Genomic DNA, 461,373 nt, shown 5'->3' with positions numbered 1-461,373 from the left:
TTGGTCTTTCACAGTGACCGAGGTTCACAATATACCAGCAAACAGCACCGGCGCTTGCTGAAAAGCTACGGCCTCCGTTCATCTATGGGTGACGTTGGAGCCTGCTGGGATAATGCAGTCGTTGAGCGCTTCTTTGGTAGCTTAAAGCATGACTGGATACTGAAGGTTAACCAGCCAACGCGAGAGCATATGAGGCAGGATGTGGTTAAGTACATGAGATATTACAATCTGGAAAGGCTTCATACGGCGAACGGAAGTTTATCTCCGGTCAACTTTGAAAATTTACAAAAAAAGGTGTCCGGTTGGAGTTGACCAGTACAAATAACTCGAACAGTCATTGGGGCCTCGAGCCCGCATAGCAAGGCAGAGTCAGCTTATTATGATGAATACGGAAAGTCACATTGAAATCAACGTCGGTGTTGATGTCGGTAAGTCGAAACTTGATATAGTCCTTCATCCATTAGATCTCCATTTCTCAATACCCAACGATGATGAACATATTCAAAAGATCGTTCAGGTTCTTAAAACTCATCAGGTTAAACGTATCGTAACCGAAGCTACCGGGCGTTACGAGCACGCTTTTGTCTTTGCCTGCGACAAAGCGGATCTTCCTGTTGTGGTGGTCAATCCCACTAATATCCGACGCTACGCTCAAGCCATCGGCGTACTGGCTAAAACCGATAAAATTGATGCCACAGTGATTGCGCAATTCGCAGCCACTATTCAACCTGATATCAAGCCTATACCAGACAGACAGTCCCGTATAATCAAGGATTTACTTATCCGGCGCGCTCAGCTCTTAGAGATGCAAACCATGGAGAAAAACCGTCTCCAGATCATGCCAAAGGAGCTGCATTCATCCATCAAAGCTTTACTTAAATCGCTACAAACTCAGATCGAAAAGCTCACTCTGAAACTCGATCAGCTTGTGGCTGAAGTCAAGCACTGGCGCATTAAAACCGAAATACTGACCAGTGTTCCCGGTGTCGGTAAAGTTCTGGCCTACACCCTGCTCAGCGAACTGCCAGAACTTGGAAAACTAAACCGCAAAGAGATTGCCGCCCTGGTCGGCGTCGCGCCAATGAACCGCGACAGCGGTTCGTACAACGGTAAACGTCGTACCCGGGGTGGCCGCCATCCCATACGCCAGTGATGTTTATGGCAATGCTCTCTTCGATACAGTGTAATCCTGTTTTTAAACGTCATTACGAGCACCTGAAGGCCGTAGGGAAGCTCCCTAAAGTGGCTCTGATCGCCTGCATGAGAAAACTGATCGTCATCCTAAATACTATGCTGAAAAACGAGGAGCGCTGGAATGAAAAATCAGCCTGATATTATTGACAGAACACCACAGTCACTTGTTAGGATTGTTCTGGTACATGCAGTACGGGATCTCCCTTTGTTTCTTTATCATGCCCCCAAAAAGTAACATGCTCTAGCTCTAGTTCAGAACAGCCTATTAAAGCTTCTCTTGCCATTAAAATTATTTCAAAAACTGATTTAGCATCATTTTTATTTTGTAACCTTTTAGATATTTCTGTCGCAATGTCTTTAGGTAGCCACAAAGATGACTGGAATGATAAGTAATTAAGGCGATTCCTCTGTTCTCGTGTTATTGCCTCACCGTAAGGAGTTCGCAGATACTCAGAAAATAATTCGGCCACCATTTGAACTTTTTCTTTTTGATCTAACTCTCTTGAAAAAAGCTCGAATTGCTTTTTATATTCATGCTGTATTGATGACTTAATTCTTTCCTTTACCCAAGATTTCGAGAGGAATATAACGATAGCAAGACAGGTTCCACTACTTAGCACTGCAGCAATTATTGTTTCGAGCACATATTTCTCCTGTAATCCTAACGCCTCGCTCACCGGAAAATTGGGAGCGCAGTGAGTAATTTTTCCGAGTGCAGCGCCTTGTTAGCGCAGAAATAAAGGTTTGCAGTACTGTCGCGCCGAACTGCAATCATAAGCTTTAGCTCCTGAAATATCCTCTTCTAACTCCCACAGAAATCTGAATTCACGTTGGTGTGAATAGCGTTGATGTTTGATGAAATACTTACCAGCCTGAACAATCTCACCGCTCCTATGAGATAACTTGTCGCGGTCTACGTTATTCCCTGGGAAGCCAAGCACAGCTTTCTGAGGACGGTAAAGGCACTGACCGAATGTGAAAGTCCTAGCACCTACTGACTCTGCTATAGCCTCAGCAAATTCTGCTGGGTGAGTAATTATAAACGCACTATCGTAGCCGAACTTTTTCATTGTAGCTGGATCAATCTTTCCAATGTATGTACAGAACATGCGGTTATTGTAGCCAGAACCATACTTGCCTCCAATAACGCCAAAAGGGGTCTTTGCTATCAAGGTTACCAAGCCTTCTTCTACGTCACCAATCTCAGGGTGCTCACTGGAGCTGTAGTAATCAAATGAACCTAGCTGTAATGCTCCAGTTTTAAAAAAACTTTTAACATGCTCGCTTTTTCCAAGCTTAATAATTGGCTGTTGCGGTACTCTTCCAAGCTTGAAACGTTTCTCTGGTACAGGTTTCACGAATTGCGCTGGCTTTAGCGGTTGGTCGACAGCCGTATTGTGGACTAACGCGCCGCATAGCCCCTTCAACTCAAATGCAGACAGCTTCTTTTCAATCCACATGTGTTTATACACTCGAAAAGTTCTGGACATCTTAGTCACCCTAATTGCGATTTTACGCTAACGCCCTTAGCAACTGACCCGAAGCTGTTGCGACGTAGGAGCAACAGTTTTGGGGTCAGATTGCCTAAGTTTGTTATGCATTTTCAATCTTCTCAGTAAGTTCTTTTGTAAATTTCCAATGGTCACCATTATCAAATGCTGCAACCCATCCTGCTTGCACAGTTACCTCATGCTCATAGTCAGAAATTTTTCGTAAACCAACGTTCACTTTTGCTAACTTAATGGAAATATCGCCTAGAATTGACCCTCTGGTAAACGTTTGCCACGATTCGCTCTCTTTTACTTTTTTAAAACCAAAACCTGCCAACTTTTCCTCAAGGTCTGCATTACTTAATGAGTGCTTTACACTCTTTTTGTACTTTGGAAGTAAAGCTATGAATGGTTTCTTTGTCCCCAAATTTCTACAGGGAATTAATTTATATAATACTGTGATTCCTACTAGGCCTAAAACTACAATTAATAGTGCTTCCATGGTCATCTCTATTTATGCATAACGCCGCCATAATTTGCCGCATGGAGCGCAGCATAAGGCGGTCAAATTAATGGCCTTGTTATCTCTACTCACCCTCGGTTACCGTGATTTCTAGCGATGTAAAAGCTGATGCTCCAGATAGTATTTTTTTGGTTGCACTCAAGTAATTACCTTCTTCAAACTCAAGCGCGCCAATAATTTTACTAGCAAATTTGTAGTCTTGGGCTTCGGCGCGACGAAACCATGATAAAGCTAAATCTTTATCGTTTTCTTCTAATGCAAGCATACCTATAAAGCACTGTGCATATGGTTGATCAGCCTCAGCTGCCTGCAATATTAGTTTCTTGCCTTTTATGACATCCTGTTTTGACACTATTCCGAAGTAATAGTCCATTCCAACTCTTAAGTCAGCTTCAGGTATCCCCTTGCCTTGTGCCCGGTGATAAAGCTGAAAAGCCTTTGCCTTGTCCTTAGTCGTACCTCGGCCGAATAAATGAGCCTGTCCAAGCATGTAGAGAATTAATGGTTCATTTGAAACTGAGGCCTTTTGGTACCAATAGAAGCTTTTGTTGAAATCAATGTCGGTGCCTAAACCATGAAGATACATCCATCCGAGGTTGTTCTGGGCTAGTATATTGCCGTTCTCAGCAGATTTCAGAAAATGAGCCAGAGCTAAATCGTTGTTCCCTTTTTCATGTTCCGCATAACCAGCGGAGAAATCATTGTCGTCAGCAGCATATACATTTGAAAAAATAGAGATAAGAATAAATATAAAAATTCTAATATACATTAACTACCTCTTGGAGATAACGCTTTTGTAATGGGCCGCATTGCTGCGAAGCAGCGCAGTTTGCGGTCCAGCCCGAAGGGCGATTATTAACAAACTTGTTATAGCGCAGTTGTTTCAAGTAACACCCATATGAATATAAGTACACCTATTAGAGAGCTAACCAACATACTTTTGCTCATAGGTTTTGAGTAAGCAAATAATTTTGGATCATCCCAAGCTATTTTATCTAAGCGCTCTTTTTCTACTTCACTTAACTTTTTATATTCACTTTGGTGCTGTCTAGTCTTTCGAGCTTGGTATATCCCAAAAACGCCGATGCTCAGAAAGATAAGTATAACAATACCACTCTCAACTAATTCCATATTGCGTTATAACGCTTAAAGCTGCCGCGCAGTATGCGTCGGTTGGCTTGTATTGTTAGGTGTTTTTTCCTCAGACGAAGGGAAACTATATGAAAAAACGCCTGTATCGCTGTCTCCTAATACGATGGATAACAGAACATTTTTCGATACAAAGTTTACTATTATTTCCTCAGTGTCTGTTTGAAAAACATTCCTAACCTTGGTTTCAATTTCTTTTGCCAGTACTTTTCTTTCTTCTTCAGATAGCAACGCACTGGCCTCTCCTTCTGCTGTGACTTTGATGTAACCACTAGTAGAAGACTTTACGTTGAACTCATATTCTGGATATTCAGAACTAAGGTCACCAAAGCTTTGAACGACAGGCCCCACCCCTGGAATAAGATGGATAAAATACCCAGAAGTCAGCCAGAGACAGAATAAACCAATGTAAAAATAGTATTTATGCTTCTTTAACCATTCCATAGTTACGCTGACACCTAACATTTTAATACTACGCCGGCGCATATGCATGCCAAGCTGAATTTACAAAAGGGATGATAACTATCAGATAGTAAAGAGGAATTTATGAACATCACGATCTCCCTTAAGACAAAAACGAGAATGCGCAGTTGCATTCATGACCCGGCGTAGTATTCCACCAGCGCTTTTAACCTATCCCTATGTTTTTCTTATGTTTTGCAAAAAATCTAAGCAGCAAAACGAGCCTTCTGTAACGATTAAATGAGCATAACCGCTGGACAGAATAAAATAAACTGTATATACATACAGAAATGCATAATTTTCACACGGAGGTGCGTTATGCCTAAAAGTCCTTTTCTAGAGCGGGTTCGCAAAGAGATTCGATTACGTGGCTATAGTATACGAACTGAAAAAACCTATCTTTTTTGGATCAAACGTTTCATCTTATTTCATCAAAAAAAGCACCCTGCTGAAATGGGAGCTGAGCAGGTAAAACTTTTTTTATCCTGGATGGCTAATCAACAAAATGTCTCTATTAACACTCAGAAAACCGCACTTAACGCCTTAGCTTTTTTGTACCACAAAATTCTTAAGATTGAATTAGGAGAGCTGGGCTTTAACCAGGCTACTCGTCCCAGAAGGCTGCCTGTAGTGTTAACTCCGTCGGAGGTCAGCTCAATTCTCAACCAAATGGAAGGTCATCACAAACTCATATTTTCACTGCTTTATGGAAGCGGACTGCGTATTACAGAGTGCCTGCGGTTGCGACTTCAGGATATTTGCTTTGAGCGCAGGGCGTTATTGGTACGCGATGGGAAAGGAAGCAAAGACCGTCAAACCATTTTAAGCCGCAACCTATTTCCAGAGATAGAGGCTCAAATGTCTGCAGCGATAAACATTCAACAGAAGGACAACCGTCAGGGCTTAGGTCCCTCTCTGCCATTTGCCCTCGATAGAAAATACCCAAACGCCTTTCGCCAACCCGGATGAATGTATCTTTTCCCCTCTAACAACTTGTGTTCGCACCCACTTTCCGGGCAGTTATGCCGACATCACTTGCATGATTCCGCACCGCGAAAAGCGTTAAAGCAAGCGGTTGCTAAAACCGACATCCGCTTCAAACGCGTGAGTTGCCATACCTTCAGACATTCTTTCGCTACCCACCTGCTAGAGGCTGGCAGAGATATCCGCACCGTACAGGAGCTCTTAGGCCACAGCGATGTTAAAACCACTCAGATCTACACGCATGTGATTGGAGAACACTATGCCGGTACATCCAGCCCTTTAGACTTACTATAAAAAACGCGCCAAACAGGCGCGTTTTTAGCATTCAGAACCGAATCAGGATTTCTTCACAAACTTGGTCAGAATCACGATACGGGTGCCGTTGACCCGGCCTTCAATATGTTCAGCGTTATCCTGCACCAGTGAGATACCCCGCACTGCGGTGCCTCGCTTAGCGGTGAAGCCTGCGCCTTTGACATCCAGATCTTTTATCAGCACAACATTATCGCCAGCTTCCAGAATGGCACCGTTGCTGTCACGGTGAATCACTTTTTCAGAGTCATCCAGATGCTCTCCGGTAGCCTGCGCCCACAGAGAGGTTTCATCATCCAGATACATCATATCCAGCAGATCCTGCGGCCAGCCTTCGCTGCGCAGACGGTTAAGCATACGCCATGCCACCACCTGCACGGCAGGCACCTGGCTCCACATGCTGTCGTTGAGACAACGCCAGTGGTTAGCATCGGTGGTTTCCGGATTTTCTATCTGACCTTTGCAGGTGCTGCAGACCAGTACAGAATCATCGACACCACCCTGAGAGCCTGGCGGCACTTCATACACACTCAGGTTATCGGTTGCGCTGCACAGCTCACACTTGGATTCGCTGCGGTCACGTAGGGCTTGTTCTGTACTCATGGTCACTCCGGTTGTTATGCATGACAGCCAGTCATGATGCCACTGCTCAAGGGCAGCGGCATAAGGATGGAATTTTGAAGTCGCGCATTGTAGCAGAAGATTGGCTCAGTTTCAGGTCAGTAGGCGGCGATAAAATTGCACTTCAGCGTCGAGACTGTGAATCTGATTTTCCGCCTGTCTAAAGCCGTGCTGCTCGTCGGGGTAGAGATGGTATTCTACGGCAACGTTCCTCTGCTGCAGGGCACTCACCATCACCTCTGTTTGCTGCGGCACCACGACCCGGTCTTTGCCTCCCTGAAAGAAGATCATCGGACAACTGATCTGCCCGGCATGTGCCAGCGGACTGCGTTGGCGGTAAAGCTCGGCATCGGCCTGCGGATCCCCGATCAGCCAATCTAAGTAGTGACTTTCAAATTTATGCGTGTCCCGCGTCAGCGCCACCGGATCACTGACCCCATAATAACTGGCCCCACCGCGGAACCGGTTGCTGAAGGCCAGTCCGCAGAGGGTGGTATACCCCCCCGCGCTACTGCCGCGTATAAACACATTCCCCGGGTCGATCAGACCTTCTGCGGCCAGATAATCAACCGCCGCTTCGGCATCCAGCCAGTCGGTTTGTCCCCAGCTTCCGGCTAATCGCAGCCGGTAATCACGCCCATAGCCGCTGCTGCCGCGATAGTTGAGATCAATTACGGCAAAGCCCCGGCTGGTCCAGAACTGAATTTTAGGATTGTAAACCGGATAAGTCGCTGCCGTCGGTCCGCCATGACTGAAAACGATCAGGGGCGGCTTGTCATCGGTGTCATTGAGCAGCTCAGGCAGATAGAGAAATGCAAAAGCGGTCTCACCCGCTACCGGATAGCTGACCGGCTGTGGCAGGCTCGGACTGATGGCTGGGGGCTCGCCTCCTGCAAGGACGCTAATCTCATCGCTGTGCGGCGACAATTCCAGTATTGCCGGGGAGCGGTCGTTGGCGGCCGCGATACAGTAGATGCGCCCCTGATAACAGCAGATATGACGAAACAGGCTATATTCCCCGGCCAGCACTCGCTCTTCAGCAATCGCTTGGGACTCTGCCGAGAGCTCGCCTGTCACTAAGCGCCCTTCTCCCTGATGCATATAACAGGCGATCCAGCGGTTTGCATCGAGCTGATCCCAGGTGGAGACCCCCAGTTGCCACTGGGGAATACCACAGTCGTGAGGACGGGGCCAGACCGGCTGAGATAGCACAGCAGCTGACGCTGAACGCCCCCCCGCCACTGTTGAACCGGTTTCTGGCAGGTGACTTCCAATATCCTGCCGCCCATATAGATAACGGTATAAATTCCACCAGCCACTTTTATCCGTGATGGCCACCAGCGCGTTGTCGCTGAGAAAACGGGGCTGCTGAATCGACTCCTCGACTGACTCACCAGCGACAATCCGCTGATCCGTTAAGCCGCCTTCCGGATCAAAACGCGCGTGATTTAACCGGGTACTGACCCAGGGCATATGCGGATGATTCCAGCTGATCCAGGCAATTTGCTGACCATCCTGACGCAGTGCCGGTGAGGCATAGAAATCATCACCGTACGCCAGCACAGTGACCTGGCCGGTGGCGATAGCAACTGCGACCAGTCGGTGTGCGGGTTGGGTGGGATCATCGGAGGCTTGTTCCTGCACCGCGATAATGCGCTGCCGCTGCGGATCGAATATCAGATCACCGTAACGGCAGTCGGGGGTGTAAGTAAGCTGTCGCGGGGTGCGGGCATCCGTCTGTAACCAGATCTGCTGATCGGCGGCATTAACAAACGCGATCTGCTGCTCAGCGACACACCAGCTTTTACCACCGTATTCATAGACACCGCTGCGGACACTGAAACCGGCTGGTGTCAGGCATGTTATCTGCCCTTCCCAGCTACGCTGAATCAGAAGATTACGGCCACCATCAGAGGGACGGTATTCAACCCAGAAAAGCCCCTGTTCGCAGGCATGCAGCTGACCACATTCTAGCCCGGCGGCGACGGCATCCGCGGCAGAGAGTGAGGATTCAAAAAAGCCATATCCGGGCATATTCAGGCAGTGTCCACGCTGATCAATAAGAGAATCAGGCTATCACATCAGCCTTTGCAGAACACCTTTGAGTTACGCTCGTTACGATACACAGGCTCTTTGTGGGATGGCAGCTCCGCTTCCTCGCGGGCCTGCAGAATCAGATCGTGGTGGGGCGACTTACTGCACACCGGATCGGCATTATTGGCATCCCCGGTCATCATAAAGGCCTGACAGCGACAACCGCCAAAGTCTTTCTCTTTCTCATCGCAGGACGCGCAGGGTTCCTTCATCCACTCATAACCGCGGAAATGGTTAAAGCCGTTGGAGCGGTTCCAGATCTGCTCAATACTCTGCTCGCGTACATTGGGAAACTCGATCGGCAGCATCCGGGCGCTGTGACAGGGTAGCGCGGTGCCATCGGGGGTGACCGTCAGAAACACCTGCCCCCAGCCGTTCATGCAGCCCTTGGGACGCTCTTCGTAATAATCCGGCGTGACGAAGATAATTTTGATCGGATTACCTTCGGCGGCCAGCCGATCACGATAGTCATTGGTGATCCGTTCGGCCCGCTCCAGCTGCGCCCGGGTCGGCAACAGGTCGTTACGATTCTCATACGCCCAACCATAATACTGACAGGTCGCCAGCTCGACATAATCGGCTTTCAGTTCGACACAGAGCTCAATAATACGATCGATCTGATCAATATTGTGACGATGGGTAACAAAGTTCAGCACCATCGGATAGCCCTGCGCTTTAACCTCCCGAGCCATCGCCAGTTTCTGCTTAAAGGCCTTTTCAGAACCCGCCAGCAGATTATTCACCTCAGGGTCCGCCGCCTGGAAGCTGACCTGGATGTGATCCAGCCCCGCCTCTCTGAAATCAGCGATCTTGCGCTCATTCAGGCCAACGCCAGAGGTAATAAGATTAGAGTAATAACCCAGATTACGTGCTTCGCGGATCAGCTCGATCAGATCCTGACGCACCAGCGGCTCGCCACCGGAAAAGCCTAACTGCGCGGCTCCCAGCTCACGTGCCTGAGTAAAGACATCGATCCACTCGGCGGTGCTCAGTTCACCGGTCTTACTGGCAAAGTCGACCGGGTTGGCACAGTAGGGACACTGCAATGGACACTTATAGGTCAGTTCGGCCAGCAGCCAGAGCGGCTGACCATGGGTTGGGACACTGTTCAAAAACGGCGCCTGTGAAGGCTGACCGTTACAGGGTGATCCAGAGTTGCTCACGGGCGTCTCCTAAGAAATCCAGAATATCCCGGTCGATCCCCTCGGCATCGGGAAACTTGGCCTGCAGTGTCTGGATAATATCCGCTGCAGTCCGCTGACCGTCCACCAACGCCAGCACTTCACCGGCCGGGCCGTTCAGCTTTACCATGCCTTCCGGATAGAGCAGCACATAGCTGTCCTGCGCCTTCTCCCACTGGAAGCGGAACATGCGGTTCAGCACCGGCACCGACTCCGGGCTTATCTCGGCAGCGGTGTTCGGGGTGGTGTTTGCGCTGTGAGTCGGGCTGCTCATGAAAACAACCCGGTGTGATAAACCTTCTCATCGGTGACCGTATGGTACGGCGGGCGATTGAGTTCATACGCCATGGTCATGGAATCGAGCATACTCCAGAGCACATCCAGCTTAAACTGAAGAATATTCAGCATCCGCTCCTGTTGCTCCCGGGTAGTGTAATGATCCAGGGTGATCTCCAGCCCGTGCACCACATCGCGGCGGGCTTCGGTGAGACGGTTACGGAAATACTGATAGCCTTCCGCCTTGATCCAGGGATAGTGTCCCGGCCAGCTGTCCAGACGGTTCTGATGAATGGTCGGCGCAAACAGCTCGGTCAGCGATGAGCTGGCGGCTTCCTGCCAGCTCGCCCGGCGGGCAAAGTTGACATAGGCATCCACGGCAAAGCGAACACCGGGCAGCACATGTTCCTGCGACAGAATCTCTTCCCGGGTCAGGCCCACTGCTTCACCCAGCTGCAGCCAGGCTTCGATACCACCGACCGCGCCATCATAGCCATCATGGTCCAGCACCCGCTGCACCCAGTGACGCCGCACATCGCGGTCGGGACAGTTGGCCATAATCGCCGCATCTTTCACCGGAATCGAGATCTGATAGTAAAAACGGTTAGCGACCCAGCCCTGGATCTGCTCTTTGGTGCAGCTGCCGTTATACATGGCAACGTGATACGGGTGTTGAGTATGGTAGTAAGCACTTTTAGCCCGCAACGCCTGTTCAAACTCATCCCGGCTCATGGGTGGCTGGACATCTTTCATCTGTGCATTCATGGTAAAACCTCTCAGAGTTCTATACCCATTCCGTCCCAGGAGACTTCGATACCGTGGGCGACCACTTCGGCCCGCTCCGGAGAGTCTTCATCCAGAATCGGATTGGTATTGTTAATGTGGATCAGCACTTTCCGGGGCTTGTCCAGCGTGTCCAGAAAGTCGATCATGCCACCCTCACCGGTATCTTCGTTACGGGACTGCGCCAGATGGCCCATGGTGACGCCGAGCTTATCGCCAACACCGGAGGTCAGCAGCTCATCGTCACGCCAGATAGTGCCGTCAACCAGCAAGCAGTCCGCGTCTTTCATAATCGGTTTAAGGTGGGGCTCAATCTGGCCGAGGCCAGGGGCATAGAACAGAGTTTTGCCGCTGCGGGTATCTTCTATCAGGATACCTATGTTGTCCCCTGGATGGGGATCGTTGCGATGCGGTGAATAGGGTGGAGCACTGCTGAGCAGCGCGACCGCTGTCAGTTTCAGTTCGGGTACCTGAGGAATCACAAAGCTGTTAGTGCCCTCTTCTACCGATCCCCCGACAGGAATGCGGTTGCGTTTAATGCCGCCATTCCAGTGTTCCAACATCTTGAAGATGGGAAAGCCGGTGGTCAGATCCTGATACACCATATCGGTACACCAGACCTCATGGGGGCAACCTTCACGCAGCATCAGCAGACCGGTGGTATGGTCGATCTGACTGTCCATAAAGACAATCGCCGCAATACCGGTATCGCGAATCGCACGATTCGGCTGCATCGGCGCAAAGTCAGCCAACTGCTGGCGGATATCCGGGGAGGTGTTAAACAGAATCCAGTCTTCACCGTTGGCACTCACCGCGATGGAGGACTGAGTCCGGGATTTTGCATTGAGAGTTCCGGCACGATAGCCGGCACAGTTGCGGCAATTACAGTTCCACTGAGGAAACCCGCCGCCTGCTGCGGAGCCTAATACTTGTATTTTCATTGTTATTATTATCTTGTCGGTGTGACTGAACAGAGCAAACTAAAAGGCTCCACCCAAAGGCGGAGCCTGATAGATTGCTTAGCGGTTAGCGAAGTACATTGTTACTTCAAAACCGATACGCAGATCTGTATAAGCTGGTTTAGTCCACATATGCCTTACCTCTTTTGTTATTAGATTGTTCCAGTCTTGTGACTGCCTTTAATCATATGAAGTGAACAGCCAAACCCATATGGTACTTTGGAACTAATAGGGATGACTTTTTAGTCGTAGTCTATCAGTGCCGTAACCCGGTCTGGCCAACACCTCCTAATATCAGTTGAAAAAAAGAGGTGGCACATGGCCACCCCAAACGCGGCTGTATTACGTCGATGAGGATGCAATAACAACGCGGAGAAGTGTTAATCCTTACTCTTTTCAAAGTTTACTTAACGGCTCTCACTTAGAGTCATTGGCCGCCGCCAGAGCTCTTTGCTGATCATAGCCGCGTTTGATAACGTACGCTTTGATTGCATCAGCCTGTTCTACACTCAGCACACTCTTGAATGATGCCATACCATTCTTGGCTTTCAGTCCGTTGACCACAATCGCTTCCCAGAAACCAAAGGTGTCAGCACTGGCATAGCGAAGATCTGGCACCACTCCACCACTCACTGCCCCGTCGCCGTGACAACCACCACAGTATGTGTGATAAAGCGCTTTACCCTGCTCAACGTCCTCTACAGAAGCGGTCATCTCCGGAAGGCTTAACTGACGCGGTTTAACGTTCAGCACAGGCAGTGCTTTATCCCCGCCCAGTTTAAATACCAGCAAACGGTTAGTGTTGGTTTTAACGGCTTCACTCACCAACTCACCGACAACCAATGGAACGGCACCACCCCAGCCAGCCATGACTGCAACATACTGCTCACCATTAACGCTGTAGGTCATCGGTGCGGCAACGATGCCGGTCTGACTGAAAAACGACCATTTCTGCTCGCCGGTTTTAGCGTCATAGGCAACAAAGTTACCCTTAGCATTACCCTGGAACAACAGATCACCCGCGGTACTCAAAGTACCTCCATTCCAGGGTACCGGCATATCAACACCCCAAACCTCTTTCTGTGCGACCGGGTCCCATGCCACCAGACGACCTTTAGTCGCGGCCTTAACTGCTTTGCGCACAGCAGGATCTTCCGGCATTGAAGCGGCAAGCAGACTGACGCCCAGATTGACCGCCAGATCCTTAGCTTTAAAGTCACCATCCGCGATATAGGGGAAAGCCATCTCCCGGGTTGGCAGATACACCAGCCCCGTATTGGGGTTGAAGCTCATCGGTTGCCAGTTATGCCCGCCAAAAGGTGAGGGCAGAGCCAGAAACGCCTTAGCCGCTGTACTGTAACGCGCTTCCGGCTTGATATCAGGGCGACCTGTTTTAGCATCAATCCCATCTGCCCAATTTACTGTGACGTAGTTTTCCGCCGAGATAAACTCACCGGTTTGGCGATCCAGTACATAGAAGAAACCATTTTTAGGTGCCTGCATAATCACTTTGCGCGTTTTACCGTTTAGCTTAATATCCGCAAGAATCATATGCTGCGTGGCAGTGTAATCCCACTCTTCGCCGGGCGTTGTCTGGTAGTGCCAGACATATTCGCCGGTATCAGGACGGACCGCGACAATGGAAGAAAGGAACAGGTTGTCACCTTTACCTTCGCTGCGTAGCTCCCGGTTCCAGGGTGAGCCATTACCGATTCCCACGTAAAGCAGGTCCAACTCGGGATCATAAGCCATTGAGTCCCACGCGGTGCCTCCCCCACCGAGTTTCCACCATTCACCCGACCAGGTCTTTGATATTTCAATCATCGTCGGATCGGTTTCATTGGCCGGGTTATCAGGCACGGTATAGAAGCGCCACAGCATTTTACCGCTATCAGCATCGTAAGCAGAGAAATAACCCCGCACGCCGAACTCTGCACCGCCGTTACCAATCAGTACCTTACCCTTGACCACCCGGGGCGCGCCGGTAATCGAGTAATACTTGCCTTTCTCTGTGGTCTGAGTTGACCACTGCTGTTGACCCGTCTCGGCATCAATGGCAATCAGACGGCCATCCAGCGTACCCACGAAGATCTTCCCATCCCAGGCAGCAACGCCCCGATTGACTGCGTCACAACATAGTTTTGGGCCGACATCACCCTTATTGATCCGAGGATCAAAGGTCCACTTCAGCTCACCAGTAACAGCATCGAATGCGTAGACAACACTCCAGTTACCAGTCACATATAAAGTACCGTCAATCACCAGCGGCGTCGCTTCCAACCCCCGGGTAGAATCGAATTTATAGGACCAGCTTAAACCTAAATCACTGACGGTATCTTTATTGATCTGCGCCAAAGGGCTAAAGCGCTGCTCAGAATAATCACGGCCGTGGGACATCCAGTTGCCGGGCTCTTTATCAGCATGGCTGATTCGGTTGCCATCGACATTGGCGGCGGCCTGCACCTTTGACATAAGAGGCATAACACATAAAGCCCCCAGCATGAGAGGCAAAAGTTGTTTGCTAAATCGCATCACGTATACCTCTCAGATTAAAATGGGACCACAAGACGCAAAGTGACACCGTCGGTTTCAATGCCATTTTCAACATTGAGATCTTTACTGTATTCACCTTGCAACTGAAACTCTTTGCCAATCCACTGGGTATAACCAACGGTCAGCGTATCGGTGTCTATATCCGTAGCAACCTGTGTTACGCCATCAACCTGCTGTTCACCGCCCTTCTGTTTACTGTAACGTCCCCAGATATATCCACCGGGAGTTACATCCTGAGAAAGCATTGCGCTCATCCGATACATATTGTCACGGCTCAGGCTATCACCGGCGGCCAGATCATTATTGTCACCGTAGACCTCGACTTCACCAATCAGATCCATGTACAGACCAGCATCTGTCAAACCTTTGGTATAGCCCGCCTGTAGTACAAATGACCAGCGGTTTGCCCCCACATTAACCGCTTTATCGCTTTCATATTCGCCGGTTGGCAGATAAACAAAAGGGGTAATACCCAGCCACTCTTTGTTCGTGTTGTCAGCAATAGGCCAGAAAGTAGAACCCAGAAAAATATCACCGATACCGGAGCTGTCATCCCCCAGAAGCCCAATCTTCTGATCAACAACCGGAATAATAATCTGGGGATCGGCGGGCATACCAAACAATTCGGTATAGTGAATCAGACGCTCAACCACTGCGTTCACTTCCAGATCAGCACTATTTGAAACTTTTGTTCCATCAATATTGAAATTATCACCGTTAACCGTTTGCAGGTAAGTGACCGACAAGTTAACACCAGGAGGGGCGACAATGTAGTCCCGCGGATGAACCGTTTCAGCGACTGCAAATGCCTGACTGGACAAAAGAGTTCCACACAGTAGTGCGGAGACAGGCAAGAGTTTATAGTTATTGTTTTTCACGTTGTTATTCCTCTGATACGTTATGCAACAACACAAGATTACGCACAATGGACCAGAGGAAATTGATAAGATCTTATAGGATTTGTAACGAAATGTAACGACCACAAAATTAAAAAATTAACTTTTGTTAATATATAAAGTATTCGCCTTATAACTATTTCATCCTTGTCATAATTTAATAAAATCTCTAATATCTGCGATATACTGAGCATCATTCAGAATAAAAATAAAGAGATGTAGATGTTATGCCTGATGATAAAATCAAGCTGATAACGCCAGACCAGAGACTGGATACCATTTCCTTTAAGCCCACTGACACCAGCGCAGAAAAAAGCTTCTGTAATATCCGCCTGGAAAACTATGCCAGGCTGCCCTTTGTCGATCTGAATCTCCCTGGTATGGACCATCATGTCCTGGTCTATAACTACAAACCGCCCACCGTAGCTGTGCAGTACAGTTGTGGTGACAACCATTTCCAAGGTATTTGGGACAAACAAACACTCTCTGTCATACCCGCTTTCCAGGATAATCAGTGGCTGATTCCAGAGCCTGACTCCAGCACACTTCATATCATGTTCCCCCACTCAGCCGTTAGAAAAGTGATCGAAGAGAACCTCAGTATCAGCCCTGATAATTTTGAGCTGCAGTCGCTGTTTCAAACTGATGATCCGGTACTGAGAAACTTATCCGAGCTTATTTTATCCGAGACCCGGCAACAGTTTCCCAGCGGCAACCTGTATATGGAGAGTCTGGCAAACGCACTGATTGTGCACCTGTTGAACCACTATTCAAATAAAACGAATATAACTCTGAAGCATAATGAGTCCGGTAAGATCACCCGCAAAGGGTTACAAAAGGTTGTCGAATATATCGATTTTAACCTGAGTGACAAGATCAGCCTGGACCAGCTCGCGGACATCCTCAGTATGAGCAGCTTTCACTTCTGCCGCTCATTTAAGGAAAGCACCGGCTACACTCCACACCAGTTTCTGCTGTTAAGACGAACCTACCGTGCACGCCAACTTTTATTGGATAGACGCTTTACCCCCAGCCAGATTGCGCAGATGACGGGGTTCACCGACCAGAGCCATCTGAACCGTTTTCTACGCAGGATATTCAACCTGACCGCTTCACAAATCCGCAGTTAGCCCCCTCTAAAGCCGATCATTTCATACTAAAATCGAGCATTTTTGTACCAGACCCACCATAAAAAGACAGTTATTATTTTAAACAGATATAGAAATCCAATTTTATTTTTCAAGTATGAATATAAGAATAATAATATGTGCATGAATATAACTGTGATTACCGATCAGCCGAATAATAATATTTTTGATTTAAATAATCACAACGACTTCGGCTTCAACATAAAGACTCATAAAAGCAGCACCTATTTTCAGGCAGACAGTTCTACCGATGTTTTTATCGTCGATTACTCAGGCTCTAAACGAATAGACTTTGCCACAACCCGGGAACTCCGTAATAAAAGTAACGGCGGCATCATCATGATAGGCCCGGAAGCAAGCGCTGATGACCTGATCATTGCACTGGAGATGGGGGCTGACGAATTTATTACCCCACCGATCAATTACCGCGAACTGTCCGCCCGTATCCGTAATCTGGGCCGCTGGTCGAGATTAAGCCACTCGGGCAACTCAGATGAAGAGAGCAAAGCGACCAAGGAGAACTCCATCATTCGCTTTTCCGACTGGGAGCTGAACACTATACGTCAGGTATTAAAGTCACCCAGCGGGCAACTGACTAAGCTGGCCAGAAATGAGTTTATGCTGCTCAACATATTACTGAACAACCGCAATAAACTGCTGACCCGGGAACAACTGCTAAACCACCTCTACAATCGCGACTGGCACCCGTCGGATCGGACTATCGATGTGTTGATCGGTAAACTACGTAAATATCTGAACGACTATCGTAAAGAGCAGGCGCTGATTAATACGGTCTACGGTATCGGCTATATTTTTGCGGTAGAAGTATAAACCATTCAATATGACCGGTAATGGCTCATATAGACCATTACCGGCTGTATTGGCATGATCGTTCAGAAAATACAGTGCTTGGCAAAGTCTTTCGCTTCATTTGCTGACCAGTCGCCCTTCGGTTTCTCTTTCAGCTCTTCACACCAGGCTTTAGTGCCGACTTCAGGCGAACAGCCCTGCAGGCTGATCACTGCAACCCCCATCGCCATCAAAAAGCTCAGTTGTTTAATTATTTTCATGGTTTTTCCCCGTTCCTTTATATAAATCTGTTACCCGGCTAATCGGTAACACGACCCCGTAAAGACTTAACCTGTCCCCGTTTGGTTTTGCTATCCACCCGCTTACGCTGAGATGAGCGGGAGGGCTTGGTCGCCTGACGCGCCTTTTGTACGATTGATACGCTCTTTATCAGCAACTGCAAGCGCTGCAGGGCATCATCGCGGTTTTTCTCCTGAGTGCGAAACTGCTGAGCTTTAATCACCACAATCCCCTCTTTAGTGATGCGGGAATCTTTAAGCTGCAACAACCGCTCCTTATAAAACTCAGGCAGAGAGGAGGCTGTGATGTCAAAACGCAGATGAATTGCCGAAGACACTTTATTAACGTTTTGCCCACCACTCCCCTGTGCCCGGATAGCACTCAGTTCAATCTCGTCGTCCGGGATCGATACATTATTGGAAATAATCAGCACAACTCAGTCCATTTCAGATCAACGCAATCCATTATATCAGCTTCTCTCATCGCTGATTAGCAATAAGCTGTCGGCATCAGCCCTGAGCCCGGCGCTTTGATTATATTTAGCCGATCTTAGTTTCTGCCATCCACATAGAAAACTGTTTGTAATTATTTCGTCCCTCCTGCTTCGCATGGTATAGCGCCAGATCAGCATATTCCAGCAGCCGGGTGTCATCACTACTATCCACCGGTGCCAGAGCGATACCCAGACTGGTGGTCACCTTTAATGGTTCACCGGCGATTGTCATCGGTTGTGAAACTGCATCAATGATCCGTTCTGCCAACTGAATTGCGGTGCGCTGCATCTCACCCGAATGGTTACCCAGCAGCACAACAAACTCATCCCCCCCCACCCGACTGACCATATCCACAGCACGTACGGTATCACTCAGGCGTCTGGCAGTAACCAGCAACACCTGATCACCAATTCCGTGACCGTAGGTGTCATTAATCTGCTTAAAAAAGTCAAGATCAAGAAAGATCAGGCCCAGCTGTCGCTCAGGATATCGTTTCAGCACACTCAGCTCATGCTGTAGCCGCTTACTGAGTGATCGTCGGTTTGGCAGATCCGTCAGGGAGTCGCTTTGCGCTAAGTGCTCCAGCTGCTCTTCAAAGGCTTTGCGCTGACTGATATCGGTAAACGTACCGATATAATTTTCAATACTGCCGTCCTGATTACGGTAACAGGTAATTGAAAGAGCCTGAGGGTAGATGGCACCATTTTTTCGCTTATTCCATACTTCACCGTGCCACTCCCCCTCTGTTTCGATGGTACTCCACATCGCCTGATAAAATTCAGAGTTCTGGGCGGAAGAAGCAAGAATATTCGGGTTTTGCCCTTTTACATCGTCAAACAGATATCCCGTAATCCGGGTAAATGAATCATTAATCTGAATAATATTGTTATCGGCATCCGTAATCATGATCCCTTCATGGGCAGCATCCACAATCCGTCGGCTGATTTCCAGCGACCGGGCATTTTCATTGAGGGTAATATTTTGCTGATCAAGGTTATTCTGATAGTTGCTGAAGACCATATTCAGTCCACGGGAGTAATAACGCAGCATCAGAAACCCTATGACCAGTAACACCATAAACAGCAGCACCAGCGTGGCGTTACTCTCGGTTTGGTTCTGACTGATGTCCTGGCGTTCCTCTAACAGAAGCTCAAGTGAGGGGTCGGTATAGCCTCCGGCGATAATAACCCAGTCCCAGACAGGCAAAAGGCTGGCATAGAGGAGCTGATCGTCCACCGGCTGGCCGTCCGCCAGATACCAGTCCGCACGAATAAAACCGTCTGCTATAACTTTCGACAACAACCCTGATATCCGTTCCCGGTCATGACGGGACTCCAGCTGTGACGGCTGCAGCCCGACAAACCGGTTAACGCCCTGGCCCGCGATAACCTTACCACCAGGGCCGATAATCGAGATATAGCCATCGCTACCGAACTGTATGCTCTGCAGGCGGGCAACCATCTCCTGCTGCAGATCCTCCTGTATCTGAAACACATAATCACCCGCTCCGACTAACCAGTCAAAGGGCTCAAATCGTGCAATAAAGGCAATTTTATCACGCATATTTTCACGATCACCGGGAGGGTACCAGCGATAACGGACATATCCGCGCCCCTCTTCAGAGCGAGAAACTTGCAGAAAACGACGCACGAAATAGACTCCGCGATCATCTTTAAAGTCTGTCATTGAATGGTTTTCAAGATCAGGCTGAAGTGGCGACAGCAGATTTTTACCCTGCTGATCACCGACAAACAGATAGCCTCTGCCATTAAAAAAGCGGACCCCTCTCAGCGCCTCCAACAGCATCGTCTTTAATTCAGCTTCCGGCATTTTGCCATGATTTTGCTGGTACAGACTGTTCATTATCTCGATCGCCTGCAGCACTTCACTCTGGGAGCGGGTCATAATAACCTGCTCAGCATTATGGTAACGGGCATTAATAAAATGAGCGGCATCCGCCACTTCACTCTGTAAGCGACGACTGATATTCAGTTGAAGTGAGTCTTGAAGTTTTTCCAGGTTAGCGTTGACATACTGCTGACCCGCTAAGAAAAGGTAGCCAAAGAGAACGGCCAGAAGAGAGATTAATATTGCTGATACAAGCCAGAAAGGATAAAGACCCGAGTTGCGTATTTTTCTCATCAAATCCATTGCTACCCAGTATCCCCTAAGCAACCGTTAACCATCTAACGACCATTAAGCTTAGCTTAGTTTAGTTATACGCAGGCGCACAAACGAAACTTTCAGGGAACTACTCAGGATGACAGGTGACTGATCAAAAAAAGGCGGCCAGAGGCCGCCAAAAAACACCGACATAACCCGGAATAAAAAGAGAAGCCGGATGCGGAGTGCATTCCACTCATGACGAGTGGGCTGCGGTGCAAATCTCCAAACGACGACTGGAGACTGAGAAGCGGGGCAGATAAACTGCCCCTGGGAATACACTATAGTTTTAAGAAACCAGCTTAGAAGAAGCCTAGTGGATTAATATCGTAGCTGACCAACATGTTCTTAGTCTGCTGATAATGATCCAGCATCATCTTGTGAGTCTCACGACCTACACCGGATTTCTTATAACCACCGAACGCAGCATGTGCTGGATACAGGTGGTAGCAGTTAGTCCATACACGGCCGGCCTCAATAGCACGACCCATACGGTAGGAGCGGTTCATATCACGGGTCCAGACACCAGCACCCAGACCGAACTCGGTATCGTTGGCAATTTCCAGCGCTTCAGCTTCATCTTTGAAGGTGGTTACCGCGACAACAGGTCCAAAGATTTCTTCCTGGAAAACACGCATCTTGTTATGGCCCTTCATCAGCGTTGGCTGAACATAGTAGCCTTTACTGAACTCGCCATCGTTTACATGAGACTCACCACCGATGAGGAACTCAGCACCTTCCTGCTTACCGATATCCATGTAGGACAGGATCTTTTCAAACTGCTGCTGAGAAGCCTGAGCACCCACCATTGTGTCAGTATCCAGCGGGTTGCCACGCTTAATCTGATTAGCACGCTCAATCACTTTAGCGATGAACTCATCGTAGATGCTTTCCTGAATCAGCAAGCGTGAAGGACATGTACATACTTCACCCTGGTTAAAGAATGCCAGAACCGCACCTTCGACCGCCTTGCTAACAAATTCCTCTTCCTGATCCATGACATCTTCAAAATAGATGTTTGGAGACTTACCACCCAGCTCAACAGTCGATGGGATAATATTTTCAGCAGCACATTTGAGAATATGCGAGCCAACCGGAGTCGAACCGGTAAATGCAATTTTCGCGATACGCTTGCTGGTTGCCAGCGCTTCGCCCGCCTCTTTACCGAAACCGTTTACAACGTTCAGTACACCCGGCGGCAACAGATCACCAATCACTTCCATCAGTTTCAGGATTGATACAGGAGTCTGTTCGGCAGGCTTCAGTACAACACAGTTACCCGTTACCAGTGCTGGCGCCAGTTTCCAGGCAGCCATCAGCAGCGGGAAGTTCCACGGAATGATCTGACCGACCACGCCCAGGGGTTCATGGAACTGATAAGAAACGGTGTTCTGATCGATCTCTCCCATTGAGCCTTCCTGAGCACGGATACAACCGGCATAGTAACGGAAGTGATCAACACAGAGCGGCACGTCAGCAGCCAGGGTTTCACGAACAGCTTTACCGTTATCCCAGGTTTCGGCAACGGCCAGCAGTTCCAGGTTTTGTTCAATACGATCTGCTATTTTAAGCAAAATGTTGGAGCGCTCTGTAACAGAGGTAGTGCCCCAGGCTGCTTTAGCTGCATGAGCAGCATCCAGCGCCAGATTAATATCTTCTTCAGTCGAACGAGGGATCTCACAAAATACTTCACCTGTTACGGGTGTGGTATTCTGGAAGTACTGACCTTTAACCGGCGCAACCCACTCACCACCGATAAAGTTTGCGTAACGTTCTTTAAAGCTAACAACTGAACCTTCGGTTCCTGGCTGTGCGTAAATCATTGTCCAAGCCTCTCTTTTTTTGTTATACACCGCACTTTGCGGGCTGTTTGACTACTCTTCCATATTAGCCAGTAACCATGGTTTTGACCTATGCTCCCTTGGCACTGAAAATTTAGTTATTTAGTAGTAATTCGGAATTTTCTGCGGTAATGACCACTTTGAGGATAAAGCTTTAGCAACGCGGTAATAATCAACATACAATTCATCCGTGCCTGTACTAATCCGGGCCCGTATACGCAAAATTAAGAATCACCACACTGCGTATTGAGAGACAAGTAATTAATGCAGTAAGGATCTTTAAATGGCTGACAATGCTAAGGAGCGGGACCTTCATCAGGGTAGCCGTTTAATTTCCACTACCTCCCTGACGGGATGCATAACCTATGCAAACCAGGATTTCGTTGATATTTCCGGATATAGTCGCGAAGAACTTGTGGGTCAGCCGCACAATATTGTGCGCCATACAGACATGCCTGCAGCAGCGTTTGCCGACCTGTGGACTAACCTTAATGCTGACAAGCCATGGCTGGGTGCCGTTAAAAACCGTTGCAAAAACGGCGACTACTACTGGGTGCTGGCGTATGTCACACCACAATACGATCACGATGGAAAAAAAATTGGCTATCAGTCAGTGCGAAGCCGGCTTCCCAACGAGATAAAACAACAGGCCCAGGCACTCTATGACAAGGTTAATGCAAACCCAAAACGATTATCACTATCGCGCATTCGCCTGAGTCACCGGATTCTGGCAACGGTTTTTACCGGTTTTATGGCGGTCACACTTATCGGAGTCAGTCCGCTTGAGACACCGGTCAGACTGCTATTATCTGGCCTGCTGACAAGCGTATTTACCGCCCTTGCCTACTGGCAGTTAACACCGCTGCAGAAAAGCCTTACTCTGGCGTTAAAGGTCTATGACAACCCTCTTTCTCAGCTGGCAATCACCGGACGCATGGATGAAATTGGGGCGTTTAATCTTGCTATTCAATTGCAGCAAGCCAAACTACAGACCGTCACAGGCCGGGTGGAAGATGCGATAAAGACCCTCAGAGAGGTAATGAATAATACTCATCAGAGCCTCAGCCAGACCACCGTTGGTATTGAACAGCAGAATCTGGAAAGCGATATGCTGGCTTCGGCCAGTACTGAGATGGCATCCTCCTCCCTTAATGTCGCAGAAAACACCTCGCGGACCTCCGATGTAACCCATCAGGCGGCGATGGATGCCCAGAATGGCAGAACCAATATCAATGATATGCTGCAAACCATTGAACGACTGTCCGAAGAGGTTGAGCAGGCGTCCGAACTCTCAGAACAGTTACATCATCAGACTGAAGAGATCGGCCACATCACCACCATAATCAATGAGATCGCCAATCAAACCAACCTGTTAGCGCTGAATGCTGCCATCGAAGCCGCCCGAGCCGGCGATAACGGGCGCGGATTCGCGGTGGTCGCGGATGAAGTCCGGGAGCTAGCAATACGTACCCAAAAAGCGACTGAGCAGATCAAATCCAGTATCGGAGCTGTGCAAACTCAGGTCCGTAATACCGCAGATACCATGAGTAAAACCCATACTCAGGCGAAAGACAGCATCAGCCGGGCCGAAATAGCCGGACAAGCGTTCGATCAGCTGAGCCAGTCGCTGGATCAGATATCGGATCAGAGCCAGCAGATTGCAGTGGCGGCAGATGAACAGAATGAAACGGCGGAAAGCCTGAGCAAGAGCATTATCTCTATTCGGGATATCTCTGATAGCAACAAGGAATCAATCAGCAATACCAACCAGGCTATCGATAATCTCGCCCGACTGGTGACTGACCTGTCTCAGATCGTCAACCAGAACACTAAACAGTAGAAAATCAGATCAACTCTCTGGCCGGATGCCCCTGAACATCAGGGGCTGAGGTTGCCGCTTAGTAACAAACCCGCCAACGTCCACATCATCACACATACCAGTCCATCCAGAATGCGCCAGCTGACCGGCCTGCGAAACAACGGAGCCAGCCAGCGAGCCCCAAGACTCAGCGAAAAAAACCAGACAAAAGAGAACATTGCAGCCCCCGCACCAAACCAGTAACGCTCCTGGTCGGGATAGCGACCACCAATACTCCCCAGCAATACCACGGTATCGAGGTAGACATGAGGATTCAGCAGACTCAGTGCCACGGTGGTCAGCAATGCGGACTGCAGACTGGAAAAATTGTTCGCGGAGAGCGTCATTGACTCACTGCGCAGCGCTGAGCGAAGCGCATTAGCGCCATACCACAGGAGAAATGCTCCCCCTGCCCAGCTGATCAGTTTCAACGCCAGCTCCGACTGACCAATTAGCACCCCCATCCCCGCAACGCCAGCGGTAATCAGCAGTGCATCAATCAGACTGCATACCCCGGCAATCGACCAGTGGTATTCACGACGCACGCCCTGGCTCAGAACAAACGCATTCTGGGCGCCGATGGCAATTATCAGGCCAGCACTGGTGGCCAGCCCGGTCAGAAAAGGAGCTGATATAAATGACAGCATGAGAGTGTGTATTCCGTTCTGCACTTGATGAGCAAGCAGAATAAAAAATCGACACAGTTTAGTAAAACTAATAATATTTATATTTCATTAGAAAAATTAATATAGCTATATTTAATTGCCCAGGTTGAGCACCCATCCTTATCAACCCGGTCAGAAACACAACCTTATCTGAGACCCACTATGTTTGATTATCGCCAACTCCAGGCTCTCGCCACGGTCATGGAGGAACAGAGTTTTGACCGCGCAGCAAAACGGTTATTTCTGACCCAGTCCGCCATTTCGCAACGCATCCGACAGTTAGAAGAGTCTGCCGGCCAGCTGTTACTGGTGCGCAGTCAACCCTTGCGTCTGACATCAGCCGGAGAGCAGTTACAACGTCACTATCATCAGGTCACACTGCTGCAGAGTGAGCTTGTGAAAACGCTGGGAAACACCCGGGATGAGGGCTTTACCAAATTAACGATCGGGCTGAATGCGGATACGCTGGCAACCTGGTTTATGGATGCGCTGCAGCCGGTACTGGAACAGAGCGAGGTATTGCTTGATCTGCGAGTCGATGATCAGGATCAGACCCACCTGCTACTGCGACAGGGAGATGTTCAGGGCTGCATCAGTGCCACCAGCAAGCCGCTGCAGGGCTGCAATGCCGTATACCTGGGGATCAGTCGCTACCTGGCACTGGCCAGCCCCGGATTTGTACAGCGCTATTTTGCCAACGGGGTCTCTGCTGACGCGCTGGCCAATGCGCCAGCAGTGGAATATAACGAAAAAGATGAACTTCAGGATAACTTTATCAGCCAGTTCTATCCTGCTGTACAGACCTACCCCCGTCACCGGGTCCCCTCTTCCGAGGCATTTACAGAGCTTATACAACGCGGCTTCGCCTGGGGTATGGCTCCGGATCTGCAGATGAAGGCACAGATAGAGTCCGGTGCCGTTATTGAGATTGCAGCTGGCCAGAGTATTGAAGTCCCCCTGTATTGGCACAGCTGGAACCTGGCCACCGAGACCGGAAAAAACCTGACCCGACAACTGATCAGCTACTGTCACCAGCACCTGGAACAGCCTGGCGAATAAACGCTGATCCGCAGGGCAAGCGGTCGCCTGTTACCGAGGACAGCAGATAACCGCCATTAACGGTTTGTCTCCGGCCTCAGTACAGCATTCTGAGTCGCTTCAGCGCTTTTCTTTATATCCGCTCAGCATCGCCTTAATCAGCGACTCATTATGTATCCAACTGGAAATCACTACGCCGGCCACATGCAAAAAGATTAACAGCAGCATCAGATTCACAGAAAGCTCATGAAGCGCTTGCCACAATTCATTACCCTCTCCTTCCTCATTATGGTTATCGTGGCGTTTATCATGATCATCATCGGCATATACAGGACTGAGAAGCTGAATCTGCGCGCCCCCCGCCAGAGGACCTTTACCCTCTTCTACTGCGTAAAGCTTCATTCCGCTCAGGGTCGTCAGTGTCAGCATTACCAGCAACGCGATAACCATCAGCCCACCCAGAGGGTTATGCCCCAGATAGTGTCCCGGTTTACCGGATCTGATGGCCACAATGTACGCCTTAGCAGAAGAGATTGAAGGAACAAAATCGGTAAACCGCGCATACTGGCTACCTATAACCCCCCAGATAACACGTAGCACAACCAGTCCTGCGATAGCATAGCCGGAATAGACATGCAGCCACTCGACCTCTTCTGCCGAGAGATAACTGATTAGAAACAGCACCACCAGTGACCAGTGAAACAAACGAACAAACTTATCCCATACATACACTTTTTCAGACATGACCCTATCCCGGTGATACCAGTGACGGCGCTCAAACACCCGGCCCTGGCCCATAAAAACCAGACCTGATTTGATATTCCTGTTCTGTCATTCTATAACATAAAGCCACAAACCAACCCGGCATCGCCGAAGCAGAGGGTATTACTACGCTATGACAGAGATTTAAAATGTTCAGACATTCCTCAGGATCATCAGTCGTAACCGGGTATAGCGCAGCAGCGATACACAGTAGCCCCGTACAGAGCCACCCTTTCAGAGGCCGACTATTGCGCGCTTCGCATTAATTATGCTTTGCCCGTTAAGCCTCGATAATGTACAGAAAAAACGTAAAATCCACCGGGTCTATTGACCCGACAGGGGAATAAACCGATAGTCTGCACCATCGCTACACTCTAGACCCAAACATTCTATACTCAAACACTCTGATCAGGACGCTGCTTTGCTAAGTTATCGACACTCTTTTCATGCAGGCAACTTTGCCGACCTTCTAAAACACATCGTATTGACCGAGATTCTCGAGCACCTGATCAAAAAAGACAAACCGTTTGACTATATCGATACCCACGCCGGGGCCGGGTTATACAACCTGCAGTCAGCACAGGCGGAGAAGCTGGGTGAGTACAGCAATGGCATCGGTAAGCTGAAGCCGGAGGAGTGGCCCGCCCTTGCCCGCTATTTTTCTGCCATTCGCAGCTGCAACCCGGCAGGGAACTTAAAGTTTTATCCCGGCTCCCCGCTGATCGCCAGCCATTTTATGCGGCCACAGGATCGGGCAACCCTGTATGAGTTGCATCCGACCGATTATAAATTGCTGACTCAGAATACCCGCGACAACCGGCATATCAGAGTATTGAATCAGGACAGCCTCGAAGGTCTGCTGTCACTACTCCCGCCTGCCTCGCGGCGGGCGCTGGTGCTGATGGACCCGTCCTACGAGATCAAAAGCGATTACGACCAGGTGTTTAAAGTACTGAAAAACGCCCATCGCAAATTTGCCACCGGAACCTATGCCTTGTGGTACCCGGTAGTGGATCGCCACCGTATCCGTAAACTTGAAAAACTGTTTATCAGCAGCGGCATACGTAATATTCAACGCTTTGAACTGGGACTGGAACCCGACTCAGCAGAACGGGGAATGACCTCTTCCGGGATGATCGTTATCAACCCGCCCTGGACGCTGTTTGAGCAGATGAACACCCTGTTGCCGCAACTGGTTAAAGCCCTCGATGAAGGTAAAGGAGCTTTTTCGAGCTGCGATATTCTGGTGCCGGAATAACCAAAACAGCTACCACTGAGGACGCCCGGAACACAGAGAAACTATTCAGCGGACTTTACCTGTGAACGCTGTGGCAAAATGTCTGACAAACAAAAAAGGCCGATGCAGATGCATCGGCCTTTTTAATTTTACGATCTGCCCGACATTAAGACTTAGGCAGTTTGAAGGTCCAGACTGAACCACCCTGATTCAGGTGCTTAATACGCTTGGCCACTTCACCACCCCACAGTGGTACTGCACCACCCCAGCCGGATACGACCGAGAGGAACTGCTCGCCATCCTGTTCCCAGGTGATTGGTGAACCAACGATACCGGAACCGGTATTGAACTGATATTTCACTTCACCCGTCTTAGCATCGAAGCCTTTCAGGTAGCCTTCAGGTGTACCGATAAATACCAGGTTACCCGCGGTTGCCAGAACACCACCCCAGAGTGGAGAGAAGTTCTGATAACGCCATACCTCTTTACCGGTTTTCGGATCCATCGCCCGAAGCACACCGATGTGATCTTCAGTCAGAGGCTTGATAGTAAAGCCGGCACCCAGGTAAGCTGCACCTTTTTTATAGGCGGTTGGCTCATTCCAGATATCCATGCCCCACTCGTTAGAGGGAACATAAAACAACTCGGTATCCTGGCTGTAAGCCATAGGCATCCAGTTCTTACCACCCAGGAAGGCTGGTACAGCATGAACAGATGAACCTTTCTTACCATCTTCAGACGCACTTGGGTTACCCGGACGCATCTTTTCGTTATAGATCGGACGACCTTTCTTATCCAGTCCTGTCGCCCAGCTGATCTCATCAACGAACGGGAAGCCGCGGATGAAGTCACCATTAGTACGGTTGAGGACATACATAAAGCCGTTACGGTCAGCAGTTGCTGCGGCCTTCACGGTTTTGCCGCCATCCATATAATCGAATGCGATCAGCTCGTTTACACCATCATAATCCCAGCCATCGTGTGGCGTGGTCTGGAAGTGCCATTTAATCTTTCCGGTATCCGGATCGATCGCCAGGCGAGATGAGGAGAACAGGTTGTCGCCCGGACGCATATGGGAGTTCCATGGCGCAGGGTTACCGGTGCCGATGAAGAGTGAGTTGGTGTCCGGGTCGTAAGTGCCGCCCAGCCAGGTAGCCGCGCCACCGCTCTTCCACAGGTCGCCAGGCCAGGTCTGACCTGGTTTACCACCGGAGATACCATTTTCAACTTTTTTGCCGTCTTTCCAGATGTAACCCATATGACCTTCTACAGTCGGACGGGACCAGAGGATTTTACCGGTCTTAGCATCGTAGGCTTCAGCTTTACCGACGATACCGAATTCGCCACCGGATACGCCGGTGATGACTTTACCATTAACGACCATAGGAGCGGCTGTGATTGAGTAGCCCTCTTTATAATCAGCAACGGTCTTTTTCCACTTAACCTTACCGGTCTTGGCATCCAGCGCCACCAGTTTGGCATCCAGAGTACCGAAGATCACCAGGTCGTCGTACAGGGCGACACCCCGGTTGATAACGTCACAACATGGCATGATGCCATCCGGCAGACGGGCATTGTATTCCCACAACTCATCACCGGTTTTAGTATCCACTGCGAATACCCGGGAATATGAAGCGGTGACATACATCACGCCATCTTTAACCATCGGCTGGGATTCCTGACCCCGTTGTTTCTCTCCACCAAAAGAGAACGACCAGACAGGACGCATATCTTTTACAGTGTCAGTATTGATCTTATCCAGCGGACTATAGCGCTGTCCGCGCGGGCCCAGACCATTGGATACCACATCTTCTACTGTCTTCTGATCCTGCAGAATATCTTTATCGGTTACGCTTGCCTGACTCACGCCCGATACAGACATTGCTGCAACCAGCGCTGTCACAGCAAAACTGCCGCTGAACTTCTTCATTGCATTGCTCCTTGATTAAGGATTGTTCTTATTTTCTGACTCTCACCAGATCTGAGCATAGATTCCAGACCTGATAACATTTTGTTAATTTGCAACCATTCCAACAATTAACCGGGGGAATGAGTTTTATACTTACTTAGTAGTACTACTTACCATTACTGCAGACATCATCCGGTTCTGGCACTCAGAACCGATATGAAGCCACGCCGCTCAAACTCCTCCAGCACGTCAAGCACATCGTATTCAGTAATATTCTTCAGTTCTGAGAATGACGCCAGTGAGCGGGCTATCTGAGCCCCCGTGCAACTGCCATCGCACGCCTGCAGTGTCATCAGGGTCAGCCGGTCCGGAAAGATAAGCTGCCGCGGTCCTTTCAGCACCCAACGATTATGCTGGCCGTCAAAATAGAGTTTGCAATCAGCCTTCAATACCGGCATCAGACCTGGCATTGCAGTGATCATAACAAAGCCTCCCTATCTAACATGAAGAACGCTGACACACAGTCACCCGAAACAGAACCCTTTGCTTCAGAGACAACTATCGCACGCTGATACCCGACTGAAGCCTGATTCTTAGCAGTCCCGGACAGAAGGGTTTCACTGCAACTCTTTGTATTATTGAGCGACATCCTGATACAACCCTGGCAGTTCATAGCGCAGGTTATAGCTGGCATAAATCTTTTCTATCTCACCGCTGCGGATCAGACGGTCAACGACAACTTCAACCTCATTCCCCAACTGGCGATAACGCTGTGAAACCGCCATACCGATATCCCACTGCTGCTTACCCATGGTGGGAAAACCATTTTCGGCTAGTTTGTAGCGGGTACTGGCTGCCTGACCAATCTGCCAGTCAACTTCAGCCCGCATCCCCATAACGGCATCCACCTCACCAGCCTGCATCGCGGCAAAGGCTTCACTATTGCTGAAATAGTGGCGGGTGTTATTTCGCATACGGCCACCAAAGGCCGAGGTCAGATAGAAATCAGGCAAGCTATCAATTTCTACACCGATAGGGTGATACTGAAATACGGCAACAGTACCGACCCGCTCAAGCTTTTCGCTGTCGAACGCCACCTGCCAACGCTCACGCTGATAGGGGCCGAACAGCACCACCTGATCATTGATCAGAAGTCCCTGACCGTCGCGCTTAAACGCGTATTCCCGATCATAGGGTACGCGCATCATTACATCGGCGAGATGCTTCGCCGCCAGCGGGTTTTCCTGGTCTTTATCCAGGTAATGCCCTTTCCAGACATTGTTACGCAGATCGTCTTCGAGGTTTTCATCCGGAGTAATCCAGTGCACCTCCATCTTCAGACCGAAGGCCTCAGCGATACGACGACCAATCTCAATATCCACGCCTTGCGGTTTCCCACCTGCCTCAAACGAGTAAGGCGGGAAGTCTCTGTATGCACCAATGTAGACAACACCACTGGCGATCACATCATCGTAATAACGCGCCTGAGCTGTACTGGTCCAACTCAGGGTCAATACAGCTAGCAGGACTAGAATTCGCATCACTGACTCCGTTTACTCAGTCGTCGATACTGAAACCAACCAGGTCCGGATGGCCCACAGTGCTTCCTGACTCAGGTAATCCGCCATTTTAGGCATATACACCCGACCATCACGAACCGCACCGTTAATGACCCGATACTTAAACCAATCATCGCCCTCTATACCTTCCTCAAGGTAACGCAGGTCAGGCGCGATTCCACCAGAGATGGCTTCCAGTCCATGACAGCGAGCACAGTTTTGAGTGTAGGCCGAAAAACCAACCTCAAGTGCAACATCATGCTTTTCATAGTCTTCACCATAGGGATTTTCATCCAGCCACTCTTCACCCAATTGCTTCAGCTCATGAACATCAACCGACTGCGGCGTTACATCACCATGCGCCATTACCTGCACTGACAGCAGCATAGATAGAGTCCCCGCAGCAACAGCACCCAGAGTTTTAGTTGGCTTTCTCATTTACATCACCAGTCTTATTAGAGTTTTAAAATCCTGGATCTGCCGGCCTTACCTTGGAATACACTTCGCAAAAAACCGGGAGATCGCTATAAGTTAGATAATAGAATAGGGAGGCAAAGCTCAAGAATTCTGCTTTGGTGCTGAAAAACTAGTACCTTGGTACTAGAACTGAATAGAGCGGAGATAATAAAGATTAAATATCATGCACTTAGACCAAATACGGTCTGATCATACATTTTCATAAGAGACCATTAATTCGCAAAAGCATGAAAATATATCGTTAAATCAGGCAGCCCTGCTCAGCATCGGGCTTCACTCTCCCGACAAAAAGCCGCTCGGTGTTAGTCTTTAACACCGGCCATCGTGGAGCTGCCACAGACCACTATCACCATAACAGGATCGCTACCGCTGCCACAGCGTATCAGTCAGTCGCGGCGCCGAGCTTATTAATCGCAGGCGGATAGTTTTGTTCTGCCGAACGCATCAACCACTGTTTTGCTAACTCGTCATCCTGAACCTGCCCTACGCCGGTCTGATACATGACCGACAGGGCGTACTGGGCCTCAGCATTGCCCGCCTCGGCCGCCCGCCTGAACAGGCTGGCGGCCCGGTCAATATCCCGCTCCACAGCCAGACCACTCTCATACAGCCATGCCAACCGCGTTATCGCCCGATAGTCCGGTGATGATGCGGCAGCCAGTGCTTGCAGCAGTGCCAGAGCCTGATCGGGATTTCCCTCGATCAGCAATACCTCAACCTGCGACAGAGGATCGGCAGGATCATTACTTTCCATGCTGGCCAACAGGGTTGCCGCATCGCTGTCGCCATCTAAAGCCGCCACGGTTAACCAGTAGCGGGCCAGTTCCGGATTTTGAAACACCGGCGAATGCAGATAGATAAGCCCCAGCTGATAGGCGGCCGCCCGACTGCCTGCTTCGGCAGCTTCCCGGTACAATTGCATACCCCGCTGAGGATCTTTATCGACACTGGTGCCCTGAACATACAGGTTGGCAAGGTTAAACAAGGCTTCAGCCCGACCGCTGCCATCGGTTGCCAGCCACATTCGGCGTGCCAGTTCATGATGGCCCATCTTGTATTCGGCATACGCCATATACAGTTTGATTCTCGGTTCAGCCTGGAGAAATTCATCAGAAAGCTTAAGATCCTGAGCCTGAGCAGACAGTGAAAGACATAAAATAAGAGCAGGAATCTTATTCATAGATACCTCCCGAAGGCGAAACCGCTGATCTTTTTAAAGCAGCAGTCAAATAGAAACAGGTGGGAATAACCACCTGCTTAACAGCATGAGTGCTGCTTACTTCACAACGAACTCACCGACCATGCCTTTGTTTTGCAACCCATCGGCATAGAACTCAAAGGTCCCTGGTTTGATTGGCACAAAGTAGATTTCTGCCGTACCTTCATCTTCAAATTCCAGTTCGGTCAGACCCAGCGCTTTAATCTCCATACCACCCGCTTCCACCTTACGCAGATAGATGGATGTAAAAAACTCAGGGGCCTGCAGGGCGTACTCTTTTAAGCCACTGGAAATAATCTCTAACTTATAAGCCGTACCGGTTTCCAGCTCATAGCGTTTATGTGAGAAGCTGTAGTCGCTTTCCTCGTTGCCCATCACCAGATCAGGCAGCGCCTGAGGCTTGCGAGTCAGATCCCCCTCTGCCAGAACAACATTACTAAACACCATTGCCACAGTAACAACACCCACTGCCGCTGCAGCTTTAAATACTGATTTCATGTCACAGAACCTCGAGGCTTTATTGTTTCTTTTATATGCTAGAGACGTGCAAAAATTCCAACATAGTACTTCAGGACTATTTGAACGATACTTTCTGCATATTTATCCTCCAGACACGACATCCTATGCTGAACAATGCATCTTTTTGGAGTTAAGCATGAAAATAATGACAACGCTTGCCGTTTTGTTCTGCTGTCTGTCATCCCTCGCGGTAAACGCCAACCCGACTTTAGACATAAAGATTGGCTTTATCGCCTATCATCCTCACCAGGCACCGGTGCTCTCCAACCTGATACCCGAACCCGATGATCGCGGATTTAAAGGTGCCGAGCTGGGACTTAAAGATAACAACACCACCGGCCGCTTTCTGAAGCAACACTATACACTGGTCTCTGAACTGGCAGACTCACCTGAACAGGTCAGCACAATCGTCAAGGGCTGGCTTAAGCAGGGTATTACACTACTGGTTACCGATCTGCCATCGGCGCAGCTCCAGCAAATCAGCGCTCTGGCGACACAGCACAATGCAATCGTCTTTAACGCTGGCAGCTACGCCAATGAATTGCGCACCGAACAATGTCTGGAAAACACGCTGCACACCCTGCCCAGCCGGGCCATGCTGACCGATGCCTTAGCACAGTGGGCGAACTTCCGCCGATTGAAGAACTGGCTGGTGATTAAGGGCGATACTGAGGAAGATATTGCTTACGCCGATTCTATTAAGCGCAGCAGCAAACGCTTCGGTATCAACCTGATCGCAGAGAAAACCTGGGATTTTGATACCGATCTGCGACGCACCGCGCAGACAGAACTCCCCCTGTTCACCCAGACAGACGAATACGATCTGGTAGTAGTCGCCGACGAACGCGGAGATTTCGGCGAATATGTACAGTACAACACCTGGTACCCCCGCCCGGTTGCCGGTACCTCAGGGCTGAAACCGGTCGCCTGGCATCGCATGGTTGAACAATGGGGCGCCGCTCAGCTACAGAGCCGATTTGAAAAACTCAGTTCGCGCTGGATGAACGACAAAGACTATGCCGCCTGGGCTGCTGTCAGAACCATTGGTGAAGCGGTCACACAGACCCGCTCAAATGCTCCTGAAGAACTCTTCAGTTTTATCACCTCTGATAAGTTCCAACTGGCGGGCTTTAAGGGCCGCAAGCTGAACTACCGCCCGTGGAGCGGTCAGCTACGCCAGCCTATTCCGCTGGTTCATCCAAAGTCACTGGTTTCGCAGCCACCACTGGAAGGCTTCCTGCATCCTGTAACAGAACTCGACACTTTAGGCTTCGATAAGCCGGAATCAAGTTGTCAGGTTAACTTCCGTAGTTAATTTCGAAAAAATAATCACAATAAAAGATAATAGGGACTGTTCTATGAAAGCTGTCAAATCCACACTCAACCCCCTGGCTGCCGCCCTGCTAAGTTGCAGCCTGCTCAGCGTCCCGGCATGGGCGGAAGTTGCCTATGTATCCAACGAGAAGGATGACACGCTCTCCATCATCGATCTGGATACTCTGGAAGTGACTCAGACAATCGATGTCGGTGAACGTCCCCGGGGAATAATCTTCAACAAGGACCGGACCAAACTGTTTATCTGTGCCAGTGATTCCGATACGGTTCAGGTAATGGATCTGAGTAACCACCAGATTATTGCTCAGCTCCCTTCCGGTGAAGACCCGGAGCAGTTTGCCCTGCACCCGGATGACCGGCGCCTGTACATCGCCAATGAAGATGACGCCCTGGTCACGGTGGTCGATATCAACACTCAGGAAGTCCTGGCGCAGATCGATGTGGGGGTTGAACCGGAAGGCATGGCGGTGAGTCCCGATGGTAAGTGGGCGCTAAGCACCAGCGAAACCACCAATATGGTGCACTGGATCGATACCGAAACCAATCAACTGGTGGATAACACCCTGGTCGACCAGCGCCCCCGCCACGTAGAATTCAACAAAGATGGCAGTATCGTCTGGACGTCATCGGAGATTGGCGGGACCGTCTCGGTGATCGATGTCGCCAGTCGTCAGATTCAACATAAGCTAAACTTCAAGATCAGAGGCATCCACCCGGATAAGATTCAACCGGTAGGGGTTCGCCTGACCGATGACGGTAAGTACGCATTTATCGCCCTTGGACCTTCCAACCATGTCGCCGTAGTCGACGCAAAAACCTATGAGGTACTCGACTACCTGCTGGTGGGCCGCCGCGTCTGGCACATGGACTTCAATGCCGACCAGAGCCGCCTGCTGACCACGAACGGTATCAGTGGCGATGTATCCGTCATCGATATCGATAAGCTTAAGGTAATCAAATCCATTAAAGTGGGTCGCTACCCCTGGGGAGTCCGGATCAAAGACTGATCCATCATTTATTATGAGCATCGAAATCCGCAATCTCAGCTTCAGTTACGGCACTCTGAAAGCCCTTCAGGATATCAACCTGTCGCTTCGGGAGGGATGTTTTAACGCCCTTCTGGGCCCCAACGGCGCAGGTAAAAGTACCCTGTTTGCACTGTTATCACGACTCTACGCCCTGCAAAGTGGTGACATCAGCATTGCCGGACACAGCCTCGCCCATCATCCGGCCAAGGTAATGCGTAAACTCGGGGTGGTATTTCAGCAAAGTACGCTGGACCTGGATCTTAGCATTGCGCAAAACCTTTACTATCACGCCGCTCTGCATGGCATGTCAAAGCGACAGGCCCTGCCCCGTATCACGGAGGAGCTGGCCCGGTTTGATCTCAGCGGACGACTGCACGACAAAGTCAGAACACTCAATGGCGGTCACCGGCGCCGGGTTGAGATCGCCCGGGCTCTGCTGCATAAACCTGAAATTCTGCTACTCGACGAGCCCAGTGTCGGGCTTGATCCCGCCACCCGTGAATCGCTCAACCTGCATATTCGTGAGTTGTGCGATCAACAACAGCTCACCGCCCTCTGGGCCACCCATCTGATTGAAGAAGTGCACAACGATGATCCGGTCACTATCCTTTTCAAAGGACGGATTCTCGCCAGTGATACAGCCCGCCAGCTATGCCAGCAGCATAATAGCGCGGATATCAGCACCCTGTTCCGATCGCTTACAGGAGCAACAGAATGACTCTCCGCGATGCACTGATCTGCTTTAACGGTCTGTTACAGCGGGAACTGTTACGCTTTGTGCAACAACGCTCCCGCTTTTTTAGTGCACTGGTTCGCCCCCTGTTATGGCTGGTGGTGTTTGCTTCCGGTTTTCGTGCGGCACTGGGCATCGCCATCATTGAGCCCTACGACACCTATATCACCTACGAGGTGTATATAGTGCCCGGACTGTGCGCCATGATTATTCTCTTTAACGGCATGCAGAGCTCACTCTCGATGGTGTATGACCGGGAGATGGGCAGTATGCGGGTACTGCTGGTCAGTCCGATGCCCAGACCCTTTTTACTGCTATCGAAACTGATGGCAACTTCGCTGATATCGCTGTTACAGGTCTATGGATTTCTGGTGATTGCCTGGTTCTGGGGCGTGGAAGCCCCGCTGCCAGGCTACCTGACTGCACTACCTGCCTTCCTGCTGGTGGCGATGATGCTGAGTGCAATAGGTTTGTTTATCTCGGCAAGAATCAGACAGCTGGAAAATTTTGCCGGTGTGATGAATTTTGTGATCTTTCCGATGTTTTTTCTCTCTTCAGCGCTCTACCCGTTGTGGAAAATGCGTGAAGCGAGTGAGTGGCTCTACTGGATCTGTGCCTGGAATCCATTCAGCCACGGCGTTGAACTGATACGCTTTGCGCTTTACCAACAGGTGAATGGCAAAGCGCTGACCATTGTCATCCTGGTAACACTGGTCGCCTCTATTCTGGCAGTCAGGGGGTTTCAGCCTCAGCAGGGGATGGGCAAGCGATAGCATTCCGGGTATCTGTATAGAAAACAGCCCGGCCACGCCCCTGATGTTTGGCCTCGTAGAGTGCCTGGTCTGCGGACTTCATCAGCGCGAAAGCATCTTCACCCGGGTGATGCACGGCGAAACCGATACTGCAACTGATATCTATGTTAATATCCGCAAAACTAAACGGCTGTATCAGTTGATCCAGCAGCCGGTTGCCAAGCTGCCACAGCTGCTGATCACCGCCCTCCTCTTTATATTTACTGAGGACCACAAACTCATCACCGCCGACCCTGCAAGCAAGATCCGACTCCCTTAAACAGCTGATCAATCTATTCGCCACTTCAATCAACACAGAGTCTCCCACATCATGGCCGTAGGTATCATTGATCGTTTTAAAATGATCGAGGTCAACGAAGAACAAGGCAATGCCGGGCGACTGATAGCGCTCCCTAAAAGACAAGTCACGATTGAGACTGCCCATTAAACTGCGGCGGTTTGCCAGCCCGGTAAGCGAATCCGTTTCCGCCATACTGCGCAGTTGCTGCTCCAGCTCTTTACGCTGAGTAATATCATAAAAGATAGCAATATAGTTCTGCACCTGACCACTGACGTCTTTATTCAGGCTAATCGAAAGCCATTCTGGATAAATCTCCCCATCCTTGCGCTTATTCCAGATTTCACCACGCCAAACCCCCTCAGCAACAAGGCTCTGCCACATACGCCGGTAAAAACTATCATCCTGAAGACCGGAAGAGAGCACCGATGGTGTTTTACCAACCACTTCTGCTTCAGAGTATCCGGTAATCCGGGTAAACGCAGCGTTCACCTGCAAAATCCTGTTGTCTGCATCGCTGACAATAACCCCCTCATACGCCGACTCAAAAATGAGGCTGCTGAGTTTAAGAGAGTCAGCCGTTTTGCGCAGCATCGCCTGCTGCCGGTTAATATCCCTTTCGTAGCGTTTAAAGCGTGACTTTAACCAGCGACTGTAAGTCAGGGTTATCAGCAACGCTAGCAAGCCAATGATAGTGAATGCGATTACCTGATTTAGTACTATCGTTCGAATCTCGCTATCACGGGATTGTTCCTGCGCCGATAGTAACTCAGTCAACTCATCCTGGAATATTCCTGCGATCAAAACCCAGCCCCGATCATTCAGAGGCTGAATCAGTGACAGTTTTTTGCTGGGATTCGTTGACCCGGATCGATACCAGTCAGAAAACAGGTAGCCACCGCCATTGCGGGCCGTCTCTATTACACTCCTGGCACTGTCACGAATACGGGGTTCCGGAACATCAATAAAGTTAATGCCCTCCAGTTCCGGGGTTACTCCACTGGCCAGCAAAGTTCCATCACTGGTGGCCAGCGCAAAATAACCGGTATTGCCAAAACGAATGTTACGGATGTAATTATAGATTCTGGGTTTCAGATCATCTTCAAACCGATAGAGATAATCACCGGTACCGACAATCCAGTCGTAGGGCTCAAATACCTCAACATAGGCGACCTTATCTTTCATCACCTGATCGTTATCGGGTGCATACCAGCGGTAATTGGAATACCCGGCTCGCCGAGAATTCGATACCGCCTCAATAAGGCCCCGCATAATGTAGTGCCCGGTGTCATCCTGATTATCCAGCAGAGATCTACCCTCAAGCTGAGGAGCGGTTGGCAACAGCACTGCCGTACCGTCCATCCGGTCGATAAAGTAGTAGCCCCGGCCATCAAAGAAGCGGATATCCCGGAGCGCTTCAATCAGCATCTGCTGCATCTCAGCTTCACTGAGTTGCTGATGATAACGCTGGTAAAGTGAGTTCATCAGTTGCAGCGCCTGACGGGTCTGCAGACGTGACTCACGTTTAAGCAGGTCAGTTGCTTCGGTAAACATCTGTCCGATCATATACTCAGCATCCGTCATCTCCGCGTCGAGCCGTTTTCGCTGTTCCTGCATGAGATTTTCACGCAGTGAAGTCAACTGTTGCTGGTGCTGGCTTTTTGTGCTGAAAAAGAAATAGAGAGTTTGTGATAACAACAGCAGAATAATGATGAAAGAGACCCCCCACAAAAGCAGGGCAGGAAAGCGGGTAGAGTTATTATTTTTATACACTGATCGGATCCAACTCATTTAGTAAACTGACGGAACGCTTTAACGCGGGTCGGCTCACTGTAATTTCTGGCGCAGAAATCATATAGACATAAATGCTATAGATATTAACCCAGATAAAAATGATGCAAATCATATCACATATCAAAAATCAAAAATCAAAAACTCTATGTTAAGCCATAACCCAAACAATAACGGTACTTTAGTATTGGTTTTTTACACGCATAGTAGAATACCCATCAACCCGTACTAACGGTGTAATAGAGTCAGAGTCAATTTAAACAGAGCCATGCGAATCTGAATACACTTACACGCAACAATTTGGTGAGTTCGCCGATCTGCACAAAGGCCTGACGGGAAACCTCAGGCATAAATTAAGAATCACAGATAAAGCTGTTTCTATTCTGAAGCAGCAATGTAGTAAACTGGGTAGCAAACCCAGTCCCATTACAGAATAATTATAATGGGCGGTAAATATCTGCCAAATGGCAGGCGCCCACGGGAGAACAATGTGTATAAAATTCTTATTGCCGATGACCATCCCCTGTTCCGCGAAGCCATTTGCGGCGTCATAGCGAACGGCTTCCCTGGTTGCGAAACACTCGAAACCGAGGACCTGGACAGCGCACTGGAAATTGCCAAAGAGGAAGATGACCTTGATCTGATTCTGCTGGACCTGAATATGCCGGGGATGCACGGTCTGAACGGACTGATCAGCCTGCGTAACGACTCCCCTACTATTCCCGTCGTTATTGTCTCCGCCGAACAGGATAAGCAGATTGTGCTTCAGGCCATCACTTACGGCGCCGTTGGCTTTATCACTAAGTCCTCTCCACGTGAGCAGATGACAGAAGCGCTGCAGCAGATTCTGAATGGCAATGTTTATCTGCCATCCGATATCATCCGCTCAGAAAAACCTTCAGGCAGCATCCATCGTCGTCACGATGAAAGTCAGATCCCGCCTGAAATGCTTTCCTCACTGACCCGCCGACAGCTGCTGGTACTCGAACGGATGTCTGAAGGCGAATCCAATAAGCAGATCGCCTACACCCTAAATATCGCCGAAACCACAGTCAAAGCGCATGTCAGCGCCATCCTGAGAAAGCTAGGCGTGCATAATCGTATTCAGGCGGTACTGTGTGCAGGCAACGTTGACTTCAACCAGTACCTGAAACGTTAAACAGTACCGCTCCGTTATCACTGCCAACAGAGTAAGTGTCTGATTAGTTTTAACTGAATCTGACACTTACTCATGACCTTCTGCCTCACTCTCTGCCTCACCTTCTGTCTCAGTTACTCCAACCCATAACCAGAACGATGATTCACTCCAGCAGATGGTTGAGCGTCATCTTCAGCTTCATCGGTTTTACCGGCTTATTAATCAGCAGATACCCCTGCTCCCGCACGATCTGCTTCAGCTCATTGGTATAATTGGCGGTGATCATCACTACCGGGACAGGATTGCTAAGTTGCCGGTTGAAATTGATAGCCGCATCCAAACCATTCTCATCATTATCCAGATGATAATCCGCGATTAACAAACCGGGCGGCTCAGCGTTCTCAAGCAGCGCCATCAGCTGAGCTTCATCATGGGCCGTTTTCACCCGACAGCCCCAGCCTTCAAGCAAGGTTTGCATCCCCCGACAGATCGCCGGATCATTATCGATCAGCCAGATCGCTGCATCCTCAAGCTGATCTCCGGCCGCTGGTTGATGTTGTTCTTTCGTCCTGACGGGAATCTGGTCCGCTCTGGCGAGCGGAACCTCTACCGAGAACATGGAGCCTTTACCCGGCACCGAACTGACGCTGATCTGATGGCCCAGCATCCGTGAGATCTTATCAACGATCGCCAGCCCCAGCCCCAACCCCTTATCATTGTCTACCGGAGTGCCATGCAAACGCTTAAACTCAAGAAATATATCGCCCAGCTTATCTTCGGGTATACCATGACCGGTATCCCATACCTCAATAACCAGACTGTTGCGCTTACGCCGGCATCCCAGCAGAACCGAACCATGATCGGTATAGCGGATCGCATTTGTCAGGAAGTTTCTCAGAATACGCGCCAACAGCTGAGAGTCGGAACAGATCACCGCACTGCTTGCCACATAACGCAGCTTCAGCTGCTCGCTGATAGCAACCTGCTGATACTCATTAGCAATATTATTTAGCAGACTACTGGCCGGAAATACGGTTACGTCCGGCTCAATCACACCCGCATCCAGTTTCGAGATATCCACCAGTGTACTGAGCAGCGATTCCACATCATCCAGTGAACTGCCGACCGAATCGATCAGGTGCCGCTCACTCTGCACCGCCGGTTTTTCCTGCAGGGCGCTGGTAAACAGCCGGGCGGCATTCAAGGGTTGCAACAGATCGTGACTGACCGCCGCGAGAAACTTGGTTTTCGAGAGGTTGGCCTGCTCAGCATGCTTACTGGCTTCCAACAGACGTCCTTCCACCTGCTTACGTTCAGTGATCTCCTGCATCAACTGATCATTCAGTTTGGTCAGCTCAGAGGTTCGCTCAATAACCCGCTGCTCCATCGTCTGATAGGATTCCTGCAAGGCATAAGCGGTTTTGCGGCGTTCGGTAATGTCCCTGATCAGCACAAAGAAACCGACGGCACGCCCCTCTGAATCCAGGTTTGGCACATAGGCTTTAAGCATATACCGGGGGCCACCCTGAGGGTCTTTCTCCTCGATCTCAAAGGTAACACTTTCGCCGGACAGAGCCCTGTCGATATAGGGTTTAAGATTAACAAACTGATCGCCGCCATGAACCATCGTAATGGTCTTACCGATCAGCGCTTCCCGCGGCCAGCCATACCAGTCCTCATACACTTTATTGGTAAACTGGAATCGCAGGTCATCGCCAACATAAGCGATCAGGGCCGGAACATGGTCGGTAATCAGGCGGATCCACTGCTCACTTTCCCGCAGCGTTTCGGCATATTGGTGGCGCTCAGTAATGTCTGTGTAGGTATTAACAAACCCGCCTTCCTGAATCGGGTGGGTACGGATCTCAATTACCTGACCACTTCGCAGGCTCTGCTCCAGTTCAATGGTGCCACCGGAGTGGTGATGATTACTGAAAGGGGTCAGCAGAATCAACTCACAGCGGGCGATCAGGTCCTCAAACAGCGGCTGTTCATTCAACTCCTCTTCCTCGAACCCCGACAGTTCCAGAAAACGCTGATTCCAGACCTCCAGCCGGCCGTCAGAATTGATCAGCACAACCCCCTGAGAGAGGTTATCAACGGTGTTCTGCAACACTCTGGACTTATCCGCCAGGGCCCGCTCCCGACGCGCCGTTTCGTTCTGCTTCAGTTCGGTAATATCGGTGTAGAGGATAACCAGACCGCCATCCAGCGTAGCGCGCTCACTCACCTGAAACCAGCGGCCATTCTTGAGTCGATAGAACACCGAGTTATCCGTCTCATCACCGCGGAACTCCTCCTCTATCAAACCGTGCTGATCCGCAAGCCGGCGAATATCCTGAATTCCCAGCCCCTCTTCTATTGAAACGCCGGTACCCGCCCAGACCGATTCAAATTTACTGTTATACAGAACAATTCGCCGCTCACTGTCAAACAGGACAAACGCATCGGAGATGCTTTCAATCCCATCGATTAAGCGCTGATGAGCCAGTTCAGCCTGCTGCTTGGCCTTACTCAGAGCGGTATTACTGGTCTTCAGATCCCCCAGGGCGACATTGAGTGCCGCAGTTCGCTCGCGTACCTGCTCGGCCAGAACAACCGAGTGTTCAAAGGCTGCATAAGGATCAGTTCGGGTGGTTCCACTCACCTCAACCCGCTCAATCAGAACCCGGTTGATCTTCTGCAACTTGTGGTTTTCTCTCTCCAGCTCCTCAACCCGCAGGACAAGGTCAATCGACTGATCCTGCCCCATACCACTCATATTTTTCTCCCGATCGCTACACCGGTAAAGGTCTGATTAACATGCATACCATCGATCTGCTCACCGTAAGTGTTGAACCCAACCACCCGATGACGCTGCAACAATTGAGAGACTGGCTCACACTTGCCTCTGAGCTGAGCTTCGAGGCGGCGTAAAAAGCAATCACACCCCAGGGTTAGCAGATGCTCCCCCAGGGCGAGTTCCTCGCGTGTAAGCTGCTCATCAAGCTTGGATATCAGTTCACCGGGCTCCATCAGTGTCAGAACGATACCGTTCTCGACAGCACAGTAGAATGTCAGACTCAGATCATCGTTGACACTCTGGATAGAGCGGACGAAATATTCCTCGCCAATCCTGACCGCGATCGGGTTAAGGGCAAACGACTCATGATTAAGCTCCTCCACCGGCACTCCCACAATGCGGGAGTACTCAATGGCTGCAGGTTCCGCATTCAGCTCAATCACCCTGCGCTGCTCGCTATCAGCCTCCGTGACCACCAGCTTGGTATCACGGCTTTCCATATGGTGGCCGCTGAACACCCGGAATTCGCAACGGGTATTCACCAGAATAATCACCGCTGCATTGGTATGAAAAGCACCATCGAAAAAGACATGAGTATTAGCCAGACAGATATCATCCCCGGCAGAGCCACCGAAATGGGGAATACTACCCAGTGCGGAATCCAGTGTTACCAACACCTTTTCCTCCTGAGTAGACAATCCATCAAACAGTGTCAGGGCAAAACTATGATCTTTGATCGGCGCAACTTGCTGTTGCAGACACTGTTCAGACAGCTGTTCCACCACCCCCTGGGCATCATTAAAATCAAAGTTTTCCAAGCTGCTGATCAGGCGTCCGCTCACGGCAAAATACTCACTGGAAAAACCTATCGCAGAGATACAGCCCTGATCATAACCCTCGACAGTAATCTCGCCAGCGGAGGTACATCCGACCACCAGAGTATCTTTGAATCGCTGCTGAAACGCCTTGGACAGGTTATACAGCTGATACTCAGCCGAGCAAAAAAACAGAACAAAGCTAAGGTCGGGCCTGTTCAGCTGCTGGAAGAGCTGATCGACGGCCACCCGTTCATCACGTTCGGTTGAAAATGCAGTGCACAGTTCTGGCTGGCATATATTCTTCTGAGATGATTGATTCGTCACAGTGGTCACATCGCTAGTTTGAGATGACCTTTGAGTCTAAAATGGAATGACAATTGAAAATAGTATACTTGAGTACCTGATAAGTACTACAGGAGAGAAAAAATCCAGTTAACGTGTTGTTTTATATATACTTATAGTTTACAAAAACAAGACTAAAGTAGTAAGAAAGCATCCTCGCCGGCAGAGGAAGGGGTTTGCCGGCGAGGATGCGGGTGCCGTCAGGCAGATTACCAGCTCAGGACAGCGCCCAGAGCAACGGTATCGGTTTCAGAGGTATCAATTGTGCCGTTATCGGTTTTGTGAACCGTATATTCAGCAACCAATGTCAGGTTGTCATTGATACTGTGAAACAGTGCGGCACCGGTCAGAGAGTCCTGGGTCGTAACTGAACTGCCTGCAGCAGTATTTTCAGTCTGACCATAGGAAAGCACAACACGGTTTGCATTGAAAGCATATGAACCCTGTACCAGATAACCTTCAGATTCAGCGCTGTCCGTCAGAGTATTGCTGGCAAACACGCTGCTGATGCCTTCCTGATCAAATCCGGATGCGGTCAGTGCGAAGCCCGCGGCTGCAATCCGGGCACCGTAAGAAATACCCTGAGCATCCACTCCGGAAGTCACCGAATCTCCGACTGCACCACCGACCCAGGCTTTGATTGCAACGCCATCGTAATCCGCCGTATAGGTTGCTTCAGTTTCAAAGCGCGCGGAGTTCGAGTCATCTACAGTATCACCCGTGGTGTTCGGATCAAGTACACCCACGGCAACCTGAAAACCACTCATAACCGGTGAACGGTAAGTGATCTGCGCGGTTGGGTTAGCATAGGGATAACCGGTGGTGATGTTACCGAATGTAGTATTACTTGTGGCTGCTGGTGCAAAGCCAACACCCATCAGCAGCTCATCACCAAAGATGTTACTGCGACCATACAGACCAAAATCCTTACCGAACAACACCTGACCAAAGTCGCCGTCGACCGTTGCATAAAACTGACGCACATCGATCATGGAATCAGTTTTAGTTCCATCGCCATCCTGGTTGCTATCGTTGATAGAAACCCAGAAAGAGGAACGACCACCGACAGTCAGATCACCCACCTTTTTGCCGACATTAAAGCCGATATAGTTTGGCAGAAATCCCATGCGCACGCGGGAGGTCTTGGTATTGGTATCAGCGACTTTATCTTCGCTGTCCTGATAGGTGTAGAAAGCATTGAAATAGCCGTCTACTGAGAAGGTTGTACCATCCTGATCGTACAGGCTGATACCAGCCATTGCACTGTTACTGAATGCTACTGCCAAGGCTAACGGCACGCTGCGCCATAGTTTTTTATTATTCATTATGCCCTCTGATTCTTCATCGATTGGTTTATTGTGTAAGTCAGGGCATTATTGGGCTTTGTGACACCAGACTACAGGCGACTTTAGCACCGTTCAGACCGGCAATTAGACGGCCGACCAAACCTCTCTATCGCCCCGCCCACAAAGGATAAACAGGCGTAAAGCGAAAGTACCTCATACTCAAGCGGCGCTGCGATTACACCTTTAGTGCCTACCCGCCCGACACAGTATAGAGAAGACTCTTTCACACAAAACCTTCACAACACGCCGGATTCACGAATAAATGAGACGAAAAACGAGACACAAAAAAGCCCGCTACCAGAAGGAAGCGGGCCTGTTAACAACAGCACATTATACTATCAGAGTTTAACCATACTCAGTTACTGCTGACATGATCGAGTAACAGTTCTGGTTTGAAACCAAGCGCAAATCCTCCCCAGTGCCGGCCATTAACATACACAGGGAAGGTCAGATCATTCAACACCTCACCCGTGTCCCGAACAAAGGTCTGCAGCAGGAACGGCGCGGTATTAGTTGCCCGACGAACCTCAGCACGGCTGCCTTTAAAGAAACGCCGATGACGGCTTTTCACATTATCCGTTTCAAAATTACCGGTCAGCGGTTCAGACACCTTAAGGTGATGCGCCGGAGCATAACCGTCAACACCAATGGCAAGGGCGTAGATCAGATCCGGCTTCTGCCTTAAATAATCATCGTACATTGGTCGCAACAGGTTTTCGAAGGCATCGACATAGCTGACATCGAACTTTTCAGGCAACTGACCTTCGTTGGTCCGCTTATAATTCCGATCAAATACGTCGAATCCCTCACTGCTCAGTTGCTCCAGAGCCCCCTGGATCTGTCGGGTCCATTCGCGTCCCGCCTGAATGATGTTTTCAAAGCTGCCATAGCCAATAATAAAGCGCGACAACAGCTCCTGAGTCTCCTCGGTTGAACTTTCAAGATCAGCGGAGAACTCCCTTGAACGCTCCATCTCATCACGGATATCGCCACTGATACCAGCGATACGCTCAACATGAGAATGGGACTCTTTGTTAGTGTATGACAACTCATCGAGGGTCGAACTGATAGTAGTCAGCTGATTATTCACACCTTCGAAATCATGAACCAGACGGGTGAACTGTACACTGGTATCACTGATAAAGCCCTCTGTGTTACGGGTATATTCGAGAATGTTAGCTGAATTAGTCTTGGTATCATTGACCAGGTCAGTCATCACTGAAATATTCTGATCAATCTCAGAAGTGGCCGTTTGTACCTGCTGCGACAGATTACGCACCTCGTCGGCTACCACGGCAAAGCCCCGTCCCGCCTCACCGGCTCTGGCGGCTTCAATCGAGGCGTTCAGCGCCAACAGGTTAGTCTGGTCAGAAAACCGTTTTACCATCGAAAGAATTTCAGTAATGGTCTCAGAGCTGGCACTCAGTTTTTCAACCGTATCCTGAAAGCCGGATGCCAGTTCGGAAATAGTACGCACCTGACCCAGCACCTGTTCCAGCTCATGACTGGAGCTTCTGATCTCATTCAGGTTATTACTGGTATATTCAGATATTTTCAGGGTATTCCCAGCAACTTCCTGAATCGCCGAAGTAGACTCCTGACTGGAAATCAGCACCTGCTGAGCCTGCTCTTCCTGCTCACTGGTTGACTGATGAACCTCCTGTAACACCTTACTCAATTGGGTGGCACTGAGCGCCACTCTGACACTGTGGTTACGGGTATCAGCAATAATTTTTTTCAGACTGGTAGAAAATCCATTATAACTGGACGCCATGGTGGAGATTTCATCATGGGTAAAATCAGGCAGTGTTGCGGAGATATCACCATCCTTGTCTTTGATGGCGCTGAGGACATCGATCATTTTACGTATCGGCCGTAAAAAAATATGCCGCATAAAAAATATCGTAAATAGCGAAGCGCCGATGGCAAAGACCAACAACAACCCACTGAACATCTGCAACTGATTCAGTTTCGAGACCAGTTCCGGGTTATTGGCGGACTGAATCACAGCCTGTTCCAGTTCCCCATAGCTGTACAAATTCAGTCCCATAAACAATAGCGAGGGCAGTAGCATAAAAGCTACATTTCCGACTATTTTACGGGTTAGTGAATTGAAAAAATTTCGTTCTACTGTGTCATAGAGCCCCATACTCATCCACTTCTTTGTCGTTATTATTCGGATACGATAAGTACCCTTTTAAATGAAAAGCCTTGCCGTTAAAAGAAAAAAACTACCCATTTCATGTAATCGCCATGTTTAACATAAAGATAGAGACCAAAGGACTATTCTCTTTATACTAAAGTCACTCATACATGAGCGTTGATAACGGCATTATCGCCAGGCTGAATAATCATGTCCCGGAATTAATATCTGCCGGTGGCCACTGCAAACGCGTTCCGCTGCTGTTCAGCCAGGCCTTCGCATCAGCATAATCCGGATAATACCGCGTCACTTCCTGCCAGAATCGAGGAGAGTGATTCATCTGTTTCAGGTGACTCAGCTCATGCACGATCACGTAGTCGATAATGCTCGCTGGCGCCATGATCAGTAACCAGTTAAAGCTGACCACACCCCGACTGTTACAGCAGCCCCACTTGCGCCGATAACTGCGCACGACCACCGCCGTGGGCGACAGTTTCATATGCGCACTCCACGCACTCACCCGCTGCTGAAAATAATCCTGTGCCTGTGCACGGTACCACAGCTCCAGTTGTTCTTTTATCGCGTCCGACCGCGGCTTTCGGATCCGTCGGGAAAGCGCCAGTTTAATACTGCCTGGCGAGAGATGAACGCAGGTCTCTGGCTGATCGACAGCGACTTCAAGTATTAAAGGTTCGTCCAGCCAGAACAGCTGACTGCCCTGATCCAGTAGGACAGGCGCAGAAGATACCGGCACCCGCAGCCGCAGCTCCCGTTGGCGGGTGATGATCCAGTCGGTTTTTTGCCTCACCAACTGATCGATTCTGGACTGAGCCACCCGGGCTGGAGCTAACACCCTGACACTGTCGGGACGCACCTGAATCTCAATCGTGCGCCGCCGTGAACTGCGGCGCACCGTATAGCCTGGGGTAAAGCGACCTTCAGCAGACATCGATCAAGCACGCTGCGTGTGATGGTAAAAAAGGCTGAAAAACAGAATTCATTGTGTGTCGTATCATTCAATCAGGCTTATCAAGTAGGCTTATCAATTAAAAGTTTGGGGGAAATTAACGCACAGCAGCGGGCCACTAAACGCCTGAACAGCGATAGCAACTCAGGATCACAGTCTTCCGCATAACTGATCTGTTCATAACAACGTGACAATGCAGCAAACTCTTCGGAAAGTGAAGGAAAAGACTGCTCCAACCGGGTAAAAAACTGACCGGGAGTCTCGCCACTGCAACGCTGTAAACCGAGCTTAAGTAAACACTTATCCAACCGTTTCAGCGCGATGATCAACGGGTCTTTACGCTGCCTGCGACAGACAAATAAGCTTCCCGCAACGGCCAGCAGCACCAGCCCTCCGGTACCCAGAATCAGCAGTACAATTTTAACTACCGAAATGCCCCCGAGTAACTCCTGTAAAAAACCAGACTGACGATCCTGAAAGTTAAGTACCCAACGATGCCAGCCATAGTTAATCATTTCATATCGCAGTCTCAGCTCCTTTAACAGCGAACCACGGAGAAAGCCGTTACGCATCAGCATCGCATCGGCGAGAAATGAGGGTTCGGTGCTGAACAACTGCGCCGCAGACTGTTCCAACCGCAACGGTGACACCACCGAGGTTGGATCAAGCCGGTGCCAGCGCAGGTCTGCTTTATCCCAGTACTCAAGCCACGCATGAGCCTCATACTGACGCACAGTCAGGGCGCCATCCAGCGGATTAAGTTCGCCCCCCAGATAGCCACCGACCACCCGCGCAGGAATTCCGGCCGCCCGCAACAAAAACGCTCCGGCACTGGCAAAGTGACCACAGAAACCCCGCCGTGTCTGAAACAGAAACTGGTCAACAGAATCACTGCCCGGCAACAGCGGGGGCTCCAGGGTATAGCGAAAATCAGTCGCAAAAAAAGTCATCATCCGAACAGTGAAGGCTTTAACCCCCGGTTGTCGTGATGCCCACTGCAACGCCAGTTGCCGGGCTTTCTCATTGCCCCTTTCCGGCAGTTGCAGGTAAGTATCATAGCGCTCGGCAGACAGCGTCTGTCGCAGCGGAGCAGAGCGGGAAACCAGCGAATACTGCGTCCGTTGCATCAATGGCCCCTGCCCCTGCAGAGTCATATCACTGAGACGACGCATAGTGACGGGATAACTCACCGGCACATCCAGACCGTATCGCCAGATTTGTCCGGTCGCTTCCATCACCATCTCATAGCGATAAGCCCGGGGGCTGGTTAATTGATCCGGAGGGCTGGACTGCAGCCCATTTTGCAGTTCAAAGCCTCGCTGTCCAGAGCGCGTCCAGCGCCTGCCATCAAACCTGTCATAGGTCAGGCCTCGCCAGTAACGCTGATTTTCTGTGGGTAACGGCCCGTCAAAACGAGCCCTGAAAGCGATATCCGCCGAACGGGTAAGACGACTGACATCTCCCGGCGACATAGAGTCTGACAGCCCGGTAAAACTCTGCCCGGTATTCATATCCACCTGCCACAGCGGAGCGATGCGGGGAAAAATAAGGAACAGCACCAGCATCATCGGCAACGCCTGCATATAAAGCACCGCTGAACGCTTCAATGGTCGCCAGATATCTGTGTTTTGCTGACTGCGATACACGGTATTCAGACAGGCGGTCACAACAATCAGCGATATCAGGCTATAAAGCGCCATGGGTATCGACTGAAAAAATAGAAAACTGCATACAATCAGCAGCAATGCGACATAGAGAACCACCAGCGCATCCCGTCGCCGGTACATTTCGGTGAGTTTCAGCAGAAACGCAGCCAGCAGTAAACCGACCGTTACTACCATCACCGATCCCGAGCGTAGTTCAAACAACAGTCCCACCAGCACCAGCGCAAGCAGTGCTGAACGTACACTCCAGTGAGGGAAGCTCCAGCGTCCGCTATGCACCATCAGACGCCAGCCCACAGTAAAAACAGCCAGCAGAAATAACCAGCCGGGGACCACTGTGACATAGGGTGCCATCACCATCAGAATGCTCACCAGCAACCAGATCATGCTGCTGCGGGTCAGTTGAAACAGCGGTTTCACGGAGTTCTCTCCTGAACGCCCGGCTGACAGTCCAGACCGAAGCAGGCCAGCGCTTCCAGAACCCTTACCCGGTGAGCCTCCCCGCGATCAGGAACGATCTCCAGACCGGGTAGCAGCAGGCCATACTCTTCGCCCCTCCGGTGAAGCTGCAACACCCACCAGGTGAGGCGGGAGATGCGCGCTTCCTGAGATAGCTCCGGCCACAGATCCCAGCTTAACCATCTGCGGTTATCATTCAGCTCAACATACTGTTTCACATACATCCCCTGCCCCCGGGCATAGTGTTTCCAGGCCACCCGTTTCAGTGACATACCGGGCTGGTACGGTTCCAGTCCGCTAAACTCCTCACCGCCATGGCGCTCACCTATATGCACCCGACTCTGATCCGTCCCCGCTGAGCCACTCAGATCGGCTAATCGCCCCCCTTCCACCGGGCGTGGATAGACCAGGCTTTTCAGGTCGACCTGCAACCAGGTCCAGGCTCTGAACAATCCCAATGGATAAAAGGTCTCAATCTGCAACACATCGGCAGGCAAAAAACCACGACGATACGTTTTCTGATATAGCGTTATGCTTTTCTGCCGGTCCTCAATCAGATCTACGGCAGTTCCTGCTCCCCCCCTGAAACGCAGCTGAATACTTTCATACTGCCGGTTACCCTTAGCGGTCAGTGTCAGATCGAAGGCCGCCTGCTCACCCACAAAACAGGGGTGTCCCCGAACAAAGCGAATGGTCAGCCCGGAGAGGTTGGCATAGGTGTGCAGAATGGTAACCACAAACAGACTGGCTAGCAGGAAAGTCACGGCAAACATCAGATTGTTCTGAAAGTTGATCGCCAGTATCAGCATCACCAACAATAACGTCAGAAACACAAATCCGGCACGCGACGGCATTATATAGATTCGCCGCTGGCTCAGGGTCAGCTGCTTTAAGCGTGGACTGCGGCGTAGACTCCAGTCGAAAACGGCCCTCCCCAGGCGTTGACGGATTGATCCGCTCATCATTGAAACCTCAATTCAGGCCACATAGCCGAGAGTCAGGCAACCACATCAACCTGGCTCAGCAGTTGTTGAATCAGGGCATTGGCACCAAACCCGCCGATATCTTCTGCAGCCCGTAAACGGTGCCCGGTGACCGGACCGAGAAGCTGTTGCAGATCCTCGGGTATCACGTAATCACGCCCCTCGATATAAGCCCAGCTACGACTCGCCTTCAGCAAAGCCAAAGCACCCCGGGGGGAGATACCAAAACTGAATTCAGGTGCCTGTCGGCTATAGGCAATCAGCCGCTGCAGGTAATCCAGAATACTCTCAGACACGTTAACAGCAGCGCAGGCCTGAGATATCTTCTCTAACTCCGTGGCCGAGACGACAGCCGGGAGACTCTCCAGACGTTCCCGGGGATCGCCGCCACGCAACAGTTCCCGTTCTGCCCGGGCATCGGGATAGCCCAGCTCGATCCGCATCAGAAAGCGATCCAGCTGGGATTCCGGTAGCGGGAATGTGCCCTGCTGGGTTACCGGATTTTGTGTCGCAATGACAAAAAATGGTTCTGGCAACTGATGGGTCTGACCATCCAGACTGACGCGTCTATCCTCCATCGACTCGAGTAGCGCCGACTGGGTTTTGGGGGTGGTACGATTAACTTCATCCGCCAGCAGCAGCTGAGTAAACACCGGGCCGGGGTGAAACTGAAAGCGGTTAGCGGATGGATCGAAAATAGTCACGCCGAGAATATCTGCAGGCAGCATATCACTGGTGAACTGCAGGCGCTGATACTCCAACCCCAGCACTTTAGCCAGCGCATGGGACAGCGTTGTTTTCCCCATTCCGGGCAGGTCCTCTATCAACAGATGTCCCTGGCTGAAAATACAGGTCAGCGCCAGCTTGATCTCCTCCTGTTTGCCATAGAGAACACTGGATACCTCTTTTATCACCGTTTGAATCTGATCTCGCATCGGCTCTCACTCTTGTTTGGCTAACTGACCTGAAGCTACATTTCCCACCCATTATATATACAGCAAAGTGTGAGAAGTCGCTTCCCGGGGGTATAAAACTCCCCAAAATCGTTATCCTGTTTATACCCAGCGGATTGAAAAAACCATCAAATTACAGCAACAAAAAAAGGCGCTAAGCGCCTTTTCATAAACGGTTCGGTTGCCGCATCGCGGCATTCAATCAGTGCTGATGACCACCTTCACCGTGGGCGTGACCATGGGTCAGCTCTTCCTCGGTCGCATCACGCACTTCTACCACCTCAACATCAAACTTCAGAGTCTGGTCTGCCAACGGGTGATTACCATCAACAATAACGCTCTCATCGGTCACAGCCGTTACAACAACGGGCTGCTGGCCCCATGCAGTCTGAGCCATAAAGCGCATGCCCACTTCGATGTTATCAACTCCTTCAAAAGCGGCACGCTCCACTTCCTGAATCAGTTCAGGGTTAAGTTCGCCGTAACCCTCTTCGGGAGAAACCTCGACATTCACCTTATCACCGGCTTGCTTACCCGCCAGCTCTTTTTCCAGACCAGGAACGATGCTGCCGGTACCATGCAGATATGCCAAAGGCTCTGCACCTTCAGATGAGTCCATAACCTCATCATCGATGTTTTTCAGGGTGTAGTGAATAAGGACAATCTTTTTGTCAGCAATCTGCATTGTTCAGACCTCAAGAGTTAAAGACGTTAACAGCACTGCTGACAGAGGTCTAGATTAGTGAATTATTTTTAATCTGGGGGTGAGTACGTAGATATCAACCCCTGAATAAAATTTTATCCTGCTAATGACACTTCTGACGTTTCCGGAGACTACTGCCGGAACAGCTCAGCCATCAGTACTGCGGCGGGCACAGAACGACAACCTGATCGATTCTGGCCACTCCAGAGTGGGGAAAAGTCACCCGCTTGCTGCTGCTCTGCCGCTGCTCTCAGAGGCGCAATGAATGCAGCAGCCAAGGGAAACTCAGGCGCCTGTTGAGCCACCAGCCCTAACTCAGCCATCACCCGATTTACAATTCCCCGGGCAGGACCGCCTGAAAAAATATTTGTCAGGGCCGTGGGGGTAGTCTGTTCCAGTAACGCCTGACGGTGGATCTCACTGATACGCGACTCGTCGCAGAGCAGAAATACCGTTCCCAGCTGCACCCCGGCGGCCCCCATTGCCAGCGCCCCCTGAATGCCCCGCTGATCCGCAATACCGCCGGCCGCAATCACCGGCAGTCCGATGGCCGATATAATCTGCGGTACAAGCGCCATGGTGCCGGTCTGGCTATTCAGGTCCCGGTTGAGAAAAAATCCCCGATGGCCACCGGCTTCTACACCCTGAGCAATCACCGCATCAACGCCCTGCTGTTCCAGCCACACCGCTTCAGCCACAGTTGTCGCACTGGAGATCACTTTACTGCCGCAACCACGGACCCGTTCCAGCAGATCTGGACAGGGTAAACCGAAGTGAAAACTGACGACTTCCGGACGATACTGTTCGATGACCGCCGCCATCTCAGAATCGAACGGCGTGCGTCCCGGCCCCGCAGAGACCGTCTCAGGATCGATGCCATACTCCCGATAATAGGGCAGCAACTGCTGACGCCACAGCCGTTCTCTTTCGTTATCGGCAACCGGCGGAGTATGGGCAAAGAAATTCAGATTAACCGGCTTATCCGTTGCCGCCCTGAACGTCTCAAGTTCAGCACACAGCTGATCGGGGGTTAACATGGCACAGGGCAAAGACCCCAGCCCGCCGGCTTTACTCACCGCAATGGCCAGCGCAGCATCCTGTGCCCCCGCCATCGGTGCCTGAATAAGCGGCAGTTCGATGCCAAAGAGTTGCTGTATATCCATATTTAAGTCTCCGTTAACGCCAGCCGGGCACCGAGATAGATCAGCACCGAGCCGCTGACGGCATTAAAGCCAACACTGACAACCTTACTCTGCAGCCAGCGTCGGGCACTGTTCACTGCCATCGCCAGTGAACACTGCCACACCATAGCGATCATGAAATGTATCGCCGCCAGCCACAGTGACTGCGTCAGAGCCGATCCTTCGGGATCGATAAACTGGGGCAGAAAAGCCATATAAAACAGCGCTGTTTTCGGGTTCAGGGCATTCGAAAGAAAGCCCTCCCTGAACGAACGCCCAATCACAAAGGGCCTGATCCCTGAGTCCGGCAGCCTGAATACGCTGCGTCCCTGAACGATACCCCGCAGACTGCTGACCCCCAGCCAGATAAGATAACCCGCACCGAGCAGCTTGAGAAACTGGAATCCATTAGCCGATTGCAACAGGATGACCGAAATCCCCAGCGCTGAGACAATGGCGTGCAGGAACAGTCCACAGCAGATGCCGGTACTGGTAGCGAAGCCATCTCGCCAGCCGCCACGGGCGCTGTTACGGATTGTCACCATAGTATCGACCCCCGGCGTCAGGGTTAGCAGGGTGATGGCAACGATAAAGGTGGCAAACAGCTGGCTATCCATCATCGGTTAAAGCTCCATACAACACATATTTAGTAATGATCATAGCAGTCAGTCAGACACTCTTTGCCGCACCAGCAGATAATAGCGCCCGACAACCACCAGAAGAATCCCTCCCAGCACCAGTAGCGCAGCAATCAGCAGACGCACCGAGATCATCTCGTCGGTAAACACCACACCACCGGCCGCCGCGATAACCGGCACCAACAACTGCAGCACCGCCGCCTGCACTGCGGATAAACCCTTCAGGGCCCGGTACCAGACAGCATAACCGATGCCCGAAGCAACCGCTCCGGAGAGCACCGCCAGCATCACTCCATTAAAGGAAACAACACTTCTTCCCAGCGCCAGCGTAACAATGAGTGTCAGGATAACCAGTGGCAGGGTTCTGAAAAAGTTAAAGTGGGTATCTGCCAGCGGATTGACCGATCCCCGGCCCATCAGTGTATAGATACCCCAGGCAATACCCGCGGCTGTCATCAGTATAAATCCCCACAGTGAGGGAGTGTGGATTGCCGGTTTAAGCAGATAAACAAAACCACTGAAAGCCAGCGTCAGGCCCAACCACTCAACCCATAGCAGCCGGGTGCCACGCAACAGGCTCACCAGAATCATGGTGATCTGTACCGCACCAAACAGTATCAGGGCGCCAGTGCCGGTATCCAGGCTGATATAGGCATAGGAAAAACCCAACGCATAGATAAACAACATCAGCGCGGCAGGCCAGCTTCCCCGTCCGGCGTTATTGCCCGGTTTAGCTTTATATCCCTGAGTCAGATACCAGAGCATCGACAGCACAACAATGCCAGAGAACAAGCGGATAACCGTAAAACTGCCCGCATCAATACTCTGCTCTCCCAGCGCTAGCCTACACAGCACTGAGTTTCCCGCAAAGGCCAGCAGGGCAAACAGAGTATAAACAATCGTGGTCAATAGAGGTCGCTGATTCATTTGTCTTTATCCGCCGGTTTATGATCTGTCATACCATTATCGGTCTGCTGCCCTGACGGTTGAGCACGACCCAGCTGCCAGAGCATCAATGCAGCGCCACAGCCTCCGCTCCCCAGTACCATTGTCATAATCATGATCTGGTATCGGACCGCGATCAGCGGTGACACCCCGGAGAGAATCTGACCGGTCATCATGCCGGGCAGAGACACCAGGCCAACCGCCAGCAGACTGTTTATCTGCGGAATCATGGCTGCCTGAAACGCGGTCAGACGCGCTTTCGGCTCAGGCTTCCCCTCCTGCAGTTCAGAATGATAACGCTCTGTCGCCAGACTGATCGCGTTCATCGTATTCGCGAAATACATTCCCGCTAAAGGGATAATCACTCTTGGCTCGTACCAGGTTTCAACCCCGATCACCAGAACCAGTGATATAAACAGGTGCAATCCGGCAGAACAGGCCAGGGCGATCACAGTTGGCTTAAGGTAGTTTCGCTGATGATTCACCGGGCGCAACGCAATCCAGCTGGCGATACTCACCATCAGGATTAAAACTGCACCGGTAATCCAGGGAGAGGGGTTGTCAAACAATGCCACCAGCACATACCCTACCCCGATCAGTTGCAGCGTCATGCGCGCGGCTGAAAGTAATACTTCAGACGCTTTTCCCGACCAGCGGGCATACACGATAGCAATCAGAACCACGGGAATAGCGCACCAGGCGAGTGACCACCATGAAATTACATGCATCCGGATTCTCCTTATACCCTTAACGACTGCCAGGTGTTAATTGAACGCTGCGATCATGTCAGGCTCTTATACTATATATCATTATGTTACCGGGCTTTTTTAAGAACCGTTTTCAAGAGCCATTTTAAGAGCTTTTCAGCAACCTTCTTAAGTGCTTTGTTTTAAACCTGCACTTAATGCTCAGGTATCCATACCGATAAAGCCGCCCGATTGATGCGCCCAAAGCTGGGCATAGATGCCCCCCTGCTCCACCAGCTGGTGGTGGTTTCCCTGCTCCACGATGCGACCCTGATCCAGCACGATAAGCCGGTCCATTGCGGCAATAGTCGAAAGCCTGTGGGCAATGGCGATAACGGTTTTGCCCTGCATCAGATTGGACAAACCGCGCTGAATATCCGCTTCAACCTCAGAATCCAGCGCTGAAGTGGCCTCATCCAGAATCAGAATCGGTGCATCCTTGAGAATCACCCGGGCAATAGCGATCCGCTGACGCTGTCCTCCGGACAGTTTGACGCCCCGCTCCCCCACCTGAGCATCGTAACCGGTGCGTCCCTGCGGGTCGCTCAGTCCAAGGATAAACTCATGGGCTTCTGCCCGCCTTGCGGCATCAATCATCTGCTCATCAGACGCATCAGGATGACCATAGAGAATGTTATCCCGTACGCTGCGATGCAGCAGAGAGGTGTCCTGAGTCACCATACCAATCTGGTATCGCAGACTGTCCTGCTGCACCCGGCTTATATCCTGTCCATCAATCAGAATCTGTCCGTCAGCCAGATCATGGAAACGCAGCATCAGGTTAACCAGCGTTGACTTACCGGCCCCGGAACGTCCCACCAGCCCTACCTTCTCGCCGGGTCTGATGTCGAGATTCAGATGTTCGATCACCCCGGCGCTCTTGTCGTAGTGGAAGGAGACATCATCAAAGCGAATCGATCCAGCTTCAACACGCAGCGGTTTCGCATCACTATGGTCGGTTACATCGAGAGGCTGCGACAGGGTATTCATACCATCATTCACGGTACCAATATTCTCAAACAGCATACTGACTTCCCACATAATCCACTGGGACATACCGTTAAGACGCAGAGCCAGGCTGATAGCGATTGCGATTGCGCCCACCGTTACCAGACTGAAACTCCACAGGTAGATCGCTACGGCGGTGGTAATGAACAACAACAGATAGTTAAGACATTGCACCGCCACATTCAGACCTGTGGCCAGTCGCATCTGCCGGTACACCGTTGCCAGAAAGCCATCCATACTTTCGCGGGCATAATCCGATTCACGCTGACTGTGAGAGAACAGCTTTACCGTTGAGATATTGGTATAACTATCGACAATCCGTCCGGTCATTGATGAGCGGGCATCCGCCTGTATCGCTGAAACATCCCGTAGGCGGGGAACGAAATACCACATCAACAGACAATAACCGACCAGCCAGCCCAATAAAGGTAACATCAGCCGCAGATCTGACTGTGCCACCAGCACCAGCATCGAAAGAAAATAAACCGCAATATAGACCAGTACATCGAGCAGTTTCATCACCGCTTCCCGCACCGCCAGAGAGGTCTGCATCACTTTTGTGGCAATTCGACCGGCAAAGTCATTCTGATAGAACGACAGACTCTGACGCAACAGATAACGGTGCGCCAGCCAGCGAACCGACATCGGAAAATTACCCAGCAATACCTGATGAACAATCAGCGAGTGGAGTACAACTAATAGCGGGAGTCCGACTAACAGCAGGACTCCCACCAGCGTGAGGGTGTCCCCCTCCTCCTGCCAGAATGTCTCGGGCTGCTTGTTACTCAGCAAGTCTACCAGTTGCCCCAGAAAACCAAACAGCGTGACTTCCAGCACCGCCAGCAATGCAGAACACAGCGTCATCACCAACAGCGGCCACTCCATCCCCCGCATATAGTATCGACAGAACGCATACAGCCCCTTGGGTGGCTGACCAGGTTCCGGCTCAGGATATGGGTTTGTCAGACGTTCAAAAAATTGCAGCATTAACACAATCCGAAGGCCACAGCGGCAGCCTGTTATAAAAGTCAAAAATGATACCTGAAAGCACATCGGTTAAATATGCCTGAAACGCTTCTGAACGAAGATTTCTGTGCCCTAAAACACCCGGAATGACGACAAAAGCAATCACGGTTCTGATGACTTTTCCGTTTAAAATTAGCCTGACTAGACTAAGCTGAAAGTAATTATCGGATATTTTATTTCCAATGACTCTCAATGAAGTCAACTCGCTGGAAAACTGTGAATTAATTTAATCATTCTCGCGTGTTGTAGATGGCTTCTGGCCTCACCCCTTAACATGATGGATATGCATGAATGGTTTTTCACCGTTTTGTACCGACATCCCTGCATAACCGGGTTTTGATACTGACACTGGCAGGATTTCTTTTATCTGCCGGCGCCATAACAATGCTGATTTTCAATTACCTGCAACAAGGCTCAGCCAACCTTCTGGTAGAACAACAACAGACCATGGTAGACATGGTGGTTCGACATATGGATTCTGCATTACAGAAACGGGTGTCTTACCTGGAGACTTTTACCGATTCGCTTCATTCGGGAGACCAACTGCATTCAAATGAAAAGATTCAGGAAACACTGACACGGGATACGCAATTACATGCCCTGTTTAATGGCGGTGTTGTGGTACTGAACCGGGCCGGTATATCACTGGTCGATTTCCCTACGGTGCCTGACCGGACCGGCATTGATTTTTCAAACCGGGAACATATGAAGAAAGCCCGCCTGTTAAAGTCTACGGTGATTACCAAACCGCTGCTTGGCAAGGGACTCAAAAACCCGTTGTTTGCGATTAACACGCCGATTCTATCTTCTTCAGGCCAGGTACTGGGCTATATCTTTGGTGTCAATCTTCTGGCTCAGGACAACCTGCTCAAAGAGATATCCGACATAACATTCACTGACGGTGGACGGGTAATGGTGACGGACCCAAATCTGGGCATCTATGTGACCGATACCCTCAAAGGCGTGCCTCTTGAAAGTTATAAAAACGAGAAACACTGTGACTGTATCGAACTGATCGAGACCGGGGAATCATCGGGTATATCCACCGACGGCAATGGCAATAAGGTCATTTTCGCCTCTGCAAAACTGGATAAACTGGGTTGGGTCGTTATCCGCACCTATCCTCTTCAGAAAGCTATGTCTGGGGTTAATAGTCTTTCAGATAATATCATTACAGTGATTCTGGCTATCAGTGTCTTGATGGCCGGCGTAATCGCTTACCTGTTAAGAAGGCTGCTGACACCGCTGCGCAACGCCGCGCGGGATATACGCAAAATGGCTGACGGCCAGCTTCCCGAACAAGCCCTTGCGGTCAAGAGCCATAATGAAGTGGGTCAGTTAATCAGGGCATTTAATCAGCTCCACAGAAATCATAACCGTTATGAACTGGCACTGAAAGAATCGGAAGAACGCTACCGTCTGACAATGGAAGCCACTCAGACCGGCTTGTGGAGCTGGGATCTGGCAAACGATTCGATTCACTGGGATAGCCAATGCTACAAGATGCTCGGCTATAAAGATCAGGCATTTCATCTCAACAGACAGCTGTTCCGAAAACTGATGCACCCGGAAGACCAGGTGCGCTTTTACGTCGACTTTGTGCCACGGGTACTCGACAATCATGCTGCAGAGATTCAGTTCAGGCTACTCACTAAAGACAACCAGTGGCTATGGATAAAGAGCCGGGGCAAACCGATCCGCTTTGGTAAAAACAACCATCCACTCTGTATCGCCGGAACGTATATGAACTTCGAGCAGCAGAGGCAAACAGAACAACTGCGCCTCGCTGCAGCGGCATTTGAAAGCAATGATGCGATTATGATCGTGGATGCCGAGAACAAAATAGTTAAGGTTAATAATGCTTTCTCACAGATTACCGGCTATCAGGCCGAGGAGGCGATCGGCCACGCCCCATCCCTGCTGAGTTCAGGGGTTCATAAAAGCCCATTCTACGAAAAAATGCTTGGCAATCTGAATGAGTCGGGCAAGTGGCAGGGAGAGATCTGGAACCGCCATAAAAATGGCGAGATCTACATCGCCTGGCTCAATATCAACACCCTGTTCAACGATGACAATACGGTCTATCAACGGATAGCCACCTTCTCCGATATCACTGAGAAAAAACGTACTGAAGAACTGATATGGACTCAGGCGAATTTTGATCCGTTGACCAACTTGCCCAACCGCAGAATGTTTATGGATAGGTTATCTCAGGAGATTCGCCTGGCGGCCCGTTCAAAATCGTCGCTGGCATTACTTTTTCTCGACCTTGACCGCTTTAAGGAGATCAATGACACACTGGGCCATAATGTTGGTGATCAGCTGCTGACTGAAGTTGCCGAACGTTTTAAAAGCCTGGTACGCAGCAGCGACACGGTCTGCCGCCTGGGTGGTGATGAATTCACTATCATTTTGCCACAGATTGAAAACAGCGCTCAGGTACAACAGGTTGGGGAGAAAATACTCACCATATTGAAACAACCATTCGAGCTGGAAAATCAACAACGTTATATCTCTGCGAGTATAGGCGCAGCGCTCTATCCTCAGGATGGAGATAATGCAGAGCAGCTGATTAAAAACGCCGATCAGGCGATGTATGCTGCGAAAGAAGCAGGTCGCAGCAAACTTCACTTTTTTACCGAAGGAATGCAAACGCTGTCGCTGAAACGTGCCCGACTGATTACGGCGTTGCGTGAAGCGATCAGGCAGCATCAGTTTCAGCTTTACTATCAGCCGGTGATCGATCTGCAGAGTATGATGGTAGTACAAGCCGAGGCACTGATCCGCTTGAACCATCCGGATGAAGGATTAATGTTCCCTCACCAGTTCATTCGGGCTGCCGAACAGGGCGGCATCATACAGGAACTGGAAGACTGGGTTTTCCGGGAGGCACTGCAACAGGTAAAACGGTGGCGGAAAAAACTAACCCCACCGTTACAGGTCTGTATCAATGTATCCCCGAACCATTTCGACAGCGATGTCGATAGCTCAGCCCACACGCGCTGGATTGATATAGCCAGTGAATCAGACATAGCAAAGTCTGAGCTAAGTATTGAGATCACCGAAAGCCTGCTAATGGATTCTTCAGCTGACATCCGGCAAAAGATCGAACAGTTACGGGGCGCCAATATTCAGATTGGGCTGGATGACTTTGGCACCAGCTTCTCATCGCTGGCCCATCTGAGCCGCATGGAGATCGATTACCTGAAAATAGACAGCACCTTTATCCGCAACCTGCATGCCGGTTCAGATGATCTGGTACTGTGCAACGCCATCATCGTTATGGCACACACGCTGGGCCTTAAAGTCATCGCTGAAGGAATTGAAACGATTGAGCAGCACACGCTGATGCAGCAAGCACACTGTGACTATGGACAGGGCTTTTTCTATGCCAGCGCGATGCCAGAAAAGGAGTTTGAACTCTGGCACAAAGATTTTTGCGAACAGCCACTGTTACTGAGCAATTAACACTACAGCCCGACCCGAGCGACAGCAGCCTTGACACTCTTGTCTGTATTAAAAATACGAGGGATGCAGGGCAGCTTCCTTAATTTCATCGTAGTGCTCAAGGAACACCTCAACAATTTCAGGATCGAAATGGATTCCTGCCTGTTCGCTGATATAGAGCAAAACCTCATCCTCAGGCCAGGCCTGCCTGTATACCCGATGCTCCGATAACGCATCCCAGACATCAATAATGGCAAAAATCCTTGCCGCCAGCGGGATCTGTTCACCTGCGAGACCTTGCGGATACCCGGTACCGTTCCAGCGCTCATGATGGCTATAAGGGATATCGATTGAGGGTTGCAGAAACCCGATATCCTTCATCATATCCCGGGCGATCACCGGATGCTGCGTCATGATAGCCCACTCTTTATCGTCAAGCGGGCCGGGCTTGATCAGAATAGTATCCGGAATACCTACTTTACCCGCATCATGCATCAACGCTCCCCGGGCCAGGCAGGTTAGTTCATCACCATCAATTCCCAACAGAGCGGCAAGTTTGACCGTCATCCGGGTAACCCGCAGACTGTGCTCACCCGTCTCCTTATGGCGAATATCCATCACCTGTACCCACCCTTTGAGTGTTTGATCGTAACTTTTTCGCAGATTCAGATTTGCCAGTTCTATCCGGTTCACATCCGCACGGGTCAGAAACAGCAGTAACAACGCGGTACAGCCGACAAAGGCAAAACCTTTAAGGCTCTGAACCTGAGTGATCATCTCCGGCGAACGAAATAACGCAGCCACCAGCGCGTCTGAAAAATAGATCCACAATGAAGCGAAGATCAGGTATATCAGAACAGTTCTGTAATAAGGTTTAATCATCAGATTCATCAGTAAAAGTTATTCTGGTTCAAGCGCATACGCCCTGGGTCAGCATTATCCCTGACGAACAGAAGCGGAACAATACTAAAACGTCCCCAGGGTTGTCAGCAGGCGTTTTAACAGCGAAGCCCCGGCTTCATCTCCGGCCTCGTTATCCAGAACAACTCTCTTCTCTTCAGCCGCAATGTTCGCAACAGACGCAGTCACATAGGGGTTGCTGTTGCCCTGCAAGCCGGTGATCAGCTTATTACGCTGTACTTCCCAGCTATCAACCGGGTCCCGGGCATTCCAGACGGAAAACAGTTTCGCCTGCTTGGCACTGATTTTAAGCCCATACTGATCACGCATATAATAATAGGTACGGGCGATATCCCCCTGGCGATTCCCGGGCGGCTCAACCTTCCGCGCTTTAAAATCGACCTCCATATCGCAACGGCCATAGACACGGGGTTCGCCTTCCAGCTGCGCAAAACTGAAATTAGAGCGATCACCATTCACTTCACCAATAGCGGGAACAAGGTTGTGCAGATCGGCCTCCATCCGGCGGAATCGCTTATCTTTTTTACATGCTTTACGCCCGCCGTCCTGCCAACACTGAAGCTGATGACCAAATGCCCAGGCCGGTACGACATGCTCCCACTCTATTCGCGCTGCCCGGTTTGCATTTTTACGTGGTTCAAAACCACAACTCGGCCACACGGGAACCAGTTTTTTCCCCTCCGCCCGGTAATCGCAGCCGCAATAAAAGCTGATGGGGTTTACCTGGTACAGATCAGCAAGAATTCGCTTTGACTTGCGGAATGAAGGCGCAGACTCCGCCGCCGCATGCGCCGATAGCAACAGTACAAACAGAACGATAAGAGGACGATACAGCATAGATGATCCCTACAACTAACAACAGGAATCCATTCCGGGCAGTTACCATCCCTGGCAAGAATGATTTAACAGGATTAAACGATGATTAATGACTGAGCTCTGGCTGATCTGAACGATCCGCCTGGCAGGCTTACTTACGATTACCAATCCGGTAGTTACCGGTTTGATTAAACTGTACAACCTGTTTCCGTTTACGGCCGATCAATATCGGGCCATCATCAAAAAACAGGAAGTTCTTCCAGTTGCGGCGAAACACATCCCAGCGGGTTTCAATAACATGTTCACTGCTGTAACAAAACCACACGACCGTCTGGTCATCCCATTGTAGGTGTTCAGCCAACAGCGCTGGCAGAGAGGGATCGTCAGACTCCCAGATCTGCTGCCAGTTATCAGTTTCCAGCCAGGTTTGATTCTTATTCGCCCAGTCATCCGCGCCGAACAGGCCCGGATGGTTACACTGTGTACTGATTTGCTGAGACCAGACCTGCTCGGCCCGTGCTTCGGTCAGCGGCTTAATCTGCTGCAGGTCGTCTTCACTGACCGGCAGGTCTTTATGCCTGAAGATCCAGGCCTTCTTATATTGCTCAATCGGCAGATAGCTCATTACAACTCGGTGCTTTAATAATGGGTGGTTCAATAACGTGCCGCACACTATACCAGAATGCAGACGCGCAACAATCTGTTCCATGTAGCCGTATCCGGGCTTTAATCGGTCAGACGTCGCGCCTGCCAGAAGTGCTCTCTCCAGTAGGGATTGTTCAGTGACGATATCATCACTCCCCTGCTGGTCGAAGCATGCAGAAACTCGCCATTACCCATATAGATACCGACATGCCTCAGTTTAACTCTGGAGCGATAAAACAGCAGGTCTCCCGGCAGCAACTGTTGCAGCTCGACCTGCCGTCCCAGCCGCGCCTGTGCCAGAGTCGTCCGTGGAATTGCAGCACCAAACCGCTGGCGAAAGGTCAGTTGAGTAAAGGCGGAACAATCCACCCCTTCCTTGCCTGCCCCTCCCAACTGATAGGGAACGCCCTGCCACTCACGGTACTGCAGCAACAGACTCTCCCTCACCTCTGACGACTGCTCAGTCGTTGTGGCAGGTGACTCTGCTGCCCGGTATGGCTGCGAACCACAGCCACTCAGACTCAACAGTAATAGCAACGCAATAAATCGTGTCATAAACAGCCGCTCATCAATCGGAATCAGAACTCGCTAACAGGTTTCACTTATCATTGTATCGGCACATTGGAAACTTTTTTGACTCCGGCATCAACACCGATACACTAGCCCTCTATTCTCTCTGTGATTAAAGGAAACAGCGATGCTTCACATTCTGCCGGAAACAGCTGGCGATATCATTGTGGTACAAGCGACTGAAAAACTCACTCCAGCGGACTACCAGGATATCTTTTTACCCTTGCTGGAAGAAAAAGTCGCCGCCCACGGCAAGGTACGCTGCCTGATCTATCTGGACCATAATTTCAAAGGCTGGGAGGCAGGCGCTATATGGGAAGATACCAAGCTTGGCATCCGTCACGGTAATGACTTTATCCGCCTTGCTGTCGTGGGGGGCGGCGACTGGCTCGACTGGGCGGTAAAACTGGGACAGGCTTTTATCAGCGGCGATGCCCAACACTTCACCGAAAGCCAGTTTCTGCAAGCGCTTCACTGGATTGATGCTGGCTGAATGTAGCGTAATACTCTGGTAACTTAAGCATGGCATTTTTTAAGCTGAGCCCTCTGCCCCATCCGGCCTGTGACCCCGGCCAGAGATTACTCCGGTAATCCCCGGCCAGGCTTAAATGCTGAGCTGCAGAGTACAGTATCCGCGACGTTAGTAACGATTCGTATACTGTATTTTAACCATTAGGGACGATAATTTTGGACAACTCTTCAGGCAACCCTGCAGACAGGATTCAGACTGAGTGGCATACCTGCGGGTCTGCGCAGATCAATACGCTATTAGAGACATCCTCTCAGGGCCTCACATCTGCACAGGTAAGCGAACGCCGACAAAAGTATGGACCCAATCGCTTACCGGCCCCTCCCCGCAGAAGCACACTGATGCGTTTGATGGCGCAGTTCAATAATGTCCTCATTTACGTACTGATGCTAGCCGCGCTGGTAACCGCGGCGTTAGGCCATCATGTAGACTCAGGCGTTATCGTAGCCGTCGTACTGATTAATGCTCTGGTTGGTTTTTTTCAGGAGGGCAAGGCAGAGAAAGCGATCGATGCTGTTCGTAATATGCTTTCACAACAGGCCGTTGTCATCCGTAACGGCCACAGACAACTGGTTGCGGCAGAAGAGCTGGTACCGGGCGATATCGTCTTTATTCAGTCCGGCGACCGGGTCCCGGCTGACCTGCACCTGCATAAGCTGAAAGAACTGAACATCGATGAAGCTCTGCTGACGGGTGAATCCATACCGGTTATCAAGCAGACTGAGCCGGTAGCTGCCGAGGCGGATCTTGGCGACCGGACAAACCTTGCCTTCTCAGGCACACTGGTCAGCTTTGGCCAGGGGACTGGCACAGTCATCGCCACCGGGGCTGACACAGAGATCGGCCGGATCAGTACGCTGTTGGCTGAGGTGACAACCCTGACAACCCCCCTGACACGCCAACTGGATAGCTTTGCTCGCTGGCTGACCGGCTCGATCCTGCTGATCGCCATCGCCACCATGATGTTCGGTTATTGGATAAGAGGCTATGCGCTGGGCGACATGTTCCTCGCCGCAGTGGGCCTGGCGGTTGCCGCAATACCGGAAGGTTTACCGGCAATCATCACCATTGCCCTGGCCATCGGCGTGCAACGCATGGCTAAACGCCGCGCTATCATTCGCCGCCTGCCAGCAGTCGAAACGCTGGGCTCTGTTTCCATTATCTGTTCCGATAAAACCGGCACCCTGACCCGCAATGAGATGACGGTGACCACAGTAGTCATGGCACGCTGCAGTGCCGATATCAGTGGCGTTGGTTACAATCCTCACGGCACCTTTACCTGCCATCACCAGGATCTGAACCTGCATAACCAGACAGAACTACAGCAGCTCTGTCGGGCCAGCGTTCTGTGTAATGAAGCACAATTGATCCAGAAAGAGGGTGAATGGCTGATCGAAGGAGACCCGACCGAAGGCGCGCTGTTAGTGCTGGGTGCTAAATCGGGTATCGATCTGCGAGAGTTCCCGCTACAAATGCCCAGAGATGACCTGATTCCGTTTGAGTCAGAACATCGTTTTATGGCCACCCTGCACCATGATCATGAAGGCAACGCAGTGGTGTATATCAAAGGCGCTATCGAAGCCATCCTGCCCCGTTGCCAATGGCAACTTGAAGGCGATAACACCCGGCCTGTCGATGAGGCATTCTGGATCAGCCAGCAGGAACAGATCGCCAGTCAGGGAAAGCGGACGCTTGCTCTGGCAATGCACCACCTTCCGGAAGCGCACCGGACGCTGCATTTTGATGATATTGATAACAACCTTATTCTGCTTGGTGTGGTCGGCATTATTGATCCTCCCAGAGATGAAGCGATCGAGGCGGTTAAAAAATGCCATGACGCGGGAATCAAAGTAAAAATGATCACCGGAGATCATGTCATTACGGCCACCGCCATCGCTATGCAGATGGGAATAACCGAGTCACCCCGCGCCCTGACCGGCCATCAGATTGAGCAGATGACAGACAGTCAGCTGGGCGACGCTGTTGAAGATATCGATGTCTTCGCCCGGGCCAGCCCCGAGCATAAGCTGCGCATCGTCAAATGCCTGCAGGCCAGACAGCATGTCGTGGCGATGACCGGTGATGGTGTCAACGACGCTCCCTCACTGAAACGCGCAGATGTCGGCACGGCCATGGGTGTTAAGGGAACAGAGGCCGCAAAAGAGGCATCGGAGATGGTTCTGGCTGACGATAATTTTGCCTCTATTACCTACGCGATCGAAGAGGGACGCACCGTATTCGACAACATCACCAAATCGATCCTGTTTATTTTACCGACCAACGGCGGTGAAGCGCTGACGGTGCTGGCCGCCATCGCTCTCGGGACGATGTTACCGGTTACACCAGCCCAGATCCTCTGGGTCAATATGATCACTGCAGTCACACTGGCGCTGGCGCTGACCTTTGAGCCGACTGAACCCGGCGTCATGAAACGCCCACCCCGCAACACCCGCAATGCGATACTCTCCCCCTTTATGATCTGGCGAATTGTGTTTGTCTCTTTACTGATGGTGGGCGGAACGTTTGGTCTGTTTCTGTGGGAGCGCAGCAACGGTACCGGGATAGACACGGCAAGAACCATCGCGGTAAACACTCTGGTCGTACTGGAAGTATTCTACCTGCTCAATTCCCGTTTTCTGACCCGCTCAGTACTAAACAGGGATGGCATTCTGGGAAACCGCTATGCTTTGTATGCGATAGCGCTGGTCATGCTGTTTCAGTTGCTGTTTACCTATCTGCCAGTTATGCAGCTGTTTTTCCATACAACCCCGATAACTGCGACAGCCTGGGGAAAAATTCTGCTGGTTGGATGCATAGTCTTTATCGCCGTTGAACTGGAGAAAAAGCTGATTCACCGCTCAGATGTAGACGAATAATCAACTTATCGACCCAAAATGGGGATCTCTTTTGCTATTGCAGTGGTTAGTAGTGCATAATTGATCGTTTATTATACAGGTCAGGGGAAATTACATATGATTAAGCGTCAAACCAAATCGGAACTGCGTAAGCAATTACAGCAGCAGACTCAGGCGTTCCTGAAACAGGGAGGTCAGGTTGCTGAAGTCGCTACCGGTGCTACAGGTCTGGTCAATGGCTCTTATCGTAATGCCGGATTTATTCTTAATCCGCAACGTCAGGAACGCACTCCCCTGAACGGCGTACTGGCGCAGATTGATGCCCGCAAAGCTGAACGCACTCAGCGGGCAACAGCCGTGCAAAAAACTACCCGACAGCGCAAGAAAGTGATCTATGACGATTTTGGTGAGCCTCTGCGCATCGTGTTTGAGTAATCCCCGACAGTCCGCTCGACCCTCCCCCTGCTTGAGCATATCCCAGGTCTTCAGACCTGGTGAAGAGGCGGTGTTCCCTACACTCTATTGTTAACAGATCTGCTCTTAACAGTCCTTCGCTTAACCCCATTTCATGTAATAACAGAGTCAGATTCAGCAACATTAAATACCGACTCAAATAACAGCCAGTAAAGCTAGATTAGGAAAAGTATTGAAGCCGGTGCTAAGAAAGCCGGTTTATCGGGAATAACTGAGGATAACGCCTTTGAATGGACTGACCATAAAGTCAGGCTGTTGCGGCCTTTCAATCGTCAGGCTGAAGCCTGCTTCAACCATCGCCTTACTGAATCGCGCGTGTCTGCCCCTGCCGGGGTCAACAAGAATAACCTGTCCCTGAGGTTTACTGTGCTGACAGATAAAGCCTGCCAGCTGTTTAACATGCTCATCTTCATACAGCAGATCGCTGCCAATAATCAGATCGAACTCACCTAAAGCTGTCTCAGGATCAGCCCACCCCGTGCGCACAAAAGGCACCATAGGATCCTCATTCAGATCAGTATTGTGTCGCATAAAGCCTTCCGCCTCGGGATGGTAGTCGGTGGCGGTGATATCAGCCTGGAGATGGTTCAACAAAACACTGGTCAGACCTATACCGCATCCCACTTCAAGAATACGTTTACCTTTGACATCGGTCTGAAACAGATGATGAGCAAGCACCTCACCTGAAGGCCAGACAATACCAAACAGAGGCCAGCTGGCTGAAGAGATGCCTAACGCTTCAGCCTGACCCTCATCATCCTCAAACTCCTGATTGCTTCGCAGGCTGCGCAGATGAATATCGACATGATCAAACTCGTGGGTATCGTAACGGACGCGGACTGCCATACTGTTTCCTGACGGATTAAGTGAATAGCAGATGGCTTGATATAAGATGGGTGGGTCACAAGGAATATGCTTTTACCGACCAGATTACAGCAGATAGAGGAAAATAGCGAATTGGGCGCAAAGCATCACCGCCTCCGCTGAGTAGCTGAATAGAGTCACCCACAACGTGCAGCGCACGTTGTTCAGAACACCGGAGGTGGCCTCTTGAGTTCGGGAAACCAGAGTATCTGACCCTATTTATCGTTGCCTGTCTGTTAATTGTCATCGCGGTCGACCGGTCCACATTAGCTTTTATGCGAGGACAACCACAGGAATGTTTTCTGCATCAGAATAAAAACGAATAACAAGATGCCGATAAGAATTTTTGTCCACCAGCTAGAGAGACTACCATCAAAAATGATAAAGGTCTGAATTAAGCCCATAATCAGCACACCAATTAAAGTGCCAACGATAAAACCGCTACCGCCGGTTAACAACGCACCGCCGATCACGACAGCCGCAATCGCATCTAATTCGACACCGACAGCAGCCAGAGAATAACCCGCAGAGGTATATAAGGAAAATGTGATGCCGGACAAGCCCGCCAGAAAACCGGAAATAGCGTAGATTCTTATGGTTGTTTTGGCAACGGGAACACCCATCAGTTTAGCGGCTTGTACTTTACCGCCAAGTGCGAACACATAGGTACCAAAGCGGGTGCGATGCGCAACGATGGTCCCGATTAAAAACACCAATAACATGATGATACCGATCATCGTTAGCCGGCCGCCGCCAGGAAGTCGGAAGAACGACTCCTGCAGCAACGTGTAAAACTCATGCTTTACCGGTACTGAGTCGGTTGATAATACGAACGCCATACCTCGTGCTAAAAACATACCCGCTAACGTAACGATAAATGCGGGCATATCCAGATAATGGATTATCACCCCCATCAGCGCGCCAAACAGCGTTGTAATGACAAGAGCCAGAGCGAAAACAACCAGCGGATGCAGCGCAGTATTAGCCAGTAGAACCGCTATAAATACGCCGGTAAAGGCGATGACGGCACCGACGGACAGATCAATACCGCCAGAAAAGATAACAAACGTCATACCGACAGCGGCTATACCTAAGAAAGCATTGTCTGTGAGTAAATTTCCGATCACCCGAGTCGACAGCATTGTTGGATATTGCGAATAACATAAGGCGTAGGCGAGCAAAAAAATTATGACCGTCGCCAGCAACGGTAAATAGCGTGATCTGATCATAAAGCTTTACCTATTGTTTTTGCTAAAGCACCTTTTTGGAAAGCGGTGAATTGAGATTGAATCGCCGGAGATTGTATAACCAGTATCGCAACAATAATGGCGGCCTTAATGATCAGATTAAACTCTGGTGGATAACCGGAGAGTAAAATTCCCGTGTTGACCGATTGTATGATCATCGCGCCAAGCAAAGACCCCACTAAGGTGAACCGCCCTCCAAGCAGGGATGTCCCGCCGATAACGACCGCTAATATTGCATCCAGTTCAAGCCAGAGGCCTGCGTTGTTCGCGTCGGCACCTTTGATATCTGCTGCCGCAATAGTGCCAGCCAACGCCGCACACAGCCCCGAAACAAGATAAACCGAGATTAGCAGGACACGGGTATTAATGCCTGAAAGCATGCTGGCACGCCGGTTAATACCAATGGACTCGATTAACATACCCAGCGCAGTCCCGCGAACAATCCATAAGGTACACAGACTTACTGCTAACCATATTAGAATCGGTGTGGGTACAGACAGAACTGAACCGCTGCCGATGAAAATCAGTCCCGGATCGGTAAATGTCAGAATGGTGCCGCCGGTAATCAGCTGCGCGATGCCTCTTCCGGCCACCATCAGTATCAATGTGGTGATAATCGGTTGAATATCCAGTACTGAAACAAGTAAGCCATTCCAAAGGCCGCATAAAATACCGACAGACAGTGCCAGTGTCAGCGCTAACAGAACATGACCACCGCCATCGACCGTTGCGGCTGCGACGGCTCCACTGATAGCCATGACAGCACCCACGGATAGATCGATCCCTTTTGTCGCAATCACCAGAGTCATACCGATAGCCAGTAAAGCAACAGGTGCTCCGCGATTCAGAATATCGATGAGACTGCCATATATACGTCCGTTGGCAATTTCAATTTTAAAAAAGTCGTCAAAAACAAGACTGCTAAGAAACAATATCACAGCGAGAGTGATGAGCTGAGGAGCAAATCTGACTAAATTATCAAACCATCTGTTATTCATTCACTTAGCCTCACCCAATACCTGATTGCCGGTCTCACCAGCAATCGATTTTATTATGTTGTTTGTTGTGATCTGCTCACTACCCAGCTCTGCTACCTGCTTTCTATCACGAACAATAACCACCCGATGACTATAGGTAACAAGCTCTTCAAGTTCTGACGATATCACCAGCAGCGACATGCCTTTTTCACACAGGCCTTCTATCAGTCGGATAATCTCCGCATGAGCACCAACATCAATACCCCGTGTAGGTTCGTCCAGAATAAGAAACGACGGGTTAATTGCGAGCCAGCGCGCCAGAATGACTTTTTGTTGATTGCCCCCGGACAGTAATTGAATCTGTTTTTCACTATCAGCAGGGCGAATATCAAGTGCTTTGATATAGCGCTCGCAGAGCTCGTTTTGTTCGGCTTTTGGTAAGGGCTGGAACCAGCCTCGTTGTGCTTGCAAGGCGAGAATAAGATTCTCTCTGACCGATAGCTCGCCGATAATCCCATCATTCTTCCGGTCTTCCGGGCAAAAGGCGAATCCATTTTCAATAGCAGATCGTGGCGAGTTAAGCTGAATTTCGACACCATTAAGATGGGACGTACCTGAGTCATTGGGGGTAAGGCCAAAGAGCATTTCAGCCGTCTCAGTCCGCCCCGATCCCAGCAAACCAGCAAGACCGACAACCTCACCTTTGTTAATGGTTAAATCAAAAGGTGCAACTTTCTGAGCATGACCAAAGTTTTCGAATTTAATTAACGGAGTTGGGCTTTTTAACTCGGGTGACTGAGACACTATTTCTTCATTGAGTTCGTATCCTAACATCATATTCACGAGCTCAAGGCGATCCATATCCTTAGTTGTTTTGCTACCGATAAGCTCGCCATTTCTCAGGATCGTAACCATGTCACTGATCTCGAAAACCTGGTCCAGAAAATGGGAGATGAAAATTATACCTACGCCCTGATCTTTCAGCCGACGTAAGATATCGAATAACATTTGTACTTCGCGTGTATCGAGGCTTGCGGTGGGTTCGTCTAAAATCAGCACTTTTGCTGAAAGATCCACTGCCCTTGCGATCGCAATAATTTGTTGCAGTGCGACTGAGTAGGTAGAGAGTGGCTGCGCCACATCAATTAAAACCCCATATTGACTAAGAATTTCGCGTGCACTTTGGTTTAATTTTTTCACTGAGATTAAGCCAAAGCTGGTCGGTTCCCGTCCCATTAGCATATTTTGTGCAACGGACAAGTTACCGAGTAAGTTCACTTCCTGGTAAACCGTGCCAATACCGAGTGTTTGAGCATCCAGTGTATCACGGGGGTTAATTTTGCTACCCTCAAGAAACACTTCCCCCCCATCCCGCTGATAAGCCCCTGTCAGGCACTTTATCAGAGTTGATTTACCTGCGCCGTTCTCGCCCAGTAATGCATGAATTTCGCCCGGTTGCAGGGTGAAATTGACTTGATTTAAAGCAACGACACCAGGGAATACCTTGTCGATATTTCTGGCGGTTAAAAGCGGAGAATTTGACTGCATGCTGCCTCTTTAATTACATTCCGGCCACAGCACCTGAACAATCAAGCACGGTGAAATAACGTTGTAATTAGCCCGGATGTAATTGCATCCGGGCTAGAGACTCCCATCAATTCAGACAACGGTCCACATTGCGTTACTTCATGATGGAAGAAAAGTGATTGGGCCAGGTTGTCTTAATAGCCCAAATCTTTTTTCTCATTGTAGATAGCAGCTGCGTCATCAGACTGAGTATAGAGACGCGATTCTGTTTGGATCCATTTTGCAGGCTTAGTCCCCTTATTAAGGTAAGCATCGATAGCTTCAAAGGCGGGACCCGCCATATTGGGGGTTAACTCGACAGTGGCATTCGCTTCACCAGCGGCCATGGCAGTGAAAATATCCGGGACAGCATCAATAGAAACCACCAGAATGTCAGTCCCGGGCTTTAAACCGGCTTCTTTAATCGCCTGAATCGCACCGACAGCCATATCGTCATTATGTGCATAGAGAGCACAAATATCTTTGCCTCCGTTCTCCGCTTTTAAGAAGCTTTCCATGACTTCCTTGCCCTTAGTCCGCGTAAAGTCACCCGTTTGACTGCGTGCGATAGACAGATTAGCCGCGCCGGAAATGCCCTCTTCAAAGCCTTTTTTACGATCATTGGCAGGAGAAGATCCAGTGGTGCCCTGAAGTTCAACTATCTTACACTCTTTACCTCCCACCGCACCGGTCAGCCACTTCCCTGCAACACGCCCTTCATGCACCAAATCAGAAGTGACTGCGGTGAGATAAAGATCGTCAGAGGCATCAATGGTGCGATCCAATAAAACAACCGGAATATTGGCCTCTTTTGCCTCCTTTAAAACCGAATCCCAGCCGGTAGCAACGACAGGGGCAAGCAAAATAGCGTCAACGCCCTGAGCAATAAATGAACGGAGCGCTTTTATTTGGTTTTCTTGCTTTTGTTGCGCATCGGCAAACTTAAGGGTGATACCTCTTGCCTTCGCTTGCTGTTGGGTAATTGTCGTTTCAGCAGCGCGCCATCCGGATTCAGAGCCGATTTGAGAGAAGCCGATTGTCGTAGCGAATGCCGGCATCGCTAAACCAGATGCCAGCACAACTGTTGCGACAACACTAACCAAAGTACGTTTTTTATTTTTCATTATCAAACACCTAGGGAGTATTTATATGATCTGTTTTTATTCGAACGCTGATTTTGTATCAGCTGAGTTACAGCACTTTTAATTACTATTTGATAATGATGCTAGCGGGCATACCAATCAAATAATAATAAAAACATAAGACATACCTTAATTGGTATGATAATAAGCGAACGCTGCTTAGATAAATGACAACAAATAAATGATGGCAAAAAAATTATTACCCTTTATCGAGGTAAGCTTCGAATAAGTCCATGATATTCTCTACAGACAGCCAAACAGTCTGCTGTGCGCAAGAACGGTATAGCGGGATGCCTGACTGTAAATCCGCATATATTTCCAGAATCGACCTGATCTGAACTGATGCAATCAGGCAACCGGTGATGGTTAAAGAGGAAGCAAAAAAAAAGGTTTCATCTGACGGACGCTGCAGGCTCTGAAGGCATTCACTGTTTATCTATCTAGAGATGTTTAAACTATGCTACACCGTACGTCCAGCCTAGTTTCATATATAGTACATGATGTACTCGGGTATCGATAACTCATTCATTGCCAGATGACTGGTGTTTAAGGAAGATAAAGCTCTCATGAATAAAACCCATACTGAGACTTATCCAAACATAGATCCCGCTCTATTAACAACGTCACCAAGTAAATGTTCACTATATGGGAAAGAAGATAAAAGATTATTACCATCAAATGCTACTGGGTCATCAGGAGCTCTGTACTCTTTCAGTCGCGCTTCATCCCAATCAGGTAGTCCAGAGAGGTCTACTCCATCTGATACACGCTTGACACCAACACCGGAATAATAATCCTCAAATTTCATATCATCCCCCGAAAGACTTCTCCCTGGAAAAACAACTCTTCTTGCAGGAATCCCATAGGCTCGGGCAATAATCAATCCATGTAAAGAAGATGAAAAAACATAAGAGCATTCGCACAAGTCATCGACAAATTTTCTGAAGTCCGCTTTTGACGCTCGCTTCACACTCAAATTTAAATAATCACCGTTCTTAATCTGATTCTCGTGAATATAATGGGGAATAACACCAATACGACCTGTACTTTTTTTAAGTCGAGGAAAAATCAGCGGCATAAACAGTGCCGGGTCTCCATATATAGCGGGGCATGAGCCATTTGCTCTATTTACCATCGTTCGGCTTAAAGGCCCCCTGACTGCACAATATTCAGACTTTGAGTTGACCTGTGAATCCTTTGAAATAAACCCACTACCCCAGATCACAGAATTATCTCTGGCTTTCTGAGCCGTAGAGCCGATAGCCAACATAACACCGGGATGATTTAAACCCACTTTTATAGGAGGAATACCTGTTAATCCATCTATCAGCCATGGATTCAAGCTATCTCCAAGATTTCCCGGGTAAGGGGAATCAGACCACCAAAGAGGAATTCTGCTTTCCTCTGATATATCACGTTCAACTAAATTCTGGAGTTCAAGTATAACCTTTTTAGCCTTGGCTACATCTCTTACATTTTCATACCTGGATCCCAAACCAGAAAAAATCAATTTTTCTAATAGCAAATAATCTTTAATATTGATAGCTTGAGAAATACCATCCAGTAACTGACGACGTTTTATTTTCGAATATTTATAATTCAACAACTCAAATAGACCGGACATCACTTACCATACTTAATCAATTAAAAATTAAGGTAAAACTTCTTTACCAATGAATATAAAAATGGTAGCGCCATGACTTTTGACGACAGTGAAAACCTATACCCCATTTCTTTCGCATACTGCTTAACCTCCTTAACCAGAGGATCTTTACTACGTATAACATGGGCATGATAAGCGAATTTTAATTTCTTATACTCGTTCAAATCAAATACTTTATCATATTTAGTCATATCGCCTGAAATTTCCAGAATTGCTAATGTCCTCATACATTTCCAGCATTTACCACAATTTGTATAACTGCTGTTACTTCTTGCTTTAATACACACATCAAGATAGTCATGTGTTTGATCTAGACTGGCAATTTTAAGTACTTTTTCTACCCGGCTATACTCACTTCCTTCAGATGACAACCTGAAATCATTTGAACATAACAGCGATAAAAAAACGGGATCTGCACGTGACATGTCTCCAGTCCTGCCTATGACCAAATCTGAATACATATAGCTTGATGCATAGTAAAAATTTTCGATCTTATTTTTTATAAGAAATGCAACAGAAGCATTTCTTATTGTATTCGTTTGTTGAAATCCAATACCTTTGGAATAAAAAAAGCTCAAATTAGAATCAACTTTTACAAAAGGAATACCCATTGCTTTTACAGCAGGAGCTAATCTATTATATCTACGTTCAAATAATTCACTATCAGCTTTCCCATGAGAACCTACATTATTAAAAAGAAGATAATTTATTTTATTATCAGAAGTTCTATCCGCCATAAAAAAGTCAGACAAAAGACAATATGAATCGACCCCTCCAGAGAAACCAGCGGCAGCCCCACCACGGGATTCTCTTATATAAGCGCCATCAGAATATTCATCATCACAACTAATTTTTATTTTTTTCAGGCCCGGTATCAAATCGATTAGTAACGTTTGAACTGTTTTATTCAACCTTACTACTAAGCTGGAGTTTACCCTTCCTTCTACCCTTATATCGTGTCCTCCTTTCATTGCAGGAATAAGTAAACCAATAAGCGGAGCTTCACATGTATTGGATAATAATTCAGCATAGCATTCGTCAACACTAAACCAGAGAGAGTCAGTTTTATCCAACCAATTTACATCAACAGAATACAGACACTGTCCATCGACAGAGGTGACCTGAGGCTTACCGATAACAAGCATAATAGAATCCTGATCCCTAAACAGTAAAACCCACTCGAATATACCCTTATCCATGGCATACCGTTGCAATATACACGGAGTGTAACAAAAGATGATACAGACAATAAACGGAAAATATGTACAAAAAAAAACGCACCTGAAAAACCGTCTTTTCAAGTGCGCTTATTAAAAAAATGTAGTAAAAAGATCAGCCTTGCTGCTCTGCTACCTTATCGCAGATATAGCTGCCAATGGGAATTGCAGAGGTGGCCGCAGGCGATGGCGCATTACAGACATGCAGTGACCTCGGGCTTTCAGCAAACAGGAAGTCATGTACCAGTGAACCGTCATTCATCACTGCCTGAGCACGGATACCGGCAGGATAATGTTGCAGGTCTTCCACTTTGAGTCTGGGGCAATACTTCTGTACTAGTTTAAGATAACCGGGTTTCCACAGGGAGTTTTTGGTTTCCACAATACCGGTGCCGATATGCGCCTTTAGCACGCGCCAGAAGCCCGGGAAAGTCACCATATCCCAGATATCCCTCAGGCTGATATTGATCTTGCCATAGCCTTCGCGCTTCCAGCCCTGCACGGCATTTGGTCCAACAGTCACTGATCCGTCGATCATGCGGGTCAGGTGAACACCGAGGAATGGCAGATCGGGATCGGGAATCGGATAGATCAGGTGGTTAACGATCGTGTTATATTTTTCCGGTAGTTTATAATACTCTCCCCGGAACGGGATGATCTGGAAGTCGGTTTTAATCCCCAGCATTTTCGTGGTGCGATCCGCCATCAGACCGGAACAGGTAATCAGAAACCGGCCGTTAAAGCTTACCGGCTGACCATTGTGAAGCGCATCCACGGTCACTTCATCTGCGCTTTCCTTCAGGCCAACCACTTTATGGTTAAGACGGGCATCACCACCCTGCTCGACAAAGCGTTCCGCCATTTTGGTGGTCACCTGCTGATAGTTCACGATCGCCGTGTCTTTCACCAGAATTGCGCCCACACCCACAATATTCGGCTCGCGGGATTTCAATTGATCGGCATCCAGCAACTCAACATCGATTCCGTTGTCATGACAGCGTTTATACAGCGCCTGCATCCGCTCAGCTTCCAGTGCATTGGTCGCCACCAGCAGCTTACCGCACTGGTTGTACGGCACATCGTTGTCGTCACAAAACTTCATCGTCGCGGCAACACCCGCCTTACAAAACTGTGCTTTCAGACTACCGGGAGCATAATAAACACCCGCATGGATCACGCCACTGTTATGGCCCGTCTGATGTTTCGAGTAAACGGACTCTTTCTCCAGCAGCAGAATTTTAGCATCCGGATAACGCTGTTGTAATTGCCAGCCGGTAGACATACCGACGATACCGCCGCCAATGATGATGTAATCGTATGTCATTAATCTTCACCCTGTTTCAACATAGACATGACAGAACCGGATTAAATGTCAGTTCTGTAGAAAAAAACGGCGGAGCCGGTGAAACGACTCCGCCGTAGTATATCTGCGACCTGTTACTTGGTGAAGTGTCCACGCTGACGCAGCAGTTCACGGCTTAGCTGTGGATGGGCAACAAATTTGTCCCGACCGTGCAACCAGCAATGGTTCTGTACCACCAGCATAGTGCCCACAGGCAGACGAACACCGAAGAAGTTTTCATCTTCCTCCAGCGACTTACCCATCTCGTAGAGATAGAGGCCTTCGGCCATATTCTGAGGTTCAGCAAACTGATCGATGAACAGCATGTGGGGTTTCCCGTTCTTATCCTCTTCAAAGAAGATCGGGTGTTCAATTTTTGTTTCTACATTTTTAGACTTCGGCGCACCCCAGACAATGTTTTTCTTGGCCAGTGGATGACGATAGAACTTGTCCAGATCGGCCCAGTCATCAACGTGCAACAGTAGTGAATCACCGCCCTCCATATGGGCCTCACCCAGTTTCTGCATCAGAACAAAATCGGTACGCTCATTGACGTAAGTACCATCGTTATGCAGTTCCATGCGCCGATGCGCCTGACGCAGATAGCTGTCAGAATTGTCTTCATTGAGTACGGTAAATCGTGCGTAGTACTTGCCGTACATCGCATCATGATTTGGCAGACCAATCATATGGGATACTGCCGTTGACAGTTTAATATCGAACTCAGTGCGCAGCTCACCCGCTTCGATATCAGGCTGCCCCTCATACTGAAGCAGGAAAGCGCCGGTATTACGGTCCTGCATGGTTGCATTGAGAAACTTGCCCAGAGTGTAATTGCTGATTGCGTCAAGCTTATCAGCCACCGCATAGCGCAGGAACGGCTTGTATTCCAGCGCCTGTACCGGCCACTCTCTCATCGACTCATCAAACGCAGCGACGGTCTCTGCAGTCAGAGTAACAACCTGAAGCCGTTTATTTGCAGCATAGGGGGCAACAGAAAAACCCTGTGGTTGAGTTGTTTCAACTTCACGCAATAAAGCAGTCATCTTTATCTCTCCAATACAGTATTCATATCGCTTATCAAAGGCTCAATAGATTCATCGCTGAATGCCGGAGCATTGGTAAGGCATTTTCAATTTTTTTGTTTTCCTGGCAGATCTTTCAACTTTAAGTTGATCTGGATCACGACCAGCATCGACGCAATGCAATAATGTCGACATTTATCATTAACGTCAACAATATTTTTTAGTGTTTGCCTTAACTATTCAATGTCGATAAATTAAACTGACTCAGACAGAGCGGATATTTTTTTCAATAAGCCCTTTAAAAACATACAAATAGATCTTACTAGCCATGACAGCAACCAGACTTACGATAGATACCCGAGGCGATAACTCTGCCCTGAAAGTGGTAGGTGATCTGAAACAGGATATCCTTAGCGGTTATTTCAAGCCGGGCGAAAAACTCAAAATGAGCCGCCTGAAAGAGCGTTATCAGGTCGGTGTCAGCCCGCTTAGAGAGGCCCTTTCTCAGTTACTGATCGAACAACTGGTGGTGGTAGAAAACCAGCGGGGCTTCAAGGTTCACCCGGTTTCACGGGAGGAGATGCGGGATATCTATGCAACCCGGGCAGAGATCGAAGCCCTTTGTATCGGGCTGGCAGTGGAGAAAGGTGACGATGAGTGGGAAGCGGGAATCCTGGCGGCGGCTCACACCATGCACAAGTTCGGTGATATGGTCGATAAAGACCCTCAGGAGTGGGAACGTCGCCATCAGGCGTTTCATACCGCAATCGCCCGTGGCTGTAACTCACCTACCCTGCTGCAGGTACGTCGCTCACTGTATGAAAAAGCCTCCCGCTACCGCAACCTCTGGCTGAAGAAAAACATGGCCAACAGTGACGTATTTGATGCCAACCAGAAAGAGCATCAACAGCTTATCGATGCGCTGCTGGCAGGTGAAGGTGACACAGCCCGGGAGCTGATCAGACAACACCTGCTCAGCCCCAGCCGAGCCCTGGAACAGACCCCGGGGCTGGAAGAACTGGCAGACTAGATTTATACAAACCGGGGTTCTCTGTGCATCAACTGAACGGAGCGACTCCGATTAACCATTGATGACCCCAGACAACGGTAGCGCCATAGAGTGCTAAACCAACGATTACCAGAATCACATCGTTGTAGGCAGAAGCCGGAGCACCCGGTAGTGGCCGTTGTTCACGTCTTTTCATGGAGATACGGTCGACCACAGCCCAGGCGAGGAAGCTGCCAAACAGAACCAGATCCCCCAGCGTACCATTCACCAGCAGGTGAGACACGGCCCAGAGTTTTACGGCAATCAGCTGAGGATGAACGGTCACCCGCTTGATTCGTCCCGGAAAATAGGGTGCCAGAAACAGTATAAATACCGGCAGCAACAAAAGCGCAGCCAGGTGACGCATCCAAACAGGCGTTACATAAACAATATACGGATCAAGCCGGTACTGCGCATAGCCCCGGGCAATCAGCCACAAACCGGCCAGAGAGATAATCGCATAAAACAGTTTCCATCCCATCTCACTGAAGGCGGCTGCCCGGTTACGCAATGGCAGCGCAACAATCGCGACACTGTGTATCCCCAGAAAAAGTATTAATCCCAAAACTAAAATCAGCATAGAAAATTCCCTTCATTATGATGTTGCAGATAAACACAACATTGTTACATATAACTAACGTTTATAGTTCTGGATCTTAACAAAGCAAAGCAAAACGACCTCAATGTCATCTGCCGGTCATATTAAAGTCATCCGGCAGACATAAACAGAGTCTAATCTTCTTCTCAGAAAATGATTCCACTCACTTCCGTTTTTAGGAAACCAAGCATGAACAAAGATCTTCTGCAGGCCGACTCAGCTTTGCACACCGAACAGGACTCCGATTTCAGCAAAATTATCGATGCAGGTTTAAGCCGTCGCCGTTTCATGCAGGGCGGCGCTACCGCAATGGGCTTGTTTCTGGCTGCGAATCCACTGACTAAAGCGGTCGCTGCAACCACTCATCCTGAAAGCAAGCTGCTGGGCTTCAACAAAATTCCCGCCAGCACTGCGGATACTTTCGTGGTTCCAGAGGGTTATGTTGCCAAGCCGCTGATCTCCTGGGGAGACCCTATTCTTAAGGGTGCGCCAGCCTTTGACGAAAGCGGCAACCAGCCTGCCAGCGCTCAGGCAGGACAGTTTGGTGATAATACTGACGGCATGTCCTTCTTCCCTCTGTCAGAGGACCGCGCTCTACTGGCCGTCAACAATGAATACACCAACTATAAACTACTGTTTGCCCACAGAGGCGAGGCAATAACGGCTGATGATGTTAAAAAAGCACAGGCAGCACACGGTGTATCTGTATTCGAAATCAAACGTACTGCCAATGGCTGGGAATACAGCAAGGAATCTGAATACAACCGCCGTATTACCGCTAACACTGAAATGATGCTGACCGGCCCTGCTGCTGGCCATGATCTGATGAAGACCAGTGCAGATGCTGCCGGCAAAAAAGTCCTGGGTACCTTCAACAACTGTGCAAACGGTCAAACCCCGTGGGGCACCTACCTGACCTGTGAAGAGAACTTTAACGGTTACTTCGCTAAGCCCGGTGCTGAACTGAATGGCCACGAGAAACGTTACGGCATTAAAGATGACAGCAAGTACAAGTGGTATAAATTCGACAGCCGCTTCGATATCACTCAAGAGCCAAATGAGCCACATCGTCACGGCTGGGTTGTTGAGATCGATCCGATGGATCCAACCTCCACTCCGCTTAAGCGTACCGCTCTGGGCCGTTTCAAGCATGAAAACGCCGCGGTAATCGTTGCTGATAACGGCCATGTAGTGGTTTATCTGGGTGATGACGAGCGCGGTGAACACCTGTACAAGTTTGTTTCTAAGCACAAATACAATGCTGCGGATAAAGCGTCTAATCGTAATCTGCTGGAAGAAGGCACCCTGTATGTGTCCCGTTTCACCGCTAAAAAGGGTGACGTTAAGGGCAAGGGCGAGTGGATTGAGTTGACTCACGGCAAAAACGGCCTGACCAAAGAGAACGGTTTTAACAGCCAGGCTGAAATCCTGATCTATGCCCGAGAAGCCGCTACCGTTGTTGGCGCTACCACTATGGACCGTCCGGAGTGGGTTGCCGTACACCCGAAAACCAAAACAGTGTGCTGTACACTGACCAATAACAAGAACCGTGGCAAGAAAGAAAACCAGCCTGTTGGTGGCCCTAATCCACGTGCTGACAACAAGTACGGCCAGATCGTTCGCTGGACTGAAACCAATGGTGACAATACTGCTGCCACCTTTAAGTGGGATCTGTTTCTGGTCGCCGGTAACCCAACCGTACACAAGGACTTCTACGCGGGTTCTGCTAACATCAATGACGAAAACATGTTCAACAGCCCGGATGGACTTGGCTTTGACAACGATGGTCGTCTGTGGATTCTGACCGACGGCAAGTACTCAAATGAGGGAGACTTCGCGGGGATGGGCAACAACCAGATGCTCTGTGCAGACCCCAAAACCGGAGAAGTCCGTCGTTTTGCGACCGGCCCGATCGCCTGCGAGATCACCGGACTGGCATTCTCACCCGATCAGCGTACGGCGTTTGTCGGTGTCCAGCATCCAGGCGAAGATGATAAACCATCTCACTTCCCGGCGGGTGGAAATAGCAAGCCTCGCTCAACCATTATGGTTATTCAGCGCACAGATGGCGGCATCATCGGCGCCTGAACTCCAAATTCAATAAGATAGCAAAGCCTCCATTTGGAGGCTTTTTTAGCTCTGCTATTTCAGCAACACAGGAACAGATTCCGTGTATTGCCCTCCGGCGCACATTAGCCCAATAGCTCCCAGATGCTTCACTTAAATATCTCCACCTTTCAAGCAATCGCCCCCCTAAGGTCACTGTTGCCGGTGCTGAACCTCTGTTAAGATGAGCGCACTTTTATGGATAAAACAATATAACTCTTTCACAAAAAACAGTTTTTTAAAGTCGGTCAGTTCAAAACGGCCGCCGACACTTGAATAGAGTTATATTCAGAAAACGCAGCACAAGGCATTTTAACGACAATGTTATACCTCCTGCTTCTCTTCACGCTTCTGATGTCAGCCGAGATGCTGATCATGCAAACACTGCAGAAGCTTGAAATCGCAACCAGCTTCTTCTGGCTGGAAGTATTCCTTGACGCGGTCATCATTGCATCCTTCACGGTAATCCTCGTACGCTATCTGGTTAAGACGGACAGGCTTCAAATACGCCAGGACCTGAATGTTGAGTCGATGCTGCTGCGAACCGGGCTGATCGCGATGGGCGTTGAATCCATGCTGATGCTGACATTTCCTCTCATCAGCCTTTCACCAAGCACACTGACTACCATGGTGTCAGATGCCCTGTTTTATTCGCTCATCACCACGCTGCTTATACATTATCTACTATTGAAACCGACCAATCCGGTACTCCTTAACAAACCTTCGCTGATCGACAGGATTCTGGCACTGCGCGGTTTTCTCCTGTTTCTTTACCTCGCCTCACTGAGTCTTTTTCTGTTGTTACTGCTCAATGTTTATCAGCAACAACAACTCAACTATACAACTCAGGCAGTGGCGGCTGAGCAGCCACAACTCGCCCGGATAAGGAATAGCCTCAACGATCAGATATCCAAAGCGGCACTGGATACTCTGATCCTGGCACGACAGGAAAATCTTCAGGCGCTGTTTAACGGAGATTCTGCTGCGCATTCACGGCTGGCCAAAGACTATCTTAGCCTGGCATCAGTCAAACCGGTCTACGAACAGATCCGCTTCATCGATAAACGGGGCATAGAGCAGATCAGAGTTGATCAGGGCAGCCTCGAACCTGTCGTCATCGGCGCTGAAAACCTTCAGGATAAACATAACCGCTACTACTTCACCGACTCTTTCAAGCTCTCATCCGGGCAGGTTTACATCTCCCCCATGGACCTCAATATTGAAAAGGGTCATATTGAGCTACCTTTTAAACCGATTGTGCGCACCGCATCACCGGTTTTCGACCAGCAGGGCAACAAACGAGGGGTCATTATCATCAATTTGAATGCATCTGCCCTATTCACTCAGTTAAAAGGGGATGCTCAAAATACCGCAGGCGAACTTATGCTGCTTAACGAGAATGGCTACTGGATGTTCGGACGAGAGCGTGATGCCGCCTGGGCCTTTATGTTTCCGGAATATAAGGACAGAACCATTGAAAAATACTACCCCGGTATCTGGCAGAAGATTGCTGGCAATGACCAGGGAGCCTTTCTCTCGCCTTATGGATATTTTATATTTGATACCGTTGCAGCCGGACGGACCTCAGCCGCAAGCCCTGAGTTGAAGAAGCAAGCGGCAGAGATGCACTGGCCCGAGTGGAAACTGATATCGCTGGCAAGTCCACAAAACCTATCAATCCCTTACAGCAACATTCTGCCCCATCTGATAATGTTTTTTTTCCTGACTGTCATTGTTACCGGAACAGGTACAGTCATGTATTTCAGAATCCAGCAAAAAAATCTTATCGCTCAGCAACAGATTGAACACCTTGCCCACCACGATATGCTAACCGGGCTTAACAACCGTAACATCTTTATTCAGATGCTTGAGTTACAACTGGCCCAATCCAGACGCAGCAAAGAGCCGTTAGCACTCCTCTATATGGATCTTGATAACTTCAAACCGATCAATGACCAGCATGGGCATGAGGCGGGAGACTATGTATTAAAGCAGTTTGCGGCCCGACTCAAACAAATACTGCGTGAGAGCGACACCCTGGCGCGACTGGGTGGCGACGAGTTTGCAGCGATACTTCCCTCCTATGGCAACAAACGGCAACTTGAGATTATCGCCCGTCGAATTATCGACGCAACTGAAAAGCCGGTTTCCTACCGTGACCAGCAACTTCAGATAGGCATCAGCATCGGTATTGCCATACACTTTCAGGGCCTGCCGCTTGAATCACTTCTGCATGAAGCCGATCAGGCAATGTACGAAGCAAAGCGCGCACAAAAGAATAGCTACTGTTTTGCCGCAGAACCTCAGGAGCAGCAACTCGCTTAAACAGCGCGACAGAATGCCCTGTCATCTCCCTGCTGAAAAGAACCCCACTTATTTCTTTTGGTTATCATAAAAATAGTGCTTATAACTAAAACTTTATATTTATGCTGAATCAATATTAGATCCTGGCTGATGAACAGGTATAATTCACGCCACTAAACAGAGTGGTATCCCTATCAGGAACCCTCCTTATCATTACTTCAGCCTGAAATCCAAAAGACTGACAGGCTTTTTATTGCTGATTCTGCTAATCCGCAGGATATAGTTGACAACCAGTTCCGATAATTTAGGCCTGTCAGTACTGAGATTCAGTCTGAGGCTATCTTCCCTGTTCTGACTGACACTTCAGCATAATACTTTCTGCATCCCGGGAGTCCGAAATGAGAGCTAACCCGCTCGCACTTTTACCTTTATTACTGTTTCTCGCCCTGTTTATCGGCAGCGGTGTTTATTATCAGTCAGCCAATATTGATTATGCCTTCTACCAGATCTCTGCACCGGTAGCGATCCTGCCGGCCGTGGTGCTGGCCCTGCTGCTGGATAAGGGCAAACTGAACCAACGCCTGGAGACCTTTATTCAGGGGGTGGGTGACAGCAACATCATCACCATGTGTCTGATCTATCTACTGGCCGGAGCCTTTGCCAGCGTCGCCAAAGCGGTTGGTGGTGTCGATGCCACGGTCAACTTTGGACTGAGTATCATACCGGCCGAACTGGTGCTACCGGGGCTGTTTGTCATTACCGCGTTTATCGCCACCGCGATGGGCACCTCAATGGGCACTATCGCGGCAATGGCCCCTATTGCGCTGGGCCTGACAGAGGTCAGCGACCTGTCACTGCCGCTCTGCATCGGCGCGGTAGTCGGCGGAGCAATGTTTGGCGATAACCTTTCCATTATCTCTGATACCACCATTGCCTCGACCCGTTCTCAGGGCTGTGAGATGCGCGACAAATTCCGCATGAACTTCAAAATCGCCCTGCCGGCGGCACTGATCACTCTGCTCTGGCTCTACCTGCAGGGAGCCGATGCCCGGATCACTCAAAGCAGCGATTATGAACTGATCAAAGTACTGCCCTACCTTGCAGTACTGGTGATGGCACTCAGTGGACTGAATGTCTTTCTGGTACTGTTCAGCGGCATCTTACTGGCTGGCATTATCGGCCTCACCGGGCTTGAGGGCTATTCCATCGCCCAGTATTCCAAGGATATCTATGCCGGCTATACCGGCATGCAGGAAATTATGATTCTGTCGATGCTGATCGGGGGGCTGGGAGCCCTGATGAAAGCTCAGGGCGGGCTGGAGTTTCTTGCCCGCCAGATTGAGCGTTTAACCTCAAAAGGTGATAACCCGGAAGCCAGTCCCCGGGCGGGCGAAGCCGCCATCAGTACAGCCGTCGCCCTGACCAATGTCTGCACCGCAAATAACACTGTCGCCATCATCATCTGCGGCGGCCTGGCAAAAGATATTGCCGCGCGCCAGAACGTCGATCCGCGCCGCAGCGCCTGCCTGCTGGATATATTCTCCTGTGTAGTACAGGGACTGCTGCCTTATGGCGCACAGGTGCTGTTAGCAGGCTTCATCGCCGGCCTTTCGCCCCTGGTGGTCATCGGCAATATCCATTACAGCTGGTTGCTGGGGGTTATTGCGCTCGCGACAATAGTCTTCGGCGCAAGAAAGCATAAGATTCGCACCGAAGCGGTTATCGGATAACGTTAATCTCCGGACGCGTCTTTGCGCTTATCAGACCGGGGGAGCTTCGCTCCCCTTTTCTGCAATACCGGCCAGCGTATAAACGGGAACGCATAGCCCCCCTCAGGCGTTTAACGCCCCGATATCTACTGACAGCTGACTAAGCCACCTCTGCGGTCTTCCCCGAAAACCCAGCAACTTCCTCTCCAGGCCCCGGCTTTTCCGGCACCATTCTGGCAAGCACCAGAGACACCCCGCCCAGCGCGGCACCGGTGAGGAATACAGCAGCCGGTGAGATAATCCACAACACCCCATAGGCAGCAGGTAATGCCACTGCAGCGATATGGTTGATCGTAAAGGAAACGCCTGCGGTGGAAGCCAGATCTTTAGGATCAGCAATTTTCTGCAGATAGGTTTTCTGCGCTATTGCCATTGAGAACAGCAGATGATCGGCAATATACAGACCCACGGCAATCCAGGGATCTGACACCACGGCATAGGCGGTGAAGACGATAATCAGACCGATATATTCGATAGTGAGGGTTTTACGTTCGCCCCAGTAACCAATTAACCGGCCAATACGGGGCGCACAAAACATATTCAACGCCCCATTCACCAGAAACATGATAGAGATTTCGCCTGCCGTAAAACCAAACTTCTCTACCATCAGAAAGCTGGCAAACACCATAAAGATCTGTCGCCGTGCGCCGCCCATAAACACCAGCGCATAATAAAGCCAGTAACGCTTTCGCAGCAGCAGTTTTTTATGCTGCTCTACCTGTCCCTGCATACGGGGAAATGCCAGCCAGCAAAACAGTGTTATGGCTACGGTCACCCCGCCACCCAGCAGATAGACTGTTTGCATCGATAAGCCGGAAATTTCCAGCGCCAGCCACACCAGGGCAAACGCCACCAGACTGGCAAACGAGCCAATAGCCACCATCTGCCCTAATCGATGCGGCGCTTCCTCTTTGCTGAACAGCTGCAGTGACAGTGACTGATTCATCGTTTCGTAATAGTGAAACCCCATCGACATCAGTACAGTCGTGCAGTAAAGGCCGACCTCATTAGGGAAAAAACCGGTCAGGGCGGTTCCCAACCCCAGCAACAGCATAGACACCAGCGCCAGCGTTTGCTCGCGCATCAATACCAGCAGCAAGACCGCGCCGAAAGAGAGAAAGCCGGGGATCTCGCGTAATGATTGCAGGATACCGATCTCAACCCCGGTAAAGGCAGCCTTCTCAATGGCAAAGTTATTCAGCAGTGCCATCCACACCCCCATCGACAAGGGCATCGCTCCAGCCAGCAGAAACAGAAACATCTCGGGACGACGGATAAAGTTCAACACGGTTACTCCAGCAGGATCGTAAAAAAGCGACGGAGTCTTAATACCCGACTCAATTACTCAATTAAATGTCAGACTACTTTAAAAAAGATCCAAACTGTCGTATACAATAAAGCATGCCAACTTATATCGAGAAACAGACAGAACTGCCTGAAGTGCCTAAACACTGGGTTACCCTCAATGGCAAACCGGTAAACCGGCTGGAGCATGTCCCCCGTCAGGTGGTGATTCGCAAAGCCGACCATGAAGCGGGATTTTACTCACCGTTTCACAGCCACGGCTGGGGACAGCTGCTATTTATCGCCGACGGGCTGATTCAGGTTTCGGCTAAAGATGTCGGCTATTGGGTGGTGCCGCCACAACGGGCGGTATGGATACCCGCCTTTATTGAACATGATGCCCGTACTATTCACCCGGTACAGATGCGTAATGTCTATATCGCACCTCAGGCGTCCAGCGCCCTGCCCCATCACTGTCAGGTGATCCATGTCACTCCGCTGTTGCGTGAGCTGATTCTGGAGATGGTCTCCTTTGATACCCTCTATGATGAACAAGGCCCTCAGGGACGCATGGTGCAGGTGTTTCTCGATCAACTGAAAGCGACACCGGAAGCACCGCTGCACCTGCCCCACCCCAGCAGCAAAGCACTGATTGAGATCGCTCACAGACTGCGGGATGATCCCGCCGACCCGCGCTCAATGGAAGACTGGGCAGCAGAACTGGGCACCAGCGCCCGCTCCCTGGCCCGTCACTTTCGTCAGGAAACCGGCATGACCTTTGGCCAGTGGCGCCAGCAGGCCCGTCTGCTGGCAGCACTGACCCGCATCGCTCAGGGGGATGCAGTTGCTAACGTTGCTCAGGATCTGGGCTATAGCAGTCAGAGCGCCTTTATCACGATGTTCCGCAAAGCGCTGGGAAAAACACCGGGGAGGTATTTTGAGCTTTAAGAGCCGCGGCTAGAACGTCGCTTCGCGACTTCCCAGACATGACTTCGTCACTTGCTAGTTTCTAGTTGCTAGATGTAGATTTCAGATACGTTGTTCACAAGTAACCGGCTTATAGGTGGTTGCTTGTTTAAACTACCATGTGGTCTGACAAGGTTATACCACTTCAGATAACAGGATAGTTTCGCATTTCGCTGAGCAGAATTGTTATACAGTTTACCGTAAGACCACTCCCGAATCAGCGTCTGTATAAAACGTTCCGCTTTACCGTTTGTCTGAGGGCGATAGGGGCGCGTATTCATGGGGCGTGCACCGATCGTTTTGACGGCATTTCTAAAGGCTCTGCTGGTGTAGCACTTACCATTATCCGTCAGCACCCGTTTTACCTTCACGTCCATTGCTTTCAGTATTTTGAGGGTGTTTTCAAAGAACCTGACAGCATCCTTAGCAGATTGCCTTGGGTGAACTTCTGCATGGCTCCATCGAGTATAATCATCGATACAGATATGCACGTATTCCCAGCCAGCACCTTTGGTCATCACTTTACGGACGCCTGTCTTGCGGTGGCCTGGCTGACTGAAACGTGCGACACGCTTGATATCGAAGTGAATTAGCCCTCCTGGCTCATCGTATTCATAACGACGGACTGGCTCTGTCTTTTTCAGCAGGTGACCACACATGCGATGGGCAACAACACAGACAGTCGACAGCGGCATCTTGAGTGTGGCAGCAATATCTGTTTGTGACCAGCCACCCAGGGCCAGCGCTTTTATCGCTTGCTCTTGCCAATAAAGCGTTCGCGATGCGATGCGTTTAGGTCGACTTTTGCGATCTCGAAGTCCATTGAGACCTTCTTGATGATAGCGCCTGATCCAGCGATAGATTAGGCTTTTAGATACCTCGAAAAAGCCAGCCAGTTCGGAGACAGACACATCTTCTTCAAGATGTTTTTTGACAATTAAAACTCGACTATGGAGGCTAGATTTTGCATTCTTGTGCATGGTTGTTCACTCCTCTGTTTAAAGGGCTATTGATTTCGCAACCAACAGCTTCCAATACAACCGAGTTGTGAACAACCTCTCTGAATTTCACAGCTAGAAAAAGCCGATGATGATTGGCGTTTCAGGTTTTCTAAAAAGTTCTCGCGACTGTTAATCGCCACCACCGGAATCACCCAGAAGTCATGCCAGCCGACCTGTTTTTTTCGGGTAGGATCCGCTTGCAGCGGCGAGAAACTGCACGAGGATACGATTCAATCGCTGCAGGATGCAGCTCCTACATTTAAAATTAACGCTCTCATCTAGCTAGCGGCGGCGCTATCTAACAGCTTGAATAACGCCGTTTGCGAATCGCTGCTGTGGTAGCTGTCTTGCAGCAACTCGAACCCGGTAAAGATGATCTCCAGCGCGCGGTCGTTGGTGAGTAACAACACGATGCTATAGTCTTTGGTTTTTTCGATCTCGTAGGCACCGGATTTAAACCAGCTGTTAGCCAGTTCCAGCTGTTCAAGGTAATCCTGACGGGATACCGAATGAAACTCCAGCGGGATAGTATCACTGCCTTTAAACTGCACCCCGGTATAGGTTTTCGGTACTGAGAGAAAATCCCGCTTAGTGGCATATACAACGGTCAGCAGTGGCTCACCATTCGGATTATGACTGACAAAGGAACAATCGGTACCCGGCTCGGTTTCCAGTGCCGGCAATTCGGAAAAACGCTTTAAAATCATACTCTGAATATCCTTTAAAAGATCAGGCTGACAACACTGCTATTTCAGCAAACCAGTTCATCAACAATTTTCCGGTGACCCGCTTGCTGCAGCCCCTGCACAATCTTTAATGCGGCATAGGCATCATTGGCGGCATAGAGCAGCTGTGCATCGCTGAGCTTTGGCAACGCCCAGTTGGAAGTTGATACCCGTTTTGATTTATTAAACTTCTGCCCGAACTGTACCGCGATGGCTGCTTTGACGCCAAGCTGGCGGCGGTATCCGAGTTTACGGTAGACCGCATCAAGATCGAGGATCGCGCTGATCTCAACGCCAAACTTACGCCTGATGTGGCTGCGATCCGACTGCAGCCCGAAGCCAACCTTGACGACCTGCTGTGATTCCAGCACCTGACAGATCAGCGGATAAGCCGCCTGATCATGCAGCTGGAAAACATAAGCGGTTGTGGGGGTACACAACTGAACCACATGGGGGCCAGCGGATTTCTGATCCTTACGAAACACCGGTTTCGATTCGGTATCGAAGCCAACAAACGGGCTGCTGAGCAGATCCTGCAAAGCGGAGACCAGCGTTTCAGGGGTGTCGGGTTGCTGTATCTGTTCCAGCGTCATACCCGCAAAGGGTGGAAACAGTGCGATCTGCTCACGTGTGGGCGGCAACAGTTTCTCTTTCATACCACTCAGGTCTTTTTACCGGTTTTCGCCAACGCTTTAGCCCAGACAGAATCACTGTCTGCAGCAGCCGGCCTGGCCGGTTTATCGGCGGCAGGTTTATCCGCTGCAGGTTTATCGGCAGCAGGCTTATCTACGACAAACTTAACCTCCTGTTTCTGACGCTTTTCAGCCGCGGGTTTACGCACCGGTTTATCGGATGTTGCCGCAGCCGTAGCCGTTGTCCGCTGAGGTTTATTCCCTTTAGCCGCCGGGGCTTTATCGCGCATCTGGCTCTGCAGTCCACTGAGAAAGTTGCGCAGAATCTGGTCCTGGCATTCGCGGTAATTCTGATGGCCTTGCTTACGAAACAGTGCGCTCAGCTCATGTTTGCTGAGTCTGACAGACGCCAGCTTAAGAATTGCCAGAATATCGTCTGCCGTCAGGTTGAGGGCAATCTTCAGCTTGCGGAAGATAATGTTGTTATTCAGGCGTTTTTCCGGAACCGGCTGATCACCCTCCTGCCGGCCCCGCTTTTCGATGATCAGACCATTAAGAAAGGTCGCCATCTCCAGATCGGACATGCGGATATAACCGGCCTCCTCCTCTCTTTTCAGCCAGCCGGACAGCTGCACCCGGGTGACCGCCAGATCGGCATGGCGAAACACCCCGATCATTTTGGTATCGCTGAAATCGAAGGTATAACGCAGGCGGCGAAGAATATCGTTATTGGTCACAAAAAGAGTCCGGACAAAGGTGAATAAGGCTGGCACTTTAACACAAAAACACCTGATTCAGCCCCTATTCTTTGCGTATTAATCCCCTGTCGATTAATAGCCGCGGCTTTTATCGACACACTCGGGGAGTGTGCCCTGCAACAGATAGCGACTGATATTAGCGGCAACAATACGACTCGCCGTCTGAATACTGGTGGGGGCCGAGATATGCGGTAACAGGGTAATGCCCGGATGACGCCACAACAACGACTCCGGCGGCAGTGGTTCCTGTGCGAAGACATCCAGCACCGCATGGCTGAGCTGACCAGAATCCAGTGCCGCCAGCAGATCGCTTTCAACAACCGTCGCGCCGCGACCAAAGTTGATCAGCGATGCGCCGGTTTTAACCTGGTGGAAAAAAGCCCGGTCCATTAACCCCTCGGTAGCAGGAGTCAGAGGGAGAAGATTGACAACTATATCCGCCTCCGAGAGCAGTTCTGATAACGACTGTTCTCCTGAATAACACCGGACTGCATCGATACACTTGGCAGAACGGCTCCAGCCTGACACCCTGAAACCATTATCCACCAGCCGCAGCGCACTTTCCTGTCCCAGCGCCCCCAGCCCCAGCAGTGCGATATGCCGATTTGCCGGGTCTGTATAGGGCAGTTGTCGCCACTGACTGGCTGACTGCTGCTGCCGGTAGTGCGGCATATCCCGGTGCAGATACATCACCCAGGCCAGCACTGCCTCAGACATGGTCTGTGCCAGTTGCGGATCGGTTAAGCGGACGATAGCAAACGGCATATGTGCCAGACTGGCCATCATCCCTTCCACTCCGGCCCACACCGAGTGTACCCACTTGAGATTTGGGAGCTGAGCAACATCACCGGGAGATGGGTTAGCCACCACGGCGACCGTTGCACGTGACTGCTCCTCAGGGCTCAATTGGGAAAACTGGCGGATATCGCAATCCGGCAACTGTGCCCTCAGTGCCTCGCACCACTGATCGGCTTCCTGGTCTTCAAGCTGATGAACAAAGGGGATGAGTGGGCACATGACGGTATTCTGAAAAGCACAGTGAGCGAGGGCTGAAGCGCTAAAGCTGAGCGGTCGGTTTTATTTCAGCTGGTTATAGGCAAACAACAGAATAAAGGCCCCCACGGTTGCGGTCGCGATACTGCCAAGGCTCAGCCCATTCAGAGTGCCGAAGCCAATCAGGTTACCGAGATAACCACCCACAAAGGCGCCGGCGATACCCAGCAGCGTGGTGATGATAAAACCACCTCCATCTTTTCCGGGCATAATCCATTTTGCCAGTACACCCGCCACTAAACCCAGGATAATCCAGGACAGAATTCCCATTTCCACACTCCTTTTTCAGTTTCTGTAAAACGTATTCAGTGTTCAGTCTATCTCAAACCGTAACCCGATTTCTCCCAATTTTTCATACTGTAACGTGAAATTAATTTCGGGAGCGACCTCGATAACGCCGGCATAGGAACTGGTAATCACTACCTGACCCGCTTTGATATCGATGCCCTTTTGACTGAGATAATTAACCATCCAGAATAACGGCAGCTGGGGATAGACCGCAGGATGTTTACCGTCGATCCGCGCGTCTGAAATCCCGGAGGAGCCGGTTAAAACAAAACCGATCTCTGACGCAGAAAACGCCTGTTCCAGTGAGATCTCCGGACCAACAAACAGCCCCTGATTAAACAGACAATCCGCCAGGTGTTCGCAATAGCTGACCGAGTCCGGATTCAGATAGCGACTCAGAATCAGTTCCAGTGCCAGATGCGCCCCGGACAAAGCGGCCATGATCTCCTCTTCACTGAAAGGTTCACGTCTGTGAGGCAGATCATGCCCGAAACGAAATGCGATCTCCGGTTCGATTTTGCAAACGCCCTGATCCAGCTGAATCGGACAGGGTGAGTCGGTGTAGGTGCTATTGCGAAAAATGGGCGCGACCACCGGAACATTTTTCAACCCGTCAATCTCAATCGGCAACGCGCATTTCCAGCCAGCCACCCGATCTCCGGCCTGTTCCATCATTAGCGTCAGTTGCTGCTGTATCGCCAGCGCATCATCAACGCTGGCAGGACGGAGTTCGGGCGCTAAAGGGCCGGTAACCTGTTGCTTCAGGCGCCGGTTGAACAGGACTTGTGCTGCCGCCTGAATATCTGTCTGTTGCATAAGCTGATCCATCATTCTGTTTACGGCGTTGAGAAACCAGTGAAAGCGCTCACTTTACCTTAAAGCCTGACGATAGGAAGGGGTTCAACATGAAAAAGATAACGCGATCTGAGCAGGCTTAAATCCTGCGTAAAGAAAAACCAGCGGCATCGGAGGAGATGCCAGCCGGTTTTTGGGGTGATGGAACGGTTTACGCGACCAGAGGCCGTTATTAGCGGCCAAGTAGCCTGTTCTGTCCTGCGGGGATTCCGTCAAATTCAGCCATCGCATCCAGCAGCGCGTCCCAAAGGTAGCCCGCTGAGGCACTGTCGCTGAAGATCGAAAAGACGCTCATGCCCGCCATCTGGTGATGGCAGATAATGCCGCCGACCCGGGCCAGAGAGGTCATCACCAGCTCCCCCGGCGCGAAGCTTTCTTCCCGCAGATCAACGGCACAGACCTTAGCCATAATATCCGCCAGATTATCGCCGGCCATTGCCAGCCAGGTATAACTGTCGTGGCAATAGACCGGATAGATACCGCTGCCACACAGTTGGTGCTGCAGCGCGTCCATATCCGTATCGGCGGATGCACCCGGCAACGCCAGCACCCAATACTCGGTACGCCCGAGCCGCAGCACCATCACGCCATCATCAGATACCGTGAGAGTATTCGGCTGTTCCGGATGCAGCAGGCCGGCAGCGATCAGCGCCGCTCCCGCATTTGGCCCGCGCAAGCCAAAGCGGGGCCGCACCGACAGATCGATCAGCCCGGTGGCCGGATCTCCCTGCTCGGCATAACTCAGCACCTGAGCGGCCCCCGAAACCTCGGAAAACTCGGCGTGTTGATGCTTACGATAGATACAACTGCGACTGTCGAACAGTTCGGGTTTAATCACGGTCATGGTCACATCTCCTGTCTCAGGTTTTCAGGATCATAGAACGGCAGTTTCACGACATCGGCCAGAATCTCTTCACCCGCGACCCGGATATTGATCTTCGAACCGGGTTCACTGTCCGCTATATCCGCAAAGGCCAGACCAATAATGGCCTGACTGGCAGAAGAGTATTCACAGGAGGTCACGTTACCTGCGATCCGATCCCCTTTCAGTACCAGGTGCCCCTCTTCGGGTTTGCTACTGTCAGCCGGTAGTTTAAAACCGACCAGCTTACGGGTTTGTGGCTGAGCCATAACGATATCGACTGAGCGGCAACCGACGAAGAACGGTTTCTTGCGGTTCACCGCCCAGCTCAGATCCAGCTCACCCGGATGGCTCATGCCATCGGTGTCCTGACTGATAATCACATGGCCTTTTTCGAGTCGCAGCAGTCGCTGGGTTTCCACCCCGAACGGTCGGATATCAAACGCTTTACCGGCTTCCATCAATGCATCCCACAGCGCTTCACCATAGCGGGAAGGCACATGGATCTCATATCCCAGTTCTCCGACAAAACCCACCCGCAACAGACGCGCAGGAATACCTGCCACCTTGCCTTCACGGTAGGCAAGATAGGGAAAACCTTCCGCACTCAGGTCAACATCGTCTACCAGCGTTTCCAGCACTTTACGGGAATCGGGTCCGGCCAGACTGACAGCGGCAAAGGCCGAAGTCACATGCAGAATATCGACATCCAGCCGCCACTGGGCATTCCACTGAGTCATATCCCGATAGACCCGCTCGACCCCACTGGTCGTCGCGGTCACATAGAAATGATCCTCGCTGATACGACAGGCAACACCGTCATCGATCACCACACCATGCTCGTTGGTCAGTACAGCGTAGCGGGTTCTGCCCACCGGCTGTTTAAGGAAGGCAAAGGTATAGATCCGGTTCATAAATTCGGCGGCATCCGGCCCCCGCAGTTCGATGCCCCCCAGTGTGCTGACATCGATCAGCCCGACTTTGGAGCGCACATGCTCTGCTTCCTCACGAACCCAGCGATCCCGCTGAGCAGCATCGCCATAGTAAGCAGGACGGCGCCAGTTACCCGCCGGAATCATCTTCGCGCCCAGTTCAAGGTGACGGTGGTGCATAGCGGTATGACGGCGTGGATCAAAGATCCGCCCGGCAACATGTGCCAGTTTCTCCGGAGCAAACGGCGGACGCGCAGTGGTCACACCGGTCTGGGTGACCGTACGATCGGTAGACTTAGCCACCAGCCGGGCCGTAGGCAACGCCGAGTGGCGTCCCTGAGAAGGCCCCATACCCACCGTAGAGAAACGCTTAACCAGCTGGATATCGCGATACCCCAGCCGGGTGGCATTAACAATATCTTTAGCCTGCAGATCCTCATCGTAGTCGACAAAGTCCTTACCTTTCGGATGACTGAAGATCGGCCAGCTATAGTTCGGTTTCGCCTGACAGCTGACACTGATTTCTGATTCTTCACTCAGTTCCAGGTTGCGTAAAGCACGGATGGCGGCATTAACACCATCGCTCATTACTGCATCCAGGCTATGTAACCCATTAACCGATCCGGCGATATGCACGCTCTGAGGCAGGCCGGATAATTTAAATTCGGCAACGTCATCATTATAGGTAAGCTGAGCCCCTGCCTGACACAGCAGTTGGTAAGCCGGCATATAACCCGCCGACATACAGAGCAGATCACAATCCAGCAGGGTAGAAAATTCACTGACCTCTCCCTCACCGACAATGGCGCGGATATCCACGCCACGAATATGTTTGTTACCCTTGGTTGGCAACGCTTCATAAACGGTGCTGTTCTGTATTACCTGAATCCCCTTCTGTCTCACTGCGCCCAGCAGCTCTGGCCAGGGATGCTCTTGTCGCAGGTCAACAATAGCAGCAACCTCAACACCATTTTCAAGCAGCGCCAGCGCGGTCAGGTAACCGTCATCATTACCGGTCAGCACCACCGCTTTACACCCCGGTTTCACCGCATAGAGTTTCATCAACCGGGTAACCGCGCTGCACAGCATAATGCCCGGCAGATCATTATTACGGAACACCACATGCTGCTCATATGCACCGGAAGCGACGATGCACTCTTTCGCCCGCAGTTTATACAGCCGCTTACCCTGAATCAGCGGCAGATAGTTCTCGGTAAACCAAGCATTACAGACGGTATCGGTCATTACCTCAATATTGAGGTGCGCAGTGACCCTTTCGATCAGCTGCTGACGCAATTCATCCGCCTGCTGACCCTCGATATCAAAGCGGTTATAGGTCAGCGCACCACCCAGCAGGGGCATCTCCTCGACCAGCAACACCTGAGCACCGGCATCGGCGGCTTTCAGTGCCGCACTCAGACCCGCCGGGCCAGAGCCGATGACAACCAGATCAGTGAAGAGGTATTTTTTGTCGTAATATTCCGGTTTAAACTCCAGATCGAGCTTACCCAGTCCGGCTTTTTCACGGATAAAACTTTCCCACTTATCCCACACGCCCATCGGTTTAAAGAAGCTGCGGTAGTAAAACCCCACCGGCATAAAGCGACTAAAGTGACCCAGCAAGGCATCTTTATCCTTCTCCAGGGTGCCGTTATAGTTCTGCCCCTCTGCGCTGATACCTTCACTAAGCATCTCCCGATCGGCCAGGACGTTGGGTTCACCGCCCAGCTGAATTAGGGTATTGGCATCCTGCCCCGCCATGGTCAGCGGCGCACGGGGACGGTGATATTTAAACGAACGGGACATCAGCCACTGCTGGTTTGAGAGCAGTGCGCTGGCGATACTATCGCCCTGAAAACCACTGTACTGCTTACCTTCAAAGCTGAACGACAGCGGTTTTGCCCGGTCGATCAGCAACCCCATTGGGGCGTTAAGGCGCTTCTCGCTGCTCATGCTTCCACCTCCTCAGACGGACTACGCTCTTCTTTCTCGGTAAATTCGACCCGGTGGGTGAATATTTCAGAGGGATCGTAAGTCCGCATAATCTCATCGCTGCCGGTATGCCGCTCAGCGATAAACCAATATCCGGATGGCGCATGCAGCCACCATTCAGTGATCAGACCGATCTGGTTATCACTGTAAAACACGTAATCGGCCCACTCTTTATCGGTGCAGTTGTTGGGGTCAGGCATCTGACGCAACTCGCCACCGTGAACAAATTCGCTGCTGTTGCGGGGTCCATTCAGAGGACAATTAATAATCTTCATTGCAGACTCCTCAGTGACTGGCCGCCGTAGCGCCCATCTCATTAACCTGACGGAAGGTATCGAAGCGGGACATTGCGAACGGCTCGATCAGTTCCGGCACCTTGCCGGTTGCGACCAGTTCAGCCATAGTTTTGCCGCAGATCGGTGTCGACTTAAAGCCCCAGGTTCCCCACCCTGCATCCAGGTAGTAGTTTTCCACCGGACTGAGTCCCATGATCGGGCTGTAGTCCGAGGTCATATCAGTGAGCCCCGCCCACTGTCGCATCAGCCGCATATTGGCCATAAACGGAAACAGTTCAACCGCATGTGCCAGCAGGCTTTCCTTCAGGTCCATGGTGGAACGGGTGCCATATAACGGATAGGGATCAGAGCCACCGCCGAACACCAGTTCGCCACGACCGGTCTGCTGAACATAGCAGTGCAGCGCCGGAGAGCTGACCAGAGGATCGAGAAAGGGTTTTACCGGCTGAGTCACCATCGCCTGCAGCGGATACGTGGTAATCGGCATGCGGATACCGGCCATTGCCGCGACCACAGAACTCATACCGGCCACCGCCTGCACCACACAGCCACAGTTAACCTTGCCGCGATTGGTTTCAACACTGCTGACTTTGCTGTTTTCGGTGTTAATGCCGGTCACCTCAGTCAGCTGATGCAGTTCCACACCTCGCTGAGTCGCGCCTTTGGCATAGCCCCAGGCCACCGCATCATGCCGGGCGGTTGCCCCATCCATGTGCCACAGACCCGCCAGCACCGGCTGATCCGCAGGATTCATATTCAAAGTCGGCACCAGCTCACGGATCTGCTGCGGGTCAATCAGTTCGGTCTTGCCACCAAAATGCTTATTCACCTCGGTGCGCTGCCGGAAGCCGCGCACCGCCGCATCGGAGTGCGCCAGCGTCAGCTGTCCCCGACGGGAATACATAATGTTGAAATCAAACTCATTGGACAGTTCCTGAAACAGCTTCACCGATTCGCTGTAGAACTTAACGCCTTCTGAGGTCAGATAGTTGGAACGGATAACCGCCGTGTTACGGGCCGTGTTACCGCCGCCCAGATAACCTTTCTCCAGCACCGCAACATTGGTAATACCGTGGTATTTCGCCAGATAATAGGCTGTCGCCACACCATGCCCGCCACCTCCGATGATCACCACATCGTAGTGAGACTTCAGAGCAGAGGGCGCTGGCAGATCCGCATTCTGTTCAAACGGGTAGTCTTTATTCAGACCGTATTTCAGTAATGAGAAAGGCATCGACCTCTCCTCCATTTATGTCGCATCTTCTGAATCTACCAACGGGATTACACAGAGATCTGTTGTCGCGCCGCTGTCAGGGTGTTTTTCATCAGGCAGGCGATGGTCATCGGTCCGACACCGCCGGGCACTGGGGTGATCGCACCGGCAACTTCAGACACTTCATTAAACGCCACATCGCCAACCAGGCGCCGTCTGCCCCCCGACTCAACCGCATTGATACCCACATCAATCACGGTTGCGCCCGGTTTCACCCAGCTGCCGCGGATCATCTCCGGACGCCCCACTGCAGCAACAAGAATGTCGGCCTGACGACAGATCGCTTCGATATCCTGGCTGCGAGAGTGGACAATCGTGACCGTGCAGTTCGCCTGTAATAACAGCGCCGCCATCGGCTTACCGACAATGTTGGAGCGGCCAACCACCACCGCATGTTTACCGGACAGATCCCCCAGCGTTTGCCTGAGCATGATCATGCAGCCCATCGGTGTGCAGGGAATCAGCTCGGCATTGCCTGCCGCCAGAGCACCCACGTTTTGCGGATGAAAACCATCGACATCTTTTTCCGGTGCAATCAGGCGGATTATCTCCGGTTCACTGAGTTGTGCCGGCAGCGGCAGCTGAACCAGGATCCCGTGTACCGAGGGATCACTGTTCAGTTGCTCTACCAGTGCATTCAGTTGCGCCTGACCGGTCTCTTCAGGTAAACGATGCTCTGTAGAGTTAAACCCGGCCGCGGTGGCCTGTTTCACTTTATTGCGCACATACACCTGACTGGCAGGATCATCACCCACCAGTACGACCGCCAGACCCGGTGTTACACTGGATTCGGCGATAAACTGGCGGGTATCGACCGCCAGCTGTTCCACCTCTGAGGCTGAGATCTTTTTTCCATCGATTAAACGGGTCATAGTCAGTACCTATTTAAAAACAACGGTCTTATTATCATCCTGGAAGACCCGGTGCTCAGTATGAAGTTTCACCGCCCGGGCCAGTGCCACGGTTTCGGTATCCCGTCCAACAGCCACCAGCGCATCCGCGTTGAAGGTGTGATCTACCGGCTGAACCGATTGTTCGATAATCGGACCTTCATCCAGATCAGACGTCACATAGTGAGCCGTTGCACCGATGAGCTTAACGCCGCGGGCGTGAGCCTGGTGGTAAGGCTTGGCACCTTTAAAGCCGGGCAGGAATGAGTGATGGATATTGATCGCCCGGCCACTCAGTTGCTTACACAGATCATTACTGAGGATCTGCATGTAACGCGCCAGCACAATCAGTTCAGAGCCGGTCTCTTCGACAATCTCCATCAGCGCGGCTTCCTGCTCCAGCTTGTTCTCTTTCGTCACTGGCAGGTGAACAAAACGAATCCCTTCCCGCTCAGCCATTGGCCGCAGATCTTTGTGGTTAGAGACAATCGCCGTAACCTCCATATTGATCTCGCCTTTATGCAGGCGATACAGAAGATCATCGAGACAGTGGTCGAACTTACTGACCATAATCAGGGTTTTCATCGGTGCTTTGACAGAAACCATCTCCCACTTCATGTCAAAGCTGGTAGCCACTTCAGGAAATTCATTCTGCAGATCGCTGATCTGGTATCCGCCGTTCTCAACATGAAAGCGGGCACGCATAAAAAAGTTGCCGCTGTCTTCATCATCAAACTGCGCCAGTTCACTGATATAGCAGCCACGGTCAGCGAGAAAAGTCGTTACTTTGGCCACAATTCCACTACCCGCTACACAGCTGGCTTTTAATACAATCTCGTTATCTGCTTCGTACTTATTCATGATGGCAGACTCCATAGTCTCCGGTTTGTTATACATTTGTTCAGACAAGAGGAGCCTTGCACGGGATACCGGGGCATCCCATGGCGGTCCTGCTTGATCTGGATTTCTTAAATACTGTTACAACGCTCTTTTCAGAAGCCCTTGCCTGGAATCCAGCTGGTACCCGCCAGCGGCACATTAGCCATTGCCGCCGACTCTACAGTCAGGGCTACCAGGTCTTCAGGCTCCAGATTGCGCAGATCATTCTTACCACAGGCACGGGCCAGAGTCTGAGCTTCGAGGGTCAGTACATTGAGGTAGTTCGCCAGACGGCGTCCACCATCGACCGGGTCCAGTCGCTTCATCAGCTCCGGATCCTGAGTAGAGATACCCGCCGGGTCTTTGCCTTCGTGATAGTCATCGTAGAAGCCTGCGGCGGAACCGATCTTCTTGAACTCTTCGTCATACATCGGGTGGTTGCAGCCCAGCGCAACCAGCGCCGCTGTACCGATCGCCACCGCATCGGCCCCCAGGGCCATACACTTGGCAACATCAGCACCGTTACGGATACCGCCGGACACGATCAACTGAACCTTGCGGTGCATACCCATTTCCTGCAGGGCACGCACGGCCTGAGGGATCGCTGCCAGCGTCGGGATACCGACGTGCTCGATAAAGACATCCTGAGTTGCCGCAGTACCGCCCTGCATACCATCAACCACGATCACATCCGCACCGGCTTTGACCGCCAGTTTGACATCATAGTAGGTCCGGGTGGCACCCACTTTGATATAGATAGGCACCTGCCAGTCGGTAATCTCACGCAGCTCCTGAATCTTAATCGCCAGATCATCAGGGCCGGTCCAGTCCGGGTGACGGCAGGCAGAACGCTGATCCACCCCCATCGGCAGGGTTCGCATCTTCGCAACCCGGTCAGTGATCTTCTGGCCCAGCAGCATACCGCCACCGCCAGGCTTAGCGCCTTGTCCCAGAACCACTTCAATCGCATCGGCTTTACGCAGATCATCCGGGTTCATACCGTAACGGGATGGCAGATACTGATATACCAACTTGGTCGACTGACCACGCTCTTCAGGGGTCATACCGCCATCACCGGTGGTGGTGGATGTCCCCATCAGGGATGCACCGCGTCCCAGCGCTTCCTTGGCATTTGCCGACAATGCACCGAAACTCATACCCGCAATCGTCACCGGAATATCCAGCACGATCGGTTTCTTGGCAAAGCGTGTGCCCAGGGTCACTGAGGTATTACATTTCTCGCGGTAGCCTTCTAACGGGTAGCGGGACATACTCGCCCCCAGAAACAGCAGATCATCGAAATGGGGCAACTTACGCTTAGCACCGAAACCGCGAATATCATAAATACCGGTCTCGGCGGCACGGCGGATCTCGGTCATAGTGGTGCGGTCGAATGTCGCTGACTCACGCAGACCATCTTTTACTTTAATATCTTCACTCATCATTTTGTCCTCGAAATCAGCCTTAGTAAGCGGAAGTGTTGTCCACTTTAAAGTTGTACAACTGACGGGCAGAGCCGTAACGCTTGAACGCTGCTGGGTCTTCATCCACTCCGGCACGGTTCAGCAGTTCGGTCAGCTCTTCGATGTGCTCTTCCCGCACTTCCTTTTCAATACAGTCGGCTCCCAGAGACTTCACCTCGCCCTTCACATAGATGTGCGTTTCGTATATGGAATCGCCCAGCGCATCACCGGCATCACCACACACGACCAGAGCCCCGGCCTGCCCCATAAAGCAGCTCATATGGCCGACATTGCCTTTAACAACAATATCCACGCCCTTCATAGAGATTCCGCAGCGGGCAGCCGCATTACCTTCGATAACCAGCAGACCACCATGAGCCGTGGCACCGGCAGCCTGCGAGGCGTCGCCCTTAACCCGGACAGTCCCTGACATCATATTTTCAGCCACACCCTGACCGGCATTACCGTGAATCGTGACATGGGCTTTCTTATTCATACCGGCACAGTAGTAACCGGTCGGACCTTTAATATCGACCGAGAGATTCTGATCCAGGCCACAGGCTATGTTGTGTTGTCCTTTTGGCTCGAGTACTTCCCATTCACGCTCGGTACATTCGACAGCCTGAGCATGCAAAGCCTGGTTCAGGTCGCGGACGGTCTGTTCTGTTAAATTAATTGTTTTCATTATTTCGCTCCTTCCTGGCTGTTGCGTTCCCAGACATAGATAGTGGCGGGTTCGGGTTCCCAGATTCTGGCGTTTTCGATACCCGGCAGCGTTGTCAGCGCCTGATACTCAGAAGCCATCGCAACGTAGTCATCGGTTTCAGCCATCACGGCAGGTTTACAGGCGATCGGGTCACGCATCACGGCAAAGCCATCGCGGGTGCCAACCGTAAAGGTGAAGAAACCGTCCAGATCTTTCAGCGAGTTGGTCAGCGCCTCATTGAGGCTGTCGCCCTGCTGTAGACGCCAGGTCAGATAACCGGCCGCAACTTCAGAATCATTTTCGGTTTCAAATACAATCCCTTCACGCTTAAGCTCTTCACGCAGGCGGTTATGGTTGGACAGGGAACCGTTATGCACCAGACAGAGATCCATTCCGGTAGAGAATGGGTGGCTGCCTTCCATCGTGACGGCAGATTCAGTCGCCATCCGGGTATGCCCGATAATATGGCTGCCTTTCATCCCTTTCAGGCTGAAGGTTTCAGCAATATTTTCCGGCAGCCCCACCTCTTTGAGAATCTCGATTGACTGACCGGCACTGAGGATCAACACATCCGGTGCAGCCTCAGCAACAAACGCCTCGGCAATTGCGGCACTGGTCTGAATTTTAAATACTGCAACCTTGCTGTTTTTAAACCATTCAACACCGGTGTTCAGTTCTGTCTGCGCCTTTTCGGCCAGCGCTGCCCAGTCATAATTCTCATCAGCATGACGCAGGGTCAGCTTGATGCTGTCATCTGCAACTTCGTCACCGTAGATAGCAAACCCGGCACTGTCAGGGCCGCGATCAGTCATCGCAATCAGCATCGGTTCAAACAGCGCACCCAGCTGACTTTCCAGAGCCTTGTTCTTCAGATAAAGGCCAACAATTCCACACATAGTTATGTCCTCTTAAATCGACAATGTAAGCCTTCCAGGCTTAGAAGAATTCTGCGTAACGGTTAACTTCCCAGTCGGACACATGCCGGCTGTAATCAATCCATTCATCGCGTTTAATCTTGATAAATTCGGCAACAATCTCTTTACCCATTCGCTCGGTCAGAACGGTATCCGCTTCGAGAGCAGTGATGGCTTCATTCAGATTCTGAGGCAGAATCTCGATCCCTTTTGCCTTGCGCTGCTCTTCAGTCATGGCATACAGATTGAGGTTGACAGGCGCGCCCGGATCCAGCTCCCGTTCAATGCCGTCAAGACCTGCAGCGATAATGGCGGCGTGCACCAGATAAGGGTTACAACCTGAGTCCGGCAGGCGGAATTCAAGACGTCCGTAAGGCACGCGCACCATCGCTGAACGGTTGTTATCGCCGTAAGCGATATAGGCAGGCGCCCAGGTCGCACCGGAAGCAGAGCCACCGACAACCAGACGCTTATAAGAGTTAACCGTCGGTGCAGCAAACGCACACAGCGCCTTAGCGTGATGCAGTATGCCCGCCGTAAAGTGATAGGCCATCTTCGACAAGCCCATGCCATTCACATCGCTGTCATCATTGAACAGGTTTTTGCCTTCGTCATTGGTGATCGACAGGTGGAAATGCATGCCATTACCGGTGCGATCAGAAGCAGGCTTAGGCATGAAAGAGCAGACCATTCCCATATCATTGGCGATCTCACCGGCTGCCATACGTACAAAGGTGAAACGATCCGCAGACTCCAGTGCGTTACCGTAGGTGTAATTGATCTCAAACTGACCGTTGGCATCCTCATGGTCGATCTGATAGACATCGAAATCCACCGCCTGCAGAGACTCGACCAGGGTTTCCAGAAAACCTCTTGAACGGGATAAACCTTTGTAGTCATAGCAAGGCTTAGTCAGGGTATCCGTGTCATCCACCGTCACCAGACCACCGTTACTGTCACGCTCGAACAGGTAAAACTCGGGTTCGAGTCCGGTATTCAGCGTCCAGCCCTTCTCATCCAGAAGTTTCAGCTGACGCTTCAGCACCACCCGGCTGTCGTAGGGATGCGGTGCACCATTTACGTATCCGTCACAGACAATCCGGGCATACCCTGGTTGCCAGGGTACAAGAGACAGAGTGCTCAGATCGCCCCGGGCCATGAAGTCAGGCCCATGCGGCTCCATCCCCATTCCCCATACAGCAAAACCCGCAAAACCCGCTCCGGTTTCAACAACGTCCATCAGGCAGTTAGCCGGCACTGATTTAGTTTTTGCTACACCATGGATATCAACAAACTGAGCCAGTACATACTTAATGTCGTTATCGGTAATAAATTTCTCTAAATCCTGCGGCATGGTAGCCCTCCGTCTTCTTCTGAAGTCTGCCCCGGTAGAGTACAGACACATGAGTTTCTTGTCAGTAATTTTTTATGCTTAAGAAGAAAGCAATACGTATGCCAAAAAACCGATCTTTAGGAATATTATTTTCCTGATAGGATAACTTATTGATTTATATGGACCTGGTAAAAAAAATTTCTTTGTGGGAATATATTGGCTATCAAGAATAGTCACAGGCCGCATGGACAGGCGCACAAAGCTGGTTCACAGCGCCCCAGAAAAGGGCATCAAGATGACAGAAAAGAAAGGTCAGAAGTTTGAACTCGATCACTACATCGGCATGAAGGTGAAAAAAGCCCGGCTAGAAGAGGGGTTGAAAATAACCGATGTCGCGCGGATCTCGGGCATCAGTCAGGGGATGGTCAGTAAGATTGAAAACGCACAGGTATCCACCAGCCTGGAAACCCTGAGCCGGCTCTGCTCGGCACTGGGAATGCCGATATCTAAACTGTTTAATGACTTTGACCGTCCTGAGGGTGGCGCCCAGTTCACCAAAGCGGGTACCGGTCTGGAAGTGGTCAGACGGGGGACCGATAAAGGCCATACCTATCAGCTGCTCACCTACCAGCGCGGTGGTAAGAAAACCTTCGAACCCTTTCTGATAACCATGGATGACCTGGCAGAGGTATTTCCCACCTTCTCCCATCCCGGCGAAGAGTTTATCCATATACTCAAGGGTAAAATCCTCTATCGGCACGGTAACCATCTCTACAACATGGAAGCCGGCGACAGTCTTACCTTTGATGCAGAAATTCCTCACGGCCCGGAAGAACTGCTTGAGGTGCCGATCCAGCTGCTATCGATTATTCATTATGATGATAAGAGCTGAGGGATTGGCTATAGCGCGTTTGTTATAGCAGGCGCCCTGCTCCCTCTGGGTTATCAATCGTCTTCCGGCACGGTTAACCACAGAGGGATTCAACTGAGTATCATTCTTCTCAGGTATTGAGACTTCTATTTGCCCAAAACCTTATTCACTCAAAGCCCAGATCACTCAAATACAGGCGCGTCGAAATCATAACCTTCATCGCTATACGCGGTGACTAAAGCATCTGCAACCAATCCGGTTTCAGCCTTAACCTGGGTTTCAAAGAAATGCTGAATCTGCTTCCTGCGACCATGAGCTGACCAGGCGTCGGCATCTTCCCAGATTTCGTTAAATACGATCGGGTATTCATTTCGCGACGCACTCGGGTGATCAATCTGTCGTGTGAGCATATATTGAATACAACCCTCTTCCCGGTAGGAATCAGGCTCAAGCGCCTTTAGCACCTCAAACAGTTCTGCTTCCTTGCCCTGCTTAGGCTTGAATTGGGCTAAAACATACACACGGCTGGTCATAGGTTTTCCTTTGGTTGTCGATAATTTGACTGAATAGTAGATGAAAACAGGCGTAACAGGAACTTACGAGCGAATGCCGCTAAGCATCAGTGTCTCTGACGCCATTGATTCAAAAGGGGGTTTTTACCACAGAGTACACAAAGAGCACCGAGGAAGCAGTTGCACGTAAAAGGGCTTTACCCCTTTTACTTTTACTTTTACTTTTATAAGGGAATTTATTCACCCACACTATTTGTTACATCGTTCACGACGCTCTTGGTATTCTCTCCTATAGATTTAGCCGTATCCCGACTAGCGTGCCCTATTGATGTCGTTACATCCTTTGCTGCATGACCGATAGTTCTGCCACTATCTTTTAATTCAGCACACGCAGTTAATATGAACAAAGATGCTGTGCATATAAATAAGCTAAAGAATTTTGATTTCATGTATAACCTTCAAATAATTGTTTGAGATGTTATAACGCCCTGTTCACCGATTTGTCCGGCGCAACGCTTTGATACTCATAGGTCGTGCCCCCCCGGTTTACTGTTTTCACACAAAGCTGGCAGGCGACCAAACCCAAAGGAGAAGACCCATGAGATATTACACTGATAATGACCCTTTGTACTGCGGTATCGACTTGCATACACGCGCCCTGTACGTCGTCTCTCAGATGGTGGACAAATTGTGCTTCATAAAGAGATTAAAGCCAGGCCTGAAGCCTTATCAGGTTTTATGTAATACGGGCTCAGCGTAGCATTATTTAAGTTTTTACACTGACCGAAAATACCCAGGGGTAAGCGCGTCTCAATATCTGTGTGTTGCAAACTCGTTTTGACAGTAACCATGGAAGAAGAAGAAGAAGAAGAAGAAGAAGACAACAGGCTGATTGATTGAAAGAAATGCAATGGCCATTTCACAGCCATATAAGAGCGTTATTGTCGATTGACTCCGTGACGGCTCATATATGTAGGCTCATACTGAAGCCTTGATAATAATTGATCCATTGGGAAAGGCTATGTCACCCAAACGCCCCTCCCCTTCATCATAGTGTGTCATTGAAATCTCACCAAAGCCCTGTGCCTGCATCGCGTCTATGATCTCCCCGGGGGAGCGTATGTGATAGCCAAAATCGTGAAAGCGTAAACTTTCCAGAGTCCGGGCGGGACGAATACCAAAAACACATCGCCCATGAGGTTTAAACCACGGCCGGATGCGAGCCAGCAGCCCATCCAGATCTTCGACGAAATACAGCACATTGACTGCCATCAGTCCGGTTATGCTTGCATTCGCCACTGATGCGGTGTCGCAATCACCCGCATGCACATCGATTCGGGCTTCGCTGATGTCGCGAAGCATTTTTTCGCAAACTTGAGCCATCTCCTCAGAAATTTCTATACCAAGATAGCGTCCTTCAGCACCTATAGTCTGCACGAGCCCGCATGATAAAGCTCCGTTACCCGGACCGATCTCGACGATGCAATCACCGGAGGATGGAGCAAGCGCTTCGATTGTACGGGCGGTAATGAACGCGTTGGTATCATTCATTTTAATCGATATTTCAGCACCCAGCTCTCCACTTGGATTGGCGAGTTGCGCTGTTACTGTACGAAGTTGGCTCTTATCCACGTTTACTCCCTCCGCCTTACGCCTCGCATCAGCGGCCCAGCTCTGTGGGGGCTGGCTGCATACGATTGATACTCACAGAGCCTTCTCCCCCCGGGCTACTGTTTTCACACTAAGCGGAAGGCAAATAAACCAACAGAATAAGGTCCTTGAGATTTCACACCAACAAACATCCCTTTTTCTGCAGTTTCGACCTGCATGCACGTGCCCTGTATGTCTGTATTTTAGATGATGATGGACAAACTGTGCTTCATAAAGAGATTAAAGCCAGGCCTAAAGCCTTATCAGGTTTTCTGTAATAAGTGGGATCAGCGTAGAATTATTTAAGTTTTTACACGGCCCCAGTTATCGAGAAACGTCGTATCCGGGGTGGCTGCCATCGCATATACACTGTGTATGTTTATGGCAATGCTCTCTTTACAGTGCAATCCTGTTTTTAAACGCCACTACGAGCACCTGAAGGCCGTAGGAAAGCTCCCTAAAGTGGCCCTGATCGCCGGCATGAGAAAACTGATCGTCATCCTTAATACTATGCTGAAAAATGAGGAGCGCTGGAATGAAAAATCAGCCTGATATTATTGACAGAACACCACAGTCACTTGTTAGTGCCTACATGCATGATCAATGTAATCTTTTAAAAATCCAGATATTTTTTCGAGAACATCAATTGGGATAGATATTTCTACCTGTTCAAAATGATATCTCCAATCTACAAAGACATCTTTAATTTGCTCAAGGTCATCAAGGATATTGCTACCCGCAGTAGTTACATATGCTTGAGCAATCGAATTTCTGGTCTCTTCAGGAAGACTTTCAAACATACCCTTTAAGGAATGGCCTCGAACTCTAGCGTGTATCTTCTGTTCGTGGGAAATCATCTGAAATGGAGCTTCGCTTTCAAATACTGTCTTAGTTGTAACGTCTAAACATTTAATGAACAGCTCTATAGCGAACGCAAGGTTAACGTAATATGGCGCACCCCGATCTTCACTGGGTATGTAACCAGCAGCCCGATAGTATTTGCATGCGGTCAGATATATGTATCCGTCAATCCCTCTATGCTCTGTCTCAATAGGCACTGCTTAACCTCCCTTTTGCACTAACCCCTCAATAACCGGCGCGCGTTAGCGCGTCCGGCGCCGAAGGCGCGTAGTTGATTGACTTGATACTCATAGAGCCTTCTCCCCCCAGCTTACCGTTTTCACACTAAGCTGGAAGGCGACCAAACCAAAAGGAGAAGACCCATGAGATTTTACACTGATAATCATCCTTTTTACTGCGGTATCGACCTGCATGCACGTTCCCTGTACGTCTGTATTTTAGATGATGATGGGCAAACTGCGCTTCATAAAGAGATCAAAGCCAGACCAGAACCCCTGTTAGACCTGCTGACACCCTACCTCGGTAATGTGGTTGTCGGTGTCGAATGCATGCATTGCTGGTACTGGATTTCAGATTTCTGCCATGAACATAACATCGATTTTATCCTGGGTCACGCCCTGTATATGAAAGCGATCCATGGGGGTAAAGCCAAGAACGATCGGATCGATTCCTACAAAATTGCACATCTTATCCGGGGAGGAAACTTCCCCTTAGCCTATGTCTATCCTGCTGAGATGAGGGCAACCCGCGACCTGCTCCGCCGACGAACTCGGGTTGTACAACACGGTGCCGATCTGAAAGCCCATGTTAAAAACACGACCAGCCAGTACAACCTGCCACCGAACAACCTGAATCTACGCTATCCCAGTGCTCGAGAGCAGATGAGGCATACGTTCTCTGATGAGTCCGTGCAGAAAAGTATCGATCTGGATCTTAACATTATCGATTTTTACCATCGGCAGCTCAGCTCTATCGAGTGCTATATCGAAAAACACGCCAAACATCACAATGGCCGGGATTATCATATTTTAACCAGCTTACCCGGCATGGGACGCATACTGGCACTCACGATCCTGTATGAGATTGGAGATATTACCCGCTTTGACAGTGTTCAGAAGTTTGCCTCTTACAGCCGATTGATCAAATGCCGGGCTGAGTCCGCCGGGAAGATTTACGGTACTCAGGGTAATAAGATCGGTAACGCACACCTGAGATGGGCTTTTGGCGAAGTCGCCGTGGGTTATCTAAGAGGAAATGAGAAAGCACAGTCATATCTGGCCCGCTTACATAAACGTATGGGTAAAGCGAAGGCGCTCACCGCCCTGGCCCATAAACTGGGGCGTTGTGTTTATTTTATGCTTAAAAACCAGCAGGTATTTGATGAACAAAAATTTTTAACCGGGTGAGTCACGCAGTGGAGTGAGCTGAAGACCTAACTGGAAATATCAGAGACCGTCGAAGATCGGGTAATCACTAAACAGAAGTATCGATCTTCTGGTCCGGGCACATTAGCCCCTGGCCTTGATTAGACGCTTCACTGGCGTGCATGAATAATCAGTAAAGCGGTTTGCACCTGAACTGAGCCTGATACTAACTGGAAATCTATTCCACAGTTTTGAATAGCGCCTTTCTCAGGTTAACCGATGAATGTCTAGTACCCCCGCCTGCTTCAGGGACGATAAATAGGCTGGCACCCGTTGAGCACGGGGTAAGAGAGTCTCAATATGTGTTTGTTGCAAATTCGTTTTGGCAACCACGATGACAGACGAAGACAACTGGCTGACTGATTTATTGAAAAGCACTGGCCGCTTCGCGGCCAGATAAGAGCGTTATTGTTTATTGACTTCGGGAAGGCTCATATGTGTTACATGCTTCACTTGAGCAGCAAATCTGAAAGGAAACGAACACTATTAATTTCCACTTTTCCATCATTATGCTGAAGCCCTAGCTGTACATGAGCTTCCCCTGTATCAAAGGTTAGTGGCACCAAATAAACAGCATAGGTGGTGTTACCCGTGGCAACCGTTGATGCTACACGCGAATTTTGTAGTTCTGGCACACCAACTGATTGAAGCTGACCAAGCTTTTTAAACATCTCAAGGTAAAGCGCCCACTGTTCCGGAGTGGCCGCCTCAATACCCTGCTCGGACATCAATAGTTTGTATTGTTCGATATCCCAAGTGGTCAGCTTTGGAACAGCCTCAGTAATATATGGTGGAAAAGTCTCTTCTTTGTCGATGCCGCCAATACTTGTAATAACGATAATGGCTATAAAAAAGACAACAACGCTTAAAAAGCCAAATCCTAAATATTTAAAAAACTTCTTCATTACTTCAATGCTTCCTACTTGTTGTGCATGTAACGCATACAATTTGGGGCTAGTGCGAGCGCATTGGCGAAGCCAGCGAGTACTAGTCCCAAGCCAGCTTGCTGGCTGAACAAGATTGTTTTGTTAGCTGCCATGAACTAACACAAACTTTTGTTTAAATGGCCAGATGAAATAGAAATATAAAACACCTGAGCCACCATTGACCACCCCCAACAGGGCAGGCAATACGAACTCGGAATTAACCTCACCATTAACAGCGGGAACTACCGCTAATTTCATTACGGCAAAAAACCAAGCGAAGACAACCGCCAGCATTAGAACTAGGCCTGAGACAAAACGAACAAAGCCAAGATGATTTATTTTTGAGAACAGATGACAAACGTATCTCAAGGTGACACTGAATGCAGCTAGTCCAAGTAAAAACGAACCAAGTGCGCCGCTGATAAATCCAGCAATCTTTAAGTTTTCTGAGTCGACTATTGGATACGCTGCTGCCAACGAAACAATAAGAGTAATAAGTGAGACTATTCGATATCCCTGAATTTGCTTAATTTCCATAGAACCTCTTTGGCAGCTAACATTTTAATTGTGTGCGTGCGCGTTTTGACACCGCAAGACTGCGGATAGGGAAGTTGTATCTATCTGAACTAAAAGAGTAATTCTGAAGCACGTCGTTTTTCATCCCCTGAAAACGCGCATGCGCGTTTTGTTACTTTCAACCGGCAAATAATCTCACCTGTTGATATCCTTATCTGTCTGATATTGCACCACTTTAAAGGGTTATACCAGTGACAAAACGCGCTTTTTTCAGATCTGTGAGTGACAAAGCGTGCCATCATTTCTGATTTATCCCAATTAACTGTATATATAGTCAGAAAAACAGAGGGAATTATCCACAGCGGATAAGAGACAATAATAAGAAACTAATTTGTAGCAAGGTTCGATTCTGGGTTTGTGCAGCGAGGAAGAGTTTTTCACCACCGAGGGCACAGAGTGATTTTACCCCATTACCACGGAATATCTTAAACAGGCTCTTGCGAGCGACGAGCAAGTCACGCTTTTTGTGACGTTCGAACGACGAACTACGACTTATTCGGCTTTTCAAAACAAAAAAGGCCGACACATCTCTGTATCGGCCTTTTCAAACATCCAGGCTTAATTCAAACCATCAAAGCATCTCGACAGCAACCGCTGTGGCTTCACCACCACCGATACAGAGCGAGGCAACACCTTTTTGCTTACCCTGATTTTTCAATGCATACAGCAGCGTTACCAGAATGCGGGAACCGGATGATCCGATTGGGTGACCCAGTGCACAGGCGCCGCCATTGACGTTGACTTTAGACGCATCCAGCCCCAGTTCGCTGATGGCGAGCATGGAGACCACGGCAAAGGCTTCGTTGATCTCGTACAGGTCAACATCGTCTTTGCTCCAACCCGCGCGGGTCAGCACTTTATCGATCGCACCTATCGGCGCGATGGTAAACTCGGCCGGTAGCTGGGCATGGGTTGAATGGGCGACAATTCGGGCCAGGGGTTTCAGGCCGCGCTGCTGTGCTTCGGACTCACGCATCAGCACCAGTGCCGAGCCACCATCGGAGATGGAGCTTGAGTTCGCTGCAGTGATGGTACCGTCTTTCTTGAACGCAGGTTTCAGCTGACGAATCTTGTCTTTACGTGCATTACCCGGCTGTTCGTCGGTATCAACAACGGTTTCCCCCTGACGGGTTGTAACCGTGACAGCGGCGATCTCATCTTTGAAAGCACCGCTCTCAATGGCGGCCAGCGCTTTATCCAGAGAGCCGATGGCAAAATCATCCATCGCTTCGCGGGTGACATTGAAATCATCGGCGCTCTTCTGGGCGAAGCTCCCCATCAAGCCGCCTTCGTAGGCGTCTTCCAGGCCATCAAAGAACATATGGTCGATTACCTGCTGGTGCCCCATACGCATACCAGCACGGGCCTTGGGTAACAGATAAGGTGCCAGACTCATGTTCTCCATGCCGCCGGCCACCATGATATCCACCTGCCCGGCGGCGATCTGATCATGCGCCAGCATCACCGCTTTCATGCCCGAGCCACACATTTTGTTAACGGTGGTCGCGCCTGCAGCATCGGCGATGCCTGCCCCGCGCGCCGCCTGACGCGCCGGTGCCTGCCCCAGCCCTGCTGGCAGCACGCAACCCATAATCACTTCATCAATATCACTGCCCTGTAAACCGGCACGCTCAATCGCGGCTTTAATCGCAGTGGCGCCCAGATCAGGAGAACGCACCTCACTCAGCGCCCCCATCATGCCCCCCATCGGGGTACGTGCGGCGCTGACAATTACAATTGAATCCTGACTCATTTTTCTACTCCAATCCTGCAAAACCAATTCTTCAATACGCTAAAGCTTTGACATGAAAAAGGGACGCTGGGTTGCGTCCCTTTTCAATTTAATCGCCATCAGCCGAAGTTTTTCTTAACCAGTTTCTGGAACTCACCGACAATACCGCTGCGGAATGCCAGTACACAGACAATAAAGATGATCCCCATAATGATATGGATATAGTTACCCAGTTCACCACCGGACAACATGTTCTGAATGGAGATCACCACCCCGGCACCGACCAGCGGGCCAAAAATAGTTCCCATACCGCCCAGCAGGGTCATCAGCACGACCTCACCGGACATATGCCAGTGCACATCGGTCAGCGACGCCAGCTGGAATACCAGCGTCTTGGTGGAACCGGCCAGGCCCGCCAGCGCAGAAGAGATGATAAAAGCGACCCACTTATAATCATTGACGTTATAACCCAGCGATACCGCACGGGGTTCATTTTCACGGATCGCTTTCAGGATCTGTCCGAAGGGTGAATGCACCGTCCGGTGAACCATCCAGAAACCGAAGATAAAGATCGCCAAGACAAAGTAGTACATGGCAAAGTTATCATTCAGATCGATCAGACCAAACAGCTCTCCGCGGGGGACACCCTGCAGCCCGTCTTCACCGCCGGTAAACGGTGCCTGAAGATAGAAAAAGAATGCCAGCTGCGCCAGTGCCAGGGTGACCATGGCAAAGTAGATTCCCTCGCGCTTGACGGCCAGCTTGCCGTAGATAGCACCGAGTAAGCCAGCACCGACGGTACCGGCCAGAACACCCAGTTCCGGCGTCAGTCCGGTATTCAGCATCAGGTAACCGGTAATATAACCACCGGTGCCCAGAAAAACCGCATGACCAAACGACAGCAGACCCACAAAACCCAGCAACAGGTTAAAGGCACAGGCAAACAGCGCGAAACACAGCAGTTTCATCAGAAACACCGGATACACGAGACTCGGTGCAACCAAAGCCACTAAGATCAGTAACAGATAGAGTTTATTAATTTTCATCGTGTCATTACTCCTACAAGATGGCTCATGCTTCTTTACCAAACAGACCGGCAGGCTTAACCAGTAGCACGATCACCATGAACAGGAAGATGACGGTGGTCGATGCTTCCGGATAAAAGAACTTGGTCAGGCCTTCAACCACACCCATCAGCAGTCCGGTCAGAATCGCACCACCAATTGACCCCATACCGCCGATAACGACAATCGCAAATACCACGATCAGAATATTGGAGCCCATCTCCGGACTCACCGAATACACGGGAGCCGCCAGCACACCGGCAAAAGCAGCCAGCGCCACACCAAAACCAAAGGTCAGCGTCGTAATCAGCGGTACATTGATACCGAACCCCTGCATCAGCTGTGGGTTTTCCGTACCGGCCCGCAAATAAGCGCCCAGTTTGGTTTTTTCGATCACCCACCAGGTACTGAAACACACCACCAGCGAGCTGACGATAATCCACGCACGGTAGTTGGGCAGATACATAAACGGCAGCTTAGTACCACCTTTGAGTTCAGCCGGAATCTGATAAGGCAGGCCGGAAGAACCATAAATATGGGTAAATAAACCCTGTAGCACCAGTGCGATACCAAAGGTCAGCAGCAGGCTATAGAGGTGATCCTCATTAGCGATGGGACGCACCAGAAAGCGTTCCATCAGGATTGCCAGAACACCGACAGCCAGCGGCACCAGAATCAACGCCCACCAGTAGTTGATGCCCATGTAGTTCAGGGCCATCCAGGCAAAGAAGGCGCCAAGCATATACATCGCGCCCTGCGCGAAGTTAATAATTTTTAAAAGACCAAAAATAATCGCCAGACCGAGACTCAGCAGTGCGTAGAATGAGCCATTGATCAGCCCTACCAGCAGCTGTCCCGACAGCGCAAACAGATTTATACCAAATATCGTCGCCATAACATCACCCAGAGAAGCAAAGGTGGTGTATGCAATCGTCCCCTTCAAGCCGATCCATACACACCTTTCAGATAACCTTTTCAGACTATCCTTTCAGACTATCTTTTCAGATAAGACCGGAGGGTAGGTAGCAGTACACCACTACCCTCCGGGTTTCAGGCCAAGCGCTTACTTAAGCGTTACTTGAAATCACACTCAGGCAGCATCGGATTGAATGCCTCATCGCCTGGGATAACACTTTCAATCTTGTAGATATCATCAGCAGACTTACGGCTGGCGGCATCTTTAATGCTGACCAGCAGCATGTCATGTACCATCCGGCCATCGTTACGCAGGTAAGCGTTACGGGCGAAGAAGTCATCAGGCTTGCTGGCCTTCATCTGCTTCATAACCGCATCTGAATCATCAGTACCGGCGGCCTTAATGGCATTCAGGTAGTGCATCGTCATAGAGTAAGCACCCGCGTGCGGCATTGCAGGGATAGAACCGTGACGCGCCTTGAAACGGGCAGACCATTCACGGGTCTGGTCATCCATATCCCAGTAGAAACCAGTCGTGGCCTTCATACCCGCCGCAATAGCAGGATCAAGTGCCTGAGCGTTAGGCGTGAATACCAGCAAGCCGGCAACATCCGCGGTCTCAGTCAGACCAAATTCTGCTGATGTTTTCAGTGAGTTAACAAAGTCAGCACCGGCGTTTGCCAGACCAACCACATCAGCGCCAGAAGCCTGAGCCTGAAGTACATAAGAGGAGAAATCGGTAGTTCCCAGAGGCGCACGAACCGCACCGACCACTTCACCGCCGCTGGACTCGATAACCTTAGTGGCAATACCTTCCAGTGCGTGACCAAAGGCATAGTCAGCCGTAATGAAGAACCATTTCTTCTTACCTGAATTCACCATCTGCTTAACGGTACCGTTGGCCAGTGCCGCTACGTTATAGGTCCAGTGAGCGTTGTAGGGAGAACAGGCCTTAGTGGTGAAGGCATTACTGGCAGAGGCCGAGATCAGCGCAATCTTCTTGGCATCGGTCAGCACTTTGGTGACTGCACCGGTTACCGAGGACGCTACCAGGCCGGTAACCACATCAACATTTTCATCTTCAATCCACTGACGTACTTTCGCAGAGCCTACATCAGGCTTGTTCTGGTCATCAGCGCTGACAATTTCGATAGGCTTACCGAGAACGGTGCCGCCAAAATCCTCGACCGCCATCTCAACAGCCGTTACACAGCCCTGACCACAGATATCGGCATAGACACCGCCCATATCTGCCAGCACACCGATCTTAACCGCATCTCCAGAGATACCTGCGGCCTGAACACCAGTGGCTGCGGCCACACTCATCGCGGCTGCCAGTAGGGTCTTCTTGATTACTTTCATTTTGTCACTCCTGCTTGAGAACTTTTTATTTTTATCGAACGTCATTTATAGAGCTTTTTACTTCAAGGTTTATCCGGGTTTTAAACCCCCAGATAGGTATTCAACAGTTCCGTTTTTGCCTGCAACTCATCTTTCCTGACCTCCTCAACGATATGGCCATGTTCCATAACGTAATGGCGGTCTGCGATGGGCGCAGCAAAACGGAAATTCTGCTCAACCAGCAAAACTGTCAGGCCCCGTTCCTTGAGCATGACCAGAACCTCAGCCAGTTTTTGTACGATGACCGGGGCCAGACCCTCAGTAATCTCATCGAGCAACAGAATATTGGCGCCGGTCCGCAGAATACGTGCCATCGCCAGCATCTGCTGTTCCCCGCCGGAAAGACGAGTCCCCTGGCTATAGCGACGCTCTGCCAGGTTGGGGAAAATGTCATAGATCTCTTCAATGCTCATGCCATCGGACCGCACATTGGGCGGCAGCATCAGGTTCTCTTCTACATTCAGGCTGGAGAAGATACCCCGCTCTTCAGGGCAGTAACCGACCCCCAGATGGGCGATCTTATGGGCTGGCATACCGATGGTTTCATTACCATTGATATTGATCTTGCCGGTGCGACGCCCCACCATATTCATAACCGCTTTGAGGGTTGTCGAGCGACCCGCACCGTTGCGTCCCAGCAGCGTCACCAGTTCGCCCTGCATAATGGTCATATCGATGCCATGAAGAATATGCGATTCGCCGTAGTAAGCGTGCAGATCACTGATACGCAGCTTTTCACCTGTTGAGGTCATGCAACATCCTCCTTTTTCGCAGCATTGGCGACAGCGGCTTTGGCAGCGATGGCATTCGCTACCTCATCATCGGCTTCAACCCCCATATAGGCTTCACGCACACGCGGATCCTGAGAGACCGTTGCGTAATCACCTTCGGTCAGGATGGCGCCGCGCTGTAATACCGTAATCTTGTCGGCCAGCTGAGCAACCACATGCAGGTTATGCTCAACCATCAGAATGGTACGGTTCGCAGACACTTTCTTGATCAGATCCGCAACCACACTCACATCTTCGTGGCCCATCCCCTGAGTCGGCTCATCCAGCAGTAACATTTCCGGATCCAGCGCCAGGGTGGTAGCAATTTCCAGCGCCCGTTTACGGCCATAAGGCAGATCGACTGTGACAGCCTGGGCATAGTCTTTCAGACCCACCTCATCAAGCAGCTCAACAGCACGGTCATTCAGTTTGTCCAGCACCTTTTCAGACTTCCAGAAATGGAAGCTATTACCCTCTTTACGCTGCAGGGCGATACGCACATTCTCAATAACAGAGAGGTGTGGAAAAACAGCAGAGATCTGAAACGAGCGTACAATGCCCTTTCTGGCAATCGCAGCGGATTTCATATAGGTAATATCATTACCGTTGAAGAGAATGGTGCCTCGGGTGGGTGTAAGAAATTTTGTCAGCAGATTAAATACAGTCGTCTTACCGGCCCCATTAGGCCCGATCAGCGCGTGTATTGTTCCCCGCTCAACCTGTAGATTTACATCGTCAACGGCGGTAAAGCCCTTGAATTCCTTAACCAGATTCCTGGTTTCGAGAACGTAGTCGGCACTCATGCAGAACCAGCCTCACATATATTTGTTTTTATTATGGGATGGGCAAAAATTGTGATTACCCAAATCAGCTGCCAACCAAGTTAGCAATTTCCCTTACAGGATAACAAGTACTACTTTAGTATAACAAGCCTGTCAGTCAAAGCTTCTATTCTTAATTAACGACTAAATATCAAACAGTTAACTGCAATCTTACGAAATGTAACATTTGCAACCGTTTTTAAAATCAGCTTTACGTTTACGTAAACTTCCGCTAAATTAAATAACATCAGCGTCAGGAAGCAGATTATGAACACACGTACTTTTTCGATCAGTGAGCTGGCCAGCGAGTTTGATGTAACGACTCGCAGCATCCGCTTTTATGAAGACCAGCAGCTGTTATTCCCTACCCGCCGCGGGCAGACCCGGATCTACAGCGCTCAGGACCGGGTTCGGTTAAAACTGATTCTGCGGGGCAAGCGACTGGGCTTTTCACTCGCTGAAACCCGCGAACTATTCGCGCTCTGGGATGAAACCCCGACAGGCAGTATGAAACAGCTACAACTGCTGATGGCCAAGATAGAAGAGAAAAAACAGGCCCTGGAGCAGCAATTAAATGACATTGCTATGCTTCAGCTGGAACTGGACAGCGCAGAAAGCCGTTGCCGGGAGGCAATGGATGATCTGACAGAAACGACAAAAACAGAGAAGTCGGTATAGCTAGTAGCGACCCTACCGCCACATTACCGAACAACAACTATTAAACGACCAACAACAATAATCGTAAACCGGAAACGGCAAAGGCAAACAGTCACAACATGCCCTTCCGCTTCCCTAAGCCAGGTGGACAGAAAATGATTGCACAGTACAGCTCACTAAATTTCGGACTCGGTGAAACTCTGGATATGCTGCGAGAGCATGTAAACAGTTTTGCAGCACAAGAGATTGCTCCACGCGCCGAGCAGGTCGATCATGACAATGAATTTCCTAACGATCTGTGGCGTAAATTCGGCGATATGGGGCTGCTGGGCATCACCGTGAAAGAGGAGTACGGCGGCGTTGATATGGGTTATCTGGCGCACATGATTGCCATGGAAGAGATCAGCCGGGCATCCGCCTCTGTTGGCTTGTCTTACGGTGCACACTCTAATCTCTGTGTTAACCAGATCAACCGTAACGGTACCCATGAGCAGAAGACAAAGTACCTGCCAAAACTGATCAGCGGTGAACATATTGGCGCACTGGCAATGTCCGAGCCGAATGCCGGTTCCGATGTCGTTTCAATGAAGCTGACAGCCCGCGACAACGGTGATCATTACCTGTTGAACGGTAATAAGATGTGGATCACCAACGGTCCGGACGCCAACACCTATGTGATCTATGCGAAAACCGATGTGAGTGCCGGCCCTAAAGGCATAACCGCCTTTATCGTTGAACGTGATTACCCTGGATTCTCCCGTCATCAAAAACTGGATAAGCTGGGAATGCGTGGTTCCAATACCTGTGAACTGGTATTTCAGGACTGCCCGGTGCCAAAAGAGAACATTCTCGGTGAACTGAACGGCGGCGTTAAGGTATTGATGTCCGGCCTCGATTATGAGCGCCTGGTTCTCGCCGGCGGTCCGCTGGGTATTATGCAGGCAGCGATGGATATCACCATCCCTTATACCCGCGACCGGGTGCAATTTGGCAAAGCGATCGGTGAGTTCGAAATGGTGCAGGGCAAAGTTGCCGATATGTACACCCTGATGAATGCATCCAAGGCCTACGCCTACACCGTTGCTCAGGCGGCGATGCGCGGTGAAACGTCCCGTAAGGACTGCGCAGCGGTCATTCTGTATACCGCAGAGATGGCGACTAAAATCGCTCTGGATGCGATACAGCTGCTCGGCGGCAACGGTTATATCAATGAGTTTCCTACTGGTCGTCTGCTGCGCGATGCAAAATTGTACGAGATCGGTGCGGGCACCTCTGAGATTCGCCGGATGCTGATCGGCCGTGAGCTGTTCCTGAATAAGTAAACCCGTTTTCCATCAGTGGACTTTAGGGGGAACGGTGTTCTGCACCCCCCCACTTTTTCACTGTGAATAATGACGAATTCAGACAAGGCGTTGTTTTAACAGCAATCAACGGGACAGTTGTCTATCGGCAAACGAGACAACCAACTGTTCTGAGAATTGCATTAACGCGTGACGCCGGAGAGAAGCAATGGCAACGATAAAAACAAAAATCAATCCACGTGCAGAAGAGTTTCGCGCTAACTATGATTCCATGGCCTCCGTGGTCACGGACCTGCGTGATAAAGCGGCACAGATCCATCACGGCGGTGGCAGCAAATATCAGGAACGCCACCTTTCCCGTGGCAAACTCCTCCCCAGAGAGCGAATCAATACCCTGTTGGATGAAGGTTCGCCCCTGTTAGAGCTTTCACAACTGGCAGCCTATAAAGTCTACGATGACGATGTGCCTGCCGCCGGGATCATTACCGGTATCGGCCGTGTCAGCGGTATTGAGTGCATGATTATTGCCAACGATGCCACCGTTAAGGGCGGCACCTATTTCCCGCTGACCGTGAAGAAACATCTGCGGGCTCAGGAGATCGCCGAACAGAATCACCTGCCCTGTATCTATCTGGTAGATTCCGGCGGTGCCAACCTGCCGCAACAGGATGATGTATTCCCGGATCGCGACCATTTCGGCCGCATTTTCTATAACCAGGCACGCATGTCTGCCAAAGGGATTCCCCAGATCGCAGTGGTGATGGGCCTCTGTACAGCGGGCGGCGCATATGTGCCGGCGATGGCGGATGAATCGATCATCGTGCGTAATCAGGGCACTATCTTTCTGGCAGGACCCCCACTGGTAAAAGCCGCGACCGGCGAAGTCGTCAGCGCGGAAGATCTGGGCGGTGCTGATGTGCACTGTAAAGTGTCTGGTGTTGCTGACCATTACGCTGAAAACGATCACCATGCGCTGGAGATCGCCCGCACCTGTGTGGCAAATCTGAACCGCCGCAAAGAGATCAATATTAAAACTCAGACGCCGAAAGAGCCTCTTTATCCTATGGATGAACTGTACGGCATTGTCGGTACCGACCTGAGAAAACCCTACGATGTTCGCGAAGTGATCGCCCGCATCGTCGATGGCTCTGAGTTTGATGAGTTCAAGAAACTCTACGGCACCACACTGGTCACCGGTTTTGCCCATATTCACGGTTATCCGGTGGGTATTATCGCCAACAACGGCATTCTCTTCGGTGAATCCGCCCAGAAAGGCGCGCACTTTATCGAGCTGTGCTGTCAGCGCAAAATCCCCCTGCTGTTCCTGCAAAACATCACCGGCTTTATGGTGGGTCAGAAGTATGAATCAGAGGGTATCGCCAAGCACGGGGCCAAGATGGTGATGGCCGTTGCCTGTGCCGATGTGCCGAAATTTACAGTGCTGATCGGCGGTAGTTTCGGTGCCGGTAACTACGGTATGTGTGGCCGGGCCTACAGTCCTAATCTGATGTTCATGTGGCCGAACGCACGTATCTCAGTCATGGGTGGCGAACAGGCTGCCGGGGTTCTGGCGACCGTTAAGCGGGATAACATGAACCGCACCGGTGAAGAGTGGTCTGCTGAAGATGAAGCGGTATTCAAAAAGCCCATCATCGATACCTATGAACATCAGGGTCACCCCTATTATGCCTCTGCCCGGCTTTGGGATGATGGCGTCATCGATCCAAAACAAACCCGTGATGTTATCGGCATGAGTCTGTCTGCCGCACTCAATAAGCCTGTGGGTGACACCCAGTTCGGCGTATTCCGGATGTGATGGAGGATCAGAAGATGACTATTAATACACAACAACTGGTCCTGTTGGAAAAAAGCGCCAACGGTGTTGCCGAACTGATAATCAATCGTCCTGAGGTACACAATGCCTTCGACGATGGCGTGATTGAGCAACTGATCAGCAACCTGGAAGCGACCAGCGAAGACCCGGAAGTCCGGGTGCTGGTATTACGTTCCCGGGGCAAGAACTTTTCCGCAGGGGCTGACCTGGGCTGGATGAAACGAATGGCCAGCAATACCCATGAAGAGAACATGGTGGATGCTGGGCTCCTGGCAAAACTGATGGAACTGCTGAACAACCACAGCAAACCCACCATCGCCCTGATTCAGGGAGCCGCCTATGGTGGTGCGGTCGGCCTGGCCGCCTGCTGCGATATTGTTATTGCCGCTGAAAGCAGCTCATTCTGTCTCTCAGAAGTCAAAATCGGTCTGATTCCTGCGGTGATCAGCCCCTATGTGGTACGTGCCATTGGCGAGCGTCAGTCACGCCGTTATTTCCTCACGGCAGAGCTGTTCAGCGCCCGTGCTGCACAGCAGTTTGGTCTGGTGCATGAAGTCGTGGAAAACGTTGAACAACTGGACGAGGCCTGCGACCGTTTTGTCGCCTCGCTACAAAAAAACAGTCCCCAGGGGATGAAAGCCGCTAAACAGCTTATCTATGCCGTCAGCCAGAAAGAGATCACCACTGAGGTGATTGATGACACTGCCCGTCGCATCGCAGATATCCGCGTCAGCGACGAAGGTCAGGAAGGACTCAGCTCCTTCCTGCAGAAGCGTAAACCGAACTGGATTCAGGAGTAAGCGGCATGTTTAATAAAATTCTTATAGCTAACCGGGGGGAGATTGCCTGCCGGGTTATTCAGACTGCTCACCGCCTGGGTATCCGTTGTGTCGCTGTCTACTCTGAGGCCGATAAAAACGCCCGTCACGTGGCGATGGCCGATGAAGCATTTTTGCTGGGCCCTGCGCCAAGCAATGAAAGTTACCTGCGTGGTGACAAGATTCTGGAGATCGCCAAACAATCAGGCGCCCAGGCAATCCACCCGGGTTATGGTTTCCTCTCAGAGAACGCCGAATTTGCCCGCTCCTGTTTCGATAACGGTATCGAGTTTATCGGGCCACCCACCAGCGCGATTGAAGCGATGGGCTCCAAATCCGCAGCCAAAGAGATTATGTCTCACGCAGCGGTGCCGCTGGTACCGGGCTATCATGGCGAAGACCAGACCCCGGCACTGCTGAAAGAGGAATCTGTGCGTTGCGGCTTCCCCCAACTGTTGAAAGCGGTTGCCGGCGGTGGTGGTAAAGGGATGCGGGTGGTCAACTCGATCGACGAGTTTGATGAGGCACTTAAATCCGCCTGCCGTGAGGCGAAAAATGCCTTTGGCAACCCGGATATGCTGATCGAACGCTATCTGACCCAACCCCGTCATGTTGAGATCCAGGTGTTCTGTGACAAGCAGGGTAACGGTGTCTATCTGGCAGAGCGTGACTGCTCGGTGCAGCGCCGCCATCAGAAAGTGATCGAAGAAGCGCCGGCTCCCAACCTCTCAGATGAAACCCGTAAAGCGATGGGTGAAGCGGCCGTCCGTGCCGCTCAGGCGATCGATTATGTCGGTGCCGGCACCGTCGAGTTTCTCTATGACGTCGATGGCTCTTTCTATTTTATGGAGATGAACACCCGTCTGCAGGTTGAACATCCGGTTACCGAGATGATTACCGGACAGGATCTGGTGGAATGGCAACTACGGATCGCCAGCGGCGAGCCACTGCCGTTACAGCAGAATGAAATCCGTATCCACGGCCACGCCCTGGAAGCCCGGGTATATGCGGAAGACCCTGATAACGACTTCCTCCCGGCGACCGGCACCCTGCGCTATCTGCGTACGCCACAGGAGAGTCAGCACGTCCGGGTTGATACCGGCGTCGTTGAAGGCGACGAGGTCAGCGTATTCTATGATCCGATGATCGCCAAACTGATCGTCTGGGATGATAATCGCGACCGCGCCATCGCCCGGATGGAACAGGCTCTGGAGGAATACCGTATCAGCGGTCTGAAAACCAACCTGCGATTCCTGCGCAACCTTGCCGGCAGTGCACCCTTCAAAGCACTCGATCTGGACACCGGTTTTATTGAGAAACATGAAGCTTTACTGTTTCCTGCGAGCAATCTGAACAGCGCCTTCTGTCTGGTAATGGCCGCCTGTTTCTTCAGCGAGAAGAGCAAGCAGCAAGCGAATAACCCGGATGACCCTTACTCACCGTTTGGCTACCAGAACAGCTGGCGGCTTAACTCAGAGTATGCCCGCCCGCTGACACTGATCCACGCTGACACGGACTATCAACTCAGTGTTCTCGAAAGTGGCGCCAAAGGTCAGTATCTGGTTCAGATCGACGATGCCAGCTATCAGGTAACCGCTCAGCTGAATGATGATCTGCTGAATGTGGTGATCAACGGCCACAGACTCAGCGTGCATCTGTACAACGAGGGTGACCATCTGACGCTGTTCCACGAAGGTGAGCAGTTTATCTGTGAGCAGCACCGGCAAACCTTTGGTAGTGATGACCATGCCGGCGACAACAGTCTGACGGCTCCGATGAACGGCGCGGTAGTAGCGGTGCTGGTTGAAGCGGGACAAGCAGTTAAAGCGGGAGAAACCCTGGTCATTATGGAAGCGATGAAGATGGAGCACAGCCTGAAAGCACCTCATGACGGCACAGTTGCTGAGATCTACTTCGCCGAAGGTGATCTGGTTGAAGACGGTGCCGATCTTATCTCTCTGGATATAGCGGAGGCATAGGTATGGCATTTCCCAAACACCTGCGTCTGTTCGAAATGGGAGCCCGTGACGGTTTGCAGAACGAACCCGGCGCCGTGATTGATACAGCGATAAAAATTGAGCTGATTAACCGGCTCAGTGAAACCGGCCTGACCCATATTGAAGCGGCCAGCTTTGTATCACCGAAATGGGTGCCACAGATGGGCGATGCCAGTGCGGTAATGAGCGGCATCACACGTAAACCCGGCGTTACCTACTCGGCACTGACCCCCAACCTGAAAGGGCTTGAGGGTGCCATTGCCGCGGGAGCTGATGAGGTGGCGGTATTTGGTGCGGCCTCAGAAGCCTTTACACAAAAGAATATCAACTGTTCTATCAGCGAGAGCCTGGAACGTTTTGCGCCAGTCATTGAGCTGGCGCAAGCTAACAATATCCGGGTACGCGGTTATGTTTCCACCGTCATGGGCTGTCCCTATGAGGGCGAGATTGACCCGGCGCAGGTGGCAGCGGTCAGCCGTGAGTTGCTGGATATGGGCTGCTATGAGATATCGCTGGGCGACACCATTGGCGTCGGCACTCCGATGAAAGCGAAGCGGATGCTGGAGGCGGTGAGTAAGCAAGTACCCGTCGCTAAGCTCGCCGCCCATTTTCACGACACCTACGGTCAGGCCCTGGCTAATCTGTATGCAGTCGTGGAGGAAGGTATCGCGGTCATCGATGCATCCGTTGCGGGTCTGGGGGGTTGCCCTTACGCCAAAGGCGCTTCCGGCAACGTGGCAACGGAAGACGTCCTGTACATGCTGAATGGTCTGGGTATCGAAACCGGTGTCGATCTGAACAAACTGGCCCAAACCGGCCACTGGATCACCGAACAACTGGGTCGCACCAGTGGTTCTAAAGTGGCTCTGGCCATCGGCTGTAAGTAAATACGAAAGGTACGATGCAGGGGTGAATTGTTATCTTAATACTTTCCTCTTGAAAGAAAGTAGGGGTTTACCCTAATATAGGATACATATTCAGCGTCAAGGTTATGAACCTCTGCTTATCGGCTCTGACGGACAAAAATAATATGGAGTACTACAATGTCTCAACCTGATCATATTACCGCGCTGGACCTGCACTATCCGTCGCGGGAAGAACTACCCGACGACGTTAAAAAATATTTCGATGTCTGCGATGAGAAGCTGGGAATGATCCCTAATGTGCTCAAAGCCTATAGCCAGAATCTCGCTCAGCTGGAGGTATTCTCCCGCTTCTATAATGAGATGATGTTCGGCGACAGTAACCTGACCACTCTTGAGCGGGAGATGATTGCGGTAGCCGTGTCATCTCAAAATCACTGTTTTTACTGCATCGCAGCCCACGGCGCAGCCGTCAGAAATTACTCGGGTGACCCGGCGCTGGGCGAACTGATCGCTATTAACTACCGCGCAGCTGAACTGTCACAACGTCATCGGGCGATGCTGGACTTCGCCGTCAAAATGACCGTATCACCCGACTGTATCGAAGAAAGTGACCGCCAGGCGCTTCGCGATGCCGATTTCAGCGACCGGGATATCTGGGATATCGCTAACATAGCAGGATTCTACAACATGACTAACCGGGTAGCAGGTGCGGTGGATATGCAACCAAACCCTGAATACCACTCACAGGCCCGCTAACTGACAGACAGAGAGCGATGCCAGAACAAAACTGAGATAAGCAGGTGTCGGACTGATCCGACTGATTGACACACCGGCACCTTACAACCCTCAACGTATAAAAATAATGAAGGGATGAAGCAATGAGCAATAATGCACAACCCAGTTATACCAGTGGCACCAGCAACACTCCCCTGCTGGGCATGACGATCGGCGATAAATTTGATGATATCTGCGCCACTTACCCTGATAATGATGCGCTGATCGTTCACTATCAGGATATTCGCTGGACCTACGCCGAACTAAAAGAAAAAGTTGAGCAATGTGCCCGGGCCCTGCTGGCCGTGGGCGTTCAGCCCGGAGACCGCATCGGTATGTGGTCTCCCAACACAGCCCAGTGGACAATAACCCAGTTTGCCACGGCAAAGGTTGGCGCCATTCTGGTGAATATCAACCCGGCCTACCGCCTGCATGAGCTGGAATATGCACTGAATCAGTCCGGCACTAAGTTTCTGGTCACCGCAGACAGTTTCAAATCATCCAACTACACAGCGATGCTTCTGGAGCTGGCACCGGAACTGAACAGCTGCGAAATCGGCCAGCTCAGATCAGCCAAGCTGAAAACCCTGGAATGCATTATCAATCTGTCAGATGAACAGCATCCGGGGATGTGGCGCTGGAACGCCTTTGTCAAACAAGCCGACAAAGTTGACCTGCAGCAGGTTAAAGATATTCAGGCAACGCTGCAGTTTGATGACCCAATCAATATTCAATACACCTCCGGCACCACCGGTTTCCCGAAAGGGGCGACCCTGAGTCACCATAATATTCTGAATAACGGTTTCTTTGTCGCCGAAAGTCAGAGTTTTACCGATCAGGACCGGCTGGTTATACCGGTGCCGCTGTACCACTGTTTCGGCATGGTAATGGGCAACCTGGGCTGCATGACTCATGGTGCAACCATGATCTACCCAACCGAAGGCTTTGAGCCGAAAGCGGTGCTGGAAGCGGTAGAGATGGAGAAAGCCACCGCGCTGTACGGTGTACCGACGATGTTTATTGCCGAACTGGAACATCCGGACTTCGATAACTACGACCTTTCCAGCCTGCGCACCGGTATTATGGCGGGCTCAATCTGCCCGGCCGAGGTGATGAAAGCGGTCAACTCCAAAATGCATATGCAAGAGGTGCAGATCGCTTACGGCATGACTGAGACCAGCCCGGTCTCCACCCAGACCCGGGCGGATGACCCGTTTGAGAAACAGGTCACCACCGTTGGCCGCACTCAACCACATCTGGAAAGCAAAATTATTGACCCGCTCACTGGACGGATATTACCCCGGGGCGAGATCGGCGAACTGTGCACCCGCGGTTACAGTGTAATGATCAAATACTGGAACAACGAAGACGGCACCAAAGGCGCTATCGACGAGCAGCACTGGATGCATACCGGCGATCTGGCGACGATGGATGACGAGGGCTATATCCAGATCGTTGGCCGGATCAAAGATATGGTGATCCGTGGCGGCGAGAACGTCTATCCGAAGGAGATCGAAGAGTTTCTCTACACCCACCCGAATATCATCGATGTTCAGGTCACCGGAGTGCCGGACAAAAAGTACGGCGAGGAACTGATCGCCTGGGTGAAACTCTCGGCCGACTCAGAAAGTGTTACCGAGGAACAGCTCAGAGATTTCTGTAAGGGTCAGATCACCCACTTCAAGATCCCGCGCTACTTTAAGTTTGTCGACGAATTTCCGATGACCGTGACAGGTAAGATTCAGAAATTCAAGATGCGCGAAATCTCGATCAAAGAACTGGGGCTGGATGATATCTGACGGGCCGTTTACACGCTAAAATCACAGGGGCTCAGCGCGGGTTAACTTCAGGTTATAAGCTTGAGGTTAAAAAATAGCTGAGCCCTTTTTTGTTTAACCCTTTGGAATAAACATGGATATAGATCAGCACTATAGCGATCACATGGAAGAAACCGGCCTGCTGGCGCAACTTCGGCAACGTTATCCCGAAGGCCCGACTCTCTATCAGCTGGCACCCATAGATCAGCTGCATATCGGCGGTATCAAAGCCTCCGAAAAGCTACTGCAACAACTGGATCTGATCCAACCCAAGCGCATTCTGGAAATCGGCAGCGGAGCGGGTGGACTGATGCGAATGATCAGCAACCGCTGCAGTGCTGAGATCGTCGGCATTGATATCACCCACCGATTTAATGCCCTGAACAGCGCGCTCACTCAACTGACCCATCTACCGGCATCGCTTATTATTACCGGCGACGCCCAGCAACTCCCCTTTGCAAGCAACAGCTTTGACTGCATTATCTTCCAGCATAGTTTACTCAATATTCCGCATACTGACCGCTGTCTGCAGGAGTGTCTGAGAGTACTGGATAATGAGGGTTCGCTACTGCTGCACGAAGTACTCGAGGGAGCCAACCCGGAACGGATGCATTACCCTGTACCCTGGGCACGATCAGCCACACAATCACATATTCTGACCTTTGCGCAGTTAACCGATGTTCTGCAACAGAATGGCTTTGAGCTGAACACTGCAGAGAACTGGTCAGAAGCCGCACTGCAATGGCGTCAGCGACAGGCCTCTAAAGAACATTCCGGTAAAAATACGGTATCAGTTTCTCCCCTGCAGATTTTCGGTGACAGCTTCCGTCAGATGGGCGTAAATGTTATCGCCAACCTCAATGAGGGCGCGGTAGAGGTCTGGCAACTGAGTTGTATCGCAAAGGCATAATCACTGCCATTCTATCCGCCTTTCCTGTATCCTTCGCGCTCGTCATTTTGACAATCCTGTTTATAGAGAGAGTGCATGAAATTTACTGATCTGGGCCTGTCGGCACCGATACTTGATGCCGTTACCGATAAAGGTTACGAGACCCCTTCCCCGATTCAGGCTCAGGCGATTCCGGCCGTGCTGGAGGGCAAGGATCTGATGGCCGCCGCCCAGACCGGCACCGGTAAAACCGCCGGTTTTACTCTGCCTCTTCTGGAACTGCTAAGCCGTGGTGAACGTGCCCAGGGCAATCAGATCCGCGCACTGATTCTGACCCCGACCCGGGAACTGGCTGCTCAGGTTGCTGAAAGCGTCAGGGACTATGGTAAGCATCTGCCGCTGCGCTCAGCAGTCGTCTTTGGCGGTGTCAGCATTAACCCGCAGATGATGCAGCTGCGCAAAGGTGTCGATATCCTTATCGCCACACCGGGCCGTCTGATGGATCTTTATAATCAGAACGCGGTTAAATTTAACAAAGTTGAAGTACTGGTACTGGATGAAGCGGACCGGATGCTGGATATGGGCTTTATCCACGACATCAAAAAGATCATCAACCTGCTGCCTAAACAGCGCCAGAACCTGATGTTCTCAGCCACTTTTTCTGACTCGATCCGCAACCTGGCCAAAGGGCTGGTCAACGACCCGATCGAAATCTCCGTCACTCCACGCAACACCACTGCCACTAAAGTAAAACAGTGGATCTGCCCGGTTGATAAGAAACAGAAGTCTGCGCTATTCAGTGCCCTGCTGGAAGAACACCAATGGCATCAGGTACTGGTATTTACCCGCACTAAACGGGGCGCAAACCAGCTATGCAAACACCTGGATAGCGGTGGCGTGAATGCTGCAGCCATTCACGGCAACAAAAGTCAGGGCGCCCGCACCAAAGCACTGTTAGAGTTCAAGCAGGGCAAGGTACAGGTATTAGTAGCGACCGATATTGCCGCGCGCGGTCTGGATATCGACCAGTTGCCACAGGTTGTCAACTTTGATCTGCCCAATGTCCCGGAAGACTATGTTCACCGGATCGGTCGTACCGGTCGTGCCGGTGCCAGCGGTCAGGCGATCTCACTGGTCAGTGCCGATGAATTTGATCAGCTGTCCGATATCGAGCATCTGATTGGCCGGATACTTGACCGGGAAGAGGTGCTGGGTTTCCAGCCGCTGCACAACCTGCCCGAATCCAGTCTGAACAGCCGTAAGCGCAAGCCGAACAAGCCTAAACGCGCCAAGCCCCAGAGTGAGCACAAGGATGGGCAGCGCTCGGCTGATGTTGCCCGGGGCCACAAACCGACAGGTAAAAACAAGCGCCACCGCGCCAGCGGCGGAAACCGTCAGGAGCCCGCTTCAACTGCAGGCAAACCCGCTCAGCGGAAACCGGCACCGGCTAAAGCCGCACAAGGCAGCGCCTCAGGCAACAGCCAGCAACCGGCGAACCGTGGTGGTCGATCCACCAGCGGCGGAAACAGCCCCGCAAAGCCAGGCAATCGTCGTCCGGCTCGCGGTAAACCTGGCATATCCCGCGGTTAACGTTTCCCACGATTAAATTCGCCATTCTCAACCGCTACCCGGGTGGAAATCGTCACCTTTTCAGGTAAAGTGCTATCCTCATCCAGAAACTGATATGAGCAGGTAGCACTATGCGTTTTCTTTTCATCGGTGCCGGTGGAATCGGTTGCTATTACGGCGCCAGACTTCAGCTTCAGGGCCATCAGGTATGCTACCTGGCCCGGGGCGAGCACCTTCAGGCGCTGCAGCAGAACGGGCTGCAGGTGACGCATCCTGACCTCAGCTTTAACCAAGCCGTCGACGCTGTCGATATTGATACGCTGCAAAACCATTACCGGTGCGCTGATTTCGACCTTATTCTGCTGACACTCAAAGCGGGCGCCACCGCCCCGATCCTGCAACAGCTAAATACCTGGCTAAAAGCCGCTGAAGTGCCGGTTTTATCCCTGCAAAACGGTGTCGATAACGAGCCATTGATCGAACAGACGCTGGGGCGCTCTCGTACCCTGGGAGGACTGGCAGTGAGAATCGGTGGTCATATCATCGCCCCGGGCAGGATTGAGGCCACAGGCCCCGCTCAGGTGATGATGGGTAGCTGGCCAAACCATAACAGTGAGCAGATTTTCAGCCCTGCGGCATTAGAGCCATTTGCAGAGGCACTGAATCAGTCGGGTATCCCTGCCCGGCTCAGTGCGGATATCCGTCACGAACTGTGGCGCAAACTGCTGATCAATAATGGCGTAAATCCGCTTTCCGCTTTAACCGGACTGGACACCCGTACACTGACATCACACCCGGTCTACGGTAAAACCGTATACCGCATGATGCAGGAGGTCGCCGCAGTATCCAAAGCGGATGATGTGGCACTCAGTCAGCAGGATGTAGATGAGATGTTTGAGCTGATCAGCAGTTTTGACGCCATCAAAACATCGATGCTGGTCGACAAAGAGAAGGGACGACCACTGGAACTGAACGGCATCAGCGGTGCCGTGATACAGCGCGCGGTCCAGCTCAACATCGAGGTACCCAATACCGAGCTTGTGCATGCATTGCTGCAACAGCAGGAATAACCCTCTTTTTATTCAATACCTTTAAATCTCTTAAAATAGTGACAAACAGGAATACCGAATGGATCTTCAGCATTTTATTGAGCAACTTGATAGCAATAGTGGTTTTGATTTTGAAGACACGATGGCCATTATTACAGCTCACTATGACTACACTCCAACCCGCTTTACCAACGGCGATCTGGTCAATGACGCAGGAACCAATGAGGGCTCCTGTAAAATCTTTGCTTTCGCCCAGATAAATCAGCTGTCAGAACAACAGACCCTTAACTGCTTTGGTCGTTTCTACCGTCAGGATGTACTAGAGAAGCCTCAGGGTAGTGACCACGGTAACATCCGTAACTTTATGCTGCATGGCTGGTCAGGAATCAACTTCGGACAAGCCGCATTAACAGCGAAAAGCCTGACCTGAAACCGGCCGGACAGCCTGTCATCTGCTTCAGACACCTGCCCAGTCACTCTAGTCGCACAGTTAAGACTAAATTAAGACTTTTTCCTATATTCACACAGCGACAACATGAGGATACTGGCCTCCGTTGGATCGACGCTCTTCACGGATTTGAAGAACAGCCTGGAGGACACGGAAGTATAAACGCGACAAGGAGATTACCTACTGGCAGGACGCTGACGGGTATTTCGCAATAAGTTTCCATGGATGGGAAGCCTCTTCCGGGATTACGAAGAGGTTACAGTACTGACCTGCTTTAACACAGGCTGGCAAAAGCAAGAACAGTTAAAAGAAGAGCTCAGGGACAACCTGTAGCTCTTTTTTTATGCCTGCGGAATGAATCGCTTCGGTTTCAGATCACCGAACTGATCATCTTGATCGCCAACCCTAACAACAAGACTGCAAATACTTTTTTCAGCACCGGCACTGGCAGCCGGTGAGCAACATGAGCTCCGACAGGCGCCATAAAATAGCTCATCAGCGAGATCAGAGCCACACCGGGCAGATAGATAAAACCAAACACATAATCGATCTGCATATCCGCAGATAAGCCATTCACAAGATAGCCAAGTGACCCTGCAACGGAGATAGGTAAACCGATTGCGGCAGAAGTGCCGATCGCTTTCTTAACATCGATATTGTGCCAGCTCAGATAAGGCACCGTCAGAGTACCGCCGCCGATGGAAACCAGTGCCGAGATGCTGCCTATCACACCACCCGCGGCAAACAGACCCGGAGTTCCGGGAAGGTTCCGGGAAGGCTTTGGCTTGATATTCATAAACATCTGAATGGATGCATAAACCAGGAAGCACGCAAAAAATATCCCAAGCGTTGCAGAGCTCAGAACCGAAGCCAGAAACGTCGCCAGAAAAGCACCGGCAACAATACCGGGCGCGATCAGCCTGACCACCGGCCACAACACTCCGCCTTTTTTATGATGGGCACGCATACTGGAGATTGAGGTAATCACAATCGAGGCCATGGAGGTGCCCAGCGCCAGATGTACCACCTGCTCCTGAGGAATACCCTGCCAGATAAACAGGGATGTCAGTACCGGCACCATCACCAGACCTCCACCGATGCCTAACAGGCCCGCGAGAAAACCAACCACGGTTCCCAGCATAATAAACGCGATAATCAGAGTAATATCCATTTCCTAATCCATATAAAATAAAAAACCGCGACTATTGTCGCGGTTTTTCAGGATATAACAAGTAGCAGATCAGGCCAGCTTATCGTCAGCCACTTTATAATCCGGGTCTTCTTCCCGGTTGATCTCAACCGCACTTTCCGCTTTCTCAAGCAGTCGAATACACTCATTACTCAGATGACGAATATGGATATCAATACCCGCCTTCTCATATCGTTCCACCAATGAATCGATTACTTCAACACCGGAATGATCCATCACCCGGCAGTTAGCAAAATCGATAATCACCTCCTGAGGATCAAACTTAGGGGTGAAATTATCCCGGAATGCCTGTACTGAGCCAAAGAATAGCGGGCCATGGGGTCTGTAAACCTTGAGAAAGCCGTTCTGCTCAATACTGGTATCAATCCGCATATGCTTGGCATGCTTCCAGGCAAACACCAGAGCAGACACAATAACACCCACAATAACCGCAATCGCCAGATCGGTGAGCACAGTCACCACCGTTACGGTGACCACCACAATGGCATCCGAGGGTGGAATCTTACGCATCAGGTTGATACTGGCCCATTCGAAGGTGCCGATCACCACAATAAACATAACTCCGACCAGTGCCGCCACTGGAATCATCTCGATCCAGCTGGAACCGACCAGAATGAAAAGCAACAGGAACAGCGCAGCAGAGATACCTGACGCCCGACCGGTACCACCAGAGCTGATATTAATCATGCTCTGACCGATCATGGCACAGCCACCCATGCCGCCGAAGAAGCCGGTCGCCACATTAGCAACTCCCTGCCCCACACACTCTTTATTACCACGACCACGGGTTTCCGTGATTTCATCAATTAACGTCAGTGTCAGCAGTGATTCAATCAGTCCTATCGCTGCCAGAATTAATGCGTAAGGTACGATAATCTTCAGTGTTTCGAGGTTGATATCCACCATCGGAATATGAAACTGTGGCAGACCACCGGCGATGCTTGCAGCAGGATTACCGGTCATATCAATCAGAACGTCCTGTACACTGCGGGCTGAATCAATATCCAGACCGATAACGATTCCGGTCACCACCAGAATAGCCACCAGCGTCGACGGAACAGCATTCGTTAACTTAGGCAGATAATGGATAATCGCCATCGTCAGTACAACCAGTCCCAGCATGACTCCCAGCTGCGCCCCCTGCATCCAGTCCAGCACGCCATCGGCATCTGCAACCTGAAATTGCTTCATCTGCGCCAGAAAAATAACAATCGCCAGACCATTTACAAACCCCAGCATCACCGGGTGAGGCACCATACGGATAAATTTACCCAGGCGAAAAGTACCCGCGAGAATCTGAAATATTCCCATCAGAACCACCGTGGCAAACAGATATTCAATACCATGTTGTGCCACCAGGCTGACCATCACCACCGCCAGCGCACCGGTTGCACCGGAGATCATACCTGGGCGACCACCAATCGTAGCGGTAATCAGACCCACCATAAAAGCGGCATAAAGACCGACCAGAGGCTCAACCCCGGCGACAAAGGCAAAGGCTACAGCCTCCGGCACCAGCGCCAGCGCGACGGTCAGACCGGACAACACGTCGGATTTCATGCTTTGAGAACGCTTATAAATCAATTGCAGCATACGGGGACACTTTTCCTGAAATAGAGAACTGGCGACAAAAAAGCGCGATTATAGCATTGTGCAGCCGCACAAAACAGGGTCAGGGACGGATCTGCTTTAGCAGTTTAGCCCTCAACGCAGGAAGATTGGTTGAGCCGATATCCATGGCCAACTGGCGGACAGGTTCTGAAACATGGGCCTGATAATGGTTCTGTAACTGGGACAGGTTTCGCCAGGCCGGCGGCAGCTTATCCAGATGGCTAAGCATCCCTCCTTCGAGGTCACGGGCAATATATCGAACTGAACCGATTCCGGATAACAGCAGACGCGCCAGACACATCGGACAGGGCTCCAGAGTAACCAGCATTGTCAGCTGCTCAGGCGGATAAGGTATCTGCTGTTCTTCTAACTGATCAATCAGCAACATCTCAGCATGAGCACTGCTGTGGTAGGCCCGCTCACTCTGACCCCTGTCATTACGGCCTGAGCTGAAAACCCGGTTCTCTGACTGCGCCACCACCTCCCCCTGCGGATCAGTCAGAATCGCGGCAACGCCGTAATTTCCCTGCTCCAGCGCATCCAGCGCCAGACGGCAGCAATGGAGACCATGAGAGTCGTCGCGATAATCCGGATCGGGACGCAGCTGATCGATACGCCGTATAAAGGCTGCGGTATCAACACCCGTTGCGGCGGGGTTTGCTTTATCAGTATTGTCCATCAGAAACCTTATCCCCCGCCGGTTAAATCATTCAAGTAGCTTTAACTGTACCGCCATCTGCTGGTTCTTTGGTTTGAGCCGATAACCAACACCAATCAACCGTACTGTTTTCTTGCCCCGCTCCCAGGCTTCCCGACACAGGTGCTGGTAAAGCGCCAATGGACACTCCGTCCCACTCTGCTCCACCGTTGTCTGACTAAAGTCTGAAAACTTCAGCTTAATCACACCTCCGGCTATCTCCCGCTGATCCGTATATTTCAAAAAACGCGACTCAAGTTCACTCAGCATAGTCGGCAGTTGCTCCAGACAACTTGCCAGATCCGGCAGATCCGCCGGGAAAGTGTGCTCCACGCTGATCGATTTACGCTCCCTGCTGGTTCTGACCGGCCGATCATCCTCTCCCCTGCTCAGCTCATAGAGCCGCTTACCAAAACGGCCAAAGCGGTCTACCAGCTGTGCCATACTAAACGTCCGCAGATCGGCACAGGTATCAATCCCCATCTGATGCAGCTTCGCCGTGGTAACCTTGCCGACACCGTAGATTTTACTGACCGGCAACTGCAGTACAAACGACTCCAGCTGATCCGGAGTGATCACACACAGGCCGTCGGGTTTATTCCAGTCGCTGGCGATTTTAGCAATAAACTTATTCGGCGCGACCCCTGCCGAGATAGTGATGCCAACCGTCTGCTTAACCCGCTGTCGAATCTCCTCTGCGATCAGGGTGGCACTGCCGCCCTTTATCGTGGTGCCGGTCACATCAAGATAGGCTTCATCCAGCGACAGTGGCTCAATTTGATCAGTATAGTCCTCATAGATCGCCATAATGGCAGCCGAAGCCTGGCGATACTTTTCCATATTCCCCGGAATCACTTTCAGGCCCGGACACAGTTTAAGCGCCTGAGCCGTCGCCATGGCGGAGTGGATACCAAATTTTCGCGCCGAATAGTTACAGGTAGAGATCACCCCACGGCGATCAGAGGAGCCACCAATGGCCAGCGGTATGTCTCTGAGCGAGGGGTCATCCCGCATCTCGACTGCAGCAAAGAAGCAATCACAGTCGCAATGGATTATTTTTCGTTGAAGTGTCTCTGTCACTGCCAGGCCCGGATTAACGCTGAGGGTGATTGCGTTTATTCTAAGCCTACTACGAAATACTGTATAAAAAAACAGTTAATTGAATTCCAGCGTACTCTTCACATCATCAATATTCTGACGCAACCAGTCGGGATTGATCGCCCCCCAGTGATCGATAACATAATAGCCATCGTTATTACGCCGGCCGTCCTGTTTGAAATAGATGTTAACCCCCATACCGGGAATCGCTTTGATCACATCCTGAATGGTACGACGCGGCCAGCCTGTTTTCGCCATTAAAACAGGTACGCTGGGACGCTCAACAGTGGTAATAAGATGAGAGATAAGAAGCCGACGGGCAAATGTCGTGTTCAGACTTTCCATAAAAACGCCTATTCCCTTAGATGCACTTGAACCTTAAAATTCCTAACCGCTAACTTAGAAGATTATAGTGTTTAGCGTCAAGCTGAAAACCTAAAAAGATCAATCTGAATAACACTAATCCCCATTCTGGTCAGCTAGTTCTCGAAAAAACATAAAAACACCTCTAAGATAAAACTCATATATAACCGGTTCACTCTTTAGCAGAGTACATTTAGCAGAGCAGATTCATATGGACACAGACCAGACCACACAAAAATCTGAGCATGATGAGCTATATACTGAGAAACGATCGGGTACTGATCGTCGCAAAAGGAAAGATCGCAGGGACATGATTCGTTTTGAAACGTGCCGGCGTAAAAACCATGGCCGACGCAAAGAGGATAAAGATCCCTGGAAAGATTCACTTGAATTAGATTGATCTCTCCTTCTACTCACACACAAAAGCACCTGTAACCAGATCGTCACCTTTCTGCCAACCTACTGTCATTAAAATCACATAAATTCAACATGTGAACAGTAACAGGAAAGGTCAGACACAGTGGTCAACGTCGAACAGGTCATCACCGAAAAATACCCCACTTTTGCCTCTAAGCCATCGATCATCCGAAACACAGCGCTATTTATGCTGCGTCGTTTGTTTCATGAGCAGGAGGTCAACGCATTTCTTGAGGATAACAATAACTACCAGGGGTTTGAGTTTATTGATCAGGTGCTGGACTACTTCAATTTCACTTACAGCCTGTCCAATAAAGACCTGATGAACATCCCCTCCAGCGGCCGGGTTCTGATCATCGCGAATCATCCTCTGGGCGCTCTTGATGGTCTGGCACTGCTAAAAATGATTGGCGAGATCCGTAAGGATGTACGCATTGTTGCCAACGACATGCTGTCATCCTTTTCACAGCTGAGCCCTTTGCTGCTACCCGTTGATAACCTGAACCGGGCGACCCGCAAGCAGGATATTGCCAATATCAATAACGCGCTACATAACGAAGAAGCGGTCATCGTCTTCCCCGCAGGTGAGGTTTCCCGGGCCGGTGCAACCGGCATCAAAGACAGTAACTGGAATCAGGGCTTCCTGCACTTTGCCAAAAAAACTAACAGCCCGATCCTGCCAGTTTTCATTGGCGGGAAAAACTCCTCTCTGTTCTACACCATCTCCGGCATCAACCGTACACTGGCAGCACTGTTACTGCCCCGGGAGATGTTTAATAAACATTCCATGAACCTGAAGTTTAAAATCGGTGAACCGATACCCTATAGCCAGCTGGATAAACTACCGGTTTCAGGGCCTGAAAAATGCAAGATGGTACGCAAACACCTGTATCGCCTGGCCAGAGACAAAAACCCGCTATTCAAAACTGAGAAAACCATTGCCCGCCCTCAGGATCGAAAAGCACTGAAACAAGAGCTCAAGAAGTCAGAACTGCTGGGGGAAACCGCCGATGGTAAGCGAATCTACCTGTTTGACTATCAGGCAGATTCTGCAGTGATGCGTGAAGTTGGCCGGCTTCGGGAGGTCTCATTCCGCTGCGTGGGTGAAGGTACCGGTGAAAAGCTCGATCTCGATCGCTATGACTCTCACTATCGCCACCTGATTCTCTGGGATGAGGAGGAGCTGGAGATCGTCGGTGCCTACCGTCTGGCGGAAGCCTGGAAGATGAATAACAACGAAGATGATCAGCTATACAGCTCGACACTGTTCAATTACAGCCCGGCGATGCAACAATTTTTTGAACAGGGAATCGAACTGGGCCGCAGTTTTGTGCAACCAAAATACTGGGGCAAGCGCAGCCTTGATTATCTCTGGTATGGCATTGGCGCCTACCTTAAACGTCATCCGGAAGTCCGCTATATGTTCGGTCCGGTAAGCCTGAGCAATAGCTATCCACAACACGCTAAGGACCTGCTGGTCTATTTTTACCGACTCTACTTCCCGGACAGAGATGAACTGGGAAAATCATTCACTCCCTATGCTCTTAAACCAGAGACCATCACAGATCTGCAACAACTGTTTTGTGGTTCCGACTATAAAGAGGATTTCAAAATATTGAAGCAGCAGATGGATTTTCTCAACTGCGCTGTGCCCACCCTGTACAAGCAGTATGCTGATGTCTGTGAAGAGGGAGGGGTTCGCTTCCTTGATTTCGGCGTAGATGCTGACTTTAACTTCTGTGTTGATGGACTGGTTCTGGTGGATATGAACTACCTGAAAGCGAAAAAACGGGCCCGCTATATCGGCCTATTGAACTAAGCAATTTAGTTTTCGATACAACAAGGGGCTGCAAGGCCCCTTTTTTTCTGCCAGACTTTGAAAAGAAGCCACCTCGGTTCTAACAAAAAAACATCAGGTCTGAAACTATATGAGAGATAAACACCCCGTCAGTACGGTATCCAGTAATCAGGAGATCGAAGAATTCCTGAAACAGGCACAGCAACTCACTGCACCTGCCCCTGGTGACGCCCGGCTGATCTTTTCTCTGGATGCTACCGCAAGCCGTGAAAGAACCTGGGATCATGCCTGCCACCTTCAAAGCGAAATGTTTTTGCAAACCCGGGAGCTGGGAAAACTTTCCGTACAGCTCTGCCACTATGGCGGTCTGAACCAGTTCAGTGCCAGCGAATGGCTGCAGGATACCAACAGCCTGCTGAACCGTATGAATAGCGTTAAGTGTCTCGGCGGGCATACCCAGATAGCCCGCCTGCTGGAACACAGCCTGAAACAAACCCGGCAACACCCGGTTCAGGCAATCATATTTATCGGTGATTGTGTTGAAGAGCCCGTTGATTTTCTCTGTCAGTTGGCAGGCAAGCTGGGGATCCACTCGACTCCTCTGTTTATTTTTCAGGAGGGACATGACATTACCGCCGCCCATGCATTCAAACAGATGGCCAAACTATCGGGCGGGGCCTATTGCCGTTTCGATAATAGCAGCGCTGCCACCCTGAAAGCCTTACTCAGTGCGGTGGCTGTATATGCAACCGGAGGGCGGCGGGCGCTGCTCGAATATGCAAAAAAGGGGAATCCGGATATTCTGAAACTCACCCATCAGCTTAAATAGTAAGGATCAACCTCTTGAACCCAATCGTTCTAATACTGCTCGGATTAATTGTGCTGGGCTGGATTCTCTGGCTGCGCCGCAAATCACCTGCGGATCAGCGCAAAGCCAACATAATGCTACTCATAGGGGTGTTAGCGGCGGCGATCCTCTATCTGCTGGTGACGGGCAAACTCAATCTGATCGGTGCATTGCTGGCTATTTCACTGCCGTTTGCGCGGCGACTTATTCCCCTGTTGCCATTTGTGGCAAAACTCTTTCAACATTACCAGAATAAGCAGCACGGCAGAGGTAATACATCTGAAGTGAACAGCCGTATCCTGAAGATGCAACTGGATCATGACACCAGCGCTCTCGAGGGTGAGGTGATTGAAGGCCCCCTGCAAGGACGACAACTGTCCAGCCTCAGTGAATCAGAGTTTATCGAACTGCTGAACTACTGTCGTAAAACCGATGAGCAGTCAGCGCGCTTACTGGAGACCTATCTGGATAAGCGGTTTGGCGATAGCTGGCGCAAAGATGACACAAAAGGCCAGGAGAGTGGTAATTCAGAACTCTCAGACACCGAAAAAGCATATCAGATTCTGGGGCTTGAACCTGGAGCATCAAAAAAACAGGTCATTGAGGCGCATCGCCGACTGATGCAAAAAATGCATCCCGACCGGGGCGGCAGCGACTATCTGGCAGCAGAGATAAACCAGGCTAAAGACCTTCTGCTGAAAAAGCTGTCATAAGCCTTTATTACCGGTTAATCCCGGGGCTGATCAGCTTCATGAACGTTAATTTCATTCAGCAACTCATCATCGATGTCCGCGGCCTGAACCCGTGAGTCTGCCAGCACCGACGTTGTCATCCCTGATGGTGCCTGCAGTTGCGGCACCGCTGAAGCAGCGTCGGCTACAGGCGATTGTGTTAACGAGCGCGGCGCTTTCCCGCCGGTTGGAAGGTTCGTCAGCAACTGACCGCCACTCAACCCGGATGGCCTCCATAGTTTAAAAGCAGCGCCGTAGCTGACCAGATGCTCAGAGCCGGTTTGCAATACCAGCCGACCATCAGACTCCCGTGTGAATAACATCAGGTACTCCTGCTGCTCGGCATCGCGCATACTGAAAATCAGCTTACCCGATTGAAGATATTGCCAGCGGCCACGCTCCGCCACTGTCTTGCCTCTGGCGTCACGGGTCACCATCTGAACCCGCTGTCCGGAAGAAAGTTTAAACATCACCTGTGATCCGCCATCAGGCTGATACCAGTAAAAACCGTTTATCTCACTGCTGACCGGATGCCCTTTTCTGGCACACCCCTGATAAAGCCGACCGAATAAACTCATCTCAGCGGTAAAAGGTAATAGCGTACCGGTTTTGGAATCGACGCAGCGCGTTTGGATAATTTTGATCTGCAGCGGACTCTTAGCCGACGCTGTTTCCCGGTATAGCGCAACCACTGCCGAATCAGAGCCTCCGCCTGAACGATCAGTGTCCTCTGCGTCACCATTCGTTGCAGTCGCTAATTGACTTGACGGATCATTGGCTTTTTCTGATTCGTTTACCGTATGGAAACGATAACTACCGGGAGGATTTACACTTTTTACAATCACCTGGTCTGCCATGATGTCGGCCACCCAGATAGGATCACTACTCGCGGCCCTGTACTGAAGCCCTTCGAGACGGAAGTTACAGGTCTGCGCTGTACCACCGACGGTATCGACAGCGTGTACCCGGAGTTTATTACTCTGCTGCGGATTAATCTCCCCCTGCAACTGAACATAAAGCTCTTCATTGCTGAGCATGGAAAACTGACGATAGTAACCAGTCAGCTCCTGCTGCTGAGTATTATCCTCTACCTGCCACCAGAGCCTTTCATAACAAGGCTGAAACCACAGATCTCCTGCCCGTTCGACGATAACCCCGGCGAGCGACTGTAACGAAACCGGCGCCGATAAAGGCTGCGGCTTTTCTACCGCACACCCGGCGAGTATCATAAAAACAGCTATAGAAAGGGTATTTCGGATCATCAGCGTAGCAATTCATCGATAAATAAAAGAGCCCTAGCATACTCTGCAACGGCTCTCTCTAAAAGCATGACGGGCACTGAACTATAGGTTTAAACTCTGTTAAAATAACGATCTCTTTCAGACACTCAGGAATAGCGCTTAATGAAACTCGCACGGTTTCTTCATTCTGGAAAAGAACAGCTGGGTATAGTTAAAGAGCAACAGATAATCCCCATACCGGTCGCCGATTTTTCAGACTCTATGCCCGACCTGCTGTGCCGCCTGGATGAGCTAAAACCCAGACTGGAACAACTTGAAAACAACATACAAGAATCCCTGAATCTGGATCAGGTCGTCCTGCTTGCGCCTATTCCTCAACCGGAAAAATTTATCGGCGTGGGTCTCAACTATGCTGACCATGTTGCAGAAACCGGCCTTGAAACACCGGAGTTTCCTACTCTGTTCAATAAACAGTCCAGCTGCGTCACCGATCCGGGCGCTCCCATCTACCGGCCCAACATTTCTGATAAGCTGGATTATGAAGGCGAGCTGGCACTGGTGATAGGGCAATACTGCCGTAACGTTAGTGAAGCGGATGCACCCCGGGCCATTGCCGGATACACCATCGTCAACGATGTCTCCGTCCGGGACTGGCAGATCAAATCGCCTACCTGGACACTGGGAAAGTCATTTGACAGCCACGGCCCTATGGGCCCCTGGATTGTGACATCAGATAGCCTGGATCCTCACAATCTGGAGCTGAGAACCTGGTTGAATGATGAACTGCGCCAACACTCCAACACCCGTAACCTGATCTTCGACTGCTATCAACTGGTCGCCACACTGTCATCCGTCTGCACCCTTAAACCCGGGGATGTGATCGCCACAGGAACCTGTAGCGGAGTGGGTGTCAAAATGAAACCAAGAGGTTATATGAAACCCGGCGACCAGGTCACCATAGAGATTGAAGGGATCGGCCGATTAACTAACCCGGTTCGACAGGAACCAGAGCGCAATAGCTTTATTAGTAAACACCCCCTGTCTTAAATTCATAACCACATAAGCTATTGTTTTATATGCAATTTATAAACTTAAGCCTTTTCAGAGTCTCTTTTAAGAGACAATATTTCAAAGTTAGTTCATACTATAGTTAGCTAAATAGGTGGCAGAATAAAACTAACTTATTGTTTTATAATGATTTTTAGTTAGCCGGCTTGGTAATTGCTTATCAACAGATAACCAGCAATTTCCAGGAGATCGAGATGCGTGTGGCAACTGTACTATTATCAATGACCTTTACTGCAACACTGGTTCATGCTGAACCTGAAAGATCATTGGAGCGGCTCTCCAACACAGAAGTTATTGAACATATCCGTTCAGAACTTCCTGAAGACAATACGTCTGTTAAGAGAACCCGTTCACTCTCTATGTTTGAGTCTCTGGACAGGAATCGCGACAATGAGGTTTCACTGGCAGAGATGCGGCAGCATCCGTCACTGGCAAGCAGTTTTCACAAGCTGGATATCAACAATGACGGGGTTCTGAACCAGCAAGAGATCCAGCCACTGCAGGAAGAGATCAAAGGACTGAGGAATATTCTGACACTTACGGCACTGAGAATTATCTAATTTCATACAATAGCTCAGGAAACGTTACGCTATAAATAACTTGAATACTGAGAAGGTTTCCTCGCTGCAGACCCGATCATTGATGCAACTGGTGGTTCTGGCGTTTTTTTTGGTAGTTGCGCCGCTTGGAATTCTCATCTACCAGGCAACAGACTCTATGGTGACTCTATCGCGCCAGGGGCGCGAGCACGCCAAAGAAGCCCTGGACTTTTTTAGCCGTAGCCAGCATCTGAGAGAACTGTCGGGTGATCTTGTCCGCTCTGCGCGACAGTATGACGTACTCCAAAAGATCGAAATTGAAGAGCGTTTCCGTTTCCAGCTCTCTGAGTATAAAGAACTTCTACAGCTACACAGCTTTCTGATCGATTCTGGTAATATAGAAACAATTTTTGCACTGATCGCACAGCTTGAAGAGTCGCCACTGGATAAAGCCACCGGCGAAAAAGTTACTGAGCTGGTCCCTCTGACTCAGACACTCTATGACGACACACGCAAAAAACTCGACCAACGGCTGGAGTTTCTCAATGCTAAAGCAGAAGAGCAGCAAAATCTGCTCTGGCTCCAGGCGGGACTACTGATCACGTTGTCTACTATCCTGATCCTGTTTTTCAGTATCCGGATAACTCAACCGGTCAAACAGCTCATGCTGCGAATAAAAGCATTGGGACATGGCCAGTTGGATATGTCAGAGCCCTTCAGTGGACCTAAGGAGTTTCTTGCTCTTAACCAGCAATTGGAATGGCTGGAAACCCATCTCCAGCTGCTTGAACAGGAGAAACAAGCGTTTTTACGGCATATGTCTCATGAACTAAAAACACCGCTGACGACACTAAGAGAAGGGACCGACCTACTGGCCGAGGAGCTTGCCGGCCCCCTGACCGAGAGTCAAAGAGAAATCATCAACCTGATGCAGGAAAACAGCCTTTCGCTGCAATCATTGATTGAGCAGTTACTTGATTACAACCGGTTACAGCATGGAGGCGAGCATGATCTGCAAGCTCAATCTATCCTGCCGGTCATCAAGGAATCGCTGGCTTCTCATCAGTTGCTGCTGAAACAGAAAGAGATCGAGGTAAAACTACCTAAACAGGACTACACATGGGCAATCGAAAAGGGATTATTACAGCGGGCACTGAGTAACCTGATATCTAATGCGTCGGTTTACGGCAGCGAACACGGCCTGCTGAAGATAACCCTGGCGACAGAAAATGAAAACCTGAGAATAGAGATCGGCAACACCGGGCCCGAGATACCAGTGACTGACCTTGATCAGCTATTTGACCCCTTCTACCAGGGCGTAAATAAACGCCAAGGGTCAGTAAAAGGGTCCGGTATCGGTCTGAGTATTGCCCGGGAAGCGATTAGAGCAATGGGAGGTAATCTTGAACTTCACAACAATCGGGATGGTTATGTTAGTTTTATGATCAGTATACCGAATCAAGGACACGTCTCAGATGAGTAAAGCGCTGTTAGCAGTATTTACAGTTATCACCCTCAGCGGCTGCCAGATGACGCAGTTACTGCCTGCCAATGACTTTACCTGTATTACTGGAGATATGGGTGAATGGGTGAAGCTGGAGCAGCAATATCAGCAATCCCGACCAGAGGAAAAAGTGGCTATGCTGAAGCAAGCAGAAGATGACAATCAAATAATCATCCAGGCAATGCTTCTCAGCCAACCCGAAAATACAACCGCCCAGTTAAAGCGATCCATAGAGCTGTTTGAACAGTTTGATCTGGATAAAACACCCCAATGTGATGCAGAACAATACCTGCGGGTGCGCTATCAGTACACACAAGCTGTTATGACGTTACAGCGCGCTCTGAATACTGTAGACCTTGAGCGCAAAGCACTTGCCGCCGAACGCGATAAGCTCAAGCAACAGATTGAAGCATTAACCCGCATTGAGAATGATCTGTCTCGATAGAAAGAAAGACAGAGAGGAGAACAACTATGAAGTCTACTCAGCAACGTATCCTTATCGTGGATGATGATCCGGGTATCCTGAAAGTCCTGAGCTTACGCCTGAGTGCCTCTGGCTATCGTATTGATACCGCCAACTCCGGTGCTGAAGCACTGCAGCGGATTAAAAATGAAACCCCGGACCTCGTGCTCAGCGATCTGCGCATGGACGGCATGGATGGGATGGCACTTTTTTCAGCCATCCAGGAAGACCACCCGGCCCTGCCCGTTGTGATTATTACTGCTCACGGATCCATTCCGGATGCCGTCGACGCGACTCAGAAAGGTATTTTCGGTTTTCTGACAAAGCCTATCGATAAAGAACAGTTACTCAGCACTATCAACTCAGCGCTGGATTCTGCTCATGCACAGGATGATAGCTGGCGCAGCGCTATCGTGACCCAGAGCCAGTTGATGAATGAGCGTCTGAGTCAGGCTGAACGGGTTGCCAAGTCTAATGTAAGTGTTCTGATCACCGGCCCCAGCGGTACCGGTAAGGAACTGATGGCAAAGGCGATCCACAATGCCAGCGATCGCTGCGATAAACCCTTTGTGGCAATCAACTGTGGCGCACTACCGGAACAGTTGCTCGAGTCAGAGCTGTTTGGCCATGCAAAAGGCGCATTTACCGGTGCAGTCACTCAGCATGAAGGGCTGTTTCAGTCAGCGGAAGGTGGGACGTTGTTCCTGGATGAGATTGGCGATATGCCCCCTCCCCTCCAGGTAAAACTGCTCCGGGCTATTCAGGAGCGTACAATACGCCCTGTAGGCTCAACCCGCTCTATCGAGATTGATGTCCGGGTAATATCCGCTACCCACCGCAACCTTGAGCTGGCAATGGAGGATGGCGAATTCCGCGAAGACCTCTACTACCGACTTAATGTCGTGAATCTGGATCTTCCTCCTCTGCGGGATCGTCCGGAAGATATTCCACTGCTGGCCCGTTACTTTGTTGAACAGTCCGCGAAAAGACACAACCCCAAAGTCAAAGGTATCTCGCCAGGCGCTCTGCATATCCTTGCTCAGGCGGCCTGGCCCGGCAATGTTCGTCAACTGGAAAATGTAGTTGAGCAGACCGTTGCGCTGTCCGGTGCTCCGATAATAAGCGAAGGCCTGGTAAATCAGGCAATCGCCAATCAGGACCGGGTAATTCCGTCATTCAACGAAGCCCGGTCCAGCTTTGAGAGAAGTTATCTCAGCAAAGTAATGCATATCACTGCGGGGAACGTGACCCAGGCAGCAAAAATTGCCCAGCGAAACCGGACCGACTTTTATAAATTGCTGAACAAGCACGATTTAGAGGCATCCCAGTTTAAACCCGGGCGTAAAGCCCATGAGTACATCGATCAACAAAAAGCCGGGTAAACTTTAACGGATTAAAAAAGGCCATCATTGATGGCCTTTTTTACAGGTAAGAAAAACACACTGAAACAACAGATAACGATCCGCTTGCAGAAAGCACACTATTGGCTTGAGCCGCTAGCGACCGATGCCTGCCATTGACCCATTGGTCAGCCGCAACAGGTCAGCGGGGCTTAATTCAATCTCCAGCCCCCGTTTTCCTGCACTCACGAAGATCGTTTCAAACTGACCGGCAGAATCATCCAGCAGGGTCGGCAACGGTTTTTTCTGTCCCAGAGGGCTTATGCCACCCACCAGATAGCCACTACTGCGTTGCGCCTGTTTCGGATCAGCCATGGCTAGTTTCTTAGTTTTCAAAGCACTCGAAGCCGCCTTAAGGTTCAACTGGCCCGACACAGGGACAATCGCAACAGCGAGCTGTCGATTATCCCCATTAACGGCCACCATCAAGGTTTTATAAACCCGATCAGGGCTGACATTGAGTGCAACAGATGCCTCTTCACCATAAGAATCAGTTTTAGGGTCATGCTGATACTCATGTACGCTAAAACTGATGTTAGCCTTTTTGGCCAGTTCAATTGCTGGAGTCATAGTCTAATTATTGCAACACGCCAGTGGTATCAAGAATATCAATAACATCGATAACGGTTGCATCGCCTTCCAGCATTCTTACAACCTTATTACCTACCCGTCGATATTCCTCACCTGCCGCCCGGCCTAATTCTCTGTCCAGATCGTAAGGCAGACGTTCAGAATGTCGATAGAGTTCATAATCCAGCACTTCGCCCGCAACGACTTTCTTTTCCCATCCCGGAGGTAACTGACCACCCCGATCCAGCTTTTTCTGCAATCCCTGAGGCAAAGCTCTTTGTTTATCTTTGCCTTTGCCACCGCCAGGGTTTACCTCCTTACTGTCCCTGTCTTTACTCAGATAGTACTCCTGAATACGCCGACGATCCTCCTGGCTAACCCGGTCAGAATGCTTTTCCTGCTGGCGATGTTCATTTTGTGAACCCGACTGTTGATGCTCCAACTTATACTCGTTACGGGGCTCACCATTTCCTACCCCCTCCGGCTTTTTGGCTAATACAGACACCGGGGCAGCGACTAATGTCGTCGCTACAAGAAAAGTGATCATACTCTTACGCATAGGAAGCTCCTGCCTGAAACTGAATTGTTAAGTCCTGTTATCGATCAATCAGGGTTATTTTCGAACCCTCGATGCTGAGATTATACATCAAGCCTTTGTTGGAAAAGATAAAACCGATAATCGGCTGCTGCACCGTATTTGAATCTATCTTCCCTCCTGCCCCCACTGTCACAAGCGCAACACTGCCATCAACGCCCGCTTCCCAGCCATCACTTTTTTGAAATTTGTCCAGTGCCTCACGGCTCATAAACAGCAGAACCTCTGATTTAATCTGTGCCCCCAGCTGAAAACCAACCGACGCTGATGCCACATTATAATAAGCGGCTGTTTTACCCCCAACCCGCAAAGCGCCTTCGCCATACTCGCCACCGATACCGATTCCCGCTTTAATCACATCGGGGAAGACCAGCACCCCAGCGGCTTTACTGGCAAGCTCTTTTCCTGCCGGACTGTGGTGATAAAACTCTTTCAGAGCCTGATTAACTTTTGCGTCGATCTCTTGTGCAGATGCTGCGTTTGAACTATCGGGCAGAAAAGCCAGAAGAGACAGGGTGAGTAAAAAAGTCAGTATTTTCATCGGGGCCTCCCAGAAAATGTCTGTAGAAAGTATGAGCTACAAACCCGGGAGCAGCAACCTCAGCGCAGCAGGAGCTGAATTGAACAAACATCATGTATACGAACGCTTCAACGGCCTGAGAACATCTTCCAGGCCATTAAGTTTAACCTCATAGAGAATCTGCAGCAGAATTCCAATCTCGCCCTCAGGAAACCCCTTACCCGCAAACCACACCAGATAAGGTTCAGGAAGATCCATCAGAATCCGTCCTTTGTATTTACCAAAGGGCATCGGCATATTGGCCAGCTTTTCCAGACGTTGCGGTGTAATTTCCATTGATGTCCTGATCAGGCAAAATTTTAATGGCTGAATTCTACTACACTATAGTGAAAATAAGGTCTGCCATAAGCGCTTTTACTGGTAGAAAACGATTCTGAGCTTGCATACGTTTTTCAAAGGATGACTGCGAATAGTCTGATATCGGATAACTCACTATGGCCTCAATTCAGCAACTAGCTGACAAACAGTGCGATCAGTTTCTCACCGCTGTTTTCTGTGTTACCACTGCAGCCGTTTGCTTCAGCGGTAGTTCTAAGGTGTTCGTCAGCCTGTTACAGGTATCTACCTTTGAAATCATCTTTATCGTCTGTGCGTTGTTTTTCCTGTTTCGTCAAGGCTGTAGTATGCGACTGCGCATACCTTCCGGCATTCTTATTTTAACCCTGTTGTTTTTATCTATTCCGACACTGGCTGCACTGGATCGCTGGTATTATGAACGCCCCTTTGCCGATTTTTCAGTTATTAAAACAGCCTCTCTGTATATCCACCTTCTCTACCTGCTGGTGCTTTTAATTTTCCTCAGGGTCTCTGCATACGGTGTGCTTTTTTTCTGTTACACATTATTGATTTCAAGCTCGGTTATTGCGCTGTTGTACTATTTCTACGCCCTGATTCTTCATGTCGGGCCTGACTATATGATCAAAAATGCATTATTCGCTGCCAATATTCGCCATACGGGTTTTACTGTAGCGACAGCCACGCTGACCTCGGCCGCTCTGCTGTTAATACATTCCAGCAGTCCGGTTAAAACAAATCTGATGACCTTCGCCTTTATTCTCAACTTCAGCTTTCTGATCTGGCTTGGAAGCAGGACAGGAATCGTGGTGACAATGATCGGACTGGTGCTACTGGTGATGATTGCAAACAGAAAAAAACTCGCTAAGACTGGCAGTAGGTTGCTAGTCTCAGCGTGCCTGGCAATCATACTCGCAACCGCTGGCTCGGTTTACGACTGGAACGGTCCGAACCGGATCCAGCACCAGTTTCAGGAAGTCAAAGCAGCGCAACTGAAGCAGGATACTGCCCCTGATTTGTCTAGCGGACGTGCCACCCTATGGCGTGATGCAATCAACGCAGGGAAACAGTCTCCCTGGTTTGGCAAAGGTATGGAGGCTTCCTTTATTCGCTCCGGAGGCGACAGCAGTCAATTTATGCATCCTCACAACAGCCTTATTCAATTATTTTTGGAAACCGGCTTAGTGGGACTGATAATAGCGCTATTGCTATTTTCAGCTCTATGCCGACAGATCATCTATAGCGTAATACACTATCAGAATGACAGACTGGTACACGCGTTAACCTCATCACTGATACTATTCAGCCTTTGCCTCCTGAGCCTCACCTCCGGGGCACTTTATTTTGCCCAACCCCTGTTCTTATTTACTGCAGCCATTGCAATCCTGTTGTCATTACAGGAAAGTAACAGCTTAAATAAAGCTCGTAATACACCTGCCTGAGCCCAGAATATAAATACCAATGCACACACAACTATCCGATATTATTGTTTATCCAATTAAATCGACCGCAGGTTTACACCTGTCCCGCGCCACGGTAACCGGTTTCGGGCTGGAATTTGACCGTCGTTTTGTACTGTGTACCACTGAGGGAAAGTTCTTAACCGCGCGTACCCGGCCTCAGTTACTGCATATCAGGGCCTCGCTTACAGCCGCGGGGCTGATCGTTTCGGCTCCGGGTCAAACGGATCTGCAATTGAACTATCATGAGTTCAGCCACGATTATCAAACGATCACGGTATGGCAGGATCATATTGAAGCACAACACTGTTCCGCTATCGCTGATCGCTGGTTCGCTGACTATCTTGGTCAGGATTGCCGGTTACTGTTTTTTGGTGCTGCATCAAACCGGCCACTGAAACATTTCCCACACCATCAGACAGCCTTTGCCGATGGTTATCCGCTGTTACTGATCTCAGAAGCATCCCTCGCAGATCTCAGCAGCCGCTGCCGCAACCCGGTGCAGATGGATCAGATGCGTCCCAACCTGGTAGTCCGCGGCACTGCCGCCTATGAAGAGGATAGCTGGACAAAGATAAGAATAGGCACTGCCGAATTTTCCCTGGTCAAGCCCTGCGGCCGCTGTATCCTTACCACGACAAACCCGACAACCCTGGAACGCAATCCAGACCGGGAGCCCCTGAGCGTCTTAAAGAGATACCGTAAAGGCAGCGATGGTGAAGCCCATTTCGGGCAAAACATGATCCCGCTGAAGAGCGGGATCATCAGTATTAATGATCCTGTCGAAATATTAGAAACTGGTCAGCCACAAAAATACCTTCCTGAATAGTTAAAAGGCCCGTTCATAACGCTAATACATCGAACAATTCATCACTGATTGTTGCTGTTGCCGAAGCCGATAACCTTTGCAGTTGCTGCCTGGCTTTTTGGGTCCCTTTCTCCTGTAACTGAATCCCTGCAGTAGAGATTCCCCGCAACATAACGGCGGCATGGGTTCCGCTGACTTTATCCCGGTTATGACCAAGCCGCTGCAGTCGCAAGCCAAACTGTTGCCAGAAGCACAACAGATCGGCAGTTGCTCCGAAGCTGGTGCCTAACCAGTCGATACCGGGGCAACCCTGTTCGATCGCCTGCAGCAGAGCACTACCGATGCCCCGACGCTGAAGCTGAGGATGCACAGCAATGCGCATTACCCGGACCCCACGACACTCTGCCGCTTCCGGTATATGACAATGGGCCAGTAGTGTCTGGGGAATCAACTGACCTTTCGGCCGGCGGGTACCATCCATTATCGCGTTTGCCAACCCAGTGTTAATCGGTCCCTCATAGGCAAGCAAAGCGGTTGCGACCAGTTGAGACTCCCCCTCAGTCCCGGTAAATCCGGCCCACACCTCAATGTTGGGGCTATCCAGAAGTATACGCAGATCGCCAGGTGTGGTCCGGTAGTGCGCCAGAATCAGCAAGCCAAACAGTTGTTTCAGCATTTCGCTATCGGTTACCAGCTGATCCCGGGCCAGTCTTCTAAAACTCACACCGGCACTGTCCTGCGGACACTCAGTCAGATTTGCAGGCTCCGCATCCAGTAACAGTGCTTTATAGGTAAACCGTTCAAGGGGATCACCTTCAGCCCAGCGCACAGGCTGCCGCATAGTGAGCAACTGCCGTTCGGGGACAATACGGTCAAGATAGGGCATAAAGCGCACGGCAAACCCTTGTCCGGTTCCCTCATAGCCATGCAGCGTTGAGGCAAAGATAACCCGCGGATATTCCAGGAGCCCCAGTAATACCGGTGCTGGAATTGCAGCCGCCTCATCAATAAGCAACAGGTCGGCCGCGGGTCTCTGCTGTAACAGTTGATCGGGAAGCATAAACCTCAACCGCGTCTGACCAAACACCCAGCGATCCTTCTGGTGCTCCAGAAGGCCAGCAGGCAATAGCCTTTCCAGCATCGTAATAACCGACTGCACAGCCCCCCGGGATGGGGCCGTTAAGATAATCTCAACCCGACTGTTAAGATCATCAGAATGCTCAGCATCAGCACGTTTGCCCGCCGCTCCGGTTCCAGCTAATCCCCTTTTCATTATTACCGCAGCGAGGATCCCCAGCGCAGCACTCTTCCCCCGCCCCCGGTCAGCGGTCACCACCTGCACGGCCCTCGGTTGTCGGACGGCTTCAAGGCAGCGTTTAACCATTACTTCCTGATCCACTGTTCTGAACGGCGCCGAAACAGGAGGGCTTTCTAAGCGTGTTTGATCACCAGAATGGGGATCTGGGATTGAGGCAACGGTCAATGATGAAAGATCCGGGAAAGGCTGATCCTCAGCGAACTGAATCAGATCATTATCAGTCGCAATGGTTTTCAGCAGGTGACGGATAAAACGGCGGCCAACATCTGCCGCACCGTAAGGCTCCACAGCGATATGGTCATACTCCGGATCACTAAAAAGCTGCCACGCTGATAAAGGAGGAGTGATCAAAACAAAAATCCCCCCCGCCACCAGTGTGCCGGCCACCTGACCAAAACCATTCGGATTAAAACCGCTCCAGCAATCAAACAGAATACAATCACTTTCCTGCCCCAACAGTTGGTGAGTCTGCTTGGCACTAACCGGTTTAAGCGATGCAGGCGGTATCAGCCCCACCCCGGCATCGCCAATCCAGAGTATACGGGCAGCGGGACGAGTAAGGCCTGAGATCTGCTGCTGACACCACGCTCGACAGCCACTGACCAGCACCAGCTGTCGGTGCTCCCTTTGCTGAACATTATTCAATACAGACTCAATTATTTCGCAAACCGGTTGTATGCTGTTCACTGTTCTATCCTTATACTTCACCCGGGTTGAATTTTACACGGTCTGTGTGTCAGGGTATAAGGAAATAGGGAAATCATTGTATGGAGGCAAAATCAGTATCATGAGCATAAAACACAGGTATTTAAAGGCATGGGGATAACAGATGCGCTCTGATTTATGCCTTGTTATGGACCAGGGTAGCCATAGCAGCCGGGCGATGGTTTTTGATCGTCTTGGTAACTGCCTGAGCCAGGGACAAGTACAGGTAAAAACCCGGTTTACACAACCAAACCGCGCTGAGCAACAACCTGATGATCTCGTAATATCCCTGAAACGGGCGGCACTGGAAGCGGTCAGCAAATTGAAACGCGAAGACCGCGCCAAGCTTAGAACGGCGGCCCTGATTACTCAGCGTTCCAGCATACTCTGCTGGGACGCAGACAACGGCCAGCCGCTGACGCCGATAATCAGCTGGCAAGACCGGCGGGGCTTTCATTACATCGAAGATCTGATGCCCCTGGCAAGCATGGTGCGCCAACTAACGGGCCTCTATCCCAATGCCCACTTGCCTGCGTCTAAGCTGCGCTGGTGCATGGAACATATGACCTTTAATACCGCTAAACACCGTATCCGCGGAGGCCCTGTCGCCGGCTGGCTTATCAAGCAACTGGTGCACGAACAACCCGACCTGATTGACGGTGTGAACGCTGCCAGAACAATGCTTTTCTCTCTGAAAGACCGAAACTGGCACCCCGAACTTCTGGACCTGTTTAAACTACCCGACTCACTTCTGCCTAAAGTTCGCCCCAGCAAATACAATTTTGGTACGCTGAAGCTACCCGGTTTAAGCCTGCCCCTCAACTTTGTCAGCGGCGATCAGGCCGCAGCACTGTTTGCGTTTGGCGAACCTTCACAGGATAACCTCTATATCAATCTGGGTAGTGGCGGTTTTATGAACCGGGTGCTGACCGAACGGGGACTTCATCCTCAGGAACGGATCCTGCATCATCTGATCCTGGCAGATAAACAACCGCTTTACAGCGCCGAAGCCACCATCAATGGCGCGGCAAATGCCCTGGACTGGGCATTTAATATCTGCCGTCCTGAGAGCCATGATATCGACAGTTGGGCAGAAAAATGCACCGACCCACCGCTGTTTATGAATATGGTAGGGGGTGTCGGATCGCCTTACTGGCACTCACTGGAACGCCCCTGCTGGATCAACGATTGTAACGATTCAGAAGCCCGCCTGGTGGCCGTTATGGAGAGTATTGCTTTTCTGATATACCGAAACATCAAAGCGATGTCCTCACTGCCTCCGGCAAAGCAGATCGTCATTGGCGGGGGGATCAGCCGACTCAACTCCCTCTGTCAGCGAGTTTCTGATCTGAGTGGCCTGCCGGTACAGCGCTATGAGCAGCATGAGATTACGTCACTGGGTGCCGCCTGGCAGGTATTGCCTAACAGTGTCCGGGATATCCAGCCGGAAACAACCTTTCATCCTGAAGCAAATTTGCCATTAGAACAGCGCTACCAGTCATGGCTGGAAGCATTTAATGATCATCTGAGTTCTCTGAGCGAATAACTAATTCTCACTCAGCGCCCGGCGCATCGGGGAGATCGCAAAAGTCTCAATCAGGTCAGCTCCCTGAGTGAACAGAGTGCGTGCAAGCTCAGAGTCAGCCACTTCATACAGCACCACACTGACTTCAGGCCAGCGACGTTTTTCAGCGGGCAGATCAACGTTACGTAAACAGGTATAGTTAAGAATCAGGTAGTTTGGCGGCCGGATAAAATACTGCCACCAGCCGCTGGCCGGAAATTGATCCGATACCCAACCGGCCTGCCAGTCATCCGCCAGTACCCGGTCAACCAGAGCCCGGGAGTAGCTGATCAACACCACTTGCGACTTAACCAGCTCTAACAGGGGTAGCGACCTCTCTACACAGCTCTCAACCCCGAATGTTTCAATTGCAACCCGCTTGAACTCGATAAAAAAGGTAACCCGCGGGTAACGCAACATCAGATTTACCAGATGCTGAAGATGGGAGATCGGCTCATCTTCAAAGCGATCGCTAAACGCCACAGGGTTATGCAGGCTAAAGCGTTCCAGTTCATCATAAGTGAGTAGCTGAATTTTATTATCGGCACCGGAAAGTCGCGCCATATCCCGATCATGATAGAGCACCGGCTCGAGATCAGCGGTTAGTTGTAGATCCACCTCAACAAACCTGGCTCCGGCAGCAAGCGCCCGCTCAATCGCCAGCAAAGAGTTTTCCGGATAACGGGATGCATAACCCCGATGGGCTACCAGTCGATCAGAGAGACAGGTTATGGGACTGCTTTCGGAGTCAGTTTCATCTTTTTCGGAGCGATCAGATAGATTACACACGGTTGCCTCTGCGTCATAAAATAAAACCTGCGTGAGGCAGGCTTAGCAGAAATAGTCTAGCCGGAAAAGGTTACAGGAATATCAAGAGGATCTTCTTTTACGGCCCGCACCCGTCCGCCACCGTTCTGGATCGCCTCGTCCAGGGCCGCTTCGGTCTGCGCCAGTATATATTCGGCAGTCAGCTGAGCAGAAGGCTGCAGCGTACTGATGCCGATACTGACACTCAACTTATACCCCAGAAGCTCAATATCATTGATATCACGACAGAGCCTATCGGCCAGCACCGGCGACTGTTCATTGGTTGCCGGCAACACCATGGCGAAGCGGCCAGTACCTATCCGGGCCGCCATATCCCCTGGACGTGAAATTGCACTTTTCAGTACCTCAGCAATCAAACATGCCTGTTGATCAGAAAAATTGTCCGGGAGCTGGTCGGTTTCAGGCTTATCAAGCTCGATCAGCATAAGCGTTAACGGACTAAACTCCCGCACCGCTCTGCGACATTCTGTCGACAGAACCTGATTAAAGTGTCGTCCATTCGCCAGCCCTGTCGGTTCATCAGTCACGGCAACCGAAGCGAGCTTTTCCTGGCTGCGTTTTAGCTCAACATCCTTCGCCTCAAGTACCTTACGAAGATGTCTGGCACGCACTGCTGCATTAATGCCCATTCCCAGCGTCACAAAGCTCAATACCCCTCCCATCAGAGCGATAAACAGCGGCAGAAAAGTGTGATAACTATCAACAATCGGATCAGCCAGACGATAAAAATCCTCTTCGGTAATTTCCTTCTGCGGACCATACGCAGACCAGAGGGTATCGATATCTTTCGCCATACCCACCTGTTCATAATCTACCTGATCAACCCTGTGCTCAATCGCTAGCCGAATAGCCTGAACAGCAACCCGCTCTTCATAGGAACGAATACCGACAAACAAGACTATAAAAACCAGAATCGAAACCACCAGAGTCACAATTGTCTGAACCCGGCTGCGGACTTTAGTCTGCCTGGAATCTATCACCTTCACATTCCTTAAATGACACCCATGTTTCTGTTTAGTAAATACTTTTTTGTGTATTGATGCAAATATCTACTGCCCATAACGTTTATGGGGCTGGTTCAGATAAGCTAACTCTTCGGGTGTTGAGGAGCGACCGAGTATTTTATTGCGGTAGGGAAAACGCCCAAACCGAACAATAAGATTTCGGTGTTCATGGGCAAAATCCAGCGCATTATCAATTTGATGCCGCTGTTCCCGGGGAGTGGTGGAGAGCATTGCCTCAATCTGAGAGATACAAAGATTCTGTGCCCGCAGATCTTCAGCATGTTCCAGAGGCATATAGAAAAATAACTTTTCGCTGCCTTCAAGCGCCATATCGTGCCCGATTTCAATGCCTTCCCTGCACAGTTGCTCGGCCCGAAAATCACCGGAAAAGGCATCGGCTGACCCTCGATAGATGCTGCGTGTAAACTGATCCAGGAGGATAATCAGTGCCAGCCTGCCACGCGGCTGTCCGGCCCAGTCATCTAGCTGCCCCCAGAGCGCCTGCCTGACCTGATGACCAAACAGCTCACCGAGCTGACGATCCAGCGCCTCATCACCAAACCACCACAGCGGCTTTCGGTTGGTCACCGGGAAGCCCTGTTTAAGCTCACCAAACCAGAATTGCAGGATCTCTTCAATCTGCTCAGTCATAGACAACCCCGTTAAACGCATGTCACAACTTCCCCATTATAGAAGAGAAGCGCTTCAACTGCCGACCGCTGAGAAAGATATCTGACCACAATTGGCAAACGATTTAACTTTTATATCGCTAAAATCTGTTTTAGTCTGAACCTTATGAAAATAAACCACTCTTTTTAAGAGATATAAAGTCTGGTCATGATTTCTAACGGGGGAAAAATGCGCAATTTTCTGATTTTAATCATACTAGCGGTCGCCGGTGTTGCCGGTTATCTGTATTTTAATCCTCCTCTGCAGGAAGATAAACAGACACAGACTCAGCCCCCTGAAATCAAGCCGGACGAACTGTCAAAAATTGCTGCGCAACGGCATATTGACAACCTGACCTCTGAACCCGAACAAGCAATTGAGATTGGCAAGGCTAACAACTTTGTTACTCAGGACCAGTTACTCAAACTACCAACAGATCTCGCCACGGCGATAGCGGCTACCGAAGCGGTAAGCGAAGGTAGTGCAACCACCTACGGCATTAATCTGGAGCAGATAGGCAACTCTGTCCCGTCTCAGCACAAAGCGATACCTGCCGGCGAGCTACCCATGGCCGACCAGATCAGACTGAAAGAGTTGCTCAACAATCCGGATAATGCCGCCGGAACACTATTTTATATTCACGGTGTCACTGATACAGACAAACAGGGTCTGTGGGGTATCATTCAGAGTGGCCTGATCGATACTTTCGCTACAGGGATACAACTTAAAACCAGGCTGATCAGTGCAGATATCCCCAGAGAGGCAGATGAGCGACTAGCCAATAGCACCAGCTCATTCCTCGGGACAATTCTGGATCAGAAGGTAAAAGACACCTATGTATACAACTATCATAAAGGCATACTCGGCCAAAACCCGAATCTGATAACCCCGGGGCAGGAGCTGATTGTTGTCACTTTCAGCCAGGATGAGCTGATAGATATTTACAACCATTTTGCCCATCAATAGTGACCGGAGTCGTAAATGATTGATCTGTACACCTGGGGAACCCCCAACGGCCGCAAAGTGTCAATTATGCTTGAAGCAACGGCACTCCCCTACATCGTTCACCCAATCAACATTCAGGCGGGTGATCAGTATAAGCCGGACTTTCTGGCCATCAGCCCGAACAATAAAATTCCGGCCATATCCGATGACGAAGGCCCCGATGGTGAAACGATTCAGCTGTTTGAAAGTGGTGCCATTCTGATTTATCTGGCTGAAAAAACTGGCAACTTTATACCAACAGACCCGATGAAAAGGCTGGAATGCCTGCAATGGCTGATGTGGCAGATGGGAAACTTTGGTCCCTTTCTGGGACAGGCTCACCACTTCAATCGCTTTGCCAAAGAGAAAGTTCCCTATGCAATCAATCGCTATCGCGAAGAAAGCCGGCGACTCTGGGGAGTACTGAATAAACGACTGGACGGCCATACCTTTATTGTTGATCCGGACCTCAGTATCGCCGATTTTGCTATCTACCCCTGGGCGTGCCGCTTTGAGTGGCAGGAAATTAACCTGGAAGAGTTTCCCAATGTAAAAGCCTGGATGGAAAGGATGTCACACATAGAGTTTGTCCAGCGGGGCATGGCGGTTCCCTGAGCGAATCCAGTGCTTTTTATCAGAGGGCTTTTACCCCGCCAGCACGCCCTCTCAATTCTCCCTTCTCAGCACTCCAGGCCAAACCGTCGTAACTGCCGGGGCAGCACCTCATCGAGCTGATTCAGATCGCCCTCCTGCAACTCAATAACAGCCAGATTATTAGCCTCATAGAGCGCCTTTTTATGCATCTTCTCCGCCAGATAGGAGGAATCATTTTCACTACCCCAGAATTCAATAAACAAGCGCACCTGAGGCAGGTAAAAATCGGCTCTGACTGATGCCTCTAACGGCAACTTTTTGTCACAGGCATGAGTGATACCGGCAAGGTACAGCCAGTTATCGATCTTCACTTCCGCTTCCGAACGCAGCAGATGGCCATCCATCGCACGACAACCTCTGTAATGTTCCACCTCTGCCAGAGGCACAGTGAAGGCCCTCAGTGTGCGTTTAAAAATAATGTTTTCAGGCAGTGTTTTTGGCCATAACACATAGGGGATCGCGGTATGAGTATCCTCTTTCTGCACCCCACCCAGCGCTTGCCCCGCCTCTGTCAGCTGCCATCCTTTCAGCCAGGGTTTTATCCACCCCAGTTCCGCCAGCAACTGATTAATTCGCAACGTCGACAATCCGGTTTTCAAACCCAGCCCTTTGGCGCCGGTAAACCGGTCTTCAGGATTTACCAGCGCCCTGTGACCTTTTACACCTTCCGGCCAGACAATATAGCGGCCATATCGTTCGCTATCGCAATAGCTGCCCTGCTCAAACTCCCCTTTAGCGGTCAGGCGCCACTGCTCCTGTTCCCGGCTGATCCAGCCCAGAGCTTCAAGCTCAGCAAACATCTGACGACTGCTCTTGCCTAATGCTTTGGCCAGCGCCGAGGTCGATATTTTTGTACGCTCTTTGGCCATCGACTCTTATCCGATTTAACGTCATATTAAGATATAAAAAATGATACTGTGATAAATATCCATACAGGTCAAAATATTTCTACCGGCAGCGCGTCAGATCGCTACTAAGGCGCCAACGGTTTGCTGCATTACTTTACTCCAGGGTACTGGTGACAATTCAAGCGCTGCACTCGCGCTATTATCAGGCATTAACCAATGAATAGCGAAAGGGCCTGGCTGAAACAGGTGAGAGGGTTGTGCGCCTATGAAGGGTACCTGAATCGCTTTCATGCACTGAGCGCCTGCTCAGGTATTCTTATAAACAAAATAGAATCAGGCGCTGCGCAAGACCTGATGATCCTGCACCATAGAAGCCCGGTCATTCTTTAAACACTGCCGATACCTTGAGGGCGTCACGCCAAAATATTTTTTAAACGCCCGGGCGTAGTAAGAAGGATCATTAAACCCGACCAGATAAGCAACATCTGCGATCGACGCGCCGGGATTCCGCAGCAACCGTGCTGACTCATTCAGGCGGAATCTCACCAGATACTCCTGAAACGTCACATCAAAAGTCTGCCGGAAGGTACGACTAAACTGGGTCACATTGATCTTACAGAGCGCTGCCAGGCGCTCTTCTGTCACTTTTTCCCGGAAATGCCCCTCCAGATAGCTGATGGCAGGCCTGAGCAGCTTTTCATTTTCCGGGGAACGCCTGAAACGAACCTCCTCCGGCAGCATGACATGTGCAGATTTATTAAACTGCGGCCTCTGAGAGAAACCAACCTCAGCGGCTGCTTCAATGGAAGTTACAACTTCATTAATACCGGTGTCGGCTAAAGGCAGCACAAGATAATCCCAGACGCCAGTGCGAAATGCCCATACCGCCAACGCTTCAGAATGCTGTTCAGTAAACATTACAATAGGACAACCGGGTAATGCTTCCCTGACTTCTTGTAGTAAATTAAGACTGGGAATATCGGGATAATCATATTCAAAGCATATAATATCAGCTTCACAGCTCGAGCTGTTTCCACTGTTCAGCTGATAGTGCCTTAAATAGGACACCGAAAATCGCTCCTGAAAGCGAGATAATAGTTCAGATCGCTCTGCAGAAACCCTCATATCGATCCAGCTAAGCGTATGATTTAATGACATAAAGTAACCTTCGACTTTAACCTTCCCTGGTTCCTCTTTTTTAAAAGTGAATGCAACGAACAATAGATTTGTTCAGATTTCCTGTCCTAATAAGCTTAGATAATTGCCTGTCATATACCTCATTTATTCAGTTGAATATTTTTCATAATTCCCCCCCCCCACCTCAACAGAAGTCAAAATAGTCCTTATCTTTATCAAAAAAGTCCTATCAGTTTTACAGGCAGATGTCTAACTTTTCATATACGACCTGTCACCAGAATAAGACATATGTATTCGGGTTTCAGGAAAACGGACGTAACACTTGACTTAACAGCGGAGACAAAGACATGTCTATTCAAACACTCACAGCACTGGTTAAACGCTTTATCAAAGATGAAGAGGGCCTGACAACGGTGGAATATGCCATTGCCGGTAGCTTGGTAGGTCTGGCCGTCGTTACAGCTTTTACAGACTTGGGAACCGCTGTCGGGGCAGCTATTGCTGAACTTACAGCCGTGATTTCATAGTCTGATCCAGTTGCATCGATGCTACTACGAACTATTACCTAATTTAACTGAAAGGAGGGGCAGTACAATGCAACCAACACTCGCATCTGATTTACTGATGTTGTCTTTACTGCTCCTGCTCTTTTTTGCTACCGCATGGGACATCATTAAGCACATCATTCCCAATCTCGTTAGCTTGGCCATACTCATTTGTGGAGTCATTTACCATGTAATATGGGACGGCTGGGCAGGCAGCATTACCGCGCTGAGTGGCTTGCTGATCGGTTTTTTTATCTTTATCCCTTTTTATATCACCGGCGGCATGGCCGCGGGCGATGTTAAACTGATGGCTGCCGTGGGCAGCCTCCTCGGGCCGCAGCTGGCAACGTTAGCAGCCGGACTAAGTCTTATCGCAGGCTGCCTGCTTGCCCTGGCACTGGTGCTGCTCAAAGGCGATCTGCCGAATCTGTTTAAACGCTATTACCGCATACTGAAAACTTTCTGCTTAACCAGACAGCTGATCTATGAAAAGCCGCACCCCGGCGATGCCGCTGCATTACGTTTTCCATACGCGCTTGCCATTATGGCAGGCACCCTGTTGGCACTCGCTCATCAATCGCAGCTCAATTTCTATTATCTGAGATCTCTCTTCGACGGAGGTGTTTTATGAGTGAACAACAACACGACCTGACCCTGCAGGACATTGAACCGCAGCCGGTATCGCCCTTCAGCGCGCTGGCACCGCGCCCCAAAACGGTCGAAGAAACCCACCTGAGCAAACAGTTCTTAACCGAACTGATCAGTAAACATCTCTACGATGCCGGTGCTCTGACCATTTCTCAGCTGGTCAACCGGGCCTGCCTGTCCGGAGCCATCATCGAGGAGATATTAAGTTACCTGCGTCAGGAAGCGCGGCTTGAAGTGCTACCCCGTTTAGGTCACGGGCAGGAACTGTTTTACGGCCTGACAGACCTGGGTCGTGTGGCCGCACATGAGGCACTCAATAAAAATGGCTACATCGGGCCTGCACCGGTGCCTGTCTCAGTATACGAGAAAGTTGTCGCCGCCCAGTCAGTACACCTGGTCAAGGTTAAGCAACAACAGACTCAGGATGCATTTAAGGATATTGTCATTAAAGACTCACTGCTCGATCAACTGGGGCCGGCGCTTAATTCCGGCCGCTCCATCGTTATCTATGGTCCGCCGGGAACCGGGAAAACCTATATTACCCAACGCCTGACACGCCTGTTAACCGATCACTGCCTGATCCCGCATGCAATCTCGGTCAATGAAAGCGTTATCCAGCTCTATGATCCGCTGGTGCATGTACCGGTCTCTCAGAACCAACAGCCTCTAAACAAGCAGTCGCCGAACGAATTGCCTCAAAAACAAGCGTCACAGCATAGAGATAACAATGGTTCAAGCAGCCTGCTCTTCCGGGAAGGTTACGACCCCCGCTTTAAACTCTGCAAGCGACCCGTCGTGATCAGCGGTGGTGAGCTGACCCTTGATATGCTGGAAGTGCAATACGAGCCCGCCACCAAAATTTATCGGGCGCCACTGCAGCTGAAAGCCAACAACGGCATGTACATCATCGACGATATGGGACGCCAGCGCGTCGCGCCAGTGGCGCTGTTCAATCGCTGGATCGTACCGATGGAAGAGAAACGCGATCATCTTAGCCTGGGCAATGGCCATAACTTTGAGATCCCGTTTGATGAAATTCTCATCTTTTCCACCAATATTAATCCGTTGGAATTAGGCGATGCGGCTTTTCTGCGACGTATCGGCCACAAAATTTTCTTCGACACCCTGGATACTCAGGCGTTCGGACAGATCTGGAAGCAGGTGTGCAAAGAGAAACAGATCGAATTCGACCAGGAAATACTCAATTATCTCTTCGACCATCACTACCAGCGGAAACACTGTTCCCTGCTGCCGTGTCATCCGAGAGACCTGTTGGGGATTGCACAGGACAAAGCGCTTTACCTCGGCAACTCGGCCAGGCTGTCTAAAGAACTGATTGACTGGGCCTGGGAAAGCTATTTCGTACAACTAGAACAGATTGAAGGGCAACCCATCCATAACGGATAGGTTGTAAGGAGGTCACCATGTTTAAAGGTAGAACATTGATACTCATTCTCGTGTCAGGCCTGCTTGCCTTTGGCGCGGCGTTTATGGCCAACAACTGGCTCGAACGGCAGACCCCTGTCGTCGCAGAAAGCACATCGACTGACACCGAATCCGTGGTCACGGCTGCACTGGAAATCCTTTATGGTCAGAAAGTCGAAGCGCGGCAACTGACAACTGTCGAAATGCCCAAAGCGTATGCACCCGAGGGCGCCATCCGGAACACCGATGACGTCGTAGGCATGATCGCCCAGGCCGATATCATCCCCGGTGAAATTCTGATGTCGGCCCGCTTCTCAAAAACGGCAACAGGCAGCGCTCTGGCATCACTGATTGAACCGAACATGCGTGCCGTCACCGTGCGCGTCAACGACGTTATCGGCGTGGCCGGCTTCCTGTTACCGGGCAACCGGGTCGATGTATTGGCCAGCCGGGAAGTAAGCAAGCGCACCTATACCGACACCATACTATCCGATCTTAAAGTGCTTGCCGTTGATCAGACCGCCAGGGCGAAGAAAAACGACCCGGTCATCGTGCGTGCGGTAACTCTGGAAGTGACTCCGGCACAAGCAGAGAGAATCGTTAAAGCGCGCGGTGAGGGGCCGATACAACTCAGCCTTCGCAACCCGGAAGACAAGAGCAAGCCCAAGCCCCGGGTTCGAACCGTGAGCAGGGACTCCTACGTCACCATTATACGGGGCACCAATGCGCAGAAAAGCAAGGTCAGCCTGTAAGTACAGCGAACAGTTTAGCGGGTGATAGATTGTAGTCATTGCCCTGAAAGGCCTGCACCAACAGGCCAAGGCAGAGAAGAGGTAGGGAATACTCATGCAATATTTAACACAACATCCCGTACGCTATCTGGGGGCCCTGGTTATATTGATGATCCTGCTTTCAGGTAGCCCGGTCACAGCACAAGAGCTGACACGCTCCACCACGCTGGACACATTCAACGAACTTACCGACCGCAATCAACAGGTCAGAACTATCTGGGTTCCTTTATATAAGTCCCACATTCTGAAACTGAACCGGCCGGTGAAGAAAGTGTCGATCGGCAACCCTGATATCGCAGACATCCTGATTATGCGCTCGGATCAGCTCTATGTGCTGGGCAGAGGCCTGGGTACGACCAATGTTCTGCTATGGGACAACAAAAACAAGCTCATCAGCGCCTTCGATATCGAGGTTACCCATGATCTGAATACCCTCAAGGCCAAGCTGTTTCAGCTACTGCCCGACGAGGATATCAAGGTTCACTCATCTCAGGGTGCCATTGTGTTAAGCGGTGAGGTCACCAGCCTGAGCAAGATGAACACCGCAATGGAGATTGCCAACAGCTTTACCCCACCAACTAAGAATGACGATGAGGCTATTTCCAGCGTAGTCAATCTGATGGGGGTTGGCGGAGCCCAGCAGGTGATGCTGAAAGTCACCGTGGCAGAAGTCTCCCGCGATGTCAGCCGTAAGATGGGCATCAAGTTCAACGCCTTCGACTCCGGTAATAAATTCCAGATCGGAGCTGTCAGTGGCGGTGCCAAGTTTCCTGATGCAGGTCCTAGTCCATTTACCCAAGGGGGTCTCTTTGGACCGCTGACTGATCAGTTCGCCCCCAACGACCTGTCAATTTTGGACAAGGGACTATTTGCCAGTTATCTGGATAATGATTTTATCTTCAGCATGGCCCTCGATGCCGCTAAAGAGAATGGCTCCGCCAAGATTCTGGCTGAACCCACCCTGACCACCCTATCCGGCCAGGAGGCTTCCTTCCTTTCCGGCGGTGAATTCCCGGTTCCGGTACCCGATGAAGATGGCATCACCATCGACTTCAAGGAGTTCGGTATCGGTCTTAAGTTTGTCCCGGTGGTGCTGGACTCCAAGCGTATCAATATGAAGCTCAATATCAGCGTCAGTGAGCTGACATCTGCCACGAGCATCTCCTTTGGTACCGGAAGCAGTTCAGGGTTCTTTGTTCCGGCACTGACCAAGCGCTCCGCCAGTTCGACGGTTGAGCTGGCCGATGGACAGACCATCGGCATTGCCGGCCTGATGAATGAAAACATGCGCGAAGTGATCAATAAATTCCCCGGTCTCGGCGATATTCCAGTGCTCGGCAACTTGTTCCGCAGCCAGGAATTTGAAAAGGGCGAAACCGAATTAGTGATTCTGGTGACTCCGCAGCTGGCGACACCCGTTGCCCGCGACAGTATCCCACTGCCAACCGATAACTTTGTTGAGCCCAATGATTTTGAATTCTACATCCTCGGTAAAACTCTCGGCAGCACCGATAACACGTCTCAGTCCAGTGGCGCGTCAGACGCTACCACCACTGAAGCCATGGCTGCCGAGCCTGATGTAAGCAGCGGTGAAGCACCAACGGACCCGCCAGCCACCAGCTTTGCCGCACCGCCACTGCCAACGATTGGCGGGCGTTCCGGCGGCATGGAAAGTAGCTACGGCCACTCGATTAACTAGGAGAAGGATAATGAACAGATTAACCACAGCACTATCACTCTTCATCCTCGTTATATTGGCGGGTTGTTCAGCACCCCAGCCGCAACACCACATGCAACTGGGTGCCGGCGCTGAAGCGCTGGCGGAACAACAAATGTTCAACCCGCAGGCCAGTGAAGAGAATGGCACACAAATCCATGGCTCCCTCGATGGCCCTACCGGCGTGAAGATCCTGTCGACGTATCGCTCGGATATCAGCAAGCCGCAGGAAGTCAGAAATGAAATACAGGTAAACATCGGAAATTAAGCAGCTAAATATAGCGGTCACGGATGGGACTAATCCACCCTCCGTTGACCAGTAGGCAACTCACATGAAAACGAACAAATACATAAGGAGAGGCGCCCTTCCCTCACAGAACACACAAAAAGGGGTGATTGCCGTTGTCGTTGCGATTGGCATCGCAGCCCTGGTCGGTATAGTGGGTCTGGCGCTGGATACCGGGCACCTGCTGCTGAATAAAACCCGGCTGCAAAACGCCGTGGATGCAGCAGCACTGACCGGCGCACAAGAACTTCATAACTCGGTATCGGCAAACCCGATGGCGGACGCAAGGAATGCTGCCATCGCTGCGTTTACGGCCAACTTATCCACCGAGCTCAATAGCGACTCACCGGTTCCGACTATCACCTTCTCCGAAGACCTGATGCCGGGATCATTTGTGGCAGCTACCGCGAATCCGCCACAATTCATCAAGGTCTCATCACCGGTCATTCCGCTGACCAGTTTCCTGATCAAAGCCGTCGGCTTCGATGACAAAAAAGTCGCGGCGGTCGCTGTCGCCGGTTTTGGCTTCGGCGCCAATGCCTGCGACCTGATTCCGGTGATGGTCTGCAAGGGCGAGCAGGATCCAGACTCGGTCACGGGCTATAAAGAGTTTGAATTTGATCAGGGCCATGAGGCCGAGTTTGATGCGGCAGCGGATACTGTCACCCTGAAAACCGGCTCCGGCAGCGGTCCGGACGAAGATGTCGGCACCGGTAGTTTCCACCTGATCGACATCCCGGGCCTGCAGGGTGCCAACGATATCCGCTATGCGTTCGCCGAAGCGCCTAGTTGTGGCGAGCAGGGCGAGAATTTTGTGATCGACCTGTCACCTGGTAATAAGGTCGGTCCAACGGTTTCGGGACTGAATACCCGTTTTGGCCTCTACAGCGGGCCTCTTAACGGACAAGAAGACCTATACCCACCTGATCACGCCAACGATGCAGACTCGCCGGAATGCACCGGCACAGCGGAAATCCCCGATGGCAGCGGACCGACCGCGTGCCTCGATCCCCGCAACTACGCTGATTATTATAACGACCCGTCAAACGGCCTGGTGCAGAGTAACCATAAATACCAGCGCCGCGTCGTTAAAGTACCCGTCGGCAATTGCGATGGCGAAGCATCAGGTAACGACACCGTTGAAACACTTGGGTTTGGCTGCTTTCTGCTGACAGCCCCGGCTGAACAGACCGGTGGGGCAGAAACAGAGTCCGGTTCACTGCAGGGGGTATTCTTAAATGATTGCACCCCCCCTGCAACCGGGATAACCGAGGGCAGCGGTGCCGTACGTATCGTGCTCTACCGAAATCCGGATGGTAATGACTCATGAATATCTTCGCTCACCCAACCGGCCGAACCCAGCAGCCAACTGCCCGTCGGCAACAGCAAGGGGTGGCAGCTGTTGAGTTCACCATTACACTGCCGGTATTACTGCTACTACTCTTTGTTGGCGGTGAGATGGGGCGTTTTCTGTTTCAATACAACACACTGACTAAATCGGTTCAGGACAGTGCCCGTTATCTATCGGCCAATATCAGGGCCGCAGACTCAGTGGCAGAGATTGCGGCGGTTAACACCAGTGCCGAAAACCTGGTGCGCTATGGCACCGAGATCGTTACAGATGCCACCCCGCCGTTGCTGCCCGGCTTCGAGGTAAGCGCAACCCATCCGGTCAATATCGTGGACGGAGCCACCGAAGTCAGCGTGACGGCGACCTACACCTACGACCCGATAATATTTCCAGATGCCGTGGTGATTCCTTTATGGCAGGGCATTCAGCTGGCCGTCCCGCTGACGGCAAGCGTAACGATGCCGCGCTTATAACGGCACTTACTTTAACTTTAACTTTTAGCGCCAGTAATCGAGGCGCGAACGACCAGGGGAGGAGGCAAACATGAGCAGCAAAGCGAAATTCAGACAAGCCGGCCTGGTAACCGTTGAATTTGCCCTGATCGGCTCTGTGTTTTTTCTGGTGCTGTTTGCCATTATCGAGATGGGCAGGTTTCTGTTTACCTGGAATGTCCTGGATGAAGTCACCCGGCGCGCCGCCAGATTAGCCGCCGTTTGCCCAATGGATCAGGTTGACAATGTAAGACAAGCTGCCGTTTTTAATAGCAGCATATTATCGGGGCTCACCCCCGAAAACGTCAATATTCAGTATCTGGATCAAGCATTTACACCCACAGATACATTGGAACAGGTGCTCTATGTGCAAACTAACATTCAGGACTTTCAGTATCAACTGCTGATCCCTCTTCTGCCTCTCGAGCCGTTTGACGCATCGAGCTTTACCACCACCCTTCCGAGCGAAAGCCTGGGGATTACCCCTGCTGGTGCCTGGACAGTGCAATGCACGGGAGCATAAATGATGGAACATAATAACCTTACACGCCTGGGGCGCTCTACACGCGAGTTCAACGTTCTCATATCCGGACGCGACTCGCTGATGCTGGAGCATATCAGGTCAAACCTTGACGGCGTGGGCAACAATATTTCCCTCGAGTGCGTAACCGTTGTCAACGGCCACGTGGACCCGCTACATGGGGTCGGTTCCCAGCCTGACCTACTAGTTCTGCACCTCAGTGACCGCTGGCAAAGCGAGCTATCTGCGCTGTGCGATCATCCGCCGCAGGAACGCCCCCCCCTATTGATCATCGGCGATTCGCAGAACCCTGACATGATGCGCCTGGGAATGCAGGTGGGCGCCAGGGATTTTCTTACCGAACCGGTTAATATCGAAGACCTGACAAAAACCCTGACCAGAATGGAAACCGAAAAGAATCAGGTTCAACTTGCCGAGCAGGGTTCTCTAACCGCAGTGATCAACGCCAAGGGCGGCTCCGGCGCCACCATGCTCGCCTGCAACATTGCCCATATGATGCAAGTTGTCGAAGGTGAAGAGGTGATCCTGTTGGATATGGATATGCAGTTTGGCTCCCTGGCACAATATCTGGACATCAAACCAGAAAATGGCGTCATCGAAGCATTGAAGGTAGTGGATGACCTCGACGCTACCGCCTTGAGTGCCTACCTGCTGAAACATGCCAGTGGCCTGAAGGTGATGGGCGCCAGCTTGCATGAATTCTGCATGCCCAGCCAGATCCCTGAGTCCCGCATCACCCTGTTACTCGATATCCTACGCAAACACTGCAGTCAGTTGGTGGTAGATGTTCCCCGGTCAATCGACCAGGCCACAGCGGCAGTGCTGACCCAGGCCACGCAGATTGTCGTGGTCGTTCAGCAGGACTTTATCAATATAAAAGATGCCACTCATCTGATGCAGATGCTGCAACAGGAGCTGGGGATTCTTGATGACCAGATCGTTGTTGCCGTTAACCGCGTGCAAAAAAACACTCAGGTATCGATCGGGGATATCCGCGACACCCTGCACGCTAAGCATCTGGTCACCATTGCCAATGATTATGCGCATGTCCTTGAAAGCCTGAACAAAGGCGAGCCGTTATACAATATTGCCCGCCGCTCTGCGATCACCCGTTCACTGCTTACCCTGCAGCATCAGTTGATTAATGGCTTTCCAGAACAGAACCGAGGGTTCATTTCACGCGTTTTCTCAAGACTGACTGGAGCATAAGACGATGCAATTCGATGAAATGACAAAACAGAGAGCCGATGAGCACACCAGTACCGACTCTGCAGTACAGGGCCACTCCTTCACCAATACCAGCAAGCTGGAAAAAGAGTGGAAAAATCGTATCTATGACAAACTTCTGAAGGTGATGGATCTGTCGTTGATCGATAACCTTGAGCCTAGCGAAGCCAGGAACCAGATCAGAGAGATATGCCAGCAGCTTATCCAGCAGGAATCGATCCCCTGTAATCAGGCGACCCGACACCAGATCATCAAAAAGATCGAAGACGAAATCATGGGGCTGGGACCGCTGGAGCCTCTGCTGGCCGACCCGAGTATCTCGGATATCCTCATCAACGGCCCGCAGAGCGTCTTTGTAGAGCGCGGCGGCAAGCTGGAACAGACCGACATTAAGTTTAATAACGATCATCACTTGCTGAACATTATCGACCGTATCGTGTCCAGCGTGGGCCGCCGTATAGACGAATCATCACCAATGGTTGATGCACGACTCAAGGATGGCTCACGGGTCAACGCCATCATCCCACCGCTGGCACTGGATGGCCCCAGTATGTCTATTCGCCGCTTCGCTATCGAGCGTCTGGACATGGCCAAACTAATTGAGCTGGGCTCCATGCCGGAAGAACTGGCTGAGGTACTGGAGGGTATCGTTAAAACCCGCCTCAATGTACTGATTTCCGGCGGCACCGGCTCCGGTAAGACCACCCTGCTGAACATCCTGTCGGGCTATATCCCCAAGGATGAGCGGATCGTGACGATTGAGGATTCCGCCGAGCTGCAACTGCAGCAACCGCATACCGTGCGTCTGGAAACCCGGCCGCCGAATGTCGAGGGCAAAGGCGCAGTCAGTCAGCGCGATCTGGTGCGTAACAGCTTACGTATGCGTCCTGACCGTATTGTCATTGGCGAGGTGCGCGGTGGCGAAGCGCTGGATATGCTGCAGGCGATGAATACCGGTCATGATGGCTCACTGACCACCATCCATGCCAATACCCCCAGAGATGCGTTAGGCAGGATCGAGAACATGGTGTCCATGAGCGGCGTTAATTTTCCCACTAAAACACTGCGTGCACAGATCGCCTCGGCAATCAATATCGTCATTCAGATTGCCCGCATGGAGGATGGCCAGCGCCGCATGGTCAGCCTGCAGGAGATCAACGGGATGGAAGGGGAAATCATCACGATGACCGAACTGTTCCGGTTCGAGCGGCAGGGCGTCGATGAAAACGGCAAGGTGATTGGTCGTTACCGGGCTACCGGCATAATCCCTGCATTTTTTGAACACTTAAAACAACGCGGTGTTGAACTTCATTACCACCTGTTCGATGAAAACTAGGGTGTTACCGGAGTTTCGTTAACCGAAACTGGAGGCACGATATGTCTGATCAATTTATGATGTTCGGCGCAATGGTATTTGCCGCGGTGTTTCTGCTGATGATGGGGCTGACAATCCCTGTGTTCGGAGAAGACCGACAAGCGCGGAAAAGATTACAGAAACGTATTCACGAACTGGAACCGGATGCGGATACCACTGTCATCACCTCCCTGCTGCGCAAAAAATACCTGAAATCTTTGTCCCCGCTGGAGCGCTCACTGGAATCACTCCCGGGGATGGAGTCCCTGGCTGACCTGCTGGAAAAAGCCGACTACAAGTATCGCGCCTATCAGGTCGTATTTGGCATCATTGCTCTCACACTGGTAGGTATGGCCATCGCCTGGGTATTGACAAGAAACCCGATCATCATTGGCGCAACCGGCTTTGCCTGTGTTTTTCTGCCCTTTTTTAAGTTCATTCAGGCCAAACATAAACGCATTGCCACCTTTGAAGAGCAACTGCCCGATGCTATCGATATCATGAGACGCGCCCTCCGCGCGGGCCACCCGTTTTCAGAATCTTTGCATCTGGTAGCCGATGAGATGGAAGGCCCGGTTGCACAGGAATTCAGGATAACCTTTGCCGACCTGAACTACGGTAATGACCTGCGCAGGGCGATGCTTGGCATGCTTCACCGGGTACCCAGCATCCCCGTTATGGCGCTGGTCTCATCCATACTTATCCAAAAAGAAACCGGCGGCAATCTGGCGGAAATTCTGGAGCAGATCGGCAAGGTGATCCGCAGCCGCTTCAAGTTTCAGCGCCGGGTTAAAACTCTCTCGGCAGAAGGGCGGATGTCAGCCTGGATACTGGCCCTGGTACCCTTTATTCTGGTGCTTGTGGTGTCCTGGACCAATCCTAAGTATCTCCCCATGCTGATTGAAAACCCCACAGGAATAAAGCTGGTAACCTACGCCTTTATTGCCATGCTCATCGGTATCTACTGGATACGCCGTATTTTACGAATAGAAGTATAGGAGGACACCATGGATTACCTTCTTAAACTCATCAACAGCATCGTAACCGATGAAGCCAATATTCAGCTCATCTTTATTACCCTCTCGGCACTGACCGTGCTGGGTCTGTGCCTGGGCTTCGGTTTCCTCATTCTCGGACTGATCGATCCCGTGCGGCTACGTATCACGTCTCTGAAAAAAAATACTCATGGCGGCATCCCAACTGGCAGTCCAAATCTGACCGGCAAACAGCAGAGATCATTTAGACACTCACTGGCTTCCAAGGTTGGCTGGCAGGATTCACAAACCCGTGTGCGCCTCGCCAATGCCGGTTTCCGGTCAGAGAATACCGTGTCTGATTTCTATGCCTTGCGCTTGCTTGCCGCGATCCTGTTTCCCGCGATCGTCATGTTCGGTTCGCAGTTCTTCCCTGAACTGACCTCAAGACAGGTAATGTCGGCCCTCATCGCTGCCCTGGTTGTCGGCTTACTACTGCCCAGCATTGTACTGGACAAGCTCATCGCCAAGCGCCAGCGGGCTCTGCGAAATGCCTTCCCCGATGCGCTGGACATGCTGGTTGTCTGCGTGGAGGCTGGACTCGGCCTGCAGGCTGCACTGCAACGGGTTGCTGACGAAATACAGGTCAGCCATCCGGTACTGGCTGACGAACTGCATCAGGTCAACCGTGAAACGCGGGTCGGCGTGGACCGGATCGAGGCTATGCGTAACATGGCAACTCGTACCGGGCTGGAAGATATTCGCGGACTGGTGGCTTCACTGGATCAGAGCATGCGCTTCGGTACCAGCATTGCCGAAACGTTGCGGGTTTACTCGGAAGAATTCAGGGATAAGCGCTTACAGAAAGCCGAAGAGATGGCCGCTAAAATCGCGACAAAAATGATCTTTCCCCTGACCTTCTGCTTTTGGCCAGCCTTCTTCCTGGTGATGGTGGGACCCGCCATTTTAGGGGTACTCGCTGTATGGGGAACACGCTGACAGAAATAACAGCTATGCTTAACAGGTTATTAAAAAGTGGCAGCCTTGAGCTCCTCAGATGAGCTCTTCAGGCGAACTCTTCAGGTATCAACATAAGGAAACGGGATGATGTGGACGTCTAATAGCAAACTCAGTACGGCCGTATACACCATGGGCGTCCGGATTATCCTGATCAGCTGCATGCTTGGTCTGACGGCTTGCTCGTCAAACCCCACCAGCTCCACGGTCAGTGCTGAGCATAACGAACTCTATGAAGGTCAACCGATCCTGGCCTACATAGCCGAGCAACAATCGAAAACACCCGAAGAGGCAATGCAGCGAGCCCTGAAGGCCAAAACTGAGCAGGATTTCGACCGGGCACTGTACGAATATATTCGCGCCTATGAACTTGATAACCAACATACCGATGCCCTGGTGCAGATTGCCAACATTCACTATGCCCGCAAAAATTATCGTATCGCCTATCTGGCATACCAGAAAGCACTTTTCATCGAGCCGAAGCTCATCGCAGCTCATCAGGGCAGCGGCCTGATTTTGTTACGCAAGAAGCAGCACGATCTGGCGCTGGAATCGTTTTCCAAGGCCGTTGCCCTCGATCAGGAACAACGCGCAGCACAGACAGAAATGAAGACTGACCAGGCAACGCATTCAACCCTGGCAATTGAATCCTACAACGGCCTTGGCATTATCTACGATATGAAAGGCAAGTTCGACGAAGCCCGTCTGAACTATCAGGCTGCACTTGAGCTCAATGCTAATGACAAGATCATTCTTAATAATCTCGGATACTCCTATTACCTGCAAAGCAACTGGTCACAAGCCGAGCGCTATTTTACCCGCGCACTGCAGGTCGATAGTGCCTATCAACCCGGATGGAAAAACCTCGGGCTGGTCTATGCGCGCCAGGAAAAGTACATGCAAGCCCTTGAAGCACTGGAGCAGGCCATGGACACCCCGCAAGCGTATAACGATATTGGCTATGTATGCCTGCTGTCCAAGCGCTATGAGCGTGCCGCCGACTTTTTTCAGAAAGCAATTTCAGCTAACCCTCAATATTATGAAATTGCCTATCAGAACCTGTTGAGAGTCAAGCGACTGTTAGACAGCCAACGGGCAGACGAAAAGCAACTAACCAAAAACTGACCCGATGGGAGCTGCTCACCCGACAAAATTACCATCGATAATTTCTTCTAAATCAATGGATTGATTTTTTTCTCATCCCTATTGCAATAAATTCTGAAAAGAGCATTCTATAGGTGTGACATCAAGCATAGTTTGCAGTAAGGGTTAGATCATGAATATCAATATCACTAATCGAAATGACAAAGTTTCTCCTGCATTACGAGAAAAAATTGAAGCCTGGTTAGAGGAGAGTCAAAGACGTTACAACGTTATCACCAGCGCCCAGGTCACTATTGAAAAGAGCAATGGTAAAGCCGAGGTTGTTGAAGCCACTGTACATGCGACTGGTAAAGATCTGTTTGCTAAAGCCAGCGAAGATAATCTTTTTGCCGCACTGGATTCTCTGGCTCATAAAATAGACAAACAGCTGGCAAAGATCCGTGATATTCAAACCAACAAAAAAGGTTCAGGCGTCCCGGTGATGGCTGAGCCAGAAGAAGAGATCGCCGAAGAGGAATAACGTTCTCTCTGTGTAAAAAAGGCTGAACGGTGTTCAGCCTTTTTTATGCTCACTTTTTACATCACTCTCTCTCAGCATTAGTCGATCTCCCTGAATTTGCTGGATTAACTCCGCCTTAATCCGGCTTATTGCACCGGAGCGAAAAAGTCTTTCGACATCCAGCCTGACAACGTTCCACCACTGCTGCGCGTACGAACTTTCAAAGTGTATTGCCATTAGCCAGCGGGCGACACTCCCCACCTACTGTAGACTTGTGAGGCTCTAACTCAACATCCAGTCTTTCAGGAGCTGTTTATCGGGAGGGGAAAAAAACCCTCGATCAGGCCTCTTTCTTATCAATTTAAAGTAACACAATACCCTTGCTCAGTCGGGTCAATACCTCGCTACCCTGCGGCTCTGAAAAACGTCAGCGTCACCGTTTAGCACAAAATAATCAAACACAGGAGAGTCGGTGACATAAGGTTTAACAATATCCTGACTTTAAGCAAGAGATTATAAAAGCGGGGCAATCAGAGACGCCATACCGATATTAAAACCCAATCTGGTGATAGAGAAAACTTTTGATTAAAACAAAACAGCTATACTGAGCAGCAGACAATAAATCTTTGCAACAAGGACTCTTAGACGTTGACGCGGCTATTTAGGGAGAGAAAATGCCTCAAGACATCTTAATGGCGCGCCAGCCCATATTTGACGCTAACCTCAGCGTTGTTGCCTATGAGCTGCTCTATAGGGACAAAGAAAACCCGCAACGCTCGCAGATAACGGATGGTAACAGCGCCACCTCTCAGGTTTTACTGAATAACTTCACCAGTATCTGCAAAGCCGGCAAACTGACAACACTGCCTGCCTTTATCAATCTAACGCAAGACATGCTTCAGTCAGAGCACATTCCTGAAATTTCCCGCAAACATATTGTGCTGGAAATCCTTGAAGGCATGACAGTTGATGACACGCTGATTGCTGGGATCCGTCGTTTTATCGATGCCGGCTACCGAATGGCACTCGATGATTTTATCTATAGCCCTGAATATGATCCGATTCTTGAGATGGTGCATATCGTCAAGCTGGATCTGTTGCAGCTGACTGATGAGCAACTGATTCAACATATCGAATGGCTTAAACCCTTCAACGTGACACTGCTGGCCGAAAAGATAGAAACACAGGAGGTTTTTAATCGTTGCAAAGCACTGGGGTTTAAACTGTTTCAGGGGTATTTTCTCTGTCGGCCACAGGTAGTTGAAGGCCGGAAACTCAGCTCCAGCGAAATTGTCATGATTGAGCTTATGTCTCTTTTGGCAGACCCCGATGTCACGATCTCGGAGATCGGACCAATCGTAAAAAAAGATCCTCAACTTTCTTTTAAGCTTATCCGTATCGTTAACTCGTCCCTTTTCAATCTGACCAGAAAGATAGACAGTATTGAGGAGGCTGTTGTATTGCTGGGCGTGCAGGAGATAAAGCGCTGGTGTGCCCTGATCGCATTTTCCGGAGAGATGGCGAAACCCGATGAACTCACCCGTCACACACTGATACGCGCGAGAATGTGCGAGCAACTGGCCAATGCAAATTCTGCGCTATCAGGATCAAGCGCATTTATGATGGGCGTATTCGCCGGACTTGATGCGCTGTTGGATACACCTATGGAAGAGATTCTGCAGCAAGTGGTTTTGGGCGATGATATCCAGAAAGCTATTCAGTATAGTGAGGGTGAGTACGGTAATCTGTTAACCACCGTTGACACGTTTATGAAGGGAGAGTGGAGTTCACTGCCCGACTCTATTTCCGGCCCGCAATTGAACCAGGCCTATCTAGACAGCCTTAACTGGGTTCGTGAAACCATGGAAAAAATTGGCTAACTGACAATTTCAGACACTTTTCTGCCCCACCCTTCGCAAGCACCCCACTCTGATAAAGCCTGCATCAGCATCGATAAAGAATAATTCATCAGGTCTGCACTTCAACGACAGACGAATGAAAACAAGATTCGGCAATCATCGATTAAGAAACTATCTACATAACAAAACTGCCTGATTCACTAAGCTATCCATTTAACAAGGCCAACTGATAAATAAAATTTATCAGATATGTAAGCGATTATTCATTAGACAGCTATCAGCGGTAACGCCACAATGGTTTATATATTGATAATAGTGATGATTCTATCAGGAGCACGACAAATACCATGAGCACAATGATGCCGCTGGACCAATTTCAGCAACTACGTCACGTTGACGAAATCATTGAGATGGCCGCTGACAGCTGGTGGGTTTACCGTCGCAATATAGGCTTTAACGGTGCCCTGAGTTCTACGGCTCGTGTTGTTTTTTTTGGCCGCAGTAAAGCACAGGTTGAACAATGGATGGCTACTGTATAAGCCAACAGGTTTTTTAACTGACGCTTGCAGCATCTGCTGATTCATCAGTTAACGGGCTGGCGGTCCTGAACCGTCACCGATATCCCAGCCGTTCGGCACGTTCTTCGGCGCAATTTTTAAGCGCTAACTTAAAGTGCTACCTTAAGTGCTATGCGCCCACACATCACTGCAGGGTCTAAGCTATTACCTTGCAGAACAGATAAATAAACTGACAATCACTTCGAAAAGTCCAGTTGTCAGGCTGTCGCTTTCCCGCCTGATTTTCCGCAGAAAATCAGCGTGACAAGAAAGTTTACAAGATCGCCGCTCAGCGGCCCGCAGATTAAGGCTAAACCGATGAACAAAGAGATGACTCCTTTTAATATCCGCCAGCAGATTCGCAGCGGCGAGTTTACCGGCAATACATCCGGTTATGGTCAGGGTTTCGTTCAGGGAAATCTGGCTATCATGCCAAAAGAATGGGCAAACGATTTTCTGCAGTTCTGCCAAAAAAATCCGAAACCCTGTCCGATTGTCGGTATGTCCAGTCAGCCAGGTGAGTTTATGCTTCCCGATCTTGGTCAGGATATCGATATTCGCAGCGATGTGCCTAAATACCGCATCTATACAAATGGTGTCCTCACAGAAGAGGTTTCCGACCTTAAACCTTACTGGCGCGACGATCTGGTGACCTTTGTTCTGGGATGTTCGTTCTCATTTGAGGAAGCTCTGATAGCTGACGGGCTGGAAGTGCGCAATATCACCGAAGGTGTCAATGTGCCAATGTACCGCACCAATATCGAATGTAAAAGTGCTGGCCGTTTCAGTGGCACCACCGTTGTCAGCATGCGTCCGATGAAGGCTGCCGATGCGATCCGTGCAGTACAGATCTGTACCCGCTTCCCTTCTGTACATGGTGCACCGCTACACCTTGGCGACCCGTCCCAGATAGGTATTCAGGATATCAACAAACCGGACTTCGGTGATGCCGTGACCATTAAAGAGGGCGAACTGCCGGTATTCTGGGCCTGCGGTGTAACACCTCAGGTAGCGATCGAACAGGCAAAGCCTGAGTTCTGCATCACTCACAGCCCGGGCCACATGCTGATCACCGATCTGCCTAACAGCCGCCTGGCTGTGCTGTAACAGGAGAATTAAATATGTCTTTACGTCTTAACTGTGACCTGGGTGAAAGCTTTGGCTCCTGGATAATGGGCCTGGATGAAGCGGTAATGCCGCATATCGATCAGGCCAATATCGCCTGTGGTTTTCATGCCGGCGATCCACTGGTACTGCAAAAAACCCTGGAGCTGGCAAAGGCCAACAATGTCACTATCGGCGCCCATCCGGGCTACCCCGATCTTGTAGGTTTTGGCCGCCGCAGCATTAAAGTCACTGCGGCAGAACTAAAAGCAACAGTGCAATATCAGATCGCCGCAATAGACGGTATGGCAACGCTTCAGGGGCAGACGCTCACCTACGTCAAGCCCCACGGTGCGATGTACAACGATATGATGGCCGATAGTGAGATCCGCGCAACCATCATGCAGGCCGTCGCGGAATATCACCGGCCACTGGTACTGATGCTGCAAAGCACGCCTCAGGCAGAGCAGCATCTGCAAGAAGCCGACAGCATAGGCCTTGAGCTCTGGTTTGAGATCTTTGCAGATCGCTGCTACGACGATGATGGTAAGCTGCTGTCCCGGACTCAACCCGGCGCAGTCCATACCAAAGAGAAGATGCTGGCTCAGGTTAAGCAACTGAAAGAACAGGGCACCGTAACCACTGTCAGCGGACACCTACTGACCCTGCGAGCGGACACGCTTTGCGTCCATGGCGATAATATGGACGGCGTAAACGCCATCCAGGAAATTCGTGGATTGATCCGTTGATGATTACGCCGACAGACACTATACGGGTCGAAATAGCAGGCGAAAACGCCCTGATTATCTATTTTGGTGAAAAAACAGATCCCCGGGTTTCCTCGCAGGTTCAGCAGGCGGTGACTATTCTGGAAACCGAGCTGAGCGGCAAACTGATAGATATGGTGCCCTCTTACGCTTCCCTGCTGGTCATCTATGATCAGTTGGCAACCGACCACCTGGAAATCCGCAGCTGTATCCGAAAAGTACTGAGCCAACTGGGCGAAAGTGACAGCAGCGAAGGCAACTTAGTCATTCTGCCAGCCTACTATAGTCCTGAATCCGGTCCCGATCTTGAAGCACTGGCACAGCGCGCAGACCTCAGTATAGAAGAGGTCATCAAAATACACAGTGAGATGGAATACCGGGTGTATGCTATCGGTTTTGCGCCGGGCTTTGCCTATCTTGGCGAAGTCGATGAGCGTATTGCAGCCCCCCGGTTATCGACTCCGAGAACCCGCGTTCCCCGCGGTGCAATCGCCATCGCTGATCGCCAGACCGCCGTGTACCCTGCCGTATCACCCGGTGGCTGGAATCTTATCGGCCTGTGCCCAACACGGATGTTCGACCCGAAAGCTGAACCGACCATGCCGGTACAGGTGGGAGACCGGATCAGATTTAATCCGATCAGCCGGGATGAGTTTTTCGCTCAGGGCGGCGAGCTGGGAGAGATCAGATGAGCGGCTTTAAGGTAGTACAACCCGGCCTGCTGACCCTGATTCAGGATGCCGGACGCTTTGGTCATCACCGCATCGGCCTGACCACCGGCGGCCCTCTGGATGCACTGGCATTCAAATGGGCCAACCGCCTGGTTGATAACCCAATGAACACCACCGCACTGGAGATCAGCTTTGGCGGCCTGGTCCTGGCAGCGGAAACCGATGCCCAGATTGTTCTGGCTGGCGCTGAGATGCCCCTGAAGATCAACGGCATAGAACAGGATCGCTGGCACGCACATAAGATTAAAGCCGGTGACAAGATTGAAGTTGGCTTTTCGACTCAGGGAGCCCGTGCGTATCTGGCTGTTAGCGGTGGTTTTCAGGTAGAACATAGCTTTTCCAGCAGCGCCACCGTAACCCGCGAAGGGATCGGCGGCTTTACCGGTGAAAAACTGCAGCAAGGGGACTTCCTGCACTGCACACCACCGGTGAAGCACAGAGGCTACCGCCTGCCCGAGCAACACCGTCCGGACTATGCCGATAATATCACTCTGCGGGTGATTACCGGTTATCAGCAACACGCCTTCAGCGATTATCAGAAGCGCCTGTTTTTCAGCAGTGAATACACAGTTACCGACCGGGCGGATCGCATGGGCTACCGACTGGCAGGGCCTGAAGTAAAGCCTTCGTTTGACGGCATTCTGTCGGAAGGCATCTGCCATGGCGCGATACAGATCCCTGCCGATGGCCAGCCAATCGTGCTCCTGAATGATCGTCAGACCATTGGCGGCTATCCGAAGATCGGCTCAATGATAGCGATGGATACTGCCCGTATGGCACAGATGCTACCCGGTTCACGGATCTCATTCGATGAAATTACTATCGATGATGCCCACAACCTGCACTGTCTGGGGCATGTCCGGTTTAACAACACCGAGCCGGAACCGGTTGATTAATTCAGGGCTATAACAGCCATACATTATCTCCGGTCACTGCAACTCACCGGATCACGAACAGACTTGAAACAGAGAGAACTCTCGATGTCAGAAAATCAGATCAATGAAGCCGTACTTAGCAAGCAGGTAGAAGACCTGCTGGTGTCCCGTAACCTGCGCGGCATGAAAACGGTTCAGCCTGCACTGTCCAGTGGCTACTACCTTCGGGCTGCACGCACTCTGTATAAGTGCAAAGGCCATGTGTTGATCGGCACCGGTTTCCCGGTTGTTGATACCTTTGAAACCGATGGTCCACTGGGGGCAATCGCCCTTTACGATGCCCTTGAAAAGCTTGGTGCCACCCCGGTAATCGTTTGCGGCCCGCCGGTCTCTCAGGCATTGATGAACAAATATCGTGTCCACGAGATCCGGGTGGGTGAGCACCAGGAACGCACCCTTGAAGCGTTCAAGGCGTTGTATAACTACAATCCTGATGCAGTGCTGTCCATCGAGCGTCCCGGACAGGCTGAAGACGGTGGTTATTACAATATGCGCGGCGAGAGCATCAGCGCACGTACCGCCTGCTTCGACACCTTTGTTAACAATGCCAAGTGCCCGACCATCGGTATTGGCGATGGTGGCAACGAGATCGGTATGGGTAACATCACCGAAGCGATCAAAGGGCTGGATATTACACCCGCGGCGACCCGTGTCGATGAACTGCTGATCGCCGATGTATCCAACTGGGGTGCCTACGGCCTGATTGCTTTCTTCAGTCTGTGGAGCGGGCGCGACCTGCTGGGCGAGATCGATCCGCTGGCCATTATCGAATACCTCTCAAAGCTCGGTAGTGTTGACGGCGTCACCCGTATCAATCAGCTGACCGAAGACGGCCTACCCCTTGAAGAGGGCGACAGTGTTATCGCCGGACTACGGGCACTGATCGGTTATACCGCCTGAGTTTGAGTACTTTAAAAGAGTGCTTTAAAAAAACCGCCGATGGCGGTTTTTTTATGCCAATACAGAGGCACTGATAACAACCTGAACCACCCTTTACCTTTACCTTTACCTTTACCTTTACCTTTACCCTTATCTTCAACGCATGGACAAGAAACAGCACCTTACCGCGATTGTTCTCTTCGCCCCTGGAAGGGGCTCCTACACCCTTTGACCGCTCACCGTAATCGATTATTCCTCCTACTCACATGCAGGAGCGGCTTCCAGCCGCGATAGCGATAGATCAAACTGTTTATTTTCCAACCCTGAACCTATTCCGCCCCCAACATCCCGCTCAGTTGCGACTGATACCCGGAAATATCGCCAATATTTTCAGCAACCCACGCTTCGTCGTAATAACTATCGGGATAACGCTCGCCACCATCGCAGATCAGGGTCACCAGCGATCCCTGCTCGCCCCGCCGATGCATCTCAGCGGCAAGGGTCAGCATGCCCCACAGGTTTGTACCGGTCGAGGCCCCCGCTCTGCGACCGGTAAACTGTTCCAGCCAGAGCATCGCGGCAACCGACGCGCCATCGGGCACCCGGAGCATGCGATCGATCACCGTCGGCTGAAAAGACTCCTCCGCCCGGGGACGACCGATCCCTTCGATACGGCTGCCCAGTTTTATCTCTATACTGCGATCACCAGTCTCCCATACGTCATAGAAAACCGAATGTTCAGGGTCTACCGCCACCAATGTCGTGTTAAATCCCTTATAGCGAATATAGCGCCCCAGGGTAGCCGTCGTACCACCGGTTCCGGCACTCATGACAATGGCCGCTGGCAGCGGATGAGTCTCCAGTGACATCTGCCTGAAGATACTCTCAGCGATGTTGTTATTACCACGCCAGTCGGTAGCCCGCTCGGCAAAGCGAAACTGATCCATAAAATGGCCATTACACTCCGTGGCCAACACCGCCGCAGCATCGTGCATCTGTGTCGGGCAATCGACAAAATGGCAACGGCCACCATAGAACTCGACCTGCTTGATTTTTGCGGTGGCGGTTTTACGGGGCATCACCGCCACAAAGGGAACACCGATCATACGCGCAAAGTAGGCCTCCGATACCGCGGTGCTGCCGGAAGACGCTTCAATCACTGTGGTCCCCTGATGAATCTGACCATTACACAACGCGTAGAGAAACAGAGAGCGTGCCAATCGGTGTTTCAGACTACCAGTAGGATGACTGCTCTCATCTTTCAGATACAGATCAACACCGGCCAACGCCGGAATCTCCAGTTTAATCAGATGGGTATCCGCTGAGCGCTGCGCATCAGCCTTAATTCGCACCACTGCCAGTTCTGTCCAGGCACTCATGATGTCCACTCCCTAAAATCAGTTATGTAATCCCCACAGTATACTTTTGCCTGCGGAGACGTTTTTTGCTTTATGCTGGAAAAAAACGGTAATCTGTAGAATAATTTTACCCATAATCAACCTTAAAGAGGTTAAATTTCTATGGACTCCATCGACAAGAAGATTCTTACCCTTCTGCAACAGGATGTCACTCTGCCGGTTGCTGATATAGCAGAGCAGGTTAACCTCTCGACAACCCCCTGCTGGAAAAGAATTAAACGGCTGGAGGAAAATGGCATTATCAAAGCCCGGGTTGCCCTGCTTGATAGCGCCAAAATAGGGGCCGGTGTTTCAGTCTTTGTACATATAAAAACGCAGCAGCATGAAGAGCAGTGGCTGACGCGCTTTGCTGAATCAGTGGCCCGCTTTGAAGAAGTGATGGAGTGCTATCGAATGGCTGGCGAGTGGGACTATCTGCTGCGGGTAGCAACCCGCGATATTGAATCATTTGACCAGTTCTATAAAAAGCTGATCAGCGAAGTCGATGGCCTGACCGATGTGACCTCCAGTTTTGCCATGGAAGAGATCAAGTTCTCTACCCGACTGCCACTCACCCACTGCTGACCCGGTTCAGGCTATCGAGGCTTGCGACTAAAACCAGACTTCTAACTAAAACGCTGCTCCTATATAGTTGACAGTATTATCCTCTGAGCCCGGCAATCATGCGTCTGAGAAACCTGAACACCTTTGTCAAAGTAGCCCGTCTGGGAAGCTTTCATGCCGCAGCCCAGCAGCTACATGCGACTCAGCCGGCGATCTCTGCAAGAATCCATGCGCTGGAAGAGGAGCTGGGGGCTCAGCTGTTTATCCGGGATAAAAGTGGCACACGACTCTCCTCCCGGGGGACCCAACTGCTGCCCTACGCCGAGAAACTGCTGGCGATCAGTCAGGAGATGAAACAGCAGATCACGGATGAGAACCCCCAGAAGGGTACGCTGCGCATCGGTATTACTGACACGCTGGCACACCTCTACCTTTCACCGCTCTTACAGAACTGGCAGCAACAACACCCATTGATGTCATTTGAGCTGATCAGTGATGTTACCCTGACCCTGACACGTCAGTTGCAGGCACATGAACTGGATCTTGCTCTGATGGTTGCAGGACACAGCGACCTGCCGGAACTGGTGACAGAACCCCTGTGCAGCTATCCTCAGCACTGGGTCGCCACCCCCCAAAGACTGGCCGAAAACCCGGTCAGCAGCGTAGCAGAACTTGGCCAGTCCCCGATTCTCAGCTTTCCACGGGATACCCGCCCATGGGATTACCTTCAGCAACTGTTCAGGCCGCTGGAAGAGATGCCGGTATTTCACACCTGCAGTTCGGTGGCCAATCTGCTCACCCTGACACTGGAAGGTGCTGGAATGGCACTGTTACCGGAGCCGGTGATCCGCTCCCACCTGCAACAAGGACGGCTGGTTGAGTTCAGTCCCGGTCCACAACCACCGGAGCTGGCTTTTTGTGCTTGTTGGCGCCTGGATGATGATCGTATTCTGCCCCAGCTACTGGCCCAAAGTGGCCGGGAAATTATTGTCAGCACTCCCTGAACATAACAGAACACGCTCATCACAGGCACATTTCAGGAAGGCTTTATAACTATATAATCAAAAACTGTAAAAATTTACTCTGTATTTTTTATAGAAACAGATTATTTCTCTTATCTTTTTCCGGCTATTGCAACTATTCCACTTTTCTAAGAAACTGAAGCCAACTCAAAAAGTCAGATTGCCGTTAACCCGGGGCTCACAGTCACAAGCTAAGCTCGGTTTTCTGCATTATCGCGTGACCCGGAAGCTGTCCTCAGATCGATTCACGATCAGCTTTTTACAGCAACTCAGTGTCAAATAATCCGGACCATTGCAATACAGCTATACTGCCACTGGTATCTTTCCCATGTCAGTCTGTCGAAAAAGTCCATAACCCGTTTTAAGGAAGGTTAATATGAGCATTGCTTACCTGAATGGCGAATACCTGCCGCTGGCAGAAGCCCGCATCTCTCCACTGGATCGTGGTTTCCTGTTTGGTGACGGTATTTACGAAGTTATTCCATACTACAACGGTAAATCTGTAGGTCTGATGCCTCATATCAACCGTATGATCAATGGCCTGGCTGCGATTGAGATCAAAAACAGCCACACCGCGGAAGAGTGGAAAACCCTGCTGGACGACCTGATCGCAAAGAACAGTGACCAGGGCGAAAACCTGGGTGTTTACGTACATGTATCCCGAGGTACTGACGTTAAACGCTACCACGCTTACCCGGAAGGTGTTGAACCCACTATCTTCTGCTTCACTTTCGGTATCAAAGATCCAGAGCCTGCTGACCGTACCAAAGTACACCAGTACAGCATGATCTCTACTGAAGACCTGCGCTGGCAGCGGTGTCATATCAAGTCTACTGCACTGCTGGGTAACGTTATCCACTTTCAGGAAGGCTACTCTACCGGCAATGACGAAGCGCTGCTTTACAATGCCAAAGGCGAGCTGACTGAAGGTAGTTCATGCAACGCCTTCATTGTGAAAGACGGTGTTATTATTACGCCAATCCAGGACAACCAGATCCTGCCAGGTATCACCCGCCGCATTATTATCGACAGCATCACCGCTGATGGCTCTCTGAAAATTGAAGAGCGAATCGTGACAATGGACGATGTGCGCAACGCTGACGAGCTGTGGATCACCTCTTCGTCTAAAGAGATCGCTCCGGTGACTAAACTTGACGGCAAGCCTGTCGGCAATGGCGAAGTTGGCGAAGTCTGGGAAAAAGCATTCAAGATCTATACTGCATCAAAGTTTGATTTCTGATTGAGCGCAGACTGAATCGTTAAAAACGCACCTTGGGTGCGTTTTTTTATGCCTGATTGTCAGACATATTCTGCCGGATGAGACGCTTAACAGCCGCTTCCGCTGCTGCCAGGCGCTGCTCCCCTCTCCCTTCCACTATTTCAAAGGGACGCTTTAACCGCTCAATCTCGTGCAGATGACGCTGATAAAGCTGTTCCCGGTCATCCGGATTTTGCCGCAACGGATCTGGCTCCCAGGGAAGATCGGGCTTACACAACAGATAGACATGGGATGATTCCCGGGCAATCCCGGTACTAATCACTTGCGGACAACAACCAAACACCTCTTCCGCCCAGATTTTATAATTGATCAGGTCGGTATCAAAAATCCCCAGCGGAGCATCACAACTGACTTTAGTCTGTTGATACTGCCGGTGCAGCACGCTTAACCGGCTTAGTAGTTCCAGATCATATTCAGGACCACTCTGCTCCAGGTAATAGCGTGCATACTCGAGCGCAAAGGGCAGATTCAGCAGTCTGCCCAGAGACTCAGTCAAACTGCTTTTACCGGAGGATTCCGCCCCCGTAATCACAATCCGCACTAGCAGCTACCTGCTGCATACGACTGAAGCTTCTGAGATCTGTGCCACTGAATCCAGCCATAGATCCCCAGCCCCAAAAAGATCGCGTACTGAAATGAGTAGATTGGTGCATCTTTAATCCAGTAGATATAGATACCCAGTAGATTAACGATACACCAGCCGACCCAGTTTTCCATTCGCTTACGGGCCTGAAGAAACTGCGCAAAAAAACTTAAAACGGTCGTCACTGAGTCCAGCCATAACAGCGAGGGCTGAGGAATCCAGCTGACCTTTTCGGCCAGTAGTGAGATTCCCAGCCCCCAGCCGAGGATACAGAGTGCAGCGAAGGCAACCAGTAGCTGCTGTTGTCTCTGCGGTAACCACTGCGGCACAAACGCCCCCTGCTCCACAGCTGAACCCCGTTTGACCCAAACCATCCAGCAATACAGCTGAATCGGGATATAAGAAAGATAAAGAATGCCATCAGAAACCAGCTGCCACTCGGTAATCGCCAGCCAGGCAGAGATAGACGCCCAGAGGATGCCCAGCGGCCAGCCAAGAATATTTTGCCGGGCAATCAGCATAACCCCGAGAATAGCGCTGGTTGTTGCTATAACCTCAAGAGGAGTACTGCCAAACAGTTGCAGCCACTCGATAGTCGCCAGAATACTACTTTCCGTCATAAGACTGTTGCTATCTCCGCTTCAGAAAACTAAAAAAGGCCTGCATCACGCAAGCCTTTTCTGATGTAAATAAGTACTGTTATATCAACGCTGGGTAATCAGTATACCCCTCTTCCCCCTGCCCATAAAACAGTTCAGAACGAGGTGAATTGAGTTCTGCATCCAGCTCAAGTCGTTTTGGCAGATCCGGATTCGCGATAAACGGAATACCAAACGCGATAGCATCCGCTTTCCCCTCCTTGAGCCACTGATTAGCCTGGGCTTTAGAAAACCGCTCATTCGCGATCACGGCACCGCCAAATTTTTGCTTCAATAACGGAGTGATACTGTCTTCCGCAGCGTGTTCGCGGGTTGAAATAAACGCAATACCCCGCTCCCCCAGCTTACTGGCTATATAGCTGAACGTTTCAATGCGATTAGAATCCCCCATATCATGGGCATCCATCCGGGGTGCCAGATGTACAGCCACACGCCCCCGCCCCCAGACACCGATACAGGCATCGGTGACTTCCAACAGCAGACGGCCACGATTCTCAAGTGAACCCCCATATTCATCATCCCGGAGGTTGGTTTTATCCTGCAGGAACTGGTCCAACAGATAGCCGTTGGCACCATGTATGTGCACGCCGTCAAAACCCGCAGCTTTAGCATTTACAGCGCCCTGTCGATAGGCTTCCACAATCTCTTTAATCTCATCCAGAGTCAGTGCACGTGGATCAACATACGCTTTCTTAGGTCGAACCAGGCTGACATGACCCGCTGGCCTGACCGCACTGGGAGCGACAGGACTTTCACCATTCAGATAAACAGGATCAGAGATTCGTCCCACATGCCAGAGCTGCAGGAAGATAGATCCACCCGCCTTATGAACCGCATCAGAGACCTGTTTCCAGCCTTCTACCTGAGGCTCAGACCAGATTCCGGGAGTATCAGGATAACCGACCCCCATAGGCGTGACAGAGGTTGCTTCTGTCAGAATCAAACCGGCACTGCTTCGCTGAGCATAGTATTCAGCCATTAACGCATTTGGAACCCGGCCTTCATCAGCCCGGCAACGGGTTAAGGGCGCCATAACAATACGGTTTTTCAGGGTCAGATCACCCAGAGTCAAAGAATCAAATAGGGTTGGCATTGATACCTCCTGTTAACGGTTCGGCTTAAAGTTGCTCATGTAAGCGTGACAAGAACGTCTGAATGACCGCGTCATTCCGCTTAAAGAAACTCCACTGGCCTACTTTTTTACTGCTGATGAAGCCGGCCCGCTGAAGCGTGGCCAGATGAGCGGATACCGTGGACTGTGATAAACCGGTCTTCTGGTCGATCATACCGGCACACACCCCAAAACTCAGCGGGTGCTGCTGATCTGCAAAAAACAACTCGGGCTGTTTCAACCAGTTCAAAATATCCCTGCGCACCGGGTGTGACAGGGCCTTGATCATCTCATCAAGTTCGGCAGTGCTCATTTGATTCCTTCTACAAACTACATAACAAACAGATATATTCATTAATCGCGATACAGCGAAATATAAATCGTTATTTGGCGATATACAACCATTATCTTTCTTCAAATCGCTTACTTCTTCTGAGTCTTATGCAATGAAGATAATTGCAGTTAACGCATTCCCCTGAAATATCCATCGGGAGATGGCAGAAAAAATCTGCTAGCATAGAGAGATAAATTCATCTAAGTATATAAATATGAAGCAAAAAACACTGATGTCCTGGAGCAGTGGGAAAGACAGTGCATGGGCGCTATACCAGCTACAGAATGATCCGGAGATCGAACTGAAAGGTATAATTTGTACCGTTAACAAAGAGTTTGATCGGGTCGCGATGCATGGAGTACGGGTAGAGTTACTCAAAGCCCAGGCCGATAGTATCGGTTTACCGCTGGAGATTATTGAGCTGCCTAACCCGTGTAGCCACGAAGACTATGCAGACATTATGGGTCGTTTTGTGCAGAGAATGCAGAACGATGGCATTGACTGCATGGCGTTTGGCGATCTCTACCTGGAGGATACTCGAGCCTACAGAGAAAAAAATCTGGCCGGAACCGGAATTACCCCCCTCTTCCCACTATGGCAGATCCCCACTGACCGATTATCGAAAGAGATGTTGCAGGGGGGGCTGAAAACAGTTATTACCTGTGTTGATCCGAAACAGGCCCCCGCCGAGTTAGCAGGCAGGGAGTATGACCAGGCCTTTATTGACGGATTACCCGATTCGGTTGATCCCTGTGGCGAGAATGGCGAGTTCCACAGTTTTGTTTTTGATGGCCCCATGTTCCGGCGTAAAATAGATATCACCGTCGGCGAGATTGTAACCCGCGATAACTTTATATTTGCTGACCTTCTGCCCGGAGCAACAGCCAGCTAGCACTACACCAACTGGCATGATCTGAGTATTAATGTGTTCAAAAGCAGTTCCTATTAACCGGGAAGGTGCATATCGGAGAATAGCTTGATAGAAGGATATTCGAATCTTACGAAAGAGACACTGCAGGACTTTCTGAATACGATGCCTGCGGTGCTCTATGAATATGTTCTGTTTGATAATGGCTCCAGTGAACTCCTGTATATGAGCCCCACCTCTCTGGACATATTAGGTCACCCTCCCGAGTATTTTATTGCCGACATTGAACGCTTATGGGCCATCGTCCACCCCGACGATATTGATCAACTCATGGCTGAAGATGTTAAATCAACGGAAAGAAATGACATTTTTGTTTTACAGGTCAGGATCATACTGCCATCCGGTCAACAAAAATGGGTCCTGATTAACTCCAAACCGACACAACGAAAGAAAAACAATGCTTTCATCTGGTGCGGTTATATTACTGATATCAGCGCTCAAAAAAGTGCGGAACAGGAGGCTGCACTGCGTACCGCTGAACTGCAGGAAAGCGAGAAAAAGCTTAACAAACTCAATGAGACTCTGGAAAAATTAGCCGTACAGGATGGTATGACGGGCATTGCTAACCGACGAGCCTTCGACACCCGGCTTGAATACGAATGGAACAGATGTCAGCGGGAAAAGCAGCCCCTGTCACTGATCATGATTGATGTAGATTTTTTCAAACAGTATAACGATCACTACGGCCATTTAGCGGGTGACGACTGCCTGAAAATGATCGCGAAAGCCTTATCATCCATCGTAAAACGGGAAACCGATTTTTGTGCCCGCTTCGGAGGAGAAGAGTTTGTACTGCTACTGCCCAATACAGCGCTGACGCCGGCAATGCAGATCGCCGAGGATTATCGTGAAAAAATAAATCAGCTGGAGATCTCTCATGAGTCATCGGCAGCTGGCAGCAGCATCTCAATCAGCGCCGGGGTCAGCTCAACCCTGCCGGCAGATGATAAGTCAGCGTTAACACTGATTGAAAAAGCTGACCAGGCGCTTTATCAGGCGAAAATGAATGGTCGCAACCGGGTAGAAAAAATCAGTTTTAGCTAAATATTAAATATACCGGCCGGATCATTATCTGCCTGAAAATCCTCGATCAGCCTCATAATAGCTGGAGATAAACATGAAACCGGAAGAGATCGGTCAGGCGTACAATAGCATCACACATCTGTGGCAAAGCGATAAATTCAACCGGACCAACGGTATTGCACAACATCAGCGGGCAGTTGCGTTTACCCAACAGCAAAGAACAGCCTTAGATGTTGGTTGCGGCTGTACCGGGCGTATCATCGATCTGCTAATTGCAGAAGGATTCACCGCGGAAGGTATCGATATTTCTGCAGAGATGATCAGGCTGGCACAGCAACGCCATCCCCAGATCCGGTTTTATCATCAGGATATCTGTGAGTGGGAGCTGCCACAAAGATATGACTTTATCTCCGCCTGGGATAGCATCTGGCACGTGCCACTTACGCAGCAGGAAGCACTACTGACAAAGCTGTTTAATGGCCTTAACAGCGGCGGTGTATGTATCTTTTCCTGCGGTGGCACAGATGTAGCGGATGATCACACTGATAATACAATGGGGCCTGAAGTCTACTACTCAACATTAGGTATCCCCGGTTTTCTCAACCTGATTGCCGCTTCAGACTGTATCTGCCGCCACCTCGAATACGATCAGTATCCAGAGTTGCATAGCTACTTTATCGTACAAAAAATCTGAGAGATCAGGCTCATCAGTTGCCCTTAAAATTTGATTATTCAACTCCACCCGGGCTGAATCATTAACGACCAAAACAGCCGTTCACCCTGGATATACGCCCCTATTTAGTGCAACAACCCTGCCTTTATTACAAAAGAAAAAACAATCAATACAATAGGTTGAAATACTGCTTTCATTAGCGCATTTTATACTCCGGGTTTTACAAAAACGATTATCGCAGGTACAGAATTTATGAGCACGATTCACTTTGTAGGTGGCGAAAAAGGTGGTGTAGGCAAATCGGTACTATCACGCCTGCTATCTCAATATTTCCTGGACAATTCTATGCCATATATTGGTCTGGATGCAGACCAGTCACACCCGACTCTGAGTCGCTACTACCTGGATTACACCCGGCCAATCAACCTGGATCACTTTGAAAGCATCGACCAGATTATGGAACTGGCGTTAGAGGAAGATTGCAATATTCTGATTGATCTGCCGGCACAAAGTGAACGCTTTCTCGACCGCTGGATTGAGGAAAACGGCGTTATCGAAATGTGCGAAGAGATGGGAATTAAACTGGCCTACTGGTATGCCGTCGACAGTGGTCCCGATTCAGTTAACCTGCTGGATAACTTCCTCAATAAATACAATGATCAGTTTACGGTTCTTGTGGCTAAAAATCAGGGACGGGGCACCGACTTCTCCAATATTGAAGCTCTGGCCCAATTACAGAGCCCGAGCCAGGAAACGATGCCGGTATATCAGTTCTACATTCCCGCTCTGCACACGCCGACAATGCAGAAGATTGAAAAAATCGGGCTGAGTTTTTGGGCCGCGGCAAACCTCAAAGACAGTGAAGTTGAGCACCTTGGCATTATGGAAAGGCAGCGCAGTAAAGTGTGGGTTAATAAGACTCATCAAACGGTGGGCGTTCTGCTCAGCTACCTGTAATAGATCGTCGGGCCAGGATAGTTTCAATCCAGGCCCGGTTTCCCCCTATCACCACTGTGTGACTTATTTTTCCGCCGCAAATAAATAACCGATCTGCTAAACTCGCGCCTATTCAAACATGAAGGCAGGGTTATGAGTTTCGCATCATTTGATTTACACCCCTCGGTGCTGCAGGCCGTTGAGGAAAAAGGCTACCACCAGCCCACTCCGATTCAACTGGAAGCGATTCCGGCTATTTTAGCGCGCCGCGATGTGATGGCGGGTGCGCAAACCGGCACCGGTAAAACAGCCGCTTTTGCTCTGCCGATTCTGCACTTATTAACAAACCCGGCCCCTTCAGCCACTGCGATAAATAAAGCTGTCGTCCGGGCCTTAGTACTGACCCCCACCCGGGAGCTTGCTCAACAGGTGGGACACAGTTTTAAGGAATACGGCAGCCATTCAGTCCATCGCACGGTCGTGGCCTATGGTGGCGTTAGCATCAATAATCAATTGGCTGAGATTGCACAGGGAGTCGACATTCTGGTGGCCACGCCGGGCCGGCTGATCGATATTCTCAGCCGTGGCGTGCTCGACCTGAGTCAGTTGGCGTTCTTCGTATTGGATGAAGCGGACCGTATGCTCGATATGGGCTTTATCGATGATATCAGACGGATTTTGCGCACGGTGCCAGAGACACGTCAGACTCTGCTGTTCTCTGCAACCTTTGATGATGCGGTGTTTAAACTGAGTCAGAAACTGCTTACCGATCCCGCCCGCATCCAGGTGGATCAGCAAAATGCAGCCGCGAGTCAGGTGGAGCAGATCGCTTACGAGGTGGATAAGCAGCGTAAACGCGAGATAACTTCATACCTGATCGGCTCGAAAAACTGGCAGCAGGTTCTGGTGTTTACCCGCACCAAACAGGCCGCCGACGATCTCGCCAGAGAGATGTGTAAAGATGGTTTAAAAACGGAAGCGATCCACGGGGATAAATCTCAGGGTGCCCGCGAACGGGCGCTGGAGGGCTTTAAAAACGGCTCCATTCGGGTACTGGTAGCCACCGATGTCGCTTCACGGGGGCTGGATATTCAGCAGCTTAAATATGTCATCAACTATGAGCTGCCCTACAATGCCGAGGACTATATCCACCGTATCGGACGAACCGGCCGCGCCGGCGAAACCGGCATCGCCATTACACTGTTAAGCGCCGATGAAACCTGGTTACTGGATGAGATTCATAAGATTCTCGACACTCAGCTGATGCAACAATGGCTGCCCGGGTACGAGCCCGACCTTAATCAGAACTTCGCTCCGCCTAAAAGTAAGGGGCGTGGCGCTAAAACCCGAGGCAGCCGGGGAAAACCATCGGGTCGATCACGTCGGCGCTAAGGAGACACTGTGCAAAAGATTTTAGATGAAATTGTCGCCACGATTGGCACCAGCAAAGACAGAGGCCAGGTGGCGGATTATATTCCGCAGCTGGCCTGTATCGATCCAAACCAGTTTGCCATTACGGTAGCCATGGCCGATGGCCGTATCTTCAGTGCCGGTAACAGCGCGCAGCTGTTTTCGATACAGAGCATCTCGAAAGTTTTCACCCTGACAATTGCGCTGGGTAAGCTGGGTGATGCCGTATGGTCACGGGTAGGCCGGGAGCCGTCAGGCGACCCTTTTAACTCTATCGTGCAGCTCGAGCATGAAAACGGCAAACCCCGCAATCCCTTTATCAATGCCGGCGCCATCACCATCGCCGATGCCATTCTGATGGGCCACCAGCCTAAAGAGACTCTGGCAGAGATTCTGCAATTTGTTCGCTTTATTGCGGATGATGACAGCATCGGCATCGATGAAAAAGTGGCACAGTCAGAACTGCGCACCGGTGACCGGAATGCGTCGCTGGCCCACTTTATGGCGTCATTTGGGCGTATAAAAAACCCGGTTGATTGCGTCTTAGGCACCTATTTTCATCATTGTTCTATTGCAATGAACACTGAGCAACTGGCTCGCTCCGGTCTGTTCCTGGTCGATAACGGTCGCAACCCGGTCACGGGAACCCGGGTGGTGTCGACTCAGCGAGCCCGAAGAATTAATTCGCTGATGCTGATGTGCGGTCACTATGATGGCTCAGGCGAATTTGCCTTCAGGGTCGGCCTGCCAGGTAAAAGTGGTGTTGGCGGCGGTATTTTAGCGATAGCACCAGGCACAGCGTCAATCGCGGTATGGTCTCCGGGACTGGATGACGTGGGTAACAGCAAACTGGGTACCGAAGCACTGGAAAAACTGGTTCAGCATACAGGCTGGTCTATTTTTGGCTGATGCGTAAATTGATTTCATAAGGATTTATCATGGAAAACAAAGGTTCAGCAGCCATTGCACTGTGTAACCCCAAAAGCCCATCCAACGTTGGCGCAGTGATGCGTGCAGCGGGCTGCTATGGTGCTGCGGCGGTCTACTACAGCGGTACCCGGTTTGAGAGAGCTGCTAAGTATCATCTGGATACCCGAAACATCAGTGCACAGATTCCGTTAACGGCTGTCGAGTCATTTACACAGCTGGCGGGAAAACATCAAAAGCTGGTGTGCGTAGAACTGGCGGAAGGAGCAATCCCCCTGCCCGGGTTCACTCATCCGGAAGATGCACTCTACATCTTTGGCCCGGAAGATGGCTCTATTGATCAGTCTGTTGTCGATCTGGCCGATGCGGTTGTTTACATCCCCACTATCGGCTGTATGAATCTGGCAGCGACGGTGAATGTCTTACTCTATGACCGGATGGCAAAACAGAACAATCCAATCGACCATGGTGAGCGGATTAAACAAAGCCGTGATGTCAATAACCGTCTGGTTTGCAAAGCTGAACCGGCATTGCAAAACTGACACCGCGACTGATCTGATTCAGGCAGTTATGATCGGCCGCCTATCCCTGATAGATCATCACAATACCGATCAGAATAGTGACAGCCGCCACAAGCCGCTGCTTCCAGGCGATGCGCTCACGAAAGAAAATAATTGAAATCAGCGATGCGATAATAATCCCCGCATTGGAATACGCCACGACCACTGCCGAAGGCATCTGTTTCATGGCAAACACCACCAGCGCATAAGCCAGACCGATACAGAGTCCGCCGGACAGTACTGCCAGCGGAGCAATACAACGCCGGGGGCGCCAGTCGGCGGTTTGACGATAAAGTAAAAAAGTCATCGCCAGCCAGGAACAGAGATACCCCACCGAAATAAAGCCGACAATGGCACCAAAACTATCCAGACTGGCCACCGCAGCTTTATCACTCAGGGAATAGATGCTGGTCGCCAGCATTGCTGTCATCGCCCAGGGCAACGCACGCTTATCGGCGGTTGAACCGGAACTTAAGGCGAGGATAACCAAACCTGCGACACTGACAATAATACCGGCCCAGGCCCAGGCTCCCAGAGTCTCCCCCAACAGCAATACACTCCAGATTCCGATCAGGAGCGGAGAACTTCTCACCAGTGGATAGACCAGCGGTACCGGCGCATGATGATATGCCTGCCGCAGCCCGGTAAAATAGACTACATTCGCCGTCGCTGAAGTCAGCAGAAGCAACACAAAAGTCAGGTTCCAGTCGACCTGAGTCAACAGCGACCAGAAACCCCAGGGGGCAAATATCACCAAATGCGCAAGTAACACCCACCATAGCGGGAAGGCGGCGGAAGACTGATACCGGGCGATCAGATTCCAGGTAACGTGCATCATGACCGATAGTATTACGGCGATTCCCGGCTCAAGTGTCATTATCTGTCCACATATCCTTTTCTACCTCAAGTACCATCCCATCACGGGCAACATAAACCCCCTCCGGTAGTGTAGCGGCAGAGTGCTCAAGCCAGCAATCCAGCCTGTGACTGATATGGGTAAGCCATAAACGTGCCGCCCCGCTTTGGCGCCACAAAGCGATCGCCGCATTCAGGTCATTATGATTACGCGGCATTGAATCCCGTGGAGGTTCACTGCAATCCAGCACCAGATCATCCACTGGGTAACGTTGCAGATAACTCAGGGTCTCTGCCGGAAAGCCCGCAGTATCGGTCAGATAGGCCATGCAATAACGGCCATTTCCGAGCAGATAACCGAACGTTTCCCGGGAGTGTATCAGGGGTAAGGCCACCACCCTGAAACCTGGCCACTCGACAGAGTCGAAGGGTTTGAAAGGGGGCTGAAATGCGAAAACACCGGGATGTTTGTATAGATCGTCGGCCCCCAAAGGGTCATCAGGCCGGTAAACCGGTATAGGTTCCAGTTGCTCAGACCAGCGCAGATGAAACAGTCCCTGCACATGATCCATATGAAAATGGGTCAGCAGAACACGTTTCACCGATGTAAAACTGAAGCGTTCCGCCAGATCGGTCAGGCCGGCATCCAGTAGTGTAATCCCCTCCTCAGTATGTATCGCCAGAGAGGCACTTCTGCGCCTCTTTGTCGGGTCAGATTCTGCACTCAGGCAGGCATTGCAATCGCATCCCCAGACCGGTACCCCGGCGGCATTACCACTGCCCAGAAATTCAATTTTCAGCATTAGCCGTCATCCCGGTATAATCCATCAGAATAGCGTAAAAATGATCCACAGCGGTGGCCAGATCACCATCATTGGTAAGTTCAACTACCCGGCCATTCAGTTGTTGTTCAAATATCTGATTGCGGGCGAGACGGGCATCAATCTCGGACTCATTTTCCCGGCCACGCGTAAGTAACCGCTGCCTTAACCGGTCCGGATTAACGCTAATCAGTACCGGTATCAGACGTTCGCCAAAGTGGCTGATTGCCTCTTCGAGATGGGCACGGGAACCATTCACTACCACCGAATGACCGCTGTTGAGCCAGCTATGAATCTCTATACCGATTGCATAGCAGCAGTTATTCGCCTGCCACTGCATACTGAATAACCCGGCTTTCGCGCGCTGTAAAAACTCTTCTTCACTCAGCTCAACGTGGTTTTCCCCCCCCGCTTTCCAGCAACGGGTAATATAGCGATGAGCAAACAGAACGGAGGTACCGCCGCCCAATCGCTCCCGCAGGCCGTTAATCAAAGAGTCTTTACCACTGCCCGAAGGGCCTGCCACATAAAATAGAAAGGCCATATTGATCAGAACACCCGCTGGCCATTTTTCCAGACATGACGAATATGAGGGTGATCAGTGGTCGCCTCACACCAGATAAGATCGGCTTTTAAGCCCGGTGCAATCCTGCCACGATCATTCAGCCCTACCGACTGCGCCGGTTTAAAACTTACCAGCGCTGTAGCCTTCGCCAGGTCATACTGGTTGTTTTCATCACTGGCCAGCTTAAAAGCAGCATCCAACAGACTGGCGGGATAATAGTCGCTGGAAAGAATATCCAGCAGTCCCTCTGAAGCCAGCGTATGGGCGGCAATATTGCCCGAGTGAGATCCCCCCCGCACCACGTTAGGCGCGCCCATCAGGACCGCCATCCCATGACCATGGGCCTCTCTGGCCGCTTCAAAAGTGGTGGGAAATTCGGCAATCACCATATTAAACCCTACTGACTCAGCAACATGACCACGGGTGGCATCATCATGGCTGGCCAGTGGAATTCCACGCTGCTCACAGATAGCACAGATTTCACGACGGTACCGATCGCTGTAAAGCCGGCTGGCTTCAGTCTGACGATCAATAAAGGCAGACATTTCTGCATCAGAGAGTTTGTACTTGCCCTGATAGTACTGCCGGTATTTTTCGATACTGGCAAACTGTCGTTGCCCCGGCGAATGATCCATCACCGACACCAGTTGCGGCTGATATCGCTCTGATAGCTGTTTAAAATTGTTTAGTGTGTCTTCATGACTGACTTCACAACGCAGATGCAGCAGATGATCCGAGCGGGTCAGACCCCGGTTGCGACTCTCACTCAGAGCATCCGCCATCCGGGTCAGGTTACTAAGCCGTTCACTCCCCTCAACTACATCACCAACCGAGATCGCATCAAACACCGTGGTAATACCGGCACTGATCATCTGCGCGTCATGCACCTTAAAGGCTGACAAACCGGGCCAGGCGACTCCAGGACGCGGGGTGAAGTGTTTCTCCATGTTATCGGTGTGCAACTCCACCAACCCCGGCAACAGATAACCACCATCACAGTCTGTCACACCGGCTAGTGTAACGGCTCCCTGATCAATCGATTCAATCAGGCCATCACGGATAGTGACGGAGCCATGAATAACTTCGTTATCCAGTACGATATTGGCATTAGTAAGAATCATACGGGTATCCTTTTATCAGGGTTCAAACTGTCGTCCATATTTAAACGCTCTGTTTTGCCGGCAGGGTTTACATGAAAAACCTGATCGGCCACCGCATCGCGCACATCAGCATCGTGGAAGATACCGACCACGGCGGTTCCCCGGTTACGGGCCTGACAGATCAGGTCCACCACCACGGATGCATTGCGCTGATCCAGCGATGCTGTGGGTTCATCCAGCAGCAGAATGGGATAATCCACAATAAAACCACGGGCAATATTGACCCGCTGCTGCTCGCCGCCGGAAAAGGTCCCTGGTGGCAGAGACCATAACCGTTCAGGTATATGCAGCTGATCCAGCAGTTCAGCCGCTTTAGCATGGGCAATCTCCGTGCTTATCCCACGCTCACGCAATGGCTGTGCCACCACATCCAGTGTTGCAACACGAGGGATCACCCGCAAAAACTGACTGACATATCCGATAGTTTCACGACGGATCTCTAACAGAGTCTGGCTATTGGCACCGGTCAAGCGTGTCATTTCACCGCGATGGCGTACCTCTATCGAGCCACTGGTCGGCAGATAATTAGCATAAAGTGAGCGCAGCAGGGTACTTTTGCCCGAGCCACTTTCGCCAAACAGCACCGTGCACTCCCCCTGATTTGCGATAAAGTCGATGCCATCAAAAACAGGCAGTTTCAGACCACCCTGATTATGCAGGGTGAACACCTTGGTTAACCCCCGCACCTCTATCATTGTTTGCATAGCCATTACTCCCGGCGTTATGAAGTTAGTACAGAGGACACCAGCAACTGGGTATACGCATGCTGAGGGTCATCAAGAACCTGATCGGTGAGGCCGGTTTCAACCACCCGGCCGTGACGCATCACGATCAGTCGCTGAGCCAGCAAACGGGCCACCGCCAGATCATGGGTGACAATCACCACTGCCAGATTCAGTTCGGTTACCAGTTGGCGCAGCAGGTCCAGTAAGCGCGCCTGCACCGACACATCAAGGCCACCGGTGGGCTCATCCATAAACACCAGGCGGGGATGGGTAACCAGATTACGGGCGATCTGCAAACGCTGCTGCATGCCTCCTGAATACGTCGTCGGCTTATCATCAATGCGGGCTATATCCAGTTCGACATCATTCATCCAGCGCTGGGCAGTGTCACGAAGATCGCCGTAATGTCGCCCTCCGGTGGCCATCAGCCGCTCACCAATATTTGCCCCGGCAGATACACCCATACGCAACCCATCCCGGGGATGCTGATGCACAATACCCCACTCAGTGCGCTGTAACTGGCGCTGACGCGACTCACTCAGGCCATACAGGTTGACCCACTCTGCTGCGCGGGTCAGATAGTGAATATCGCCCTGATCAGGTGCCAGCCGGGCAGAAAGGCAGTTCAGCAGTGTCGATTTACCGGAGCCTGACTCGCCCACTATTCCGAGAACCTCTCCGGGATAGAGATCGAAGCTGACTTCCTGACATCCTTTTCCGGCGGCATAGAGCCTGGTAATGCTATTAACCTGCAGTATCGGTTCGTTGTTCATGCGGCGACCTCCCCTTTTTCTATTCGGGTACGGCAATAATCGGTATCGGAACAGATAAACTCATGCCCCCCCTGATCATCCATAATCACCTCATCAAGGAAGCTCTCCCGTGAACCACAGATAGCGCAACAGTGCTCCCACGTCTGCACCTCAAACGGGTGGTCTTCAAAATCGAGACTGCGGACATCTGTGTAGGGCGGAATGGCGTAGATCCGTTTTTCCCGACCGGCACCAAACAGCTGTAAAGCGGGTGAGTTATGCATCTTTGGATTATCAAATTTCGGGATCGGTGACGGGTCCATCACATAACGACCATTCACCAGAACCGGATAGGCGTAAGCGGTAGCAATATGACCAAACTGAGCGATATCCTCGTAGAGTTTGATGTGCATAACGCCGTAATCCTCAAGCGCATGCATCTTGCGGGTTTCCACTTCACTCGGCTCAATAAACCGTAATGGTTCCGGAATCGGCACCTGATACACCAGCACCTGACCTGACTGTAGTGGTTTCTCCGGAATCCGATGACGGGTCTGAATCAGAGTCGCCTGTTCGGTGCTCTCGGTGGTCTTCACCCCGGTCAGATCACGGAAAAATGCGCGGATACTCACGGCATTGGTGGTGTCATCGGCCCCCTGATCAATCACTTTGAGGCAGTCACTCTGACCAATCACGGCCGCGGTCACCTGCATTCCACCGGTTCCCCAGCCATAGGGCATCGGCATCTCCCGCCCGCCAAACGGCACCTGATATCCGGGAATGGCGACCGCTTTCAGCAGTGCCCGGCGGATCATCCGTTTAGTCTGTTCATCCAGATAAGCGAAGTTATAACCTTCACGTATTGCCTGCGAATTCATGAGTTTGTTTCCTTAGCAGAGTCACTCCGCTCAGCAGCCCGTATACGACGCAACAGCTCCAGCTCAGACTGGAAATCAACGTAATGAGGCAGTTTCAGGTGGGATACGAAGCCTGCGGCTTCAACGTTATCGCAGTGAGACAATACAAATTCCTCCTGCTGCGCCGGCGAAACCACCTCTTCATCGTAGTCAGCCGCCTGCAGCGAGCGGTCGACCAGAGCCATCGCCATCGCTTTCCGCTCACACTGTCCAAAGCCCAGCCCGTAACCACGGGTGAACTTCACATCGCCATCAGTATGACGGGTAAAGCCATTCACCATTTCGCACTCAGTCATCTGGATAGAACCGATCTCAATCTCGAACCCCAGCTCCTCCGGCACAATGGAGACCTCGACCTCTCCGATGCGGATCTCACCCGCAAAGGGGTGGTTGCGACCATAGCCCCGCTGGGTGGAATACCCCAGTGCCAGCAGAAAGCCCTCATCTCCCTGCACCAGAGACTGCAAACGGGCACTGCGATCAGCCGGGTAGGTGATCGGGTCGCGGGTGATATCGGTGGGCTCAGTCTGATGATCGGTCTCGCGGACCATCAGACTTTCGCGTTCCAGAATCGCCAGCACTTTTGATACAGCGTCGGTGCCCTGTTCAGAATCAGCAGCTTCACAATCGGCAGTGTCTGACTGGCTATCGGAATGATTGTCGAACTCGCCCTCGGCCATCAGACTGAAATCCAGCAAACGGTGGGTATAATCAAAGGTTGGCCCCAGTACCTGGCCACCGGGGACATCTTTATAGGTGGCTGAGATACGCCGCTCAATCTGCATCTGCCCGGTATTGACCGGCACACTGATACCAAAGCGGTTCAGCGTGGTCTTATACGCCCGCAACAGAAAGATCGCTTCCACCAGATCGCCGGCAGACTGTTTGATAGCCAGCGCTGCCAGTTCGGGGTCATACACCGAACCCTCGGTCATCACCCGGGCCACAGCCAGTGACAGCTGCTGTTCAACCTGTTTAACGCCCAGTTCAGCTTCCGCCGGATCACCGCGACGGCTGATCGCCAGCAGTTTATGGGCTGCACGAATAGCCTTTTCGCCTCCTTTAACAGCTACATACATCAGTTCACCTCCACAATAGTGGTGCGGGGTATCGCCGTAACTGATCCCCCCGCCAGCAATACAATATCCAGCCCCAGCGGAAACGGATCGGGCCGTTCAGTCAGATAGCGGATCAGCTCGGCGGGCAGTGATTCAACCGACAAGATTCGCTGATCCGCTATTCCAGGCCCCTGCAAACGCAAGACATCGGCCCCGGGCAACACCCTGTCAGACAGCTGTCCGACCTGAACCAGCAGAGTGCAGCCCCGGTCAGGGTATTCAGCGGAACCCAGTTTAAGCAGCTCCAGTGGTGGCAACTGATCTGCCGGACAGAGTACAAAATCCGCTTCGTTAGCATTGCCAGTCAGACGGCAGCCGCTATGAAAACTGAGATTTCTTATCACGCTATCGATAGCAAACCGCTCCGCCAGCCAGAGCCGGGTGGTTGAATCCAGGAGCGCTAAACAGGTTGAAAATGCTGCCGGCGAAAGAGTATCCAGCGCCTCGGTCTGATCCAGCGTTTCAATTACGCCCGGTTCGCTCATTACTGTCAGTAGCGAACGAAACACCTGTTGCGCATTGGTCACGCTGTCCCTGAAGCCAATCTGAAGTGCGATACTGTTCATTCGTTAGTCCTCCCCTCTGACCAGAGTAAAGAAATCAACTTTGGTGGCAGCAATAGCTTGCTGCTTTACCTGCCGGGTATTGATTAGCTGTTGCTTAAGCGGCTCAATAACCGTGTCAATCAGGCGCTGATGAAAGTCTGACAGCTGCAACATTGCATCAAGCTGCGCCGCCCGCAGTGCATGGGGTTTATTGCGACCGGCAATGTAACTGAATCCCAGGGTATCGTTATGACTGCGCACCACGCAGCGGGTAACTGTCATGTCCCCCATATTGAATGCATCCCCGGTACCGCCCATACGTGCGCGCACCTGCATCAAACCGATCTCCGGCTCACGGATCACTTCGAACTGCATATCACTGACCACTGAATCGGATAGCGTCCGCAGTGCCTCAGTGGGCGCTTTTGCCAGCACAGCGATCCAATGCTGACGCTGTTCAGTACTAATATTCATGGTTTTGGTTCCACTCGGTATTCAAAAAAATCGCTTCGGCTGCGGGCGATTGAGTATTCCCGCAGCTGCCCGGTTTGACGGCAAAAGTTGCGGGTATATACCTCCATTACCGGAACCCCGCGACTTATTGCTAACTGATTACACTCATCAAAGGTTGGCATTCTGGCCCGTAAACGGGTGCTGCCCCGCTGCAACTCAAGATCGAAATGCTGCAGCAAATAAGAGTGCAGCGACCCCTCAACAAACCCACCCAGGGCATCATCCGGCAGATCGAAAAGATAATGGCGGATTAGGCACACAGGGTCGGGGCCAATAAAGCGACGGGTCTGAACTTCCAGTACGGTAGTACCCTCCGCCAGCGCCAGTTGCTCAGCCAGGATGTCAGGCAATACCGTAATCCGGCGACCCAACACTTCGGTTTCCAGCCCCAGTCCGATCTGATTCAGGTTATGAGAAAATGCCGCCCGGTCATGCAGTGCATAGTCGATCGGTTTCTGCACTACACGGCAGCCAAGCCCCTGATGACGGCGCACCAGCCCATCCTGAACGAGTTCGTCAATCGCTCGTCTGACGGTATGCCGGTTTACATCAAAGCGTTCAGCCAGTTGATTTTCCGATGGCAGCAGGTCCCCGGATATATACCGGGCACCAATCTCATCTCTCAGTTGTGTCGCAATCTCGCGATAAATAGCCATTTGTCTATACAAGTTCCAGAGCTAAAAAAATGTCAGATAAATGCTTTGCGCAGCCGCTGAGACAACAGGTCGGTCAGGGTTACACAGATAACAATAACGATCATCACCGCGCAGGTTTGCTGAAACTGGAAACCACGAATGCTCTCCCAGAGAATTACGCCTATCCCGCCCGCGCCCACCATTCCGACAACCGTCGCTGAACGTACGTTGGATTCAAAACGGTAGAGTGAATAGGAGATCCACAGAGGCAGAACCTGAGGAATAACACCGTAGAGAATCTCTTCAAAAATATTGGCACCGGTTGCTCTGACACCCTCAACAGGTCGTGGATCAATTGCTTCAACCGCTTCTGAAAACAGTTTCGCCAACACCCCTGTGGTATGAATAAACAGCGCCAGCACGCCGGCAAATGGCCCCAGACCTACCGCCACGACAAACAGCATGGCGAATACCATCTCATTGATGGCACGGCTAGCATCCATCAATCGACGCACCGGCTGATAGATCCATACCGGCATCAGGTTTTCCGAACTGAGAATGCCAAAAGGGATCGATAACAGTATCGAAAGAACGGTTCCCCAGAGGGCGATATGAATCGTGATCGCCATCTCTTCGAGGTAAAATTTAATATCGCTGAAATCGGGTGGAAAAAAGTCAGCTGCAAACTCCGCCATATTGCCCGAATCACGGATCAATACCATGGGGTTCATCTCTGCACCTTCCCATCCCCATCCAAGCATGGCGAATAAAACACCCCAACTCAGCGCGGCCATCCAGTTAAATGGCTTGCTGACTACGGCATTTGTATTCACATATGAATCTGTGGTCATCGTCTGGTCCCGGTAGAGAAAACAGAAAACCGGCAGCCCTGCCTGACAAAAAGCAGAGACAGGTACTGCCCGTTGTCAGATCATTACAGCGCAGCCGCCTGAAGGGCCGCCATACGACGGTTCAGCACAGCCAGCTGCTCATCAATCTCGTTGATTTTCTGTGCTTTTTCAGCATCAGACAGAGCTGAGTTATTGATCATCTTTGCACGATTCTTAAACAGCGCCAGCTGACGAATAGGCAGTAACTGATCATCGCTGGAAGCCTTGAACGGAGCCCATTGCAGGTCCTTCAGAATATCCAGCTCCTTATCATTGTTAGTTTTTCCATAGCTCATGAAGAAGTCATAGATCTTGCCTTTGTCTGATTCAGACAGATTCTTACGCCATACAATAGGATCAGACGGGATCAGCGGCGACTTCCAGATCACCTTAACTTTATCGACCATTTTCGGATGAGTAATTGCTACGCGGGCAAGGTTTTCAGTGTTGTTTGTCGCAACATCAACCTGGCCGTTAGCCACCGCCATAAAGTTGGCTTCGTGGCTGGCGTTGGTGACACGCTTGAACGCTTTTTTCGCATCAACACCATTTTTTGCAAATACGTAATAGCTAGGTACCAGGAAACCTGAAGTGGAGTTAGGATCACCGTTACCGAATGCCAGTTCGTTACTGTGTTCCAGTACGTCTTCAACACTGTTCAGTGTGTCATTGTCGGAAGGCGCCAGCAGAACACTCCAGTAACCCGGGTTACCCGACACATCAACAGTCTGGGCAAAGATCTCACCACCCGCTCGGTCTACCGCTTCCATCGCGGACTTGTTGCCGTACCAGGCAACATCAACCTTGTTAAAACGCATTGCCTGGATAATGCCCGCATAGTCAGAAGCAAAAAAAGGCTTAACTTCCATATTCAGCTTGGCAGACATATCAGCCAGAAACGGAACCCAGATAGTCTTCAGGTTCTGGGAGGACTCTGTCGAGATGATGCCAAAATTCAGCGTCTTAGTTTCTTCAGCCTGAGCAACACTGACACCAGTCAATGCAGCAGTTACCGCCAGACCAGCAGCCAGCCTGGAAAACACTTGCTTAAGTTTCATTGGGTTTTACTCCGGGTTTAAGTTCAGGGTTTAAACAGGGTTAAGTTCAAAATCAGAAAGTTTTTCAGGCAATTCATTTGCCTGATATCCACGCGATCCTTCGGGTATATTGGTGCCATACAGATCGGTTAGCAGAGCGGTGTCCAGATCTTCAATAGGACCATCGAAATAGACCTCACCCTCTTTCAAAGCGATCGCACGACGACAATATTTCTGCGCATAATCAACCTGATGCAGGGTTACCACAACGGTGATACCCAGTTCCCGGTTGATCTTCTGCAATGTTTCCATCACTAGTCTGGATGATTCCGGATCCAGAGAGGCGATCGGCTCATCGGCAAGGATAACTTCGGCCTCCTGCATCAGCCCTCGGGCGATCGCCACCCGCTGCTGTTGGCCACCGGACAGATAAGAAGCGCGCTTCAGCGCATGCTCTCTGAGCCCGACAGACTCCAGGGCCTGCAGCGCTTTGAGCTTTTCCTCTTTAGTAAACCAGCCCAGCAGGCTGCGATAGGTAGGGATACGACTTAACGCACCAATCAGAACATTGGTCTGCACACTGAGCCGGTTAACGAGATTGAACTGCTGAAACACATTACCGATGCGGGCCCGGGTAGCACGAAGCTGTTTGGCAGGACGGCCGTTTTTCTGAACTTTACGCCCCAACACTTCTACACTCGATGGAGATGAACGATCAGCGAATGTCAGGCCGGAGAGGTGACGCATCAGGGTTGATTTACCCGAACCGGAAGAACCGATCAGGGCAACCATTTCACCTTTTTGCACTTCAATCGAAACATCTTTCAAAACCGAAACCCGATTGAAACTTTTTCGCAAAGCAGTAATTTTGATAGCAGACATGCAATCCAATCCTCTATTTGATTGCATGCAAGCTTAGGTTGGTTTTATGACAGTGAAGTTATCTAGACATGTTAGTTTCTTTACAGTTTTATATAACTGGACGACTACTCAGCGCCACTCATTCAATATACTTTGCCAGAAAATCTTCACCGGATAGTGTACGAAAATCCGCCATTCGCTCACGCAGCAGCGCATCTTCCCAGTCCCACCAACATATCAGATTAAACCCCTGAATAACCTCTTCACTGAAGCGTTGACGGATCGGTTTAGCCGGTACACCGCCAACGATGGCGTAGTCGCCTACATCTTTGGATACCACGGCTCCCGCGGCGATCACCGCACCATTGCCCACAGTAACTCCGGCCAGCACAACCGCCCCGTGACCGATCCAGACATCATTGCCAATTTTGACTGGCTGATCCCGGCGCCACTGAAAAAAGGATTCATCGTCGTCGCCTAAGCCATACATTGAACTGCGATAGGTAAAGTGATGCATCGCCGCTTTTTCCACCGGATGGTTGCCAGGATTCAGCCGGGTATGAGAGGCAACCGAACAGAACTTACCGATCGTTGTATTAATGATGTCGGCATCATTACCGATATAGGCGTAGTCATCCAAACGTGAATTCACCAGTTTGCAACGCTCGCCAACCTCATTAAAACGACCAAATTCAACATCCCGTATCTGTGCATCAGCCGCAAGACTGGGATGCTCTGATAACCTTTTCATATTCGCTCTCTTATATCATCGTTGAAAAAGAGGAAGCCTAAGCTTCAGAGATGAAAAATATATGACACCCTGTAGTCCCTAGAGATGGGCAACATAAAAATCGTAAACCGTGCACTGATCAGGTGGAAGAAAATAGATAACGGAATGACCCGCTTAATCCAACCTCTTTCAGAGTCTTTCCTAAAGAGGTTGGATGGGTATGAAGTAAATTCAGTCAGACTCAGGTTATCTGTCGAAAACCTTAAAATAGGGTTGGGAAGCTAAGGAAAATACATTGCAATTTTGGTTGGTGTCCCTGTTATAAGCCAGCATTACTGATGCCCCCCTATAAGCATACTCCTTATAAATACATTCAACCGATGACAGCCTTTTTTAAAAAATCAGTGTTAAATCAATTAATCATCCTTTAAAGAAAAAAAGCACAGCCCGCCTATCAGCAGGATCAAAGATAACGGCACATGACTTAAAAACCATGCAAGAATGCTATGCAAACCAACCCAGTTTAATGGTTCAAAATACCACTGCACAAAATCATCAGACAAATAAGGAACGACTATATCAAGGGGCAGTGATAACCACTCGCCATTTTTCAAATACAATACAAGCTGCCCGCCAATCACCAAAACAAACACAACAATTAACGCTGAGCCAACCACCTTAGCCAGATAGTTATAGACCTTCCTTTTGAGTTCATACTTTTTGTCACTCCTCTCATTGCGTTTTTTCCGCCAATCATAATACTGAGCCCTCAGATCAGAGGCATCAACCTCTGAAATATGACTTTTCTGTATAACCGACTCATCGAGACCGTCTTCTTTAAACGCATTGACTACCTCATAGCCACTGAGTGCCCGATAGGTATACTTAATACAAGAATAAAAAACACCAACAAACAATAACAATAAAAAAGCTTTAATAGATATATTTAAAGCATCAGAGTCATTAAAAATAGAAATAAGCAAAGACACCAAAATAAAAAAAGAGATCAGCGCAAAGAAAACGCCTAATATCGAAGAAACGATTCTTTCTCCAAGTGTTATTTCTATTTTTAAATCACCTATAGCCATATTTTAAAGTCCTATATTCAGGAAAAATACAAAGGTATCATTGTCTATTGAACCCCAAGCTTCACTTCTTAAAACACTACCCTTGCTCTCCTCAAAAAACAGCCTGATCAAACGTCAGGGGCCTGCCTCTTTAGTTATCGCTACCGCAAACAGTCACTGTTACATTCCTCTCAGTCTTATTCAATAGTGGCTGTTTGTCTACAATGAAGTGGCCTGATGATTCGAGAGCCTATTACAGGCCCGAATTTGAACATGAAGTAACTGAGCGCTATGAACGTCACGTGAGAACGAGGCCTGAAGGCAGTGACAAGGAATGATGGAGAGAAACGGACAACGCATCTGAGCACAGAGCAAAGCAGGCAGGTCTAAAGCAGAAGAAATTGAGATTGGAGTTAAAGAGCTACTGTATCAAAACCTAGAGTGTAGCCATTAGGACAAAAACGGTCTTAAAGTTTGATCCGGGCTTTGTCCCGCTTTTCCAGCAATAAAAAAGGCATAACAGCCTGCTTCTTATAAACAATATTGGTAGGACCAGGCAGATTATCCCCCTGCGAGCCATCGTCGTAAGCTCCGATGTTGTCTCGCTGCGCTCGGCTCGAACTTTCAGTTCTCATCTGCCTGAAGCAGATAACAAAAAGCCCTGCATTCGCAGGGCTCTTTTTATATCTGGTAGGACTAGGCAGATTATTCCCCTGCGGGCTATCGTCGTAAGCTCCGATGTTGTCTCGCTGCGCTCGGCTCGAACTTTCAGTTCCCATCTGCCTGAAGCAGATAACAAAAAGCCCTGCATTCGCAGGGCTCTTTTTGTATCTGGTAGGACTAGGCAGATTATTCCCCTGCGGGCCATCGTCGCAAGCTCCGATGTTGTCTCGCTGCGCTCGGCTCGAACGTTCTGTTCTCATCTGCCTGCAGCAGATAACAAAAAGCCCTGCATTCGCAGGGCTCTTTTTGTGTCTGGTAGGACTAGGCAGATTATTCCCCTGCGGGCCATCGTCGCGAGCTCCAATGTTGTCTCGCTACGCTCGGCTCGAACTTGCAGTTTTCATCTGCTTTAAGCAGATAACAAAAAGCCCTGCATTCGCAGGGCTTTTTTTGTATCTGGTAGGACTAGGCAGATTCGAACTGCCGATCTATAAACCACTCAGGCTAACCATCTGATTTACTTGGATTTTACATTCCAGCCCGAACCGTAAGAATACCAGCCTTTTGTACCAGTCGTCTAGGCATTTACCAGCTTTGAGACACTTCCACTATCCGACCATCAGTACTGCAAGAGACAGACCCGTTAACTTACTCTGCTCGCTTCCCCCAAGCTAATATCGCTTCTGCCCACGACCGCGCGGTCGGACTCCATTCCTCTTCCCCCTCGCCGTACAACTTGTCGACTATCCAAAGAAAACCCAATCCAATACCACCACGCCACAATGCCCTTGATACTCGTAACCATTCCATCGGTCCTAACCACGGTTTCCGCTCTTCCCAACAGGCTTGATACTCTGGATTTAATGTGTCAGAGAACATGAAGTATTCCCGAGTTCTATCATGTGGCAGAACTACTTCAAACTCACACCGAATACGTTCTTTGACACATCGATTGGCCTTAGGCCAGTTTGGCATATAAAATGCGCACCACTCCACATGTCTACTATCAATCATCCGTTCCCCTTCTAACTTGGATAGTAAATTAGCAATGTTCCGGTCAGGATGTGCATACTCAGGGTTAATCTGCTTAAGTTCATGAAAACCTCCTGTAGAGAACGAGGCCCAGATGACCCAGACGATAACTAATCCTATAAAGAAGTAGCGCATGATCCCTCCTGCATCATCACTGAAACGGAATGCTTAAAGTATAGGACCCTAGATGATGAGACGCTTGAGGTTGCTGACGGTTACTGGTGGCTCAGCCAGACTTGAGCTAGAACACTTTGAAGCCCTATAGACTCAATCACCGACAAAGGCGGTCATATCCTATACTGACAAGCACGACATAACCGATAAGAGGTATGTATCATGCGTTTCGCTGTGCTTTTCTTCGCTACTCTCTTCTTATCTACTGCATTTGCCGACAGCCCTAAAGTACAGGAGCTTGAACGACGTATAGCTGACTTAGAGGCTGCAGTGCCTATCAAGGTTGTTATGGAACCAGAGGCTTCGTGTACAGACAGAGGGCAGTTTGCTGACTGGACGTACGCGGATGGTAGTCCAGTTATCGTGGATTTTGGTTGGTGCCCTAGTGGGACTGATACGCAGTTTTTCATTCGTCATGAGGAAATTACCCCAACAGCATACGTTCGGGTACTAGATTCCTCTTTAGAAAAACAGTGGGCTGGCTGTGAGGTATTTACACTTTGGGATGGACAGATTCACATAGAGTGCTTACGTGGATATGCTCCGGCTGATGCAGTGTTGATAATGCTTATCGTACCTTAAGCTTAAAGAGTAAGGTGACTCAATGTCGACGCCCTGTCGAAAGACGGGGCTAAACCCGATGAAAATCCCAGAGAAAATCTGTGCGTCTTCTTAATTACCAGCGGCCTGGAAAGTCCCCCGTACCCCCTTCATTCTCAGGTTTATGAATGTTCTCACCTTTGGAGATATTGTCTAATTATCAACAAGTTATGACAATCTAACCCCATCAAAGAACCCATGAAACATAAGGAAACTACATGGAATGTAAGACCAACAACCAGACCACCCTGATCCATAACGTGCTGAGCTTAGAGCTGGACTTCAAGGTTACCAGCCCTACTATCTCGAAGCTGGATCACTACGAGGAACATGACGTCCTGCTATATAACTGGTATCTGATCGACTAACCCAAAGGCACAGAGGAGCTGGTAGGTCACTGGGGTGATCAGACTTGGGAAGGTGTCAAGGCTTCATGAGCTCTGCGTACTTCAGAAAGGTGTCGAAATGACCTCTTTTTCACTCTGTGAAGAGACTTAGCGTTTACCTAGTGTGGTGACCTTAGTCAGAACTATCGCTTCTCACAGTCTCAAAGTACCGTCTCTTTTGGGTACACCCTAGCAATACGCCTCATTACTGTCTCATAAAGGTTGACTTCACTATATACGATACACTACAGTCTCAACATCCTAGACTTCAACGAGACACAAGGACAACACTATGACCACCTTCGCCTACTGCCGTGTATCTACACTCGATCAAGACACCACCATCCAAGAGGAGGCGTTACGCAAGGCCTACCCTGATGCCGTAGTCCGCACAGAGAAAGCATCAGGAACAACCACTGAGGGACGCCCAGTACTGGAGCTGATCCTTGAGATGGTTGGTGCTGGAGATAAGGTCGTTGTCTGGAAGCTAGATCGACTGGCCCGGAACATGAATGACCTGACGAACATTGTGCAGGTCTTGGAAGACAAGGGTTCCTCTCTGGAGATTCTTGACCAGAACATCGACACAGCCACTGCAGCCGGGAAAGCCTTCCTTCAGATGCTGGGAGTCTTCGCTGAGTTCGAGACCAACCTACGCAAGGAACGCCAGCTGGCAGGTATCGCCAAGGCCAAGCAAGAAGGTAAATACAGAGGCAAGCAGGCGACAATCAACGCTGAGAAGGTCAAGGAGCTGAAAGCTGACGGTATGGGAGCGACAGCTATAGCTAAGGAGCTGGGGATAGGTCGAGCGTCTGTCTATCGGTTACTCGGTGCATAAACGAATACCCACACCTTAGGGTAAGTTAGTAGCCACCAACTTAAGTGAGTGCCCGAGCGCCCCCCCCTGTTGTTTTCGACCCAATGCCCACCAGACATCGACCAGCAGAGAAAACCCCTTGATCGGCTAAGTGCAGCTGCAACCGTCTGACAGCCTCGTTTTTGACAGACGTGCAAGTTCGCGGCAGGCGGAACGATGACTCTAAGTCTGCCTCAGGATGAGATAGCCCTAAGACGACTGACCAAGTCACAGGGTCATTTGATAACCCACACCCATAGAAAAAAGATGAAGAAGACGATCTGAAGAGAACTAAAGATCACTCAAAAGAGATTGAAGTTGATTGACCTAATAAAGAAAATCAATGAAAGAAGAACTAGTAGTCAGACTATTAGTACAGCTATCGTGATTGTAGTTGATGGTCAATTACAGCAGAGTCGAAACGCAGGTTGCGCACAGTAGAACCATAGACAGACGTACGTGCACCAGAAGCAATCTAACTGGATGGTCATTGAAAAGTAGGGGGTGTTAGTGCCGTTGGGGTTGATGGCCCACACCTATAGATTGAAAGTAACCCTCAAATCACTTTCTTTCGTTTTTCAAACTACATACAAACCGAATCACCAAAGTACGAGGTAACCACATAGCTATGAACGAAACAGTACTCAAAGATATCCCCCTATCTGACATCAAGACCACCATCAATAACCTTTCGCTGCAGAACCGCACTAACGGTGAGCTTTGTGCTGATACAGTCGCTGACTACGCAGACAAGATCGACACCATTCTGGAAGAGCGCCCAATTGAGGTCAGCGAACTGGACGGCGACTTTTACCTAACCAACGGCTTCCATCGTCTGACCGCATACCGAGCAGCCCACCCTGAAGCTGAGACCATCCCCGCCCAAGTCAAGCCTGCGCTGACTCCAGATGTCGTAGTCCTACGCGCACGATCAGCTAACTTCGATAATGGCGTATCGCTTACCCCCAGTGAGCGCAAAGCCAACGTGATCGCTCTGGCAGTGTCGCTCAACTACGGCGGCACCTGTGAGAAGGCATTCATTGAACAGCTACACGAGATTACCAAGATTAGTCGGCCCACGTTGAAGCGTCACACCAAGGAAATTCGCAACACCATACAGTGGAATCGGACACGGCAGATCGCCTTGCATCGTCTGGCAGGAAAGAGCCAACGTGAAACGGCTGATCTGCTGGGCGTCAAGAAGGAAGTTGTCGAACGCGCTGACAAGGAGCGTAAAGAGGCCCCCTTTGCCCCCCTGCCGAACGACCCACTTACTCGTGTAGGGATTTATAACCGACTGATCCGCGCTGCGTCCTTCAATATCTCAATGAAGGATATTAACGATGCTTCTGAGAGTTGGTGTGATCCGCTGGCTGATTTTGACTACAAAGATCTCGAACACCTAGAGGATAAGGTTAACTCCTTTCACGTCCCCCGCTCCTTGCCTGAGTTGGAGGAGCTATACCCTCGTCCCGTCACGCCACGTGATCGAAAATTTCGCACCGATCTTGAAAATCTGTATGCGGTCGCTGTCCTCCACACAGAGCACAGTTATGAAGACTGGGTACCAGACATGGTTCATACACAGCTAGAGCACCGCGGCATCATCGAGTTCGTTGAAACTGACTACGCGAGAGATGAACACGTCCGACTAGTCGAGACTGGTGAACGTGTCGAGTGGGATGGCAGTAACTGGTCAGTGGTGCCGCGAATTTGCACGTCTGTCAGCAATGCGGCAAGCGAACTCCCTACCCAATCATCCAAAGGAGCCGCTCTGAATCTAGATAGCTTTCGCACTCCTGCTCAGGATTTCCAAAAAAAAGCAGCGCGTGACGCTAAAACCAACTGTTATTCACCCGTACCAGTCGCCAAGCAGATCACACTGGCAGCGAAGTTGGCCGCAGCATGCTCGTCAGCATCGACCTTCATCGATGCACTCAACCACGAAAACGCTCGAGGCTACATTCCGTCCAAAAGCGAGGTTGACCAATTGATCGAGCAGCTACAGTCCTACCGAGCACAACTGTAAGCCCAAAGTAGATCACAGGGAAGTGAATACCTAATGACCCACACCTAAAGATACGATCCTTATCGTCTCTTTTGAGGAACCAGACAAGCCGCTCTCTCTGGTTCTGACTGGCTACCAAGCGGTCTTCTCGCAGAAGGCTCATCGATCATGGCGCTCTTGTCGAACATTGATAACCCTCCCTAAAGGAGATGCCTGACCGCCGAGAAATGATCCTCGGCAAACAGCTTCCTCCTACCCCAATTGGCCACCTACTGGCCTTCAAAAATCCGACTCAACCCAACGACCAGCTATCTGATCGGTTGCACCCATGGCTGAGTGAGGCATTGCCCTCCTCAGTCCCGTGCGCAGTGTCTCTCGTTTCAGCCAGCTGTGCGTACCTTCAATCAAACACTGAGGAAACAATCATATGACTTCCATCCAAACCGCTACCACCCACATAGACAATGCTCGCCAGAAATCGCTTGTTGCAAATGGTTACATTAATCCAAAGGAGTTAGATCACTTAATCAATAATCACCTTGATACTATCGAGTCAGTATTTGATGACATATTAGAGCCGTCTGAGTACGACGAAGATGTGCCTACTGTGTTCTATTCAGCACTGCCGATGCTGATCCTGGAATACCGTGAGTTGTCCGGTGGGAAGTATCCAGAGGAGATTATGGAGCTTCTGAAAGAGCCAGGATATGAAGTTCTTCTTCGCTCTACAAATGCCATTTTAGAATCCAACCCTTGCTCTGTTGCGTAAGCATATCCATAGGGCCAAGTTCTGGCCCTTATTTCCATAACTGTAAGTTCACAAATTTCAGAGGCCAAAATGATCAACATTTATACTGACGGTGCATGCCGTGGGAACCAGAATACCTTCAACATGGGCGGCTGGGGATTCGTACTGACTGATAAAGCCACAGGAAAAGCGCGTCACTGTTGGGGCCATGAGGCCAACACAACAAACAACCGGATGGAGATGACTGCAGCGATAAAAGCACTTCACGCTATTCGTAATCGTAGCCGATCTGAGGTCACTGTCTATTCTGACTCCAATCTGATGGTTAAAGGTATGACCGAGTGGCTGTCCGGCTGGAAAGCTAAGGGCTGGAAGAACTCCGGTAAGAAGCCAGTAGAGAACAAAGACCTCTGGGTACAACTGGAAGAACTGAGCGCCTTACACAACGTCACTTGGCAGCATGTTAAGGGTCATAACGGCAACGCAGGCAATGAGCTGGCTGACCAATTGGCTAATCGTGGTGCTGATGGTCAGCAGGGTAAGCAGGATTTCGTAGGTGGTATGTAACTATATCGATCATCAACTGTAGTGTAGAGCTGTAAGCTTACTGTGTTGAGATAATGATCAACGTTCACATATCAGTTCTATAGTAACGGTGTCTGAAGACGACATCGATATCTATGAGCTTATCGAGTCAGGTGACGAGGATGAAGACTAGAGCTACGACCCAGAGTCTTTCAGCACGACCTAGTGCTACCGCAACACACCAAGCCTACATCACCCGTTGCAACCATCAGAAACCACTGTTTAGCCGCTTTTTTCAGCTGTACGCTGCGCTCCCTAGGAGGGGCATATCAACCTACCGCCCAGTCTTGCCCACCCCATACACGAGAGAAAAATTGAGTGTACGGAAAAGTCAGACATAGTATAAAGTCCACATACACGTTAATGAATTTACTGATCAAGGAGAGACTGTGAGTTCTTTATTACTACCCTTTGCTAAGCATATTCCGACAGGAAGAACTGTAGCACCAGAAGAAGTAGAACGCGGAAATGCATGTGAATGCGAATGTTTGTTCTGCAATGCTCTTGTGCAGGCCAGACATTGCTCCTCAAAGGCTAACCATTTTGCTCACCAGCCTAAAAAGGTTGATGATGACCATCCGTGTCCTGCCAGCTTCGAGCGTTGTATCTTCTGGATGACTAAGCGAATACTGGAAGAAGGCTCTGAGATTTCGCTACCAGAATACAAAGTAACACATTCTGATTATGTCCTTGATTGGCAGCGAGAATACACTATCACAGCTGCAAGTAGGCAGCCTTATGTATTGGTAGATTTTCCTGATATTTCAGACGCCTTAAATGACAGGATTGACATAGTGATTAGCATCAACGGACACCCGTTGCGCCTCATTATCTCGTATAGCAGCTACTTTATTAGACCCAGAGATGCCTCTATTCATATTTCACTGGATTACCTCAAAAATACCTACAAGGAGCAGAAGCAAGGTTTCTTACTGGCAATGCAAGAACTCATTATTGACTCAGTAGAAGCTAAAGAATGGTTGTTCCATTCTGGGACCAGAGAGGAGAAATGTAAGAGACACTTTAAGGCCCTAGTGAAGGTAGAGAAAGACCGCAGAAAAACTGAAGAGCAAGCAAGACAGCTTGAAGCTGACCGAGCTTATGAGTTAAGACAGCAACGACTAAAAGACAGAAATAATCCCCAGATCGTTGAGCGTACAGCCAAACGACTTGGGGAACTTCTCAACATTGCAAGACGTGCCGCCGAGAACGGTGCTGAGTCAGGCTGGCAGTGCCACTCCTGCTATGTTGTAAGTACTTCAAAGCCCAATCAATGTGTTCACTGTGGTCAATCAAAATCACAACCCTTTGACTTCACAGAAGACAATATGTCCAACCTTGAGAACAAGTTTTACTGTGGCAACTACGCGGCCAAATCTCTCGCAGCAGCTCCAGTTCTGATTCTCTGACAGCCTACCTGTCGCCCTACTCTCAAACCACTCAATAAAACCCACGTTTAGCCTACTTTTTCAGGTTAGACGTGGCGTTTCCTATGTGGGGCATAACAACCTACCGCCTCACCATTACAAACACCTTTTAGGAGAAAATAATGAGTTTACGAAAAGCCATTAACGAGATGTGCACCCAGTGCATCTATGACAAACATCAGGAAGGCGGGAAGCTACAGCAGGTGGCTAAGTGTAGCTCTCAGTCCTGCCCACTGTTTAATGTGCGACCACTGCCAAAGGGATCAAAGGAATGAGCGAGAAACGCCCAATACTTGAAGAGAGAACATTTAAGCTGACCAGACAGGCGTATAAAGAGCTGTGCCGTGCTGCTGCGTATCACCGAATGAGTCCGAGTGTTTACGTTGAGTGTCTGGCGCTGAAGTTCCCGATGCAGCAGAAGGAGACGTAGCGCCTCCCTTTCAGATGAGACTGAATTACTACATATCAGGTGAAGTAGCTTGTTATAGACCCATAGATGAGCATATTTACACCAAAGTATTGGACCTTGATTCCATCAGTTACCAAAGCAGTCATTTTCCCTTTGACGTCTTCTATTGAGTCCTGTGTCTGCTGGATCACTTCTCTGAGCTCATCATGAGATTTGTTGATTTGTGCTTTTGTTTCCTGACCAAGGATAGTGAGGTCATGTCTAAGCGAATCAACCTGCTTGAATAAAAGCTCTACCTTTTCTTCAAGAGTCTCTGGCGTGCCGTATGCGCTTATAAACGCAGCACCTCCTTTAGTTTCCATGATGGTCATTGAGGCCTGTATAACCTTGTTTTTTGAAAACATAGGGAAGTCCTTAAGCCATACGATGAACAATTGCCAAAGATTCTTGTTGTGAAAGAGTCCAATATTAGAGTCAATGGATGCGAGAACGAGGAGACCACCCATTATCTGGGAGACCAGCGCGACTCTTGGGTTCACATCTTCGGGCTGGATGTAACCCTGGCTCACCATGAAGTAGTGGAAATATGCCAATCCCATTACTATCCAGAATGGCCATCCACGCCAGAACCATTTGATAAAACGGACCATCCATTTACTCTCCTTAGCTGTTCATTATTCATCCTACATGAATTTCCGTGATTGTTGTGTTTGAGGTTTAGTGCCTCCTATTTTTTTCGAGGAGCTACACTGAGCGTAAGTGCTATTTAATATGCAAAGGCGGCAAGATGGGAAGAATAAAGGCAGAATTACGAGTCTACGCTACAGCAGATGGACAATATGCCACTATGCGATATGTGAGCCTTAGGAACTTCGACTTATACACAGGAACAAGATTCGCCCCGCCTTTTGATGACGATAAGTTCTTTCGTGCCAGCTACCATGCTACCGGTCAAAACCATCTACATATTCCAGTGTCACCTTGGCGCAGCATAGGTGAACCCGGCGACAAGCCTTCTGAGTTCTCAGAAAAAAGACACATCACAGGTGGTGGAGGTGATCTGAGAATGCTTCATTGGACCGAGACACCTCCGAAACAAAACACTGCTCGGAGGAAATCACTAATTTTAGATATCACCGAAATCCCAGTCCAACGATGTAATCCTGAGGTCTGGATTGTTGAACCGAATAGACCTGAATTGGTGCAGGAAATACACGACGAGTACAGTGGTCCGGGCTGTGAAGTGGTCGCAATGCTTCATGCAGACTGGTGTAAACCAGAAATAGTAATTGCTGTGTGGAAACTAAACGATGAAGCGCAAGCGGCTCTTGAAAGGTCCATCAGTGCGGGAGCATCTGGTAACTAAAAGGAGGCATTGCGCCTCCTATTGTTTTCGAGCTAGAACGTAATGTCTGAATAATCGATCTTGTCAGCGTTGACCTTCAGCTCTGCTATGAATGCGTCATAGTGCAGACCGTAGTTATCACCTGCTGTTCTGTCGTTCTGACTCTTCCAGCCGCCAATCAGCTCAGCGTTCTCCTTAGCAATACCATACGCCCTCGCATTGGATCGGAAGGTGTGCCGGAAGCTGTGGAAGTCTCGAATGATCATCTCATCTTGTGAAGGCTTGAGGCCTAACCGCTTGAGCATTGGATTGAAGCGTTTGCTATAGGTGAAGGAGTAAGTACCGTCAGCTGCTGCCAGTGCCACACAAGGGAACAAGCGCCCTTCTTTGATACTCTCGACATACGCTAAGAAGCCAGCATCGATAAGCACCTGAGGTACTGGAACCTTACGCTGACTGTTATCTGTCTTGGCTTTCTTATCCTTGCCAGTCTCATCGTCTGTGTCAGTGTTCACATCCAGGAACCAGACACCGTTAGCCTGCTGAACGTCAGCCTTGGTCAGCTGTAGAATCTCGTTTGAGCGCATGCCTGTAGCCAGAGAGATACGAGGACTCCAGTAATCAGATGGACGCTCAGCATCCCTAGTCTCATCAAAGATGGCCTGCAGCTCTTCAGGTCGATACGGTACACGCTTCTTGCTCTTGCCCTTCGGTACGGTGATTCCTGTAGCTCTGTTTTTATCGACCCACTCTTCCTGCTCGGCATGGCTGAACAGGGATTTGATGAAGACGAACTTCTTCTTGACCGTAGTTGGTGATAGCAAGGGAAGCTCTTCGTCAGCTGCTATCTCAACAAGCTTCTCCAGTGACTTGTTCTTCAGTCGCGGGATTATGGTGTATCGCTGTGGCAGCTGATGCAGCAGAGCAACAAAGTCTCGCAGCTGATCACGGGTGATAGTATGTGGATCAACATCAGCCCCAATGTACTCTATGAACTGCTCATAGACGCTCACAGGATCACGCAGCGTCTTCCCGCTCCAGTCTCCACGATCAGTCTTGTACTTAGTGAAGTCATCGACCATCACACTGAGCGGCTTGTAGTTCAGCTTGGTCTTCTCCGTGCCTAGCTTATGATCAGAGAGACGCTGCGCCACTTCAGGTGCTGACTTCCAATTTCCGTAGAACCTATCCTGTGCGATCTTCGAGAGTTCCATCAAACGCCAGCAGATACGTCCAGTCAGAGCTTTGTACTCATCGCTACCTTCAGTCAGGAGTACGTTGTTGTCTGATAGGACAGTATCAACGTGATATCTCACCAACCGTAGTTGAGCCTTGTACCCTTTCTCCAGTGCATCAGAGATCAAGCTGCTAGCATCTGTAATGTTGCCGCCGAAGTCTGCAAGGTAGTTCTCAAAATCACCAGCCTCCTCCATCGAATCGACAGCAGCTTGAAGCCAACGCTGGGCTAATGTTTCGATATCTTTGGTGCTGAGAGTGGTTCGATTACGCGCCTGCTGAAAGAGAGCTTGAGTGTCTGCGTAGTGTGACGCAAAGAGACGCTTTGCCTCGGTAAAGTCACGAGTGTTCAGAGAGTACTTAATGACAGACTTTCCGATCTGATCACGGATGTCTTTAGGTACACCTACTCGGTGATAGTAGATGCCGCTGTCAGGATGTTTCCAAGGAGATGCCATACAACCCATTTCCAAACTCCACGATGTACGTGAAGCAACTGATTTGAACACAGCTTTGTACCAGTGTTTTGTACCAGTTGCAATTTTGCTGGATATGGTAAGTCTTTGAAATCAAAAGAAACCCTTGAGAAACAAGAGCTTAGAGTAAGTGGTAGGACTAGGCAGATTCGAACTGCCGACCTCTACCATGTCAAGGTAGCGCTCTAACCAACTGAGCTATAGTCCTGAAGTGATGCGTATTATATTGTTTTGCTTTTGAGGTGCAAGCCTATTTTCATCGTTTTTTCATAATCTTATCGGTTTTACTCTCAAAATCTCGCAACCCCGCCATCGCTACCGGCCAACACCCGCCTTCTGAGGCAGACTTCGTTAGCAGTAAATCAGAAAAAAACACTATTTTTTATCTCTGAAATATCGGCCGAATACTGGCAAAAAATCCGTATAAATGCGCTATTCAAAGGAAAAATCTGGACAACCGGTGCTAAGTTAAAGGTATGAACTGAGTATCGTTTTCTCTCACTGAGGAGTGTTGTTTATGCTGATCGGTATACCCAAAGAGATTAAGAATAATGAATACCGGATTGGGATGACACCAGCCGGCGTACGGGAACTGGTTGCCCATGGTCATCAGGTGATGATGCAGCGCGATGGCGGAACGGCCATCGGACTGAGCAATCAGCAGTATGAAGCTGCAGGGGCAAAGCTGATCGACACTGCGGAGGAAATCTTTGCCACCGCCGAGATGATTATCAAGGTCAAAGAGCCACAACCCAACGAGTGCAAGATGCTGCGTCCGGGTCAATTGCTGTTTACCTATCTTCACCTCGCTCCGGATCCGGAACAGACCCGCTTACTGGTTGAGTCCGACTGCATCGCAATCGCCTACGAAACCGTCACCGACGCTCAGGGAGGACTGCCTTTACTGGCACCGATGAGTGAAGTGGCTGGGCGCATGGCGATTCAGGCCGGAGCCCATGCACTGGAAAAAGCGCAGGGGGGTATGGGGATTCTGCTGGGCGGTGTTCCAGGTGTCGCGCCCGCTAAAGTCACTGTAATCGGAGGGGGCGTTGTCGGTATTAATGCCGCCCGTATGGCAATGGGTTTAGGGGCTGATGTCACGATTCTGGATCGATCAATTCCCCGCCTGAAGGCGTTGGATGAACAGTATGGGCCGCGCCTGAAGACACTTTACTCCAGCGTAGAGTCCGTTGAGCATGAAGTCATCGCATCAGATCTGGTGATCGGAGCGGTGCTGATTCCGGGGGCCGCCGCCCCTAAACTCGTTACCCGAGAAATGCTGAAGAAGATGAAGAATGGCTCAGTACTGGTGGATGTCGCGATCGATCAGGGTGGCTGTTTTGAAACCTCTCACGCCACCACTCATCAGGATCCAACCTATGAGGTCGAGGGTATTATCCACTACTGTGTTGCCAATATGCCTGGTGGTGTTGCACGCACCTCAACCTTCGCGCTGACCAATGCCACCCTGCCTTTTGCTCTTGCTTTGGCCGACAAGGGGTATAAGCAGGCGCTCCTTGATGACCCTCACCTGCGTAACGGCTTGAATGTCCACAGAGGCGACATCACCTATCAGGCGGTGGCCAATAACCTGGGGTATGACTATCTGGCAGCAGAACAGGCGATACGTTAACGACAAGTGCTAACAGCGCCAGTTTGCGAAGGTATAAAAAACGCTATCAACATGACAGCGTTTTTTTCATACATCGGGCATTGCCTGAACTCTGCACAGGAACACTCTTGTCCTGCAATGCGTCAGCAGTCACGGGCTTATCTGGATAACAGCCATGCTATAAACCACTATGTTTGAGCTTTTCCAGCTGATCCCGGTATTGCGCGGCTTTTTCAAACTCAAGATTTTTAGCCGCTTCATACATCTGATCTTCCAACCGACTCATCGTCTTAGCCAACTCTGCAGAACTGAGTTTTTTAGGATCGATATGATACTCAGCAGCAGGCTCCGCTGCTTTACGACCCGACTTACTCTTACGCCCGGGAATCGCAGAAGCCCCCTCCATGATATCTGCAACTGACTTCATAATACCCTTAGGTACAATACCGTGAGTCTCATTGTGAATGATCTGCTTCTCCCGCCGGCGTTCCGTTTCATCCATCGCCCGCTGCATTGAACCGGTAATCCGGTCCGCATAAAGAATTGCCCGACCATTGATATTCCGGGCTGCCCGACCAATGGTCTGAATCATCGATGTTTCTGATCGCAGGAAGCCCTCTTTATCGGCATCAAGAATCGCTACCAGCCCGACTTCCGGCATATCAATCCCTTCCCGCAACAGGTTGATACCCACCAGCACATCAAACTCACCGATACGCAGATCGCGAATGATCTCGACCCGTTCAACGGTATCGATATCGGAGTGTAGATAACGCACCCGGACACCGTGTTCATCCAGATATTCGGTAAGATCCTCGGCCATCCGTTTAGTCAGAACGGTAACAATAACCCGCTCGCCTTTAGCAGCGACCTTATGAATCTCCCCCAGCAAGTCATCCACCTGATTGCGGGCCGGACGCACCTCAACCAGCGGATCAAGCAAGCCGGTTGGACGCACCACCTGCTCAACAACCTGGCCGGCGTTGGCCGCTTCATACTTACTCGGCGTGGCCGACACCATGATCATCTGTGGTGCCTGACGTTCCCACTCTTCGAACTTCATCGGCCGGTTATCCAGCGCAGAGGGTAACCGGAAGCCGTATTCAACCAGCGTCTCTTTACGGGAGCGGTCGCCTTTATACATCGCCCCCAGCTGAGGAATGGTGACATGAGACTCATCCATTACCAGCAATGCATCGTCAGGCAGATAGTCAAACAGTGTTGGTGGTGGCTCGCCAGGTGCGCGACCTGACAGATAACGGGAGTAGTTTTCAATGCCGGAGCAATACCCCAGCTCTTTGATCATCTCGACATCATACATAACCCGTTGTTCAAGACGCTGTAGTTCTACGAGCTTATCGTTACTGCGCAACTGTTCCAATCGGGGATGCAGCTCTTCCAGAATATTGTCGACCGCTTCCAGCAGTTTCTCCCGCGGGGTGACATAGTGGGATTTAGGATAGATGGTGGCCCGGGGAACCCGGCGTAATACTTCGCCTGTCAGCGGATCAAAATAGCTGAGGTTCTCTACTTCATCGTCGAACAGCTCAATCCGTACCGCCTCTTTTTCTGATTCAGCCGGAAACACATCGATCACATCGCCCCGCACCCGGTAGGTTCCGCGGTGGAGTTCCACATCATTACGGGTGTATTGAAGTTCAGCCAGGCGGCGCAAAATAGTTCTCTGATCCGCAGCGTCACCTCGATCCAAATGCAACATCATCCCCAGATAGGACTTCGGATCACCCAGGCCGTAGATCGCCGAAACGGTGGCGACGATGATCGCATCATCCCGCTCCAGCAGCGCTTTTGTCGCTGACAGACGCATCTGTTCAATATGCTCATTGATAGATGCATCTTTCTCGATAAAGGTATCCGATGAGGGAACATAGGCTTCAGGCTGATAATAATCGTAATACGAGACAAAATACTCGACCGCATTATTAGGGAAAAACTCGCGAAACTCGCCATATAACTGAGCAGCCAGCGTTTTGTTGTGCGCCATAATAATCGTCGGACGCTGCAACTCTGCGATCACGTTGGCAATCGTGAAGGTCTTGCCTGAACCGGTTACCCCAAGCAGTGTCTGAGCAGCCAGGCCGGCATTAATCCCTTTCACCAGACCTTCGATAGCGGCTGGCTGATCACCGGCTGGCTGAAACTTTGATTGAATCTGAAAACGTTGTTTCATAACTGCTCTATACGACACAAAAATGGAAGCGGACTATTATACCTGCAAGAAAAATTTTCTGCTGAATGATCATTCAGCAAAATAGTTGATCTCTATTTGTGAAATAGTTGTCACTTTGTTGAAATAAATACTACTTTTAACCCGATTCAGCGATGAAAAGGATTTTTACCCACCCCAGATTCCGGTATCATTTGACGGTTGAACACACCGAGGTTTAGCACCACTTTTTTTCAGAGGATATGGCTAGGACAATGCAACTCTCCGATCGCGTTAACAGCATTAAACCTTCTCCGACACTGGCAGTGACTAACCGTGCTGCCGAATTACGTGCCGCGGGTAAGAATATTATTGGTCTGGGTGCAGGTGAACCCGATTTTGACACCCCGGACCACATTAAAAACGCTGCGATTGAAGCCCTCAACAACGGCTTCACAAAATACACAGCTGTTGACGGCACGCCGGCCCTGAAAAAAGCCATTATTGCTAAATTTAAGCGGGACAATGGCTTTGACTACGAAGCCAATCAGATTCTGGTTTCATGTGGCGGTAAGCAGAGCTTCTTCAACCTGTCACTGGCACTGCTGAACCCGGGCGATGAAGTCATTATCCCGGCGCCCTACTGGGTATCTTATCCAGACATGGTGCTGATGGGTGAAGGTGTTCCTGTCATCGTGACCACCACACAGGAAGCCCGCTTTAAAATCACCCCCGCACAACTGGAAGCGGCGATCACTGACAAGACCCGACTGCTGGTTCTGAACAGCCCATCCAACCCAACCGGTGTTGCTTACACTGAAGCAGAACTGAAAGCATTGGGCCAGGTGCTGGCTAAGCACCCTGATGTACTGATCGCAACAGATGACATGTATGAACATATTCTGTTCACAGAGGCCCCCTTCATCAACATCCTCAATGCCTGTCCTGAGCTGTATGATCGTACCATCGTACTCAATGGCGTTTCTAAGGCTTACTCAATGACAGGCTGGCGGATTGGTTATGCTGCCGGTCCGGCCAAGCTGATCGGCGCCATGAAGAAGATCCAGTCTCAGAGCACCTCTAACCCGACGTCTATCTCTCAGGTTGCTGCTCAGGTGGCACTCGATGAAGATCAGGAGTGCGTCAAGGAGATGGTTAAAGCCTTCAAGCAGCGCCATGACTTCGTGGTGGAAAAACTCAATGCCATCGAAGGTGTTGACTGCATCCCTGCTGACGGAACCTTTTACGCATTTCCAAGCTTTCAGCAGGTTATCGACAGAGACGACCGGTTTGAAAACGATATCGATCTGGCTGAGTTCCTGCTGCTGGAAGCGGGTGTTGCACTGGTGCCAGGCTCGGCTTTCGGTGCACCGGGGAACATGCGCCTGTCCTTCGCAACCTCGCTTGATATTCTGGCGGATGCGATCGGACGGATTAAAACAGCGCTGGAAAACTAATCTCTAGCGCTGACAGAAAGCCGGGCGCTGCCCGGCTTTTTTATAAATGTAATACGCCCCTTTCCCCCCACAGCCATCCCGCAACACCGATCATGTTCAACTGATCAAAAAACTTTAATCTAAACAACATTGCATTTCATTCAAGCGGAACTATAATTGCTTTTTCACACTTAAGACGACCGGTCTAATTATATGAACATCCCCAAAAGAAATGAACATAACCGGGAAAAGATCCTGCAAACAGGGATGGAGCTTTTTAACCGCAAGGGTTATCACGGCACAGGCCTGAAAGAGATTCTCGATACCTGCCAGGTCCCCAAAGGTTCTTTTTATAACTACTTCGAGAGTAAAGAGCAGTTTGCAGTAGAAGTACTGGAATACAGCCATCAGCTTGAAGATGAGAAATGGGGTCAACGTACCAGCTCTATCGAAGGTAATCTGCTTGAGCAATTCTGTCTTGCGCTTAACCTGTTCATTGCAGATTACGAGCAAGACCCCGATGCAACGGGTTGTTTATTAACCAACATGATGGGCGAGATCGGTAATGCCAGCGATTCATTTCGCGAGATTATCAGCCTGTCCTGTAATCGCGTCATTAATTGTATTGAAGAACACTTTAAAGAGGGTCAGCTACAGGGCTGCTTCCGCGATGATCTTCCCGCCCGCGCTATGGCCCAGTTGTTCTGGGATAGCTGGCAGGGGGCGCTGCTAAGAACCAAAGTTGAAGCCTCAACCACCCCCCTGCGTGAAGTGGCTGACACTATATATAAACTGTATGCACCATTGGAAAATCCTGCAACTAACACTAAGGATGGAGATAAAAATGAAATTTAATCAGCTCTTACCCTCAACGCTGCTCAGCCTGATGCTGATCTGTACGCCTGCGGCTCATGCCGAGGGTCTTCCTGCTGAGGTAATCCATGTACAGAGCAAGTCGCTGACTCACATGATCGAAGCGGTAGGCGGCCTCAGTGGCAATGAATCAATCATCCTGCGCCCGGAACAGAGTGGCAGCGTTGAAAAGGTCCTTTTTACCGAGGGCGCTACCGTTAAGTCAGGCGAAACCCTGGTCGTACTTGAGTCATCGCTGTACAAAGCTCAGCTACAGGAAAGTAAAGCCCGCGTTAATCTGAGCCGTATCGCCTATAACCGGGCGGCTCGTCTGGTCAAGAAAAAGGTGGGTTCACAGCAGGATATGGACTCTTCACTGGCACAGTTGCAGGTTGATCAGGCACAACAACAGGTCGCCCAGACTCAGCTGAACAAAATGAGCATCAAGGCTCCATTCGACGGCATTATCGGCTTGCGTAAGTTCAGTCCCGGTGATTACGTCACGGTGGGGCAGGATCTGGTTGAACTGACCGATATCAACACCATGAAGGTGGACTTCCGGGTACCGGAAAATCAGCTGGCAAATATACACACCGGTCAGCAGATCAGGGTTCAGGTTGACGCCCTGCCGGGTGAAACATTCGAGGGCTCCATCTACGCCATCGCACCCAGCATCGATGCTCGCAGCCACAATATCGCTATCCGGGCAAAGATCGAAAACCGAGACAACCTGTTACGTCCCGGACTGTTTGCGCGGATTCAGATCATCACCAGCACTAACGAGAACGCAGTAATGATTCCTGAACAAGCGATTATCCCGCAGAACAACAGCTTCTTCGTCATGACGGTGAACGACGGAAAAATTGGTATGGCTCCGGTAGAGTTAGGCCTGCGCCGCGATGGAGAGGTCAATATTATTACCGGTCTGGCAGCTGGACAGGTCATCGTGACTGCCGGACAGATCAAACTTTTCCCGGGTTCGCCTGTCACCCCTGTCTTTGTTGATGGCACTGCTGAGCAAGCAGCTCAGCCTTCGGCTGAACAACCGGGAGCCTGAGCATGATCCTTTCTGAAATCAGTATCAAACGACCGGTACTGGCGACTGTTATGAGTCTGCTGATATTACTGGTGGGAGCGGTATCCTACGACCGTCTGACGGTCAGGGAATATCCGAAGATAGACGTCCCGGTGGTAACGGTTGAAACCAACTACCCCGGCGCCAGTTCATCCATTATAGAAACTCAGGTCACCCAGATTATCGAGGACTCCCTGTCCGGTATAGAGGGAGTTGATTACATCAGCTCTGTCAGCCGATCTGGCAAAAGCCAGATCACGGTAACGTTCAAACTGACCCGCGATCCTGACGATGCGGCCAGTGATGTTCGCGACCGTGTCGGCCGGGTACGTGGAGCCCTGCCCGATGACGTCGAAGAACCGATTACGGCGAAGACTGAAGCGGATGCCCAGCCAGTGTTCTGGCTGGCACTATCCTCCGATAACCACAGCATGATGGAGATCTCTCAGATTGCAGATAAGATGGTCAAAGACCCTCTGCAAACCGTTGATGGAGTGGCTAACGTCATGCTCTTTGGTGACCGTCGCTTTGCTATGCGGATCTGGCTGGACCCTGCCCGCATGGCGGCCTATCAGGTTATTCCTCAGGACATTGAAAGCGCGCTGAGCAGTCAGAATGTTGAGATTCCTGCGGGTCGTATTGAAAGTGTTCAGAGGGAGTTCAGCGTACTGGCGAAAACCGACCTGAACACTATCGAGCAGTTTGAAAATATCATTATCCGTAACGACAACAACTATCCGGTCCGAGTCCGTGACGTTGCCCGGGTGGAGATAGCACCAGAAGACGAGCGCCGTAAATCACGTTTTAAAGGCAAATCAGCTGTCGCTCTGGGGGTTGTAAAGCAATCAACGGCTAACCCGCTGGATGTATCAAGCGGTATTCAGGAACGTCTGCCCCTGATCAAAGCGGCCCTTCCGGAAGGGGTGAATGTTGAGATCGCCTACGACTCCTCGGTGTTTATCTCTGAGTCAATCAAATCTGTTTTCAAAACTATTTTTGAAGCCAGCGTATTGGTTATCGCGGTTATCTTTTTCTTCCTGAGAAACCTGCGGGCAACCCTGATTCCGGTTATAACAATCCCGCTGTCACTGATCGGCGGCTTTGCCCTGATGCTGTTGATGGGCTTCAGTATTAACACGCTTACCCTGTTGGCGATGGTATTGGCAATCGGCCTGGTGGTCGACGATGCTATCGTGATGCTGGAAAATATTTACCGTCATGTTGAGGCAGGCTTATCGCCTGTCCAGGCGGCCTTTAAAGGCAGTAAAGAGATCGGTTTTGCGGTCATAGCCACCACCCTGACACTGGTAGCGGTATTTGCCCCGGTGGCCTTTACACCCGGTCGTACCGGCAAGCTGTTCACCGAGTTTGCCCTGACCCTGGCGGGCGGCGTACTGGTATCCGGTTTTATTGCCCTGTCCCTGTCACCGATGATGTGCTCTCGCCTGCTGCATCATGAAAAGCGTCACAGTGCGATCTTCAACCTGATTGAAGGCTGGATTCTGGGTCTAACCAACGGCTATCAGGCGCTGCTGAAAAAAGTGCTGCGTTCACGACTGTTAGCGGTATTGATTATGGCTGTCAGCCTTGGCGGTGCGGGTCTGCTATACACCCAGTTACCGCAGGAACTGGCGCCGGTAGAAGACCGGGGTACGATCCTGGCGATGTCTATCTCACCTGATGGTGCATCTGTCGACTATGTCGACCGCTATGCCAGACAGGTCGAAGGAATGATTGCCAAACAGCCTGCCGGCAACCGCTACTTTACTATCGTCGGCTTCCCTACTGAAACCAACTCGATGACCTTCCTTGGCCTGAAACCCTGGGATGAGAGGACACAGAAGCAGCAGAGTATTGTTGCCGAACTGACACCGCAACTGTTTGGTGGGGTCACCGGCACCATGTCATTTGCCATGAACCCTCCCTCTCTGGGACAAAGTTTTGTTTCCAGGCCTGTGGAGTTCATCATCAAATCGAATACCGATTATGCTGAGCTGAAAACGATTTCCGACCAATTGATGGCACGCATCTTACAAAACCCGGGTTTTGTGCAACCGGATATTGACCTGAAGCTGAATAAACCGGAACTGTCACTGAATGTAAATCGGGATAAGGCATCCGAAATGGGGCTGGATATCAATCTCATCGGACGCAGTATCGAAACCTATATGGCAAGCCGTAATGTGACCCGCTTTAAGAAAGAAGGTGAGCAGTACGACGTTATCCTACAGGTTGAGCCCAGTCAGCGACGTGATCCAAGTGACCTGAGCAACCTCTATCTGCGCACTGCCGATAACAACATGGTGCAATTGAGCTCAGTCGTGGATATTCAGGAAAGTGTCGCGCCCAAGGAGCTAAACCACTTTGATAAGATGAAGTCGGTTAAGTTTCAGGCCATTCTGGCCCCCGGTTACAGCCTGAAGCAGGCGCTGGATTTTCTCGAGCAACAGATGGCTGAGATCAGTCCGGAAACACTGTACGATTTCGGCGGACAGTCACGGGAGTTCAAAGAGTCCGGAAGTGGCCTGATGGTCACCGCCGTGCTGGCACTGATCTTCACGTTTCTGGTTCTGGCGGCACAGTTTGAGAGTTTCCGTAACCCGATGATCATTATGCTATCAGTACCGCCGGCACTGTTCGGCGGCCTCTTTGCCCTGTATTTTTCCGGCGGCAGCCTGAGTATTTACAGTCAGATAGGCCTGATAACCCTGATCGGTCTGATCACCAAGCATGGTATTCTGATCGTAGAGTTTGCCAACCAGTTACAGGATCAGGGACGTGAGCTACAGGATGCTATTATTGAATCAGCGACCATGCGATTACGCCCGATTCTGATGACGACCGGCGCAATGGTGCTGGGTACCGTGCCACTGGCCATCGCCTTTGGTGCCGGTGCAGAAAGTCGGCAACAGATAGGCTGGGTAATTGTGGGTGGTCTGACCTTTGGTACCCTGTTAACCTTATTCATAGTACCAACGGTTTACAGCTATCTGGGACGGCGTCTGTTCAAAAAAGTCGAGCCGGAATATCAACTTATGGAACAAGGATCAGAGCAGTGAAAGTAACTCAACGTACATTACATCGTACTCTGCTGGCGACAGCCATCGGCTGCGCCCTGATTACTCCGTCGGTTAACGCAGGTGCACTGACCGCTATTTATCAGCAAGCCCTTGATCAGGATCCGCAACTCAAGGCCGCTGAGGCCGGTGCGAAAGCGGGAGCAGAAGCCCTGCCGCAAAGCCGGGCAGGCTTACTGCCCAGTATCTCGTTAACCGGGAACACCACCTGGATCGAGGCGGAAAACGCTGACTACAACAACCACGGCTATACCGTAAGCCTGAGTCAGCCACTGTTCTCAGCCTCCTCCTGGTTTACCTACCAACAGGGAATAGCGCAATCTGAAGCAGCCAGCCTGCAGTTTGACCAGGCACAGCAAAGTCTTATTCTGCGGGTCGTTAACAGTTACCTGAGTGTACTGCGGGCACAGACAGCGCTGGAAACAGCGCAGGCTCAGGAGCGGGCGATCAAACGCCGCCTGGATCAGGTGAACGCGCAGTTTGAAGTCGGTCTGATTGCTATTACCGATGTTCATGAGGCTCAGGCGACCTATGACAATGCCAAGGTTGCCAGAATTCTGGCGGAAGGTGATCTGGACAACAGCTTCCAGGCACTAGAGCGACTCACAGGGCAACCTGTAGGCGCCGTCGATCCGCTGGCTAAAGAGTACCCGGTTGAAAATATCAGCCCGACAGAACCACAGGCATGGATTAAAAAAGCTCAGGCTGGCAACCTGTCACTGAAAGTCGCTCAGGCGAACACAGAATCTGCCCGGCGCCAGTCTCAGGCGGCGTCCAGTGGACACCTGCCCACACTCTCGCTGACCGCCAGTTACGACCGGGATAAGGGAAAATCAACCGGAAACAATGACTGGGAAGAAACCAATCAGATAGGCCTGACTCTGTCAGTGCCAATCTTTTCCGGTGGTGCGACCAGCTCTATCAGTCGTCAGGCCGAGTATGGCTTTGCGCAGGCGCGTTACACTCAGGACGATACTCTGCGAGGTGTGATTCAGGAGACCCGCAACCTGCTGCGTAACCTGCAGACCAACGTACTGAGCGTATCAGCCCGGAAGCAGAGCATTCTCTCCAGCGAGACCGCCCTGAAAGCAACCGAAGAGGGCTTTAACGTAGGCACCCGAAATGTTGTTGACGTGTTGCAGGCAGAACAGCAACTCTATTCAGCACAACGGGATTATGCCAATGCCCGGTTCGATTACATCCAGAACCTGTTCAGCTTTAAACAGCAGGTCGGCACTCTCAGTCCGGATGACATTATCGGTCTGGATCAGTGGATGCAAGCCAGATAGAACGCCGAGAGAGTGCCGGGCCAACACGGCACCCGCTTCAGACTCTTTCGTTCACAACAATAAAAAAGGCTGATGCCAGACAACATCAGCCTTTTTTCTTATGTCACTGAACGGTATCGATGAATACTCCGCTCGTCAGTCGTTAACCACGATCTCACTTAAGCCATTTTTTTCTGCTGACTGATAAAGCTTATTGGTTTTTTTCATCGTCAGAAGGAAATCATCAACCTCGTTTAACCAGTCCATCTCACCTTTTGGTACCGCATAAGCATAAAAGGTTTTCGCCAATGGCGTTTGCGGCGCAAACAGCACTGCCCACTGCGTCAGCGCCGTCATCCGTTTACCGTAGGGATAATCGGTCATAAACACATCCGCCCTGCCACTCAGCACTTCCTGCTCACGGGCCTTAAAACTATCGACAACCGCCACGTCGGCGTGCATAAAGGTCTGTTTCACCACCGGCTCCATATAGGTGCCTTTCTGGACAACAGCCACCACTCCTTCCCTGTCAATATCATCCCATCGGGTGACCGCATCATTGTCCTTAGTGCCTACAGCATAAATCCCACTCGCCAGATAGGGCCTGGAAAACTCCATGAAGGGCTTACGGCTATCCCTGACACCGATACCATGCATAGCAATATCACAGGCATTGTTTTCCAGATTACTGACCAACTTAGAAAAGGAGCTTTCGACAAACTGCAGTTTGACCCCCATAGACCGGGCCAGTTCATGGGCCATATCGATATCGATCCCTTCCAGTTGATGAGTTCGGGGGTTGCGATAGCTGATGGCAAAGTAATCCGGCCAGATACAAACCCTGATCTGCCCTGCCGTGATAATTTTTTCAGATCGCTCACTCGCCGCAGCACTGTTAATTGAAAGAAGTAGAAGAGATAATACTCCGCAGAATATAGTTTTAAGGCTGTGGGTCATCGTTTTTAAGTCCGGTTTACCTGTCAAAAGTCAATTAACTTTCATGCACTAATTTATTTCAAGCCTTAATTTAAGATATGATCATCTTTATTCCGCTTCTTTGATGCGAGTTATAATTTATGCGAAATAGTAATCAAAAGAAGCCTCCCTCTTTCGCCAGATGGGTCTACGGTGGGGTGTTAGCGACCACCCTTCTGTTCGTTACGGTTCTCTGGTTCAGCTTTATGCAGAGTATTGAAGAACGCTCTGAACGATCCGCTCTCTATGCACGCATGATTGAGGGCATGGTCACCCGCACTCTGGAAGGCCTCGAAGTCAGTCTGGTGTCTCTGTCCGACGATCTGATCGATGGAGATCTGAGACCGGGTCACACTCAAAGAATCCGTGATAAAGCGCTCAAAATCCTTAAGTTTGCCCCCCAGCTGAGACAGATTGTCGTCGTCAAAGGTGATAAAACCCTTGCCGACACCCATACCGACTCACCGTATAATATCAACCTTAACATTTTAGGCCTGGATCGATCGGTCCGCAGTTCATACTCCTTAGGACTGATTGTAGGCAACTCCCTTAAAGGTCGTTTTCTGCCCCCTGAAGGCACCTTCCCGGATGAAGCCAGCTTGCGGGAGCTGATACCCATCGCCATTGAAACACGCTCTCCTCAGGGGGAAAGGTTACTCATTATTGCGACCTTTAACCCGAGCTACCTTACCCGCTATATTGGCGACCTTGAGCTGGAAAAGAGCGACAGCGTTTACCTGACTGATGTCGATGGCAACGTTTTGCTGCAGCAGGGACTATTCGGGCCTAACCGACAGTATGTTATCCCACACCTGAAGGCCATTTTGTCAGAAGGGGCTGACGAGCACAGGATCAATAACTCTTTCGGGGCCATTCCTCTCAACACGACTGCGATCCGGTTACTCACCAAGTACCCACTAACCGTGGCTATCGTCGTTGATCATAAGGACTCGTTTTCGCTTTGGCTGCAACAGAAACACAGCCTGTTGCTGATACTGCTGGTGGCAGTTCTTATCCTGATTGGCGGCGCCCTGTTCGTCGTTCGCAACGGCCGCAGAGCCATTGAGATGAAAGCGGAGGTTGCCCTGCTCTCCGAAGTAGTGGAACACAGCCCGACGGTTATCGTGATTACCAACCCCGATGGCGTTATCGAATACGTCAACGAGTGCTTTGAGACGGTCACCGGTTATCACAAGCACGAAGTGATCGGACGGACTCCCCGGGTACTTAAGTCAGGTGAGACCTCTGATATCGAATACATAAATATGTGGAAAACCCTGACAGCGGGACAAACCTGGCAGGGCGAGTTCCATAATAAACATAAAGACGGCAGCTTATACTGGGAAAGATCATCCATCGGCCCGCTAATCAATGAGGCGGGTGAGATCACCCATTACATTGCCCTGAAGCAACCGATAACGGCAGAAAAAAAGGCTCAGGAAAAACTTCGACTGGCGTCTGCAGTATTCAGTGTTGCTGCGGAAGCTATTATGGTGACCGATGCACAAAACCGTATTCAAATGGTTAATGAATCCTTTGAACAGATAACCGGGTATAGCGAAGCTGAAGTACTGGGCAAAACACCTGCGATCTTAAAATCCGGTCACCATACGCCCGACTTTTATCAGGCTATCTACCTCAAACTGGAAGAAAGTCGTACCTGGGAAGGAGAAGTCTGGAATCAGCGAAAAAACGGCGAGGTGTATCCTCAATGGCTGACTATCTCATCCCGCTTTAACCCTGCTGGAGAGCTCGAAGGGTATGTCGCCCTGTTCAGTGATATCACCCAGCGTAAACATGATGAAGCGATCATCATCCATCAGGCAAATTACGACACGCTGACCGGCCTGTGTAACCGCCATCTGTTTGAAGACCGGTTAAAACAGGCGCTCGCGCTGTCTGATCGCAGCCAGACTAAAACCGCCCTGCTGTTTATCGACCTCGATCGCTTTAAGTACGTCAACGATACCTTTGGTCACTTTGCTGGCGACCAGCTGCTCAAGGAAGTTGCTGAGCGGATAACATCCTGCATTCGCAAAAGCGATACCGTTGCCCGTCTCGGGGGTGACGAGTTCGCGGTGGTCATACCCGAACTGGCCCGGGTTTCCGCCATAGAGGGTATCGCCCAGAAAATTCTGCAGAGCCTTGTGAAGCCTTATCGGCTGGGAAAAAATGAAGCCTATATTTCCTGCAGTATCGGTATCGCCATCTATCCCGATAATGGCTCAGACTCAGAGCGACTGCTACTCAATGCGGATAACGCTATGTACAAAGCGAAGCAGAGAGGCCGGAACACCCGGGAATATTTTAACCAACAACTGAATGAAGACTCGAAACGTCGTAGCCTACTCGAACAGGATCTCTACAAAGCGCTTGAAAGAGATCAGTTTTATCTTTTATACCAGCCGATATGGTCAGTCGATGGCTCCCGCATTGAGTCCGTCGAAGCACTGATTCGCTGGCAGCACCCCACACGCGGCATGGTTTCACCCAATGACTTTATCCCTATCGCAGAAGAGTCCGTTCTGATTCACTCAATCGGCAAATGGGTCATTCAGGAGGCTTGCCGGTTTGCCAGACAACTTTCGGACAGCTATGCAAATGCGCCGAAAGTCAGTATGAATATTTCAAGCTCTCAGTTTCGCAGGGGAAATGTAGCGGCACAGCTGACGGATGAACTCACAGCCCTGAAACTGAAGGGATCCGCCCTGGTAGTTGAAATTACGGAGAGTATTTTGTTACTCGATGAGCAGAAGATCTTTCAGCAGCTGGAATCGATCGTTTCCATGGGGACTGATATCGCAGTCGATGACTTTGGCACCGGTTATTCATCACTCAGCTATCTGAAAAAATACCCGGTTCAGCGGCTGAAAATTGATAAGTCATTTATTGATGACCTGGAATCCAACCAGGATACACAGTCGCTGGTTTCCGGGATGATCTCTCTGGCAGACTCCCTGTCTTTGAAAACCGTCGTTGAAGGAGTGGAAACTCAGGGCCAGCTGGATCTGTTGAAACAGTTCGGCTCGCCGATGATACAGGGTTACCTTTTAGCCAGACCGATGACGGGGGATATGCTATTAACCCTGTTGAAAAACCGAACCACCACTGCAGTCGAAAAATGAAGTGACAGGCCCTCGCCTGACCGCCTGCTTAATCGCTCAGGGTTAAAGAACGGATTAAACACGAGGTTATCCCAGCAGAGAGGTGAAACAGTATTATCTTAATTTAGCGACTACTTTCTTTTTTCAAGGTTATCGCGGATAACATCGAGTCGTTCTTTCAGCTCCTCATCACTCTGCATCTGATCAAGCTCAACCGAGCGTGACGCGGTGTGCGGCTCTGCACGATCAAGCGCCGCTGTCAGATCCTTAACACTGTCCCTGATCGCCTCATAGGATTTCAGGTCCACAGTTTCCAGCGTATCCAGCGCTTCAACTGCCTGCATCATTAACGCCGGAAGCGTTTCCAGAATTGTGCTTTCAATCGATTCTTCTTCTAATACCGACTGCAGCCGGGCCCTGTCAGCCAGCCAGTTTTCAAGTTGCTGTCTCTCATCCGCGCTCAGTGCCGCGGCAACGTGAGGGGCCACCCGGTCAACCTGAGCGTTGAACGAGATAACGACCTGTTTCTGCTCTCTGCCGGTATCGGGATCATTAAATACCCGGACACAGTTAATGGTTTCGCCAACCGTAATAAATTCCATCACGACCTCTCGAATTGCTGCTTTTTTATAAGCGACTATTTATCCGCGCTTTTATCTGCGTGCTTTTATCTGCGTGCTTAATCGACACCAAAGCCGCCACAACGACCTCAGCTTTGCCTGACTTTATCTTAGTACTAGCTTAGCACTACCCGCTCAGGGCTGCCTCCGGGCCTGAAGGAAAGCCGAATCAGATCAGCAGCTTGGCTAATCCCAGGAAAGAAAAAAAGCCGATGGCATCGGTAAACGTCGTCAGAACCACGCTACCAGCAACCGCAGGATCAATAGACATGCGCTGCAACAGTAGCGGAATGAAGATGCCGCCGATCACACCGGTCACCAGTACAATCAGCAACGCCACGCCAAAAACGATACCGAGCATGGGATCACCAAACCAGTACAACGCGATTGCAGCCACAGCAAGCGCCCAGACGATACCATTGAGAAACACCACAGAGGCTTCATGGGCGATCAACTGGGCGATATTGCTTCGGCCGATCTGATTCAGTGCCAGGCCGCGGGTAACAATAGTGAGGGTCTGTGATCCCGCTACGCCCCCCATACTGGCGACCACCGGCATCAATACAGCCAGCGCAATCAACTGCTCGATCACCGCTTCAAATAATCCGATCACCCAGGCCGCCACAAACGCGGTGATCAGGTTGATGCCCAGCCAGTAACCCCGCTTGTACGCGCTGGTTAATACCGGTGAAAACATATCGGCATTACTTTCCAGGCCCGCCGAGCGTAACATTTTATCGTCGGCCTGCTCCTGAATCACATCGACCACATCATCAATGGTTATACGGCCCAATAAGCGATAGTTATGGTCAACAACCGGTGCGGACAACAGATCACAGTCGAGAAAGATACGTGCTACCCGCTCCTGGCTGGCATCCACCAGTATCGCCTGGAAGCTTTCCCCCAGAATATCGGCCACCAGCGTGTCGGGGGGCAAAGATACAACTTCGCTGAGCGGCAGAACCCCCAGCAACTTATTGGTTCGGTCCACCACCATTAAACTATCCAGCTGCTCGGGCATTTCGCCCTCTTTCTTCCGCAGCAAGCGCAGATAGCGCAGCACCGAACGTACCGACACATCGGCCCTGACAGCCGTTGCATCAGTGTCCATCAGGCCACCGGCGGTGTTGTCCGGATAATGCTTAACGCTGTTATAGCGACGCTTGCGCAGCTCATCCATCGCGGCAATCATCGCATTGATAACTGTGCCGGGAAGATCCTCATCAATATCAGCCAGCTCATCCGGCTGCAGCAGAAACAGACTCTCTAACAGAGCGTCTTCCGGGGTAATGTCGATGAGGAACTGACGCACTTTACCATGGATACTTTTAAGGACGCCGGCACGTTTCTGCACATCCAGACAGGCCCATATAACGGAGCGATTTTCCGGGGTGGAGGCCTCAATCAGCCGGGCAGTCTCGCTGCTGCTGACTTCAGCAAGCAGATTATCCAGCGTAACGTCATCTTGTCGCTCTATCGCTTCATGGATCTGATCAATACGCAGATTAAGCTGAGACATACACCCTACTCCCGATTCATAAACTCCTTGATCGACCCGGTGCGCTGACAAGCCTGTAAGACATACTCATCTAACCGGAACGGCCCGCTGAATACTGTACCCTGCCGCCTGCTTAAAAGATTCCTGTTTTTCTTATCTGTCACATTTTAGCCGTCTTCCAGCTTCAGTCCAGACCGACGGGGGCAGTGAAATATCAGTTGAGAGGCTGCACTGGATAGGCCGCCAGACAGATCGCCCTCCCATGATCATGCACTTCCACCAACGCCTTATGGAGACTTTTAACGGCGTGATCATAATCGGCTTCTTCAATCACAAACTGCATATCCACCTGCCGCATCGACTGATGAATCGCCAGCACACTGATATTGCCTTCAGCTATAGCGGACACTGCTTTTGCCAGAATCCCCGGCACCTCCATATCACTGCCAATGGCAGAAGCGATCGCCACCTTTTTCTGATCCAGTTCCGCTTCGGGAAACCGTTCAGCCAGTGCGGTACGGATACGTTTGACCGTTTTCAGGTTGGTGGCAAGGTAATGTGTGATGGTGTTGGCATTCATATCCTTGGACACAATACGTGCGCGGAAGCGCTTAATCAGTGCCAGGATCTCCCGGTCATAATCTTCGATGCTGCCGGCCATATCCTGATCAAACAGCTCCAGAGCATAGACCCCTTTGCAGCCGGCTATAATCTCGACCCGCGGGGTATCGCTGACATAGTCGCCGGTAATCAGGGTGCCAGTGTGTTCAGGCTCAAAGGTGTTTTTGACCCGCAACGGCACATCATGCTGGCGCAAACCTTTTGCCGCTTTCGGGTGGATCGCTTCCATACCCAGATTGGCTAACTGGTCAGCCACATCATAGTTGGTCCGTCCGATCGGCACCGCATTCTCCTCACCAACCAGACGTGGATCAGCACTGCTGAGGTGAAACTCTTTATGAATAACCGCTTCCCGGGCTTTGGTCAGCACTGCCAGGCGGCTGAACGTCATCTCACTGTAACCCCGGTCGAAAGAGGACATCAGGCCATCTTCACTGTGGGCATAGCCGGTCACTACCGGTAACTGGGCATTCAGATCAATACTCTGGAAGGCCGAACGAATACGGTCATCGAGAGACATGTGCCGGTCAGTATCCCAGCCGGTCAGATCAATATAACAGGCATTAACCCCATCGCGCTTTAGCAGCTCAACCATATTCCAGGCACTGTGGGCTTCACCAATACTGGCTAACATCTCACGTACTGTTGCCAGGTGAGCATCCAGTGCAAAATGACCGTGCATACACAGGCTGTGCAGATCCGTCAGACATTTCTGGGCATCCTGAAGACGCTCATCAATAAAATTATTCGCCCGGATCAGCAGCTCACCTTTACCGAACAGCTGCAGATTCAGATCATACATTTCACATTTAAGCTGCTCCAGAGCCTGCAACCAGCTTTTGTCTTCAATGCTACTGGCAAACAGGCCAAAAACACCCGGCTGACCACTCTTCTTATGCTCCAGCAACTTATCTGTTATTCCGCCATAAGCTGAAACAACAAACACCCGCTGGTAAAGTGTGTCTGGATTAGAGGGTTTAAAAATAATGTTATCCCGGACCGACACATAATCAGACATCGATGTGCCGCCGATCTTTTCTATGGTATGCATAACTCTCAATTTTTTCAGATTATAAGATTGTTGCGGATATAACTGCTGCTTAAAAAAGGAACCGCACAAGGCGGTTCACAGTTCAGTCGGCAACCGGAAGCGCCATAATATTTTCCCGGCTACAGATATATTCCGGACGGGGAGGCTGATCACAAAAAGGTGCAACAACCCGGTTGCTCAGTGCGTTATAGACAAAGAACACATTGGAACGCGGCTCCGGTGTGATATTCCCGTTCGAACCATGCATCACATTACAATCAAAGACGATCACGCTCCCGGGTTTGCACTTAGCGCTGACAATACCACCGGAATCAACCATCTGTTTTAACTGATCATCAGAAGGTACACCATATTCCTGTTTTTTCAGCGAGGCTTGAAAGTGATTTTCAGGGGTCTCTCCGGCGCAGGCCGCGTATTGTTGATGCGATCCGGGGACCAGCATCAACGGACCGTTATAATCAAAGTTCTCCGTCAATGTAATCGACATACTCAGTGCCCGCATCCGGGGCATTCCATCCTCGGTATGCCAGGTCTCAAAGTCAGAGTGCCAGTAAAATTCCTTCCCCCGGAAGCCTGGTTTATAGTTCAGGCGCGACTGATGGATATACACATTATCATTGAGAATATACCGTGCCAGCTCTGCCAGACGTGGATCCGCAGCGAGCTTCCTGAACAGCGGGCTGTTTTCATGCACCCGAAAGATGGAGCGCACTTCACCGCTTTCTGGCTCAGTAATGGTTTCGCCCGACTGTTTTACTGCAGCATCGTTACGTAACCGTTCCAGCTCCTGCTGAAACATCTTTACTTCAACGGCGGAAAAAAGATCCTCCAGCACCATAAAGCCCTGCTCAGCATAATCGTTTATCTGCTGTTCAGAGACCGGCGCGACGCTTCCCCGGGGGGCATAAACCGTTGGGTCCTGCCGTGCTGAAAACTGATGAACACCCTGTCGCGAAGGATATAAGTCTTCGCTCTCTTGCTCACCCGTCATAAACATTCCTCCCACATTCATAATCAGACCGTCACAGTTTCTGCATTTAACTCATAAGCCCCTTCCGCGTTATGCACCTCTTTGCCATTCAGCGGTGGATTAAAGACACACGCCATCTGCATCTCTTCAAATGCGCGTAAGATATGCTTATCGTTTTTATCAAGAATATACAGAGTGCCGGGCTTAATCGGATATTTCTTACCATCATTCACCGTTTCAACCTCGCCTTCACCCGATATGCAGTACACCGACTCCAGGTGGTTCTGGTAATGCATACCAAAATCAGCGTATTTATAGATAGTGGTAATGTGAAAAGAGAATCCCATATTGTCATCTTTCAGCAGCATCCGGGTGCTTTCCCAGTTACCGTCGGGAGATACAATCCGACGATTACTCTGCTCGGCTGTTGCTAAATCACGTACAATCATTTTGTTTCCTTAAATATTCAGTTTTTATTTTCAGGCTTCAGGGTGATGACCATATCCTCACTACCGGAGACTGTGACAACCTCATCTGCCGGAATCAGGATGCTTTGCGCCGACTTCAAGCGGTATGGCCGTGAACGGGACATCACCCGAATCAGCCCTGATCCACTGAGGCAACGAAGCCTGTAATGACACCCCAGAGGCCTGTCAGGGAGCAGTAGCCGCTCCCCTCTCCAGATATGAATCAGGTCTTCCTCTGCCACGCTTAACTGGCCAGAGAAACCTGATCAAAATACTTTTTCTGCTCGGGGAAGCTATCCTCTTTAGCGCAGACTTCACGTATCGCGTTCTCAAGAATATCGATACCGGCGGCCAGGTTCTCCATGCTGATAACCAGAGGACAAAACAACTTAATGACCTGATCATCAGCACCACTGGTTTCGATAATCAGACCATTCTGGAACGCTTTGGAGGTAATTTTGTCTGCCAGTTCACCGCTGACGCAGTTGATACCCTGGAACATGCCCCGACCCCGGGTGGAGAAATTGCCATCACCATACTCTTCAACAAATTTCTCCAGTCGCTCGGTGATATAGCGCCCTTTACGCTGAATATCGGAGGCAAAGGCGTCGTCGGTCCAATAATGATCAATCGCGGCCTTTGCAGTAACAAAAGCGAAGTTGTTGCCACGGAAAGTACCGTTATGCTCACCAGGCTTCCACTGATCCAGTTCCGGACGGAACAGAACGACGGCAAAAGGTAAGCCATAACCACCCAGGGATTTAGACAACGTGACGATATCCGGTTTAATGCCCGCTTCTTCAAAGCTGAAGTAGGTGCCCGTTCGGCCACAGCCCGCCTGAATGTCATCAACAATCAGCAACACCTCGTGTTTACGACAGACTTTTTCCAGCTGTTGCAGCCATGCAACAGAGGCTACGTTAATGCCCCCCTCACCCTGGACCGTTTCTACGATGACCGCGGCTGGCTTATCGATACCACTACTGGAATCTGTCAGGACTTTATCCAGATACACTGTGGTATCGATATCATCTCCCAGATAGCCATCAAAAGGCATCCGGCTGACACCGCTCAGACTGACACCGGCAGCCCCCCGGTGATGAGAGTTACCGGTAGCCGCCAGAGCCCCCATCGTTACGCCATGGAAGCCGTTAGTGAAACTGATAATGTTTTCACGGCCGGTGACATTTCGTGCCAGTTTCAGGGCTGCCTCAACAGCATTGGTTCCGGTAGGACCGGTAAACTGCATCACGTAATCCAGATCTCTCGGCTTAAGAATTTTTTCATTAAACGCCTCGAGAAACTCGCCTTTGGCTTTAGTGTGCAGATCCAGGCCGTGGGTGATACCGTCTGCATGGATATATTCCAGCAACTTCTCTTTGAATAATGGGTTGTTATGACCATAGTTCAGGGTTCCGGCACCGGCCAGAAAATCAAGGTAGCGGTTTCCGTCTTCATCGTAGAGGTGCTCTCCCTGGGCCTTATTAAAGACACGGGGGAACGAACGGGCATACGACTGAACTTCAGATTCAATCTGTTCAAAAATTTTCATAACAGTACTCTTGGTAGTAATTGACGGATAATTTATATAGAACTACGAAATATTAGTGATGGAGCGGACCGATACGGACCAGAAGCTCGGAGTCGTGCTGATCATTAAAATGAGTGCTACGATCAAATATCAAAGCTCGCTCAAGGAGCGCATTACACTGGCTTGCCAGACGCGTAAACAAGGCCCATGAAGGGGCGTTATCTTCGGTAATTGTTGTCTCAACATGAGACACCGAACGGTTCGCTTCTGCTGCCAGTAGCTGCAACAGCATCTGTGTTGCAAGTCCACATCCACGGGCGTTCGGGGAAACTGCTACCTGCCAGACAAACAGCGTGTCAGGTGCCTGCGGCTTATGATAGCCACTGATAAAGCCAACCACCTGCCCCTGATATTCAGCGAGTATCGAGGTATCTGAAAAGTGGCTGCATTGCAGCAGATTGCAATAACAGGAGTTACTGTCGAGTTCCGGGATGTTGTTGATCAGTTGATTCACTGCATAACCATCAGCAGCTGTGGGGTTGCGTAAAGTTACGCTTGAGATATCCATCGTTCCTCTAATATTTAGAATTGCATTTATTTAGCTTTACTAATTACTTTTATATTATAAAACATACTAACCAGCGTTAAACAACCTATATAAACGGTTATTTACAAGATAAGTCAGCAAAATATACTTTGAGATACAAATTATCATGATTATAAAAACAGAGTTTCATAGAAAAAATCTGAAATATCCGTAGAATAGCCAATCAAAATACAGCCGGGACAGGTCATGGAAAACAGCCAGAAAGCATTGGTACTTCTGCGTCAGATTATTCGTTCTACCGATATGCAGGAGAAGGATATCAGCCGTAGTACGGGAGTTACCCCGCCACAATTGATGTTGATGCAAACACTGCGGGAAAGCACTCAGCTAACCACCGGTGAACTCGCTAAAGAGATGGTACTGACTCAGGCAACCGTCACCAGCATTCTCGACCGCCTGGAAAAAAAGGAACTGATCGCCCGCGAGAGAGGCAAAGAGGACAAACGAAAAGTCTGGGTCAGTCTGACCGAAAAAGGCACGGAGCTAATGAAAGGCGCTCCGACAACACAGCAGGATATTTTTGTCAGAAATTTCGAAGATATGCAGAACTGGGAGCAATCAATGATCGTTTCCAGCCTGGAGCGAATTGCATTTATGCTTAACGCACAGCACCTGGACGCAGCCCCACTATTAGATATCGGCGAGCTGGATCGATCCCAGCAGGAATTTTCAAAAAGCTGACCGCGGGGAAAAGGCCGATATAGAATACCGGCCAGCAAACCATTAGTGGATAAGCGGACCCGCGCTGTCATCACCCGGAAGTAACGGATGACCACTGCTATCACTCCCCAGCACGCCGCGCTCGACAGCCAGCTCTAATAACTGGGAAACCACCATCTGAGTCAGATGAGCACTGACAATCATACCCGCCGGCGGATCCCCCTCAAACATCTCCTCATCCACCATGCCATCGCCCCGCAAGCCCAATAGCAACGGATTTTCCTCCACCAGCGGAGCGATATCATCAGGGGCAAATAATGAATGCTCGGATGCAATCTGCAGCGCCAGTGAGTAGGCATTCTGAGGTTCGTCGCTGAGTCGCTCAGCAAAGGCTGACTCAGCATTATTCATCACCCGGGTCAGCAGACTCTCACCCGGCAACACCAGGTTCTCACGGGCAGTCTCAGAGAGACTGTAGTCTACGTTAGCCGCCAGCGGCTCAGGCAGCTTCAACTCCTCTGCATCGAGCATCAGCCGCCCTTCACCATCCACGGTCAGCCAGCCATACTCCAGAGCAACATCAACCAGCCCCTCCATCATCGCCGCAGCGATATTGGCACAGATAATCATCCCCACGCTCGGATTATCGCGCTCGCTCTCGCTGGAAATAAGATTACCCCCGCGAGCGGCCAGTAACGTCGGATCTTCAGCAATGATCGGAGCCAGCTCATCAGCACTCAGATAGAGACGCTCATTACAGATCGTCTCGGCGGTGGTGTAGGGGTAACGACCATCATCCTGCTCCATAAGAACCAGGTAATCCGCCCTGACCCGCTCAATCAATCGGGTTAATAACTGACTCATTTTTTATCTCCGCACTGCAGTTAACTACAGATTTACCTATATCACTAACTTTAGCCGATCTTCCCCAATACCGGCCAATCTATACTCTATACTAATGTTTATACAGTCTCAGCCGAAGCAGTATTCAGAGGCAGAAATCTTCAGTAAAAGGGCCAGATTTCATACCTCTGCGAATCAAGACAACAAGGGGATGGATCATGTTTAGTCAGATACCCGGGTGCGCATTTACTGACGAAGAAGACGAAGAGGGAAGCATCTACATACTATCGGACAACTAATGCTATTGAACTGATAACGCTGTATCAATGATAGGTCAGCCCGATCGGACTAATCTGATTGCGCTGCTGATCAAAACAGTTACGTAGTTCAGACAACGGCTGCAACGCATAATCTACCGGATCCGGTGGCAGATCATACCAGTCCAGGGTTGAAACCCGGGTCATAAGGTCGTATTCACCAATTAAAGCATCCAGATAGATCATCACCGCTTCAATACGCGGCTCCATATCCAGCGATGCAGGCAGATCCTGCATGTAGATATCCAGGTGATACCGCCCGGACTCCATGCGGTAACCAAACCAGAACTCATCCAGCTGGAACTGCTCATCACCGAAATTAACTGTGGCAGGAACCGGGTCATAGCGATTATTAAACGCCACAAAACTGACCCCGCCAATATCCGGGGCTGCTCCCACAAGGGTTAACACCGCGGTAATTGATTCCGGATAACCATCACAACCAAAGATCATCTCAACATCACCCTCACCCTCTTCACGCTCGAAATGAAAGGTCAGGTTAGCATCGATACTTCTCAGACTGTTGCTGTATTCCAGTAACAGTGATTCGTTATCAAACTGATTTTCAGACTCACTGGTAAGCAGCCGGTCTATGGTCTGCTCTACCTGCTGCCAGAAACTCTGGATTTTATCGCTCGGCTCAATCATGTACGGGGAACAACCACTCCTGTTTGCCCCTGATATTTGCCATCACGGTCTTTGTAGGACGTTTCACACACCTCATCGGCCCCCAGGAACAACATCTGAGCAACCCCCTCATTGGCGTAAATCTTCGCCGGCAGTGGCGTCGTGTTTGAAAACTCCAGCGTCACATGACCTTCCCACTCGGGCTCGAGCGGTGTCACATTAACGATAATACCGCAACGGGCATAAGTGCTCTTGCCGAGGCAGATAGTCAGCACATCACGGGGAATGCGAAAATACTCAACGGTACGCGCCAGAGCAAAAGAGTTGGGCGGAATAATACAAACATCAGACTTCACATCGACGAAACTACCGTCATCGAAATTTTTCGGGTCAACGACAGAAGAGTTGATGTTGGTGAAAATTTTAAATTCATCGGCACAACGAACATCATAACCGTAGCTGGATGTACCATAGGAGATCAGTCGCTCGTCACCACGACGACGTACCTGACCCGGTTCAAACGGTTCGATCATGCCCTGTTCAATTGAAGTGCGGCGAATCCAGGTGTCTGATTTGATACCCATCTTTTCAGTTCCAGTTCTCTGTTATTTTGTGCGGCCGCACATAATATCGTTTTTGCTAAAAAAAAACCGCATTTTCAGAAAAAAAATGCGGTCTTCTGCTATCGGCAACCGGGTTGCAGAGTTACAACTGATTAGTCCCGGTTAACCGAGATATTCGGCATCGCCTGCTGCGCGCCACTACGAGTTTTTAATGCATCGACAACCTGACGGGCAGTCGAACGGTAGACCTGAGACTCCGGACCTTCAGGATCTGCAACCAGCGTTGGCTTACCGCCATCTACCGCTTCCCGAATAGCCATTTTAAGCGGCAACTGACCCAACAACGGCGCGTCGTATGCACGGGACAGGTCTGCACCGCCACCGCTGCCGAAGATCTCTTCAGCATGACCGCATTGACTGCAGATATGCACACTCATATTTTCAACAATTCCCAACACCGGAATGTCCACCTTACGAAACATCTCGATCCCCTTACGGGCATCCAGCAGAGCGATATCCTGCGGTGTGGTGACAATCACAGCGCCACTGACCGGCACCTTCTGGGAGATAGTCAGCTGAATATCCCCGGTACCCGGCGGCATATCAACAAACAGGAAATCCAGATCACTCCATTCGGTCTGAGTCAGCAACTGCTGCAAAGCGCCACTGGCCATCGGTCCGCGCCATACCATCGGCTGCGAGTCATCAATCAGAAAGGCGATCGACATCACCTCCAGACCGTGCGCCTTAACCGGCTTCATCGCGTTTTCACCGACCGGTTCAGGACGGGTTGTCGGAGCAACGCCCAGCATCGTCCCCATACTCGGGCCATAGATATCCGCATCCAGAATACCCACACGATACCCTTCTGCCGCCATCGCCAAAGCCAGATTTACCGTTGTTGTAGACTTCCCCACGCCCCCTTTACCGGACGCAACAGCAACAATATTTTTAATATTTTGCATGAAATAACACCTTAGCCTGTAGCTTTACTACGCATAAAAACAATAACCAACTGTATTAGTCAGGTATTATGACTGAAGCAGAGAAAAAGTTCCATGCTCAATATGACGCGTTACTTCAGGACTCAACAACTCACTCTCCATAAGCCTCTATTCTGAAGGCATCGAGCGTATACCCGGATGAACCAAGCTCATGGATGGTTGTTTTAACACTCAACGTGCCAACAACCCAGATAGCATCATAAAGGTTTTCTACATTAACCCCCGGCTCAAAGGTTACATGAATAATCTGATTGGAAGGCGGCGGCGGGACATGAATACAGGCCCCAAAATAGGGAACCAGAAAGAACTCAGTTACATTCAGCCCTTCCTCTACCAGCGGCACAACAAACCCTGGAATGCGGATCATTTTACCATCCATATCTTTTACTACCGGCGCAGAACTCAACGCTTCCATCATCGCTTTAAGCTTTATCTCAGCCATTGGATCATAGTCATCCAGTGAGGAGAACTGACTGGTATCGAAGGCCGCCATAGGCGAGTAATCCGCGGGCATTAAGCTATCCCAGTCGATCTTCTCAACCCGCTCACCATTCACCGTCTCCCCTCGTACAGCGGTAGCACTAATAAGCAGCAGAGCAGTCAGCAGAATTACTATTTTATGTATCATTGTTTCTCTTTTCACTTTGTTACAAACGAACTGTCATACCATCTGCAAGGCTGTAACGATAAGCAGCATAGCCTGGCAGTACGCCACACAGAAGACCCGTAAAAAACACCAGCGACAGCAGTTTAAGCTCATATACTCCCGGCAAACTTAACTCGATGAAGAGACCGAAATGGCTTTCAATTAATGGCATAAAGATAGCCAGGCCACCATAGAGAAAACTCATCGCCAGAAGCATACCAGCCAGCGTCAAACCACCGGTTTCCAGCACTAATAATAAACAGATCTGCCAGGGCCTGACACCAATCGACCGTAAAATCGCCATCTCCCGACGACGTTCATTTAAGCTGGTCAGCAACACCGTCAACATACCAAACAGACCGGTTGCCACCACAAAAGCCGATATAATCAGCAGCGTACTTTCAACGATGCCCAGCATCCCCCAGAGCTCCTGTAGTGCCACTCCGGGCAGAATTGCCTGTAACGCTTCCTGGCGATAGTTATTCACTGACCTTTGTAACTGAAAAGCTGACATCTTTGACTTCAGCCCCACCAGCATCGCAGTGATCTGTTTTGGTTCCAGATTACGCTCCGACAGCGGAGCCTTCCCACCGGACCCCGGTATATAGCTACCGGATCGCCAATCAATATGAATCGCCTCTATTGCTTCAAGACTGACATGCAGCGTGCGGTCAAGCGGCGTTCCGGTTGGCTCCAGAATACCAACGACGGTAAAGGGCTGATCTCCATGTTTGCTAAAGCTGGTGCTGCCAGTGCCATGGCTGATAACCACTTTCTCACCTAACTGATAACCCAGCGTCTTCGCTACCTCAAACCCCAGCACCACATCATGCAGAGCGGCAAACGGAAGCCCCTTGCGAAAGGCTAAGGCGTGGTTGCGCCCATAACGGTAATGATTAAAATAATCTGTCATAGTACCCAGCACCCGGTAGCCCCGATGCGAGTCTCCCAGAGAGATGGGAATCGTCCACTCCACAGCTTGCTGGGATGCGATCTGCTGATAACTCTCCCAACTGATATTGTTGGTTGCATTGCCTATCCGGAATACCGAGTACAACAACAACTGCACAGACCCGGAACGGGCCCCGATAATCAGGTCCGTACCAGAGATGGTAGAACTAAAGCTATGCTTCGCTTCCGTTCTTATTTTTTCTACGCCAAGCAACAGCGCGACGCTCACAGCGATCGAGATCATCGTCATAATCGCAGTCAGACGCCGGTTATAGAGGCTTCGCAATGCCAGCATCAAAACGACCTTCACACGAGCTCCTCTGCATGATTAATATCACGCAATGAGATGATCTGACTAAAGTGCGCTTCCAGTGAACTGTCATGGCTGACAAAAACCAGCGTGCTGCCAGACAAGTCACACTCTCCGATCAGCAGGTCAAGAAAACCGTTCCGGCTATCACTGTCCAGTGCGGATGTTGGCTCATCTGCGATGATCAGCTCAGGGCTACCAATCAACGCTCTGGCTGCAGCTACCCGCTGTTGCTGACCGATACTAAGCCTTGTCACCCCACGGCCATGCAACGCGTCGCTGACCATTCCCAGATGTTTAAGCAGCTGTGTCGCGGCCTCCTCGAGTGATCCGTACCGTTCAGTCGCCCGCGCTTTACGTCGCTTTGAAAAGAGGCAAGGCAACATCACATTATCCAGCACAGAAAGGTAGGGAAGCAGATTAAACTGCTGGAATATTAATCCAATATGATCGGCCCTGAAATTATCCCGCCAGGCACTACCCTGATGATGCACAGCCTCTCCCAACACCCTGACACTACCCTGCCGGGGCGTATGTATTCCAGCGATCAGATTAAGCAGCGTACTTTTACCACTGCCCGATGGGCCTTTCAGAAAGACCCGTTCTCCGGAGGCAACGCTCAGCTCTGGAATATTCAGTACAGGCTGCCCCTCAGTCCAGCCGAAGACAACACTATCCAGCTCAATAATCGTTTTTTTCATCTCTTGCATCGGTTAGAAGCTTAAAAGCTCACCCATCGGTTTTCACTGTCCAGCTGCTGATAACTTTGTCCGGCTGGACCAATTAACTGTACCTGAAGATGTTTCATCTGTGGGTAATACTGAAATAGCTCCAGCGAAAAGCCATTTAACAATTCTGCAGATCCGCAGTGAAACTGATATGACAACATGAAGTCGCTGTGATCAGACCCTTCGCGATCGCGATCTCCTTCATGATCATGCCCGGCTTCATGCTCATTCTCATGTTCGTGTTCATCATGGCTATCCACCAGGGTCGTTTCAACTTCTGCCAGAACGGTGTTACAGGCAGAGCCTTCAGGAAAAACAAACAACCGCTCCGGCTGTTTCAACTGTGCAATGACTGAGGTCAGCGCTTGCTGTTGCTGCTCATCCACAGGGGCATGCTCAAATCCAACAATATTAGCCGCCGGAGAGCTAATCTCAATCTGTAACTCACTGCCTTCCAAAACCACGGCCATATCTGCCTTACCATGCTCATGACTCTCGAGCTGGCGCTCAAAGCCTTCAGCAACAACGACCGGCGCAACCAGTGATAATAACACTCCACCCAACAGCTTCATCTGGCAAATCCTCAATATCCAAAAAACAAAATGTTATATCATAACAAAATACAATCAATACTTTCCTTTCTGATCTAAAGCCGGCACGCAGCCAAAACGGTAATACATAGTCGTTAATTAGAGTGAATAGGCAGCAATCACGCGGATACCCTCATGAGTTGCTGATACACTTCCAAAAGATGAACATTCTCCGACGCCTCAAGCTCACGGAGATATTGCGAGATAAAGTCCCGCAGCCTAATCAAAGACCCGGGACTTTGCAGATGCTCAGAGAGTCGTTAAGCAGAAGCCGTCAACTGCCGGGCTACAGCTTTCGCCGCCGGATAGTTCGTTTTACCGCTGCCCAGCAACGGAATATCATCAACCCTGAAGACTTTGGCCGGTAACATCAGCGGAGGCACTCCCTGACTGGCCAGATGACTTCTGAAGCTTGCAGGATCGATATCCGCAGCCACCAGCAGAACAACCTGTTCGCCTTTACGCTCATCCGGCAGATTGATCGCTACCAGCGCCGACTCATCATCCGCGAGGTGCTTTCTGACCTCCTGTTCAACCGCCCCCAGACTGATCATCTCGCCGCCAAGCTTGGCAAACCGTGAGTAACGATCAACGATAGTCAGAAAGCCATCTTCATCCAGATGCCCCTTATCGCCGCTTTTATACCAGCGCAACCCATCCAGCTCGACAATCACCTCAGCGGTCTTTTCCGGATTATTCAAATAGCCCTTCATAATCTGAGTGCCGCCGATCAGAATCAGACCATCTTCACCCGTTGGCAACTCTTCCAGCGTAACCGGATCAACGATACGGAAAGTCGAGCCCGGCAGCGCCAGCCCTACAGTGCCCGGACGGGTACCCACCTGCACAAACCAGCCATCAACAGAAAGATGATCGGGTAAATTTACACTGGCAACCGGGGTGGTTTCAGTTGACCCATACCCCTCAATCACAGGCACCCGGAAGCGGGACTCAAACGCCTGCTGTACCGCAGGGTCGAGCCTTTCGGCCCCGGCAACCGCCACCCGAATCGACTGAAACATCAGCGGGTGAAGTTTTTTACTGCGGGTATAGAGACGTAAAAAAGTGGATGTCGCGCAGATCATCGTGGCCCGGTATCTGGCCACGCCCTTGCCTATATTCACAGCATCGGTGGGATCCGGGTGACACACTACCGGCAACCCCTCTATCAGAGGCAAAAAGGTCGTCACTGTCAGGCCAAAGGCATGAAACAGCGGCAGCGTCGCCATAATGCAATCATCTTCACGGACATTCAGCACATCAGCAATCTGGCGCAGATTGGCGAGAATATTCCGGTGACTGAGCATGACACCCTTTGGCGCCCCCTCACTACCGGAGGAGAACAGAATTGCGGCGGTATCGTCCATCTTCGTACCCGCCCCCAGCCACCACTGCAGCAGCATGGTTGGCAGCACACTGAGTAATAACATTGTCGCCAGCGCTTCAGTTTTACCGATCCCTGCTCTCAGATCCTCCATGTAAATCACCTGACGCCCCTCAAACAACGCTTCGGGATCAAGCCCCCGGGCTTTGAGTTTGCTGACAAACTTATGCGCCGTCAGGATAGTGGCCACCTCGCCCTGCTCCAGCGCAGCAAGCTGTGCCGACTCACTGGCAGTAAAGTTGATATTGACCAGTGTCCGGCCGGCAAACAACCCCGCCAGATTAGCGATAGCTCCGGCACTGGACGTCGGCAGCAATAAACCCAAACGCTGACCGGGCGCCCTCTTCAACCGCTGACTGAACAGCACCACGGCGGTCAGCAAGCGGCGATAACTCAGTGGCTCCCCCTGCACATCACTGATCGCCATATCGGACATGGCACTCTTGGCAGTCCGTATAAAGCTTTGCGGCAGTGGCCGGAACGTCCGGGTGTATCGCTCCCAGGTATGAATCGACAGTTCAGCAACCTTCTTTTTAACCTCTGAAGCACTACTGGTCACCGGCATCGGCTGACCGTAGGCAACAATAACATCACGCTTCAAGCCGCCCCGGCGAATCATCTTCATCTTATCGGTAGAACGGGAGAAACGACTGCCCCATAAGCCACGCAGATAGAATGGAACGATAACACCCTCAGCCTCTTCACAAGCCCGTTCAAAGCCTTTCTTAAATTCACCGATCTGACCGGTGTGACTGATCGCCCCCTCGGGGAACAGACACACCACGTGCCCGGCACTGATCAGCTCGCCAACCGCCTGTAATGCATCCCGGCTATGACCACTGGAGATCGGAATCACCCGATACATCGACAGAAACCACTTCAGATACCAGCGTTCGTAGATTGAGCGTTCCATTACAAAGTGAATGTGGCGGGGACAAGCCATCTGAATCATAGCCCAGTCCAGCCAGCTGATATGATTACCCAGCAGCAACACCCCCTGACCCGAACGGGGCAGATTCTCAAAGCCCAGCACCTGCAGGTTGTATTTACGTCGGATTAAGCCTGCCACCAGTACCCGCACCAGCGCCTGAGGCAACATACGAATGGCGCACAGAGCGCCAATAACGCCCAGTAACGCAAGTAACCAGAGCAACCAGAGACCATCAATGCCGGCCCAGGCGAACAGTACCGTGAGTGACAGAAAGCTGAGCATCGCTATATTCTGAATAAAGTTGCTGCCCGCCAGCACTTTACCGGTCTCATTGCTGCCGGCATTAAACTGAATCAGTGCCTGAAGCGGCACATTTAACAGCGCCCCGCTCAGTCCGATCTGAAAGAAAATCATCCCCTGATAGAGTACAGACGAGGCCTGAGGGAGCAAAATCAGTCCCGCTGCAATTCCGACAGCGCCCAGCGGAATCAGGCCGATATTGATATAGTGGGGAGACCAGCGTCCGGCCAGCACCGAACCGGCCATAATACCCACCCCGGCGAGCGCCATAGTGCCCTGAATGACAAAGGTGTTATGGATACCATGATGTGTTTCTGCCACTGCCGGAAAAACCGCCAACATCACCTGACTGACCGACCAGAACAACGCCACACCGATAATCGATAACCAGATTGTCCGGTTATGGTAAATCATCGACAGATTGCGGCTTAGCGTCTTTCCGGTACGGTATGCCCGCCAGTCATAACGGACCTCACGGTCGGTGTCACGTATCTGGGGCAAACGGTAAGCCAGCACCAGCTCAAACAGAGACCCGATCACCAGTAACCAGCCAAGCGGGGCTATCATTAGCAGACTCTGCTCAGGAGTTAACTGAAAAGCACCCTCAACACGGGTTTCAAAGAGCAGCGAAAAGACTGCGATACCCGACAGGATAGCGATCATCGTAACCGCCTGAACCCAGCCGTTACCTTCCGTAAGATTATCTTCGCCCACCAGCTCACGGATAAAACCATACTTAGCTGGCGAATAAAATGCACTTTGCAGCGCCAGTACGAAGGTCAGCGCAAAAGCAGTGATAAACCATCCCTGGTAATAACACAGGGTGATCAGCAGTGTTGCGCCGACAGCAGCCCAGGCAGAAAACTGCATCACCCGGTTTTTGGGATATTTATCGGCAAGAAATCCAGCCGGAGTAAAAAGCATAATAAACGGCAGCAGAATCAATCCATTAACCACGGCGGTCAGGACGATCTGTACATCGCCATCATAGGCTTTAAACAACGTATTCTGGATAATGATCTTATGACCAAGATCGACAAAGGCATTGATAAAGGCGATGACAATGAATGCCAGAAACCCTTTGATACGAAGAAGTGCTGACATCCTACTCTCCCTGACAGAACGAATGAGCCACTAAAAATGCCGCTGACGCGACCATCGCCGTTGAAAATATAGCCCTGAGCATAACATTACCTCCCGATAAAATGACGTTCAAAGTATCTTTTTATCGTTAAAGCAACACCACCATCTCAACAAGAGTAGCGGAATATAATACCCAAAGTGTATGTGCACCGGTCTGAGAAGAACTCAAACCAGTGACTGGCTTACTTTCGTGTCAGGTAAACACCGCACTCAAGGTGATGGGTATATGGAAACTGATCAAAGAGTGCAAAACGCTGCAACGTATGGGTCTGAGTCAGCTGTTTAAGATTCTCCAGCAGGGTTTGCGGGTTGCAGGAGATATACACAATATTATCGTACTCCGCGACCTGCTTAACGGTTTCATCATCCAGACCACTGCGCGGCGGATCCACCAAAACAGTACTGAAGTTATAACTGGCCAGATCGACACCGCTCTGTTTCAGGCGCCGGAACTCACGCACCCCCTGCAGTGCCTGAGAAAACTCCTCGCTGGACATCCGCAGAATCTTTACATTATCAACACCGTTGGCTTCTATATTGAATTGCGCGGCATTGACAGAGACCTTAGCGATCTCGGTGGCAATGACCCGATCAAAATTATCGGCCAGTGCCATAGTGAAGTTACCGTTACCACAGTACAGCTCAACCAGATCACCGCCAGCATCACGCGTCACATCCACAGCCCACTCCAGCATCTTAACGCAGACACTACCATTGGGCTGTGTGAAGCTGTTCTCTACCTGCTTATAGATCAGTTCGCGGCCATCGACCCGCATCTTCTCTATGGCATAATCCTGATCCAGAACGATCTTGGTTTTACGACTACGACCGATAAAGTGAATTCCAAAATGCTGTTTAAGTTTTTTGGCTTCCTCAATCCAGGCCTCATCAAGCGGTTTGTGATAAAGCAGGCTGATAATTAACTCACCGGACAGGGTACTGAGAAAGTCTACCTGAAACAGTCGGCGACGCAGCAGCTCATTGGGACGCAGATAATCCAGCAACTTAAACATCACCTGCTGAATCGGTTCAGACACCATCGGGCAGCTTTCCAGACGGCTGTGCTGATGCTTATCACCCGGCTTGAACATCACATAATAGAGATCATCGCCTTCGTGCCAGACACGAAACTCGGCGCGCAGACGATAGGCGGTCTTTGCCGATTCGAACAGCTCAACTTCAGGCAGATTAAAATCGACAAACTGCTGTTCAATGTCAGTTTTTTTTTCGCTCAGCTGAGCATCATACTGGGACGGATCAACAACAGGCAGCGCCATCTAAACCTCGGAATATAGAATCAAAAACAGGCCGCGCATTCTATCAGCCTGCCCCGATCACTCCAAGCTTTCACTCACGTTTACAAGCGGTTTAAAAACCATTACCGGCTCCGGAATAGAGTTGCGCCGCAAAATCTTCAGACATCTGCTGCCAGCGGGGTAGTTTATCTTGCAGTCCCAGGCGGATCAGATATTTCTCACTGATCTGACTACTGATACGGCAATTATTGACATTAACCACATCTGGCAAAATAGAATCGGCCAAATGAACCGCGGTTAATGGAGTAAATTTCTCACTGGATGTTGCGTTCGGGTTTGAGTGATAGAGAACAGCTTCCACCACTTCCGGCGGCAGGTTCCAGAGTCCCAGCATATACGCACCAACTTCCATATGCGTGACCCCCAGCCGGAGTTTTTCAATCGCATAAAGGGGATGATTCAACCGCGCTGCTTCCTGAAGCACTTCACTGTACTGCTGTGTTTCACGGGTTGCGATTACCAGCATACCGATATCCTGAAGCAGCGCAGCCAGGAACGCCTTATCGGCGATATCAGCACTTACGCGCTGTTCCCGGCAGATTGCCCGGGCAAACCGGCCGACCACCATGCAGCGGTCAAACAGGTTTTCGAAGGAGAATCCGGACCAGTTTCGGTCCTGAGGAAAGTGTTCAAAAATGCGCGAAACCAGAAACAGGTCACGAATCTGCCTCACCCCGAGAATCACCACCGCATCTTTGATTTTATAAACCTTACTGCTGAGTGCAAAGAACGCCGAGTTAACCAGCTGAAGTATTTTGGCACTCATCGCCGGATCCCGCTCGATGATGGCGGCAATCTCTGCCGCCCCGGTTGTATCAGATGCCAGTGCATCATTGAGCGCAACATAAACACCCGGCATAGAGGGCAACCTTTCGATCGCGCCGACATACTCCCTGATCACCGGTTTATTACTTGACTGAATGAGACGCAGGCTTTGCCCGACCTCATGGAACAGCTCGGTAACACCCGAGGTAAACAACAGCGAGCGATGACAAAGCTCAGATGCTTTAGCCACCTGATAGGTCTGCAGCCCATCATTGAGCATAATCCGGATAATACCAGGATACCTGGCAACAACTTTGCGCAACCAGTTATAGCGAAACTCAAAATTGTCCTGGCTCAGCTGAACAACAATCACCTGATAGTCCCGCCGACCGAGCATCTCCATGGCCTGATCAGGCATCTTAGCCTGATTCATTACGACCTTGCCTTTCAGCTCTGCGGGGACATTACTCAGATCGGCCAGCGGCTTGCCGAACCAAAGCACCGCAATTTTTTCTTCCTTAAGAATATATTCGAACATCACCCTCTCCCTATACGCAATAGAGCGGCGCCCCCACCCGCACTCTAAACTTGCTATAGCTTCACTCAAACATTAATTTAACAGATTCCTGCGGATACCTGTGAAGGTGTTCATGCTGCGTTTTATAAGCGTCTTAACCGCCAATGGAGATACCTTCGGTGTTGCAAGCATATCTCAGTATTGACGCTACCAGAAAAACAACAGTATAGCCTTTAAATTACACCTCCGACGTTGCCCCAACTGGCGACAAATACCCACGGCAAGACGTCACATAAATCGACGACTCACAGTTTATCTAGCCGTTTTAGCTTTTTTAAAAATAACTGTCCAATGGTTGTTACCCAATATAGTTAGAATAAACCGACAGACTTAATTCCCGACCCGGAGAAAAAAGATCCCCCTCCCGTGCTGTAATTTCAGCCATTTAAGAGTAAAATTCCGCGCTTATCTCTGCAACCTAGACCTGCTCCGAATCATGACTGACACACAACGTAAGATTCTTGTTACCAGCGCACTGCCCTATGCCAACGGCCCGATACATCTGGGTCACCTGGTAGAGTATATCCAGACTGACATCTGGACCCGCTTCCAGAACCAGCGCGGCAATCACTGCACCTATGTCTGTGCGGATGACGCCCATGGCACCCCTATTATGCTGAAAGCAGACCAGATGGGGGTTACACCAGAGGAGCTGATTAGTCAGGTAAGCCAGGAACACCAGCGTGATTTCGCAGGCTTTATGGTGGGGTTTGATAACTACTACTCCACTCATTCCGAAGAGAACCAACACTTCGCCTCGCTGATCTATACCCGCCTGCGGGACGGTGGCCATATTTCGAAAAAGACCATCACCCAGGCATATGATCCGGAAAAGGAGATGTTCCTGCCGGACCGTTTCGTTAAAGGCGACTGCCCTAAATGTGGCGCTCAGGATCAGTACGGCGACTCCTGTGAAGTCTGCGGTGCAACCTACAGTCCGGTTGAACTGAAAAATGCTTACTCCGCGGTCTCCGGTGCCAAACCGATTGAGAAAGAGTCTGAACACTACTTCTTCAAACTGGCTGATTTTGAGCAGTTCCTGCGTAACTGGGTCGATACCTGCGTGCAGGAGCAGATGATCCATAAACTCAACGAATGGTTTGAGTCAGGCTTGCAGAACTGGGATATATCCCGCGATGCGCCCTACTGGGGCTTCGAAATCCCCGATGCGCCGGGCAAATACTTCTACGTCTGGCTGGATGCCCCTATCGGTTATATCGCCAGTTTCAAAAACTGGTGTGATAAAAACTCAGTCGACTTCGATGAATACTGGAATGAAGCATCCGATACCGAGCTGTATCACTTTATCGGTAAGGATATCGCCTACTTCCACACCCTGTTCTGGCCCGCCATGCTGGAAGGCGCCGGTTTCCGAAAACCAACTAAAGTGTTCTGCCATGGTTTCCTGACCGTCAACGGCCAGAAGATGTCGAAATCTCGCGGCACCTTTATTATGGCGGAAACCTACCTGAAGCACCTGCGCCCTGAATATCTGCGTTACTACTTTGCTGCCAAACTGGGATCGGGTATTGATGATATCGACCTGAGCCTGGACGATTTCCGCATGCGGGTTAATGCCGACCTGGTAAACAAGGTGGTCAATATTGCTTCCCGTTGCGCCGGATTTATCTACAAGAAATTCGATGGCCGACTGGCCGGTTCACTGACAGAGTCCGCGTTATATGAAGAAGCGATCGCTTCCGGTGAGCTGATTGCAAACGCTTATGAAGCACGGGAGTTTGGCAAGGCGATGCGTGAAATCATGCATCTGGCCGACAAAGCTAATCAGTATATCGATGCCGCTGAGCCCTGGGTTCTGGCCAAACAGGAAGGCAAAGAGCAGCAGGTTCAGGATTGCTGCACCATGGGTATAAACCTGTTCCGGGTCATTATCTCCTATCTCGCTCCGGTATTGCCTCAGGTAGCTGAAGACACTGCAGCATTCCTGAATATTGACGGTTTTGCCTGGGACGAGATTAAGACTCCGCTACTGGACCATCAGATCAATAAGTTTAAGCCTCTGATGCAGCGCGTTGAGGAAGACAGCGTTAATGCCATGATCGAAGACAGCAAAGCAACCCTGGCAGCAATCGCAGCTTCAACGCCGGCAGCGCCTGCGGCTGAGAAAACCGAACTTGAGAAAAACCCGGTTGCCGATGAAATCACTTTTGATGACTTTGCCAAAGTTGATCTGCGGGTTGCCCGCATTGCTAAAGCTGAGCATGTCAAAGGCGCCGATAAGCTACTACAGCTGACGCTGGACCTGGGCGATGAAACCCGCAATGTATTTGCCGGCATTAAGTCCGCTTACAATCCAGAAGACCTGGAAGGAAAGCTCACTGTAATGGTAGCAAATCTGGCACCCCGAAAGATGAAGTTCGGCATGTCAGAGGGAATGGTTCTGGCCGCTGGTCCGGGTGGAAAAGATCTGTGGATTCTTGAACCCCATGAGGGCGCTCAGCCCGGCATGCGAATCATGTAAGAGCTACTCTTAAGGTTATCTTTAATGGTTTATCTTAGTTATCTTAAAAGGCACTGGAGAGTGCCTTTTTTATTGAGGAAACGAAATGGCGCAGGAAATTGAACGTAAGTTTCTCGTGAATATAGATAAAGTTGACCTGCCAGAACAGGGCCTCATAATTTGTCAGGGTTATATTCAGACCGCAGACAAAACAACTGTACGTATTCGTATCATGGGCGATAAAGCGTTTCTGACCCTGAAGGGAGAAACCCGGGGTATCTCCCGCAGTGAGTTTGAATATGAGATTCCTGTTACAGATGCCCGGCAGATGCTGGATGAGCTTTGTAAAGGCCCGGTGATTGATAAGACCCGCTATCTGATAACTCACAAAGCCCATCTCTGGGAACTGGATATTTTCACCGGTGACAATAAAGGTCTGGTCATCGCAGAAGTAGAGCTGGACAGTGAAGATGAACAACCTGAGCTGCCGGACTGGATTACTGAAGAGGTTAGCGGCGATAAACGCTACTATAACTCCAACCTGCTGACCCACCCTTTCAAAAACTGGTAGACCGATGACCATACTACACCCGTTTGAACACCTGACCCCCAGCTTTATTCAGGACGCTATTGAAAGCCTGGGCTATCTCTGTGATGGGCGGGTATTTGGTCTTAACAGCTACGAAAACCGTGTCTATCAGGTCGGCATTGAGGAAAGCGAGCCGCTGATCGCTAAGTTCTACCGTCCTGCCCGCTGGAGCAGAGAACAGATTCTCGAAGAGCATCAGTTCTGCTTTGAACTGATGGAACAGGAACTGCCAGTCGTTGCACCCTTGATACGCGGGGGCGAAAGCCTGTTCAGTTTTGGCGACTTTATGTTTGCCCTGTTTCCCCGCAAGGGCGGTCATGCCCCGGAACTGGATAATATGGATAACCTGTTCACACTGGGACGGATGCTCGGCCGGATTCACACTATCGGCGCCAGCCGCCCTTTCATCCACCGACCGGAGATTGATATCGCCAGCTACGGTCATGAAAGCGCAAAGCTGATCAGTCAGCAGTTTATTCCGGCCGAACTGAAAACCTCATACGACACACTCACGTCAGATCTGCTCAGGCTGATGGAGCAAAATTGGCAGGTCTGTGAACCGATCAACCGGATCAGGATTCACGGTGACTGCCATATCGGCAATATACTCTGGCGCGATGACGCGCCACACTTTGTTGATTTTGATGACGCCCGCATGGCTCCGGCCATTCAGGATATCTGGATGCTGCTGTCCGGTGACAGAGACAGCCAGCAGGCGCAACTGCTGGAGATCATCGAGGGCTACAGCGAATTCTGTGATTTTAATCCGGCTCAGCTAAGGCTGACTGAAACGCTACGCACCCTGCGGATTATGAACTATGCCGCATGGATCGCACGCCGCTGGGAAGACCCCGCTTTCCCACATAATTTCCCATGGTTTAACTCTGTACGCTACTGGAGTGACCATATACTGGAACTGAGAGAACAGCTATTTGCCCTGCAGGAGCAGCCGTTACAGCTGTATAATTAACAAGCGTTGTTCGTTGTTCAGGATGGACTGTGACCTGCCCCGATATATCATTTTACTGTGGGAGCGGCTTCCAGCCGCGAATGAAAATATCAAGCAGGCTTTTCCGAGCAACGCGCAAGTCACGCCTTTTGTAACGTTCGAAAAACAAGCTACGGCTGTTAGAGCGACCTAGTCACTAACCGATTTTGAACCACTCGCCGCAACTTTCCACGCCAAACACGCCATCCCGCTCCTCGGCCAGCGCTGCCAGTTGATAGAAAACGTTGCGGCTTAACCGTCCTTCCATCCCATAACGCACCATCAGATAGGGAGAAGGCTCTCCGGTATCCGGATCAGTTGCCACCCGCAGCGGATGCTCCGCTGAGGCGATAACAACATCGTCGGTAGATGAGGTAAACACCAGCTCTTGGCCCTGTTCAACCTGACGCACCTCAAGGCCGGTGAAAAAGAACGGGACATCCTCTACCTGTATCCCGACCTTCTCAACCGGGGTTACCAGAAAATAGCGATCACCTTCACGCCACAGAATTGTAGAAAACAGCGTCACCATTGCGGGCCTTTTTATCTCGCCACCTTCATGTATCCAGTGACCGTCGCGGGTAATCTGAATATCAAGGTCACCACTGAACTCAGGCTTCCACAGATGCACCGGAGGCAGTGAAGGCGATTTTTTCAGGTCACTGCTCAATACTTTCTGGATCGATTTAAGATCCGGTTTTTTATCACTCACGATATATCGCTCACTCACTGACACACGGGTACCTTTTATTGTATTTCAACTGACATTAAATCGGCTCATACAAACCACAAAAAATTTCACCTTATAACTTAAACACATGAAAGTGATTCATTGTTAGAATAGATCCTGCTAAAACAGCAGTCGAAACAGCGACGCATTGCAGATTTAACAAACTTACGGATACCCAGATGAGCAACTCACAACTGAAACAGAAATTCGCCGACCCAAAGCGCGGCGTCTATTTTATTGGCACCACTCCGCCGAAGTCCTCTGTTTCTATGGAGCAGTTGTCCGAGATCGGTAATAAGCTGTTAGAACGTCTGCAGCAGATCGACTATGACGGTGTCATCGTTTATGACATTCAGGATGAGAGCGACCGCATCGACAAGCCTCGTCCGTTTCCGTTTATGAATACCCATGATCCCCGTGACTACTCAGCGATTCTGCGGGAGAAATCCGGACGCCCGGTGATTACCTATAAAAGCGTATCCCAGCGCAACAAAGATGATTTTAATGAGTGGCTGGACAAGGCCTGGTGCCCGCATGGCGTGAGAGATATCGTTCTGGTCGGCAGCCCCTCCTCCGACGGAGATATCAAACTCACACTGCCACAAGCCTATAGCGCCCTTAAAGAGCACCCCCTCGACTTTAATCTGGGCGGTGTCACTATCGCCGAACGCCATGCCAGTAAGGGCAATGAACACCTGCGCCTGCTGGAAAAGAGCGCTCAGGGGTGTGAGTTTTTTGTCTCGCAAGCAGTCTATAATCCGCAGGCCACCATCGATCTGCTGAGTTCCTATGCCCGGGAGTGCAAAGAACGTGGCGTTGATCCCAAACGAATTATCCTGACCTTCTCCCCCTGTGGTAGTGCCAAAACGCTGGAATTTATGGAGTGGCTGGGGATCTCTGTACCCCAGGCAACCGGTCACCGGATTCTTGATGCTCATAACCCACTGGCCGAATCGATCCGCATCTGTCGCAACAATCTGGATCAGATTCTGGAAGCCTGTGGTGGTCTGGGCATCCCCCTGGGTCTGAATATTGAAAGCCTGACCAACCGTAAAGAGGAGATCGATGCAGCGATCCGCCTTTATAAACTGCTCAAGGCCACACTCGATCTGAAACTGGCCGAGCTGGAACTTTAACTGAGACGACTGCTGCAATAAAAAGCCCGCATTCTGCGGGCTTTTTTGCTTATTCCTTATCACCCCCAACGGCAACAGATTCAGCCTCAGGCTGCTTCAACGCCTCAAGCACTGCAGTCAGCTCCTTATACTGATCAGGTGCCCAGATAATCTGCTGCTGATCAAAGTCGATGTTATACCGGCCACCTCCCAGAATATCCATCCCCAGAAGTCCGTCAAATGGCTGCGATCCGCTGGCTGCTATCACCGCGGTAGATTTGTTTTCAATCCGGTAGGGCCCCAACTCCAGCCGGTCAAATACCACTCTTTCGGTTTTGATCAGCCCACCTCCGGCAACCTGTGCATAGCTGGTGTCGCGACTGACAGCCTTCAGTGAGCTGACACTCCCCTTATGCAGCACTGTCATACTGGCGCCGGTATCCAGAAGCAGGTGCAGACTGGCCTTGCGCCCCCGCCAGACGACGTTAACCGGAACCAATACCTGATTACCTATAATCCTGACCGGAGTGGTCATCTGCTCAAGTTTTTTGCCCAGCTCACGTATCTGCTGCTTTCTCAGATATTCATCACTTAGCTTCTGACGACTTTTCTGGCTGGCCAGCTTTTCCGCTTGTGTCATCAGTACAACCTCTACCTGCTGACTGGCCTTGCGAAACTGGGGGGGGATTTTATAGGGGCTATCGACGTAGACTTTTCGACCATTAGCATCGGTATAATGCAGAATTTCCGCAGATGCAGAAGATGCGAGCGTGACTATCGCAAAGAGCAGGACAGGTAAAATTTTCATGGATCGGCACATAACATTCACTCCCTGTTTTTGCATCACCGGCATCCTGCCGGTATGGGAAACATCAGTTCCAGAACTGATAGATGCCATTTAACAGGAAAACCGCAACAATCGCCATAAACAGCAACATAAAACGGATCATCAGGCAGAACCTGCACACTTTTTTCCGCTTTGGGACTGTCATCTCAGCCTCCCGCCAGTTTGACGGTAAAACCCTGCCGCTCAAGCAATTGCTTTAGTTTTTCCCGATGATCGCCCTGTATCTCAATAATCCCATCCTTGAGTGAACCACCGGTGCCGCATTGCTGCTTAAGCTTTTTGGCCAGATCTTTCATCTCTTTCTCCGCCAGTGGCACGCCGCTGATCGTTGTCACGCCCTTGCCTTTTCTGCCAGAGGTTTCCCGGCGAATCCGGACAATACCATCCAGACTATCCAGCCTTTCCTGATCGGACAACTGATCACAGATACACTGATCAACAGACTCTTTACACCCCGGGCAGAGCGCCCCTTTCTCAGTGGAAAATACCAGATTACTTAACTGATCACGCATTGACACGACTCGATACCCTATTGATTACAGAATGCAGTTAGTTAACGGACATACCACCTATCTGACGCGACAGGTAGGCAGCGTAATTGTCGGTCATTCCACCGATAAAATCGAGTACCCGCATGTAAGACTGATACAGAGGCCACTCCGGATCAGGGCTGTGAATCCCCATCAGGCTGATAATTTTCTGACTACGATAACTGAGCTGATCACTGGTCTGGGTGTGCTGTTCATAGGCCGCGGCGCAGAAAGAATCCAGCAGACTTCCCAGAGTACTGTAAGCCCCCACCTCAAGCTCTGCTTTACGATTATCCGGAAACACCCGATCACGGGCCAGAGTTTTGGCTTTTTCCAGCCCCTCACACACTTCAGGGTGACCGTCAGCCAGTAACTCACCAGTATACTCACCCGCCATAATCTGCGACAGATTTGCCATAAATGCAGAGACGGTAGATTCAACCATGTTTTCCATCGCCATGCCGCGCAGTGCAGATATTTTTCGACGCGCTGACGCCTGAGTGAAAAAGATCTGATCTTCATAATTAAGATCACCACAGATCTGCAGCATGATCGGTTTAATATCATCAAAACCGAGAATATTCAGCTCTATGGCATCCTCCAGATCAAGAATCGCGTAGCAGATATCATCTGCAGCCTCAACGAGGTAGGCCAGTGGATGACGGCACCAATAGTCTTCTCCCAGTTTAATCAGGCCCAGCTCCCGACCCAGTGCATTGAGAATCTCCCGCTCGGTACCGAAGCTGCTGAATTTACCTTTCTTACCCGCCCGCTCCACAGTCCAGGGATATTTCAGCAGGGTTCCCAGTGTCGGGTAGGTCAGCCTCAGGCCACCGTCAAACAGGTGATTTTCAATCCGGGTCACTACTCTGAACCCCTGGGCATTACCTTCAAAGGTTTGCAGATCAAGCAGCTCCGCTGCTGACAGCTCTTCAAGGTAATGTTTCGGTGCCTTATGTTTGAACCAGTCCCGAATGGCAAACTCCCCCGCATGGCCAAACGGTGGATTACCAATATCATGCGCCAGACAGGCGGACTGCACGATAGTCCCGAGATCGTGAGGGCTGATCCATGATGGCAACTGATCCTGTAACAGCTCTCCGACCCGTATCCCCAGACTCCGTCCCAGACTCCCCACCTCTATACTGTGGGTCAGGCGGGTATGAATATGATCATTCAGTGATAACGGATGCACCTGAGTTTTTCGTCCCAGTCGCCGAAATGCACTGGAAAAAATGATCCGGTCATGATCTTTATGAAAATGGCTTCGTCCAACCTCTTCAGGTGTTAGGTTTTCATGACCATAACGCTTAGTCGTTAGAAGCTTGTCCCACTCCATTTTTCAGATCCGTCAAATTCTGTTCGCTCCAGTGTGCGATATAGATTAAAGCAAATCAATCTATACTCAGGACTGGCGGGTAGAGATTAGCGTGACGCTACCTCTATTAGTATTTATTACAACCACAGAAAAGAATATTCGTTTAAAAAATATTAAAAAATCATCCGCCATTTTCACGAAGACGGCATTAACAAAGAGAAAATACGCTTATATATCAGAATGATAACAAATCAGTAACGTTTCTTTTTTAAAACCACTTAAAACCTAGCCCCCATCAACAGCAGGCTTCATGGCGTACAGACGTTTCACTCATTCATTGATAATGCGACAATTTGCCACATTCAGATCCTCACCGGGATCAGTGACAATTCATTGCAGAGGAAATACCCGGAAATGCCACAGCCTGAAGCCCAACAAAGCAGGTCACAATACCTGTATCTGATCCTGCTAGGAGGATTTATTCTGGCAGTATGGCTGGGATCTTCACTGTTCAGTTTACCCTCCGTTGAAGCACCGGGAATCGCCAGCAACTGTGATCTCAACAGTCAGAGTTGTACTGTCGATATGGGAGAGGTAAGTCTGACTCTGGATATTCAACCTCGCCCTGTCCGCTCTATGGCGCCACTTAACTACCGGGTCAGCATTGATGGAGCCAGCGCCAGCAACGTGGTGATTAACCTGCAGGGCAGTGAAATGTATATGGGTATCAATCAGACTCAGTTAACCGCTGTCGAAAGCCAACCTGGTTTTTTCAGTGGTAAAGGTGAACTGGCAGTCTGCACCACCGGTGAAATGTTATGGAGACTGACTGTCTCGGCAGAAACCGCTGCCGGGCCGTTAACCACCTGGTTTGAATTCAGAGCAAAATAATGGCAAACAATCTGGCAACACTACGCAACCTGTTACTCCTGACACTGGCCCTGCTCGCAGGCATTGTCACCGCCTATATACTATCTCCACAAAGCAGCCCTTCTGGTCAGCCAATGTTTAAAACCCTGGGAGGGAATTTCACGCTGCAGGGTGTGAATGGCGATGTTTCACTACACGACTTTAAGGGAAAAGTTGTTGTGATCTATATCGGCTATACCCACTGCCCTGATGTCTGTCCTACGTCTCTGGCGGTAATATCACAGGCGATGAAAAATCTGGATGCCAATCAACGGGAACAGATTCAGCCGATCTTTATCAGTGTTGACCCTGATCGGGACACGCCCGAACAACTGGCTGAATATAGTGCCTTCTTCCATCCATCCTTCATCGGCGTCACTGGTAGCCGTGAAGTGATTGATCAGGTGGTATCCCAATATGGCGCATTCTACCGCATCGTGGAGATGAAGGACTCCGCTATGGGCTATGCCGTTGATCACTCCTCACGAATATACCTGATTAACAAGCAGGGCGAACTGAGCAACACAGTAGCCCATGGCGCACCGCCTGAACAGCTGGTAACTGAGATAAAAGAGCTACTCTGAATATCATTTAAAACTAACAATTCCCCTGAACATACCGTACGGGACGCTATAAACAACACCGCTATCAATAGCACTGATATGGATACGACCGTTATGAAAAAGCTAATTACACTGGTTGCCACACTGACCCTGTCCGCCTCCGTTTTTGCCGAGATCAGCGTTGATCACCCCTATGTCCGGGCAGTCCCGCCGGGGCAGCCGAACAGCGCTGCCTTTATGACCCTGAAGAACAACGGCGATAAAGAGGTATCTCTGGTTTCAGCGTCCACCTCCGTCGCGGAGGTAGCTGAGCTGCATGCCCACACTCATGAGGGAGGGATGATGAAGATGCGCAGAGTTGCTGAAATGACAATACCCGCCAATGATCAGGTAGAACTGCAGCCCGGCGGCCTGCATATTATGCTGATCGGCCTGAAGCAGGCTCTGGTTAAAGATCAGACCATCGACCTGACGCTGAACTTCAGCGATGGCAGTTCAGAGAAACTGGACCTCAACGTAACAGATGTAATGTCGGGTATGGGCAATATGCAAATGCATAAAGGCATGAAAAAACAAATACCCTGATATCTGAAACGCTCAAAAAAACCGGCAGATTACGCCGGTTTTTTATTATTTTCCATCCAGTGAAAATCGCTCAGCGCTGAGCGGAGCTGTTGCATAATAGCTCTGCAACACCTTAATCAGAGCAGCAGGACGTTCAGGAATACCGTCAGTAAGATAGGCTTTCACCTGCGACAACACATTTTCCTTGAACTGCTCACTGGCACCAATCGCACTGCCTAGATTGTCAGCACTGAAATGGAATTTATGGCCCGCGGCTTCTGAGAGCAACCACTCAAGCGCCTGTGGCCTAACCTCAACCCTCTCAAATTCGGCCTGTTCGCTGGCAGTCCGCCCATCCGGTTTGTACCAGTAACCGAAATCAACCCGCTCACGCCGCTGCGCTCCGGCAACACACCAGTGGCTGATCTCATGCAGGGCACTGGCAAAAAAGCCATGAGCAAAGATAATCCGATGCTTTGGATGTTCGGCATCGGCGGGAAGGTAGATCGGCTCATCATCTCCTTTCACCAGCTCAGTATTCAACGTTTCACTGAAAAGTCCGTTAAAAAGACTGATCAGGCTTTCCGGGGTTCGTTCTGTCATATTCTCTGTAATCTTACTGCTGATATTTAACCCAGGTATTCTGATTAAGCCACCAACTGTCCCCACTATTGTGATCGATACGGGCCGCAACATACCCTTTTACGTCGCTATTAGCGGGCAGCAACTGTATATCATAGGAAGAGATCATTGGAACCTGCTCCTCTTCGAGTGGTTGCCAGTTATTCGCGGCTGAGACCCAGCTCTCTCCGGAAAAGCGGTTATAACGAATCATCACCCACTGCCCTTTAGCCGTGTAGCAACTGGCAAGCTTGAATGGATCGCCTCCTCCCAGCTCCGGAGCGATCTGCTGTAACTCAATTAGCTGCTGATCCAGCCGTTGCATCATTTCGGTCAGCGCGGGATCTGGCGCAGTCGTCTCTGTGGCTGGCAAGGCAGAGCGTTTAACTTCCTGGGCCAGCACCTGAAACTGTGTCAGTAAAAGCTGCACACGCTCGGCAAGCGAACTGTTCTGAACTTTTAGTTCGAGAAACTGCTCCTGTAATAGTGTGATGCGCCCGTTCAGCTGATCGAACTGTGCGGTCTGATCCAGAGTGTCAGACGATGGTGTATCCCGCTGCTCTGCCGGCGGCGCTGCCGCTTGAGCGTTTTCCGGCTGGACATTGGCGGTATTACAGCCAGCCAGTACGAAGGCACTCAGAAACGACAATAAAGCGACTCGGTTCACAATTTTCTCCTGCTCATTTGTGCGCCCATTCTAGCGGATGGACAAGCCGAGTAGAACCGCTTTCCCTCTGAAGTCAGAAGATTAGTTAACTGTCGTGACAAATATCCGGCTAAGTCACTGATCGAGGTACGATCGCCCAATACCGGGTTAAGGAGGTGTCTCTGATATTAGAAAAGGCTTACTGATCTATCCTATTCTTGCCGTTTCCCGGCCCGACAGACCGGTACTTTCGACCCAGTTAATCGTGAGTGTCTCACCCTCTGCCCCGCCGGAAAAGCTAAAGGCAAAAAAAGGATTTCTAGCAATGGCTGTGCTCAGGTTTGCAGCAAAGACTATTTTCCCTGCATACTCTACATTAACCTCGCGCAAAAATTCTGCAGCAATAAGTTCGCCTGTGGCTTTATCTTTACGCAGCCCATCCTCCATACTATGCGTAACCATCAGTTTAACCATGGTCATATTATTGAGGACTCTGGCATTCACTTGCATCATATCAGCCATCACTGTTACCTATACTAAACCTGAACTATTACCCTTTAAAACCAGCACTAACCTCAACAACCTCCGATAGTCACTTTTGCTTCCTGAAAGTTACTCAACAACTGTCCATCTGCTTTGACGACTGCAGTGATTGTTGACGAAGTATAGATCCGTATGCGGGTAGACACAGACGCTTCAGTGCCCACCGGAATGATGAATTCAGCCACTAGCGGATTGGGGTTAGCTTCAACAAACAAACTGATAGACTCGACATTGGTTAGCGAGGTTTTTACCGTCACCGGAACCAATGCCCCATCTGCGGCAATACCCGGTGCCTGGAGAACCACCTGATCACTGGCAACAGGTAGTGCACCAAGCAATGCTTTTAAGGCAACAGCCTGATTCTGGGCAGCAAAAGCCGTTTTATTCCACGTTGCCATCGCCAGACGAGGCACTAACACCCCGGCACCAACCAGAGCGCCGCCAGCTATCGCTTTAATGACTGCACGACGATTTAACATTTTATCTGCCCTCTTCCTATCGATGCACCAGCGTATCCTGCCCGAACCCGGAAAAAGATGAAAGTCCGTCACAGATCACACCACCCCCTTTCTCACTATTCTGAGACGCTAAACGACAGTATGGAGCAGGCAGCAAGCCCGCTGTCAGTTAGCACATGTGCAACACAGAGACAGAGCAAAGATAATCAGCGATGCTGCCACTCTGGCTTTCGCTTATGAATAAAGGCATCGATTCCCTCACCGGCATCATGAGTGAGCATATTTTCAGTCATCACCCGACTGCACTCAATGTAAGCCGCTTCGAGGGGACTATCTATCTGCCTGACATATGCCTGCTTACCGATTGAGATTGCTTTTCGTGAACTGGCAGCAATTTTACCTGCCACTTCGAGGGCTTTGTGCCTCAGTGACTCTTCAGGGACAACCCAGTTCAACAGGCCAATTTCAGCCGCCTTTGCAGCACCGATCATATCCCCGAGTAACAACATCTCCATCGCATGTTTCTTACTCACGGAGCGACTCAGAGCGACCATTGGTGTCGAACAGAACAGGCCGATATTGACCCCTGGCGTTGCAAAGCGAGAGGTGTCACTGGCGACCGCCAGGTCACAACTGGCAACCAACTGACAACCCGCAGCAGTGGCGACCCCATGAACCTGAGCGATTACCGGAACCGGCAGGTTTACAACCCTCTGCATCAGCGTTGAACAGGTTTCAAAGGTACACTGATAATACGCCTCCTCCCCCTCTCCCAGCATCTGTTTCAGGTCATGTCCGGAGCAGAATCCACGACCACTGCCCTGCAATACCACAACCCTTACAGAGCTATCTTCAGCAATGGCATCAAACGTACTGATAAGCGCTTGCATCAGTTCCATTGAAAGGGAGTTGTAAGCATCTGGACGGTTCAGTGTCAGTGTGCAGATCCCGTCAGCGTCTTCACGGATCAGTAGTGTGTCACTCATAGCAACCTCAGTTCTTGTTATAAATTAGAGGAAACGCTAAAGCAAAACGGAGTAAAAATAAAGGAAAACCCTTATTTTAAGAATAAAATTGGAAATGGGTCTTCGTTCGGGGATCTATTTTTGACGCTGTTTAGCCAGAAACCGGTCCAGTTGATTGGCAAACAGCTGACGGTCCTGTTGTGTCAGCTTTGCAGGGCCTCCGGTATCAATTCCGGAGCTGCGTAACTGATCCATAAAATCGCGCATATTCAGCCGCTGTCGAATGTTTTCCGGGGTATAGAACTCGCCTCTGGGATTCAGTGCATGCGCACCTTTCTCAAGCACCTCGGAGGCCAGAGGAATATCTGCGGTGATCACCAGATCACCGGTAACACATTTCTGAACGATATAGTTATCGGCCACATCAAAACCGGCGGGAACCTGAACCGCGCTGACAAAAGCAGATGGCGGTGTGCGCAGAAACTGATTAGCAACCAGAACTGTTTGAACCCCCATTCGTTCCGCTGCCCGAAACAGAATTTCTTTAACAACATTAGGACAAGCGTCGGCATCAACCCAGATATTCATCAGGCCCCCACAGCGGTTCAGAGTGAAAGAATATCGATCATTTCCGGCATCCCTTTAACCGAACTGCTCACCGCCGTCTGAGGGTCGGCAATACCATGAGGGTAGCCTCGCTGCAGCCCCTTAAAATCAAACAGCTCAGTATCAACCAGATGGGAGGGCACCACATGTCTCAGTGACCGGAACATGGTTTCAATACGTCCGGGGTGATGCTTATCCCAGTCCTGCAACATCTCTTTAACCACCTGACGCTGCAAGCCATCCTGTGAACCACAGAGATTACAGGGAATAATGGGGAATTCGCGCAACCCGGCATAGGCCGCTATATCTTTCTCACGCGCGTAGGCCAGAGGACGGATCACCATATTCTTACCATCGTCACTCACCAGCTTAGGCGGCATTGACTTGAGTTTACCGCCATAAAACATGTTGAGGAAAAAGGTTTCAAGTATGTCATCACGATGATGACCCAGAGCGATCTTGTTCGCCCCAATCTCTTCGGCAAAACCATAAAGGGTTCCGCGACGCAGGCGGGAGCATAATGCACAGGTGGTTTTCCCCTCAGGCACCAGCTCTTTAACAACCGAGTATGTATCTCTTTCAACGATATGAAACGGCACGCCTATCTGAGTCAGATACTCAGGCAGAACGTGTTCAGGAAAGCCAGGCTGTTTCTGATCCAGATTGACCGCAACAAGCTCAAAACTGATCGGGGCACTCTTCTGAAGATTCATCAGAATATCAAGCATGGCAAAAGAGTCTTTGCCACCGGACAGACACACCATCACCTTATCGCCATCTTCGATCATATTAAAATCTTCGATAGCTCGACCGGTTTCCCGGCGCAGGCGCTTTTGTAACTTGTTTAGCCGGGTTTTCTGTTGTTTTGCCAGTTCTTCGCTCATATACACTTTCTGGAAGCAGTTTAAAAAGGCGGAGATTATAGCGGATAACAACAGAATAATCAGCCAGCAAATCTACTGTGATCAAAACTGATCACAGTGGACACACTGGCTGTTATAAGCTCAGTTACGCAGAGAGGAGATCTCTGCCTGTTCTTCACTGGTCAGGATGGACTCACGGTTAAGATTAAGGACCGTTAACAACTCGCCCATCGCATTCAACACTCTGAACTGAGTCATAACGCGATCTTTATCCGCTTTGATAAGTTCCTTGCGTGCTTCAAACAATTCGTTCTCCGCATCCAGCAGGTCAACCAGAGTACGTCGGCCCAGCCTAAACTGCTGTTTGTAGGCGTCCAGGGTTTTCTCGGCTTCGATCACATGAGCTTCGAGAAACTCCATCTGCCGTTCCAGCAACTGGTAGGCGTTCCAGGACAGACTCATCCCCTCGGCAACTTCCCGCTGTGCCCGGTCCCGAATAGCGCTGGCTTCCATCAACTGATAGTAAGCTTCTTTCTTACGATGAGTATCAGCATTACCGTTGAACAGGTTATAACGCATGCGGATCATCGCTGTCAGGTCATTATTATAACCAACTACACCATCGAGATTATTATTCCATGTTCCTCCCAGCTCCAGTCGGACATCCGGGTGAAAATTAGAATCTTTGCCCTTTAACTGAGCAACGGCGGCATCCACATCAAGCTGTGCTGACAGCAGTGTCGGGTGCACCTTACCCGCCCTTTCAAGTGCCTGCTCATAAGAGACCGGCATATATTGATCGACAGGTGACGGCTTAACCAGCCCGTTTGCTTCCAAGCCTACCACTTTATAGTAACGGGCATTAGCATCGAGTACATTATTATCTGTTGCCAGGTAGTTCGAATGCGCCCGGCTGAGGCGGCCTTTCACCTGCGAAAGATCGGAAGCGGATCCCAGTCCGTGCTCTGAACGTTTGCGGATACCATCAAGAATCTCGATATGAGACTCAAGATTCGCGGCGGCCAGAACAGCGGCTTCCTGAGCATTAATTACCGTCATGTAGGCATCCGCTACTTCAAGAGTGGTGTTCTCTGCCACACTCCATAGCTGATAACGCTGTGCCTCAGCTTCAGCTGTAGTCCGCTCATTATCATTTTTGGTACGCAAGCCGTCATACAACAACTGACTGATGGTCAGCGACGCCTCTGACCGCTGCAGATCGACATAATCAGAACTTCCGCTTGTCGCCGCAGCACGGGTAGATGGACTGTCGGTCCACTCCCCCCCCCACCCCAGGGCAAGGTCCACTTTTGGCTTATAGCCAGCCCTGGAAACGCCTACCTGCTCAATACGACTCAGATACTGATTTTTCACAATTGCCACATCAGGAGAATTGCCAATTGCATACGAAGTTGCTTCAACCAAAGTCTCTGACGAAACTGTGCCTGACCAAGCCATTATCGTCAGCGCACATACGCCAACCCTGTTAATTTTTCCCATAGAACCGTTCCCCCCGGATAAAGTCCATCTAAACGTTATCGTTCTCGTAAAGCTTGCTGCTGAGCCTTAAATATAGGCTTAAGCAGATAATCAAGTACACTTTTTTTGCCCGTCATAATGTCGACTGTCGCCATCATGCCAGGAATTATTGGCAAAGAGTTTCCTCCCCGTCCAAGATCTGTATTATCGGTACGGACTCTGATGAGGTAATAAAGATTACCCTTCTCATCTTCAATGGTATCGGCACTGATGTGTTCCACAGTACCTTTCAAACCACCATATATTGAGAAATCATAAGCGGTCAGCCGAACCACGGCACTCAACCCAGGACGCAGAAATGCAATATCCTTGGGTGAGACCTTTGCTTCGATCAGCAAATGATCTTCTGTCGGTACAATTTCGATCAGATCCATTCCCGGCTGAATAACACCACCGATAGTATTGACCGAAATTGTTTTTATTGTCCCGTGCACCGGAGATACAACAGTAGTCCTGTCCACCCGATCACGCAAACTAACCTGCGCTTCCGTTTTTTGATTCAGCTCAGCCAGACTTTCATTCAACTTCTGCTGACTTTCACTGCGTGCATTTAACGCGATTTCTCGACGTTTCGCAACCGACTCCTGAATACTTAACCGTACTTTAGGCAGTAACAGCTTAGCGCCTTCAAGTTCTTGTTTATAACTATTAAGGTCTCTTTCAAGCTTGATCAGCTCAATTTCAGGGACAACACCCTGCTCCGCCAATGGTCGCGTCATCTTCAGCTCACGAAGACTCAGTTTATAGGAGCGATCGAGGTGACTGATTTTAGAATCAAGCTCCTTCTCTTCCTGATCACCCTGCTGAATCTGACGACCAATGATTTCCAGCTGGTTACTCAGGTTACGCAGGTACTCTTCAAGCTGAGACTGCTCCCGCCCTAACAGATCCGGATGACGATTCTGCCAGTCGGTATCAATGGAGATCGGCTGAGGATCAATCTTAACCTGCCCCTGCCAGTCACTGTTTACCGCTTCATCACTGATTACGATACTGGCCAGTTCAGCCCGGTGCCGGGCAATCGATATTTCCAGATACGCCTGTTCCTGAGCCTTTCCCCGGAAGTCCGATAAAAACCGTGTTTCGTCCACCCGTAACAGCGGCTGACCCGCTTCTACCTTGCCGCCCTCTTTAACATACAATTCTTTGAGAATACCACCTTCAAGATACTGTACCACCTGAATCTGTTTAGAAGGGATCACACTGCCCTGGCCACGGGTAATTTCATCCAGCTCTGCAAAATATGCCCAGACAATCGCTGTAATAACAAAACACACCACACCCCAGAGGAGCAATCGTGAACTTCTTGGTCTGTCCAGCAATACACTGGCGGCGGCATTATCAATAAAATCATGCAGACCATCCTCAACGACTGTTTTACGATGCCTGGTTTCGGCCATTGAGCTTGCAGTGTTAACCTTAGGAGAACTATCTTCTGAAGCCACCGGCGCCTGATCTGTGTGCATGTCACCCATCAGGATTTAGCCTCCCTTTTCGCTTTCTGCTGATTCACGCCTTCACGCAACCAGTTAACCACTTCAGCCTTAGGACCATCCGCAAGCAGCCGTCCATTTTCCAGGACAATGACCCTGTCTACCACATCGAGAAGGCTGGATTTATGCGTACTCAGAATCACGGTTTTACTCCGGTCCAGTGATTTCAACTGATTCATCAGCCTCACTTCCGACTTACGATCCAACTGGCTGGTTGGCTCATCCAGCAACATTATAGGCGGGTCCATCACAATCGCTCTGGCCGCAGAAACAGCCTGTCGCTGCCCCCCTGAAAGCTGCCGTCCGCCTTCACCCACCTGTCGTTCCAGCCCCTCAGGATCATGATTGGTAAACGCAGTAACACCACCCCAGTCAGCGGCCCGCAGCAGGTTTTCATCACTGGTAAACGGCGCCCCCATAACAATATTGTCACGAATGCTGCCAAAGAAAAGATGATTATCCTGAGTGATACAACCGATATTACGGCGCAGATCAGCCGGATGCAGCTGAGCGATATTCACGCCATCAATCCGCACGTCACCCGATGTCGGCTGATATAAGCCAAGAATCAGCTTCTCTAAGGAACTCTTACCGGCACCAATGCCGCCAATCAGAGCCAGTCGTTCGCCCGGCTGGATGGTAAAACTTACCTCATGCAGGGCATAACTTTGTTGCCCGGGGTAAGCAAAGCTGACCTTATCGAACTCAATTTTGCCTTTCAGTTTCGGCCGGCTGACATAGCTCTTGCCCTCTTCCTCTTCAACAGGCATCTCCATGACCTGATTGATAAGGCTCATTGATGCCTTCGCCTGATTATATCGGGTTGCAAGCAGTGATAACTGCGCCAGAGGCTGTACCGCCCGTCCGCTCAGCATAACAGCAGCAATTATTCCCCCCATACTCAGCTCACCCGCCGCCACCAGATAAACGCCGACAACAACGATGCCAACGGTCATCATCTGCTGCAGAAAACCGGAAAGTGCTGACGCGCCGTTGGCCAGCTTTCGGGTCTGAATATCATGCTGCCCCATCTTACCGACAGCCTGCTCCCAGATCACCTGATACTGACTCTGAGCACCATTAATCTTAACCGCTTCAATCCCTGCAAGGCCCTCGACAAGAGTAGCCTGTTTCTGTGAAGCGATCTTAGATGTCAACTCGATCTGCTTTGCCAATGGCTTTTGAATATAGAGACTATAGCCTACCAGAACGACCATAACGAACAGCGGCACCAGCGCCAGCGGCCCACCCACTATCCATATGACAAACAAAAACAACAGCGCGAAGGGCAGATCAATAAGCGCCCCCAGCGTCGCCGACGTAATAAATTCACGAATTGTTTCAAACGACTGCAGGTTACTGGCAAAGGCCCCTACAGAAAGCGGCCGCGATTCGAGCCGGATACCCATCACCCGGGCAAATATTTTTGCAGATAACTGAAGATCCAGTTTTTTACCTGCAATATCAATAAAATAAGATCGCAAATGTTTAAGGACCAGATCAAAAACAAATACCAGTCCAACACCGATTGCCAGCACCCACAGCGAATCAAACGCCAGGTTCGGAACAATCCGGTCATAGACATTCATCACAAATAATGGTGATGCGACAGCGAAAAGGTTAATCAACAGGGACGCAATTAACACATCTCTGTAGATCGGCATTGCACTGCGAAATGTTCCCCAGAACCAGTGCCCTTCGCGGGTATTCAGGACATCGGGACTACGCTGATCAAACTGATATTTCTTGCGAATATAGAACAGGTGGCCTGAATATATCTTCTCCAGGTCCGCTATTCCAAGTTCAATCTCGCCATCGCCACTCTCTGGCTGCAATATACGCGCCGTGCCTGCTTGATGATCAATCGACATCAGAATGCAGCAGCTATGGTTCTTTAACAGCAGCACACAGGGTAGTAACAGCTCGTGTATCTTTAACAACGGCTGACTTGCCAGCCGTGCTGATAACCCTGCACGCTCAGCAGCACGGGGAAACAGCTCCAGGGTTAAACAGTTATCAACCAGCGGCAAACCACTGCTGAGAGAGTTTTCAGAGACGGGTGTGCCATAGTACTTACCCAAAAGCACCAGAGCATCCAGTAAGGGATCAACAAACTGTTCACGGCTGGTACCGAAAATCCAGTCTGACTGTTGTTGTGTCACGTAAATTTATGCCTCCAGGCCACTTGAAATCAAAGACCGTATTAAACGGCTGTTTCGATTCAGATTACAGACGCAAAAAAGGGTGGCTTAACCATAAGCCACCCTGTAAGCACTTTAGATAATAATTTTTGGATCTGCGTCCTGTATCAACGAAGTTAACACCTGATCGGCGGATACACCGTAGTGAGTAGTCAACGAATCCATTGTGACATTTTCCAATTGGATTTCCTGCACCACATCACCTGAGGCACCTGTCTGAACTGTGAGTGACACAGAGTCACCGTTATCAACAATATGCAGATAGTCTTCAACAGGGCCGCCGTCTGGCATTCCAATACCATCCAATAGACTGCTTAGATCTAATGTATCGTCATTAACATCGAAGTATTTGACAATATCCTGTGCCGGATCGACAGACGTTCCCTCATCGCCTGTGTTCCACATGAAAATATCATCACCATCACTCCCAACCAGTATATCGTTGCCAGCGGTGCTTTCGAGTGTCACAACAGAATCAGATTCACCTTGCAGGGTAACATTCACACTTCCAGTAGCCGTATCATTGTCACTATCGGTTAATGTATATCCCAGATCTAAGTTAATGTCCGAGGTAAAGTCAGTAGAAGTAACACCGCTGAACGAAACACGGAAATCACTTCCATCATCAGGAGCAGCGATAGTCACTTCTGTGAAATAAAGAGCCCCGTCCTGAAGCGGTATAGTGAAAGGCTGATCACTATTTCCCTGACCATCTACGCTACCTGAATATGTTACTAAGTCTCCATTTTCGTTCACAGCAACGGTCACGGTCCAGTTCAGCGTATAAGCGGCACTACCCTGTCCCTCGACCAGAAAATCAAGCTGACTGACCTGAGCATCAGTACCATCGGTATTATTAAAGTCCATGGTCAGGACGTCACCGTCGTTAAACCAGTTTCCGCCGACACCTATCCAGCCGTTATTGGTGTTTACAGTAGCAGTGCTCCCACTGCCATCAAGCGCAGTTATTGAGTTAATCAGGTTGTCACCAAAACCCAGCACCAGATTATCAATGTTACCGCCACTTAAAACGGTGTAAGTCGTTTCAGACACATTCTGCCCTAACTGGCCTGCTTCATTTAACAGTTCAAATGTGTATTGAGGGTTCATATCGCTATTGACGCTGGTAGGATCAATAACAACACGGAAAACCAATGTACCGTCTTCTAACTCACCCGTCAGGGTTCCATTGCCATCATCCACATAGATAATCGGATTCCCATCAAATACGAGATCCGGCAGAGATGAGGTATCCCACTCGATACTGGTAATATCATTGGACAGAACAACATTTGTCAGAACGCCCGTTTCGGAATAGCTACCATCGTTTAATGCGGCGATAGAAAGCTCACCCATGACCTCAGGGACATCGTCATTCACAGTGATGCTAAAGTCGGTCGAATACAGACCTGCCACCAGGGTAAATGGCAACACAATATCATCTTCAGAGTTTGCTACCGGATGATCAAGTGCCCCCAACTGAGTAAAGGTATACTGATCATTGACAGTATCTAACACTAAAGTGAACACTAAAGCCGCATCATCAGTAAACGTACTATCAGTACTGGCTGTAAGAGTATTGGTACCTGAATCCCAGTCATAATAAACAGAGTTAGTATTAGACGTAAGTGACGCTAACGTCGCAGAGGATGTGTCGATACTTAACGTAAGGTCGCTATCCACATCGCTGATACTGCCTGTTGCAGTAATATTACCGAGTGCCCCGTCAAGGTTTTCGTTGACATAATCATCATCACTGGCTGCATCATCAGCACTCAGCGTATTAGCATCTGTAATAGTACCGGTCGCGGCAACACCGCCGACCGTCAGGTCGTAAAACTCGTCACCTTCGACAATCATATCAGTTGCCGCATCGGTGGACACGGTGAAGCTGGTTACACCTGCGGGCACGGTAATCACGCCCGCGTTCAGGGTAACGCCGTCACTGAACTGCAGGTTACTCCAGTCGCCGGACTCCGTGGTGTTATCCGCCAGTGAGAAGCTGAACGTTTCATCATTCACACTGCTGCCACTCAGGGTGACCGTGTGCACCAGGGTATTGCCTTCATCCTGAGTATCACTGGTCACCGAGGACACGGTGATATCGCTGGCATCCGTAATGGTACCGGTCGCGGCAACACCGCCGACCGTCAGGTCGTAAAACTCGCTATTCTCAACATCGGCATCGGTCGCCGCATCGGTGGACACGGTGAAGCTGGTCACACCTGCGGGCACGGTAATCACGCCCGCGTTCAGGGTAACGCCGTCACTGAACTGCAGGTTACTCCAGTCGCCGGACGCCGTGGTGTTATCCGCCAGTGAGAAGCTGAACGTTTCATCATTCACACTGCTGCCACTCAGGGTGACCGTATGCACCAGGGTATTGCCTTCATCCTGAGTATCACTGGTGACTGAGGACACGGTGATATCGCTGGCATCCGTAATGGTACCGGTTGCGGCAACACCGCCGACCGTCAGGTCGTAAAACTCGCTATTCTCAACATCGGCATCGGTCGCCGCATCGGTGGACACGGTGAAGCTGGTCACACCCGCTGGTACCGTAATCACGCCCGCGTTCAGGGTGACGCCGTCACTGAACTGCAGGTTACTCCAGTCTTCAGGTTCAGTAGTATTGTCTGCCAGTACGAAGCTGAACGTTTCATCATTCACACTGCTGCCACTCAGGGTGACCGTGTGAACCAGGGTATTGCCTTCATCCTGAGTATCACTGGTGACTGAGGACACGGTGATATCGCTGGCATCCGTAATGGTTCCGGTCGCGGCAACACCGCCAACTGTCAGGTCGTAAAACTCGCTATTCTCAACATCGGCATCGGTCGCCGCATCGGTGGACACGGTGAAGCTGGTCACACCTGCGGGTACGGTAATCACGCCCGCGTTCAGGGTAACGCCGTCACTGAACTGCAGGTTACTCCAGTCGCCGGACTCCGTGGTGTTATCCGCCAGTACAAAGCTGAACGTTTCATCATTCACACTGCTGCCACTCAGGGTGACCGTGTGTACCAGAGTATTGCCTTCATCCTGAGTATCACTGGTGACTGAGGACACGGTGATATCGCTGGCATCCGTAATGGTACCGGTTGCGGCAACACCGCCAACTGTCAGGTCGTAAAACTCGCTATTCTCAACATCGGCATCGGTCGCCGCATCGGTGGACACGGTGAAGCTGGTCACACCTGCGGGCACGGTAATCACGCCCGCATTCAGGGTAACGCCGTCACTGAACTGCAGGTTACTCCAGTCGCCGGACTCCGTGGTGTTATCCGCCAGTGAGAAGCTGAACGTTTCATCATTCACACTGCTGCCACTCAGGGTGACCGTGTGCACCAGGGTATTGCCTTCATCCTGAGTATCACTGGTCACCGAGGACACGGTGATATCGCTGGCATCCGTAATGGTACCGGTCGCGGCAACACCGCCGACCGTCAGGTCGTAAAACTCGCTATTCTCAACATCGGCATCGGTCGCCGCATCGGTGGACACGGTGAAGCTGGTCACACCTGCGGGCACGGTAATCACGCCCGCGTTCAGGGTAACGCCGTCACTGAACTGCAGGTTACTCCAGTCGCCGGACTCCGTGGTGTTATCCGCCAGTACAAAGCTGAACGTTTCATCATTCACACTGCTGCCACTCAGGGTGACCGTGTGCACCAGGGTATTGCCTTCATCCTGAGTATCACTGGTGACTGAGGACACGGTGATATCGCTGGCATCCGTAATGGTACCGGTTGCGGCAACACCGCCGACCGTCAGGTCGTAAAACTCGCTATTCTCAACATCGGCATCGGTCGCCGCATCGGTGGACACGGTGAAGCTGGTCACACCCGCTGGTACCGTAATCACGCCCGCGTTCAGGGTGACGCCGTCACTGAACTGCAGGTTACTCCAGTCTTCAGGTTCAGTAGTATTGTCTGCCAGTACGAAGCTGAACGTTTCATCATTCACACTGCTGCCACTCAGGGTGACCGTGTGAACCAGGGTATTGCCTTCATCCTGAGTATCACTGGTGACTGAGGACACGGTGATATCGCTGGCATCCGTAATGGTTCCGGTCGCGGCAACACCGCCAACTGTCAGGTCGTAAAACTCGCTATTCTCAACATCGGCATCGGTCGCCGCATCGGTGGACACGGTGAAGCTGGTCACACCTGCGGGTACGGTAATCACGCCCGCGTTCAGGGTAACGCCGTCACTGAACTGCAGGTTACTCCAGTCGCCGGACTCCGTGGTGTTATCCGCCAGTACAAAGCTGAACGTTTCATCATTCACACTGCTGCCACTCAGGGTGACCGTGTGTACCAGAGTATTGCCTTCATCCTGAGTATCACTGGTCACCGAGGACACGGTGATATCGCTGGCATCCGTAATGGTACCGGTTGCGGCAACACCGCCAACTGTCAGGTCGTAAAACTCGCTATTCTCAACATCGGCATCGGTCGCCGCATCGGTGGACACAGTGAAGCTGGTCACACCTGCGGGCACGGTAATCACGCCCGCGTTCAGGGTAACGCCGTCACTGAACTGCAGGTTACTCCAGTCGCCGGACTCCGTGGTGTTATCCGCCAGTGAGAAGCTGAACGTTTCATCATTCACACTGCTGCCACTCAGGGTGACCGTATGCACCAGGGTATTGCCTTCATCCTGAGTATCACTGGTGACTGAGGACACGGTGATACCACTAGCATCCTCAATGGTGCCGGTCGCGGCAACACCGCCAACCGTCAGGTCGTAAAACTCGCTATTTTCTACACCAGCATCGGTCGCCGCATCGGTGGACACGGTGAAGCTGGTCACACCTGCGGGCACGGTAATCACGCCCGCGTTCAGGGTGACGCCGTCACTGAACTGCAGGTTACTCCAGTCTTCAGGTTCAGTAGTATTGTCTGCCAGTACGAAGCTGAACGTTTCATCATTCACACTGCTGCCACTCAGGGTGACCGTGTGAACCAGGGTATTGCCTTCATCCTGAGTATCACTGGTGACCGAGGACACGGTAATATCGCTGGCATCCGTAATGGTACCGGTCGCGGCAACACCGCCAACTGTCAGGTCGTAAAACTCGCTATTCTCAACATCGGCATCGGTCGCCGCATCGGTGGACACGGTGAAGCTGGTCACACCTGCGGGCACGGTAATCACGCCCGCATTCAGGGTAACGCCGTCACTGAACTGCAGGTTACTCCAGTCGCCGGACTCCGTGGTGTTATCCGCCAGTGAGAAGCTGAACGTTTCATCATTCACACTGCTGCCACTCAGGGTGACCGTGTGAACCAGGGTATTGCCTTCATCCTGAGTATCACTGGTCACCGAGGACACGGTAATATCGCTGGCATCCGTAATGGTACCGGTTGCCGCAACACCGCCGACCGTCAGGTCGTAAAACTCGCTATTCTCAACATCGGCATCGGTCGCCGCATCGGTGGACACGGTGAAGCTGGTCACACCTGCGGGCACGGTAATCACGCCCGCGTTCAGGGTAACGCCGTCACTGAACTGCAGGTTACTCCAGTCGCCGGACTCCGTGGTGTTATCCGCCAGTACAAAGCTGAACGTTTCATCATTCACACTGCTGCCACTCAGGGTGACCGTGTGCACCAGGGTATTGCCTTCATCCTGAGTATCACTGGTCACCGAGGACACGGTGATATCGCTGGCATCCGTAATGGTACCGGTTGCGGCAACACCGCCAACTGTCAGGTCGTAAAACTCGCTATTCTCAACATCGGCATCGGTCGCCGCATCGGTGGACACGGTGAAGCTGGTCACACCTGCGGGCACGGTAATCACGCCCGCGTTCAGGGTAACGCCGTCACTGAACTGCAGGTTACTCCAGTCGCCGGACTCCGTGGTGTTATCCGCCAGTGAGAAGCTGAACGTTTCATCATTCACACTGCTGCCACTCAGGGTGACCGTGTGCACCAGGGTATTGCCTTCATCCTGAGTATCACTGGTCACCGAGGACACGGTGATATCGCTGGCATCCGTAATGGTACCGGTTGCGGCAACACCGCCAACTGTCAGGTCGTAAAACTCGCTATTCTCAACATCGGCATCGGTCGCCGCATCGGTGGACACGGTGAAGCTGGTCACACCTGCGGGCACGGTAATCACGCCCGCGTTCAGGGTAACGCCGTCACTGAACTGCAGGTTACTCCAGTCGCCGGACTCCGTGGTGTTATCCGCCAGTACAAAGCTGAACGTTTCATCATTCACACTGCTGCCACTCAGGGTGACCGTGTGCACCAGGGTATTGCCTTCATCCTGAGTATCACTGGTCACCGAGGACACGGTGATATCGCTGGCATCCGTAATGGTACCGGTTGCGGCAACACCGCCAACTGTCAGGTCGTAAAACTCGCTATTCTCAACATCGGCATCGGTCGCCGCATCGGTGGACACGGTGAAGCTGGTCACACCTGCGGGCACGGTAATCACGCCCGCGTTCAGGGTAACGCCGTCACTGAACTGCAGGTTACTCCAGTCGCCGGACTCCGTGGTGTTATCCGCCAGTGAGAAGCTGAACGTTTCATCATTCACACTGCTGCCACTCAGGGTGACCGTGTGCACCAGGGTATTGCCTTCATCCTGAGTATCACTGGTCACCGAGGACACGGTGATATCGCTGGCATCCGTAATGGTACCGGTTGCGGCAACACCGCCAACTGTCAGGTCGTAAAACTCGCTATTCTCAACATCGGCATCGGTCGCCGCATCGGTGGACACGGTGAAGCTGGTCACACCTGCGGGCACGGTAATCACGCCCGCGTTCAGGGTAACGCCGTCACTGAACTGCAGGTTACTCCAGTCGCCGGACTCCGTGGTGTTATCCGCCAGTACAAAGCTGAACGTTTCATCATTCACACTGCTGCCACTCAGGGTGACCGTGTGCACCAGGGTATTGCCTTCATCCTGAGTATCACTGGTCACCGAGGACACGGTGATATCGCTGGCATCCGTAATGGTACCGGTTGCGGCAACACCGCCAACTGTCAGGTCGTAAAACTCGCTATTCTCAACATCGGCATCGGTCGCCGCATCGGTGGACACAGTGAAGCTGGTCACACCTGCGGGCACGGTAATCACGCCCGCGTTCAGGGTAACGCCGTCACTGAACTGCAGGTTACTCCAGTCGCCGGACTCCGTGGTGTTATCCGCCAGTACAAAGCTGAACGTTTCATCATTCACACTGCTGCCACTCAGGGTGACCGTGTGCACCAGGGTATTGCCTTCATCCTGAGTATCACTGGTGACTGATTGAACTTCGAATACACTGTTTTCAGTAATAACGCCTTCACCAGACTGACCGCCCACGGTCAGGAAAAAGCTTTCAGATTCAGCCTCTTTAACGTTATCAAGGGTAGTAGGAATAGTGACTGTAAACGAAGTTACGCCTGCAGGTACCAAAACATTGCCGCCGACAAAAGTCACCCCGTTACTGAATGAAGAATCAGTGAGCAAATCGGTGTAATCAACGCCACCACCAGTAGCAGTACCATCAGCCAGACCTATAGCGTAGCTCTGCACACTATTACTGGAACCTGATAAATTAACGGTAAAGATAGCCTCTGAACCTTCTGGAACAGTCACGCTATTAAGTTGAGTTTCTGGATTACCGACAAAGATGACGGTTGGGATTTCCGCTGCAACAAACTCACCAGTATCTTCAACGTACGGATCAGGCGTATAAAGATCTGCTGCTGTATCAAAGCCTGCCTGGGCTATCACCTCTTCAGCGGTACGGCCGACCGTCTGAAAATCAGAAAAACCTGCACGTGATGGAGGAGTATTACCCGCGGCGGTTTCTTCGAGAATTTCCGTAGGATCCTGGCCAGCAAGAATCGCTTGCTGAATATCGGCTACTTCAAGGCCTTCGGCCCCAACGGACTGGATCACCAGCACCATCTCACCGGTCTCAGGATCAATCTCAAGTACAGCGGCTGTGTCAGACGGAATCGTCTCGATCTTATCCGGACCCAGATTCAGTTCCGCATTTCCATTTGGGCGAACAACAATCATATCCCCGGCACTGATCTGCGCACCTGCTTCGAGCTGACGCTCGGTGCCCTGCGTATCAATTGCGACAACTTCACCGGATACATTGACCACCATACCTTTGGTGTTTTCTATATTTTCCATAACTCCCCCCAAGAAGTAATTTTCTGACTGTCAGGACATCGATTAATTATGTGCCTGCGCATTGCACACTGTATGCCTTTAGATACAAACGATCATGTACAAACAGCTTAGCAACCAGAATACCGTTTAATTATTTGCCTATAGTATTGCAGGCATTTGACCTTAAATACACTATTTTAAGTAACATTTATACCCATTTCGGTGCTCACTCACCAAACGCATCAATGTTTTAAATTATTATTCAAACACTTACATGTTGCAATTAAGAGACAGAGTAAAGATTTGACTACAATCCGTCAATTTATCCCCTGTTTTTTTACAGTTAACCGAAACAACTGAAGATAACGATATAACAGCTAATACACTGAGCCTGACAACAGAAGCAAGACGCACTCTCTAGCCGGGTATCACGAAACCAGATCGACTATCTGAGGTGAATTTTTATGCCGTCATTCCAATGGTTCATGCCAACCAATCTCATTAGCTGTCAACGGCCCGACCACGACATCATTGAGGCTTTGCGGCATCAATAACCAGCCAGGAGAGACTTTTACCCGCCCCGCCATCACCTCAGCCCGAACCTGAGGCAATAGCGGCGCCTGATCCGGATCAGCATATCCCTCTGGATAGAGCGGCTCGTTGGTATCAGGGTTGTATTTGTCCGATGCTCCGAATGTATGCATCAGCTCATGGGCGATAACAAAATTATTTGTCCCCATGTAATCCACACTGGCAAATCCGTTTACCAATCCAATCATCCCCTTTTGCAACCCCAGTGAATGTGACAATTGCTGACTTTCCCGGGGCGAGAAATACCGCAGATAGATTCTCACATCGGGTTCTGGCCCGCTCCAGCTATCATTGCGCCATGACCACCAGCGCATATGAAGACTCCAGAAAATTCGCTCGAATAACGATGCATCCAGCTCAATTTCCGGAGGCTGAAGCAAAAGCGCCGGTGCCAGATAAAACTCGGCGACAGAATCCAGATTTACCTGATAACGGCGACCTTCTCGTTGAAAAAACTGCTCAATGTCATCGAAATGCTCTGCGCTGAGGGCGTTGATGTAAGCCTCAGTATCTCTCCGCCCATCTCCATTGATTGGATATAAAACCACCCAGACAGGCCTGTTCCAGGACTGTATACGGACACTGGTTAGCCAGGCATTCATCGCGACCACAAACAGAACAATAAGTAACAGGGTTATCCGCAGCGTCCGAAACCGGAAGATTCTCAGCATAGTTCCTCCATTATCAATGCTGATCAGAAAACTTTCGAAAGTTCAGTTAAATTCTGCCTGAACAGATCGAAGGGCTAGCCAACTATATCAGTTAAAAGCATAAACAATTAATGAATAACGCAGAGTCTTTCCCACAGCGATGAGCATCAGAGAGAGAAGCAGGTGACACCGGAGCCAACCGGCCGCAAAACAGAGAGGGTCACCAATAACAGGCAACCATGACAAAAACAGCGCGGCGGGGCCAAACCTTTGAATAATAGACAGAGCACGCCGCTGACCTCTCTTTTCTGGCTGCGGCACCGGCCAGCGAATTGCGATCCACCAGCCCATCGCAAACGTCACGATCCCGCCAAGACTGTTGCCAACACTGGCAACTAACAATAACACCTGCGGCTGATATTCAGGCTGCGTCAACAGATACCCCAGCAGTATCTCAGAACCACCCGGCATCAGGGTAGAGGCGATAAAGCTGCTAAGAAACAGCCCCCACAACCCCGGATCAGTCATTGCGGCTGATTACCTGCTCGGTACGCTCCATGTCGGCACGGATACAACGCAATACTCCATACTCATACAGTCCATCCAAAGCGTCGTAAACGGGTTTAAGCGCCACACCGCAGGATGCCATACATTCACACATTATCTGCTGTACCAATTGTAACTGATCGCCACTCAACACCACCACATCGGCCAGACTCAACTGCCCTTCGGCAATGCCATCCGCCAGATGATTGTAGATCACGTTTTCTGACAGATGCTGCTGCCGGGCAACCTGGGCTACTGTCATTCCCGTACGGTAGAGCGTAACAGACTCCTGCACCTGCAGATCTTTATTCTGAGTTTGCTGCTGTTCTGACTGGTACTCTCGAATCAACTCCAGAAACGCATCACCATATAACTCCAGCTTACGTTCACCTATTCCGCTCAGACGCCCCATTTGCTGATGAGTCAATGGACGGTACATCACCATCTCCATCAGCGTAGCATCATGAAAGATCACATAGGGTGGCACATCCTGCTCTTTTGACAGCGTCATCCGCAGACTCTTGAGTGCATTCCACAAACCATAATCCTCCACATCCAGCTTCTGTTGCGGATCATTTCGTTTACGGAACGACTCCTGCTTGCGCTTATCCTGACGCATCTCTATCTGCAGCTCACCTTTCAGTAAAGGGCGACAACTGTCAGTCAGGAAGAGCACGCCGTGACTGTTCCCTGCCACGCTCAGATATCCACGGGCGACCAGTTGCCTGAATACGGAGCGCCATTGATTTCGATCCAGCTCTTTTCCAATACCAAAGGTACTCAGCTGGTGATGCTTAAGCTCCTGCACCCGGTCACTGGCTTTCCCCAGCAGCACTTCGATTATATGATTTACGCCAAACCGCTGACCGCAACGGTATACCGCTGAAAGCGCTTTGCGGGCGGATTCCGTCGCATCCCAGACCGGCACCGGTTCAAGACAGGTATCACAGTTGCCACAGGGCTCGGGCAGGGGCTCGCCAAAATACGTCAGCAGGGTCTGACGCCGACAACTGGTGATCTCACACAACCCCAGCATCGCTTCAAGCTTTTGCCGCTCAATACTTTTATGCAGATCATCCGCCTGCGAACTTTCCAGCATCTGTCGAAGAAAAATAACATCCTGCAACCCGTATACCATCCAGGCATCAGCCGGCAGACCATCACGACCGGCCCGCCCGGTTTCCTGATAATACGCCTCGACACTTTTGGGCAGATCAAGATGAGCGACAAACCGTACATTGGGTTTATCAATACCCATACCAAATGCAACGGTGGCAACCATCAGAATATTTTCTTCGGTGAGAAAGCGGTGTTGATTATGCCGTCGCAGTTCCGCATGCAGTCCGGCATGATAGGGCAGCGCATTAAATCCCTGCTCCTGCAACCACTGCGCCGTGTCTTCCACTTTTTTTCGGGAGAGGCAGTAAACAATACCTGAATCACTGGCATGTTCTGCTTTAAGGAACTTCAGCAACTGCTCTTTAGCCCGGTGTTTCTGTCCGATCCGATAGCGAATATTGGGCCGGTCAAAACCCTGGATGAACTTACGTGCAGCCTGCAACCCGAGCCGCTCACAGATCTCCTCCCGGGTACGCTCATCAGCGGTAGCGGTCAGAGCGATACGCGGCACCCCGGGAAAACACTCCTGCAGGTAGCTCAGCTGCAAGTATTCCGGCCGGAAATCATGCCCCCACTGGGAGACACAGTGCGCTTCATCTATAGCGAACAGAGCCAGTTGACACTCTGATAGCATTTTCAGGGTGCGAGGCTGCAGTAACCGCTCAGGCGCAACGTAGAGAAGATCCAGCGTTCCACTGCGCAACTGATGCTCCACCTCCTGCGCCATGGCGAAATCCATCGACGAATTGAGATAACCTGCGGCTATCCCCCACTGAGACAGAGCCTGGACCTGATCCTGCATCAGTGCAATCAGCGGCGATACCACCACAGCAACACCAGGACGAATCAGTGCAGGCAACTGATAGCAGAGCGATTTTCCGCCGCCAGTAGGCATGACCACCAGCGCATCGCCACCCGCCATCAACGTCTCAATAACGTCCTGCTGCGGCTCACGAAACTGGTCGTATCCGAATATCTGTTTTAGGAGCTGTTGTGCCTTTTCTATCATGGCCGGCATTATCCGGGATGAAACACAGACTGTCATCCAGATTTATCTGATTCAGGCAGATTAACACTACGATCTAAAGCCTTTCGCTGTTAGAATCTGCTCACACTTTCTTAGCCGGACCCGAACCTATGCAAAATGCGATGCTGAATACACCCCTGACTGATGAGGAGCTGGATGAGCTCGAAGCATTTATGTTCTCAGACGCCGTGTCTGAAGACGCTCTGGATCTGGTTGGCACACATGGTTATTTCTGCGCACTGAACATCAGCCCGGTCAAAATCACTGAGAAGCAGTGGCTTCAGGAGCTGTTTGATGGTGTCCCTGAATACAACTCAGAAAAAGAGAAAGCACGCATTGAAGGATTGCTGCGACGCCTGTACTTCAGCATTGGCAGCGATCTTTACAACGATCAGGATATGCTGCTGCCCTGCGAACTGACACTGGAAACTGAAGAAGATGAAGAGCAAAGCCCGCTAACCAGTTGGGCTCAGGCCTTCATGGAAGCCGTATTCCTGAAAGAGGACGAATGGTTTAACCACCAGGCAGAAGAAGAAGTCGCTGAGCTGATGCTGCCAATCATGATCGCTTCAGAACTGTTTGAAGATGAAGAGTTTGTCAAAATGCGCGCCGACACTAAGCTTTGCGATGAGATGTGCCGCACCATTCCGGAGCTGCTGGTCGATCTTTATCTGCTATTCCACGCGCCAGCTGACAAAAAGTAACCCCGACACCCTCGGTTACACAACAAAAAGCCCGCCGATCAGCAGCGGGCTTTTTTACGCCAGCAAAACGCTCCGATTACACTTATCGCACAATCCGCGCAGTTGACCCCTGACGCAGAACCCGAACCCGCTCACCGGGCTGAAAGAAGCCATCACTGTCAACCTCCTGAACGACAGAGATCGTCCTGCCACTTTCAAGGGTAACCGTGATCTCCTGCCCCTGCTTTCGGGTAGAGTTCTCTTCAATTTTCTGCCCCACAATACCGCCAGCGACGGCCCCCATAACAGAGGCAATACTGCTGCCTTTACCGCCACCAACAGTACTGCCGGCGATACCACCCACTATAGCGCCGGCACCGGCCCCCAGAGGGCTGTCAGTCCGGCCTTCTATCACGACAGGCTTAACCGCCTCGACCCAGGCAAATTCAACATTCTGAACCTTTCGCGCCTCACTCCGGGAATAGGTATCACCACTCAGCGACGAAGCACAGCCCTGCAACATCAGCACGGCTGCTGCAAAAATAACAATAATAGTTTTATTCATAAGTCAGTCCTGAAAACCGTTGTAATGTTATAGGCTAAGTATAACCTGACATGCTTAATCCAAGCAGTGATCCTCTTATACCAGATTCGTGCCTCTGCACAAATCCTGCAGGGGTAGTGTCAGTATAATTTTCCCTGCCTTAACGGATCTTTAACAACACCTGACAGATCAGTGACCAACAGACCTCTTTAAACTTCTGTGACCACGGCCGCTGACGCCACTGAGCATATAAAACTTCATGACTGCGTGTCATATCACTGATAAGCAACTGTTCGACAGCTCGGGTCAGTTTCGGTTCCACCACTTCCAGGTTGGCTTCCAGGTTCCAGCGCAGATTCCAGTGATCCAGGTTACAGGATCCTGCAGAAATCCAGTTGTCACACAACCCAAGCTTGGTATGCAGGAATGAGGGCTGATACTCAAATATCCGCACACCCGATTGCAATAGCCGCCGGTAATAGCGCTTCGAGGCGTGATACACCCAGGGATGATCCGTATCAGGCCCTGCGACAATGAGCCGCACATCAACACCCCGCAGGGCCGCACGACGCAGACTCCTGCGCACTGAAAAGGCGGGGAGAAAATACGCCGTTGCCAGCCAGACACGATCGCTCGCCCGATTCATGCGAAACACAAAGCTGCGCTTTATCTGCTGTACTTTCAACCCCTCCACCTCTGTCACTCTCGCCAACGCCCCTCCCAGACGCGTATTGTCCGGTGGACTGATTGCTGGCATAGCACCACCTGACTTAAGCCATTGCCTGGCAAACAACTGCACCATATCGGCGACTACCCGCCCCTGAACCTGCAACATCACTTCATGCCAGGCGGGTACAGCTTTTTCATGCCTGGAACGAAGGTATTCATCACTGATCCCGGTTCCACCGATAAAGCCTGTCTGTTGATCAGCAATCAGCAGCTTACGATGATCTCTGGCCAGATTAGCTGCCATCTTAAACAAACTGATCGGGTTATAACGCCTGACATGCACACCCGCGTGCTCAAGCCTTTGACTGTCCTGCTGACTAAATCTTCTGCCGCCAAAATCATCGATCAGCCAGCAAACCTGAACACCCCGCTGCGCGGCACAGATAAGCGCATTGATAAAGCGGTCAGCTACTGCGCCTGAGCTGACCATATAAAACTCCAGCAACAGAGAGTGACGAGCCTCATTTATCTCCTGAAGCATCCGGGGAATAAACTGGGTTCCCTCCACCAGAAGCTCAACCCGATTACCTCCGGACCAGCGATACCTGCCTGCCATACGCAGCTCCCTTTACTGTTAATTCAGCACCACGATCAGTGCTGATGCTGACCGTATAAACGGGCATAGAGTCCGTTCTGCTGCAGCAGCTCATCATGATCCCCTTGCTCTGCTACCTGACCATCTTCAAACACATAGACATGATCAGCCTGTTTTACAGCACTCAAACGGTGAGCAACAATGATGGTGGTACGCCCCCGCAAAAAACTCGCCAGATCGCGGTGCAGATTAAACTCCGTCTCCGCATCCAGCGCAGAGGTTGCCTCATCCAGAATCACCACTTTCGGGTCAGTCAGCACCATCCTGGCAATCGCCAGCCGTTGCCGCTGCCCTCCTGATAACCTGACGCCCTGACGCCCCACCATCGTATCCAGACCACTATCAAGGTGGCGCACAAAAGGTTCCAGCTGCGCCACCGCCAAAGCCTGCCAGAGCTGTTGATCAGTATATTCGCGCCCAAGCGTCAGATTACCCCGGACTGAATCATTAAACAGCGCCGGATGCTGCAACACCGTGGCGACATTTTCCCGCACCCGATCCAGACCGATCTGCTCAACGGGCACCCCACCAAACAACACCCGCCCCCGCTTCGACTGATACAACCCCAGCAACACCTGCACCAGAGTTGATTTCCCCCCGCCACTGGCCCCCACCAGAGCAATCTTCTGACCCTCATCTATTTTCAGCGACAGACCCCGCAGTACCTCCTGCCCATCGATATAGCTGAAATGGATATCCTGAAGTTCTATGGCAACCGTTGTTCTATCCTTAAACGGGTTTTTCAGGTGGGGGTAGTCAGGCTCTTCATCCAGCTCAACCAGCCGGTTAATACGCTGTAAAGCCGCTTTCGCCCCATAAAAAGCATACTGAATTCCCAATACCTCCTGCACCGGCCCCATCATAAACCAGAGATAGCCAAATACAGCCATCATCTGACCAATACTGAGATCGGAAAACACCACCATCCCCATCGACAGCGCCCGGAACATATCAAAACCAACCAGGAACACCATAAAACTAAAGCGATTGGCCGCCTCGCTGCGCCATTCAAACCGGGTGGAGTGATCTCGCAGCGAGCGGGCATCACCGATCAGCCCCTGGAGATAGTGATTTTCCCGGTTGGCTGCACGAATCTGATAGATCGCCTCGAGCACCTCGGTGAGACTACCCTGAAACTGTTCGTAGGCCCGGTTTTCGCGTTTTTTCAGTTCTTTAACCTGCTTACCAATGGTCATCGTCAGCCAGACAACCAGCGGGTTAAGTAACAAGATAAACAGCGCCAGCTGCCAGTTCATCCAGACCAGCACCACAGCGGTTCCGATAATGGTCAGCAGTGCGATCAGCAAGCGACTGACCGAAGCACCAACGAAGCGGTCAACGGTATCCAGATCAGTAATAAAGTGGGAGCTGACCGAACCACTCCCCAGTGACTCATACTCAGCCATTGAGATCCGTTTCAGTCGCTGCAGCAATCCGGCCCGGATACGATAGATAACCTCTTTCGCAATAATGGAAAACTGCCGCCCCTGCCAGACATTAAACACCAGAGCCGCAGCCCTCAGCACAATGGTCAGTATCAGTATTGCGGTAATGTATAGCACCGGCCCCTGCCAGCCCTGAGGAAAAACAGCGTTACACCAGCTTACCAGCGTTCCCGGCTGATTAAGCAGCACCTCATCCACCAGCATCGGCATTAACAGCGGCAGCGGCACACTGGCACAGGTTGCCAACAGGGCAATCAGGTTAGCCTTTATCAATAAAGGCCGGTATTCCAGCGCAACACTGAAAATATATCGCCAGTTATAATGAGGCTGATCCATAACGAGGGGCACACTCCCTGAGAGTCATTTCGGTTAGTCTGTATATACGAAGTTTAGCCAGATTCAGACGACTACTGCAGACGACAGAGACAAAAAAACCGCTAATGCGGTTTTTTTGTCTGCTATCTGACGCTGTCCAGACCAGAGAAATAAAGCCCGGCCGGCTCAATGATCACCTTTCGAGCCACCCATGCAGTTGGGCGACTGAGGGATTTCACCGTTCTGTTGCTGCCACTCTGCGGCAGTATACAGATGCAGCGCCAGCGCATGGATCGGGTTATTCATCAGTTCAGAAAGCGCCCCATAGACCAACTGATGGCGGGCAACCGGTCGCTTACCGGCAAAATCATCCGCCACAACAGCCAGCTTAAAATGACTTTCCGTTGCCGGACCACTGTGCATATGACTCTCATTTTCAATCACCAGATGCTGCAAGGCCAGTGCCTGCCCCAGACGCTGCTCTATCTCTGTCGCTATACTCATATAAATCCTGACTCTATCAATGGTCTGCCGAATCGGCAGCCAGCTTACTGAATTTGGAATGAATCCGCCGGGTAATCAGCGCCACAGCAATAATGACCAGTGGCATAGCGATTCCCAGCGAGAGACTCTTATTGATATCTAACCCCTGATCATACAGCACACCGATGAAAATCTTTACCAAACCGATAGCGTAATAACTGATCGCTGCCACGGAAAGCCCTTCAACCGTATGCTGCATCATCAGCTGAATTTGTGAGCGCCGGTCCATTGAACTTAACAACTCCTGATTCTGTCCCTGAATCGACAGCTCAACCTGGGTACGCAACATATCGCTGACCCGGTCTATTCTGCGTGACAGATCTTCAAGGCGTCCCGCGGTTGCCTTACAGGTGCGCACCGCCGGAATCATTCGCCGGGTAATAAACTCCTGCAATGTCAGGTGACCAGACACTTCGTCTTCCCGCAGATCCGCAAGACGCTGCATCACCAGATCCTGATAGGCATTAGTGGCATTAAAGCGAAACGTAGAACTGGCGCGATAGGCCTCAACCCGCGCGGCGAGATGGGTCAGCCGACTAAGCAACTGTCGCTCATCGCGACAATTGGCATCATCATACTGTTCGCTGGAGAGAATCTGTGTCAGCTCAGCCAACTGCTGATCCATCTGCTGTAGTTGCGGACCGATTGAGCGAGCCATCGGTAACCCCATCAGGGTCATCAGCCGATAGGATTCGATCTCCAGAAGCCGCTGAATCAAACGTCCCAACTGACTGTCACTCATCTCCCGGTTATAGATCAGGAACCGGCCAAAGCCGTCACTGTGCATCCGGTAACTGGTCCACACCTGCGCAGCCCCCTGTGAAGGCTGACTACCCACCAGACGCATCGCTTCGAAGTGGCTTTTTACCTCGGGAATAGTGGGTTCACCAATTTTACGAACATCTTCTACCGACATATGAAAGGCCGCCACAACCTCACCACAGATACCGTTCAGCCACCCTTCCGGCAGATGGCTGATGCCGGTTTCAGCAAATGGATCACGATGATGCCCACCGAGCCAGATAAAAGTATAGGAGACAAACTCCATATGCTTTTCACGCCGCACCTTAAGCTTATCAAACTGCTGCTGAAAGCACGGCTCATCCTGCTCCGGCACCCGACCACCCAGCATTTCACAAAGCTGCTGCAGGTGACGGAACTGTTCATCTTTCTGCGCTTCACTACACAGCACTGAAAGATGAGAAATCCGGGCAGGACTGGGAATAACCTGAAACGGTCTTGAGTGCATCTCTTCGTAGAGAGATTCTCTCATTGAATGCATTTCAAGCCGAAGATTGGCAGTGACAGACATCAAACTTCCTGATTTCTATTAACGATGCACTATTGTTAGCGAAACCAGTCATTTAAAGCAACTCTACTGAATACCCGCGACAAAAGAACCCTGTCAATCCTCCAATGGAGCCAGCATCAGAGGCGTCTGCAACAGATCTACCGCCATCACCTGAGGCGTGACATCAAACCATTCGAGAAACATATCCAGCGTTCTGTCCCGGGGCCAGTGATCACCAAATTCATCCCAGGCGGCCAGTTCATTAGCGAATATTTTTTCACAATGTAACGCTAACTGCTGAGAGACATCGGCTTCGCTCTGAAACTCTTCGGTAAGATAGACACTGCCTTCGGCGCGATGCTCCTCCAGCGTCATTGACTGATTCAGTTCATCCTGCTGCAGATTGGCCCAGTCAACAAATGGCTGACGCGGCAAAACGGCAAATCCGGAACGGTTGATCAGTTTCATAGAGGCTTCTCCCGACTTCAGCTAAACTAGTGGCCAGCATTATAACCTCAGCCCCCGAGATGTGAATGAATATCCGTTGCCTGCCCCACCTGAACACCAAACAAGCCTGGCTTGATTTCTGTAAGCGAGAAGTGCCTTCCTGCTTTACCGAGCAGCCGGAAGCGATGGTGGATTTTCAGACAACCTATCTGATGATTACAGTGCTGGACAACAATACCCGACATGGCAAGCAGGCCATTAAATACAGTCTCGGTTCTCGCAGCTCGCTGAAACCCGCCTGGAAATTTATTCAGGCCTGCGATTTTAATCTGCAGATGATGATTGATGGCCTGGCGGAGATTAACTTCGATGGAAATGTGCGGGATAACTCGCTGCTGAAGGCGCATACCGAGCTGACCGTACGCAAGTTTTTCTCTAAAGACCGATCGATTATCTCGCCCGGAAACCTTGGCCCGATGAGACCACTCACTGAACCGCCTTCCCCCTGGACGCTGCAACACCTCGCTCGCCTATTGGCGAATGATCAGTTCCGGGATTTACGGACAGAACAGCTTGCGCTACCCAACAATGACCAGGTGATGGTGGAGTTCAGAGGCATTCCTACTCCCGGGGCCCGGGAGATACTGGCCGGAATCATTAATCAACCCGAACAGTGGCAGGTTCGGCCACACCCGAATGATACTGACCGGTTGATTGTTTTGCGACAGAATACCCCGCTGTGCAGCTTAGCAGCGGACTTTAAACTACCTGAAGCAAAACTGGCCCAACGGGGAACCCGCTGGGCCAGCTCAGTCTGATTGAATTACTACGCTGCTATCAGGCCGGTATCAGCCCCTCAACATCTTCGCCACTCTCTTCGTCTTCAGGCTTGCCGATCAGACGATAAGGGTTATCCGAGTTCAGCAGCTCCTTACCGTTTTTAGTCGGAAACTCCACATCGATATCGACAATACGTCCGTCACGACAGACGTTGATAATGGTATCCATGGTAGTCGCCATCAGCGAGTATTTATCATCGGGAGCCGCAATCAGCGTCTGCAGTCCCAGATCACTCATAAAGCCCAGTGAGGTTACGGTGTTTTCGGCATCGAGCTTATTGAACGCTTCATCGAATACTGACAAGCTAATGCCCCCCAGCGTCACACCATCGATACTCTCCCGCAGTCGGTAGGTTGCCCCCATCGCTGCGGCGATCGCCACATAAAAAGGCACCTGATGCTCACCACCGGAACCGGTTTTAATCCGCTGAGTCAGGGTTGTCTTACGATTCCCCTCAAGATCTTTAACCACTAACTCAAAATTATAGAAGTTACGGTAATCCTGCAGCAGACTGCTTTCCCCCTCATCTTTAAGCACCTCATGAATCTTGGCCAGTGCATCCTGATGGGGACGTTTTTCATCATATTTGAAATCAAACAGTGAACCGACATTCGCCTGATCCATCCGAGTGTAGGCCTCTACCAGCTCAAGAATATCCTTGAGTTCCGGATTGGGCATCATCTCGAAGCTGTACATTTCACGATGGAATGGGCGGTTTTTCAGGTGGGCATTCAACTCCCGGATAAGCTCTTTAATCTTATCGATCTGATCTTTCAGGTGCGCTACAAAATCAGAGCGGAATGAGGTCTCCGCTTCCAGTCTCGCCCGCTCAGCCTTCTCAGTATATTCAGCCAGCTCGCTGTCACGCAGCGACTGAATAGTATCATCAACAAACTGCGCTAACTGCGCGTGAGTAGAATCCTCACTCACCTTATCCAGCTCCTGATGACTCAGGCCGGAACCATGATAGCGCGCCTTATATTGGGCGACACCGTCACGCACGGTATTCTTTTTACGCTCCACCAGGCTCAGTTCAGACTGTGCCTTCTTAGCCGATTCAAAGATAATTCTGTCCAGATCACCGGAACAGGACTCATCCATATAATCTCGCTTTTCCTGAGCAGACTGTGCATCAAAATTAGCGTCGGCTTCGCATTTTGCTCTGGCAGCTGCATGCTCTTCCAGTTCATTATCCAGCACCTCAAGCGAGGCGTTGTCTTTGATCAGGCTGGTACGGGTCGACTGAAGCTTATCCATCAGCTTCTTCTGTGCATCCTGAGCCGCTTTCTGCGCATCAACCAGCTCAGTAATCCGCGCGTGTATGCCACTGTCATCCTGATTACGCAGATCGGTAATACCCTGACGATAGCCGTCAATCTCAGTTTGCAGCATCTCCCGCTGATTCACCAGATCGAAGGTACGCTCGGTAACGCCGGTCAGCGCAGCAGTCATGCGAATCAGGTTTTCGCGTAAACTATCGAGTGCTTCATGGTCTTTATTCAGTGCACTGAACTCAGCCATCATCTGCTCAACCTGACGATCCTGCTGCTGCAACTGATGCTGACGGCGGCCTCCGCCACTGCCCATCATCGGCGCTTCTTCACGAATCGAGGTCGTCGTCCCCTCTGTCTGCAGCATGCAGTCATAGGTCAGCGCCCGCTCCTGTTTCAGCAGTTCACTCTCAGTTTCAACCGCCATCACCCCGCCCAGGGCACGATTCATATAGGCCTGAGCATCATCACTCTGGCAGTCGACAAACTGCGCCAGCGAGCCGGGTTTGGAACGGTTGAGCCATTCATGGGATTTGGTGGTGTTAACCACCCGACAGCCCTTCAGATGACGCCCTTTACGGCGATACAGCGTGATCGCCTCTTTAACCCGGTCAGGATCGACAATCAGCGCTTCCCGACGGGCGCCGAGGAAACTCTCAATGGCAATACGCCACTTCTCATCGTTAATATCCACCAGCTCACAGATCGGCGTAGATTCGATACCGTAATCCTTGAGCAGTTGCATCAGCTCACGGGTATTACGTCGCAGCGGCGCACGCCCCTCTTTCAGCTGCTCAACCGCACTTTTCTGACTCTGAATTTCACTGCGCAACTCATTCATGCGGATAACGGAAGATTCAAACCGGCGGGCGATCTCACGGCGTACCGAGTCGACCGATTCTTTCAACCGATTTAAATTGTTATCAACATCCACCGGTGCCTGCGGCCAGGCTTCCGCCATCATATCCTCACCGGAGCGCCACAAATCAACAGAGTCTTTGACCACCGGAATAAAATTCTCTGGCAGATATTGCTGATAGTTGGCAAAACTGACAGCGGAGCGCAGCAGGGCATAGACATGCTGAATTTTTTCTTTGACCACATTCAGCTCATGCTGACGGGCATTAATTGAATTCTCCAGCGCCTTAACCTTATGCGCGCTGTCGGTATTATTCAGCTCCGCACGGGTGTTAGCCAGGGACTGCATGATCTCATTGAGCTGTTCGCTCTTGGTTTCCAGATCCCCCTGCAGAGTCGTCTCTTTCTCCTGATTAAGCTCGAGACGCTCTCCCGCTTCCTCTTTTTTCAGGTCCGCGTGCTCAAACCGGGTTTCGTGCACCACCCATTCATACTCAACTGAGTTTTTAACGTTACGGTCGATCCCTTTGCACTGTTCCTGAACCTTTTCCAGTTCAACGATGCGGTTGTAAACCTCCCGGGTTTTCTGCTCCATCGCCCGGTATTCATCGAGGGACTTACGGAACGCCCCCACATGAACTATATTTTCATCCAGCACAAACTCACGGATAAACCGGGTTGGGCTATTGATCGGCACAAATTTCAGCGCATTACGGAAGTTTTTGACGAACTTCTCGTCATCGTTAGGCATCTGCTGATCATAGCTGAGCTCGGTCACCAGCTCACGGATAAAGCGATTAGCACGTTTTTCCAACTTCATCTCAGGACACTGTTTTAGCAAATTCTCGCGTACCACAGGCCACTCTTTTGGCAACCGGCCGCCATCCTGTTTGATGGTGAAGTCTTCCAGCGTAACGGAGAAATCAGGCAGTATAAAACGCCCGAGAACGTCCTCTTCCGGTAAGGAAAGAGAGGCACTGATCGCCAGTCCGACACAGGTCTCTTTACCGGTTTCAGTATCAAAAAAGCTCAGGGCGATATAACTGACTGAATCCTGTCGGGCATTCTCTTTCTTGCCCAGATCGTCCATGAAACCCAGACAATAGGTTCGCAGGCTCCGTTCACTCTTCTCGCCGGCACTGGCGTTAAAGCTGAGGTATTTTTTATTACCACCCATCAATACGGTCTGAATCGCATCCAGTAACGAAGATTTACCAGATCCGTTAGGGCCGATAACCGCCACATTGCCTTTAATCGGAATCTCAACTGCACCCAGAACATACCAGTTCACCAGCACCATACGGTTAAGCTGTTTCATCAGTTTGTCTCCTCTGGTGCAGCCAGCACGTTGTTTAGTTGTGGTTCAGCGTCAGCGTCCGGTGCAGCACTCACCCCGTCTTCAGCTTTTTCAACATCCCCCTCAGATTCCCCGGCAACAACGTCGTCAGCGGGTGCATCATCCGCTTCAGCCTCATCTGGCTCTGCAGCATTCTCACTGGCCACCACAGCGACTTTCGCAGGCAGTTCCTCATCCCGCTCTTCGCACAACGCTTCCAACTGACCGATATAGTCCTCTACCACAACCTGACGAATCGCCGGATTGATGGTTAACGGAATATTTTTAGGATCGGTTTCATGGGGTTTACCCCGCTCAATTACACCGTGACGACTGAACAGCGATAACAACTCTTTCAGACGGGTTTCATTGGGAATCTCCCGTCCGGTGAGGTTTTCATACAGGGTAAGTAACTCATCGGTACTGATGTAGGCACGTCCGGCCTCAACATCAAAAGATTCCAGTTTCTGCTCATATTGCTGGCGCAGACAGAGCAAAAACAGTGACTCATCCAGTTTAAGACGCATAAAGCGCTCTTCACCTTTGGGCAAAATTCCCAGGTAGGCTTCATCCGGCTGGTAGATCAGTGTCCAGCCGATGGCGGCAAAGAGGTTCACAAAGTAATCCACATGGGATGCAACCAGGAAATAACTGTCACGGTGCCCGGAACGCTCAGCATAGAGAAACTGGTTCACCAGCAGCATATTGGCGGCCCGGACGAAATCCTCTTCCTGATACTGATCGCTGCGACCGATGATTTTCTGCAGATCACCCAGCATTATACTTTCCTCTGAATACTGAAATCGCGACACTCAACCATATCCGCGACATTGACATATTTATCTTCAAACTTAATCTCATACTTATTAGCCGTTCCGCGCCCCTTCTTACCCAGCGAACGCATATGCCGCAGATAACTGAAACAGATGTAATCCTCGATACACTCAATGGTGAAATCGGTGGCTTTAATCTGCTTTTTATCAATCAGGTGACGCTCAACGTAGAGTTCAATATTCTCCGGCTTCACCTCCCGGCGCGCCTTGTAGTCCTTGAACAGCTGTCGCAGCTCCAGAACCCGCGGATCGATCTCCACCGGACGAATCACCCGGGGTTTAGTTTCAACCCGGCGCCGAACCGGTGAACGCACACTGCCAGGCGCGATAAACGCAACACTTTCAAGCGTATTGATGTGCGGTATTGAGCGGGAATCCAGCTTGGACACATCACTGATCAGACGGGACAACCGGGAACTCATCCCCGGTGTCGTCTTATCCATGTAGCGGACGGTATCAGCCACCCGTTTTTCCAGCCGGTAGCGGAAATCATCGATGGTTGCCAGTCGCTGATCCACCGATTCAAAGATACGGATAATCCGGTTGATATGGCTGTGAACCATCGCCTCAGCATCGGCAAAATTGAGCTCGAACTGCTCCTGATAATGTTTCGACAGTTTTTCCACTTTGAGCGGATCAAACTGCAGATCCCGCAGCATGGTCAGAATCTGACGCCGGAAGCGGAACGGGTTATTCTTGGTTTTCAGGGTCTTGTAGTCGGACACCAGAATGTGAGCAACAAACCGGTCGAAGAAACTGCGAACAATCTCCTGCGGGTTGGATGTCGCCGCCAGACTGATCTTCAGCTCACGCAGCCCCAGCATCATATCGGTAAGGTGAGCACTGAAATCTGCAGCGGTCTGAGCCGCTTCCTGCAAAGTGATACCCCGCCCGGCAGGATCACTAATGGCTGACTCCAGTGAACTGAGCACATTGAGCACGGCGCCGCCATAGCTGCGCTTTTCCAACTCATTGATACCAACTAACGTGCGCAACAGATAACTGATCGCCGGAGATAACAGCACGAAGGTACGGTAGATCCGCTGCTCCTCTTCCAGCCAGCCAGTTTCAACCAGCCGGCGGTAGATTCGGCTGGTATATTCCGCCGTTGAACGGGGCAGCTCCTGGCGGTCTGCATCAGACTCACCCTCTTCAGGTTCCCAGCGACGTACGCCCAGGCGCACGACCGTGTCCTCAATACAAGAGCGGACCAGGTCTTTAGGAACGAACGGATCGACAAGGTCTTCATCGAAGAACTGATCAGCCAGATCCAGCAGGACCGCCTCGTAGATATGTTTATTCTGTCCGGAAAAAGGGACAAAAATTGTTTCGGGAAGCTTTTTGAAAAGCATCTCAGCTAAAATCTCCGGGCACGCTGTCTGGAAAATATGGATCTGGATAGACGTGAAAAAGGTGTAAAGCGGGTCCGCCCCGTTCTCTGAAGATGCCACAGCCTCCAGAGGCGCGCTGCGCTGTTCACACTCATTTAAGACACACTATCCTTAAGAGGTACCGATGATAACGGAAATAGGCACACTGACCAAGTGGCAAAGAAGGTGCCACGAGACAACCCCACTCTTTTCACAAATAAATTTCAAAAAACAGTTTTAAATCAACATCATAAAAATATGATCAATGTTTAATCAGTCAGACCTTTTCGCCTGTTGCAGACGCGCATAGGCCGACAATAAATTATGGTGCTGAACAAAGCCCTCCAGCTCAAGTGTTGACTCAGGTAACCCGGAAAACACTCCATGCCCATCAATCATTTCCAACACATCAACTACCCTTTGTGCACCGTAGATCTGATTCAGCAGGCCGCGATAGCGGTCTAGCGAATGATCGACATCAAGCCGAAAACTCAGACATTGGTGTAAACAACGATACAGGATAGCCCGCTCCCCCTGCGTATAGTCAGACCGCTGTATCCACTCACTCCAGCTGAGCGCTTCCTGCAACTCCCCCAGTTTCAGGTTCAACAGGCACTTCAGTTCACCAACACGCAATGTACTCCAGACCGTAGACGGGTCAGGCAGGATACCGATGATATCGGCTACCCGCTGCCGATCAGCAAAGCCCCCCTCCTCCAGCTTAACCAGCAGGTTTTCAGCTTCCGCCTCTGTCAGTGCAGGCAAGCGCAACAACGACCGCCGCAGATCAATCCCGGTATTATTGTTATTCCATACCAGCTCATCTACCGGATAGACCTCAGACATGCCGGGCACGATAATCCGGCAACTGTAAACACCAAGATGCTCAAAATCAGCGATATAGATATCCATATCGACCTTGTGAATCAGGTGGCACAACTGCTCAAACTCCGCCTGAGTATCACCTTCGATATCCCACTCGGTAAAATCGTAATCCGTTTCGATAGAAAACAGATCCCAGGCAACAGCACCCGTAGAATCAATAAAATGAGCCTCAAGGTTATCCTGATCAGCAACAGCGGTAATATCAAAGCCTGGTAACGGAAAGCCATCCATCTGATCCAGCTTACGTCCCTGCAGCAGTTCAGTGACCGCCCGCTCAAACGCCACCTCAAATTTAGGGTGCGCTCCGAATGATGCAAAACAGCCGCCATCCAATGGATTGATCAGCGAGACATTCACTAACGGAAACTTACCTCCCAGTGAAGCGTCCTTTACCAGCACCACATAGCCCTGACCACGCAACGCCTCAATCACCTCAACGGTTGCGGGATAACGGTTTTGCACCCGCTGGGGAATATCCGGCAAACTGATACCCGAAGATATGATGGTATTCTTTATATGCCGCTCAAATATTTCTGAGAGCGCCTGAACCCGTGCTTCATACACGGTATTACCGGCAGCAATACCGTTGTTAACATACAGATTGCCAATGATATTAACGGGCATCCATACCTGATCACCGGTGCGCTGACGCTCGAAGGGAATTGCGCAGATACCCCGCGCCCGGTTTCCCGAGTTGGTATCCACCAGCATCGCAGCCTTCAGTTCGCCATCCATGTTGTAATGCAGCAGCGTTGGCTCATCCAGCAATCCATCCGGCAAAGTATTACCTGAAACCGGAAACCATCGCTCATTCGGGTAATGCACAAATGCGCCACTGGCAACAGAGTCACCCAGATAATAATCAGCGAAGAAATAGTTGCAGCTCAACCGCTCAAAAAACTCACCCAGCGCACTAGCGAGCGCGGCATCCCGGGAGGCCCCTTTACCATGACTGAAGAGCTGCGGATTGCTGCACTCCTGGAGATGGACAGACCAGACATTCGGCAGAGGGTTGAGCCACTGCGACTCTTCAACCTCAAAACCCAGCGCCTGCAGACGAGCCCTCATATGAAGAATTGAATCGTCCAGTGGTGCATCTTTTCCAGGAATCATCATAGGAAGTCCTTACTACCATTTTTATACTAAAAACCGGGGCTCAGTCTGTTATTTCACAGTAACCGGCAACACAGAGTATTCCATCATAACCCCGGTTATACAGAAAGCCATCCACAAGCGAAATGTCGCTTTAGTAATATCGTTTTAACACGCTGACAAACAGGCCTCTCGATTAAGCAGATCGTTATTTAACCACCTAATAAAACAGTAAAATATTTTATCTTTTGTGCTTGACGCGTACTCTCCTCATCATTAATATACGCCGCCTCGGTTGAGATGATCCTTGATAGCTCAGTTGGTAGAGCAGTAGACTGTTAATCTATTGGTCGCTGGTTCGAGTCCAGCTCGAGGAGCCAACTTAATCGTACTGGATGTAATTCCTCGATAGCTCAGTTGGTAGAGCAGTAGACTGTTAATCTATTGGTCGCTGGTTCGAGTCCAGCTCGAGGAGCCATCTACTCAGAACGGGGCATAGCGCAGCCTGGTAGCGCATCTGGTTTGGGACCAGAGGGTCGTAGGTTCGAATCCTGCTGCCCCGACCACTTTCTCTCTAGCTTAGAGAATAAAGTGGTTAGATTCTGAGACACGTTTGAACATTTCGTGTATAAATATCGTTCTTAGTCGGGGCATAGCGCAGCCTGGTAGCGCATCTGGTTTGGGACCAGAGGGTCGTAGGTTCGAATCCTGCTGCCCCGACCATATTAAACTTATCTGGCTTGGCAACTTTCCAGATACGGATCACAGGCTAACAGTCTGTTTTCCAGGACTTTAATAACACGTCTGAATACAGTGTCTAAATAGTGTTCACCCTTAGTCGGGGCATAGCGCAGCCTGGTAGCGCATCTGGTTTGGGACCAGAGGGTCGTAGGTTCGAATCCTGCTGCCCCGACCACTTTAAGTAGAAAAGAACATAGCATCTGGAAATCTTCCGATCTGGCACACTTTTTAACTACCTGTCGCCGCTCACTACTTCTTAAGTGACAAGCTTTCTAAAATTATTCGCAATCACTCTTCATTGCATAGTCAGTAAGCTAAACGATCAAAACACCCTTTTTTCTTTTGCCGATATATTCGTGCAGATAACAACTGTTTTTCAGCACCTTCCCCTTCGCTGAACCTTAACGAAGTTATTTCGTTATTCACCGGGGTATACATTACCGTCTGTTTTATCCTGTATACAGTTACCCCGGATTTTTTTTCCTAAAATGATCAGCGCTAGCCCACAACACTCCAGAGATGACCGCTTGAGCATAACCCAGGCCTTCTGAGCGTTGTACTTTATATGATAAAATACACATTGTATCAGAAGTGATCTTAACGCTTGAAAGCCGCACAAATGAAGCCCGGCCACAAAGCTCAGAGATGCTATTCAATGCAATCTATTTATCATAACGGACCTTTGATGCCTGAATTAGACATCCGGACGCTACTCATTGTCACCGCCCTTATCTCTATGGGCTCGGCAGTGGCCCTGATTTATCTCTGGCGATCTCAAACTCATCCGAATGGGTCAGGCTTCTGGGCCGCGGGTATGTCCTGCATTGCTGCAGCCAGCATTTTAATCACTGAACGCGGCAATATCCCTGATTTCCTCTCTCTTGTATGCGCTAATTCACTGTATATAATCGGATTTGTACTTATTTTGCGGGGCATTCGCGTGTTTACAGGGCGCCCTCCATTATTGTTTTTTGATTTCGCCCTTCCTCCCCTGAGCGCCGCGCTCTTCTACTACTTCAACTATATTGATCAAAATCTGAATATCAGAATAATCGTTATCTCCTCCGGGTTTGCAATGATCTGCTTTGCCATTGTGCAAACGCTATTAAGCGATAAAAATGCGTCCTGGAGATCCGCAGGGCTCGCCACGGCGACTCTCTTTGGTTTATTTGGTTTATCTCATGGATTCAGAGGTGCAATTGCACTGCTATCACCTTTCGAACATCCGTTTATGTCTCCGAGCACTTCATCATCGTTAGTATTTCTAGGTGGGATATTTATCCTTGGAGGCAGCGCCATATCGCTAATCCTGTTAACTCAGGCGAGTCTGGAAGCGAAACTCCGGATTGTGTCACTTGCTGTTGAGCACTCAGCATCCTCTGTGATCATTACTGATACGAGCGGATCAATTCGATATGTAAACCCAGCCCTCACAGAGAAAACCGGATATTTACTGACAGAGCTCATTGGGAAAAAGCCGCGTATTTTACGTTCAGGCGAGACATCCCCTGAAGAGTATTCTGCGCTCTGGAAGAAACTCGCTGCCGGAAGTACCTGGCGAGGCGTATTTCATAACCGTAAAAAAAATGGCGAACTCTTTTGGGAAATGGCGTCAATATCACCCGTAAAACAAACCAATGGAAGTATTAGCCACTACGTTTCGGTTCAGGAAGATATAACCGCCCTGAAAAATGCCGAAGAACGCATTCTCCATATGGCTAATCATGATGTATTAACCGGGCTTCCGACATTGCGGCTTTCTAAGGATCGCCTGATAAGAGCCCTCGCCGTCGCGAAAAGGAATAAAGCCAAGGTAGCCATCTGTTTTATAGATCTTGATGGTTTTAAGGCAGTAAATGACACCCTCGGTCACAATGCTGGCGACCATGTACTGAAAGAAACGGCCGCAAGGCTTTCTTCCTGCGTACGGGAAGTTGATACCGTTGCCCGTGTAGGGGGGGACGAATTCTGGATTTTACTGACCGAAATTCAGGACAGAGACAGCGTTAGGATGGTTGCTGAGAAGGTGGTAAAAACTGTCAGCACTCCGTATCAAGTTGAATCTGCTGAGTTAAACATCAGCGCGAGTATTGGAATTTCTTTATACCCTGACCATGGACAGGATCCTGAGAAACTCATCAGACTGGCAGACCAGGCGATGTACGAAACAAAGCGTCAGGGGAAAAACAGTTATGCGTTTGCTGATTCGGTTATCCATGATGACTCAACGCTACCGACCGAAAAAAAACCTGTATATCATCCCGTATAGCTTAATCCCGTATAACTACCCGGGTTAAACCCCCTCAAACCTTAACACTATTAAACTCTGGCCCTGCTCAGTATAAACCACCGGGTCAGCAAAGCGGAAAGCTGAACAATCAAACTGACCACACGTGCTCTGACTCAGCATAGTCCCAGAAAACTGTAATCAAATAGAGACAGATCATTCACTAACAGAATAGAATGGATAAATTGATACCGTAATGGAGTGCTATTTATGGTTATGGAACAGACCACTGACGAAATGAATTACCCCACTCACGGTATGAATATCGATGTCGGGCGAGCCGCATTAACACTGACTAAAGCGCTCGACTATGTAGGCATTGACGATAAAAGCCATGGCCGGCGTGTCGGCCTGATCTGCCACCGTTTAGCACACCACCTGGGCTGGGAAAAATCCAGAAGACACTTTATTTTAATCGCCGGCATGCTTCATGACTGCGGTGTTTCATCAACAACGGTGCATAAAAAACTGGCAGATGAAATGGAGTGGAACGGCGCTGAAGAACACTGCATCAGGGGGGATCAGTTTTTACAGAGTTTCCCACCCTTCAGTCTCTTCGCAACAGCCATCAGATACCACCACACCCGTTGGCAGGATCTGCCAGAAACACTCGATAAAGAAACACGGGAATATGCAAACCTCATTTTTTTCGCGGATCGCTTAGATGTGACATATGCTTCGTTCACATTAAATCATCCATACCATGAGGTTCTTCTAAACAGAGAAAAGATTTTCAGAGAGCTGGCACCTTACGTCGGACAGCTGTTTTCCGGAAAGATCAACAGAGCAGCAGCGCACGCTATTCAAAAAGACAGTTTCTGGCTGGAACTTCGTGATGAATATCTGGATGATGCCATCATGGAAGCCTTGTCTTCAGAAGACTATGAAATATCGCTGTCATTTGACGAGATTGAATCACTGGGCGAGCTAATATCTCAGGTTGTTGATGCAAAGAGCCCTTATACTCATTACCATAGTCTGCGTGTTGCCGATCTGTCTTACACACTTTCCGGGCTTGCCGGCCTGCCACCCTATCAGCGACGACTTCTGAGACTTTCAGGTTTACTGCACGATGTTGGCAAGCTGAGAACACCGGATGAAATACTGGAAAAACCGGGCGCACTGAATGAACACGAGATAGCCCAGATGCGCAGTCACCCACTCGACAGTAAAACAGTTTTGAAGGCGCTCTTCCCAAATACCCTGATCGCAAAATGGGCATCGGAGCACCATGAGAAACTGGATGGATCTGGCTACCCATACGGCTGGAAAGGTGAACAGATCGATCTCCCTACGCGGATATTATCGATAGCCGATATCTTTCAGGCACTCTGCCAAAAACGTCCTTACCGGCACAGACTGCTGATAGATGAGGTACTGGAGATCATGGATGAAATGGTCGCAGAGGGTAAAATTGATGACTCGGTTTACACTTTATTAAAAGTAAACAAAGAAGAGCTATATACAATAGCGATAAGAACGTAACCCTTCAAACCTGCGCGAATCTGCCCCCTGGTGAGGGCTTATAATGCCCTACACCCTGAACGAACCAGACATGGAATTAACCCCTCCCCCTTTTATACGTCATAACGTAAACAGCCCAACAATCCTCTGAGGGTAAACGATACATTGACAAAACACAGTAACTCTATATAGTGTAGATCAGCTTAGAAAAAGTCTATTTTTTAACCATTTGTTGTCGTTGTATTACTATTGTTACGTTATTAAAGTATTCTCGTCCCTCTGTTTTAAATTCCAGTCTTATTTTTTCGCTATCAGGTCAACCCTCTCCTGTATTTTGAATATCAGCGCCTGTTTTATACCTTTGCGTTGAGATGACGCAAACAATAGTCGCTCGAAATATCAGTTAAGGATTGCCCTTTTCAATACCCGGGCAGTGATTGTTACAACTACTCCGAAGGGTATTGTTTGTTCCCGGTTTAGCGTACTACTATCAGTTCGCAAATTCAGGAAGCTGACAGCTGTGTAAAAGTGTCGTGGACACCCCGCAGCTATAAATATTTTTGTCATATGCCTGAGATAAAATATGAAAAATCTCTGCATAAGTTTTTGGTCATCAGACTGGGCGATAGGCCCGGCTAAATATAAAGAATCTGGTCACCAGTCCAATTTAATTCACTCCAGAGAACTGAGTGATACCAGCCATACGTTTCCCCGTAGTATTAAAACCCATTAGCAATGAGTTATTCAATCTACCGGAATGCAGACCGACGCTGGTTTATTTGAGAAAAGAATGAGTAATAACACCAAAGCGGCTATCAATGCTGCAGATTTTGAAAAATACAGCAATCCAATTCCCGGTCGGGAATACATCATGGGACTCTTCGATGAGCCCGGAAAGTTTTTAAACCGCGAACAGCTGGGTAAAAGCCTGAAGCTGTTTGAAGATGAAGAAAAAGAAGCTCTGCGCCGCCGTTTGCGGGCGATGGAGCGTGATGGCCAGCTCAATTTCGACCCTCGTAAGGGTTACAGTTTGCTAAGCGCCCAGGACCTGGTTGAAGGCCGGGTTATCGGACACCCCGATGGTTTTGGTTTTCTGTCACTGGACCAGGGCGGTGACGACCTTTACCTGCATGATAAACAGATGCTCAAAGCATTTCCCGGAGATCGGGTACAGGCACGGATCACCGGCACTGACCGTCGTGGACGTCAGGAAGCTCAGATAGTAAAAGTCCTTGAAAAAAATATGACGGAGATCGTTGGCCGTTTGAGGGTCGAGGATGGCGAGTATTATCTGCAACCTGAAAACAGCCGTATCCGTAATGAGATCGACATCCCTGATGATCAGCTGAAGGGCGCTCAGGCGGGCCAGTATGTTACCGTCGAAATCACCGAATATCCCTGTAACCGCTTTAACGCTGAAGGCCGGGTGATTGAAATACTGGGCGACTCCATGGCGCCGGGTATGGAAATCGATGTCGCGATTCGCAATCATGATATTCCCCATAAGTGGCCTCAGGATGCACTACAAGCGGCTGAAGCACTGGGTGAAGAGGTTAAAGAAGCGGACAAGCAACACCGCGCCGACCTGCGCAGCCTGCCATTTGTCACCATTGATGGTGAGGATGCCCGGGATTTTGATGACGCAGTCTACTGTGAGAAACGAAAGTCCGGTGGCTGGCGTCTGTTTGTCGCAATCGCGGATGTATCGCATTATGTCACGCCCGGCAGCCCACTCGATCTGGAAGCCGCTGAACGGGGTACCTCGGTGTATTTCCCGGGTCATGTGGTACCGATGCTGCCCGAAGCACTGTCAAACGGACTCTGTTCGCTGAATCCCCAGACAGACCGTCTGGTAATGGTCTGCGAAATGGCGATCAACAGCGCCGGAAAGATGACCAGCTATAAGTTCTCCGAGGGCATTATTCACTCCCATGCCCGACTGACCTACACCCAGGTGGGTGCGCTGGTTTCTTCACCCGAGTCTGAACTGGGAAGAACCGTTGCCCGGAATCATGCGGGCATTATCCCCCATATCCACTCCCTGCATCATCTGTATGCGGTACTGAGAAAAGCCCGGACAAAGCGGGGATCAATCGATTTTGAAAAGCAGGAAGTGCAATTCAAATTTACTGAAGACCGTAAGATTGACCGCATTGTACCGGTAGAACGGAACGATGCGCACAAAATGATTGAAGAGTTTATGCTCTGCGCTAACGTCGCCACCGCACAGTTTCTGGAGAAACTTGATCTGCCGGCACTCTACCGTGTCCATGAAGGCCCAGTAGAGAAAAAACTCACCAATCTGCGCGCGTTCCTGAGCGAGAGGGGTCTTAATCTGGCAGGCGGAGAGAAACCCACGCCAGCACATTATGACCGTCTGCTGAAAGGGCTTGGCGAACGGCCGGATGCTCAGATTATCCGCATGATGATGCTACGCTCTCTGAGTCAGGCGGAATACAGCTCTGATAATCAGGGCCACTTCGGCCTGGCTTATCCGGCTTACGCTCACTTTACTTCGCCGATTCGTCGATATCCTGACCTGCTCGTCCACCGCGCAATCCGCTCGGTGATTCGCCGTAGCGAAACCGGCAGTGTCATCCGTCGGGCACTGAAAAAGGTCACCGGCGTGGGCTCTGATCCGGTTCAGCGGATTAAAAGCGCCACCCCACTCGCACCGGGCAAAAGTTACCCCTACGACCTGGTTGCGATGAAAAACCTGGCTGAGCACTGCTCTCTGGTCTCCCGCCGCGCAGATAAAGCCAGCTGGGATGTAGAAGCCTGGCTTAAATGCGAATACATGCAGGATCATGTCGGTGACGTGTTCAGCGGTGTCATCAGCACGGTCACTAACTTCGGTCTCTTTATTGAGCTGGATGATACCCAGGTTGAAGGCTTGGTACATGTGACCGCACTCAACAATGACTATTACCAGTTTGATGCAGCCCAGCAACGTCTGGTCGGTGAACGTACCCATGCCAGCTTCAGTATCGGTGATAAGATCAATATACGGGTGGTCAGAGTCGATATGGATCAGCGCAAGATCGAATTTGAGCTGGCGGTTAAGGATGATATCCAAAGCCCGCCTAAATCCCGCAAGCGCAAAGGTGGGCCCAAAAAAGCCACAGGCAAATACCGCCGTTAATTCGCGGGCAGTTCTGTTCCGATCCTTAACAACAATAAGGATCGGAACAGATACAACACGTCAGAAGTCCTTTCACCAGACTAAGCATTTAAAACCCGGTACTTAAAACCAGGCATTTAAACCTGGCGCCTAAAACCAGGCACTTAAAACCTGTGATTTAACACGCGACCAGTGCGTCTTAACATAACTCCGCAGTTGCCTGATTAGTCTACCGGGTACTCATCAGGTGCCGTTTCCCCACCCTCTTCCTCGCAGTTAAAGCGATGATCAATTGCCCCTGCTTTTTCCAGCCAGTCCCTGAAGTCATTCTCGTTCATCGGTTTCCCAAACAGGTACCCCTGAAACAGGTCACAGCCTTCCCGGCGTAAAAAACTAGCCTGTTCCTGTGTCTCAACGCCTTCTGCAACCGTCTTCACCCCCAGCGACCTGCTCATTGCAAGAATAGCACTGACAAGACTGGCATTACCTGATGAGTCCGGCAGTTCGGAGACAAATGACCGATCCACTTTCAACGTGTCAAAGTCATACTTTCTAAGATACTGCAACGATGAGTAACCGGTTCCGAAATCATCCATCGCCAGTGTTATGCCACTTTTTTTGAGACGATCGATCTGTCGAAGTGATCGCTCTGTTATCCCTTTGAGTCATAATGACCAAAGGCGTGGGCAGATACATCTGACTAAAATCGAGATACTTTTCCCTTTCCGGGGTGATGACAGCGGTCGCGATCAGGTCAAGATCCCGCGTTTTAGCGTCGGCGATAATTTCCTGCCAGGAGATATCAGGCACCGGTTTAAACGCGACCCCCAGACTCATGGACAGAATATTCAGGTAGTCCGGTACAACACCCGTAAAATTTCCCGATGCATCGAGAAAACTATAGGGAGCATATCCTGCGTCCACTCCAACCCTGATAACCGGATGTTCAGCAAGCCAGTCTTTTTGTTGTTTAGACAGGATAAGTTTTTGCCTGACCCGTTGAACGATCTCCTGATCAACAGTTACTGCAGCACTTTCGGCACTCACCAGAGGCACAAAAAAGACACTTTGAAGTAAAATACATAACATCAACAATAAGCGAGATCTGCCTTCCCTGTTTATCACCTGAAGTGAAAAGCTATACATTTTCTTCAATCCCTAAGAAGTATGCTGTAAACAAACCCGGCAGGCCTGACCTTTATTTTATTTATTTCATAATAGCTATCTCTTTAGAATATAGAATCAAAATGTCCCCAAAATAGTTTTTAAAAAAAACTGCACACGCGAACGCAGTACACTGACCGCTATCCCGGCACGCCGCCTGAAATACAATCAGCTCAGTTGTTAACACGTTGCTTCAGCGATTAGACAGCCAGACACTCTGGTAGGGCGCCAGTTCGATCGAGCCCTGCAGATCGTCATAGCGTTCGCCACTCAACAGGTCAGACCAGTCCTGGGTGCTGATAAGATTAAGATCGGACAGTGACAGGGCTACCGGCTCAGCGCTGATATTATTCAGACAGAATATATTCTGAATGCGGTCAACACTCTGACGCCAGAAACCAAAGACCTGCGTCCCCAGGTGCAGGGTAAACTGCGTTGCATTCGGGTGAAACGCTTTCTGTTTTGCCCGAATGGCGATCATCCGTTTAATCCCCTTAAATACCCGGTGGTGATGGGTCGTTTCATCGGCTAATAACTGCTCCAGTTCACTGTAATCCCATTGATGGCGATTGATGGAGCGAAAATGCCCGGTGCGCTTCACCCGCTCATAATCATTCCGGGTGCCAAGCAAACTATGCAGATAGAGTCCCGGAATCCCCTCCAGCGCCAGCATAATGTTATGGGCACACAGAAAACGCGCTTCACCCAACCCATCTTTCCCCTTAACCGTTCCCTGCAACGCGTCAAACAGCGCGATATTAATCTCATAAGGTTTTTGCTCGCCATTATCCAGCGCCCGCCAGGATACATGACCGCCAAAGTCCTGCATGGTGGCGATCATCAGGTCCACTTCACTATCAGGCAGAATACCCTCTACCGGACGCAACCCAATACCGTCGTGTGATGCAATAAAGTTGAAAAACGCCGTGCCGTCCTGTGCCGGCGGCATACTCATCATCCATTGCTTAAGGTAAAAGTTCTGTCCGGTTATCAGCGCGTGTAACAGCAACGGTGGCAGTGAAAAGTTGTAAACACAGTGGGCTTCGTTAGCGTTACCGAAATAGGACAGGTTTTCCCGGCTGGGAATGTTTGTCTCCGTGATAATCATCGCCGAAGGAGAGGCATATTCGATCAGCACTCGTAACAGCCTGACCACTTCATGGGTCTGCTCAAGATTAAGACAACGGCTACCCGCCTCTTTCCAGAGAAACGCGACCGCATCCAGGCGAAAAATATTAACGCCCTGATCGAGGTAAAACCGGACAATATTAACAAACTCTTTCAATACTTCGATGTTGCGGAAATCAAAATCGACCTGGTCATGACTAAAAGTGCACCACACATACTGTAATCCAACAGAGGTCTGTACCTCTCTTAGCAGAGGGCTGGTACGCGGCCGCACTACATCAGACAGATCCTCATCGGGGCTGGCCGTAAAAAAATAATCATGTCCCGGCCCCTCGCCTTTGATAAAGTTCTGAAACCATTCACTCTCACCAGAACCATGATTTATCACCAGATCAGACATCAGACGGTACTCTGCTGAGAGGCGTTGAATATCCTGCCACTCCCCCACGGATTCGCGTACCGCGTAATAATCGCTCACCGCGAAACCATCATCAGAGCTGTAGGGAAAGAAAGGCAACACATGAACACCATTGATGACACCGTCGCACTGCTCATTGAGAAAGCGATGCAGGGTTGTCATCGCCCGCTCATCAGCACGATACAGGCTGTCACCGTAGGTGATCATAATAACGTCCTGCTGGCTCCAGTGATTCTGATAAGGCACAGGAACCTGCTCCACGCTACCCAGACGCATAATTGAGATCAGATCCGATACCAGCTGCGTAATCGCCTCAGCCTCAATTGCCGGGTAAATGGTCTGCAGATGATTTTCAAGCTGACCGGCAAGCTGCGCACTAGCAGTATTTAAAACACTATCCATATAATTACGCCATAAACTCTTGATGATCCAGTTCAACCGCTTCAATCAGACGCTCAAACACCTCAGGCATCGCACTGGAAACCCGGCTCCAGCTGGGGATAAATGGCGTTTCCATCGGATTACTCAGGAACTGCTCGCCGGCGGTTATAATGTTACGCGAGAACATCTCCACGGCCATCTCCTCTTCATGGATATCCAGCTGCAAACCATTCATCACCGCATCATTGTGGTAGGTTTCAACAAAATCCAGGGCGATACGAAAATAGGTAGCTTTTACAGAGCGAAAGGTTTCAGTATTGAACGTATGCCCCTGCGTTGCTAACTTTCTGAACAGGGACTTGGTGATATCAATCGACATCTTCGACAGTCCGGCATTCTTATCGCCCAGTGAAAGGTCCTGATGTTTATGATCATACTGGTCTGCAATATCCACCTGGCACAACCGGTTGTTAGCGTAGTTACGGTGCATTTCCGATAATACGCCGATCTCCAGCCCCCAGTCGCTGGGGATTCGAATATCGCTGAGTACATCCCTGCGAAATGAGAACTCACCGGCTAACGGGTAACGAAAACTATCCAGAAACTGCAGATATTCGATCTCACCAAACACTTTCTTCAACGCCCTTAACAGGGGGGTTACCAGCAGCCGGCTGACACGCCCGTTAATCTTGCCATCCGCTACCCGGGCATAAAAGCCTTTACAGAACTCATAGTTGAACTGAGGATTTGCCACCGGGTAGATTAGTCTCGCCAGCATCTGCCGACTGTAAGTCACCACATCACAGTCATGCAGCGCCACGGACTCTGCGCGCCCCGAAGCCAGAGTATACCCCATACAGTACCAGACATTACGCCCCTTCCCCGCCTCTTTGGGCGCCAGCTTTAATGCCTGCAGTTCGGCATCCAGCGCCCTCAGACGTGGACCATCATTCCACAGAATCCTATGATGCTGGGGTAACTTACTGAAGAATGAGCGGGCAAATCTGAACTGCTCTTCATTTGCACGATCCAGTCCAATAACGATCTCAGAAAGATAAGGAACCTGACTGATCTCATCGACAATATGGCCCAGTGCAGGACCTTCAAGCTCGGAGAAAAGTGAGGGCAGAATCAGCGCCATAGGCCTTTTCCGACCAAACCGCACCAGCTCCTCCTCGACCTCCTCAACCGGCCTTTTCGACAGATTATGCAGGGTGGTTATAATGCCATTCTGATAAAAATCACCCATAACAACGACTCCTTAACTTCTTACGAAGGTATTCAATTGAATTCGTGGCGACAGGCCGGTCAGCGGCCCCTAAAAACCAGCTGACCCCCTCAACCCACCCTTGCGGACCTGTTTGCTGAGACCGATAAAGATGCGGATGCTCAACCTCTGGTGGCTGATGCACGGGTGAGCGAATCACCACAGCACAATCCGCCACCTGTAACATATCGACATCGTTATCGCTGTCCCCTGCAGCGATGGTTAAAAACGCGCTATCCGGAAACTCACAACGGTATTGCTCAAATAACCATTGCAACGCCTTACCTTTATTGCAGGCTCCCGTCACATGCAGGAACCGGCCCCCCTGCAATACAGTCGCTCCAGCCTGGCGAAGGGTTTTAATAAACAACTGCTTTCGGGCATCGGATCCGAGCCACCGGACAGGTTCACTGAACTCCCGCTGACTGGCCCGTCGGGCGGCACTTTCTGTCAGCCCGGTCGATGCCTGGATACCTTCAATACCCAGCGCACTGAAGGTTTCAAACTCGCCGTTGAATTCTGTCTCCTGCTGCGCCAGTAAGGCGAGCCAGTGTTCATGGGATTCAGAGAATTGATAACGATAGAAACCATCAACCGGAACAGAGCCCGCTGGGGGAGAGGAAAAATAATTTTCGGGAATATATACAGCAGCACCATTCTCAACCACGAAAGGGTCATGGTTATCCAGTTCACCACGCAGAACCGCTAACTCAGCCCGGGTTTTACTGGTCACAGGTATCACCGGAATGGCAACCTCTTTCAGAAGTGCCAATAACGGCTCAGCCTGACTAAAACTGTAACTGAAGTGATCCAGTAGCGAACCATCAAGATCTGTAAAGATCAGAACTTTTTGAGTCATCTATCCTATCTCATCGCTGTGCAGCCTATCGAAGGCCTCTGGCAAAACGCACCAAATCAGATCATTTAATAGTTGCTTCGTTAAACGATCTACCTGTATATAAAGATACTGCAGGAAACATACCGAGTCTGAAAAAACCACAAGACAGGAGGCAATCTGGCAACAACAGTCTATGCTTTAATGCGCCACGGGCAGTGATTATGAGACAACATAAAGGGTGGGCGCCCGGCTAAACAGGATGCCAGGCTTCATGAGCAGCAATGATGATAACTACAGATTATCAGGGCACAGGCTAAAACTGGACCTACCTCTGACTCAACCGACTGATCAGTGGCGCTGTGTCAGAGCAGATATATGTTATTGCTCCTGGTGGACAGGATCAAGAATAGGGCACGCCGACAATGAGTGTGAATGCAGAAACGAATAACGGCGATGTTCTCAAGAAGCATGCACCAGGATAGCGCACAATAAAAAAATACGATCCCGACACAGAGCCCATAAATCAAAATAGTTAAATGTCGTAAATGGTCAATATTCGCAGTGATTTTGTTATTTTTAGGCTATACAAACATAGCAGATAGACTTAATTATAGGTTTTTATAAGGTTATGTTGCACTCACACTTCGTAATATCGTAGTGTATTAGTAGAGATGAAACAGGATCCGACTACAGATTTTTAGTTTGCGGGCAATAATAATAACTTGCAGCGAGGCATAACAGCAGATGGAAAATTCAGCTTCCAATGAGGCTTTTGTACGATTTGAGGGTGTTCAGAAAAGTTACGATGGCAGGACGCTCGTCGTAAAAGACCTGAATATTGACGTCCCACGCGGCGAGTTTCTTACCATGCTTGGGCCTTCCGGCTCAGGAAAAACCACTTCTTTAATGATGCTCGCAGGTTTCGAAACCGCAACCAAGGGCAATATCTATCTCGATGGTCAGGCCATCAACAATGTGGCTCCTCATAAACGAGGCATCGGCATGGTATTTCAAAACTATGCTCTGTTTCCCCATATGACGGTTGCCGAAAACCTCGCATTCCCGCTCAAAGTCAGAAACATGGGCAAGTCGGAGATAGAAACCCGGGTTAAAACAGCGCTAGATATGGTCGAGCTGGGCAGCTTCGGTGACCGCCGTCCGGCACAGCTTTCTGGCGGACAGCAGCAGCGAGTGGCGGTGGCACGGGCCCTGGTGTTCGAACCCGACCTGATTCTTATGGATGAACCGCTGGGAGCACTGGATAAAAACCTGCGGGAACAGATGCAATATGAGATTAAACATATTCATGAGCGTCTGGGCGTTACCGTGGTCTATGTAACACACGATCAGTCTGAAGCACTAACCATGTCAAACCGCATCGCGGTGTTCAATGACGGTGTGATTCAACAGCTGGCCTCCCCTACCGACCTGTACGAAAAACCGATCAACTCGTTTGTTGCCCAGTTTATCGGTGAAAACAACAAACTGTCCGGCACGTTGCAATCGACTCAGGATGGCGTCTGCACCGTTCGCCTGCCCTCTGGTGAACTGGTCACCGCCCTCGATATCAATACCGATGATATTGGCAAAGAAAGTACGCTCTCCTTACGTCCGGAACGGGTTTTTCTTGATCCCGTTGAGGGCCAGTGCGATAACGTTTTCACAGGCAAGGTTGAAGAAGTTATCTATCTTGGCGATCACAAACGTGTGCGCATGAATGTCTGTGGCCATGATGAATTTATTGTAAAAGTACCCAACTCAACCGATAACAAAGGACTACAAGTGGGTGGAACGGCCCCCATAGGCTGGTCCTCTAAGGATTGCAGGGCTCTGGATCTGATCTGATCTGATCCGGACTGGATTATTAATAAGTTAGAAAAAAAATAACAACGTCTAATCACACCGTGATTGACTTATAAACAGCGTCTTCTAGAAGAAGGCGTGATGACATAAAGCCCGAGAGGAAAGATCAAATGAAGAAATTTTCCAAACTATCATCTGTCCTGGCACTGGGTGCTGCGGTTTGTATGGGCTCTGCTATAGCAGCGGAACCACTGACCGTCGTATCATGGGGTGGAGCCTATACAAAATCTCAGCGAATGGCCTACAGTGATCCGTTCACAGCCAAAACCGGGATTGAAATTGTTGACGAAGATAAGTCAGGTAATGGCCTGGCGGGTCTGCGGGCACAGGTTGAAGCCGGTAATGTGACCTGGGATATTGTGGATATTCTGGAAGGTGACGCGATTCTAGCCTGTGACGAAGGTATTGCTCAGGAACTGGACTATGAAAAAGATCTGAACCCAGGTGCTGATGGCACCCCGGTGATGGAAGACTTCGTAGAAGGCTCTCTCTCCGGCTGCTACGTTCCAACAATCGTTTATGCCACGCTGTTCTCATACAACAACAACGCCTTTCCAGGTGAAAAGCCAAGTACCATTGCTGATGTATTCGATACCAAAAAATTCCCGGGCAAACGTGCTCTGGAGAAGAAACCAGATGCGAACCTGGAATGGGCTCTGGCCGCTGACGGTGTTCCATACGACAAGGTCTATGAAGTACTGGGAACCCCTGAAGGTGTAGAACGCGCCTTCGCTAAACTAGACACCATCAAAGATCAGATCATCTGGTGGGATGCCGGTGCTCAACCACCTCAGTTGCTGGCCGATGGCGAAGTTGCTATCGCATCTGCTTACAACGGTCGTATCTTTAACGCTCAGGTTGTCGAAAACCAGCCGTTTACCATTATCTGGGACGGTCAGGTTTACGAGCTGGATGGTTATATCATTCCTAAGGGCGCACCACACAAAAAAGCAGCAATGGATTACCTGCGCTTTGCCACTGACACTCAGCGTCTGGCAGACCAGACTAAGTATATCTCCTATGGTCCTGCACGTAAGTCTTCTGCACCATTGGTTTCCACTCACCTGGAAACGGGTGTAGAGATGGGACCTCACATGCCAACCAACCCAGAAAACTTCAAAACTCCAATTAAGAAAAATGCAGAGTTCTGGGCTGATAATGGCGATGAGCTGCGTCAGCGCTTCAACGCATGGCTTGTACAATAAGAACGTAAACTACGGGGGCTCTAACAAGCCCCCTTTTTAGTTTAATTACTGGTTTTATGAGCGCTTAGAACGTTAAGCCGATACAAAATCAGTTTATGGTCTGGGTTTGGATGATGGCTCATACCACTGGCGGTGACCTGATTACGCTACCGCTATTTTATTCATCTTCAGAAAAGGGTTTGTATTCCTCATGATGGCAAATACTGTCGAGGCCGAAGGCCAATTAACCCCGGACGAGCAGAAACGCTTAACAGCAGATATGCATCGTTCACTGCGCCGCAAGAAGATCCGGGCAGTGTTTCTGGTTGCACCACTGCTTATCTTTATCATGGTCACTTTTGTCTCACCAATCGCGACGATGCTGTTCCGTTCGGTAGATAACCCGCAAGTATCAGAATACATGCCGAATACGACTGCAGCGTTAGCGGCCTGGGATGCTGATAGCAACGAGCTGCCGGACGAGACAACCTATGCTGCACTGGTAGAAGACCTGGTCGTGGGACGTGAAAACCACACCATAGGTAAAGCGGCTACCCGGCTAAATTATGAAAAGAGCCAGATGCGCAGCCTGCTCACCGGTACCGCACGTAAAGCTGGCAGACTCGATCCTCCCTATAAAGAACAACTGATCAAAATTAATGCTGGCTGGGGCGATATTGATAACTGGCGTGTGATAAAACGCGAGTCCGCCCCCTATACCCTCTCTTATTACATCGCCGCATTTGATATGGAAACAACACCTTCGGGTGAAATCAAAATGCTGCCGGAACAACAGCGTGTCTATCTGAAAATGCTCTGGCGTACTGTATGGATGTCTCTGTTAATCACCGCACTGACTCTCATTCTCGGCTATCCGGTTTCCTATCTGCTGGCTTCACTGCCAATGGGAATAGCGAACACGCTGATGATTCTGGTGTTACTGCCCTTCTGGACTTCGCTGCTGGTACGAACATCATCATGGATAGCGCTGCTTCAGGGTCAGGGCGTGATCAATGACGTTCTGGTGTGGTTTGGTCTGGTAGGTGACGATAATCGCCTCAGTATGATCTATAACGCGACGGGTACGGTGATCACCATGACCCATATCCTGCTGCCGTTTATGATTCTGCCACTCTACTCCGTGATGAAAACCATACCACCGAGCTATATGCGTGCAGCACGCTCTTTGGGTGCGACGCCGTTCACGGCTTTTTTCAAGGTTTATCTGCCTCAATCAGTTCCCGGCATCTCTGCCGGAGCTATTCTGGTCTTTATCCTGGCGATCGGCTACTACATCACGCCGGCACTGGTGGGTGGTCAGACAGGTCAGTTTATCGGCAATATGATCGCCTATCATATGCAGAGCTCACTGAACTGGGGCCTTGCCGCAGCGTTAGGCGTCGTACTTCTGGCGCTTGTGTTAGGAATTTATGCCCTTTACAGCCGTCTTTTCGGCAGTAACAATCAGATGACTTTGAGGTAACACTATGGCCCTTCCATCCTATGCAGGCCCTCTGGAAACATTCTGGTACTACGCTTTTCGTATTTTTTGCGGAGTGGTATTCATTTTCCTGATTTCACCCCTGCTCATTATTATTCCATTGTCATTCAATGTTGAGCCCTACTTCAGTTTTACCGAAGGTATGCTGGCATTTGACCCGGATGCCTATTCGCTACGCTGGTATGAGGAGTTCTTTGGCAGTGAGCGCTGGATGAATGCGATTCAGAACACCTTTATCGTCGCCGTTTGTTCCACCATTCTGTCGATGATTCTGGGTACCCTCGCAGCACTGGGTCTGAGTCGTTCAGAACTGCCGTTTAAAGGCATGATCATGGGCTTTTTGATCTCCCCGATGATTGTGCCTCTGATCATATCCGCAGCGGGCATGTTCTTTTTCTATTCATCGCTGGGAATATCGCAGAGCTATCTCGGCCTGATTCTGGCACACACTGCGCTGGGTACCCCCTTTGTCGTTATCACTGTGACGGCAACCCTGAGCGGCTTTGATTACAACTTAGTCAGGGCTGCAGCTAGCCTGGGCGCCACCCCGACCTATGCCTTCTTTAAAGTCACTGTGCCACTGATTTTAACCGGTGTAATCTCGGGAGGCCTGTTCGCACTGATGACTTCGGTTGATGAAGTGGTGGTTGCGATCTTTATCGCCGGCGCCGAGCAACGGACAGTGCCCATGCAGATGTGGGCGGGTATTCGTGAGCAGATCAGCCCGACGATTCTGGCCGTGGCAACCCTGCTGGTATGTATGTCGATACTGCTACTGAGTACCGTAGAATATCTGCGGCGTAGATCTGAAACCATTCGGGGTATTACCCCGCACTGAAACAGCATCAAAAAAAAACGGGAGTTTAGGCTCCCGCTTTTTTATTTACGACGTTGTTAGTTAACTGCTCTGTTAACTACTTATTCAACCGGGCCAGCACAGCCTTCGCCACCAGCGATGATGAAGCCGGGTTTTGTCCGGTAATCAACAGGCCATCTTCAACCGCATAAGGCGCCCAGTCAGCTCCCTGGCTGTATAAGCCACCCCGTTTTTTTAGCTCATCCTCCAGCAGGAAGGGAACAACGTCCGTCAGCCCCACCGCTGCTTCTTCAGTGTTAGTAAAACCGGTCACTTTACGATTTTTAACCAGCGGCTCTCCCTGAGCATTTTTGGTATTCAACAATACGCTGGGAGCATGACAGACTGCTGATATCAGCTTACCCTGACGAGAAAAAGACTCAATCAGTTCAATAGAGTTCTGATCATTGGTCAGATCCCACATCGGCCCATGGCCACCCGGGTAAAAGACCGCATCATAGTCATCAGCTGATATATCGCTAAGTTTCAGGGTAGTCGCAAGCTTCTGCTGCAACACGGCATCCTGGTCAAACCGACGGGTGTCCTCCGTCTGAAAATCTTCCAGAGCACTTTTTGGATCGATTGGTGGCTGCCCGCCTGTCGGTGACGCCAGCGTGATATCTGCCCCCGCATCAGCAAAAACATAATAGGGTGCAGCAAACTCCTCAATCCAGAAGCCCGTTTTTTCACCGGTATCACCCAGTGCATCGTGCGAAGTCAGTACAAATAAAATATTCATTGTATATAGTCCAAAATTATCGTAATTATCTGGCGAAGGGGGATCACCTGAACAGTTTTTCAGAAAACGGATCGGCTTTCCCTCCAGCCCTGAAAATGAGTGATTTATCAGCCAAGCTTAACCAGCATCTTGCCCATATTTTGTCCGTTAAACAGTCCGATAAAGGCGTCAGTGGTTTGCTCGATACCTTCGAAGACAGTCTCTTTCCAACTGATCTGCCCTGCAGCAATCCACTGCATCATCTGCTCAATAAATTCCGGATAGCCATCCCAGTGTTCAAAGACGATAAAGCCCTCTATTTTCAGTTTTTTAATGATGATCTGCGCCAGGTTAGCCGGACCCGGCTGCGGCGATGTGGCATTGTATTGCTCAATCATCCCGCACACGGCAATCCGGCCATGATCGTTCATAAGGTTTAGTACAGCTTCAAGGTGTTCACCACCCACATTTTCGAAATAGACATCGATCCCTTCAGGGCATGCATCAGCAATACTGCTCTGCAGATCGGTTGTGGTTTTGTAATTAACCACAGCGTCAACGCCCAGCTCTTCAAGCAGATAGCGGGCTTTTTCATCTGAACCAACGCTTCCCGCCACATAGCAGCCTTTAAGTTTAGCAATCTGACAGACCATCGCACCGACAGCACCAGATGCCGCGGATACAAATACCCTGTCGCCCTCTTTAAGTTCCGCAATTTTAAGCAGACCGGTATAAGCCGTCATACCGGTCATCCCCAGTACACTGAGAAATGCCTGCTCAGCAATCGCAGTTTGCGGTAGCAACTGCAGATCGCTACCCGCTGAGGTGAAGTATTCGCGCCAGCCATTCATGCTGGAAACCATACTACCGACCGGAAACTGGGGATGACGGGATTCAACCACTTCACCCACTGCGCCGCCACTGAGCGCCTCGTTCAGGGCAAATGGCTCAATATAGCTGGCACGCTCAACCATCCGGCCACGCATATAGGGATCAACCGAGAGCCACAGGTTTTTAATTAAGACCTCTCCCTCGTTCAACACCGGAACAGGTTTGCTCACCAGATTGAAGTCCGCGTTGACCGGCATGCCCTGCGGGCGATTCACCAGATGAATTTCGCGATTTGATTCAATATACATTTAGTACCTTACATTTTCGTTGTCTGATAATGGTGAGTAGTCTATGCTTCAAAACAATATGCATCCAATGCATAGGGTATATAACCAACATAATCAAAAATCATATTATGAATATCAGTAATCTCTCCAGTACCGATCTCAATCTGCTGCCCGTTTTGCAGGTGCTGCTTGAAGAGCGCAGTGTCACCCGGGCGGCGGGCCGGTTAAACCTGACGCAACCGGCCATCAGTCGCAACCTGACACGTCTGAGAGAGCTGTTTAATGATCCCCTGTTCACCCGCACCCCCAAAGGATTAGCTCCCACCCCTCGCGCTGAAACGCTGGCACTTCAGTTGCAGCAATCACTGCAGGATCTGAGTCAACTGATCTCCCCTGCCACCTTCATTCCGGCAGCGGCAACGCAAAATTTCAGACTGGCGACGACGGATTACGGTACCCAGGTATTACTGCCTCCGGTTCTGAAACGGATGCGTGCTGAAGCACCAGGCGTCAATCTGGAGATCGTTCCCTGGCAGGAAAACCTGTTACAGCAGCTGGATCAGGAGGGAATCGATCTGGCCACCTGCACCGTAGAAGATGCTCCGGCAGCGATTCATGGTCGGGGCGTAGGCAGCGACCGGTTTATCTGTGTCGTCAGGGATGACCATCCACTAACACAACTGGGATTGAGTCTGGAGAATTATGCAACATACCCCCATGCGCTGATCACCATGGGTGGTGCACGCAAAGGGGCTATCGATCACTTATTGGAAGAACGGGGACTGAGCCGCCGCATCGCATTAAGAGTGCCGCATTTTGTCGCCGCACTGGCGATGATTTCACAAACGGATCTGATACTGACCGTACCCTATGGTCTGGCGGTCAGTTTTGCCGAACAATATAAATTGAAAATGCTGCCCTTTCCTATGGAGCAGAAAGGCTTTACCTATTCCATCATCTGGCATGAACGTTATATGAAAGATCCGGCCCATATCTGGTTACGACAACTGGTATTCGAAGAACTGACAACCACCCTCAACGAACTGAATATCGGTTACCGGGTTTGATTCCCTGGTGCTGCTCAGACGCAGCCCTGACAGCAGGCAAATGGTGACATAAATAAGAAACAGATAGTCACAAGCTACACCGGCATGACTGAGTTAACCAAAAAAAGGAAATCCTCCCTGACCTCCTTTTCGTTATCAGATAATGAGCAGCGGTCAGACTAATCCCGCTCCCCCACCGGAATCATAATGTGTGCATAGGGAGTGTCCTTCCACATCACATAAGGCCCGCCCGCATGGGGGTCGGTGGTAATACCTTCCAGTGAAGCTTTCGGCACAATAATCATCAGATGCGGGCCCTCTTTAATGTAGTCCTCTGCATTCATATGGTCGGCATGATAGGGATCTGAATTGCTCACCCCGCCGTCACCACCGAGCATATAGGAGAATCCCATCTCCTTAGCCTCAAATGGCCCTTTACTGCCTACAGCTGCCAACGCCTCCATCCAGACAGCGTCGTTACATATCGGCGAATTGTCTCCCGGCATCGTCTCCGGCATACACGTCCAGCCATTACTGCCTTCAGCAAGAACCTTCCCTTGATACATTACCGTTGCATCCGCACTCACCATGGAGGGTGCGGCTGAGCGCGCCTGCATTATAAGTGCCTGATTATCTTCAGCAGAAACAATAGCCGGCGACAGGAGCAAGCCTGTTGCCATCAGCAAACCACTGATTAACCTGTTCATTATTGTTCTCCATTTTTATTATCATTGACATACCATTCGCTGCCACATAACAGACATAGCACTGTCAATGATGAAGTGTAGTTGATGAATTCAGCGCAACCATTATTGAAATCATCGTTAACCGGGAAAATCAGATCAGAGGCCGGGGCGAGATAACTCTGGATACATTTTTCCAGCCCAGCAGAAACAACAAAGACTGACACCCTCATCCGCATTATTTCAGAGCACCGGTTGATATCTGTCGGTAAGTTTTAATGAGGAGTTCTGCAACGGTCCTCAATCAGATCAATCAGGATTCGTTCGACATTACTGCCGCCTATACCGATCCGCGCCCCCCGGGAAATGGTAGACAGGGTCTGAGCTGCCTGCAGATTATCAGCCCTCTCAAGATCAATTAATGCAGAGACTAACGCCTGTGAAGTATCATGATTAACACCATCGGGGGTTTCAGAAATCGCTTGCTGACACCGCTCAAGGCCGGCAATATCCCCTGCCGATGCATACAGCCCTGCCACATGGAGTGCGATAAAAGGATGTCCGATCATGCCCCAGACTTTATCAATATGACTGAGCACGTCCTTTGTCAGCGGCCGCGTCTGTCCGCTTTGCAGGTAATCCCTGAGCAGGAAACCACCGCAATCCGCCAGCGTCAGAATCGGTCCGCAGGTGGTGGTGTCCGGGGCACAAAACTGCAGATAACGCTGCCGTGCGGCTTCACGATCCCCAATCTGCCATTCAGACAACGCCAGATGCCACTGAACATGACCATACATCTGTCCAGTGCGGGCACCGCTTTCATGTATTCTGAGCCAGTCCTGTAACAGATGAGCCGACTCTTCTGCAGCACCCTCATCATGTAACACATGGGCCAGGCCATGAATCGAGAAAAGTGCCTGCGGCCGGATCTCCAGCGCTTTCTCGATCAGCTCACGACCCCGCTGACGCTGTCCCGCTTCACTCGCTGCAAATCCAAGCCGGGCGATATATGCCCAGTCATCGCTTAACACGCCTTCAACTGACTCTAACAGATTAAGTACCGTGTCCAGTTTTTCAGGCCCGGCATAAAAAAACAGGTACCCTGCCAGCTGTGAAACCACTAGCAGATCAGCAGGATTCTCGCGGATATAGGCAAAGGCTCTTTCCCGGGTGGCGCCCGGCTGATCCAGCAAACCAAACAGCACCTCGATATGCGCTTGCTCCCACTGCGTCGCACTCCGGGATGCCTTTTCGGCGGACTCACGATAGGTGACAGCATCCGCCTCACCAATATCTTTTGCCACGCAATAGCGGGCGGCAGCGGCCAGCGCAAAATTGTTATCGAGCGCAAGTGCTTTATCAAGGGCTTCAGCGGCACCAGACTCTGATCCCAGAATCAGATCGACCGCTTGCTGGTATAGACGGACAGCTTCGGGAGAGTCACTCGACAGCGTGTGACCGGTACGTTTTTCAATCATGGAACCCCCTGCTGTATCGTTACCCCTTTACGGTAATAGCTGAGTTCTTCACAAGGGGTTAAAAACTGTGACCATTAAGCGCACCCAGCCCAACGCAACCAAAGCATAGTCGCCGATGATTATTTACACAAAGAATGAAACACCGGGAGACAAACCGCACACCCTCTGCTATCAGCATGTTCTGGGAGGAGCAAATAAAAGCGCTATTGATTATTTACTGGAGGAACAGGACCTTAGCCGCGCATCACATCGTATTAAGAGAGATTCACTTTGTCGCGGTATTAGCCATAATCTGGCATGAACGTTATGAAAGACCCGCTTCATATCGGGTTACGAAAACGGGTATTTGAGGAACGATCAAAAGCACTCGAAGCGTTCAATCCAAGCTTTAAGATTTAACAGCCCACAGATCACTGAACACCCTTGGTAAAACTATCACGCTCCATATCAGGGATATCTGGCTGTTATTACAACCCCCTTCTTACGCAAAGATTTCAACTCAACGAGTAGAACATTCGCTATCCCTTTTCGCTGCTCAGTACTGATCAAAAAAGAGATTCCACAACGCTAAAAATGCAGTAGCATCATCTCTTTCTTCATTATAAGTACTGCAGAAACCATACGACCCATAATAATCGATGAAATCAATCAACCGCAGCGATGACTGAGATTTCAACCAACAATTCGGGGCTTGCCATAGCCGCCTCAACACAAGCTCTTGCAGGAGCGAACCCCTCTGGAAGCCAGCTATCCCAGACTGAGTTCATCTCGGCAAACAGCGCCATATCCTTAAGATAAATGGTCGCTGAGAGGATTTTTTCCGGACTACTGCCGACAGAGAACAATAGCTCAGATACCTTTTCCAGCATTGTCCGGGTCTGTTCCAGAATATTTGCACTGCGGTCTTCAGCGACCTGTCCACAGAGATATGCGGTATTATTATGAACTACAACCCGGCTCATACGGATCGCAATCTGATGGCGTTCAATAGTCATTATCTTGTTTCTCGACTCTTCAGTTTTATTAATTTCTAGCGGTAGTCTGATCTGTCTGTGCCTTAACAGAGCGCGTCTGATTAAGACCAGCCAGCTCACCTAATGAAACCGGTTTAATAGGGAAGCGGATATTGTAATAGCCAACCTCTACAGGGCTTTTACCCAGTTCATCTGCCAGTAAGGTAGTCACTGTTGCACCGCACTGGCGTCCCTGACAAGGCCCCATACCCGAACGACAAAAGGCCTTGGTCTGGTTCGGTCCGATACAACCCTGTTTTACAAGCCCCCGAATTTCAGCGGCACTAACTTCTTCACACCGGCAAACAATAGTTTCCCCTTGCGGCTTCAGGAACATATCCAGAGGACGGTAAAGGTGATCCAGAAAAGGACGTATCGCGAGCTGATCAATCAGTTCTTTTCGCAAAGAATCTATCCCCGGATCACGTCTCTCTGTCCCACCTAATTGATGCACGATCCACCTGGCAACAAGGCGCCCCTGAATCTCAGCGACCATTGCGCCTCCAATACCGGCAGAGTCTCCGGCAATAAAGATATCCGGATGGCTGCTGCAACCATTTTCAGAGAGGGTCGGCTTCCAGCACTGCTGCACTTCATCCCATTGGTGTTCCAGTCCGATCGCCCGGCCCAACTGAGTATTAGGAACTACCCCCTGATGAACCAGTAATGTTTTGCAGTCCAGTTGATGCAGAATATTGCCCTTGCGAAAACTGACCGACGCAAGATTACCGTCACCTCCCGGTTCAGCACGTAATTCAGTTGCACTCTTGTAGTATTTAACTCCACTACGGCGGACTTCGTTGAGCATCCGCATCCCTTTAAGCAGATAACGCCAGCCTTTGATCGCGCCACCGATCTCCTTAAACGCCTGTCCGTAATTACAGGCCGGTGTCGTGTCTACAATAGCTTCGATTCTGGCATCGGTTCTGATCAGTTGGCAGGCGATCAACAATAACAGCGGACCGCTGCCAGCTATCACCAGCGGCTCTGCCGGAGTCAGACCAGACGATTTCAATAATATCTGCGCTGCCCCACAGGTCATCACACCAGGCAGTGTCCAGCCATCAAAGGGTACCGGACGCTCCTGTGCCCCGGTCGCCAGCAGTAATTTTTTGAAACGAACCTGGCGACTAACCCCTTCTGCTGAATAGTACAGAGTGTTATCTGCGGTCACTTCCCATACCGTAGCATTGACGATATGAGTCACCAACGAGTGAGTTAATCCCGCTAAAAGCGACTCACCTACATAGTAATCGTTGCCCAGAATCGAACGATCGCGCAGTATTGGCCGACCAATATTTCTGTATATCTGTCCACCCGCCCGGGGTTGTTCATCCAATATCAGGGTATTGAGTCCGGCTTCACCCGCTTCCCGGGCAGCGGCCATGCCCGCAGGCCCGGCACCGATAATCACCAGATCATATTGCTCTAAACCTGTCATATGCTGTCTCCGCCTACCTCTCGGGCCCCCTGCTGAACACTGATTACCATCCCTTTATGGACCTCCGTCATACAGGCCTGAGTATTGGGTTTACCATCAATATTCATAAGACATTCGAAACAGACGCCCATCATGCAATAGGGCGCTCTGCCGGAGCCACTTACCGGTGTCGTACGAGTGGGTCTGAGGCCTGCATACATAACTGCAGCGGCAACAGTTTCACCTTCCAGAGCAATCACTGTTTGCCCCTCTACAGTAATCTCAATCTCAGCCCTCTCATTACAGGGCAAGCGGTTAAAACTTAAATCTGCTGCCATGAAACTTCTCCAAATCTATAGCGTGGTCAGTGCTGCCCGTCGCAATCCAGTCAGCAATAGGGCCACTATGTGCAGCCGCCAGGGTGACACCGCTGTGGCAGGTAACCAGATACGCCCCGGGGTATTGTTCCGACTGCTGATAGATAGGATTGCCATCCGGGGTCATGATGCGCAAAGCGCCCCAGGAACGGATCAGGTTCACATCTTTCAACAGAGGAAACATCGTTGTTGCACGGTGAGCAATCTGTGCCAGTACATCCGTTGTTGTACCGGTGTCAAAACCGACATCCTCTTTTGAGTCGCCGCACTGAACGGTGCCCTCTTCAGTCTGACGTACATGACCCGTGGGGTAATTTAAAAAGGGCCGTACTCTTTCAGCAATCAGAACCTGCCCCCGGTTGGGAAAAACCGGCGCGTCTATGCCAACCATCGGCCCCAGATATTTATTACCCAAACCCGCTGCCAGTACTACTTTATTGCAACTAAAATCACCCTGTTCAGACTGCAGTACAAACTGACTCTGCTGCGATATAATATTTCTGACCTGACCGGCACTGACCAGCTTGCCACCGAGTAACTCAAACCGACTAACCAGCGCCCGCATCAGATAGAGCGGGTTAACATGACCATCTTCTGGCCCCCAAGTTGCGCCTGCTACTTCCGGTCCGATCTCCGGGATCAGTTCCCGCAACTGCTGCAGATCAAGTACGTCGAAGGGGTAGCCCTGTGGATGTTCCGCTGCCATTTTTTCCAACATCTGTTGCCTGCTGTTCAATTCAGACTCACTCAGACAGACAAACAGGCCTCCCCGTTGCTGCAGCTGAATATCAATGCCGGTATGTTGAGTCAGATCTTCTGCCAAACCACCCCAGAGCTTAGCCGAAAGGCGGGTAATCCGGGCATAGGCAGGAAGGTTATCGCCTTTCCCCTGCACCCAAACCAATCCAAAATTGCCCCGTGATGCACGCAAAGCGATATCGCCTTCATCATAAACAGTGACCTGCTGCCCCTGCCGTTGAATACCCAATGCGATACAAAGCCCAACCAGGCCACCACCAATGACAGCTACGTCAGAGCTGCCACGGTTTAGCCGCACACTCTCCGTCATATGCCTTCTCCAATACAAAGGGGATTTATCAGTAAAAACGGCCAGGCGATCACCTGACCGAAGGTGCTATTTTATTCAGCCATTGCGGCTTTCAGAATCTTGTCTGCCCACTCTTTACCGATATCGTTCACAATTTCCGGCCATACGTTCTGCTTAACCTTTGCAGCAGTCGCTGCCAATTGTTCCGGCGTCACCTTAACGATCGTTGCGCCAGCATCAACCAGACGCTGTTCGTTGGCAGCCTGATCTTTTTCTGCGGTTTCCCAACGACGGTTTTCAAACTCAAGAGCCGCCTGAGCAACAGCCTGCTGCTGATCAGCTTTAAGATCATTGAAGCGCTCTTCGTTAATCAACAGATACCAGACTTCGAAGTGAGTATTGATAGGCACATAGTATTTAGTCACATCACGAAAAGAAGCGTAGTAACCCTCAGCACCCGAACCAATTACGCCATCAACAACGCCGGTCTGAACCGCGGTAAACGCTTCGGAAAACGGCAGGGGTGAACCGATATAACCCAGATTATCCGCCAATAACTGGAATACCTTGATCGGTGGTACACGTACTTTCGCGGCTTTGCTGACATCGGCATCCGCAGCACCCTCAACATCTTTGTTCAGCGCAACACCACCAAAATAAACAGGCCACGCACCCAACACCTTGATGCCCTGCTGTTTATACAGATCAGAGACCGTATTTCGCATCACAGAACCGGGGCCGAATTTCTTTTGTGCGTCCGCCCAGTCCTGAGCCATATAGGGTAAAGAAACGATCTGGAAACGCTTATCAACGCTGGATGCGATTGGCTGAACCGCCATATCCACGGCTCCCAACCCCACACGTTCCTGAACAACGGTGTAGTCACCCAGAGCGTTTGCCGGGTACAGCTTAACTTTAAGCTTGCCATCGGTTGCCGCTTTAACTGCTTCGGCAAACTGTGCTGCATCCTTATCAATCGCCGTTCCCTGAGGGCGAACATGGGACAGTTTTAGGGTTGCAGCTTCAGCTACACCCAGAGTAGCCAGCGATAAAGAAGCGGCCAGAACAAGCTTTTTAGACAGTGAAGTAAACATGACTTTCCTCATTTTTGTTTTTGTCCCACCGGACTATGAAATGGTTTATGTTTAACGTTTAATCTGATTAGTAACCCAACATCGCAGGGATATATTCGGATAGCTCAGGCCAGACCAGCACCATCACCACCACCGGCAGATAACCGAACAGCAGCAAAATCATGGCGGGCTTAATCACCTCGGTAAATTTCACATTACCGATCCGGGCACCCAGATAGAGGATGCTGGCATACGGCGGCGTCACGCCCCCCATCGCAGTGGTCACCCCCATAATTGCAGCAAACTGAATTGGGCTGACCCCCAGCGCGTTCATCAGTGGCATCAGCAACGGTGCGGTCAGAATGATTGCGGTGATATCATTTACCACCATTCCGATGGCGAAGAGAAACAGGGTTACCAGAATCAGCAGGGTTGTTTTGTCCTGAGTCAGCTCAAAGATTGATTCAACCAGTGCCTGAGGAATATCTTCCATGACGAAGATCTGACTCAGCATCAAGCTGAACAGAATCATAATCAGAATGGCCCCGACCGCTGTAGCAGACTCCTTTCCGGCTTCAAGAAACTTTTTCCAGGTCAGCCCCTTATAGATCATAAAACCGACTGGTAGCGCGTAGATTACGGCGACCGCAGCAGCTTCGGTCGGCGTCATAATGCCACCGTAAATACCGCCAAGAATAATCACCGGCATAAGCAGCGCCGGAATCGCATGGACGGTGTTATTTCCCGCCAGCTTAACTGTCTCGCTAAAAGAGGCCTTGTCATCCATCACCAGTGGAAACTTTCGCGCCATAACCAGATTGACGATGGCAAAGTTAAGCATGATCAGCAGGCCCGGCCCCAGCGTTGCCAAAAAGCTCGCCAGAATAGAGGTTTCAGTGACCCAGCCATACACAATCATGGTGACACTGGGTGGGATTAGCAGCCCCAGAATGGAAGAGTTAGCAATCAATGCTGTCGCATAAGCGCGGGGATATCCCTTGCGCTCCATTTCAGGAATCAGCAGTGGTCCGATCGCCGCAATACCTGTCAGGCCACTACCGGAGATCGCCCCGATAATGGCACAGCTAATGGAAGCGACAACCCCCAGTCCACCCCGAATGCGTCCCACAAAAACGTTTACAAACTTCAGCAAACTCGCGGCGATACCACTGACACTCATAATCGTGCCAGCAAAAACAAACAGTGGGATCGCCAGCAGTACTGGATTGGTCAGTTGACTAAAACCCCACAGCATCATGCCCTTGAAAGTGGCTTCGCCAATCAGAGCCATCACCATCAAACCTGCACCAAAACAGTATGGCAGTGGCACACCTAGGCTCAGCAGAATAACTAATACGGCAAACGCTAACAGTGCTATCTCAACCATTGTTACGATCCTCCTTCGGTGACAGCAACTGGAACTCATCAAGTTCATCCGTATGAGGATGCTCATGATCAATCAATTTATCGACTTCAGCTCCGCCTGCCAGCAAAACCCGAACATGCCTGAACAGATGCATCAGAACATAAAGCGTCATCAGCAACAGACCGATAAACAGAGCCGATTCATAGATAAGTGTTGGTAAGTAGAGGGTCGGGGTCTCTTTCGAGACCCGCATTGCATATTGGAAGTAATCCCAGGCCCAATAGGTAAGCCAGCTTGAAATAACCAGACTGACAGACTCAGAAACGACTAGCAAAATATGCCGTGCCCGTTCTGTTTTAAGGAAAATTTCGAGCACATTCGCCCGGATCTGTGTGTCTTCCCGGGAAGCATTGACTGCACCGAGAATATAAAGCCATAAGGTCGGAATAACAGCTATTTCTTCAAGCCCCATAATAGGCGTCTCGAACACATAGCGGGTTATTACCTGCACGAACTGCATCCCTGCAACCGTACTGATCAATATCGCCAAAGTGTACCTAAACAATGTCTCCATAATTATTATCTCTTGTCGGAGCTCATAAATAGTGCCTCCTGAAAAGCACCCTTAATGGTGTAGTTACATGATCATAAATCGAACAAATAATATCAAATCATGAATATTACATACTTGATAACATGGTGTTATATTACAGATCACTCAGGAGACTATCATTTATGGCTCAGTTAAGTTTCAGGCAGGTCGAGGCATTCCGCGCGGTAATGATTGCTGGCACCACAACAGGCGCGGCAGAAATACTTTTTATTTCACAGCCTGCAGTTAGTAGGCTATTAAGTGATTTTGAAGACTCGGTGAAGGTGCCGCTGTTTGATCGATTGAAAAAAAGATTGGTTCCCACACCGGAAGCGCTAATCCTGTTTGAAGAGGTAGAACGATCCTTCGTCGGTATCGAAAAGCTGGCTCGTACTGCAGAGGAGTTAAGGACATTTCATCGGGGAACGCTGCGAATAGCTTGTATGCCAGCCCTTGCTCAGGCGTTTTTACCACAGGTTTCCCGAGAGTTTATGGAACTGAATCAGGGAGTTTCGATGACTCTGCAGGTCCGTAGCTCTCAACAGGTCGCAGACTGGATTTCTACCGAACATTTCGATATAGGTTTTGCTGCCATTGCCGTATCAGACCCATCCATAAAAACAGAATTACTGGCGCGCAGCGAGCTGGTCTGTATACTGCCTCCCGGGCACCCTCTTGAGAATAAAGAACTCATCGAACCGTTGGATCTTAAAGATGATGTTTTTATTTCGCTAGGAACAGAGCATCGTTACAAAGTAGATGATGCTTTCGAGAATGCGGAGGTAAAAAGAAAAATGCTATTTGATACTCAGGTATCCCATATCGCCTGTAGTTATGTACTTTCAGGTTCAGGGGTTTCTCTGGTTGATCCGGTGACCGCCCTGAGTTTTATCAAGCAGGGCCTTGTAGTAAAACCCTTCTCTATCTCAATACCCTTTAAATATAATCTGATATACCCGGCTACCCGTCCAGTTTCGCAGCTAGCGTTAGATTTTTGTAAGCTGCTAAAAAGCCGTTTAACTGAGCTGGCTGAGGGGTCCGATAACCTGTTCAAAATATTAGCTAAGCGAAAACTATAAGACCCCTATTAGAATAGAAGCTCCGATGTGAAGCCCCCGGCAGCTAAGATTCCTACCGGGGACAATTCATTTTAAACCGCCGCCAACACACCAAAGGCGGCAACGGCAACACCGGCAAGACGGGAGATCAGGCCCATGCTGTAGCTGTCAGCCAGTTGTCCGAGGCGGGTACCCGCAACCAGTAATGCTGAAGTGGTGATCAGGAAACCGGCAATATAAGCCACCGGCTGAGCTGCCAGTGGTAGTTCAGCGCCGTGGGCCAGTCCGTGGAACAATGCAAAAACTGAGGCTACCGCGACTCCGGCCACCAGCGAAAAGCGCACCGCCAGTGCCAGCAGTCCACCGGCAGCAATGACAGATACCACAATCCCCTGCTCAACGAAGGGAACCGCCAGTCCGGCAATCGCCAACAGCGTGCCGGCCACCATCGCCAGCAAAAATGCTGCGGGAACGGCAATACGGGTCCGGCGGGTCATGTCACGGGCTTTTTCACCGGTCTGGCCCACGGCCAGCAGTCCCACCGCCAGCATCACCAACAGGTGATCCGCACCCGACAGCGGATGCACTAATCCCTGGAAAAAACCGGCGACTTCATGCCCGGTATGCGCCATCGCTGACAACGGAGCCAGTGCACCGCCAAGGGTTAGCAGACGTAACTGATTGCGTTTATTCATTATGTGCTCCTTAAAAACTATTAACTATTAACTGTTAAACAACGGCCTTCACTGGCGGCAGTTGCTTCGCTTCCAGCATCCCTTCGGACACGATAAAGTCGATAATCTGCTGCAGCCCCTCGGCTTTCTTCAGGTTTGAAAACACAAAAGGCCGCTCACCACGCATCCGTTTGGCATCCACATCCATCACTTCAAGGGAGGCACCCACCAGCGGTGCCAGATCGGTCTTATTGATGATCAGCAGATCGGAACGGGTAATGCCCGGACCGCCTTTACGGGGAATCTTGTCGCCGGCAGAGACATCGATCACGTAGATCGTCAGATCCGACAGCTCCGGACTAAACGTTGCGCTGAGGTTGTCACCACCACTCTCGACAAACACCACATCCAGCTCACCATGACGAGCGATCAGCTGATCGATCGCCGCCAGATTCATCGAGGCATCTTCACGAATCGCGGTATGCGGACAACCGCCGGTCTCCACACCGATGATCCGGTCGGCATCCAGCGCTTCATGTTGCGTCAGGAACTTAGCATCTTCCTGGGTATAGATATCGTTGGTGACCACGGCGATATCGTAATGCTCCCGCATCGCTGAACAGAGTGAGCGTAGCAGGGCTGTTTTACCCGAACCGACCGGACCGCCGACACCGATGCGCAGCGTCTGTTTTGGTTTTACTGTCTGTGTACTTATTTCTGAGCTCAACGTAACTCTCCTGAATGCTACCTTTCCGCCTGATTCGATCAGGAGCGGAATAATCTTGAATATTGTGTTTCATGACCAGCACTGGCGATCGCCAGTCCCTGCAGGCCACTGCCAATCTCATCTTCTTCTACCTGTTCTGCCCGGCTAATTGCCTCAGGCAGCAACGGCTGCAGTTCGCCCAGCAGCTGCTGCGCCTGGGTCTGTCCCAGCGGCACCAGCTTAGTGGCAGCGGCGACCTGATTTTCTAACCATGACCAGAGGAACCCCAGAGCAGCGGTTGGATAACCGATCTGCCAGTGTTGCGCGGCGATACCAAACAGCACCACAAAACTCAGTCCCCCGGATGTCGGTAACGGCTGTGGCACCGCCAGACTCACCATCAACCGGTTCATTGCCTCCCCCATCGCACTGTCCGTCAACCTGAGTTCGCGGGTTTCACGGCAGGCCAGCGCCAGATCATTGCAGTGTTGCAGTTGTTTCTGCTGCTGCGCTTCAGCGGCGGTCATCGCCAGTCGCAACAGCGGCAGATCAGTCTGGGCAACCGAATAGAGCAGCTGTTGCTCCAGCCACTCAGACACCTGCTGTGAGTTGCTGATCCAGCCGCGCTCGATAGCAAACTCCAGCCCCTGAGAGAAGGCGTAGCCGCCGACCGGCAGACTGACACTACTCAGCTGCATCAGCCGTAACAGGGCTGTATCAGTGGTGGTGATGGCCGCCATTACTGTAGGCTCCCGATTCCGGTACAAATATGGCTTCCTCATGGGTCAGTGACAGACCCAACAGTTCCAGCATCTCCTCCAGTACATGATCCGGTTGCATCCGCAGCCAGCGGTCTCCAACCTGCAGTTTCACATGGCGGTTACCCAGGTGGTAACAGGCCCGGGCAAAGGTATGCCAGTCGTCACACGCGGCATAGGTCACCGGCTCAACCGCGCCTTCAACCTGAACATATTTACCACAGGTGGTTTTGAGATATTCCCCCACCTGCAACGGTTTGCCCCGTTCCAGAAACAAACGCACCTCTTCACCATTTTCGCCGGTCAGTTTTAACCGGCCACGATCACGCTGTTCATGGCTCAGCACCACGGTGGTATACACCACGCCGTGACAGTGATCCCCTAAACGTTCATAGACTTCCAGCATCACTTTTCCTTAACAAAACAGGCCTATAAAAACCTTCAGAATAAATTGTACAGTTGCGCCAATGGCAGCACCTCAGCCGGTTCGCAGGTCAGCAGTTCGCCATCCGCACGCACCTCATAGGTCTGCGGATCAACCGTAATCACCGGCATCCAGTCGTTGTGCAGCATATCTTTCTTACCGATATTGCGGGTATTGGCGCAGGCCACTAAGCGACGATTCAGTCCCAGTTGCCCACCGATATCTTTTTCCAGTGCCGCAGCGGACACGAAGGTCACCGACGTTTTCGCCGGCGCCTGACCGAATGAGCCAAACATCGGTCGGTAGTGCACTGGCTGCGGGGTTGGAATAGAGGCATTCGGATCCCCCATCGGGGCCGCAGCGATCATCCCTCCCTTGATAATCAGCGAGGGCTTAACGCCGAAGAAAGCCGGTTTCCATAACACCAGATCCGCCAGTTTGCCCGGTTCAATCGAGCCTACCTCGTGAGAGATACCGTGAGCGATGGCCGGATTGATCGTATATTTAGCGATATAGCGGCGGGCACGGAAGTTATCGCAGCCCAGTTCTTCGTCTTCTGGCAGCAGACCAAACTGCGTTTTCATTTTATGGGCTGTCTGCCAGGTACGGGTGACTACTTCGCCAACCCGTCCCATCGCCTGAGAATCCGACGAGATCATGCTAAACGCGCCGCGGTCATGGAAAATATCCTCCGCAGCAATGGTCTCTTTACGGATGCGGGAATCGGCAAATGCCACATCTTCGGGGATATTGCTGTCCAGATGGTGACACACCATCAGCATATCCAGATGCTCATCCACCGTGTTACGGGTGTAGGGACGGGTCGGGTTAGTCGATGAGGGCAAGACATTGGGATAAGCGCAGGCACGGATAATATCCGGCGCATGACCACCACCGGCACCTTCTGTGTGATAGGTATGGATCACCCGGTCTTTAAACGCCGCCAGAGTATCATCGACAAAACCGGATTCATTCAGGGTATCGGTATGGATCGCCACCTGTACATCATACCGGTCAGCCACAGAGAGACAGTTATCGATCGAGGCCGGGGTGGTGCCCCAGTCCTCATGCAGTTTCAGGCCACAGGCCCCCGCTTCCAGCTGTTCCTCAAGCGGCTCCGGCAGGCTGCCGTTGCCCTTGCCGAGAAAACCGAGGTTCATCGGCATTGAATCGGTCGCCTGCAGCATCTTACCGATATACCAGGGTCCCGGTGTACAGGTAGTGGCATTAGTGCCGGTTGCCGGGCCGGTACCACCACCAATCATGGTGGTCACCCCGGACATCAGCGCCTCTTCAATCTGTTGCGGACAGATGAAATGGATATGGGCGTCGATTCCACCGGCGGTGAGAATACTGCCCTCTCCGGCGATCACTTCGGTGCCCGGCCCGATAACGATATCAACATTGTCCTGGGTGTCCGGGTTACCCGCTTTACCCACCTTAAAGATGCGCCCCTGACGAATGCCCACATCACCTTTAACGATGCCCCAGTGATCCAGCACCAGGGCGTTGGTGATGACCAGATCGACGGCAATATCGTTGCTGCACTGGCTCTGCCCCATACCATCGCGGATCACCTTGCCGCCGCCGAACTTAACTTCGTCGCCATAGGTGGTGAAATCTTGTTCTACTTCGATCCAGAGTTCAGTGTCCCCCAGCCGCACCCGATCACCGGTGGTGGGGCCAAACATCTGTGCATACGCTGTGCGATCCATCTTACTCATACGGTATCCTCCCCGGCATCCAGTTGACCCATCACCTCACCACGAAAACCATACACGGTGCGACTGCCGGCATACTCCACCAGCTCGACTTCGCGTCCCTGCCCCGGTTCAAAGCGAACCGCCGTACCGGAGGCGATATTCAGACGATAGCCGCGGGCTTTGTCACGCTCAAACTCCAGCGCGGGATTAACCTCAAAAAAATGGTAGTGGGAGCCGATCTGCACCGGACGATCACCGCGGTTTTCCACCCGCAGGGTGATGGTTTTACGTCCCTCGTTTAGCTGGATATCGCCCTTGCCAGGCTGAATCTCTCCGGGAATCATAGTGTTGTCCTCTCAGCAAATCGGGTTATGGACAGTCACCAGCTTGGTGCCATCGGGGAAGGTGGCTTCCACCTGAACTTCATGGATCAGCTCAACCACGCCCGGCATCACCTGGTCTGCACTCAACAGGGTTTTGCCATAGCCCATCAGCTCGGCAACGGTCTTACCGTCCCGGGCGCCCTCCATGATCTCCATGGTCAGATAGGCCATCGCTTCCGGGTAGTTCAGTTTAAGGCCCCGGTTAAGGCGACGTTCGGCCAGCAGGGCTGCGGTAAAAACCAGTAGTTTGTCTTTCTCTCTTGGAAGCAGTTCCATACTCTATCCCTTATCTCGTTCTTCGCGCTCACAGGATGAGCGCTGTTAAGATTCAGTTGCCTGTTCAGGTCGCCCAGATACGGGGCTCGCACGCCTCGCGCCCGAGTAGCCGGGGCCGGATCGCCTGCCAGCAACGAATAAACAGTTTCATCGCCTGATCGGTCTGGTTACCCAGATAGCGAATCGTTATGAACTCACCGGTCAGGCTCACCGCCGCCAGCGCATCACAGTCATCGGTCAGCTGACGCAGTTGTTGTATCAGTGCATCAATCAGCGGTTCTGTGGTTTGTGTGTCGGCCATGGTAAATGGTCCGGCCACCATCAGACCGGTCACCGGATTACCCCGCAACCCGGCACTGCCCTGCAGTAACGCCCGGCTCCGGTCATCTATCTGCAGCCGTTCGCGCAGCAAAATCCGTTCATTACGGTTGATCTGCAGGGTCTGGGAAAGATTGCCGGTCGCAAACGGCAGATTCTGATTGGGCATCCCGAGACTGGTGATCTCCCAGCCAATGAAGCGGGCGTTATCCGCCAGATTTACATGGGTATCCAGTCGTGTGCAGGCATCAGGATAAAGAATCGTTTCCAGCGGCAGCCACTCGATAGAGCTGCCGCGGCCAGCATTAAGAGTATTGGTCTGGTGCTGCAGGCTACGATCCGGTCGCGCCCGGTAAACCCGGCCCGCGCCTGGTGTGGTCAGTAGTGCGTGGCTGTCGTCATTGCAATCGACAGTGATCTGCAGACGGTCGCCCGATACCAGGCCGCCGGGAGGGTGTAACAGGTAGACCTGGGCCAGATCCGGCCCTTCGGGATAAAACGCTTTCTGCACATAGAGTGGCCCCTGATGTTCAGCGCGTTGTAGTACCGAGCCCCGGGCCGTGCGGCCAAACTGCAAATACAGTTCGGCGTTCCAGGCCAGAGCCGCCTTCTGCTGTGGCGTTTCCGGTAAGCGTTGTGGCGGTTGAGACAGGCTGGTCATAATTTACACCGCCAGATACTGGCGGATCAGCTCCTCACTCAGGTTATCCATCCGGTCGCTGGCGACCACCCGACCGCGCTCCATTAAGCGAAACTCCTCGCCAACCCGGCGAGCGAAGCCCAGCTTCTGCTCGATCAGAATCACCGTCAGCCCCTCCTCCTTATTGAGCTTCAGAATAACATCTCCTATCTGTTTAACAATATTCGGCTGAATACCTTCGTTCGGTTCATCCAGAATCAGTACTTTCGGTTCCAGCACCAGCGCCCGGCCAATCGCCAGTTGCTGTTGCTGACCGCCGGAGAGGTCACCACCACGACGCTGCAGCATCTCTTTCAATACCGGAAACAGCTCGAAGATCTTTTCCGGAATCTCTTTTGCACCATCCTTACGGATTGGCAGCCCCACCTTGAGATTCTCTTCCACTGTCAGCAACGGGAAGATATCCCGCCCCTGCGGGACATAACCGATACCGGAAGGTGCACGATACTCCGCTTTTTTCTTCTGCAGCGCTTCGCCCTCCAGCAGAATCTCACCACTGCTGACCGGCAGTAACCCCATAATGCACTTCAACAGCGTGGTTTTACCCACCCCGTTGCGGCCCATAATACAGGTACAGGAACCCGGCTTAATATCCAGATTCAGATCCCAGAGAATCTGCGTGCCACCATAAAACTGATTCACATTTTTAATACTGATCATGGCGCTTCTCCCAGATACACTTCGATCACATCGGGGTTATTCTGGATCTCATCCATGCTGCCCTCGGCCAGCACCGACCCCTGATGCAATACCGTCACGGTGCGGGCGATACTGCGGACAAACTCCATATCATGCTCGACCACCACCACGGTGCGCTCGCCAGCCAGTGAAGTCAGCAGTTCGGCGGTGCGTTCACCCTCCTGCACCGTCATCCCGGCCACCGGCTCATCCACCAGCAATAATCGCGGGTTAGCCATCAGCAGCATACCGATCTCCAGCCACTGCTTCTGCCCGTGGGACAGAGAGCCCGCCAGCATCATCCGCTCGCCCTTCAGGCCGATGGTTTCCAGCACTTCATCAATAAAGTCATACTCCTCACTGGTCAGCGTCGCCAGCAACGTCGGCATCACCGACTTATTACTCTTCAGTGACAGTTCCAGATTATCCATCACCGTGTGCGCCTCAAACACGGTCGGTTTCTGAAACTTACGGCCGATGCCCAACTGAGCGATCTCAGCTTCATCTTTATCCAGCAGATTGATCGACTGACCGAAATACACCATGCCGCTATCGCACCGGGTTTTACCGGTAATCACATCCATCAGGGTGGTTTTACCGGCACCGTTGGCACCGATCAGGCAACGCAGCTCGCCATCATTGATATACAGGTTCAGGTCATTCAATGCCTTAAAACCATCGAAACTGAGATTCAGTCCTTCAACATAGAGCAATACCTGATGCGAGATATCCACCTGCTGTTCATGATCCTGCAGGAAGGGCCAGACCTGATCCCGACGCATCACTTCACGGGTGGTTTCGAGTAAGCTCATGCGCGGCCCTCCTCTGTTGTTTCATTCGCAGTGATATTCACAGCCGCTTTATCTGAATTCAGGTGCGGCCCTTTTAACTGCTGTTTTTTGTGTTGCTGATCTTTAAGTTGGGCAAACAGTCCCATCAGACCTTTTGGCAGATAGAGGGTCACCAGTACAAACATCGCGCCCAGCGCAAACAGCCAGCCATCCGGCATAATGGCGGTAAATTTCGTTTTCGCGTAGTTCACCAGAATCGCGCCGATGATCGCGCCAATCAGGGTGCCACGACCGCCAACCGCCACCCAGATAACGATCTCAATCGAATTGATCGGGGAGAATTCGCCCGGGTTGATAATGCCTACCTGGGGCACATACAGTGCGCCGGCAATCCCGGCAATCATCGCCGAATAGACAAACAGCCAGACCTTGTAGTTTTCCGTGCGGTAACCGATAAAGCGCGCCCGGCTTTCACCATCGCGGATCGCCACGATCACCTTACCGAAACGGGTCTGCATGATCTTCTTACTCAGTATCAGCAGGCCGCACAACAGCAACGCGGTAATAATGAACAGGGAGACCCGGGTGTTATCGGATTGCAGATCAAAGCCGAGAATATCTTTAAAGTCGGTCAGACCGTTATTGCCACCAAAGCCCATCTCATTGCGGAAGAACGCCAGCAGCAGTGCGTAGGTCAGCGCCTGCGTCATGATCGACAGATACACGCCGGTGACCCGGGAGCGGAACGCCAGCCAGCCAAACAGATACGCCAGAATACCCGGCACCAGCAAGACCATCAGCATGGCGATCCAGAACTGATCCATCCCCTGCCAGAACCAGGGCAGTTCATTCCAGTTGAGAAACACCATAAAATCGGGCAGTTCCGGGTTACCGTAGACGCCGCGATCACCGATCTGACGCATCAGATACATACCCATGGCATAGCCACCCAGGGCGAAGAAGGCCCCGTGACCCAGACTGAGAATACCGCAGTAGCCCCAGATAACATCTACCGCCAGCGCCAGCATGGCATAACACAGATACTTGCCTAACAGGGTGATGGTATAGGTGGACACATAAAACACCGAGTCCGATGGCATCAGCAGATTACTGGCAGACGCCAGCACCGTCACCGCCAGCAGGACCACCACAAAAGGAGCCACCTTGCTATCGCCGTTAAGCCGGGAAAAACGGGTGAACTTGTCTATAAAGGTGCTCATTCTGCCGCCCTCCCTTTCTGCGGAAACAGCCCTTTAGGTCGTTTCTGAATAAACAGAATGATAAATACCAATACCAGAATACTGGCCAGCACCGCTCCGGTAACCGGCTCGATAAACTTGTTGGCGATACCCAGGGTAAAGGCGGCCACCAGCGTACCCCAGAGGTTGCCGACCCCACCGAACACCACCACCATAAAGGAATCGATGATATACGCCTGCCCCAGATTCGGGCCGACATTAGTCAACTGACTCAGGGCCACACCGGCAATACCGGCAATACCCGATCCCAGACCGAAGGTCATCGCATCCACCCGGTCGGTGCGGATACCCATCGCTTTGGCCATATCACGGTTCTGTGACACGGCGCGTACATTCAGGCCCAGCGAGGTTTTCTTCAGCACGATTAACAGAATCATGAACACCAGCAGGGCAAAGGCGACAATATACAGACGGTTCAGGGTCAGACTAAGCAGCGGATTGATCTCGATAGAGCCACTCATCCAGTCGGGTGTCGCCACCTGACGGTTAAGGGGAGAGAACACCGTACGTACCAATTGCTGCAATATCAGGCTGATACCGAAGGTCGCCAACAGGGTTTCCAGCGGCCGCCCATGCAGATGCCGGATCACCAGGCGTTCGATCAGAATCCCCGCCAGACCGGACACCATAAAGGCCAGCGGCACCGCGATCCAGAGGGAGTATTCAATCATATTCGGCAGCATCAGCTGCACCACGTAGGTGGTATAGGCCCCCAGCATGATCATCTCGCCGTGAGCCATATTAATAACGCCCATCACGCCAAAGGTGATCGCCAGCCCGATCGCCGCCAGCAGCAGCACCGAGCCCAGGCTGAGGCCGAAAAACAGCTGATTGATAAAACCGTACATCTCAGACTGCTGAGCAATTTTATCAAGCCCGCTTTGGGCCGCTTTACGTACACTGCGGGAATCATCATTCTGCGCCAGTGTGGTGAGCATATTACGCACCTCGGGCTCCAGACTCTCCTGCATCGCTTTCACAGCCTGCAAGCGTTCTGTCGCTTCCTGAGAATGCCGGGCACGGTAGAGTGCCAGCGCAACATCCATCACTTCCTGAACCGAGCGACTCTGCTCATCGAGACGGGCCGCACGAATCAGCTCAATCGTATTCGTATCCAGATCAGAGAACAGTGAGCGAACGGCATCCCGGCGCACTTCTGAACTGGGATTATGCAGTTGCATACGGGCAATCGCTTCGCGCAGATACCCCCGCAGCTTATTATTAACCTTGATCTTCTTAACCTGCTTGTTGCTCAGACCGGTCAGCGCTTCGCCGGTAAACATGTCAGAGTATCGGCTTACACCCTGCTCTTCGCGTTCAGCGATCAGCCGCCGGTCAGCTTTTACATAGTAAAGACTACCGGCCAGCATAGTCCTGAACAACGGCAACAGATCGGCACCGTCGGTCTGCTCCAGCTGTTCCAGTACCGGCAACGCCTTACTCAGTTTCACCTCGGTCAGCTCCTTTAGCAGCGGCAGCTGTGCCTCAGAGGGCGACTCTGCCAGTACGCTGGTGCTGATCAGCAAACCCAGCAGGCAGCCGCAGATCGCTTTAAAATATCTCACAGGAATTCTCCGTCCGGATGGGGCTGGCAAACCTATTTAAATGGCTAATGTGCGACACCTGAATAGGTTTGCCGTTTGCTGGCGCAGGCTTCCTGAGAAGCCTGCTTTTCAAAACCTGAGGAACCGGTGATTACCAGTCCCGATTACGGGTTCTGATTCAAAGCTCTATTTAATAGTTCTAATTAATAGTTCTGACCAGAACAGGTCTTGGTTACGGTGTTGTAGTTACCGCAAGCGGTCGGAGCCGTCCAGTCAGCGATCAGATCCTTAGAGCCTGGCAGGAAGTCAGACCATGCATCACCCGGAACAACGCCTTCAGTTTCCCAGACAACTTCAAGCTGACCATCATCCTGAATTTCACCGATCAGTACCGGCTTGCTCAGGTGGTGGTTCTTATTCATGTACGCCATGCCGCCTGTCAGGTTCTCAGTTTCCTGGCCGATCATCGCCTGCTCAACCGCATCAACATCAGTCGACCCGGCTTTTTCAACCGCCTGAGTCCACATCTTGAAACCGATGTAGGTGGCTTCCATTGGATCGTTGGTGACACGCTTAGGATTACCGGTAAACTCTTTCCACTTAGCGATAAAGGCCGTGTTAGCATCGCTCTCTACGCTCTGGAAATAGTTCCAGGCCGCCAGATGCCCCACCAGAGGTTTAGTGTCGAGACCCGACAGTTCTTCCTCACCGACTGAGAATGCGACCACCGGAATATCTTCAGAAGAGATGCCCTGGTTACCCAGCTCTTTGTAGAAAGGAATGTTAGCGTCACCATTAATCGTAGACACTACCGCGGTCTTCTTACCTGCCGCACCGAAGCCCTTGATATCAGAGACGATGGACTGCCAGTCGGAATGACCGAACGGCGTGTAGTTGATCATGATATCGGCTTCAGCCACGCCTTTAGCTTTCAGGTACGCTTCGAGGATTTTATTGGTGGTACGCGGATAAACATAGTCGGTCCCCGCCAGCACCCAGCGTGTCACACCCAGATCGTTCATCAGGTAGTCAACCGCAGGAATCGCCTGCTGGTTTGGCGCAGCACCTGTATAGAATACGTTTTTAGACGACTCTTCGCCTTCGTACTGAACCGGGTAGAACATCAGTCCGTTCAGTTCTTCCAGAACCGGCAGTGCAGACTTACGGGAAACGGAGGTCCAGCAGCCGAAAATGACATCAACCTCATCCTTGGTCAGCAGCTCACGGGTTTTCTCAGCAAACAGCGGCCAGTTAGACGCCGGGTCAACCACCACAGCTTCGAGCTTCTTGCCCAGCAGACCGCCTTTCTTATTCTGCTCTTCAACCATCATCAGAACGGTGTCTTTCAGGGTTGTCTCACTGATCGCCATAGTGCCGGACAGAGAGTGCAGCACACCCACTTTGATCGTATCAGCCGCCAAAGCGCTGACACTCAGCACACTGGCGCCCATAGACAGAGCAATACCTGAAACCAGATGTTTGATCTTCATATCTATTTCCCTTCTTGAGGTTAAGTTTCGATTCTTTTAGGCCGGGCCGGATTTTTATCCCGGGAATCTGTTATTGACCAAACCATTATTAGAAATAGCGCTCAATGAAGGTATGGGGTGATTGACGCACCCCTATACGTCAAATGACGTATAGGGGACGACAAAGAAGTCGCTAGTAGCCAGGAATGAGGGACAGCAAAGAAGTAGCTAGGTGTTAGACGCTTCGCTTGCTAGAAAAGGCTGAAAAGCCGTCGCTCGTGGTTCGACACAAGCGATCTGGATTTGGTGATAGAGAATCTGAGGAGGGAATCCTTTCGCTCCTCATCCTGAGTACTGCTATCAAGCAATTTTACTTGACTAAATTACTATGGTATTCATTAAACAGGTTATTGCCGCTCGAGACTCTGAAAGGAAAGTCTTGGTTGAATGGAAATCAGCAGCTGGGGTAAAAAGATGCTTCGGACACATCAAACGCTTTTGGATCAAATGAAGATTAGTGATGCAGAGATTCAGAGCAGGCTGGAACTTGCAGCACTGTCCCTCAGCCACTTTGAACTGCTTAAAGACGTACTTCCGCTTATCAACTCACAAATCGACTCAATTGTTGAGCGATTTTATATTTCTCAGCTGGCAATCGATGAAATCGCTGTACTGATCGGTGATGTGGATACCTTAAACCGGCTGAAAGGCGCTCAGCATCAGTATATTCTTGATCTGTTTTCAGGCCAGTACGACAGTACTTATGTCAATAACCGGTTACGTATCGGTATGGTCCATAAGCGGATTGGGGTTGAACCGAAACTCTATCTGAGTGCGATTAGTTCACTGAAACTGATTCTCTTTGATGTGCTCGATAACTCTGTTGTGGATACTGACGTCCTCGTGGAGACAAAAGAGGCCCTGGACAAGTTATTTTATTTCGATACAACGCTGGTATTTGATACCTATATTTCCAGCATGATTTCAGAGCTGGAACTGGCTAAGAAGAAAACCGAGATGTATGCCAATAGCCTTGAGGTCAAAGTTTCAGAACGCACTGTCCAGCTGGAGGAGCTGGCTAAAAAAGACCCTCTGACGGGTATCAATAATCAGCGAGCGATGCGTGAACTTGCCGGTATTCTGCTGAGTTCGGTTGCCCGACGTAAGGCTTCTTTTTCCCTGATTTACTTCGATATAGATAACTTTAAACAGGTTAATGATCAGCACGGCCACCTGAAAGGGGACGAGGTATTAAAAGTTATTTCAGAGTGCATCAGACAGCATGTTCGGGAATCTGATGTCCCTTGCCGCTATGGCGGCGATGAGTTCTGCATTATGTTGCCCGATGCAGAAACCCAGTCTGCGCAATCGGTCGCTGAACGAATTGTGGCCAGCTTTGCCGAAGTTTATCCTGACTTTTCGCTGAGTATGGGTGTTGTGGAAACCGGGCCCGAACAGCACATGAGTCTGGATGAAATGATTACTATCGCAGATAAAAAAATGTACCAGGCTAAGACGTTGAAAGGATCCCGGATAATAACCTGACGGCGGAGAAAGCAGTCTGGAAAGCAGTCGCTAGTGGCTAGTTGTTAGACGCTTCGCTTGCTAGGAAAAGCAAAGGCAAAAGACGTTGCTCGTCGCTCGTTGCTCGGAAGAGCGGGGAATATTGTAGTGGCTGTTTATATCATCACTTTGGAAAATAGATCTACCCTCTTTAGCAGTTTAGAAAAAAAAGGAGTAGCCACTTAGAGCAGTTCCAACCACAGCAATTATAACTCCACTTCCTGTAAGCACCTCCGCTTCCTTATTAATGAAACGGGAACAACAAACGAAGCCATAGCTGATAAAGTACAATATCCAGCATAGAATCTTTAAGAAATAAAACATAAGGTAAAGCAAAAAAATCAATCCTTTCATGAATACATATGTAAGAGGGAACGCTACCAGATATGCAATAAAGCCCTCCCAGCTTACGCCTATCGCTACAAACAGAAAATCAGCGATTAGCTTTGCCCCTCCAAAACATAGCACTATGATGTACCATCTTTTCAACCAAAATTTGACGTAATTATCAGGAAAAGAAAGCACCCGCATGTCTGCAAATTTATTTCCATACATTTCAATTTTTAAAGCTACACGAGGGAAATAAACTCCCACTGCGGCCAAAAACAAGCCTAAAATTGAAACAACAAATGACACTCCATTCATATAGTATATTCTGACCCAATAAATAAAAAATAAAAAAACTCAACCCGACATATAAAAACAAACTGTAATTATTAGCCGATTAAGCTTAAACTTTCGCCCTCTTTATTCTCTTTAAATATTCTATCAATGCTGATTTATTTATTCCTCCTAGTATTACTATTTTTCCACCTTGCTTATTCTGCTCTTAAGTTGCAATTCTAAGTTGTGCATCAAAGGAATCCACGTTAAGTATTAAAAGTACTGTTCTTTAAGATCTCTACAGATCCCATCTAAATCAGGAAACAGGCTCGAAGCGCTAATACCCATGAGTCTCAATTCAGCAAGAACCGTTTCAAACTCATCAGCTGGGAGGTCATATGCTGTTAAGTATTGAATTCCTGTCTTAACAGAGTGCTGATGAATATGGGCTTCTATGTAGTCAATATTTGACAGAGTAGTAACCGCTTGTTGAGGGGTTGCTCTGGGGTTACCTGATGCAAGCAGTTCGTTATAGGTGATTGTTGGGAGGTTTGAGTCGAAAGACTCTACTTGTATTGAGTCTCGACACCACGCCTCTTTATCAAAAATATAGATGCGTACTAATTGGCCTTTATTAGCTTTCAGTTCTTTATATTCATTGAACGCGAAGTATGCAGCAACAAAAGGAGATTCGCTCCAATCTAATAAAGGAGTCGGAAACCCATGGTGTTGCGCTAAATATAACAGAGAACCAATATCTTGATTGCATTTCAAATCAAATTTAATTCCTGTCTGTGCGTGTACTTTGCGATACAATCTAGGCAAATCCTCGCGAAAGTATCGACGTAAATCAGCTCGACCTCGCCGATGAAATGTGGTTCTTAAACGCCAAGTATTATCTCGCTGCCCACGATACAGATAGCTATTATCTTTAAACTCCCAAGCTTTTTCTTTAAATTTTTTCCAACTAGTTTCTTCAACCTTAATTATTGAAGGCGCAAAGTTAGGGCCACACAGAGTTACTATTCCAGAATTCCCAATACTAGTTTTATAATGACCTTTGAGGTATCCATTATCCCCAAAATCTGCCGTAACGTTAATAGAAGCTGGTAGTATGCACTCGGGAAACTTTTTTTCCAACTGCATATAACTAAGTTGTTGTCCTGTATATTTATCAATTCCTTGAATATTACTCCCAGTGAAAGAAACTCTATTTTCGTTACGCACAACAGTGATATCCGCAGAAACTGATACTATTTCGTTAGTTTCCTCCCACAATAAAAAGTACCCCTGATATTTTCCATCAATACAGTCAATATTGATAATTAATCCGCCAGAGTTATCACCTTGTATTACACCAACCCATTGCCCTTCCATGTATCCCTCCACTGTTGCTCAATTCATTAATAAAAAATCAAAGCGACATCCTTTAGCTATTCCATTTGCTCTTTATGGTTTAGAGCTCGCCTTGTGAATAATCCCAGAATCAATGGGGTCAACTAAAAGATAAAAAGGGGACAGATTTATTATCTCCAGTGAATATCGCGATCTCCCTTAAGACAAAAACGTGAATGCGCAATCGCATTCTTAGCCCGGCGTATTATCCCACCGGCGTTTCTCACCTATCCCTTTGTTTCTGATGTGTTACGAAGCTCTAAGCCGCAAAACATACCCTTATCCAACGATAAAACCAGCATAACCGCTGAACTGGACAAAATAAACTATATACAAACAACTTTCTTACATCGCACTTAACGTAAACGCCTGCACTAAACGCTATATAGAAGGCTCTTCCTAGCCACTAGCAACTAGCAAGTCGCGAAGCGACGTCTAGCCACTGATCTAAAAACATCGATCACAAAACACACACCAGTAACCATTAATAAATATTTTAGTGAACAGTTTTACCCTGATTAAAGAAGTCGGTAAACTGAGCGCCACTTTATCTATGTGGACTTAGCTATCATGCCAATACTGGTTGCCGTCACTATTTTATGGGCGTTTTCGTTTAGCCTGATCGGGGTATATCTCGCGGGACAGGTCGATGCCTGGTTTTCGGTATTGATGCGCGTCGCCCTGGCGACTCTGATCTTTTTACCTTTTCTGAAACTGCGGCAAATCGAACCTAAAACTGCTCTTCAGCTAATGGTGTGTGGGGCTTTTCAGCTTGGCATCATGTATGGCTTTTATTACCAATCCTTTTTATACCTGTCTGTACCCGAAGTTTTACTCTTCACCGTCATGACGCCCATTTACATTACCCTGCTGAATGACTTACTTGATCATCGGCTTAATATTGGCTTTATTATCAGTGCCTTATTAGCCGTTATTGGCGCGATCACAATTCGCTATCAAGGGGTAGATGAAGGCTACCTGAAAGGTTTATTTATCGTGCAAGGCGCTAACGTATGCTTTGCAGCAGGGCAAGTGGTTTACAAACGCATCATTGCAAAAGAACGCACAGACCTGCCACAGCGCACCGTGTTTGGCTGGTTTTTTATCGGCGCGTTAGCGGTTGTGATTCCCTGTTATCTCATCCTTGGCAACCCGGATAAACTACCGACTACCCCCCTTCAATGGTCAATTTTGACCTATTTAGGGCTGGTTGCGTCCGGACTCGGCTATTTCGCCTGGAACAAGGGGGCAACACAGGTCAGCGTCGGAACACTGGCGGTCGCCAACAACCTGCTAATCCCTGCGGGCATTGTGGTTAACGTTTTATTCTGGAACCGTGATGCGGATATTTTGCGTCTATCGATCGGAGGGGCGATTATTCTGTTAGCACTCATGGTGAACGATAAATTCAACCAGCGTTTCCAACAGGCAAAAGCCGCCTGATCCTTCTTCAGAAATTTAGCCAGAACATCAGGGGATACCGGCCTTCTTAACGTAATTAAAGGGCTAAAAGCCTTTTTCAAGTAAAAGATCGCCCCTGGAAGGGGCTCCTACAACAGGCTGTGACAGAGGGGGGAACGACTACAATAACAAGTTCCTCAACAAATCCAGTCGCGACTCGATACCCAGAGCGCATGCTAGCGTCGCTCCCACAGAAGCTCCAAACAACGGCTTTTGAAAGCTTTTTCTAACAACTAGCAAGCGGCGAAGCCGCGTCTGGCAAGTCGCGTAGCGACGTCTAGCGACTGCTCTTATTCATGACTAGCAATCAGCCGCAAGGCGATGCCCGCCGCTGCGGTGCGATTTTCGACGCCGAGTTTGGGGAAGATCTGTTCCAGGTGTTTGTTGATGGTGCGGGGACTGATTTCAAGAATCTCGGCGATCTCCCGGTTGGTCTTGCCGTTGGCGAGCCAGAACAATACCTCGGCTTCCCGTTCGGTCAGCTCCAGTTCCAGCTTCAGCAGTTCGGCACCGGAGGGTTTATTGCCATCGATCAGCTGCATCAGCACTTCACCATTACTCTGATAGCCGATCAGTTTCAGGGTTAACGGGTATTCCAGATCCCTGACTGGCATCCGTTCCTGCTCTAACGGTTTGTGAGTCAGCCAGTTGCGAATCTGCGGCAGCAAGCAGGTCTCCTGCAACGCTTCGGTCACCCCTGCCCGCCCCAGCAAGCCATAGGCTCTTGGAGTCGCCCAGCGCAGCAGGCCATCACTGCCCACCGTCAGCAGGTGCTGCCCGGTGCTGTCCAGCGCGCTGTGAACACTGCTGGTCTGGCGGGCATTACCCAGATGCACCCGGATACGCGCCAGCAACTCGTTGGGGCTGATCGGCTTGGTCAGGTAATCCACCCCTCCGCAGTCCAGCCCTCGGACAATATCTTCGGTCTCGGTGAGGCCGGTCATAAACACTACCGGGATGGTCGCCAGATCAGGATCGGCTTTCAGCTGGCGGCAGGTTTCAAAACCATCCATCACCGGCATCACCGCATCCATCAGGATAATATCGGGGCGGATACGTTTGCAGATGGTCAGCGCCTGACGCCCTTCGAGGGCCACCAGAATATCCAGTCCCGCCCCTTCCAGCGCATCATTAATCAGACTCAGTGCATTGGGGGAGTCATCCACCACCAGTACCACGTCGCTACGGGTTGATCCGCTCTCTTTCATATTCATTGATTCGGGGTCTCCAGACACGCGACCAGCTTACTAAACAGAAAACTCTCACTGAGCTGCCGCAGATAGGTTAAGGCGCCCGGCGACATAATCGCCAGCCCCTCAATCTCTTTCAGACACTGCATCACCCCTTTGTTGTAGCCCAGTTCGGCGCAGTTTTTCAGTTCCAGCAGCAACGGATGCCCCGGCTGCAGGATCTCAATTCCCTGTCCCGCAGACACCGGGGGTTCTGCTGCAACCACCTCGTCTGCTTTGAGGGGTTCTGAATCGCCCCGGTAAATCCATTTCAGCTGCAGATGCCGCCCCAGAGTTTCCAGCAGCTGATGATTGGCAACTGGCTTAACCAGATAGTCGTCGTAACTGTCGTGGCCATCCTCTGTGGCGGAGAGTTCCCGGGCATCGGCGGACAGCATGACGATCTTCCCCGGCACCTTACGCTGGCGCAGAATACTGGCCAGTTGCAGCCCCGACATCCCCGGCATGGAGATATCCAGCAGGAACAGATCCGCTTCACTGTGCTGCAACTGCGCCAGACAGGCCTCGGCATCCTGCGCTTCAATAATGCTGAAGCCCAGCGGCATCAGAATATCGGCCAGCAGCCCCCGCAATACCGGATCGTCATCCACCAGACAGAGGGTGCGCTGATAGCCTTCGTAGCCGATGATCCGCTGCTCCTGCAGCAGCGGCGTCAGCGCCTCGTTGCTGACCCAGGGCAGCATCATCGACACCCGGAAACAACTGCCGGTCCCCGGATTGCTATCCACCTGCAGATCGCCCCCCATAATCTCGGTCAGCAGCTTAACGATGGTGAGGCCCAGGCCGGTGCCCGGCAGGTGCGCGGTATCCTGATTACGAATCCGCTCAAACGGCGCAAAGATCCGCTGCATCTGGTATTGATCGATACCCGGACCGGTATCCCGGATCGCGAACTCCGCCACCTGATTACGGTAGTGGATATCAAAATCGATCCGCCCTGTCGGGGTATACTTCACTGCATTGGACAGCAGGTTGATCAGAATCTGGCGCAGACGCTTCTCGTCAGTGACGATGCGCTGCGGCAGTGGGTCGGCGATATAGCAGTTAAACTCTATGCCTTTCTGCAGCGCCTGCAGGCGAAACATCTCCGCCAGTTGCTCGATCAGTTCCGGCAGATTCACCTGATTGCGGTAGAGATCCAGCCGGCCCGCCTCGATTTTGGAGATATCCAGCAACCCTTCAATCAGGTCGGTGAGATAGAGACCACTGCGATGAATAATATCCAGCCCGCGTTGCTGATCCGGCTGCAGGCTGGAGCGTTCGCGCAGTAGCTGCGCATACCCCAGAATGGACTGCAATGGGGTGCGCAGTTCATGACTGATGCCGGAGAGGTAACGACTCTTGGCGGCATTGGCCCGCTCTGCCAGCTCTTTGGCCTGCTGCAGTTCCAGATCGGTTTGTTCGTGCGCGTCGATCTCGCGGGTCAGTTTCATGGTCTGGCGGTTCGATTCCTGCTGCGCCACCACCCGGCTTTCATGGGTTAGCAGGAACAGCCAGGTGACCACCCCGGAGGCGATAAACAGGGTAAAAAACAGGGTCCAGATGGTCTGTAACACCAGCGCGGTTTCCTCCGGTGTGGCCGGTGCCAGCTGCCGGTAGATCACCGCCAGCAACGCCCCCAGTACCAGGTTCACCACCAGCAACAGGGCGATAAACTTACCCAGCCGGGAACTGACCAGCTTGACCGCCCGGCGCGGCAGAAACAGATGCAGCATCTCCATCACCTGGCGGGACAAGCGCGCCTTGGGCTTACAGTTATCCAGACAGCGCACATCCAGCGAACAACACAGCGAGCAGATCGGCAGATCATAGGCGGGACAGTAGCTCATATCCTCCCGCTCAAAATCATTTTCACAGAGACCGCAGGTGACAATACTGACGGTTCGCGCCTCATCCGGCGTCGGCACCAGACGGATATACTGGTTCAGCTCTTCGTTCGTTCGGGCGATATAGTAGCGGCCACCGGTCAGCCAGGCGATCAGTGGCACACAGACAAAACAGCTGATCAGACTGACAAAGTGACACAGATTGCGGGCTTCTTCGCCAAACAGACCCAGATAGCTCAGCATTCCCAGCGCCGTAGAGATCACCATCGACCCCATACCTACCGGGTTAATGTCATACAGATGGCCGCGCTTAAACTCAATTTCAGGCGGGCTCAGCCCCAGCGGCTTATTGATCAGCAGATCCGCCGACAATGACGCCAGCCAGCTGATGGCAATAATGGCAAAGATCCCCAGAATCGCTTCCAGCGCCTGATAGATCCCCAGTTCCATCAGAATCAGGGCGATAGTGACATTAAACACCAGCCAGACCACCCGCCCCGGGTGGCTGTGGGTCAGTCGGGAGAAGAAGTTCGACCAGGCGATAGAGCCGGCATAGGCATTGGTGACATTGATCTTCATCTGGCAGACCACCACCATCAGTGCCGCCAGCAGCAGCGCGATCTCGGGTGAGCCGGTCATCAACTGAAACACCCGCTGATACATATAGGTCGGATCAGACGCCTCGACCACACTCATCCCCTGCGTGATCGCCAGATAGGCCAGAAACGATCCCAGCAACATCTTGATCATGCCGGTGAAGACCCAGCCGGGACCGGCCAGAATCAGCCAGAACCACCACTGTTTCTTGTTCGCTTCGGTCTTCTCCGGCATAAAGCGCAGATAATCCACCTGCTCACCGATCTGCGCAAACAGAGCAAAAAACACCGACACCGCGGCACCAAACATAATGATATCAAACTCGCCGCTGGCGGTGGCCGCCATTCCCGGACTGAACTCGGTCCAGCCCTGTAAACTGTCGAATTCATACCCGAGTACCACGACGATTGCCGCCAGCTGCAGCGCCACCCAGAGATTATGGGTGCCCACCTGAAACCGGCTGATCGCAGTAATCCCGTGGGTCACAATCGGAATCACGGCAAGGGCACAGAGGAGGTATCCCAGCGCCAGCGGAATGCCGAACAACGCCTTCAGCGCAGAGGCCAGAATAGCCGCCTCGATGGCAAAAAAGATAAAGGTAAAGGAGGCATAAATTAGCGACGTCAGGGTAGACCCGAGATAACCAAACCCGGCGCCCCGGGTCAGCAGATCGATATCCAGCCCGTGTTTGGCTGAGTAATAGGCAATCGGAAAGCCGGTGATAAACAGCACAATACACACCGCCACCATCGCCAACACGGTATTGGTAAAGCCATAGCTCAGCGTTACTGCCGCTGCCAGCCCTTCGAGTGCCAGAAATGACGCCGCCCCCAGCGCGGTTTTACCCACCCGGGAGATACTCATATGACGCCCTTTACGCGCGGTAAACCGCAACGCGTAATCCTCCAGCGTCTGGTCGGCAACCCACTTGTTATAGTGACGTCGCACTTTAAGGATTTTCTGGAATGCTGACATTACTCTGGCCCCAATACTCCGTTTTGCACAGATTTAGCGCAAACAAAACCTTATGGTGCGCGCCGCGCACCATAAAAGAGCTGATATAGTCTGTTTGTCCGTTAAGCGGACTGTTTACTGCTTATGAGTGCATGCTTTATGCCAGAGAATCATTGGCGCTATGATAAATCGATCGCTGCTATGCTCTGACTGACGGGCCCGCATTTAACCTCGGGTTAGGAGCAGAGAGATGATTACAGGTCGCCGCCTGTGTGGTCCTACACGTCCAGTGCAGATAAACACCGTACCTTCTACAGTTTGAACGGCATAAAGTTTCACTCCCCCTGGATAGTATCGATAGGGTCCGCGATCGTTATGCAAGTTGTACAGACATAGCGCAATAATGGTGCTTTGAAATAGCCTGCGCAGCGCCCGATATCAACTGCTATAGTCTAAAAGCAACGCTATTGAGGAGGTATCAGATTATGTTGATCGCAAGATGGAATTGTGAGGCCCGTTTCGGGTACAAACAGGATGCACTCAACCTCATGAAGGAATGGATGGAACAGATCGGAAATCAGACAAATCTGGATATGAAAAATTCACGTCTGATCACCGGTTCTGTCGGCGCAAAAGAGGCGTTAATACAGCATGATATTGAAATCGATGATCTTGCCGATCTCGATAAGTTCTTTGACACGATTGCTGCTATCAAGATGCACGAGGACTGGGGCCGAAAACTGAGTGATGTGGTCGTCTCAGGATCGACCTATTGGGAAGTATTTCGTGTGGTTGAACTGTAATAAGCCTGGCTGACTGTAAGTCAGAGGGTGCTCTTATATTTTGCAGGGTTGATTCGTTAACTATCAGGATATGTGTTATCGATCGACCCTTGAGAATTTAGTTTGCAGACGCGCTTTATCACGTCATGGCAAGAGGGAGTGCAACATACGAGACCTGACCACTGTTCCAACCCCCATTCTCTTCGAGCCCCTATGCTGTTTTCTAAACAGATCCCTGATTATCGTTATTACCAGCTGAGATCGGGAGGGTCTGCAATCCAATCCTGCGTGTATCGACTTAATGTTATTTTTAAGGCGCGTCTATACTGATGACTACTCCACTGATCACTGCACGACTGATCACTGCACGACTGATCACTGCACGACTGATCACTACTCGACTGATCTCTATTCGACTAGAGAAAGTCGTACACGAGGATACCGTTATGGATAGGAAGTTTGTTTTCACCGGTTTGATCTATGCTGTCATCGGCATGTCTTTAGGCATTTTCATGGCAGCATCACATAATCATGAACAGATGGTCACCCATGCTCACATCATGCTGGCAGGGTTTGTGGTGTCATTTATATACGCGCTTTGCCACAAGTTATGGCTCGGTGGCGCCATCAACACACTGAAAAAAGTCCAGTTCTATGTGCATCAAATCGGTATTGCTGTTCTGTTTCTGGGGCTGTTCCTGCTCTATGGCGGCTTTATCCCTATGGAGACCATCGATCCGGTCCTCGCCCTGGCATCTTTTTTTGTCCTCGCCGGCATGATCATGATGCTGATACTTTTCATCAAATCCGATGAAGCCAGACAGCGGGCCTGATGACCCGTGGCACAATGATAGCCACTCTTGCATCCGGATAATCGACTCGGGGCCGTTTTACTTGTCCACGACAGGTTTAGCTTTCAATCCGGCAATACAAAGACAGGAGCACAGCAATAAATGAAATAAATTCATTTTTATTAACCGCCCTGCTCTCTGCTGCCTTCGGGTTACATTTTTTAATTTTTTTGCCAGAAGACAAGCAAACACAATCGCCACGGGACGTGGCTCCTACGAAAAACGGTAAGCTTCCGCTCTTTCTGGCAAGTGGCGAACTGAGAAACCATGTCTGGCGAGCAGCGAAGCAGCGGTCTGACAACGGTTTTTCCTATCCGGTAAAGATACTGTCCACCGACACTACCTCGCCACAACAATCCGGCGAATACCCCGGCAGTTTTATGACCGCCTGCTGGAATGCCTCGCCGCGGATGCTCTTCAACAATCGCAGCATCGCTTCCTGTTTGAGGGTTTTGTTGTGGCACACCAACAGATAATGCTCTGAAGATAACGGTATAAAATCAAGACCAAACTGGCTGGCCGCCGCTTTTACCCCCATCCCCACATCCGCCATGCCGGCGGCGACGAAGGCGGCTACTGCAGAGTGAGTGAACTCTTCATCGGCGAAACCGGTGATCTTTTTACTGTTAATCCCCTCGCGACGCAGCAGTTCATCGAGCAGTGCGCGGGTGCCAGAGTCTTTCTGCCGGTTGATGAACTTCACCTCTTTACGCAACAGATCTTTCAGCCCGCTAATCTGCTGTGGATTACCGGGCTTTACCATCAGCCCCTGCTGACGGGTAATAAACTTGATAATCTTATGTCCCCGGGGCTTCAGGTGTCGGTTGTAGGTGTCATAGAGGGCATCACTCATGCCCCCTGCCCGGCCATTCACCGGCACATGGAACCCCGCAACATCACAGACACCCCGGTTAAGGGAGGCCAGTGCTTCCTCGGCACTTTTATACTGCAGGTCCAGCTGGATATCACCGGAAAACTCCGGTAACAGGGCCACCGCATAACCGTAACTGGCGTGCAGCCGCAACAGTGGGCTGACCCCTTCCAGAGCCCGGTGAATTTCCAGGTTCAGCTCGGAGGCCAGACTGTCTAACTGGGGCTCCAGTCGCGCCAGTACCCGCTGTTCAGCCCAGAGTAGTTTTTCCCCCAGCGCCGACAGTGTTGCCCCTTTACCCTTCTGCATATCCACCAGCGGCAAACCAAAGAACGCCGCCCAGGTATTCAGAAGGTTCCAGCCATGTCGGTAGGAGATGCCTATTTGCGACGTGGCGGCCGTTAACTTACCCGTCTCATGTATCGCCCCCAGCAAAGAAAACAGCTGTGGATTCAATTGGTTACCGCCAGAGTCCCGGAACGACCAGCTTGGAACAACTTGAATTCGCTTCATATGCACAATATTTCATATTTTGTAGAACACCAACTAATGCTACTTTAAATATAACGTTAAAGCACATAAATTGAGCTTTTCAGATACCCCTACAGCAACATATGAACTTAATTTCATATGTGACAGAGAATAAAAAAATGACCGCAGTTAACGAGCAGATGTTGCCGGTAGTCAGTGAAGTCATCTCCGGTTTACAGCATAAACCCGGAGCCCTGCTACCGATCCTCCACGAGATCCAGAATCGGTTGGGCTACATCCCGCCAGAATCTGTCCCGCTGATCGCCGAAGCACTGAACCAATCCCGCGCAGATATTCATGGTGTCATCAGTTTCTATCACCAGTTCCGTACCACTGCACCGGGCAGACACACCGTTGAAGTGTGTCGCGCTGAAGCCTGTCAGTCGATGGGCGCGCGCCAGCTGGAAGCCTATGCAAAGGCAACCCTGGGTGTGGACTATCACGGCACCACCAGCGATCAGAACATCACCCTGGAAGAGGTTTACTGCCTGGGGAACTGTGCCTGCTCCCCTTCGGTCAGAATCAATGATGAGATCGTCGGCCGGGTGACCCCGGAGAAGTTTGATCAGTTGATCGATGAACTGCGTTCACAACCCCTGGAGGTGCACTGATGAGCGATTCAGTGACAAAGATTTATATCCCACGGGATACCACTGCACTGGCAATGGGTGCCGACCGACTGGCCCGTGAAATCGCGGCGGAAGCGGCTAACCGGGGTGAAACGGTTGAGATTATCCGTAACGGCTCCCGTGGTCTGTTCTGGCTGGAACCGCTGGTCGAGGTGGACACAACGGCCGGGCGGGTCGCCTACGGCCCGGTGGAATGCAAGGATATCGATAGCCTGTTTGATCAGTCTTTCCTGTTGGGCGAGAACACTCACCCACTGTGTCAGGGACTCACCGAAGAGATCCCCTACCTGAAGAAACAACAGCGACTCACCTTTGCCCGTGCCGGTCTTACTGATCCGGTTTCACTGGACGATTATCAGCAACTGGATGGCTTCAACGGCCTGAAAAAAGCGCTGCAGATCGATGGTCAGGCAATTGTTGATGAGGTGAAAACGTCTGGCCTGCGGGGCCGCGGCGGTGCAGCGTTCCCGACCGGGATCAAGTGGCAAACCGTGCTCAATGCGAATCCGGGTGAAACCGGACAGAAATATATCGTCTGCAACGCGGATGAGGGTGACTCGGGAACCTTCGCCGACCGGATGGTAATGGAAGCCGACCCCTATATGCTGATCGAGGGTATGACCATCGCCGGTCTCGCGGTCGGTGCCGATCAGGGCTATATCTATCTGCGCTCCGAATATCCGGTGGCCCATCAGATTCTTAACGAAGCCATTGCCAAAGCGGAACACGCGGGCTTCCTGGGAACAAATATCCTCGGTAGCGGTAAAACCTTTAACCTCGAAGTAAGACTGGGCGCCAAAGCCTACATTTGTGGTGAAGAGACCTCGCTGCTGGAAAGCCTTGAGGGCAAACGCGGCATGGTGCGGGCCAAACCGCCACTGCCGGCAATTGTCGGACTGTTTGGTCAGCCAACTATTGTTAATAACGTGCTGTCGCTGGCGGCGATCCCCTACATTCTCTCCAACGGCGGTCAGGCGTATGCCGATTACGGTATGGGTCGCTCCCTTGGCACCCTGCCCTTCCAACTGGCAGGCAATATTAAACAGGGCGGCCTGATTGAGCTGGCCTTTGGTGTCACTCTGCGCGAGCTGCTGGAAGAGTATGGCGGTGGCACGTTCACTGGCCGGCCGATGCGGGCGGTGCAGGTGGGCGGACCACTGTGTGCCTATCTGCCGGAGAGCCAGTGGGATACACCGATGGATTATGAAGCCTTCCAGGCGATCGGTGCAGGCCTTGGACACGGCGGCATCGTGGTTTTCGATGACACGGTGGATATGTCGGAGCAGGCTCGCTTCTCAATGGAATTCTGTGTCGCTGAATCCTGCGGTAAATGTACTCCCTGCCGGATCGGTTCGACCCGCGGCGTCGAGGTAATCGACCGGATTCGTAACAATGAAAACCGCGCCGAGAATATGGAACTGCTGAGCGATCTGTGCGAAACCATGATCGACGGTTCTTTATGCGCCATGGGCGGCATGACCCCCTTCCCGGTACAGAGTGCCGTAAAATATTTCCCTGACGACTTTGATCGACAAACCCAGAACAGCGAAGGAGGTGCCTGATCATGCTGCAATACTTTGATCCAGATAAAGATTACGGCACCCCTGCCAGTGTTTCAGAAAACCTGATCACGCTGGAAATCGACGGTGTCAGTATCACTGTGCCAGAGGGCACATCGGTTTTACGCGCGGCTGCAGAAGCGGATATCAATATTCCTAAACTGTGCGCCTCGGATAACCTCGAAGCGTTCGGCTCCTGCCGTATCTGTGCGGTAGAGATCGAGGGCCGGCGCGGCACCCCGGCCTCCTGCACCACACCGGCTGAAGCGGGCATGAAAGTGACCACCCAGAATCCACGTCTGGGCAAACTGCGTCGCAATATTATGGAGCTGTATATCTCCGACCACCCGCTGGACTGCCTTACCTGTCCAGCCAACGGCAATTGCGAATTACAGGATGTTGCCGGTGAAGTCGGACTGCGGGAAGTGCGTTACGGCTTCAGCGGAGAGAATCACCTGGAGGCCGAAAAAGACCACTCTAACCCTTATTTCAGTTTCGATCCGAGCAAATGTATCGTCTGCTCACGCTGCGTTCGTGCCTGCAGTGAAGTTCAGGGCACCTTTGCCCTGACGATTGATGGCCGCGGCTTCGATTCTAAGGTTTCCCCCGGGCAGAACCAGGACTTCCTCGATTCCGAGTGTGTTTCCTGTGGTGCCTGCGTACAGGCCTGCCCGACCTCAACCCTGATGGAAAAATCGGTCATTGATGCCGGCCAGCCAGAGCATAGCGTAGTTACCACCTGTGCCTACTGCGGCGTTGGCTGTCAGTTCAAGGCGGAGATGAAAGGCAGCGAAGTGATCCGCATGGTGCCCTATAAAGGCGGCCAGGCAAATCACGGTCACTCCTGCGTCAAAGGCCGTTTCGCCTTTGGTTACGCTACCCATGAGGATCGCATTACTCAACCGATGGTGCGCGACTCTATCGATCAGCCGTGGAAGGAAGTCAGCTGGGATGAAGCCCTGAACTTTGCCGCCACTAAACTGCGCGGCATTCAGGATAAGTATGGCCGCGAAAGTATCGGCGGTATTACCTCTTCCCGCTGTACCAATGAAGAAACCTATCTGGTTCAGAAACTGATCCGGGCAGCCTTCGGTAACAACAACACCGATACCTGTGCCCGGGTGTGTCACTCACCAACCGGTTATGGTCTGAAAACCACGCTGGGTGAATCGGCGGGTACACAGACCTTTGACTCGGTGATGTACACCGATACAGTGCTGGTGATCGGTGCAAACCCCACCGACGCTCACCCGGTATTCGGCTCGCTGCTGAAAAAGCGTCTGCGTCAGGGTGCTAAGCTGATCGTTGCCGACCCACGTCGCATCGATCTGGTAAAAAGCCCTCACGTCCAGACACAGCATCACCTGACCCTGCGTCCCGGCAGCAACGTCGCGTTTATCAATGCGATGGCGCACGTCATTATGAGCGAAGGACTGGAAGACAAAGCCTTTATCGCCGAGCGTTGTGAAACCGAAGCCTTTAATGCATGGCGCAGCTTTATCAGTGAAGAGCGCCATTCACCGGAGAACACCGAAGCGATCACCGGTATCCCTGCCGCTGAGTTGCGCAGTGCGGCACGCATCTATGCGAATGCCAAAAACGCTGCCATCTACTACGGCCTGGGCGTTACCGAACACAGTCAGGGCTCCAGCATGGTGATGGGTATCGCTAACCTGGCGCTGGCAACCGGCAACATCGGTCGTGAAGGGGTCGGCGTTAACCCGCTACGGGGTCAGAACAACGTTCAGGGTTCCTGTGATATGGGTTCCTTCCCGCACGAACTGCCGGGCTATCAGCATGTCTCTGACGATGCCGTCCGGGCACGGTTTGAGTCGGTCTGGGGCGTAAAACTGGATGACGAACCGGGCTTGCGGATCCCCAATATGTTCGATGCGGCGCTGGATGGCACCTATAAAGGGATGTACTGCCAGGGTGAAGATATCGCTCAGTCAGACCCCAACACCAACCATGTGCAGGCCGCTTTGCGCTCACTGGAGTGTCTGGTGGTGCAGGATATCTTCCTCAATGAAACGGCCAAGTTTGCCCATGTATTCCTGCCTGGTTCCTCCTTCCTCGAAAAGGATGGCACCTTCACCAACGCCGAGCGCCGTATCAACCGGGTACGCAAAGTGATGCCGCCTCTGGCAGGTATGCAGGACTGGGAGGTCACCCAGGCGCTCTCCAATGCCATGGGCTATCCGATGAACTACAGCCATCCGTCCGCCATTATGGATGAGATAGCGCAACTGACACCGACCTTTACCAACGTCAGTTATGAACGTCTCGATGAGCTGGGCAGCATTCAGTGGCCCTGCAATGACGCAGCCCCGGAAGGCACACCTATCATGCATCTGGAAAGCTTCCCGATCGGCAAGGGGCATTTTGCCATTACCGAGTACGTGGCCACCGAAGAGCGTTCAACCCGGAAGTATCCACTACTGCTGACCACTGGCCGGATTTTGTCACAGTACAATGTGGGCGCGCAGACGCGGCGTACCGATAATCAGATCTGGCACGATGAAGATGTGCTGGAACTGCATCCGCAGGATGCTGAAGATCGCGGCCTGAAAGATGGCGACTGGGTCGGTGTTACCAGCCGTGCCGGTGAAACCGTGATGCGTACTAAAATCTCTGACCGGATGCAGCCGGGCGTGGTCTACACCACCTTCCATCATCCGGACAGCGGCGCCAATGTGGTCACCACCGATAACTCAGACTGGGCCACCAACTGTCCCGAGTACAAGGTAACTGCGGTACAGGCCGTGAAAGTAACTGAACCATCGGACTGGCAGCAACGCTATCGTGAATTTAACCAGAAGCAGCTAGGCTACCTTAACAAAGCACGCCAAAAAGAGCCGGCAGCTGCGGGAAAGTAAGATGGCAATCAAAAAACTCAAACAGGGCGATCCTGAAACCAGAGTAACGGTGGAAGGCTGCTATAAGCAGTCCGCCGTTATCCGCTGGCAACAGGGGCAGACGCTGGATGCCCTGGACAGTATCGCCGAAGAGATTCCGGTTGCCATGATCTACAACGGCATATCGCATGTGGTCATGATGGCCAGCCCCTGCGATCTGGAAGACTTTGCACTGGGGTTCAGCCTGAGCGAAGGCATCATCAGGAAACCGGAAGAGATCTACGGACTGGATGTGGTGATGGCCGACCCTCAATCTCTGGCGGCCGGTATCGAAATTCAGATATCGATCACCACTCAGCGCTCAATGCAGCTGAAACAGCGGCGCCGCAATCTCACCGGTCGTACCGGTTGCGGTCTCTGTGGTGCCGAATCACTGCAGCAGGCGATCCGTCCGGTAAAACCGGTACCGCCTCTGCCACCCGCCGCGCCAGCAGCGGTGCAGGCTGCCATCAGCCAACTGACTGAAAAACAACCCCTGCAGGCGATTACCGGTGCCTGCCATGGAGCCGCCTGGTGTGACAAGGGGGGCAATATACAGCTACTCAGAGAAGACGTCGGCCGCCATAACGCCCTGGATAAACTACTGGGCGCACTGCAACGGGAAAATACTGACCTGAGCGATGGCTTCGCGCTGGTTTCCAGCCGCGCCAGTTACGAGATGGTACACAAGGCTTCCAGCTGCGGCATCAGCACTCTGGTCGCGGTTTCCGCGCCCACAGGGCTCGCGCTGAACCTGGCAAAACAGGCCGGATTAAACCTGATCGGATTTGCACGCACCGGCAGACATGTCATTTACAATCAGGCTGAAATTGCTGATTCAGAGGAATAATTCATGGGACAATACCAACTTAACAGCCTGATCAAAATGGCCAACCAGATCGCGGCGAATAACACCCATATCGGCGACGAAACCGCCGAAGCTGCGATGGTCGCAAACCATCTCAGCAAGTTTTGGGCGCGTTCGATGAAGGCCCAGATCAGGGATTATCTTGAAAGTGACGGCAGTGAATTGCTGCCAATTGCTAAGAAGGCCGTCGCCCAATTAGGCAGCTAAAACGTCACGACACAACTCATCAGACACGCCTATACCGCTTAGCGGAGCCCAGACTGACCCTGCCCGGGTCAGTTCTGGCCAGCCTGTAACACTGCCAAATCAGCGACCGGATAAAACCGGCCTGCTGCCTCAAGCCGCAATAACCTCAGTTAACTCATATATAATCCACTGACGCAATTTTTAGTTAAATACTAAACAGCCTGAACTTTTGTTATCAGAGGAGCAGACATGCAAACAGTTGTGTTTTTACCCGGTTTAATCTGTGACCAAGCGGTATGGCAGGCTCAGGTTAATGAACTAACCCGGCAGGGATATGAATGCCGGGTGATCGATTACGGTGATGCCGACAGTCTTGGCCGTATGGCTGAAATCGCCATAGAACAATCACCGGATAAGTGTGTACTGATTGGCCATTCAATGGGTGGCCGTGTTGCACTGGAGGTGGCGCGCCGCGTCCCTGACAAGATCTCTCACCTGATTCTGATGGATACCGGCTACCGGAGACTGAGCCCGGACGATGCGGGTAAACAGGAGGTTTCCGGACGACTGACGCTGGTTCAAACAGCCCGGCAACAGGGGATGCGGGAGATGGGTGAGGCATGGATGCAGGGAATGGTGCTTCCTGAACGACTGCAGGACAGCCAGCTCTGCCAGAGCATTCTCGATATGATTGAACGCAAAACAGTGCAACAGTTTGAACATCAGCAAACCGCCCTGATCGAACGACCGGACGCGACCGATGTGTTGATCTCACTGAAATGCCCTACGCTGTTTATCTGCGGTGATCAGGATAGCTGGAGTCCGCTTGAGCGTCACTACGATATGGCTGAATTAGTCACGGGAAGCGAAGTAATTGCGATTGAGCGATCCGGCCATATGAGCACAATGGAGCAACCCCGGGCCGTCAACGATGCCCTGCTGCGCTGGCTGCAAAGCACTCTGGTTTAAGTACTCTGGTTTAAGTACTCTGGTTTAAGCACTCTGGTTTAAGTACTCTGGTTTAAGCACTACGGGTTAAGTACTGAGGGTTAAGACTGAGGGTTAAGACTGAGGGTTAAGACCCGCGTAATAAGCACATGGGTCAGTGGTTTTGCGGCGAATACTGCCCCAATAGATTGCAGATGATCATGTTCAGATCGGCCAGCGTGCGTTTTGCCCGCTCACCTTTCTGATTTACGACCACCAACATGACACTGTGGGTCACCTCCAGATAGAGGCGGCCCAAACGCTCCCGCTCTTTCAGATGGCGGTTGATACCCATCCGTTTGAACACCTCGGCCATCCGCGTAATTTCCAGTTCATCGTGCTGCTCATCTAATTCGCGTAACTCCGGCACGGAAAACATCGCCTGCACCAGCGTCAGGATCGCCTTCTGCTGCTTATAGGTTTTCAATTTCAGCCCCAGCATCTGTTCCACCAGAGTTTCCAGCGGCAGATCTTCAACCGGCCAGCGGGCGATCTCATCTAAAGCCGCTTCCACGGTTTCCAGCCAGCGAGACCCCATGGCATACAGAATCGCATGCTTATTGGGAAAGTAGTGATACAGCGAACCAACTGAGATCCCCACCTCTTTGGCGATCAGGATAGTGTTAAGGTCATCCAGCCCAACCCGTTCCAGCAGTTCACCGGTCACATCAATAATCTGCTTTGAACGCAGCTTAGAACGCCCCTGCACCGGCGCATTGCGCGGCGCCAGGTCCTGTGCGGTTTTTACCCGGCGATTCTCTGTCACTTTTGTTTTCAACTCTTCCGACTCAATAACCACTGAATGGCGGCATTATAGACTGAATTATCAGGGTTCTGAAAACACCGCGTCAAACAATTAACCTTGTGTAACCGGTCCCTCAGAAAAAACGGTCACGCAGTGAATAATACAGCATACCCGTCACCAGCCCCGGCCACCTGAGCAGCGTCCCGCCTGGGAATGTCGGCGTTGGTACTTTAGTAAACATATCAAACTTCTCAACCGAACCGCTGATCGCCTCGGCCATAAGCTTTCCACCCAGTGTTGCCAGTGCTACACCATGCCCTGAATACCCCTGGGCAACGAACAGATTTTCATCGATCCGGTCAAAATGGGGCATCCGGTTAAGAGTGATCGCCAGGGTGCCTCCCCAGCCGTAGTCGATCTTCACATCCTTAAGCTCCGGGTAGTACTGCAACATGCAAGGCCGGACAAAAGCGGGAATATCTTGGGGAAAACGACTGCTGTAGTTTTCGCCACCGCCCCAGAGTAAGCGGTTATCGCCGGACAATTTAAAGTAGTTGATAACAAATCGGGAATCCGCCACCGCGACATCATCCCGGTTAATTCTGCGGCATAGCTCTTCACTGAGGGGCTCAGTGGCAATAATGAAATTATTGATCGGCATAATTTTACCGGCTACGCGGGGCTCAAGCTTGCCCAGATAACCGTTACAGGCCAGCAGAATATATCTGGCTTTTACCCTGCCACTGTCAGTACAAACCTCAGCCGCTTTACCTGTGGTGTAACCCGTGACCCGGCTGTGTTCATGTATAACCACCCCCGCCTTAGTCGCCGCTGATGCCAGCCCAAGCGCATAGTTCAGTGGATGCAGGTGAACCCCCTCCTCCCAGTACTCGCCAGCGAAATAGTTATCAGTACCCAGCATCGCCTGCACTTCGCTATCCGGAACAAAGCGGATCTTGTCGTAATTCAGAACCTTGTGCTTATACTCAACGCTCTCACGCATCTCGGCGACATGCCCCGGCTTGGCAGACACATGCATGACCCCCTGCTTCAGGTCACAGCTAATCTGATGCTCATCAATCAGGTCTTTAACCAGCTGAACTGAATCAAGCGAGCTCCGCCACAAGGCATCAGCTGCGTTGCGGCCCACTTTTTTAATCAGTTCAGCATGGCCCATATTATGACCCGGACACACCTGCCCGCCATTGCGACCCGAAGCCCCCCAGCCCACGGTTTCTCCTTCCAGCAGCGTCACTGAATAACCTTTTTGTGCCAGATGCAAAGCAGCAGACAGGCCGGTATAGCCGGCACCTATAATACAGATGTCGGCCTGCTGCTCACCGCTTAACGGCGGATATCCCGGGCTGGCATTGGCCGAATCCGCATAATAAGAGGGCTGATCATTGTTAAGACTCATAGAGCGGGTCTCCTTAAAAGCACATTAATAGTCAACAAAACGAACATGACCACACAATAAACCGAATGATAATTCTAATTTAAACGAACAACAAGCCCATAAAACCGTAACAAATATAAAATTACAGTTGATTTTTTAAAAGTCATGAAATAACCTAAAACCCGAATAATGTTTCGACTAAGCAATTTTAAAAAGGCTCTTGAACAGGCCGCGTAGGCAAAAAATTATTCCCGTATTTACACAACAACCCCTGCAGACAGCTTCATCAGCTCTATAGTGAACAGCAGGCCAACAGATAAACACGACAGATAGGTGATTTATGGAAGCCGTGGAAAGGTTTCTCAAAGAGAACAATATTACAGAGGTCGAATCGACCCTGCCGGACATGACCGGTAATGCCCGGGGAAAGTTTTACCCGACGAAAAAGTATCTGGCAGAAAAAGGGGGGAAAATCCCTGAAACCCTGTTGGTGCAAACCGTGACCGGTGAATGGGCTGATAACCACTATGATATTGTCGATCCGGCAGACCGGGATATGCTTCTGGTGCCGGACTCAAACACCTTGCGATTAGTGCCCTGGGCAGACGAACCCACCGCTCAGGTGATCAATGACTGCTATACCAGCGCTGGCGAGCTCCACCCGCTGGCCAGCCGTTCAGTGCTCCGCCGGGTACTGAAACTCTATGAAGATCTGGGACTGCGCCCGGTTATCGCTCCGGAAGTTGAATTTTATCTGATACAGAAAAACACCGACCCTGACTATGAGCTGAAACCCGCGACTGGTCGCTCCGGTCGCCGGGAAACGGCACGTCAGTCATACGGTATTGATGCGGTTAACGAGTTCAACCCGGTTATCGATACGCTGTATAGCTATTGCGAGGCGCAGGGACTGGATGTAGACACTCTGATCCATGAATCCGGTGCCGCGCAGATGGAGATCAACTTTCTCCATGGTGATGCGCTGGATCTGGCTGATCAGGTGTTTGTCTTCAAACGCACCCTGCGTGAAACAGCACTCAAGCATGATATGTATGCCACCTTTATGGCCAAGCCGATGCAGCATGAACCGGGCAGCGCGATGCATATCCATCAGAGCCTCATCGATATAAAAACCGGCGAAAATATCTTTGCCGGCAATGAAGACCACCTTTTCTCAGAGCGTTTTTACAACTATCTGGGTGGATTGCAGAAATACACCCATCATGCGATTACATTCTACGCGCCTAATGTGAACTCTTATCGCCGCTTTGCGCCCGATATTGCCGCGCCGGTTAACTTCAAGTGGGGCATTGATAATCGTACCACCGGCTTGCGGGTTCCCAATGCGCCACTGGCGGCGACACGCATCGAAAACCGCTTTCCGGGTGCCGACTGCAACCCCTATCTGGCCATTGCAGCCAGTCTGGCCTGCGGTTATCTGGGTTTGAAGCAGAGCCTTAAACCAGGCAAACCGGTCGAAGCATTAGCAGCAGATGAGGATGATACTGTTGAAGTGGCCCGCTCTCTCGAAGAGGGCCTGAGACTGCTGGAAGACTGTCCCGAGTTGTGTGAAATCATGGGGGCTGAATTCGTCGCGGCATACATCGGCGTGAAACGTGCCGAATTTGAAACCTTCCACGAAGTCATCAGTTCCTGGGAACGGGAATACCTGTTACTGAACGTTTAATAACCCCGCACCTTAGATTCTGCCTGACGGCAGATTTAAGGTGCAAAACGATAGATTGCTACACGTTAATCTGAAAACTCCAACGAGAGGCGGTTCACTATGAAGACAGCTGTACCTTCGCTGATCAGAAAAGCATTGCAAATATCCACCCTGAGCCTTGCTGCTTCTGTTCCCTTTGCTCAGGCCGAAGAAGTTCTCAACTTCTATAACTGGTCTGATTATATTGCTGAAGACACCATAGCCAAATTTGAAGCCGAGACCGGGATCAAAGTGATCTATGACGTCTACGACAGTAATGAAACACTGGAAGCTAAGCTACTGGCCGGTAATTCCGGCTATGACCTGGTGGTACCCAGCGCCCATTTTATGGAGCAACAGATCAAAGCCGGTATATTCCAGCCACTTCAAAAAGACCAACTCAGTAATCTGGGCAATCTGGACCCGTCGTTGATGGCCCTGCTGGATAAGAAAGACCCCGGCAACAAATACGGCGCTCCCTATCTCTGGGGAACAACGGGGATCGGCTACAACGTTAAGCAGGTAAAAGCCGTACTCGGGGACGATGCCCCCGTTGACAGCTGGGAGCTGGTGTTTAATCCGGAAAATATGAAAAAACTGGCGGAGTGCGGCGTCACCTTCCTTGATTCACCCGATGAGATGTACCCGCTGGCACTACTCTACGCGGGCCAGTCATCAACCGATATCACAAAAGCCAGCCACAAGAGCGATAGTCCGGCGGCCAACGTACTCAGAAACGTGCGCCCTTACCTGCGCCAGTTTCATTCATCTCAGTATGTTAACGATCTGGCAAATGGCGATATCTGCGTAGCGATCGGCTATTCCGGTGATGTATTCCAGGCACAGGCCCGGGCGGAGGAAGCGGGCAAAGGGATTGAGATCAGTTACAGTATTCCCAAACAGGGAACTGAGATCTGGTTTGATATGCTGTTGATCCCAGCCGATGCTAAACACGCCGGGAACGCGCATAAGTTCATAAACTTCCTGATGCGTCCTGAGATCATAGCGGAGATTACCAACTACGTCTGGTATGCTAATCCAAACACCGCGTCCACTGACCTGGTAGACCCTGAGATCACCGCCGATACGGCAATCTATCCCGATGCAGAAACCCGCTCACGCCTCTATATGCCGGCAACACTGCCAGCAAAGATAGCCCGGGTGCGCAGCCGTACCTGGTCAAATATCAAAACAGGCAACTGATCAGATATTTTATCTGAAACTTTTTTACTCCATATTAACGCCCCTTTCGGGGCGTTTTTTTTGCTTATAAACGGTCTTTACATCCGCTAGCAATATAACGGTCAACCTTGCATAGCAGCCAGGCAACAGGTGTATAACAATATTCTATGGGGAGTAAGCTGCGCGATTCTGATAGGATACAGGCTCGACACCAGGGATGATATTCGGCTGTCGGCTTTCCGTTTCCGACAGATAAGATGTGATGAGCCAAATTAAATTACGCAAACCCTCTTTTATCCTGATCAGCAGTCTGCTGCTGGTCGCTGCATTCTCAGCAATCAGTCTGATCAGCTATTATGTTGCCAACAGCTCCCTGAACCAGCACATCAAAACCAATACCCTGCCCCTGACCAGTGACACAATCTATTCAGAGGTGCAGCGGGATCTGTTACAACCGGTATTGGTCTCATCTTTGATGGCGCAGGATACTTTTGTCCACGACTGGATTGAGGGCGGCGAGCTATCCCCCGGGCAGATGCAGCGCTACCTGACCTCAATCCAGACACGCTACAACGCTTTCACCGCTTTTTTTGTTTCTGAACAAACAACAAACTATTACCATAGTTCCGGGATTATTAAACAGGTGTCTGAATCAGACCCGGCCGATCAGTGGTATTTCACCAGCCGCCAAACCCAGGCCGGGTTCGATATCAACCTTGACCAGGATACCGCTGACTCCTCCACCACAACCCTGTTCGTCAACCACAAGGTAAAGGATGCCCGGGGACAGTTCCTGGGGATTATCGGTGTCGGCCTCGCATCACAAAAAATCAGGGAGCTGATTGAAGTTTATCAGAGCCGCTATGGCCGCCAGGTATATTTCATTAACCGCCAGGGACAGGTCACCCTGCAGGGCAGCCAGTTCAGCGGTGCTGACGATATCCATAAGATTGCCGGGCTTCGCGATATTTCCCCCCTTATACTGACCACGCCCGGTGGCTCATACAGCTATAGCAACGGTAACCAGCAATATCTAATAAAAACCCGTTTTATTCCTGAGCTCGACTGGTATCTGATCGTTGAGCATATACAGCACAGCGAATCACAGATTACGGCAACACTGTGGATCAACCTGTCAATCAGTCTGGCGGTCATCCTGATAGTGTTGCTACTGCAACACTTTACTCTGGGCGGATATCAGCGCCGCTTAGAGTTTCTGGCAAACACCGACCCCCTGACTGGCGCCGCCAGCCGCCACGCCTTTGAGTCGACCTATGTGCAGATTCTCAGTTTTGCCGACCGCCACCAGAATCCGGTTTCCACTATTCTGGTCGATATCGATCATTTCAAGGTGTTCAATGACACCCATGGCCACCTTCTGGGCGATAAGGCCCTGACTCAGGTCGCCGCCATACTCGCCGACAATCTGCGAAAATCAGACACTATTTGCCGCTGGGGAGGCGATGAATTTTTTATCGTCCTGCCCAACTGCAATCAGGAAAACGCCCGACTGGTCGCAGAAAAGATGCGCCTGCAGATAGAGGAGTCGTTGCTACTCGTTGATGATCTCAGACTCGCTGTGACCGCCAGTTTTGGTATCGCCGAATATATCGGCCAGAGTCGCCCTCTGAGCTGTTTAATCGCACCGATAAGGCTCTGTACCGGGCAAAATCCAGATCCCGCAATCAGGTAGAAGGATCGTCCACACAGGCGCCGCGAAGCGTTTAAGGGGGAAAATAAATAATTAAAGTGTTGATATAAAAAAAATATCTGTATATATTAATACCTGCTTGAAGATTCACCGTATTTTTATGCATCATTTCGAAGATCCTGTTTCAGCTTCTCGTCCTGTTTCCATAATGTATAGTAAAAATTCCTGCATCATCCGCCATCTCTGATGGCAAAACATTATTTATAAAATAGGACAACTAACATGGCTACTGTAACCGGTACTGTTAAATGGTTTAACGCTGACAAAGGCTTCGGTTTCATCGAGCAGGAAAACGGCCCTGACGTATTCGCACACTTCAGTGCAATCCAGAGCAACGGCTTCAAAACTCTTGAAGAAGGCCAGCAGGTACAGTTCTCTGTAACTCAAGGTCAGCGCGGTCCACAAGCAGAAAACATCGTTGCTATCTGAGACCGTGTAAGCTAACAGATCTCTGATCTGTCGCTTCCAGAAGAAAGCCTGATTACGATCAGGCTTTTTTATGCCTGCTATTTACCGGATTCACTCCACCTTGCATCAGAACCTCATCGCCAGAAAGGTTTACGCACCTCCTCAAGCGCCTCCTCCCGCGTAATACCAATATCTTTAAGCTGCTCCCTATCCAGCTGCTGCAACATGCGACGACTACGATAACGCTGCAACCAGCGCTGAAAAGCAGACCAATAGCTAAGCTTTTCTTTACTACCTGTTCCTATATCCTGCTGATGTAACACTATCGTTTTCATAACAAACCCCATTTAATGGCTGATGTATACAGCCTATATTCGAGGTTTACCAAACTGACGACAAACGAGTTTTAACACCCTATAATTAAGTTTTTCTTACTTATATGCTGTAATGGAAGCTATCATGACCCGCCTTCCCTCACTTAAAGCACTACAGGCCTTCCGCCATGCCGCTGAGATGAAAAGCTTTAAGCTGGCAGCCGAGCAGCTCTATGTCAGTCAGGCCGCCATCAGCCAACAGATCAAGACCCTGGAGCAGCAACTGGGAGTAACACTGTTTCATCGCCTGACGCGGGATATTGAGCTCACCCGGGAGGGACAACAACTGCTGCCGTATGTAAGCAAAGCCTTTCATCACCTGGAACAGGGGATCGACCGGCTCAATGATGATCCAGCCCCTCAACGATTAACGCTCAGTACCCTGCCTTCATTTGCCAGCCGCTGGCTGGTACCCAGACTCGGCAATTTTCAGTCTCAGGAAGAAAACCTGAGCATCCATATCTCACCGGGAATAAAACTGGACAGCTTTGACGACAGCGCTCTCGACCTGGCGATTCGCTTTGGTAAGGGAGACTACCCCGGCCTGAGCAGCCGGCTGCTGATGCGGGATTATATACTGCCGGTCTGTCACCCATCACTGATCAACAGCAACAGGCCCGCGACGGAACAGCTGAAAGAACTGCCATTGCTGACGGATGACGCTCCGGACATGAAAGATCTCTGGCCACTGTTTGAAACAGCGCTCGGCCTGCCCGACACACCGAAAACCCACCGATTGCAGGTCTCTGATTCCAACATTCTGGTGGAAGCTTTATTAAGTGGACAGGGGGTGACAGCCGCCCGTTTCAGCCTGGTATATGAACTGATTGAACGTGGCCAGCTCATCTGCCCACTGCCGATCTACCTGCCCAGCAGTTTTGATTACTATCTGGTCGCACCTGAACACCACTTCAAGCGCCCGAAAGTACAACGATTTGAGCACTGGCTGCGTCAGCAGACCGATGAGATCAGAAGGCGCTGGGCAATATTTGCGCCCCAGCTCCAACCGATCCACGGTGCGACTGAGCACCACGGAGAACAGCAACAACCTGATCAATAATCGCCGCCGCCCCGGCCTGCTGAGTGCGCAGCGAGTGCATGGCATTCCCGGCATCCCGATAACTTATGTGCTCAGGAGCAATCGAGGCAAGCAGCGCCTGCATATATTCCAGACTAAATTCAGGATGAGCCTGCACGGTAAAAATGTGATCGTCATATCTGAGCACCCCGTTGGGACAAAAAGCGGAGCCTGCAAGCCGCTCAGCACGCTCAGGCAGGACAGCCACCTGATCCTGATGAATGACATGCAGGGGGATTGAATTACACCGCAGCAGGCTCTCACCACTACCGACGGGAGTATAACTATCGATACCCAACCCCCAGCCCAAATCGGACTTAACCACTGACCCGCCCAGCGCCCGGGCAATAATCTGATGACCAAAGCAGATCCCCACCAACGGCCGCTTTAACCCATCCACTTCCCTGATCAGCTGCTCAAGAGGCGCGATCCACGTCAGCGGTTGATACACACTGGCGGGCGAACCCGTAATGATCCAGCCGTCACACTGCGCGGCCGAATCGGGAAACGCGCCCAGCCGGACATCCCAGGTCTGAAAATCAAACCCCGCACCCGCCAGCATCGTCTCTGTCATCTGCGCAAATGAACCAAACTGCGCCAGCAGGTCAGCTTCATTACTACCTGCCGCCAGAATCCCTATTTTCATAACGCCTCCAGACAAAAAAACCGCTGAAAACAGCGGCCTTAACATTCACCAGACTGACCCGGCTTACCGCACCAGAAAGTCAGCCATCCAGCGAGCGACCCGCTCCGAGTCGGTGGCCGCACCCTCGGCGTGCAACGTTTCCAGTCCGGCATCAGCGGTATCATCAGGGATCGCCACGCCCTTTCGTAGCGCCACCAAATCCGTTTCATATTGCAGATTAAACTCAGGGTGCGCCTGCACCGTGAGGATATTGTCGCCATACACCAGACCGGCGTATTTACAGAAGTCGGACTGCGCAAAAACTCTGGCGTTTTCCGGCTTTTCAGTGACCTGATAACGATGCATCGCGCTGATCGAAAACCGATCGGCGCCATCTTTGATGAACGGATTATCGCCAAGCAGCTGATAGCTGTGCAGCCCCACTCCCCAGCCACCCTGATACGGCTCAACCTTCCCACCAAAGGCATCGGCAATAATCTGATGACCAAAGCAGATCCCCAGCAATGGACGATCACAAGCATCGATCTCGAGAATCAGCTTTTTCAGCCTTTGCATCCAGTCACGGTTCTCATCAACATTGAACTTCGACCCGGTAATCACCCAGCCATCGCACTGCTCAGCCGCGTCCGGAAAAACACCGTCACGCACATCAAACACAGCATATTCAAAATCAGCGTCAACCAGGGCAAACAACTGCTCAACCATGTCCGCGTATGAGCCATACTGACCCAGCAACTCATCCGGTGTAATACCGGTCGCCAGAATACCTATTTTCATAATCTGCTTCTCACCCTTAAAACCAAAGCGCCCACTCAAAGTGGGCGCTGACATAAAGCCCTGAATTACTCCTGCTTCTGCAGCAGTTTTGCCTGACGTCGCATCTGATACATAGCCGCCGTCACACCGATCGCCACCACCGCGATCATCAGTGTCGCCAGCGCATTCACTTCAGGCGAAACCCCCAAACGAACCTTGGAGAAGATCACCATCGGCAGCGTACTGTTACCCGGACCGGATACGAAGCTGGCAATAACCAGATCATCCAGAGACATGGTAAAGGACAGCAACCAGCCGGAAATAACCGCCGGCATAATCAGTGGCAGCGTCACCAGAAAGAACAGCGACGAAGGCTTGGCGCCCAGATCCATCGCAGCCTCTTCCAGCGTCTCATCCAGCTGTGACAAGCGCGACTGCACAATCACCGCAACATAAGCCATACAGAAAGTCACATGGGCGATGATGATAGTGCTGGTGCCACGACCTGAGGGCCAGCCAAACGCACCCTCCATCGCCACGAACAGCAACAGCAGTGAGAGACCGGTTATCACCTCAGGCATCACCAGTGGCGCACTGACCCAGCCCGCCAGCAGCATCTTGCCCCGGAAGCGCCTGTAGCGACTCAGCACGAATCCCGCCATAGTACCCAGCACAACCGCAACGCTGGCACTGATGAAGGCAATCTTAAAGCTTAACAGCGCCGCATCGATAATCTGATCGTTGCGAAACAGTTCGCCGTACCACTTCAGCGACCAGCCACCCCAGACCGTTACCAGTTTGGACTTGTTAAAGCTGTATACCACCAGTGCGATCATCGGCGCATACAGAAAGATAAACCCCATGATCGCGGTCGTATTTAAAAACAGAGATCTACGTTTCATCAGACCGTCTCCTCTTTACCCTGACTGTTTCGGATCAACATGATTGGTAACACCAGCACAATCAGCATCACAACAGCAACCGCCGAGGCCATCGGCCAGTCACGATTGAGGAAAAACTCATCCCACAATACCCGCCCGATCATCAGCGTATCGGAACCACCCAGCAACGCCGGAATCACAAATTCGCCCACCGCCGGGATAAACACCAGCATACAGCCGGCAATAATACCCGGCATCGCCATCGGCACAGTGATCAGAAAGAAGCTGGTTGCCGGCTTTGAGCCCAGATCTTCGGCAGCTTCCAACAGCGTGATATCCATCTTTTCCAGGGCACTGTATAACGGCAATACCATGAATGGCAGATAGGTATAAACAATACCGATATAAACCGCAAAATCGGTCTGCAGCATAATCAAAGGCTGATCAATAAGGCCTGTACTAAGTAAAAACTCATTGATCAGACCATTCTTCTTGAGAAACCCCATCCAGGCATACACCCGCAACAGAAACGAGGTCCAGAAGGGCAGGATCACCAGCGACAACAGCAACGCCCGGGTTGTCGGCTTGCTACGGGCGATCAGGTAAGCGATAGGAAACGCAATCAGCAAGGTAAAAAACGTAGAGATACCAGCAATCTTAATCGAGCTCAGATAAGCATCGATATAAAACGAATCTTCAAACAGGAACAGGTAGTTGCCCATATTCAGTTTCAGATTGACATAGGCATCTTCCAGATTCCAGTCCAGCAGCTGCGTGTAAGGCGGTACTGCAATGGCTGTCTCTGACAGCGAGATCTTAAACACCACCAGGAAGGGGACAAAGAAAAACACCCCTAACCAGAGCATGGGGATCGCGACTACAGAAAACCGCCCCCAGTTAATTCGATTTAGTAAATTATACTTTGCCAGGTGTGAACCGGAGCCATCCACCCAGGCAGAACCTGTCTGAATACTCATGCCGTTAACACCACGCTGCTGTCTATATCCCAGTAAAGATACACTTCATCATTCCAGGTCAGCCGGGCACCCAGCTCCCGGTTTATATTCGGCTGAGTGACGCGCACTTCCATACCGCTCGCCAGACGCACCCGATAAACCGACAGACTGCCCATATAAGCGGTCTCTTCAATCACCCCCTTGATGCAGTTTTCCTGCTGCTGAGGCTTCTCTTTACTGATGCGGGTTTTTTCCGGACGCAGCGCAACATGAACTTTCTGGTTCGGAGCACAGCTGATGCCGTGATTCACATGCAGGATCACTCCGGCATCTTTTGAGTCTATCTTTACAGAATCAGGCAGATCCTCAACCACCCGCCCTTCAAACAGGTTAACCGAGCCGATAAACTCAGCCACGAAACGACTGTTTGGATATTCGTAAACATCGTGAGGTTCAGCAGTCTGCACAATAACACCGTGATTCATAACACCAATTCGGGAAGCCAGCGTCATCGCCTCTTCCTGATCATGGGTTACCACCACGAAGGTCACTCCCAGCTCCTCCTGAATATTGATCAGTTCAAACTGAGTCTCCTCGCGCAATTTCTTATCCAGGGCACCCAACGGCTCATCCAGCAGCAGCAGCTTAGGCCGCTTAACCAAAGAGCGTGCCAGCGCAACGCGCTGTCGCTGACCACCGGAAAGCTGATTAGGCTTACGCTTACCCAGATGCCCCAGCTGCACCATATCCAGCATGCTAGCGGCACGCTGTTTAACTTCAGAGCGATCAAGCCCTTCACGCTTCAGACCGAAGGCAACATTTTCTTCGACCGACAGATGCGGAAACAAGGCATACGACTGGAACATCATATTGACCGGGCGCTTCCATGGCTGAATACCCGCCATATCAACGCCATCAATGATAATACGGCCACTGGTCGGTGACTCAAAGCCCGCCAGCATACGCAACAGAGTACTTTTACCCGAACCGGAACCACCTAAAAGACAAAACAGCTCGTTTTTATAGATATCCAGTGAGATATTATCGACGGCGGTAAACTCACCGAATTTTTTGGTAATGTTTTCTATTCGCAGAAAAGGCTGTGCACCTTCCTGCTTCCAGATAGGCATTTTAGAGGTTTCGATAGCGGTCGCAGGTACGTGCGGCTCAATTGTTAAAGTAGAAGTCATACTACACCCTGATTACATATTCATACTCTGAACTCTGACCTGCAGCGCTCAGGGAATTATTTATGAGGCTTGCAACTGGCGCCCTCCCCGCTTGCTAGCGGTTCACAGCGCATGCCGAAAGCTTTTTGATAACTCACAGGCAGGGGCTCCCCCCTGCCAGGGGCAGACTTATCGACCGGTCTTAATTCCAGTCCAGGCCCGGGTCAGCAATCGGTCAAATTTAGCGGTATGCGCATTCTGAGTAAACAGATTAGCCTTCACCTCGTCTGACGGATAGATACCGGGATTATTTAACACCTCTTCCAGAACCATTGGCTCTGCCGCCTTATTAGCTACAGCATAGTAGGCATAGTTAGAGATCGATGCGCCGCTATCAGCTCTGAGGATATAATCCACCAGCTTATAAGCGGAGTCTTTATGTGGCGCATCGGCGGGAATAGCCAACAGGTCAAACCATACCAAAGTACCCTCTTTTGGAATGACATAACCCACATTCACGCCCTGACCGGCTTCTTCTGCCCGCCCCTGAGCCTGCAGCACATCACCGTTATAACCGACAGCCACACAGCTATCGCCATTTGCCAGATCGGAAATATAGGCAGACGAGTCAAACTTACGGTAGCTGTCACGGGCAGACTTCAACAGATCTGTCGCCTGCTTCAGATCAGCTTTCTTCTCAGAATTCGGATCAAGCCCCAGATAGTTGAGCGCCATCGAAATCATTTCGGCAGGAGAGTCAAGCAGGGAAATACCACAGTCTTTCAGCTTGGCAGCAATCTCAGGCTTAAACACCAGATCCAGAGTATCAACAGGCACATCACCCAGTCTTTCTTTGACCATATCAATGTTATAGCCAATACCGATCGTTCCCCAGGCATAAGGAACATTGTGCTTATTATCAGGATCATGACGAGCAATTTTCTCAAGCATTACCGTATCAAGGTTGCCGTAATTGGCCAGCTTACTGTGATCAATCTCACCGTAGATGCCAGCCTGCACCTGGCGCTCAAGAAAAGAACCGGTTGGCACAACGACGTCATAGCCGGTGCCGCCAGACATCAGCTTAGCCTCAAGCACCTCATTCGAGTCATAAACGTCATAGTTAACCTTGATTCCGGTATCTCTGGTGAAGTTTTCAAGGATCTCAGGGCTGATATAATCGGACCAGTTGTAAAAATTTACAACCTGCTCTTCAGCCATCACAGTAGTGGAAACGGACGCAGCCAGTGCTACTGCAAGACCAAGCTTCTTCGGATTCATTGTATTACTCCATTTCTGGTGCTTCAGATGTCGCAGCATTTGCCGACCCATCTATAAGCATTAACTCTTTAGATGCCGCAAAGCGGCGCTCATCAGAGCCACATCTTTTTGTTGTTATTGTCACGGCGACCTCCTCTGATCAGGAAGGCCGCGCTCAAGCTTCTCAAACTGTCGCAGCATTTTCTGCAACTAGTAAAAATGTACTGCAACCTCCCTGTCCGCTATATACCCCCCAATAGGTACTAGAAAACAATCCTTATATATCAATATGTTAAAGCAATCCTAGATATGATTCATACTCTATATCAGAGATCTGCTCGTTAAGCTTTCGCTGTTCCTGCCGCTTCGCTGCAGAAAACACCCGAACAAACTCCTCGCCAAGATACTCTTTCAGCACACCGCTTTCGGCAAACAGATCGGTAGCAATATCCCACTTATTCGGCAGAATCATCTCCTGATCACCATCCGCATAGGCATCGCCTTCCACCGGAGCCGGTGGCATCAACTTGTTTTCAATACCGTACAGTGCACCGGCCAGAACGGCCGCCAACACCAGATAAGGGTTTGCATCAGCGCCAGAAACCCGGTGCTCAATCCGGCGGGCGACACAGGGACTCTCAGGAATACGAATCGCCACAGTACGGTTCTCATAGCCCCAGGTAGCAATCGTGGGTGCATGAGCGCCCGCCATAAAACGACGGTAGGAGTTCATATGCGGCGCAAACACCAGCATGCTGTCAGACATGGTATGCATCAGGCCCGCCACTGCATTTTTCAGCATATCGGTGCCGTCTTCACCACCATCATCAAACACGTTGTTACCCGCTTCATCCAGCAGACTGAAATGAACATGGAAACCGTTACCACTTTTATCGGAGTAAGGTTTCGCCATAAAGGTGGCAGAGTAACCATGCTTACGGGAGATCCCTTTAATCAGACGCTTGAACATGATCGCCTGATCACCCGCCATCAGCGGATCATTTACGTGCAGCAGGTTGATCTCAAACTGCCCAGGCCCCAACTCAGAGATAATAGTATCCGCGGGGACACCCTGAATTTCACACACTTCACGCACTTCAGCAAAGAAAGCCGACAGACCGTCCATCTCATCAATCGAGTAACAATCGGTTTCACTCAAACGGCGACCATGCCCTTCGGATAAAATAGGCGGTTGTGGACGCTGAGTCTCTTCAGACTCACCATCCATAAGATAGAATTCCAGCTCAGTCGCCATCACAGGCGTCAACCCGATCGCCTTAAAGCGTTTAACCACACCCGCAAGCACCTGACGCGGATCACAACCAAAAGGCGTACCATCGGGGTTAGACATCATTGCCAGGATCTGATCCCTTGGCTCTTCCGCCCATGGCACCGGAATAGGCCGGTCACCAACAGGCATACAGATACCATCCATATCACCGGTCTCAAAAACCAGACCATTATCCAGCACATCATCACCCCAGAAATCGAAGCCAAGAACTGAACGCGGCAGCTTAACACCCTCTTCAAATACCTTAACGGCTGCATTAGCTGGCAACCGTTTACCCCGCAAATTACCATTCAGGTCAGCTATAAACAGGTCAAACTCTTTATCTTTTTCTTTTTTAAACGTCATAAGATTCTCACTCGAAATCTTTCATACCCGCACTCTGCACGAGTCACAACAAACCATCACGATCAGTTTAGCTTAGCCAACATGCTTTTGTGATCACAAACAATAAGGCAATGTGATCACATTTTTTTGTGGCGGTCAATATCGACATCTGTTAAAAATGTCATGTACCCTATTTAGTGATCGCATTAAAACAAGAGAACCTGCCATCAGGTTCCCAAGAGAACAAGGCCAGAACCAACTTTGATTATGGACAAGAAATCTCCGATAGAAATAACATTAACTGAACGTGATGAGTCTGTAACTATCACCCAATGGGTATACCAGACGCTTCGCAACGCAGTCATGTACGGTGAAATCCTCCCCGGAAGGGTGCTCACCATCCGTGAACTGGCCGGTATTCTGGATGTCAGCCCCATGCCCGTGCGTGAAGCCCTGCGACAGCTGGCGGCAGAGAATGCACTGGAAATCCAGGGCAACCGCAGAGTGATGGTGCCGAAAATGACTGCCATGAAATTCAATGAGTTATGTGAAGCCCGAATCGCCATTGAATCTCACGCTGCCGCCCGGGCTCTCCCCTATATTGACAATGACCGGCTGGAACAACTCCGTTCACTGGATAGTCTCATTGATCAGGCGCAGGAAGAAGACAACCTCGACCAGATCAGCATTCTCAACCAGAACTTTCACCGCGCACTCTATACTGCCAATCCGCACCAGGTCACCCTGCCTCTGATTGAAAGCCTCTGGCTACAGCTGGGTCCTTTTGTGCGCATGGCTACCAGTGAGCTGGAGGAACACTACCTGGTCGACCGGCATAATGAAGCGATGTCTGCTATCGAAAGAAAAGATGCCTACGCCCTGCAGATGGCTATCGCTGCCGATATCCGCGAAGGCATTGCCTTTGCCGGAACCCCTGAAATGCTACACACATTTATTGAAAGCTCAGGCCACTGAACTCGCCTTTTTATACGCAAACCGAGAAATCACAAACAAGCCCCTGACGATATCTTTTATCTTTTGGGGCTTTTTTTATTGACTTTACATTTTTGTGATCACAAAATAGTGATCACAAAATTGATTTGGATATAACTGTTTCAAGTCTTTTCATCGTTTTATTTACTCACCGGCTTACTGTTCAGATCCGGTGACTGGTTGGGAGAGAGTCAATGCTCGAAAATAACAGCAATTCACTAAACACTGCAGATGTACAGGCTATCGACGCTGAACACCATATGCATCCCTTTACCAATACCGGTGCACTGAATAAGAAAGGAGCACGGGTGATCACTCATGCTGACGGTGTTTACCTGTGGGACAGTGAAGGAAACAAGATTCTCGACGGCATGGCAGGCCTGTGGTGTGTCAATATGGGCTATGGCCGCACCGAGCTGATTGACGCGGCCAACAGCCAGATGAAGCAGCTGGCGTATTACAATACCTTTTTTCAGACAACTCATGCGCCAGTCGCTGAGCTTGCCAAAGAGATCGCCAGCGTCACCCCCGGTGATCTGAACCACATCTTCTTTGCCAACTCGGGCTCAGAAGCGATCGACACTATTATCCGGATGGTGCGCCAGTACTGGTCTATCAAAGGCAAGCCATACCGCAATATCCTGATTGCCCGGGAAAATGCCTATCACGGCAGCACCATCGGTGGTACCAGCCTGGGCGGCATGGGTGGCATGCATAAACAGGGTGGCCCGCTGGTGCCGAATATCGAGCGTATCCGCCAGCCATACTGGTATGGTGAAGCCGGTGATATGACCGAAGAAGAGTTTGGCATCGCCTGCGCCAAAGCACTGGAAGAAAAGATTCTCGAAGTGGGCCCTGACAATGTGGCGGCCTTTGTCGGCGAGCCTATACAGGGTGCCGGCGGTGTTATCGTTCCACCTGCCAACTACTGGACAGAGATTCAGAAGGTCTGTGATAAATACGGTATTCTGCTGGCAGCAGATGAAGTCATTTGTGGCTTCGGCCGTACCGGCAGCTGGTTTGGCTGCGAAACCCTGGGCTTTAAACCTGACATTATGTCGATGGCTAAAGGGCTTTCTTCCGGATACCTGCCGATTGCAGCTGTCGCTGTAGGTGATCGCATCGCCAACGCATTTATCGAGCACAACGAGGACTTCAACCACGGCTTTACCTACTCAGGCCATCCGGTTGCTGCTGCGGTTGCCATCGCCAACATCCAACTGATGAAAAAAGAAAATATCGTTGAGTACGTTGCCAAAGATATCGGCCCCTACTTCCAGAAAAAACTGCGCGAAGCGGTTGCAGATCATCCGCTGGTTGGTCATATCGAAGGGACAGGTCTGATCGCAGGTCTTGCCCTGGTAAAAAACAAAGCACCTAAGGAGCTGTTTGGGGATGACATCGATATCGGTATGATCTGCCGCGATCACTGCTTCGCCAACGGCCTGATCATGCGTGCGGTAGGTAGCCGGATGGTACTTTCACCACCCCTGGTGATCAGCCATGCTGAAGTAGATGAGCTGTGTGAAAAAGTACGTCTGTGCTTTGATCTGACCCTCAAGTCAGTCAGCTAATCGGGACATTTACCCTTTCACCTGTGTAATTCCTTCACTATCGTTATACAGGCGGAGGTCAGAAGTAGAAATACCCTGACCTCCATTATTCGGCTGCATCGGATCGATATTACCGGTATTGATTCTGCTGTTTATCTTTGACCAACCGTTACAGATAATTGCAGCCGGATTTTTTTCTCCGTTTAAATGACCAGAGCAGGAGCCCGGCTATGCAAAGCATGAGTGCACAGCACAACGCGTCTGAAAACTGGCAAAAGGATCTTGCTGCACTTATAGACACCATTCGCCTGCCCAGCTTTGGCGGTATGCTGGAAAAATTTCTCGCCAGTCAGTGCCATTTTGACACCATGCTGGTCGTCACTTTCAGAAAATCGCTGAAACCACTCATTCTTCACCCCACTGATCCTGCAGAACAGAGTCTGACACTGCATAACTATATCAACCGGGCCTATATTCTGGACCCGTTGTTTAATGCGATTCGCAGTGGCACCCTTGGAGAGGGCGTCAGTCGGCTGATTGATATCGCTCCTGACAGTTTTGAAACCACCAAGTACTACCAAAGCTGCTACAAAGAGTTTGATCTGATTGATGAGATCAACCTGGTCATCGAACTCGATCCTAAAGTCAGCTGCGCCATCTCACTGGGACGCAGAACCAGCCGGGGCACCATTACCCGGGCTGAACTAAGCCGCCTGAATGCTATCTACCCGGTGATCAAATCGATTATTCGTCAGTTCTGGTGGTCGCAATCTCAGGAATTCGTACAATACGAAAAATCAGAAGGGGCTATGAATCAGGCGATCAGCACCTTCGGCAGCGGCGTACTCACCCCCAGGGAACAGCAGATTGCGGGCCTGATCCTGCAGGGGCACTCATCAAAGGCGATCGCAAACATGCTGGATATCAGTCTGGGAACGGTAAAGGTACACCGTAAGAATATCCATACCCGGCTCAACACCTCCACCCAATCTGATATATTCACATTGTTTCTGGCCCACCTGAAAGAACTCGACCCTGCGGCTAATGCATAAAAGTTGCTAGAACGGCGCTCTGCGCCTGCTAGTGGCTAGACGGAAAGCTTCGCTTTCCTTGCTAGAAAAGCCGTTGCTCGTTGCTCGTTGCTCGTTGCTCGTTGCTCGTTGCTCGTTGCTCGTTGCTCGTTGCTCGTTGCTCGTTGCTCAGAATTATTGGTCATTACTAACCCCATACAACAACTTTTATTGTAGGAGCGGCTTTAGCATACTCTCTGGGTAGCAGCCGCGAATGCAAATAACCAGACACTGCTCGCGGCTGGAAGCCGCTCCTACAAATATTAAGAAAGTTTTTATTGAGCAACCAACAAGTCACGCTTTCTGCGGCGATCAAATGACTTGTGACAATCAAACTACGGCCTTAAAAAAACCGCCCGAAGGCGGTTTTGTTCTAGCCGAAGTGTCGCTTCTGCTTTTTACAACCGAATCAGCACATTCTTAATATCGGTGTACTTCTCCAGCGCGTGCAGAGATTTATCCCGCCCATTGCCGGATGCTTTTACCCCACCAAACGGCACGGTGGTATCGCCTTCACCCCAGGTGTTTACCCATACCATACCGCTTTCGACCTTACGGCTGACACGGTGAGCCCGGGACAGATTCTGAGTCCAGACCGCCGCACCCAGCCCATAAGCCGAGTCATTGGCCAGCGCGATCGCCTCCTCTTCCGTTTCAAATTCGCATACTGCCAGTACCGGCCCGAAGATCTCCTCTTTAACGAAAGTCATACTGTTGTTCGCGCCGTCGACGATAGTAGGCTTGGCGTAAAATCCTTTCCCTTCATTGTATTCCGGGACGCCGCCCATAATGACACTGCCACCCTCCTCCTGAGCTGAACGGATATAACGTTCAACCGTTGCCAGTTGAGTTGCATCCACCATAGGCCCCATCGTGGTTGCAGGATCTAACGGGTCGCCGGGCTGGAACCGGGCAGCGGCCTCAACCAGCGCCGCAACAAACTCTTCCTTAATACTCTTATCAACATAGAGACGGGAACAGGCGATACACACTTCCCCCTGATTGCAAAAGATCGCCGCCGCAGATGCCGCTGCTGCTGCCTTAATATCCGCATCGGCAAATACCAGATTCGGCGACTTACCCCCGGCTTCAAGCCAGACCCGTTTCATATTCGACTCACCGGCATAGCCCATCAGCATTCCGGCAACACGGGTCGAGCCGGTAAAGGCCAGAACGTTGACGTCCATATGCAGCGCCAGCGCTTTGCCTGCGGTGTGACCAAATCCTGGCAGCACATTCAACACGCCTGCTGGCATCCCCGCTTCAACCGCCAGCTCGGCCAGACGCAGCGCACTTAACGGAGACTTCTCAGAGGGTTTAAGCACCACCGAGTTGCCGGCCGCCAGGGCCGGAGCAATCTTCCAGCTGACCATCAGCAGCGGATAGTTCCAGGGCGTAATCGCACCGACCACTCCGACTGGCTGATGATGAATCATCGCCAGAGTATCGTGTCCGGTAGGCGCAATCTCACCATAGACTTTATCAATACTCTCAGCGGTCCAGCGGATACAGTCAATCGCATCCGGGACATCAATATTGACCATTTCGGAGATAGACTTACCCATATCCAGCGTATCCAGCAAGGCAAACTCATCTTTGTGCTGTTCAACAAGATCGGCCCATCTGATCATAACTTTCTTACGCTCCCGGGGGTGCATCTCAGACCACACGCCAGAACGGAAGACTTCACGGCCATTAGCAACGGCGATATTCACATCGGCCTCATCACAACTGGATACATCGACAAGCAGCTGTTCGGTAGCCGGGTTGATACTGGGAAAAGTATCGCCGCTCACCGCTGACTGAAACCCACCATTTATATAGGCCTGATGATGAAAGGTCAGGGTCTCACTCAGGGCTTGCCATTCAGAATAGCTTTTCATCGGTTCTCTTCTCCAGAATATCGGTTCATCACACGCAGAATCGGGACAGCAGGCTCCGCCAGCGCTCCCATTCATATTTGCTAACAGTATATTCCCACTGGTTTTATTTCCTCTATATATATGAGGGGGTAGTTGGCGCAGTAACCGAAAAACAAAGTGGTCGATAAAGGCAGGGTTAATGCCCCACTAATCAATAAGATACTCACAAAGGAATACCTAGCGATGGGTATATCTTCTGACAGCATGCTTTACCGATAATCAAGATCCATAAAAATTATTACAGGAAAAAATCGATGAAGAAGATTTTTACAGGCCTGGTCGCTGCAATGGCTCTGGCATCAACGGTTCAGGCTGCTGACGTAACTGGCACCGTTTCATTCACCAACGACTACCGTTTCCGTGGCATCTCACAATCAGCAGGTGATCCTGCTGTTCAGGGCAGCCTGGATGTTGCTTTTGAAAATGGCGTGTATGCTGGCGTTTGGGGCAGCAATGTTGATTTTGGCGACGACGATGCAAAGTTGGAAATTGATTACTACGTTGGCTTTGCCAATGATATCAATGACAATCTGAGCTATGACGTTTCCTACGGTTTCTATACCTACCCTGGCTATAACACAGACGCCGAGTACGGTGAACTGGCTCTGGCGCTGTATTACGGTGACTTTGGCTTCACCATGGCCTATTCCGATGATTTCTTTAACAGCGGAGAATCAGCACAGTACTATAGCATTGATTACAGCCACGGCATCACCGAAGAGGTGAGTCTGGATCTTCATGCAGGTTACAGCACAGGTGACTATTGGGATGGCACCACCGATATAAACGACTATCAGGACTACTCTGTCGGCATCTCAGGCTCTGCTATCGGCCTGGATCTGTCGGCCGTGTACCTGTTTAACAGTATCGACAGTGTAGACGAAACCGATTCCGGTGCGTTCCGTAATGATAATACACTGCTGCTAACCGTTTCCCGCACGTTCTAAACGGGTTAAGCACTAATATCAGGCGCGTACAGAGATCCCCCTTCTTTAGCCTGATAAAGGCCACTCCGATTTATCCGGGTGGCCTTTTTTATAGTCCGCCAAAAGAGTAAACTGCCGTTTTATTTCACTGATTCTGAGGCACGGATGTCCGCCGCAATACTCTCTATTTTTATACCCACGTTTTTCTTTGTCTCGATTACACCCGGAATGTGTATGACACTGTCACTGAGCCTGGGCATGTCCATTGGCGTACGCCGCAGTCTGCATATGATGTGGGGCGAACTGCTCGGTGTGGGCCTGGTCGCCACCGCCGCGGCAGCAGGCGTCGCCGCGCTCATGCTGCAGCTGCCACAGGCCTTTATTTTTCTGAAACTCGGCGGCGGGGCTTACCTGGTCTGGCTGGGGATTCAGATGTGGCAGTCGAAGGGCAAGCTGGTGATGCCCGAACCCGGTACCGAGGTAAGACAACAGGGCAATTTGCAGCTCGCCCTGAACGGTTTCATCACCGCTATTGCTAATCCTAAAGGCTGGGCTTTCTTTATCACCCTGCTGCCCCCCTTTCTGGATCAAAGCCAGCCGCTGGCACCACAACTGTCGATGCTCATCGCGATGATTCTGCTGTTAGAGTTCAGCTGCCTGCTGATTTACGCCAGTGGCGGAAAAGCACTACGCCACCTGTTACTGGACCGGGGTAACGTGAAACTGATGAACCGGATTGCCGGATCACTGATGGCTGGAGTAGGTGTCTGGCTGGCGCTGGGCTGACAGCCGCTCACGGAGGCACAGAGAACCGGCGCGGCTGCGGCCAATGCTCCTGAAAGCCCTCATCATCCCGATAAAGCGAGAAGTACTCCATTGCCAGCACATCCCACACCATATGAGTTGCGAAAGTGGGGGGTAAGCGGTATTGTCTGCCGCCGATCAGCTCTGGCTGATAACTGCCATCGGGGGGATTTAATACTATGGTCGCCAGCTCACCGCCAGTCCAGCTGTAATACTGTTCAGGCATACCGAACGCATCCGCGATCCAGCCCTCTCTGTACGAGGGGCCGATAAGCGAAAAATAACGGCAAGCAGACCGGCCCTCAATGCAGTAGCGTTGCTGCTCCAGATCAACAATATAATTTTCGCTGCCAAACTTCCCAGCAGTGGAACAACCGCTCATTACCAGCAGTAACAGCAAACCAGCAGTGACGTATTTCATAAGCAATAGCATATCCGTGATTAATAACGCTTAACTTAAAGATTAGCGCTCTTAGAGCGATAAACAAATATGATACAACTTAGCGACAACGGTCTTTCAGTAGTCAGCACCGTTCATGTAATATCAGGTAACACTGTACAGAGGAAGTATCCATGAGTCCGGCTGAAAAGCTGACCTATCAGACACTGGAAGGTCGTACAAAAGCGTTAGCAACCGCACTCGGTTTCCGGGATCAGTCGACACTCGATCACTCTGACCGGGTGCAGAAACTGGCAACCGAACTGGGCATAGCCGCCGGACTGAGTGAAGGCCAGATAAGCGCCCTCAGAATCAGTTCTATATTTCACGATATCGGTAAAATCGGCATTCCCGACCGGATTCTGATGAAACCCGGAAAACTCGACACAGATGACTGGGCAGTGATGCATCGCCATCCGGTAATCGGCCAACAGATTGTACTGTCGACCGAACTGGAAGGTGCCGCGGAGACGGCCCTCATGATCCGTCATCACCATGAGCACTTCAACGGCAATGGCTACCCTGACAAAATTGCAGGCGAAGATATCCCGGTAGGTGCACGAGTTATCAGTATCGTCGATAGTTACGATGCGATGGCGTTTAAACGCTCCTACCATAAGGGTTATAAACATACGGAAATTATCGAGCAGATAAACAGGGAATCGGGAATCAAGCATGACCCCTATTTACTCAACCACTTCTGCCGGATAATTGACAAAAGCGCCTATCGGGTAGAATAAAATTCATTTGTGGCTCGCCAGTAACCCACTAAAATGAATGTAATCATAACCGGGGCAATCGCTATGTTTCTAAAAACACTGTTTTCTGTCTTAAGCGCCACAACGCTGCTGCTAGCGCTGACGGCAACGCCCATTATCACCCAGCAAATTACAGGTTTCGATCTGGGAAATCAGGCTCAGGCCAAAGGCGGTAATGACGGTAATGGCGGTGGCAACGGGGGTGGTAATAGCGGCGGCCATGGCAATTCAGCCAGCGCGGGCCACGGCAATGGTCACGGGTTTGGCCACGATGATAATAGTCCGGGAAGATCGGCTACCGCAGGTAATCATGGTCTGGGAAATGGTAAAGGCCTTGGCAACAATCAAAAGTCTGTGGCTGCCAGCCTCGGTCGGCTCAATGCCGCCCATGCATCTGCAACGGCCCGGGCCCATGCCTCTCCCAACTCCGCTGTCGGTCTGATTGCTCAGTACGAAGCCGCAGTTTATGCCGCCAGGGAAGCGTCTACTGAAGAGGAACAGGCAGAACTGGAGCAGGCAGCGATGGGCTTTCTTGGCCAGGCCGCTAATAAAGAGATCAATGAAGCGGTCGTCTCAGCGGTCAATGACCTGTTGGGCATAGCGGCAGAAGCAGAACCTGAATCCGATTCAGGCCCGCAAGCCGAAAATCAAGACTCAGCGACAGCGGACAGCGCTACAGAAGCCTGAGGTTAAAAATCTCTGATCAGCTGCAGGTTCTGCCAACTGATTTCAAGGTTGCTTAGCAACAGTGCCTGGCGCGTAAAATGGCGGTAGGCATGATCGGTTTTACCCCCCCAGATACCATCAGCCGGACCCGATGCATAACCCAACTGATTCAGCCGCAGCTGCAAAAACAGCGTTATCGAGCGATCAATCCGCCCTGAACGGTAGGACATTATCCGGCGGGCATATTTTCGGGCCGCAGGAGTACTGAGAGAGTACATTCTGTTTTTCAGCTCTGTCGATAACGGCACCCCACTCTTTTCAGCCTGAGCAAACCAATACCAGGCAGCAGCAGGACTTTGCGGAAGCCCCAATCCCCGGGCGTAAACGACTCCCAGATCAAACATGGCTTGTGTATGACCCAGATCAGCAGCACGACTGAGCAGAAAACCCGCCCATAAGCGGTGTTTTTTGACCCCTTTACCATTCATATAAAGCACAGCAAGCTGGTACAACGCCCCCGGGTGATCTTTACTGGCGGCAATATCTAACCAGTATGCCGCATCTGAGAAGCTGATACTGACCCCTCTGCCGGTCAGGTATGACATCCCAGCCAGATAGGCGCCCTCCGGGGAGCCATTCAAAGCGGACTGTTCAAACAGCCGGACTCCCTGCTGGTAATCCTGTGACGCCCCCCGCCCCTGAGTCACAGCCAACCCCTGACCAAACTGCTGTTTAGCAACCTCAGGATTATCCTTCACCCGGTCACCTGAACTCATCGCTGAGCCAGGAAAGCCGTTACAGCCTGACAATAGCGCTGCATATAGCGTCAAAGCCACCAGCAAAGTTATACGTTTCATGCAGAAAACCATTGTGCCCCCCTATCCTGATAACAGGCAGTATAGGCCAGGCTCAATGATCACAGAGCAGGTTTTATTAATCGGGGATCAGCTCACCAACAACAGAAGTGACCGGCTTGACACCCGCCCAGATATCCAGCGCCATATCTTCCGGTTCCTCATTGGGGCCACCGGTACGCACCTTAGCGGAGACCTCCTCAATCGGGAAAGCAAATACCGCGGTAACCTTCAGCTCAGTTTCATTTGGCGGGCGTGCTTCAGCTGAACGACCAGGAGAGTATTTTTCCAGCATCGTATCCAGTGCGGAGCGTTTTTCTTCAGGATCATCCACCAGTCTGCCGTTACCGTATATCACCACAGACCTGAAGTTCACCGAGTGATGATAGGCTGAACGGGCAAACACCAGACCATCCAGTAAAAACAGCGTGATACAGGCCGTCTCACTTTTCATCACCTGCTGAAACAAACCATTTTTCACCGAACCATGAAGAAACAATTCATCACCGATGCGCCAGTGAGAGGTCGGTTGCACCATTGCCTGCCCGGCCGCACTGACCCCGATATTACATACCCAGGCTTCATCGATAATGCGATTGATTGTCTCCCGGTCATAGTTCGCTATTTTCCTACCACGCTTCACCCGGGTTCGTTCGGTTACTGCGATCTCACTCATTGTTCGTCCTTAGTCATCGGTGTTATGTATGAAAGGATGAGATTAACCGCTATAGTGGATCCAAATAAGACCCAATATAGAGCAACTTATAAGGCCCACTTTTGCAAGCGCTCGTCGATAAGAAGCAGCCCCACTCAGAAAGCTTCACCCCCTTTCTGCAACAGAGTACAACTCAGCGGCCCCGCTATCGGGCCTTGTTTAACTATATCCAGCAACGGATACTTTCAGGAGAGCTTCCGGCAGAAAGCCGTCTGCCCTCCAGCCGGGAACTGGCTGAACTGCTGAGTCTCTCCCGCAATACGGTAAAACAGGTGTATGAGATGCTGCAGGCTGAGGGTTACATCGAAACCCGTCACGGAGACGGCAGTTACGTTTCGCCGCAGCTTTCACTGAATCAACCGACAGAACAAAACAGCCCTGCTGCAGACACGAAAGCGGTGCGTTTGTCTGCTATGAACGAACAACTTGAACAGATCCGGCCGCTCTATCACCAGCACCCGCAGCAACTCTTACTGCCGGCGATAGCCGCACTGGATCAGTTTCCCTGGCAACAGTGGCAACGTTCCGTGTCATACGCGGGCAAACAGATGAAGTTCAGCAGCGGACGGAATTTTATGGGGGAACCCGCGCTACGCTCGCAGATAGCCGCTTACCTCAACGCCACCCGGGGTATTCGCTGCGATATGCAGCAAGTGATGATCTGCTCCGGCTCACAACAAGGGATGCAACTGGCCTTTTCAATGCTGCTTGATCCGGGCGACAAAGTGCTGGTTGAAGACCCGGGCTTTCCCGGTATTGATGGTGCGATCAGTAACGTCGGCGGCATTAAGGTTTCTGTGCCGATCGATCGGCAGGGTTTCCGCACTGATGCGGCGCTATCTGATCAGCAAGATGCCCGGCTGGCATTTATCACCCCCTCCCGCAACTTCCCACTCGGTTTCACTCTGAGCCTTGAGCGTCGCCTGCAACTGCTCAAGTGGGCCAGAGAACAGGGCTGCTGCATTATTGAGGATGACTATGACAGCGAGTTTCGCTTTGATGGGCCTCCCCTTACCGCGCTTCAGGGGCTTGATGGTGAGCACTGTGTCATCTACTCCGGCACCTTCAGCCGCATTCTGCATCCGTCTATGCGACTCGCCTATCTGGTGCTTCCGCCCGCACTGGTAGAGCCCTTTAACCGGATGCGGGGGTTTATGGATGGCGGTCTCTCTTCACTGCCCCAACTGGCACTGGCAGATTTCATGGCCCGGGGACTGTTTACCAGCCACCTGAGACGGATGCGCAAGCTCTATAAAACCCGGCGCAGTTATCTGTTACTACGAATAGCTGAAACATTTTCACAGCAATTAATCTGGGAACCCAGTGATGGCGGAATGCACGGGGTTTTTCTGCTCCCTCCGGGCAGCGATGACAAAGCGATTGCAGAGCAGGCGATGAATGAAGGACTGGGCATCCGCCCATTATCGTATTACTACGATAAACAACCGCCGCGTAGCGGACTGGTTATCGGCTTTGCCGGATATAATGAAGCCCAGATAGATAGCGGGCTGGCGCGCCTGAAGCCAATTATTGAGCATCATATTCCGACATAAAAAAAGCGGTTTATCCAGATGGATAAACCGCCAAATATACCAAGCAAAGCGGTATTCAGGTAAAACTACTTATCCGCAGCCAGCTTATTCGCTGCCAGCACATAGAGATATTCGAGAGCCAGGGTCGCACCGGCCAGCGAGGTGATCTCGGCATGATCATAGGCCGGCGCAACCTCAACCACATCCATCCCCACCAAATTCAGCCCCTGCAGTCCACGAATCACTTTCAGGGCGCAGTCCATATTCATCCCACCGGAAACCGGCGTTCCCGTACCCGGCGCAAAAGCGGGATCAAGGCCATCAATATCAAAGCTTACATAGGTTTTTTTGTCGCCCACCCGGGCATGAATACGCTCCAGAATGCCATGCGGCCCATGATCACCCACCCAGGCAGCGTCAAGCACTTCAAAGGGGTGTCCCTTTACATCATAGACAGTACGGATACCGATCTGAATCGAATGTTCCGTATCCAGCAACCCCTCTTCAACGGCGTGATGAAACAGAGTACCGTGATCATATTGGGTGCCGCCGGAATAGGTATCGGTATGCGCATCAAAGTGGATCAGCGCCAGTGGCCCGTGTTTTTTAGCATAGGCACGCAACACCGGCAGCGTGATGAAGTGATCACCACCAAAGGTCAGGGATGATTTACCCGCATCAAGGATTGCGCTGATATGCCCCTGCAGATTATCCACCATCGTCTGCGGCTCGCCATGCTTAAACAACACATTGCCGGAATCCGCCACTTTCAGGTGGTCATCCAAAGCAAACTGCCAGGGCCAGCGCGCCCCTTCCCAGATCAGCTGCGTTGATGCCTGACGAACACCCAACGGCCCGAAGCGGGCACCGGAACGTCCCGATGTCGCCAGATCAAACGGCACTCCGGCCACAATGACTTCCGCATCAGAAGCACTCAGATCACTCACCACCGGAAACTCCATAAAGGTCATTCCCAGTGAGCCATAGATCGGCAGGTCAGCATTACCCGTCGTCGTTGCTATATCAGACATTCCTCAACCCTCAAATATTTAACTCGGATCAGCTTACTATTCCGACTATAATTATTGAAATGCATAGTTATAATGACGACATGCATAATATTAATACCTAGAGCAAATACCAGGATCACACCGATGAAACCACTGCGCCAGTTTGACCTGAACCTGTTACTGCTATTGGAAGCATTGCTGACAGAGTGCCATGTCAGTCGGGCTGCAGAGCGGATGTTCCTCAGTCAGTCAGCCATGAGTCACGCCCTCAACCGGCTAAGACAGCAACTGGATGACCCGCTCTTAGTGCGCTCCGGCAACGGCCTGAAGCCGACTCCCCGGGCAATTGCCATGTTGCCGGAGATTCGACAGGCGATCCGCATGATTGAGCACAGTCTCAGCCCCCCGGCACCCTTTGATCCGTCCCGTTCTGATCGCTGTTTCACCATCGCCAGTACCGATTTCTTCGAAGCACTGACGCTGCCAGTGCTGATGCAAAACCTGCAGACCAGCGCCCCCGGCATCCGCATTCAGATTGAGGTTATTCGTAAAGATGGCAATTTGAAGCAACTGGAAAACCGCGAAATAGATCTGATCGCCGGACTGGACACCAAACAGCCGGTCGACCCGCTGCTGATCAGCCGACCCTGGCACAGCGAACCCCTCGCCTGTCTGATTGCTCAGGGAAATACACAGATTGAACAACAGCTGTCTCTGGCAACCTACTGCCAGCTAAACCATGTCGTGTTCTCAGATCTCGCCGGGGTACCCTCGGATCAGATAGATCAGTGGCTAGCTGAACAACAACTGCAGCGCACCTTTATCGCCCGCACCGTTAACTACATGGCTGGCGCCCGGATAGTGGCGGCCACCGATGCCATAATGACACTACCAAGAGAGATGGCGCTGTTGTTTGCCGAGATGCTTCCCGTCAGGCTGATTTCCCCACCTGCGGGAATACCCGGTATTGAGATGGTTACCCTGCACCACCCGCTTTACTCAAATGACCCGGGACTGCAGTGGCTGTTAGCACTATTACACCCATAAAAAAGGCTTACCGAAGTAAGCCTGAATTGCTTGCCCGTCGCCGAGATTACTGTTGCAGCATCTCTGCCCGCTGGACATAATCCTGATACGCAGGCAGTGCAATAGCCGCCACAATACCAATAACCGGAATAATAACCAGCACCGAGACCAGCACCAGCACCAGCGCCGAGGTGCCCTTGGTATTACCGTATTTCTTCAGCCAGGACTGTTCTGATGTACAGAGGAATACGATACCCTCAATAAACGCGATAATTCCCGGAATCCAGGTCCAGAAAAACAGCAGATAGAAGATCCCCCACCACTGCCCCAGATAGAAGCGGTGTATACCAAAGCCCCCCAGAAAAATACCTAAAAGGCCTGCCGCCACCTTACTTTTACCACCCGTGTTCTGCACCTGACCACAGTGATTGCAGGTTGATGCCAGTGCCGATATTTTCTCGCCACACTCGCGACAAAACACCGTGCTTTTTTCAACGTTAGCTTCCGGAGCGCTATAGATATTACTGTCCATGTATATTCATGTCCTTTCAGTAAATTAGAAAAATCTTCATTAGGATATCAGCCAATGAGGCTAAACATAAAGCGGGTAAGATCAAAACTTTTTTGCTTAAACAACACCGTATACTCTTCACAACTTTGAAGATAACGATTTCCTATCGCAGAACGGGGTAAAAGGTTTATGACAGGCTGGGTATTGATATGAACCATTGTAGACGACCGGCAGTCTATGGGATGCTTTTATTTATAATGCGTGGATATCCGGGATACAGGCCTCAATCGGATCGAACAAAAATATAGGAATTATGTGACCTATATAACAAAGGAACATGTAGCTCTGGTTTGAATAGATTTAGAATATGCCTGTCCCATATATACACAAATATATATACCATTATCAGCCAAACCTTTCGCATCATGCCTCGACGGGAATAGCGAATAATACGATCAGGAGCAGTACCAGAGCCAGACCCGAGTATGAACCTATCAGTAACTGACGGCGTCGGCCGCTGGCCTTCCTGTAGGCAAGCCGGGCAGCCAGGACGGCCTGAAGCATGTAGTAGAATGCAAAGGCGCGGGAGGCGAGTGCAACCACCTGAAAGATATTGCTGTTCCATATTAATGCTACCGCCAGTGCCGTGATGACGGGATAGATGACCCTGGCGGACACGCGTCCGGCAGTCTCGTTCTCGGCGATGCCACCGGCACCGATCGTGTCGGCGATGGCTGCGCTGAACTGACTCATAGTTGCCGCAAGCACCAGCATGACAGGCAGTACCAGAGTAATATTTCTGGACAGGTCGATGATAGCGGTTTCATTTGGGACAATGTCCGCAAACTGAGCCATAAGCGGCATCGCCAGTGCCACGAAAGCAACGTAGATGACTCCGGCCAGTATCTGAGCGAAACGCATCGTGCGAGCCCTTAGAGGGGCATCATAGGATGACTCCAGGTACTTCGATGTTTCGAATCCCTGAACAATCAGCAGCATACCACCAAGCAGGCGCAGTCCTTCCCAAAGTCCGGTCTCAGGAGACGGCAGTGCCGAAAGATCGTAACCGTTACTGCCATCATAGTAGATAAGACCCGCCAGCAGTGAAGCGATGATCGCCAGTTTGATGGTGACGGAGTACTCCTCGAGTCGTTCAAGACCATGCAGTCCGCGCCTTAAGCCATATATCCCGATGAATGACAGAATTACCGTTGCCAGAACATCTGCATTAAAGGGGGTAAAGGTATGGAGACCGGTGAGTATAAAGCCGCACATCAGGCGGATGTAAAAGGTAATCGATATCACGTAGGCGAAAGCCAGTGCCACATCGGACAGGCGTTCCAGCATCCTGACAACGGTATTATCCGTTGCTGCGGTATGAATGCGTCCATCGTGCAGGATGTTAAATCGTACGGCGCCGCCGATCCAGAAAGACAGCAGTATGATGCAGACAATGGCAAGCACGGATTCAGATCCGGTGATACTGGCCAGTAATGGCACCACTACCAGGAAGCCGCTCCCGATTATCGAGGCCAGCGGGGTGACGGTGGCGCGCCAGAATGGAGCGTCGCGAATGCCGGGTCTGAGCATGCTGATGGCGATGATCACAGAAAGTGCGATCAGGGAACCGTCTAATATGGAAAAATCACCTGCTGTCATGGTCACGTCTCAGTTATTACAAAGGCCGGATAACACCGATATTGGACAGGCTGGGGATTTATATGAACCATTGGTTGGAACTGATGCGACCGCAAGGTATGCATATTGCCATCCTTATTGGCCATAGCGCACACATAGAAGGATATGTGAAACGGCATAAACAGCGACATTTTGCAGGTGCAGCCAAATTGAAACTGCTTTTGCAGTAACACTCCACTCAAGCGCTTCAAACAATAAAGTAGACGACCGGCAGTCTATGGGATGCATTGGTTTGTAATGCGTGGATATCCGGGATACAGGCCTCAATCGGATCGAACAAAAATATAGTATTGATATGAACCATATAACAAAGGAATATGTAGCCTTGGTTTGATTGGATTTAGAATATGCCTGTCCCATATATTTGAAAGCCTCGTTATGATTGTAGCCGGGGAATCGTATATTCATAAAAAAGTACGCCACTTTCATCAGCAGATTGCTCCACAAAACCTAACTTTTTAAGTAATTTAGCTGATGCAACATTAGATTTGTCAACACCACCAATGAGCTTTAACCATGACTCAGTTTTAGCTACTTCCCCGATGAAACCATGCACTAATTCACTAGCTAAGCCTTTACCCCAGTATTCTTCAGCAAGCAAATAGCCAATATGGGCATAACTTTCATTTTCTACGTAAGCGAACAAGAAACCAATTATTTCGTCTCTCTCGGTTTTCACTTGAAGTAAGCGGCTCTCCAATAACATTCGGTCAAGCCAGACTTCAGCTAACTCACCAGAGGCAATACCATGAAAATATGGAGGAAGATTCTCAACAACGGATGGCGTGAGAATTTCAGGTACTCGTACAAGCAAAACCGAACGCTCAGACAAAGCAAGCCCACCAACAACCTCAACCACTCTCAGCCTTTGAGTTGCAAACGATATTGTCATGTAACCTACCTATTTCGATAAAAATCATAACGCTGCCATAAAGGGCGGAGCGCATGCGACGTCCAGCCCCACAGGGGCGATGCTGCCTTTTCTTTTTAACTGAATTACCACTCCCGAGTGGCGATTACATCTTCAATGTCTACGCTATCGAAGCCGTAAGCGCGCACAATAAAATCGAAGTCTGCTGCCATGGCCTCCCTGGCGCCAGTCTCTAACTCGCTATCATTTTCTTCAAACTCTTCTTCCAATGCATTGATAAACTCGGTCGAGGCATGAGTAAGCTTCAGCAGACTTGGGTCATCTTGCGGATTTTCGGATTCAATTCGCTCACACAAATCGATCAATACTCCTTTGATCTTATCCACTAAGAAATCAGGAAAGTATCCATCCCTGTACATATCTTTCAGAAAATCGTGGTTCTTTATTTTATCGTTAGAAATTGCCACAACATATCCTTTCTTGCTGTCAGTTAACGCCTTGCATAAAGGGCCGGAGCGTAGCGACGGCCCAAGCCCGCAGGGCGGCCTTAATTTTTTTATGAGAATAATTATGAAAAAAGTTTATATGAAGCATACATACAAGCCACTGAAATAAACAAAAACAGTATGATGTGACAATAAAACTGATAAGCACTCGTGCGCTTATCTACTGCGTCCAATGAAATCCCCCTAACAGACATTTTCTCTACTCTTCCAGCAGCCAGTATCAAGAGTACAGAGAGAAGCGCCATTAGCGAAAGCATACCTAAACCTGTTCCTATTAATAATTCACTTTCGATTAATAATCCAGACCACATAAAAGCGGCCATAGTAACTAAGTAACTAAGTAACCTAACGCTAATTTAGATTTCATTGCGTATCTCATTAGGCCAACCAAAACGGCGCAGCTTGCTGAGTCCTTGCTTGTGCACCTTATTAGGTTTTACCACGTTAAACACCCCTCAGACTTTTTGAGCAGCCACGACTAATGCGCTGCGTTGTCAGAGGAATGTCAGCAGTAAAAAACAGGCCCTCTTACAGCAATAAAAAAGGCTTACCGAAGTAAGCCTGAAAGTAAGGGGAAATACTTTTTGTCGGGGTTAGAAGAAGAACGCCAGCCCCAGATTCACACTGCTGTTTTCCAGTTCATCATTCACATGGTTCTTCGCATTAAAGCGGGAGTACTCGGCGATCATCATCAGGTTGTCCGTCAGGTTATGATAAGCACCGATGGTCGCTTTGGTCTGGCTTTTCATCAGCGTGTCGGGATCAGCAGCGGTCTTATCCAGGCGGGTCTGCCCCAGACTGATACCATACTTAGTGGCATCAGCCTGATAGGTCAGCTGACCAAAGCAGCCTTTTGAGCGACGCGCTTCACCATTCACATCTGCCGCATCGATAAACAGACCTGCTGTGCCCACACCATCTGCAGTAAAACAGGACGCGACTACGCCCAGATCGTTAAATGTATAGCTGGCGGTCAGATCAACTGCATTACCGGTGTAATCGGCACTGCCCGCCTTGACGGTCTGGCTGAGAAAACTGGCGGAGACAAAGCCATTCTCGCCGTTAAAGCGCAGCTTGCCATGCACTCCCGGCAGTGAGGAACCGCTGTCACCCGTGGTGCTGACACCCGCCCCCAGCGTAATCAGGTCCAGCGGCTGAAACACACCGATAGTGGCTTCAGCGCTATCGCCCAGAGGCTTAGAGAAACTGATCTGAGAGATACGGTCGGTAAAGATATAACCATAGCCCACACTGCCGAAGCTGGTGTTCAGCGGGCTTTTAACCAGCCCGTGAGCCCCCACACCGATCAGCGACATATCCGCCAGAATCACATCCAGTGCATACACACCGTAATCCCGGCCCGCTTTAATCGTCCCAAGTCCCTCTTTCTTTGCTAGCAGAAAAGCCCGGATCGCCTGATCATCATCCTGCCCATTAAACGCAGCGTTGGTGGTCAGACCCGGCTCCAGGGCGATATTAGCCGAGATATCATAACCCTGTTGCTGCGTCGCTACCGTCCACATAAGAGAAGCGGGAATATAACCATTCGAAACCGACGATGCGTTTTCACCGGTACACAGCAGCGCATTCGCATCCACCTGATTGCCGGAATCATCACACTCAGCAAATACTGCATGGCTGTTCACATTACCGGAAACACCCAGCGTCCAGTCACCGGCTTCTATAGTCAGTGCATGAACCTGTCCGGCGGCTGCAGCCAAAGCCAGAGCGGGAATCAGTTTTCTCATATCAGTTACCTTCATTTTGTTATTTTTAAGTTTTTAAGGGCGCAACCTGCCCTGCCGGGGCGGCATAACAGGGTGCAATTTTGGAAAGCCGGCCGCAGCAAAAGCTGCAGCCAGAGGAACAGAAACTAGTTAGTCAGCGATTCATCCCTGACAAACCAGTGATGTTTCGCACTATTGAGCAGCATCAGATAGACGCAGAATGAAACCAGAAAAGTGATCGGGGCGGAGAACAAAGCCAGGGACGCATTGGCATAATTCAGGATAATGATGCCTAAACCCGCGCCGGAGAACCAGGCGATCAGACCGCAGGGATTGAACGAAGTGACCCGCTGGGGACAACACTCAATATGCCCGCCAAACAGCTCGTCATACTTAGGCGAGAAGATATGCGCCAGGGCAATCGCCACCCAGGCCACCACGAAGATTCCCTGATAGGCCAGGGCCTGAAGAATAAAGCTGAAAACATTCAGCAACATCAGTGTGTAAACCACAGCCCCAACGGCAATCGCCCAGAAAAAGCGCGGCACTGAACTTAAGCCAAAACGCTCGAAGAACGCCTGCATGTTTTCCGCTGCCAGATAGAAGTTAGCCGTGTTGATACGGGTCTGACTGACCCAGACAAACAGCAAGCCCCAGATACCCATCAGTTTCAGAATCGCCAGCACCACCGAGACTTCAGACAAACCACCCTCGGTTGGAATCGTCGCAGCCAGAAAGATCCCCACCACGCCGTTGATCATAAACGTGAAAAGATAGAACGGCATGCCGAAGTTGATATTGGCATGAAAGCGGGAATCATCCTCCTTACCAAAGCGGGCATAATCCCAGGTGTACATCATCAGAATCCAGACGCCCATAAAGTAGGTAAAACAGTTCCACCAGCCATTCTCAGGATTACCGCTTTCCGGTCCCAGATTGAGCCAGGCATTGCTGTAGCCGTATTCATTAATGGTAACCGCTACCGCCGCAATCAGGCCGAGAATATAGAACGGCAGCAGAATACCGTTAAATTTATCCAGCCAGTTCTGGACACTGCCAAACACCAGAGGCACGCTGTACAACACCACCAGCAGATAAGCCAGTTCGATGCTCAGTGAGGGAAAGTACGCCTGAATCGCCACCGCGATCACAGACCCTTCAAACACCGAGTAATAGATCGCTGTCGCGAAGAAGATCAGGGTTGCCAGCGTCGCGCCGACTTTGCCGAACAGTACCCGGGAAAACAGCGCCACAGAAAGACCGGTGCGGATCGCATAACGGGTTATCACCGCATTGATCAATCCGTATGTCACTACCGACAATGCAAGACCAATCAGCGTATTTATGGTGCCGAAGTTCATCGCCAGGGTCGCGGACACCACCAACCAGAACATCGCACTGCAGATTGCCCACCAGGCCATACTCAGTGAGCCCCGGTTCATGCGCTCCTCATGGGGCACCGACAGAGTGGCCGAACCACTATTTGTTTTTATATTACCAGCCATAACAACTCTCTCTTATTATTAATAATTTCCCTGAATAGGGATTGATTCAGAATAAGAGAACTACCGCACAGATTATTGACGATAGGTGTATCAGTTTTTGTAGGTCAGTGAATACCGTTCTTTCCGGTCTGCCCCACGGATCGCTTCAGGATAGTTTGAAAAGCACGGCTATCCCGGCAAATGCTGCTAATCTGATAATACCCTCGTTTGTTTCAGGAGGTACTTCTGATGTCCAGCAAATCAATATTACATCCACCGGAAGCTCCGCTACCGAAAACGTTTACCCGGATCATGGGACACTACCCTGACTACGCTACGGCGGTAGAGCAGCTGGGCAAAGCCGTCAGGGATGCCGGACCTATCGATGATAAGACCGCTCAGTTGATCCAGCTTGCTGCCGCCGCCAGCATCCGTTCCGAAGGGGCATTACACAGTCATGTAAGACGAGCCCGGCAAGCCGGAGCGAGTACAGAGGAGATACAACATACGCTGATTCTGCTAACCAGCACCATAGGACTGCCAGCGGTAATGGCAGCGCTGAGCTGGCTTGAGGACTAAGTTGACTAGAGCACTAAGCTGGATGGAGGGCTACTGACTAAAAGCAATGCAACACGCGGTGCAAAGCTGGCCGGTATGCGGCTGTGTATTGTTGGAGCGGTATCCCAGACGGGGGCTATTTTGCCTCCCGCATCTCTCTGGGTGTACGGCCAAACCGGGATTTAAACAGTCGACAGAAATGCGCCTGGTCATTGAACCCCCAGCGGTAAGCAATCTCTGCCAGTGTTGTATGCCGGTTGCCGGCGCGGATATCGTTAAGAGCCGATTGCAGGCGCAGTTCTTTTATCCATTGACTGACGGTCTGGTCTGAGTCTTTAAACAGTTTATGCAGGTAACGGGTGGAGATGCTGCAGGCCACGGCGATCATATCCGGGGAGAGTTCTGAGCGCTGAATATTCTCCCGCACAAAGGCTTCAATGTTACACAGATGGACGTTACGCAGATTCGCCTCATTACTCATCAGCACCCGGTCGTCGTTTTCCATGCTGTGGGCTAACAGATCAATCAACTGACCGCTGAGGATACCGTGGGCAGCGTCATCGGTATAGGAGGACTGCTGCACTATGGTTCTCAGGAAGCTGAAGAACACATTACCCATCCCTTTGCTTTTATCAAACTCCATATAGAGAAACCGTTCAGGCTGACGAATACGGGTCTGAAGCAGGGAGACCGGCACCCGGACCACCCACAGGGCGTTATCTTTGCTATAGCTAAACTCATACGGGAGATCACTGCGTTCAAGAATAAACGCACCGGGATTACAGACGATGGTGTGATCGGCCTGTGAAAAACGCACCTGATCCTGGGCAGGAATAGTGATCAGAAAGTAGGGTTCAGATTCATCGATCTGCTGCTTCACCCGCTTGAAGCAGGTCGCAGAACTTTCCAGCCGCGAAATACCCACCCGGCCCATCTGCCACTGACTCAGATGACCATGAAATTCATTTGGATTGCGAAAATCCAGTTCTAATGGAAAGTAGGCATTTTCAATGACCTCTCTCCAGTAACCCTGCCGCTCCCGCTGGGGCAGCAGGTGAGTGCTGTATCGGTTGTGCATATATGAACGCCTCTCTTTATTGTTATTGAGTCCATATGTCTGTTAATTGTACCCCTGTTTTTATTAAGGGCAAATACGCTGATCGTCTACCAATCTCCTTATCAGACTAAAAAAGCAGTCAGATACGCCGGAACCTACCTGACTGAATATCCTGCCATCAGGATAGTGAAACTTAACCATTAAGCGATCGCCTCACCGCTGCCTGTAAATACAACGATAAGGCGACAGAATCTGCCTCAGCAGCGGGTCAGGCGATAGCACTGATTCGGTTCAAGCACCAGTTGCCAGCCGGGACGTACAACGATGTTGGTAGTGGGCTCCTCCACCACGGCAGGACCTTTGATCTCAATACCGACATCCAGTTTAGGGCCGGAATAAACGGCGGTATCGGTCCAGTGCCCCTCGGCATCAAACAGTGCCGGACGGTACCCGATCAGTGCGTCTTCAGCCTTGCCACCACGGGCCTCCAGGGTCTGGAAGTCAGGCTTGGCAACGTTACCGACCATCGTCGATTCAATGTTTACCAGCTCTACCGGATTGTGCGGTTCTGAGTAGGTGTACAGCTCTTCATGGCGCTTGTGGAAGTCATCCAGAATAGCGGACATCTTCTCGCGGCAGATTTTTCCCGGATAGATCTCCACATTACACTCGTGGATCTGACCGACATAACGCATCTCTACGCTGCGGGTATAGCTAATATCATCTGCATTAAAACCATCAGACATCAGGTGTTCACGCCCCTGCTGTTCCAGGTCTTCAAACTTGGCATTCAGCGCATCCAGATTGGCATCATCATCCAGCCGCATCGGTTCTGACGCCAGATAGTTATAGCGGACATCGGAAATGATCTGACCGAAGGCACAGAACACCGAGGATACTTTCGGCACGAGCACCGTGGTACTACCGATCTCTTCCGCCAGTGCCGTGATATGCATCCCCGCCGCACCACCGGCACAGAGCAAAGCAAAATCGCGTGGATCATAGCCCCGTTCGATAGACACCCGGCGAATACCGTTGACCATATTCAGGTTGACGATCGTGCTGATTCCGTAGGCGGCTTTCTCAACACTGATCCCCAGCGGATCGGCGACATGCTTTTTAACTGCGGCAATAGCCGCCTCCCGGTCGAGATTGATAGTGCCGCCCAGCACCGCATCGGGATTCAGGTAACCCAGCACTAGATTCGCATCCGTCACGGCCGGAATAGTACCGCCCTTGCCATAGCAGACAGGACCGGGAGTAGCACCGGCACTTTCAGGGCCGACCTGCAACATACCGTACTGATCCACCTGGCAGAGTGAACCGCCACCGGCACCCAGGGTTTCCACCTGAATCATCGGTACGCCGATACGATAGCGCAGGAAATCGATATTCTTGTTCAGGTTGGTCTGGCCATCTTTAGTCAGGGTGATATCGAACGACGTGCCCCCCATATCCACAGTAATAACATTGTCGATACCGAACGGCTGACCGACAAACAAGCCCGCCTGGGGCGCGGATGCCGGACCCGAGTTAATCGCGTTGACCGCCCGCCCCTGCATCGCTTCGCCAATCGCCAGTCCGCCATTGGACTGGAAATAGCGTACCGGGTATTTTGCCCCCAGCGTCTTAAAATAATCGTCTATCTTCTGCACATAGCGGCGCATCACCGGGCTCAGGTAGGCATTCACCACCGTCGTTGACGTCCGGGTATACTCACGCACCTGCGGATAAACCTCACTGCCGGTACAGACAAACACACCGGGCATCATCTCCTGCACAATCTCCTTAGCGCGTTTTTCATGGGCAGAGTTACGCACCGCCCAGACAAACGAGATCGCCACACTTTCCACACCCTGAGCCTTGAAGTAACTGACAGCATCACGCACTTCCTGCTCGGACATTGGTTGATCCACGTCACCGCTACCGATAACCCGCTCATTGATTGGCCGGCGCAGATGGCGTGGCACGATCATATGCGCCGGTGGGAAGTCAGCTTCGTAACGATAGCCCTCCTCTTTATGTCCCAGGCGGATCTCCAGGCTGTCCTCATGGCCAGCGGTACACAGCAGTCCCACTTTTACCCCTTTCTTCTCGATCAGAGCGTTGAGGGCAACCGTCGTGCCATTGATACAGAGGTCACAGTCCTGCACGATCTCTTCGATTGAGCGGCCCACCGCTTCGGATATCTGTGTCAGGCCCGCTTTAATGGCGATTGTGCCATCCTGAGGTGTCGAGGGGCTTTTGAAAACCCGCAGTTCACCGTTATTTTCAGCCAGTACAAAATCTGTGAAGGTACCACCGGCATCGATACCCAGACGGTATTTATTACGCATAATTCCGTTCCTTAATTGTTATTGTTATCGGTTTACTGCTGACGCAGCGCGGCAGTGGCCTGCTGATCGATGCTCATCAAAGCTGGATCAATCACGACGCCATATTCTTGTGCTGCAGCATCCAGAGAGATCAGACCATTCTGATAATCACTCAGCACCGCTTCAGGAGAGCGGCTCTTCGGATTACCAAAGCCACCGCCTCCGGGGTTAAAGTTTGCCACCCGCTCACCCGGTTTAACTGTCAGGATGGTATTGGCCTTATAAACCTGCTCCTGCTCACCTTTCACCACCAGCTTGCCCAACTTAGGCTCGATCAGCTGATTCTCTGCACCGGCAGCCCCCATGGTGGGGATCTGACGGCCTTCACCAAAAGCAACCACGGTCATATCATGATCGATCGGCTCAACTTCCCAGACGGTACCCGAGCCACCGCGATACATCCCTGCACCACCGCTGTCCTGAATCAGGCCATAGCGGCGAATAATGATCGGATAGGAGTACTCCAGCAGCTCAATATCACCGGAACTGAGCGCACCGAAACAGCACAGCGGGCCACAGGCGTGCCAGCCATCCATCACCTGGGTTGCACCGGCACCGGAGATAATCGATGCCAGCACCATGGTGACGTACTGCTCACCGGTGCGCGGGTCGATACCCGCAATGTTGATACCGCTGGCGTGCCCCCAGGACGCAGCCACCCGTTCCGGAGCCGCCTGTTCCAGTGCTTTACGTACCGCATCGGTCAGGGTTTCCATCGGCGTGGTGGTACAGTTCACATGAGGCGCGGGTTCCTGAGCATTACAGAGGGTGCCTTTCTTACCCAGATCCACCGAAACGCAGCGGTATAAACCTTCGTTATACGGCGGAGGCAGCTGGGCAAACATCATCAGCCCGAGGTAAACCCCGGACATAGAGTTGCCTTCATAGGAGTTGATAAAATAGGGAATCTGCGGCGGACTCTGCACTTCAATGTGCAGTTTATCGCCCCTGATTGTTACTTTAGAGGTGATCTCCATCTCGCCAAAGCCATGACCGGAATCTTCCAGCACGGCTGAACCGAAGTATTCGCCGTCCGGTACCGCCTCTATCAGGGAACGCATCTGCCGGTCAGCCATATTCTTCAGCTCAGCAATGCAGGCCTGAATCTGTTTAACGCCGTACTTATCCAGCAGAGCGATCAGATTACGCTCACCGACACGACAAGCACCGTACTGGGCATTCAGATCACCCTCCTGATCGCGACGGGCACGCATATTGGTCAGCAGCAGATTAACCACATCTTCCCGGCGCTTACCCTTCTCCCAGAGTTTCACCGGTGGAATCCGCAACCCCTCAGCGTAGATCTCAGTCGCATCCGGGTTATAACCTGCAGGAACCGGCCCGCCGATATCGGTCAGATGACCTTTACATACGGTCCAGAAAACCAGCTCACCCTTGTAAAAAACGGGCTTGTACATACAGCAGTCCAATATATGACTGCCTTTATAGGCGGGATCGTTATGATAGATAACATCGCCTTCGTGGATATCATCACCAAAGAAGCTGGCTACCTCTTTCATCGCAGGAATCAGTGACCCCAGGTGGATCGGGATATCCTGTCCCTGCAGAATCATCTCCGGAAAATGGTCAAACAGCGCGTTACTGTAATCATGGGCCAGATTAAAGACACTGGAACGACCGGTTTTCTCTAATGTCAGCGTCATCTCACGCTGCGCTGTTTCAAGCGCACCACGGACAACGGCAAGTGTGATTGGATCGACACTGGTAGACATGTTGTACCCCTTATTGTTTTTGTATGAATCGGGTTTGCCCTGTCCGCCTCAGCGATCAGGGTCAAACGGGTTAACACACAGTCTATGAGCGAGCGGGTTCTATTTATTGATAGGCGGTGACTTATTCTTTGTCTCTGGGTGCACTGCGAGGCTAAATTCCAGCACACACGAATTGGCAGATTCAGCCATGCCTTTACAGGTGGCCTGAACACACACCAGATAAGGTCTTGTTATCCAAAAAGTAACGCTAATTTTCATCTCTGGCAGAGCGGCTATTGTCTCCACACGAAAAGCAGGCTTTAATTAGCAACTTAAAACATCGCTAATTAAGGTTTTCTGATTTGTCGAAGTTTCACCGTGTCGCTAAACAGCCCCTTATGCTTTGGCATGATGCCATTGCAGGGATTATCACCCACGGGGTGAATGACGAAGCCGTTGATAATCTGATGGACACCCTGCGAAGGGTTGTTGATGCGGATGGCAGCACTCTGATTGTCTATCCAGAGGGCAGGCAGCCCTACTGCCCGTCACGTAAACGCCGTAAAGGTGAAGACCCGCGTATCCATATCGATCAGTATCTGGAGAGCGCTTATCTGCTGGATCCTTTCTACCGACTGGCGACCGATGGTTCTGCCGAAGGGGTTTACAGCCTTGCCGATGTCGCCCCGGATGGCTTTAAGCAGAGTGAGTTCTATCGGGTTTACTACCGGCTGGTCAATTTTGGTGATGAGATCTGCCTGATTATCCCCACTGAAAACGCCAGTATTCAGGTATCTATCAGCCGTCAGGACAACAAGCCAAAGTTTACCGCCGCCCAGCAAGGGCTTATACAACGGGTTTTTTCTACAGTAAAAGCGATTCTGCTTAAATGGTGGGCCAGCTCTCAGACAGTGCAGAAAGACCATTTTCTTGACTCCCATCTGGAATGTGCCCTGAGTAATTTCGGCAGTTCCGTACTGACCCAGAGAGAAACTCAGATTCTGCAGTTGATATTGCGGGGTTATGCGGTGAAATATATCGCTGAAAAACTCGAGATCAGCCCGGAAACCATCAAACATCATCGTAAGAACATCTACGCTAAACTGGATATCAACTCTCAGGCAGAGATGTTTCACCTCTTCATTGATTCACTGCGGATGGTGACACCGGATTCACCACCGGACCCGCTTTCCGACTATCTCAAACCCCCGTCATCGAACTGAGATCTGCCTGAGCTATCGATAGAGCACTTGCGGGCAAAGCCTCTGATGCCCGCATGACAATTTAATGAAATTTCAATGACTGCGGCCCGCAACGTCTAAACTTAGACTATGTTGCGTACTTTTATGCTATCGGGGTTGCCTCTGATGTTGCTTGCCAGCCCCTTCATTCCTGCCCACCTGGCAGCCGAAGAACTGCTGGTCGGTAAAACCTGTCCGGTCACGTTTAAAGATCGGCCCATCGGATTTCTGGTATTCTCCAGGGAGTGGTATCACACCAGTAGAAGCAACGCGGCTTACATCCCGGGTGACAATGCCACCGGAGTCGGACTGGAGATTCATTTTTTCAGCAATGATATTGGCGATACTCAAATACTCAACCTGCCCAACTGTGATCGTTACAGAATATTACAGGTCCGCCACAGCAACGCTCGCCTGCTTCCGGGAGAGCGGGTGTCACAGATTGATGTCCCGGACCAGTTTCTTGATCCTTTCTACGATAATGCTCCGCTTGAACATGGCCGGGGCGTTCATCTGGCCCCGGCAGATGATAGCGACAAACCCTGGCAGGGCCAGCCGGTCAGGGCTGCCACCGTTTCGATCTACGATACACCCTATGTATCTGACGCCTGGGGCACTGAGGGGGCAGACATCGATATCCGTTTTGAAACCTGCGTGGTATGTGAACGAAATCAAGGCTATGATGCTCTGCTGTCCTGCGGTCAATGGGGATACCAGCGTGCTTATATGGGGGGAATGACCGACTGGTCAGAACCTGAATTCCAGCCGGTGCAATGCCTGGCAAAACCCTCCGAATTATTTAAAGCAATCCTCGATAATTCCAACCGGATTGAATACAGCTACTGGCTTCACTGGCGGTAACAGATCTTAATTATTGTTTTATTTAAAACTTATGCTTCAATAGATTCATTAGCATATGGAGATGATCAATGTCATATCAGTACACCACCACGGAATGTGGTTACTATTTGCGGGTTGAAGTTAAAGGATCCCGAGAGCGGACAGATGTAACACATCAATCCCTGACAATGTGGGAACGTGTTGCCAGTCTCTGCAAAGCGAAGGAAAACAACCTGATTCTGGCCGTTTTCCATCTGGATGGCACACGCTCACTGATGGATACATTCAATATCGTCGAAGGCGTTCAGAACTGGCTCTGGCCGGAACTGGCGATCGCCTATGTTGATACCGACCCGGTAAACCAGAAAGAGAACATCATCGCCGAACAATCCGCCATGATGCACGGCATCAACTTTCGTACCTTTCTGACGGAAGAGGACGGTCTCCGATGGCTTAAGGCGATGCACTCGACCAAACGTCACTGAACCAAAAAAGCCGCGCAGAGCGCGGCTTTTTAAGCTGAATTTTACATACCAGATGCCATCAATACAGAGTCATTTTCAGCATAACCCTCAGGATCCAAATATCAGATTCGGTAGCCAAAGTGCAATTTCAGGAAAGATCACCACCAGCGCAAGCCCCATAATCTGCAGAATAATAAACGGAATCACCGCTTTATACAGATCGTAGATGGTGATCGACGACGGCGCTACCGAGCGCATATAAAATAGATTATAGCCAAAGGGTGGTGTCAGATAAGCGGTTTGCATACTGATAATAAACAGCACGCGAACCACACCGTATCGAACCACAGCTCCTGCACAATCGGCACAAACAGCGGTACGGTGATGAAGACAATCGCAAAATCATCCAGAAACATCTCCAGAATGAAGTAAGTTGCCAGCATCGCGATAATCACCAGATAGGGCGAAAGATTAGAGTCCTGAACCAGTTCAGTCATCAGTATCCATTTCATGTAGCGGCCATGGTGTGTTTTGCAGCATGTTTTCGTACTGTTGAAGCAGGGTTTGATACTCCTGAATCTGCTTAAGCGTTTGCGCAACCGCTCCCATCGCAGCCATCATATTTTGTGCCAAGCTCAGCCCATCAGCAACCGGAATACCTGCATAGACAGGATGGGAAATGTTTAATACCAGAGGCATGGCAAGCCAGGGGATGATGCCAGAATAAAAGGCTCCCAACTTAAAGATTTTTTCCGTATTTTATTGGTTACACTGTCAATATTGTTAGAGTGCTTAAGGCTGGGTATGAAAGTAGAAGAGATTTATCGTCGGGATTTAAATCTGTTAGTAGCGCTGCAGGTTCTGGTTGAGGAACGAAGTGTCAGTAGAGCTGCAGCTCGTTTAAACCTGAGCCAGTCAGCAATGAGTCGGGTTCTGGGGCGATTGCGCAGTTTGTTGGCTGACCCTTTATTTACACGCCAAGGGCAGAATCTGGTACCTACAGAGAAAGCTTTATCAATGAACAGGGCTTTAGATGAACCTATTGAGTCTCTGAGGCAGCTCTTATCTCCTTTTGATTTTGACCCCAGGTCTTGTGATCAAACATTCACGATTGTAACAACTGATTATGCAATGCAAACTATTTTACCCTTTGCTTTACCCCGCATATATCAGGAAGCACCTAATGTCGCGTTTGAGTTTTTACCACTACAAGATGAGCACTTGAAAGAGCAACTCACGTACGGCCGGGCTGACTTAGCTATTTGCCGCCCAATTTCCTCTATTGAACCATTACAGTATGAAACATTGGGTCGTGTAGGGGTGTCGTGCCTATTATCTAAGCAACATCCGTTAGCGAATAAACAGATGTGTCTGGATGATTATTTGAGTTTCCCTCATGCACTGATTGCCATTAGTGATGGGGTTAAATCTCTTATTGAACAGGCACTGGAAGGTAAGCCTGAACGGCGCATGGTTCTCAGGGCATATCATTTAGAAACTGCGATGGCGATTGTGGATACGATGCCATTAATTATCACTGTACCTGCCGATTTAGCCTACTTAGTTTCAGAGCGCTATGACCTGATCGTAAAACCGCTACCCTTTCATTTTACACCGTTTGATTATTCCATGATTTGGCACCCTCGCTGTGAACATTCACCCGCACAAGAATGGTTGAGAAGTGTTGTAAAAGAAGAGTGTGGCAAGCTAATCGCTAAACGTGTGGTAGAGATGGGACTGGATACAGAAGCTGATGCCATGGCTCCGCCTGATTAATGATCAAAACAGGGGGGAGTTCGTCGTAAGTGCATGTTAAGCATCCGGGCATATTAATATGAAACTGTAACATTCAGCATGGAGCTACCTTACGATTCAACTGCACCGCCCACTCCCCGGTGCAGTGCTATTCTCAATGGCTAATTTAATATATGTATAATTTGCATAGATGACTTCCCTTTTTATCATTTGAGTCGCCTCTAAATACTCTCTACACTTCGCGCCCATCTCGTAGTTGAGCGCATATAAGCACTTGTTTCCATCCACTTTCGCTAAGGCACTGAGGCTGTTAACTATGTTGCGTCTGTCATTAATTTTTGTCTATCGCTTACCCGCGATTAGAGAAAATAGTGGCAATGCAAGCCATAAACCGTGGCGGTCACGAACCCATAGGCATAAATGAAAGCCCCCTCATACCCCAGGCATTATTAAGAGCAATTTATGTTTACTTTCCGATTTCCATTCCTGGTTTGGCTGGGTATAGGGATTTTGATTACCAGCCTGGGGATCAGGCAATCCTTTGGTATTTTCATGACACCTATTTCCGACTACTTCCACACGGGACGTGAGTTCTTCAGCTTTGCCATTGCATTGCAAAACTTGCTTTTTGGGGCGTTCCAGCCATTTGTGGGTATGGCCGCCGACCGTTGGGGGCCGAAGCGCATCATCATTTTAGGCGCTATCGCTTACGCCCTGGGTCTGTACTTAACGTCGATCACTGTCGAACCGACCATGATGTACCTATCACTGGGGATGCTAGTAGGTCTTGGCTTAAGTGCCACCAGCTACGTGATCGTATTGGGTGCTGTAGCAAAAGTGGTACCCGCGGAGCATGCCGCTAAAGCCTTTGGCCTGACCACGGCTGCCGGGTCATTTGGCATGTTTGCGATGATCCCCGGTACGCAAACATTGTTGAGTATTTATGATTGGCAAAGTGCCATGCAGATATTCGCTGTCATGTGTAGTTTTATTGTGGTGTTTGCATTATTCATCAATACGGCAAAGCGAGAAACACATACCGCACACACTGTACACGAAGACCTGCAAACGCTAAAAGAGGCATTGAAAGAAGCGTTTACGCACAAAGGATACTGGTTGATTCATATTGGTTTAATGAGATGGTTCCCCTCGCTTTTAACCAGCTATGCTGGAAAGGCGACGAAACCAACAAGGAGAACCATCTCATGTCTATCAAAGTCCTTGGAATCGATTTAGGCAAGTCTTCTTTTCATTTAATTGGTCGTGATTCTCACGATAAGCAAGTCTGCAAAAAGAAACTCTCTCGTCATCAGCTCATTACTTTTATAGCACAACTACCGCCATGCATTATTGCGTTTGAAGCATGCGGTGGCGCGCACTGGTTAGGCCGTCTCTGCATGAGTTATGGTCACGACGTCCGATTAATCCCGCCTCAATATGTTAAACCTTTTGTTAAAGGTAATAAAAACGACTTCATTGATGCGCAAGCGATTACTGAGGCGGCAGGTCGTCCGGATATGCGGTTTGTCGCAGTGAAGTCAGTTGACGCACAAAGTCAGGTAGTCGTACATCGAGTACGTGAAGGCTTCGTAGCGGAGCGCACAGCTTGTATGTCACGTATTGGCGCGCTGTTATTGGAATTCGGTTTATCCCTTCCACGTGGTCACTCAGCGATGAAAAAGCTGTTTTCATGGCTAAGCACACAAAAAGTTACACTATGCCCAGCCATCATAGGTGAGCTTCAAGTGATGCATGATCACTACCGCTACTTAAATGAGCAAATAGCCGAACAAGATATAAAAATCGTTAGGCAGGTTAAGCAAAGCAGTCGTTGCCAGCTACTAAAAACCGTTCCTGGTATTGGTGATATGACTGCAAGCCAATTAGCAGCAGAAGTGGGCAATGCTCATCAGTTTAAAAGCGGTCGAGAAATGGCTGCTTGGTTAGGGTTGGTGCCGCGGCAATATTCGACAGGAGGGAGGTCGAAGTTATTAGGTATTAGTAAGCGTGGAAATAAACGCCTTAGATGCTTATTAGTGCACGGAGCCAGAGCGATCCTATCACGATTGGATAACTATCGGGGGCCGATGTATGACTGGCTAAGAAAGCTGAGAGCAAGTAAATCATTTAATACGGTCTGTATTGCTCTGGCAAACAAGCTGTCACGAATAGCGTATGCTGTTTTAAGCAAGAATGAGCCTTACCAGTCACAGCAGGTTTAATCAGGTTTGCAATAACAGAGCGTGATGATGAAAAGGGTTGACCGTCCGGGTAGTAAACCTGTCACAAAAAACAGCTGTTATAAGCTGTCGGTTTTTTAAGGGCTATCTGGCGCGGATGCTCATCGTGGAGCAGGAATGAAACATTCCTAATTAAAGACTCCGAATACATTAGCGCAAAACCACCTCATGATCACAAATCTGTGTTGCAATCATGAGGGGAACCATACATTTTTGTGTGTGGATTCCATGTAATGTTTATCGCCACTCACCTTCCCAGTTATGTGTTAGATAAAAACTTACCTGCCTCAACGGCGGCCATGGCACTGGCTTATGTGGGCATTTTTAACATCATGGGGTCATACTTCTGGGGCGCTATGGCAGACCGGTATAGCAAACATTATGTAATGTCAGCGCTGTACTTCGTACGTACGGCTGTGATTGGTGCTTTTGTGTTAATACCTACCACAGAACTGACTGCTGGTATCTTCGGCGCGGCTATCGGTTTTTGTTGGTTAGGAACGGTGCCCATTACATCGGGCTTAGTTCGTCAGATTTTTGGTGCTCGTTACCTGTCGACCCTATACGGGTTGGTGTTTTTCTCTCATCAGGTAGGCAGCTTTTTGGGAGCATGGACTGGTGGTGTCATCTATGATTATTACGGGTCATACGAACCCATTTGGTGGTCAGCAGTCGTGCTGGCGTTTATCTCTGCATTGATTCATCTTCCAATCAATGACAAACCAGTCCCACGTTTAAGGATGGCAACAGCGTAATTCTTATAGGCTCCTAAGACAGAATGTCGGGAGTCTCCTTTTATTATTCATCTCTATCACCCGCTGCGAGTGAGCCCACTCGCAGCTAACTCATTCCAACCTCAAAAGTGTTCTGGCATAAAACCATGACTTTCGGATCCAGGACTGTCCAGTCTGTGGCAAATGATTTGGCTGTTAGATAACAAAAAGCCCGCTAGATAGCGCAATGCGGTTCACTTAAGCATTTGAGCCTAAGCCGAGCTTGTTAGAAAATCCGATGTCATCACTGACATCGGATTTTTTTGAGCGGCTTTTTAAACGATTCAATCACATCCTTTCATCATCAGGACCCGAATATAAGATTCGGTAACCAAAGCGCAATTTCAGGAAAGATCACCACCAGCGCGAGACCGATAATCTGCAGAATAATAAACGGAATGACCGCTTTATACAGATCGTAGATGGTGATCGACGGCGGCGCTACCGAGCGCATATAAAACAGATTATAGCCAAAGGGTGGTGTCAGATAGGCGGTTTGCATACTGATAATAAACAGCACGGCGAACCACACAGTATCGAACCCCAGCTCCTGCACAATCGGCACAAACAACGGTACGGTGATGAAGACAATCGCAAAATCATCCAGAAACATCCCCAGTATGAAGTAAGTTGCCAGCATCGCGATAATCACCAGATAAGGCGAAAGGTTAGAATCCTCAACCAGTTCAGTAATCAGCATACCGGCGCCCAGGCCGATATAGATCTTACTGAAGAATACCGCCGCGATCGTGATCCACAGCAACATCCCCATCAGCTGAGTGGTGCTCATCAGCACCTCTTTCAGCATTTTCACATTGAGCGTGCGATAGAGCGCAGCACAGACCAGAGAACCGGCAGCACCGACAGCCGACGCTTCTGAAGGGGACGTAACCCCGCCAATGATGAAACCCAGCACCGTTGTAATCAGGGCTCCCGGAAGCACCAGCGCTTTCAACGCTTTCAGTTTATCCACTGCGCTTAAGCGCTCTGACAGAGCGATTGACGGAGCCTTATCCGGGTTTTTCAATGAGAACAGGAAGATATACAGCATATAGATACCGGCCAGCATCAGGCCGGGCATCATACCTGCTGCGAACAGCTTACCCACCGACTCCCGTGCAAGAAACGCATAGACGATCATCAATACGCTGGGCGGGATCAGAAAGCCTAACGCACCACCCGCCATTATCGTTCCGGTCACCAGTTTCTTATCGTAACCACGGCTCAGCATCGATGGCAATGCAATAATACCCAGGCTCACGGTTGCCGCACCGGAGACACCCGCCATGGCCGCGATAATGGCACAGATGACCACGGTCCCCATGCCCAGGCCTCCGGGAATCCCTCCCATGAGCTTATTGATCATATCAAACAGATCATCGGTAATACCGGAGCGTTGTAACATCAGGCCCATGAAGATAAACATCGGCAAGGCGACCAGAAGGAAGTTATCCATTGCCGAGAAAGCGCTGGTTGCCAGCAACTCAAGTCCGGCAGGCCCCCACAAAAAATATGCTGAACCTGTACCAACCGTCAGCAGGGCCCAGGTTAGCGGAGCCCCCATTGCCAGCAGGATCAGCATCGAGAAGAACATGCCAAAGGTAACCACTAAGGGATCTAGATCTAACACAAATACACCTTCGCTTAAATGATGAACTGACCGGTAAGCAAACAGATTGCCTACCGGTTCAGGTATAGGGAGTTACAGAGTAGTGCCCGGGAGTGCAGCCAGAATCAGACCTGCGGTTCTGGTTGTACCCCGATAACGACCATGACACTGCGAATCAACGCAGCGATGCTCTGCAGAATCATCAGACCCACAGCCAGAGGGAGCACAGACTTAAAGGGATATACGACTGGGCCCCAGGTACTCTTAGACGAAACCTCTCTGATCGCCCAGGAGTCTGCAGCGAAATTGAAGGTTATGTAAAAGAACACTGAAAACACCACCAGGCCAATCAGCCCGGTGATCACGTCCAGCACTGCCCGTCCCCGTTCCGGGAACAGGTTGTAAATCACTTCACTGCGCACATGGCCATGGTGTTTATGGGTATAAACCCCTGCCAGAATGCAGAAAGTACCGTACAGCATGGTGGTCGATTCGTGTGCCCACGAGGTTGGGCTGTTAAACAGATAACGCGCTGTCACCTCGTAGCAAAGCCCTGCAATCATGGCCAGACACAACCAGCTGAAGGTCCGGCCCACCCACTCAGATACCCTGTCCTGAAAAGCAAGATATTGAGAAAGTATTGCCATCAGACTCTCCCAGTCGCCTTGGCGGTCGCTGTGATCGCATCAATCGCTTTGGCATTGCGTGGCGACTTTGCAGCTTCCTCTTTCCATACATCCATCGCAGCAACGGTGAGCGCTTTAGAATCCGCTTCAGGCAGAGACGAAAACTCGAAAATACCTTCGCCGTTGACATCCAGACAACCATTTACATTCCATGCATGCATATTGACTGCGTGTTTAGCGGTTGCCAGCTCCAGGGCTTTCTGTTGATCTTCAGACAGCGATTCCCATTTCTTCATGTTGATCAGCATACCGTCGGCATAGCCTGGGTTGATCATGTTGAGGTAGGTGTAATATTTAGCAGACTCGTGCAGCTTCAGCGCTTTATACTCCAGCGATCCGCCGTAGATCACGCCATCAATCGCACCGGTGGACAGAGCAACATACAGCTCCTGGCTCGGCAGATAGACCGTCGGAATATCAAATTTTTCCAGAATACCGGCAACCGTTGCAGTGGCACGGATTTTCATCTTTTTCAGGTCTTCCAGGCTGTTAACCGGCTTGGTTGTCAGCAGATCGTATGGTCCACCGAAGATAGCGCCCAGATACTTGACGCCTTTCTCAGCATAAGCCTCTTCCAGCAGTGCTGTCAGCCCCTGCTTCTGATGCAGATAGATCGCTTCATCATAGCTGGTCCAGGCGCCCGGAATACCCGATTCAATTTTGGCAATATCCAGCTGTCCAGCCCAGTAACCGGCATATCCCTGACACATATCCAGCGTGCCTTTGGATACGGAGTCCAGCATCTGATCATTAGGCACCAGTTCTGAACCGCGGAAACGCTGAATACGTACGCTTTTGTTAGATACCGCTTTAACATCGTTAGCGAACATTTTATAAAGGTCGTCAGTCTCTGTTCCATACAGAGTCTGCATGCGTAAGCGAACATTATCGCCCGCCTTAGCAGTTGTGGATGACAGGGCCAGGGGTGCAGCAGCAATACCGGTTGCAGCAGCTTTAAGCAGGTCTCTTCTCTTCACTATCTTCGTCCTTTTATTATTAAGTCTGATGGCTCAGGTTTTTTGGGTCATAACACAGACAATCTATTAATTGATTTTTGCTGTGAAATACCTGATTTACGAATCTACCTCTCAAGGGGTAGTGTTCGTTATTTTTAACACTGCTCGTTAGAAATAGAAAGTACGTCTGTTCATAAAAATGCAACACCAGTTCCGATTGTTAGTTTTCTCAGTCAGATTAAAATCATTTTTCACAAAATAACTAAATAATGTAAATCACACGTAATATATTGTTTTAATGATATAAATCAGTAAAAAATCAGGCTATTTATGCATAAAAAGACAGCCTGTAAGATATGTAGTTTCTAAGACTACCCTTTTCGGGGGAGTACATTTGTTCAATATTCACAACGAATATCAAACAACTCATTTTCATAGAAAATAACTATCGAAAGGGTTATTTTGCACAACCAAAGCCAGTAGCTTTATTCACCATGATGTTTTCAAGAACGACTGACTGATTGAACCGCCTTACCCGGAGAGCGCCCTAAAAAGTGGCTGATTGCTTTATACGGCCGTCAGTTAGATAGCGCTCGCTATCGCTCGCCCTCCCTCAACCCGACAAAAATCTCAACATCACGATGCCATCCTCTCTGTGAGCAGTCAGGTTAAAAAGTAAGCTTGTAATTTTCTCCGGCAACCCCGTAGAATCGACAGTCATACCAGTCAATAACAACTCTTCCAGATCTGGTTCCTTTTTTACTATGATGATTCAGTACCCGTATAAAGTGCCGGGAACGAACAACGGTCGCTAAAGACCCCAAGGAACTCTGATGTCTCAAGCATTACTGCTTGCCCCTACCGGTGTGGGTGCAGGTCTTTCTACCGCTGTGCTGGGCCTGTTTCAGGCAATGAACCGCCAGGGGATTAAAGTTCACTTCTTTAAACCGATCGCGCAGGGAAACGGCAATCGAACCGATATCACGATTGCCATGCTGCAGGGGGACTGCAGCTCCCCCATTGCCGAGCCGGTTACGATTCGCGATGTTGAGCAACTGGTCAGCCAGGATAAAGGCAGCCAGGTGCTGGAACAGATTGTGGCCCGTTATGAGCAGAGCCTGCCAGCCGATAATGAAATCGTAATTATCGAAGGGATGGTACATACCGAAAGCCAGCCCTATGCGACCCGTATCAATCAGGAGATTGCCAAAGCTCTGGATGCTCAGGTGGTGCTGGTTGCTACACCGGGCAATGACACTGTCGAAGCACTACAGGATCACATCGATATTACCGCCCGGGCTTATGGTGGTATCAAAAACAAACATCTGCTGGGCTGCATACTCAGCAAACTGGGCGCTCCGGTTAACCGTGAAGGACATATGCAGCCATTTCTGAGCACCGGTAACACCGTTACCCACAGTCTCACTGAGGAGGTCATCCGCGAACACGCGACAATTTTCAATAACCAGTTCCGCCTGCTTGGTTGCATTCCATGGAACCGGGACCTGATTACCCCCAGGGTTAAAGATATCGCGGATTACCTCAATGCTTCAGTTATCAATACCGGCGATATCGCCACCCGTCGGGTCAGCAGGATAACAATATGCGCCAGAACGGTGGCGAATGCCGTGAATGAACTGCGCCCGGGATCGCTGGTGTTCACCCCGGGAGACCGGGACGATATGATCGTTGCCGCCTGCATGGCGGCAGTGAATGGTGTAGAACTGTCGGCCCTGGTGCTGACCGGAGGGTTTACCCCCTCTGCCGCAGTACTGACGCTTTGTGCCGGGGCCTGTGAGGCTGGCCTGCCGATTCTCAGCATTCCTCTGGATAGCTGGCAAACGGCAATAGCCATGACGCAGCTGAATCAGGAAACCCGGGCGGATGACCTGCCGCGCATTCGTGATATTAAAGAAGCAACAGCGGCGCATATTGATCACGACTGGCTGGCAACCCTGGTGGATGACAACTACCAGCGACGCCTCTCACCGCCCGCATTCCGCTACCAGTTGATCAAACGCGCCCGTCTGGCGGACAAAATTATCGTTCTGCCTGAGGGTAATGAACCTCGCACAGTGAAAGCGGCGGCCATCTGCGCAGAACGAGGGATCGCCCGCTGCGTCCTGCTGGGCAATACTAAAGAGATCGTGCAGGTCGCCAAAAATCAGGGGGTGATACTCAACGACAATGTCACCATCAGCGATCCGCAGCTGATCCGTAAAGACTATATAAATCGCCTGGTGGAATTACGACACCATAAAGGGATGACGAAGATTATCGCCGAAGAGCAGTTGCAGGATAATGTCGTGCTGGGAACGCTGATGCTGGAGATGGGGCATGTGGACGGTCTGGTCAGCGGCGCAGAACACACCACCGCGAACACTATCCGACCGCCTATGCAGCTGATTAAAACCGCTCCCGGCTGTAATCTGGTCTCTTCGATCTTCTTTATGTGTCTTCCTGAACAGGTGCTGATCTATGGCGACTGCGCGATCAATCCTGATCCCAACGCGGAGCAACTGGCGGATATCGCCATCCAGTCGGCAGACTCAGCCACCGCGTTTGGCATCCCTCCGCGCGTGGCGATGATAAGCTACTCTACCGGTGGCTCGGGTCAGGGGGCAGATGTTGAAAAAGTCCGGCAAGCGACCGCTATCGCGCGACAAAAACGTCCGGAGCTTCTGATTGACGGTCCGCTGCAATATGATGCCGCAGTGATGGAAAGCGTCGCCCGGTCTAAAGCCCCTGGCAGCACAGTTGCCGGTCAGGCAACGGTCTTTATCTTTCCCGATCTAAACACCGGCAATACCACTTACAAAGCGGTACAAAGGAGTGCTGATGTCATCAGCATCGGGCCGATGTTACAGGGGATGCGAAAGCCGGTTAATGATCTTTCCAGAGGCGCACTGGTAGACGATATTGTGTTCACCATCGCGCTCACTGCGATCCAGGCGGGAGCGGTAGACAACGGATAGGATTGACCGTCCGATCGGTCAGCAACACATCGTGCAGATAAAAAAAAGCCGCTGTCAACACAGCGGCTTCAAAGAGGGCAATTAGATCCAGACTTGCCGGATGAATAAATTGACCACAGCAGTTGAACATCATCGGAAGAAACTCTGTTCTGTACATCCTACCTGAGTGAGAGAGAGCAGATACTCAATACAAACCATTAATACCCGAGTCAATTACTCGGTAATAATATATATAACCTACCAATTCAGTCAAGAATTTTATTGCCTGTTTTTTAGCCATATTCAGGTAATTATTCCTCAGCCACTGATCTGTTGCTTAGCGGATTACGTACCAGAGCCTATAAAAGCCGATGAAGAAGGATTACCAATGAACCGGATATCCGAAACAACCGATATTCCTGTCGGTATCAGTGCCTGCGTGATGGGTGAAGAGGTTCGCTTTAACGGAGGCCACAGCCAGTCGAGAATCTGCCAGAATCAACTGGCGAAGCATTTTAAGTTTCAGCCCTTTTGTCCGGAAGTCGCTGCCGGGTTTGGTATACCCAGACCCACCATGCGCCTTACCGGTGACCCTGCGAACCCTACACTGATTTTTTCAAAGCCCCCTTCGGAGAATGCCGGGGATCCAGAAAAAGACCCGGGCAACCCGCAGCTACACGATCTGAGCAAACAACTGACGGATGCATGCCAGCCAATGCTGGACCGATGTGAACAACTGGATGGGTTTATCCTGAAGAAAGATTCCCCCAGCTGCGGTATGGAACGGGTCAAAATCTATCAGCCCTCCGGCCACCCCCACGAAGAGCGGGGGGCGGGTCTGTTTGCCCGTGAACTGATGCAACGCTACCCCAACCTTCCTATTGAGGAAGATGGCAGACTGAACGATGCACAGTTAAGAGAGAACTTCGTGATGCGGGTGTTTGCACACCATAATTTCCGCACAGAGGTAGCCGGGCAACCCAGCTTTCATAACCTGCTGCAATTTCATAGCAGCTATAAGTACCTGTTAATGGCACACAATCAAACCGCCTACCGGGAACTGGGTAAGATGCTGGCGGTGGCGCACAACGAGCCTTTGGATGCCCTCCTGAAAACCTACCAGCAGCAGTTTATGTCTGCCATTAACACCCCTGCGTCCCGCGGTTCCCACTGTAATGTGATGCAACATATCATGGGTTACCTGAAGCAAAGCGTCGAGAGTTCCGCCCGACAGGACATTCTCAACGTATTCGAGCAATACCGGCTGGGCGAGGTAAACCTGATAACCCCGATGACCCTGCTGTCACACTATATCAATCAGAATGGCAGTGAATATATTCGTGCGCAGCGCTATCTCGAGCCCTATCCCCCCCATCTGGGACTTCGTAACCAGGTATAAAAAGGTAATGCTTTGAACACACCTGTCATTGTATGGCTGCGTCACGACCTGAGACTGCGGGATAACCCGGCGTTATTTTATGCGGCACAGCAAGGCCCGGTTATTCCGGTCTTTATTGACGACACCAGCGTTGCTGATGAATGGTCCCCCGGCGCAGCCAGCCGCTGCTGGCTACATCACAGTCTGGACTCGCTTAACCAACAGCTGAGTGGCGGCCTGAAACTGTTCAGGGGCGAGCCTCTGGACGTATTGTCAAAGCTGATTGAACAGACCGGAGCCCGTGCGGTTTTCTGGAACCGCTGTTATACACCTCAGGCAGTCAGGCGGGACAGCCTGATTAAACGGGCGCTGAAAAACGCCGCGATTGAAGTACACAGCTATAATGGCTCACTGCTTTGGGAGCCCTGGGAAGTAAGCAAAGGCGATGGCACGCCTTACAAAGTATTCACGCCTTTTTTCCGCAACGGCTGCTTAAACGCCCCGCTTCCTGATGCGCCCCTGCCCAGTCCACAGCTGCGGCTATTCTCCGCTCAGGACAGTACAGATCAAATCAGTCTGCAGCAGCTTCGATTGCTGCCTGATCACCCCTGGTATGAGCGTATCAGTGAACACTGGGAGATCTCCGAAGACGCCGCCTGGAAGCGGCTACAACAGTTCACTGCAGAGCGTTTGCAACACTATCAGAAAGGCAGGGACTTCCCATCGATGGAAGCGACCTCAACGCTATCGCCCTACCTGCAGTGGGGACAGATATCCCCCCGGCAGATCTGGTACTACAGCCAGCAACAGGCGAACAAGCCGGGTCTGGAAGACGCCCTGGACACTTTCCTGAAAGAGCTTGGCTGGCGCGAGTTTTCCTATTACCAGCTCTATCACAACCCCGGTATGACCCGTGAAAACCTGAATCAGCGATTTAATCACTTTCCCTGGAGAAACGATGCCGATCGTTGCCGTGACTGGCAGCAGGGCAGAACCGGGTTTCCGGTTATCGATGCCGGAATGCGAGAGCTGTGGCAGACCGGCTACATGCATAACCGGGTTCGCATGCTGGTTGGCTCGTTTCTGGTGAAGAATCAACTCCAGCACTGGCTCCACGGAGCCCGCTGGTTCTGGGATACACTGGTCGACGCCGATCTGGCTTCCAACAGCGCCAGTTGGCAATGGGTCGCCGGATGCGGAACCGATGCCGCACCCTATTTCAGAATTTTTAATCCGGTCACTCAGGGACAGAAGTTTGACCCGGACGGCACCTATGTACGGCGCTATCTGCCCGAGCTGAAAAAACTCCCCAGCCGCTATATTCACACTCCCTGGGAAGCCCCTGAAGCGGTACTTAAGGCGGCCGGAATTGTGATGGGAACAACCTACCCGAATCCGATCCTGGACCTCAAAGAGACTCGCAGCCAGGCACTACAAGCCTTTGCTCATCTTAAAGAGCACAGTTGAGCGCTGATAACGGGCAGCATAGACACCAATCATCTCATCTCCAGCAACCTGACTAAGTCATAAAAAAGCCGGACAGTTGTCCGGCTTTTTTATCACTACCAATTGCAATCAACACCACCCCTGCTTCCAGCTCTCACTCTGTGTAAGTGTCTGCCAGGGGATAATCTGCTGCCGGTGGGTTAACACCGCTTCGAGAACACACTGTTGCACAACGCCCTCTTCATCCTTTAACAGCTGAGTCACGAGAAAGTGTTTCTCTCTGTTTTGAGGTTTTACTGCAGTCCACTTGCTGAGGTTGAGTTTATTCGGGTTGAGTCGATTCATTTCACAGATGTTCAGAAACCGGTGATTGGCTGCACCAGCTTACCAAAGAGGGTGGTAAACCTGAGTGGAGCGTCAGTTGCAATAAGGCAGATACAGTCCTCTTCGCTGTCCACCAGCGGCTGATGTTCGATCTGATCATCAAGGTCAGCGACATCTCCCCGGCAAAAACGGCCGATCTCATCGGAAAAAGAGCCACGCAGCACCATCGTCAGCTCATTACCATTATGGGTATGAGCCAACATCGCCTTACCGGGAGCAATTCTCAGCAAACGGGAAACACCACGGCCTTCCCAGGGCATATCATAATAAGTGACGCCGGGAACGATCCGTTTCCACACCAACTGATCAAGAGAACAATCGATGTATTCTCTTAATGGTGCGGGTACCTCAGGATCAATGGTTTTGTGGCTCAGGTCATATACTGCTGAGTGCGGCGCCAGCGGCAGGTCATCAAGCTGAGTCAATATCGATGCCAGCATATCATCGGCAATCGATTCTGACTCAAGCGATTCAAGCAATGCACCGCCCACCGCATCATTTAGCTCAGCGCGTTGGCGACATTGAGGACACACCGACAGATGGGACGCCACGACCAGCGCCATCCCCTGAGACAATGCACCGGCAGAATAGCTCACCAGTGTCGCATCATCGAGGTGATGATTAATGTTCATACTCTTCACCTCCCCAGATCTGTTTCAGTTTTTCTGAGGCCAGACGAATTCTGGATTTAACACTGCCCAGAGGGATATCGAGACGGCTGGCGATATCGCCATGCGATCGCCCTTCGAAATATGACATGTAAATAACCTGCGCCTGTTTTTCTGGCAGCTGACTGATCGCCTGCGCTACCCGGTCTGATAAAACTTCCTGTTCCCCCTGCCCCGCCTCTGAGGCGGTTTCACTCCACTCATCCAGACTGTACTGAGGGTACTTCTGTTTTCGCATCCAATCGATGCTCTGATTTCTTGCCAGTGTAAAGATCCAGGTACTGGCCGCCGCCTTCTCCTGATGATACATGTGCGCCTTGCGCCACACGGCCAACATCACTTCCTGTGTCACCTCCTCAGCGGCAGACAGGGCGACACCCAGCCGCACAATATAGGCTTTAACCTTTGGCGCAAAATGGTTAAACAACCGGGCATAGATAGTCTTATCGGGCTTGACAGCCAGACTACCCAACAGATCGCTCCAATCGGCGCTGGCCATTTCGGCCTGACTCAGTTGTACGAGATTATCCACATCATCTCCCGGTGGTGTGTTCTTCATATTCCCCCTTTACGTACTCAGTTAACTATCCGGATCATCTTTAGCTGAAAAAATATCTGGCGTATAAGTGGTTTATTCGCAACAGTTTCTGTGATCCCTTTTCAAAAAGCCCACGTATAGCCCTGCAAACAAAGCGCTTGTTGAAGCACTGATTCAAAGGGCTTATTCAAGAGCTTTTAACAGACCTCAGTATGGACTGCTCAGATGAATATTACCGCCATTCGCCCGAAAAAAATTGCCGTTATCGGTTCAGGTATTGCAGGCCTGAGTTGTGCATGGCTGCTAAACAAAGCCCACCGGGTCACGCTATACGAGAAGGATGACCGCCTGGGTGGCCATTCGAACACCGTCAGTTTTGATCTTGACGGTACTCGGGTTGATGTTGATACCGGCTTCATTGTTTTCAACCCGGTAAACTACCCTAATCTGGTTAAATTCTTCGAGCATATCAATCTGCCAACCTGCGAAACCGACATGTCATTCGCGGTCTCTGTTGACAGTGGCCGGTTAGAGTACAGCGGTTCGGGACTCGGTGGTCTGTTTGCCCAGAAACGAAATCTGTTGAATCCCGCATTCTGGTTGATGATTAAAGACCTGATGAAATTTTATCGTAACGCCGACAGCATGATGACAGATGCCTCGCTGGCTGATGTCAGCCTGGGCGAGTTACTGAACCGGCTCGGCTACGGAGATCGTTTTATCTATGACCACCTGCTCCCTATGGGGGCCGCTATCTGGTCGACTCCGGTACAACAGATGCTCGAATATCCGGCTCTGAGTTTCCTCCGATTCTGCCAGAATCATGGCCTGCTTCAGGTGAATGACCGGCCTCAGTGGCATACCATTCCAGGCGGCAGTATCGGTTATGTCAGTAAAATTGCCGCGGCACTGGAAGGCAAAGTCAGAATCAACAGTCGTATCCACAAAGTGATCCGCCGCCCTGACGGCATCATAATTGAAGACCTTCACGGCGTGCGCGAGCATTATGATGAGGTGGTACTCGCCTGCCACGCGGATCAGGCCCTGGCACTGCTGCAAGATCCGACTGAGCAGGAAAAACAACTCCTGAGCAGCTTCCCCTATCAGAGAAACCGGGCCTTGCTTCACCTTGATCAGAGCCTGCTTCCCCGAAATAAAAAGGTCTGGTCCAGCTGGAACTATATGGCTTCGGGCAGCGCCCGGGATGAACGGCAAGTATCGGTCAGCTACTGGATGAATCGTCTGCAACCTCTGGCCACAGAGCAACCGGTTATCGTTTCACTCAACCCGCTCAAAGAACCGGCTGCGGATAAACTGATACGGAGCTTTTTCTACGACCACCCGGCTTTTGGCCAGGACTCGCTGATCAATCAGCAAAAACTCTGGAGCCTGCAGGGTCAGCAAAACACCTGGTTCTGCGGCGCCTGGTTTGGGTACGGCTTCCATGAAGATGGTCTTCAGTCCGGGCTGGCAGTGGCGGAGCAACTGGGCGGCATCCCCCGTCCCTGGCATCTGGATAACCCCAACAGCAGAATCATTGTTTTCAGGAGACCGCCAGAGGTAAACGCTGAGGATCAGATCAGGGAGCTTATCAATGGCTAAGCTCAACTCCTCGGTGTTCGCCGGTGTTGTCATGCATCACCGTTTCACGCCGAAACGTCACCGCTTTATCTATCGGGTTTTCTCTCTCTGCGCAGACCTTGATGAACTGCCGCAGTTAAACCGCAACTTCAGGTTCTTTGCGGTCAACCGGTTCAGCCTGTTTTCATTTCACGAAAAAGATTATGGTCGCGGCGAGGGTCAGCTACGGCAAGAGATAACCGAACTGTTGTCATCCCGCGGATACGCCTCCGCCACCGCAAGAATAGAGCTGCTCTGCTATCCAAGAATACTGGGGTACACATTTAACCCCCTGAGTGTCTACTTCTGCTACAACCGCAACGGTGAAGTCGAAGTGATTCTCTACGAAGTCAGCAACACCTTCGGTCAGCGACACTGCTACCTGCTGGTGAACGACAAACCCGATGAAAAGATTGTCCGCCACAGCTGCCATAAGCTGATGTATGTCAGCCCGTTTATGCCGATGGACAGCGCTTACAGTTTCAGAATTCTGCCTCCCCGGGAGAGCGTGTCGGTATGCATTCATCAGAGCCGAAAAGAGGGTACTGAAGTCACCCCCATACTCAACGCGACGTTTACCGGGCAGCGCCAGGAGATTTCCGATAAAAGTCTGCTGCAGCTGTTTATCAGCCACCCACTGATGACCCTAAAGGTGATGGGAGCAATTCACTGGGAAGCCCTGAGACTGTGGCTAAAAGGCCTGAAATTACAACCGCGCAACACTTCAAAAAGTTACAGCATCAGCTGGTCAGATCGCAATGGAGAAACTCACTATGAAAACCTGTAACTATCAGACAACCACGGCTGCAAGCCAGTCACAGGCCAAAACGCTGTCCCAACAGCCGGGCCCCCGGCGCAGCTTTCAGCAGGAATATAACAGTGAGTATAGCAGCGCAATCAAACCTGGCTGGCTGGAACAACGGGTGCTTAACCGACTCAGCGCCCCCCTCAGCGAAACCAGGGGGCGTATCCATCTGATCATGCCCAGTGGCTATCAGCAAGCTTTTGGCCAAGGCAGTCTACTTCAGGAAAATACACCGCTGAATAACGCTGAAGATAGACAGATCCTCAGCAGTGAAACGATACAGGTCACCGTTCAGCTCAACAGTCTGCGCTGCCTTACCCGCCTCTATACCGGCGGGATAACAGGCTGGTCTGAGGGCTATATTGCCGGAGAATGGGATTCACCCGATCTGACAGCGCTGGTTCGCTGGGCGTTGCAAAACGAAAAGACACTCGATGGTTTTTCCAAAGCCGGTTTCATTAAACAGGTATTTGATAACATCCATCACTGGCGCAACCATAACAGCCGTAGCGGCAGCCGGCGAAATATAGCGGCGCACTATGATCTGGGCAATGACTTTTACCGCCTCTGGCTGGACCCGACAATGTCCTATTCATCGGCGCTGTTTGAGTCCGCTCAGCAGTCTCTCGAACAGGGACAGACAGCCAAGTATCAGCAAATTCTGAAACTGCTGAATCCCGGGCAAAACAACCATATTCTCGAGATTGGCTGTGGCTGGGGAGGCTTTGCCGAGCAGGCGCTATCACAGCATGACATCAGCATCCATGGGGTTACCCTTTCGGAAGAACAGCTGCAATGGAGCCGCGACAGGCTTAAATCGGCAGGATTAGATGATAAAGCCGATATCACGCTGACCGATTACCGCGATCTGATCAGTCAGTATGATGCCGTTGTCTCAATTGAGATGTTCGAAGCGGTCGGAGAAAAATACTGGGACACCTACTTTAAGACCCTGAAACAAGCGCTTAAGCCGGGTGGCACAGCGGTGCTTCAGGTGATCAGTATTGAAGAGGAACGGTTTGAAATTTATCGCAATCAGGCCGACTTTATTCAACGGTATATCTTCCCGGGAGGGATGCTACCCAGTATCAGTCGACTGGAACAAAAGTTCGCAGAACATGGCTTCACCCTGGAATATAAACAGCTCTTCGGCAAAGATTATGCCCGCACCCTGAGGCTCTGGCGGGAAAATTTTGAACAACACACCGAACAACTGGAGCGTCTGGGCTACGATGAAAAATTCAGACGTTTGTGGCGTTACTATCTGTGCTACTGCGAAGGGGGATTTGAAGAAGGCAGCATCGATGTGGGGTTGTATCAGCTGGTAAACAGGGCTTCTGAGTAAAAAGATGCAACGATACCCGTTTGCATTAATAAACATCATTTGTATAAAGGCGCCGGGAGACCTATGATCCGCACTCTTACAGACAACCTTATAGCAACCTTGCAGACACAACGATGGAAAACTTTACCCTGATAGGACTCATGGCAGCGACCTGCACCACACTTTCTTTTGTGCCTCAGGTGGTTCACATACTGCGCACAGGGAATGTGGATGGTATATCCCTGGCGATGTATTCTGTGTTTACCCTGGGGGTTGCCCTGTGGCTGGTTTACGGTCTGATTCTTGGCGATATCCCGGTGATACTGGCCAATCTGGTGACGTTCATTCTGGCAGCAATGGTGCTGATCCTGACACTGAATAAAAGACGCCGACTAAAACAGCACAGCTGACGATCTGAAAAACCGGGGCCGATTCATCCGGTACGACGATTTGAGCCTGACGAACGGTCAACGGTTTATTGACTGCGATATGCAGCCCGGTTGCGGATATAACGGATCACCCTTCCCAGCAGAGGGAACTCCTGCATCAGAATACTGGCATCCCAGAAATCCTGATGACTGATCACCAGCCCCGCCTCACTTAAACAGACACGACTGACACCTTCAGTTGAAAACGTTCCGGTGAGCGAAGAGGCCGCAGAAAAACACCAATACAGATAACCCGTACGGCCCTGCAGCTGACAGTCAAGCAGATCGAAACGCACATCGTTGAGCTGTCGAAACATCTCCTCCATGATTCCAAGAAATGCCGCTTTACCCTGCACATGATTAAACGGATCGCTAAACTGCACCTCATCTGCAACCAGTCCGCCGAGCTCGCTGATTGTCGCCGGTTGAAGCCCGGCCAGACAGTGAGCGTAGTTGTGTAAGATCTCTGTATATGTAAGGTTAATCGCTTCTGACATCTTGTCCCGCTCCTGTAGCCTTGCCAACCAGCCAGAAATACCAGCGATAGGGCATCACTCTGAATAGTTTTAGCAAATAAACGAAGCGACGGGGAAAGATTATTTCAAACCGGTCGCTTAAAAGTCCCTTCACAATCCGTCTGGCCGCCTCGTCTGCTTCCATCAACGCGGGCATCGGAAAATCATTTTTATCGGTTAACGGTGTGCGGACAAATCCGGGATTGATTAACTGCAGCTTTACCCCACTCCCCAGCAGATCCAGCCGTAGCGACTCACACAGATTGATTAATGCCGCCTTACCCGCACCGTATGCCGCTGCGGTAGGCAAGCCCCGATACCCTGCAGATGAAGAGACCACAGCAATCTGTCCTAACAATCCGCTGGACGCCAATGGTTCAGCCTGCCTCTGCGGATCAGTCGCTTCGCCCCTCTTAAGATAACGGTATAAAACAGGATCAAGGCAATTTATAGCCCCCTGTAAATTTATCTCCAGAATGTCTTTGCAGCGCTGTGCAGAAAACTCATATGCAGAAAACGGATCATGCGTGCCAGCATTCAGTACCACCAGGTCTGGCATAATACCCCCGGCATCCCAGTCAAGAAACTGCTGCTGTATTGCTTCCGGATCGCGAATATCCAACGGTACCGGAATCAGCTCGCCATCACAGTGACTCAGTTCCAGGCGTAATTGCTCAAGCTGCTCAGCGCTTCTTGCTGAGCCGTAGACGGTTACGCCCTGATGACACAACAATCGGGTAAGCTCGGCGCCTATCCCCCTCCCGGCGCCGGTAACCCAGGCAGTCCTCCAGGGTGACCGGGCATTATCTGAAACTCTGCTCATATCCCCTCCTGCGGATTACATCCTGATTCAGAGGGCAGTGTCTGACTAACCTCACCGTCAGATAGCTTACGGATATGCAGGGTCAACTGACCCACCGGCAGGCCAAACTTTTTCATTTTGGTGCGGTTAATTAGATTATTCTCATCGATCAGATAGAGCCAGTCATCCAGGGCTATATTCCACACCCGGCCGTTCACCGGAACCTGCAGGGTATAACGCCAGTTAAGGGTATTGCCCTGAACTTCACCGAGCGCCTCACCGACAATATCGCCGGCAGTTCCCCGATAGCGATTACCCTGTTTGACTATCGTCCAGCAACGGCTCTGCTGCTCACCATCACTGAAGAAGAATCGCTCATCCAGAGTCCCTTTCTCCTCCTGCCACTGCGCCGAAATATCGGCCCTGAACCGGCGGGTTACCTTGCCAGAAAAGTCCTGCACCATGCCATAGGCAACCAGACGCCCGTCGAAAAACTGATCCAGTTCTAATGATGGCTGCTCATCGCGATAATCATCAAGCGAACTGGCACAGCCGGGAAGTATTAGAAAAGCAGCTAAGGCCAATGCCAGTAATAAGGCTGTGTGAGTCATATCAATCGTCCTTTTACCCTGAGTTTCACTCTGAAGACCTGCCGGTCAACTGTTGGGTTAGCTGTGGAAAATCACTGTTTTCAGATAACCATATATCGAGAAACGCCCGGCTGAAGCGGCTATTGCGGATACTGCCCAGATAGCGCTGATTGTAATAAAAGTGTCCATCTCCATCGGCATCCTGATAAAAACCAAGCGAATCATTCCGGCGGATATCCGGCCATAGTTCGGTTAATGAAGCGAGCCATGCCGTCTGATCATACGGTTCGATACCCGCCCTTTGCCATTGCTTGCGGGTCTCTTCAAGCAGTTCCTGTTTACTGATATCGCGCTGATATTCGAGCGTCAGCAGCAATGGCATTGATGCAGAAATAAAATCCCCCTGAGGGCTTTCAAGCCGGGCGTTATAGACCCGGAACCAAAGCACCTTCAGCTCTGCCTCGCCAATAAGCTTCATCTCCTGAGGCAGCGGTTTGGCTAGCGCAGGCGTCAGACCGGCCATAGCCAGAACCAGGATGATCAATAACCGATTAATACGCACCCCTGACCTCCCCCGGAAAATGCTGCGCACTCAGCCATAGCTGCAGCGGAAACAGTCCCATCCAGATAAACATCAGAATCAGAAAGCCCGGTAGTGTCGATAAGCCGATACTGACGGCTCCGAGTTTAGCCGCCGCAATATAGGCCAGGCTGCCGGATACGCCTCCGCACACTGAAGCGAGCACCCAGCGATTATGGAAAAAGCTCAGGCTCTGTCTCAGGGTCGCGGCGAAACAAAACCACAACAGAAGTAACCACAGAGGCGGTGTTGCCGCTGACTCAAAGCGAAAAAAACCCACCGCCGTGAGCAGCAGATCAACGCAAAATCCAATCAAGCCGCAGGCAATGACAACATACGCTTCATTGAGTGGTTGTCGGTGACACAGACAATGCAACAGCAATAAGGTGATAAGCACAGGTAAGCTCTGGCCGGTGAATAAAATCGCACACCACCAGGCCAGCTGAAAACCCGCCTGATTAACCCAGAACCCCTGTGATAAGCCTGATCTCATAGTCTCTGCTCCTCCAGAAACTACTACGCACGCACGCCGGAGAAGGATCAGATTTATTTGGATTCAAGCAATAAAAGCAAAACCTGATACAGATCATAAAAAATTCATATTACTTGAATTTAATCGCCATAATCCCTCAGTGCAGGTTGCAGCGGCTATACCCACTTAAAGTGCATGTGTAATATACCGCCTCATTTAAACATCCACTCTGGTGAAAGGGTCCCTTTTCGATGTCCAGAACTCCTGATCGTAACAACCCGTTACTTGTCAGACATATTGCCCAGACAAACCTAATCACCTGCACGCCTGATGCAACGGCAGAAAGCCTGATCAGGCTCATGGCCGACCAACAAATCGGCTGTATTGTTGTGTGCGATAATCGTTTGCCCGTGGGTATTGTCACCCGGCGGGATCTGATCAGTCTGTGGGCAGATCAGCATGAAAACGCTCCGATAACAGAGTTAATGTCTGCACCGGTATCGTCTGTATCAGAATGGGAATCAGTGGATGAAGCCGAACACAGACTGATCGCCGAAGGGGTTCGCCATCTCGTCGTGACCAAAGCATCCGGAGAAGCCTGCGGGATTCTCTCTGAAACCGACGTGGTTAACAGTCACGGTATCGAACATGACCTTTTCCTGCGCTCAGTCGAGGAGATCGCAGATCACGCTCCGCTCACTGTTGATGGCAACAGTACCGTTCTCTCTGCGCTGCAGAAACTGAAGGCATCCGACAGTTCCGCCCTGTTGATCACTCAGCATAACGAAGTATGCGGTATATTTACCGAACGGGACGCCGTGACCCTGATCTCTCAGAATATGCAGGATCATAATCTCAGCGACCTTTGCAATAACCCTCTGGTGACGATTGAACAGAATTTAAGCTTATATAAAGCCCGAAAGGTATTTCACCAGCATCAGTTCCAGCATCTCGCTATCACTAACCATGAGGGAAAAATAACCGGGCTTATCTCCTACTCCGATATCCTGCAAAGTGTAGAAAGTGATTGCGTGTATCACCTGCGGGAACTGCTGAATGAACAGGATCGTGCGCTGGAACAATCCCAACACAGTCTGAAGCTGGCGGATAAAGTCATTGAAGCGTCGATGGAAGCGATCGTCATCTGTGATAAAAACTCTCTTATTCTTCGGGTTAATCCATCGTTCACGGAGATCACCGGATATACCAGTGAAGAAGTGTTGGGGAAAAACCCCAGCATTCTCAGCTCCGGACGCCACAACGAAAGGTTTTATACCGAGATGTGGCTAAACCTGGCAGAACAGGGTTTCTGGCAGGGGGAGATCTGGAATCGGCGCAGAGATGGTTCGGTATACCCTGAGTGGCTCAGTATCACTTCGATCAGGGATGACAGTGGAAATATCTCGCAATATGCAGCAATTTTCACCGACCTGACCGAGATAAAAAAATCTGAAGCCCGCATCAAGCGGCTTGCCTACTTCGATGAGCTGACCCGACTCCCTAACCGAAAACTCTTTAATGACCGTCTTCAGCTATCACTGGGATATGCTAAAGAGCATCAACACCGGATTGCCGTAGCGTATATAGATGTTGATTTTTTTCAGCAAATCAACGACCTGTATGGCCACGAAACCGGGGACAAAGTGCTTAAGGAGGTCGGCCGGCGCATTGAACATGAGTTAGATAATGGCGATACCGTGGCCCGTTTTGGCGGCGATGAGTTTAATCTGATTCTCACCGATGTCGATAACACACCTCACATCAGTGAGTTTCTCAACCGCTTGCTGAACACAGTCAACCAACCAATTCTGATCGATGATAAAGAACTGAAAGTCACTATCAGCATCGGCGTCAGCTTCTATCCAACCGATGCCGACAATGCGGAATCCCTGCTCAAATGTGCCGACTCGGCTGTACATCTGGCAAAAGATTTCGGGCGCAACAGTTTCCGCTTCTTCTCTTCTGAACAACACCAGCAGATTCAGTCCCGCTATCAGATGGGCAGCGACCTTCAGGCAGCCCTGGATAATGGCGAGTTTCAACTCTATTACCAGCCGAAAGTCTGCCTTCAAACAGGCAGATCTGACAGCTGTGAGGCGCTGTTACGCTGGCTGCATCCGCAACTGGGCTTTATTTCACCGGTTGAGTTTATTCCCCTGGCAGAGGATCTTGGACTGATCAACCGGATCGGTGATTTTGTAATCGCAGAAGCCTGTCGACAGATTGCGGCATGGCGTAAACAGGGTGCCGAGATCAACGTGGCCGTTAATGTCTCAGCCAAACAGTTTCAGCAGGGCGATATCGCTGAGCGTATTCTTGCGACACTGCAACAACAAAGTCTACCCGCACACCTTCTGTCAGTAGAGCTGACCGAATCCTGCTTTCTTTACTGTCCGGAGGAGACCAAAAGGGCAATTAATACACTTCGCAGCCAGGGTATTCAGGTGGCGATTGATGATTTTGGCACCGGCTACTCCAGTCTCAGCTATATCCGCACGATGGAGCTGGATACTCTGAAGATTGATCGTAGCTTTCTGGTCAATCTGGGAGACTCAGAAGTGGACCGGGCCATCGTCACCTCGATCATTGAGATGAGCCATATACTGGGCCTGAAGGTTGTCGCCGAGGGCATCGAGCATCAGTCACAGATGAATATTCTCAAACAGATGAGCTGTGATCAGCTGCAGGGATTTCTGCTCGCCAGACCGATGCCGGCAGATGCATTCATCAACTGGCATCAACATCAAAAAGCTTAACCCTGCCACCTGTCCACGGACAGTCTGCGTGACAAACAGATGTCTGGCTGGAGTCATTAGCCCGCTACAAAACCGCTATACCCTAAAGTGAGCTATAGCGCGGTCTAAATTAGACCTGGCACCGGCGGTCAACCCCTCCTCTAACGCCCATTCATACCCTCTGATAGCCAGCACATAGACTGCTGGCTGTTTATCAAAGCAGAGCTGACAGGTCGCCATGATGGCCGGAATGGAGATCGCATGGGAGGTGAAGCTAAAATCCAGTTTTGCACTCGCCGACTGCAGTGAAAACGCCTCCACCCCCGGATCCTGAGTGGCATCGATAAACAACACTTTTTGTTTACGGCTGATCAGATCGGCATCTTCGAGAAACAGCTGATAATTACGCACCATCTCTGCCTCAGGACAGATGCCTGTGGCTTCCAGCCAGTCGACAAACGCCCATCCCAATCCGTCATCCTGGCGAGCAAGATTTCCGATACCATAGATCAGACAATCGGCCCGGTTAAAGTCCGCCAGCGCTAGCCGCTTCGGTTTAACGGCGCTGTTCATCAATCAGATTCCCCTCTGCATCAAACAGAGAAACCGCCAGTGGCATCTGCCCCAGCGCATGGGTAGCACAACTCAGGCAGGGATCGTATGCGCGAATGCCCACTTCGATAGCGTTCATCATCCCCTCGGTAATTTCAGCGTTTCCACTGATATAATCCTCTGCCACCGACTGCACCGTTCGATTGATGACACTATTGTTCTGAGTGGTCGAAACGATCAGATTGGCAAACGTAATCTCGCCCTCTTTATTGGCCTGGTAGTGGTGCAGCAGAGTCCCCCGGGGGGCCTCAACAACGCCAATCCCCTCACCGGTCCAGGCGTTTTCCGCCGGGGTCATCAGCAACTGCTCATTTTGCAGGTCGGGATCATTCAACAGTTCTTTAATCAGTTCTGCGGAGTGGATAATCTCAATAGCACGGGCCCAGTTAGTATGCAGCGTCATACTGTTTGATTTACCGCCGGTGTAGTCATGAAACTTTTCCAGGGCCGCCTGAGCCAGTGGAGTAGAGAGCGTTTTAGTTACATTCATGCGCGCCAGAGGCCCCACCCGTACAGAACCTTTGTCCCGTCCCAGTTGCTTCAGGAAGGGAAACTTCATATAGCTCCACGCTTCGGTCGCTTCGGAAAAATGCTCAAGATAGTCGTGGTAATCAAACTCCCGCACGATGGTCTTGTTTTCATCGATAATCCGGATTCGGCCGTGATAGTAGTCCACATTGCCCGCTTCATTAACCAGGCACATATCCAGTGACGGAACCACGGCAAAACTATCGACCTCTTGGCGGTGTTTTTCATGAAAATCATAAAACAGATTCAGACCATCCTGAGCGTATTCGATCACCTCATCAATGGAGAGCAGCCCCGCCTCTCCGTTGAGAAAGCGATCCCGTTCCGCTGCGCTGAGATTCTTGCTCACCCCGCCAGGGATAGAGCTGATGCCGTGCATCCGCTTACCTAATACCGCTTTGATCAGCTCCTGCCCCCACTTACGTAGTGCAACAACCCGCTTTACCAGCGCCGGATTCTGTTCCACCAGCCCCAGCACATTGCGCTGCTCCGGCGGCGCATCCATACCGAACAGCATCTCGGGGACAACCAGATAAAAATAGGCGGTCACATGGGACTGTAACTGCTGGGCATAGTGCCCCAGTCGACGGATTTTTTCTGGCGTTGGCAGCATATCGATTCCAGACCCCTGTCCCACACCAACCATATCATCCAGAGCTTTGGCGCCGCACAGGTGATGACTGACAAAGCAGATACCACAGATCCTCTGTAGCAACATCGGCGCTTCCCAGTAGGGATGTCCCTGTATCAGCTTTTCAAAACCGCGAAACTCCACCACATGGAGCTTAGCATCGGTCACCCTGTTACTATCATCCAGCTGAATGGTAACCTTGCCATGTCCCTCAATACGGGTAACAGGATCAATAACCAGTTTTCGACTCATCTCGGTTCCCTCTGTTAATCGTATCGGTTAATCGATGCCGGCAGGTCGAATTCACGCCCGTTAATCAGATCATCCAGCACTTTAAGAATCGTTGCACCATCTGGAGGGCAACCGGGGATAAAGTAATCCATTTTAACCACTTCGTGACAGGGGTATACCTTGGTGGTTATCCGCGGAATATCGTCGTGGTACGGAATCGTGGGTATTGCACCAGGCACCGCGGTGACTGAATCAACATAGGCTTCTTTCAGGCAGTCGGTCAGTTCAAACTCATTACGCATCGCCGGAACGCCACCCCAGATAGCGCAGGCGCCAACGGATATAAGAATGTCACAATTCTCGCGAAACTCTTTCAGAGTCTCAATATTCTCTTCATTAGCCACACCGCCTTCGATAAAACCGATGGCACAGCGCTCCGGAATCCGCTTAATATCGGTCAGCGATGAACGCAGGATAGTCACTTTATCCAACAGCCCCAGTAGCGCTTCATCCATATCCAGAAGTGACAGAGTGCAGCCCCAGCAGCCGCACAAACCGATCATCGCCACCTTGATTTTTTTATCTCGCGCCGCCTGTAGTGCAGGGTCCATCTGGCTGGCCGGAAGATCGTGTGAACAGGTTTGGTTTTTATCGGGTTTACTCATTTCTTTTTCTCCCCCAGCGCCCGTTCACGCACCGATTGAATCTCAAATTTGCGCTGCCCGATCGGATCATTAAAGCCAACCCCTTTCTCAAGAATACAGCCCACCGGGCAGATATCGACCGCTTGCCGCACCTGCTCCGGCGGCATCGCATTGGCAAGTTCTGCATTGATCTCAATCTGCGCAGTGCTGCCACGCCCCTTGATACTGAAGATCTTCTGATCGGTTTTCCGGTCCCGGATAAATTCAACACAGCGCTGACAGAAGATACAGCGGTCGCGCTCCAGCCAGAGTTGTTCGGCCACCACCTCCCGCGGCCGCAACGGAAAACGGTAAGGGAAACGGGATACCATCATCTCCAGCTCATAACCGGTATCCTGAAGCTCGCAGCGACCACTTTTTTCACAACTGGGGCAGTTGTGATTGCCCTCAACAAAGAGAAACTCCACCAGCGCTTTACGCATATCTGCCAGCTCTGCCGTTTCGACCTCCACCTGCATACCATCAGCCACCGGCACACTGCAGGCGGCAGTCACATGGCCATTGACCCGGACCGAACAGACACGGCAGGTCCCCAGACAGGGCCGTCCTTTGAGATAACAGAGCGTAGGAATATACACGCCGTTGTCTGCAGCAACGTCCACCAGGTTATGTCCCGCTTCAGTTGCTACCGGCTGACCATCAATGGTTATCTGAATACTCATTTCGTTTTCTCCGAAACCTCTTTCGCCGTTATCCGGGTCAGTTCTATACGCGCCTGTTCGTTGCCCTGTAACGCAGCTCCCAGATCAAATGATGGCAATAAGACCCCCTGCTGCCGGGTCAGTTTTGCCTGATAGATTTCCGGGAACTGCTGCAAGGTACTCAGAATCGGATTGGGCGAAGTGGCTCCCAGTCCACAGCGACTGGTACTGCGTACCAGATTCCCCCAACTCACCACCTCATCCAGATCCTGCTGACAGGCCCTGCCGGCAATAATCCGTTCAACCTTGTTACGCAGATCAATATTACCCGCCCGACAGGGAGTGCAGATACCGCAGGATTCATCGACAAAGAATTGCATAAAGTGCTGCACAATTTCGAGCAGATCCCTTGAGCGGTCGAAGATCATCAAAGAGCCATTGCAGCTGAGGTCGCCGTAACCGAAGCGCCGCTCGCCACTTTTTTCGACCGCAACACACTCGCCAGACGGGCCGCTGACCTGTACCGCCCAGGGATCGACAGCCCCCACCCGAGTCAGCACCTGATTAAGGGTCGTGCCCCACTCTATTTCGTATATTCCGGGGCGTACACAATCACCCGAAACACTCATCAGCCGGCTACCTCTGGAATCCTCTGTGCCCAGTTTCTGATACCAGTCAGCCCCCTGCTGCATCACCCGGGTTACCGCAGCAAGAGTTTCAACATTGTTGACACAGGTCGGCATCCCCAGATAGCCCTGCTCTACCGGGTAAGGCGGTTTCACCCGGGGGGTGCCCCGCTTACCCTCGCAGGATTCGATCAGTGCTGATTCATCTCCGCAGATATAAGCCCCGGCACCCATCTGGATACGGATATCAAAACTAAAATCCACATGCCCAAGAATATTGTCTCCCAGCAACCCCTGCTCTCTGAACAGTTGCAGTTGTTTCTCCAGATAAGCTTTGAGATAGATATACTCCTGACGCAGATAGATAATTCCCTCGCGGGCACCGATCACGCTGGCGGCCAGAATCATCCCCATCAATACAGCCTGCGGCGAGCGAATCAGTAAAGCTCTGTCTTTGAAAGTGCCCGGCTCCCCCTCGTCAGCATTACAGATCACATATTTAGCCGCCCCTGCAGCCTCGCGGCACAGGCGCCACTTCAACCCGGTGGAGAAACCCGCCCCGCCATGCCCCCTCAGACTGGCAGAGGCAATCTCCCCGATGACAGCATCGGGACCGGCATCCAGACAGTTTTTCAGAAGCCTTGGGAAATCATTCAGAGGCTGAAAAAACACCGGGCCGGCCTGACAGATATTGGTTTCAACCAGCTGATCTACATAGGTAACATCATCTTCAGGCAAGGCATTGGGGTTAGCGATCTCTGCGGGTGATCGGCCCTGTTTTAACAGGCTGACAATATCTGAGATTTTTTCGGGGGTCAGTCGGGTAAATACCACATCATCGAGCAACATCGCCGGTTCCTGATCGCTCAGGCCGATGCAGGGTGTTTCATACAAGCCAAACGTCCCGGACTCATCCACTCCCCCGACAGATGCGCCGGTCTCACGCTCCAGTGCCGCCAGCACCTGCTGATAACCCTTCATTCTGGCAATCACCGTATTGCTCAGATAAAAGGTGTACCTGCCGGTCGGATGATCATGAAAATAATGGTAAAAGGAACTGGTTTCGCGCACATCATCGACTGACATATTCAGGCCACCGGCCAGCTCCGACAGAGCCTCACCGGGTAGGTAACCGTACAGGTGATGCAGTTCCCAGAGCATATCAAGCAGACGGGTCCGGTCTGACTGATAACGCTGAATAATCGTCTGGATCTTGTTATTCATGTTCACAATCCTTCATGACATTGACGGCATTACGGATAAAGCATAACCATAAAACGGCTCCCCTTTATCTGAATAGAAGCGCTACGGCAGTGCAATGACCTCCATCAGCTACCCTTATTTAGTCAAGTTAAGTTCAAGCCAGTCTGTTATTTTTAACACAATCTGGTCCATTGTTTATAGAAAAACCCACTCAGGACATTTGTAAGAATTTACTTCATAGGACTATTGGCATTCTGGCTGGCTAACAACAATGAGATTTACCGCACTGGGTGATGAATACGTAAAGGGACTCACTGTTTATCTTAGCTGACCCGGCCGCCCAGAGCATCTCAGGCGAGCCTGGCACGAACGGCATAACACACTCACTGGCAATATGAACAATACCATCAGCACCCGTCAGCTTGACGGTCACCTGTGGCGCTGCGAATATTTCAGAGTTCATTAAAACCTGGTCTGGCGCGCAATACTCCATATTAATAACGAGGTTCGTTCAGCGTGTAAGCACCAGCGTCCGGGTAAATACAAAAATGTATGGTTCCCCTCATGATTGCAACACAGATTTGTGATCATGAGGTGGTTTTGCGCTAATGTATTCGGAGTCTTTAATTAGGAATGTTTCATTCCTGCTCCACGATGAGCATCCGCGCCAGATAGCCCTTAAAAAACCGACAGCTTATAACAGCTGTTTTTTGTGACAGGTTTACTACCCGGACGGTCAACCCTTTTCATCATCACGCTCTGTTATTGCAAACCTGATTAAACCTGCTGTGACTGGTAAGGCTCATTCTTGCTTAAAACAGCATACGCTATTCGTGACAGCTTGTTTGCCAGAGCAATACAGACCGTATTAAATGATTTACTTGCTCTCAGCTTTCTTAGCCAGTCATACATCGGCCCCCGATAGTTATCCAATCGTGATAGGATCGCTCTGGCTCCGTGCACTAATAAGCATCTAAGGCGTTTATTTCCACGCTTACTAATACCTAATAACTTCGACCTCCCTCCTGTCGAATATTGCCGCGGCACCAACCCTAACCAAGCAGCCATTTCTCGACCGCTTTTAAACTGATGAGCATTGCCCACTTCTGCTGCTAATTGGCTTGCAGTCATATCACCAATACCAGGAACGGTTTTTAGTAGCTGGCAACGACTGCTTTGCTTAACCTGCCTAACGATTTTTATATCTTGTTCGGCTATTTGCTCATTTAAGTAGCGGTAGTGATCATGCATCACTTGAAGCTCACCTATGATGGCTGGGCATAGTGTAACTTTTTGTGTGCTTAGCCATGAAAACAGCTTTTTCATCGCTGAGTGACCACGTGGAAGGGATAAACCGAATTCCAATAACAGCGCGCCAATACGTGACATACAAGCTGTGCGCTCCGCTACGAAGCCTTCACGTACTCGATGTACGACTACCTGACTTTGTGCGTCAACTGACTTCACTGCGACAAACCGCATATCCGGACGACCTGCCGCCTCAGTAATCGCTTGCGCATCAATGAAGTCGTTTTTATTACCTTTAACAAAAGGTTTAACATATTGAGGCGGGATTAATCGGACGTCGTGACCATAACTCATGCAGAGACGGCCTAACCAGTGCGCGCCACCGCATGCTTCAAACGCAATAATGCATGGCGGTAGTTGTGCTATAAAAGTAATGAGCTGATGACGAGAGAGTTTCTTTTTGCAGACTTGCTTATCGTGAGAATCACGACCAATTAAATGAAAAGAAGACTTGCCTAAATCGATTCCAAGGACTTTGATAGACATGAGATGGTTCTCCTTGTTGGTTTCGTCGCCTTTCCAGCATAGCTGGTTAAAAGCGAGGGGAACCATCTCATTAAACCCGCTATTTGCGGGTTTTCTGACAACATATTATCAAACGATTAGCCACAGGCTGCGCTACTCACTGGGATAACGGGTGGCTTTCAGGCTTTCTTTAATCTTCTTAAGATGTTGATGAAAATCCACACCTCGCCGCAACGTTACCCCGGTTGCCAGAACATCCAATAGTGTTAACTGAACGATGCGTGATGTCATCGGCATATAGATATCGGTGTCTTCCGGCGTGGGTGCCGCCAGCAACACCGTGCACTCTTTAGCCAGTGGTGAGTTTTCGGCGGATATACCAATAACCGTTGCACCATTCTCTCTGGCAATCTGAGCAACATCGACCAGTTCCCGGGTGCGACCGGTGTAAGAGATGACCACAAACACATCGCCTGTATGTGCAGCCGCAGCGACCATACGCATCATCAGCACATCTTCATAGGCAGCGACCGGCAGGTTGAACCGGAAAAATTTATGCTGAGCATCGGTGGCAACCGGGCCTGACGCCCCCAGCCCCAGGAAGGATATCTGCTTCGCCTGTATAAGGTAATCAACCGCCTTACTGATCAGTCCGGCATTCACCCCTTTACGGGCAACATCCAGCGCAGCAATCGTCGAGGTGAAAATCTTATCCGTATACTCCTCAGTGGAATCATCCTGCTCAACATTACGACTGACATAAGGAGTCCCCCCCGCCAGGCTCTGGGCCAGTTGAATCTTAAAATCCGGGTAGCCTTTCGCTTCGAAGTTTCGACAGAAGCGATTCACCGTTGGTTCACTGACAGACGCGGCCTGAGCCAGCGACGCTATACTTAACCGCGTTGCCGTTGCCGGATCACCAATGATGACATTGGCAACTTTACGCTCAGATTTATTTAACGATTCAAGACGATCGTAAATCTGCTCTAACAGGTTCATATCATAATTACTCTGTTTAAGTAGACTAAATGGTGGTTATTTAACTACATTTGTTAATATAAGGGTGACTATACATCCCTATAAAACCAGCTTCCAGCACTATTTTAGAGGCAATATATGCTAAAAGAGGGGAAATAAACCCTCTTGTATGTTGTTATATTACTTACATAGTGTTGAAAAACAGATTTAAACCACATAATATACACATTATATTGTTTTAATAACTACAAAATACAGGTTCAACCATGTCTATAGCGAGTACTTCCAGCGACATTGTGATCTTCGGTGCCATGGGTGACCTGGCTCAGAGGAAGCTTATCCCCTCACTGTTTCAGCTGGAAAGTGCTGACTTACTGGGACAGGACTCACGCATTATTGGCGTGGCAAGACACGAGGAAGACACCAATAGCTTCTCCGATATCTGCAAAGAAAGCCTGGCCCGATATGTAAAACCTGAAGAGCTGGAACCCGAAGCCCTGAAGCGTTTTCTGGCCAAAATTGAATACTGCAGCGTGAACTTTACCGAAGCTGAAAGCTACCAGGATCTGAAAACCACGCTTGATACCAGCGCCGAACGGGCACGCATCTTCTATTATGCAACCCCCGCTTCAATCTATGGATCAATTAGCAAAAACCTGACCAGGTGCGAGTGCATCAACACCAACAGCTGTGTCGTACTGGAAAAACCGATCGGCCATAATCTGAAATCCTCCAATGAGGTGAATGATCAGGTCGCCGAGTATTTCGATGAAACCCAGATCTACCGGATCGATCACTATCTGGGCAAAGAAACGGTACAGAATCTGATTGCCCTGCGCTTTGCTAACCCTCTGTTTGGTTCCCAGTGGAATCAAAGCCATATCTCCCACGTTGAGATTACCGTGGCGGAGAAAGTAGGCATTGAAGGTCGCTGGGGTTATTTTGATAAGGCCGGACAGATGCGGGATATGGTGCAAAACCACCTGTTACAGCTACTCTGCCTCACCGCGATGGACCCACCGGATGATCTGTCTGCAGACATGATCCGCAATGAAAAAGTGAAGGTACTTAAAGCCCTGCGCCCTATTACCTCAGAGATGTGCTCCACCCATGTCGTACGCGGACGCTACACAAAAGGAATGCTGGAGGGAACACCGGTTCCCGGCTATATGGAAGAGGAAGGCGCAAACCCGGATAGCAATACAGAAACCTTTGTTGCCATAAAAGCTGAAATTAATAACTGGCGCTGGGCCGGAGTCCCCTTTTACCTACGCACCGGAAAACGGATGCCGGAAAAGCTCTCGCAAATCACCATACACTTTAAACCTCAGCCACACTTTATCTTTGACGAAAACCAGAGACATCTGGCGCAGAATAAGCTGATTATCCGCTTACAGCCGGAAGAGGGAATCTCGCTACAGATACTGAACAAAGATCAGGGACTGGGTAAAGGAATGCGCCTGCGTAGCGAACCGCTGAAGCTGAACTTCTCCCAGGCGTTTGAACAGAAAAGGATTCCGGATGCCTACGAGCGACTGCTGCTGGAAGTGATTCAGGGCAATCAGTACCTCTTTGTGCGCCGCGATGAAGTCGAGCATGCCTGGACCTGGTGCGATCAGCTAATGGAGCACTGGGCCAGCGATACTAAGCCACCCCTGCCCTATGCCGCAGGCAGCTGGGGCCCAAAAGCGTCAGACCTGATGTTAATCAAAGATGGGAATAGCTGGCATGAAGATCAGTGAAATCCATTTTCCCGACAATGTCGACGTCCGGGCTTTTGAATCAAGAGAGGCGCTGACCGCTCACCTGTCAGCGTTGCTTCAGGATCAACTCAGTAACGCAATCAAAGACAAAGGCCGTGCCAGCCTGGCAGTCTCCGGTGGCTCAACTCCGGTACCGCTGTTTCAGAACCTGAGCCAGGCTGAGCTGCCATGGAATAAAGTCAGCATTACCCTGGCCGACGATCGCTGGATAAGCCCTGACAAACCGGACAGTAATGAGAAGCTTCTGCGTACTCATCTGCTTCAGGGCAACGCCAGAAGTGCAGATTTTATCTCACTCTGGCAACCCGGTTGCTCTGCTGAGGAGGCGATAGAGGCGTGCCAACAACGCTTATCCGCCATTGACGGAAGGCTCGATGTAGTCATTCTGGGAATGGGTAACGATGGTCATACGGCCTCTCTGTTTCCCTGCGCTGTAGAACTGAGAGCAGCGCTTTCCAGCACAGCAGACTGTGTTGCAGTTAACCCAACCACAGCGCCCTACGCCAGAATCTCGCTGACACCGGCACGACTATTAAACAGCGAGTTACGGATTTTACATATTTGCGGCAACGATAAGCTGGAAACACTAGCGCAAGCACTGACGAGCACCCCTGAATCGATGCCGGTCAGCCTGTTTCTGCAACACCCACTAATCATTTACTGGGCGCCGTAGATAAAAATGCTATTAGAGATACCACAACCACTGGCTCTGAATTAAATGACGGGATTACTTATGACTAACAACACACTATCAGCCGGGATGATGACCAGGATAGATCACCTATGCAGCCTGGGCCCGGTGATTCCGGTACTGACCATAGAAAGGCTGGAAGATGCCGTTCCCATCGCTGAAGCACTGGTTGAAGGAGGATTACCCGTTCTGGAAGTCACTCTGCGCACAGAGAATGCCCTGAAAGCGATCGAAGCAATCGCCCGGGCAGTGCCGGGAGCGCATGTGGGTGCCGGCACCGTCATCAATCCTGATGATTATAAACGGTCAGTGGATAGCGGCAGCTCATTCATCGTTAGTCCGGGTATCACCAGTGAACTGCTAGATTACGGCATCAACAGTGATATCCCCTACCTGCCAGGCATTCAGACCGTTTCTGAGATGATGGAAGGCATTAAACGCGGCTATAAACGCTTTAAGTTCTTCCCTGCGGAAATATCAGGCGGCACGGCTGCATTAAAAGCCTTTGGCGGCCCCTTCGGCGATATCCGGTTCTGCCCTACCGGCGGCATCAGAGTACACACCGCCGCTGACTATCTGGCACTGCCAAATGTTATGTGCGTCGGCGGCACCTGGCTAACCCCGGATGAACTGATAGCCAATAAAGACTGGGCAGGTATCATGAAACTTGCCAGAGAAGCGGTTAACAGTGCTTCCTGAGACCACGCAATAGCAAACAGCAGTGTTGCAGGCTTTTATCCGTCGTATTGGTTCTGACCAAAAGAATACCTGATGTAAGGTTTGCCCGCTGTAATGCGGGCTTTTTTATTAGCTGATCCCGATAACAGAACGCGCTAAAAAAACGTATTTAAAGGTGACCCGAATGGATATGAAGCAGATAACGATGCCGACACGGAAACGTATCGCACTGATCGCTCACGATAATATGAAGCAGGATCTGCTCGACTGGACACAAAAGAATCAGGCTATCCTCAGCCAGCACCAGCTGTATGCCACAGGCACCACCGGCCATCTGCTGGAAAACAGTCTGAACATGCCGATTACTAAGCTCATTAGCGGCCCACTGGGTGGCGACCAGCAGATTGGCGCGATGGTGACTGAGCAGAAGATAGATATTATTATTTTCTTTTGGGATCCCTTTGAGCCGATGCCTCACGATCCTGATGTTAAAGCGCTATTGCGGGTGGCCGCTGTCTGGAATGTGGCGGTTGCCTGCAGCAGAAGCTCTGCCGACTTCATGATCAGCTCGCCACTTTTGAGTCAGCAGCACCCGTACAGCGTACCCGATTATGAAGACTATCTGCAGAAGCGACTCAATAAACCATAAGCAAAAAGGCGCTATTTTCTGCCCCTTAAGCGTTATTTTAATCGCTTAACCCGGATTACCGGGCTGGCGGATAAGGCAGTGATCTGACTGAAGTGGCCAGCGTCTGCGTTGCACCGACCGCCAGAACCGGCTCATCGAAAAACCGGGTTCTGGCGGCCTCGACACAGACAAACTGAGACACCTGATCCATCCCTACATCACTCATGTTTGCGGCCGCAGACCCCGGGTTCCAGATAACCGTAGAGCCGCTCCCCCTATTAATAATGCGCAAGGCACGCTTCCAGCCATGATCAATCAGCATCACGCCGTCACTATTATCCGTCTGTTCAACCACCAGATCAGTTTCCGCAGTAAAACGCAGGGACGGCGGCATCACTCCCGGCTGCATATCCTGAACCTTGTCCAGACAACGGCAATCGGCTAATCCCTGTATCTCAATATCATGGCTGTCGGACACCGCAAAATAACTGTGCAGCGCCTGGGTAAGCGTCATCGGCTGAGCAGAGCCATTAGTCGTGGTTAACGCCAGCGAAAGCTCAGCATCTGCCACGGTGATCTCCAGTTGCAGCTGAATCCCGTCACAGAGAGAGAGCTCCGGTGACATCAGCCACCGTCCACCCGTTTCATCAACGGCCTGATCGTCGATCTGCCAGCGGGCGGTGCGGGCAACACCATGCTTAGGCAGCTCAGGATTCTGAGGATGCTCCGCAAACCAGGGCCAGCAAACCGGTATACCGCCACGGATCGCCGCTGGAGCACCGGCAGGTTTTGCAGTAAGCCATAACAGAGGCTTTTCACCCGCAGGCCGGAACAGCATCACCTGCCCCCCCAACAGGGAGATAACCAGCTCACCCCAGAGATCCTTGAAAACAATCAGCTCATATCCGCACCATTGCAGAGAGTGGCAGCCCATATCCATGCTTGTTATTTTCGTTTCCAGGCTATCCTGAAACGGGGAATGATCCATAATACCGGCCTCGATCCGTATTTTTTTACAAAGAAAAGCCGTCATAATCAGACGGCTAATAATTCAGTACAATTACAATGTAAGAACAGATAGTACAGCAAAACCCACTAGCCAAACACGCTGCTCTGACCGCCCGTTATCTCTATCTCGCCACGGGCAACAATCAGCTTCGCCGCATTATGTCCGACAGCAGTAGACTGACACAGCTGCAGACTGGTTAACGAGTAGATGCCATCATTAATCAATAGCTCAAGACTGCCATTATCGCTGATCCATTCCAGCGTTACTGAACCACGACTATGAGTGATTGGCAGATCAAAACGGCAGGGGAAAAAGCGATCGAATGCGTCGACACCATTCTGCCCTGTACGCTGATAACTCATAATCAGTCCGCTCTCCGTCTGCCTGAAACTCAGATCGGGCTGTCCGGTCTGACTCAGACACAGATCAACGCAACTTCCCGACTTCATAGCAAAGCTGATCGACCCATGAACCGGCTTTATGCTCTCCTGCGCCGTAGTCAGGGCAAGCTGCTCTCCTTCGCCAAGAGCGTCACAGGTGAGCATGGTCGCTTGCGATAACGGTTGTTCACCCAGCTCAGGCACAAACCGCTGTCCGATCCGCACCCCTTCAGCGGTGGCAACCAGACGGACCTCTCTGGGAACCGTCATCATGCCACGCCAGCCACTTTGGGGAATGTTATTGGCATACAGCCAGTTATTAATCCAGGCAATGGCGATGCGACGATTGTCCGGCGCATCAGACCAGCTTTGTGCCGCATAAAAGTCACGGGACTGATCCATCAGCAGTACTTTGTCGGGCTCATTTTCATTATGAAAATGGGTGCCGTCAAAATCGCCAATGAAATATTGAGTAAAGGATCCCCAGCTATCTTCGCCCGCCCCCACACCGACAATCAACACCCAGCGACTACCTGAACCGTCCTCAACCGGCAGTTCAAACAGATCCGGACACTCCCAGGGTCCCTCAGTATGAGATCCCTGATGCTCACCAAACTCACTGCATAACGCCCAGTCCAGCAGATTTTCAGAGCGGTAGAAACGGATAGTCTGGCCACAGGCAAGGGCCATAATCCAATGCTGAGAGGCCTGATGCCAGACCACTTTAGGATCGCGAAAATCTTTGAAGCCCGGTACCGGAATAATGGGATTACCTGCATATTTCTCCCAACTACGGCCCCGATCACGACTAAAAGCGATACATTGATCCTGCTCATAGTCATCACACCCTTCACCCGTCACCCGGTGGGTCGTGTAAAATAGCAGCAGCCCGGACTCGCCATTAAACAAACCACTGGTATCGTTGTAATCGACGATCGCACTACCGGAAAAACACATGCCATTTTCATCAGGGAAAAGCGCTATCTCCAGGTGCTGCCAATCGATAAGATTGACACTGACCGCATGCCCCCAGTGCATTGGCCCCCACTCAAGCCCATCAGGATAATACTGATAGAACAGATGGTATTCTCCATCAAAATAAACCAAACCATTTGGATCATTCATCCACGCCCTGGGCGGTGTAAAATGCAGCAATGGACGCTCAGTCACAGTTGCTGATACAAAAGAAGCTGCTGCAGAAGTCATAGAGTACCGCTGTAAAATAGTTGTATACCGGCTATGCCGGCATACTTATGAAAAATTGAAACCGAACTCAGCCTGAAACCAATTCCTGAACTGAAACCTCTGTATGAAGGGGTACCGGTTGTGCTGCTCTTAGAGATAAACCATTACAATCAAACAGGTGACACTGATCCAGATCGAAACTAATGTCACAGTGATGCCCCCTTTGTACTGAACTTAAGCCTCCCGCCTGTACGATAAGCTCATTGTCTCCGGCGTAACGGGCATAGATATAGGTCGCCCCACCCAGGTGTTCGACAACATCGACATCAACACCTATCTTCACCTCCCCCTTATGGTCTTCCTTCAGATGCTCGGGTCGAATACCCAGCTTAACCTTGCTCATACCAGGCGAGGCACTCACATCCGCGCCCAGCTCAACCTCCGTTCCACAAGGTAACCGTAGCTGCAACGAACAGTTGGTTTGGCTGATCACATCACAGTCAAAAAAGTTCATTCGGGGAGAGCCGATAAAACCCGCAACAAACTCATTTACCGGATTCAGGTACAACTCAATCGGGCTGCCAACCTGCTCGATATTTCCACCGCGCAAAACGACGATTTTATCCGCCATTGTCATCGCCTCAACCTGATCATGGGTTACATAGATCATGGTATTCTTCAACTGTGAATGCAGTTTAGCGATCTCGACCCGCATCTTAACCCGAAGCTCCGCATCCAGATTCGACAGCGGCTCATCAAACAGGAACACCTTGGGATTACGGACAATTGTACGTCCGATCGCGACCCGCTGACGCTGACCGCCAGAGAGTGCTTTAGGCTTGCGATCCAATAACGGCTCTAACTGGAGGATTTTGGCCGATTCATCCACCCGACGCTTGATCTCAGCCTTATCCGTTTTTGCCATTTTCAGGCCAAACCCCATATTTTCCCGCACCGTCATATGTGGATACAGGGCATAAGACTGAAACACCATCGCCACACCCCGACGGGATGCTGCAACAGAGGTGACACATTCATTATCGATGTGCAGCTCACCTTCGGTGATCTCTTCAAGCCCGGCAACCATGCGCAGAAGTGTAGATTTACCACAACCGGATGGACCGACAAAGACAACGAATTCACCATCCTTAATATCCAGATCAATACCGTGGATTGTTTCAACATCGCCATAGCGCTTAACGACTTTGGTCAGTTTTACGTCTGCCATTTTTCTTCTCCCGAGATTGCCTGCTGTACAGGCCATCAAGTGCTTGAATTCTTATTTTTCCAACAACCGGTCAGCCTTTTATGCCGGCTCCGGCCAAACTGCTTACAAATTTCTTCTGGAACGCCAGGAACACGGCCAGTACCGGCAGGGTAACAAATGAGGCGTAGGCCATAATTTCACCCCAGCTGGTCTGTCTGCCGAAGAAGATCTGAATACCCGGCATGACCGGACGGGCGTCCTCACCCTGCACCGCCATAATCGGCCAGATATACTGATTCCACATCAACAGAAAATGCAGGATGGCCACTGTGGCAAACACGGGGCCGGACATCGGCACGATGATGTGTCGGTAGATCTGAAAAGGTGTCGCGCCATCCAACTCTGCAGCCTCATCAAAATCTTTCGGTATATCCCTGAAGAACTGATAGAACAGAAAGATGAAAAAGGAGTTCGCAACGAAAGGCAGAATCTGCACTTCCAGCGAGTTCAGCCAGGACCCCATCAGCACCAAACCACCCTGATCCCAGCCGATCGTTGGCAGCTTAGATACCAATAGCAACAGCGGCACCACTATCGCTTCGATAGGGATAATCATCAGCGCAACCACTGCTGCGAGAATATATTTCCGACCACTCCAGCTCATACGGGACAGAGTGAATGCCAGTAAGCTATTGACAAATAATCCCAGAATAACGGTTGCTGACGTAATCAGTATTGAGTTACGGAAATAGAGTAAAACATCACTCTTTTCAAATACCTGGCGGTAGTTATCCAGCGTAAGATCGCCGACCGGCAGAATAGCCCGAATACTGTAAAGATCCGCAAAAATAACCTGCTCTGGCTTAAAAGAAGACATGATCATAAACAGCAGCGGGAACAGAAAAACGTAACCAATCAGTAAAAGAAAGAGATACGCGCCCAGCTTTTGTAAACGTTTCATTACGCACCCTCCTGCTTGTCAAAAAAGCGCTTCTGTAGCAACGCAATTGCCAGAATAGCCAGAAAGAAAATCACACTGATCGCAGAACCGTAGGCAATATCCTGCTCCCTGAAACCTTTAGTCACGGCATGATACATAACCGTTGAAGTAGAGCCCTGAGGACCACCCCGGGTCATGACATCGACCTGGGTAAACAAACCAAACGCCTGAATCGTCGTACTGATAACAACGAAGATAGTGGTGTTCTTTAGCCCCGGCAGAGTAACATTGACAAACTTGCCCCAGAGACCAGCACCATCGAGCTCAGCGGCTTCATACAGATCGCCGGAGATGCCCTGCAAACCGGCAAGAAAAATCAGCATCTGCACACCGGCGGCCTGCCAGGCAGACATCAGCACAATCGAGGGCATCGCCCAGTCAGGATCACCCAGCCAGTCAACCGGGCCGATCAGCCCGAACGACATCGCATTCAGATAGTGGTTAAATAATCCTAAATCTTTGTGATACAGAAAGCTCCAGACGATCGACACCACAACAATAGATGTCACCACTGGCGAGAAGAATACCGTTCGAAACAGGAAGATTCCCCGCAGCTTCTGATTAATCAGCAGCGCCAATCCTAAGGCCGTGCCACACTGGATCGGCACCACCAGAATCACAAACAATAATGTATTAATAATGGACTGAATAAAGCTCGGATCCTTCGCCAGAAGGACGACACGCTTATCTCCAAAAGACCAGTGGGTAAACGCTTTAAAATCTTTATATTCAGAATCCTTACGCAGCACTGAACGCAGTCTTGGATAGACCCGCTCGCCATCCGCTGTATGTTTCAGATTGCCAGCTGCATCGGCAACCGGCTCCTGAACCAACCAGCTGATGCTCAACAAGCGGTCATAGTTTCGTAAACCAACCCACTCTGTCGCATTAGGTGACAACAAACGCTGATCGGTAAACGACATCCCCAGCGCCATTAGAAATGGCAGAACCATAAACATAAACAGACCAAGCAGAGCCGGAGCACTCATAAGAAAGACATATCGCTTTCTCGGTGGACGGTGGGGCTCGGCGGGCCGACCTGATGACACGGTTACCGTGTCGCTACTGTTAACAGACGTATTAGCATTCATACACATATCTCGCTGCTTCACTATCAGACTGTTACTGCCCCCTTTACAGAGCACAATAACAGTCCCGACAGGCCGGCTTATTGAGTAAAACCGTAACCTTTATTATCAGAGATGTTGCGCTCGATAGTATCGACTGCATCATCCAGGGCATCCTGTACATTAGCTCCATCTTTTATATTTCGAGCCATTGTTTCAAAGGTGCTGGAAATAATTGGATAGGCAGGTGTAGCCGGACGCAATTCAGCAAAAGCAGCTGAAAAATCGTAAAAATAACGCCAGTCTCCACTAGCCTGATAATGGTCAGTCAGCTCTGCGGCTTCCGGAGATGAAGGAATCAGGCCCGTTGCCACTGACATTGCAGCAATCTCTTCAGGCTGCAGCATAAAATCAACGAATGCCGCTGCACCTTCCGGGTTTGCACATGACTTTGCGATTCCCCACTGCCAGGAACCACCACCGATAACCGGACCGCCGCCAAAATCAGGTACCGGCATCACAACCAGGTCATCGCCCCAGCGCTTAGAGTGATTTGCCATCTCCCAGCTACCGACGTAGTCCAGTGCAGCGCGCCCCTGAACAAAAGCTTTGTCATCGCTTGGGTTACGATCGACATACTCATTGTCAAACAGGCTTTGGAAGAAGGTTCCCCAGGCCAGACCTGCTTTACCGTTTAGCACACCCTCAGATGTTACGTAGTTGTCACGATCAATCTGATCAGCACCGAAACTCTGCAGCATCGGTGCATAACCATAGGAGTACCACTCACCGGTCCAGCCGGTACAGCAGCTCAGCCTTAGTCCACGGCTGCACATAGGTCGCCTGACGCAGGTTATATTTCTCAAGAATCGATTTACGGGTAAACAGCGCCAGCGCGACATCGAACTGACCGACAGAATAGACTTTGCCTTTGTATGTTCCTTTCGCACTGCCAATCAGGCCATCAAGCGCTTCCTGGGAAAGCAGGCCCTCAAGGGGACGCAGATAACCTGACCACGCAAAGTTAGGTACAACCGGCTGATCCATATCCAGAATACAGGGCAGATCTCCAGCCAGTGCAGCGGCAGTTACAGTCTGGGTATATGAACCCTCGGGGATCATCTCTGCAGTAATGTGCCATTTAGTTTGTGACTGATTAAAACGATCCATAGTCGCTTTGTTGACTTCGATCTCCTTAATATTACTCGTCTCATGACGCCACAGTTTAATCTCAGACGTCGCAGCCATGACGCTGCCAACACTGAATGTCAACGTTGTCATTACCGCGCAAGACAAAAGAGAGATGTTCATTCTTTTCATGTTTAGACCCTTATTGTTATTTTTTCTTGATTTTAAGCACTAATTTTTCAGTAAATGAGACTGCCGTTCAATGACTGAAAACGGGATCAACCGGGTAACAATATCGCCCCCCTGATTGAAAATACTATTCATCGCAGCCTGCCCCATCTCAAAATGTGGCAATGCCATGGTAGTCAGCCCGGGAGACAAACCTGGCGCGATCATACGCTGATTATCAAAACTGGTGATCGCTATCTCTCTGCCGACCTGCAATCCACGCTTAGCAAACTCAAAGTAGGCCTGCATTGCAAATTCATCTTTTCCACATACAAAGGCCGTTGGTTGATTGTTCAGCCTCAATAGCTCTGCAACCGCTTTTTCAACATTAATACAATCCGCTGCTTCGTCAAAGCGTGGCTCACCCTGAACAATCAACTGCGGATCATACGCAATATCCGCCTCAGCGAGCGCCTTCCGGTAACCCTCCAGTCGTTTTACCGCAGCGACAATATCCGGATTAAGAGTAATATGACCAATTCGTTTATGGCCCTGCTCAATCAGCAACCGCGTAGCATCATAGCCAGCCTGAACTTCGTCAGGAATAAAAGTTGTGAGTGTTTCGTTTTCTGCGTAGCAGTTCACCAGCACTGAAGGCACCTGTAACATCTCTTGCGGTACCTGCACTTCTTTATGGTAGTAGCTCGCATAGACCAGTCCTTCTACCCGGCGTTCCAGCAACATATCAATTGCTCGCTGCCTGCCAATACGATCGTTTTCAATGTTAACCACCATTAAAACCTTATCATGCCGACTCGCAACCTCCTGCGCCCCGATCAAAAGGTCTCCGGCATAGGGCTGAGTTACCACTTCATCCGAGATAAAACCGATAACACCCGACTGCTGATTACGCATCATGCGAGCGGCCCGGTTAGGTCTGTAGTTCAAAGCAGTAATCGCTTCCTGTACACGGGCACGGGTTTCTTCACGCACATTAGGGTCGTTATTAACCACCCTGGAAACGGTTTTAAAGGAAACTCCGGCCTGCTTCGCCACCTGCTTAATGGATACCATCAATCTACGACCACTTATGACAACGTTGTCAAATATTAGATCGGAGCCATTGAGTTGTCAATGTTGTTTGAGTATTATTCACCTCAATGATTAGATTTTTTAAACTACGAAACAAAACAGAACTAAACTGTAAATGCTGACAGGAAGTGTTATTTTAACGCTACGGTGGTTGTTCAGGCACTCAATTGAACCTGATATGAAATCCTGTAGTTTTAAATAAAGACAAAAAATATATTATTAAACAGTAAGTTAAAAAATCATAATTTATTGTAGAGAGACCCGCTACAGCAGGTCGGAATGGCCTGATATCAGATTAGTCATGTCGATCCACCTCTTAAAACATATAACAATAAAAATGCATATATTATGAAAATGACTGCTTGTTTAAAATGTTTCACCCATGAAGCATTAAAGAAAGAACCTCTGCCCGCTCTTCACTTTGGAGACTCAGGCTATGATCGCTGACAGCAAAAAAGCGCCCCGCCCGACAATCCGGGATGCCGCTACGCATATAGGCGTCTCTACAGCGACCATTTCGAATGCGTTCAATCACCCGGATCAACTCTCACCGGAGCTGCGCGAACGCATCCTGTCTGAGTGCCAGCAACTGGGTTATCGCAGTTCAGGCTCTCCCCGTAAAGCAGATACCAA

General features: G+C 50.6%; 418 protein-coding genes, 6 tRNA genes, 2 other RNA genes and 7 pseudogenes (2 of these 433 running past the window's edge). 169 read left to right on the top strand and 264 right to left on the bottom strand.

The window, feature by feature from the left end:
- Nucleotides 1-312, top strand: a protein-coding gene (locus tag KDX31_06835) for an IS3 family transposase (protein ID UTW04708.1) (it extends 848 nt beyond the left edge of the window). Within the gene, nt 1-312 belong to an annotated coding region that runs on past the window's edge; the region does not span the whole gene.
- Between the two features lie 70 nt (nt 313-382).
- Nucleotides 383-1,332: pseudogene (locus tag KDX31_06830) on the top strand (IS110 family transposase).
- 29 nt (nt 1,333-1,361) lie between these two features.
- Here KDX31_06830 and KDX31_06825 read toward each other — a convergent pair.
- From KDX31_06825 to KDX31_06800, 6 genes are all read right to left on the bottom strand, one after another.
- Nucleotides 1,362-1,838: a hypothetical protein gene (locus KDX31_06825; protein UTW04707.1), complete on the bottom strand. Its 477-nt coding sequence runs from the start codon at nt 1,836-1,838 to the stop codon at nt 1,362-1,364.
- An 81-nt stretch (nt 1,839-1,919) separates the two neighbouring features.
- Entirely contained in the window at nt 1,920-2,684 is a 765-nt protein-coding gene (locus KDX31_06820) for a hypothetical protein (GenBank protein ID UTW04706.1), read from the bottom strand.
- Between the two features lie 103 nt (nt 2,685-2,787).
- Nucleotides 2,788-3,186: a hypothetical protein gene (locus tag KDX31_06815; GenBank protein ID UTW04705.1), complete on the bottom strand. Its 399-nt coding sequence runs from the start codon at nt 3,184-3,186 to the stop codon at nt 2,788-2,790.
- Between the two features lie 85 nt (nt 3,187-3,271).
- Nucleotides 3,272-3,976, bottom strand: coding sequence for a sel1 repeat family protein (locus KDX31_06810; protein ID UTW04704.1), 705 nt, complete (start codon nt 3,974-3,976; stop codon nt 3,272-3,274).
- Between the two features lie 98 nt (nt 3,977-4,074).
- On the bottom strand, nt 4,075-4,338 hold the full coding sequence (locus KDX31_06805; GenBank protein ID UTW04703.1) for a hypothetical protein: 264 nt from the start codon (nt 4,336-4,338) through the stop codon (nt 4,075-4,077).
- A gap of 15 nt (nt 4,339-4,353) precedes the next feature.
- Nucleotides 4,354-4,800 carry a hypothetical protein gene (locus KDX31_06800; protein UTW04702.1) on the bottom strand — a complete coding sequence of 149 codons (447 nt, stop codon included), beginning with the start codon at nt 4,798-4,800 and terminating at the stop codon, nt 4,354-4,356.
- Nucleotides 4,801-5,136: 336 nt separating this feature from the next.
- Here KDX31_06800 and KDX31_06795 point away from each other — a divergent pair.
- A pseudogene (locus tag KDX31_06795) lies at nt 5,137-6,096 on the top strand (integron integrase).
- A gap of 42 nt (nt 6,097-6,138) precedes the next feature.
- Here KDX31_06795 and KDX31_06790 read toward each other — a convergent pair.
- The 9 genes from KDX31_06790 to KDX31_06750 form a co-directional block, all read right to left on the bottom strand.
- Nucleotides 6,139-6,717, bottom strand: a complete 579-nt coding sequence (locus KDX31_06790; protein ID UTW04701.1) for a PhnA domain-containing protein — start codon at nt 6,715-6,717, stop codon at nt 6,139-6,141.
- A 111-nt stretch (nt 6,718-6,828) separates the two neighbouring features.
- A complete protein-coding gene (locus tag KDX31_06785; GenBank protein ID UTW04700.1) occupies nt 6,829-8,769 on the bottom strand; it encodes a S9 family peptidase in 1,941 nt (646 codons plus the stop codon).
- A 47-nt stretch (nt 8,770-8,816) separates the two neighbouring features.
- Nucleotides 8,817-9,941 (bottom strand): pyrroloquinoline quinone biosynthesis protein PqqE, encoded by a 1,125-nt coding sequence (gene pqqE, locus KDX31_06780; GenBank protein ID UTW05321.1) that lies wholly within the window; start codon nt 9,939-9,941, stop codon nt 8,817-8,819.
- A gap of 25 nt (nt 9,942-9,966) precedes the next feature.
- Entirely contained in the window at nt 9,967-10,284 is a 318-nt protein-coding gene (pqqD, locus tag KDX31_06775) for a pyrroloquinoline quinone biosynthesis peptide chaperone PqqD (GenBank protein ID UTW04699.1), read from the bottom strand.
- The gene (gene pqqC / locus KDX31_06770) at nt 10,281-11,051 is read right to left on the bottom strand and encodes a pyrroloquinoline-quinone synthase PqqC (GenBank protein ID UTW04698.1); all 771 of its coding nucleotides are present in this window, start codon (nt 11,049-11,051) and stop codon (nt 10,281-10,283) included. The genes pqqD and pqqC overlap by 4 nt, the downstream gene beginning before the upstream one ends.
- Nucleotides 11,052-11,062: 11 nt before the next feature.
- Nucleotides 11,063-12,010, bottom strand: a complete 948-nt coding sequence (gene pqqB, locus KDX31_06765) for a pyrroloquinoline quinone biosynthesis protein PqqB (protein UTW04697.1) — start codon at nt 12,008-12,010, stop codon at nt 11,063-11,065.
- A 78-nt stretch (nt 12,011-12,088) separates the two neighbouring features.
- Complete coding sequence (gene pqqA / locus KDX31_06760; protein UTW05320.1) at nt 12,089-12,160, bottom strand: pyrroloquinoline quinone precursor peptide PqqA; 72 nt, start codon at nt 12,158-12,160, stop codon at nt 12,089-12,091.
- Between the two features lie 285 nt (nt 12,161-12,445).
- Entirely contained in the window at nt 12,446-14,560 is a 2,115-nt protein-coding gene (locus KDX31_06755; GenBank protein ID UTW04696.1) for a PQQ-dependent dehydrogenase, methanol/ethanol family, read from the bottom strand.
- A 17-nt stretch (nt 14,561-14,577) separates the two neighbouring features.
- Entirely contained in the window at nt 14,578-15,459 is an 882-nt protein-coding gene (locus tag KDX31_06750; protein ID UTW04695.1) for a transporter, read from the bottom strand.
- Nucleotides 15,460-15,704: 245 nt separating this feature from the next.
- On the opposite strand from KDX31_06750, the gene KDX31_06745 reads away from it, so the two are divergent.
- Nucleotides 15,705-16,607, top strand: coding sequence for a helix-turn-helix transcriptional regulator (locus tag KDX31_06745; GenBank protein ID UTW04694.1), 903 nt, complete (start codon nt 15,705-15,707; stop codon nt 16,605-16,607).
- 141 nt (nt 16,608-16,748) lie between these two features.
- Nucleotides 16,749-17,456, top strand: coding sequence for a winged helix-turn-helix domain-containing protein (locus KDX31_06740; GenBank protein UTW04693.1), 708 nt, complete (start codon nt 16,749-16,751; stop codon nt 17,454-17,456).
- Nucleotides 17,457-17,518: 62 nt separating this feature from the next.
- Here KDX31_06740 and KDX31_06735 read toward each other — a convergent pair whose 3' ends face one another.
- From KDX31_06735 to KDX31_06720, 4 genes are all read right to left on the bottom strand, one after another.
- Nucleotides 17,519-17,695 (bottom strand): DUF3012 domain-containing protein, encoded by a 177-nt coding sequence (locus KDX31_06735; protein ID UTW04692.1) that lies wholly within the window; start codon nt 17,693-17,695, stop codon nt 17,519-17,521.
- 38 nt (nt 17,696-17,733) lie between these two features.
- A complete protein-coding gene (gene arfB, locus KDX31_06730; protein UTW04691.1) occupies nt 17,734-18,147 on the bottom strand; it encodes an aminoacyl-tRNA hydrolase in 414 nt (137 codons plus the stop codon).
- A 106-nt stretch (nt 18,148-18,253) separates the two neighbouring features.
- On the bottom strand, nt 18,254-20,350 hold the full coding sequence (locus tag KDX31_06725) for a cache domain-containing protein (GenBank protein UTW04690.1): 2,097 nt from the start codon (nt 20,348-20,350) through the stop codon (nt 18,254-18,256).
- A 323-nt stretch (nt 20,351-20,673) separates the two neighbouring features.
- Nucleotides 20,674-22,194 carry an aldehyde dehydrogenase gene (locus KDX31_06720; protein ID UTW04689.1) on the bottom strand — a complete coding sequence of 507 codons (1,521 nt, stop codon included), beginning with the start codon at nt 22,192-22,194 and terminating at the stop codon, nt 20,674-20,676.
- 301 nt (nt 22,195-22,495) lie between these two features.
- Here KDX31_06720 and KDX31_06715 point away from each other — a divergent pair, with 301 nt between their 5' ends.
- Nucleotides 22,496-24,052 carry a PAS domain-containing protein gene (locus KDX31_06715; protein UTW04688.1) on the top strand — a complete coding sequence of 519 codons (1,557 nt, stop codon included), beginning with the start codon at nt 22,496-22,498 and terminating at the stop codon, nt 24,050-24,052.
- Nucleotides 24,053-24,090: 38 nt separating this feature from the next.
- Here the strand turns inward: KDX31_06715 and KDX31_06710 are convergent, their stop codons facing one another.
- On the bottom strand, nt 24,091-24,717 hold the full coding sequence (locus tag KDX31_06710) for an amino acid transporter (protein ID UTW04687.1): 627 nt from the start codon (nt 24,715-24,717) through the stop codon (nt 24,091-24,093).
- A 180-nt stretch (nt 24,718-24,897) separates the two neighbouring features.
- Between KDX31_06710 and KDX31_06705 the strand changes: the two genes are divergently transcribed.
- Nucleotides 24,898-25,794 carry a LysR family transcriptional regulator ArgP gene (locus KDX31_06705; GenBank protein ID UTW04686.1) on the top strand — a complete coding sequence of 299 codons (897 nt, stop codon included), beginning with the start codon at nt 24,898-24,900 and terminating at the stop codon, nt 25,792-25,794.
- Between the two features lie 99 nt (nt 25,795-25,893).
- On the opposite strand, the gene KDX31_06700 is transcribed toward KDX31_06705, so the two are convergent.
- A complete protein-coding gene (locus tag KDX31_06700; GenBank protein UTW04685.1) occupies nt 25,894-26,517 on the bottom strand; it encodes a cytochrome b/b6 domain-containing protein in 624 nt (207 codons plus the stop codon).
- Between the two features lie 439 nt (nt 26,518-26,956).
- Here KDX31_06700 and KDX31_06695 point away from each other — a divergent pair, with 439 nt between their 5' ends.
- Nucleotides 26,957-27,793: a 23S rRNA (adenine(2030)-N(6))-methyltransferase RlmJ gene (locus KDX31_06695; protein UTW04684.1), complete on the top strand. Its 837-nt coding sequence runs from the start codon at nt 26,957-26,959 to the stop codon at nt 27,791-27,793.
- Between the two features lie 145 nt (nt 27,794-27,938).
- Here the strand turns inward: KDX31_06695 and KDX31_06690 are convergent, their stop codons facing one another.
- The 6 genes from KDX31_06690 to KDX31_06665 all read right to left on the bottom strand — a co-directional run bounded on the left by KDX31_06690 (nt 27,939) and on the right by KDX31_06665 (nt 33,434).
- A complete protein-coding gene (locus KDX31_06690) occupies nt 27,939-29,702 on the bottom strand; it encodes a PQQ-dependent methanol/ethanol family dehydrogenase (protein ID UTW04683.1) in 1,764 nt (587 codons plus the stop codon).
- Between the two features lie 167 nt (nt 29,703-29,869).
- Complete coding sequence (locus KDX31_06685) at nt 29,870-30,163, bottom strand: hypothetical protein (protein UTW04682.1); 294 nt, start codon at nt 30,161-30,163, stop codon at nt 29,870-29,872.
- Nucleotides 30,164-30,316: 153 nt separating this feature from the next.
- Complete coding sequence (locus KDX31_06680) at nt 30,317-31,222, bottom strand: transporter substrate-binding domain-containing protein (protein UTW04681.1); 906 nt, start codon at nt 31,220-31,222, stop codon at nt 30,317-30,319.
- 12 nt (nt 31,223-31,234) lie between these two features.
- Nucleotides 31,235-31,678: a cytochrome c-550 PedF gene (gene pedF / locus KDX31_06675; GenBank protein UTW04680.1), complete on the bottom strand. Its 444-nt coding sequence runs from the start codon at nt 31,676-31,678 to the stop codon at nt 31,235-31,237.
- Between the two features lie 421 nt (nt 31,679-32,099).
- On the bottom strand, nt 32,100-32,897 hold the full coding sequence (locus KDX31_06670) for a sel1 repeat family protein (protein UTW04679.1): 798 nt from the start codon (nt 32,895-32,897) through the stop codon (nt 32,100-32,102).
- Between the two features lie 96 nt (nt 32,898-32,993).
- Nucleotides 32,994-33,434: a copper-binding protein gene (locus tag KDX31_06665; GenBank protein UTW04678.1), complete on the bottom strand. Its 441-nt coding sequence runs from the start codon at nt 33,432-33,434 to the stop codon at nt 32,994-32,996.
- A 157-nt stretch (nt 33,435-33,591) separates the two neighbouring features.
- On the opposite strand from KDX31_06665, the gene KDX31_06660 reads away from it, so the two are divergent.
- The 4 genes from KDX31_06660 to KDX31_06645 are packed head-to-tail and all read left to right on the top strand — an operon-like array spanning nt 33,592 to nt 37,324.
- Entirely contained in the window at nt 33,592-34,770 is a 1,179-nt protein-coding gene (locus KDX31_06660) for an ABC transporter substrate-binding protein (protein ID UTW04677.1), read from the top strand.
- Between the two features lie 43 nt (nt 34,771-34,813).
- Nucleotides 34,814-35,797, top strand: a complete 984-nt coding sequence (locus KDX31_06655; GenBank protein UTW04676.1) for a YVTN family beta-propeller repeat protein — start codon at nt 34,814-34,816, stop codon at nt 35,795-35,797.
- Nucleotides 35,798-35,810: 13 nt separating this feature from the next.
- Nucleotides 35,811-36,536 carry an ATP-binding cassette domain-containing protein gene (locus tag KDX31_06650; protein ID UTW04675.1) on the top strand — a complete coding sequence of 242 codons (726 nt, stop codon included), beginning with the start codon at nt 35,811-35,813 and terminating at the stop codon, nt 36,534-36,536.
- Nucleotides 36,533-37,324 (top strand): ABC transporter permease, encoded by a 792-nt coding sequence (locus KDX31_06645; GenBank protein ID UTW04674.1) that lies wholly within the window; start codon nt 36,533-36,535, stop codon nt 37,322-37,324. Before KDX31_06650 ends, KDX31_06645 begins: the two co-directional genes overlap by 4 nt.
- Here KDX31_06645 and KDX31_06640 read toward each other — a convergent pair.
- On the bottom strand, nt 37,284-39,413 hold the full coding sequence (locus KDX31_06640) for a cache domain-containing protein (GenBank protein ID UTW04673.1): 2,130 nt from the start codon (nt 39,411-39,413) through the stop codon (nt 37,284-37,286). The two genes, KDX31_06645 and KDX31_06640, sit on opposite strands and share 41 nt — an antisense overlap.
- 508 nt (nt 39,414-39,921) lie before the next feature.
- On the opposite strand from KDX31_06640, the gene KDX31_06635 reads away from it, so the two are divergent.
- Entirely contained in the window at nt 39,922-40,590 is a 669-nt protein-coding gene (locus tag KDX31_06635; GenBank protein ID UTW04672.1) for a response regulator transcription factor, read from the top strand.
- A gap of 142 nt (nt 40,591-40,732) precedes the next feature.
- Here KDX31_06635 and KDX31_06630 read toward each other — a convergent pair whose 3' ends face one another.
- From KDX31_06630 to KDX31_06565, 14 genes are all read right to left on the bottom strand, one after another.
- Entirely contained in the window at nt 40,733-43,330 is a 2,598-nt protein-coding gene (locus KDX31_06630) for a PAS domain-containing protein (GenBank protein ID UTW04671.1), read from the bottom strand.
- A complete protein-coding gene (locus KDX31_06625) occupies nt 43,327-44,493 on the bottom strand; it encodes an FIST C-terminal domain-containing protein (protein UTW04670.1) in 1,167 nt (388 codons plus the stop codon). Before KDX31_06625 ends, KDX31_06630 begins: the two co-directional genes overlap by 4 nt.
- Before the next feature lie 227 nt (nt 44,494-44,720).
- The gene (locus KDX31_06620) at nt 44,721-45,836 is read right to left on the bottom strand and encodes a porin (protein ID UTW04669.1); all 1,116 of its coding nucleotides are present in this window, start codon (nt 45,834-45,836) and stop codon (nt 44,721-44,723) included.
- Nucleotides 45,837-46,212: 376 nt separating this feature from the next.
- Complete coding sequence (locus KDX31_06615; GenBank protein UTW04668.1) at nt 46,213-48,006, bottom strand: methyl-accepting chemotaxis protein; 1,794 nt, start codon at nt 48,004-48,006, stop codon at nt 46,213-46,215.
- A gap of 202 nt (nt 48,007-48,208) precedes the next feature.
- On the bottom strand, nt 48,209-48,949 hold the full coding sequence (locus tag KDX31_06610; GenBank protein ID UTW04667.1) for a M48 family metallopeptidase: 741 nt from the start codon (nt 48,947-48,949) through the stop codon (nt 48,209-48,211).
- Between the two features lie 80 nt (nt 48,950-49,029).
- Complete coding sequence (locus tag KDX31_06605; protein ID UTW04666.1) at nt 49,030-51,051, bottom strand: DUF3488 domain-containing transglutaminase family protein; 2,022 nt, start codon at nt 51,049-51,051, stop codon at nt 49,030-49,032.
- Complete coding sequence (locus KDX31_06600) at nt 51,048-52,055, bottom strand: DUF58 domain-containing protein (GenBank protein UTW04665.1); 1,008 nt, start codon at nt 52,053-52,055, stop codon at nt 51,048-51,050. Before KDX31_06600 ends, KDX31_06605 begins: the two co-directional genes overlap by 4 nt.
- A gap of 32 nt (nt 52,056-52,087) precedes the next feature.
- Complete coding sequence (locus KDX31_06595; GenBank protein UTW04664.1) at nt 52,088-53,008, bottom strand: MoxR family ATPase; 921 nt, start codon at nt 53,006-53,008, stop codon at nt 52,088-52,090.
- Nucleotides 53,009-53,228: 220 nt separating this feature from the next.
- Entirely contained in the window at nt 53,229-53,711 is a 483-nt protein-coding gene (locus KDX31_06590) for a peptidylprolyl isomerase (protein ID UTW04663.1), read from the bottom strand.
- Between the two features lie 149 nt (nt 53,712-53,860).
- Complete coding sequence (locus KDX31_06585) at nt 53,861-54,892, bottom strand: nitronate monooxygenase (GenBank protein ID UTW04662.1); 1,032 nt, start codon at nt 54,890-54,892, stop codon at nt 53,861-53,863.
- 2 nt (nt 54,893-54,894) lie between these two features.
- Nucleotides 54,895-55,527, bottom strand: coding sequence for a LysE family translocator (locus tag KDX31_06580; protein UTW05319.1), 633 nt, complete (start codon nt 55,525-55,527; stop codon nt 54,895-54,897).
- 48 nt (nt 55,528-55,575) lie between these two features.
- Nucleotides 55,576-56,475: a DMT family transporter gene (locus KDX31_06575; protein UTW04661.1), complete on the bottom strand. Its 900-nt coding sequence runs from the start codon at nt 56,473-56,475 to the stop codon at nt 55,576-55,578.
- On the bottom strand, nt 56,472-57,221 hold the full coding sequence (locus KDX31_06570; GenBank protein ID UTW04660.1) for an ABC transporter permease: 750 nt from the start codon (nt 57,219-57,221) through the stop codon (nt 56,472-56,474). Before KDX31_06570 ends, KDX31_06575 begins: the two co-directional genes overlap by 4 nt.
- Nucleotides 57,222-57,401: 180 nt before the next feature.
- Nucleotides 57,402-59,234, bottom strand: a complete 1,833-nt coding sequence (locus tag KDX31_06565; protein UTW04659.1) for an ABC transporter ATP-binding protein — start codon at nt 59,232-59,234, stop codon at nt 57,402-57,404.
- Nucleotides 59,235-59,564: 330 nt separating this feature from the next.
- Here KDX31_06565 and KDX31_06560 point away from each other — a divergent pair, with 330 nt between their 5' ends.
- Nucleotides 59,565-62,741 carry an EAL domain-containing protein gene (locus KDX31_06560; protein UTW04658.1) on the top strand — a complete coding sequence of 1,059 codons (3,177 nt, stop codon included), beginning with the start codon at nt 59,565-59,567 and terminating at the stop codon, nt 62,739-62,741.
- A 48-nt stretch (nt 62,742-62,789) separates the two neighbouring features.
- Here KDX31_06560 and KDX31_06555 read toward each other — a convergent pair whose 3' ends face one another.
- From KDX31_06555 to KDX31_06540, 4 genes are all read right to left on the bottom strand, one after another.
- Nucleotides 62,790-63,602, bottom strand: a complete 813-nt coding sequence (locus KDX31_06555; GenBank protein UTW05318.1) for an HD domain-containing protein — start codon at nt 63,600-63,602, stop codon at nt 62,790-62,792.
- Nucleotides 63,603-63,686: 84 nt separating this feature from the next.
- Entirely contained in the window at nt 63,687-64,478 is a 792-nt protein-coding gene (locus KDX31_06550) for an endonuclease (GenBank protein ID UTW04657.1), read from the bottom strand.
- Between the two features lie 130 nt (nt 64,479-64,608).
- Nucleotides 64,609-65,082: a DUF2947 domain-containing protein gene (locus KDX31_06545; GenBank protein ID UTW05317.1), complete on the bottom strand. Its 474-nt coding sequence runs from the start codon at nt 65,080-65,082 to the stop codon at nt 64,609-64,611.
- Between the two features lie 101 nt (nt 65,083-65,183).
- Nucleotides 65,184-65,657: a C40 family peptidase gene (locus KDX31_06540; GenBank protein ID UTW04656.1), complete on the bottom strand. Its 474-nt coding sequence runs from the start codon at nt 65,655-65,657 to the stop codon at nt 65,184-65,186.
- Nucleotides 65,658-65,799: 142 nt separating this feature from the next.
- Between KDX31_06540 and KDX31_06535 the strand changes: the two genes are divergently transcribed.
- From KDX31_06535 to KDX31_06525, 3 genes are all read left to right on the top strand, one after another.
- Nucleotides 65,800-66,165, top strand: a complete 366-nt coding sequence (locus tag KDX31_06535) for an STAS/SEC14 domain-containing protein (protein ID UTW04655.1) — start codon at nt 65,800-65,802, stop codon at nt 66,163-66,165.
- 188 nt (nt 66,166-66,353) lie between these two features.
- Nucleotides 66,354-69,077, top strand: a complete 2,724-nt coding sequence (locus KDX31_06530; GenBank protein UTW05316.1) for a cation-transporting P-type ATPase — start codon at nt 66,354-66,356, stop codon at nt 69,075-69,077.
- A gap of 96 nt (nt 69,078-69,173) precedes the next feature.
- The gene (locus tag KDX31_06525) at nt 69,174-69,491 is read left to right on the top strand and encodes a hypothetical protein (GenBank protein ID UTW04654.1); all 318 of its coding nucleotides are present in this window, start codon (nt 69,174-69,176) and stop codon (nt 69,489-69,491) included.
- A gap of 237 nt (nt 69,492-69,728) precedes the next feature.
- On the opposite strand, the gene KDX31_06520 is transcribed toward KDX31_06525, so the two are convergent.
- The 9 genes from KDX31_06520 to csiD form a co-directional block, all read right to left on the bottom strand.
- Complete coding sequence (locus KDX31_06520) at nt 69,729-70,376, bottom strand: methyltransferase domain-containing protein (protein UTW04653.1); 648 nt, start codon at nt 70,374-70,376, stop codon at nt 69,729-69,731.
- Between the two features lie 284 nt (nt 70,377-70,660).
- On the bottom strand, nt 70,661-71,623 hold the full coding sequence (gene yjfF / locus KDX31_06515) for a sugar ABC transporter permease YjfF (protein UTW04652.1): 963 nt from the start codon (nt 71,621-71,623) through the stop codon (nt 70,661-70,663).
- Nucleotides 71,620-72,639, bottom strand: a complete 1,020-nt coding sequence (locus tag KDX31_06510; protein ID UTW04651.1) for an ABC transporter permease — start codon at nt 72,637-72,639, stop codon at nt 71,620-71,622. Before KDX31_06510 ends, yjfF begins: the two co-directional genes overlap by 4 nt.
- Nucleotides 72,640-74,166, bottom strand: a complete 1,527-nt coding sequence (locus KDX31_06505) for a sugar ABC transporter ATP-binding protein (GenBank protein UTW04650.1) — start codon at nt 74,164-74,166, stop codon at nt 72,640-72,642.
- 173 nt (nt 74,167-74,339) lie between these two features.
- Nucleotides 74,340-75,242 (bottom strand): ABC transporter substrate-binding protein, encoded by a 903-nt coding sequence (locus KDX31_06500; GenBank protein ID UTW05315.1) that lies wholly within the window; start codon nt 75,240-75,242, stop codon nt 74,340-74,342.
- Between the two features lie 673 nt (nt 75,243-75,915).
- The gene (locus tag KDX31_06495; protein ID UTW04649.1) at nt 75,916-76,950 is read right to left on the bottom strand and encodes a polysaccharide pyruvyl transferase family protein; all 1,035 of its coding nucleotides are present in this window, start codon (nt 76,948-76,950) and stop codon (nt 75,916-75,918) included.
- A 20-nt stretch (nt 76,951-76,970) separates the two neighbouring features.
- The gene (locus tag KDX31_06490) at nt 76,971-78,134 is read right to left on the bottom strand and encodes a hypothetical protein (GenBank protein UTW04648.1); all 1,164 of its coding nucleotides are present in this window, start codon (nt 78,132-78,134) and stop codon (nt 76,971-76,973) included.
- Between the two features lie 187 nt (nt 78,135-78,321).
- Nucleotides 78,322-79,530: an L-2-hydroxyglutarate oxidase gene (gene lhgO, locus KDX31_06485; protein ID UTW04647.1), complete on the bottom strand. Its 1,209-nt coding sequence runs from the start codon at nt 79,528-79,530 to the stop codon at nt 78,322-78,324.
- Nucleotides 79,531-79,643: 113 nt separating this feature from the next.
- Nucleotides 79,644-80,594: a carbon starvation induced protein CsiD gene (gene csiD / locus KDX31_06480; GenBank protein UTW04646.1), complete on the bottom strand. Its 951-nt coding sequence runs from the start codon at nt 80,592-80,594 to the stop codon at nt 79,644-79,646.
- 307 nt (nt 80,595-80,901) lie between these two features.
- Between csiD and csiR the strand changes: the two genes are divergently transcribed.
- On the top strand, nt 80,902-81,603 hold the full coding sequence (gene csiR, locus KDX31_06475; protein ID UTW04645.1) for a DNA-binding transcriptional regulator CsiR: 702 nt from the start codon (nt 80,902-80,904) through the stop codon (nt 81,601-81,603).
- Nucleotides 81,604-81,631: 28 nt separating this feature from the next.
- Here the strand turns inward: csiR and KDX31_06470 are convergent, their stop codons facing one another.
- A complete protein-coding gene (locus tag KDX31_06470) occupies nt 81,632-82,201 on the bottom strand; it encodes an NnrU family protein (GenBank protein UTW04644.1) in 570 nt (189 codons plus the stop codon).
- A 207-nt stretch (nt 82,202-82,408) separates the two neighbouring features.
- Between KDX31_06470 and KDX31_06465 the strand changes: the two genes are divergently transcribed.
- The 3 genes from KDX31_06465 (at nt 82,409) to KDX31_06455 (ending at nt 88,359) form a co-directional block, all read left to right on the top strand.
- Nucleotides 82,409-84,307 carry a PhoX family phosphatase gene (locus KDX31_06465; protein ID UTW04643.1) on the top strand — a complete coding sequence of 633 codons (1,899 nt, stop codon included), beginning with the start codon at nt 82,409-82,411 and terminating at the stop codon, nt 84,305-84,307.
- A 393-nt stretch (nt 84,308-84,700) separates the two neighbouring features.
- Nucleotides 84,701-86,650: a GGDEF domain-containing protein gene (locus KDX31_06460; protein UTW04642.1), complete on the top strand. Its 1,950-nt coding sequence runs from the start codon at nt 84,701-84,703 to the stop codon at nt 86,648-86,650.
- A 377-nt stretch (nt 86,651-87,027) separates the two neighbouring features.
- The gene (locus KDX31_06455; protein ID UTW04641.1) at nt 87,028-88,359 is read left to right on the top strand and encodes a Na+/H+ antiporter NhaC family protein; all 1,332 of its coding nucleotides are present in this window, start codon (nt 87,028-87,030) and stop codon (nt 88,357-88,359) included.
- A 139-nt stretch (nt 88,360-88,498) separates the two neighbouring features.
- Here the strand turns inward: KDX31_06455 and KDX31_06450 are convergent, their stop codons facing one another.
- Nucleotides 88,499-89,659 carry an MFS transporter gene (locus KDX31_06450; GenBank protein UTW05314.1) on the bottom strand — a complete coding sequence of 387 codons (1,161 nt, stop codon included), beginning with the start codon at nt 89,657-89,659 and terminating at the stop codon, nt 88,499-88,501.
- A 140-nt stretch (nt 89,660-89,799) separates the two neighbouring features.
- Here KDX31_06450 and KDX31_06445 point away from each other — a divergent pair, with 140 nt between their 5' ends.
- Nucleotides 89,800-90,630, top strand: a complete 831-nt coding sequence (locus KDX31_06445) for a helix-turn-helix transcriptional regulator (protein UTW04640.1) — start codon at nt 89,800-89,802, stop codon at nt 90,628-90,630.
- Between the two features lie 68 nt (nt 90,631-90,698).
- On the opposite strand, the gene KDX31_06440 is transcribed toward KDX31_06445, so the two are convergent.
- The 17 genes and pseudogenes from KDX31_06440 to glnT form a co-directional block, all read right to left on the bottom strand.
- A complete protein-coding gene (locus KDX31_06440) occupies nt 90,699-91,628 on the bottom strand; it encodes an IS481 family transposase (protein UTW04639.1) in 930 nt (309 codons plus the stop codon).
- 299 nt (nt 91,629-91,927) lie between these two features.
- A complete protein-coding gene (locus KDX31_06435) occupies nt 91,928-92,356 on the bottom strand; it encodes a hypothetical protein (GenBank protein ID UTW04638.1) in 429 nt (142 codons plus the stop codon).
- A 44-nt stretch (nt 92,357-92,400) separates the two neighbouring features.
- A complete protein-coding gene (locus KDX31_06430; GenBank protein ID UTW04637.1) occupies nt 92,401-93,030 on the bottom strand; it encodes a 3'-5' exonuclease domain-containing protein 2 in 630 nt (209 codons plus the stop codon).
- A 260-nt stretch (nt 93,031-93,290) separates the two neighbouring features.
- Nucleotides 93,291-93,743, bottom strand: a pseudogene (locus KDX31_06425) (DUF1456 family protein).
- 93 nt (nt 93,744-93,836) lie between these two features.
- Nucleotides 93,837-94,781, bottom strand: a complete 945-nt coding sequence (locus KDX31_06420) for a glyoxylate/hydroxypyruvate reductase A (protein ID UTW04636.1) — start codon at nt 94,779-94,781, stop codon at nt 93,837-93,839.
- A gap of 60 nt (nt 94,782-94,841) precedes the next feature.
- A complete protein-coding gene (locus tag KDX31_06415) occupies nt 94,842-95,087 on the bottom strand; it encodes a GlsB/YeaQ/YmgE family stress response membrane protein (GenBank protein ID UTW04635.1) in 246 nt (81 codons plus the stop codon).
- Nucleotides 95,088-95,129: 42 nt separating this feature from the next.
- The gene (locus tag KDX31_06410) at nt 95,130-95,921 is read right to left on the bottom strand and encodes a hypothetical protein (GenBank protein ID UTW04634.1); all 792 of its coding nucleotides are present in this window, start codon (nt 95,919-95,921) and stop codon (nt 95,130-95,132) included.
- Between the two features lie 211 nt (nt 95,922-96,132).
- Nucleotides 96,133-96,804, bottom strand: coding sequence for a hypothetical protein (locus KDX31_06405; protein ID UTW04633.1), 672 nt, complete (start codon nt 96,802-96,804; stop codon nt 96,133-96,135).
- A 2-nt stretch (nt 96,805-96,806) separates the two neighbouring features.
- Nucleotides 96,807-99,707 (bottom strand): (2Fe-2S)-binding protein, encoded by a 2,901-nt coding sequence (locus tag KDX31_06400; GenBank protein UTW04632.1) that lies wholly within the window; start codon nt 99,705-99,707, stop codon nt 96,807-96,809.
- A complete protein-coding gene (locus KDX31_06395) occupies nt 99,704-100,021 on the bottom strand; it encodes a sarcosine oxidase subunit delta (protein ID UTW04631.1) in 318 nt (105 codons plus the stop codon). Before KDX31_06395 ends, KDX31_06400 begins: the two co-directional genes overlap by 4 nt.
- A gap of 10 nt (nt 100,022-100,031) precedes the next feature.
- The gene (locus tag KDX31_06390) at nt 100,032-101,276 is read right to left on the bottom strand and encodes an FAD-dependent oxidoreductase (protein UTW04630.1); all 1,245 of its coding nucleotides are present in this window, start codon (nt 101,274-101,276) and stop codon (nt 100,032-100,034) included.
- A 47-nt stretch (nt 101,277-101,323) separates the two neighbouring features.
- A complete protein-coding gene (gene folD, locus KDX31_06385) occupies nt 101,324-102,187 on the bottom strand; it encodes a bifunctional methylenetetrahydrofolate dehydrogenase/methenyltetrahydrofolate cyclohydrolase FolD (protein UTW04629.1) in 864 nt (287 codons plus the stop codon).
- Nucleotides 102,188-102,196: 9 nt separating this feature from the next.
- Nucleotides 102,197-103,066: a formyltetrahydrofolate deformylase gene (gene purU / locus KDX31_06380; GenBank protein ID UTW04628.1), complete on the bottom strand. Its 870-nt coding sequence runs from the start codon at nt 103,064-103,066 to the stop codon at nt 102,197-102,199.
- Nucleotides 103,067-103,197: 131 nt separating this feature from the next.
- Nucleotides 103,198-104,526, bottom strand: coding sequence for an FMN-binding glutamate synthase family protein (locus KDX31_06375; GenBank protein UTW04627.1), 1,329 nt, complete (start codon nt 104,524-104,526; stop codon nt 103,198-103,200).
- Nucleotides 104,527-104,548: 22 nt separating this feature from the next.
- Nucleotides 104,549-105,232, bottom strand: a complete 684-nt coding sequence (locus tag KDX31_06370; GenBank protein UTW04626.1) for a protein glxC — start codon at nt 105,230-105,232, stop codon at nt 104,549-104,551.
- Complete coding sequence (locus KDX31_06365) at nt 105,232-106,149, bottom strand: glutamine amidotransferase family protein (GenBank protein ID UTW04625.1); 918 nt, start codon at nt 106,147-106,149, stop codon at nt 105,232-105,234. The genes KDX31_06370 and KDX31_06365 overlap by 1 nt, the downstream gene beginning before the upstream one ends.
- A 40-nt stretch (nt 106,150-106,189) precedes the next feature.
- Nucleotides 106,190-107,521 (bottom strand): type III glutamate--ammonia ligase, encoded by a 1,332-nt coding sequence (glnT, locus tag KDX31_06360; GenBank protein ID UTW04624.1) that lies wholly within the window; start codon nt 107,519-107,521, stop codon nt 106,190-106,192.
- A gap of 274 nt (nt 107,522-107,795) precedes the next feature.
- Here glnT and KDX31_06355 point away from each other — a divergent pair, with 274 nt between their 5' ends.
- Nucleotides 107,796-108,392 carry a helix-turn-helix domain-containing protein gene (locus tag KDX31_06355; GenBank protein UTW04623.1) on the top strand — a complete coding sequence of 199 codons (597 nt, stop codon included), beginning with the start codon at nt 107,796-107,798 and terminating at the stop codon, nt 108,390-108,392.
- A 161-nt stretch (nt 108,393-108,553) separates the two neighbouring features.
- Here KDX31_06355 and KDX31_06350 read toward each other — a convergent pair whose 3' ends face one another.
- Together KDX31_06350 and KDX31_06345 are read right to left on the bottom strand one after the other, a co-directional pair.
- A complete protein-coding gene (locus KDX31_06350) occupies nt 108,554-108,904 on the bottom strand; it encodes an antibiotic biosynthesis monooxygenase (GenBank protein ID UTW04622.1) in 351 nt (116 codons plus the stop codon).
- 957 nt (nt 108,905-109,861) lie between these two features.
- A complete protein-coding gene (locus tag KDX31_06345; GenBank protein UTW04621.1) occupies nt 109,862-110,515 on the bottom strand; it encodes a methyltransferase domain-containing protein in 654 nt (217 codons plus the stop codon).
- Between the two features lie 393 nt (nt 110,516-110,908).
- On the opposite strand from KDX31_06345, the gene KDX31_06340 reads away from it, so the two are divergent.
- Nucleotides 110,909-111,085 (top strand): hypothetical protein, encoded by a 177-nt coding sequence (locus tag KDX31_06340; protein ID UTW04620.1) that lies wholly within the window; start codon nt 110,909-110,911, stop codon nt 111,083-111,085.
- A 29-nt stretch (nt 111,086-111,114) separates the two neighbouring features.
- Here the strand turns inward: KDX31_06340 and KDX31_06335 are convergent, their stop codons facing one another.
- Entirely contained in the window at nt 111,115-111,591 is a 477-nt protein-coding gene (locus KDX31_06335; protein ID UTW04619.1) for a hypothetical protein, read from the bottom strand.
- 165 nt (nt 111,592-111,756) lie between these two features.
- On the opposite strand from KDX31_06335, the gene KDX31_06330 reads away from it, so the two are divergent.
- The gene (locus tag KDX31_06330; protein ID UTW04618.1) at nt 111,757-112,800 is read left to right on the top strand and encodes an IS110 family transposase; all 1,044 of its coding nucleotides are present in this window, start codon (nt 111,757-111,759) and stop codon (nt 112,798-112,800) included.
- Between the two features lie 467 nt (nt 112,801-113,267).
- On the opposite strand, the gene KDX31_06325 is transcribed toward KDX31_06330, so the two are convergent.
- The 8 genes from KDX31_06325 to KDX31_06290 all read right to left on the bottom strand — a co-directional run bounded on the left by KDX31_06325 (nt 113,268) and on the right by KDX31_06290 (nt 121,005).
- A complete protein-coding gene (locus KDX31_06325; GenBank protein ID UTW04617.1) occupies nt 113,268-113,723 on the bottom strand; it encodes a hypothetical protein in 456 nt (151 codons plus the stop codon).
- Between the two features lie 123 nt (nt 113,724-113,846).
- Nucleotides 113,847-114,281, bottom strand: coding sequence for a hypothetical protein (locus KDX31_06320; GenBank protein ID UTW04616.1), 435 nt, complete (start codon nt 114,279-114,281; stop codon nt 113,847-113,849).
- 610 nt (nt 114,282-114,891) lie between these two features.
- Nucleotides 114,892-116,073, bottom strand: coding sequence for an acetyl-CoA C-acyltransferase (locus KDX31_06315; protein ID UTW04615.1), 1,182 nt, complete (start codon nt 116,071-116,073; stop codon nt 114,892-114,894).
- Between the two features lie 98 nt (nt 116,074-116,171).
- The gene (locus KDX31_06310; protein ID UTW04614.1) at nt 116,172-117,098 is read right to left on the bottom strand and encodes a branched-chain amino acid ABC transporter permease; all 927 of its coding nucleotides are present in this window, start codon (nt 117,096-117,098) and stop codon (nt 116,172-116,174) included.
- Nucleotides 117,099-117,123: 25 nt separating this feature from the next.
- Entirely contained in the window at nt 117,124-118,011 is an 888-nt protein-coding gene (locus tag KDX31_06305) for a branched-chain amino acid ABC transporter permease (protein ID UTW04613.1), read from the bottom strand.
- 179 nt (nt 118,012-118,190) lie between these two features.
- Nucleotides 118,191-119,393 carry an ABC transporter substrate-binding protein gene (locus KDX31_06300; protein UTW04612.1) on the bottom strand — a complete coding sequence of 401 codons (1,203 nt, stop codon included), beginning with the start codon at nt 119,391-119,393 and terminating at the stop codon, nt 118,191-118,193.
- Between the two features lie 80 nt (nt 119,394-119,473).
- Nucleotides 119,474-120,184: an ABC transporter ATP-binding protein gene (locus KDX31_06295; GenBank protein UTW04611.1), complete on the bottom strand. Its 711-nt coding sequence runs from the start codon at nt 120,182-120,184 to the stop codon at nt 119,474-119,476.
- Nucleotides 120,181-121,005 carry an ABC transporter ATP-binding protein gene (locus KDX31_06290; GenBank protein ID UTW04610.1) on the bottom strand — a complete coding sequence of 275 codons (825 nt, stop codon included), beginning with the start codon at nt 121,003-121,005 and terminating at the stop codon, nt 120,181-120,183. Before KDX31_06290 ends, KDX31_06295 begins: the two co-directional genes overlap by 4 nt.
- Nucleotides 121,006-121,290: 285 nt before the next feature.
- On the opposite strand from KDX31_06290, the gene KDX31_06285 reads away from it, so the two are divergent.
- The 12 genes from KDX31_06285 to KDX31_06230 all read left to right on the top strand — a co-directional run bounded on the left by KDX31_06285 (nt 121,291) and on the right by KDX31_06230 (nt 135,024).
- Nucleotides 121,291-121,701 (top strand): MerR family DNA-binding transcriptional regulator, encoded by a 411-nt coding sequence (locus KDX31_06285; protein ID UTW04609.1) that lies wholly within the window; start codon nt 121,291-121,293, stop codon nt 121,699-121,701.
- Nucleotides 121,702-121,835: 134 nt separating this feature from the next.
- The gene (locus KDX31_06280; GenBank protein ID UTW04608.1) at nt 121,836-123,002 is read left to right on the top strand and encodes an isovaleryl-CoA dehydrogenase; all 1,167 of its coding nucleotides are present in this window, start codon (nt 121,836-121,838) and stop codon (nt 123,000-123,002) included.
- Between the two features lie 187 nt (nt 123,003-123,189).
- Nucleotides 123,190-124,797, top strand: coding sequence for a methylcrotonoyl-CoA carboxylase (locus tag KDX31_06275; GenBank protein UTW04607.1), 1,608 nt, complete (start codon nt 123,190-123,192; stop codon nt 124,795-124,797).
- Nucleotides 124,798-124,811: 14 nt separating this feature from the next.
- Nucleotides 124,812-125,615 carry an enoyl-CoA hydratase/isomerase family protein gene (locus KDX31_06270; GenBank protein ID UTW04606.1) on the top strand — a complete coding sequence of 268 codons (804 nt, stop codon included), beginning with the start codon at nt 124,812-124,814 and terminating at the stop codon, nt 125,613-125,615.
- Nucleotides 125,616-125,620: 5 nt separating this feature from the next.
- A complete protein-coding gene (locus tag KDX31_06265) occupies nt 125,621-127,612 on the top strand; it encodes an acetyl/propionyl/methylcrotonyl-CoA carboxylase subunit alpha (protein ID UTW04605.1) in 1,992 nt (663 codons plus the stop codon).
- 2 nt (nt 127,613-127,614) lie between these two features.
- Nucleotides 127,615-128,517, top strand: a complete 903-nt coding sequence (locus tag KDX31_06260) for a hydroxymethylglutaryl-CoA lyase (protein UTW04604.1) — start codon at nt 127,615-127,617, stop codon at nt 128,515-128,517.
- Nucleotides 128,518-128,673: 156 nt separating this feature from the next.
- Nucleotides 128,674-129,252, top strand: a complete 579-nt coding sequence (locus tag KDX31_06255) for a peroxidase-related enzyme (protein ID UTW04603.1) — start codon at nt 128,674-128,676, stop codon at nt 129,250-129,252.
- A gap of 122 nt (nt 129,253-129,374) precedes the next feature.
- Entirely contained in the window at nt 129,375-131,069 is a 1,695-nt protein-coding gene (locus KDX31_06250; GenBank protein UTW04602.1) for an AMP-binding protein, read from the top strand.
- 112 nt (nt 131,070-131,181) lie between these two features.
- Nucleotides 131,182-131,997 carry a methyltransferase domain-containing protein gene (locus tag KDX31_06245; GenBank protein ID UTW04601.1) on the top strand — a complete coding sequence of 272 codons (816 nt, stop codon included), beginning with the start codon at nt 131,182-131,184 and terminating at the stop codon, nt 131,995-131,997.
- A 75-nt stretch (nt 131,998-132,072) separates the two neighbouring features.
- On the top strand, nt 132,073-133,566 hold the full coding sequence (locus KDX31_06240; protein UTW04600.1) for a DEAD/DEAH box helicase: 1,494 nt from the start codon (nt 132,073-132,075) through the stop codon (nt 133,564-133,566).
- A 110-nt stretch (nt 133,567-133,676) separates the two neighbouring features.
- On the top strand, nt 133,677-134,615 hold the full coding sequence (locus tag KDX31_06235; protein ID UTW04599.1) for a 2-dehydropantoate 2-reductase: 939 nt from the start codon (nt 133,677-133,679) through the stop codon (nt 134,613-134,615).
- A gap of 58 nt (nt 134,616-134,673) precedes the next feature.
- Complete coding sequence (locus KDX31_06230; GenBank protein UTW04598.1) at nt 134,674-135,024, top strand: HopJ type III effector protein; 351 nt, start codon at nt 134,674-134,676, stop codon at nt 135,022-135,024.
- 388 nt (nt 135,025-135,412) lie between these two features.
- Here the strand turns inward: KDX31_06230 and KDX31_06225 are convergent, their stop codons facing one another.
- The 5 genes from KDX31_06225 to KDX31_06205 form a co-directional block, all read right to left on the bottom strand.
- Nucleotides 135,413-136,213, bottom strand: coding sequence for a sulfite exporter TauE/SafE family protein (locus KDX31_06225; GenBank protein ID UTW04597.1), 801 nt, complete (start codon nt 136,211-136,213; stop codon nt 135,413-135,415).
- Nucleotides 136,214-136,282: 69 nt separating this feature from the next.
- Entirely contained in the window at nt 136,283-137,845 is a 1,563-nt protein-coding gene (locus KDX31_06220) for a SulP family inorganic anion transporter (protein ID UTW04596.1), read from the bottom strand.
- Nucleotides 137,846-137,924: 79 nt separating this feature from the next.
- Nucleotides 137,925-138,542 (bottom strand): nucleoside deaminase, encoded by a 618-nt coding sequence (locus KDX31_06215; GenBank protein ID UTW04595.1) that lies wholly within the window; start codon nt 138,540-138,542, stop codon nt 137,925-137,927.
- Nucleotides 138,543-138,569: 27 nt separating this feature from the next.
- Nucleotides 138,570-139,640, bottom strand: a complete 1,071-nt coding sequence (dinB, locus tag KDX31_06210) for a DNA polymerase IV (protein ID UTW04594.1) — start codon at nt 139,638-139,640, stop codon at nt 138,570-138,572.
- 75 nt (nt 139,641-139,715) lie between these two features.
- Nucleotides 139,716-140,003 (bottom strand): helix-turn-helix domain-containing protein, encoded by a 288-nt coding sequence (locus KDX31_06205; protein ID UTW04593.1) that lies wholly within the window; start codon nt 140,001-140,003, stop codon nt 139,716-139,718.
- A gap of 229 nt (nt 140,004-140,232) precedes the next feature.
- Between KDX31_06205 and KDX31_06200 the strand changes: the two genes are divergently transcribed.
- The 4 genes from KDX31_06200 (at nt 140,233) to KDX31_06185 (ending at nt 143,796) form a co-directional block, all read left to right on the top strand.
- Nucleotides 140,233-140,421: a hypothetical protein gene (locus KDX31_06200; GenBank protein UTW04592.1), complete on the top strand. Its 189-nt coding sequence runs from the start codon at nt 140,233-140,235 to the stop codon at nt 140,419-140,421.
- Between the two features lie 120 nt (nt 140,422-140,541).
- Entirely contained in the window at nt 140,542-142,257 is a 1,716-nt protein-coding gene (locus tag KDX31_06195; protein ID UTW04591.1) for a lysophospholipid acyltransferase family protein, read from the top strand.
- Between the two features lie 109 nt (nt 142,258-142,366).
- Nucleotides 142,367-143,065, top strand: coding sequence for a VWA domain-containing protein (locus KDX31_06190; GenBank protein UTW04590.1), 699 nt, complete (start codon nt 142,367-142,369; stop codon nt 143,063-143,065).
- A 14-nt stretch (nt 143,066-143,079) separates the two neighbouring features.
- Entirely contained in the window at nt 143,080-143,796 is a 717-nt protein-coding gene (locus tag KDX31_06185; protein UTW04589.1) for a DnaJ domain-containing protein, read from the top strand.
- A gap of 14 nt (nt 143,797-143,810) precedes the next feature.
- Here the strand turns inward: KDX31_06185 and KDX31_06180 are convergent, their stop codons facing one another.
- The gene (locus KDX31_06180; GenBank protein UTW04588.1) at nt 143,811-145,076 is read right to left on the bottom strand and encodes a hypothetical protein; all 1,266 of its coding nucleotides are present in this window, start codon (nt 145,074-145,076) and stop codon (nt 143,811-143,813) included.
- Between the two features lie 141 nt (nt 145,077-145,217).
- Between KDX31_06180 and KDX31_06175 the strand changes: the two genes are divergently transcribed.
- The 5 genes from KDX31_06175 (at nt 145,218) to KDX31_06155 (ending at nt 150,011) form a co-directional block, all read left to right on the top strand.
- The gene (locus KDX31_06175; GenBank protein ID UTW04587.1) at nt 145,218-146,102 is read left to right on the top strand and encodes a fumarylacetoacetate hydrolase family protein; all 885 of its coding nucleotides are present in this window, start codon (nt 145,218-145,220) and stop codon (nt 146,100-146,102) included.
- A gap of 215 nt (nt 146,103-146,317) precedes the next feature.
- Nucleotides 146,318-146,683 carry a hypothetical protein gene (locus KDX31_06170; GenBank protein UTW04586.1) on the top strand — a complete coding sequence of 122 codons (366 nt, stop codon included), beginning with the start codon at nt 146,318-146,320 and terminating at the stop codon, nt 146,681-146,683.
- Nucleotides 146,684-146,723: 40 nt separating this feature from the next.
- Nucleotides 146,724-148,145, top strand: a complete 1,422-nt coding sequence (locus KDX31_06165) for a HAMP domain-containing histidine kinase (protein ID UTW04585.1) — start codon at nt 146,724-146,726, stop codon at nt 148,143-148,145.
- Nucleotides 148,138-148,611, top strand: coding sequence for a hypothetical protein (locus KDX31_06160; GenBank protein UTW04584.1), 474 nt, complete (start codon nt 148,138-148,140; stop codon nt 148,609-148,611). Before KDX31_06165 ends, KDX31_06160 begins: the two co-directional genes overlap by 8 nt.
- Before the next feature lie 26 nt (nt 148,612-148,637).
- Nucleotides 148,638-150,011 carry a sigma 54-interacting transcriptional regulator gene (locus KDX31_06155; protein ID UTW04583.1) on the top strand — a complete coding sequence of 458 codons (1,374 nt, stop codon included), beginning with the start codon at nt 148,638-148,640 and terminating at the stop codon, nt 150,009-150,011.
- A gap of 114 nt (nt 150,012-150,125) precedes the next feature.
- Here KDX31_06155 and ybaK read toward each other — a convergent pair whose 3' ends face one another.
- The 4 genes from ybaK to KDX31_06135 form a co-directional block, all read right to left on the bottom strand.
- Nucleotides 150,126-150,599, bottom strand: coding sequence for a Cys-tRNA(Pro) deacylase (ybaK, locus tag KDX31_06150; protein UTW04582.1), 474 nt, complete (start codon nt 150,597-150,599; stop codon nt 150,126-150,128).
- Nucleotides 150,600-150,606: 7 nt separating this feature from the next.
- On the bottom strand, nt 150,607-151,158 hold the full coding sequence (locus KDX31_06145; GenBank protein UTW04581.1) for a hypothetical protein: 552 nt from the start codon (nt 151,156-151,158) through the stop codon (nt 150,607-150,609).
- 37 nt (nt 151,159-151,195) lie between these two features.
- The gene (locus tag KDX31_06140) at nt 151,196-151,735 is read right to left on the bottom strand and encodes a hypothetical protein (protein UTW04580.1); all 540 of its coding nucleotides are present in this window, start codon (nt 151,733-151,735) and stop codon (nt 151,196-151,198) included.
- Nucleotides 151,736-151,825: 90 nt separating this feature from the next.
- A complete protein-coding gene (locus tag KDX31_06135; GenBank protein ID UTW05313.1) occupies nt 151,826-152,044 on the bottom strand; it encodes a DUF3820 family protein in 219 nt (72 codons plus the stop codon).
- Nucleotides 152,045-152,208: 164 nt separating this feature from the next.
- Between KDX31_06135 and KDX31_06130 the strand changes: the two genes are divergently transcribed.
- Together KDX31_06130 and KDX31_06125 are read left to right on the top strand one after the other, a co-directional pair.
- On the top strand, nt 152,209-153,510 hold the full coding sequence (locus KDX31_06130) for an O-antigen ligase family protein (protein UTW04579.1): 1,302 nt from the start codon (nt 152,209-152,211) through the stop codon (nt 153,508-153,510).
- Between the two features lie 19 nt (nt 153,511-153,529).
- Nucleotides 153,530-154,357, top strand: a complete 828-nt coding sequence (locus KDX31_06125; protein ID UTW04578.1) for an MOSC domain-containing protein — start codon at nt 153,530-153,532, stop codon at nt 154,355-154,357.
- Between the two features lie 13 nt (nt 154,358-154,370).
- Here the strand turns inward: KDX31_06125 and KDX31_06120 are convergent, their stop codons facing one another.
- On the bottom strand, nt 154,371-156,341 hold the full coding sequence (locus KDX31_06120; GenBank protein ID UTW04577.1) for a tRNA(Met) cytidine acetyltransferase: 1,971 nt from the start codon (nt 156,339-156,341) through the stop codon (nt 154,371-154,373).
- A gap of 142 nt (nt 156,342-156,483) precedes the next feature.
- Here KDX31_06120 and KDX31_06115 point away from each other — a divergent pair, with 142 nt between their 5' ends.
- On the top strand, nt 156,484-157,905 hold the full coding sequence (locus tag KDX31_06115; GenBank protein UTW04576.1) for a hypothetical protein: 1,422 nt from the start codon (nt 156,484-156,486) through the stop codon (nt 157,903-157,905).
- On the opposite strand, the gene KDX31_06110 is transcribed toward KDX31_06115, so the two are convergent.
- The 3 genes from KDX31_06110 to KDX31_06100 all read right to left on the bottom strand — a co-directional run bounded on the left by KDX31_06110 (nt 157,906) and on the right by KDX31_06100 (nt 160,406).
- Nucleotides 157,906-158,712 (bottom strand): hypothetical protein, encoded by an 807-nt coding sequence (locus tag KDX31_06110; GenBank protein UTW04575.1) that lies wholly within the window; start codon nt 158,710-158,712, stop codon nt 157,906-157,908.
- 56 nt (nt 158,713-158,768) lie between these two features.
- Nucleotides 158,769-159,731, bottom strand: coding sequence for a GGDEF domain-containing protein (locus KDX31_06105; protein ID UTW04574.1), 963 nt, complete (start codon nt 159,729-159,731; stop codon nt 158,769-158,771).
- 69 nt (nt 159,732-159,800) lie between these two features.
- Nucleotides 159,801-160,406 carry a DUF924 domain-containing protein gene (locus KDX31_06100; protein ID UTW04573.1) on the bottom strand — a complete coding sequence of 202 codons (606 nt, stop codon included), beginning with the start codon at nt 160,404-160,406 and terminating at the stop codon, nt 159,801-159,803.
- A 207-nt stretch (nt 160,407-160,613) separates the two neighbouring features.
- Here KDX31_06100 and KDX31_06095 point away from each other — a divergent pair, with 207 nt between their 5' ends.
- Together KDX31_06095 and KDX31_06090 are read left to right on the top strand one after the other, a co-directional pair.
- The gene (locus tag KDX31_06095; GenBank protein ID UTW04572.1) at nt 160,614-161,390 is read left to right on the top strand and encodes a hypothetical protein; all 777 of its coding nucleotides are present in this window, start codon (nt 160,614-160,616) and stop codon (nt 161,388-161,390) included.
- Between the two features lie 15 nt (nt 161,391-161,405).
- Nucleotides 161,406-162,023, top strand: a complete 618-nt coding sequence (locus KDX31_06090; GenBank protein ID UTW04571.1) for a glutathione S-transferase N-terminal domain-containing protein — start codon at nt 161,406-161,408, stop codon at nt 162,021-162,023.
- Nucleotides 162,024-162,088: 65 nt separating this feature from the next.
- On the opposite strand, the gene KDX31_06085 is transcribed toward KDX31_06090, so the two are convergent.
- Nucleotides 162,089-162,931, bottom strand: a complete 843-nt coding sequence (locus tag KDX31_06085; GenBank protein ID UTW04570.1) for a hypothetical protein — start codon at nt 162,929-162,931, stop codon at nt 162,089-162,091.
- A 312-nt stretch (nt 162,932-163,243) separates the two neighbouring features.
- Nucleotides 163,244-163,828, bottom strand: a complete 585-nt coding sequence (locus KDX31_06080; GenBank protein UTW04569.1) for a helix-turn-helix transcriptional regulator — start codon at nt 163,826-163,828, stop codon at nt 163,244-163,246.
- Between the two features lie 566 nt (nt 163,829-164,394).
- Between KDX31_06080 and KDX31_06075 the strand changes: the two genes are divergently transcribed.
- The 22 genes from KDX31_06075 (at nt 164,395) to KDX31_05970 (ending at nt 184,870) form a co-directional block, all read left to right on the top strand.
- The gene (locus tag KDX31_06075) at nt 164,395-164,574 is read left to right on the top strand and encodes a hypothetical protein (protein UTW04568.1); all 180 of its coding nucleotides are present in this window, start codon (nt 164,395-164,397) and stop codon (nt 164,572-164,574) included.
- Nucleotides 164,575-164,641: 67 nt separating this feature from the next.
- Nucleotides 164,642-165,223, top strand: coding sequence for a prepilin peptidase (locus KDX31_06070; GenBank protein UTW04567.1), 582 nt, complete (start codon nt 164,642-164,644; stop codon nt 165,221-165,223).
- Nucleotides 165,220-166,647, top strand: coding sequence for an ATP-binding protein (locus KDX31_06065; protein UTW04566.1), 1,428 nt, complete (start codon nt 165,220-165,222; stop codon nt 166,645-166,647). Before KDX31_06070 ends, KDX31_06065 begins: the two co-directional genes overlap by 4 nt.
- 17 nt (nt 166,648-166,664) lie before the next feature.
- The gene (gene cpaB / locus KDX31_06060; protein ID UTW04565.1) at nt 166,665-167,417 is read left to right on the top strand and encodes a Flp pilus assembly protein CpaB; all 753 of its coding nucleotides are present in this window, start codon (nt 166,665-166,667) and stop codon (nt 167,415-167,417) included.
- A 94-nt stretch (nt 167,418-167,511) separates the two neighbouring features.
- Complete coding sequence (locus KDX31_06055) at nt 167,512-169,155, top strand: type II and III secretion system protein family protein (GenBank protein UTW04564.1); 1,644 nt, start codon at nt 167,512-167,514, stop codon at nt 169,153-169,155.
- Nucleotides 169,156-169,165: 10 nt separating this feature from the next.
- Complete coding sequence (locus KDX31_06050) at nt 169,166-169,441, top strand: hypothetical protein (protein ID UTW04563.1); 276 nt, start codon at nt 169,166-169,168, stop codon at nt 169,439-169,441.
- 64 nt (nt 169,442-169,505) lie between these two features.
- Nucleotides 169,506-170,789, top strand: a complete 1,284-nt coding sequence (locus KDX31_06045) for a hypothetical protein (GenBank protein ID UTW04562.1) — start codon at nt 169,506-169,508, stop codon at nt 170,787-170,789.
- The gene (locus tag KDX31_06040) at nt 170,786-171,283 is read left to right on the top strand and encodes a pilus assembly protein (protein ID UTW04561.1); all 498 of its coding nucleotides are present in this window, start codon (nt 170,786-170,788) and stop codon (nt 171,281-171,283) included. Before KDX31_06045 ends, KDX31_06040 begins: the two co-directional genes overlap by 4 nt.
- Before the next feature lie 70 nt (nt 171,284-171,353).
- Nucleotides 171,354-171,824: a pilus assembly protein gene (locus KDX31_06035; GenBank protein UTW04560.1), complete on the top strand. Its 471-nt coding sequence runs from the start codon at nt 171,354-171,356 to the stop codon at nt 171,822-171,824.
- Nucleotides 171,825-173,051 carry an AAA family ATPase gene (locus KDX31_06030; protein UTW04559.1) on the top strand — a complete coding sequence of 409 codons (1,227 nt, stop codon included), beginning with the start codon at nt 171,825-171,827 and terminating at the stop codon, nt 173,049-173,051.
- Between the two features lie 19 nt (nt 173,052-173,070).
- Nucleotides 173,071-174,405, top strand: coding sequence for a CpaF family protein (locus KDX31_06025; GenBank protein ID UTW05312.1), 1,335 nt, complete (start codon nt 173,071-173,073; stop codon nt 174,403-174,405).
- A 41-nt stretch (nt 174,406-174,446) separates the two neighbouring features.
- Nucleotides 174,447-175,421, top strand: coding sequence for a type II secretion system F family protein (locus KDX31_06020; GenBank protein ID UTW04558.1), 975 nt, complete (start codon nt 174,447-174,449; stop codon nt 175,419-175,421).
- 9 nt (nt 175,422-175,430) lie between these two features.
- Entirely contained in the window at nt 175,431-176,396 is a 966-nt protein-coding gene (locus KDX31_06015) for a type II secretion system F family protein (GenBank protein ID UTW04557.1), read from the top strand.
- 105 nt (nt 176,397-176,501) lie between these two features.
- Entirely contained in the window at nt 176,502-177,539 is a 1,038-nt protein-coding gene (locus KDX31_06010) for a tetratricopeptide repeat protein (protein ID UTW04556.1), read from the top strand.
- Between the two features lie 151 nt (nt 177,540-177,690).
- Nucleotides 177,691-178,038, top strand: a complete 348-nt coding sequence (raiA, locus tag KDX31_06005) for a ribosome-associated translation inhibitor RaiA (GenBank protein UTW04555.1) — start codon at nt 177,691-177,693, stop codon at nt 178,036-178,038.
- A 653-nt stretch (nt 178,039-178,691) separates the two neighbouring features.
- Nucleotides 178,692-179,897 carry an HDOD domain-containing protein gene (locus tag KDX31_06000; protein UTW04554.1) on the top strand — a complete coding sequence of 402 codons (1,206 nt, stop codon included), beginning with the start codon at nt 178,692-178,694 and terminating at the stop codon, nt 179,895-179,897.
- Between the two features lie 326 nt (nt 179,898-180,223).
- The gene (locus KDX31_05995; protein UTW04553.1) at nt 180,224-180,415 is read left to right on the top strand and encodes a hypothetical protein; all 192 of its coding nucleotides are present in this window, start codon (nt 180,224-180,226) and stop codon (nt 180,413-180,415) included.
- Nucleotides 180,416-180,751: 336 nt separating this feature from the next.
- The gene (locus tag KDX31_05990; GenBank protein ID UTW04552.1) at nt 180,752-181,540 is read left to right on the top strand and encodes a putative hydro-lyase; all 789 of its coding nucleotides are present in this window, start codon (nt 180,752-180,754) and stop codon (nt 181,538-181,540) included.
- A 14-nt stretch (nt 181,541-181,554) separates the two neighbouring features.
- Nucleotides 181,555-182,286, top strand: a complete 732-nt coding sequence (locus tag KDX31_05985; protein ID UTW04551.1) for a 5-oxoprolinase subunit PxpA — start codon at nt 181,555-181,557, stop codon at nt 182,284-182,286.
- Nucleotides 182,287-182,306: 20 nt separating this feature from the next.
- Nucleotides 182,307-182,996, top strand: a complete 690-nt coding sequence (pxpB, locus tag KDX31_05980; protein ID UTW05311.1) for a 5-oxoprolinase subunit PxpB — start codon at nt 182,307-182,309, stop codon at nt 182,994-182,996.
- Entirely contained in the window at nt 182,993-183,931 is a 939-nt protein-coding gene (locus tag KDX31_05975; GenBank protein UTW04550.1) for a biotin-dependent carboxyltransferase, read from the top strand. The genes pxpB and KDX31_05975 overlap by 4 nt, the downstream gene beginning before the upstream one ends.
- An 84-nt stretch (nt 183,932-184,015) precedes the next feature.
- Nucleotides 184,016-184,870 carry a DUF4392 domain-containing protein gene (locus KDX31_05970; protein ID UTW04549.1) on the top strand — a complete coding sequence of 285 codons (855 nt, stop codon included), beginning with the start codon at nt 184,016-184,018 and terminating at the stop codon, nt 184,868-184,870.
- A 308-nt stretch (nt 184,871-185,178) separates the two neighbouring features.
- Here KDX31_05970 and KDX31_05965 read toward each other — a convergent pair whose 3' ends face one another.
- On the bottom strand, nt 185,179-186,231 hold the full coding sequence (locus tag KDX31_05965) for a PLP-dependent cysteine synthase family protein (protein ID UTW05310.1): 1,053 nt from the start codon (nt 186,229-186,231) through the stop codon (nt 185,179-185,181).
- 138 nt (nt 186,232-186,369) lie between these two features.
- Between KDX31_05965 and KDX31_05960 the strand changes: the two genes are divergently transcribed.
- The 3 genes from KDX31_05960 to KDX31_05950 all read left to right on the top strand — a co-directional run bounded on the left by KDX31_05960 (nt 186,370) and on the right by KDX31_05950 (nt 189,072).
- On the top strand, nt 186,370-186,831 hold the full coding sequence (locus KDX31_05960) for an Lrp/AsnC family transcriptional regulator (GenBank protein UTW04548.1): 462 nt from the start codon (nt 186,370-186,372) through the stop codon (nt 186,829-186,831).
- Between the two features lie 98 nt (nt 186,832-186,929).
- Nucleotides 186,930-187,814, top strand: coding sequence for a LysR family transcriptional regulator (locus tag KDX31_05955; GenBank protein UTW04547.1), 885 nt, complete (start codon nt 186,930-186,932; stop codon nt 187,812-187,814).
- 394 nt (nt 187,815-188,208) lie between these two features.
- Nucleotides 188,209-189,072: an aminotransferase class IV gene (locus KDX31_05950; protein ID UTW04546.1), complete on the top strand. Its 864-nt coding sequence runs from the start codon at nt 188,209-188,211 to the stop codon at nt 189,070-189,072.
- A 46-nt stretch (nt 189,073-189,118) separates the two neighbouring features.
- Here the strand turns inward: KDX31_05950 and KDX31_05945 are convergent, their stop codons facing one another.
- The 4 genes from KDX31_05945 to KDX31_05930 all read right to left on the bottom strand — a co-directional run bounded on the left by KDX31_05945 (nt 189,119) and on the right by KDX31_05930 (nt 191,777).
- Nucleotides 189,119-189,652, bottom strand: coding sequence for an ATP-binding protein (locus KDX31_05945; GenBank protein ID UTW04545.1), 534 nt, complete (start codon nt 189,650-189,652; stop codon nt 189,119-189,121).
- Complete coding sequence (pnuC, locus tag KDX31_05940; GenBank protein ID UTW04544.1) at nt 189,652-190,314, bottom strand: nicotinamide riboside transporter PnuC; 663 nt, start codon at nt 190,312-190,314, stop codon at nt 189,652-189,654. Before pnuC ends, KDX31_05945 begins: the two co-directional genes overlap by 1 nt.
- A 79-nt stretch (nt 190,315-190,393) precedes the next feature.
- Nucleotides 190,394-191,446 carry an alkene reductase gene (locus tag KDX31_05935; GenBank protein ID UTW04543.1) on the bottom strand — a complete coding sequence of 351 codons (1,053 nt, stop codon included), beginning with the start codon at nt 191,444-191,446 and terminating at the stop codon, nt 190,394-190,396.
- 25 nt (nt 191,447-191,471) lie between these two features.
- A complete protein-coding gene (locus KDX31_05930; GenBank protein UTW04542.1) occupies nt 191,472-191,777 on the bottom strand; it encodes a helix-turn-helix transcriptional regulator in 306 nt (101 codons plus the stop codon).
- A 253-nt stretch (nt 191,778-192,030) separates the two neighbouring features.
- On the opposite strand from KDX31_05930, the gene KDX31_05925 reads away from it, so the two are divergent.
- The 7 genes from KDX31_05925 to KDX31_05895 all read left to right on the top strand — a co-directional run bounded on the left by KDX31_05925 (nt 192,031) and on the right by KDX31_05895 (nt 198,237).
- Nucleotides 192,031-192,690, top strand: a complete 660-nt coding sequence (locus KDX31_05925) for an adenine nucleotide alpha hydrolase (GenBank protein UTW05309.1) — start codon at nt 192,031-192,033, stop codon at nt 192,688-192,690.
- An 84-nt stretch (nt 192,691-192,774) separates the two neighbouring features.
- A complete protein-coding gene (locus tag KDX31_05920) occupies nt 192,775-193,770 on the top strand; it encodes a sensor domain-containing diguanylate cyclase (protein ID UTW04541.1) in 996 nt (331 codons plus the stop codon).
- Nucleotides 193,771-193,843: 73 nt separating this feature from the next.
- The gene (locus KDX31_05915) at nt 193,844-194,443 is read left to right on the top strand and encodes a class I SAM-dependent methyltransferase (protein ID UTW04540.1); all 600 of its coding nucleotides are present in this window, start codon (nt 193,844-193,846) and stop codon (nt 194,441-194,443) included.
- A 231-nt stretch (nt 194,444-194,674) separates the two neighbouring features.
- Nucleotides 194,675-195,379, top strand: coding sequence for a mobilization protein MobD (locus KDX31_05910; protein UTW04539.1), 705 nt, complete (start codon nt 194,675-194,677; stop codon nt 195,377-195,379).
- Nucleotides 195,380-195,511: 132 nt separating this feature from the next.
- A complete protein-coding gene (locus KDX31_05905; GenBank protein ID UTW04538.1) occupies nt 195,512-196,750 on the top strand; it encodes a DEAD/DEAH box helicase in 1,239 nt (412 codons plus the stop codon).
- Between the two features lie 9 nt (nt 196,751-196,759).
- Nucleotides 196,760-197,677, top strand: coding sequence for a glutaminase (locus KDX31_05900; GenBank protein ID UTW04537.1), 918 nt, complete (start codon nt 196,760-196,762; stop codon nt 197,675-197,677).
- Nucleotides 197,678-197,706: 29 nt separating this feature from the next.
- Nucleotides 197,707-198,237, top strand: a complete 531-nt coding sequence (locus tag KDX31_05895; GenBank protein ID UTW04536.1) for an RNA methyltransferase — start codon at nt 197,707-197,709, stop codon at nt 198,235-198,237.
- A 40-nt stretch (nt 198,238-198,277) separates the two neighbouring features.
- Here KDX31_05895 and KDX31_05890 read toward each other — a convergent pair whose 3' ends face one another.
- The 19 genes from KDX31_05890 to KDX31_05800 all read right to left on the bottom strand — a co-directional run bounded on the left by KDX31_05890 (nt 198,278) and on the right by KDX31_05800 (nt 213,276).
- Complete coding sequence (locus KDX31_05890; protein ID UTW04535.1) at nt 198,278-199,132, bottom strand: EamA family transporter; 855 nt, start codon at nt 199,130-199,132, stop codon at nt 198,278-198,280.
- Nucleotides 199,122-199,913, bottom strand: a complete 792-nt coding sequence (phnP, locus tag KDX31_05885; protein ID UTW04534.1) for a phosphonate metabolism protein PhnP — start codon at nt 199,911-199,913, stop codon at nt 199,122-199,124. The genes KDX31_05890 and phnP overlap by 11 nt, the downstream gene beginning before the upstream one ends.
- Nucleotides 199,900-200,475, bottom strand: coding sequence for a ribose 1,5-bisphosphokinase (gene phnN / locus KDX31_05880; GenBank protein ID UTW04533.1), 576 nt, complete (start codon nt 200,473-200,475; stop codon nt 199,900-199,902). The genes phnP and phnN overlap by 14 nt, the downstream gene beginning before the upstream one ends.
- 5 nt (nt 200,476-200,480) lie before the next feature.
- A complete protein-coding gene (gene phnM / locus KDX31_05875; protein UTW04532.1) occupies nt 200,481-201,617 on the bottom strand; it encodes an alpha-D-ribose 1-methylphosphonate 5-triphosphate diphosphatase in 1,137 nt (378 codons plus the stop codon).
- Nucleotides 201,614-202,360, bottom strand: a complete 747-nt coding sequence (phnL, locus tag KDX31_05870; protein UTW04531.1) for a phosphonate C-P lyase system protein PhnL — start codon at nt 202,358-202,360, stop codon at nt 201,614-201,616. The genes phnM and phnL overlap by 4 nt, the downstream gene beginning before the upstream one ends.
- A gap of 17 nt (nt 202,361-202,377) precedes the next feature.
- Complete coding sequence (gene phnK, locus KDX31_05865; GenBank protein UTW04530.1) at nt 202,378-203,154, bottom strand: phosphonate C-P lyase system protein PhnK; 777 nt, start codon at nt 203,152-203,154, stop codon at nt 202,378-202,380.
- Complete coding sequence (locus tag KDX31_05860; protein UTW04529.1) at nt 203,151-204,011, bottom strand: alpha-D-ribose 1-methylphosphonate 5-phosphate C-P-lyase PhnJ; 861 nt, start codon at nt 204,009-204,011, stop codon at nt 203,151-203,153. Before KDX31_05860 ends, phnK begins: the two co-directional genes overlap by 4 nt.
- Nucleotides 204,008-205,129 (bottom strand): carbon-phosphorus lyase complex subunit PhnI, encoded by a 1,122-nt coding sequence (locus KDX31_05855; GenBank protein ID UTW04528.1) that lies wholly within the window; start codon nt 205,127-205,129, stop codon nt 204,008-204,010. Before KDX31_05855 ends, KDX31_05860 begins: the two co-directional genes overlap by 4 nt.
- Nucleotides 205,129-205,734: a phosphonate C-P lyase system protein PhnH gene (gene phnH, locus KDX31_05850; GenBank protein UTW04527.1), complete on the bottom strand. Its 606-nt coding sequence runs from the start codon at nt 205,732-205,734 to the stop codon at nt 205,129-205,131. Before phnH ends, KDX31_05855 begins: the two co-directional genes overlap by 1 nt.
- A gap of 3 nt (nt 205,735-205,737) precedes the next feature.
- A complete protein-coding gene (gene phnG / locus KDX31_05845) occupies nt 205,738-206,187 on the bottom strand; it encodes a phosphonate C-P lyase system protein PhnG (protein ID UTW04526.1) in 450 nt (149 codons plus the stop codon).
- Nucleotides 206,184-206,882: a phosphonate metabolism transcriptional regulator PhnF gene (gene phnF / locus KDX31_05840; GenBank protein UTW04525.1), complete on the bottom strand. Its 699-nt coding sequence runs from the start codon at nt 206,880-206,882 to the stop codon at nt 206,184-206,186. The genes phnG and phnF overlap by 4 nt, the downstream gene beginning before the upstream one ends.
- Nucleotides 206,883-206,914: 32 nt before the next feature.
- The gene (phnE, locus tag KDX31_05835) at nt 206,915-207,712 is read right to left on the bottom strand and encodes a phosphonate ABC transporter, permease protein PhnE (protein UTW04524.1); all 798 of its coding nucleotides are present in this window, start codon (nt 207,710-207,712) and stop codon (nt 206,915-206,917) included.
- Nucleotides 207,713-207,795: 83 nt separating this feature from the next.
- The gene (phnD, locus tag KDX31_05830) at nt 207,796-208,809 is read right to left on the bottom strand and encodes a phosphonate ABC transporter substrate-binding protein (GenBank protein ID UTW04523.1); all 1,014 of its coding nucleotides are present in this window, start codon (nt 208,807-208,809) and stop codon (nt 207,796-207,798) included.
- A gap of 30 nt (nt 208,810-208,839) precedes the next feature.
- Nucleotides 208,840-209,670, bottom strand: a complete 831-nt coding sequence (gene phnC / locus KDX31_05825) for a phosphonate ABC transporter ATP-binding protein (GenBank protein UTW04522.1) — start codon at nt 209,668-209,670, stop codon at nt 208,840-208,842.
- Between the two features lie 118 nt (nt 209,671-209,788).
- Nucleotides 209,789-210,400 (bottom strand): acetyltransferase, encoded by a 612-nt coding sequence (locus KDX31_05820; GenBank protein UTW04521.1) that lies wholly within the window; start codon nt 210,398-210,400, stop codon nt 209,789-209,791.
- 395 nt (nt 210,401-210,795) lie between these two features.
- On the bottom strand, nt 210,796-211,467 hold the full coding sequence (locus KDX31_05815; GenBank protein UTW04520.1) for a hypothetical protein: 672 nt from the start codon (nt 211,465-211,467) through the stop codon (nt 210,796-210,798).
- A gap of 523 nt (nt 211,468-211,990) precedes the next feature.
- Nucleotides 211,991-212,102: non-coding RNA, RtT sRNA (locus KDX31_05810), on the bottom strand.
- A gap of 176 nt (nt 212,103-212,278) precedes the next feature.
- Nucleotides 212,279-212,390, bottom strand: a non-coding RNA gene (locus tag KDX31_05805) — RtT sRNA.
- Between the two features lie 367 nt (nt 212,391-212,757).
- Nucleotides 212,758-213,276 carry a hypothetical protein gene (locus KDX31_05800; GenBank protein UTW04519.1) on the bottom strand — a complete coding sequence of 173 codons (519 nt, stop codon included), beginning with the start codon at nt 213,274-213,276 and terminating at the stop codon, nt 212,758-212,760.
- A gap of 201 nt (nt 213,277-213,477) precedes the next feature.
- Between KDX31_05800 and KDX31_05795 the strand changes: the two genes are divergently transcribed.
- From KDX31_05795 to KDX31_05755, 9 genes are all read left to right on the top strand, one after another.
- Nucleotides 213,478-213,897: a hypothetical protein gene (locus KDX31_05795; GenBank protein UTW04518.1), complete on the top strand. Its 420-nt coding sequence runs from the start codon at nt 213,478-213,480 to the stop codon at nt 213,895-213,897.
- 236 nt (nt 213,898-214,133) lie between these two features.
- Nucleotides 214,134-214,283 (top strand): hypothetical protein, encoded by a 150-nt coding sequence (locus KDX31_05790; GenBank protein UTW04517.1) that lies wholly within the window; start codon nt 214,134-214,136, stop codon nt 214,281-214,283.
- Between the two features lie 310 nt (nt 214,284-214,593).
- On the top strand, nt 214,594-215,139 hold the full coding sequence (locus tag KDX31_05785) for a recombinase family protein (protein UTW04516.1): 546 nt from the start codon (nt 214,594-214,596) through the stop codon (nt 215,137-215,139).
- Between the two features lie 646 nt (nt 215,140-215,785).
- Entirely contained in the window at nt 215,786-217,186 is a 1,401-nt protein-coding gene (locus KDX31_05780) for a ParB N-terminal domain-containing protein (GenBank protein ID UTW04515.1), read from the top strand.
- 406 nt (nt 217,187-217,592) lie between these two features.
- On the top strand, nt 217,593-217,934 hold the full coding sequence (locus tag KDX31_05775; protein UTW04514.1) for a hypothetical protein: 342 nt from the start codon (nt 217,593-217,595) through the stop codon (nt 217,932-217,934).
- 69 nt (nt 217,935-218,003) lie between these two features.
- Nucleotides 218,004-218,480: a ribonuclease HI gene (gene rnhA, locus KDX31_05770; GenBank protein ID UTW04513.1), complete on the top strand. Its 477-nt coding sequence runs from the start codon at nt 218,004-218,006 to the stop codon at nt 218,478-218,480.
- Nucleotides 218,481-218,887: 407 nt separating this feature from the next.
- Nucleotides 218,888-219,907 carry a hypothetical protein gene (locus KDX31_05765; protein UTW04512.1) on the top strand — a complete coding sequence of 340 codons (1,020 nt, stop codon included), beginning with the start codon at nt 218,888-218,890 and terminating at the stop codon, nt 219,905-219,907.
- A gap of 140 nt (nt 219,908-220,047) precedes the next feature.
- Nucleotides 220,048-220,200, top strand: coding sequence for a hypothetical protein (locus KDX31_05760; protein UTW04511.1), 153 nt, complete (start codon nt 220,048-220,050; stop codon nt 220,198-220,200).
- A complete protein-coding gene (locus tag KDX31_05755) occupies nt 220,197-220,355 on the top strand; it encodes a hypothetical protein (GenBank protein UTW04510.1) in 159 nt (52 codons plus the stop codon). The genes KDX31_05760 and KDX31_05755 overlap by 4 nt, the downstream gene beginning before the upstream one ends.
- Before the next feature lie 35 nt (nt 220,356-220,390).
- Here the strand turns inward: KDX31_05755 and KDX31_05750 are convergent, their stop codons facing one another.
- The gene (locus KDX31_05750; protein UTW04509.1) at nt 220,391-220,984 is read right to left on the bottom strand and encodes a hypothetical protein; all 594 of its coding nucleotides are present in this window, start codon (nt 220,982-220,984) and stop codon (nt 220,391-220,393) included.
- A gap of 137 nt (nt 220,985-221,121) precedes the next feature.
- On the opposite strand from KDX31_05750, the gene KDX31_05745 reads away from it, so the two are divergent.
- Nucleotides 221,122-221,700 carry a hypothetical protein gene (locus KDX31_05745; protein UTW04508.1) on the top strand — a complete coding sequence of 193 codons (579 nt, stop codon included), beginning with the start codon at nt 221,122-221,124 and terminating at the stop codon, nt 221,698-221,700.
- A 32-nt stretch (nt 221,701-221,732) separates the two neighbouring features.
- Here the strand turns inward: KDX31_05745 and KDX31_05740 are convergent, their stop codons facing one another.
- Nucleotides 221,733-223,373, bottom strand: coding sequence for a tyrosine-type recombinase/integrase (locus KDX31_05740; GenBank protein UTW04507.1), 1,641 nt, complete (start codon nt 223,371-223,373; stop codon nt 221,733-221,735).
- Nucleotides 223,374-223,522: 149 nt separating this feature from the next.
- Nucleotides 223,523-223,599: transfer RNA gene (locus tag KDX31_05735), tRNA-Val, on the bottom strand.
- 309 nt (nt 223,600-223,908) lie between these two features.
- Between KDX31_05735 and ald the strand changes: the two genes are divergently transcribed.
- Nucleotides 223,909-225,024, top strand: coding sequence for an alanine dehydrogenase (ald, locus tag KDX31_05730; GenBank protein UTW04506.1), 1,116 nt, complete (start codon nt 223,909-223,911; stop codon nt 225,022-225,024).
- A 157-nt stretch (nt 225,025-225,181) separates the two neighbouring features.
- On the opposite strand, the gene uvrB is transcribed toward ald, so the two are convergent.
- The gene (uvrB, locus tag KDX31_05725) at nt 225,182-227,194 is read right to left on the bottom strand and encodes an excinuclease ABC subunit UvrB (GenBank protein UTW04505.1); all 2,013 of its coding nucleotides are present in this window, start codon (nt 227,192-227,194) and stop codon (nt 225,182-225,184) included.
- A 251-nt stretch (nt 227,195-227,445) separates the two neighbouring features.
- Between uvrB and KDX31_05720 the strand changes: the two genes are divergently transcribed.
- The 5 genes from KDX31_05720 (at nt 227,446) to KDX31_05700 (ending at nt 234,899) form a co-directional block, all read left to right on the top strand.
- Nucleotides 227,446-228,627: a pyridoxal phosphate-dependent aminotransferase gene (locus KDX31_05720; protein UTW04504.1), complete on the top strand. Its 1,182-nt coding sequence runs from the start codon at nt 227,446-227,448 to the stop codon at nt 228,625-228,627.
- Between the two features lie 192 nt (nt 228,628-228,819).
- The gene (locus KDX31_05715) at nt 228,820-229,461 is read left to right on the top strand and encodes a TetR/AcrR family transcriptional regulator (protein ID UTW04503.1); all 642 of its coding nucleotides are present in this window, start codon (nt 228,820-228,822) and stop codon (nt 229,459-229,461) included.
- Nucleotides 229,439-230,515, top strand: coding sequence for an efflux RND transporter periplasmic adaptor subunit (locus tag KDX31_05710; protein UTW04502.1), 1,077 nt, complete (start codon nt 229,439-229,441; stop codon nt 230,513-230,515). Before KDX31_05715 ends, KDX31_05710 begins: the two co-directional genes overlap by 23 nt.
- 2 nt (nt 230,516-230,517) lie before the next feature.
- On the top strand, nt 230,518-233,592 hold the full coding sequence (locus KDX31_05705) for an efflux RND transporter permease subunit (protein ID UTW04501.1): 3,075 nt from the start codon (nt 230,518-230,520) through the stop codon (nt 233,590-233,592).
- Nucleotides 233,589-234,899, top strand: a complete 1,311-nt coding sequence (locus tag KDX31_05700) for a TolC family outer membrane protein (GenBank protein ID UTW04500.1) — start codon at nt 233,589-233,591, stop codon at nt 234,897-234,899. Before KDX31_05705 ends, KDX31_05700 begins: the two co-directional genes overlap by 4 nt.
- A 135-nt stretch (nt 234,900-235,034) precedes the next feature.
- On the opposite strand, the gene KDX31_05695 is transcribed toward KDX31_05700, so the two are convergent.
- Complete coding sequence (locus KDX31_05695) at nt 235,035-235,835, bottom strand: amino acid ABC transporter substrate-binding protein (protein ID UTW04499.1); 801 nt, start codon at nt 235,833-235,835, stop codon at nt 235,035-235,037.
- 119 nt (nt 235,836-235,954) lie between these two features.
- On the opposite strand from KDX31_05695, the gene KDX31_05690 reads away from it, so the two are divergent.
- On the top strand, nt 235,955-238,978 hold the full coding sequence (locus KDX31_05690; GenBank protein ID UTW04498.1) for an EAL domain-containing protein: 3,024 nt from the start codon (nt 235,955-235,957) through the stop codon (nt 238,976-238,978).
- Between the two features lie 110 nt (nt 238,979-239,088).
- Here KDX31_05690 and KDX31_05685 read toward each other — a convergent pair whose 3' ends face one another.
- The 8 genes from KDX31_05685 to ectA all read right to left on the bottom strand — a co-directional run bounded on the left by KDX31_05685 (nt 239,089) and on the right by ectA (nt 246,283).
- Nucleotides 239,089-239,559 (bottom strand): hypothetical protein, encoded by a 471-nt coding sequence (locus KDX31_05685; protein ID UTW04497.1) that lies wholly within the window; start codon nt 239,557-239,559, stop codon nt 239,089-239,091.
- A gap of 187 nt (nt 239,560-239,746) precedes the next feature.
- Entirely contained in the window at nt 239,747-241,096 is a 1,350-nt protein-coding gene (mgtE, locus tag KDX31_05680; protein UTW04496.1) for a magnesium transporter, read from the bottom strand.
- A 193-nt stretch (nt 241,097-241,289) separates the two neighbouring features.
- A complete protein-coding gene (locus KDX31_05675) occupies nt 241,290-242,747 on the bottom strand; it encodes an aspartate kinase (GenBank protein ID UTW04495.1) in 1,458 nt (485 codons plus the stop codon).
- 82 nt (nt 242,748-242,829) lie between these two features.
- A complete protein-coding gene (gene thpD, locus KDX31_05670; GenBank protein UTW04494.1) occupies nt 242,830-243,738 on the bottom strand; it encodes an ectoine hydroxylase in 909 nt (302 codons plus the stop codon).
- A gap of 23 nt (nt 243,739-243,761) precedes the next feature.
- The gene (locus tag KDX31_05665) at nt 243,762-244,166 is read right to left on the bottom strand and encodes an ectoine synthase (protein UTW04493.1); all 405 of its coding nucleotides are present in this window, start codon (nt 244,164-244,166) and stop codon (nt 243,762-243,764) included.
- Nucleotides 244,167-244,183: 17 nt separating this feature from the next.
- Nucleotides 244,184-244,426 (bottom strand): hypothetical protein, encoded by a 243-nt coding sequence (locus KDX31_05660; GenBank protein UTW04492.1) that lies wholly within the window; start codon nt 244,424-244,426, stop codon nt 244,184-244,186.
- Between the two features lie 2 nt (nt 244,427-244,428).
- Nucleotides 244,429-245,736, bottom strand: coding sequence for a diaminobutyrate--2-oxoglutarate transaminase (gene ectB / locus KDX31_05655; protein ID UTW04491.1), 1,308 nt, complete (start codon nt 245,734-245,736; stop codon nt 244,429-244,431).
- Between the two features lie 52 nt (nt 245,737-245,788).
- Nucleotides 245,789-246,283 (bottom strand): diaminobutyrate acetyltransferase, encoded by a 495-nt coding sequence (gene ectA, locus KDX31_05650; protein UTW04490.1) that lies wholly within the window; start codon nt 246,281-246,283, stop codon nt 245,789-245,791.
- A gap of 225 nt (nt 246,284-246,508) precedes the next feature.
- Here ectA and KDX31_05645 point away from each other — a divergent pair, with 225 nt between their 5' ends.
- Nucleotides 246,509-247,003 carry a MarR family transcriptional regulator gene (locus KDX31_05645; GenBank protein UTW04489.1) on the top strand — a complete coding sequence of 165 codons (495 nt, stop codon included), beginning with the start codon at nt 246,509-246,511 and terminating at the stop codon, nt 247,001-247,003.
- Nucleotides 247,004-247,045: 42 nt separating this feature from the next.
- On the opposite strand, the gene KDX31_05640 is transcribed toward KDX31_05645, so the two are convergent.
- The 11 genes from KDX31_05640 to KDX31_05590 form a co-directional block, all read right to left on the bottom strand.
- Nucleotides 247,046-247,846 carry a hypothetical protein gene (locus tag KDX31_05640; GenBank protein ID UTW04488.1) on the bottom strand — a complete coding sequence of 267 codons (801 nt, stop codon included), beginning with the start codon at nt 247,844-247,846 and terminating at the stop codon, nt 247,046-247,048.
- A 302-nt stretch (nt 247,847-248,148) separates the two neighbouring features.
- Nucleotides 248,149-248,790 (bottom strand): hypothetical protein, encoded by a 642-nt coding sequence (locus tag KDX31_05635; GenBank protein UTW04487.1) that lies wholly within the window; start codon nt 248,788-248,790, stop codon nt 248,149-248,151.
- A complete protein-coding gene (locus KDX31_05630) occupies nt 248,787-249,353 on the bottom strand; it encodes a dCTP deaminase (GenBank protein UTW04486.1) in 567 nt (188 codons plus the stop codon). Before KDX31_05630 ends, KDX31_05635 begins: the two co-directional genes overlap by 4 nt.
- Before the next feature lie 131 nt (nt 249,354-249,484).
- The gene (gene apbC / locus KDX31_05625; protein ID UTW04485.1) at nt 249,485-250,297 is read right to left on the bottom strand and encodes an iron-sulfur cluster carrier protein ApbC; all 813 of its coding nucleotides are present in this window, start codon (nt 250,295-250,297) and stop codon (nt 249,485-249,487) included.
- A gap of 130 nt (nt 250,298-250,427) precedes the next feature.
- Nucleotides 250,428-250,964: a DUF3299 domain-containing protein gene (locus tag KDX31_05620; protein UTW04484.1), complete on the bottom strand. Its 537-nt coding sequence runs from the start codon at nt 250,962-250,964 to the stop codon at nt 250,428-250,430.
- 19 nt (nt 250,965-250,983) lie between these two features.
- On the bottom strand, nt 250,984-252,243 hold the full coding sequence (locus KDX31_05615; GenBank protein ID UTW04483.1) for an ABC transporter permease: 1,260 nt from the start codon (nt 252,241-252,243) through the stop codon (nt 250,984-250,986).
- Complete coding sequence (locus tag KDX31_05610; GenBank protein ID UTW04482.1) at nt 252,240-252,953, bottom strand: ABC transporter ATP-binding protein; 714 nt, start codon at nt 252,951-252,953, stop codon at nt 252,240-252,242. The genes KDX31_05615 and KDX31_05610 overlap by 4 nt, the downstream gene beginning before the upstream one ends.
- An 11-nt stretch (nt 252,954-252,964) precedes the next feature.
- On the bottom strand, nt 252,965-253,543 hold the full coding sequence (locus tag KDX31_05605) for a DUF2796 domain-containing protein (GenBank protein ID UTW04481.1): 579 nt from the start codon (nt 253,541-253,543) through the stop codon (nt 252,965-252,967).
- Nucleotides 253,544-253,821: 278 nt separating this feature from the next.
- Nucleotides 253,822-257,280 (bottom strand): acyl-[ACP]--phospholipid O-acyltransferase, encoded by a 3,459-nt coding sequence (locus tag KDX31_05600; protein UTW04480.1) that lies wholly within the window; start codon nt 257,278-257,280, stop codon nt 253,822-253,824.
- 221 nt (nt 257,281-257,501) lie between these two features.
- Nucleotides 257,502-258,596: a tRNA (uridine(54)-C5)-methyltransferase TrmA gene (trmA, locus tag KDX31_05595; protein ID UTW04479.1), complete on the bottom strand. Its 1,095-nt coding sequence runs from the start codon at nt 258,594-258,596 to the stop codon at nt 257,502-257,504.
- A 91-nt stretch (nt 258,597-258,687) separates the two neighbouring features.
- Nucleotides 258,688-259,938 carry an HDOD domain-containing protein gene (locus KDX31_05590; protein ID UTW04478.1) on the bottom strand — a complete coding sequence of 417 codons (1,251 nt, stop codon included), beginning with the start codon at nt 259,936-259,938 and terminating at the stop codon, nt 258,688-258,690.
- A 475-nt stretch (nt 259,939-260,413) separates the two neighbouring features.
- Between KDX31_05590 and metG the strand changes: the two genes are divergently transcribed.
- The 3 genes from metG to KDX31_05575 all read left to right on the top strand — a co-directional run bounded on the left by metG (nt 260,414) and on the right by KDX31_05575 (nt 263,997).
- Nucleotides 260,414-262,459 carry a methionine--tRNA ligase gene (metG, locus tag KDX31_05585; protein ID UTW04477.1) on the top strand — a complete coding sequence of 682 codons (2,046 nt, stop codon included), beginning with the start codon at nt 260,414-260,416 and terminating at the stop codon, nt 262,457-262,459.
- A gap of 85 nt (nt 262,460-262,544) precedes the next feature.
- Complete coding sequence (locus KDX31_05580; protein UTW04476.1) at nt 262,545-263,009, top strand: CYTH domain-containing protein; 465 nt, start codon at nt 262,545-262,547, stop codon at nt 263,007-263,009.
- Nucleotides 263,010-263,013: 4 nt separating this feature from the next.
- A complete protein-coding gene (locus tag KDX31_05575) occupies nt 263,014-263,997 on the top strand; it encodes a serine/threonine protein kinase (protein ID UTW04475.1) in 984 nt (327 codons plus the stop codon).
- Nucleotides 263,998-264,172: 175 nt separating this feature from the next.
- Here the strand turns inward: KDX31_05575 and KDX31_05570 are convergent, their stop codons facing one another.
- Nucleotides 264,173-264,727 carry a DUF1285 domain-containing protein gene (locus tag KDX31_05570; GenBank protein ID UTW04474.1) on the bottom strand — a complete coding sequence of 185 codons (555 nt, stop codon included), beginning with the start codon at nt 264,725-264,727 and terminating at the stop codon, nt 264,173-264,175.
- Between the two features lie 197 nt (nt 264,728-264,924).
- On the opposite strand from KDX31_05570, the gene KDX31_05565 reads away from it, so the two are divergent.
- The gene (locus KDX31_05565; protein UTW04473.1) at nt 264,925-265,881 is read left to right on the top strand and encodes a hypothetical protein; all 957 of its coding nucleotides are present in this window, start codon (nt 264,925-264,927) and stop codon (nt 265,879-265,881) included.
- A gap of 49 nt (nt 265,882-265,930) precedes the next feature.
- Here the strand turns inward: KDX31_05565 and KDX31_05560 are convergent, their stop codons facing one another.
- The 3 genes from KDX31_05560 to KDX31_05550 form a co-directional block, all read right to left on the bottom strand.
- The gene (locus KDX31_05560; GenBank protein UTW04472.1) at nt 265,931-266,704 is read right to left on the bottom strand and encodes a clan AA aspartic protease; all 774 of its coding nucleotides are present in this window, start codon (nt 266,702-266,704) and stop codon (nt 265,931-265,933) included.
- A 149-nt stretch (nt 266,705-266,853) separates the two neighbouring features.
- Nucleotides 266,854-267,219 carry a translation initiation factor Sui1 gene (locus tag KDX31_05555; protein UTW04471.1) on the bottom strand — a complete coding sequence of 122 codons (366 nt, stop codon included), beginning with the start codon at nt 267,217-267,219 and terminating at the stop codon, nt 266,854-266,856.
- A 37-nt stretch (nt 267,220-267,256) separates the two neighbouring features.
- Nucleotides 267,257-268,576, bottom strand: a complete 1,320-nt coding sequence (locus KDX31_05550) for a deoxyguanosinetriphosphate triphosphohydrolase (protein UTW04470.1) — start codon at nt 268,574-268,576, stop codon at nt 267,257-267,259.
- 393 nt (nt 268,577-268,969) lie between these two features.
- Here KDX31_05550 and KDX31_05545 point away from each other — a divergent pair, with 393 nt between their 5' ends.
- From KDX31_05545 to KDX31_05535, 3 genes are all read left to right on the top strand, one after another.
- A complete protein-coding gene (locus tag KDX31_05545; protein UTW04469.1) occupies nt 268,970-269,446 on the top strand; it encodes a hypothetical protein in 477 nt (158 codons plus the stop codon).
- Entirely contained in the window at nt 269,446-270,048 is a 603-nt protein-coding gene (locus tag KDX31_05540) for an SCO family protein (protein ID UTW04468.1), read from the top strand. The genes KDX31_05545 and KDX31_05540 overlap by 1 nt, the downstream gene beginning before the upstream one ends.
- Nucleotides 270,049-270,141: 93 nt before the next feature.
- Complete coding sequence (locus KDX31_05535) at nt 270,142-270,612, top strand: copper chaperone PCu(A)C (protein UTW04467.1); 471 nt, start codon at nt 270,142-270,144, stop codon at nt 270,610-270,612.
- A gap of 45 nt (nt 270,613-270,657) precedes the next feature.
- On the opposite strand, the gene KDX31_05530 is transcribed toward KDX31_05535, so the two are convergent.
- The 14 genes from KDX31_05530 to recQ form a co-directional block, all read right to left on the bottom strand.
- Nucleotides 270,658-271,194, bottom strand: a complete 537-nt coding sequence (locus KDX31_05530; protein ID UTW04466.1) for an elongation factor P hydroxylase — start codon at nt 271,192-271,194, stop codon at nt 270,658-270,660.
- 13 nt (nt 271,195-271,207) lie between these two features.
- Entirely contained in the window at nt 271,208-271,879 is a 672-nt protein-coding gene (locus KDX31_05525; GenBank protein UTW04465.1) for a hypothetical protein, read from the bottom strand.
- A 186-nt stretch (nt 271,880-272,065) separates the two neighbouring features.
- The gene (soxZ, locus tag KDX31_05520; protein UTW04464.1) at nt 272,066-272,380 is read right to left on the bottom strand and encodes a thiosulfate oxidation carrier complex protein SoxZ; all 315 of its coding nucleotides are present in this window, start codon (nt 272,378-272,380) and stop codon (nt 272,066-272,068) included.
- A 53-nt stretch (nt 272,381-272,433) separates the two neighbouring features.
- Complete coding sequence (gene soxY, locus KDX31_05515) at nt 272,434-272,880, bottom strand: thiosulfate oxidation carrier protein SoxY (protein ID UTW04463.1); 447 nt, start codon at nt 272,878-272,880, stop codon at nt 272,434-272,436.
- Between the two features lie 185 nt (nt 272,881-273,065).
- A complete protein-coding gene (locus KDX31_05510; GenBank protein ID UTW04462.1) occupies nt 273,066-273,845 on the bottom strand; it encodes an enoyl-CoA hydratase in 780 nt (259 codons plus the stop codon).
- 114 nt (nt 273,846-273,959) lie between these two features.
- The gene (locus tag KDX31_05505; protein ID UTW04461.1) at nt 273,960-274,412 is read right to left on the bottom strand and encodes a YaiI/YqxD family protein; all 453 of its coding nucleotides are present in this window, start codon (nt 274,410-274,412) and stop codon (nt 273,960-273,962) included.
- A gap of 17 nt (nt 274,413-274,429) precedes the next feature.
- Entirely contained in the window at nt 274,430-275,314 is an 885-nt protein-coding gene (gene ttcA, locus KDX31_05500; GenBank protein UTW04460.1) for a tRNA 2-thiocytidine(32) synthetase TtcA, read from the bottom strand.
- Nucleotides 275,315-275,434: 120 nt separating this feature from the next.
- Nucleotides 275,435-276,793, bottom strand: coding sequence for a TolC family outer membrane protein (locus KDX31_05495; GenBank protein UTW04459.1), 1,359 nt, complete (start codon nt 276,791-276,793; stop codon nt 275,435-275,437).
- 35 nt (nt 276,794-276,828) lie between these two features.
- On the bottom strand, nt 276,829-278,307 hold the full coding sequence (locus tag KDX31_05490; GenBank protein UTW04458.1) for an HlyD family type I secretion periplasmic adaptor subunit: 1,479 nt from the start codon (nt 278,305-278,307) through the stop codon (nt 276,829-276,831).
- Nucleotides 278,307-280,487: a type I secretion system permease/ATPase gene (locus tag KDX31_05485; GenBank protein ID UTW04457.1), complete on the bottom strand. Its 2,181-nt coding sequence runs from the start codon at nt 280,485-280,487 to the stop codon at nt 278,307-278,309. The genes KDX31_05490 and KDX31_05485 overlap by 1 nt, the downstream gene beginning before the upstream one ends.
- Nucleotides 280,488-280,601: 114 nt before the next feature.
- Nucleotides 280,602-288,683, bottom strand: coding sequence for a retention module-containing protein (locus KDX31_05480; protein ID UTW04456.1), 8,082 nt, complete (start codon nt 288,681-288,683; stop codon nt 280,602-280,604).
- Nucleotides 288,684-289,132: 449 nt separating this feature from the next.
- Nucleotides 289,133-289,924 carry a hypothetical protein gene (locus KDX31_05475; protein ID UTW04455.1) on the bottom strand — a complete coding sequence of 264 codons (792 nt, stop codon included), beginning with the start codon at nt 289,922-289,924 and terminating at the stop codon, nt 289,133-289,135.
- An 87-nt stretch (nt 289,925-290,011) separates the two neighbouring features.
- Nucleotides 290,012-290,431 (bottom strand): DedA family protein, encoded by a 420-nt coding sequence (locus KDX31_05470; protein UTW04454.1) that lies wholly within the window; start codon nt 290,429-290,431, stop codon nt 290,012-290,014.
- Entirely contained in the window at nt 290,424-292,577 is a 2,154-nt protein-coding gene (gene recQ / locus KDX31_05465; GenBank protein UTW04453.1) for a DNA helicase RecQ, read from the bottom strand. The genes KDX31_05470 and recQ overlap by 8 nt, the downstream gene beginning before the upstream one ends.
- Before the next feature lie 128 nt (nt 292,578-292,705).
- Here recQ and KDX31_05460 point away from each other — a divergent pair, with 128 nt between their 5' ends.
- Nucleotides 292,706-293,299 (top strand): YecA family protein, encoded by a 594-nt coding sequence (locus KDX31_05460; protein ID UTW04452.1) that lies wholly within the window; start codon nt 292,706-292,708, stop codon nt 293,297-293,299.
- Between the two features lie 82 nt (nt 293,300-293,381).
- On the opposite strand, the gene KDX31_05455 is transcribed toward KDX31_05460, so the two are convergent.
- The 6 genes from KDX31_05455 to KDX31_05430 all read right to left on the bottom strand — a co-directional run bounded on the left by KDX31_05455 (nt 293,382) and on the right by KDX31_05430 (nt 299,208).
- Nucleotides 293,382-293,843, bottom strand: coding sequence for a glycine zipper 2TM domain-containing protein (locus KDX31_05455; protein ID UTW04451.1), 462 nt, complete (start codon nt 293,841-293,843; stop codon nt 293,382-293,384).
- A gap of 139 nt (nt 293,844-293,982) precedes the next feature.
- Nucleotides 293,983-295,107: a cardiolipin synthase B gene (locus KDX31_05450; GenBank protein UTW04450.1), complete on the bottom strand. Its 1,125-nt coding sequence runs from the start codon at nt 295,105-295,107 to the stop codon at nt 293,983-293,985.
- 35 nt (nt 295,108-295,142) lie between these two features.
- The gene (locus KDX31_05445; protein UTW04449.1) at nt 295,143-296,927 is read right to left on the bottom strand and encodes an ABC transporter ATP-binding protein; all 1,785 of its coding nucleotides are present in this window, start codon (nt 296,925-296,927) and stop codon (nt 295,143-295,145) included.
- Between the two features lie 165 nt (nt 296,928-297,092).
- Nucleotides 297,093-297,410 (bottom strand): BolA family transcriptional regulator, encoded by a 318-nt coding sequence (locus KDX31_05440; GenBank protein UTW04448.1) that lies wholly within the window; start codon nt 297,408-297,410, stop codon nt 297,093-297,095.
- Between the two features lie 16 nt (nt 297,411-297,426).
- Nucleotides 297,427-298,761, bottom strand: coding sequence for a DUF3422 domain-containing protein (locus KDX31_05435; protein UTW04447.1), 1,335 nt, complete (start codon nt 298,759-298,761; stop codon nt 297,427-297,429).
- A 93-nt stretch (nt 298,762-298,854) separates the two neighbouring features.
- Nucleotides 298,855-299,208, bottom strand: a complete 354-nt coding sequence (locus tag KDX31_05430) for a hypothetical protein (protein ID UTW04446.1) — start codon at nt 299,206-299,208, stop codon at nt 298,855-298,857.
- 65 nt (nt 299,209-299,273) lie between these two features.
- Between KDX31_05430 and KDX31_05425 the strand changes: the two genes are divergently transcribed.
- Nucleotides 299,274-300,005 carry a hypothetical protein gene (locus KDX31_05425; GenBank protein UTW04445.1) on the top strand — a complete coding sequence of 244 codons (732 nt, stop codon included), beginning with the start codon at nt 299,274-299,276 and terminating at the stop codon, nt 300,003-300,005.
- A 19-nt stretch (nt 300,006-300,024) separates the two neighbouring features.
- Here the strand turns inward: KDX31_05425 and KDX31_05420 are convergent, their stop codons facing one another.
- The 4 genes from KDX31_05420 to KDX31_05405 form a co-directional block, all read right to left on the bottom strand.
- The gene (locus KDX31_05420) at nt 300,025-303,474 is read right to left on the bottom strand and encodes an AAA family ATPase (protein ID UTW04444.1); all 3,450 of its coding nucleotides are present in this window, start codon (nt 303,472-303,474) and stop codon (nt 300,025-300,027) included.
- Entirely contained in the window at nt 303,474-304,271 is a 798-nt protein-coding gene (locus KDX31_05415) for a DUF4194 domain-containing protein (GenBank protein ID UTW04443.1), read from the bottom strand. Before KDX31_05415 ends, KDX31_05420 begins: the two co-directional genes overlap by 1 nt.
- Entirely contained in the window at nt 304,271-305,677 is a 1,407-nt protein-coding gene (locus tag KDX31_05410) for a hypothetical protein (protein UTW04442.1), read from the bottom strand. Before KDX31_05410 ends, KDX31_05415 begins: the two co-directional genes overlap by 1 nt.
- A 291-nt stretch (nt 305,678-305,968) precedes the next feature.
- The gene (locus tag KDX31_05405; GenBank protein UTW04441.1) at nt 305,969-307,696 is read right to left on the bottom strand and encodes a YcaO-like family protein; all 1,728 of its coding nucleotides are present in this window, start codon (nt 307,694-307,696) and stop codon (nt 305,969-305,971) included.
- 280 nt (nt 307,697-307,976) lie between these two features.
- Between KDX31_05405 and KDX31_05400 the strand changes: the two genes are divergently transcribed.
- From KDX31_05400 to rnr, 8 genes are all read left to right on the top strand, one after another.
- A tRNA-Asn gene (locus tag KDX31_05400) sits at nt 307,977-308,052 on the top strand.
- A 22-nt stretch (nt 308,053-308,074) separates the two neighbouring features.
- Nucleotides 308,075-308,150: transfer RNA gene (locus tag KDX31_05395), tRNA-Asn, on the top strand.
- An 11-nt stretch (nt 308,151-308,161) separates the two neighbouring features.
- A tRNA-Pro gene (locus KDX31_05390) sits at nt 308,162-308,238 on the top strand.
- Nucleotides 308,239-308,318: 80 nt separating this feature from the next.
- A tRNA-Pro gene (locus KDX31_05385) sits at nt 308,319-308,395 on the top strand.
- Between the two features lie 116 nt (nt 308,396-308,511).
- Nucleotides 308,512-308,588, top strand: a tRNA-Pro gene (locus tag KDX31_05380).
- A gap of 510 nt (nt 308,589-309,098) precedes the next feature.
- Nucleotides 309,099-310,682, top strand: a complete 1,584-nt coding sequence (locus tag KDX31_05375; GenBank protein ID UTW04440.1) for a diguanylate cyclase — start codon at nt 309,099-309,101, stop codon at nt 310,680-310,682.
- A 228-nt stretch (nt 310,683-310,910) separates the two neighbouring features.
- Nucleotides 310,911-312,185 carry an HD domain-containing protein gene (locus KDX31_05370; protein UTW04439.1) on the top strand — a complete coding sequence of 425 codons (1,275 nt, stop codon included), beginning with the start codon at nt 310,911-310,913 and terminating at the stop codon, nt 312,183-312,185.
- Between the two features lie 769 nt (nt 312,186-312,954).
- Nucleotides 312,955-315,306, top strand: a complete 2,352-nt coding sequence (rnr, locus tag KDX31_05365; GenBank protein UTW04438.1) for a ribonuclease R — start codon at nt 312,955-312,957, stop codon at nt 315,304-315,306.
- A gap of 203 nt (nt 315,307-315,509) precedes the next feature.
- Here the strand turns inward: rnr and KDX31_05360 are convergent, their stop codons facing one another.
- From KDX31_05360 to KDX31_05340, 5 genes are all read right to left on the bottom strand, one after another.
- The gene (locus KDX31_05360) at nt 315,510-315,881 is read right to left on the bottom strand and encodes an EAL domain-containing protein (protein UTW05308.1); all 372 of its coding nucleotides are present in this window, start codon (nt 315,879-315,881) and stop codon (nt 315,510-315,512) included.
- On the bottom strand, nt 315,874-316,341 hold the full coding sequence (locus KDX31_05355; GenBank protein UTW04437.1) for a transporter substrate-binding domain-containing protein: 468 nt from the start codon (nt 316,339-316,341) through the stop codon (nt 315,874-315,876). The genes KDX31_05360 and KDX31_05355 overlap by 8 nt, the downstream gene beginning before the upstream one ends.
- A gap of 301 nt (nt 316,342-316,642) precedes the next feature.
- Nucleotides 316,643-318,397, bottom strand: coding sequence for an alpha-glucosidase C-terminal domain-containing protein (locus KDX31_05350; GenBank protein UTW04436.1), 1,755 nt, complete (start codon nt 318,395-318,397; stop codon nt 316,643-316,645).
- Nucleotides 318,398-318,401: 4 nt separating this feature from the next.
- Entirely contained in the window at nt 318,402-319,625 is a 1,224-nt protein-coding gene (locus KDX31_05345) for a glycosyl transferase (GenBank protein ID UTW04435.1), read from the bottom strand.
- Nucleotides 319,618-320,502, bottom strand: coding sequence for an HAD-IIB family hydrolase (locus KDX31_05340; GenBank protein ID UTW04434.1), 885 nt, complete (start codon nt 320,500-320,502; stop codon nt 319,618-319,620). Before KDX31_05340 ends, KDX31_05345 begins: the two co-directional genes overlap by 8 nt.
- 723 nt (nt 320,503-321,225) lie before the next feature.
- Here KDX31_05340 and KDX31_05335 point away from each other — a divergent pair.
- From KDX31_05335 to KDX31_05320, 4 genes are all read left to right on the top strand, one after another.
- Nucleotides 321,226-322,326 carry an ABC transporter ATP-binding protein gene (locus tag KDX31_05335; GenBank protein UTW04433.1) on the top strand — a complete coding sequence of 367 codons (1,101 nt, stop codon included), beginning with the start codon at nt 321,226-321,228 and terminating at the stop codon, nt 322,324-322,326.
- A gap of 128 nt (nt 322,327-322,454) precedes the next feature.
- Nucleotides 322,455-323,549 (top strand): ABC transporter substrate-binding protein, encoded by a 1,095-nt coding sequence (locus KDX31_05330; protein UTW04432.1) that lies wholly within the window; start codon nt 322,455-322,457, stop codon nt 323,547-323,549.
- 190 nt (nt 323,550-323,739) lie between these two features.
- Nucleotides 323,740-325,011, top strand: a complete 1,272-nt coding sequence (locus KDX31_05325; GenBank protein ID UTW04431.1) for an ABC transporter permease — start codon at nt 323,740-323,742, stop codon at nt 325,009-325,011.
- Nucleotides 325,012-325,015: 4 nt separating this feature from the next.
- Nucleotides 325,016-325,867 carry an ABC transporter permease gene (locus tag KDX31_05320; GenBank protein ID UTW04430.1) on the top strand — a complete coding sequence of 284 codons (852 nt, stop codon included), beginning with the start codon at nt 325,016-325,018 and terminating at the stop codon, nt 325,865-325,867.
- A gap of 76 nt (nt 325,868-325,943) precedes the next feature.
- Here the strand turns inward: KDX31_05320 and KDX31_05315 are convergent, their stop codons facing one another.
- Nucleotides 325,944-326,624 carry a type 1 glutamine amidotransferase domain-containing protein gene (locus tag KDX31_05315; protein ID UTW04429.1) on the bottom strand — a complete coding sequence of 227 codons (681 nt, stop codon included), beginning with the start codon at nt 326,622-326,624 and terminating at the stop codon, nt 325,944-325,946.
- A gap of 107 nt (nt 326,625-326,731) precedes the next feature.
- Nucleotides 326,732-327,742, bottom strand: a complete 1,011-nt coding sequence (locus tag KDX31_05310; GenBank protein ID UTW04428.1) for an NADP-dependent oxidoreductase — start codon at nt 327,740-327,742, stop codon at nt 326,732-326,734.
- 107 nt (nt 327,743-327,849) lie between these two features.
- Here KDX31_05310 and KDX31_05305 point away from each other — a divergent pair, with 107 nt between their 5' ends.
- Complete coding sequence (locus KDX31_05305; protein ID UTW04427.1) at nt 327,850-328,788, top strand: LysR family transcriptional regulator; 939 nt, start codon at nt 327,850-327,852, stop codon at nt 328,786-328,788.
- A gap of 158 nt (nt 328,789-328,946) precedes the next feature.
- Here the strand turns inward: KDX31_05305 and KDX31_05300 are convergent, their stop codons facing one another.
- The 9 genes from KDX31_05300 to KDX31_05260 form a co-directional block, all read right to left on the bottom strand.
- Nucleotides 328,947-329,474, bottom strand: coding sequence for a hypothetical protein (locus KDX31_05300; GenBank protein ID UTW04426.1), 528 nt, complete (start codon nt 329,472-329,474; stop codon nt 328,947-328,949).
- Nucleotides 329,475-329,725: 251 nt separating this feature from the next.
- The gene (locus tag KDX31_05295; protein ID UTW04425.1) at nt 329,726-330,928 is read right to left on the bottom strand and encodes a hypothetical protein; all 1,203 of its coding nucleotides are present in this window, start codon (nt 330,926-330,928) and stop codon (nt 329,726-329,728) included.
- A gap of 644 nt (nt 330,929-331,572) precedes the next feature.
- Entirely contained in the window at nt 331,573-331,923 is a 351-nt protein-coding gene (locus KDX31_05290) for a RidA family protein (GenBank protein ID UTW04424.1), read from the bottom strand.
- A 28-nt stretch (nt 331,924-331,951) separates the two neighbouring features.
- Nucleotides 331,952-333,382 (bottom strand): FAD-dependent oxidoreductase, encoded by a 1,431-nt coding sequence (locus KDX31_05285; protein ID UTW04423.1) that lies wholly within the window; start codon nt 333,380-333,382, stop codon nt 331,952-331,954.
- Nucleotides 333,379-333,699 (bottom strand): (2Fe-2S)-binding protein, encoded by a 321-nt coding sequence (locus KDX31_05280; GenBank protein UTW04422.1) that lies wholly within the window; start codon nt 333,697-333,699, stop codon nt 333,379-333,381. Before KDX31_05280 ends, KDX31_05285 begins: the two co-directional genes overlap by 4 nt.
- Nucleotides 333,677-334,807, bottom strand: a complete 1,131-nt coding sequence (locus KDX31_05275) for an FAD-binding oxidoreductase (GenBank protein ID UTW04421.1) — start codon at nt 334,805-334,807, stop codon at nt 333,677-333,679. Before KDX31_05275 ends, KDX31_05280 begins: the two co-directional genes overlap by 23 nt.
- Before the next feature lie 71 nt (nt 334,808-334,878).
- The gene (dctP, locus tag KDX31_05270) at nt 334,879-335,880 is read right to left on the bottom strand and encodes a TRAP transporter substrate-binding protein DctP (protein ID UTW04420.1); all 1,002 of its coding nucleotides are present in this window, start codon (nt 335,878-335,880) and stop codon (nt 334,879-334,881) included.
- A gap of 67 nt (nt 335,881-335,947) precedes the next feature.
- Nucleotides 335,948-337,246 carry a TRAP transporter large permease gene (locus KDX31_05265; GenBank protein ID UTW04419.1) on the bottom strand — a complete coding sequence of 433 codons (1,299 nt, stop codon included), beginning with the start codon at nt 337,244-337,246 and terminating at the stop codon, nt 335,948-335,950.
- Nucleotides 337,239-337,799 carry a TRAP transporter small permease subunit gene (locus tag KDX31_05260; GenBank protein ID UTW04418.1) on the bottom strand — a complete coding sequence of 187 codons (561 nt, stop codon included), beginning with the start codon at nt 337,797-337,799 and terminating at the stop codon, nt 337,239-337,241. Before KDX31_05260 ends, KDX31_05265 begins: the two co-directional genes overlap by 8 nt.
- A gap of 161 nt (nt 337,800-337,960) precedes the next feature.
- Between KDX31_05260 and KDX31_05255 the strand changes: the two genes are divergently transcribed.
- Nucleotides 337,961-338,896: a LysR family transcriptional regulator gene (locus tag KDX31_05255; GenBank protein ID UTW04417.1), complete on the top strand. Its 936-nt coding sequence runs from the start codon at nt 337,961-337,963 to the stop codon at nt 338,894-338,896.
- A 71-nt stretch (nt 338,897-338,967) separates the two neighbouring features.
- Here KDX31_05255 and KDX31_05250 read toward each other — a convergent pair whose 3' ends face one another.
- The 13 genes from KDX31_05250 to urtA all read right to left on the bottom strand — a co-directional run bounded on the left by KDX31_05250 (nt 338,968) and on the right by urtA (nt 350,579).
- Complete coding sequence (locus KDX31_05250) at nt 338,968-339,570, bottom strand: HupE/UreJ family protein (protein ID UTW04416.1); 603 nt, start codon at nt 339,568-339,570, stop codon at nt 338,968-338,970.
- A 34-nt stretch (nt 339,571-339,604) separates the two neighbouring features.
- Nucleotides 339,605-340,276, bottom strand: a complete 672-nt coding sequence (ureG, locus tag KDX31_05245; protein UTW04415.1) for an urease accessory protein UreG — start codon at nt 340,274-340,276, stop codon at nt 339,605-339,607.
- 38 nt (nt 340,277-340,314) lie between these two features.
- Nucleotides 340,315-340,995 (bottom strand): urease accessory protein UreF, encoded by a 681-nt coding sequence (locus KDX31_05240; GenBank protein ID UTW04414.1) that lies wholly within the window; start codon nt 340,993-340,995, stop codon nt 340,315-340,317.
- A complete protein-coding gene (gene ureE, locus KDX31_05235; GenBank protein UTW04413.1) occupies nt 340,973-341,419 on the bottom strand; it encodes an urease accessory protein UreE in 447 nt (148 codons plus the stop codon). Before ureE ends, KDX31_05240 begins: the two co-directional genes overlap by 23 nt.
- 35 nt (nt 341,420-341,454) lie before the next feature.
- Complete coding sequence (ureC, locus tag KDX31_05230; protein UTW04412.1) at nt 341,455-343,161, bottom strand: urease subunit alpha; 1,707 nt, start codon at nt 343,159-343,161, stop codon at nt 341,455-341,457.
- Entirely contained in the window at nt 343,158-343,484 is a 327-nt protein-coding gene (locus KDX31_05225) for an urease subunit beta (GenBank protein ID UTW04411.1), read from the bottom strand. The genes ureC and KDX31_05225 overlap by 4 nt, the downstream gene beginning before the upstream one ends.
- 12 nt (nt 343,485-343,496) lie before the next feature.
- Complete coding sequence (gene ureA / locus KDX31_05220; protein ID UTW04410.1) at nt 343,497-343,799, bottom strand: urease subunit gamma; 303 nt, start codon at nt 343,797-343,799, stop codon at nt 343,497-343,499.
- Nucleotides 343,800-343,863: 64 nt separating this feature from the next.
- On the bottom strand, nt 343,864-344,778 hold the full coding sequence (locus KDX31_05215) for an urease accessory protein UreD (GenBank protein ID UTW04409.1): 915 nt from the start codon (nt 344,776-344,778) through the stop codon (nt 343,864-343,866).
- Nucleotides 344,779-344,781: 3 nt separating this feature from the next.
- Nucleotides 344,782-345,477: an urea ABC transporter ATP-binding subunit UrtE gene (gene urtE, locus KDX31_05210; protein ID UTW04408.1), complete on the bottom strand. Its 696-nt coding sequence runs from the start codon at nt 345,475-345,477 to the stop codon at nt 344,782-344,784.
- Nucleotides 345,474-346,307, bottom strand: a complete 834-nt coding sequence (gene urtD / locus KDX31_05205; GenBank protein UTW04407.1) for an urea ABC transporter ATP-binding protein UrtD — start codon at nt 346,305-346,307, stop codon at nt 345,474-345,476. Before urtD ends, urtE begins: the two co-directional genes overlap by 4 nt.
- On the bottom strand, nt 346,304-347,506 hold the full coding sequence (gene urtC / locus KDX31_05200; GenBank protein ID UTW04406.1) for an urea ABC transporter permease subunit UrtC: 1,203 nt from the start codon (nt 347,504-347,506) through the stop codon (nt 346,304-346,306). The genes urtD and urtC overlap by 4 nt, the downstream gene beginning before the upstream one ends.
- Complete coding sequence (gene urtB / locus KDX31_05195; GenBank protein UTW04405.1) at nt 347,503-349,110, bottom strand: urea ABC transporter permease subunit UrtB; 1,608 nt, start codon at nt 349,108-349,110, stop codon at nt 347,503-347,505. Before urtB ends, urtC begins: the two co-directional genes overlap by 4 nt.
- Before the next feature lie 182 nt (nt 349,111-349,292).
- On the bottom strand, nt 349,293-350,579 hold the full coding sequence (gene urtA, locus KDX31_05190) for an urea ABC transporter substrate-binding protein (protein ID UTW04404.1): 1,287 nt from the start codon (nt 350,577-350,579) through the stop codon (nt 349,293-349,295).
- A gap of 453 nt (nt 350,580-351,032) precedes the next feature.
- Here urtA and KDX31_05185 point away from each other — a divergent pair, with 453 nt between their 5' ends.
- Entirely contained in the window at nt 351,033-352,103 is a 1,071-nt protein-coding gene (locus KDX31_05185) for a GGDEF domain-containing protein (protein ID UTW05307.1), read from the top strand.
- Between the two features lie 177 nt (nt 352,104-352,280).
- On the opposite strand, the gene KDX31_05180 is transcribed toward KDX31_05185, so the two are convergent.
- Both KDX31_05180 and KDX31_05175 read right to left on the bottom strand, forming a co-directional pair.
- The gene (locus KDX31_05180; protein UTW04403.1) at nt 352,281-352,766 is read right to left on the bottom strand and encodes a hypothetical protein; all 486 of its coding nucleotides are present in this window, start codon (nt 352,764-352,766) and stop codon (nt 352,281-352,283) included.
- 231 nt (nt 352,767-352,997) lie between these two features.
- A complete protein-coding gene (locus KDX31_05175) occupies nt 352,998-354,101 on the bottom strand; it encodes an FRG domain-containing protein (GenBank protein UTW04402.1) in 1,104 nt (367 codons plus the stop codon).
- Between the two features lie 588 nt (nt 354,102-354,689).
- Here KDX31_05175 and KDX31_05170 point away from each other — a divergent pair.
- Nucleotides 354,690-355,562, top strand: a complete 873-nt coding sequence (locus tag KDX31_05170) for a carboxylate/amino acid/amine transporter (protein UTW04401.1) — start codon at nt 354,690-354,692, stop codon at nt 355,560-355,562.
- A 308-nt stretch (nt 355,563-355,870) separates the two neighbouring features.
- Here the strand turns inward: KDX31_05170 and KDX31_05165 are convergent, their stop codons facing one another.
- Both KDX31_05165 and KDX31_05160 read right to left on the bottom strand, forming a co-directional pair.
- Complete coding sequence (locus KDX31_05165; GenBank protein ID UTW04400.1) at nt 355,871-356,794, bottom strand: response regulator transcription factor; 924 nt, start codon at nt 356,792-356,794, stop codon at nt 355,871-355,873.
- On the bottom strand, nt 356,791-360,228 hold the full coding sequence (locus KDX31_05160) for a response regulator (GenBank protein ID UTW04399.1): 3,438 nt from the start codon (nt 360,226-360,228) through the stop codon (nt 356,791-356,793). The genes KDX31_05165 and KDX31_05160 overlap by 4 nt, the downstream gene beginning before the upstream one ends.
- A gap of 464 nt (nt 360,229-360,692) precedes the next feature.
- On the opposite strand from KDX31_05160, the gene KDX31_05155 reads away from it, so the two are divergent.
- A complete protein-coding gene (locus tag KDX31_05155) occupies nt 360,693-361,010 on the top strand; it encodes a hypothetical protein (protein ID UTW04398.1) in 318 nt (105 codons plus the stop codon).
- A gap of 425 nt (nt 361,011-361,435) precedes the next feature.
- Nucleotides 361,436-361,822, top strand: coding sequence for a TonB-dependent receptor (locus KDX31_05150; GenBank protein ID UTW05306.1), 387 nt, complete (start codon nt 361,436-361,438; stop codon nt 361,820-361,822).
- A gap of 328 nt (nt 361,823-362,150) precedes the next feature.
- Here KDX31_05150 and KDX31_05145 read toward each other — a convergent pair whose 3' ends face one another.
- Nucleotides 362,151-363,224, bottom strand: a complete 1,074-nt coding sequence (locus KDX31_05145; protein UTW04397.1) for a helix-turn-helix transcriptional regulator — start codon at nt 363,222-363,224, stop codon at nt 362,151-362,153.
- Between the two features lie 137 nt (nt 363,225-363,361).
- Between KDX31_05145 and KDX31_05140 the strand changes: the two genes are divergently transcribed.
- From KDX31_05140 to KDX31_05115, 6 genes are all read left to right on the top strand, one after another.
- On the top strand, nt 363,362-363,853 hold the full coding sequence (locus tag KDX31_05140) for a formate dehydrogenase subunit gamma (protein UTW04396.1): 492 nt from the start codon (nt 363,362-363,364) through the stop codon (nt 363,851-363,853).
- Nucleotides 363,853-365,433 carry an NADH-quinone oxidoreductase subunit NuoF gene (locus KDX31_05135; protein UTW04395.1) on the top strand — a complete coding sequence of 527 codons (1,581 nt, stop codon included), beginning with the start codon at nt 363,853-363,855 and terminating at the stop codon, nt 365,431-365,433. The genes KDX31_05140 and KDX31_05135 overlap by 1 nt, the downstream gene beginning before the upstream one ends.
- 2 nt (nt 365,434-365,435) lie before the next feature.
- On the top strand, nt 365,436-368,306 hold the full coding sequence (gene fdhF / locus KDX31_05130; protein UTW04394.1) for a formate dehydrogenase subunit alpha: 2,871 nt from the start codon (nt 365,436-365,438) through the stop codon (nt 368,304-368,306).
- Between the two features lies 1 nt (nt 368,307).
- Nucleotides 368,308-369,174: a formate dehydrogenase accessory sulfurtransferase FdhD gene (gene fdhD / locus KDX31_05125; GenBank protein UTW04393.1), complete on the top strand. Its 867-nt coding sequence runs from the start codon at nt 368,308-368,310 to the stop codon at nt 369,172-369,174.
- A 3-nt stretch (nt 369,175-369,177) separates the two neighbouring features.
- A complete protein-coding gene (locus KDX31_05120; GenBank protein ID UTW04392.1) occupies nt 369,178-369,399 on the top strand; it encodes a formate dehydrogenase subunit delta in 222 nt (73 codons plus the stop codon).
- A gap of 228 nt (nt 369,400-369,627) precedes the next feature.
- Nucleotides 369,628-370,347 (top strand): alpha/beta hydrolase, encoded by a 720-nt coding sequence (locus KDX31_05115; GenBank protein UTW04391.1) that lies wholly within the window; start codon nt 369,628-369,630, stop codon nt 370,345-370,347.
- Nucleotides 370,348-370,480: 133 nt separating this feature from the next.
- On the opposite strand, the gene KDX31_05110 is transcribed toward KDX31_05115, so the two are convergent.
- Nucleotides 370,481-371,143 (bottom strand): TetR/AcrR family transcriptional regulator, encoded by a 663-nt coding sequence (locus tag KDX31_05110; GenBank protein ID UTW04390.1) that lies wholly within the window; start codon nt 371,141-371,143, stop codon nt 370,481-370,483.
- A 100-nt stretch (nt 371,144-371,243) separates the two neighbouring features.
- Nucleotides 371,244-372,527, bottom strand: coding sequence for an FAD-binding oxidoreductase (locus tag KDX31_05105; protein ID UTW04389.1), 1,284 nt, complete (start codon nt 372,525-372,527; stop codon nt 371,244-371,246).
- A 319-nt stretch (nt 372,528-372,846) separates the two neighbouring features.
- Here KDX31_05105 and KDX31_05100 point away from each other — a divergent pair, with 319 nt between their 5' ends.
- From KDX31_05100 to KDX31_05085, 4 genes are all read left to right on the top strand, one after another.
- On the top strand, nt 372,847-374,193 hold the full coding sequence (locus tag KDX31_05100; protein UTW04388.1) for a glutamine synthetase: 1,347 nt from the start codon (nt 372,847-372,849) through the stop codon (nt 374,191-374,193).
- Between the two features lie 99 nt (nt 374,194-374,292).
- A complete protein-coding gene (locus tag KDX31_05095) occupies nt 374,293-375,414 on the top strand; it encodes a polyamine ABC transporter substrate-binding protein (GenBank protein UTW04387.1) in 1,122 nt (373 codons plus the stop codon).
- A gap of 241 nt (nt 375,415-375,655) precedes the next feature.
- Nucleotides 375,656-377,086, top strand: coding sequence for a GGDEF domain-containing protein (locus tag KDX31_05090; GenBank protein ID UTW04386.1), 1,431 nt, complete (start codon nt 375,656-375,658; stop codon nt 377,084-377,086).
- Nucleotides 377,087-377,326: 240 nt separating this feature from the next.
- Nucleotides 377,327-377,533 carry a cold-shock protein gene (locus tag KDX31_05085; GenBank protein ID UTW04385.1) on the top strand — a complete coding sequence of 69 codons (207 nt, stop codon included), beginning with the start codon at nt 377,327-377,329 and terminating at the stop codon, nt 377,531-377,533.
- Nucleotides 377,534-377,646: 113 nt separating this feature from the next.
- Here the strand turns inward: KDX31_05085 and KDX31_05080 are convergent, their stop codons facing one another.
- A complete protein-coding gene (locus tag KDX31_05080; GenBank protein UTW04384.1) occupies nt 377,647-377,847 on the bottom strand; it encodes a DUF1127 domain-containing protein in 201 nt (66 codons plus the stop codon).
- Nucleotides 377,848-377,971: 124 nt separating this feature from the next.
- Between KDX31_05080 and KDX31_05075 the strand changes: the two genes are divergently transcribed.
- Entirely contained in the window at nt 377,972-378,946 is a 975-nt protein-coding gene (locus KDX31_05075) for a LysR family transcriptional regulator (GenBank protein ID UTW04383.1), read from the top strand.
- Here the strand turns inward: KDX31_05075 and KDX31_05070 are convergent.
- The 7 genes from KDX31_05070 to KDX31_05040 all read right to left on the bottom strand — a co-directional run bounded on the left by KDX31_05070 (nt 378,855) and on the right by KDX31_05040 (nt 386,268).
- Nucleotides 378,855-379,610: a type 1 glutamine amidotransferase gene (locus KDX31_05070; protein UTW04382.1), complete on the bottom strand. Its 756-nt coding sequence runs from the start codon at nt 379,608-379,610 to the stop codon at nt 378,855-378,857. The genes KDX31_05075 and KDX31_05070 overlap by 92 nt on opposite strands.
- Before the next feature lie 63 nt (nt 379,611-379,673).
- Complete coding sequence (locus KDX31_05065) at nt 379,674-380,387, bottom strand: glutamine amidotransferase (protein UTW04381.1); 714 nt, start codon at nt 380,385-380,387, stop codon at nt 379,674-379,676.
- A gap of 65 nt (nt 380,388-380,452) precedes the next feature.
- A complete protein-coding gene (locus KDX31_05060; protein ID UTW04380.1) occupies nt 380,453-381,268 on the bottom strand; it encodes an ABC transporter permease subunit in 816 nt (271 codons plus the stop codon).
- Nucleotides 381,268-382,224: an ABC transporter permease subunit gene (locus tag KDX31_05055; protein UTW04379.1), complete on the bottom strand. Its 957-nt coding sequence runs from the start codon at nt 382,222-382,224 to the stop codon at nt 381,268-381,270. Before KDX31_05055 ends, KDX31_05060 begins: the two co-directional genes overlap by 1 nt.
- Complete coding sequence (gene potA, locus KDX31_05050; protein ID UTW04378.1) at nt 382,221-383,393, bottom strand: polyamine ABC transporter ATP-binding protein; 1,173 nt, start codon at nt 383,391-383,393, stop codon at nt 382,221-382,223. Before potA ends, KDX31_05055 begins: the two co-directional genes overlap by 4 nt.
- A 168-nt stretch (nt 383,394-383,561) precedes the next feature.
- Nucleotides 383,562-384,653, bottom strand: a complete 1,092-nt coding sequence (locus KDX31_05045; GenBank protein UTW04377.1) for a polyamine ABC transporter substrate-binding protein — start codon at nt 384,651-384,653, stop codon at nt 383,562-383,564.
- A gap of 271 nt (nt 384,654-384,924) precedes the next feature.
- Complete coding sequence (locus KDX31_05040; GenBank protein UTW04376.1) at nt 384,925-386,268, bottom strand: glutamine synthetase; 1,344 nt, start codon at nt 386,266-386,268, stop codon at nt 384,925-384,927.
- 246 nt (nt 386,269-386,514) lie between these two features.
- Here KDX31_05040 and KDX31_05035 point away from each other — a divergent pair, with 246 nt between their 5' ends.
- The 3 genes from KDX31_05035 to KDX31_05025 all read left to right on the top strand — a co-directional run bounded on the left by KDX31_05035 (nt 386,515) and on the right by KDX31_05025 (nt 389,845).
- Nucleotides 386,515-387,222 (top strand): GntR family transcriptional regulator, encoded by a 708-nt coding sequence (locus KDX31_05035; protein UTW04375.1) that lies wholly within the window; start codon nt 386,515-386,517, stop codon nt 387,220-387,222.
- Between the two features lie 212 nt (nt 387,223-387,434).
- Entirely contained in the window at nt 387,435-388,814 is a 1,380-nt protein-coding gene (locus KDX31_05030) for an aspartate aminotransferase family protein (GenBank protein ID UTW04374.1), read from the top strand.
- A gap of 209 nt (nt 388,815-389,023) precedes the next feature.
- A complete protein-coding gene (locus KDX31_05025) occupies nt 389,024-389,845 on the top strand; it encodes a LuxR family transcriptional regulator (protein ID UTW04373.1) in 822 nt (273 codons plus the stop codon).
- Nucleotides 389,846-390,261: 416 nt separating this feature from the next.
- On the opposite strand, the gene KDX31_05020 is transcribed toward KDX31_05025, so the two are convergent.
- Nucleotides 390,262-391,746 carry an aldehyde dehydrogenase gene (locus KDX31_05020; protein UTW04372.1) on the bottom strand — a complete coding sequence of 495 codons (1,485 nt, stop codon included), beginning with the start codon at nt 391,744-391,746 and terminating at the stop codon, nt 390,262-390,264.
- Nucleotides 391,747-392,039: 293 nt separating this feature from the next.
- Between KDX31_05020 and KDX31_05015 the strand changes: the two genes are divergently transcribed.
- Nucleotides 392,040-392,732 carry a TorF family putative porin gene (locus tag KDX31_05015; protein UTW04371.1) on the top strand — a complete coding sequence of 231 codons (693 nt, stop codon included), beginning with the start codon at nt 392,040-392,042 and terminating at the stop codon, nt 392,730-392,732.
- A 144-nt stretch (nt 392,733-392,876) separates the two neighbouring features.
- Nucleotides 392,877-393,497 (top strand): LysE family translocator, encoded by a 621-nt coding sequence (locus KDX31_05010; protein UTW04370.1) that lies wholly within the window; start codon nt 392,877-392,879, stop codon nt 393,495-393,497.
- 7 nt (nt 393,498-393,504) lie between these two features.
- On the opposite strand, the gene KDX31_05005 is transcribed toward KDX31_05010, so the two are convergent.
- On the bottom strand, nt 393,505-393,936 hold the full coding sequence (locus tag KDX31_05005) for a hypothetical protein (protein UTW04369.1): 432 nt from the start codon (nt 393,934-393,936) through the stop codon (nt 393,505-393,507).
- A 152-nt stretch (nt 393,937-394,088) separates the two neighbouring features.
- Between KDX31_05005 and KDX31_05000 the strand changes: the two genes are divergently transcribed.
- Nucleotides 394,089-394,694 carry an HD domain-containing protein gene (locus tag KDX31_05000; protein UTW04368.1) on the top strand — a complete coding sequence of 202 codons (606 nt, stop codon included), beginning with the start codon at nt 394,089-394,091 and terminating at the stop codon, nt 394,692-394,694.
- Nucleotides 394,695-394,757: 63 nt separating this feature from the next.
- Nucleotides 394,758-395,399 (top strand): hypothetical protein, encoded by a 642-nt coding sequence (locus KDX31_04995; GenBank protein ID UTW04367.1) that lies wholly within the window; start codon nt 394,758-394,760, stop codon nt 395,397-395,399.
- 2 nt (nt 395,400-395,401) lie between these two features.
- Here the strand turns inward: KDX31_04995 and KDX31_04990 are convergent, their stop codons facing one another.
- Nucleotides 395,402-396,235 carry an SEL1-like repeat protein gene (locus KDX31_04990; GenBank protein UTW04366.1) on the bottom strand — a complete coding sequence of 278 codons (834 nt, stop codon included), beginning with the start codon at nt 396,233-396,235 and terminating at the stop codon, nt 395,402-395,404.
- Nucleotides 396,236-396,311: 76 nt separating this feature from the next.
- Nucleotides 396,312-396,908, bottom strand: a complete 597-nt coding sequence (locus tag KDX31_04985) for a pyridoxamine 5'-phosphate oxidase family protein (protein ID UTW04365.1) — start codon at nt 396,906-396,908, stop codon at nt 396,312-396,314.
- Between the two features lie 101 nt (nt 396,909-397,009).
- On the opposite strand from KDX31_04985, the gene KDX31_04980 reads away from it, so the two are divergent.
- A complete protein-coding gene (locus tag KDX31_04980) occupies nt 397,010-398,500 on the top strand; it encodes a PLP-dependent aminotransferase family protein (protein ID UTW04364.1) in 1,491 nt (496 codons plus the stop codon).
- 65 nt (nt 398,501-398,565) lie between these two features.
- Here the strand turns inward: KDX31_04980 and speB are convergent, their stop codons facing one another.
- Complete coding sequence (speB, locus tag KDX31_04975) at nt 398,566-399,510, bottom strand: agmatinase (GenBank protein ID UTW04363.1); 945 nt, start codon at nt 399,508-399,510, stop codon at nt 398,566-398,568.
- A gap of 123 nt (nt 399,511-399,633) precedes the next feature.
- Here speB and KDX31_04970 point away from each other — a divergent pair, with 123 nt between their 5' ends.
- Nucleotides 399,634-400,536 carry a LysR family transcriptional regulator gene (locus tag KDX31_04970; GenBank protein ID UTW04362.1) on the top strand — a complete coding sequence of 301 codons (903 nt, stop codon included), beginning with the start codon at nt 399,634-399,636 and terminating at the stop codon, nt 400,534-400,536.
- A 46-nt stretch (nt 400,537-400,582) separates the two neighbouring features.
- On the opposite strand, the gene KDX31_04965 is transcribed toward KDX31_04970, so the two are convergent.
- The 6 genes from KDX31_04965 to KDX31_04940 all read right to left on the bottom strand — a co-directional run bounded on the left by KDX31_04965 (nt 400,583) and on the right by KDX31_04940 (nt 407,333).
- Nucleotides 400,583-401,047 carry an NINE protein gene (locus KDX31_04965; protein ID UTW04361.1) on the bottom strand — a complete coding sequence of 155 codons (465 nt, stop codon included), beginning with the start codon at nt 401,045-401,047 and terminating at the stop codon, nt 400,583-400,585.
- Between the two features lie 402 nt (nt 401,048-401,449).
- On the bottom strand, nt 401,450-402,685 hold the full coding sequence (locus tag KDX31_04960) for a hypothetical protein (GenBank protein UTW04360.1): 1,236 nt from the start codon (nt 402,683-402,685) through the stop codon (nt 401,450-401,452).
- A gap of 415 nt (nt 402,686-403,100) precedes the next feature.
- Complete coding sequence (locus KDX31_04955; GenBank protein ID UTW04359.1) at nt 403,101-403,616, bottom strand: GNAT family N-acetyltransferase; 516 nt, start codon at nt 403,614-403,616, stop codon at nt 403,101-403,103.
- Between the two features lie 104 nt (nt 403,617-403,720).
- Complete coding sequence (locus KDX31_04950; protein UTW04358.1) at nt 403,721-404,062, bottom strand: hypothetical protein; 342 nt, start codon at nt 404,060-404,062, stop codon at nt 403,721-403,723.
- A 632-nt stretch (nt 404,063-404,694) separates the two neighbouring features.
- Complete coding sequence (locus tag KDX31_04945; protein UTW04357.1) at nt 404,695-405,849, bottom strand: hypothetical protein; 1,155 nt, start codon at nt 405,847-405,849, stop codon at nt 404,695-404,697.
- Between the two features lie 125 nt (nt 405,850-405,974).
- Nucleotides 405,975-407,333, bottom strand: a complete 1,359-nt coding sequence (locus tag KDX31_04940) for an allantoin permease (GenBank protein ID UTW04356.1) — start codon at nt 407,331-407,333, stop codon at nt 405,975-405,977.
- 291 nt (nt 407,334-407,624) lie between these two features.
- Here KDX31_04940 and KDX31_04935 point away from each other — a divergent pair, with 291 nt between their 5' ends.
- Nucleotides 407,625-407,891, top strand: coding sequence for a carboxymuconolactone decarboxylase family protein (locus KDX31_04935; protein ID UTW05305.1), 267 nt, complete (start codon nt 407,625-407,627; stop codon nt 407,889-407,891).
- Between the two features lie 115 nt (nt 407,892-408,006).
- Here the strand turns inward: KDX31_04935 and KDX31_04930 are convergent, their stop codons facing one another.
- From KDX31_04930 to KDX31_04920, 3 genes are all read right to left on the bottom strand, one after another.
- Complete coding sequence (locus tag KDX31_04930; GenBank protein UTW04355.1) at nt 408,007-408,948, bottom strand: helix-turn-helix domain-containing protein; 942 nt, start codon at nt 408,946-408,948, stop codon at nt 408,007-408,009.
- Nucleotides 408,949-409,184: 236 nt separating this feature from the next.
- On the bottom strand, nt 409,185-411,263 hold the full coding sequence (locus KDX31_04925) for a hydantoinase/oxoprolinase family protein (GenBank protein UTW04354.1): 2,079 nt from the start codon (nt 411,261-411,263) through the stop codon (nt 409,185-409,187).
- 32 nt (nt 411,264-411,295) lie between these two features.
- Nucleotides 411,296-413,035 carry a hydantoinase B/oxoprolinase family protein gene (locus KDX31_04920; GenBank protein ID UTW04353.1) on the bottom strand — a complete coding sequence of 580 codons (1,740 nt, stop codon included), beginning with the start codon at nt 413,033-413,035 and terminating at the stop codon, nt 411,296-411,298.
- A 341-nt stretch (nt 413,036-413,376) separates the two neighbouring features.
- Here KDX31_04920 and KDX31_04915 point away from each other — a divergent pair, with 341 nt between their 5' ends.
- From KDX31_04915 to KDX31_04905, 3 genes are all read left to right on the top strand, one after another.
- Nucleotides 413,377-414,237 carry a helix-turn-helix transcriptional regulator gene (locus tag KDX31_04915; GenBank protein ID UTW04352.1) on the top strand — a complete coding sequence of 287 codons (861 nt, stop codon included), beginning with the start codon at nt 413,377-413,379 and terminating at the stop codon, nt 414,235-414,237.
- Between the two features lie 108 nt (nt 414,238-414,345).
- Entirely contained in the window at nt 414,346-415,116 is a 771-nt protein-coding gene (locus KDX31_04910; GenBank protein UTW04351.1) for a hypothetical protein, read from the top strand.
- 68 nt (nt 415,117-415,184) lie between these two features.
- The gene (locus tag KDX31_04905; protein ID UTW04350.1) at nt 415,185-415,580 is read left to right on the top strand and encodes a hypothetical protein; all 396 of its coding nucleotides are present in this window, start codon (nt 415,185-415,187) and stop codon (nt 415,578-415,580) included.
- Nucleotides 415,581-415,667: 87 nt separating this feature from the next.
- Here the strand turns inward: KDX31_04905 and KDX31_04900 are convergent.
- Together KDX31_04900 and KDX31_04895 are read right to left on the bottom strand one after the other, a co-directional pair.
- Nucleotides 415,668-416,059: pseudogene (locus tag KDX31_04900) on the bottom strand (TRAP transporter large permease subunit).
- A gap of 25 nt (nt 416,060-416,084) precedes the next feature.
- Nucleotides 416,085-416,258: pseudogene (locus tag KDX31_04895) on the bottom strand (conjugal transfer protein TrbJ).
- Between the two features lie 105 nt (nt 416,259-416,363).
- Between KDX31_04895 and KDX31_04890 the strand changes: the two are divergent.
- The 4 genes and pseudogenes from KDX31_04890 to KDX31_04875 all read left to right on the top strand — a co-directional run bounded on the left by KDX31_04890 (nt 416,364) and on the right by KDX31_04875 (nt 420,309).
- Nucleotides 416,364-417,335 carry a LysR family transcriptional regulator gene (locus KDX31_04890; protein UTW04349.1) on the top strand — a complete coding sequence of 324 codons (972 nt, stop codon included), beginning with the start codon at nt 416,364-416,366 and terminating at the stop codon, nt 417,333-417,335.
- Nucleotides 417,336-417,776: 441 nt separating this feature from the next.
- Nucleotides 417,777-418,445 (top strand): annotated as a pseudogene (locus KDX31_04885) (MFS transporter).
- Nucleotides 418,446-418,519: 74 nt separating this feature from the next.
- Nucleotides 418,520-419,536, top strand: coding sequence for an IS110 family transposase (locus KDX31_04880; GenBank protein ID UTW04348.1), 1,017 nt, complete (start codon nt 418,520-418,522; stop codon nt 419,534-419,536).
- 230 nt (nt 419,537-419,766) lie between these two features.
- A pseudogene (locus KDX31_04875) lies at nt 419,767-420,309 on the top strand (MFS transporter).
- A 322-nt stretch (nt 420,310-420,631) separates the two neighbouring features.
- On the opposite strand, the gene KDX31_04870 reads toward KDX31_04875, so the two are convergent.
- The 3 genes from KDX31_04870 to dctP (KDX31_04860) all read right to left on the bottom strand — a co-directional run bounded on the left by KDX31_04870 (nt 420,632) and on the right by dctP (KDX31_04860) (nt 423,599).
- Nucleotides 420,632-421,921, bottom strand: coding sequence for a TRAP transporter large permease subunit (locus KDX31_04870; protein UTW05304.1), 1,290 nt, complete (start codon nt 421,919-421,921; stop codon nt 420,632-420,634).
- Nucleotides 421,922-422,061: 140 nt separating this feature from the next.
- A complete protein-coding gene (locus KDX31_04865) occupies nt 422,062-422,583 on the bottom strand; it encodes a TRAP transporter small permease subunit (protein UTW04347.1) in 522 nt (173 codons plus the stop codon).
- Nucleotides 422,583-423,599, bottom strand: coding sequence for a TRAP transporter substrate-binding protein DctP (dctP, locus tag KDX31_04860; protein ID UTW04346.1), 1,017 nt, complete (start codon nt 423,597-423,599; stop codon nt 422,583-422,585). Before dctP (KDX31_04860) ends, KDX31_04865 begins: the two co-directional genes overlap by 1 nt.
- Before the next feature lie 812 nt (nt 423,600-424,411).
- On the opposite strand from dctP (KDX31_04860), the gene pta reads away from it, so the two are divergent.
- From pta to KDX31_04845, 3 genes are all read left to right on the top strand, one after another.
- The gene (gene pta, locus KDX31_04855) at nt 424,412-426,553 is read left to right on the top strand and encodes a phosphate acetyltransferase (GenBank protein UTW04345.1); all 2,142 of its coding nucleotides are present in this window, start codon (nt 424,412-424,414) and stop codon (nt 426,551-426,553) included.
- Nucleotides 426,554-426,920: 367 nt separating this feature from the next.
- Nucleotides 426,921-427,931 (top strand): DUF1722 domain-containing protein, encoded by a 1,011-nt coding sequence (locus KDX31_04850; protein ID UTW04344.1) that lies wholly within the window; start codon nt 426,921-426,923, stop codon nt 427,929-427,931.
- A 12-nt stretch (nt 427,932-427,943) separates the two neighbouring features.
- Entirely contained in the window at nt 427,944-429,377 is a 1,434-nt protein-coding gene (locus KDX31_04845; GenBank protein ID UTW04343.1) for a deoxyribodipyrimidine photo-lyase, read from the top strand.
- A gap of 108 nt (nt 429,378-429,485) precedes the next feature.
- Here the strand turns inward: KDX31_04845 and KDX31_04840 are convergent, their stop codons facing one another.
- Genes KDX31_04840 through KDX31_04830 form a run of 3 tightly spaced genes read right to left on the bottom strand, consistent with a single transcriptional unit; the run spans nt 429,486 to nt 430,967 of the window.
- Nucleotides 429,486-429,701, bottom strand: coding sequence for a TIGR02450 family Trp-rich protein (locus tag KDX31_04840; protein UTW04342.1), 216 nt, complete (start codon nt 429,699-429,701; stop codon nt 429,486-429,488).
- Between the two features lie 11 nt (nt 429,702-429,712).
- Nucleotides 429,713-430,372 (bottom strand): ChrR family anti-sigma-E factor, encoded by a 660-nt coding sequence (locus KDX31_04835; protein ID UTW04341.1) that lies wholly within the window; start codon nt 430,370-430,372, stop codon nt 429,713-429,715.
- Nucleotides 430,362-430,967, bottom strand: coding sequence for a sigma-70 family RNA polymerase sigma factor (locus KDX31_04830; protein UTW04340.1), 606 nt, complete (start codon nt 430,965-430,967; stop codon nt 430,362-430,364). Before KDX31_04830 ends, KDX31_04835 begins: the two co-directional genes overlap by 11 nt.
- A gap of 204 nt (nt 430,968-431,171) precedes the next feature.
- Here KDX31_04830 and KDX31_04825 point away from each other — a divergent pair, with 204 nt between their 5' ends.
- The 4 genes from KDX31_04825 to KDX31_04810 all read left to right on the top strand — a co-directional run bounded on the left by KDX31_04825 (nt 431,172) and on the right by KDX31_04810 (nt 435,105).
- A complete protein-coding gene (locus KDX31_04825) occupies nt 431,172-432,548 on the top strand; it encodes an FAD-dependent oxidoreductase (protein UTW04339.1) in 1,377 nt (458 codons plus the stop codon).
- On the top strand, nt 432,541-433,353 hold the full coding sequence (locus KDX31_04820; protein ID UTW04338.1) for a DUF1365 domain-containing protein: 813 nt from the start codon (nt 432,541-432,543) through the stop codon (nt 433,351-433,353). Before KDX31_04825 ends, KDX31_04820 begins: the two co-directional genes overlap by 8 nt.
- Nucleotides 433,340-434,716, top strand: coding sequence for a class I SAM-dependent methyltransferase (locus KDX31_04815; protein UTW04337.1), 1,377 nt, complete (start codon nt 433,340-433,342; stop codon nt 434,714-434,716). The genes KDX31_04820 and KDX31_04815 overlap by 14 nt, the downstream gene beginning before the upstream one ends.
- Nucleotides 434,717-434,829: 113 nt before the next feature.
- Complete coding sequence (locus KDX31_04810) at nt 434,830-435,105, top strand: SemiSWEET transporter (protein UTW04336.1); 276 nt, start codon at nt 434,830-434,832, stop codon at nt 435,103-435,105.
- Between the two features lie 65 nt (nt 435,106-435,170).
- Here KDX31_04810 and KDX31_04805 read toward each other — a convergent pair whose 3' ends face one another.
- Genes KDX31_04805 through KDX31_04785 form a run of 5 tightly spaced genes read right to left on the bottom strand, consistent with a single transcriptional unit; the run spans nt 435,171 to nt 438,103 of the window.
- A complete protein-coding gene (locus KDX31_04805) occupies nt 435,171-435,620 on the bottom strand; it encodes a nuclear transport factor 2 family protein (protein ID UTW04335.1) in 450 nt (149 codons plus the stop codon).
- On the bottom strand, nt 435,604-436,461 hold the full coding sequence (locus KDX31_04800; GenBank protein ID UTW04334.1) for an SDR family NAD(P)-dependent oxidoreductase: 858 nt from the start codon (nt 436,459-436,461) through the stop codon (nt 435,604-435,606). The genes KDX31_04805 and KDX31_04800 overlap by 17 nt, the downstream gene beginning before the upstream one ends.
- Nucleotides 436,458-437,051: a DUF3833 domain-containing protein gene (locus KDX31_04795; GenBank protein ID UTW04333.1), complete on the bottom strand. Its 594-nt coding sequence runs from the start codon at nt 437,049-437,051 to the stop codon at nt 436,458-436,460. The genes KDX31_04800 and KDX31_04795 overlap by 4 nt, the downstream gene beginning before the upstream one ends.
- A 25-nt stretch (nt 437,052-437,076) precedes the next feature.
- Nucleotides 437,077-437,592, bottom strand: a complete 516-nt coding sequence (locus tag KDX31_04790; GenBank protein UTW04332.1) for a hypothetical protein — start codon at nt 437,590-437,592, stop codon at nt 437,077-437,079.
- Nucleotides 437,582-438,103 carry a DUF2878 domain-containing protein gene (locus tag KDX31_04785; GenBank protein ID UTW04331.1) on the bottom strand — a complete coding sequence of 174 codons (522 nt, stop codon included), beginning with the start codon at nt 438,101-438,103 and terminating at the stop codon, nt 437,582-437,584. Before KDX31_04785 ends, KDX31_04790 begins: the two co-directional genes overlap by 11 nt.
- A gap of 230 nt (nt 438,104-438,333) precedes the next feature.
- Between KDX31_04785 and KDX31_04780 the strand changes: the two genes are divergently transcribed.
- The gene (locus KDX31_04780) at nt 438,334-440,838 is read left to right on the top strand and encodes an EAL domain-containing protein (GenBank protein ID UTW04330.1); all 2,505 of its coding nucleotides are present in this window, start codon (nt 438,334-438,336) and stop codon (nt 440,836-440,838) included.
- Nucleotides 440,839-440,913: 75 nt separating this feature from the next.
- Here KDX31_04780 and KDX31_04775 read toward each other — a convergent pair whose 3' ends face one another.
- The 8 genes from KDX31_04775 to KDX31_04740 all read right to left on the bottom strand — a co-directional run bounded on the left by KDX31_04775 (nt 440,914) and on the right by KDX31_04740 (nt 448,765).
- Nucleotides 440,914-441,390, bottom strand: a complete 477-nt coding sequence (locus KDX31_04775; GenBank protein UTW04329.1) for a hydrogenase maturation protease — start codon at nt 441,388-441,390, stop codon at nt 440,914-440,916.
- A complete protein-coding gene (locus KDX31_04770) occupies nt 441,374-442,840 on the bottom strand; it encodes a Ni/Fe hydrogenase subunit alpha (protein UTW04328.1) in 1,467 nt (488 codons plus the stop codon). The genes KDX31_04775 and KDX31_04770 overlap by 17 nt, the downstream gene beginning before the upstream one ends.
- Nucleotides 442,841-442,854: 14 nt before the next feature.
- Nucleotides 442,855-443,484: an NADP oxidoreductase gene (locus KDX31_04765; protein UTW04327.1), complete on the bottom strand. Its 630-nt coding sequence runs from the start codon at nt 443,482-443,484 to the stop codon at nt 442,855-442,857.
- Entirely contained in the window at nt 443,481-444,185 is a 705-nt protein-coding gene (locus KDX31_04760; GenBank protein ID UTW04326.1) for a (2Fe-2S)-binding protein, read from the bottom strand. Before KDX31_04760 ends, KDX31_04765 begins: the two co-directional genes overlap by 4 nt.
- On the bottom strand, nt 444,182-446,014 hold the full coding sequence (locus tag KDX31_04755; protein ID UTW04325.1) for an NAD(P)H-dependent oxidoreductase subunit E: 1,833 nt from the start codon (nt 446,012-446,014) through the stop codon (nt 444,182-444,184). The genes KDX31_04760 and KDX31_04755 overlap by 4 nt, the downstream gene beginning before the upstream one ends.
- A 241-nt stretch (nt 446,015-446,255) precedes the next feature.
- Entirely contained in the window at nt 446,256-446,456 is a 201-nt protein-coding gene (locus KDX31_04750) for a hypothetical protein (GenBank protein UTW04324.1), read from the bottom strand.
- Between the two features lie 314 nt (nt 446,457-446,770).
- Nucleotides 446,771-447,787: an IS110 family transposase gene (locus KDX31_04745; protein UTW04323.1), complete on the bottom strand. Its 1,017-nt coding sequence runs from the start codon at nt 447,785-447,787 to the stop codon at nt 446,771-446,773.
- Nucleotides 447,788-447,919: 132 nt separating this feature from the next.
- Nucleotides 447,920-448,765, bottom strand: coding sequence for a MurR/RpiR family transcriptional regulator (locus KDX31_04740; protein UTW04322.1), 846 nt, complete (start codon nt 448,763-448,765; stop codon nt 447,920-447,922).
- Between the two features lie 245 nt (nt 448,766-449,010).
- Here KDX31_04740 and zwf point away from each other — a divergent pair, with 245 nt between their 5' ends.
- From zwf to KDX31_04720, 4 genes are all read left to right on the top strand, one after another.
- The gene (zwf, locus tag KDX31_04735) at nt 449,011-450,486 is read left to right on the top strand and encodes a glucose-6-phosphate dehydrogenase (GenBank protein UTW04321.1); all 1,476 of its coding nucleotides are present in this window, start codon (nt 449,011-449,013) and stop codon (nt 450,484-450,486) included.
- A complete protein-coding gene (gene pgl / locus KDX31_04730) occupies nt 450,473-451,180 on the top strand; it encodes a 6-phosphogluconolactonase (protein ID UTW04320.1) in 708 nt (235 codons plus the stop codon). The genes zwf and pgl overlap by 14 nt, the downstream gene beginning before the upstream one ends.
- An 87-nt stretch (nt 451,181-451,267) precedes the next feature.
- Nucleotides 451,268-451,897 carry a bifunctional 4-hydroxy-2-oxoglutarate aldolase/2-dehydro-3-deoxy-phosphogluconate aldolase gene (locus KDX31_04725; protein ID UTW05303.1) on the top strand — a complete coding sequence of 210 codons (630 nt, stop codon included), beginning with the start codon at nt 451,268-451,270 and terminating at the stop codon, nt 451,895-451,897.
- A gap of 163 nt (nt 451,898-452,060) precedes the next feature.
- Entirely contained in the window at nt 452,061-452,525 is a 465-nt protein-coding gene (locus tag KDX31_04720; GenBank protein UTW04319.1) for a methylglyoxal synthase, read from the top strand.
- 55 nt (nt 452,526-452,580) lie between these two features.
- On the opposite strand, the gene KDX31_04715 is transcribed toward KDX31_04720, so the two are convergent.
- The 8 genes from KDX31_04715 to KDX31_04680 all read right to left on the bottom strand — a co-directional run bounded on the left by KDX31_04715 (nt 452,581) and on the right by KDX31_04680 (nt 460,722).
- A complete protein-coding gene (locus KDX31_04715) occupies nt 452,581-453,492 on the bottom strand; it encodes a D-hexose-6-phosphate mutarotase (GenBank protein UTW04318.1) in 912 nt (303 codons plus the stop codon).
- Between the two features lie 107 nt (nt 453,493-453,599).
- Entirely contained in the window at nt 453,600-455,099 is a 1,500-nt protein-coding gene (locus KDX31_04710) for a glycoside hydrolase family 32 protein (protein UTW04317.1), read from the bottom strand.
- 67 nt (nt 455,100-455,166) lie between these two features.
- Nucleotides 455,167-456,306 carry a sn-glycerol-3-phosphate ABC transporter ATP-binding protein UgpC gene (ugpC, locus tag KDX31_04705; GenBank protein UTW04316.1) on the bottom strand — a complete coding sequence of 380 codons (1,140 nt, stop codon included), beginning with the start codon at nt 456,304-456,306 and terminating at the stop codon, nt 455,167-455,169.
- Between the two features lie 70 nt (nt 456,307-456,376).
- Nucleotides 456,377-457,246 carry a carbohydrate ABC transporter permease gene (locus KDX31_04700; protein ID UTW04315.1) on the bottom strand — a complete coding sequence of 290 codons (870 nt, stop codon included), beginning with the start codon at nt 457,244-457,246 and terminating at the stop codon, nt 456,377-456,379.
- Nucleotides 457,246-458,376 carry a sugar ABC transporter permease gene (locus tag KDX31_04695; protein ID UTW04314.1) on the bottom strand — a complete coding sequence of 377 codons (1,131 nt, stop codon included), beginning with the start codon at nt 458,374-458,376 and terminating at the stop codon, nt 457,246-457,248. The genes KDX31_04700 and KDX31_04695 overlap by 1 nt, the downstream gene beginning before the upstream one ends.
- Nucleotides 458,377-458,453: 77 nt before the next feature.
- A complete protein-coding gene (locus KDX31_04690) occupies nt 458,454-459,188 on the bottom strand; it encodes an extracellular solute-binding protein (protein UTW04313.1) in 735 nt (244 codons plus the stop codon).
- Nucleotides 459,139-459,672, bottom strand: coding sequence for an extracellular solute-binding protein (locus KDX31_04685; protein ID UTW04312.1), 534 nt, complete (start codon nt 459,670-459,672; stop codon nt 459,139-459,141). Before KDX31_04685 ends, KDX31_04690 begins: the two co-directional genes overlap by 50 nt.
- A 39-nt stretch (nt 459,673-459,711) precedes the next feature.
- Nucleotides 459,712-460,722: a LacI family DNA-binding transcriptional regulator gene (locus KDX31_04680; protein UTW04311.1), complete on the bottom strand. Its 1,011-nt coding sequence runs from the start codon at nt 460,720-460,722 to the stop codon at nt 459,712-459,714.
- 454 nt (nt 460,723-461,176) lie between these two features.
- Here KDX31_04680 and KDX31_04675 point away from each other — a divergent pair, with 454 nt between their 5' ends.
- On the top strand, nt 461,177-461,373 hold the beginning of the coding sequence (locus KDX31_04675) for a LacI family DNA-binding transcriptional regulator (protein UTW04310.1). The gene runs 874 nt beyond the window's last position; 197 of the gene's 1,071 nt are visible here — the first part of the coding sequence; its start codon is at nt 461,177-461,179; its stop codon lies off the right edge, out of view.

Source organism: Amphritea atlantica (assembly GCA_024397875.1).
In the GTDB taxonomy this organism is placed as follows: domain Bacteria; phylum Pseudomonadota; class Gammaproteobacteria; order Pseudomonadales; family Balneatricaceae; genus Amphritea; species Amphritea atlantica_B.
The sequence above is the reverse complement of the archived record's forward strand: the minus strand, read 5'-3'. Positions and strand labels throughout refer to the sequence as shown.

What these genes read in the sequence shown, in the direction of transcription:
- KDX31_05455 (UTW04451.1), bottom strand. Translation starts at nt 293,843, where the DNA reads ATGAATAAAACTATTATTGTTATTTTTGCAGCAGCCGTGCTGATGTTG.
- KDX31_06430 (UTW04637.1), bottom strand. Translation starts at nt 93,030, where the DNA reads ATGAAAGAGAAACTGTTGCCGCCCACACGTGAGCAGATCGCACTGTTT.
- KDX31_06330 (UTW04618.1), top strand. Translation starts at nt 111,757, where the DNA reads ATGAGATTTTACACTGATAATCATCCTTTTTACTGCGGTATCGACCTG.
- KDX31_04880 (UTW04348.1), top strand. Translation starts at nt 418,520, where the DNA reads ATGTCTATCAAAGTCCTTGGAATCGATTTAGGCAAGTCTTCTTTTCAT.
- KDX31_05255 (UTW04417.1), top strand. Translation starts at nt 337,961, where the DNA reads ATGGCTCAGTTAAGTTTCAGGCAGGTCGAGGCATTCCGCGCGGTAATG.
- KDX31_05990 (UTW04552.1), top strand. Translation starts at nt 180,752, where the DNA reads ATGAACAAAGAGATGACTCCTTTTAATATCCGCCAGCAGATTCGCAGC.
- KDX31_06000 (UTW04554.1), top strand. Translation starts at nt 178,692, where the DNA reads ATGCCTCAAGACATCTTAATGGCGCGCCAGCCCATATTTGACGCTAAC.
- KDX31_06655 (UTW04676.1), top strand. Translation starts at nt 34,814, where the DNA reads ATGAAAGCTGTCAAATCCACACTCAACCCCCTGGCTGCCGCCCTGCTA.
- KDX31_06630 (UTW04671.1), bottom strand. Translation starts at nt 43,330, where the DNA reads ATGAGTGGTATGGGGCAGGATCAGTCGATTGACCTTGTCCTGCGGGTT.
- KDX31_05335 (UTW04433.1), top strand. Translation starts at nt 321,226, where the DNA reads ATGGAAAATTCAGCTTCCAATGAGGCTTTTGTACGATTTGAGGGTGTT.
- KDX31_05860 (UTW04529.1), bottom strand. Translation starts at nt 204,011, where the DNA reads ATGAATTCGCAGGCAATACGTGAAGGTTATAACTTCGCTTATCTGGAT.
- KDX31_06070 (UTW04567.1), top strand. Translation starts at nt 164,642, where the DNA reads ATGCAACCAACACTCGCATCTGATTTACTGATGTTGTCTTTACTGCTC.
- KDX31_05145 (UTW04397.1), bottom strand. Translation starts at nt 363,224, where the DNA reads ATGAAGCGAATTCAAGTTGTTCCAAGCTGGTCGTTCCGGGACTCTGGC.
- phnG (UTW04526.1), bottom strand. Translation starts at nt 206,187, where the DNA reads ATGAATATTAGTACTGAACAGCGTCAGCATTGGATCGCTGTGCTGGCA.
- KDX31_06205 (UTW04593.1), bottom strand. Translation starts at nt 140,003, where the DNA reads ATGGAAAGTCTGAACACGACATTTGCCCGTCGGCTTCTTATCTCTCAT.
- KDX31_05685 (UTW04497.1), bottom strand. Translation starts at nt 239,559, where the DNA reads ATGGAATTTATTACGGTTGGCGAAACCATTAACTGTGTCCGGGTATTT.
- KDX31_06045 (UTW04562.1), top strand. Translation starts at nt 169,506, where the DNA reads ATGAAAACGAACAAATACATAAGGAGAGGCGCCCTTCCCTCACAGAAC.
- KDX31_04760 (UTW04326.1), bottom strand. Translation starts at nt 444,185, where the DNA reads ATGAGTATTCAGATAACCATTGATGGTCAGCCGGTAGCAACTGAAGCG.
- KDX31_05185 (UTW05307.1), top strand. Translation starts at nt 351,033, where the DNA reads ATGCTTCGGACACATCAAACGCTTTTGGATCAAATGAAGATTAGTGAT.
- KDX31_05180 (UTW04403.1), bottom strand. Translation starts at nt 352,766, where the DNA reads ATGAATGGAGTGTCATTTGTTGTTTCAATTTTAGGCTTGTTTTTGGCC.
- KDX31_06090 (UTW04571.1), top strand. Translation starts at nt 161,406, where the DNA reads ATGATTGATCTGTACACCTGGGGAACCCCCAACGGCCGCAAAGTGTCA.
- KDX31_05510 (UTW04462.1), bottom strand. Translation starts at nt 273,845, where the DNA reads ATGAGTGACACACTACTGATCCGTGAAGACGCTGACGGGATCTGCACA.
- KDX31_06050 (UTW04563.1), top strand. Translation starts at nt 169,166, where the DNA reads ATGAACAGATTAACCACAGCACTATCACTCTTCATCCTCGTTATATTG.
- KDX31_05350 (UTW04436.1), bottom strand. Translation starts at nt 318,397, where the DNA reads ATGGATAGTGTTTTAAATACTGCTAGTGCGCAGCTTGCCGGTCAGCTT.
- KDX31_04765 (UTW04327.1), bottom strand. Translation starts at nt 443,484, where the DNA reads ATGAGTAAACCCGATAAAAACCAAACCTGTTCACACGATCTTCCGGCC.
- KDX31_04685 (UTW04312.1), bottom strand. Translation starts at nt 459,672, where the DNA reads ATGAAAAGAATGAACATCTCTCTTTTGTCTTGCGCGGTAATGACAACG.
- KDX31_05530 (UTW04466.1), bottom strand. Translation starts at nt 271,194, where the DNA reads ATGACAGAACGAACCCCGGAAAGCCTGATCAGTCTTTTTAACGGACTT.
- KDX31_05605 (UTW04481.1), bottom strand. Translation starts at nt 253,543, where the DNA reads ATGAAGCTGTTGGGTGGAGTGTTATTATCACTGGTTGCGCCGGTCGTT.
- KDX31_05855 (UTW04528.1), bottom strand. Translation starts at nt 205,129, where the DNA reads ATGTATGTAGCTGTTAAAGGAGGCGAAAAGGCTATTCGTGCAGCCCAT.
- KDX31_05560 (UTW04472.1), bottom strand. Translation starts at nt 266,704, where the DNA reads ATGCAAAAACAGGGAGTGAATGTTATGTGCCGATCCATGAAAATTTTA.
- KDX31_05405 (UTW04441.1), bottom strand. Translation starts at nt 307,696, where the DNA reads ATGATGATTCCTGGAAAAGATGCACCACTGGACGATTCAATTCTTCAT.
- KDX31_05445 (UTW04449.1), bottom strand. Translation starts at nt 296,927, where the DNA reads ATGGATCAGCCTCATTATAACTGGCGATATATTTTCAGTGTTGCGCTG.
- KDX31_04815 (UTW04337.1), top strand. Translation starts at nt 433,340, where the DNA reads ATGAAAACCTGTAACTATCAGACAACCACGGCTGCAAGCCAGTCACAG.
- KDX31_05925 (UTW05309.1), top strand. Translation starts at nt 192,031, where the DNA reads ATGTCCTGGAGCAGTGGGAAAGACAGTGCATGGGCGCTATACCAGCTA.
- KDX31_06200 (UTW04592.1), top strand. Translation starts at nt 140,233, where the DNA reads ATGGACACAGACCAGACCACACAAAAATCTGAGCATGATGAGCTATAT.
- csiR (UTW04645.1), top strand. Translation starts at nt 80,902, where the DNA reads ATGACAGCAACCAGACTTACGATAGATACCCGAGGCGATAACTCTGCC.
- KDX31_06460 (UTW04642.1), top strand. Translation starts at nt 84,701, where the DNA reads ATGCAAACACTGCAGAAGCTTGAAATCGCAACCAGCTTCTTCTGGCTG.
- pnuC (UTW04544.1), bottom strand. Translation starts at nt 190,314, where the DNA reads ATGACGGAAAGTAGTATTCTGGCGACTATCGAGTGGCTGCAACTGTTT.
- KDX31_05820 (UTW04521.1), bottom strand. Translation starts at nt 210,400, where the DNA reads ATGAAAAGGTTATCAGAGCATCCCAGTCTTGCGGCTGATGCACAGATA.
- KDX31_05675 (UTW04495.1), bottom strand. Translation starts at nt 242,747, where the DNA reads ATGCATACCATAGAAAAGATCGGCGGCACATCGATGTCTGATTATGTG.
- KDX31_05760 (UTW04511.1), top strand. Translation starts at nt 220,048, where the DNA reads ATGAGTTTACGAAAAGCCATTAACGAGATGTGCACCCAGTGCATCTAT.
- pgl (UTW04320.1), top strand. Translation starts at nt 450,473, where the DNA reads ATGAAGATCAGTGAAATCCATTTTCCCGACAATGTCGACGTCCGGGCT.
- KDX31_06095 (UTW04572.1), top strand. Translation starts at nt 160,614, where the DNA reads ATGCGCAATTTTCTGATTTTAATCATACTAGCGGTCGCCGGTGTTGCC.
- KDX31_05495 (UTW04459.1), bottom strand. Translation starts at nt 276,793, where the DNA reads ATGGGAAAAATTAACAGGGTTGGCGTATGTGCGCTGACGATAATGGCT.
- KDX31_06685 (UTW04682.1), bottom strand. Translation starts at nt 30,163, where the DNA reads ATGATCACTGCAATGCCAGGTCTGATGCCGGTATTGAAGGCTGATTGC.
- KDX31_05630 (UTW04486.1), bottom strand. Translation starts at nt 249,353, where the DNA reads ATGGGTATCAAATCAGACACCTGGATTCGCCGCACTTCAATTGAACAG.
- KDX31_05080 (UTW04384.1), bottom strand. Translation starts at nt 377,847, where the DNA reads ATGAAAACGATAGTGTTACATCAGCAGGATATAGGAACAGGTAGTAAA.
- KDX31_05490 (UTW04458.1), bottom strand. Translation starts at nt 278,307, where the DNA reads ATGGGTGACATGCACACAGATCAGGCGCCGGTGGCTTCAGAAGATAGT.
- KDX31_06755 (UTW04696.1), bottom strand. Translation starts at nt 14,560, where the DNA reads ATGCGATTTAGCAAACAACTTTTGCCTCTCATGCTGGGGGCTTTATGT.
- mgtE (UTW04496.1), bottom strand. Translation starts at nt 241,096, where the DNA reads ATGTCTCAGCTTAATCTGCGTATTGATCAGATCCATGAAGCGATAGAG.
- KDX31_06410 (UTW04634.1), bottom strand. Translation starts at nt 95,921, where the DNA reads ATGCAACAGACAGATATTCAGGCGGCAGCACAAGTCCTGTTCAACCGG.
- KDX31_05460 (UTW04452.1), top strand. Translation starts at nt 292,706, where the DNA reads ATGCAAAATGCGATGCTGAATACACCCCTGACTGATGAGGAGCTGGAT.
- pta (UTW04345.1), top strand. Translation starts at nt 424,412, where the DNA reads ATGTCTCAAGCATTACTGCTTGCCCCTACCGGTGTGGGTGCAGGTCTT.
- KDX31_05620 (UTW04484.1), bottom strand. Translation starts at nt 250,964, where the DNA reads ATGATACATAAAATAGTAATTCTGCTGACTGCTCTGCTGCTTATTAGT.
- KDX31_05030 (UTW04374.1), top strand. Translation starts at nt 387,435, where the DNA reads ATGCTCGAAAATAACAGCAATTCACTAAACACTGCAGATGTACAGGCT.
- KDX31_06320 (UTW04616.1), bottom strand. Translation starts at nt 114,281, where the DNA reads ATGGAAATTAAGCAAATTCAGGGATATCGAATAGTCTCACTTATTACT.
- pqqB (UTW04697.1), bottom strand. Translation starts at nt 12,010, where the DNA reads ATGAAAATACAAGTATTAGGCTCCGCAGCAGGCGGCGGGTTTCCTCAG.
- metG (UTW04477.1), top strand. Translation starts at nt 260,414, where the DNA reads ATGACTGACACACAACGTAAGATTCTTGTTACCAGCGCACTGCCCTAT.
- KDX31_05475 (UTW04455.1), bottom strand. Translation starts at nt 289,924, where the DNA reads ATGCTGAGAATCTTCCGGTTTCGGACGCTGCGGATAACCCTGTTACTT.
- KDX31_06405 (UTW04633.1), bottom strand. Translation starts at nt 96,804, where the DNA reads ATGACCGTGATTAAACCCGAACTGTTCGACAGTCGCAGTTGTATCTAT.
- KDX31_05315 (UTW04429.1), bottom strand. Translation starts at nt 326,624, where the DNA reads ATGAATATTTTATTTGTACTGACTTCGCACGATGCACTGGGTGATACC.
- phnH (UTW04527.1), bottom strand. Translation starts at nt 205,734, where the DNA reads ATGAACAGTATCGCACTTCAGATTGGCTTCAGGGACAGCGTGACCAAT.
- KDX31_05325 (UTW04431.1), top strand. Translation starts at nt 323,740, where the DNA reads ATGATGGCAAATACTGTCGAGGCCGAAGGCCAATTAACCCCGGACGAG.
- KDX31_04825 (UTW04339.1), top strand. Translation starts at nt 431,172, where the DNA reads ATGAATATTACCGCCATTCGCCCGAAAAAAATTGCCGTTATCGGTTCA.
- KDX31_05100 (UTW04388.1), top strand. Translation starts at nt 372,847, where the DNA reads ATGGAAGCCGTGGAAAGGTTTCTCAAAGAGAACAATATTACAGAGGTC.
- lhgO (UTW04647.1), bottom strand. Translation starts at nt 79,530, where the DNA reads ATGACATACGATTACATCATCATTGGCGGCGGTATCGTCGGTATGTCT.
- KDX31_05950 (UTW04546.1), top strand. Translation starts at nt 188,209, where the DNA reads ATGAGCATTGCTTACCTGAATGGCGAATACCTGCCGCTGGCAGAAGCC.
- KDX31_05115 (UTW04391.1), top strand. Translation starts at nt 369,628, where the DNA reads ATGCAAACAGTTGTGTTTTTACCCGGTTTAATCTGTGACCAAGCGGTA.
- KDX31_05275 (UTW04421.1), bottom strand. Translation starts at nt 334,807, where the DNA reads ATGACGGAGAGTGTGCGGCTAAACCGTGGCAGCTCTGACGTAGCTGTC.
- ugpC (UTW04316.1), bottom strand. Translation starts at nt 456,306, where the DNA reads ATGGCAGACGTAAAACTGACCAAAGTCGTTAAGCGCTATGGCGATGTT.
- KDX31_05140 (UTW04396.1), top strand. Translation starts at nt 363,362, where the DNA reads ATGACCGCAGTTAACGAGCAGATGTTGCCGGTAGTCAGTGAAGTCATC.
- KDX31_05135 (UTW04395.1), top strand. Translation starts at nt 363,853, where the DNA reads ATGAGCGATTCAGTGACAAAGATTTATATCCCACGGGATACCACTGCA.
- cpaB (UTW04565.1), top strand. Translation starts at nt 166,665, where the DNA reads ATGTTTAAAGGTAGAACATTGATACTCATTCTCGTGTCAGGCCTGCTT.
- KDX31_05780 (UTW04515.1), top strand. Translation starts at nt 215,786, where the DNA reads ATGAACGAAACAGTACTCAAAGATATCCCCCTATCTGACATCAAGACC.
- phnC (UTW04522.1), bottom strand. Translation starts at nt 209,670, where the DNA reads ATGTCTGCTATCAAAATTACTGCTTTGCGAAAAAGTTTCAATCGGGTT.
- KDX31_05310 (UTW04428.1), bottom strand. Translation starts at nt 327,742, where the DNA reads ATGTATATTGAATCAAATCGCGAAATTCATCTGGTGAATCGCCCGCAG.
- KDX31_05265 (UTW04419.1), bottom strand. Translation starts at nt 337,246, where the DNA reads ATGGTTGAGATAGCACTGTTAGCGTTTGCCGTATTAGTTATTCTGCTG.
- KDX31_04870 (UTW05304.1), bottom strand. Translation starts at nt 421,921, where the DNA reads ATGTTCTTCTCGATGCTGATCCTGCTGGCAATGGGGGCTCCGCTAACC.
- KDX31_04835 (UTW04341.1), bottom strand. Translation starts at nt 430,372, where the DNA reads ATGAACATTAATCATCACCTCGATGATGCGACACTGGTGAGCTATTCT.
- KDX31_05665 (UTW04493.1), bottom strand. Translation starts at nt 244,166, where the DNA reads ATGATTGTACGTGATTTAGCAACAGCCGAGCAGAGTAATCGTCGGATT.
- KDX31_06365 (UTW04625.1), bottom strand. Translation starts at nt 106,149, where the DNA reads ATGTGTGGAATTGTTGGCCTTTATCTGAAGAACAAGGCTCTGGAAAGT.
- KDX31_05045 (UTW04377.1), bottom strand. Translation starts at nt 384,653, where the DNA reads ATGAATCCGAAGAAGCTTGGTCTTGCAGTAGCACTGGCTGCGTCCGTT.
- pedF (UTW04680.1), bottom strand. Translation starts at nt 31,678, where the DNA reads ATGAGAAAGCCAACTAAAACTCTGGGTGCTGTTGCTGCGGGGACTCTA.
- KDX31_05750 (UTW04509.1), bottom strand. Translation starts at nt 220,984, where the DNA reads ATGGTCCGTTTTATCAAATGGTTCTGGCGTGGATGGCCATTCTGGATA.
- KDX31_05755 (UTW04510.1), top strand. Translation starts at nt 220,197, where the DNA reads ATGAGCGAGAAACGCCCAATACTTGAAGAGAGAACATTTAAGCTGACC.
- KDX31_04905 (UTW04350.1), top strand. Translation starts at nt 415,185, where the DNA reads ATGTCATATCAGTACACCACCACGGAATGTGGTTACTATTTGCGGGTT.
- KDX31_06190 (UTW04590.1), top strand. Translation starts at nt 142,367, where the DNA reads ATGAGAGATAAACACCCCGTCAGTACGGTATCCAGTAATCAGGAGATC.
- KDX31_04720 (UTW04319.1), top strand. Translation starts at nt 452,061, where the DNA reads ATGGATATGAAGCAGATAACGATGCCGACACGGAAACGTATCGCACTG.
- KDX31_04750 (UTW04324.1), bottom strand. Translation starts at nt 446,456, where the DNA reads ATGAACTCTGAAATATTCGCAGCGCCACAGGTGACCGTCAAGCTGACG.
- KDX31_05250 (UTW04416.1), bottom strand. Translation starts at nt 339,570, where the DNA reads ATGAATAAACGCAATCAGTTACGTCTGCTAACCCTTGGCGGTGCACTG.
- KDX31_05545 (UTW04469.1), top strand. Translation starts at nt 268,970, where the DNA reads ATGCCACAGCCTGAAGCCCAACAAAGCAGGTCACAATACCTGTATCTG.
- KDX31_06510 (UTW04651.1), bottom strand. Translation starts at nt 72,639, where the DNA reads ATGAATAACAGATGGTTTGATAATTTAGTCAGATTTGCTCCTCAGCTC.
- KDX31_04865 (UTW04347.1), bottom strand. Translation starts at nt 422,583, where the DNA reads ATGGCAATACTTTCTCAATATCTTGCTTTTCAGGACAGGGTATCTGAG.
- KDX31_06790 (UTW04701.1), bottom strand. Translation starts at nt 6,717, where the DNA reads ATGAGTACAGAACAAGCCCTACGTGACCGCAGCGAATCCAAGTGTGAG.
- KDX31_06065 (UTW04566.1), top strand. Translation starts at nt 165,220, where the DNA reads ATGAGTGAACAACAACACGACCTGACCCTGCAGGACATTGAACCGCAG.
- KDX31_04960 (UTW04360.1), bottom strand. Translation starts at nt 402,685, where the DNA reads ATGACAGCAGGTGATTTTTCCATATTAGACGGTTCCCTGATCGCACTT.
- KDX31_06305 (UTW04613.1), bottom strand. Translation starts at nt 118,011, where the DNA reads ATGGCGACGATATTTGGTATAAATCTGTTTGCGCTGTCGGGACAGCTG.
- phnF (UTW04525.1), bottom strand. Translation starts at nt 206,882, where the DNA reads ATGGCTATTTATCGCGAGATTGCGACACAACTGAGAGATGAGATTGGT.
- KDX31_04955 (UTW04359.1), bottom strand. Translation starts at nt 403,616, where the DNA reads ATGACAATATCGTTTGCAACTCAAAGGCTGAGAGTGGTTGAGGTTGTT.
- ybaK (UTW04582.1), bottom strand. Translation starts at nt 150,599, where the DNA reads ATGACTCCAGCAATTGAACTGGCCAAAAAGGCTAACATCAGTTTTAGC.
- ectB (UTW04491.1), bottom strand. Translation starts at nt 245,736, where the DNA reads ATGAAAATTTTTGAACAGATTGAATCTGAAGTTCAGTCGTATGCCCGT.
- KDX31_05215 (UTW04409.1), bottom strand. Translation starts at nt 344,778, where the DNA reads ATGACCAGCCTGTCTCAACCGCCACAACGCTTACCGGAAACGCCACAG.
- KDX31_06125 (UTW04578.1), top strand. Translation starts at nt 153,530, where the DNA reads ATGCACACACAACTATCCGATATTATTGTTTATCCAATTAAATCGACC.
- KDX31_05790 (UTW04517.1), top strand. Translation starts at nt 214,134, where the DNA reads ATGGAATGTAAGACCAACAACCAGACCACCCTGATCCATAACGTGCTG.
- KDX31_05815 (UTW04520.1), bottom strand. Translation starts at nt 211,467, where the DNA reads ATGGCTATAGGTGATTTAAAAATAGAAATAACACTTGGAGAAAGAATC.
- KDX31_06535 (UTW04655.1), top strand. Translation starts at nt 65,800, where the DNA reads ATGCTTCACATTCTGCCGGAAACAGCTGGCGATATCATTGTGGTACAA.
- KDX31_06015 (UTW04557.1), top strand. Translation starts at nt 175,431, where the DNA reads ATGGATTACCTTCTTAAACTCATCAACAGCATCGTAACCGATGAAGCC.
- zwf (UTW04321.1), top strand. Translation starts at nt 449,011, where the DNA reads ATGTCTATAGCGAGTACTTCCAGCGACATTGTGATCTTCGGTGCCATG.
- KDX31_05705 (UTW04501.1), top strand. Translation starts at nt 230,518, where the DNA reads ATGATCCTTTCTGAAATCAGTATCAAACGACCGGTACTGGCGACTGTT.
- soxY (UTW04463.1), bottom strand. Translation starts at nt 272,880, where the DNA reads ATGTTAAATCGTCGTGCAGTCATTAAAGCGATAGCTGGCGGCGCTCTG.
- KDX31_04925 (UTW04354.1), bottom strand. Translation starts at nt 411,263, where the DNA reads ATGCGTAATAAATACCGTCTGGGTATCGATGCCGGTGGTACCTTCACA.
- KDX31_04710 (UTW04317.1), bottom strand. Translation starts at nt 455,099, where the DNA reads ATGACTTCTGCAGCAGCTTCTTTTGTATCAGCAACTGTGACTGAGCGT.
- csiD (UTW04646.1), bottom strand. Translation starts at nt 80,594, where the DNA reads ATGACTGCTTTATTGCGTGAAGTTGAAACAACTCAACCACAGGGTTTT.
- KDX31_06525 (UTW04654.1), top strand. Translation starts at nt 69,174, where the DNA reads ATGATTAAGCGTCAAACCAAATCGGAACTGCGTAAGCAATTACAGCAG.
- KDX31_06665 (UTW04678.1), bottom strand. Translation starts at nt 33,434, where the DNA reads ATGAAATCAGTATTTAAAGCTGCAGCGGCAGTGGGTGTTGTTACTGTG.
- fdhD (UTW04393.1), top strand. Translation starts at nt 368,308, where the DNA reads ATGGCAATCAAAAAACTCAAACAGGGCGATCCTGAAACCAGAGTAACG.
- KDX31_06145 (UTW04581.1), bottom strand. Translation starts at nt 151,158, where the DNA reads ATGCGTAAGAGTATGATCACTTTTCTTGTAGCGACGACATTAGTCGCT.
- KDX31_06140 (UTW04580.1), bottom strand. Translation starts at nt 151,735, where the DNA reads ATGAAAATACTGACTTTTTTACTCACCCTGTCTCTTCTGGCTTTTCTG.
- KDX31_06490 (UTW04648.1), bottom strand. Translation starts at nt 78,134, where the DNA reads ATGCTTGTTATCGGTAAGCCTCAGGTCACCTCTGTCGATGGACAGTGT.
- KDX31_05590 (UTW04478.1), bottom strand. Translation starts at nt 259,938, where the DNA reads ATGTTCGAATATATTCTTAAGGAAGAAAAAATTGCGGTGCTTTGGTTC.
- urtC (UTW04406.1), bottom strand. Translation starts at nt 347,506, where the DNA reads ATGAGCACCTTTATAGACAAGTTCACCCGTTTTTCCCGGCTTAACGGC.
- KDX31_06740 (UTW04693.1), top strand. Translation starts at nt 16,749, where the DNA reads ATGAATATAACTGTGATTACCGATCAGCCGAATAATAATATTTTTGAT.
- KDX31_06465 (UTW04643.1), top strand. Translation starts at nt 82,409, where the DNA reads ATGAACAAAGATCTTCTGCAGGCCGACTCAGCTTTGCACACCGAACAG.
- KDX31_04920 (UTW04353.1), bottom strand. Translation starts at nt 413,035, where the DNA reads ATGTCTACCAGTGTCGATCCAATCACACTTGCCGTTGTCCGTGGTGCG.
- KDX31_05580 (UTW04476.1), top strand. Translation starts at nt 262,545, where the DNA reads ATGGCGCAGGAAATTGAACGTAAGTTTCTCGTGAATATAGATAAAGTT.
- KDX31_04680 (UTW04311.1), bottom strand. Translation starts at nt 460,722, where the DNA reads ATGGTATCCATTAAGCAGGTGGCGAAGCAGGCCGGAGTTTCCTTTAAA.
- KDX31_06705 (UTW04686.1), top strand. Translation starts at nt 24,898, where the DNA reads ATGTTTGATTATCGCCAACTCCAGGCTCTCGCCACGGTCATGGAGGAA.
- KDX31_05240 (UTW04414.1), bottom strand. Translation starts at nt 340,995, where the DNA reads ATGGCGGCCATCACCACCACTGATACAGCCCTGTTACGGCTGATGCAG.
- KDX31_06325 (UTW04617.1), bottom strand. Translation starts at nt 113,723, where the DNA reads ATGAAGAAGTTTTTTAAATATTTAGGATTTGGCTTTTTAAGCGTTGTT.
- KDX31_05375 (UTW04440.1), top strand. Translation starts at nt 309,099, where the DNA reads ATGCCTGAATTAGACATCCGGACGCTACTCATTGTCACCGCCCTTATC.
- urtE (UTW04408.1), bottom strand. Translation starts at nt 345,477, where the DNA reads ATGATCAGTATTAAAAATGTGAATCAGTTTTATGGTGGCACGCAGATT.
- ald (UTW04506.1), top strand. Translation starts at nt 223,909, where the DNA reads ATGCTGATCGGTATACCCAAAGAGATTAAGAATAATGAATACCGGATT.
- KDX31_05690 (UTW04498.1), top strand. Translation starts at nt 235,955, where the DNA reads ATGCGAAATAGTAATCAAAAGAAGCCTCCCTCTTTCGCCAGATGGGTC.
- KDX31_06180 (UTW04588.1), bottom strand. Translation starts at nt 145,076, where the DNA reads ATGATCCGAAATACCCTTTCTATAGCTGTTTTTATGATACTCGCCGGG.
- KDX31_04785 (UTW04331.1), bottom strand. Translation starts at nt 438,103, where the DNA reads ATGAGATCAGGCTTATCACAGGGGTTCTGGGTTAATCAGGCGGGTTTT.
- KDX31_05015 (UTW04371.1), top strand. Translation starts at nt 392,040, where the DNA reads ATGAAGAAGATTTTTACAGGCCTGGTCGCTGCAATGGCTCTGGCATCA.
- KDX31_06235 (UTW04599.1), top strand. Translation starts at nt 133,677, where the DNA reads ATGCGTTTTCTTTTCATCGGTGCCGGTGGAATCGGTTGCTATTACGGC.
- KDX31_05290 (UTW04424.1), bottom strand. Translation starts at nt 331,923, where the DNA reads ATGACTATTGAACGCCATCAGATTGCGATCCGTATGAGCCGGGTTGTA.
- KDX31_06785 (UTW04700.1), bottom strand. Translation starts at nt 8,769, where the DNA reads ATGCCCGGATATGGCTTTTTTGAATCCTCACTCTCTGCCGCGGATGCC.
- KDX31_05165 (UTW04400.1), bottom strand. Translation starts at nt 356,794, where the DNA reads ATGAATATGAAAGAGAGCGGATCAACCCGTAGCGACGTGGTACTGGTG.
- KDX31_06540 (UTW04656.1), bottom strand. Translation starts at nt 65,657, where the DNA reads ATGACACGATTTATTGCGTTGCTATTACTGTTGAGTCTGAGTGGCTGT.
- KDX31_05960 (UTW04548.1), top strand. Translation starts at nt 186,370, where the DNA reads ATGGACTCCATCGACAAGAAGATTCTTACCCTTCTGCAACAGGATGTC.
- KDX31_04775 (UTW04329.1), bottom strand. Translation starts at nt 441,390, where the DNA reads ATGAACAGCGCCGTTAAACCGAAGCGGCTAGCGCTGGCGGACTTTAAC.
- KDX31_06445 (UTW04640.1), top strand. Translation starts at nt 89,800, where the DNA reads ATGCCAACTTATATCGAGAAACAGACAGAACTGCCTGAAGTGCCTAAA.
- KDX31_06645 (UTW04674.1), top strand. Translation starts at nt 36,533, where the DNA reads ATGACTCTCCGCGATGCACTGATCTGCTTTAACGGTCTGTTACAGCGG.
- KDX31_06810 (UTW04704.1), bottom strand. Translation starts at nt 3,976, where the DNA reads ATGTATATTAGAATTTTTATATTTATTCTTATCTCTATTTTTTCAAAT.
- KDX31_04995 (UTW04367.1), top strand. Translation starts at nt 394,758, where the DNA reads ATGTTTCTAAAAACACTGTTTTCTGTCTTAAGCGCCACAACGCTGCTG.
- KDX31_05420 (UTW04444.1), bottom strand. Translation starts at nt 303,474, where the DNA reads ATGAAACAGCTTAACCGTATGGTGCTGGTGAACTGGTATGTTCTGGGT.
- KDX31_05720 (UTW04504.1), top strand. Translation starts at nt 227,446, where the DNA reads ATGCAACTCTCCGATCGCGTTAACAGCATTAAACCTTCTCCGACACTG.
- KDX31_05055 (UTW04379.1), bottom strand. Translation starts at nt 382,224, where the DNA reads ATGAGTATTCAGACAGGTTCTGCCTGGGTGGATGGCTCCGGTTCACAC.
- KDX31_06580 (UTW05319.1), bottom strand. Translation starts at nt 55,527, where the DNA reads ATGGATAGCCAGCTGTTTGCCACCTTTATCGTTGCCATCACCCTGCTA.
- KDX31_06745 (UTW04694.1), top strand. Translation starts at nt 15,705, where the DNA reads ATGCCTGATGATAAAATCAAGCTGATAACGCCAGACCAGAGACTGGAT.
- KDX31_05090 (UTW04386.1), top strand. Translation starts at nt 375,656, where the DNA reads ATGAGCCAAATTAAATTACGCAAACCCTCTTTTATCCTGATCAGCAGT.
- KDX31_05550 (UTW04470.1), bottom strand. Translation starts at nt 268,576, where the DNA reads ATGGAGTGGGACAAGCTTCTAACGACTAAGCGTTATGGTCATGAAAAC.
- KDX31_06085 (UTW04570.1), bottom strand. Translation starts at nt 162,931, where the DNA reads ATGGCCAAAGAGCGTACAAAAATATCGACCTCGGCGCTGGCCAAAGCA.
- KDX31_05320 (UTW04430.1), top strand. Translation starts at nt 325,016, where the DNA reads ATGGCCCTTCCATCCTATGCAGGCCCTCTGGAAACATTCTGGTACTAC.
- KDX31_06555 (UTW05318.1), bottom strand. Translation starts at nt 63,602, where the DNA reads ATGATTAAACCTTATTACAGAACTGTTCTGATATACCTGATCTTCGCT.
- KDX31_05035 (UTW04375.1), top strand. Translation starts at nt 386,515, where the DNA reads ATGGACAAGAAATCTCCGATAGAAATAACATTAACTGAACGTGATGAG.
- KDX31_05430 (UTW04446.1), bottom strand. Translation starts at nt 299,208, where the DNA reads ATGAAACTGATCAACCGTTCCGGATTTGCCGTTTTGCCGCGTCAGCCA.
- ectA (UTW04490.1), bottom strand. Translation starts at nt 246,283, where the DNA reads ATGGATATCTCAAGCGTAACTTTACGCAACCCCACAGCTGCTGATGGT.
- KDX31_05305 (UTW04427.1), top strand. Translation starts at nt 327,850, where the DNA reads ATGAATATCAGTAATCTCTCCAGTACCGATCTCAATCTGCTGCCCGTT.
- KDX31_04740 (UTW04322.1), bottom strand. Translation starts at nt 448,765, where the DNA reads ATGAACCTGTTAGAGCAGATTTACGATCGTCTTGAATCGTTAAATAAA.
- KDX31_06030 (UTW04559.1), top strand. Translation starts at nt 171,825, where the DNA reads ATGATGGAACATAATAACCTTACACGCCTGGGGCGCTCTACACGCGAG.
- KDX31_06285 (UTW04609.1), top strand. Translation starts at nt 121,291, where the DNA reads ATGAACACACGTACTTTTTCGATCAGTGAGCTGGCCAGCGAGTTTGAT.
- KDX31_05075 (UTW04383.1), top strand. Translation starts at nt 377,972, where the DNA reads ATGACCCGCCTTCCCTCACTTAAAGCACTACAGGCCTTCCGCCATGCC.
- glnT (UTW04624.1), bottom strand. Translation starts at nt 107,521, where the DNA reads ATGCCGCAGGATTTAGAGAAATTTATTACCGATAACGACATTAAGTAT.
- KDX31_05610 (UTW04482.1), bottom strand. Translation starts at nt 252,953, where the DNA reads ATGCAAGAGATGAAAAAAACGATTATTGAGCTGGATAGTGTTGTCTTC.
- KDX31_06590 (UTW04663.1), bottom strand. Translation starts at nt 53,711, where the DNA reads ATGCAGATTGCTGACAAAAAGATTGTCCTTATTCACTACACCCTGAAA.
- KDX31_05935 (UTW04543.1), bottom strand. Translation starts at nt 191,446, where the DNA reads ATGCCAACCCTATTTGATTCTTTGACTCTGGGTGATCTGACCCTGAAA.
- KDX31_05645 (UTW04489.1), top strand. Translation starts at nt 246,509, where the DNA reads ATGGAAAACAGCCAGAAAGCATTGGTACTTCTGCGTCAGATTATTCGT.
- KDX31_05970 (UTW04549.1), top strand. Translation starts at nt 184,016, where the DNA reads ATGTCAGAAAATCAGATCAATGAAGCCGTACTTAGCAAGCAGGTAGAA.
- KDX31_06560 (UTW04658.1), top strand. Translation starts at nt 59,565, where the DNA reads ATGGTTTTTCACCGTTTTGTACCGACATCCCTGCATAACCGGGTTTTG.
- KDX31_06220 (UTW04596.1), bottom strand. Translation starts at nt 137,845, where the DNA reads ATGCTGCAATTGATTTATAAGCGTTCTCAAAGCATGAAATCCGACGTG.
- KDX31_06275 (UTW04607.1), top strand. Translation starts at nt 123,190, where the DNA reads ATGGCAACGATAAAAACAAAAATCAATCCACGTGCAGAAGAGTTTCGC.
- KDX31_05505 (UTW04461.1), bottom strand. Translation starts at nt 274,412, where the DNA reads ATGAATATCTGGGTTGATGCCGACGCTTGTCCTAATGTTGTTAAAGAA.
- KDX31_05415 (UTW04443.1), bottom strand. Translation starts at nt 304,271, where the DNA reads ATGCTGGGTGATCTGCAGAAAATCATCGGTCGCAGCGATCAGTATCAG.
- KDX31_06500 (UTW05315.1), bottom strand. Translation starts at nt 75,242, where the DNA reads ATGCCGGCATTCGCTACGACAATCGGCTTCTCTCAAATCGGCTCTGAA.
- ureA (UTW04410.1), bottom strand. Translation starts at nt 343,799, where the DNA reads ATGGAACTGCTTCCAAGAGAGAAAGACAAACTACTGGTTTTTACCGCA.
- KDX31_06020 (UTW04558.1), top strand. Translation starts at nt 174,447, where the DNA reads ATGTCTGATCAATTTATGATGTTCGGCGCAATGGTATTTGCCGCGGTG.
- KDX31_06650 (UTW04675.1), top strand. Translation starts at nt 35,811, where the DNA reads ATGAGCATCGAAATCCGCAATCTCAGCTTCAGTTACGGCACTCTGAAA.
- KDX31_06155 (UTW04583.1), top strand. Translation starts at nt 148,638, where the DNA reads ATGAAGTCTACTCAGCAACGTATCCTTATCGTGGATGATGATCCGGGT.
- apbC (UTW04485.1), bottom strand. Translation starts at nt 250,297, where the DNA reads ATGCAAAATATTAAAAATATTGTTGCTGTTGCGTCCGGTAAAGGGGGC.
- KDX31_06260 (UTW04604.1), top strand. Translation starts at nt 127,615, where the DNA reads ATGGCATTTCCCAAACACCTGCGTCTGTTCGAAATGGGAGCCCGTGAC.
- KDX31_06225 (UTW04597.1), bottom strand. Translation starts at nt 136,213, where the DNA reads ATGGATATTACTCTGATTATCGCGTTTATTATGCTGGGAACCGTGGTT.
- KDX31_04770 (UTW04328.1), bottom strand. Translation starts at nt 442,840, where the DNA reads ATGAGTCGAAAACTGGTTATTGATCCTGTTACCCGTATTGAGGGACAT.
- KDX31_06255 (UTW04603.1), top strand. Translation starts at nt 128,674, where the DNA reads ATGTCTCAACCTGATCATATTACCGCGCTGGACCTGCACTATCCGTCG.
- urtA (UTW04404.1), bottom strand. Translation starts at nt 350,579, where the DNA reads ATGAAGATCAAACATCTGGTTTCAGGTATTGCTCTGTCTATGGGCGCC.
- KDX31_06800 (UTW04702.1), bottom strand. Translation starts at nt 4,800, where the DNA reads ATGGAATGGTTAAAGAAGCATAAATACTATTTTTACATTGGTTTATTC.
- KDX31_05795 (UTW04518.1), top strand. Translation starts at nt 213,478, where the DNA reads ATGCGTTTCGCTGTGCTTTTCTTCGCTACTCTCTTCTTATCTACTGCA.
- KDX31_06470 (UTW04644.1), bottom strand. Translation starts at nt 82,201, where the DNA reads ATGCTGATTTTAGTTTTGGGATTAATACTTTTTCTGGGGATACACAGT.
- KDX31_04745 (UTW04323.1), bottom strand. Translation starts at nt 447,787, where the DNA reads ATGTCTATCAAAGTCCTTGGAATCGATTTAGGCAAGTCTTCTTTTCAT.
- rnr (UTW04438.1), top strand. Translation starts at nt 312,955, where the DNA reads ATGAGTAATAACACCAAAGCGGCTATCAATGCTGCAGATTTTGAAAAA.
- KDX31_05120 (UTW04392.1), top strand. Translation starts at nt 369,178, where the DNA reads ATGGGACAATACCAACTTAACAGCCTGATCAAAATGGCCAACCAGATC.
- KDX31_06100 (UTW04573.1), bottom strand. Translation starts at nt 160,406, where the DNA reads ATGACTGAGCAGATTGAAGAGATCCTGCAATTCTGGTTTGGTGAGCTT.
- KDX31_06575 (UTW04661.1), bottom strand. Translation starts at nt 56,475, where the DNA reads ATGAATCAGCGACCTCTATTGACCACGATTGTTTATACTCTGTTTGCC.
- KDX31_06080 (UTW04569.1), bottom strand. Translation starts at nt 163,828, where the DNA reads ATGTTTACTGAACAGCATTCTGAAGCGTTGGCGGTATGGGCATTTCGC.
- KDX31_06310 (UTW04614.1), bottom strand. Translation starts at nt 117,098, where the DNA reads ATGAAAATTAATAAACTCTATCTGTTACTGATCTTAGTGGCTTTGGTT.
- KDX31_06495 (UTW04649.1), bottom strand. Translation starts at nt 76,950, where the DNA reads ATGTCCGGTCTATTTGAGTTGTTGAATTATAAATATTCGAAAATAAAA.
- KDX31_05170 (UTW04401.1), top strand. Translation starts at nt 354,690, where the DNA reads ATGCCAATACTGGTTGCCGTCACTATTTTATGGGCGTTTTCGTTTAGC.
- KDX31_06340 (UTW04620.1), top strand. Translation starts at nt 110,909, where the DNA reads ATGTTTATGGCAATGCTCTCTTTACAGTGCAATCCTGTTTTTAAACGC.
- KDX31_05955 (UTW04547.1), top strand. Translation starts at nt 186,930, where the DNA reads ATGCGTCTGAGAAACCTGAACACCTTTGTCAAAGTAGCCCGTCTGGGA.
- KDX31_06440 (UTW04639.1), bottom strand. Translation starts at nt 91,628, where the DNA reads ATGCACAAGAATGCAAAATCTAGCCTCCATAGTCGAGTTTTAATTGTC.
- KDX31_05150 (UTW05306.1), top strand. Translation starts at nt 361,436, where the DNA reads ATGGATAGGAAGTTTGTTTTCACCGGTTTGATCTATGCTGTCATCGGC.
- KDX31_06230 (UTW04598.1), top strand. Translation starts at nt 134,674, where the DNA reads ATGGATCTTCAGCATTTTATTGAGCAACTTGATAGCAATAGTGGTTTT.
- KDX31_05300 (UTW04426.1), bottom strand. Translation starts at nt 329,474, where the DNA reads ATGAACAGGTTAATCAGTGGTTTGCTGATGGCAACAGGCTTGCTCCTG.
- KDX31_04930 (UTW04355.1), bottom strand. Translation starts at nt 408,948, where the DNA reads ATGCACAACCGATACAGCACTCACCTGCTGCCCCAGCGGGAGCGGCAG.
- KDX31_06395 (UTW04631.1), bottom strand. Translation starts at nt 100,021, where the DNA reads ATGAAGATTATTAATTGTCCTCTGAATGGACCCCGCAACAGCAGCGAA.
- KDX31_05555 (UTW04471.1), bottom strand. Translation starts at nt 267,219, where the DNA reads ATGCGTGATCAGTTAAGTAATCTGGTATTTTCCACTGAGAAAGGGGCG.
- KDX31_04805 (UTW04335.1), bottom strand. Translation starts at nt 435,620, where the DNA reads ATGTCAGAAGCGATTAACCTTACATATACAGAGATCTTACACAACTAC.
- KDX31_05985 (UTW04551.1), top strand. Translation starts at nt 181,555, where the DNA reads ATGTCTTTACGTCTTAACTGTGACCTGGGTGAAAGCTTTGGCTCCTGG.
- KDX31_05285 (UTW04423.1), bottom strand. Translation starts at nt 333,382, where the DNA reads ATGACAGGTTTAGAGCAATATGATCTGGTGATTATCGGTGCCGGGCCT.
- KDX31_05565 (UTW04473.1), top strand. Translation starts at nt 264,925, where the DNA reads ATGAGCAACTCACAACTGAAACAGAAATTCGCCGACCCAAAGCGCGGC.
- KDX31_06520 (UTW04653.1), bottom strand. Translation starts at nt 70,376, where the DNA reads ATGGCAGTCCGCGTCCGTTACGATACCCACGAGTTTGATCATGTCGAT.
- KDX31_05775 (UTW04514.1), top strand. Translation starts at nt 217,593, where the DNA reads ATGACTTCCATCCAAACCGCTACCACCCACATAGACAATGCTCGCCAG.
- urtD (UTW04407.1), bottom strand. Translation starts at nt 346,307, where the DNA reads ATGAGCTTACTCGAAACCACCCGTGAAGTGATGCGTCGGGATCAGGTC.
- KDX31_06215 (UTW04595.1), bottom strand. Translation starts at nt 138,542, where the DNA reads ATGGACAATACTGATAAAGCAAACCCCGCCGCAACGGGTGTTGATACC.
- pqqC (UTW04698.1), bottom strand. Translation starts at nt 11,051, where the DNA reads ATGAATGCACAGATGAAAGATGTCCAGCCACCCATGAGCCGGGATGAG.
- phnP (UTW04534.1), bottom strand. Translation starts at nt 199,913, where the DNA reads ATGCTGAAAATTGAATTTCTGGGCAGTGGTAATGCCGCCGGGGTACCG.
- KDX31_05040 (UTW04376.1), bottom strand. Translation starts at nt 386,268, where the DNA reads ATGACGTTTAAAAAAGAAAAAGATAAAGAGTTTGACCTGTTTATAGCT.
- KDX31_04820 (UTW04338.1), top strand. Translation starts at nt 432,541, where the DNA reads ATGGCTAAGCTCAACTCCTCGGTGTTCGCCGGTGTTGTCATGCATCAC.
- KDX31_06435 (UTW04638.1), bottom strand. Translation starts at nt 92,356, where the DNA reads ATGATTTTAAAGCGTTTTTCCGAATTGCCGGCACTGGAAACCGAGCCG.
- KDX31_05995 (UTW04553.1), top strand. Translation starts at nt 180,224, where the DNA reads ATGAGCACAATGATGCCGCTGGACCAATTTCAGCAACTACGTCACGTT.
- raiA (UTW04555.1), top strand. Translation starts at nt 177,691, where the DNA reads ATGAATATCAATATCACTAATCGAAATGACAAAGTTTCTCCTGCATTA.
- KDX31_05360 (UTW05308.1), bottom strand. Translation starts at nt 315,881, where the DNA reads ATGGATGATTTCGGAACCGGTTACTCATCGTTGCAGTATCTTAGAAAG.
- KDX31_04755 (UTW04325.1), bottom strand. Translation starts at nt 446,014, where the DNA reads ATGAATAACAAGATCCAGACGATTATTCAGCGTTATCAGTCAGACCGG.
- KDX31_06370 (UTW04626.1), bottom strand. Translation starts at nt 105,232, where the DNA reads ATGAAAACAATTAATTTAACAGAACAGACCGTCCGCGACCTGAACCAG.
- KDX31_06815 (UTW04705.1), bottom strand. Translation starts at nt 3,186, where the DNA reads ATGGAAGCACTATTAATTGTAGTTTTAGGCCTAGTAGGAATCACAGTA.
- KDX31_04810 (UTW04336.1), top strand. Translation starts at nt 434,830, where the DNA reads ATGGAAAACTTTACCCTGATAGGACTCATGGCAGCGACCTGCACCACA.
- KDX31_06505 (UTW04650.1), bottom strand. Translation starts at nt 74,166, where the DNA reads ATGCAGTCAAATTCTCCGCTTTTAACCGCCAGAAATATCGACAAGGTA.
- KDX31_05410 (UTW04442.1), bottom strand. Translation starts at nt 305,677, where the DNA reads ATGCTTTTCAAAAAGCTTCCCGAAACAATTTTTGTCCCTTTTTCCGGA.
- KDX31_06245 (UTW04601.1), top strand. Translation starts at nt 131,182, where the DNA reads ATGGATATAGATCAGCACTATAGCGATCACATGGAAGAAACCGGCCTG.
- KDX31_06390 (UTW04630.1), bottom strand. Translation starts at nt 101,276, where the DNA reads ATGCCTTTCTCATTACTGAAATACGGTCTGAATAAAGACTACCCGTTT.
- pqqD (UTW04699.1), bottom strand. Translation starts at nt 10,284, where the DNA reads ATGAGCAGCCCGACTCACAGCGCAAACACCACCCCGAACACCGCTGCC.
- KDX31_06600 (UTW04665.1), bottom strand. Translation starts at nt 52,055, where the DNA reads ATGATGAGCGGATCAATCCGTCAACGCCTGGGGAGGGCCGTTTTCGAC.
- KDX31_05105 (UTW04389.1), bottom strand. Translation starts at nt 372,527, where the DNA reads ATGAGTCTTAACAATGATCAGCCCTCTTATTATGCGGATTCGGCCAAT.
- KDX31_06250 (UTW04602.1), top strand. Translation starts at nt 129,375, where the DNA reads ATGAGCAATAATGCACAACCCAGTTATACCAGTGGCACCAGCAACACT.
- phnN (UTW04533.1), bottom strand. Translation starts at nt 200,475, where the DNA reads ATGGCCTTTCTATTTTATGTGGCAGGCCCTTCGGGCAGTGGTAAAGAC.
- KDX31_06400 (UTW04632.1), bottom strand. Translation starts at nt 99,707, where the DNA reads ATGAGCAGCGAGAAGCGCCTTAACGCCCCAATGGGGTTGCTGATCGAC.
- KDX31_05000 (UTW04368.1), top strand. Translation starts at nt 394,089, where the DNA reads ATGAGTCCGGCTGAAAAGCTGACCTATCAGACACTGGAAGGTCGTACA.
- KDX31_04910 (UTW04351.1), top strand. Translation starts at nt 414,346, where the DNA reads ATGTTGCGTACTTTTATGCTATCGGGGTTGCCTCTGATGTTGCTTGCC.
- KDX31_06375 (UTW04627.1), bottom strand. Translation starts at nt 104,526, where the DNA reads ATGAGTGAAGATATTAAAGTAAAAGATGGTCTGCGTGAGTCAGCGACA.
- ttcA (UTW04460.1), bottom strand. Translation starts at nt 275,314, where the DNA reads ATGAGCGAAGAACTGGCAAAACAACAGAAAACCCGGCTAAACAAGTTA.
- KDX31_04965 (UTW04361.1), bottom strand. Translation starts at nt 401,047, where the DNA reads ATGGACAGTAATATCTATAGCGCTCCGGAAGCTAACGTTGAAAAAAGC.
- phnK (UTW04530.1), bottom strand. Translation starts at nt 203,154, where the DNA reads ATGAACAACGAACCGATACTGCAGGTTAATAGCATTACCAGGCTCTAT.
- KDX31_06715 (UTW04688.1), top strand. Translation starts at nt 22,496, where the DNA reads ATGGCTGACAATGCTAAGGAGCGGGACCTTCATCAGGGTAGCCGTTTA.
- trmA (UTW04479.1), bottom strand. Translation starts at nt 258,596, where the DNA reads ATGGCGCTGCCTGTTGTTGATCCGTCCCAGTATGATGCTCAGCTGAGC.
- KDX31_05535 (UTW04467.1), top strand. Translation starts at nt 270,142, where the DNA reads ATGAAAAAGCTAATTACACTGGTTGCCACACTGACCCTGTCCGCCTCC.
- KDX31_05425 (UTW04445.1), top strand. Translation starts at nt 299,274, where the DNA reads ATGAATATCCGTTGCCTGCCCCACCTGAACACCAAACAAGCCTGGCTT.
- KDX31_06160 (UTW04584.1), top strand. Translation starts at nt 148,138, where the DNA reads ATGAGTAAAGCGCTGTTAGCAGTATTTACAGTTATCACCCTCAGCGGC.
- KDX31_04985 (UTW04365.1), bottom strand. Translation starts at nt 396,908, where the DNA reads ATGAGTGAGATCGCAGTAACCGAACGAACCCGGGTGAAGCGTGGTAGG.
- KDX31_06615 (UTW04668.1), bottom strand. Translation starts at nt 48,006, where the DNA reads ATGGGGCTCTATGACACAGTAGAACGAAATTTTTTCAATTCACTAACC.
- KDX31_05450 (UTW04450.1), bottom strand. Translation starts at nt 295,107, where the DNA reads ATGGCAGGCAGGTATCGCTGGTCCGGAGGTAATCGGGTTGAGCTTCTG.
- KDX31_05225 (UTW04411.1), bottom strand. Translation starts at nt 343,484, where the DNA reads ATGATTCCCGGAGAGATTCAGCCTGGCAAGGGCGATATCCAGCTAAAC.
- KDX31_05345 (UTW04435.1), bottom strand. Translation starts at nt 319,625, where the DNA reads ATGGGTGATTTTTATCAGAATGGCATTATAACCACCCTGCATAATCTG.
- KDX31_06295 (UTW04611.1), bottom strand. Translation starts at nt 120,184, where the DNA reads ATGACCTCAACAGGTGAAAAGCTGCGTATCAGTGATCTGCACGCTTAC.
- KDX31_05175 (UTW04402.1), bottom strand. Translation starts at nt 354,101, where the DNA reads ATGGAAGGGCAATGGGTTGGTGTAATACAAGGTGATAACTCTGGCGGA.
- KDX31_06595 (UTW04664.1), bottom strand. Translation starts at nt 53,008, where the DNA reads ATGCGAGATCAGATTCAAACGGTGATAAAAGAGGTATCCAGTGTTCTC.
- KDX31_04935 (UTW05305.1), top strand. Translation starts at nt 407,625, where the DNA reads ATGGGACACTACCCTGACTACGCTACGGCGGTAGAGCAGCTGGGCAAA.
- KDX31_05155 (UTW04398.1), top strand. Translation starts at nt 360,693, where the DNA reads ATGTTGATCGCAAGATGGAATTGTGAGGCCCGTTTCGGGTACAAACAG.
- phnL (UTW04531.1), bottom strand. Translation starts at nt 202,360, where the DNA reads ATGCAAACAATGATAGAGGTGCGGGGGTTAACCAAGGTGTTCACCCTG.
- ureE (UTW04413.1), bottom strand. Translation starts at nt 341,419, where the DNA reads ATGCTGGAAGTCTATGAACGTTTAGGGGATCACTGTCACGGCGTGGTG.
- fdhF (UTW04394.1), top strand. Translation starts at nt 365,436, where the DNA reads ATGCTGCAATACTTTGATCCAGATAAAGATTACGGCACCCCTGCCAGT.
- KDX31_05895 (UTW04536.1), top strand. Translation starts at nt 197,707, where the DNA reads ATGGAAAACAAAGGTTCAGCAGCCATTGCACTGTGTAACCCCAAAAGC.
- KDX31_04945 (UTW04357.1), bottom strand. Translation starts at nt 405,849, where the DNA reads ATGAGAAAACTGATTCCCGCTCTGGCTTTGGCTGCAGCCGCCGGACAG.
- KDX31_04700 (UTW04315.1), bottom strand. Translation starts at nt 457,246, where the DNA reads ATGAAACGTTTACAAAAGCTGGGCGCGTATCTCTTTCTTTTACTGATT.
- KDX31_05160 (UTW04399.1), bottom strand. Translation starts at nt 360,228, where the DNA reads ATGTCAGCATTCCAGAAAATCCTTAAAGTGCGACGTCACTATAACAAG.
- KDX31_04990 (UTW04366.1), bottom strand. Translation starts at nt 396,235, where the DNA reads ATGAAACGTATAACTTTGCTGGTGGCTTTGACGCTATATGCAGCGCTA.
- KDX31_06820 (UTW04706.1), bottom strand. Translation starts at nt 2,684, where the DNA reads ATGTCCAGAACTTTTCGAGTGTATAAACACATGTGGATTGAAAAGAAG.
- KDX31_05020 (UTW04372.1), bottom strand. Translation starts at nt 391,746, where the DNA reads ATGAAAAGCTATTCTGAATGGCAAGCCCTGAGTGAGACCCTGACCTTT.
- KDX31_06265 (UTW04605.1), top strand. Translation starts at nt 125,621, where the DNA reads ATGTTTAATAAAATTCTTATAGCTAACCGGGGGGAGATTGCCTGCCGG.
- KDX31_06735 (UTW04692.1), bottom strand. Translation starts at nt 17,695, where the DNA reads ATGAAAATAATTAAACAACTGAGCTTTTTGATGGCGATGGGGGTTGCA.
- KDX31_04940 (UTW04356.1), bottom strand. Translation starts at nt 407,333, where the DNA reads ATGGCTGGTAATATAAAAACAAATAGTGGTTCGGCCACTCTGTCGGTG.
- KDX31_06550 (UTW04657.1), bottom strand. Translation starts at nt 64,478, where the DNA reads ATGCTGTATCGTCCTCTTATCGTTCTGTTTGTACTGTTGCTATCGGCG.
- purU (UTW04628.1), bottom strand. Translation starts at nt 103,066, where the DNA reads ATGAATAAGTACGAAGCAGATAACGAGATTGTATTAAAAGCCAGCTGT.
- KDX31_06565 (UTW04659.1), bottom strand. Translation starts at nt 59,234, where the DNA reads ATGCTGCAATTTTTTGAACGTCTGACAAACCCATATCCTGAGCCGGAA.
- KDX31_05785 (UTW04516.1), top strand. Translation starts at nt 214,594, where the DNA reads ATGACCACCTTCGCCTACTGCCGTGTATCTACACTCGATCAAGACACC.
- KDX31_05715 (UTW04503.1), top strand. Translation starts at nt 228,820, where the DNA reads ATGAACATCCCCAAAAGAAATGAACATAACCGGGAAAAGATCCTGCAA.
- KDX31_06545 (UTW05317.1), bottom strand. Translation starts at nt 65,082, where the DNA reads ATGAGCTATCTGCCGATTGAGCAATATAAGAAGGCCTGGATCTTCAGG.
- KDX31_06450 (UTW05314.1), bottom strand. Translation starts at nt 89,659, where the DNA reads ATGTTTCTGTTTCTGCTGGCTGGAGCGATGCCCTTGTCGATGGGGGTG.
- KDX31_06055 (UTW04564.1), top strand. Translation starts at nt 167,512, where the DNA reads ATGCAATATTTAACACAACATCCCGTACGCTATCTGGGGGCCCTGGTT.
- KDX31_05435 (UTW04447.1), bottom strand. Translation starts at nt 298,761, where the DNA reads ATGTCTGTCACTGCCAATCTTCGGCTTGAAATGCATTCAATGAGAGAA.
- KDX31_05480 (UTW04456.1), bottom strand. Translation starts at nt 288,683, where the DNA reads ATGGAAAATATAGAAAACACCAAAGGTATGGTGGTCAATGTATCCGGT.
- soxZ (UTW04464.1), bottom strand. Translation starts at nt 272,380, where the DNA reads ATGGCTGATATGATGCAAGTGAATGCCAGAGTCCTCAATAATATGACC.
- KDX31_06170 (UTW04586.1), top strand. Translation starts at nt 146,318, where the DNA reads ATGCGTGTGGCAACTGTACTATTATCAATGACCTTTACTGCAACACTG.
- KDX31_05280 (UTW04422.1), bottom strand. Translation starts at nt 333,699, where the DNA reads ATGGCAGCAGATTTAAGTTTTAACCGCTTGCCCTGTAATGAGAGGGCT.
- phnE (UTW04524.1), bottom strand. Translation starts at nt 207,712, where the DNA reads ATGACCACAGATTCATATGTGAATACAAATGCCGTAGTCAGCAAGCCA.
- KDX31_04725 (UTW05303.1), top strand. Translation starts at nt 451,268, where the DNA reads ATGATGACCAGGATAGATCACCTATGCAGCCTGGGCCCGGTGATTCCG.
- KDX31_06040 (UTW04561.1), top strand. Translation starts at nt 170,786, where the DNA reads ATGAATATCTTCGCTCACCCAACCGGCCGAACCCAGCAGCCAACTGCC.
- KDX31_05025 (UTW04373.1), top strand. Translation starts at nt 389,024, where the DNA reads ATGCAAAGCATGAGTGCACAGCACAACGCGTCTGAAAACTGGCAAAAG.
- KDX31_05800 (UTW04519.1), bottom strand. Translation starts at nt 213,276, where the DNA reads ATGCGCTACTTCTTTATAGGATTAGTTATCGTCTGGGTCATCTGGGCC.
- rnhA (UTW04513.1), top strand. Translation starts at nt 218,004, where the DNA reads ATGATCAACATTTATACTGACGGTGCATGCCGTGGGAACCAGAATACC.
- KDX31_05330 (UTW04432.1), top strand. Translation starts at nt 322,455, where the DNA reads ATGAAGAAATTTTCCAAACTATCATCTGTCCTGGCACTGGGTGCTGCG.
- KDX31_06805 (UTW04703.1), bottom strand. Translation starts at nt 4,338, where the DNA reads ATGGAATTAGTTGAGAGTGGTATTGTTATACTTATCTTTCTGAGCATC.
- KDX31_06585 (UTW04662.1), bottom strand. Translation starts at nt 54,892, where the DNA reads ATGGATATACAGCAACTCTTTGGCATCGAACTGCCGCTTATTCAGGCA.
- KDX31_06010 (UTW04556.1), top strand. Translation starts at nt 176,502, where the DNA reads ATGATGTGGACGTCTAATAGCAAACTCAGTACGGCCGTATACACCATG.
- ureC (UTW04412.1), bottom strand. Translation starts at nt 343,161, where the DNA reads ATGAGTAAGATGGATCGCACAGCGTATGCACAGATGTTTGGCCCCACC.
- KDX31_06290 (UTW04610.1), bottom strand. Translation starts at nt 121,005, where the DNA reads ATGAGTGCCGACTACGTTCTCGAAACCAGGAATCTGGTTAAGGAATTC.
- KDX31_05710 (UTW04502.1), top strand. Translation starts at nt 229,439, where the DNA reads ATGGAGATAAAAATGAAATTTAATCAGCTCTTACCCTCAACGCTGCTC.
- thpD (UTW04494.1), bottom strand. Translation starts at nt 243,738, where the DNA reads ATGACGGGTGAGCAAGAGAGCGAAGACTTATATCCTTCGCGACAGGGT.
- uvrB (UTW04505.1), bottom strand. Translation starts at nt 227,194, where the DNA reads ATGAAACAACGTTTTCAGATTCAATCAAAGTTTCAGCCAGCCGGTGAT.
- KDX31_05975 (UTW04550.1), top strand. Translation starts at nt 182,993, where the DNA reads ATGAGCGGCTTTAAGGTAGTACAACCCGGCCTGCTGACCCTGATTCAG.
- KDX31_05065 (UTW04381.1), bottom strand. Translation starts at nt 380,387, where the DNA reads ATGAAAATAGGTATTCTGGCGACCGGTATTACACCGGATGAGTTGCTG.
- KDX31_06670 (UTW04679.1), bottom strand. Translation starts at nt 32,897, where the DNA reads ATGAATAAGATTCCTGCTCTTATTTTATGTCTTTCACTGTCTGCTCAG.
- KDX31_06270 (UTW04606.1), top strand. Translation starts at nt 124,812, where the DNA reads ATGACTATTAATACACAACAACTGGTCCTGTTGGAAAAAAGCGCCAAC.
- speB (UTW04363.1), bottom strand. Translation starts at nt 399,510, where the DNA reads ATGTCTGATATAGCAACGACGACGGGTAATGCTGACCTGCCGATCTAT.
- KDX31_05695 (UTW04499.1), bottom strand. Translation starts at nt 235,835, where the DNA reads ATGACCCACAGCCTTAAAACTATATTCTGCGGAGTATTATCTCTTCTA.
- KDX31_06240 (UTW04600.1), top strand. Translation starts at nt 132,073, where the DNA reads ATGAAATTTACTGATCTGGGCCTGTCGGCACCGATACTTGATGCCGTT.
- KDX31_05060 (UTW04380.1), bottom strand. Translation starts at nt 381,268, where the DNA reads ATGAAACGTAGATCTCTGTTTTTAAATACGACCGCGATCATGGGGTTT.
- KDX31_06420 (UTW04636.1), bottom strand. Translation starts at nt 94,781, where the DNA reads ATGTGCCCACTCATCCCCTTTGTTCATCAGCTTGAAGACCAGGAAGCC.
- KDX31_05070 (UTW04382.1), bottom strand. Translation starts at nt 379,610, where the DNA reads ATGAAAATAGGGATTCTGGCGGCAGGTAGTAATGAAGCTGACCTGCTG.
- KDX31_04970 (UTW04362.1), top strand. Translation starts at nt 399,634, where the DNA reads ATGAAACCACTGCGCCAGTTTGACCTGAACCTGTTACTGCTATTGGAA.
- KDX31_06300 (UTW04612.1), bottom strand. Translation starts at nt 119,393, where the DNA reads ATGAAAGTAATCAAGAAGACCCTACTGGCAGCCGCGATGAGTGTGGCC.
- KDX31_05915 (UTW04540.1), top strand. Translation starts at nt 193,844, where the DNA reads ATGAAACCGGAAGAGATCGGTCAGGCGTACAATAGCATCACACATCTG.
- KDX31_06660 (UTW04677.1), top strand. Translation starts at nt 33,592, where the DNA reads ATGAAAATAATGACAACGCTTGCCGTTTTGTTCTGCTGTCTGTCATCC.
- KDX31_04690 (UTW04313.1), bottom strand. Translation starts at nt 459,188, where the DNA reads ATGTGCAGCCGTGGACTAAGGCTGAGCTGCTGTACCGGCTGGACCGGT.
- KDX31_04795 (UTW04333.1), bottom strand. Translation starts at nt 437,051, where the DNA reads ATGACTCACACAGCCTTATTACTGGCATTGGCCTTAGCTGCTTTTCTA.
- yjfF (UTW04652.1), bottom strand. Translation starts at nt 71,623, where the DNA reads ATGATCAGATCACGCTATTTACCGTTGCTGGCGACGGTCATAATTTTT.
- KDX31_06115 (UTW04576.1), top strand. Translation starts at nt 156,484, where the DNA reads ATGCGCTCTGATTTATGCCTTGTTATGGACCAGGGTAGCCATAGCAGC.
- potA (UTW04378.1), bottom strand. Translation starts at nt 383,393, where the DNA reads ATGACTTCTACTTTAACAATTGAGCCGCACGTACCTGCGACCGCTATC.
- KDX31_06355 (UTW04623.1), top strand. Translation starts at nt 107,796, where the DNA reads ATGACAGAAAAGAAAGGTCAGAAGTTTGAACTCGATCACTACATCGGC.
- KDX31_05540 (UTW04468.1), top strand. Translation starts at nt 269,446, where the DNA reads ATGGCAAACAATCTGGCAACACTACGCAACCTGTTACTCCTGACACTG.
- KDX31_06455 (UTW04641.1), top strand. Translation starts at nt 87,028, where the DNA reads ATGAGAGCTAACCCGCTCGCACTTTTACCTTTATTACTGTTTCTCGCC.
- KDX31_04830 (UTW04340.1), bottom strand. Translation starts at nt 430,967, where the DNA reads ATGAAGAACACACCACCGGGAGATGATGTGGATAATCTCGTACAACTG.
- KDX31_06415 (UTW04635.1), bottom strand. Translation starts at nt 95,087, where the DNA reads ATGGGAATTCTGTCCTGGATTATCCTGGGTTTAGTGGCGGGTGTACTG.
- KDX31_06025 (UTW05312.1), top strand. Translation starts at nt 173,071, where the DNA reads ATGACAAAACAGAGAGCCGATGAGCACACCAGTACCGACTCTGCAGTA.
- KDX31_06350 (UTW04622.1), bottom strand. Translation starts at nt 108,904, where the DNA reads ATGACCAGCCGTGTGTATGTTTTAGCCCAATTCAAGCCTAAGCAGGGC.
- KDX31_05440 (UTW04448.1), bottom strand. Translation starts at nt 297,410, where the DNA reads ATGAGTATAGCGACAGAGATAGAGCAGCGTCTGGGGCAGGCACTGGCC.
- KDX31_05470 (UTW04454.1), bottom strand. Translation starts at nt 290,431, where the DNA reads ATGACTGATCCGGGGTTGTGGGGGCTGTTTCTTAGCAGCTTTATCGCC.
- KDX31_06710 (UTW04687.1), bottom strand. Translation starts at nt 24,717, where the DNA reads ATGCTGTCATTTATATCAGCTCCTTTTCTGACCGGGCTGGCCACCAGT.
- KDX31_05930 (UTW04542.1), bottom strand. Translation starts at nt 191,777, where the DNA reads ATGAGCACTGCCGAACTTGATGAGATGATCAAGGCCCTGTCACACCCG.
- KDX31_06680 (UTW04681.1), bottom strand. Translation starts at nt 31,222, where the DNA reads ATGCGAATTCTAGTCCTGCTAGCTGTATTGACCCTGAGTTGGACCAGT.
- phnM (UTW04532.1), bottom strand. Translation starts at nt 201,617, where the DNA reads ATGATTCTTACTAATGCCAATATCGTACTGGATAACGAAGTTATTCAT.
- KDX31_04800 (UTW04334.1), bottom strand. Translation starts at nt 436,461, where the DNA reads ATGAGCAGAGTTTCAGATAATGCCCGGTCACCCTGGAGGACTGCCTGG.
- KDX31_05635 (UTW04487.1), bottom strand. Translation starts at nt 248,790, where the DNA reads ATGATTGAGCCGAGCGATAAAATCCAGAGTTTCTGGCAGCAGGTAGAG.
- KDX31_06570 (UTW04660.1), bottom strand. Translation starts at nt 57,221, where the DNA reads ATGCATGTAATTTCATGGTGGTCACTCGCCTGGTGCGCTATTCCCGTG.
- recQ (UTW04453.1), bottom strand. Translation starts at nt 292,577, where the DNA reads ATGATAGAAAAGGCACAACAGCTCCTAAAACAGATATTCGGATACGAC.
- KDX31_06720 (UTW04689.1), bottom strand. Translation starts at nt 22,194, where the DNA reads ATGATTTACGCACAGCCAGGAACCGAAGGTTCAGTTGTTAGCTTTAAA.
- KDX31_05740 (UTW04507.1), bottom strand. Translation starts at nt 223,373, where the DNA reads ATGGCATCTCCTTGGAAACATCCTGACAGCGGCATCTACTATCACCGA.
- dctP (UTW04420.1), bottom strand. Translation starts at nt 335,880, where the DNA reads ATGTTTACTTCACTGTCTAAAAAGCTTGTTCTGGCCGCTTCTTTATCG.
- KDX31_04890 (UTW04349.1), top strand. Translation starts at nt 416,364, where the DNA reads ATGAAAGTAGAAGAGATTTATCGTCGGGATTTAAATCTGTTAGTAGCG.
- KDX31_05260 (UTW04418.1), bottom strand. Translation starts at nt 337,799, where the DNA reads ATGGAGACATTGTTTAGGTACACTTTGGCGATATTGATCAGTACGGTT.
- KDX31_06130 (UTW04579.1), top strand. Translation starts at nt 152,209, where the DNA reads ATGGCCTCAATTCAGCAACTAGCTGACAAACAGTGCGATCAGTTTCTC.
- KDX31_04850 (UTW04344.1), top strand. Translation starts at nt 426,921, where the DNA reads ATGAACCGGATATCCGAAACAACCGATATTCCTGTCGGTATCAGTGCC.
- KDX31_06610 (UTW04667.1), bottom strand. Translation starts at nt 48,949, where the DNA reads ATGTCTGCTGAAGGTCGCTTTACCCCAGGCTATACGGTGCGCCGCAGT.
- KDX31_06690 (UTW04683.1), bottom strand. Translation starts at nt 29,702, where the DNA reads ATGAAGAAGTTCAGCGGCAGTTTTGCTGTGACAGCGCTGGTTGCAGCA.
- KDX31_05370 (UTW04439.1), top strand. Translation starts at nt 310,911, where the DNA reads ATGGTTATGGAACAGACCACTGACGAAATGAATTACCCCACTCACGGT.
- folD (UTW04629.1), bottom strand. Translation starts at nt 102,187, where the DNA reads ATGACCCGTTTAATCGATGGAAAAAAGATCTCAGCCTCAGAGGTGGAA.
- KDX31_05640 (UTW04488.1), bottom strand. Translation starts at nt 247,846, where the DNA reads ATGAGTCAGTTATTAACCCGATTGATTGAGCGGGTCAGGGCGGATTAC.
- KDX31_05600 (UTW04480.1), bottom strand. Translation starts at nt 257,280, where the DNA reads ATGTCAGCACTTCTTCGTATCAAAGGGTTTCTGGCATTCATTGTCATC.
- KDX31_06175 (UTW04587.1), top strand. Translation starts at nt 145,218, where the DNA reads ATGAAACTCGCACGGTTTCTTCATTCTGGAAAAGAACAGCTGGGTATA.
- KDX31_05005 (UTW04369.1), bottom strand. Translation starts at nt 393,936, where the DNA reads ATGAAATACGTCACTGCTGGTTTGCTGTTACTGCTGGTAATGAGCGGT.
- KDX31_04695 (UTW04314.1), bottom strand. Translation starts at nt 458,376, where the DNA reads ATGAATGCTAATACGTCTGTTAACAGTAGCGACACGGTAACCGTGTCA.
- KDX31_06700 (UTW04685.1), bottom strand. Translation starts at nt 26,517, where the DNA reads ATGTCTGAAAAAGTGTATGTATGGGATAAGTTTGTTCGTTTGTTTCAC.
- KDX31_05745 (UTW04508.1), top strand. Translation starts at nt 221,122, where the DNA reads ATGGGAAGAATAAAGGCAGAATTACGAGTCTACGCTACAGCAGATGGA.
- KDX31_05910 (UTW04539.1), top strand. Translation starts at nt 194,675, where the DNA reads ATGAGCACGATTCACTTTGTAGGTGGCGAAAAAGGTGGTGTAGGCAAA.
- phnD (UTW04523.1), bottom strand. Translation starts at nt 208,809, where the DNA reads ATGAAACTTAAGCAAGTGTTTTCCAGGCTGGCTGCTGGTCTGGCGGTA.
- KDX31_05295 (UTW04425.1), bottom strand. Translation starts at nt 330,928, where the DNA reads ATGATTGAAAAACGTACCGGTCACACGCTGTCGAGTGACTCTCCCGAA.
- KDX31_04840 (UTW04342.1), bottom strand. Translation starts at nt 429,701, where the DNA reads ATGAATCGACTCAACCCGAATAAACTCAACCTCAGCAAGTGGACTGCA.
- KDX31_05340 (UTW04434.1), bottom strand. Translation starts at nt 320,502, where the DNA reads ATGACTCAAAAAGTTCTGATCTTTACAGATCTTGATGGTTCGCTACTG.
- KDX31_06620 (UTW04669.1), bottom strand. Translation starts at nt 45,836, where the DNA reads ATGAATAATAAAAAACTATGGCGCAGCGTGCCGTTAGCCTTGGCAGTA.
- KDX31_06280 (UTW04608.1), top strand. Translation starts at nt 121,836, where the DNA reads ATGATTGCACAGTACAGCTCACTAAATTTCGGACTCGGTGAAACTCTG.
- KDX31_05575 (UTW04475.1), top strand. Translation starts at nt 263,014, where the DNA reads ATGACCATACTACACCCGTTTGAACACCTGACCCCCAGCTTTATTCAG.
- KDX31_05905 (UTW04538.1), top strand. Translation starts at nt 195,512, where the DNA reads ATGAGTTTCGCATCATTTGATTTACACCCCTCGGTGCTGCAGGCCGTT.
- KDX31_04715 (UTW04318.1), bottom strand. Translation starts at nt 453,492, where the DNA reads ATGGATCATTCCCCGTTTCAGGATAGCCTGGAAACGAAAATAACAAGC.
- KDX31_06725 (UTW04690.1), bottom strand. Translation starts at nt 20,350, where the DNA reads ATGAGAAAAATACGCAACTCGGGTCTTTATCCTTTCTGGCTTGTATCA.
- KDX31_05095 (UTW04387.1), top strand. Translation starts at nt 374,293, where the DNA reads ATGAAGACAGCTGTACCTTCGCTGATCAGAAAAGCATTGCAAATATCC.
- KDX31_05085 (UTW04385.1), top strand. Translation starts at nt 377,327, where the DNA reads ATGGCTACTGTAACCGGTACTGTTAAATGGTTTAACGCTGACAAAGGC.
- KDX31_05890 (UTW04535.1), bottom strand. Translation starts at nt 199,132, where the DNA reads ATGACACTTGAGCCGGGAATCGCCGTAATACTATCGGTCATGATGCAC.
- KDX31_06075 (UTW04568.1), top strand. Translation starts at nt 164,395, where the DNA reads ATGTCTATTCAAACACTCACAGCACTGGTTAAACGCTTTATCAAAGAT.
- KDX31_05010 (UTW04370.1), top strand. Translation starts at nt 392,877, where the DNA reads ATGTCCGCCGCAATACTCTCTATTTTTATACCCACGTTTTTCTTTGTC.
- KDX31_06035 (UTW04560.1), top strand. Translation starts at nt 171,354, where the DNA reads ATGAGCAGCAAAGCGAAATTCAGACAAGCCGGCCTGGTAACCGTTGAA.
- KDX31_06315 (UTW04615.1), bottom strand. Translation starts at nt 116,073, where the DNA reads ATGAGTCAGGATTCAATTGTAATTGTCAGCGCCGCACGTACCCCGATG.
- KDX31_04780 (UTW04330.1), top strand. Translation starts at nt 438,334, where the DNA reads ATGTCCAGAACTCCTGATCGTAACAACCCGTTACTTGTCAGACATATT.